This is a genomic window from Mycobacterium sp. SMC-8, assembly GCF_025263565.1.
In the GTDB taxonomy this organism is placed as follows: domain Bacteria; phylum Actinomycetota; class Actinomycetes; order Mycobacteriales; family Mycobacteriaceae; genus Mycobacterium.
The window spans coordinates 5,672,795-6,134,167 of sequence record NZ_CP079865.1 but is presented as its reverse complement, the minus strand read 5'-3'; the positions used below and the strand labels follow the sequence as shown (position 1 = coordinate 6,134,167).

407 protein-coding genes, 7 tRNA genes, 17 pseudogenes and 1 other annotated feature (2 of these 432 only partly in view) are annotated in these 461,373 nt (G+C 67.6%); of the genes and pseudogenes, 268 read left to right on the top strand and 163 right to left on the bottom strand.

What is annotated here, in order from left to right; genetic code table 11:
- On the bottom strand, positions 1-850 hold the 5' portion of the coding sequence (locus tag KXD97_RS29435) for an FAD-dependent oxidoreductase (protein WP_260754548.1). 764 nt of this gene lie to the left of the window's left edge; the window shows 850 of its 1,614 coding nt (coding positions 1-850); its start codon is at positions 848-850; its stop codon lies off the left edge, out of view.
- Positions 851-886: 36 nt separating this feature from the next.
- On the bottom strand, positions 887-1,621 hold the full coding sequence (locus KXD97_RS29430; RefSeq protein ID WP_260754547.1) for an IclR family transcriptional regulator: 735 nt from the start codon (positions 1,619-1,621) through the stop codon (positions 887-889).
- Between the two features lie 154 nt (positions 1,622-1,775).
- Here KXD97_RS29430 and KXD97_RS29425 point away from each other — a divergent pair, with 154 nt between their 5' ends.
- The 20 genes from KXD97_RS29425 to KXD97_RS29330 all read left to right on the top strand — a co-directional run bounded on the left by KXD97_RS29425 (position 1,776) and on the right by KXD97_RS29330 (position 23,894).
- Positions 1,776-2,657 carry an alpha/beta fold hydrolase gene (locus tag KXD97_RS29425; RefSeq protein WP_260754546.1) on the top strand — a complete coding sequence of 294 codons (882 nt, stop codon included), beginning with the start codon at positions 1,776-1,778 and terminating at the stop codon, positions 2,655-2,657.
- Entirely contained in the window at positions 2,654-4,366 is a 1,713-nt protein-coding gene (locus tag KXD97_RS29420) for a bifunctional 3-(3-hydroxy-phenyl)propionate/3-hydroxycinnamic acid hydroxylase (RefSeq protein ID WP_260754545.1), read from the top strand. The genes KXD97_RS29425 and KXD97_RS29420 overlap by 4 nt, the downstream gene beginning before the upstream one ends.
- Positions 4,314-5,234: a 3-carboxyethylcatechol 2,3-dioxygenase gene (locus tag KXD97_RS29415; protein WP_260754544.1), complete on the top strand. Its 921-nt coding sequence runs from the start codon at positions 4,314-4,316 to the stop codon at positions 5,232-5,234. Before KXD97_RS29420 ends, KXD97_RS29415 begins: the two co-directional genes overlap by 53 nt.
- A complete protein-coding gene (locus KXD97_RS29410; RefSeq protein ID WP_260754543.1) occupies positions 5,231-7,039 on the top strand; it encodes an FAD-binding protein in 1,809 nt (602 codons plus the stop codon). Before KXD97_RS29415 ends, KXD97_RS29410 begins: the two co-directional genes overlap by 4 nt.
- Positions 7,040-7,045: 6 nt before the next feature.
- Positions 7,046-8,365, top strand: coding sequence for an LLM class flavin-dependent oxidoreductase (locus tag KXD97_RS29405; protein WP_260754542.1), 1,320 nt, complete (start codon positions 7,046-7,048; stop codon positions 8,363-8,365).
- A gap of 2 nt (positions 8,366-8,367) precedes the next feature.
- A complete protein-coding gene (locus KXD97_RS29400; RefSeq protein ID WP_260754541.1) occupies positions 8,368-9,210 on the top strand; it encodes a coniferyl-alcohol dehydrogenase in 843 nt (280 codons plus the stop codon).
- Complete coding sequence (locus KXD97_RS29395) at positions 9,207-10,205, top strand: cyclase family protein (protein ID WP_260754540.1); 999 nt, start codon at positions 9,207-9,209, stop codon at positions 10,203-10,205. Before KXD97_RS29400 ends, KXD97_RS29395 begins: the two co-directional genes overlap by 4 nt.
- Before the next feature lie 8 nt (positions 10,206-10,213).
- On the top strand, positions 10,214-10,807 hold the full coding sequence (locus tag KXD97_RS29390; RefSeq protein ID WP_260754538.1) for an NADPH-dependent FMN reductase: 594 nt from the start codon (positions 10,214-10,216) through the stop codon (positions 10,805-10,807).
- Positions 10,808-10,811: 4 nt separating this feature from the next.
- Entirely contained in the window at positions 10,812-11,636 is an 825-nt protein-coding gene (locus KXD97_RS29385) for an alpha/beta fold hydrolase (protein WP_260754537.1), read from the top strand.
- Positions 11,633-12,463 (top strand): SDR family NAD(P)-dependent oxidoreductase, encoded by an 831-nt coding sequence (locus KXD97_RS29380; protein ID WP_260754536.1) that lies wholly within the window; start codon positions 11,633-11,635, stop codon positions 12,461-12,463. Before KXD97_RS29385 ends, KXD97_RS29380 begins: the two co-directional genes overlap by 4 nt.
- Positions 12,463-13,170, top strand: coding sequence for a TetR/AcrR family transcriptional regulator (locus tag KXD97_RS29375; protein WP_396885548.1), 708 nt, complete (start codon positions 12,463-12,465; stop codon positions 13,168-13,170). The genes KXD97_RS29380 and KXD97_RS29375 overlap by 1 nt, the downstream gene beginning before the upstream one ends.
- Position 13,171: 1 nt before the next feature.
- Positions 13,172-13,366, top strand: a complete 195-nt coding sequence (locus KXD97_RS29370; RefSeq protein ID WP_260754534.1) for a ferredoxin — start codon at positions 13,172-13,174, stop codon at positions 13,364-13,366.
- A 1-nt stretch (position 13,367) separates the two neighbouring features.
- Positions 13,368-14,597 carry a cytochrome P450 gene (locus KXD97_RS29365; RefSeq protein ID WP_260754532.1) on the top strand — a complete coding sequence of 410 codons (1,230 nt, stop codon included), beginning with the start codon at positions 13,368-13,370 and terminating at the stop codon, positions 14,595-14,597.
- 32 nt (positions 14,598-14,629) lie between these two features.
- Entirely contained in the window at positions 14,630-15,793 is a 1,164-nt protein-coding gene (locus KXD97_RS29360; protein WP_260754531.1) for an amidohydrolase family protein, read from the top strand.
- Positions 15,790-17,058: a Xaa-Pro peptidase family protein gene (locus KXD97_RS29355; RefSeq protein WP_260754530.1), complete on the top strand. Its 1,269-nt coding sequence runs from the start codon at positions 15,790-15,792 to the stop codon at positions 17,056-17,058. The genes KXD97_RS29360 and KXD97_RS29355 overlap by 4 nt, the downstream gene beginning before the upstream one ends.
- A complete protein-coding gene (locus KXD97_RS29350) occupies positions 17,048-18,181 on the top strand; it encodes a Xaa-Pro peptidase family protein (protein WP_260754529.1) in 1,134 nt (377 codons plus the stop codon). The genes KXD97_RS29355 and KXD97_RS29350 overlap by 11 nt, the downstream gene beginning before the upstream one ends.
- Positions 18,174-19,133 carry an enoyl-CoA hydratase/isomerase family protein gene (locus KXD97_RS29345; RefSeq protein WP_260754528.1) on the top strand — a complete coding sequence of 320 codons (960 nt, stop codon included), beginning with the start codon at positions 18,174-18,176 and terminating at the stop codon, positions 19,131-19,133. Before KXD97_RS29350 ends, KXD97_RS29345 begins: the two co-directional genes overlap by 8 nt.
- Before the next feature lie 7 nt (positions 19,134-19,140).
- A complete protein-coding gene (locus KXD97_RS29340; RefSeq protein ID WP_260754527.1) occupies positions 19,141-21,564 on the top strand; it encodes a CoA transferase in 2,424 nt (807 codons plus the stop codon).
- An 11-nt stretch (positions 21,565-21,575) separates the two neighbouring features.
- A complete protein-coding gene (locus KXD97_RS29335) occupies positions 21,576-22,382 on the top strand; it encodes an SDR family NAD(P)-dependent oxidoreductase (protein ID WP_260754526.1) in 807 nt (268 codons plus the stop codon).
- A gap of 120 nt (positions 22,383-22,502) precedes the next feature.
- Positions 22,503-23,894 (top strand): IS1380 family transposase, encoded by a 1,392-nt coding sequence (locus KXD97_RS29330; RefSeq protein ID WP_260754525.1) that lies wholly within the window; start codon positions 22,503-22,505, stop codon positions 23,892-23,894.
- 176 nt (positions 23,895-24,070) lie between these two features.
- Here the strand turns inward: KXD97_RS29330 and KXD97_RS29325 are convergent, their stop codons facing one another.
- Entirely contained in the window at positions 24,071-25,132 is a 1,062-nt protein-coding gene (locus tag KXD97_RS29325) for an NAD(P)-dependent oxidoreductase (protein ID WP_260754524.1), read from the bottom strand.
- 23 nt (positions 25,133-25,155) lie between these two features.
- On the opposite strand from KXD97_RS29325, the gene KXD97_RS29320 reads away from it, so the two are divergent.
- A complete protein-coding gene (locus tag KXD97_RS29320) occupies positions 25,156-25,992 on the top strand; it encodes a lysophospholipid acyltransferase family protein (protein ID WP_396884595.1) in 837 nt (278 codons plus the stop codon).
- 2 nt (positions 25,993-25,994) lie between these two features.
- On the top strand, positions 25,995-27,617 hold the full coding sequence (gene fadD12, locus KXD97_RS29315; protein ID WP_260754521.1) for an acyl-CoA ligase FadD12: 1,623 nt from the start codon (positions 25,995-25,997) through the stop codon (positions 27,615-27,617).
- A gap of 1 nt (position 27,618) precedes the next feature.
- Here the strand turns inward: fadD12 and KXD97_RS29310 are convergent.
- From KXD97_RS29310 to KXD97_RS29295, 4 genes and pseudogenes are all read right to left on the bottom strand, one after another.
- Positions 27,619-29,063 (bottom strand): annotated as a pseudogene (locus KXD97_RS29310) (wax ester/triacylglycerol synthase family O-acyltransferase).
- A 133-nt stretch (positions 29,064-29,196) separates the two neighbouring features.
- The gene (locus KXD97_RS29305; RefSeq protein WP_260754520.1) at positions 29,197-30,033 is read right to left on the bottom strand and encodes a mycofactocin-coupled SDR family oxidoreductase; all 837 of its coding nucleotides are present in this window, start codon (positions 30,031-30,033) and stop codon (positions 29,197-29,199) included.
- A 37-nt stretch (positions 30,034-30,070) separates the two neighbouring features.
- Complete coding sequence (locus tag KXD97_RS29300; protein WP_260754519.1) at positions 30,071-31,282, bottom strand: cytochrome P450; 1,212 nt, start codon at positions 31,280-31,282, stop codon at positions 30,071-30,073.
- Between the two features lie 237 nt (positions 31,283-31,519).
- Positions 31,520-32,239 (bottom strand): TetR/AcrR family transcriptional regulator, encoded by a 720-nt coding sequence (locus tag KXD97_RS29295; protein ID WP_260754518.1) that lies wholly within the window; start codon positions 32,237-32,239, stop codon positions 31,520-31,522.
- 148 nt (positions 32,240-32,387) lie between these two features.
- On the opposite strand from KXD97_RS29295, the gene KXD97_RS29290 reads away from it, so the two are divergent.
- Positions 32,388-33,170: an enoyl-CoA hydratase gene (locus KXD97_RS29290; protein WP_260754517.1), complete on the top strand. Its 783-nt coding sequence runs from the start codon at positions 32,388-32,390 to the stop codon at positions 33,168-33,170.
- A 79-nt stretch (positions 33,171-33,249) separates the two neighbouring features.
- Here the strand turns inward: KXD97_RS29290 and KXD97_RS29285 are convergent, their stop codons facing one another.
- From KXD97_RS29285 to KXD97_RS29255, 7 genes are read right to left on the bottom strand one after another with little or no spacing between them, the layout of a single operon-like run.
- On the bottom strand, positions 33,250-34,050 hold the full coding sequence (locus KXD97_RS29285; protein ID WP_260758208.1) for an acyl-CoA dehydrogenase family protein: 801 nt from the start codon (positions 34,048-34,050) through the stop codon (positions 33,250-33,252).
- Positions 34,051-34,064: 14 nt separating this feature from the next.
- The gene (locus KXD97_RS29280; protein WP_260754516.1) at positions 34,065-35,198 is read right to left on the bottom strand and encodes an acyl-CoA dehydrogenase family protein; all 1,134 of its coding nucleotides are present in this window, start codon (positions 35,196-35,198) and stop codon (positions 34,065-34,067) included.
- A complete protein-coding gene (locus KXD97_RS29275; RefSeq protein WP_260754515.1) occupies positions 35,195-35,626 on the bottom strand; it encodes a nuclear transport factor 2 family protein in 432 nt (143 codons plus the stop codon). Before KXD97_RS29275 ends, KXD97_RS29280 begins: the two co-directional genes overlap by 4 nt.
- Positions 35,610-36,887, bottom strand: coding sequence for an amidohydrolase family protein (locus KXD97_RS29270; protein WP_260754513.1), 1,278 nt, complete (start codon positions 36,885-36,887; stop codon positions 35,610-35,612). Before KXD97_RS29270 ends, KXD97_RS29275 begins: the two co-directional genes overlap by 17 nt.
- Before the next feature lie 2 nt (positions 36,888-36,889).
- The gene (locus KXD97_RS29265) at positions 36,890-37,219 is read right to left on the bottom strand and encodes a hypothetical protein (protein WP_260754511.1); all 330 of its coding nucleotides are present in this window, start codon (positions 37,217-37,219) and stop codon (positions 36,890-36,892) included.
- On the bottom strand, positions 37,212-38,549 hold the full coding sequence (locus KXD97_RS29260; protein ID WP_260754510.1) for an aromatic ring-hydroxylating dioxygenase subunit alpha: 1,338 nt from the start codon (positions 38,547-38,549) through the stop codon (positions 37,212-37,214). The genes KXD97_RS29265 and KXD97_RS29260 overlap by 8 nt, the downstream gene beginning before the upstream one ends.
- 5 nt (positions 38,550-38,554) lie before the next feature.
- Complete coding sequence (locus KXD97_RS29255; RefSeq protein ID WP_260754509.1) at positions 38,555-39,097, bottom strand: carboxymuconolactone decarboxylase family protein; 543 nt, start codon at positions 39,095-39,097, stop codon at positions 38,555-38,557.
- 264 nt (positions 39,098-39,361) lie between these two features.
- On the opposite strand from KXD97_RS29255, the gene KXD97_RS29250 reads away from it, so the two are divergent.
- The 8 genes from KXD97_RS29250 to KXD97_RS29215 all read left to right on the top strand — a co-directional run bounded on the left by KXD97_RS29250 (position 39,362) and on the right by KXD97_RS29215 (position 47,695).
- Positions 39,362-40,657: an amidohydrolase family protein gene (locus KXD97_RS29250; RefSeq protein ID WP_260754508.1), complete on the top strand. Its 1,296-nt coding sequence runs from the start codon at positions 39,362-39,364 to the stop codon at positions 40,655-40,657.
- Between the two features lie 108 nt (positions 40,658-40,765).
- Positions 40,766-41,932: an acyl-CoA dehydrogenase family protein gene (locus tag KXD97_RS29245; protein ID WP_396884594.1), complete on the top strand. Its 1,167-nt coding sequence runs from the start codon at positions 40,766-40,768 to the stop codon at positions 41,930-41,932.
- A 77-nt stretch (positions 41,933-42,009) separates the two neighbouring features.
- On the top strand, positions 42,010-43,245 hold the full coding sequence (locus tag KXD97_RS29240) for a CaiB/BaiF CoA-transferase family protein (protein ID WP_396884593.1): 1,236 nt from the start codon (positions 42,010-42,012) through the stop codon (positions 43,243-43,245).
- Between the two features lie 4 nt (positions 43,246-43,249).
- Positions 43,250-44,047, top strand: a complete 798-nt coding sequence (locus KXD97_RS29235) for an enoyl-CoA hydratase/isomerase family protein (protein ID WP_260758206.1) — start codon at positions 43,250-43,252, stop codon at positions 44,045-44,047.
- Between the two features lie 5 nt (positions 44,048-44,052).
- Complete coding sequence (locus KXD97_RS29230) at positions 44,053-45,249, top strand: thiolase family protein (RefSeq protein WP_260754506.1); 1,197 nt, start codon at positions 44,053-44,055, stop codon at positions 45,247-45,249.
- A gap of 15 nt (positions 45,250-45,264) precedes the next feature.
- Complete coding sequence (locus tag KXD97_RS29225; protein ID WP_260754505.1) at positions 45,265-46,413, top strand: acyl-CoA dehydrogenase family protein; 1,149 nt, start codon at positions 45,265-45,267, stop codon at positions 46,411-46,413.
- Positions 46,414-46,559: 146 nt separating this feature from the next.
- The gene (locus KXD97_RS29220) at positions 46,560-47,198 is read left to right on the top strand and encodes a TetR/AcrR family transcriptional regulator (protein WP_260754504.1); all 639 of its coding nucleotides are present in this window, start codon (positions 46,560-46,562) and stop codon (positions 47,196-47,198) included.
- A complete protein-coding gene (locus tag KXD97_RS29215) occupies positions 47,195-47,695 on the top strand; it encodes a hypothetical protein (RefSeq protein WP_260754503.1) in 501 nt (166 codons plus the stop codon). Before KXD97_RS29220 ends, KXD97_RS29215 begins: the two co-directional genes overlap by 4 nt.
- Before the next feature lie 4 nt (positions 47,696-47,699).
- Here KXD97_RS29215 and KXD97_RS29210 read toward each other — a convergent pair whose 3' ends face one another.
- From KXD97_RS29210 to KXD97_RS29195, 4 genes are read right to left on the bottom strand one after another with little or no spacing between them, the layout of a single operon-like run.
- A complete protein-coding gene (locus tag KXD97_RS29210) occupies positions 47,700-48,665 on the bottom strand; it encodes an NADPH:quinone oxidoreductase family protein (RefSeq protein WP_260754502.1) in 966 nt (321 codons plus the stop codon).
- 7 nt (positions 48,666-48,672) lie between these two features.
- Positions 48,673-49,692: a phosphotransferase family protein gene (locus KXD97_RS29205; protein WP_260758205.1), complete on the bottom strand. Its 1,020-nt coding sequence runs from the start codon at positions 49,690-49,692 to the stop codon at positions 48,673-48,675.
- A 32-nt stretch (positions 49,693-49,724) separates the two neighbouring features.
- Positions 49,725-51,023: an acyl-CoA dehydrogenase family protein gene (locus KXD97_RS29200; RefSeq protein WP_260754501.1), complete on the bottom strand. Its 1,299-nt coding sequence runs from the start codon at positions 51,021-51,023 to the stop codon at positions 49,725-49,727.
- 16 nt (positions 51,024-51,039) lie between these two features.
- A complete protein-coding gene (locus KXD97_RS29195; protein ID WP_260758204.1) occupies positions 51,040-51,609 on the bottom strand; it encodes a TetR/AcrR family transcriptional regulator in 570 nt (189 codons plus the stop codon).
- A 245-nt stretch (positions 51,610-51,854) separates the two neighbouring features.
- Here KXD97_RS29195 and KXD97_RS29190 point away from each other — a divergent pair, with 245 nt between their 5' ends.
- Entirely contained in the window at positions 51,855-52,040 is a 186-nt protein-coding gene (locus KXD97_RS29190; RefSeq protein ID WP_260754500.1) for a hypothetical protein, read from the top strand.
- 25 nt (positions 52,041-52,065) lie between these two features.
- Here KXD97_RS29190 and KXD97_RS29185 read toward each other — a convergent pair whose 3' ends face one another.
- From KXD97_RS29185 to KXD97_RS29170, 4 genes and pseudogenes are all read right to left on the bottom strand, one after another.
- Complete coding sequence (locus KXD97_RS29185) at positions 52,066-53,019, bottom strand: TIGR03564 family F420-dependent LLM class oxidoreductase (protein ID WP_260754499.1); 954 nt, start codon at positions 53,017-53,019, stop codon at positions 52,066-52,068.
- Positions 53,020-53,031: 12 nt separating this feature from the next.
- Positions 53,032-53,775, bottom strand: a complete 744-nt coding sequence (locus KXD97_RS29180; protein ID WP_260754498.1) for a hypothetical protein — start codon at positions 53,773-53,775, stop codon at positions 53,032-53,034.
- A gap of 12 nt (positions 53,776-53,787) precedes the next feature.
- Positions 53,788-54,696: an NAD(P)-dependent oxidoreductase gene (locus KXD97_RS29175; RefSeq protein WP_260754497.1), complete on the bottom strand. Its 909-nt coding sequence runs from the start codon at positions 54,694-54,696 to the stop codon at positions 53,788-53,790.
- A gap of 24 nt (positions 54,697-54,720) precedes the next feature.
- Positions 54,721-55,056 (bottom strand): annotated as a pseudogene (locus KXD97_RS29170) (emopamil-binding protein); the annotation flags it as partial.
- A gap of 327 nt (positions 55,057-55,383) precedes the next feature.
- Between KXD97_RS29170 and KXD97_RS29165 the strand changes: the two are divergent.
- The 13 genes and pseudogenes from KXD97_RS29165 to KXD97_RS29105 all read left to right on the top strand — a co-directional run bounded on the left by KXD97_RS29165 (position 55,384) and on the right by KXD97_RS29105 (position 65,677).
- A complete protein-coding gene (locus KXD97_RS29165) occupies positions 55,384-56,649 on the top strand; it encodes an aromatic ring-hydroxylating dioxygenase subunit alpha (protein WP_260754495.1) in 1,266 nt (421 codons plus the stop codon).
- A 2-nt stretch (positions 56,650-56,651) separates the two neighbouring features.
- Positions 56,652-57,008: a hypothetical protein gene (locus tag KXD97_RS29160; protein WP_260754494.1), complete on the top strand. Its 357-nt coding sequence runs from the start codon at positions 56,652-56,654 to the stop codon at positions 57,006-57,008.
- Positions 57,005-58,246, top strand: a complete 1,242-nt coding sequence (locus KXD97_RS29155) for an amidohydrolase family protein (RefSeq protein WP_260754492.1) — start codon at positions 57,005-57,007, stop codon at positions 58,244-58,246. Before KXD97_RS29160 ends, KXD97_RS29155 begins: the two co-directional genes overlap by 4 nt.
- A 57-nt stretch (positions 58,247-58,303) precedes the next feature.
- Positions 58,304-58,756 carry a MarR family winged helix-turn-helix transcriptional regulator gene (locus KXD97_RS29150; RefSeq protein WP_260758203.1) on the top strand — a complete coding sequence of 151 codons (453 nt, stop codon included), beginning with the start codon at positions 58,304-58,306 and terminating at the stop codon, positions 58,754-58,756.
- A 118-nt stretch (positions 58,757-58,874) separates the two neighbouring features.
- Positions 58,875-59,918 (top strand): ferredoxin--NADP reductase, encoded by a 1,044-nt coding sequence (locus KXD97_RS29145; RefSeq protein WP_260754490.1) that lies wholly within the window; start codon positions 58,875-58,877, stop codon positions 59,916-59,918.
- 24 nt (positions 59,919-59,942) lie between these two features.
- Positions 59,943-60,690, top strand: a pseudogene (locus KXD97_RS29140) (SDR family NAD(P)-dependent oxidoreductase).
- A 78-nt stretch (positions 60,691-60,768) separates the two neighbouring features.
- The gene (locus KXD97_RS29135) at positions 60,769-62,040 is read left to right on the top strand and encodes an aromatic ring-hydroxylating dioxygenase subunit alpha (protein WP_260754488.1); all 1,272 of its coding nucleotides are present in this window, start codon (positions 60,769-60,771) and stop codon (positions 62,038-62,040) included.
- Positions 62,041-62,042: 2 nt separating this feature from the next.
- Positions 62,043-62,372 carry a hypothetical protein gene (locus KXD97_RS29130; protein ID WP_260754487.1) on the top strand — a complete coding sequence of 110 codons (330 nt, stop codon included), beginning with the start codon at positions 62,043-62,045 and terminating at the stop codon, positions 62,370-62,372.
- Between the two features lie 30 nt (positions 62,373-62,402).
- Complete coding sequence (locus tag KXD97_RS29125) at positions 62,403-63,248, top strand: TauD/TfdA family dioxygenase (RefSeq protein ID WP_260754486.1); 846 nt, start codon at positions 62,403-62,405, stop codon at positions 63,246-63,248.
- 3 nt (positions 63,249-63,251) lie between these two features.
- Entirely contained in the window at positions 63,252-63,809 is a 558-nt protein-coding gene (locus KXD97_RS29120; RefSeq protein WP_260754485.1) for a carboxymuconolactone decarboxylase family protein, read from the top strand.
- Between the two features lie 98 nt (positions 63,810-63,907).
- Positions 63,908-65,185: a cytochrome P450 gene (locus tag KXD97_RS29115; protein ID WP_260754484.1), complete on the top strand. Its 1,278-nt coding sequence runs from the start codon at positions 63,908-63,910 to the stop codon at positions 65,183-65,185.
- Positions 65,182-65,373, top strand: a complete 192-nt coding sequence (locus KXD97_RS29110) for a ferredoxin (protein WP_260754483.1) — start codon at positions 65,182-65,184, stop codon at positions 65,371-65,373. The genes KXD97_RS29115 and KXD97_RS29110 overlap by 4 nt, the downstream gene beginning before the upstream one ends.
- A gap of 19 nt (positions 65,374-65,392) precedes the next feature.
- Positions 65,393-65,677 (top strand): DUF1330 domain-containing protein, encoded by a 285-nt coding sequence (locus tag KXD97_RS29105; RefSeq protein ID WP_260754482.1) that lies wholly within the window; start codon positions 65,393-65,395, stop codon positions 65,675-65,677.
- A gap of 115 nt (positions 65,678-65,792) precedes the next feature.
- On the opposite strand, the pseudogene KXD97_RS29100 reads toward KXD97_RS29105, so the two are convergent.
- From KXD97_RS29100 to KXD97_RS29055, 10 genes and pseudogenes are all read right to left on the bottom strand, one after another.
- Positions 65,793-65,894: pseudogene (locus KXD97_RS29100) on the bottom strand (esterase); the annotation flags it as partial.
- A gap of 4 nt (positions 65,895-65,898) precedes the next feature.
- The gene (locus tag KXD97_RS29095) at positions 65,899-67,104 is read right to left on the bottom strand and encodes a cytochrome P450 (protein ID WP_260754481.1); all 1,206 of its coding nucleotides are present in this window, start codon (positions 67,102-67,104) and stop codon (positions 65,899-65,901) included.
- Positions 67,101-67,301 (bottom strand): ferredoxin, encoded by a 201-nt coding sequence (locus tag KXD97_RS29090; protein ID WP_260754477.1) that lies wholly within the window; start codon positions 67,299-67,301, stop codon positions 67,101-67,103. The genes KXD97_RS29095 and KXD97_RS29090 overlap by 4 nt, the downstream gene beginning before the upstream one ends.
- 28 nt (positions 67,302-67,329) lie before the next feature.
- On the bottom strand, positions 67,330-68,532 hold the full coding sequence (locus KXD97_RS29085; protein ID WP_260754475.1) for a cytochrome P450: 1,203 nt from the start codon (positions 68,530-68,532) through the stop codon (positions 67,330-67,332).
- A gap of 108 nt (positions 68,533-68,640) precedes the next feature.
- Positions 68,641-69,501 carry an NAD(P)-dependent oxidoreductase gene (locus tag KXD97_RS29080; RefSeq protein ID WP_260754473.1) on the bottom strand — a complete coding sequence of 287 codons (861 nt, stop codon included), beginning with the start codon at positions 69,499-69,501 and terminating at the stop codon, positions 68,641-68,643.
- A 4-nt stretch (positions 69,502-69,505) separates the two neighbouring features.
- Positions 69,506-70,324, bottom strand: a complete 819-nt coding sequence (locus KXD97_RS29075; RefSeq protein WP_260754471.1) for an NAD(P)-dependent oxidoreductase — start codon at positions 70,322-70,324, stop codon at positions 69,506-69,508.
- The gene (locus KXD97_RS29070; RefSeq protein WP_260754470.1) at positions 70,324-71,157 is read right to left on the bottom strand and encodes an alpha/beta hydrolase; all 834 of its coding nucleotides are present in this window, start codon (positions 71,155-71,157) and stop codon (positions 70,324-70,326) included. Before KXD97_RS29070 ends, KXD97_RS29075 begins: the two co-directional genes overlap by 1 nt.
- A 44-nt stretch (positions 71,158-71,201) precedes the next feature.
- A complete protein-coding gene (locus KXD97_RS29065) occupies positions 71,202-72,848 on the bottom strand; it encodes a thiolase C-terminal domain-containing protein (RefSeq protein WP_260754469.1) in 1,647 nt (548 codons plus the stop codon).
- Between the two features lie 28 nt (positions 72,849-72,876).
- Positions 72,877-73,170 carry a ferredoxin gene (locus KXD97_RS29060; RefSeq protein ID WP_260758202.1) on the bottom strand — a complete coding sequence of 98 codons (294 nt, stop codon included), beginning with the start codon at positions 73,168-73,170 and terminating at the stop codon, positions 72,877-72,879.
- 8 nt (positions 73,171-73,178) lie between these two features.
- Entirely contained in the window at positions 73,179-74,471 is a 1,293-nt protein-coding gene (locus tag KXD97_RS29055; protein ID WP_260754468.1) for an NADH-ubiquinone oxidoreductase-F iron-sulfur binding region domain-containing protein, read from the bottom strand.
- Between the two features lie 20 nt (positions 74,472-74,491).
- Here KXD97_RS29055 and KXD97_RS29050 point away from each other — a divergent pair, with 20 nt between their 5' ends.
- Entirely contained in the window at positions 74,492-74,968 is a 477-nt protein-coding gene (locus KXD97_RS29050; protein ID WP_260754467.1) for a hypothetical protein, read from the top strand.
- A 38-nt stretch (positions 74,969-75,006) separates the two neighbouring features.
- Here KXD97_RS29050 and KXD97_RS29045 read toward each other — a convergent pair whose 3' ends face one another.
- The 4 genes from KXD97_RS29045 to KXD97_RS29030 are packed head-to-tail and all read right to left on the bottom strand — an operon-like array spanning position 75,007 to position 78,602.
- Complete coding sequence (locus KXD97_RS29045; protein ID WP_260754466.1) at positions 75,007-75,879, bottom strand: alpha/beta fold hydrolase; 873 nt, start codon at positions 75,877-75,879, stop codon at positions 75,007-75,009.
- A 32-nt stretch (positions 75,880-75,911) separates the two neighbouring features.
- Positions 75,912-76,301 (bottom strand): Rieske 2Fe-2S domain-containing protein, encoded by a 390-nt coding sequence (locus KXD97_RS29040; RefSeq protein WP_260754465.1) that lies wholly within the window; start codon positions 76,299-76,301, stop codon positions 75,912-75,914.
- Between the two features lie 4 nt (positions 76,302-76,305).
- Positions 76,306-77,448 carry an amidohydrolase family protein gene (locus KXD97_RS29035; RefSeq protein ID WP_260754464.1) on the bottom strand — a complete coding sequence of 381 codons (1,143 nt, stop codon included), beginning with the start codon at positions 77,446-77,448 and terminating at the stop codon, positions 76,306-76,308.
- Between the two features lie 20 nt (positions 77,449-77,468).
- Positions 77,469-78,602 (bottom strand): amidohydrolase family protein, encoded by a 1,134-nt coding sequence (locus tag KXD97_RS29030; protein ID WP_260754463.1) that lies wholly within the window; start codon positions 78,600-78,602, stop codon positions 77,469-77,471.
- A gap of 246 nt (positions 78,603-78,848) precedes the next feature.
- Between KXD97_RS29030 and KXD97_RS29025 the strand changes: the two genes are divergently transcribed.
- Positions 78,849-79,859 (top strand): acyl-CoA dehydrogenase family protein, encoded by a 1,011-nt coding sequence (locus tag KXD97_RS29025; RefSeq protein ID WP_260758200.1) that lies wholly within the window; start codon positions 78,849-78,851, stop codon positions 79,857-79,859.
- On the top strand, positions 79,843-81,018 hold the full coding sequence (locus KXD97_RS29020) for an acyl-CoA dehydrogenase family protein (protein ID WP_260754462.1): 1,176 nt from the start codon (positions 79,843-79,845) through the stop codon (positions 81,016-81,018). The genes KXD97_RS29025 and KXD97_RS29020 overlap by 17 nt, the downstream gene beginning before the upstream one ends.
- Before the next feature lie 155 nt (positions 81,019-81,173).
- On the opposite strand, the gene KXD97_RS29015 is transcribed toward KXD97_RS29020, so the two are convergent.
- From KXD97_RS29015 to KXD97_RS28995, 5 genes are all read right to left on the bottom strand, one after another.
- Positions 81,174-81,611: a hypothetical protein gene (locus KXD97_RS29015; protein WP_260754461.1), complete on the bottom strand. Its 438-nt coding sequence runs from the start codon at positions 81,609-81,611 to the stop codon at positions 81,174-81,176.
- Positions 81,612-81,673: 62 nt separating this feature from the next.
- Positions 81,674-83,044 carry a cytochrome P450 gene (locus KXD97_RS29010; RefSeq protein WP_260754460.1) on the bottom strand — a complete coding sequence of 457 codons (1,371 nt, stop codon included), beginning with the start codon at positions 83,042-83,044 and terminating at the stop codon, positions 81,674-81,676.
- 46 nt (positions 83,045-83,090) lie between these two features.
- Positions 83,091-83,285 carry a ferredoxin gene (locus tag KXD97_RS29005; protein ID WP_260754459.1) on the bottom strand — a complete coding sequence of 65 codons (195 nt, stop codon included), beginning with the start codon at positions 83,283-83,285 and terminating at the stop codon, positions 83,091-83,093.
- 31 nt (positions 83,286-83,316) lie between these two features.
- Positions 83,317-84,177, bottom strand: coding sequence for a mycofactocin-coupled SDR family oxidoreductase (locus KXD97_RS29000; RefSeq protein WP_260754458.1), 861 nt, complete (start codon positions 84,175-84,177; stop codon positions 83,317-83,319).
- A gap of 34 nt (positions 84,178-84,211) precedes the next feature.
- Positions 84,212-84,913: an SDR family NAD(P)-dependent oxidoreductase gene (locus KXD97_RS28995; protein ID WP_260754457.1), complete on the bottom strand. Its 702-nt coding sequence runs from the start codon at positions 84,911-84,913 to the stop codon at positions 84,212-84,214.
- 282 nt (positions 84,914-85,195) lie between these two features.
- On the opposite strand from KXD97_RS28995, the gene KXD97_RS28990 reads away from it, so the two are divergent.
- Genes KXD97_RS28990 through KXD97_RS28935 form a run of 12 tightly spaced genes read left to right on the top strand, consistent with a single transcriptional unit; the run spans position 85,196 to position 99,789 of the window.
- Positions 85,196-86,698, top strand: a complete 1,503-nt coding sequence (locus KXD97_RS28990) for an aldehyde dehydrogenase family protein (protein ID WP_260754456.1) — start codon at positions 85,196-85,198, stop codon at positions 86,696-86,698.
- Positions 86,699-86,726: 28 nt separating this feature from the next.
- Positions 86,727-87,935: a CaiB/BaiF CoA-transferase family protein gene (locus KXD97_RS28985; RefSeq protein WP_260754455.1), complete on the top strand. Its 1,209-nt coding sequence runs from the start codon at positions 86,727-86,729 to the stop codon at positions 87,933-87,935.
- Positions 87,936-87,967: 32 nt separating this feature from the next.
- Positions 87,968-89,161 (top strand): Zn-ribbon domain-containing OB-fold protein, encoded by a 1,194-nt coding sequence (locus tag KXD97_RS28980; protein ID WP_260754453.1) that lies wholly within the window; start codon positions 87,968-87,970, stop codon positions 89,159-89,161.
- A complete protein-coding gene (locus KXD97_RS28975; protein WP_260754451.1) occupies positions 89,158-90,321 on the top strand; it encodes a thiolase C-terminal domain-containing protein in 1,164 nt (387 codons plus the stop codon). The genes KXD97_RS28980 and KXD97_RS28975 overlap by 4 nt, the downstream gene beginning before the upstream one ends.
- Positions 90,311-91,120, top strand: coding sequence for an ABC transporter permease (locus KXD97_RS28970; protein ID WP_260754447.1), 810 nt, complete (start codon positions 90,311-90,313; stop codon positions 91,118-91,120). The genes KXD97_RS28975 and KXD97_RS28970 overlap by 11 nt, the downstream gene beginning before the upstream one ends.
- A 5-nt stretch (positions 91,121-91,125) precedes the next feature.
- Complete coding sequence (locus tag KXD97_RS28965) at positions 91,126-91,983, top strand: ABC transporter permease (RefSeq protein ID WP_260754446.1); 858 nt, start codon at positions 91,126-91,128, stop codon at positions 91,981-91,983.
- Between the two features lie 9 nt (positions 91,984-91,992).
- Positions 91,993-93,186, top strand: a complete 1,194-nt coding sequence (locus KXD97_RS28960; RefSeq protein WP_260754444.1) for an MCE family protein — start codon at positions 91,993-91,995, stop codon at positions 93,184-93,186.
- Positions 93,183-94,208: an MCE family protein gene (locus KXD97_RS28955; RefSeq protein ID WP_260754443.1), complete on the top strand. Its 1,026-nt coding sequence runs from the start codon at positions 93,183-93,185 to the stop codon at positions 94,206-94,208. The genes KXD97_RS28960 and KXD97_RS28955 overlap by 4 nt, the downstream gene beginning before the upstream one ends.
- Positions 94,208-95,311 (top strand): MCE family protein, encoded by a 1,104-nt coding sequence (locus KXD97_RS28950; RefSeq protein WP_260758199.1) that lies wholly within the window; start codon positions 94,208-94,210, stop codon positions 95,309-95,311. The genes KXD97_RS28955 and KXD97_RS28950 overlap by 1 nt, the downstream gene beginning before the upstream one ends.
- The gene (locus KXD97_RS28945) at positions 95,295-96,782 is read left to right on the top strand and encodes an MCE family protein (protein ID WP_260754438.1); all 1,488 of its coding nucleotides are present in this window, start codon (positions 95,295-95,297) and stop codon (positions 96,780-96,782) included. The genes KXD97_RS28950 and KXD97_RS28945 overlap by 17 nt, the downstream gene beginning before the upstream one ends.
- Before the next feature lie 8 nt (positions 96,783-96,790).
- Positions 96,791-98,119, top strand: coding sequence for an MCE family protein (locus KXD97_RS28940; RefSeq protein ID WP_260754437.1), 1,329 nt, complete (start codon positions 96,791-96,793; stop codon positions 98,117-98,119).
- Complete coding sequence (locus KXD97_RS28935) at positions 98,119-99,789, top strand: MCE family protein (protein ID WP_260754436.1); 1,671 nt, start codon at positions 98,119-98,121, stop codon at positions 99,787-99,789. Before KXD97_RS28940 ends, KXD97_RS28935 begins: the two co-directional genes overlap by 1 nt.
- Positions 99,790-99,813: 24 nt before the next feature.
- On the opposite strand, the gene KXD97_RS28930 is transcribed toward KXD97_RS28935, so the two are convergent.
- Positions 99,814-100,338: a hypothetical protein gene (locus KXD97_RS28930; protein ID WP_260754435.1), complete on the bottom strand. Its 525-nt coding sequence runs from the start codon at positions 100,336-100,338 to the stop codon at positions 99,814-99,816.
- 78 nt (positions 100,339-100,416) lie between these two features.
- Between KXD97_RS28930 and KXD97_RS28925 the strand changes: the two genes are divergently transcribed.
- Positions 100,417-100,845: a hypothetical protein gene (locus tag KXD97_RS28925; protein ID WP_260754434.1), complete on the top strand. Its 429-nt coding sequence runs from the start codon at positions 100,417-100,419 to the stop codon at positions 100,843-100,845.
- Positions 100,846-100,859: 14 nt separating this feature from the next.
- On the opposite strand, the gene KXD97_RS28920 is transcribed toward KXD97_RS28925, so the two are convergent.
- A complete protein-coding gene (locus KXD97_RS28920) occupies positions 100,860-101,300 on the bottom strand; it encodes a hypothetical protein (protein WP_260754433.1) in 441 nt (146 codons plus the stop codon).
- A gap of 52 nt (positions 101,301-101,352) precedes the next feature.
- Entirely contained in the window at positions 101,353-102,633 is a 1,281-nt protein-coding gene (locus KXD97_RS28915; protein WP_260754432.1) for a cytochrome P450, read from the bottom strand.
- A gap of 184 nt (positions 102,634-102,817) precedes the next feature.
- Between KXD97_RS28915 and KXD97_RS28910 the strand changes: the two genes are divergently transcribed.
- Positions 102,818-103,444 (top strand): TetR/AcrR family transcriptional regulator, encoded by a 627-nt coding sequence (locus tag KXD97_RS28910; protein WP_260754431.1) that lies wholly within the window; start codon positions 102,818-102,820, stop codon positions 103,442-103,444.
- A gap of 70 nt (positions 103,445-103,514) precedes the next feature.
- Here KXD97_RS28910 and KXD97_RS28905 read toward each other — a convergent pair whose 3' ends face one another.
- The 3 genes from KXD97_RS28905 to KXD97_RS28895 all read right to left on the bottom strand — a co-directional run bounded on the left by KXD97_RS28905 (position 103,515) and on the right by KXD97_RS28895 (position 105,943).
- Positions 103,515-104,678, bottom strand: coding sequence for a thiolase family protein (locus KXD97_RS28905; RefSeq protein ID WP_260754430.1), 1,164 nt, complete (start codon positions 104,676-104,678; stop codon positions 103,515-103,517).
- Positions 104,679-104,691: 13 nt separating this feature from the next.
- On the bottom strand, positions 104,692-105,165 hold the full coding sequence (locus KXD97_RS28900; RefSeq protein ID WP_260754428.1) for a Zn-ribbon domain-containing OB-fold protein: 474 nt from the start codon (positions 105,163-105,165) through the stop codon (positions 104,692-104,694).
- 61 nt (positions 105,166-105,226) lie between these two features.
- The gene (locus KXD97_RS28895; protein ID WP_260754425.1) at positions 105,227-105,943 is read right to left on the bottom strand and encodes an enoyl-CoA hydratase/isomerase family protein; all 717 of its coding nucleotides are present in this window, start codon (positions 105,941-105,943) and stop codon (positions 105,227-105,229) included.
- A gap of 92 nt (positions 105,944-106,035) precedes the next feature.
- Here KXD97_RS28895 and KXD97_RS28890 point away from each other — a divergent pair, with 92 nt between their 5' ends.
- The 6 genes from KXD97_RS28890 (at position 106,036) to KXD97_RS28865 (ending at position 112,720) form a co-directional block, all read left to right on the top strand.
- Positions 106,036-107,634, top strand: a complete 1,599-nt coding sequence (locus KXD97_RS28890) for an AMP-binding protein (RefSeq protein WP_260754424.1) — start codon at positions 106,036-106,038, stop codon at positions 107,632-107,634.
- 35 nt (positions 107,635-107,669) lie between these two features.
- Positions 107,670-108,860 (top strand): amidohydrolase family protein, encoded by a 1,191-nt coding sequence (locus KXD97_RS28885; RefSeq protein ID WP_260754422.1) that lies wholly within the window; start codon positions 107,670-107,672, stop codon positions 108,858-108,860.
- A 32-nt stretch (positions 108,861-108,892) separates the two neighbouring features.
- Positions 108,893-110,332 (top strand): FadD3 family acyl-CoA ligase, encoded by a 1,440-nt coding sequence (locus tag KXD97_RS28880; RefSeq protein ID WP_260758198.1) that lies wholly within the window; start codon positions 108,893-108,895, stop codon positions 110,330-110,332.
- Positions 110,333-110,484: 152 nt separating this feature from the next.
- The gene (locus KXD97_RS28875; RefSeq protein WP_260754421.1) at positions 110,485-111,354 is read left to right on the top strand and encodes a hypothetical protein; all 870 of its coding nucleotides are present in this window, start codon (positions 110,485-110,487) and stop codon (positions 111,352-111,354) included.
- Positions 111,351-112,034: a hypothetical protein gene (locus tag KXD97_RS28870; RefSeq protein ID WP_260754417.1), complete on the top strand. Its 684-nt coding sequence runs from the start codon at positions 111,351-111,353 to the stop codon at positions 112,032-112,034. The genes KXD97_RS28875 and KXD97_RS28870 overlap by 4 nt, the downstream gene beginning before the upstream one ends.
- 20 nt (positions 112,035-112,054) lie before the next feature.
- Positions 112,055-112,720, top strand: coding sequence for a 2-C-methyl-D-erythritol 4-phosphate cytidylyltransferase (locus KXD97_RS28865; RefSeq protein WP_260754415.1), 666 nt, complete (start codon positions 112,055-112,057; stop codon positions 112,718-112,720).
- Here the strand turns inward: KXD97_RS28865 and KXD97_RS28860 are convergent.
- Entirely contained in the window at positions 112,689-113,405 is a 717-nt protein-coding gene (locus tag KXD97_RS28860) for a 2-C-methyl-D-erythritol 4-phosphate cytidylyltransferase (RefSeq protein ID WP_260754414.1), read from the bottom strand. The two genes, KXD97_RS28865 and KXD97_RS28860, sit on opposite strands and share 32 nt — an antisense overlap.
- A gap of 121 nt (positions 113,406-113,526) precedes the next feature.
- Here KXD97_RS28860 and KXD97_RS28855 point away from each other — a divergent pair, with 121 nt between their 5' ends.
- Positions 113,527-114,723: a low temperature requirement protein A gene (locus KXD97_RS28855; RefSeq protein ID WP_260758197.1), complete on the top strand. Its 1,197-nt coding sequence runs from the start codon at positions 113,527-113,529 to the stop codon at positions 114,721-114,723.
- On the opposite strand, the gene KXD97_RS28850 is transcribed toward KXD97_RS28855, so the two are convergent.
- On the bottom strand, positions 114,720-115,976 hold the full coding sequence (locus tag KXD97_RS28850) for a nitrate/nitrite transporter (RefSeq protein ID WP_260754413.1): 1,257 nt from the start codon (positions 115,974-115,976) through the stop codon (positions 114,720-114,722). The genes KXD97_RS28855 and KXD97_RS28850 overlap by 4 nt on opposite strands.
- A 329-nt stretch (positions 115,977-116,305) precedes the next feature.
- On the opposite strand from KXD97_RS28850, the gene KXD97_RS28845 reads away from it, so the two are divergent.
- The 5 genes from KXD97_RS28845 to KXD97_RS28825 all read left to right on the top strand — a co-directional run bounded on the left by KXD97_RS28845 (position 116,306) and on the right by KXD97_RS28825 (position 129,612).
- The gene (locus KXD97_RS28845) at positions 116,306-117,046 is read left to right on the top strand and encodes a MerR family transcriptional regulator (protein ID WP_260754409.1); all 741 of its coding nucleotides are present in this window, start codon (positions 116,306-116,308) and stop codon (positions 117,044-117,046) included.
- 651 nt (positions 117,047-117,697) lie between these two features.
- Complete coding sequence (locus KXD97_RS28840) at positions 117,698-126,910, top strand: type I polyketide synthase (protein ID WP_260758196.1); 9,213 nt, start codon at positions 117,698-117,700, stop codon at positions 126,908-126,910.
- A 22-nt stretch (positions 126,911-126,932) separates the two neighbouring features.
- A complete protein-coding gene (locus KXD97_RS28835; protein WP_260754407.1) occupies positions 126,933-127,325 on the top strand; it encodes a holo-ACP synthase in 393 nt (130 codons plus the stop codon).
- Between the two features lie 104 nt (positions 127,326-127,429).
- Complete coding sequence (locus KXD97_RS28830; protein WP_260754404.1) at positions 127,430-128,248, top strand: formate/nitrite transporter family protein; 819 nt, start codon at positions 127,430-127,432, stop codon at positions 128,246-128,248.
- Positions 128,249-128,274: 26 nt separating this feature from the next.
- Positions 128,275-129,612 carry a dipeptidase gene (locus KXD97_RS28825; protein ID WP_260754403.1) on the top strand — a complete coding sequence of 446 codons (1,338 nt, stop codon included), beginning with the start codon at positions 128,275-128,277 and terminating at the stop codon, positions 129,610-129,612.
- Between the two features lie 103 nt (positions 129,613-129,715).
- On the opposite strand, the gene bcp is transcribed toward KXD97_RS28825, so the two are convergent.
- Positions 129,716-130,189 carry a thioredoxin-dependent thiol peroxidase gene (gene bcp / locus KXD97_RS28820; protein ID WP_260754401.1) on the bottom strand — a complete coding sequence of 158 codons (474 nt, stop codon included), beginning with the start codon at positions 130,187-130,189 and terminating at the stop codon, positions 129,716-129,718.
- Between the two features lie 145 nt (positions 130,190-130,334).
- Between bcp and KXD97_RS28815 the strand changes: the two genes are divergently transcribed.
- Both KXD97_RS28815 and KXD97_RS28810 read left to right on the top strand, forming a co-directional pair.
- Positions 130,335-130,556 (top strand): DUF3618 domain-containing protein, encoded by a 222-nt coding sequence (locus KXD97_RS28815; protein WP_260758195.1) that lies wholly within the window; start codon positions 130,335-130,337, stop codon positions 130,554-130,556.
- Between the two features lie 532 nt (positions 130,557-131,088).
- Positions 131,089-131,460 (top strand): hypothetical protein, encoded by a 372-nt coding sequence (locus tag KXD97_RS28810; RefSeq protein ID WP_260754399.1) that lies wholly within the window; start codon positions 131,089-131,091, stop codon positions 131,458-131,460.
- A 118-nt stretch (positions 131,461-131,578) separates the two neighbouring features.
- Here the strand turns inward: KXD97_RS28810 and KXD97_RS28805 are convergent.
- A tRNA-Lys gene (locus tag KXD97_RS28805) sits at positions 131,579-131,654 on the bottom strand.
- Positions 131,655-131,814: 160 nt separating this feature from the next.
- On the opposite strand from KXD97_RS28805, the gene KXD97_RS28800 reads away from it, so the two are divergent.
- A complete protein-coding gene (locus tag KXD97_RS28800; RefSeq protein ID WP_260754397.1) occupies positions 131,815-133,035 on the top strand; it encodes an Ig-like domain-containing protein in 1,221 nt (406 codons plus the stop codon).
- A 135-nt stretch (positions 133,036-133,170) separates the two neighbouring features.
- Here the strand turns inward: KXD97_RS28800 and KXD97_RS28795 are convergent.
- Both KXD97_RS28795 and orn read right to left on the bottom strand, forming a co-directional pair.
- Positions 133,171-133,243, bottom strand: a tRNA-His gene (locus tag KXD97_RS28795).
- 27 nt (positions 133,244-133,270) lie between these two features.
- Complete coding sequence (gene orn, locus KXD97_RS28790; protein ID WP_260754395.1) at positions 133,271-133,906, bottom strand: oligoribonuclease; 636 nt, start codon at positions 133,904-133,906, stop codon at positions 133,271-133,273.
- Positions 133,907-133,988: 82 nt separating this feature from the next.
- On the opposite strand from orn, the gene KXD97_RS28785 reads away from it, so the two are divergent.
- Positions 133,989-135,602 (top strand): DUF853 domain-containing protein, encoded by a 1,614-nt coding sequence (locus tag KXD97_RS28785; protein ID WP_260754393.1) that lies wholly within the window; start codon positions 133,989-133,991, stop codon positions 135,600-135,602.
- An 82-nt stretch (positions 135,603-135,684) separates the two neighbouring features.
- On the opposite strand, the gene cmrA is transcribed toward KXD97_RS28785, so the two are convergent.
- On the bottom strand, positions 135,685-136,491 hold the full coding sequence (cmrA, locus tag KXD97_RS28780; RefSeq protein WP_260754392.1) for a mycolate reductase: 807 nt from the start codon (positions 136,489-136,491) through the stop codon (positions 135,685-135,687).
- Between the two features lie 25 nt (positions 136,492-136,516).
- Between cmrA and KXD97_RS28775 the strand changes: the two genes are divergently transcribed.
- Positions 136,517-137,842, top strand: a complete 1,326-nt coding sequence (locus KXD97_RS28775) for an MFS transporter (protein ID WP_260754391.1) — start codon at positions 136,517-136,519, stop codon at positions 137,840-137,842.
- Here the strand turns inward: KXD97_RS28775 and KXD97_RS28770 are convergent.
- Positions 137,839-138,675, bottom strand: coding sequence for a hypothetical protein (locus tag KXD97_RS28770; RefSeq protein WP_396884589.1), 837 nt, complete (start codon positions 138,673-138,675; stop codon positions 137,839-137,841). The genes KXD97_RS28775 and KXD97_RS28770 overlap by 4 nt on opposite strands.
- A gap of 130 nt (positions 138,676-138,805) precedes the next feature.
- Between KXD97_RS28770 and KXD97_RS28765 the strand changes: the two genes are divergently transcribed.
- The 3 genes from KXD97_RS28765 (at position 138,806) to KXD97_RS28755 (ending at position 141,125) form a co-directional block, all read left to right on the top strand.
- On the top strand, positions 138,806-140,632 hold the full coding sequence (locus KXD97_RS28765) for an alpha/beta fold hydrolase (protein WP_260758194.1): 1,827 nt from the start codon (positions 138,806-138,808) through the stop codon (positions 140,630-140,632).
- Positions 140,633-140,718: 86 nt separating this feature from the next.
- Positions 140,719-140,922, top strand: coding sequence for a hypothetical protein (locus tag KXD97_RS28760; RefSeq protein WP_260754388.1), 204 nt, complete (start codon positions 140,719-140,721; stop codon positions 140,920-140,922).
- Between the two features lie 47 nt (positions 140,923-140,969).
- Positions 140,970-141,125 (top strand): hypothetical protein, encoded by a 156-nt coding sequence (locus KXD97_RS28755; RefSeq protein WP_260754386.1) that lies wholly within the window; start codon positions 140,970-140,972, stop codon positions 141,123-141,125.
- A gap of 4 nt (positions 141,126-141,129) precedes the next feature.
- On the opposite strand, the gene KXD97_RS28750 is transcribed toward KXD97_RS28755, so the two are convergent.
- The gene (locus KXD97_RS28750) at positions 141,130-141,747 is read right to left on the bottom strand and encodes a TetR/AcrR family transcriptional regulator (RefSeq protein ID WP_260754383.1); all 618 of its coding nucleotides are present in this window, start codon (positions 141,745-141,747) and stop codon (positions 141,130-141,132) included.
- 93 nt (positions 141,748-141,840) lie between these two features.
- Between KXD97_RS28750 and KXD97_RS28745 the strand changes: the two genes are divergently transcribed.
- The 8 genes from KXD97_RS28745 to KXD97_RS28710 all read left to right on the top strand — a co-directional run bounded on the left by KXD97_RS28745 (position 141,841) and on the right by KXD97_RS28710 (position 151,506).
- A complete protein-coding gene (locus tag KXD97_RS28745) occupies positions 141,841-143,391 on the top strand; it encodes a carboxyl transferase domain-containing protein (RefSeq protein ID WP_260754381.1) in 1,551 nt (516 codons plus the stop codon).
- A gap of 83 nt (positions 143,392-143,474) precedes the next feature.
- Complete coding sequence (locus KXD97_RS28740) at positions 143,475-145,457, top strand: biotin carboxylase N-terminal domain-containing protein (protein WP_260758193.1); 1,983 nt, start codon at positions 143,475-143,477, stop codon at positions 145,455-145,457.
- Positions 145,458-145,487: 30 nt separating this feature from the next.
- On the top strand, positions 145,488-146,648 hold the full coding sequence (locus KXD97_RS28735) for an acyl-CoA dehydrogenase family protein (RefSeq protein ID WP_260754380.1): 1,161 nt from the start codon (positions 145,488-145,490) through the stop codon (positions 146,646-146,648).
- Positions 146,648-147,142 (top strand): MaoC family dehydratase, encoded by a 495-nt coding sequence (locus tag KXD97_RS28730; RefSeq protein WP_260754379.1) that lies wholly within the window; start codon positions 146,648-146,650, stop codon positions 147,140-147,142. The genes KXD97_RS28735 and KXD97_RS28730 overlap by 1 nt, the downstream gene beginning before the upstream one ends.
- A 2-nt stretch (positions 147,143-147,144) precedes the next feature.
- Positions 147,145-147,948, top strand: a complete 804-nt coding sequence (locus KXD97_RS28725) for a CoA ester lyase (protein WP_260754378.1) — start codon at positions 147,145-147,147, stop codon at positions 147,946-147,948.
- A gap of 273 nt (positions 147,949-148,221) precedes the next feature.
- Entirely contained in the window at positions 148,222-149,307 is a 1,086-nt protein-coding gene (gene pdhA / locus KXD97_RS28720; protein ID WP_260754376.1) for a pyruvate dehydrogenase (acetyl-transferring) E1 component subunit alpha, read from the top strand.
- A 1-nt stretch (position 149,308) separates the two neighbouring features.
- On the top strand, positions 149,309-150,358 hold the full coding sequence (locus tag KXD97_RS28715) for an alpha-ketoacid dehydrogenase subunit beta (RefSeq protein WP_260754375.1): 1,050 nt from the start codon (positions 149,309-149,311) through the stop codon (positions 150,356-150,358).
- The gene (locus tag KXD97_RS28710; protein WP_260754373.1) at positions 150,355-151,506 is read left to right on the top strand and encodes a dihydrolipoamide acetyltransferase family protein; all 1,152 of its coding nucleotides are present in this window, start codon (positions 150,355-150,357) and stop codon (positions 151,504-151,506) included. Before KXD97_RS28715 ends, KXD97_RS28710 begins: the two co-directional genes overlap by 4 nt.
- 1 nt (position 151,507) lies before the next feature.
- On the opposite strand, the gene KXD97_RS28705 is transcribed toward KXD97_RS28710, so the two are convergent.
- Complete coding sequence (locus KXD97_RS28705; RefSeq protein ID WP_260754369.1) at positions 151,508-152,260, bottom strand: enoyl-CoA hydratase; 753 nt, start codon at positions 152,258-152,260, stop codon at positions 151,508-151,510.
- Positions 152,261-152,264: 4 nt separating this feature from the next.
- The gene (locus KXD97_RS28700) at positions 152,265-153,038 is read right to left on the bottom strand and encodes an acyl-[acyl-carrier-protein] thioesterase (RefSeq protein ID WP_260754368.1); all 774 of its coding nucleotides are present in this window, start codon (positions 153,036-153,038) and stop codon (positions 152,265-152,267) included.
- 318 nt (positions 153,039-153,356) lie between these two features.
- On the opposite strand from KXD97_RS28700, the gene KXD97_RS28695 reads away from it, so the two are divergent.
- The 4 genes and pseudogenes from KXD97_RS28695 to KXD97_RS33410 form a co-directional block, all read left to right on the top strand.
- A complete protein-coding gene (locus KXD97_RS28695; protein WP_260754367.1) occupies positions 153,357-153,845 on the top strand; it encodes a hypothetical protein in 489 nt (162 codons plus the stop codon).
- Between the two features lie 105 nt (positions 153,846-153,950).
- Positions 153,951-155,147: pseudogene (locus tag KXD97_RS28690) on the top strand (IS3 family transposase); the annotation flags it as partial.
- The gene (locus tag KXD97_RS28685; RefSeq protein WP_234713714.1) at positions 155,087-156,436 is read left to right on the top strand and encodes an IS30 family transposase; all 1,350 of its coding nucleotides are present in this window, start codon (positions 155,087-155,089) and stop codon (positions 156,434-156,436) included. The pseudogene KXD97_RS28690 and the gene KXD97_RS28685, both read left to right, overlap by 61 nt.
- A 23-nt stretch (positions 156,437-156,459) precedes the next feature.
- Positions 156,460-156,674, top strand: a pseudogene (locus KXD97_RS33410) (integrase core domain-containing protein); the annotation flags it as partial.
- Positions 156,675-157,201: 527 nt separating this feature from the next.
- Here KXD97_RS33410 and KXD97_RS28675 read toward each other — a convergent pair.
- Both KXD97_RS28675 and KXD97_RS28670 read right to left on the bottom strand, forming a co-directional pair.
- A complete protein-coding gene (locus KXD97_RS28675; RefSeq protein WP_260754366.1) occupies positions 157,202-158,644 on the bottom strand; it encodes a PE-PPE domain-containing protein in 1,443 nt (480 codons plus the stop codon).
- A gap of 287 nt (positions 158,645-158,931) precedes the next feature.
- Positions 158,932-159,336, bottom strand: coding sequence for a nuclear transport factor 2 family protein (locus KXD97_RS28670; RefSeq protein WP_260754365.1), 405 nt, complete (start codon positions 159,334-159,336; stop codon positions 158,932-158,934).
- Positions 159,337-159,424: 88 nt separating this feature from the next.
- On the opposite strand from KXD97_RS28670, the gene KXD97_RS28665 reads away from it, so the two are divergent.
- A complete protein-coding gene (locus KXD97_RS28665) occupies positions 159,425-160,210 on the top strand; it encodes a TetR/AcrR family transcriptional regulator (protein ID WP_260754364.1) in 786 nt (261 codons plus the stop codon).
- A gap of 85 nt (positions 160,211-160,295) precedes the next feature.
- Here KXD97_RS28665 and KXD97_RS28660 read toward each other — a convergent pair.
- A tRNA-Arg gene (locus tag KXD97_RS28660) sits at positions 160,296-160,369 on the bottom strand.
- 86 nt (positions 160,370-160,455) lie between these two features.
- Here KXD97_RS28660 and KXD97_RS28655 point away from each other — a divergent pair.
- The 10 genes from KXD97_RS28655 to KXD97_RS28610 all read left to right on the top strand — a co-directional run bounded on the left by KXD97_RS28655 (position 160,456) and on the right by KXD97_RS28610 (position 178,432).
- A complete protein-coding gene (locus KXD97_RS28655; protein ID WP_260754363.1) occupies positions 160,456-161,943 on the top strand; it encodes a wax ester/triacylglycerol synthase family O-acyltransferase in 1,488 nt (495 codons plus the stop codon).
- Positions 161,940-163,604, top strand: a complete 1,665-nt coding sequence (locus KXD97_RS28650) for an HAD-IB family hydrolase/lysophospholipid acyltransferase family protein (protein WP_260754362.1) — start codon at positions 161,940-161,942, stop codon at positions 163,602-163,604. The genes KXD97_RS28655 and KXD97_RS28650 overlap by 4 nt, the downstream gene beginning before the upstream one ends.
- A complete protein-coding gene (locus tag KXD97_RS28645) occupies positions 163,601-165,952 on the top strand; it encodes a glycerol-3-phosphate 1-O-acyltransferase (protein ID WP_260754361.1) in 2,352 nt (783 codons plus the stop codon). Before KXD97_RS28650 ends, KXD97_RS28645 begins: the two co-directional genes overlap by 4 nt.
- Positions 165,953-165,983: 31 nt before the next feature.
- Complete coding sequence (locus tag KXD97_RS28640) at positions 165,984-168,002, top strand: bifunctional copper resistance protein CopD/cytochrome c oxidase assembly protein (protein WP_260754360.1); 2,019 nt, start codon at positions 165,984-165,986, stop codon at positions 168,000-168,002.
- Between the two features lie 280 nt (positions 168,003-168,282).
- A complete protein-coding gene (locus KXD97_RS28635) occupies positions 168,283-168,768 on the top strand; it encodes a single-stranded DNA-binding protein (RefSeq protein ID WP_260758192.1) in 486 nt (161 codons plus the stop codon).
- A gap of 65 nt (positions 168,769-168,833) precedes the next feature.
- Positions 168,834-170,381 carry an IS1182 family transposase gene (locus tag KXD97_RS28630; protein ID WP_260753369.1) on the top strand — a complete coding sequence of 516 codons (1,548 nt, stop codon included), beginning with the start codon at positions 168,834-168,836 and terminating at the stop codon, positions 170,379-170,381.
- Positions 170,382-170,651: 270 nt separating this feature from the next.
- Positions 170,652-172,328, top strand: coding sequence for an energy-dependent translational throttle protein EttA (ettA, locus tag KXD97_RS28625; RefSeq protein WP_260754359.1), 1,677 nt, complete (start codon positions 170,652-170,654; stop codon positions 172,326-172,328).
- Positions 172,329-172,443: 115 nt separating this feature from the next.
- A complete protein-coding gene (locus KXD97_RS28620; protein WP_260754358.1) occupies positions 172,444-177,339 on the top strand; it encodes an NAD-glutamate dehydrogenase in 4,896 nt (1,631 codons plus the stop codon).
- Positions 177,336-177,755: a thioesterase family protein gene (locus KXD97_RS28615; RefSeq protein WP_260754356.1), complete on the top strand. Its 420-nt coding sequence runs from the start codon at positions 177,336-177,338 to the stop codon at positions 177,753-177,755. Before KXD97_RS28620 ends, KXD97_RS28615 begins: the two co-directional genes overlap by 4 nt.
- Complete coding sequence (locus KXD97_RS28610; RefSeq protein ID WP_260754352.1) at positions 177,752-178,432, top strand: hypothetical protein; 681 nt, start codon at positions 177,752-177,754, stop codon at positions 178,430-178,432. The genes KXD97_RS28615 and KXD97_RS28610 overlap by 4 nt, the downstream gene beginning before the upstream one ends.
- 37 nt (positions 178,433-178,469) lie before the next feature.
- Here KXD97_RS28610 and KXD97_RS28605 read toward each other — a convergent pair whose 3' ends face one another.
- Positions 178,470-178,871: a globin gene (locus KXD97_RS28605; protein ID WP_260754351.1), complete on the bottom strand. Its 402-nt coding sequence runs from the start codon at positions 178,869-178,871 to the stop codon at positions 178,470-178,472.
- A gap of 152 nt (positions 178,872-179,023) precedes the next feature.
- Here KXD97_RS28605 and KXD97_RS28600 point away from each other — a divergent pair, with 152 nt between their 5' ends.
- Genes KXD97_RS28600 through KXD97_RS28590 form a run of 3 tightly spaced genes read left to right on the top strand, consistent with a single transcriptional unit; the run spans position 179,024 to position 180,408 of the window.
- The gene (locus KXD97_RS28600) at positions 179,024-179,689 is read left to right on the top strand and encodes an HNH endonuclease (protein WP_260754348.1); all 666 of its coding nucleotides are present in this window, start codon (positions 179,024-179,026) and stop codon (positions 179,687-179,689) included.
- A 25-nt stretch (positions 179,690-179,714) separates the two neighbouring features.
- Positions 179,715-179,945: a hypothetical protein gene (locus tag KXD97_RS28595; RefSeq protein ID WP_260754346.1), complete on the top strand. Its 231-nt coding sequence runs from the start codon at positions 179,715-179,717 to the stop codon at positions 179,943-179,945.
- Positions 179,932-180,408: a DUF5130 domain-containing protein gene (locus KXD97_RS28590; RefSeq protein ID WP_260754345.1), complete on the top strand. Its 477-nt coding sequence runs from the start codon at positions 179,932-179,934 to the stop codon at positions 180,406-180,408. The genes KXD97_RS28595 and KXD97_RS28590 overlap by 14 nt, the downstream gene beginning before the upstream one ends.
- An 18-nt stretch (positions 180,409-180,426) precedes the next feature.
- On the opposite strand, the gene KXD97_RS28585 is transcribed toward KXD97_RS28590, so the two are convergent.
- Both KXD97_RS28585 and pepN read right to left on the bottom strand, forming a co-directional pair.
- On the bottom strand, positions 180,427-180,864 hold the full coding sequence (locus KXD97_RS28585) for an HNH endonuclease (RefSeq protein WP_260754342.1): 438 nt from the start codon (positions 180,862-180,864) through the stop codon (positions 180,427-180,429).
- Positions 180,865-180,919: 55 nt separating this feature from the next.
- Positions 180,920-183,508, bottom strand: coding sequence for an aminopeptidase N (pepN, locus tag KXD97_RS28580; protein ID WP_260754341.1), 2,589 nt, complete (start codon positions 183,506-183,508; stop codon positions 180,920-180,922).
- A 100-nt stretch (positions 183,509-183,608) separates the two neighbouring features.
- Between pepN and KXD97_RS28575 the strand changes: the two genes are divergently transcribed.
- From KXD97_RS28575 to KXD97_RS28545, 7 genes are all read left to right on the top strand, one after another.
- The gene (locus tag KXD97_RS28575; RefSeq protein WP_396884588.1) at positions 183,609-184,229 is read left to right on the top strand and encodes a DsbA family protein; all 621 of its coding nucleotides are present in this window, start codon (positions 183,609-183,611) and stop codon (positions 184,227-184,229) included.
- A 162-nt stretch (positions 184,230-184,391) separates the two neighbouring features.
- The gene (locus KXD97_RS28570) at positions 184,392-184,817 is read left to right on the top strand and encodes a nucleoside deaminase (RefSeq protein WP_260758191.1); all 426 of its coding nucleotides are present in this window, start codon (positions 184,392-184,394) and stop codon (positions 184,815-184,817) included.
- A 23-nt stretch (positions 184,818-184,840) separates the two neighbouring features.
- Positions 184,841-185,800, top strand: a complete 960-nt coding sequence (locus KXD97_RS28565; RefSeq protein ID WP_260754339.1) for an isopenicillin N synthase family oxygenase — start codon at positions 184,841-184,843, stop codon at positions 185,798-185,800.
- Positions 185,801-185,902: 102 nt separating this feature from the next.
- A complete protein-coding gene (locus KXD97_RS28560; protein WP_260754338.1) occupies positions 185,903-186,376 on the top strand; it encodes a ribose-5-phosphate isomerase in 474 nt (157 codons plus the stop codon).
- A 3-nt stretch (positions 186,377-186,379) separates the two neighbouring features.
- Positions 186,380-187,186 (top strand): Fpg/Nei family DNA glycosylase, encoded by an 807-nt coding sequence (locus tag KXD97_RS28555; RefSeq protein WP_260754337.1) that lies wholly within the window; start codon positions 186,380-186,382, stop codon positions 187,184-187,186.
- A 49-nt stretch (positions 187,187-187,235) separates the two neighbouring features.
- Entirely contained in the window at positions 187,236-188,915 is a 1,680-nt protein-coding gene (locus KXD97_RS28550; RefSeq protein ID WP_260754336.1) for a sodium:proton antiporter, read from the top strand.
- 65 nt (positions 188,916-188,980) lie between these two features.
- The gene (locus KXD97_RS28545; RefSeq protein ID WP_260753369.1) at positions 188,981-190,528 is read left to right on the top strand and encodes an IS1182 family transposase; all 1,548 of its coding nucleotides are present in this window, start codon (positions 188,981-188,983) and stop codon (positions 190,526-190,528) included.
- A 157-nt stretch (positions 190,529-190,685) separates the two neighbouring features.
- Here the strand turns inward: KXD97_RS28545 and KXD97_RS28540 are convergent, their stop codons facing one another.
- The 3 genes from KXD97_RS28540 to KXD97_RS28530 all read right to left on the bottom strand — a co-directional run bounded on the left by KXD97_RS28540 (position 190,686) and on the right by KXD97_RS28530 (position 193,248).
- Positions 190,686-191,501 carry a DUF1542 domain-containing protein gene (locus KXD97_RS28540; RefSeq protein WP_260754335.1) on the bottom strand — a complete coding sequence of 272 codons (816 nt, stop codon included), beginning with the start codon at positions 191,499-191,501 and terminating at the stop codon, positions 190,686-190,688.
- Between the two features lie 121 nt (positions 191,502-191,622).
- Complete coding sequence (locus KXD97_RS28535) at positions 191,623-192,510, bottom strand: MBL fold metallo-hydrolase (RefSeq protein WP_260754334.1); 888 nt, start codon at positions 192,508-192,510, stop codon at positions 191,623-191,625.
- A 12-nt stretch (positions 192,511-192,522) separates the two neighbouring features.
- Positions 192,523-193,248 (bottom strand): Crp/Fnr family transcriptional regulator, encoded by a 726-nt coding sequence (locus tag KXD97_RS28530; protein ID WP_260754333.1) that lies wholly within the window; start codon positions 193,246-193,248, stop codon positions 192,523-192,525.
- Positions 193,249-193,494: 246 nt separating this feature from the next.
- On the opposite strand from KXD97_RS28530, the gene KXD97_RS28525 reads away from it, so the two are divergent.
- The gene (locus KXD97_RS28525; protein ID WP_260754332.1) at positions 193,495-194,268 is read left to right on the top strand and encodes a DUF2267 domain-containing protein; all 774 of its coding nucleotides are present in this window, start codon (positions 193,495-193,497) and stop codon (positions 194,266-194,268) included.
- Positions 194,269-194,733: 465 nt separating this feature from the next.
- Positions 194,734-195,102 (top strand): hypothetical protein, encoded by a 369-nt coding sequence (locus KXD97_RS28520; protein WP_260754331.1) that lies wholly within the window; start codon positions 194,734-194,736, stop codon positions 195,100-195,102.
- Positions 195,103-195,281: 179 nt separating this feature from the next.
- Here KXD97_RS28520 and KXD97_RS28515 read toward each other — a convergent pair whose 3' ends face one another.
- Positions 195,282-195,485, bottom strand: coding sequence for a hypothetical protein (locus KXD97_RS28515; protein WP_260754329.1), 204 nt, complete (start codon positions 195,483-195,485; stop codon positions 195,282-195,284).
- Positions 195,486-195,487: 2 nt separating this feature from the next.
- Positions 195,488-196,636, bottom strand: coding sequence for a hypothetical protein (locus tag KXD97_RS28510; RefSeq protein WP_260754327.1), 1,149 nt, complete (start codon positions 196,634-196,636; stop codon positions 195,488-195,490).
- Between the two features lie 200 nt (positions 196,637-196,836).
- Here KXD97_RS28510 and KXD97_RS28505 point away from each other — a divergent pair, with 200 nt between their 5' ends.
- The 8 genes from KXD97_RS28505 to KXD97_RS28470 all read left to right on the top strand — a co-directional run bounded on the left by KXD97_RS28505 (position 196,837) and on the right by KXD97_RS28470 (position 206,139).
- Positions 196,837-198,240 carry an IS1380 family transposase gene (locus KXD97_RS28505; protein ID WP_260752495.1) on the top strand — a complete coding sequence of 468 codons (1,404 nt, stop codon included), beginning with the start codon at positions 196,837-196,839 and terminating at the stop codon, positions 198,238-198,240.
- Positions 198,241-198,501: 261 nt separating this feature from the next.
- A complete protein-coding gene (locus KXD97_RS28500) occupies positions 198,502-199,905 on the top strand; it encodes an IS1380 family transposase (RefSeq protein ID WP_260752495.1) in 1,404 nt (467 codons plus the stop codon).
- Positions 199,906-200,178: 273 nt separating this feature from the next.
- On the top strand, positions 200,179-200,433 hold the full coding sequence (locus KXD97_RS28495; RefSeq protein ID WP_260754315.1) for a hypothetical protein: 255 nt from the start codon (positions 200,179-200,181) through the stop codon (positions 200,431-200,433).
- Positions 200,430-201,161 (top strand): hypothetical protein, encoded by a 732-nt coding sequence (locus KXD97_RS28490; protein ID WP_260754314.1) that lies wholly within the window; start codon positions 200,430-200,432, stop codon positions 201,159-201,161. Before KXD97_RS28495 ends, KXD97_RS28490 begins: the two co-directional genes overlap by 4 nt.
- 728 nt (positions 201,162-201,889) lie before the next feature.
- Positions 201,890-203,113 carry a hypothetical protein gene (locus tag KXD97_RS28485; protein ID WP_260754313.1) on the top strand — a complete coding sequence of 408 codons (1,224 nt, stop codon included), beginning with the start codon at positions 201,890-201,892 and terminating at the stop codon, positions 203,111-203,113.
- Positions 203,103-204,425 (top strand): AAA family ATPase, encoded by a 1,323-nt coding sequence (locus KXD97_RS28480; RefSeq protein WP_260754311.1) that lies wholly within the window; start codon positions 203,103-203,105, stop codon positions 204,423-204,425. Before KXD97_RS28485 ends, KXD97_RS28480 begins: the two co-directional genes overlap by 11 nt.
- Before the next feature lie 314 nt (positions 204,426-204,739).
- A complete protein-coding gene (locus tag KXD97_RS28475) occupies positions 204,740-205,597 on the top strand; it encodes a hypothetical protein (protein WP_260754310.1) in 858 nt (285 codons plus the stop codon).
- A gap of 101 nt (positions 205,598-205,698) precedes the next feature.
- Complete coding sequence (locus KXD97_RS28470; protein ID WP_260754309.1) at positions 205,699-206,139, top strand: hypothetical protein; 441 nt, start codon at positions 205,699-205,701, stop codon at positions 206,137-206,139.
- 11 nt (positions 206,140-206,150) lie between these two features.
- Here KXD97_RS28470 and KXD97_RS28465 read toward each other — a convergent pair whose 3' ends face one another.
- The gene (locus KXD97_RS28465) at positions 206,151-207,395 is read right to left on the bottom strand and encodes an IS110 family transposase (protein ID WP_105386664.1); all 1,245 of its coding nucleotides are present in this window, start codon (positions 207,393-207,395) and stop codon (positions 206,151-206,153) included.
- A 435-nt stretch (positions 207,396-207,830) separates the two neighbouring features.
- Between KXD97_RS28465 and KXD97_RS28460 the strand changes: the two genes are divergently transcribed.
- From KXD97_RS28460 to KXD97_RS28445, 4 genes are all read left to right on the top strand, one after another.
- The gene (locus tag KXD97_RS28460; RefSeq protein WP_313901330.1) at positions 207,831-208,346 is read left to right on the top strand and encodes a recombinase family protein; all 516 of its coding nucleotides are present in this window, start codon (positions 207,831-207,833) and stop codon (positions 208,344-208,346) included.
- A gap of 117 nt (positions 208,347-208,463) precedes the next feature.
- On the top strand, positions 208,464-208,667 hold the full coding sequence (locus KXD97_RS28455; RefSeq protein WP_260754307.1) for a hypothetical protein: 204 nt from the start codon (positions 208,464-208,466) through the stop codon (positions 208,665-208,667).
- A gap of 319 nt (positions 208,668-208,986) precedes the next feature.
- On the top strand, positions 208,987-209,562 hold the full coding sequence (locus tag KXD97_RS28450; protein ID WP_260751629.1) for a DUF6431 domain-containing protein: 576 nt from the start codon (positions 208,987-208,989) through the stop codon (positions 209,560-209,562).
- A gap of 103 nt (positions 209,563-209,665) precedes the next feature.
- Entirely contained in the window at positions 209,666-210,166 is a 501-nt protein-coding gene (locus KXD97_RS28445) for a tyrosine-type recombinase/integrase (protein WP_313901329.1), read from the top strand.
- On the opposite strand, the gene KXD97_RS28440 is transcribed toward KXD97_RS28445, so the two are convergent.
- On the bottom strand, positions 210,133-210,810 hold the full coding sequence (locus tag KXD97_RS28440; RefSeq protein WP_260754305.1) for a hypothetical protein: 678 nt from the start codon (positions 210,808-210,810) through the stop codon (positions 210,133-210,135). The genes KXD97_RS28445 and KXD97_RS28440 overlap by 34 nt on opposite strands.
- 508 nt (positions 210,811-211,318) lie before the next feature.
- Between KXD97_RS28440 and KXD97_RS28435 the strand changes: the two genes are divergently transcribed.
- The 3 genes from KXD97_RS28435 (at position 211,319) to KXD97_RS28425 (ending at position 213,242) form a co-directional block, all read left to right on the top strand.
- Positions 211,319-211,867, top strand: coding sequence for a hypothetical protein (locus tag KXD97_RS28435; RefSeq protein ID WP_260754304.1), 549 nt, complete (start codon positions 211,319-211,321; stop codon positions 211,865-211,867).
- A gap of 284 nt (positions 211,868-212,151) precedes the next feature.
- On the top strand, positions 212,152-212,727 hold the full coding sequence (locus tag KXD97_RS28430; RefSeq protein WP_260751629.1) for a DUF6431 domain-containing protein: 576 nt from the start codon (positions 212,152-212,154) through the stop codon (positions 212,725-212,727).
- A gap of 239 nt (positions 212,728-212,966) precedes the next feature.
- Positions 212,967-213,242 carry a hypothetical protein gene (locus tag KXD97_RS28425; protein ID WP_260754302.1) on the top strand — a complete coding sequence of 92 codons (276 nt, stop codon included), beginning with the start codon at positions 212,967-212,969 and terminating at the stop codon, positions 213,240-213,242.
- A 14-nt stretch (positions 213,243-213,256) separates the two neighbouring features.
- Here the strand turns inward: KXD97_RS28425 and KXD97_RS28420 are convergent.
- Positions 213,257-213,330, bottom strand: a tRNA-Gly gene (locus KXD97_RS28420).
- 135 nt (positions 213,331-213,465) lie between these two features.
- On the opposite strand from KXD97_RS28420, the gene KXD97_RS28415 reads away from it, so the two are divergent.
- The 4 genes from KXD97_RS28415 to clpP2 all read left to right on the top strand — a co-directional run bounded on the left by KXD97_RS28415 (position 213,466) and on the right by clpP2 (position 216,424).
- Positions 213,466-213,542, top strand: a tRNA-Pro gene (locus tag KXD97_RS28415).
- Positions 213,543-213,599: 57 nt separating this feature from the next.
- Complete coding sequence (tig, locus tag KXD97_RS28410; protein WP_260754300.1) at positions 213,600-215,030, top strand: trigger factor; 1,431 nt, start codon at positions 213,600-213,602, stop codon at positions 215,028-215,030.
- Positions 215,031-215,084: 54 nt separating this feature from the next.
- On the top strand, positions 215,085-215,756 hold the full coding sequence (locus KXD97_RS28405; RefSeq protein WP_396884586.1) for an ATP-dependent Clp protease proteolytic subunit: 672 nt from the start codon (positions 215,085-215,087) through the stop codon (positions 215,754-215,756).
- A complete protein-coding gene (clpP2, locus tag KXD97_RS28400; RefSeq protein WP_260754298.1) occupies positions 215,753-216,424 on the top strand; it encodes an ATP-dependent CLP protease proteolytic subunit ClpP2 in 672 nt (223 codons plus the stop codon). Before KXD97_RS28405 ends, clpP2 begins: the two co-directional genes overlap by 4 nt.
- A 141-nt stretch (positions 216,425-216,565) precedes the next feature.
- Here clpP2 and KXD97_RS28395 read toward each other — a convergent pair whose 3' ends face one another.
- Positions 216,566-217,009: a TIGR03618 family F420-dependent PPOX class oxidoreductase gene (locus tag KXD97_RS28395; RefSeq protein WP_260754295.1), complete on the bottom strand. Its 444-nt coding sequence runs from the start codon at positions 217,007-217,009 to the stop codon at positions 216,566-216,568.
- A 162-nt stretch (positions 217,010-217,171) separates the two neighbouring features.
- On the opposite strand from KXD97_RS28395, the gene KXD97_RS28390 reads away from it, so the two are divergent.
- Positions 217,172-217,474, top strand: a complete 303-nt coding sequence (locus KXD97_RS28390) for a hypothetical protein (RefSeq protein ID WP_260754294.1) — start codon at positions 217,172-217,174, stop codon at positions 217,472-217,474.
- Positions 217,475-217,638: 164 nt separating this feature from the next.
- Here KXD97_RS28390 and KXD97_RS28385 read toward each other — a convergent pair whose 3' ends face one another.
- Both KXD97_RS28385 and KXD97_RS28380 read right to left on the bottom strand, forming a co-directional pair.
- Positions 217,639-219,186, bottom strand: coding sequence for an IS1182 family transposase (locus KXD97_RS28385; RefSeq protein ID WP_260753369.1), 1,548 nt, complete (start codon positions 219,184-219,186; stop codon positions 217,639-217,641).
- Positions 219,187-219,324: 138 nt separating this feature from the next.
- A pseudogene (locus KXD97_RS28380) lies at positions 219,325-219,507 on the bottom strand (homocysteine S-methyltransferase family protein); the annotation flags it as partial.
- A gap of 305 nt (positions 219,508-219,812) precedes the next feature.
- Here KXD97_RS28380 and clpX point away from each other — a divergent pair.
- Positions 219,813-221,093 carry an ATP-dependent Clp protease ATP-binding subunit ClpX gene (clpX, locus tag KXD97_RS28375; protein ID WP_260754293.1) on the top strand — a complete coding sequence of 427 codons (1,281 nt, stop codon included), beginning with the start codon at positions 219,813-219,815 and terminating at the stop codon, positions 221,091-221,093.
- A gap of 93 nt (positions 221,094-221,186) precedes the next feature.
- Here the strand turns inward: clpX and KXD97_RS28370 are convergent, their stop codons facing one another.
- From KXD97_RS28370 to KXD97_RS28360, 3 genes are all read right to left on the bottom strand, one after another.
- Positions 221,187-222,497 carry a glycosyltransferase gene (locus tag KXD97_RS28370; protein ID WP_260754292.1) on the bottom strand — a complete coding sequence of 437 codons (1,311 nt, stop codon included), beginning with the start codon at positions 222,495-222,497 and terminating at the stop codon, positions 221,187-221,189.
- A gap of 78 nt (positions 222,498-222,575) precedes the next feature.
- Complete coding sequence (gene fdhD, locus KXD97_RS28365) at positions 222,576-223,454, bottom strand: formate dehydrogenase accessory sulfurtransferase FdhD (protein ID WP_260754291.1); 879 nt, start codon at positions 223,452-223,454, stop codon at positions 222,576-222,578.
- Positions 223,455-225,767: an FdhF/YdeP family oxidoreductase gene (locus KXD97_RS28360; protein WP_260754290.1), complete on the bottom strand. Its 2,313-nt coding sequence runs from the start codon at positions 225,765-225,767 to the stop codon at positions 223,455-223,457.
- A 128-nt stretch (positions 225,768-225,895) separates the two neighbouring features.
- On the opposite strand from KXD97_RS28360, the gene KXD97_RS28355 reads away from it, so the two are divergent.
- On the top strand, positions 225,896-226,834 hold the full coding sequence (locus KXD97_RS28355; protein ID WP_260754289.1) for a LysR family transcriptional regulator: 939 nt from the start codon (positions 225,896-225,898) through the stop codon (positions 226,832-226,834).
- 88 nt (positions 226,835-226,922) lie between these two features.
- Here the strand turns inward: KXD97_RS28355 and KXD97_RS28350 are convergent, their stop codons facing one another.
- From KXD97_RS28350 to iolC, 8 genes are all read right to left on the bottom strand, one after another.
- A complete protein-coding gene (locus KXD97_RS28350) occupies positions 226,923-227,771 on the bottom strand; it encodes a sugar phosphate isomerase/epimerase (protein WP_260754288.1) in 849 nt (282 codons plus the stop codon).
- Between the two features lie 117 nt (positions 227,772-227,888).
- Complete coding sequence (locus KXD97_RS28345; protein WP_260754287.1) at positions 227,889-229,379, bottom strand: CoA-acylating methylmalonate-semialdehyde dehydrogenase; 1,491 nt, start codon at positions 229,377-229,379, stop codon at positions 227,889-227,891.
- A gap of 28 nt (positions 229,380-229,407) precedes the next feature.
- Complete coding sequence (locus KXD97_RS28340) at positions 229,408-230,412, bottom strand: Gfo/Idh/MocA family protein (RefSeq protein WP_260754286.1); 1,005 nt, start codon at positions 230,410-230,412, stop codon at positions 229,408-229,410.
- A 30-nt stretch (positions 230,413-230,442) separates the two neighbouring features.
- Positions 230,443-231,348, bottom strand: coding sequence for a sugar phosphate isomerase/epimerase (locus tag KXD97_RS28335; protein ID WP_260754285.1), 906 nt, complete (start codon positions 231,346-231,348; stop codon positions 230,443-230,445).
- 13 nt (positions 231,349-231,361) lie between these two features.
- Positions 231,362-233,311, bottom strand: a complete 1,950-nt coding sequence (gene iolD, locus KXD97_RS28330; RefSeq protein WP_260754284.1) for a 3D-(3,5/4)-trihydroxycyclohexane-1,2-dione acylhydrolase (decyclizing) — start codon at positions 233,309-233,311, stop codon at positions 231,362-231,364.
- A 29-nt stretch (positions 233,312-233,340) separates the two neighbouring features.
- On the bottom strand, positions 233,341-234,204 hold the full coding sequence (gene iolB / locus KXD97_RS28325) for a 5-deoxy-glucuronate isomerase (protein ID WP_260754282.1): 864 nt from the start codon (positions 234,202-234,204) through the stop codon (positions 233,341-233,343).
- The gene (locus KXD97_RS28320; protein WP_260754279.1) at positions 234,201-235,085 is read right to left on the bottom strand and encodes an aldolase; all 885 of its coding nucleotides are present in this window, start codon (positions 235,083-235,085) and stop codon (positions 234,201-234,203) included. Before KXD97_RS28320 ends, iolB begins: the two co-directional genes overlap by 4 nt.
- Entirely contained in the window at positions 235,078-236,046 is a 969-nt protein-coding gene (gene iolC, locus KXD97_RS28315; RefSeq protein WP_260754276.1) for a 5-dehydro-2-deoxygluconokinase, read from the bottom strand. The genes KXD97_RS28320 and iolC overlap by 8 nt, the downstream gene beginning before the upstream one ends.
- Before the next feature lie 158 nt (positions 236,047-236,204).
- Here iolC and KXD97_RS28310 point away from each other — a divergent pair, with 158 nt between their 5' ends.
- A complete protein-coding gene (locus tag KXD97_RS28310) occupies positions 236,205-236,936 on the top strand; it encodes a GntR family transcriptional regulator (RefSeq protein ID WP_260754274.1) in 732 nt (243 codons plus the stop codon).
- Between the two features lie 92 nt (positions 236,937-237,028).
- On the opposite strand, the gene KXD97_RS28305 is transcribed toward KXD97_RS28310, so the two are convergent.
- Positions 237,029-237,811 carry a TIM barrel protein gene (locus KXD97_RS28305; protein WP_260754273.1) on the bottom strand — a complete coding sequence of 261 codons (783 nt, stop codon included), beginning with the start codon at positions 237,809-237,811 and terminating at the stop codon, positions 237,029-237,031.
- Positions 237,812-237,999: 188 nt separating this feature from the next.
- On the opposite strand from KXD97_RS28305, the gene KXD97_RS28300 reads away from it, so the two are divergent.
- The 5 genes from KXD97_RS28300 to KXD97_RS28280 all read left to right on the top strand — a co-directional run bounded on the left by KXD97_RS28300 (position 238,000) and on the right by KXD97_RS28280 (position 242,468).
- Positions 238,000-238,992 (top strand): LacI family DNA-binding transcriptional regulator, encoded by a 993-nt coding sequence (locus KXD97_RS28300; protein WP_260754272.1) that lies wholly within the window; start codon positions 238,000-238,002, stop codon positions 238,990-238,992.
- Positions 238,993-239,159: 167 nt separating this feature from the next.
- Complete coding sequence (locus tag KXD97_RS28295) at positions 239,160-240,176, top strand: substrate-binding domain-containing protein (protein ID WP_396884585.1); 1,017 nt, start codon at positions 239,160-239,162, stop codon at positions 240,174-240,176.
- Positions 240,176-241,234, top strand: coding sequence for an ABC transporter permease (locus KXD97_RS28290; RefSeq protein ID WP_260754270.1), 1,059 nt, complete (start codon positions 240,176-240,178; stop codon positions 241,232-241,234). Before KXD97_RS28295 ends, KXD97_RS28290 begins: the two co-directional genes overlap by 1 nt.
- Before the next feature lie 4 nt (positions 241,235-241,238).
- Positions 241,239-242,063 carry an ATP-binding cassette domain-containing protein gene (locus tag KXD97_RS28285; protein ID WP_260754268.1) on the top strand — a complete coding sequence of 275 codons (825 nt, stop codon included), beginning with the start codon at positions 241,239-241,241 and terminating at the stop codon, positions 242,061-242,063.
- A 264-nt stretch (positions 242,064-242,327) separates the two neighbouring features.
- A complete protein-coding gene (locus tag KXD97_RS28280) occupies positions 242,328-242,468 on the top strand; it encodes a hypothetical protein (protein WP_260754266.1) in 141 nt (46 codons plus the stop codon).
- Between the two features lie 19 nt (positions 242,469-242,487).
- Here KXD97_RS28280 and KXD97_RS28275 read toward each other — a convergent pair whose 3' ends face one another.
- Genes KXD97_RS28275 through KXD97_RS28260 form a run of 4 tightly spaced genes read right to left on the bottom strand, consistent with a single transcriptional unit; the run spans position 242,488 to position 246,525 of the window.
- Positions 242,488-243,450 (bottom strand): Gfo/Idh/MocA family protein, encoded by a 963-nt coding sequence (locus KXD97_RS28275; protein ID WP_260754265.1) that lies wholly within the window; start codon positions 243,448-243,450, stop codon positions 242,488-242,490.
- The gene (locus KXD97_RS28270) at positions 243,447-244,319 is read right to left on the bottom strand and encodes a sugar phosphate isomerase/epimerase (protein WP_260754262.1); all 873 of its coding nucleotides are present in this window, start codon (positions 244,317-244,319) and stop codon (positions 243,447-243,449) included. The genes KXD97_RS28275 and KXD97_RS28270 overlap by 4 nt, the downstream gene beginning before the upstream one ends.
- Positions 244,316-245,320, bottom strand: coding sequence for a Gfo/Idh/MocA family oxidoreductase (locus KXD97_RS28265; protein WP_260754260.1), 1,005 nt, complete (start codon positions 245,318-245,320; stop codon positions 244,316-244,318). Before KXD97_RS28265 ends, KXD97_RS28270 begins: the two co-directional genes overlap by 4 nt.
- On the bottom strand, positions 245,317-246,525 hold the full coding sequence (locus KXD97_RS28260) for a phytanoyl-CoA dioxygenase family protein (protein WP_260754259.1): 1,209 nt from the start codon (positions 246,523-246,525) through the stop codon (positions 245,317-245,319). Before KXD97_RS28260 ends, KXD97_RS28265 begins: the two co-directional genes overlap by 4 nt.
- Before the next feature lie 67 nt (positions 246,526-246,592).
- On the opposite strand from KXD97_RS28260, the gene KXD97_RS28255 reads away from it, so the two are divergent.
- From KXD97_RS28255 to KXD97_RS28225, 7 genes and pseudogenes are all read left to right on the top strand, one after another.
- On the top strand, positions 246,593-247,603 hold the full coding sequence (locus tag KXD97_RS28255) for a LacI family DNA-binding transcriptional regulator (protein ID WP_260754257.1): 1,011 nt from the start codon (positions 246,593-246,595) through the stop codon (positions 247,601-247,603).
- A 323-nt stretch (positions 247,604-247,926) separates the two neighbouring features.
- Positions 247,927-249,894 carry a 2-oxoacid:acceptor oxidoreductase subunit alpha gene (locus KXD97_RS28250; protein ID WP_260754254.1) on the top strand — a complete coding sequence of 656 codons (1,968 nt, stop codon included), beginning with the start codon at positions 247,927-247,929 and terminating at the stop codon, positions 249,892-249,894.
- 28 nt (positions 249,895-249,922) lie between these two features.
- Positions 249,923-251,005 carry a 2-oxoacid:ferredoxin oxidoreductase subunit beta gene (locus KXD97_RS28245; RefSeq protein WP_260754253.1) on the top strand — a complete coding sequence of 361 codons (1,083 nt, stop codon included), beginning with the start codon at positions 249,923-249,925 and terminating at the stop codon, positions 251,003-251,005.
- Positions 251,006-251,051: 46 nt separating this feature from the next.
- Positions 251,052-251,693 carry a molybdenum cofactor guanylyltransferase gene (mobA, locus tag KXD97_RS28240; protein ID WP_260754252.1) on the top strand — a complete coding sequence of 214 codons (642 nt, stop codon included), beginning with the start codon at positions 251,052-251,054 and terminating at the stop codon, positions 251,691-251,693.
- A 975-nt stretch (positions 251,694-252,668) separates the two neighbouring features.
- On the top strand, positions 252,669-254,315 hold the full coding sequence (locus tag KXD97_RS28235) for an IS1634 family transposase (RefSeq protein ID WP_260754251.1): 1,647 nt from the start codon (positions 252,669-252,671) through the stop codon (positions 254,313-254,315).
- Positions 254,316-255,202: 887 nt separating this feature from the next.
- A pseudogene (locus KXD97_RS28230) lies at positions 255,203-255,436 on the top strand (transglycosylase family protein); the annotation flags it as partial.
- 241 nt (positions 255,437-255,677) lie between these two features.
- Entirely contained in the window at positions 255,678-256,184 is a 507-nt protein-coding gene (locus KXD97_RS28225; RefSeq protein WP_260754249.1) for a transglycosylase family protein, read from the top strand.
- Between the two features lie 31 nt (positions 256,185-256,215).
- Here the strand turns inward: KXD97_RS28225 and KXD97_RS28220 are convergent, their stop codons facing one another.
- Positions 256,216-257,382 carry an FAD-dependent oxidoreductase gene (locus KXD97_RS28220; protein WP_260754248.1) on the bottom strand — a complete coding sequence of 389 codons (1,167 nt, stop codon included), beginning with the start codon at positions 257,380-257,382 and terminating at the stop codon, positions 256,216-256,218.
- 116 nt (positions 257,383-257,498) lie between these two features.
- On the opposite strand from KXD97_RS28220, the gene KXD97_RS28215 reads away from it, so the two are divergent.
- Genes KXD97_RS28215 through KXD97_RS28205 form a run of 3 tightly spaced genes read left to right on the top strand, consistent with a single transcriptional unit; the run spans position 257,499 to position 259,965 of the window.
- A complete protein-coding gene (locus KXD97_RS28215; protein ID WP_260754246.1) occupies positions 257,499-258,044 on the top strand; it encodes a dimethylamine monooxygenase subunit DmmA family protein in 546 nt (181 codons plus the stop codon).
- A 2-nt stretch (positions 258,045-258,046) separates the two neighbouring features.
- Entirely contained in the window at positions 258,047-258,991 is a 945-nt protein-coding gene (locus KXD97_RS28210) for a PDR/VanB family oxidoreductase (RefSeq protein ID WP_396885540.1), read from the top strand.
- Positions 258,988-259,965, top strand: coding sequence for a DUF3445 domain-containing protein (locus KXD97_RS28205; RefSeq protein ID WP_260754243.1), 978 nt, complete (start codon positions 258,988-258,990; stop codon positions 259,963-259,965). Before KXD97_RS28210 ends, KXD97_RS28205 begins: the two co-directional genes overlap by 4 nt.
- Before the next feature lie 122 nt (positions 259,966-260,087).
- Here KXD97_RS28205 and KXD97_RS28200 read toward each other — a convergent pair whose 3' ends face one another.
- Both KXD97_RS28200 and KXD97_RS28195 read right to left on the bottom strand, forming a co-directional pair.
- Complete coding sequence (locus tag KXD97_RS28200; RefSeq protein WP_260754241.1) at positions 260,088-260,306, bottom strand: hypothetical protein; 219 nt, start codon at positions 260,304-260,306, stop codon at positions 260,088-260,090.
- Positions 260,307-261,641, bottom strand: coding sequence for an ammonium transporter (locus KXD97_RS28195; protein ID WP_260754238.1), 1,335 nt, complete (start codon positions 261,639-261,641; stop codon positions 260,307-260,309).
- 173 nt (positions 261,642-261,814) lie between these two features.
- Between KXD97_RS28195 and KXD97_RS28190 the strand changes: the two genes are divergently transcribed.
- The 12 genes from KXD97_RS28190 to proB all read left to right on the top strand — a co-directional run bounded on the left by KXD97_RS28190 (position 261,815) and on the right by proB (position 277,448).
- Complete coding sequence (locus KXD97_RS28190) at positions 261,815-263,827, top strand: S9 family peptidase (protein WP_260754236.1); 2,013 nt, start codon at positions 261,815-261,817, stop codon at positions 263,825-263,827.
- Between the two features lie 11 nt (positions 263,828-263,838).
- Positions 263,839-265,104: a trans-acting enoyl reductase family protein gene (locus KXD97_RS28185; RefSeq protein WP_260754235.1), complete on the top strand. Its 1,266-nt coding sequence runs from the start codon at positions 263,839-263,841 to the stop codon at positions 265,102-265,104.
- A gap of 44 nt (positions 265,105-265,148) precedes the next feature.
- The gene (locus tag KXD97_RS28180; protein ID WP_260754234.1) at positions 265,149-265,736 is read left to right on the top strand and encodes a DUF937 domain-containing protein; all 588 of its coding nucleotides are present in this window, start codon (positions 265,149-265,151) and stop codon (positions 265,734-265,736) included.
- Positions 265,737-265,797: 61 nt separating this feature from the next.
- Complete coding sequence (locus tag KXD97_RS28175) at positions 265,798-268,488, top strand: valine--tRNA ligase (protein ID WP_260754232.1); 2,691 nt, start codon at positions 265,798-265,800, stop codon at positions 268,486-268,488.
- A 15-nt stretch (positions 268,489-268,503) separates the two neighbouring features.
- Positions 268,504-269,919: a folylpolyglutamate synthase/dihydrofolate synthase family protein gene (locus KXD97_RS28170; RefSeq protein WP_260754228.1), complete on the top strand. Its 1,416-nt coding sequence runs from the start codon at positions 268,504-268,506 to the stop codon at positions 269,917-269,919.
- Entirely contained in the window at positions 269,916-270,299 is a 384-nt protein-coding gene (locus tag KXD97_RS28165) for a DUF4233 domain-containing protein (RefSeq protein WP_260754226.1), read from the top strand. The genes KXD97_RS28170 and KXD97_RS28165 overlap by 4 nt, the downstream gene beginning before the upstream one ends.
- Positions 270,300-270,309: 10 nt before the next feature.
- A complete protein-coding gene (ndk, locus tag KXD97_RS28160; protein ID WP_260754224.1) occupies positions 270,310-270,720 on the top strand; it encodes a nucleoside-diphosphate kinase in 411 nt (136 codons plus the stop codon).
- A gap of 309 nt (positions 270,721-271,029) precedes the next feature.
- Positions 271,030-274,014 carry an Rne/Rng family ribonuclease gene (locus KXD97_RS28155; protein ID WP_260754222.1) on the top strand — a complete coding sequence of 995 codons (2,985 nt, stop codon included), beginning with the start codon at positions 271,030-271,032 and terminating at the stop codon, positions 274,012-274,014.
- Between the two features lie 156 nt (positions 274,015-274,170).
- Complete coding sequence (rplU, locus tag KXD97_RS28150; RefSeq protein WP_260754220.1) at positions 274,171-274,494, top strand: 50S ribosomal protein L21; 324 nt, start codon at positions 274,171-274,173, stop codon at positions 274,492-274,494.
- Positions 274,495-274,512: 18 nt separating this feature from the next.
- On the top strand, positions 274,513-274,809 hold the full coding sequence (gene rpmA / locus KXD97_RS28145) for a 50S ribosomal protein L27 (RefSeq protein WP_260754219.1): 297 nt from the start codon (positions 274,513-274,515) through the stop codon (positions 274,807-274,809).
- 81 nt (positions 274,810-274,890) lie between these two features.
- Positions 274,891-276,339 carry a GTPase ObgE gene (gene obgE, locus KXD97_RS28140; protein WP_260754218.1) on the top strand — a complete coding sequence of 483 codons (1,449 nt, stop codon included), beginning with the start codon at positions 274,891-274,893 and terminating at the stop codon, positions 276,337-276,339.
- Complete coding sequence (proB, locus tag KXD97_RS28135; protein ID WP_260754217.1) at positions 276,336-277,448, top strand: glutamate 5-kinase; 1,113 nt, start codon at positions 276,336-276,338, stop codon at positions 277,446-277,448. The genes obgE and proB overlap by 4 nt, the downstream gene beginning before the upstream one ends.
- On the opposite strand, the gene KXD97_RS28130 is transcribed toward proB, so the two are convergent.
- Positions 277,392-278,270, bottom strand: a complete 879-nt coding sequence (locus tag KXD97_RS28130) for an NAD-dependent protein deacetylase (protein ID WP_260754216.1) — start codon at positions 278,268-278,270, stop codon at positions 277,392-277,394. The two genes, proB and KXD97_RS28130, sit on opposite strands and share 57 nt — an antisense overlap.
- 138 nt (positions 278,271-278,408) lie before the next feature.
- On the opposite strand from KXD97_RS28130, the gene KXD97_RS28125 reads away from it, so the two are divergent.
- Positions 278,409-280,463, top strand: a complete 2,055-nt coding sequence (locus tag KXD97_RS28125) for an NAD(+) synthase (protein ID WP_260754214.1) — start codon at positions 278,409-278,411, stop codon at positions 280,461-280,463.
- Here KXD97_RS28125 and KXD97_RS28120 read toward each other — a convergent pair.
- From KXD97_RS28120 to KXD97_RS28100, 5 genes and pseudogenes are all read right to left on the bottom strand, one after another.
- Positions 280,453-281,055, bottom strand: coding sequence for an isoprenylcysteine carboxylmethyltransferase family protein (locus KXD97_RS28120; RefSeq protein ID WP_260754212.1), 603 nt, complete (start codon positions 281,053-281,055; stop codon positions 280,453-280,455). The two genes, KXD97_RS28125 and KXD97_RS28120, sit on opposite strands and share 11 nt — an antisense overlap.
- A pseudogene (locus KXD97_RS28115) lies at positions 281,055-281,147 on the bottom strand (cobalt transporter); the annotation flags it as partial. The pseudogene KXD97_RS28115 and the gene KXD97_RS28120, both read right to left, overlap by 1 nt.
- A gap of 41 nt (positions 281,148-281,188) precedes the next feature.
- The gene (locus tag KXD97_RS28110; protein ID WP_260754210.1) at positions 281,189-281,518 is read right to left on the bottom strand and encodes a helix-turn-helix transcriptional regulator; all 330 of its coding nucleotides are present in this window, start codon (positions 281,516-281,518) and stop codon (positions 281,189-281,191) included.
- A 47-nt stretch (positions 281,519-281,565) separates the two neighbouring features.
- Entirely contained in the window at positions 281,566-282,459 is an 894-nt protein-coding gene (locus tag KXD97_RS28105) for an enoyl-CoA hydratase/isomerase family protein (protein ID WP_260754200.1), read from the bottom strand.
- Between the two features lie 22 nt (positions 282,460-282,481).
- Positions 282,482-283,342, bottom strand: coding sequence for a PfkB family carbohydrate kinase (locus KXD97_RS28100; RefSeq protein WP_260754199.1), 861 nt, complete (start codon positions 283,340-283,342; stop codon positions 282,482-282,484).
- A gap of 86 nt (positions 283,343-283,428) precedes the next feature.
- Between KXD97_RS28100 and KXD97_RS28095 the strand changes: the two genes are divergently transcribed.
- From KXD97_RS28095 to KXD97_RS28085, 3 genes are read left to right on the top strand one after another with little or no spacing between them, the layout of a single operon-like run.
- Positions 283,429-284,676 (top strand): glutamate-5-semialdehyde dehydrogenase, encoded by a 1,248-nt coding sequence (locus KXD97_RS28095; RefSeq protein WP_260754198.1) that lies wholly within the window; start codon positions 283,429-283,431, stop codon positions 284,674-284,676.
- A 21-nt stretch (positions 284,677-284,697) separates the two neighbouring features.
- A complete protein-coding gene (locus KXD97_RS28090; protein ID WP_260754197.1) occupies positions 284,698-285,594 on the top strand; it encodes a MoxR family ATPase in 897 nt (298 codons plus the stop codon).
- The gene (locus KXD97_RS28085; protein ID WP_260754196.1) at positions 285,594-287,027 is read left to right on the top strand and encodes a VWA domain-containing protein; all 1,434 of its coding nucleotides are present in this window, start codon (positions 285,594-285,596) and stop codon (positions 287,025-287,027) included. The genes KXD97_RS28090 and KXD97_RS28085 overlap by 1 nt, the downstream gene beginning before the upstream one ends.
- Before the next feature lie 77 nt (positions 287,028-287,104).
- Here the strand turns inward: KXD97_RS28085 and KXD97_RS28080 are convergent, their stop codons facing one another.
- From KXD97_RS28080 to KXD97_RS28065, 4 genes are read right to left on the bottom strand one after another with little or no spacing between them, the layout of a single operon-like run.
- Positions 287,105-288,349: an NAD(P)/FAD-dependent oxidoreductase gene (locus tag KXD97_RS28080; protein WP_260754195.1), complete on the bottom strand. Its 1,245-nt coding sequence runs from the start codon at positions 288,347-288,349 to the stop codon at positions 287,105-287,107.
- The gene (locus KXD97_RS28075; RefSeq protein ID WP_260754194.1) at positions 288,346-289,731 is read right to left on the bottom strand and encodes an NAD(P)/FAD-dependent oxidoreductase; all 1,386 of its coding nucleotides are present in this window, start codon (positions 289,729-289,731) and stop codon (positions 288,346-288,348) included. The genes KXD97_RS28080 and KXD97_RS28075 overlap by 4 nt, the downstream gene beginning before the upstream one ends.
- Entirely contained in the window at positions 289,728-291,176 is a 1,449-nt protein-coding gene (locus tag KXD97_RS28070) for an FGGY family carbohydrate kinase (RefSeq protein ID WP_260754193.1), read from the bottom strand. The genes KXD97_RS28075 and KXD97_RS28070 overlap by 4 nt, the downstream gene beginning before the upstream one ends.
- An 11-nt stretch (positions 291,177-291,187) precedes the next feature.
- On the bottom strand, positions 291,188-292,681 hold the full coding sequence (locus KXD97_RS28065) for an amino acid permease (protein ID WP_260754191.1): 1,494 nt from the start codon (positions 292,679-292,681) through the stop codon (positions 291,188-291,190).
- Between the two features lie 141 nt (positions 292,682-292,822).
- Here KXD97_RS28065 and KXD97_RS28060 point away from each other — a divergent pair, with 141 nt between their 5' ends.
- From KXD97_RS28060 to KXD97_RS28035, 6 genes are read left to right on the top strand one after another with little or no spacing between them, the layout of a single operon-like run.
- Positions 292,823-293,551: a GntR family transcriptional regulator gene (locus tag KXD97_RS28060; RefSeq protein WP_260754190.1), complete on the top strand. Its 729-nt coding sequence runs from the start codon at positions 292,823-292,825 to the stop codon at positions 293,549-293,551.
- Between the two features lie 57 nt (positions 293,552-293,608).
- Complete coding sequence (gene nadD, locus KXD97_RS28055; protein ID WP_396885538.1) at positions 293,609-294,232, top strand: nicotinate-nucleotide adenylyltransferase; 624 nt, start codon at positions 293,609-293,611, stop codon at positions 294,230-294,232.
- Complete coding sequence (gene rsfS / locus KXD97_RS28050; protein WP_260758189.1) at positions 294,229-294,651, top strand: ribosome silencing factor; 423 nt, start codon at positions 294,229-294,231, stop codon at positions 294,649-294,651. Before nadD ends, rsfS begins: the two co-directional genes overlap by 4 nt.
- On the top strand, positions 294,648-295,325 hold the full coding sequence (gpgP, locus tag KXD97_RS28045; protein ID WP_260754187.1) for a glucosyl-3-phosphoglycerate phosphatase: 678 nt from the start codon (positions 294,648-294,650) through the stop codon (positions 295,323-295,325). Before rsfS ends, gpgP begins: the two co-directional genes overlap by 4 nt.
- Positions 295,315-296,070 (top strand): diglucosylglycerate octanoyltransferase, encoded by a 756-nt coding sequence (gene octT / locus KXD97_RS28040; protein WP_260754185.1) that lies wholly within the window; start codon positions 295,315-295,317, stop codon positions 296,068-296,070. Before gpgP ends, octT begins: the two co-directional genes overlap by 11 nt.
- A gap of 6 nt (positions 296,071-296,076) precedes the next feature.
- Positions 296,077-296,910: a DegV family protein gene (locus tag KXD97_RS28035; RefSeq protein WP_260754184.1), complete on the top strand. Its 834-nt coding sequence runs from the start codon at positions 296,077-296,079 to the stop codon at positions 296,908-296,910.
- Positions 296,911-296,983: 73 nt separating this feature from the next.
- On the opposite strand, the gene KXD97_RS28030 is transcribed toward KXD97_RS28035, so the two are convergent.
- On the bottom strand, positions 296,984-298,039 hold the full coding sequence (locus KXD97_RS28030) for a dihydrodipicolinate reductase (RefSeq protein WP_260754183.1): 1,056 nt from the start codon (positions 298,037-298,039) through the stop codon (positions 296,984-296,986).
- A gap of 180 nt (positions 298,040-298,219) precedes the next feature.
- On the bottom strand, positions 298,220-299,614 hold the full coding sequence (locus KXD97_RS28025; protein WP_260754181.1) for an IS1380 family transposase: 1,395 nt from the start codon (positions 299,612-299,614) through the stop codon (positions 298,220-298,222).
- A gap of 133 nt (positions 299,615-299,747) precedes the next feature.
- On the opposite strand from KXD97_RS28025, the gene KXD97_RS28020 reads away from it, so the two are divergent.
- Positions 299,748-300,554, top strand: coding sequence for an SDR family NAD(P)-dependent oxidoreductase (locus KXD97_RS28020; RefSeq protein WP_260754180.1), 807 nt, complete (start codon positions 299,748-299,750; stop codon positions 300,552-300,554).
- 3 nt (positions 300,555-300,557) lie between these two features.
- Here KXD97_RS28020 and KXD97_RS28015 read toward each other — a convergent pair.
- From KXD97_RS28015 to KXD97_RS28005, 3 genes and pseudogenes are all read right to left on the bottom strand, one after another.
- A pseudogene (locus tag KXD97_RS28015) lies at positions 300,558-301,550 on the bottom strand (acyl-CoA dehydrogenase family protein).
- Positions 301,547-302,692 carry an acyl-CoA dehydrogenase family protein gene (locus KXD97_RS28010; RefSeq protein ID WP_260754179.1) on the bottom strand — a complete coding sequence of 382 codons (1,146 nt, stop codon included), beginning with the start codon at positions 302,690-302,692 and terminating at the stop codon, positions 301,547-301,549. The pseudogene KXD97_RS28015 and the gene KXD97_RS28010 overlap by 4 nt, the downstream one beginning before the upstream one ends.
- Positions 302,692-303,363 (bottom strand): hypothetical protein, encoded by a 672-nt coding sequence (locus KXD97_RS28005; protein WP_260754177.1) that lies wholly within the window; start codon positions 303,361-303,363, stop codon positions 302,692-302,694. Before KXD97_RS28005 ends, KXD97_RS28010 begins: the two co-directional genes overlap by 1 nt.
- A gap of 113 nt (positions 303,364-303,476) precedes the next feature.
- Here KXD97_RS28005 and KXD97_RS28000 point away from each other — a divergent pair, with 113 nt between their 5' ends.
- Genes KXD97_RS28000 through holA form a run of 3 tightly spaced genes read left to right on the top strand, consistent with a single transcriptional unit; the run spans position 303,477 to position 306,740 of the window.
- Positions 303,477-304,322 (top strand): ComEA family DNA-binding protein, encoded by an 846-nt coding sequence (locus KXD97_RS28000; protein ID WP_260754176.1) that lies wholly within the window; start codon positions 303,477-303,479, stop codon positions 304,320-304,322.
- A gap of 4 nt (positions 304,323-304,326) precedes the next feature.
- Positions 304,327-305,784 carry a ComEC/Rec2 family competence protein gene (locus KXD97_RS27995; RefSeq protein WP_260754175.1) on the top strand — a complete coding sequence of 486 codons (1,458 nt, stop codon included), beginning with the start codon at positions 304,327-304,329 and terminating at the stop codon, positions 305,782-305,784.
- Positions 305,785-305,798: 14 nt separating this feature from the next.
- Positions 305,799-306,740: a DNA polymerase III subunit delta gene (gene holA, locus KXD97_RS27990; RefSeq protein WP_260758188.1), complete on the top strand. Its 942-nt coding sequence runs from the start codon at positions 305,799-305,801 to the stop codon at positions 306,738-306,740.
- Between the two features lie 143 nt (positions 306,741-306,883).
- Here holA and rpsT read toward each other — a convergent pair whose 3' ends face one another.
- Positions 306,884-307,144 (bottom strand): 30S ribosomal protein S20, encoded by a 261-nt coding sequence (rpsT, locus tag KXD97_RS27985; protein WP_260754174.1) that lies wholly within the window; start codon positions 307,142-307,144, stop codon positions 306,884-306,886.
- Positions 307,145-307,341: 197 nt separating this feature from the next.
- Here rpsT and KXD97_RS27980 point away from each other — a divergent pair, with 197 nt between their 5' ends.
- The 3 genes from KXD97_RS27980 to KXD97_RS27970 are packed head-to-tail and all read left to right on the top strand — an operon-like array spanning position 307,342 to position 310,801.
- A complete protein-coding gene (locus KXD97_RS27980) occupies positions 307,342-308,973 on the top strand; it encodes a circularly permuted type 2 ATP-grasp protein (RefSeq protein ID WP_260754173.1) in 1,632 nt (543 codons plus the stop codon).
- 12 nt (positions 308,974-308,985) lie between these two features.
- Positions 308,986-309,960 carry an alpha-E domain-containing protein gene (locus KXD97_RS27975; protein ID WP_260754172.1) on the top strand — a complete coding sequence of 325 codons (975 nt, stop codon included), beginning with the start codon at positions 308,986-308,988 and terminating at the stop codon, positions 309,958-309,960.
- Between the two features lies 1 nt (position 309,961).
- Positions 309,962-310,801 (top strand): transglutaminase family protein, encoded by an 840-nt coding sequence (locus KXD97_RS27970; RefSeq protein WP_260754171.1) that lies wholly within the window; start codon positions 309,962-309,964, stop codon positions 310,799-310,801.
- On the opposite strand, the gene KXD97_RS27965 is transcribed toward KXD97_RS27970, so the two are convergent.
- Entirely contained in the window at positions 310,785-311,645 is an 861-nt protein-coding gene (locus KXD97_RS27965) for a ribonuclease Z (RefSeq protein WP_260754169.1), read from the bottom strand. The two genes, KXD97_RS27970 and KXD97_RS27965, sit on opposite strands and share 17 nt — an antisense overlap.
- A 160-nt stretch (positions 311,646-311,805) precedes the next feature.
- Between KXD97_RS27965 and KXD97_RS27960 the strand changes: the two genes are divergently transcribed.
- Entirely contained in the window at positions 311,806-312,234 is a 429-nt protein-coding gene (locus KXD97_RS27960) for a CBS domain-containing protein (protein WP_260754167.1), read from the top strand.
- 5 nt (positions 312,235-312,239) lie between these two features.
- Positions 312,240-312,848, top strand: a complete 609-nt coding sequence (locus KXD97_RS27955; protein ID WP_260754166.1) for a GNAT family N-acetyltransferase — start codon at positions 312,240-312,242, stop codon at positions 312,846-312,848.
- A gap of 7 nt (positions 312,849-312,855) precedes the next feature.
- Here KXD97_RS27955 and KXD97_RS27950 read toward each other — a convergent pair whose 3' ends face one another.
- Positions 312,856-313,467, bottom strand: a complete 612-nt coding sequence (locus KXD97_RS27950) for a type II toxin-antitoxin system PemK/MazF family toxin (protein WP_260754165.1) — start codon at positions 313,465-313,467, stop codon at positions 312,856-312,858.
- Positions 313,468-313,527: 60 nt separating this feature from the next.
- Here KXD97_RS27950 and lepA point away from each other — a divergent pair, with 60 nt between their 5' ends.
- From lepA to KXD97_RS27935, 3 genes are all read left to right on the top strand, one after another.
- The gene (gene lepA, locus KXD97_RS27945; protein ID WP_260758187.1) at positions 313,528-315,432 is read left to right on the top strand and encodes a translation elongation factor 4; all 1,905 of its coding nucleotides are present in this window, start codon (positions 313,528-313,530) and stop codon (positions 315,430-315,432) included.
- Positions 315,433-315,541: 109 nt separating this feature from the next.
- Positions 315,542-316,282 (top strand): sensor domain-containing protein, encoded by a 741-nt coding sequence (locus KXD97_RS27940; protein ID WP_260754163.1) that lies wholly within the window; start codon positions 315,542-315,544, stop codon positions 316,280-316,282.
- Positions 316,283-316,312: 30 nt separating this feature from the next.
- Positions 316,313-317,038 carry a sensor domain-containing protein gene (locus tag KXD97_RS27935; protein WP_260754162.1) on the top strand — a complete coding sequence of 242 codons (726 nt, stop codon included), beginning with the start codon at positions 316,313-316,315 and terminating at the stop codon, positions 317,036-317,038.
- Between the two features lie 3 nt (positions 317,039-317,041).
- Here the strand turns inward: KXD97_RS27935 and KXD97_RS27930 are convergent, their stop codons facing one another.
- Together KXD97_RS27930 and KXD97_RS27925 are read right to left on the bottom strand one after the other, a co-directional pair.
- Positions 317,042-317,308, bottom strand: a complete 267-nt coding sequence (locus KXD97_RS27930; RefSeq protein ID WP_260754161.1) for an ANTAR domain-containing protein — start codon at positions 317,306-317,308, stop codon at positions 317,042-317,044.
- A 75-nt stretch (positions 317,309-317,383) separates the two neighbouring features.
- Positions 317,384-319,390 (bottom strand): glycoside hydrolase family 15 protein, encoded by a 2,007-nt coding sequence (locus KXD97_RS27925; RefSeq protein WP_260754160.1) that lies wholly within the window; start codon positions 319,388-319,390, stop codon positions 317,384-317,386.
- Positions 319,391-319,475: 85 nt separating this feature from the next.
- On the opposite strand from KXD97_RS27925, the gene KXD97_RS27920 reads away from it, so the two are divergent.
- The 7 genes from KXD97_RS27920 (at position 319,476) to KXD97_RS27895 (ending at position 325,041) form a co-directional block, all read left to right on the top strand.
- Positions 319,476-319,682: a hypothetical protein gene (locus KXD97_RS27920; protein ID WP_260754159.1), complete on the top strand. Its 207-nt coding sequence runs from the start codon at positions 319,476-319,478 to the stop codon at positions 319,680-319,682.
- A gap of 140 nt (positions 319,683-319,822) precedes the next feature.
- On the top strand, positions 319,823-319,915 hold the full coding sequence (locus tag KXD97_RS33405; RefSeq protein ID WP_356948658.1) for an Ms4533A family Cys-rich leader peptide: 93 nt from the start codon (positions 319,823-319,825) through the stop codon (positions 319,913-319,915).
- Positions 319,916-320,028: 113 nt separating this feature from the next.
- Positions 320,029-321,054, top strand: coding sequence for a sulfate ABC transporter substrate-binding protein (locus KXD97_RS27915; protein ID WP_260754158.1), 1,026 nt, complete (start codon positions 320,029-320,031; stop codon positions 321,052-321,054).
- Positions 321,051-321,944 (top strand): sulfate ABC transporter permease subunit CysT, encoded by an 894-nt coding sequence (gene cysT, locus KXD97_RS27910; RefSeq protein WP_260754157.1) that lies wholly within the window; start codon positions 321,051-321,053, stop codon positions 321,942-321,944. The genes KXD97_RS27915 and cysT overlap by 4 nt, the downstream gene beginning before the upstream one ends.
- Positions 321,941-322,753, top strand: a complete 813-nt coding sequence (cysW, locus tag KXD97_RS27905) for a sulfate ABC transporter permease subunit CysW (protein ID WP_260754156.1) — start codon at positions 321,941-321,943, stop codon at positions 322,751-322,753. Before cysT ends, cysW begins: the two co-directional genes overlap by 4 nt.
- Positions 322,754-322,772: 19 nt before the next feature.
- Positions 322,773-323,795, top strand: coding sequence for a sulfate/molybdate ABC transporter ATP-binding protein (locus KXD97_RS27900; RefSeq protein WP_260754154.1), 1,023 nt, complete (start codon positions 322,773-322,775; stop codon positions 323,793-323,795).
- Between the two features lie 148 nt (positions 323,796-323,943).
- A complete protein-coding gene (locus KXD97_RS27895; RefSeq protein WP_260754153.1) occupies positions 323,944-325,041 on the top strand; it encodes a class I SAM-dependent methyltransferase in 1,098 nt (365 codons plus the stop codon).
- 4 nt (positions 325,042-325,045) lie between these two features.
- Here KXD97_RS27895 and KXD97_RS27890 read toward each other — a convergent pair whose 3' ends face one another.
- The 5 genes from KXD97_RS27890 to KXD97_RS27870 form a co-directional block, all read right to left on the bottom strand.
- The gene (locus KXD97_RS27890; RefSeq protein ID WP_260754152.1) at positions 325,046-326,041 is read right to left on the bottom strand and encodes a CNNM domain-containing protein; all 996 of its coding nucleotides are present in this window, start codon (positions 326,039-326,041) and stop codon (positions 325,046-325,048) included.
- The gene (locus KXD97_RS27885; protein ID WP_260754151.1) at positions 326,034-327,395 is read right to left on the bottom strand and encodes a hemolysin family protein; all 1,362 of its coding nucleotides are present in this window, start codon (positions 327,393-327,395) and stop codon (positions 326,034-326,036) included. Before KXD97_RS27885 ends, KXD97_RS27890 begins: the two co-directional genes overlap by 8 nt.
- A 90-nt stretch (positions 327,396-327,485) precedes the next feature.
- Positions 327,486-328,187, bottom strand: a complete 702-nt coding sequence (locus KXD97_RS27880) for a sirohydrochlorin chelatase (protein WP_260754150.1) — start codon at positions 328,185-328,187, stop codon at positions 327,486-327,488.
- 7 nt (positions 328,188-328,194) lie between these two features.
- Positions 328,195-328,926: a phosphoadenylyl-sulfate reductase gene (locus tag KXD97_RS27875; RefSeq protein WP_260754149.1), complete on the bottom strand. Its 732-nt coding sequence runs from the start codon at positions 328,924-328,926 to the stop codon at positions 328,195-328,197.
- A 6-nt stretch (positions 328,927-328,932) separates the two neighbouring features.
- Positions 328,933-330,639 (bottom strand): nitrite/sulfite reductase, encoded by a 1,707-nt coding sequence (locus KXD97_RS27870; RefSeq protein ID WP_260754148.1) that lies wholly within the window; start codon positions 330,637-330,639, stop codon positions 328,933-328,935.
- A 351-nt stretch (positions 330,640-330,990) separates the two neighbouring features.
- Here KXD97_RS27870 and hemW point away from each other — a divergent pair, with 351 nt between their 5' ends.
- The gene (gene hemW, locus KXD97_RS27865; RefSeq protein ID WP_260758186.1) at positions 330,991-332,130 is read left to right on the top strand and encodes a radical SAM family heme chaperone HemW; all 1,140 of its coding nucleotides are present in this window, start codon (positions 330,991-330,993) and stop codon (positions 332,128-332,130) included.
- Here the strand turns inward: hemW and KXD97_RS27860 are convergent, their stop codons facing one another.
- Positions 332,131-332,991, bottom strand: coding sequence for an LLM class F420-dependent oxidoreductase (locus KXD97_RS27860; RefSeq protein ID WP_260754147.1), 861 nt, complete (start codon positions 332,989-332,991; stop codon positions 332,131-332,133). It abuts the gene before it with no gap.
- A gap of 48 nt (positions 332,992-333,039) precedes the next feature.
- Here KXD97_RS27860 and KXD97_RS27855 point away from each other — a divergent pair, with 48 nt between their 5' ends.
- A complete protein-coding gene (locus KXD97_RS27855; RefSeq protein ID WP_260754146.1) occupies positions 333,040-333,423 on the top strand; it encodes a nuclear transport factor 2 family protein in 384 nt (127 codons plus the stop codon).
- A 78-nt stretch (positions 333,424-333,501) separates the two neighbouring features.
- Positions 333,502-338,682, top strand: coding sequence for a type I polyketide synthase (locus tag KXD97_RS27850; protein WP_260754145.1), 5,181 nt, complete (start codon positions 333,502-333,504; stop codon positions 338,680-338,682).
- Positions 338,683-338,740: 58 nt separating this feature from the next.
- Here the strand turns inward: KXD97_RS27850 and KXD97_RS27845 are convergent, their stop codons facing one another.
- Complete coding sequence (locus KXD97_RS27845; RefSeq protein WP_260754144.1) at positions 338,741-340,120, bottom strand: HNH endonuclease signature motif containing protein; 1,380 nt, start codon at positions 340,118-340,120, stop codon at positions 338,741-338,743.
- Between the two features lie 216 nt (positions 340,121-340,336).
- Between KXD97_RS27845 and KXD97_RS27840 the strand changes: the two genes are divergently transcribed.
- The gene (locus KXD97_RS27840; protein ID WP_260758185.1) at positions 340,337-340,843 is read left to right on the top strand and encodes a putative immunity protein; all 507 of its coding nucleotides are present in this window, start codon (positions 340,337-340,339) and stop codon (positions 340,841-340,843) included.
- A gap of 55 nt (positions 340,844-340,898) precedes the next feature.
- Here KXD97_RS27840 and KXD97_RS27835 read toward each other — a convergent pair whose 3' ends face one another.
- Positions 340,899-342,560 (bottom strand): (2,3-dihydroxybenzoyl)adenylate synthase, encoded by a 1,662-nt coding sequence (locus KXD97_RS27835; RefSeq protein WP_260754143.1) that lies wholly within the window; start codon positions 342,558-342,560, stop codon positions 340,899-340,901.
- A 109-nt stretch (positions 342,561-342,669) separates the two neighbouring features.
- On the opposite strand from KXD97_RS27835, the gene KXD97_RS27830 reads away from it, so the two are divergent.
- The 8 genes from KXD97_RS27830 to KXD97_RS27795 are packed head-to-tail and all read left to right on the top strand — an operon-like array spanning position 342,670 to position 362,230.
- Entirely contained in the window at positions 342,670-346,131 is a 3,462-nt protein-coding gene (locus KXD97_RS27830; RefSeq protein WP_260754142.1) for an amino acid adenylation domain-containing protein, read from the top strand.
- The gene (locus KXD97_RS27825) at positions 346,128-346,871 is read left to right on the top strand and encodes a thioesterase II family protein (RefSeq protein ID WP_260754141.1); all 744 of its coding nucleotides are present in this window, start codon (positions 346,128-346,130) and stop codon (positions 346,869-346,871) included. The genes KXD97_RS27830 and KXD97_RS27825 overlap by 4 nt, the downstream gene beginning before the upstream one ends.
- The gene (locus KXD97_RS27820; protein ID WP_260754140.1) at positions 346,868-348,178 is read left to right on the top strand and encodes a polyketide synthase; all 1,311 of its coding nucleotides are present in this window, start codon (positions 346,868-346,870) and stop codon (positions 348,176-348,178) included. The genes KXD97_RS27825 and KXD97_RS27820 overlap by 4 nt, the downstream gene beginning before the upstream one ends.
- A complete protein-coding gene (mbtD, locus tag KXD97_RS27815) occupies positions 348,178-351,093 on the top strand; it encodes a mycobactin polyketide synthase MbtD (protein WP_260758184.1) in 2,916 nt (971 codons plus the stop codon). The genes KXD97_RS27820 and mbtD overlap by 1 nt, the downstream gene beginning before the upstream one ends.
- On the top strand, positions 351,090-356,246 hold the full coding sequence (locus KXD97_RS27810; RefSeq protein ID WP_260754139.1) for a non-ribosomal peptide synthetase: 5,157 nt from the start codon (positions 351,090-351,092) through the stop codon (positions 356,244-356,246). The genes mbtD and KXD97_RS27810 overlap by 4 nt, the downstream gene beginning before the upstream one ends.
- On the top strand, positions 356,243-360,739 hold the full coding sequence (locus KXD97_RS27805) for an amino acid adenylation domain-containing protein (RefSeq protein ID WP_260754138.1): 4,497 nt from the start codon (positions 356,243-356,245) through the stop codon (positions 360,737-360,739). Before KXD97_RS27810 ends, KXD97_RS27805 begins: the two co-directional genes overlap by 4 nt.
- Complete coding sequence (gene mbtG, locus KXD97_RS27800) at positions 360,736-362,043, top strand: NADPH-dependent L-lysine N(6)-monooxygenase MbtG (protein ID WP_260754136.1); 1,308 nt, start codon at positions 360,736-360,738, stop codon at positions 362,041-362,043. The genes KXD97_RS27805 and mbtG overlap by 4 nt, the downstream gene beginning before the upstream one ends.
- The gene (locus tag KXD97_RS27795; RefSeq protein WP_260754132.1) at positions 362,021-362,230 is read left to right on the top strand and encodes an MbtH family protein; all 210 of its coding nucleotides are present in this window, start codon (positions 362,021-362,023) and stop codon (positions 362,228-362,230) included. The genes mbtG and KXD97_RS27795 overlap by 23 nt, the downstream gene beginning before the upstream one ends.
- 76 nt (positions 362,231-362,306) lie before the next feature.
- Here the strand turns inward: KXD97_RS27795 and KXD97_RS27790 are convergent, their stop codons facing one another.
- The gene (locus KXD97_RS27790; protein ID WP_260754131.1) at positions 362,307-363,710 is read right to left on the bottom strand and encodes a hypothetical protein; all 1,404 of its coding nucleotides are present in this window, start codon (positions 363,708-363,710) and stop codon (positions 362,307-362,309) included.
- Positions 363,711-364,112: 402 nt separating this feature from the next.
- Positions 364,113-364,424, bottom strand: coding sequence for a type II toxin-antitoxin system VapB family antitoxin (locus KXD97_RS27785; RefSeq protein WP_260758183.1), 312 nt, complete (start codon positions 364,422-364,424; stop codon positions 364,113-364,115).
- Between the two features lie 161 nt (positions 364,425-364,585).
- Between KXD97_RS27785 and hrcA the strand changes: the two genes are divergently transcribed.
- From hrcA to era, 10 genes are all read left to right on the top strand, one after another.
- Entirely contained in the window at positions 364,586-365,617 is a 1,032-nt protein-coding gene (gene hrcA, locus KXD97_RS27780; protein ID WP_260758182.1) for a heat-inducible transcriptional repressor HrcA, read from the top strand.
- Positions 365,618-365,669: 52 nt separating this feature from the next.
- On the top strand, positions 365,670-366,818 hold the full coding sequence (gene dnaJ / locus KXD97_RS27775; RefSeq protein ID WP_260754130.1) for a molecular chaperone DnaJ: 1,149 nt from the start codon (positions 365,670-365,672) through the stop codon (positions 366,816-366,818).
- Positions 366,819-366,836: 18 nt separating this feature from the next.
- A complete protein-coding gene (locus KXD97_RS27770) occupies positions 366,837-367,577 on the top strand; it encodes a 16S rRNA (uracil(1498)-N(3))-methyltransferase (protein ID WP_260754129.1) in 741 nt (246 codons plus the stop codon).
- Between the two features lie 111 nt (positions 367,578-367,688).
- Complete coding sequence (locus tag KXD97_RS27765; RefSeq protein ID WP_260758181.1) at positions 367,689-368,108, top strand: MmpS family protein; 420 nt, start codon at positions 367,689-367,691, stop codon at positions 368,106-368,108.
- Positions 368,105-370,945, top strand: coding sequence for an RND family transporter (locus KXD97_RS27760; RefSeq protein ID WP_260754128.1), 2,841 nt, complete (start codon positions 368,105-368,107; stop codon positions 370,943-370,945). The genes KXD97_RS27765 and KXD97_RS27760 overlap by 4 nt, the downstream gene beginning before the upstream one ends.
- Before the next feature lie 77 nt (positions 370,946-371,022).
- Positions 371,023-372,078: a PhoH family protein gene (locus tag KXD97_RS27755; protein WP_260754127.1), complete on the top strand. Its 1,056-nt coding sequence runs from the start codon at positions 371,023-371,025 to the stop codon at positions 372,076-372,078.
- Between the two features lie 8 nt (positions 372,079-372,086).
- Complete coding sequence (gene ybeY / locus KXD97_RS27750; protein ID WP_260754126.1) at positions 372,087-372,695, top strand: rRNA maturation RNase YbeY; 609 nt, start codon at positions 372,087-372,089, stop codon at positions 372,693-372,695.
- Complete coding sequence (locus KXD97_RS27745; protein WP_260754121.1) at positions 372,692-373,990, top strand: hemolysin family protein; 1,299 nt, start codon at positions 372,692-372,694, stop codon at positions 373,988-373,990. Before ybeY ends, KXD97_RS27745 begins: the two co-directional genes overlap by 4 nt.
- Entirely contained in the window at positions 373,987-374,304 is a 318-nt protein-coding gene (locus tag KXD97_RS27740) for a cytidine deaminase (RefSeq protein WP_260754119.1), read from the top strand. The genes KXD97_RS27745 and KXD97_RS27740 overlap by 4 nt, the downstream gene beginning before the upstream one ends.
- Complete coding sequence (era, locus tag KXD97_RS27735) at positions 374,301-375,218, top strand: GTPase Era (protein ID WP_260754117.1); 918 nt, start codon at positions 374,301-374,303, stop codon at positions 375,216-375,218. The genes KXD97_RS27740 and era overlap by 4 nt, the downstream gene beginning before the upstream one ends.
- On the opposite strand, the gene KXD97_RS27730 is transcribed toward era, so the two are convergent.
- Together KXD97_RS27730 and KXD97_RS27725 are read right to left on the bottom strand one after the other, a co-directional pair.
- Positions 375,219-375,638 carry a CAP domain-containing protein gene (locus tag KXD97_RS27730; protein ID WP_260758180.1) on the bottom strand — a complete coding sequence of 140 codons (420 nt, stop codon included), beginning with the start codon at positions 375,636-375,638 and terminating at the stop codon, positions 375,219-375,221.
- Between the two features lie 76 nt (positions 375,639-375,714).
- A complete protein-coding gene (locus KXD97_RS27725; protein WP_260754116.1) occupies positions 375,715-377,241 on the bottom strand; it encodes an amidase in 1,527 nt (508 codons plus the stop codon).
- A gap of 63 nt (positions 377,242-377,304) precedes the next feature.
- Between KXD97_RS27725 and recO the strand changes: the two genes are divergently transcribed.
- Genes recO through KXD97_RS27705 form a run of 4 tightly spaced genes read left to right on the top strand, consistent with a single transcriptional unit; the run spans position 377,305 to position 379,575 of the window.
- Complete coding sequence (recO, locus tag KXD97_RS27720; RefSeq protein ID WP_260754114.1) at positions 377,305-378,132, top strand: DNA repair protein RecO; 828 nt, start codon at positions 377,305-377,307, stop codon at positions 378,130-378,132.
- Complete coding sequence (locus KXD97_RS27715) at positions 378,074-378,961, top strand: decaprenyl diphosphate synthase (protein ID WP_396884582.1); 888 nt, start codon at positions 378,074-378,076, stop codon at positions 378,959-378,961. The genes recO and KXD97_RS27715 overlap by 59 nt, the downstream gene beginning before the upstream one ends.
- Before the next feature lie 7 nt (positions 378,962-378,968).
- Positions 378,969-379,376, top strand: a complete 408-nt coding sequence (locus KXD97_RS27710; protein ID WP_260754108.1) for a hypothetical protein — start codon at positions 378,969-378,971, stop codon at positions 379,374-379,376.
- A gap of 10 nt (positions 379,377-379,386) precedes the next feature.
- Complete coding sequence (locus KXD97_RS27705) at positions 379,387-379,575, top strand: hypothetical protein (protein ID WP_260754106.1); 189 nt, start codon at positions 379,387-379,389, stop codon at positions 379,573-379,575.
- Here KXD97_RS27705 and KXD97_RS27700 read toward each other — a convergent pair.
- Both KXD97_RS27700 and KXD97_RS27695 read right to left on the bottom strand, forming a co-directional pair.
- Entirely contained in the window at positions 379,572-379,967 is a 396-nt protein-coding gene (locus KXD97_RS27700; protein ID WP_260754105.1) for a Fur family transcriptional regulator, read from the bottom strand. The genes KXD97_RS27705 and KXD97_RS27700 overlap by 4 nt on opposite strands.
- Positions 379,964-380,257: an ArsR/SmtB family transcription factor gene (locus KXD97_RS27695; protein ID WP_396885533.1), complete on the bottom strand. Its 294-nt coding sequence runs from the start codon at positions 380,255-380,257 to the stop codon at positions 379,964-379,966. The genes KXD97_RS27700 and KXD97_RS27695 overlap by 4 nt, the downstream gene beginning before the upstream one ends.
- Before the next feature lie 104 nt (positions 380,258-380,361).
- On the opposite strand from KXD97_RS27695, the gene KXD97_RS27690 reads away from it, so the two are divergent.
- On the top strand, positions 380,362-381,804 hold the full coding sequence (locus KXD97_RS27690) for a glycine--tRNA ligase (RefSeq protein WP_396885531.1): 1,443 nt from the start codon (positions 380,362-380,364) through the stop codon (positions 381,802-381,804).
- Positions 381,805-381,870: 66 nt separating this feature from the next.
- Here KXD97_RS27690 and KXD97_RS27685 read toward each other — a convergent pair whose 3' ends face one another.
- Positions 381,871-382,755, bottom strand: coding sequence for a hypothetical protein (locus KXD97_RS27685; protein ID WP_260754097.1), 885 nt, complete (start codon positions 382,753-382,755; stop codon positions 381,871-381,873).
- 170 nt (positions 382,756-382,925) lie between these two features.
- Positions 382,926-384,908 carry a TPM domain-containing protein gene (locus KXD97_RS27680; protein WP_260754095.1) on the bottom strand — a complete coding sequence of 661 codons (1,983 nt, stop codon included), beginning with the start codon at positions 384,906-384,908 and terminating at the stop codon, positions 382,926-382,928.
- 73 nt (positions 384,909-384,981) lie between these two features.
- On the opposite strand from KXD97_RS27680, the gene KXD97_RS27675 reads away from it, so the two are divergent.
- The 3 genes from KXD97_RS27675 to KXD97_RS27665 are packed head-to-tail and all read left to right on the top strand — an operon-like array spanning position 384,982 to position 388,555.
- Entirely contained in the window at positions 384,982-386,256 is a 1,275-nt protein-coding gene (locus tag KXD97_RS27675; RefSeq protein ID WP_260754093.1) for a deoxyguanosinetriphosphate triphosphohydrolase, read from the top strand.
- Between the two features lie 4 nt (positions 386,257-386,260).
- Positions 386,261-388,204, top strand: coding sequence for a DNA primase (dnaG, locus tag KXD97_RS27670; protein ID WP_260754089.1), 1,944 nt, complete (start codon positions 386,261-386,263; stop codon positions 388,202-388,204).
- Positions 388,205-388,261: 57 nt separating this feature from the next.
- Positions 388,262-388,555: a hypothetical protein gene (locus KXD97_RS27665; protein ID WP_260754085.1), complete on the top strand. Its 294-nt coding sequence runs from the start codon at positions 388,262-388,264 to the stop codon at positions 388,553-388,555.
- Here KXD97_RS27665 and KXD97_RS27660 read toward each other — a convergent pair.
- Positions 388,552-388,803 carry a hypothetical protein gene (locus tag KXD97_RS27660; protein WP_260754084.1) on the bottom strand — a complete coding sequence of 84 codons (252 nt, stop codon included), beginning with the start codon at positions 388,801-388,803 and terminating at the stop codon, positions 388,552-388,554. The two genes, KXD97_RS27665 and KXD97_RS27660, sit on opposite strands and share 4 nt — an antisense overlap.
- Before the next feature lie 156 nt (positions 388,804-388,959).
- Between KXD97_RS27660 and KXD97_RS27655 the strand changes: the two genes are divergently transcribed.
- The 3 genes from KXD97_RS27655 to KXD97_RS27645 all read left to right on the top strand — a co-directional run bounded on the left by KXD97_RS27655 (position 388,960) and on the right by KXD97_RS27645 (position 391,003).
- Positions 388,960-389,035: transfer RNA gene (locus KXD97_RS27655), tRNA-Asn, on the top strand.
- Positions 389,036-389,396: 361 nt separating this feature from the next.
- Positions 389,397-389,888 carry an LppP/LprE family lipoprotein gene (locus tag KXD97_RS27650; protein WP_260754083.1) on the top strand — a complete coding sequence of 164 codons (492 nt, stop codon included), beginning with the start codon at positions 389,397-389,399 and terminating at the stop codon, positions 389,886-389,888.
- A 53-nt stretch (positions 389,889-389,941) separates the two neighbouring features.
- Positions 389,942-391,003, top strand: coding sequence for an IS630 family transposase (locus tag KXD97_RS27645; RefSeq protein ID WP_260754080.1), 1,062 nt, complete (start codon positions 389,942-389,944; stop codon positions 391,001-391,003).
- Here KXD97_RS27645 and KXD97_RS27640 read toward each other — a convergent pair.
- Positions 391,000-392,961, bottom strand: coding sequence for an acyl-CoA dehydrogenase (locus tag KXD97_RS27640; RefSeq protein WP_260754079.1), 1,962 nt, complete (start codon positions 392,959-392,961; stop codon positions 391,000-391,002). The two genes, KXD97_RS27645 and KXD97_RS27640, sit on opposite strands and share 4 nt — an antisense overlap.
- 102 nt (positions 392,962-393,063) lie before the next feature.
- Between KXD97_RS27640 and KXD97_RS27635 the strand changes: the two genes are divergently transcribed.
- Complete coding sequence (locus KXD97_RS27635; protein ID WP_260754078.1) at positions 393,064-393,825, top strand: VIT1/CCC1 transporter family protein; 762 nt, start codon at positions 393,064-393,066, stop codon at positions 393,823-393,825.
- On the opposite strand, the pseudogene KXD97_RS27630 reads toward KXD97_RS27635, so the two are convergent.
- A pseudogene (locus tag KXD97_RS27630) lies at positions 393,826-395,032 on the bottom strand (MFS transporter). It lies immediately after the preceding gene.
- Positions 395,033-395,069: 37 nt separating this feature from the next.
- Positions 395,070-395,510 (bottom strand): MarR family winged helix-turn-helix transcriptional regulator, encoded by a 441-nt coding sequence (locus KXD97_RS27625; RefSeq protein ID WP_260754077.1) that lies wholly within the window; start codon positions 395,508-395,510, stop codon positions 395,070-395,072.
- Between the two features lie 105 nt (positions 395,511-395,615).
- Here KXD97_RS27625 and KXD97_RS27620 point away from each other — a divergent pair, with 105 nt between their 5' ends.
- The 6 genes from KXD97_RS27620 (at position 395,616) to KXD97_RS27595 (ending at position 402,376) form a co-directional block, all read left to right on the top strand.
- Positions 395,616-397,661 (top strand): ATP-binding cassette domain-containing protein, encoded by a 2,046-nt coding sequence (locus KXD97_RS27620; RefSeq protein ID WP_260754076.1) that lies wholly within the window; start codon positions 395,616-395,618, stop codon positions 397,659-397,661.
- Complete coding sequence (locus tag KXD97_RS27615; protein WP_396884580.1) at positions 397,658-398,503, top strand: energy-coupling factor transporter transmembrane protein EcfT; 846 nt, start codon at positions 397,658-397,660, stop codon at positions 398,501-398,503. The genes KXD97_RS27620 and KXD97_RS27615 overlap by 4 nt, the downstream gene beginning before the upstream one ends.
- A 19-nt stretch (positions 398,504-398,522) precedes the next feature.
- Complete coding sequence (locus tag KXD97_RS27610; protein WP_260754075.1) at positions 398,523-400,037, top strand: TldD/PmbA family protein; 1,515 nt, start codon at positions 398,523-398,525, stop codon at positions 400,035-400,037.
- Positions 400,038-400,041: 4 nt separating this feature from the next.
- Positions 400,042-401,415, top strand: a complete 1,374-nt coding sequence (locus tag KXD97_RS27605) for a metallopeptidase TldD-related protein (RefSeq protein ID WP_260754074.1) — start codon at positions 400,042-400,044, stop codon at positions 401,413-401,415.
- A 7-nt stretch (positions 401,416-401,422) separates the two neighbouring features.
- Complete coding sequence (locus KXD97_RS27600) at positions 401,423-402,265, top strand: carboxymuconolactone decarboxylase family protein (RefSeq protein WP_260754072.1); 843 nt, start codon at positions 401,423-401,425, stop codon at positions 402,263-402,265.
- A 37-nt stretch (positions 402,266-402,302) separates the two neighbouring features.
- Positions 402,303-402,376, top strand: a tRNA-Ile gene (locus KXD97_RS27595).
- A 43-nt stretch (positions 402,377-402,419) separates the two neighbouring features.
- On the opposite strand, the gene KXD97_RS27590 is transcribed toward KXD97_RS27595, so the two are convergent.
- Positions 402,420-403,196 carry a nucleotidyl transferase AbiEii/AbiGii toxin family protein gene (locus KXD97_RS27590; protein ID WP_260754071.1) on the bottom strand — a complete coding sequence of 259 codons (777 nt, stop codon included), beginning with the start codon at positions 403,194-403,196 and terminating at the stop codon, positions 402,420-402,422.
- Positions 403,186-403,839 (bottom strand): type IV toxin-antitoxin system AbiEi family antitoxin, encoded by a 654-nt coding sequence (locus tag KXD97_RS27585; RefSeq protein WP_260754069.1) that lies wholly within the window; start codon positions 403,837-403,839, stop codon positions 403,186-403,188. Before KXD97_RS27585 ends, KXD97_RS27590 begins: the two co-directional genes overlap by 11 nt.
- 874 nt (positions 403,840-404,713) lie before the next feature.
- Here KXD97_RS27585 and KXD97_RS27580 point away from each other — a divergent pair.
- Together KXD97_RS27580 and KXD97_RS27575 are read left to right on the top strand one after the other, a co-directional pair.
- On the top strand, positions 404,714-405,289 hold the full coding sequence (locus KXD97_RS27580; protein WP_260751629.1) for a DUF6431 domain-containing protein: 576 nt from the start codon (positions 404,714-404,716) through the stop codon (positions 405,287-405,289).
- A 533-nt stretch (positions 405,290-405,822) separates the two neighbouring features.
- Positions 405,823-407,226 (top strand): IS1380 family transposase, encoded by a 1,404-nt coding sequence (locus tag KXD97_RS27575; protein ID WP_260752495.1) that lies wholly within the window; start codon positions 405,823-405,825, stop codon positions 407,224-407,226.
- A gap of 20 nt (positions 407,227-407,246) precedes the next feature.
- Here the strand turns inward: KXD97_RS27575 and KXD97_RS27570 are convergent, their stop codons facing one another.
- The 7 genes and pseudogenes from KXD97_RS27570 to KXD97_RS27545 all read right to left on the bottom strand — a co-directional run bounded on the left by KXD97_RS27570 (position 407,247) and on the right by KXD97_RS27545 (position 411,907).
- Entirely contained in the window at positions 407,247-407,720 is a 474-nt protein-coding gene (locus KXD97_RS27570) for a hypothetical protein (protein WP_260754066.1), read from the bottom strand.
- A 45-nt stretch (positions 407,721-407,765) separates the two neighbouring features.
- Positions 407,766-407,969: pseudogene (locus KXD97_RS33400) on the bottom strand (integrase core domain-containing protein); the annotation flags it as partial.
- A gap of 55 nt (positions 407,970-408,024) precedes the next feature.
- The gene (locus tag KXD97_RS27565; RefSeq protein WP_260754051.1) at positions 408,025-408,324 is read right to left on the bottom strand and encodes a hypothetical protein; all 300 of its coding nucleotides are present in this window, start codon (positions 408,322-408,324) and stop codon (positions 408,025-408,027) included.
- Positions 408,321-409,073, bottom strand: a complete 753-nt coding sequence (locus tag KXD97_RS27560; protein ID WP_260754063.1) for a site-specific integrase — start codon at positions 409,071-409,073, stop codon at positions 408,321-408,323. Before KXD97_RS27560 ends, KXD97_RS27565 begins: the two co-directional genes overlap by 4 nt.
- Positions 409,031-410,236: a hypothetical protein gene (locus tag KXD97_RS27555; RefSeq protein ID WP_260754062.1), complete on the bottom strand. Its 1,206-nt coding sequence runs from the start codon at positions 410,234-410,236 to the stop codon at positions 409,031-409,033. Before KXD97_RS27555 ends, KXD97_RS27560 begins: the two co-directional genes overlap by 43 nt.
- Positions 410,202-411,284: a tyrosine-type recombinase/integrase gene (locus tag KXD97_RS27550; RefSeq protein WP_260754061.1), complete on the bottom strand. Its 1,083-nt coding sequence runs from the start codon at positions 411,282-411,284 to the stop codon at positions 410,202-410,204. Before KXD97_RS27550 ends, KXD97_RS27555 begins: the two co-directional genes overlap by 35 nt.
- An 83-nt stretch (positions 411,285-411,367) precedes the next feature.
- Complete coding sequence (locus tag KXD97_RS27545) at positions 411,368-411,907, bottom strand: DDE-type integrase/transposase/recombinase (RefSeq protein WP_260754060.1); 540 nt, start codon at positions 411,905-411,907, stop codon at positions 411,368-411,370.
- Between the two features lie 57 nt (positions 411,908-411,964).
- Here KXD97_RS27545 and KXD97_RS27540 point away from each other — a divergent pair.
- Positions 411,965-413,190 (top strand): IS3 family transposase gene (locus KXD97_RS27540; protein ID WP_260757937.1). Its coding sequence is split into 2 segments (ribosomal slippage): positions 411,965-412,196 and positions 412,196-413,190, totalling 1,227 coding nucleotides; the frame shifts between segments, so codons are not numbered across the junction.
- A 27-nt stretch (positions 413,191-413,217) separates the two neighbouring features.
- On the opposite strand, the gene KXD97_RS27535 is transcribed toward KXD97_RS27540, so the two are convergent.
- Positions 413,218-413,433, bottom strand: a complete 216-nt coding sequence (locus tag KXD97_RS27535; protein WP_260754058.1) for a hypothetical protein — start codon at positions 413,431-413,433, stop codon at positions 413,218-413,220.
- A gap of 129 nt (positions 413,434-413,562) precedes the next feature.
- On the opposite strand from KXD97_RS27535, the pseudogene KXD97_RS27530 reads away from it, so the two are divergent.
- The 13 genes and pseudogenes from KXD97_RS27530 to KXD97_RS27470 all read left to right on the top strand — a co-directional run.
- A pseudogene (locus tag KXD97_RS27530) lies at positions 413,563-414,605 on the top strand (IS3 family transposase); the annotation flags it as partial.
- Positions 413,832-413,966: a sequence feature (AL1L pseudoknot), on the top strand. (Overlaps the previous pseudogene by 135 nt.)
- A gap of 101 nt (positions 414,606-414,706) precedes the next feature.
- The gene (locus tag KXD97_RS27525; protein WP_260754056.1) at positions 414,707-415,789 is read left to right on the top strand and encodes a tyrosine-type recombinase/integrase; all 1,083 of its coding nucleotides are present in this window, start codon (positions 414,707-414,709) and stop codon (positions 415,787-415,789) included.
- Positions 415,755-417,671 (top strand): site-specific integrase, encoded by a 1,917-nt coding sequence (locus KXD97_RS27520; RefSeq protein ID WP_260754053.1) that lies wholly within the window; start codon positions 415,755-415,757, stop codon positions 417,669-417,671. The genes KXD97_RS27525 and KXD97_RS27520 overlap by 35 nt, the downstream gene beginning before the upstream one ends.
- Positions 417,668-417,967, top strand: a complete 300-nt coding sequence (locus KXD97_RS27515) for a hypothetical protein (protein ID WP_260754051.1) — start codon at positions 417,668-417,670, stop codon at positions 417,965-417,967. The genes KXD97_RS27520 and KXD97_RS27515 overlap by 4 nt, the downstream gene beginning before the upstream one ends.
- 43 nt (positions 417,968-418,010) lie before the next feature.
- Positions 418,011-418,253, top strand: a pseudogene (locus KXD97_RS27510) (integrase core domain-containing protein); the annotation flags it as partial.
- A 26-nt stretch (positions 418,254-418,279) separates the two neighbouring features.
- Positions 418,280-419,313, top strand: a pseudogene (locus KXD97_RS27505) (IS3-like element ISMysp3 family transposase); the annotation flags it as partial.
- Between the two features lie 101 nt (positions 419,314-419,414).
- Complete coding sequence (locus KXD97_RS27500; RefSeq protein WP_260754055.1) at positions 419,415-420,497, top strand: tyrosine-type recombinase/integrase; 1,083 nt, start codon at positions 419,415-419,417, stop codon at positions 420,495-420,497.
- The gene (locus KXD97_RS27495) at positions 420,463-422,379 is read left to right on the top strand and encodes a site-specific integrase (protein WP_260754053.1); all 1,917 of its coding nucleotides are present in this window, start codon (positions 420,463-420,465) and stop codon (positions 422,377-422,379) included. The genes KXD97_RS27500 and KXD97_RS27495 overlap by 35 nt, the downstream gene beginning before the upstream one ends.
- Positions 422,376-422,675 carry a hypothetical protein gene (locus KXD97_RS27490; protein ID WP_260754051.1) on the top strand — a complete coding sequence of 100 codons (300 nt, stop codon included), beginning with the start codon at positions 422,376-422,378 and terminating at the stop codon, positions 422,673-422,675. Before KXD97_RS27495 ends, KXD97_RS27490 begins: the two co-directional genes overlap by 4 nt.
- A gap of 43 nt (positions 422,676-422,718) precedes the next feature.
- Positions 422,719-422,985: pseudogene (locus KXD97_RS27485) on the top strand (integrase core domain-containing protein); the annotation flags it as partial.
- A 169-nt stretch (positions 422,986-423,154) separates the two neighbouring features.
- On the top strand, positions 423,155-424,045 hold the full coding sequence (locus KXD97_RS27480; protein ID WP_260754050.1) for a hypothetical protein: 891 nt from the start codon (positions 423,155-423,157) through the stop codon (positions 424,043-424,045).
- A 683-nt stretch (positions 424,046-424,728) separates the two neighbouring features.
- A complete protein-coding gene (locus KXD97_RS27475; protein WP_396884579.1) occupies positions 424,729-425,052 on the top strand; it encodes a transposase in 324 nt (107 codons plus the stop codon).
- Positions 425,049-425,939, top strand: coding sequence for an IS3 family transposase (locus tag KXD97_RS27470; protein ID WP_260754047.1), 891 nt, complete (start codon positions 425,049-425,051; stop codon positions 425,937-425,939). The genes KXD97_RS27475 and KXD97_RS27470 overlap by 4 nt, the downstream gene beginning before the upstream one ends.
- Here KXD97_RS27470 and KXD97_RS27465 read toward each other — a convergent pair.
- Together KXD97_RS27465 and KXD97_RS27460 are read right to left on the bottom strand one after the other, a co-directional pair.
- Positions 425,936-426,739, bottom strand: a complete 804-nt coding sequence (locus tag KXD97_RS27465; protein WP_260754046.1) for a hypothetical protein — start codon at positions 426,737-426,739, stop codon at positions 425,936-425,938. The genes KXD97_RS27470 and KXD97_RS27465 overlap by 4 nt on opposite strands.
- Entirely contained in the window at positions 426,739-427,269 is a 531-nt protein-coding gene (locus KXD97_RS27460; RefSeq protein ID WP_260754044.1) for an ImmA/IrrE family metallo-endopeptidase, read from the bottom strand. Before KXD97_RS27460 ends, KXD97_RS27465 begins: the two co-directional genes overlap by 1 nt.
- A 1,138-nt stretch (positions 427,270-428,407) precedes the next feature.
- On the opposite strand from KXD97_RS27460, the gene KXD97_RS27455 reads away from it, so the two are divergent.
- Entirely contained in the window at positions 428,408-428,866 is a 459-nt protein-coding gene (locus KXD97_RS27455) for a hypothetical protein (protein WP_260754042.1), read from the top strand.
- 77 nt (positions 428,867-428,943) lie between these two features.
- Here the strand turns inward: KXD97_RS27455 and KXD97_RS27450 are convergent, their stop codons facing one another.
- On the bottom strand, positions 428,944-429,513 hold the full coding sequence (locus KXD97_RS27450; protein ID WP_260754041.1) for a DUF2231 domain-containing protein: 570 nt from the start codon (positions 429,511-429,513) through the stop codon (positions 428,944-428,946).
- A 57-nt stretch (positions 429,514-429,570) separates the two neighbouring features.
- The gene (locus KXD97_RS27445; protein ID WP_396885529.1) at positions 429,571-429,819 is read right to left on the bottom strand and encodes a hypothetical protein; all 249 of its coding nucleotides are present in this window, start codon (positions 429,817-429,819) and stop codon (positions 429,571-429,573) included.
- 302 nt (positions 429,820-430,121) lie between these two features.
- Here KXD97_RS27445 and KXD97_RS27440 point away from each other — a divergent pair, with 302 nt between their 5' ends.
- Together KXD97_RS27440 and KXD97_RS27435 are read left to right on the top strand one after the other, a co-directional pair.
- Positions 430,122-432,620 (top strand): SpoIIE family protein phosphatase, encoded by a 2,499-nt coding sequence (locus KXD97_RS27440; RefSeq protein ID WP_260754039.1) that lies wholly within the window; start codon positions 430,122-430,124, stop codon positions 432,618-432,620.
- A 3-nt stretch (positions 432,621-432,623) separates the two neighbouring features.
- The gene (locus KXD97_RS27435; protein WP_260754038.1) at positions 432,624-432,959 is read left to right on the top strand and encodes an STAS domain-containing protein; all 336 of its coding nucleotides are present in this window, start codon (positions 432,624-432,626) and stop codon (positions 432,957-432,959) included.
- Here the strand turns inward: KXD97_RS27435 and KXD97_RS27430 are convergent.
- The gene (locus KXD97_RS27430; RefSeq protein ID WP_260754037.1) at positions 432,947-433,651 is read right to left on the bottom strand and encodes a proteasome protein; all 705 of its coding nucleotides are present in this window, start codon (positions 433,649-433,651) and stop codon (positions 432,947-432,949) included. The genes KXD97_RS27435 and KXD97_RS27430 overlap by 13 nt on opposite strands.
- Before the next feature lie 76 nt (positions 433,652-433,727).
- On the opposite strand from KXD97_RS27430, the gene KXD97_RS27425 reads away from it, so the two are divergent.
- Positions 433,728-434,678 (top strand): mechanosensitive ion channel family protein, encoded by a 951-nt coding sequence (locus tag KXD97_RS27425; protein ID WP_260754035.1) that lies wholly within the window; start codon positions 433,728-433,730, stop codon positions 434,676-434,678.
- Positions 434,679-434,713: 35 nt separating this feature from the next.
- On the opposite strand, the gene KXD97_RS27420 is transcribed toward KXD97_RS27425, so the two are convergent.
- Positions 434,714-435,205, bottom strand: coding sequence for a DUF427 domain-containing protein (locus tag KXD97_RS27420; RefSeq protein WP_260754034.1), 492 nt, complete (start codon positions 435,203-435,205; stop codon positions 434,714-434,716).
- Between the two features lie 18 nt (positions 435,206-435,223).
- On the opposite strand from KXD97_RS27420, the gene KXD97_RS27415 reads away from it, so the two are divergent.
- Positions 435,224-436,672 carry a peptide MFS transporter gene (locus tag KXD97_RS27415; protein WP_260754033.1) on the top strand — a complete coding sequence of 483 codons (1,449 nt, stop codon included), beginning with the start codon at positions 435,224-435,226 and terminating at the stop codon, positions 436,670-436,672.
- 3 nt (positions 436,673-436,675) lie between these two features.
- Here KXD97_RS27415 and KXD97_RS27410 read toward each other — a convergent pair whose 3' ends face one another.
- Positions 436,676-438,310 (bottom strand): alkaline phosphatase D family protein, encoded by a 1,635-nt coding sequence (locus tag KXD97_RS27410; protein ID WP_260754031.1) that lies wholly within the window; start codon positions 438,308-438,310, stop codon positions 436,676-436,678.
- Positions 438,311-438,333: 23 nt separating this feature from the next.
- Positions 438,334-439,207, bottom strand: a pseudogene (locus KXD97_RS27405) (IS5 family transposase).
- Positions 439,208-439,282: 75 nt separating this feature from the next.
- Here KXD97_RS27405 and KXD97_RS27400 point away from each other — a divergent pair.
- Together KXD97_RS27400 and KXD97_RS27395 are read left to right on the top strand one after the other, a co-directional pair.
- Positions 439,283-439,942 carry a TetR/AcrR family transcriptional regulator gene (locus KXD97_RS27400; protein WP_260754027.1) on the top strand — a complete coding sequence of 220 codons (660 nt, stop codon included), beginning with the start codon at positions 439,283-439,285 and terminating at the stop codon, positions 439,940-439,942.
- A 46-nt stretch (positions 439,943-439,988) separates the two neighbouring features.
- Positions 439,989-442,187 carry a molybdopterin-dependent oxidoreductase gene (locus KXD97_RS27395; RefSeq protein WP_260754026.1) on the top strand — a complete coding sequence of 733 codons (2,199 nt, stop codon included), beginning with the start codon at positions 439,989-439,991 and terminating at the stop codon, positions 442,185-442,187.
- Position 442,188: 1 nt separating this feature from the next.
- On the opposite strand, the gene KXD97_RS27390 is transcribed toward KXD97_RS27395, so the two are convergent.
- Entirely contained in the window at positions 442,189-443,160 is a 972-nt protein-coding gene (locus KXD97_RS27390) for an aldo/keto reductase (protein ID WP_260754023.1), read from the bottom strand.
- A gap of 140 nt (positions 443,161-443,300) precedes the next feature.
- Here KXD97_RS27390 and KXD97_RS27385 point away from each other — a divergent pair, with 140 nt between their 5' ends.
- Positions 443,301-445,934 (top strand): M4 family metallopeptidase, encoded by a 2,634-nt coding sequence (locus KXD97_RS27385; protein WP_260754021.1) that lies wholly within the window; start codon positions 443,301-443,303, stop codon positions 445,932-445,934.
- On the opposite strand, the gene KXD97_RS27380 is transcribed toward KXD97_RS27385, so the two are convergent.
- Positions 445,914-446,906: an alpha/beta fold hydrolase gene (locus tag KXD97_RS27380; RefSeq protein WP_260754020.1), complete on the bottom strand. Its 993-nt coding sequence runs from the start codon at positions 446,904-446,906 to the stop codon at positions 445,914-445,916. The genes KXD97_RS27385 and KXD97_RS27380 overlap by 21 nt on opposite strands.
- Before the next feature lie 45 nt (positions 446,907-446,951).
- Here KXD97_RS27380 and KXD97_RS27375 point away from each other — a divergent pair, with 45 nt between their 5' ends.
- A complete protein-coding gene (locus KXD97_RS27375) occupies positions 446,952-447,653 on the top strand; it encodes an AzlC family ABC transporter permease (protein WP_260754019.1) in 702 nt (233 codons plus the stop codon).
- Positions 447,646-447,972 (top strand): branched-chain amino acid transporter permease, encoded by a 327-nt coding sequence (locus KXD97_RS27370; protein WP_260754017.1) that lies wholly within the window; start codon positions 447,646-447,648, stop codon positions 447,970-447,972. Before KXD97_RS27375 ends, KXD97_RS27370 begins: the two co-directional genes overlap by 8 nt.
- Here KXD97_RS27370 and KXD97_RS27365 read toward each other — a convergent pair.
- A complete protein-coding gene (locus tag KXD97_RS27365; RefSeq protein ID WP_260754016.1) occupies positions 447,942-448,598 on the bottom strand; it encodes a TetR/AcrR family transcriptional regulator in 657 nt (218 codons plus the stop codon). The genes KXD97_RS27370 and KXD97_RS27365 overlap by 31 nt on opposite strands.
- A 69-nt stretch (positions 448,599-448,667) precedes the next feature.
- Between KXD97_RS27365 and KXD97_RS27360 the strand changes: the two genes are divergently transcribed.
- Together KXD97_RS27360 and KXD97_RS27355 are read left to right on the top strand one after the other, a co-directional pair.
- The gene (locus KXD97_RS27360; protein ID WP_260754015.1) at positions 448,668-449,696 is read left to right on the top strand and encodes a Rieske (2Fe-2S) protein; all 1,029 of its coding nucleotides are present in this window, start codon (positions 448,668-448,670) and stop codon (positions 449,694-449,696) included.
- 16 nt (positions 449,697-449,712) lie between these two features.
- Positions 449,713-450,786: a dihydrodipicolinate reductase gene (locus tag KXD97_RS27355; protein ID WP_260754014.1), complete on the top strand. Its 1,074-nt coding sequence runs from the start codon at positions 449,713-449,715 to the stop codon at positions 450,784-450,786.
- A gap of 3 nt (positions 450,787-450,789) precedes the next feature.
- Here the strand turns inward: KXD97_RS27355 and KXD97_RS27350 are convergent, their stop codons facing one another.
- The 3 genes from KXD97_RS27350 to KXD97_RS27340 form a co-directional block, all read right to left on the bottom strand.
- Entirely contained in the window at positions 450,790-451,659 is an 870-nt protein-coding gene (locus KXD97_RS27350) for a hypothetical protein (protein ID WP_260754013.1), read from the bottom strand.
- A 281-nt stretch (positions 451,660-451,940) separates the two neighbouring features.
- Entirely contained in the window at positions 451,941-452,066 is a 126-nt protein-coding gene (locus KXD97_RS27345) for a hypothetical protein (RefSeq protein ID WP_260754009.1), read from the bottom strand.
- A gap of 7 nt (positions 452,067-452,073) precedes the next feature.
- The gene (locus tag KXD97_RS27340) at positions 452,074-452,310 is read right to left on the bottom strand and encodes a hypothetical protein (RefSeq protein WP_260754008.1); all 237 of its coding nucleotides are present in this window, start codon (positions 452,308-452,310) and stop codon (positions 452,074-452,076) included.
- A gap of 20 nt (positions 452,311-452,330) precedes the next feature.
- Here KXD97_RS27340 and KXD97_RS27335 point away from each other — a divergent pair, with 20 nt between their 5' ends.
- The gene (locus tag KXD97_RS27335; RefSeq protein ID WP_260754005.1) at positions 452,331-452,720 is read left to right on the top strand and encodes a hypothetical protein; all 390 of its coding nucleotides are present in this window, start codon (positions 452,331-452,333) and stop codon (positions 452,718-452,720) included.
- A 77-nt stretch (positions 452,721-452,797) separates the two neighbouring features.
- A complete protein-coding gene (locus KXD97_RS27330; RefSeq protein ID WP_260754003.1) occupies positions 452,798-454,222 on the top strand; it encodes an HNH endonuclease signature motif containing protein in 1,425 nt (474 codons plus the stop codon).
- 18 nt (positions 454,223-454,240) lie between these two features.
- Here the strand turns inward: KXD97_RS27330 and KXD97_RS27325 are convergent, their stop codons facing one another.
- From KXD97_RS27325 to KXD97_RS27305, 5 genes are read right to left on the bottom strand one after another with little or no spacing between them, the layout of a single operon-like run.
- The gene (locus KXD97_RS27325) at positions 454,241-454,981 is read right to left on the bottom strand and encodes an SDR family NAD(P)-dependent oxidoreductase (RefSeq protein WP_260754001.1); all 741 of its coding nucleotides are present in this window, start codon (positions 454,979-454,981) and stop codon (positions 454,241-454,243) included.
- Positions 454,982-455,012: 31 nt separating this feature from the next.
- Positions 455,013-456,620, bottom strand: a complete 1,608-nt coding sequence (locus KXD97_RS27320; protein WP_260753999.1) for an ABC transporter ATP-binding protein — start codon at positions 456,618-456,620, stop codon at positions 455,013-455,015.
- Complete coding sequence (locus tag KXD97_RS27315) at positions 456,617-457,501, bottom strand: ABC transporter permease (protein ID WP_260753997.1); 885 nt, start codon at positions 457,499-457,501, stop codon at positions 456,617-456,619. The genes KXD97_RS27320 and KXD97_RS27315 overlap by 4 nt, the downstream gene beginning before the upstream one ends.
- Positions 457,498-458,445: an ABC transporter permease gene (locus KXD97_RS27310; RefSeq protein ID WP_260758177.1), complete on the bottom strand. Its 948-nt coding sequence runs from the start codon at positions 458,443-458,445 to the stop codon at positions 457,498-457,500. The genes KXD97_RS27315 and KXD97_RS27310 overlap by 4 nt, the downstream gene beginning before the upstream one ends.
- A gap of 5 nt (positions 458,446-458,450) precedes the next feature.
- On the bottom strand, positions 458,451-459,998 hold the full coding sequence (locus KXD97_RS27305) for an ABC transporter substrate-binding protein (protein ID WP_260753995.1): 1,548 nt from the start codon (positions 459,996-459,998) through the stop codon (positions 458,451-458,453).
- A 121-nt stretch (positions 459,999-460,119) separates the two neighbouring features.
- Between KXD97_RS27305 and KXD97_RS27300 the strand changes: the two genes are divergently transcribed.
- Together KXD97_RS27300 and KXD97_RS27295 are read left to right on the top strand one after the other, a co-directional pair.
- The gene (locus KXD97_RS27300) at positions 460,120-460,638 is read left to right on the top strand and encodes a hypothetical protein (protein ID WP_260753994.1); all 519 of its coding nucleotides are present in this window, start codon (positions 460,120-460,122) and stop codon (positions 460,636-460,638) included.
- 12 nt (positions 460,639-460,650) lie between these two features.
- Positions 460,651-461,373: the 5' portion of a dihydrodipicolinate reductase gene (locus KXD97_RS27295; RefSeq protein ID WP_260753992.1), read on the top strand. 348 nt of this gene lie beyond the right edge of the window; only the first 723 of its 1,071 coding nucleotides appear in the window; the start codon lies at positions 460,651-460,653; the stop codon falls past the right edge of the window.

Sequence of the window (461,373 nt, the reverse complement as noted above, 5' to 3'; positions counted from 1 at the left end):
CGCCGTGCGCCATCGCCATCCGCAGTCCGTCGCCGGTGTTGTGGGGCGGCGAGACCGCGCCCCGCATCGGGCCCCGCAGATACGCCTCGACCAGGCGGCGGTCCCACTCGAATCCACCGGTGCCCAGGATCACGCCGCGACGGGCGTGCACACGGAAATCGCTGTGGCCCTGGCGGACTCGAACCCCGATGATCCCCAGCGGGCCGGCGATCAGCTCGACGGCGCGTGCCTCGGTGTGCGGCGTGACGCCGCGGTCGAGCAGGCCGCGCAGCAGGCCGGCGATCAAGGCGGTGCCGGCGACGCAGTAGTCGCCGGACTCGCTGTCGACGGATGCGTGGATGCGCGCGCGGGTCTCGGCGTCGATGCCGACGTTGCTGAAGTCCGCCGGAAACGACGTTATCCGCGAGCTCCACTCACCGAGCCGGGACAGGTCGAACGGTTTGGCGTTCAGCGATCGACCGCCACCGGGTTTGCCGCCCGGCAGTTCGGGCTTGTAGTCGGGAAAGCCGGCGGCCACCTCGAAGACGAGATCGCTGTGGGACTCCACGAAGTCGAGCATCGGCGCGCCTGTGCGGACGAACGTCTCGACCAGTTCTTCGTCCATGTATCCCAATGACTGGGCGCGCAGGTACGCCATCGCGTCCTCGACGGTCAGCTCGCCCTCTTCGGACCTGTTGTGCGCCGGGATCCACACGATTCCACCAGACACCGCGGTGGTCCCGCCGACGGTGGCCGCCTTTTCGTAGACCTCGACGGTGGCGCCGTTGACGACGGCGGTCAGCGCGGCGGTCAGTCCTGCGCCGCCGCTGCCCAGTACGACGACGTCGACCTCATGGTCCCAGTCGGTCATCGCTGTCTCCTTCCGATGGTTGCTGCCCGGTCCGGCTCAGCTGAGGACGGCCGACAGATCGTGGGCCGCCTTGATGACCGATTCGCGGCCGTCGAGAACGACGTCCTCGCGGTGCGAAATCAGGTTGATGCACGTGGGCGGCGCCGGGGATCTACGTCGTACCGGCACGGCCAGTCCGTAGGTGTTGGGCTCGATCTCACCGTGGGTGATCACCCAGCCCTGCTGGCGCGTCTGCTGTACCAGGTCACGCTCGCCGGGGCGCGGCGGCATGCTGGACAGCAGCGCGATCCCCGCAGCGCCGCGGTCGAGCGGATAGCGGCTCCCCTCGTGAAATGACAACTGGTAGTAGACGTTTGTCGGCACCATGACCGCGACGGCGACCTGCTGGTCGCCTTCGGCGACGAGCAGCGACACCGTGGTGGCGAGTTCGTCGGCCAGCGCGCGCAGGGTGGGCACGCACAATTGCCGGACGTTGTTGTCGAACGACGCGCCGAGCACGGCGAGCGCGGCCGCCGAGCGGTAGCGGCCGTCTTCTCCTTTGGCGACGAACCGGTACTGCGCGAGGGTGCTGAGCAGCCGGTAGGCGATGGTCCGGTGCACGCCGATGTCGTCGGCGACCTGCGCGACGGTCAGCCCGGTCGGTGAGCTCGCCACCAGTTGGAGTGCGTTGAGCCCACGCGCCAGCGTCTGGGAGCCGGGCGCGCTCGGGCCCGCAGTGGCGGTCCCGCGTGCACCCGCGTCAGGCGGGTGATCACCGGCCGGTCGATTCATGCGGACCTTCCTTGACAGATCTCTGTCGTGAGAGTGATGCTCTAACTATAGTGCACATGTATGTGCGATAAATGAGCAGAGTGCTTACAAAATACGAGAATTCGATTCTCGCCGTCAAGGTCTCGGGCAGGGACTCCACGGAAGGAGTGCAGGGGTGGCGGAGTTCGAGAGCGTATGGAGCGACCTGCAGGGCGTCCCGTTCTCTCAGGGGTACCTCGACGCCGGCGGTGTCCGCACCCGTTACCTGCACGCCGGTGATCCGGGCAAGCCCGTGCTGGTATTCCTGCACGGTTCCGGCGGTCATGCCGAGGCCTACGTCCGCAACTTAGGGGCGCACGCCGAGCATTTTTCGACGTGGTCGATCGACATGCTCGGCCACGGCTACACCGACAAGCCCGGCCATCCGCTTGAAATCCCGCACTACGTCGAGCATCTCGCCGCATTTCTGGATGCGATCGGCGCGCAGCGCGCGCACATCAGCGGCGAGTCGCTGGGAGGCTGGGTGGCCGCACGCTTCGCCGCGGACCGGCCGGATCGGGTGGATCGTCTGGTGCTCAACACCGCAGGTGGCTCGCAGGCCGATCCCGAGGTGATGAAGCGGATCTTCACGTTGTCGATGGCCGCGGCGGAGGACCCGACCTGGGAGACGGTTCAGGCGCGGATCAAATGGCTGATGGCCGATAAGAGCAAGGACTACGACGACATCGTGGCCAGCCGGCAGCGGGTGTACCGCCAGCCGGGGTTCGTCAACGCGATGCGTGACATCATGGCGTTGCAGGATCCGGAGATCCGGGCGCGAAATTTGCTCGGCCCCAACGAGTACGGCGCGATCACTGCTCCCACGCTGGTGGTCTGGACCAGTGACGACCCGACCGCCGACGTCGAGGAGGGCCGGCGTATCGCGTCGATGATCCCCGGCGCCCGCTTCGAGGTGATGCCGGGCTGTGGTCACTGGCCGCAGTACGAGGATCCCAAGACCTTCGACCGGTTGCACCTGGACTTCCTGCAGGGTCGGGCGATGAGCGGGGTCCGGTGACAGCCCCGGACGTCGACGTCGACGTGGTCATCGTCGGGGCCGGCCCCTCCGGTCTGACCCTGGCGAATATTCTTGGCCTTCACGGTGTTCGGACGCTTGTCGTCGATGAACGCGACACCCTCATCGACTATCCCCGCGGTGTCGGTCTCGACGACGAGGCGCTGCGCACGTTCCAGTCGATCGGTCTGGTCGATCAGGTGCTACCGCATACCGTGCCAAACCAGATCTTGCGGTTCTTCGATGCCGACCGGAAGCTGCTGGCCGAGATGGCGCCCCCGGATGCCCGATTCGGCTGGCCCAAACGCAACGGGTTCGTCCAGCCGATGGTCGACGCCGAGTTGTTCGAGGGCCTTGAGCGGTTCGATCATGTCGAGGTCCGCTTCGGACATCGCATGCAGACCTGCTCCGAGACGAACGACGGCGTGACCGTCGGCTTCGCTGGTGGCCAGGCGTCCGTGTGTGCCCGATACGTGGTGGGGTGCGACGGCGGCCGCAGCGCCACCCGCCGCTTGATGGGTGTGTCCTTCGACGGCACGACGTCGTCGACCCGCTGGCTCGTGGTAGATGTGGCCAACGACCCGCTCGGCCATCCGAACAGCGAGGTCGGCGCTGATCCGGCCCGTCCCTACGTGTCCATCTCGATCGCACACGGCATCCGGCGCTTCGAGTTCATGATCCATCCGCACGAAACCGACGAACAGGCCGACGACCCGGAGTTCGTCCGGCGCATGCTCGGTCAGCGTGTCCCGTATCCGGAACGGGTCGACATGATCCGGCACCGGGTCTACACCCACCATTCCCGGATCGCCGGGTCGTTCCGCAAGGGTCGGTTGCTGCTGGCCGGCGACGCCGCCCACCTGATGCCGGTGTGGCAGGGCCAGGGATACAACAGCGGGATCCGCGACGCGGCGAACCTGGGATGGAAGCTGGCCGCGGTCATCCGCGGGCAGGCCCGCGACGCGCTGCTCGACACCTACGACGTCGAGCGTCGCAAGCACGCGCGCGCGATGATCGACCTGTCGACGATGGTCGGCCGGGTCATCTCCCCGACCAACCGCCGGGTGGCAGCGCTGCGTGACAAGGTGATCCACGCCGCGTCGGTGGTACCCACCCTGAAGCGCTACATCCTGGAGATGCGGTTCAAGCCGATGCCGCGCTACCTGCAGGGCGCGGTCTACCACGACGCACAGCCGTCGCCGAACTCGCCGACCGGCACCTTGTTCATCCAGCCACGCGTGGACACCCGCGACGCTCAGAACCTGCTTCTCGACGATGTGCTCGGTTCCGGTTTCGCGGTGTTGTGCTGGAGTAACAACCTACCTGCCGTGCTCGGGGACGAGGTGTTCGACAGTTGGAAAGCCCTGGGCGCGAGGTTCGTCGAGGCGCGACCGATGACCCAGCTGCGCTGGCCCGGCCACGACGACGCCGATGTCGTGGTCGTGGGCGACCGCGGGGGAGCACTGAAGAAGTGGTTCGACGTGTCGACCGACTCGGTGCTGTTCCTGCGGCCGGACCGCTGCATCGCGGCCGCGTGCATTGCGCAGCGTGCGCCGGAGGTGTCGGCGGAGCTGTTCCGCGCGCTGCATCTGAACGTTCCACCGTCCCGGGAAGGAGGGTCCGGTTCTCATGGCGAAAACACAGATGGCCGTGTGCTGCATGTCGCACAGTCCGCTGCTGAACCTTCCGGGACTGTCACAGGAACTCCTTGACGACATCGAGGGCGCCATCGGCGCCGCACGCGATTTCGTCGCCGACTTCGACCCGGAGCTCGTCGTCACGTTCTCGCCCGATCACTACAACGGGTTCTTCTACCGCGCGATGCCGCCGTTCTGTATCGGCACCGCGGCCGCGGGCGTCGGCGACTACGGCACCTACCAAGGTCCGTTGAACGTGCCGGCCGATCTGGCCACCGACTGTGCCCAGGCGGTGCTGGACGCTGACGTCGACGTCGCGATCTCGGCGGCGATGGACGTCGACCACGGCACAGTGCAACCGCTGCAGAAGCTGTTCGGCGACGCCACCGCCAAACCCGTCATCCCGGTGTTCGTCAACTCCGTGGCGACCCCGCTGGGACCGATGCGCCGAGTCCGTGCGCTCGGGGCCGCCGTGGGCGCGCATCTCGCCGGCCTCGGCAAGCGGGTGCTGGTCATCGGATCGGGCGGACTGTCGCACGACCCTCCCGTCCCGACGCTGGCGACCGCGCCGCCGGCGGCGCTGGACCGCATCGTCAGAGGCGTGCCGATGACCACCGAGCAGCGGCTGGCCCGCCAGTCGGCGGTGATCGAGGCAGCCCGCGAATTCGCGGCCGGCCACGGGGCGCTCGCTCCGCTGAACCCGGACTGGGATACGGCGTTCCTGGACCTGCTCGACACCGGCCGGCTCGCCGAGGTGGACGGCTGGGACAACGGCTGGATCGCCGAGCAGGCGGGTAACTCTGCTCACGAGGTCAGAACCTGGGTGGCCGCCTTTTCAGCGTTGGCCGCGCAGGGCAGATACGGTACCGGCGACCGGTTCTACCGTGCCGCACCGGAACTCATCGCCGGTTTCGCGATTCGAACGGCGGTGTCCACAAAATGAGTTCTGCTGCGGGCCAAGGATTCGACCAAGCCACCGATGTCCTGGTGATCGGGTCCGGTGGCGGCGGGATGACCGCCGCGCTGGCCGCGAAGTCAGCCGGCCTGGACACCCTGGTGGTGGAGAAGTCGCCGCGGTTCGGCGGCTCCACCGCGTTGTCGGGCGGCGGCATTTGGGTGCCGGGGGCGCCGTCGCAGCGCCGCGAGGGCTACGTGCCGGACCCTGATCAGGTGTTCACCTACCTCAAGGAGATCACCGGCGGTCTGGTCAGCGACGCCCGGCTGCGCACCTATGTGAACGCCGCGCCCGAGATGATGGACTTCCTCGAAAAGCTCAGCCCCTGGCTGGAGTTCGTGTGGAAGCCCGGATACGCCGACTACTATCCCGAGCTTCCCGGCGGGTCAGCGCTGGGCAGCACCATCAACGTGCCCGAGCTTGACCTGCGCGTGCTCGGCGACGAGGAACATAACCTGCTCGCCCCGTTGGCGCTGGCGCCCAAGGGAATCTGGTTCGCGCCCAAGGACCTGCGGCTGTTCTATCAGGTCCGGCAGAACTGGCGCGGTAAGGCCGTGCTGCTGAAGTTGATCTGGCGGATGTTCCGGGCCCGAGCCTTCGGGGAACGTATGGCGGCCATCGGTCAGTCCCTGTCGGCGCGGCTGCGGCTCGCGATGAAACAGCAGGACATCCCGCTATGGCTGAACGCGCCGATGACCGAGCTGATCACCGACACCGACGGCCCGGATGCGCGGGTGATCGGCGCAGTCATCGAGAAAGACGGCCGTGTGCTGCGGGTGCAGGCCCGGCGGGGGGTGATCCTGGCCAGCGGCGGCTTCGACCACGACATGGGTTGGCGGCGGCAACATCTGCCCGAGCTGAACCGGGTCGCTGAACTCGCCGGACCCGGCAAGGACTGGAGCTTCGGCAATCCCGCCGCGACCGGTGACGGTATCCGGGCCGGCGAGAAGCTCGGCGCGGCAACCGATCTGCTTGACGAAGCGTGGTGGTTCCCGGCGATCTGCTGGCCGGACGGACGGTTGCAGTTCATGCTCAACGAACGGATGATGCCATCCCAGTTCGTGGTCAACGGCGCGGGCGAGCGGTTCATCAACGAAGCCGCGCCCTACATGGACTTCGCCCACGCGATGATCGACGGTGAGCGCTCCGGTGTCACGCACATCCCGTGCTGGCTGATCACCGACATCCGGTCGTTCCACCGGTACGTCGTCGCCGGGCACCTGCCGATTCCCAAGGTGCCGTTCGCTCCCGTCCCGACTGGCCGGAAGGTGCCGGCCGCCTGGCTGGAGTCCGGCATCGTCAAGACGGGGTCCACCTGGGAGGAACTCGCCGGCCGGATCGGGGTCCCGCCGGCGCAACTGCGCCGGACCGCCGAACGGTTCAACGAGTTGGCCGCCCAAGGCCACGACGACGATTTCAACCGCGGTGACAGCGCCTACGACAACTATTACGGCGACCTGACGCTGCCCAACCCGAATCTGCACCCGCTCGGCAAGCCGCCGTACTACGCGTTCCAGATCATCCTCGGCGACCTCGGCACCTCGGGTGGGCTGCGCACCGACGAGCACGCCCGCGTGCTGCGCGGCGACGACACGGTGATCGAGGGGCTCTATGCGGTCGGCAATGCGTCGGCGGCGGTGATGGGCCGCAGTTACGCCGGTGCCGGCGCGACGATCGGGCCCGCCATGACGTTCGGCTACGTCGCGGCGTGCCACATCGCGGAGTCGGCGACCACCGACCAGGAACCACTGTCCATCCAAAGCCCCGAAAGCCCCGAATCTTCTAGGAGGTAAACAGCAGTGAAGATTTCCCTGTTCTACGAGTTCCCGTTGCCCCGGCCGTGGTCTGACGACGACGAACACCAGCTCTTCCAGCACGGTCTCGACGAGGTCGAACTCGCCGACAAGGCCGGCTTCTCCACGGTGTGGCTCACCGAGCATCACTTCCTGGAGGAGTACTGCCACTCCACCGCGCCGGAGATGTTCCTGGCCGCGGCGAGCCAGCGCACCAAGAACATCCGACTCGGCTTCGGCGTCATGCACCTGCCGCCGCCCATCAACCATCCGGCCCGCATCGCCGAACGGGTGGCCACGCTCGACCACCTGTCCAACGGCCGGGTGGAGTTCGGCACCGGTGAGGGGTCGTCGGTCGCCGAGCTCGGCGGCTTCAACATCGACCCGGCCGACAAGCGCACGATGTGGGAAGAGGCACTTGAGGTCTCGATCCGGTGTATGACCGAGGCGCCGTTCACCGGCTTCAAGGGCGAGCACGTCGAAATGCCGGCTCGCAACGTGATCCCGAAGCCGCTGCAGCAGCCGCACCCGCCCGTCTGGGTGGCGTGCACACGGCCGTCGTCGGTGCAGATGGCCGCCCAGAAAGCCATCGGCGCACTGAGTTTCGCCTACACCGGACCCGAGGCGCTCAAAGACCGGGTGGACGGCTACTACAAGGAGTTCGAGGAGAAGGGCACGCCGATCACCCCGGCGATCAATCCCAACCTGCTCGCGATCGGCGGCGACCTGTCGATGATGGTGGCCAAGACCGACGAGGAGGCGCTCAAGCGGCTCGGCATCGGCGGCGGGTTCTTCTCGTTCGGGATCATGCACTACTACCTGACGGGCATGCACACCCCTGGGCGCACCGGGGTGTGGGAGCTCTACGAAAAGGCGGTCAAGGACGATCCCACGCTGGCCTACGGGCCGGGCCGCGGCGCGATCGGATCACCCGACACCGTCCGCGAATTCCTGCGTGGTTACGAGGCCAGCGGCGTCGACGAGATCATCCTGCTGCTCAACCCGCGCAGCCACGAGGGCACGATGGAGTCCATCGAGATCATGGGCAAAGAGATCCTGCCCGAGTTCATCGAGCGCGACGCGAAAGCGGTGCAGGACAAGGCCAAGCGTTTGGCGCCGGTGATCGAGAAGGTCGAGGCGCGCCGGCAGCACTGGGACGCACCGCTGTTCGACGAAACCTACGCGTTCGGCGGTCTGCCCACCGGCCGCGGCGGCAAGTTCACGGCGGGGGAGATTCCCGAGGCGATGGCCGAGATCAACGAGGGCCGCGTCAAGGCTGCACAGGCCGAGAAGGACGCCAAGGCCGCGAAGGAAGCTGCGAGCTGATCGTGACCCCGCTGGACGAGCTGGTGCGCTTCGACGGCAGGCACGCGGTGGTCACCGGGTGCGCCTCGGGGATCGGAGCACAGGTGGCGCATCAGCTCGCTTCGCTCGGCGCGCGGGTCACCGGCCTGGACCTGCGCGCGCCGGAAAACCGTTCTGCCCTCGGGGACTTCATCCCGGTCGATCTGGCCGACCCGGACTCTGTCGACAACGCCGCGGCCGCGGTGGGTCACGGCGTCGACGCGGTGTTCAACGTCGCGGGGGTGTCGTCGGGAATCCGGGACCCGCTGCTGGTGGTGCGGATCAACTTTCTCGGTATGCGCCAGTTCACCGAAGCGTTGGTGGATCGGATGCCGGCCGGGGCCTCGATCACTAACGTGTCCTCGCTGGCCGCTTCGGGCTACCTAAACCACGCCGCCACCACCGCGGGTCTTCTCGCCACCACGTCGGTGGAAGAAGGCCTGCGGTGGTGCGCCGAGCATCCCGACGCGCTCGCCGACGGCGGCTACCGCCAGTCCAAGGAGGCGATCATCCTCTACGGGATGCATCGGGCCGTCGATCTCGGCGCCCGCGGCATCAGGATCAACTGCACCGCACCGGGGGTTACCGAAACCCCGATACTGGACCAGTTGCGTTCGGCCTACGGTCAGCAGTACCTCGATTCGTTCACCGCCCCGCTGGGGCGGGTGTCGACGCCCGAGGAGCAGGCGGCGATGCTGGTGTTCCTCGGCAGCCGGGCCGCCGGTTACCTCACCGGACAGGTGGTGTGGACCGACGGCGGCATCCTCGCCCAGCGCATCACCGCCCAGATGACCGATCCGCAGTCCGCACAAGGGAGTTCCCGATGACCGGCACCATGAGCGACTTCCGCAGGATGGCCGACGAGGTCCGCAACTGGGGACGGTGGGGCGACGACGACGAACTCGGTACCCTCAACTTCATCACTGCCGAGAAGGTCGCCGAAGCCGCAGGCCTGGTCACGCAGGGCAAGGTGATCTCCCTCGGTGGCGACTTCAGCTCCGGGGGACCTCAGGGCGCGTTCAAGTTCCGACAGAACCCCGTTCACGTGATGACCGTCGACGGGGGTGACGCCTCCACGCTCGTCGAGTACGGGCCTCAATGGCTGCGCAACGCGGTGGCCGCCGACATGAGCGCGTTCTTCGCCGACAACCCGTTCCGGTTCAACGACGACATCATCGTGATGCCGCTGCAGGCCGCCACGCAGTGGGACGCGATGTCACACGTGTACTACGAGGACAAGCTCTACAACGGATTTCCGGCTGACTCGGTGACCAGCTTCGGCGCCTTCCACCTCGGGATCGAGAAAGTCGACAGGAAGGGCATCGCCTCCCGCGGGGTACTCCTCGACGTCGTCGCGCATCGCGGCGCGGACACGTTCTGCGAGCCAGGGACCCCGATTACCCCCGACGAACTCGACGAGATCGTCGCCCGCCAGCAGGTCGAGATCCGCTCTGGCGACATCGTGGTGGTGCACACCGGGTGGTGGACGCGCTTCCTCCAGACCGGGGATGGTGGGGAAGCCGGCTCGGGACTGCACTGGACCTGCGCGGCCTGGCTGCACGAACGCGAGGTGGCAGCTGTGGCCGCCGACAATTTGATGGTCGAGGACCCCGACCCCGCCAACGGCGTGACGGGAACGTTCCTGCCGATGCACATGCTGTGCCTGCGCGACATGGGCCTCATGCTCGGCGAGTACTGGGACCTCGGTCCGATCGCCGCCGACTGCGCCGCCGACGGCAGCTACGAATTCCAGCTCGTCGCACCGCCACTGAAGGTGGTCGGCGCCGTCGGGGCACCTGTCAGTCCGATCGCGATCAAGTGAGTGGGGAAGTGACCAGTATCAATCAACCGTTCATCGTGGGTCTCGGCGGCACACTGCGGGCCAACTCGTCGACCGAACGGGCTCTGCGCTACTGCCTGACGTCGGTGGAGCAGCAGGGTGGACGCACCCGGCTGTTCAGTGCGGAGGACCTCGACCTGCCGATGTACGCTCCGCACGAGCTGGAGCGCACACCCAAAGCCCTCGAACTGGTCAAGACCCTTCGGGACGCCGACGCCGTAGTGGTGGGCTCGCCCGGATACCACGGGGCGATCTCCGGGCTGGTCAAGAACGCTCTCGACTACATCGAGGATCTGCGGGAGGACCCCCGCGTCTACCTCGACAACACCCCGTGGGGCTGCATCAGTTGCGCCTACGGGTGGCAGGCCGCGGTGGGCACGCTCACCCAGCTGCGCAGCATCGGGCACGCGCTGCGGGCATGGCCGACCCCGCTGGGTGTGGCGATCAACTCCGCCGACCCGATCTGGGATCCGTCGGGCGAGCTCGCCGACACCGAGCAGGGCAGGGCCGTGGCCAATCAGCTCGAGCTGCTGGCGAGCCAGGTGCTGGCGTTCGCGCAGACCAGCCGGACATTGGTCACCTAGCACCATGGCGTTCCGATCGAAGACTGTTCTCATCGACGGCCTGCGCACAAGTTACCTCGAAGCGGGACAAGGGGATCCGGTCGTCCTGCTGCACGGCGGGGAATTCGGCGCCTGCGCGGCCGTCGGCTGGGAGCACACCATCGACGCGCTGGCCGGGCGGTACCGGGTGCTGGCCCCGGACATGCTCGGCTTCGGAGACTCCGCCAAGGTCGTCGACTTCACCGACGGCCGGGGCATGCGCATCCGGCACATCGCGCGCTTCTGCGACGTGATGGGTGTGCAGGCCGCCCACTTCGTCGGCAATTCGATGGGCGCGATCAACCTGCTCGTCGACGCCACCTCGGACGCACCGGTGCTGCCGGCGCGCAGTCTGGTCGCGATCTGCGGTGGTGGCGAGATCCAGCGCAACGAGCACGTCAGCGCGCTCTACGACTACGACGCCTCCGTCGAGGGCATGCGCCGCATCGTGACCGCGTTGTTCGCCGATCCTGCCTACCCCGCCGACGAGGCATACGTGCGGCGCCGCTACGAATCGAGCATCGCCCCCGGCGCGTGGGAGTCATTGGCCGCGGCGCGGTTCCGCCGCCCGGGCCTGGAACCTCCGCCGGCCCCGAGCAGTGCGCGCGCCTACGGCCGCATCGCCGTACCGGCCCTGGTGATCGAAGGGGGCGACGACAAACTGCTGCCCCCGGGTTGGGCGGCCGAGATCGCCGGGCAGATTACCGAGGGGCGCTCGGCCGTCGTCGACGGCGCCGGACACTGCCCGCAGATCGAGCGGCCCGCCGCTGTCAACCAGCTGTTGCTGGACTTCTTGGAGGAGCACAGATGAACGAACTCGTGGGCAAGGTCGCCGTGGTCACCGGCGGCGCATCGGGGATCGGCCGGGGCATCGCCGAACGGTTCGCCGCCGAAGGGGCCGGCGTGGTGATCGCCGACGTCCGCGACGATCTCGGGGAACAGCTTGCCGCCGAGCTGAATTCACGCGGTGCCAAGACCGTGTACCGGCATACCGATGTCGGCGATCAGACCCAGGTCGGCGAGCTCGTGGCAGCGGCGGTCGAGACCTTCGGCGGGCTGAACGTGATGGTGAACAACGCGGGAATCTCCAGTCCGCTGCGCAAAGGCCTGTTCCACGAGGACTTCGAGGAGTTCGACCGGGTCATGCGGGTGAACCTGCTCGGCGTCATGGCCGGCACCCGGGACGCCGCGCGGCACATGGCCGACCGCGGCGGCGGATCCATCGTCAACCTCGGCTCGATCGGCGGTATCCAGGCCGGTGGCGGCGTCTCGACCTACCGCGCCTCCAAGGCGGCGATCATCCACTTCACCAAATGCGCCGCGATCGAGCTCGCGCATTACGAGGTGCGGGTGAACTGCCTGGCGCCCGGCAACATACCGACGCCGATTCTCGCCTCGTCGGCCACTGACGAGGACCGGGAACGGCTGGAACGCTTCGAGGCCAGAATCCGGCAGCAGATGCGAGACGACCGCCCGCTCAAGCGGGAGGGCAGCGCCGAGGACGTCGCCGAGGCCGCACTGTACCTGGCCACGGACCGGTCTCGGTACGTCACCGGCACCGTGTTGCCGGTCGACGGCGGCACCGTCGCGGGCAAGGTGATCGTCCGCAAGCCGGCAACCGGGCAGACCGCAGGGTGATTGCTTTAAATCAGTCGCTTGACTTAGCAGGTGTGACCGGGTTCACTGAGAGCGTGACGACTGCGAGGACCGTGCGGGCCGACCGTGCAAGCAGCACCCAAGAGGCGATCCTGAAGGCGGCCGAGCGGCTCTACGCCGAACACGGGGTGTTCGCGGTGTCCAACCGGCAGGTCAGCGAAGCCGCCGGCCAGGGCAACAACGCCGCAGTCGGCTACCACTTCGGCACCAAGGCGGACCTGGTGCGTGCCATCGAGCACAAGCACCGGGGCCCGATCGAGGAGCTGCGTGAGCGCCGGGTCGCCGAGATCGGGGATTCGACCGACATGCGCGACTGGGTGGCCGCGCTTGTCTGCCCGTTGACGGATCACCTTGCCGAACTGGGCAATCCGACCTGGTACGCCCGGTTCGCCGCGCAGGTGATGACCGACCCGGCATACCACAACATGATCGTCAAGGACGCACTGTCGTCACCGTCGCTGGTCCGGGTACTCGACGGGATCAACGGCTGTCTGCCCGATCTGCCCGTCGACGTCCGAGTGGAACGAAACATCATGGGCCGCAACCTATTGATGCACAGCTGTGCCGACCGTGAGCGGCTCCTCGCGCAGGGGTCGCCCGTCGCGCGGCCCACCTGGCAGGCCGCGGCCACCGGGCTGATCGACGCGATCATCGGGCTGTGGCACGCCCCGGTCACGGAGCTGTCTTGACATGAGGGTCACGGTCGACCAGGACAGGTGCGTCTCGTCGGGCCAGTGTGTGCTCAATGCCGGTGTCGTGTTCGACCAACGCGACGACGACGGCGTGGTCGAACTGCTGATCCCCGAGCCCGGACCCGAGCACGCCGAGGAGACCCGAAAGGCCGCGGCCGCATGCCCCGCCCTGGCCATCCACATCGAGGAGTGAAATGACAGAGACGCTTGCGCAGGAAGCGGTGGCGGTGCCGGAGTACCCGATGGAGCGCGCCGCGGGCTGCCCGTTCGCGCCGCCGCCGCAGATGCTCGAGATGAACAAGGCCAAACCGCTGTCCCGCGTGCGGATCTGGAACGGCGCCACGCCGTGGCTGATCACCGGCCATGAGGTGGCGCGCACGCTGTTCGCCGACTCCAGGGTCAGCGTGGACGACAGGCGGGAGGGCTTCCCGCACTGGAACGAGCACATGTTGTCCACGGTGTACAAGCGGCCGCGCTCGGTGTTCACCTCGGATGCCGAGGAGCACACCCGGTTCCGCCGGATGCTGTCCAAGCCGTTCACTTTCCGGCGGGTCGAGGCGCTGCGCCCGGTGATTCAGGACGTCACCAACGAATGCATCGACGAGATCCTGGCCGGCCCGCAGCCGGCCGACATGGTCGCCAAGCTCGCGCTCCCGGTGCCCACCCGGGTCATCAGCGACATGCTCGGCGTGCCCTACGAGGACCACGAGTTCTTTCAGGAGCACGCCAATGCCGGGCTCGCCCGCTACGCGGCCGCGGACGCCATGCAGAAGGGTGCGATGAGCCTGCACCAGTACCTGATCAACCTCGTTGAGGAGAAGCAGGCCAACCCCGCCGAGGACGCGGTCTCCGACCTCGCCGAGCGCGTCACCGCCGGCGAGATCAGCGTCAAGGAGGCCGCGCAACTGGGCACCGGTCTGCTCATCGCCGGCCACGAGACCACCGCCAATATGATCGGGATCGGGATCTGCGCGCTGTTGGAGAACCCGAAACAAGCTGCGCTTCTTCGTGATTCCGACGACCCGAAATTCATCGCCAACGCCGTCGAAGAGCTGATGCGCTACCTGTCGATCATTCAGAACGGCCAACGCCGGGTGGCCACGGAAGACATCGAGATCGCCGGGGAGACCATCCGGGCGGGGGAGGGCATCATCCTGGATCTGGCGCCGGCCAACTGGGACGAGCGGGCCTACCCCGAGCCGGACACGCTCGACCTGACCCGCGATGCGAACCAGCAACTCGGCTTCGGCTACGGCCGGCACCAGTGCGTAGGACAGCAGCTGGCCCGCGCCGAGCTACAGATCGTGTTCCACACGCTGCTGCGCCGGATCCCGACGATGAAGCTGGCGATCCCGTTGGAGGAGGTGCCGTTCAAGCATGACCGGCTCGCCTACGGCGTCTACGAACTACCGGTCACCTGGTAAAGCCCTCTAGCACAGCCCGATTGGAGATCCCAATGTCCGCCCCGACCCTCTATCCCCCCGAAGGATTCGGCGCTCCCAAGCACCGGCACGGCCACTCGACCGGCACGGTCGTCGGGCTGCCTGAAGGCACCGAGATCTTCTCCGCCGACAATCACATCTCGGTGGCCGACGACATCTTCTACGAGCGCTTCCCGGAGGAGCTCAAGGGCGCCGCGCCGCGGATCTGGTACGAGGACGGCGCCTACATGGTCGGGATGAAGGGCAAGGCCTGGACCGGCGGCGACTTCGGCCGAGTGCTCATGCAGTACGACGATCTCGCCGGCGCCGCGTCGAACAACATCGAGGCGCGCATCCGGGAACTCAAGGAAGACGGCATCGACAAGGAACTGGCGTTCCCGAACGCGGTGCTGGCGCTGTTCCACTACCCGGACAAGGGTCTGCGCGAGCGGGTGTTCCGGATCTACAACGAACACATCGCCGATCTGCAGGAGCGCTCCGACGGGCACTTTTACGGTGTCGGCCTGATCAACTGGTGGGACCCCAAAGGCACCCGCAGCACCCTCGAGGAGCTGAAGGCGCTGGGACTGCGGACGTTCCTGCTGCCGCTGAATCCCGGTAAGGATGACGACGGCAACATCTACGACTACGGCAGCACCGACATGGACGCCGTGTGGGACGAGATCGAGGCAGCCGGGCTGCCGGTCAGCCACCACATCGGCGAGACGCCGCCGAAGACGCCGTGCCAGAACAACAGTGTGGTGGTCGGCATGATGGTCAACGTCGACTCGTTCCGTGAGCAGTTCGCCAAGTACGTGTTCTCCGGAATTCTGGACCGGCACCCGAGCCTGAAGATCGGCTGGTTCGAGGGCGGCATCGCGTGGGTGCCGACCGCACTGCAGGACGCCGAGCACATGTTCGCGTCCTACCGGCACATGTTCAACCACGAACTGCAGCACGACGTGCACCACTACTGGGCCAACCACATGAGCGCGTCGTTCATGGTCGACCCACTGGGGCTGGCGCTGATCGACCGCATCGGTGTCGACAACGCGATGTGGTCGAGCGACTACCCGCACAACGAGAGCACGTTCGGCTACTCGGAGAAGTCGTTGGCTACCGTCGTCGAGGCGGTGGGTCCGGAGGCAGCGGTCAAGATCGTGTCCACGAACGTGCAGAAGTTCCTGGGGTTGTCGTGACGACGTCCACCCACTCCGGCGTCACCCAGATCGCCCGGACCGGGTACACGTGGCTGGACATCCCCACCGAACCCGATTTCACGCGGATGCGCAGCGAGGTCGGTGCGCGGCTGCACGCCGCGATGGCCGAGCAGAACGTGGACGCTCTGGTGCTGCTCGGCAACGGGAACGTCATGTACGCCACCGGTATCAGCTGGCCCCTGGCCGATGCGGGACTGTCGCATGTCGAACGGCCGGTGGCGGTGGTCCTAGCCGATGACGAGTACCCGCATCTGTTCCTGCCCTTCCGCGAGGGCGCAGCCATGGAGTCGGGTCTGCCCGACGACCACCTGCACGGGCCCGTCTACCTCGAGTTCGACGAAGGGGTCGGCGAATTCGCGAAGATCCTGGCCCGGCTGATCCCGGCCGGTGCCGCCGTCGCGACCGACGAGCTGACCGGGGCGATGCGGCGGGCGGGCACAGCGCTGTTCCCGAGCGCACCCGTCGACGCCGCGCCGGTGATCGGGGCGGCGAAGATCGTCAAGACCATCGACCAGATCGCTTGCATCCGGCGGGCTTGCCAGATCACCGAACAGGCTGTCGCCGAGATACAGAAGTCGCTCGCCCCCGGTGCGCGACAGATCGACCTGTCGGCCGAATTCGTGCGCCGCACTTTCGAACTCGGCGCCACCACCAACATGTTCGACTCGATCTGGCAGGCGATGCCGACGTGCAAGGCCGAGGGCACCTGGACCACCACCGGTGATCTCGCCCTGCCTCTGCTGACGACCGAGCGTGAGCTCCAGCAGGGCGACGTGCTGTGGACCGACGTGTCGATCGCCTACCACGGCTACTGCTCCGACCACGGTCGCACCTGGATCGTCGGTCAGGATCCGACGCCGATTCAGCAGAAGCAGTTCGACAAGTGGAGCGAGATCGTCGACGCAGTGTTGGCGGTGACCAAGGCTGGGGCGACCTGCGGTGACCTCGGGCGCGCGGCGACCGCGGCCGCCGGCGGGCAGAAGCCGTGGCTGCCCCACTTCTACCTGGGGCACGGCATCGGCACCAGCGCGGCCGAAATGCCGATGATCGGCACGGATCTCGGTCAGGAATGGGATGACAACTTCATCTTCCCGGACGGAATGCTGTTGGTGTTCGAGCCGGTGGTCTGGGAGGACGGCACCGGCGGCTATCGCGGTGAGGAGATCGTGGTGGTCACCGAGGGTGGCTGGATGCCGCTGACCGCGTATCCCTACGACCCGTACGAGGTGTCCCGTGGGAACTGAGATCGAGGCCGACGGCCGCGCATTGCGATACAGCCGCCGGGAGCGTGCCCTCGCACAGATGGAGGCCCACGACCTCGACATGCTGGTGCTCGGCCGGCAGGCCAACGTCCGCTACATCTCCGGAGCCCCGCAGCTGTGGGTCGTGGGCACCCGCCCGTTCGGGCCGATCTGCGAGTTCGTACGAGCCACCGGTGAGATCCACCTCAACAGCACCTGGGACGAGGGCATCCCCGAGGAGATCCCCCACGAGAACCTGTACGGCTTCGCCTGGAACCCGATGACCTTGGTCGGGATACTGAAGAACATCAAGGGCGCCGACACCGTGCGACGGGTTGGAACCGATGCTCTGACACCGACATTCGCCAAGCTGCTGCCGATGGCGTTCCCCAACGCGGAGCTGGTCGACGCCGAGCAGGCCATGCAGGCTGCCCGTCGGATCAAATCGCCCGAGGAAGTGCACGCGTTGCGTCGAGCCCTGATGGTCGCCGAGAAAGGGTTGGCCGCGGGCGTCGCCGCGCTTGGGTCGCGCGTCACGGAGAAGGCGCTCGCCGGTGCCGTGCTGGAGGCCGAGGCCGCCGGTGGGGTGAGCACCCCGGCGACCCAGGATGCCGCCTGGGTGACGTCGAAGGAGCATCCGTGGCGGCGAGCCGACGGTGACGGCGTGGTGCGAGAAGGCGACCTTGTGGCGCTGTCCGCGGGGGTGCTGGCCGACGGCTATGTCGCCGAGGTGGCCCGCACGCTGTATGTCGGTGAGCCGACCGATGCTGTGCGTGCGCTGTACCGGCGCCGGGACGATCTGTGGGACAAGCTGATCGAGGCATGTCGGCCCGGCATGAGCACGAGCGGCCTGCTGGACGCCTACCAGCAGGCCGGTGAGCGGCTGCCGGCGATGCCGGTGGCACACGGCCTCGGACTGGGTTTCGACCCGCCGGTGGTGTCACCGACGCTGCGGGCGACCGCGGACGCCGACATTCTGGAGGAGGGTATGGTGCTCGCGCTCACCGCGTACGTGTGGGAACAGGGGGCGGGCGCGGTGTTCACCCGCGACGCGGTCCTGATCACCGCCGACGGCGCCGAAATCCTTTCGACCGCACCGGCTTACGGTGAGGCCGTCCATGGGTGAGCGGCCGTCGCCCGAGGAGATCATCCTCTACGATAAGGACCCGAAGACCAAGATCGCGACCATCACGTTCAACCGTCCGGAGTTCCTCAACGCTCCGACGTCACTGGCCCGGTTGCGGTATGCCGATGTGCTGCGGGCGGCCAACGCCGACAACGACGTGAAGGTGGTGGTCATCCGCGGCGTGGGGGACAATCTGGGCAGCGGCGCCGACCTTCCCGAGTTCATGGAGGGTAACGACAATCCGGCGGCGCGGCTGGCGGAACTGCGGCTTGAGGATGACGGTGTCGGCGAGGTGACCTATCCCCCGAAGGGCACGTTCCGCAACGGGGCGACCATCAGTGCCTGGTACGCCAACTCGCAAGCGGGGAACCGTGCGCTGCAGGACTTCAAGAAGATCAGCATCGTCGAGGCCAAGGGCTACTGTTACGGCTGGCACTTCTACCAATGCGCCGACGCTGATCTGGTGATCTCCTCCGACGACGCCTTGTTCGGGCACCCGTCGTTCCGCTATCACGGCTGGGGTCCGCGGATGTGGACCTGGGTGCAGATGATGGGGTTGCGCAAGTTTCAGGAGATGGTGTTCACCGGCCGGCCCTTCACCGCCGCCGAGATGTACGACTGCAACTTCCTCAACAAAGTGGTGGCGCGCGACGAGTTGGAGACCGAGACACAGAAGTACGCCCTGGCGTGTGCGCGGAACCGTCCGGTGGACACCGTGTTCCAGCAGAAGATGTTCTTCGAGATCTTCAAGCAGCAGCAGGGCGAATACATGGGCAGCCTGCTCAGCGCGTTCTTCGAATCGATGGGTAACGGCGTCGCCAACGACAGCGACGACGATCTCGGCATGTTCGAGTCGATCGATTCCGGCTTGTCGGCCGCGGTCAACGACAACGACAGCAAGTTCCCGCCGGAATTCCGGTTGAGCAAACGCAACCGGGCCAAGAAGGACTAGGCACGCAGTGTCCGACTCGGGGCCCGAACCTCCGCTCTCCGGCTACATCGTCGTCGACCTGTCCAGTGGGATCGCCGGTGCGTACTGCACGAAGCTGCTCGCCGACGGCGGCGCCGAGGTCGTCAAAGTGGAGCCGCCGCAGGGTGATCCGCTGCGCTACTGGTCGGCGTCCGGTGCCGAGATCCTCGAGGGCACCGACGGGGCCCTGTTCTCGTTCCTGGCGTGCTCGAAGCGCTCGGTCGTCGCAGAACCGGGCCTGGACAGCGACTTCGTCGACGCGCTGCTGGCGGGCGCGGACGCCGTCATCTGGTCGCCGGGCCCCGGGGTGGCGGGGGAGGCCGACTTCGCCCCGGACGTGATCCGGGACCGTCATCCGCATGCGACCGTCACTGCGATCACCCCGTTCGGGCTGCGGGGGCCGTGGAGTGGGCGGCCGGCCACCGAGTTCACGCTGCAGGCGTGGTCCGGAGGCATCGTCGGCCTGGGCCGGGGCACTCCGGACCGGGCGCCGGTATACGTCGGCGGTCAAGTGGGCGAGTACCTGGCCGGTGCGTATGCCAGTGCGGCCACCCTGGCGTCGCGCATGCGCGGCGGCGGCGAGCTGGTCGACCTGTCCATGCTGGAGACCTCGATCCTCGGGCTCACCTACTACCCGGTGAGCTACCACGAGATGCTGGGCCGGCCGTGGCGGGATGCGCGGCGACTGACGGTGCCGGGCATCGCCCGCGCCAAGGACGGCCTGGTCGACATCGGCTGCGGCACGGCCCAGCAGTGGTTCGACCTGTGCGCGATGACCGGGCACGTCGAGTGGATCGACGAGGACTCCCCGTTGTCGATCACCCAGCAGGCCAACGAGAAGGCCGAGGAGCTCTACGCGTGGGTCGCCGATCAGACCGTCGACGAGATCCGGGATCTGGCCACGGCGTTCCGCATCCCGAACGCGCCGGTCGCCAACGGCGCCAACGTCGAATCGCTGGACCACTTCGTCGAACGAGGCTCGTTCGTCGTCAATCCGCGTGACGGTTTCACCCAGCCCGCGCCCCCGTACCGCATGACCCCGCCGATGCTGCGGCACCCGGAACCGGGCCCGCGCCTGGGCGAGCACACCGAGCACTACCGCTCGCGAGACCGCCACCACGGTAGTGCGCGAGCGGCCGGCGCTACCGTGGTGGCGGTTTCGCGAGGAGAGGGGCGGCCGTTCGAGGGTGTGCGGGTCGTCGACATGACGACCTTCTGGGCCGGGCCGAGCTGCACCCATATGCTGGCGATGCTGGGCGCCGACGTGATCCACGTCGAGTCCACGCGGCACCCCGACGGGACCCGTCTGATCGCGGGAATCCCGGTCACCGAACACCAGTGGTGGGAGCGGTCGCCGATCTTCTCAGGGCTGAACACCAACAAGCGGGGCATCACGCTGAACCTGCAAAGCGACGCCGGTAGAGATCTGCTCAAGAAGTTGGCCGCGACCGCTGACATCGTCGTCGAGAACTTCACCCCGCGCGTACTGGAGAGCATGGGGCTCACTTACGACGCGGTCAGGGAGGTCAAGCCCGATGTGATCATGGTCCGCATGCCCGGGTTCGGACTGGACGGGCCGTGGCGGGACAACCCGGCGTTCGCGTACGTCATCGAGGCGGCGGCCGGTATCAGCTGGCTTACCGGCTATCCGGACCTCAACCCCTTCGAGCCGTATTCGGTGGGCGATCCGAACGCCGGTGTGCATGCGCTGAACGCGATCCTGCTGGCGCTCGAGCATCGCCGCCGCACCGGCGAGGGGTCGATGGTCGAGGCCGCGATGGTCGACGCGGCGCTCAACGTGGCCGCCGAGCAGGTGATCGAGTTCTCCGCATACGGCGCGCTGCTGCAACGGGCCGGCAACCGCGGACCGACCGCGGCGCCGCAGAACCTGTACCTGACCAACGAGGTCGACGAGTTCGGCCGCCGGGACAGCTGGGTCGCGATCGCCGTCGCCACCGACGCCCAATGGTCCGGGCTGTGCGACGCGCTGGGAAGCCCGGCCTGGGCGGACACCCGGGAGCTGGCCGGTGCCGCGGGACGGCACGCCCGTCACGATCTGATCGACCGGCACCTGTCTGCGTGGTGTGTCGAGCGCGGCGGTGACGAGATCGTCGCCGCGCTGTGGGATCACGGAGTGCCCGTGGCCAAAGTGCTTCAGCCGCACCGCCAGAACCAGATCCCGCAGCTGACCGCCCGCGGCTTCTTCGAGCAGGTCGAACATCCCGTCAACCCGCCGACCCCGCACAGCACGTTGCCGTTCCGCAGCTCGCGCGGCCCGGACCGGGTGCACACCACACCGGCGCCGCTGCTCGGTGAGCACAACCATCATGTGCTGCGAGAGCTCGGGCTCACCGAGGACGAGATCGCCGCGCTGGAAGCCGACGGGATCATCGGCACCGCGCCGGCACGCTAGTCTCATCGCTCATGGCCATCGCTCCGTCGGACATCCTGCTCACAGGCAGGGTCGCGGTCGTCACCGGTGGCGGCGCCGGGATCGGAAAGGGAATCGCGCAGGGACTGGCTGCTTTCGGCGCCTCGGTGGCGATCTGGGAACGCGATCCCGACACCTGTGCCGCGGCGGCGGCATCCATCGGGGCGCTGGGGCTGCCCACCGACGTCCGGGACGGCGGGGCCGTCGATGCGGCGCTGGAACGCACCGAGCGTGAACTGGGCACGGTGTCGATCCTGGTCAACAACGCGGGCGGGACGTTCAACTCCCCGCTGCTGGAGACCTCGGAGAACGGGTGGGACGCGTTGTACCGCAGCAACCTTCGTCACGTGCTGCTGTGCACGCAACGGGTCGCGCGCGGACTGGTCGCTGCCGGACAGCCGGGAAGCGTCATCAACATCACCTCGATCGAGGGCAGTCGGGCCGCGCCCGGCTACGCCGCGTATGCGGCGGCCAAGGCGGGGGTTGTCAACTACACCAAGACCGCGTCCTTCGAGTTGGCGCCGCACCGTATCCGCGTCAACGCGCTGGCCCCGGATCTCACGGTTACCGAGGGCCTCCAGAACCTCGCATTCGGAGATCTGTCCGAGTCGCTGGCCGCGATGGTGCCGATGCGGCGTGCCGGTAATGTCGACGAAATAGCCTCGGCGGCAGTGTTTCTCGCCTCGAATATGGCTACCTACATCACCGGCCAGACCATCCATGTGGACGGCGGTACGCAGGCGGCGGGCGGCTGGTACTTCGGTCCGGGCACTGACGCGCCGACGCTCGGACCGGCCTAAGCCTGGATACACCGATTAGGTGGCGGCCTGGGTGGGTTGAAACAGCGAAATGCCCTGTCGTGGTGGGAGAATGAGATTTGTTCAGGATCCAATTCAGCCACTACGAAGGGCATCTCGTAGATGCAACTATCTCACACTCGGCCCGTCGCGGCGGCCCGCTTCGATGATCCGAACCTGGTGTCGTGCGCCGGACTGGTCCCGATCACCGCGTTGGCGCAAGAATGCGGTCTGGCCGCGTTGGCTGATGAGCACCTCACGGTGCCCACGGACAAGGGCTCCAACGCGGGGGCGAAGGTGAGCGCGCTGGTCGCGGGGATGGTCGCTGGCGCGGACAGCATCGACGATATGCGCCTGCTGCGCCACGGCGCGATGCGCACGGTGTTCGACCGTCCGTATGCACCCTCGACGCTGGGCTCGTTCCTGCGGGAATTCAGCTTCGGCCACGTCCGCCAACTCGACGCCATCGCGGCGCGGGTGCTGGCGAGCCTGCACGAACGCACCCCGGTGCTGGCCGGCATCGACGGCCCCGTGCTGGTCGATCTCGACGACACCATCATCGAAGTCCACGGCTACAGCAAGCAAGGATCCGGTTACGGCTACTCCGGAGTCCGGGGTCTCAACGCCCCGCTGGCCACGGTCACCACCGGTCAGTGTGCTCCGGTGATCGCCGCCCAACGCCTGCGCAAAGGCTCGTGTGGCTCCCCACGCGGAGCTGCCCGCATGATCAGCGACACCCTGTCCACTGTGACACGGCTGCGCTCACCCGAGGCCACCAGCAAGCCGCTGGTCCGCGCCGATTCGGCGTTCTACGGTCACCGCAGCGTGGGCGCGGCGCTGCGCGGTGGCGCCGAGGTGTCGATCACCGTGCCCCTGGACTCGAAAGTCAAGGCTGCGATCGCGGCCATCAACGATGATGCGTGGACCTCGATCGAGTACACCGACGCCGTCTACGACGAAAACACCGGCCAATGGATCTCCCGGGCCGAGGTCGCCGAGATCGGATTCACCGCGTTCAGCTCCAAGAAAACCCACCAGCAGGTCCCGGGCCGCTTGGTGGTACGCCGCATCCCCGACCTGAACCCCACCAGCGATGGACAGGCCACCCTGTTCGACACCTGGCGGTTTCACGCCTTCTTTACGACCACCGATCTGGACACCGTCACCGCCGACAAGACTCACCGCGGCCACGCGATCATCGAACAGGTCCACGCCGACCTGAAAGCCTCCGCGCTGGCCCATCTACCGTCAGGCCGGTTCTCGGCCAATAGTGCATGGTTGGTGCTGGCGGTCATCGCGTTCAACCTCACCCGCGCCGCGGCCACCCTCACCGGCCCCACGCTGGCCAAGGCCCGCACCGCCACCATCCGCCGCACGCTGATCACCGTGCCCGCACGCATCGCCTCCTCGGCACGACGGCTGACGTTGCACCTGCCGCGCAACTGGCCCTGGGAACACGCATGGAACTTGCTGTTCGGCAACCTCTTCGGCCGATATCAGCCGCTCACGGCCTAATCAGACCACTCCCTACCGGCCTTCGACGCGAAACACCAACAGGAACAACCCGATACCGAGATCGGGCGATCAGCCACGCCCACTGGGACCTATACATCAGCTCAAAGCCTCACAACCAGATTCAACCCCACACCAACCGCCGATCGGTGTATCCAGGCTAAGCCGGACCGGGCCGACTACGAATCAGGCGACGGGTCACCGATCTTGCGCTTGATCGCGCCCCAGGGGTCGGCGTACTGACCGGGTTGCCTCCAGTAGGCCGAGCGCCGCTTGAGGATCGCCCTGATGAGCGGCGCCGCGACCCGCAGCGCATACCGTGACGCGCCGGCGCGCCGGTGCGCCTCGTCGAGCATGTCCTGCCAGGAATGGTGCTGGAACTGCAGCGCCTCCTGGGCGCGGGTGGTGTCCATCCAGTCGGTGACGAACCAGTCCTCGTCACTGTTGGGGTTCCCCTTACGTCCCGGCACCAGCCCGCCCTTGAGGCCGCGCGACTCGGCAAGGGCGCGACCCACCTCGCCCTGCAGCACGCGGTGTGAGTCGTCCCCGGCGATCAGCAGGATCTCGCGTGCCACCTCGGCCGTCGTCGCGGCGGCGAAAGCCCATGCCACATCCCGGACATCGACGCTGTGCAACCGGCCGTCAGCAGGCAGCACGCTCTCGAAATACAGTGCATCGGCACTGAACGGAATCGCCTTGGGGTCGACGCTGAGCACACCGCCGAGGCGCAACACCACCCACTCCAGTGACGAGGAGCGCACGATCGTCTCCGCTTCGGCCTTGTGCGCGCTGTACAGGTCGGAGTGCTTCATCGGCGTATCCGCGGTGACGGGACCCTCCGACATGAATGGGTTGCGCGCGCCGTAGACGGCATTGCTGGACGCCTGTACGAAACGCGGGGGAGTGGGTTGGGCCTCAGCGACGCGCACCAGTGTGGCCGTCGCGTCCACGTTCACGCGGCGCGCCAACGCCCGATTCTTGTAGATCCCCGGCGGGATGATGGCCGCGAGGTGGATGATCACCTCGGGCGCGACCTCGGCGACCAGTCGGGCGGTCTGGTCGGCATCGGTCAGGTCGGTCCACCGAACCGACACCCCGGCGGGAAGGCGTTCGGCGGCGGCGCGGTTGGCCGGGGTGCCGAGGTCGGCGACGACGACGCGGCGGCCCAGCTCCACCAGCCGCTGCACCGTTGCGGACCCGACGAGGCCGAAGCCGCCGGTGACGAGGACGGCACCCGACATAAGATAGCCTCCTGGCTGCGGATATGACATTCTCGTTATCGGAGAGTATCATATTCGCCACCATGTCCGACGCGCGCGCCGAGACGGCCAAATGGGACCCCGGATTCACCCGGCAAATCGCCAATTGGGTGGGGCCGGTGATCAGGCGTTACTTCCGCGCGGAGGTCCACGGCATCGGATCGGTGCCCTCCGAGGGCGGCGCGCTGGTGGTGTCGAACCACTCCGGCGGCATGCTGACACCGGACGTGATGGTCTTCGCGCCCGCGTTCTACGAACACTTCGGCTTCGATCGACCGTTGTACACGCTTGCTCATTACGGCGTGTTCATGGGCCCGCTCGGCGACCTGCTGCGCAAGGCGGGGGTTATCGAAGCCAGCCGTGAGAACGCGGCGGCCGCGTTGCGTTCCGGCGCGGTGGTTCTGGTGTTCCCCGGCGGTGACTACGACTCGTACCGGCCGACCATGACGGCGAACGTGGTCGATTTCGCCGGCCGCACCGGATACGTGCGCACCGCGCTGGAAGCCGGTGTGCCGATCGTTCCCGTGGTGTCGATCGGGGCCCAGGAGACGCAGATGTTCCTCGCCCGGGGCGATTCGATCGCCCGCCGGATCGGCCTGACCCGCGCCCGGATGGAGATCCTGCCCGTGAGTGTGGGGTTCCCGTTCGGGCTGTCGGTGATCTTCCCGCCCAACCTGCCGCTGCCGTCGAAGATCGTGACCCGGGCGCTCGACCCCGTCGACATCACCGCCGAGTTCGGAGGCGATCCCGACATCGACGAGGTTGACCGGCACATCCGGTCGGTGATGCAGGCTGCACTCGATGAACTCGCCCGCAAACGCCGCTTCCCGGTGCTGGGGTGACGATGGCCGATCAGCTGGGCCTCCTTGCCACACTCTGGCGCGCACGGCTCATCGCGCCGATGCGCCCCGACCGGTATCTGCGGATGGGTCTGGCGATGCGCCGCGCGGGGCTGACCGCGACGGTTGGGTTCGCCGCGGCCGCGCAGCGGTGCCCGGACCGCCCCGGAATCATCGACGAACTCGGCACATTGACGTGGAAGGAGCTCGACGACCGCTGCGACGCGCTCGGTGTCGCACTGCAACAGCATGCGCCGCGGACCGTCGCGGTGATGTGCCGCAACCACCGCGGTTTCGTCGAGGCGCTTGTCGGGGCGAACCGCATCGGCGCGGACGTGCTGCTGCTGAACACGTCTTTCGCCGGCCCGGCGATGGCCGAGGTCATCGACCGGGAGGGCGCCGACGTCGTCATCTACGACCAGGAGTTCACCGAGACGGTGGACCGTGCGCTGCGAAACCGGCCGCATGCGCAGCGGATCCTGGGCTGGGTCGACGACGGATCAGGGGCGAGCGTAGCGACGGGAGATGGGTCACGTCCCTCCACGCTGCAAGCCCTGATCGACGCGCACCTGGGCCTGCGCCCGAAACCGGCCGAGCGTAAGAGCGACGTCATTCTGCTGACCTCCGGCACGACCGGGACCCCCAAGGGCGCCAAGCGTTCTGCCGGCAGCGGGGGCGCCGGTGACCTCAAGGCCGTACTCGACCGGACCCCGTGGCGCGCCGAGGAACCGATCGTGGTCGCCGCGCCGATGTTCCACGCCTGGGGGTTCTCGCAACTGCTGTTCGCCGCGCTGCTTGCCTGCCCCATCGTCACCCGCCGCAAGTTCGATCCCGAGGCGACGCTGGAGTTGATCGACCGCCACCGCGCCACCGGTCTGGCGGTGGTGCCGGTGATGTTCGATCGGATCATGGAACTCCCCGATGACGTGCGAAACCGATACAGCGGCAAGACGTTACGGTTCGCCACCGCCTCTGGTTCACGGATGCGCCCCGACATCGTGACCGCCTTCATGGACCAGTTCGGTGACGTCATCTACAACAACTACAACGCCACCGAAGCCGGCATGATCGCCACCGCGACGCCCGCCGACCTGCGTGCCGCGCCGGACACCGCGGGCCGGCCGGCCGACGGCACGCAGCTCCGGATCCTCGGCGCAGACCACCGCGAGGTGCCGACGGGGGAGGTCGGGCAGATTTTCGTCCGCAGCTCCACGTTGTTCGACGGTTACACCTCCGGCGCCAACAAGGACTTCCACGACGGCTTCATGGCTTCGGGAGACTTGGGTTACCTGGACGAGGCGGGCCGGTTGTTCGTGGTCGGACGGGACGACGAGATGATCGTCTCCGGCGGCGAGAACGTCTATCCCATCGAGGTCGAGAAGACACTCGTCGCCCACCCCGCGGTTGCTGAGGCCGCCGTCCTCGGCGTCGACGACGAACAGTACGGGCAGCGGCTGTCCGCGTTCGTCGTCCCGGCCCCGGGCTGCAGCGTCACCGTCGACGAACTCAAGCAACACGTCCGCGAGAACCTGGCGAATTACAAAGTGCCCCGCGACATCACCATCATGGAGGAGCTGCCGCGCGGCAGCACCGGCAAGATTCTGCGCAACGAACTCCGCGGGAGCTGAGTCAGCCTTCGGCGGTCGCCGGCGCCATGGCGGAATCGACCGTGCCCGCCGAGGGCAGACCGCAGGCCCGGCGCAATTCGTCGAAGGCGTGCACGACAGCGTCGGTGGCCTCGTGCGGGTCGTCGAACGTGCGGTCGTCGGACAGCACCGCGATGTCGAGTTGGTCGACGTAGCTCCACACGGTCATGTTGAACGCCGAGCCGGCGGAAAGCACACCGACCGAATAGATCTCGCTCACCGGCGCTCCGCCGATGTGTCCGCGCCGCCTTGGGCCGGGCACGTTGGACACCGCGACGTTCATCAGCCGGTTGTGGTCGGCGCGCTTGGCCTGCGCCCGGAACAACGCGGGCGCCAAAGGCGGCGGCAGGTATTCGAGCATTCTGCCCTGCAGCGTGGGACCGAGAAGGTCGTGCGTCTCCTTGGCGCGCGCGGTGGCCAGCGAGATCAACCGCACCCGCTCCAGCGGGTCGTCGATGTGCACGGGCATCGACACCATCATCCCGCCGATCTCGTTGCCGGTGATCCTTTCGGTGGACTTGTCGGTGGCCACCGGCACCGTCGCCATGATCGGGCGGTCGGCGCGACCGTCGTAGCGCAGCAGCAGCTCGCGTAGACCGCCGGCCGCTACGGCGAGCACCACGTCGTTGAAGGTGACACCGAGGTGTTTCGTGGTCTCCTTCACCTCGGTTAGGGAGAGCGTCGCGGTCGCGAAGGTCCGTACCGGGGACACGATGTGGTTGAGGAAGGTCGGCGGAGCGTTGAACGGCTTGGCGAGGTCGGGCACGGCCCGACGCTGCCTGCTGCGGCGGCGCAGCCGCCTGACCCCCCGCGCGGCGTCGGCCACCAGTCCGGGAAGCCCAGCGATGTTCCGGACGTGGTCGAGCTGTGCCGCGCGCAGCAGCTCCCGCGCGGAGGGCTGCTCGCATGACGCGGGCGGTTCGTCCCGCTCGTCCTGCACGTCGCCGGCCAGATCCATCAGCCGGGCAAGCAGATTCGCCGATGCGACACCGTCGGCGAGGGTGTGGTGCACCTTGCCGATGAGTGCGAAGCGGTCGTCGGCCATGCCTTCGGCGAAGTGGAACTCCCACAGCGGCTTACTGCGGTCCAGCGGTGTGCTGGCGATTTCTCCGATGACACGGTCGAGTTCGCGCCGCCGGCCCGGTCGACCTGGACTATCACCTGCACGCGGCGCAGGTGATAGTCCAGGTCGACCGGACAGTCCTCCAGCCACATCGGGTGGTGCAGCCGCCACGGGATGTCGACCAACCGGTACCGCAGCGGGTCGAGAAGGTGCAGCCGCCGGGCGACGGTGCGCCGGAACGCGTCGAAACCGTAGTCACCGTCGTAGCCCGACGCGTCGATCACAGCCACCTTGAGGGTGTGGGTGTGCAGGTTGGGGGTCTCGCTGTACAACAGCATGGCGTCCATGCCGTTGAGCCGCCTCATGGACGGATATGCAACCACTCGCGCCTCATGATCACGGTGGTTTCGCCGAATGCGTCAGCCGCAGACGTATGCGCGGTACCGCGGCCACTTGTCCTGCTCGGACGGCAGTTCGGGGCTCGGTCACTGGCGTCGGTTACTTCAGGCAGCTGCCGCCGTCGACCGGCAGTGTGACACCGGTGATGAAACGCGCCTCGTCGGACGCCAGGAAAAGAACCGCGTTGGCGATGTCATCGGGCTCCACCCACCCGATGGGCAGGGTGTGCATCAACTGGCCCACGACCTTCATGTCGTCAGGGCCCGGGTTCTCCAGATCGGGGCGGAACAGCTTCATCGTCGGCTCATTCATGAACAGCGGGGTGTTCACGTTGGTCGGGTGCACGGAGTTGACGCGGATGTTCTGAGCGCCGAGTTCGACGGCGAAGGTGCGCATCAGGCCGACCACGCCGTGTTTGGCGGCGACGTAGTGGCCGGTGTGCGGATAGGCCTTCAGACCGCCGACCGAGCTGGTCAGGATGATGGAGCCGCCGCGGCCACCTTCGAGGATGTGGGGGACGCCGGCCTTGACGGTCTTCCAGACGCCGGACAGGTTGACGCCGATCATGTCGTCCCAGTCGGGCTCACCGGTGTCGTGCAGCAACTGCCCGCCGTTGCCGATGCCGGCGTTGGCGACGATGATGTCGAGCCTGCCGAACTCCTCCACGCCGGCGTCCACGGCGGCCTTCAACGCGTCGAAGTCACGCACGTCGACCTCGGCGGTGTGGATGCGGCCCCCGGCGTTCTTGACCAGATCGGCGGTCTGCGCGAGGTCCTCCGGCGAGGACAGCGGGATCAGCACGCTGTCGATCTGCTTGCAGATGTCGACGGCGATGATGTCGGCGCCCTCTTCGGCCAGCCGGACGGCATGCGCGCGTCCCTGCCCGCGCGCCGCACCGGTGACGAAAGCGACCTTGCCTTCTACACGTCCTGCCATGTCGTTCAATCCTTTTGTGGTGGTGGGTTGTTCGGAATCAAGAGACGAAGGTGGGCATGGATTCCCAGCCGCGGACCGCCGTGGTCTGTGACGGACGGGCGTTTGGCCAGTCAACCTCCCAGGACGGGAACCGCTTGAGGATCTCCTCCAGGGCGATGCGGCCCTCCAGCCGGGCGAGGGCGTTGCCCATGCAGAAATGTGTTCCGGCGCCGAAGGTCAGGTGCGAGCGTAGTTCTCGATGGATGTCGAAGACATCGCCGTCGGGGGCGAAGCGGCGGTGGTCACGGTTGGCCGCCCCGACCAGCAGCAGGATGGCGCTGCCGGCAGGCACCTTCTGGCCGTAGTACTCGGTGTCGCGCGCCACGTAGCGGGCCACCTGCAAGGCCGGCGGCTCCCAGCGCAGGATCTCTTCGACCGCGGCGGGGATCAGTTCCGGGTTCTCGACGAGCTCGCGACGCTGATCGGGATAGTCGGCCAACGTCTTTCCGGCCCAGCCGATCAGTCGGGTGGTGGTCTCGGCCCCCGCGGTGGCGACGACGGTCAGATACATCAGCAGTTCGTCGCGGGTCAACCGGCGCACGGTGCCGGTCTCGTCGGCGAACTCGACGTTGAGTAGGTCGGTCATGATGTCGTCAGACGGATGTTTGGTCCGGTAGTCGATGAACTCCGCGAAGACTTCGCCGGTGGCCAGCAGGTCAACCTGCTCGCTCTGCAAAGTGGCCTCACCGTGATCGGTGACCCGGCGCTGATCTTCCTCGGGAATCCCGAGCAGCATGCCGATCACACGCATGGGCATCTGCTCGCCGAGATCGTTGACGAAATCGAAGCGGCCGGTGTCGACCAGCGGATCGAGACAGCGGGCGGTGAACTCGCGAATCTGCGGTTCCAACGCGTGCACCTTGCGCGGGGTGAACATCCGTGACAGCAGGTTGCGGTGGATGTTGTGGATCGGCGGATCCTCGAAAATCAATGTGCCCGGCGGGATCTCCATGCCCGACTTGATGATCTCCAGCAGCGCGCCCCGTCCGGAGATGAACGTTTCGTGATCGATGATCGCTTTGTTGACGTCGTCGAAACGGCTCAACGCGTAGAAGTCGTGTTTCTCGTTGTAATACAGCGGCGCTTCTTCCCGGATGCGGGCGAATACCGGGTATGGGTTCATGTTGAGGTCGACGCTGTAGGGGTCGTAGTACAACTGCGCTGCGGTATCGGCGTCCTGCACGTCGGAGTTGTCGGCGCTGATCGTCACGGTGTCCCTCTCGCTGGATCAGTCTCAGTAAGACATCGGGCTGCAATTTGTCTCACAACTTTGTCATTGCCGGTACGCGAGTGTCAATGGCAGACTCGCCCCACGCAATTACTCCTCTCCGTTGAGAAGAACTGTCCTCTCATGGAATGAGCAGCGTCAAGATCGGGTCGCCGAGGAAAACGTGCTTGCGCGAAAAAGTGAGCCGGCCTCTAGGCCGGCAAGAGGGTGACTCTCGTCTCAGACGGCGGCGAAGCCGTGGGCGCAGAAGTCCCACACCTCGTCCGCGGTAATGGGGTGCGCGGCGTTTTCATCGACGTCTCCGCTGGACTGCGCCACGAACATCACGGTCTGCATCGTCATCGCGGCCATTCGCTTCGGGTTTATGCCCTCGCGGAGCTGTCCGGCCGCGCCGGCTTCCTCCATCAGCTCGGTGAGCAACGCCAGCAGCGGGGCGTGGGCCACCTTGACCTCAGAGGGATGTGACACCAGCAACCGCGGTGCGAAATCGGTGAACAGCGGACGCTTGGCAGCCGGGTCCGGCCGGGACGATTCGAACAACAGCTGGATGGCGACCTTCAGTCGTTCGAGCGGGTCCTCGTGGCCGGCGGTGGCGGCGCGGATCTGGTCGGCAGAGCGACTGAGGGCGTCCTCGAAGAGCGCCAGAAGAAGTTCGTGTTTGCCGTCGAACTGCAGGTAGAAGCTGCGCAGTGACTGGCGGGAGCGGTCGACGACCTCCTGGACCGTGAAGTCGGTGCTGCCCTTCTCGATGATGATCGCCTGGGCAGCGTCGAGGAACCGCTGCACGCGTTGAGCCGCACGCAGTTTGGCTGTCTTGATCGAACGCTCGACCGCACGCTGCTTCCAAGCAGGTTCTTCGCTGGGGCTGGTCACCGCAGGCTCAGACGCAGACCGATTGGGGAGAACATGAACTGACTGTACCGGAGAACGCCTTGCCATAGCGGTCCTCGACCCTCCCTCGGCGCACGTGTCCGAGATTGTAACTTCCTCACCATGAGAATAGTATTCTCATCTTGGTGATAACAGAAGGCCCAGATGCGCACCGGGCCGGCCGACTTCTTTCCGCTCCCGAACCCCGAGGAGTCCCGTGTACATCGACTACCACGTCAGCGACCGGATCGCCACGATCACACTGAACCGGCCGGAGGCCGCCAACGCGCAGAACCCGGAACTGCTCGACGAACTCGACGCGGCGTGGACGCGGGCGGCCCAGGACAGCGACGTGTCGGTGATCGTGCTCCGGGCCAACGGCAAGCATTTCTCGGCGGGGCACGATCTGCGCGGTGGCGGTCCCGTGCCGGACAAGATCACGCTGGAATTCATCATCCAGCACGAGGCCAGGCGTTACCTCGAGTACACGCTGCGCTGGCGGAATGTGCCCAAACCGTCCATCGCGGCCGTCCAGGGCCGCTGCATCTCCGGCGGCCTGCTGTTGTGCTGGCCGTGTGACCTGATCATCGCCGCCGATGACGCTCAGTTCTCCGACCCGGTGGTGCTGATGGGTATCGGTGGCGTCGAATATCACGGGCACACCTGGGAACTCGGGCCCCGCAAGGCCAAGGAGATCCTGTTCACCGGCCGGGCGATGTCAGCCGACGAGGTGGCGGCCACGGGCATGGTCAACCGCGTGGTGCCCCGGGATCAGCTCGATACCGAGACCCGAACTCTCGCCGAGCAGATCGCCACGATGCCGCCGTTCGCGCTGCGTCAGGCCAAGCGGGCGGTGAACCAGACGCTGGACGTGCAGGGGTTCTACGCGGCGATCCAGTCGGTGTTCGACGTCCACCAGACCGGCCACGGCAACGCGCTCAGCGTCGGGGGATGGCCGGTGCTGGTGAACCTCGACGAGATGAAGGCCAACATCAAGTAGTGGCAGCGCCCGCGGCCCCGTCTGCGAGCAATGCGTGTCTGCAGCCGTTCGTGCTGGAAACACACACGGCACAGGAAATCTAGAGGTGGGCCAGCCGGGGAGCCGAACCGCGCGCCCGCAGGCCGGCGCCCGCTCGGCGCGTGAGCTCCCTTGAGCTGCCGAGCAATCCGTCGAGCACCAGGGCACGCTTCACATGCAGATGCAGGTCGTGTTCTTCGGTGAAGCCGATCCCTCCGAGCACCTGCTGGCAGTGCCTTGCGGCCGTCAGCGCAGCCTTTCCGGCCGCGGCCTTGGCCAGCAGCGCCGTCAGATCGGGGTTGTCGGCCCCGGGGAGGCTGAGTGTCGCCTCGGCCCCCTCGATGGCCACCAGCGTCTCGGCAAGGCGATGCCGGACGGCCTGGAATGACGCGATCGGCCTGCCGAACTGCACCCGGTCCAGCGCATGCTGCCTTGCCAGTCTCAACATCGCCCTGGCCGAGCCGACCAGCCACCAGCCGACCGCCACCCGCGCCTCGGCCACCCGGATGGGGTAGCCCTCCTCCTCGCGGCGCAGCGGTAGGCCACCGAGGGTGGGTTCGGGGCTCTCCGCGCTGATTCGGTCCCACACCACCCATGTATTGCCGGCATACGGCAACGGCAGCTCGACGGTGTCGCCGATCGTGTTGCCGGTGGCGTGCAGCACCACGTCGACGAGAACCGAGGCGTGCGAGCCTGTTTCGCCCAACAGCCGGAACACCAGCGGAACGGCTTGCTCGGCCGCCTCCGACAGCATCTCGGCCCAGCCCATGTCGGCCAGTGCCGCATCGAGATCCGGGCCGGACTTCGCCAACATGGTCTTGCGCAGGGAGGCCTCGAGCATGTCGAGTGAACCCTCGTCCATCTGGGGGGTCATCCTCACTCCTTCCCGAGATCCAGCAACCGGCGCGCGATGATGTTGCGCTGCACCTCAGCGGTGCCGCCGTAGATGGTCGCCGCACGTGAATACAGGTACTCCGTGCGCCATTCGGTGTCCTCGAGTTCGACGGCGCCCGGCAGCAGATCGCGTGCGGTGTCGTAGAGCCGCTGCTCGGCCCCGGCGAGCAGCACCTTGTCGATGGAGGTGTCGGGACCGAGTTTGTGTCCGTCGGCCAGCCGGTGCTGGGTGGCCCGCGACCGGCACCGCAACGTGTGCAGCGCCAGATAGGCCTCGCCCATGTCCTGGTCGACGCCCTGACCCTGCCGCTTCACCTCCTCGACGAGCGCGTCGAACCGCGAGTACAGGTACGCGATGCGCTGCCAGAAACACGTCGAGCGTTCATAAGGCAGCAGATCCATCGCCAGCTGCCAGCCGTCACCGGGCCTGCCCAGCATGCGCCCGCCATCCACCACGACGTCGTCGAAGTACACCTCGCAGAACTCGTCGACACCGTGCATCGTGCGCAGCGGCCGCACGGAGATGCCCGGAGTGTCGACGTCGACGAAGAACGCGGTGATGGCCTGGTGATCGGGAGTGTCCGCGTCGCCGGTGCGGGTGAGCAGAATGCACCGGTGCGAGTACTGGGCGAAACTCGTCCACACCTTCTGGCCGTTGATGACCCACGTATCGCCCTGCTGCACCGCGCGCGTGGTCAGCGACGCCAGGTCGCTGCCCGAGCCGGGCTCTGAAAAGCCCTGGCACCACTGCTCTTCGCCGCTGAGTAGCTTGGGCACCATCTCGGCAGCCAGTTCCTCGGGCGCGTAGTCGATCATGGTCGGTGCCAGCACCTCGAGCATCGAGTACGGTCCCGGCTCGGCCAGCCGCCGGCCCACCACCTCCTCGCCGACGATGGCCCGCAGCAGCGCCGGACCGCCGAGGCCGCCGGCCTGCTCGGGCCAGCCGTAGCGGCTCCAGCCGGCGTCGTACAGCGCGCGCTGCACCCGGGCGAACTGACGGATGTGCCCCTGCAGGGAGTGATCTTCGGTCGCGGGGGTCAGATCGTTCTCGTCCAGCCAGGCCGTCAACTGCGACCGGAATTCGGACGGGCTCGAGATGTCGGCGGAGACGGTCATCCGGCTTCGGGCCTCCCGATCGCGTGCGGGCGCCCGGAGTCGTGCTCACCGGAGCGCCGGATGAACGTCATGGCACGGGTTTTCAGCCGCCAGCCGCCTTCGGTGCGGACGTAGGTGTCGTTGTAATAGCCGATCCGCATGTCGTGCTTGGAGTGCTCGATGAAGCACAGCGGCTGGGTGCCGGTCGCCTTGTCCGGATCGTCGCCGTCGAGGTTGACCAGGGAGGTGCCGGTCATGAACAGGCCCTTGGGCGCGGCGTCCACCAACTCGGGGAAGCGGGCCAGCGTGTAGGTCGAGCCGAACGCGCTGTAGGTGCCATCCGGTGTGAACACCGACATCAGTCCGTCGATGTCACCCTGGGTGATGGTGACCGCGTATTTCGCAAGGAGCTGCTGGATCTCGACGAGATCCTCAGTGCGGTTGCTCATGTCGGTAGACCTTACCGCCCTTCATTACAAAGTTGACGTTGCGTGTAACGCCGATGTCGTCCAGTGGGTTGCCCGGTACCGCGACGATGTCGGCAAGGTATCCCTCGGCGAGGCGGCCGAGCGAGTCGGACTTGTTGATCAGGTCCGCGGCCACCACGGTCGCTGCCTTCAACACCGCCGCCGGTGGCATGCCCCAGTCGACGAGGGTGACGAGCTCGTCGGCGTTCTTGCCGTGGGGAATCGCCGGTGCGTCGGTGCCGACGGCGATCTTCACGCCCGCCTCGTAGGCGGCCTTGATCGACGTCCGCGCCTTCGGGAACATCTCCGCGGCCTTGGCCTGCAGTTCCGGCGGTGCCTTCGAGACGTCCATGTATTCGGCCAGTCGGCGCGTGCTCACCAGGAAGCGGTCGTTGTCGACCAGCATCTGGATGGCCTCGTCGTCCATCAGGAAGCCGTGCTCGATGCAGTCGATGCCGCACTCGACGGCATGCTTGACCGCCTCCGCGCCATGGGTGTGGGCCGCGACCCGCAACCCGCGGCGGTGTGCCTCGTCCACGATGACGCGCAGTTCCTCGTCCGAATAGTGTTGTGCGCCGGCCTCTCCGGTCAGTGACATGACACCGCCTGAACAGCACACCTTGATCAGCTGCGCACCGTGCTTGATCTGGTAGCGCACCGCCTTGCGGATCTCGTCGACCCCGTTGGCGATGCCCTCCTCGATGGTCAACTCGAGCACGCCGGGCATGAACGCCGCGAACATCGTCGGGTCGAGGTGGCCGCCGGTCGGGGTGATGGCGTGACCGGCCGGGATGACGCGCGGGCCTTCGATCCAGCCGGCGTCGATCGCCTTACCGAGGGCGACGTCGAGCAGGTATCCGCCGGTCTTGACGAACAGCCCGAGGTTGCGGACGGTGGTGAACCCGGCACGCAGCGTGCGGCGGGCGTTTCCCACCGCACGCAGCACCCGGGTCGGGGGATCGTCCTGCACCTGAGACAGGCCCGGGTTCTCTCCGCGCCCGCCCATCAGGAGGTTGACCTCCATGTCCATCAAACCGGGCAGCAGGATCGAGTCACCCAGATCGATCTCGGTTGAACCTTCCGGTGTATCACCGCCGAGGCCGACTATCCGTCCGTCGGCGACATGGATGACGCCCGGCCGGACGATCTCGCCGGCGTCGACGTCGACGTAACCCGCGGCTCTGAGAGTGGTCGATGAGCCGCTTGCGCGAAGAGCATCGGACTCTGGGGGTGGTGGGGGCACGCCTAGACCACCGGCTCCTTGACCAGCTTGATGTAGGCCGCGCCGCTGTCGAGCACGCGCGGCTGCTTCCACACCTCGATCGGAAAGCTGACCATCACTATCGACTGTCCCAGGTGCACCAGCGCTTTGGCGTCGTCGGGCATCGAGGCGAGCGGGAAGCGGGCGTCCACGTACACCATGATGTCTTCGAGCCGTGCCATGCCGGCGTCGTAGAGCTCCTGCATCTCCTCCATCGTGGAATTCAACCGCTTCTGGTAGCGCTCCTCTTCGGTGGGCAGGCACCAGTCCGAGAACCGTTCCAGATCGGCGAACTCTTCCGGCAGCTTAGGCATGTGCGGACTCCTTCTCGCTTGCGGAGGCGTGTTCGCCGTTCGAGGACCCGTGCCCGTTGGCCAGAGACGCCTTGTACCGGTCGACGTACTTGTGGGCGGTGTGGTGTAGGTGGCGTAGCAGGATCTCCTGATCGCACAGCGGGAAATCGAGCACGGCACGGGTGCCGATCTGCGTCTGCGTCGCTTCGAGGGTGTTCGCGTCCTGGAACGCGTACTCCTTGAACGTCACCGCGGCCAACTCCTGAGAGAGCCGCTCGCGCAGGTTCTTCGGCGGTACGAAGTACAGGTCGGCCTCGAAGATGTGGGTGTCCACGCCGGTGGGCCAGTAGTTGTAGGTCAGGTACCAGCCCGGCACCCAGAACAGCAGCGTGAAGTTCGGGAAGAACTCGAACGAGTCCTGGCCCCAGGTCTTGTGGCGGCCAGGGTTGATCGCCGGCGGCAGCTCGTCGGGCAGGATGCCCTTGATGTCCGGTCGATCCCACGGGCCGAACAGGCCGCTGTGCAGGATCCGCTCGATCGGCTTGACCATCTTCAGGTCCTTCGGCGGACTCATTCCGCCCCAGGACGAGATCATCGAGTGATCGCCCTTGATGTCGTAGTGCAGCGCCTCGAAGCCGAACTTGGCCAGCTTCTCGGCCTCCTCCTTCTCCGCCTGCTTCATGTGCAGGATCGGAGCGTGGTAGAACTCCACGAACGCGTCGATGAACAGCTTCCAGTTCGACTTGATCTCCGAACGGTAGCTGTAGTGCTCGGTCATCTCGTGGAACGGGTAGCCCTTGAGGCCCTGGCCGAACTCGCCCAGATACTCCTCAAGCGAGACGGCGTTGTCGTCGAAGTTGACGAAGATGAAGCCTTCCCACACCTCGCAGCGCACCGGCTTGAGCGGATAGTCGGCCTTGTCGAGGTCGAAGAACTCCTGCTCCTGCTGCACGAACGTCAGGTTGCCCTGGAGGTCGTAGCGCCAGGCGTGGTATTTGCAGACGAACTGGCGGCAGGTGCCGGACGTCTCCTCGCCGGGATAGTCATTCCACACCAGCTTGTTGCCCCGGTGGCGGCACAGGTTGTAGAACGCGCGGATCTGTTCGCCGTCGTTGACGATGATGATCGACACACCTGGGCCGACCGATGGCAGCTCACGGGTGATGTAGCGACCCTTCTTGGGGACGAGTTCGATGCGCCCCATCTGCAGCCATGTCTTGCGGAAGATGGCCTGCTGCTCCAGCTTCCAGTGCTCGGGGTCGATCGAGTCCTCGTAGTTGACCGGTGCTGTGCCGAGTTCGGGCCAGTTCTCGGTCCAGCTGCCGACGTCGGGCTTCTTGAAAAATGCCACGGTGGCTACCTTTCTGCTTCGATGTTGGAGTCTGGCTCTACGCCAAAGGTGTTGATAGCCATGGCCAATGAGCCATAGCAGCCGATCGTGAAGACGAGGTCCATCAGTTGGCGCTCGTCAAGACGGGCGGACAGGACTGTCCAGGTGGAATCGGAGACGACGGAGTCGTGGTGCAGTTCGTCGACGGCGGCCAGCACGGCGCGGTCGAGCTCATCTGAGAGCTCACCACGGGCGACGCCGTCGATGACGTCGTCGGACAATCCGGCCTCCCGCCCCATGTTGAGGTGGTGGCGCCACTCGTACTCGCATTTCGTCAGGTGCGCGACGCGCAAGACCGCGAGTTCGCGGATGCGCGCCGGCAAGCTGGAGCCGTACAGCAGATGAAAATTGAAACGCAGGAACGCTCTAGTGAGCTTCGGGTGGCGCACCAGGGTCGCGACGAGGTTTCCGGTCGCTTCGGGGTTGCGCCGCTCGGCCGGCATCAGGCCCGACAGCGCGTTGTCGACGGCCTCGTCCCAATGGTCTGCGGGCAGTGGGGCCACTCTCACTGCCGGCCTCCTCTCACTCATGAGAATCAGGTTCTCATATTTCGCCAATAGATTTCCACTTTTCCCGTGCGTCGTCAACGCAGCAGGTCGGACGCGCCGGGCGGCGGACGCGGCGGGCGTCCCGGTTGGGGGGATCTGCCAGCGCGAATGTCGCTATTGAACGTTGATTCTCGCTCCTGGAGAAGCTAGTTTCCTTGGAAGGAGAACATAAGGCCGAGACCGCATGTCCCGGGGTGGGAGCCCAGGGGCGGAAGGAGAGCCACCGTGAACAAGGACGACATGATTTTGATCAGCGTGGATGATCACATCGTCGAGCCGCCGGATATGTTCAAGAATCATCTGCCGCGCAGGTATTTGGATGAGGCGCCGCGGTTGGTGCATAACCCGGATGGCAGTGATACCTGGCAGTTCCGGGATGTGGTGATCCCGAACGTGGCGCTCAATGCGGTGGCGGGCCGGCCGAAAGAGGAGTACGGCCTGGAGCCGCAGGGGCTCGATGAGATCAGGCCGGGGTGTTGGCAGGTTGATGAGCGGGTCAAGGACATGAATGCCGGCGGGATTTTGGGGTCGATGTGTTTTCCGTCGTTTCCGGGGTTCGCGGGCCGGTTGTTCGCCACCGAGGATGCGGAGTTCTCGTTGGCGTTGGTGCAGGCCTACAACGATTGGCATGTCGAGGAATGGTGCGGGGCCTATCCGGCGCGGTTCATTCCGATGACGTTGCCGGTGATCTGGGATCCGCAGGCGTGTGCGGCTGAGATCCGGCGCAATGCCGCCCGTGGGGTGCATTCGTTGACGTTCACCGAGAACCCGGCGGCGATGGGCTATCCGAGTTTCCATGATTTCGAGCATTGGAAGCCGATGTGGGATGCGTTGGTCGATACCGACACGGTGCTCAATGTGCATATCGGGTCCTCGGGGCGGTTGGCGATCACCGCCCCGGATGCGCCGATGGACGTGATGATCACGTTGCAGCCGATGAACATCGTCCAAGCCGCGGCGGATCTGTTGTGGTCGCGGCCGATCAAGGAGTATCCGGATCTGAAGATCGCGTTGTCCGAGGGGGGGACGGGGTGGATCCCGTATTTCCTGGAGCGGGTGGACCGGACCTATGAGATGCATTCGACCTGGACCGGGCAGGACTTCAAGGGCAAGCTGCCCAGCGAGGTGTTCCGCGAGCATTTCCTGACCTGCTTCATCGCCGATCCGGTGGGGGTGGCCACCCGGCATCAGATCGGGGTGGACAACATCTGCTGGGAGGCCGACTACCCGCACAGTGATTCGATGTGGCCCGGGGCGCCTGAGCAGCTCGACGAGGTCCTCAAGGCCAACAACGTGCCCGACGACGAGGTCGACAAGATGACCTACCAGAACGCGATGCGCTGGTATCACTTCGACCCGTTCAGCCACATCCCCAAAGACCAGGCCACCGTCGGGGCCCTACGCAAAGCCGCCGAAGGACACGACGTCTCCATCCAAGCCCTATCCCACAAGGAGAAGACCGGCGCCACCTTCGCCGACTTCGCGGCCAGCGCCAAGTCGATCACCGGCAACAAAGATTGAGCAAACCACCGTCGAAATCGCATTCCAGCAGGTGAGCACTCGCACTTTCGCTACTGGAATGCAATTTCGGCGGTTTGAAGCAGAGGAGAGGCAGCTATGCCGGGCGGTATGAGTTTCGAACTGACCGAGGATCAGGAGTTGATCCGCAAGTCGGTGGCGGAACTGGCGGGCAGGTTCGACGACCACTACTGGATGGAGAAGGACCAGGCCCACCAGTTCCCGCAGGAGTTCTACGACGCCATCGCCAAGGGCGGCTGGCTCGGTATGACCATCCCCGAGGCATACGGCGGACACGGTCTCGGGATCACCGAGGCCACGCTGTTGCTCGAAGAGGTGTCGCGTTCGGGTGCGGCGATGAACGGCGCCAGCGCGATCCACCTGTCGATCTTCGGCATGCAGCCCGTCGTCAAGCACGGCTCCGACGAGCTCAAAGCCCGCACCCTGCCCCGGATCGTCGACGGCGACCTGCACGTGTGCTTCGGGGTGACCGAACCCGGTGCGGGGCTGGACACCTCGCGCATCACGACCACCGCCAAGCGCGAAGGTGACCATTACCGGGTGAACGGCCGCAAGGTGTGGATCTCCAAAGCTCTTGAGTCCGAGAAGATCCTGCTGCTCACCCGCACCACGCCGTATGACCAGGTGACCAAGAAGACCGACGGTATGACCCTGTTCCTGACCGACCTGGACCGCAACCGCGTGGACATCCGGCCGATCAACAAGATGGGCCGCAACGCGGTGAGCTCCAACGAGCTTTTCATCGACGACCTGATGGTGCCGGTGGAGGACCGGGTGGGCGAGGAGGGCAAGGGTTTCAAGTACATCCTCGACGGGCTCAACCCCGAGCGGATGCTGATCGCAGCCGAGGCGCTCGGCATCGGACGGGTCGCGCTGGAGAAGGCGGTCAAGTACGGCAACGAGCGCCACGTGTTCAACCGGCCCATCGGCATGAACCAGGGACTGCAATTCCCGCTCGCCGACTCGCTGGCCCGCCTGGACGCCGCCGAGCTGGTGCTGCGGAAAGCCACCTGGCTGTACGACAACGGCAAACCCTGCGGGCGTGAGGCGAATACAGCGAAATACCTGTGCGCCGACGCCGGGTTCGGAGCAGCCGACCGTGCCTTGCAGCTGCATGGCGGCATGGGCTACTCCGAGGAGTACCACGTGTCCCGCTACTTCCGTGAGTCACGCCTGATGAAGATCGCGCCGGTGAGCCAGGAGATGATCCTGAACTTCCTCGGCGAGCATGTGCTCGGCCTGCCCAGGAGCTACTAGGTGGGTCTGCACGATCGTGGCGTCCCGGCACCCCGGGCAGGTGCCGCCGGTCGACGGCCGCATGGTTATCTGAACAGGTGAGCAGTCCTCAGACCGGCGCGGCACCCCTGGCCGGGGTCACCATCGTCGCGATGGAGCAGGCCGTGGCCGCTCCGATGTGCACCCGTGTGCTGGCCGACTTCGGCGCCCGGATCATCAAGGTGGAGAACCCCAACGGCGGTGACTTCGCCCGCGACTACGACGACGTCGTGAACGGGCCCGGCGGCCTGGCCGCGCATTTCGTGTGGTGCAACCGTGGCAAGGAATCGGTCACGTTGAACACGAAGTCGCCGGCGGGCCTGGAGCTGTTGCACCGGTTGCTCGACCGCGCCGACGCGTTCGTGTCCAACCTGGCCCCGGGCGCGACGGCGCGGCTGGGCATCGCCCCGGCAGACCTCGCGGTGCGGCACCCCGACGTGATTCCGGTGGAGATCGACGGGTACGGCCCGGGCGGGCCGATCTCGCACAAGCGGGCGTACGACCTTCTGGTGCAGGCGGAATCGGGCTCGTGTGCGATCACCGGCTATCCGGGCATGCCCGCCAAACCTGGTCCCGCGATGGCTGATTTCAGCACGGGTCTGTACGCGGCGATCTCGATCCTGGCCCTGCTGTACGGGCGGGCCCACCGACCGGGGGCAACGCCCGCACCGTCGGTGGAGTTGAGCCTCTTCGACGTGATGACCGATGTGATGGGGTACGCGCTGACCTACACCCAGCATTCGGGCATCGACCAGGAACCGCTCGGCGTCGGGTCTCCCGCGGTGGCGCCCTACGGCGCGTTCTCGACCCGGGACGGGCAGACCGTCGTGCTCGGCACCACCAACGACCGCGAGTGGCAGCGGGTCGCCCGCGAGATCATCGACCGCCCCGATCTGGCCGACGATCCCCGTTTCGCGACCAACTCCGATCGGTGCGCGCACCGCGAGATTCTCGAGGAAGCGATCGGAAACTGGTGTGCTAGGCATGATCTGGCCGACATCCAGAAAACGGCTGACGCGGCCGGGATCGGGAACTCCCGCTACAACAAGCCAAGCGAGGTCGTGGTGCACCCGCATCTGGCCGCCCGCGACCGGTGGCGCACCGTCGCCACACCGAAAGGCGACATCCAGGCGCTGCGTCCACCGCCGGTGATCAGCGACTTCGAACAGCCGATGGGCGCGATCCCCGGACTCGGGCAGCATACCGACGCCGTGCTCACCGAGATCGGGGTCAGCGCAGAGGAATTGAACCGGCTGCGGGCAGACGGCGTGATCGGGCCGGCCTACCGTGGCTGAGGAGGTGCTGCTGTCGTCAGACCGCGACGGGGTCCGCACGCTGACGTTGAACCGCCCCGAGCGGCGAAACGCGCTCGACGCCCGGCTGTGGGTCGAACTCGCCGATGCCCTGCGGCAGCTCAAGCGGGACCGCGGCATCCGGGCGCTGGTGCTCACCGGTGCCGGTGGCGCGTTCTGTTCGGGAGCCGACATCGGTACCGGTGAGCAGATCCATCCGCGCTACAAGCTGGACCGCCTCACCGACGTGGCTTTGGCGCTGCACGAGCTCGCCGTGCCGACCATAGCGAAGGTCACCGGCATCGCCGTCGGTGCGGGCTGGAACCTGGCGCTCGGTTGCGATCTGGTGGTCGCCACGCCGCAGTCACGGTTCTGCCAGATCTTCTCCAAACGCGGGCTGTCCGTCGACCTCGGCGGTTCGTGGCTGCTGCCCAGGCTCGTCGGACTGCAGCAGGCCAAACGCCTGGTGCTGCTCGCCGACATGATTGGCGCCGACGAGGCGCACGCGCTGGGCCTCGTCACCTGGGTCAAGTCCGGCGACGAGATCGACGCGTTCGTCGACGACCTCGCCGGCCGGCTGGCCGGCGGGCCCCCCTTCGCGCTGGCGCAGAGCAAGGCTCTGCTCAACGACGGCGCCAACGCGACACTGCGCGAGGCGCTGGCCAACGAGGCGCGCGCGCAACCGGGTAACTTCGCGACCGCGGATTCGGGCGAGGCCTACGCCGCGTTCGCGGCCAAGCGCGATCCGGCGTTCACCGGGGCGTGGGCCCTGTATGACGACGCCACCGACAAGGATGAGGAGTAGAGATCATGCGGGAGACGGTCATCGTCGGTGCCGTGCGCACACCGGTGGGTAAGCGCAAGGGCGGTCTGTCCGAACAGCACGCGGCCGACCTGTCGGCAGTGGTACTCAACGAACTCGTGGAACGCACCGGGGTGGGCGCGGACATGATCGACGACGTCATCTGGGGCTGTGTCTCGCAGGTGGGGGACCAGTCAAGCAACATCGGCAGGTATTCGGTGCTGGCCGCCGGCTGGCCCGAACACATCCCGGGCACCACAGTGAACCGGGCGTGCGGGTCGAGCCAGCAGGCGCTGGACTTCGCCGTGCAGGCCGTCATGTCCGGGCAGCAGGACATGGTGGTGGCCGGCGGGGTCGAGGTGATGAGCCGTGTCCCGCTGGGCGCCGCACGCGCCACCGGCATGCCGTACGGGCCGAAAGTCCTTGCCCGCTATGACGATTTCTCGTTCAATCAGGGCATCTCGGCCGAGATGATCGCGCAGAAGTGGGGTTTCTCCCGCACCCGTCTCGATGAGTACTCCGCGCAGTCCCACGAACGTGCCGCAGCGGCCCAGGACGCGGGCGCGTTCAGGGACCAGATTGTGCCCGTCTTCATCGCGCACACCAGCGAGTCAGCCACGGGCGGGACGGACGGGGACGGCAAGGTCGCGGGCAGTGTGGTCACCGAGGACGAAGGCATCCGGCGCGGCACCACCGTCGAGAAACTGGCCGGCCTCAAGCCGGCGTTCACCGAGGACGGGGTCATCCACGCGGGCAACTCGTCGCAGATCTCCGACGGCGCCGCGGCGCTGCTCGTGACCACGATGGAGAACGCGGTGAACCTGGGCCTGGCCCCGCTGGTCCGGTACCGTGCCGGAGCGGTGACCGGTGCCGACCCCATACTGATGCTCACCGGGCCCATTCCCGCCACTGAGATGGTGCTGCACAAGGCGGGCGTGAGTCTCGACGAGGTCGGGGTGTACGAGGTCAACGAGGCGTTCGCACCGGTACCGCTGGCCTGGCTGGCCGACACCGGCGCCGACGAGGCCAGGCTCAACCCGCTCGGCGGCGCGATCGCCCTCGGCCATCCGCTCGGGGCCTCGGGTGCGGTGCTGATGACACGGATGATTCATCACATGCGGGACAACGGCATTCGTTATGGGCTGCAGACCATGTGCGAGGGCGGGGGCACCGCGAACGCCACCTTGGTCGAACTCGTCAAATAGGCAAGGAGTCCTGACATGCGTAGGGATCTGTTCACCGAAGACCATGAGGCTTTCCGCGAACTCGCACGCGATTTCGTCGAGAAGGAGGTCGTTCCCCACTATCCGCAGTGGGAGAAGGGCGGCCGGATGCCGCGCGAGGTCTTCGAGCAGATGGGTGAGCTCGGAATACTCGGCGTGGCCATCCCGGAGGAGTACGGCGGTGGAGGACAACCCGACTACCGGTACAACGTGGTGCTGCAGGAGGAGGCGGCACGCGCGCTCGTCACCTTGTCGACGGTGCGCACCCAGCTCGAGGTGATCCTGCCCTATTTTCTGCATTACGCGAATGCCGAGCAGCGTGACCGCTGGTTCCCCGGGCTGGCGTCGGGAAAGCTGTTGACGGCGATCGCGATGACGGAGCCGGGTACCGGGTCCGACCTCGCGGGTATGCGCACGACCGCGGTGCGTGACGGAGACGACTACATCGTCAACGGCGCCAAGACCTTCATCACCGGAGGCATGCAGGCCGATCTGGTCATCGTCGTCGCGCGCACGTCCACCGATCCCGACAACCGCCGCAAAGGGCTGACTCTCTTGGTGGTCGAGGACGGCATGGCGGGGTTCACCCGGGGACGCGAGCTGGAGAAGATGGGCTGCAAGGTCCAGGACACCGCCGAACTGTCCTTCGTCGACGTCCGAGTTCCCGCTGCCAACGTGCTCGGTGACGTGGACGAGGCGTTCGGCTACCTGGGCCACAACCTGGCCCAGGAGCGGCTCACGGTGGCGGTGGGTTCGGTGGCCCAGGCACGGTCGGCCATCGCCGCCGCGATCGAGTACACGCGCAGCAGGAAGGCGTTCGGCACGCCGGTGGCGTCGTTTCAGAACACGAAGTTCGAACTCGCCGCCTGCTCGACAGAGGTGGAAGCGGCCCAGGCGATGCTCGACCGGGCGATCGCACTGCACGTCGAGGGAGAGCTCACCGGCGCCGATGCGGCAAGGACGAAGCTGTTCTGCACGGAGATGCAGCAGCGGGTGGTCGACCGCTGTCTGCAGCTCTTCGGCGGCTACGGCTACATGATGGAGTATCCGATCGCGCGGCTCTACACCGATGCCCGGGTGGCCCGCATCTACGCGGGCACGAGCGAAGTCATGAAGGTGATGATCGCGAAGTCGCTCGGTCTGTAACTGGCATTTGGCCTGACAAACAGCCTGACCTGCAGCTGGTCGGCCCTGTGACGGCCGCCTAAACCCAATTGTGCTGAGACCCTTGTCACAGCGGCCAAACCTACCTACTGTGTGTTCACTAGGTTGGTTAAGCGCCGAGGAGACCAGTGTCAGCCCCTGAGCCCGCCGGACCGGATCTGGGATCACCCAGGAGGCCGTACGCGACGTTGTTCGCCAAAGGTGAGGACCGCCGCCAGCGGATCCTGGCCGTGGCGGAGCGGCTGCTGGCGCGCAACGGATGGCGCAGCACCTCTCTCGCGCAGATCGCCCGGGAAGCCGGTGTCACGCCCGCAGGTCTGCTGCACCATTTCGAGTCCAAGGAGCAACTGCTCAACGCGGTGCTCGACGCGCGCGACGCCGACGACGACGCGCACGCCGACCGGTCCGGCGACCTCATCGCCGAGCTCACCCGGGTGCCCAAACGCTTCGAACGGTCACCCGAGCTGGTCGGAACCTTCATGGTGCTGCTGGCCGAGAACCTCGCCCCCGATGCGCCGCTGCACGATCGCCTGCACAAGCGTTACCGCGCGGCGGCCGACATCATCAAAGACCTCCTCGTTCGTGGTCAGCGAGAAGGGCTGTACCGCAATGACTTCGACGCGGCCACCAAGGCCACGGAGATTCTCGCCTTCATCAACGGAATGGAGATCCAATGGTTACTCGATCCCTCAATCCCGCTGACCGAGGTGTACCAGGGGTACGCGGAGTCGCTGGCCCGCGATCTGGCCCAGCCCAGACCGACATGAGGTACCGGCTGGACGTGGTGTCCCCGACGGTGCTGGACGCGGTGCGGTTCGCCGGTGGCTGGATCTACGACCGCGTCATGGCGGGCTGGGACGTGACCGTGCTGGTCGGCAGCGACGAAGATGTGCGCCCCCTGGAGATCCTCGGAGCCGACACCGCGGACCTGGAGTCTGTGCTGGACTCGTGGGAACAGCGGCCGCACCCGCAGACCGTCGCGGTGGCCGCCGACCTGTTCGGCTGCGACGACCGCGTCCGTCGCGGAGTGCTCGGCGCGCTCGACCAGGGCGCCACCGAGGTGACCCTGTGGGGTGGGCCGGTGCCGTCCGATCTCAACAGCAGCGTGGGACCGGTCGAACACCGCCTCAGCGCGGCGGCCCGCGCCTTCAAAGCGCAGGCGCTGGCGGCGGCGTCCGGTGCCGGGCAGACGATCGCCCCCGCCGAGATCTTCTGTAGCGGCATGATGGCCTCGGTGGCAGCCGACCTGGTACCCGCCAGCTGAGGGTTCACCGCAGGTCGATCAGCACCTTGCCGACGGCGCGACCGTCAGCGACCAGTCGCAGTGCGGCCGCGGTCTCCTCGAGCGGGTAGACCGCGCCGACGTGCGGTACCGCTCGGCCGGAGACGAGCAACTCACGCAGCTCGGCCTCGTTCCGGTCGAACGCGTCGGCGGGCACGTCCTGGAACTGGAAACCGTGCACGTGAATACCCTTGATCAGCACCAGGTTCAACGGGATTTTCGGAATCGTGCCGGACGCGAACCCGATCGTCACGAAGCGCCCGCCCCGGCCCAGCGAGCGCAGCGCCGGCTCGCTGAGAGCCCCGCCGACCGGGTCGAGCACCACATCGGCACCGGCTGGCAAACATTCCCGGAGCGCGCCGCGCAAGTCGCGTTCTCGGTGATCGACCACCTGTGCCGCCCCGTATCCCGCTGCGACCGACAGTTTCTCGGAAGAGGACGCCACGGCCACGACATGGGCCCCGAGTGCGGAACCCAGTTGCACCGCGGCCAGACCCACCCCGCCACCGGCGCCGAGCACCACCAGCCGTTCGCCGGCGCGTAGCCGCGCCACTGACCGCAACGCATGGTAGGCCGTGCGGTGGGCGACCCCGGACGCGGCGGCGGTCCGCGCGTCGATCCCGTGCGGGACGTGCGCGAGGGCCTTCGCGTCGACCACCACCTCCTGCGCGAACGCCCCTGACATGCCGGTCCCGCTCACCCGGTCACCGACGGCGAAACCCCCGACGCCCGAGCCTATTCCGTCGACCACGCCGGCGAATTCGCTGCCCGGCACAAAGGGGGGCGGAACCTCGATCTGATACGTGCCCGCCACCAGAAGCACGTCGGGGTAGTTGACCGCCGCCGCTTCCACTCGGACGCGCACCTGACCGGGCGCGGCGCCGGGCGTCGTGCGCTCCTCGATGCGCACCACCTCGGGAGGCCCGTGCACCGGGCACACTGCAGCACGCACGGCGCGGCTAACCCCGGTAGTCCGTGGACTCGGCCAGCTCGGCGGCCGAGGCCATCAACTCCGTCACAACCGGACCGAACGCCAGCAGCTTCTCGTCGTCACCGGCGCGCTGATAGCCCTGTTCCAGCACGATGGCCAGTTTCCACTTCGCCAGCACCAGGTAGTAGTCAAGGTCGTCGACCTGGCGCCCCGACACCGCCGCGTAGTGCGCGACGACCTCGTCGCGTGACGGCATGCCGCCCATGTCGACATACGCCATTTCCGACGGCTCCGGGTCGGCTGTGTCTTCACCCCGATCCGCTCCTTGCGTGAGCGACGGCCATGACTGCACCATCCACCCCAGGTCGAGCTTCGGGTCACCGACCGTGCCCATCTCCCAGTCGACGATCGCGGCCAACTGCGCCGGGGCCCCGTGCCGGTACATGACATTCGCGAACTGGTAATCCCCATGCATGAGGCCGGGGATGAAGTCCAGCGGCTTGTGCGCGCGCAGCCAGCCCGTGGCGACCTCGAGTCCCGGCAGTTCGCGGTTCTTGACCCGCTCGAGGAAGCCGATCCAGCGGTCCACCTGACGTTCGTGGAAGCCGTCCGGCCGGCCCAGGTCGTGCAGGCCCCTGGCGCGCCAGTCCACCTTGGACAGCAGCGCAATGCCCTCGGCCAGTTGATAACTGAGCCCAGGTCGAGAGGACAGGTCGCTGTCGAACGGTTCCGGCCACCTGCCGTGGGTGTCCATCGGCGACCACCCGTCGACGTAGCCCATCAGGTAGAACGGTCGGCCCAGCACCGAGGAGTCGTCGCAGACACCGATCGCCGCGGTGTGCGGGACGTCGGTCCCGTCGAGCGCCTCGATGATGCGCCATTCCCGGAGGATGCCTTTGTCCCGGTCAGCCGGCGCGCCGGGAGGCGGCATCCGCAGCACGCAGCGGTGTTCACCGCGGTTGATCTCGAAGATGACGTTCTGGGTGCCACCGGACAGGAAACGGGCACTCAGCGGTTCGCCTTTGCCCGGCAACGCAGCCCGGTCCATCCAATCGGCGAGGCGTGCCGTGTCGATGTCGCTCACAGGTTGCCCACCTCGTGTTCGAGGTAGTCGGCATACTTCGCCTGTGCCGCTTGCCGTTTGGCCGGGATCCACTCCGACGGCCAGGTGCCTTCCGCAGGCCGGTGATCGCGCAGCACCTGCTTCGCGACCGTCGTCTTGTGCACCTCGGTGGGCCCGTCGGCCAGGCCCATCACCGCGGCGCCGGTCACCATCCCGAGGAACGGCACCTCGTTGGTCACGCCGAGCGCGCCGTGGACCTGCATCGCCCGCCACGCGATGTCGTGCAGGACGGTGGGCATCACGACCTTGACCGCGGCGATGTCTTTGCGGACCTTCTTGTAGTCGTTGTACTTGTCGATCTCCCAGGCGGTGTACAGCACCATCAGCCGGAACTGCAGCAGTTGGGCGTACGAGTCGGCGATGTAGCCCTGCACGAACTGCTTGTCCGACAGCCGACTGCCCTGTGTCTCGCGGCTGAGCGCCCGTTCGCACATCATGTCCAGCGCCTTCCGGGCGAGCCCGATGGTTCGCATCGCGTGGTGAATTCGGCCGCCGCCCAGACGGGTCTGGGCGATCACGAACGCCTGCCCTTCACCACCGAGCAGCGCGTCGGCCGGCACCCGGACGTTGTCGTAGTGGATCAGCGCGTGTGACCCGTGTGAGGCGCCTTCGCCGTACAGGCCCGCGTTGCGCACGATGTTCACCCCGGGAGTGTCGGTGGGCACCAGGAACATCGACATGCCCTGATACGGGCTGACATCGGGATTGGTCACTACCATGACAATCAGGAACGAGGCGGTCGAGGCGTTGGAGGAGAAGAACTTCCAGCCGTTGATCACCCAGTCGTCGCCGTCACGCACTGCCGACGTGGTGAACATCGTCGGGTCCGCCCCGGCGTGCGGTTCGGTCATCGAATAGCAGGAGAACAGCTCGCCGTCGAGCAGCGGACGCAGGTAACGCTGCTTCTGATCGTCGGTGCCGTAATGGGCGATGATCTCGGCGTTGCCGGTGTCGGGAGCCTGACACCCGAATACGATCGGTGCCCACTGGGAACGGCCCAGGATCTCGTTGAGCAGTGCGAGCTTGAGCTGACCGTACCCCTGCCCGCCGAGATCGGCGCCCAGGTGGGTTGCCCACAACCCGCGGCTGCGCACCTCCTGTTTGAGGGGTTCGATCGCCTCACGCCGTTTGCCTTCCAGCGGCGTGAACTGCTGATGCGGCCACACGAGGTCCAGCGGTTCGACCTCTTCTCGGACGAACTCGTCGGCCCAGTCGAGCACCTTTTGGTACTCGGGGTCGGTTTCGAAATCCCACATGGCGGCCTCCTTGCCGTTATCGCGTGGTGCGGTGACGCAATCCGTCGATCAACGTGGTGATGTCGGCGGTGACCACTGCGGCGAACGAGCGCTGGCCGAACGCGCCGGCCGCCCAGTGCCGCGCGCCTTCACTCACCATGGTCTGCGCCAGGTAGGCGAGGTGCGCCACATCCACCGCAGCGGGCAGCTTTCCGTCGGCTCGCGCGCGGGTGAAGAGTTCGGTGAACATGTCGGCGTCGAACTCTGGTGGACTGCCGTCGGCGAGGATGCGGTGTTCGTGCCGGTAGCCCTCGAGGATGGTCTCGATGATGAGCTCGCGCGGATTGCGTGCCATCGACTGCTCGAATGCTCGTAACGCCGCCTCAATCACGGATTCGACCTCGTAGGGCTTCTTCAGCAGGCCATGGATCGTGCGATGTGCCGATTGGGTCGACAGCACGCCCACTTCGAAGAGCACGTCTTCCTTACGGGGGAAGTAGAAGTAGAACAGCGCCTTCGAGACGCCCGCTGCGGTGCAGATGTCGGCGACCGTCGTCGACCCGTATCCCTTGGTACGCCACAAAGCCATCGCGGCCTGGACGAGCATCCGTTTCGTCTCACGCGACCGGGCACGCTGGAACGAGGCACGGCGCTGACCACGGTCAGCAGCTGCCTCAGGCTCGATCACCGCCACAGTGGAGAAATTAACAGGTACTGCCGACGTTGCCAATAGTTGACCGGCGTCTAACTAACGTAGTTCGAGCTTCGGGTACGTGACCGGCGGCGTGCCGATGGAGTTCATGGGCAGCTCCACCGCCGGTTAGTTCGAACAGGCCGCGGCAGAATGACCGTATGGCGGTGCTCAAGATTGCGGCGGCGGCGTTCGCCTGTCTGGCGCTGCTCGCCGGTGCCCTGCAGCTGGCGGCATTCGCGTCCGGTGGATGGGCTCGCCATCTGATCCTCGGCGTGTTCGCGTGCGCCGTCGGAGTGTCGGTGGCTGCTGCGGTGATTGTGTCGGTGGTGCGGTCGCGACGCTGACGGGCGCCGTCTGTCGAGGCTTCTGTCAGAGCTCTGCGAGGGCTGCCGACAGGAATTGTGCCGTGCGCTGGCTGGATTCGCGCCGTCGGTGGGTGTCGTCGCCGAGCGGGACGATCCGTGCGGCGAGGTCGGTGACGCCGGCGTCGCGGTACGCGCGCAACCGTGCCAGCACCGCCGCTTCGTCCCCGGCCGCCATGGTGTCGCCGACGTCCTCGGCGTCTCCGTGTTCCAGCAGTGCGACGTAGTTGGGGGAGAAGTGGGCGTGGCCGAGAACCTCGCTGGCATGGGCGCGGGCGTCGGCGGCCTGATCGTTGGTGCACAGCACGACCGGAACGCCGGCGACGATGCGGGGTGCCGGACGGCCGGCCGCCTCGGCGGCGGCGGCGATGCGCGGAGCGACGTGTTCGGCGATCGCACGCTCATCGGCCATCCACAGAATGGTGCCGTCGGCCTGTTCCCCCGCGATACGCAACATCGTCGGTCCGAGTGCGGCGGCCAGCAGCGGCGGTGCGCCGTCGGTCACGTCGACGGGACTGTGCACGTGGTACTCGTCGTTGTCGACGTCGACCCGACCCGGCCCACCGAATGCCCCCTGCAGGACGTCGAGCGCGGCGCGCAGCGTGCGCACCGGTCGGTCGTAGGAGAGGCCCAACTGTCCGTTGATGATCCAGTCGTGGGACAGCCCCAGGCCGAGCGTGAAACGGCCGCCGCACGCGGCGTTCGTCGTCAGGGCCTGCTGCGCCAGGATCATTGGGTGACGTGTCTGGATCGGCACCACGGCCGTGCCGATCTCGATGGCGGTGGTCGACGCGCCGAGCAACGCCATCGCGGTCATCGCGTCCAGATAGCCCGGAACCTGCGGAAACCAGAACGAGCTGAACCCGGCGGCTTCCGCCGCAACACCGTCGGCCAACAGGGCCGCCAGGCGGTCGGATCGGGGGCGCTCCTTGTCGGAGCCGACCATCAGGCCAATGCGCATGGCGCTCCTTGATCACGGCACATGGCGGTCCCATTCGTGCGGCACCACCGGATAGAACGGTGCGGCGAACAGCGGCTGCGCACCGGTGTCCTGCCAGCGCCTGGTCAGTGCCGGCGCCAGCCGCCGCGCCGTGTCGACGGGGTCGTCGTCGAGGAAACAGTACGAGACGGTCTGCCCGGCAGGCGCATTCGCGAGCCGCGCTCCGACGGGCAGCGTGGTCGCCGACCACACTCCTGCCACGCCATCGACATCGAGAAGCTCCGTCGGCGCGGATCCGGCCGTTTCGAGGAGCAGGTACACGCCCCGCGTCGGCCACCACGGCAGGACATCCGCGCCGACCTTGACGCGCGGCGCGGCGACCTTCTCGGCGACGTCGTAGACGCCGCGCTCGACCGGCGGCAGCAGCGGGAGCTTCCGTCCGGCTTCACCGAGCGTCTTCGACAGGGAAAGGAACGACTCCATACCGCCGGGATCGGTGAAGAAGTACGTCATCACGTGGTCGATGTCGTCGTGGCGGTCGCGACTGAACGCGCGGGCGGAGCGGCACGCGGGCGTCGACACCAGCCGCAGCGATGCGCGGACCGCCGACATCCTGTGCTGCTCGGGCCGGTGGTCGAGGGTGTGCCAGCGCAGGTAATCGGCGTCGGTACCGTCGGGGTGGCGTCTGGCCATGGACACAAACAGGGTCGTGACATCTCCGCGGCCTTCGGCCAGGACGCCAGGGACTTGGTCGGAGGGTGTGCCGGGTAGCTGCATTGCCGGGTCCCTTCAGTCCGCGGCCGCGCGCAGCATCTCGGGGCGCCGCGCCTCGATCATCCGCCGGAAGCCTTCTCGCCACGGCACTTTCGTGGTTCCGAGCACCTCGTGCATACGGGTGACATCCGGCCACAGTGGAGTGTGCGCGTCGGGGGTGTACTCGAATATCGGCGCGACACCGACGAGTTCGCCCATGTAGCGGCAATAGTCCTCGACGCTGACCGTCTCGCTGCCGGCCCAGTTGACGACCTGCGGTGGTGTCGCCGCGACCTCCATGGCGCGGATGCCGAGCTCGACGTAATCGTCTTCGTAGATCGGGTTGTAGTTGTTGGGTCTGTCCGGATGCAACCGAATGGGCCTGCCCGCCAGGATCGCGTCGAGGCGGTCGGCCGGCGCGCCGCCCTCCGGTCCGTAGGTCGAGCAGATGCGGATGACCGTCAGCGGGATGCCGTGCCGGCGTGCGATCCATCCGCACACCGCCTCGGCGGCCACTTTGGAGAAGCTGTAGTTTGCGCGCAGTGGAACCCCAGGTGGGTCGTCCTCGGTCAGCGGGCGCTGCCCCCGGTAGCCGTAGATCGAACCGGTCGAGCACAGCACGAAACCCTTGGCCGAACGGCAGTGGTAGAGCAGGTCGCCCGAGCGCTGTGCGTTGGTCTCGAGGCACCGGGTCCAGCCGCTTAGCCCCGGGTCCACCGCGGCATGGAAGACGTACGCGAAGTCGCTTGGCACATCGGACAGATCGCCGATACTGAGATCGAGCGCAAGCGGTGTGACACCGGCCGCCGTGAGCTTGTCGCGGTCGGCCGGATCGCGCAGACGGGCCGCACCCCACACCTCGTTGTGGGGTGCCAGGGCGCGTGCGATCGGATACGCGATCTTGCCGGTGGCACCGGTGATCAAGATCTTCTCACCGTGCAGCATGCGTGCTCTCCCTTCGCTCTTCAGTCATAGCGCATCCGAGCCGCGGACTGCCTGTGCGGTGACGGCGGCGGCCCGGGCGCCCGCACGCCGGGTAAGGTAGTCGATCTGCAGGTGGATCGAGTAGAGAACCAGTGGCGGAAGGACGACGAACGGGATGTTCTCGCCGATGAACTTGAAGCCGAGTCCGAACGCTCCCTGCCCGATGTAGCTGAAGCCGGCGCCGACCTCGGCCAGGAAGTACACCGCCGTGCTGCTCATGAGAATGGCACCCCCGGCGAAGGTCACCCACAGGCACCGGATGCGTGACTCCGTCGACAGCGCCGCACGGATCAGACGCGTCCACATGACGAAAACCGTGATGCGGTGAGTCCAACGCTGACCCCGACGGTCACCAACAGGAACATCGCGAACGTGAAGATGCCGGTCCACGTGTAGATCTTCAACCGAGATTCGGTTCGTGTGCGGCAGGTGTCATCACGTCGCCGGGCACGGTGCCACCTCCAGGGTTGCGTCAGCCGAGTTAATATCAACTACTTGTGATTGCCGGGCAAACCCTATACCGTCGGCGGTGTCGTCTCCTGCGAAATGGCGAAAAGGCAGCTGCGCCTGTGTGTTTGCCTGCGAGACTGGTTCGGTCGCTTCGCGAGGGGGCGGTGCGGCAGTGATGGCAGTCAACAGGAGACGACGATGGCCCGATTTCCCAAACCGCCAGAAGGCAGCTGGACTGAGCACTACCCGCAGCTGGGCACCGGACCGGTGTCCTACGAGGACTCCATCGACCCGGAGTTCTACGAGATCGAGCGCAAGGCCGTGTTCAAGCGCGCCTGGCTGAACGTCGGCCGCGTCGAACAGATCCCGCGTAAAGGCAGCTACTTCACCAAGGAGATGAAGGTCGTCAACACGTCGATCATCGTCGTGCGCACCACGTCGGGCGAGGTGAAGGCCTACCACAACATCTGTCGACACCGCGGCAACAAGCTGGTGTGGAACGATATGCCACTGGAAGAGACCAGCGGCGTGTGCCGCCAGTTCACCTGCAAGTATCACGCGTGGCGCTACGACCTCGACGGCAACCTGACCTTCGTGCAGCAGGAGGGCGAGTTCTTCGACCTCGACAAGAGTCGCTACGGCCTGGTCCCGGTGCACTGCGATGTGTGGGAAGGCTTCATCTTCGTCAATTTCGCGACCGAGCCCGAGCAGTCCCTGCGCGAGTTCCTCGGGCCGATGATCACGAACCTGGAGGGCTACCCGTTTGACCGCATGACCTCGCGCTTCCACTACCGCTCGGAGGTCAAGGCCAACTGGAAGCTGTACATGGACGCGTTCCAGGAGTTCTATCACGCACCGGTACTGCACGCGAACCAGTCGCCGACGGCATATTCGAAGGCCGCGGCGGAGGCCGGCTTCGAGGCGCCGCACTACCGCATCGAGGGGCCGCACCGCCTCGTCAGCACGTCCGGCGTCCGCGCCTGGGAGATGGCCGACGAGATGCGCAAGCCGATCGAGGACATCTGTCAGAGCGGGCTCTTCGGGCCGTGGGACAAGCCGGATCTGGGCGAGATGCCCGCCGGCCTGAACCCGGCGAAATGTGATCCTTGGGGCTTGGATTCATTCCAGCTGTTCCCGAACTTCGTCATCCTGTTCTGGGGGCAGGGCTGGTATCTGACCTATCACTATTGGCCGACGTCCTACAACAGCCACCTGTTCGAGGGCACCGTGTACTTCCCGCAGCCGCGCACCCCGCGGGAACGCATCGCCCAAGAGCTCGCAGCAGTGTCGTTCAAGGAGTACGGGCTGCAGGACGCCAACACGCTCGAGGCCACGCAGTCGATGGTCGAATCGCGGGTGCTGGACGACTTCGTGCTGTGCGACCAGGAGGTCCTGATCCGGCACCTCCATGCCGAAACCGCCGCGTGGGTCGAGGATTACCGGCGCAAGACGGCGGGGGTGTGACGATGAGCGTCGACATCGACGGTGTGGCCGGGACCGCGAAACTGCCCCCGGAATTCGCCGATCTCGAGGAGTTCTCCGACTGGTGCCTGGGCTCGGAACCGGAGCGCTACGCGAAGCGGTTGAACAGCACGATGGCCGAGCTGCAGGCCTTCTACGACGCGATCACCGCGCGGGCCGAGGAGGCCATCGCGTACTGCGACAAGTTCTCCCTCGACGATCTACCCGAAGACGTGCTGAACCTGATGCACATGCTGTATTCGATGGTCCAGGCGTCGTTCCCGGTCGAGTGCTGGAAGCAGCCGAAGGTGCCCGACACCGGCGCCACGTCGCTGGACTGCGACGTAGAACCCGTCCCGTGACCACGACGGTCGTCAAGGCGGCCCGGTGGGTCGACGTCGAGGCCGGGGTGGTCCGGTCGCCGGCGGTCGTGGTGGTCGACGGCAACCGCATCCGGACGGTCGATCCGGCCGAGGAGCCGCCGGTCGACGCCGAGGTCATCGACCTCGGCGACATGACCCTGGTGCCGGGGCTGATGGACATGGAGCTCAACCTGCTCATCGGCGGCCCGGGCGGTCCGGAGGGACTGCCCAGCCCGATGCACGGGGTGCAGGACGACCCCGCCTACCGCACCCTGCGCGGCGCGGTCAATGCGCGCACCACGCTGGACGCGGGTTTCACCACCGTGCGCAACCTCGGCCTGATGGTCAAGACCGGCGGATACCTGCTCGACGTCGCGCTGCAGCGCGCGATCGAACAGGGGTGGCACGTCGGCCCGCGGATCTACCCGGCCGGGCACGCGGTCACCCCGTACGGCGGACATCTCGACCCGACGGTGTTCCAGCGCCTGGCTCCGGGAATCATGCCGCTGTCGGTCGCCGAGGGCATCGCCAACGGTGTCGACGACGTCCGGGCATGCGTGCGCTATCAGATCCGCCACGGCGCCAAGCTGATCAAGGTGTCCGCGTCGGGCGGGGTGATGTCGCACAGCACCGCTCCCGGCGCGCAGCAGTACTCCGACGACGAATTCGCCGCGATCGCCGACGAGGCGCACCGCGCCGGCGTCCGGGTCGCCGCACACGCCGTCGGGGACAGTGCGATCCGCGCATGCATCCGCGCGGGTATCGACTGCATCGAACACGGCTTCCTCGCGACCGACGAGACCATCCAGATGATGGTCGACCACGGCACATTCCTGGTCTCGACCACCTACCTCACCGAGGCGATGGCCATCGACCGGATCGCACCGGAGCTGCGCAAGAAAGCCGAAGTGGTCTTTCCGCAGGCGCAGTCGATGCTGCCCAAGGCGATCGCCGCGGGAGTGCGGATCGCCTGCGGCACAGACGCTCCGGCGGTCCCGCACGGGCAGAACGCCAAGGAGTTGTGTGCCCTCGTCGCCCGCGGAATGACGCCGATGCAGGCGCTGCGCGCTGCGACGGTGACCAGCGCGGAACTGATCGAGGCTGACGACGAACTCGGACGGCTCGCTCCCGGGTACCTTGCCGACATCATCGCGGTCGACGGTGATCCCAGCGACGACATCACGACGATGCTCAATGTGCGTTTCGTGATGAAGGACGGCGTCGTCCACAAGGGGTGACCAAAGCGGCGGTCAGACGGCTAACGTCTAGGCATGGAGGCGCGTGACGTGGCGGCTATCGAGCTCACCGACAACATCCTCTGGCTGCTCAAACAGGCCTTCTACTTCTCGCTGACCAGCGTGAACGAGGCCGTCAGCGAGCACGGGGTGAGCACCGCCCAGATCGGGGTGTTGCGGCAGCTGTCCAACGAACCCGGCCTGTCCGGTGCAGAACTCGCCCGGCGGCTGCTGATCACCCCGCAGGGCGTGCAACTGGCCCTCACGGCCTTGGAGAAGCGTGGTCTGGTCGAACGAAAGCAGAATCCCGCGCACGGTCGCATCCTGCAGGCGTTCCTGACCGATGACGGACGCAAGGTGGCCGCGGCGGTGGTCCACGATGCGATCGCGGCGCACGACAAGGTGTTCGGCGTGCTGTCGAAGGCCGAGCAGGACACGCTGCGCGAGCTTCTCGGCCGGGTGGTCGAGCAGGGTACCGGCCACGAGCTGTACGCCGACCACATCGACACCTGATCGCCGAAATCGCATTCCGCGCGGTCATTTCGCGGTTATGGGCGCGTGGAATGCAGTTTCGGCGGGTTGAGTATCAAGCACTTGAGATTAATGACAAGTACTTGATATCCTGGCGTGGATGGCTGAGGAACTGACAGTCGGGGATTCCGCAGGGTTTGCGCCACTGCGCATCATGCGCGTGGTGCGCGAAACCAGCGATACCGTGTCCCTGGTACTCGACGTGCCGGAGCACTGCTCGCACCGCTTCCGCTACAAGGCGGGCCAGTTCCTGACGCTGCAGGTCACCGTCGGAGGGCGCGACCTGCGCCGGTGCTACTCGATGTCGTCGGCGCCGGTCGACGACGAGTTGCGCATCACCGTCAAGCGCGATCCGGGCGGGGTGGTGTCGAACTGGATCAACGACACCGCCGCCGAGGGTGACGCGCTGCACGCCGCACCGCCCGCGGGCAGATTCGTTCTGGCCGAAAATGTTTCGAACACGAGGCCATTGATCGCGTTCGCCGGCGGCAGCGGGATCACGCCGATCATGTCTCTGGTGCGCAGTGCGCTGGCCGATTCGGGGCGGCCGATCAGACTGCTCTACGCCAACCGCAGCCGCGAGTCGGTCATCTTCGCCGAACCGCTGGCGCGCCTGGCCGAACAGCACGCCGGACGGATAACGATCGAACACCACTACGACGAGGACGGCGGCGTGCTCACGGCCTCGACCGTCGAGTCGTTCGTGGCTGGTGTCGGTGATGCGGACTTCTACATCTGCGGGCCCGCCCCGTTCATGGACACCGTCGAGAAGGCCCTGCTCGGCGCCGGTGTGACGAAGCAGCGCCTGCATCTCGAGCGTTTCACGCTGGCCGAGGTGCCGCCCGGCGTCACGGACGACACCGCGCAGGTGTGCGAGGTAGTCGTCATCGAACTGGACCGCCGAAAGACCGTCGCGGCCTACCGGCAAGGTGACACACTGCTGCAGACCGCACGGCAGAAGGGCCTGAAGGCGCCCGCATCCTGCGAAACCGGCTCCTGCGGAACCTGTATGGCCAAGGTGGTCGAGGGCAGTGCGCGGATGTTGAACAACGACGCACTCGATGAGGACGAGGTCGAGGAGGGCTGGGTGGTGACGTGTCAGGCGCTGCCGACCAGCCGCACAGTCCACGTGATCTATGAGTAGGAGCGTATCGATGAGATGCAGACGATGACGCGCGTAGCGGTCGTGACCGGCGGTGCCTCCGGCATGGGCGAATCGACCTGCCACGAGCTGGGCCGGCGAGGGCACAAGGTGGCCGTGCTGGACCTCAACGGCGAAGCGGCACAGCGGGTTGCCGAGGAGCTACGCGCCGACGGCGTCACCGCGCTCGGTATCGCGGTCGACGTGACCGACCGTGCGGCCCTCGAGGAGGCCTTCGCCAAGGTACGCACCGAACTCGGGCCGGTGCACATCCTGGTGACCAGCGCGGGCCTCGTCGACTTCGCGCCGTTCCTGCAGATCACGCCCGAATCGTGGCAGCGCCTGATCGACGTGAACCTCAACGGCACCTTCCACTGTGCGCAGTTGGCGATCCCGGACATGCTCGACGCCCGCTGGGGTCGCATCGTGATGATCTCGTCGTCCAGCGCGCAGCGCGGCTCACCGGGCATGGCGCACTACGCGGCGTCCAAGGGGGCGCTGATCTCGTTCACCCGTTCGCTGGCGCGGGAGTACGGGCCGCTGGGGATCACGGTGAACAACGTCCCGCCCTCGGGCATCGAGACGCCCATGCAACGACAGTCCCAGGCGGCCGGGTTCCTGCCGCCCAACGAGCAGATGGCGGCCAGCATTCCAGTCGGCCACCTCGGCACCGGCGACGACATCGCGGCCGCCGTCGGGTTCCTGTGCTCGGAGGAGGCCGGGTTCATCACCGGCCCAGACCCTCGGTGTCAACGGCGGGGCGGTGATGGGATGACGACGGCCTTGCGCATTACCGCCGACATGCGCAAGGCGATAGACATTCGCGGCACGACGACAAGGGGGAGGGGTTCGAATGGCCAAGTGGCCCAAGCCCGCTGAGGGCAGCTGGACCGAACACTATCCAGAGCTCGGTACCGGACCGGTGTCATTCCGCGACTCGATCTCGCCGGAGTTCTACGAACTGGAGCGCGAGGCGGTGTTCAAGCGGGCGTGGCTGAATGTCGGCCGCGTCGAGGAACTGCCGCGTGTCGGAAGCTATCTGACCAAGGACATCGACGCGGCGAAGACGTCGGTCATCGTGGTCAAAGGCCGCGGCGAGCAGATCCGCGCCTTCTACAATCTGTGCCGGCACCGTGGAAACAAGTTGGTGTGGAACGACTTCCCGAGCGAAGAGGTCAAGGGCGCGTGCCGCCAGTTCACGTGCAAGTACCACGGGTGGCGCTACGGTCTCGACGGCGAACTGAAATTCGTCCAGCAGCCCGGCGAGTTCTTCGACCTCGACACCACGAAGTACGGCCTCAAACCCGTGCATTGCGACGTGTGGAACGGCTTCATCTTCATCAACTTCGATCCCGAGCCCCGTCAGACGCTGCGCGAGTTTCTGGGCCCGATGATCACCGCGCTGGACGACTATCCGTTCGAATTGATGACCGAGCGTTACGACTTCGTCGCGCACAACAACAGCAACTGGAAGATTTTCGCCGACGCGTTCCAGGAGTACTACCACGTGCCGTCACTGCATTCGCAGCAGGTGCCGACCGAGGTGCGCCAGCCGAACGCGACTTTCGAGTGCGGGCACTTCCAGATCGACGGGCCGCACCGACTCGTGTCGACGGCCGGCACCCGCCGGTGGCTGCTCGCACCCGAGTACATGTACCCCGTCGAAAGGGCCACGCGCAGTGGGCTGGTGGGACCGTGGCGGACCCCGGAGACCCATCAGTCGGCCGGGCTGAACCCGGGCGGCATCGAGCCGTGGGGCATCACCAATTTCCAGATCTTTCCAAACCTGGAAATCCTGATCTACCACGGCTGGTACCTGCTGTACCGGTACTGGCCGACGTCGCACAATACGCACAAGTTCGAGGCCTACAACGCGTTCCACCCGGCCCGCACCGTGCGCGAACGGATCGAGCACGAGGTCGCGTCCGTCGTGCTGAAGGAATTCGCGTTGCAGGACGCCGGGATGCTCGGCGGCACCCAGGCGGCACTGGAGTACGGCCTGAACGAGCCGGTAGTCGACGACTACCCGCTCAATGATCAGGAGATCCTGGTCCGTCACCTCCACCATGTCGCTGTCGACTGGGTGAAGCGATACAAAGCCGAACGCGACGCGGTGGGGGTGTGACCATGGCGCGCCTACCCGACCCGTTCGCCGAGTATGAACCGTTCGCCGAGAAGTGGTGCCTGGCAACCGAACCCGAACGATGGGAGGCCCGCCTGAGCACACCGATGCCGGAGATTCACGCGTTCTACGACGCGTTCTCGCCGCGCTTCGAGGAAGCCATCGACTACTGCGACAAGTTCCCGCTCGACGAGCTGCCCGACGACGTGCTCAACCTACTGCACCTCGTCTACTCGATGATCATGGTGTCGATGGCCGTCGAGGTCTTCGGCACTCAGAAACCCGCCGATTCCGCCGACGCCGTGATCGACCGCGTCAGCGCACCGGTGCCGTGACAGACCCATCTCCGCAACGGACAGGACCCCATGACTTTGCTGACGGTCAACAAGCTGACACCCTCGGTCGGTGCCGAAGTCCTCGGCGTGGATCCTGACCGGCTCGCCTCCGACGACTCACTGGGTGCGGCGGTGCTGGACGCACTCGAGGACAACGGGGTGCTGGTCTTCCCGGATCTCGGACTCGATCCCCAGGCGCAGGTCACGTTCAGCCGCCGGCTCGGTGCCGTCGACCACTCCTCCGACGGTCACCACCCCGTTCCCGGCATCTACCCGATCACTTTGGACAAGTCGAAGAACAAGTCGGCCGCCTACCTGCGCGCCACCTTCGACTGGCACATCGACGGCTGCACCCCAACCAACGACGAGTGTCCGCAGAAGGCCACGGTGCTGTCCGCCGTTCAGGTCGCCGAACGCGGTGGTGAGACCGAATTCGCCAATTCCTACGCGGCCTATGAGGCGTTCACCGACGACGAGAAGGAGCGCTTCTCGCGGTTGAGAGTTGTCCACTCACTGGAAGCCTCGCAGAGCCGGGTCAACCCGAACCCGACGCCCGAAGAGCTCGCGCGCTGGCGCTCCCGTCCCACCCACGAGCATCCGCTGGTGTGGACGCACCGTAGCGGCCGCAAGTCGCTGGTGCTGGGCGCGTCGGCGCACTACGTGGTCGGTATGGACCGCGACGAGGGGCAGGCGCTGATGGCCGACCTGCTCGACCGCGCCACCCGCCCCGAGCTGGTGTACAGCCACCGCTGGTCCGTCGGCGACACCGTGATCTGGGACAACAACGGCGTGCTGCACCGCGCTGCGCCGTACGACCCCGACTCGCCGAGAGAGATGCTGCGAACCACGGTCCTCGGCGACGAGCCGATCCAGTAGTCGATGGCCGATCCTATCGCCGATCTCCATGTGCCGCGGGTGGCGCCGCTGCCTGAGGACCAGTGGGACGACCGGGCCCGAGATTCGTTGCGCCCGTTGCTCCCAGCCGAGCGAGCCAACCTCCGAGACGCGGGCAACGTGCTCGGCACGCTCGTCCACCACCCGGCGTTGACCCGGGCCTATCTGACGTTCAACGCGCACCTTCTGGTCGGTTCGACGCTGTCGCCCCGCGAGCGTGAAGTGGCCCTGCTGCGCGCCGTGCACGTCCGTCGCTCGGACTACCTCTGGGACCACCACGTGCCGATCGCCCTGCGGGCCGGCCTGACGCAGGCTGAGATCGACTCGATCGCCGCGGGCGAGCCCGCCCACCCGGCTGACCGGCTGCTCGTGCGCGTCGTCGACGAACTCGACGCGACCAACGCGCTCAGCGACGAAACCTGGTCGGAGCTACGTGAACAGTTCGACGAGCGGCAGGTCATGGACCTGATCTTCACCGTCGGTTGCTACCAGCTGCTCGGCACGGCAGTGAACGTCCTGGGCATACAGCCGGAGGGGCTTTGACAGGAGTCCTCGTTGACGCCACGCGGCCGGTATGAAAACCTGATACGCAAGAATGAGAATCACGTTCTCGCAGCGAGAGACCGTCGAACGGAGCGAGCATGGCCGAAGACCTCACCACGGTCGACTTCTTCAGGGACAGCCGCCTGACGGACGACCCGTACACGTTCTACGAAGCACTGCGCAACAAATGCCCGGTCGCCCGCGAAGACCACTACGGCGTCACGATGGTCACCGGTTGGCAGGAGGCCGTCGACGTCTACAACGACTCGGAGACGTTCTCGTCCTGCATCTCGGTGACCGGCCCGTTCCCGGGGTTCCCGGTATCGACCGAGGGCATGGACGACATCACCGACCTGATCGTCGAGCATCGCGACGAGATCCCGTTCAGCGACCAGCTGCCCACGCTGGACCCGCCGACGCACACCAACCACCGCGCGCTGCTGATGCGCCTGATCACACCCAAGCGTCTCAAAGAGAACGAAGACGCGATGTGGCAGCTCGCCGATGACATCCTCGATGACTACCTGACGCCCGGTGAAGGCGAGTTCATCAAGGGCTTCGCCGCTCCGTTCACGCTGCGGGTGATCGCCGACCTGCTCGGTGTCCCCGACGAGGACCGACCGGAACTGCTCGAACGGCTCGCCAAGGGCACCCACGGCGGCGGGCTCGGCAACGCCGAGAAGACGCTGACCAAAACGCCGCTGGAGTATCTCTACGAGGTCTTCGCGACCTATGTCGAGGACCGACGCGCCGAACCCCGGGACGACGTGCTCACCGGACTGGCCACGGCGACGTTCCCGGACGGCACCCTGCCCGAGGTCGGCGACGTGGTGCGCGTGGCCACGAACGTGTTCTCTGCAGGGCAGGAGACCACGGTGCGGCTGCTGAGCACGGCGTTGAAGGTGATGGGCGACCGGCCCGACATCCAGGAGAGGCTGCGCGCCGACCGCAGTCTGCTGCCGAACTTCATCGAGGAGTGCCTGCGCATCGAAAGCCCGGTGAAGGGGGATTTCCGGTTGTCACGGGTTCCCACCACCGTCGGCGACCAGCCGCTGGGAGCGGGGTGCACCGTGATGGTCATCAACGGCGCCGCCAACCGGGATCCGCGCCGGTTCGAGGACCCCGACACCTTCGACCCCGAGCGTAAGAACGCGCGCCAGCACCTTGCCTTCGGCCGGGGAATCCACAGCTGCCCGGGGGCGCCGCTGGCCCGCGCCGAGACCCGCGTCGGCCTGGAGCGACTTCTGGACCGCACCACCGACATCCGTATCTCGGAGAGTAAGCACGGCCCGGCCGGCAACCGGCGCTACGAGTACATCCCGACCTACATCCTGCGAGGGCTCACCGAACTGCACCTGGAGTTCGACGTCCGATGAAGGTGACGGTCGACGAAGATCGCTGCGCCGGCCACGGAATGTGCCTGACGCTGTGCCCTGACGTCTTTCAGATGACGGACGACGGCTGGGCTGTCGCCGATCCCGAGACGGTGCCCGCCGGCCTGGAAACGGCTGCCCGCGAGGCCATCGACAACTGTCCCGAACGAGCAATACGCGAAATCGACTGAAGAGCAGGAGCATTCAACTGTGGCCAAGGGCTATGTGATCATCACCGAGGACATCAAGGACCCGGCCGGCATGGCCGAGTACGGCAAGCTCGCCAGCCAGACGATGGCCAATGCCAAGGTGCTGGCGTTCGGGCCGCCTGCCGAAGTTCTTGAGGGACAGTGGCACGGCACCCAGACCGTGCTCCTGGAGTTCGAATCCGTGGAAGCGGCCAAGGAGTGGTACTACTCCGACGAATATCAGGCCGCGGCGAAACTGCGGCAGGCTGCCGCCGACTGCAACGGCGTCATCGTCGCCGGTATCTGACCTGCATCTGATCTGCTTCTGATGCACGCTCGGCGTGCTAACACCGCCGCCGAGCGTGCGCGAAATGCTTGTCCGCAGCGGTGTGTCGCCCGCAGACACGCACGCTCGCGGTGGTGTCGACGGCGACCGCGTCGTGGCCCATCTGCCTCAGCTCGACGGCGGTGCGTTCCCAGCACCATGCAGCGTGAAAGCCGCCGTGCACAAGAACGAATCGCATCGGGCTACCTGAGTACCCGGACGGGCACGTGCGACCAGCCCGCCACGTTCTGCATCGCCACCCGCCGGCACTGGTCCCACAGCACCTCGTAGCGGGGCATGAAGTCCAGCAACCGTTCCAACGCGATCGCGCTCTCCATCCGCGCCAGCGCGGCGCCGAGGCAGCTGTGCACCCCGTAGCCGAAGCCGAGGTTCTGCGCCTCGGTGCGGTCGCGGTCGATGTCGAACGTGTCCGCGTCGGTGAAGGCCTCCGGATCGCGGTTGGCCGAACCGCCAAGCAGGAACACCGGTTTGCCCGCCGGGATGGTCACACCGTGCAGCGTGACCTCCTTCATCGAGCGCCGCACGTTGTACTGCGCCGGCGCCTCGTACCGCAGCAGTTCCTCGACCGCGGCCGGGATCTTGCCGCGGTCGTCGAGCAGCTTCTGCCACTGGTCCGGGTTCTGGGCGAAGATCACAGCGGCGTTGCCGATCAGCTTGGTCACGGTCTCGGCACCGGCGCCGCCCAGAAGCGTTGCGAATCCTGCGATCTCGAAGTCGTCCAGGCGTTCCTTCTGACCGTCCTCACGTTCGATCTCGGCCTGCACCAAGCGGGTGAACATGTCGTCCTGCGGTTCGGCACGCCGTTGTTGGATCAGTTTGTAGTACAGCCCCATCGCCTGCGCGATGGCCTCCTGACCCTCCGAGGACATCTCGATCTGGCCCGGCTCACGGTGCAGCGAGGTGTCCACCCACTGGCGTACCTGTTGCCTGCTCTCGGCCGGCACACCCAGCATCTGGGTGATCACCTCGACCGGGAAGAACGCCGCGAAATCCTGTACCACGTCGAAGCGGTCCGGGTCGGCCGACGAGAAGCACCGGTCGATGGTCTCGATGACCATGGGTTTGAGATTCGCGATCTGGCGGGGTGTGAAGACCTTGTTGACCAGGCTGCGCATCTGGCGATGCTCCGGTGGGTCCATCAAGATGATCATCTTCATCGGCAGCGGCTCGCCGGATTTCACCATCGCCAGATCGAGACCGTAGGCCGACGAGAATGTCTCGTAGTCCTTGAACGCCGCGGCGACGTCGGCATGCCGGGACAGCGCGTAGAAGTCGTACTCGGGGTTGTAGTACACCGGCGCTTCGGTGCGTAGCCGCCGATAGATCTCCCACGGGCCGTTGAAGAACTCCTCGGAGAACGGGTCGAAGACGAGCTCGGTAGCGGTCATACGTCCTGTATCGAAATCGCTTGCCGTGGGCACTGCCGGACGGATTCCCTGACGCCGTGCTCGTTCTCGGGCGTCACCTCATCCTGTAGGACGTGCAGATAGTCGTCCTCGTCGAGATCGAACACCTCCGGGATGATGCCCATGCACACCCCGTTGCTCTCGCAGAGGCCGAAGTCGACGACAATCTTCTGAGTCACTGAAGTGTCCTCCTCGTCGCGCAGGCCCTCACCTCAACACCCGCACCGGCACGTGGTGGTACCCGGCGACGTTCTGCATGTGCACCTTCTCCAGTCCGTCGAAATCAACCACGAACCGGGGCATGAAATCAAGCAGATGCTCGAGCGCGATCGTCGTCTCCAGCCGGGCCAGCGCGGCGCCGAGGCAGCTGTGGATGCCATAGCCCAGACCGAGGTTCTGCGCCTGCGTGCGGTCGCGGGTGATGTCGAAGGTCTCGGCGTCGTCGAACGCGCGCGGGTCACGGTTGGCCGCCGCCTTCATCAGGAACACCGGCTTGTGCGCGGGGATGGTGCCGCTGGGGACGTGGGCTTCCTTGACGGTGTAGCGGACGTTGTACTGCACGGGCCCGACGTAGCGCAGCAGCTCCTCGACCGCGTCCGGTACCAGACTGCGGTTGTCGAGCAACATCTGCCACTGTTCGGGGTGGCGGGCGAACTCCACAACGGCGCTGCCGACCAGCTTGGTGACGGTCTCCGCGCCGGCCCCGCCGAGCAGCGTGGTGAAACCGGTGATCTCGATGTCGTCGAGCTTGCGCATCTGCCCGTTCTCGCCGGGGATCTCCGCCTCGATAAGGCGGCTGATCATGTCGTCCTGCGGGTTCTGCCGCCGTTCCTGAACCAGGCCGTAGTAGTAGACACCCGAGTCGATGTTGGCCTGCATGTTCTCGTCGGACCATTCGAGCTGGCCGGGTTTGCGCTCGAGACCCTTGTCGATCCAGTGCCGAACCTGTTGCCGGAACTCCTCGGGAACTCCGGCCATCCGGGTGATCACCTCGACGGGGAACGGCCCGGAGAAGTCCTGCACGACGTCGAAATTGTCGGGATCGACCTGGGACAGGTAGTGCTCGACGAGCTCGATGATGGTGTCCCGCTGAGACTGAATGGCTCGGGGAGTGAACGCCTTGTTCAGCAGGCTCCGCATGTGGCGATGCTCCGGCGGGTCCATGAAAATTATCGACTTCACCGGACCCTCTTCCGAGCGCACCATCGCGAGATCGCATCCGCGAGCCGACGAGAACGACTCGTGATCCTTGAGCGCGGCCGCGACGTCAGCATGGCGGGTCAGTGCGTAGAAATCGCCTTCGGCGTCGTAGTAGAGCGGCGCCTCGTCCCGCATCCTGCGGTAGATCTCGTACGGGTTGTCGAAATAGTCCTGAGAGACCGGGTCGAAACGGAGTTCAGGAGCGGTCATGGGGTGTTCCTCCTTCACGGCGGGCTGGAGGCCGGAAGCTTTACGGGAAGTGTCTCAACCGTAACGCTAACAGTTGCTGTGATCCAGCACAGGATTCTGCGGGCTTTGCTATCGGCGTGGTCTGCCACCGCTCGGCGTGGCCACGACGGTGTCGAGGAGCCCCTCAAGCGCCCCCAGGTCCGCTCCGGTTTCTGCCGCGACCTCACGCACCACCGCGACGTCCTTGCCGAGGAACTCGCCGACCGAGTCGATGAACGACCGCACCGACCCGCGAGTGCCGACGATCTCGGCGGCGCGGCTGGCGCCGCTGCCGTGGCCGAGCGCGTCGAGCAACGCGGTCTCGTCGACACCCACCCGCGCGGCGAACGCTGCTGCCTCACTCAGCATTCCGAGCTGCGCCGCGAACAGCGTGTTGTTGATCAGTTTCATCCACTGGCCGGCGCCGAGCCCGCCCATATGCAGGATCGGGTCACCGTACGCGGCGAGTACAGAGCGCGCCCGCTCCACGGCCGCGTCCTCACCGCCCACGAAGAGCGTGATGTGTCCGGCGGCGATGTCGTGAGGGCCGCCGCTGACCGGTGCGTCCACCACGGCGACCTCAGGCGCCCGGGCGGCCAGCAGCCCGGCGGTGGTCGGGCTCCCAGTGGTGTGGACGACCAGCACCGAACCCGCCGGCATGGCGGCGAGCAGGCCGTCGTCCACGCACACCTCGCGCACCTGCTCGTCGGTGAACACGCACACCACAACCACGTCGGCGTCCTCGGCCAACGCCGTCACCCCGGCCACCGGCGAAGCGCCCAACTCCTCGATGTCGGCACGTTTTTGGGGTGTCCTGCCCAGCACCCGCACGGCGTGGCCGGCCTGGACCAGCCGCTCGACCATCGGAGCGCCCATGCGGCCCGCGCCGACGAATCCGACGGTGCTCATCGCGGCTCTCCGCTCTTCGCTCGACCGCTCGTCGCGGCGCAAGCGCTCATCGCCGGTGATCCATTGCCTCCAGCGCCGCGTCGGCCGCCGTGAACACCGCTCCCTCCGGCGCTTTTGCCGCCGCCGCCAGGCTGGCGGCGTGCCTGACGTCCTTCTGCAGCAGCGCCCCGGCGATCGGCGCCAACCCGTCGAGGGTGCCACCGAACACCGAGATGCTGCCCACCGCCTTGCTCGTCGCCGAACCCCGATTGAGCACCTCGACGAGCTTGTCGCGGGGGATACCCAGTGACTCACCGAGCTCCAGGGTGCTCACGGCGCTCCCCAGGTTCGCACTGAACAGCAGGTTGTTGAGGATCTTGGTGTTCTGACCGCTGCCGAGCGGACCCAGGTGCACGATCGGGTCGGCGTACGTCGCGAACACCGGCCGGCACCGCTCGGCGACGTCTTCGTCACCGCCCACCATGACCAGCAGCGTGCCCTGCTCGACCGCGGGCCCGCCACCGCTGACCGGGGCGTCGATCACCGAAACACCCTGCGCGGCTGCCTTGTCCGCGATCTCGCGGCACGTGTCGGGATGGACGGTGCTGTGGATCGCGATGATCCCGCCCTCGGCGAGCCCGGCCAGCACGCCGGTATCCCCGTAGAGCACCTCGCGGACGTCGTCGTCACCCACCACACACAGGCACACCAGGTCGCTGGCGGCGCCGAGGTCGGCCGGCGTGGCGACCGTCCTGGCGGGCGTGTCGGCATACGGTTGCAGGCTGGCGGGCCGCCGTGCCCACAGTGTCGTCTCGAACCCTCCCTCGGCGATCCGACGCGCCATGGGACCTCCCTGGCTGCCCAGCCCGATGAATCCGACCCGCATCAGCTCGCCTCCACGTGATCTCGATCGCGGTCCTCTATGTCCGCGATGCACTCTTCGATGAACGACAACACTTTTCGGTGATACTCGCCGGCGGTCAGCCCGACGGACAGGTTGTGCCCGCTGCCCGGCATCTCGTTGACCTTCACCCGCGGCGCGGCGGCGAACAATTCAGTAATGGCCGCGACAGCCTGCGAATCGGTCTGCCAGACCTTCTCGTGCTCGGCGATGCTGAACTGCACGGGCACGCGCACCTCGGCGGCGATCGCGGGAAAATCCCGTCGGGCCCAGTGCGCCGTCACCTCTCCCTCGTAGGCCACCCCGGGCGAGGACAGTGCGCCGGTGAGCACCTCGGCGGGGTAGAGGTCAGCCGGTTCCCACAGCAGATCGCGCAGGCCGGCGGGCCGGTTCGTCACCGTCGCCGAGGCGATGATGTCCTTGGCCGCGTCGCTGTACCGCAGGCCGGTGCCGGACAACTCGACGCCGAGGACGTCGTCGCGAGTGGTCGCAAGCCGCAGCGCGAGCTCACAGCCTGCCGAGTGCCCGAGCACGAACACCCCGGCGCCGCAACCGGTCCCGGTGAGAATCTTGTCCACCGCGGCGGAAGTGGCGGCGACCCGGCGGGCCGGATCGGTGAACTCGCGGGCATAGACCGCCGAGGTGCCGTAACCGGGGCGGTCCAACGCGAGCGCGGTGAAACCGGCGGCGGCAGCGTGCTGTAACAGCGACAGCTCCGGGTGGCCGGGGCAGTCGAAGTACGCCGAAGAGGTCGCGCCTCCGTGCACGGCGACGATCACCGCGCGGGGATCCGGCGCCTGCGCGACGAGAGCCGACATCGGGATCCCGTCTATCAGGACGACCCGTGGACGTGGAGCCACGGTCAGGTACCGGTCCGCAGCAGCATGACACCGCTCGGCGTCAGCCCGCCGCTGCTCACGACGGCCACCCGGGCATCGGCGACCTGCCGGTCGCCTGCCTCGCCCCTCAGCTGAGACACGGCCTCGTGGACCAGGCCCATGCCGTGCGTACGGCCATGGGACAGCTGGCCGCCGTGGGTGTTGAGCGGGATCACCCCGTCCCGGGCGATCGCGGTGCCGCCGTCGAGGAAGTCCTTGGACTCCCCGATACCGCAGAATCCCAGCGCCTCCAGCCAGGACAGGCAGTTGAACGTGAACCCGTCGTACAGCTCGGCGACGTCGACATCGCCAGGCCGCAGCGATGTCCGTGTCCAGAGGTGCGCGGCCTGCCCGAGCACCTGCGGCTCGTGGGTGAGCGTCGTCTGATCCCAGTCGGTGCGCTCGATGATCTGGGTGCCGACCGCCTCGAAGTACACCGGCGTCTTGGGGGCGTCGGCGGCGGCGTCGACGGCGGAGACGACGACCGCGACGGCACCGTCACACGGCACATCGCAGTCGTAGAGGCCGAACGGGGTGGTGATCAGCCGTGCGTTGAGGTAGTCCTGCATCGTCATCGGGTCGCGATAGATGGCGGTCGGGTTGAGCGCCGCGTTGGCGCGCTGGTTCAGCGCGATCCAGCCGAGGGTCTCCTTCGTGGTGCCGTAGCGGTGAAAGTGCCGCTGCGCATTGAGCGCCAGTGTGTGAGCTGCCGAGGTGGCGCCGAACGGCGCCTGCCAGTTGTTCACCCTGGCGCCACCCGGCGGTGAGACCTTGCCTTCCTTCATCAGCTGGTTGAACGTGGCCTCCCACAGCGTGCGGAAACACAGCACGTGCCGGGCCATCCCCGTCGCGACCGCCATGACCGCCGCGATCACCGATCCTCCGGGGCCGAAGGTGTCCATGCCGCCGTTGATCCAGGTCGGCCGGATGCCCAGCGCCCCCTCCAGCGCGGTGACGCCGCCTTCGCCCATGCCCATCGCGTCCATCGCCGGATAGGTGGACAGCCCGTCGATGTCGGCCAGGGTCAGCCCGGCGTCGGCGATCGCCGCTTCACACGCCTGCAGGGTCAGCGACAACGGCGACACCATCAGGCGCCGCCCCATCTTCGAGGCGCCGATGCCGGTGATCGCGGCCGCGTCCTCGAACTTCTCGGTCGTCAGCATCGGCCGGACGAATTTCGGGAAGTCCTGCGGCGCGATCTCGTCGTCGGGCAGGGGCGCCGTCTCCGGCTCGGGGGTCGGCCGGAACAGCGGCAACCACACGTCGTCGTTCTGCTCGAAGACCACCTCGACGACGCGGCCCAACTCGAGTTCGTCGGGGTCGCAGTCGACGATGTTGGTGGTCAGGCGAACCCGCGGGTCCTCCTCGATCGCCACCTGCGCCACCACATACGGGGCAGGAAGCCCCGGGATGGAGAACCGGTGGTTGACGGTGAACGCCGACAACACGGCGCGGCCGGACACCTCGCGAGGGCCCATGTTGTGGCTGCGGCAGTAGCGGCACACCGGCTGCGGTGGATGGATCAACGCTTTGCAGTCTCCGCACTCCTGGATGCGCAGCACCCCGTCGGCGCCCGATGTCCAGAAGAACTCGTTGTCGAATGTCAACTGCGGCAGTGGAAGTCGGCTCATCGCTTCCCATCTTTCTTCGCGCAAGCGCTCATCGGGAAAACCCCCATTCGGCCTCGTTGTCCTCGGTCTTCAGGTTCTCCAGGTCGGGCTCCCGAAGGGGCTGCATCGGAGTTTCATCCGGCCGGCGCTCACCGATCTCCAAGATGGCGTGGACCGGGCAGTCCAGCAGCGCGCGCTGCACGGCGTCCCTGTCCTCGTCCGGAATGTTGCCGTCGCCGACGAGAACGGCGTATCCCCAATCGTCCAGCGAGAAGTATCCCGGGGCATGCTTGGCGCAGATCCCGAAGCCGTCACAGAGCGTGCGGTCGAGCTTGATCCGCATCTTGTCGGTCACGATGACTCCACTTCGAATGGGCGCGTGGCAGTGAAAGCGCCTGCGCTGCACTGCGCGCACTCTGCGTTCAGATGACGTGCGACGTCGTCGGGGAACATGGCGAGCAGGCTCGCAGCGATGTTGCAGGCGGCATCCAGGGTGGCGCACGCACCGCGGCCCCGCAGGACGACCGACCACCGCTGCAGGCGGGCCAAATCGTCGGCGCCGGCGATCCCGTCCCGCAGGGCGGTGGCCGCGGCGGCCATCGCCGCGGTGCCATTGAAGCAGGAACCGCACTGGCCGGCGTTCTCGTGGTCGTAGTAGGCCAGCACCGACGCACCGACCGCCACAGGGCATTCGTCGGTGATCAGCGACACCGCGCCGCATCCCAGCCCGCTGCCCGCGCTGCGCAGCGAGTCGTGGTCCAGCGCACCGTCCAGGACACGCCGGTCCAGCAGTCCGGCGAAGTACCCGCCCATCAGCGCGCCGCGGACCCGTCCGGCGTCGACCCCGTGCAACGCAACCAGTTCCGCGACCGACACACCGAACGGGACTTCGTAGAGGCCCGGGGCGCGGCCGCCGCCGGTGAGGGTCGCCAGGAACGTCCCGGGTGAACGATCGGTGCCCAGCTCCCGGTAGGCGGGTGCACCACGCCGGTGGACATAGGGCAGATTGGCCAACGTCTCGACATTGCTGACCACGGTGGGCAGGCCCCCCACCCCTTCTTCGTAGGGGCGCGGCGGCTTGTCGGTCGGTTTCGCCGGCCCACCGTTGATGGCGCGCACCGCCGCGGTCTCCTCGCCTGCGACATACGCCGGATCGACCCTGAGCATGCTGACGGTGACCCCGTCGAGCGCGTCGGCGGTCAACTCGTCGAGCGCTGTGCGTACGGCGGCAGCGGCCCGCTCGTCCGAGATGTACACGTGCGCGTGGCGGGCGCCGACGATCCGGGCCGCCAGCCGCAAGCCGTCGAGCACCAAATGCGGCCGGTGCCGCAGCAACCAGCGATCCTTGACCGAAGCCGGTTCGCCCTCTTCGCCGTTGGCCACCAGCACGGTGTCGGCACCGCGCTGGGCAGCCTGGCGCACGGTGGACAGCTTCACCGCCACGGGAAAGGCCGCACCACCGCGTCCCAACACGCCCGCATGCGCGATCGCGTCGTGCAGCGCGTCGACGTCGGCCAACGGCAGGTAACCCCCCGCATCACGGTACTGCGCCGCCGATTCGGTGCCTGGTTCGGACCGGAGCAGTCGCGGTGTCATCCCGGGCCATGCCGCGACGGTCAGTTCGGTGTTCATCGCCGTACTCATTTCCGGCTACCCTTCCGTGCATGCGAACAGCGGTGGTACGCGTCGGCGTGGACCTGGCCGGCGAGCTGACCGCCGACCAGCTGGCGACCGGTATGGCCGAACTGGGGCGGCTGGCTGCCGAGGCGGGGGCCGAGCTGATCGACAACAACCTCGCCGCGCTGCCGCCCAAGCGTCGGGAGGTCGAGCTGCTGATGCGCGGCGACGACCCGGAGGCCCTGCAGTCCGCGGGTATCGGGCTGTGCGCCAAAGCGTTTCCGACCGACCCGGTGCTCGGCGTGTTGACGTTCGTCAGCCACGGCACCGACGACGATGCGTACGGCGTGCTCGCGGGCTTCGGACTCACCGGCGTGGTCGAGCGGGCGGCAGGCGACGCCGGTTGGGACATCATCACGGTGACCCTGGCCAAGGCCGACTTGCAGCGCATCCCGGAGAGTCGCATCCACACGGCGCTGGAGGCGTCCACCAACTGCGAGGTCCGTATCGTCGTGACCGGCTGAGCGGAGAGCTGAGACGGGGGAGTGCAGCACGGCAGCCATCAGCGCCTCAGGAAGTCCAGAATCGCCGGCGCCGCCTGCACCCACGTGTCGAACATGTTGAACCGCTTGACTTTCCCCGAGGCACGCGCCTCACCCGCGCGCTCCCACGCATCCTCGGGCCACGGGGGGTCGATCAGGGTCGAGTTCTTGATCAGGCAGCTGATCTCCAGCGAGGTCCGCTTCGGATGGTCGAGGTCGTTCTCACCGCCGCGGATGATCAGCGTGGGCACGGTGATGTTGTCGAACATCTCGTCCTCGACGCCGGGGATGGTCTGGCCGGGCTTGGGCACGAACGCGTTGAGCCAGCGCAACATCAGCTTGAGAAACGCATCGGGGTCCTGGGCCAGAATCCGGGCCTCGTTGTCCGGGTTCTCCGCGATGCGCTCCTGCCATTCGGCGACCTTCGCCACCGCCTCCATCCCCGCTCCGCGGACGGCCAGGATGCTTGGCACGATGTAGTAGGACCCCAGCACGAACGAGCCGTAGACGCCGCCGACGATGTTCCACACCACCAGCTTGGTGACGAGTTCGGGGTGGAGCATCGTGGTCAGCATCGAGTCGCGGGCCCCGCCGGATCCGCCTGCGATGATGCACGGCCCGATCTCGAGCTTGGTGATCAACTGGGCCAGCGTCTCGGCGCGCATGTGCGATTCGCTCTGGCCGTAGAACTGGACGTCGGACTGCCCGCAGTTCGGCCGGTCCCACAACAGCACCCGGTAGCCGCCCTCGACCAGTTTCTTGGCCAGCGGCTTGAGGCCGGGAATGTCCTTGCTGAACCGGCCGCCCGGGGTCAGGACGATGAAATCCCCCGATTTGCCGAGGATTTCGTAGACGACGTTGCCGCCGTTGATCTCGATTGACTTGTTGGGCAACTTCTCTCCGATTTCAGGGGCTCGAGTGGGTTCTAGGCCTGTACCAGGACGTCGTTGCCGACGACCCGGACGGGATAGGTGCGGATACTCCACTCGGGCTTGACCGCGGTGGTCCCGGTCGCGAGTTCGAACCCCCACTGGTGCCACGGGCAGAAGATGTACTCCATGTCGCGGACCATCACCGCGTCACCGGGAACGGTCTCGTCGACGATGTTGCGTCCCCTGGCGCGGCCCGAACACAGCGGGCCGCCTTCGTGCGGGCAGTAGTTGGCGATCGCGTAGAACGTGCCGTTGACGTTGTAGACGCCGACACCGTGCCGGCCGATGGGCACCAATTTGTGTGTGCCCGGCGGGATTTCGTCCACTGTGGCAACGACGTGCTCGCGCCCCTGCGCCAACCGGGGCGTCTTGTCCTTGTCCATGTCCTCAGAAAACCCGTACCTGGCCCTCGAGCGCAGGCACGGTGTCCGGCAACTTGTACGTCTCGATGCCGTTCTTGAACATCACGGCCTCCCGGGCATGCTCGGGCAGGTGCTTGACCAGCCAGCGCGGGTCGTCGAACGTCCAGTGCGGGTAGTCGCTGGAGAACAGCAGGATCTTCTCGCACTCCATCCACTCGAAAGCCCGGCTGAGCTCAGTCTTGTCCTCGGGGTAGTCCAGCGGCTGGGTGGTGAACTTGATGTGGTCCTTGACGTACTCGCTCGGCTTGCGCTTGATGTCCAGCCACGACTTGCGGGCCTTGTAGAGCGCGTCCATGCGCCACATCAGCGGCAGGATCCAGGTGAACGCGTGCTCGACGAACACGATGCGCAGGTTGGGATGGCGATCGAAGGTGCCGTCGAAGATCAGGCTCATCACCTGGTTGGCCGCCAGCAGCGAGTACGTGACCATGAAGTCGTGGTTGTAGCTGGGCATACCGACCGGCGGCATCGGCAGCTCGTCGTAGTGGCTGCGCGACAGGTGGCAGCTCACCGTGATGTCGTGCTTGGTTGCCGCGGCCCAGATCGGGTCGTACTTCGGGTTGCCCCACGAGGGGCGCGGCTCGGCCTTGATCAGGATCTGCGCCATGTAGGGGTGTCCGGCCCAGCGTTCGATCTCGGCGACGCTCTCCTCGGGTTGCTGGATCGCGACGCAAATGGAGCCGCGCCAGCGCTCGTGCCAGTTGTTGTGGCTGTCCAGCCAGTGGTTGGCCTGCCAGTCGTTGAGCGCGTATGCCATCGCATGCTCTGCCTCGGGAAGTCGGGCGGGGTAGGCCGCGGGCTCGAGGATCGCGAGGTCTGCCCCGGCTTCCATGATCAGCTGCTTGAACGCCAGATCGGGGTCGCTACAGGCGAATTCGCCATCGGACGGGAAGGCGTCGACGCGCATCGCATACGAGTGCGCGTAGTCGGGTGCGTCGTAGTAAATCTGGTCGCCCACCTTGCGGGTCAGGAAGTACTTGCTGCGCCACGGCTCCGGGATGTAATCGACCAGTTCTCCACGCCGGGGGGACGGGTGGACGTCGGAGTCGACGCACCGAACGGCGATGCGCTCGGCCGCAGGTACCCGGGGGTTCGCGGTGACGGTCATGGTGCGCTCCTCTCAAACCTCTACTGTGCCGCAGCCGTCGCCGTGACGGAGGCAATGTCGGCACTTTCGATGCCGTACAACTGCGCGGCGTTTCGCCAGCACAGCTTGTCGCGCTGCTCGGGGGTGTAGGCGCCAGGCACCGACAACTCGTTGAGCTGCCAGTGCGGATAACTCGACCCGTACATCACCATGTCGTCCTTGCCGGTGAAACCGGCCCATTCGCCGGCGAAGTCGACGTCTCCGGGCCCGTCCAGCGCGCCCTGCACGAAATAGACGTGGCCGGGCAGATAGTCGCTGGGCATCCGAGGGGCCCAGGGGGTCTGTTCCAGGTGCGGCCGACCGAAGCAGTCCATTCGCCAAATGAACGGTGTCAGCAGGTCGGCGGCACCGTCGGCCCAGACGAACTTGAGCGCCGGAATCCTCTCGAACACGCCCTCGGCGATCATGTTCATCAGGTGGTACAGGAAATTCAGCGCGGTGAAGCCCACGAACTGCTCGTAGGTGCGGGTGAGGCCTGACGGGGTGGGCGGCAGCTGAATCCCTGACCCGACCTCGAAGTGGACGGCCACCGGCCAGCCGGCATCCACGGCCGCCTCCCACAGCGGCCAGTACTGCGGTTTGCCGTACAGCTCGCGCGACTGCAGCGGGATTCCCAGCTGCACGATGCGCGAATGGTTCCGGTACTTGTCGATCTCGCGCAATGCGCCCGCGACGTCGTCGGGGTTCACCCGCAACGTGCCGCGGAACTTCTCGCCCAGCTGGGGATGGTCCAGCCAGCGGGTCACCATCATCTCGTTGTGTGCGGCGGCCAGCGCCGTGCCGAGGTGGCGGTCGGGCATGATGCCGCGCGTCATCGGATGCAGTACGGCGATGTCGAAACCTCTGTCGGTGAACAGATGTTTGGCCACCACCTCCGGGTCGGAACCCGGATACTGACCGTCCGGACCGGTTGACCTGTCGGCGTATTCGCCGCCGGGCGCTCCGTACCAGTCCATCTCGTAGTCGGGGAAACCTCGGCTGCGAAAGGGCTCCTGCAGGAAGTTCTGGCGCAGGTCCTTGTTGGACTGGCAGAAGATGTGCACGCTGGCATCGATGACGGGCACCTTCACCTGCGCGCCCGTGGCGCCGGTGGAGCCGTCACTGAGAACCTTCACCGAATTCTGTCCTTCACTTCCGCGGCCGAGGGCGCGGCCGTCAACAGCTTTAGTGTAGATCGTTGTTCTTCATTAGCAAGAATTCTGTTCTCCAGCGCACCGCTTAATATTCGTGCAGGTAGGACGCGTTGCTGGTCGGGTGCTCAGCTGACATTGGACGAGAATGGATACCCGCGGCAGGAGAATGGCTGGATCATCTTCGAGAATGTTATTCTCCGATCTGGTCGGTCGTCAGGAGGCGTGCGGGTGTTACTTGAGTTCGATGCTGATCAGAGGTTGTGGCAGGAGACCGTGCGTGACGCGGTGTCCAAACAGTGCCCGGCGTCGCTGATCCGGGACATTGCAGAGAACGGTGTCGACCCGACGCCGCTGTGGAACAGCTACCTCGACGCCGGATGGACCGAGCTGACCGATTCGGAGAACGCGGTCGAGTTGGCGATCGTGCTCGAAGAACTCGGGCGGGTCACCGACCCGACGCCGTTCCTGGCCACCCTCACGCAGTTCGCGCCGCTCGTCGGCGACCGTTACGACTCCAGCGGAGCGGGCACCGCCGTGTACTCGGGTGTCACCGCCAACCGCGACGCGCGGGGCTGGGTGCTCTCCGGGACCGACCGCTTCGTTCTGGACGGCGACCGCGCCGACCGGCTTGCCGTGGTGACGCCCGCTGGTGTCTTCTGTGTCGATCCGCGGGCCGACTCCGTCAATGTCACCACCCGGCGCGTCGACGTGTTCGACCCCGTGCTGCACGTCGCTGAGGTGTCGTTCGTCGGCGCCCAGGTCTCCGATTCGGACCGGCTGGTCGCCGACACCGAGCGCGCGCGCCACGTGGCGCTGATGGGGATGGCGATCACGATGGTCGGCGCGTGCCAGCGCATCCTCGACCTGGTGCTCGAACATGCCAAGAGCCGTCAGCAGTTCGGCGTCGCGATCGGCACGTTCCAGGCGGTCCAGCACAAGGCGACCGACATGTTCGTCGCGATCGAACGAGCCCGCGCACTGTCGTACTTCGCGGCGCTGACCATCGCCGCCGACGACCCGCGCCGGCGGCTGGCGGCCGCGATGGCCAAGGCGTCGGCGGGCGAGTGCCAGTCGCTGGTGTTCCGGCACGGCGTGCAGCTGTTCGGGGCCATGGGCTTTACATGGGAGAACGACCTTCAGTTCGCGCTGAAGCGGGCCAAGGCGGGCGAGTTGATGCTCGGCGGGGCCGCCGAGCACCGGGCGATGATCGCGGAGGAATTTGATGCAGCTGACCTTTGATTCCGATGTGGAGGCTTTCCGCGCCGAGTTCTCCGCCTTCCTCGACGAGCACACGCCGTCTGCGGCAGAGACTTTGGAGCGTCCACGCTCGGTCTCACACATGCCGCAATGGGCCAGGGACTGGCAGCGGCTGTTGTTCGACAACGGGTGGCTGCTTCCTGCGCAGCCGCCCGAATTCGGTGGCCGCAACGCGTCGGTGCTGCAGACCTTCGTGCACGCCGAGGAACTGTGCCGGCGTCGGATCTACCACAGTTTCAACCCGCAGGGCGTCAACATCATCGCCGCCTCGCTGCTGACGTTCGGCACCGACGAGCAGAAACACCAGTGGGCGGTCCCGGTGCTGCGCGGCGAACGCACCGCATCGCTGGGCATGAGCGAGCCCAGCGCCGGCTCCGACCTTGCGTCGTTGCGCACCAAAGCGGTTCGCGACGGTGATGTATTCGTGGTCAACGGTCAGAAGGTGTGGACGTCGGGGGCGCATGACGCCGATTTCCTGCTGACGTTCGTGCGCACCGACCCCGATGCGCCCAAGCACAAGGGAATCAGCGTGCTGCTGATCCCCACCGACCTCGACGGGGTGGTGTGCCGGCCGTTCGCCGACATGACCGGCATCGACAACCTCGACTTCAACGAGGTGTTCTTCACCGACGTCCGGGTCCCGGTCGAGAACCTGGTCGGCCCGCTCAACGGCGGATGGGGCGTGGCCAACGGCTCACTGGGACACGAGCGCACGATGATGTGGCTCGGTTTCGCCGACCGGATCGCCAACTGCATCGCCGACTTCCAGCCGAAGAACCCGCTTGAGCGCGACGCGCTGGCCACCAGCATCATGGACTACCAGGCGCTACGCCTGCTCGGATCGGTGGGTATCGCCAAGGCGGCGCGCGGCGAGGTGGATGTGGCCTCGGTGTCCATCCCGAAGCTGCTCGGCGCCGAGGCCGAACAGCGGATCGAGGGCCTCGCCCTGGAGGCCGCCGGACCTGACGGGCTGGTGCACCCCGCCACCTCGGGGCCCTATGAGCACATGAACCTCGACCACTACTTCGCCAGCTGGTTCGAGCGCTACTGCCGTAGCTTCGGTGGCACCATCGCCGGCGGCACCTCCGAGATCCAGCGCAACATCATCGCCCAGCAGGTGCTGGGGCTGCCGCGGCGGTAAGCGATGCGGGCTCCGGCAGACGAGCCCGCCAGATGTGCTTCGATTTCAAGGCTTTGCCGCGGCGGCCTTTACTGCGGTCAGCGGCGGCGAGAGTGCGCGAAATTGCGGTTGGGTGCGGCATGTCGCCCGCAGACACGCACGGTCGCGGAGAAGAACTACAAGCGCTGCAGGGCGAATGTCCAGAACTGGGTGCCCGGAGGGCCGTTGAAGCACCCGACGTCGTACTTCGAGTCGATGGTTCCCAGTAGTGTCTGGGCATCCCACGAGTAGGTCTCGCGGGTCGGCATCACATGCCCGGGGCACTGGAGTCCGTCGGGCACATCGACAGTGAACGTATAGCGGCCGTTGTCGAGCCAGACCTTGCTCTCGTAGTACTGGTAGTACGCCAACCGCGGTCGCGCGGCGACGTTGAGGCAGTTCGGGTCCTTCTCCGGGATGCACAGCGACACGAACCAGAACCATGACGCGCGGGTGTACCTGTTGGTCAGCAGGTCGTAGTTGCCGATGGCAAAGCTTGCCGACGACGGCGGTGCGAGAAGCGTCGCCACCGACATCAATGCGGCAACCATCGTCGCGATCATGCGGAACTTCATCGCTGTCCTCCCAGCTTTCGCCGTCACTCATCGAACCATTCCGGCGTGACATCCGGGGCCGATTAGTCGATGACGGCCGCTTCTTTACGCTCGGTGATCGGTCGGGCGAGCTCCTGCTCGTCGCAGATCCGCTGGAGCTTGACCAGGGTCTCTCCGAGGCCGGGACCCAGCGGCTTGCCCGGGGTGAACGTGGCCGGAAGCTTGCGCATGCCCTGGATGACACCGATGGTGTCGTAGTGCACCGTACCCTCGGGGTCGCACACATAATCGGGCATGCGGTCCAGCACCGCGGTGAGCATCGACTTGAACACCGTGCGCGCGACGTTGGAGCCGACGCAGCGATGTACGCCGATCCCGAAACTGAAGTGGCGGTTACCTTTCCGGTCCAGCACCACCTCGTGGGGCCGCTCGAACACCGACGGGTCCCGGTTGGCCATCGCCCAAGACAGCCACAGCCGCTCATATCGTTTGAACTGGTGACCCTCGACCTCGACATCCTCGGAGAAGGTGCGGCCGTCCCCGGGGGCAGGGGTGAAGAACCGCAGGAACTCCTCGGTGGCCGGATGCAGCAGCGTGGCCCGCTCCTTGCTGAGACGTTCCCTCTCCTGCGGATGCTCGCCGAGCCACTCCAGGGCGTGCGCAGTCAGCGCTGTGGTGGTGTCGAACCCGCCGCCGATGATCAACCCGAGATTGCCCAGGATCTCCATGTCCGGTGCCGGCTCGCCGTCGATGCGTAACTGCAGCAGCGCATTCACCAGACCCGGACGCGGGTTCTCGCGGATCTCCATCATGTTGTTGATGAGATCGATGCCCATCTCGCGATGCTGCTCGTTGATCTTCTCGCGTTCGGGCGCATGCTCGGGCGTGTACACCGACGCGTGTGTCGGCTCGCTGTAGACGTTCCACTTGTCGAGCCGGATGCCCATCATCGCCAGCGTGAACACCGCGGGCACCACATTGGCCAGATCGTCGACGAAGTCGATTCGGCCCGACTCGATGTGCTCATCCAGTGCGGCGCGGGTGATCTCGTCGATGAACGGTTCCCAGCGCTTGATCGCCGCGGGGGACAGGTAAGGGTTCAGCGCACCGCGGTAGGCGCTGTGTTCAGGCTCGTCCATCTCCAGAATTCCCCCGCGAACCACAGTGGCACGACTGGCTTTCGGGATCGTGATGCCTTGGAACGGCGTCTCACCGGAGATGTCGTGGTGATTCGACACCGCAGGACAGCGTGCGAGTTCGAACACGTGCCTGCTGTCGGCGGCCACCCAGTGCCCGTTGTAGGTCTCCGACCACGCCATCGGACACTTGGCGTGCATCTCCTCAGTGATCTTCTCGAACTGCAGCCGGTACTCCGGGGTGTGCCTGTCGAAGTAGTACGTGTTCTTCTTGCGGTTGTCGTCGGCGGTGCCGCTTACGACGTCGTCGACACTCAAAGCTCTGCTCTCCCTGTGTATTCCGGCTGGAGGACTGTGGTCACAATCACTCTTCGATCGAGATCGCCTGTTCCGGGCAGGACTGCACGGCCTCCCGCACGGCGTCCTCCTGGTCGGCCGGGACGATCTCGTTGACCGGCGAGGCGGTACCGTCGATATCGCTGAGTTCGAAGGAATCCGGCGCGATCATCGAACACAGCGTGTGCCCCTGGCACCGTTGCGAATCAACCCAAACCTTCACGGCCTCGCCTCCTCAACTTCGATGGTGCCGCTCACGCGTGGTAGTCGTACCACTTCAGATAGCCGCCGGCGTCGACGCGCAACTGCATTCCGGTGACGTACCTGGCCTCGTCCGACACCAGCCACAGGATCGCGTTGCTGATGTCCTCCGGTTCGATGAAATTGACCTTCATCGCCTGCTGCACACCGAAGACCGGCTCGGCGTCGGCCCGGGTCGGGTTCTCCAGATCCGGCCGGAACGACTTGTACATCGGCGGGCTCTGCAGCATGTCGGTGTTGCAGTTGGTCGGATGTACGACGTTGGCGCGGATACCGCGCACGGCGAGCTCAGTCGCGAGATCATGCACGTATTGCGAGAGAAGACGTTTCGAGGTCATGTAAGCCATGCCGCCGGGATCGTTGCCCGGATTGGGCTTGTTGTGCGCATCCATCAGCGCCGCGGTCGAGCCGGTTGCCACGATCGATGCGCCCTCCTTCAGGTGGGGCAACGCGACCTGGATGGCGTTGATGGTGCCGACCAGGTTGGTGTTGATCACATCGGTCCACGCCTGCATGGGCGGGGTGCCCTTCATGCCGGCGATGCCGGCCTGGGCAATGACGATGTCCACACCGCCCAATTGGGCGATACCGTCATCGAGGGCCTTCTTCAGCTGTGCGGCATCACGCACGTCGGCCTTCGCGGCGACGATGCGCTGCCCGGTCTTCTCGACGAAAGCGGCGGTCTCTTCCAGATCTTCGGGCGTGGCCATCGGATACCCGATGGTGTCGACGTTCTCGCAGAGATCAACGGCGATGATGTCGGCGCCCTCTTCGGCGAGCCGTACGGCGTGGCTGCGGCCTTGACCGCGTGCCGCCCCTGTGATGAAGGCGACCTTGCCTTGAACGCGTCCCATGAACTGTCGTCCTTTCGCTGGATCTGCTGGCTTGTCAGGTGTTCCGGCCGCCGTTGACGCCCAGGATCTGACCGGTGATGTATCCGGCCTCTTCGGAGACAAAGAAGGCGCAGGCGGCGGCGATGTCCTCCGGCCGGCCCATCCGGCGCACCGGCGTCTGCTCGATCTGCCTCTGGGTGTCGCCGAGGAAGCCGCGCTGCTCGGCCTTGCGCAGCATCGGGGTGTCGATGAAACCGGGCGGGACCGCGTTGACGGTGATTCCGGCGGGGCCGTACTCCAGAGCCAGCGATTTGGTGAGGCCGTTGACCGCCGACTTCGCCGCGACATACGGCGACATAAACGGCTGGCCGGAATGCGTGCTCGACGACGAGATGTTCACGATGCGGCCCCAGCCGGCCTCGATCATGTCCGGCAGCACCGCCTGGACGCAGTGGAAGACGCCGTTGAGGTTGACGTCGACGACCTTCTGCCATTCGTCGAAAGTCAGGTCCAGGAACTTCTTGAACCGGTCCAGCCCCGCGGCGTTCACCAGTACCGTGACCGGCCCCAGTTCCGCGCGGATCTCGGCCAGTGCGGCATCGACGCCGGCCCGGTCCGTCACGTCGGCGGCGTAGGAGAACTTCTCCTCGCCCGCGTTCAGATCGATCGTTGCCACGCGCATGCCGTCCGCGCGGAGGCGCTCTGCCACCGCGGCGCCGATGCCCGATGCGCCTCCGGTCACCACAGCGTTTCTCACGCGCCGGCTCCAACCATCGCCTCAGCCTTCAAGAATCATCCTTCCGATTATGAGAACCGTACTCTCGCATCATGCATGACCGCAAGACAACTGTGGCGGTGTGTTCACACTGGTGAGACGTTCGACGCAGGATTGTCGCACCGTTTATCGCAGGCAGTGGCCGTTCTGCGCATTTCCTTGAGTTCTCATCCAGCGAATGTATGATTCGCCGGTGATGAGAATGCAGTTTCCATCACATAACCCCACATCACACCTGTGACGTCACAGCTGCTGAGGAGGATGATGCAGGAAACAGCCACGATCTCGGACGGGAACCGGGGACCGAGCGCCGGGGCCGGGCGCGCCCAGCGCCGCCTCCTGATCGGAGGCCGGCTTCTCGAAACCGAGCGGACGTTTCCTTCGCTCAATCCGGCGACCGGCGAGGTGCTGGGGCACGCTCCCGACGCGACGGTCGCCGATGCCGAGGCCGCCGTGGCCGCGGCCCGGCGGGCCTTCGACGCCGGTGACTGGGCCACCGATGTCCAGTTGCGGATCCGCTGCCTGGAGCAGTTCCACGGGGCCCTCGTCGAACATCGTGACGAGCTGGCCGCATTGACGATCGCTGAGGTCGGTGCCACTCCGGCACTGTGCCAGGGCGCGCAGCTGGATCAGCCGATCGAGATCGTCCGCTACTACACCGAACTGCTCAAGAGCTACCCGTTCACCGAGGACCTCGGCAACGTCGAGAGCCGGGGGATGCAGCATCACCGCTGGGTCGAGAAAGAAGCCGCCGGCGTCGTCGCGGCGATCATCGCCTACAACTACCCCAACCAGCTGGCCCTGGCGAAACTCGCTCCGGCGCTGGCCGCAGGCTGCACGGTGGTGTTGAAGTCCGCACCGGACACGCCGCTGATCACGCTCGCGCTCGGCGAGCTGATCGCCGAGCACACCGACATCCCGGCCGGGGTCGTGAACGTGCTGTCCGGTGCGGACCCGGCCGTCGGCGCCGCGCTGACCACCAGCCCCGACGTCGACATGGTCACCTTCACCGGGTCGACCCCCACCGGGCGCGCCATCATGGCCGCCGCGAGCGCCACGCTCAAGAAGGTGTTCCTCGAACTCGGCGGCAAGTCGGCAGCGATCGTCCTCGATGACGCCGACTTCAACACCGCCGCGCTGTTCTCGGCGTTCAGCATGGTCACCCACGCCGGTCAGGGCTGCGCGCTGACCTCGCGGCTGCTGGTGCCCGAGCAGCACAAGGACGAGATCGTCGAGCTGATCAAGAACAACTTCGGTCTGGTGCGCTACGGGGATCCGGCCGATCCGTCGACGTACATGGGCCCGTTGATCAGTGAGAAGCAGCGCGACAAGGTCGACGGGATGGTCAAGCGCGCCGTCGAGGCCGGCGCCACCCTGGTCACGGGGGGCGAGAAGGTCGATCCCGGCTACTTCTACACCCCGACCCTGCTGGCTGACGTCGATCCCGACAGCGAGATCGCCCAGGAGGAAGTGTTCGGTCCGGTGCTGGCTGTTATCACCTATACCGACGACGACGACGCGGTGCGCATCGCGAACAACTCGATCTACGGACTGTCCGGTGCCGTCTTCGGCAGCCAGGACCGCGCGCTGGCGGTGGCCCGCCGGATCCGCACGGGCACGTTCTCCATCAACGGCGGTAACTACTTCAGCCCCGACAGCCCGTTCGGCGGGTTCAAGCAGTCGGGCATCGGACGCGAGATGGGCCGGGCCGGCCTCGAGGAGTTCCTGGAATCGAAGACGTTCGCGACGGTGGTGGGCCAGCCGTGAGCGCTCCCATGAGAAGGAGAGGGCACCGATGAGCAAGCCCCTGGACGGGATCCGCGTCCTCGAGGTGGCGATGTACGGCTTCGTCCCGTCGGCGGGCGCGGTGCTCGCGGAGTGGGGCGCCGACGTGATCAAGGTCGAGCACGCCGTCACCGGTGACCCGCAGCGCGGGTTGCGCCAGACCGGCCTGCTGCGGGTGGAGGGAGACCCGAACCCGAACATCGAGCACGCCAACCGGCTCAAGCGCAGCATCGGGCTGGACATGTCGGTCCCGGAGGGCAAGGAGGTGCTGCTGGAGCTGGCCCGCCGCGCGGACGTGTTCCTGACCAGCTTCCTGCCCGGCCACCGACAGAAGTTCGGCATCGACGTCGACGACATCCGCGCGGTCAACCCGACGATCGTGTACGCCCGCGGCAGCGCGCTGGGTCCGCGCGGTGAGGAATCGGTGAAGGGCGGTTACGACATGACCGCGTTCTGGTGCCGGGCCGGCACCGCCGCGACCATCACCCCGCCGGGCACCCCCGGCATGGTCGGTCCGCCCGGACCGGCCTACGGCGACACGATCTCCGGCACGAACCTCGCCGGGGGTATCGCCGCGGCGCTGCTCAAGCGGGAGCGCACCGGAGAGCCGTCGATCGTCGACGTGTCGCTGCTGGGCAGCGGGCTGTGGTCCCTGGGACACACGGTGGCGCTGACCAATCACCTCAACCAGAGGATGGAAGCCTTCCCGCCCGGTGTGCACGGCTCGCCGATCAATCCGTTGGTCGGTCTGTACCCGACCGCCGACGATCGCTACATCTCGTTCGTGATGATGCAGCCGACCAAATTCTGGGCCGACGTGTGCAAGCACATGGAGCTCGGCGAGCTGGCCGATGATCCGCGGTTCGCCACCGCCGAGTCGTTCGCCGAGAACACCGCGGAGGCGGCCGAGATCCTCAAGGAGGCGATGAGCAAGCGTCCGCTGGCCGAGTGGAGCGAGCGCTTCGCGACGCTGGCGGGGCCCTGGGCGCCGGTGCAGGACACCCTGCAGGCGGCCGAGGACGCCCAGATCCGTGCCAACGAATACCTGGTACAGGCAGGTGAACTGGAGCTCGTGGCCAACCCTGTGCAGTTCGACGTGGTCGCGCCGGCGTCGGGACCGGCGCCCGGTTTCGCCGAACAGACCGACGACATCCTCGTCGAACTCGGTCTTGATTGGGACCGCATCATCGAGCTCAAGACCGCCGGCGCCGTCACCTGACTCTTCGCCGTCCTTACCCGGAAGTTCCGCCAATGCCTTACGTCGCATCCGTCGGCACCTACCTGCCGTGCTGGGGTACGCCCCTGCGGCGGGTCGCCGGTGATGACGAGGACGCCGTCACGATGGCCGTGGAGGCCGGCCGTGCGGCGCTGACGGGTGGCGATGCGGTCGAGCGGGTGGTGTTCGTCAGCCGCGATCTGCCGCTGCTGGAAAGCAGCAATGCGGCGGTACTACTGGCCGGTCTCGGGCTGGATCCGGAGCTGGAGGTCGACGAGCGTCTGGGAGGGGCGCCGGCCACCGTGGACGCCGTCAGCTCGGCGCGGCCGCGCACGCTGATCATCGGGGCGGACCTGGCCCCGGCCGGCGCCGCGGCGATCGTCACGGGTGAGCACGGCCTGCAGGTGCGCACCGCTGCCCGGGTCGCGCGCAGCCTGCCGGTGCGCACCCGCAAGGCCACCGGCGACGTGCACGACTACGGAGATCCGCGACTTCTTCACGAACGCGGCTTGATCGCGTCATTGGCGGCAGCCTGGCTGGACACGCCCGTCGCGGTGGCCGGGGTCGACCACGAACGAGCAATCGAACTCTGTCTGCCGGATCCACCGGCCCTGCCCACCTCGGGCGCCAGTGCGAGCCTGTTCGCGCTCGCCGCCGTCGCCGAGGGGGGCAGGACCGGACCGCTGGTCGCCGTCGAGCAGGCGATCCTGTCCGGCATCAACGTCAGCGGCGGCAGCGCCCAGACCCACCGTAGAGAACCCCAGCCTCGTCCGGTGCCCGATGGCGTCTTCGCCGCCGACGCGGAAATTCCGATCTCGCTGGCCGCCTACGAGAGGGCCTTTGAGGCCAAGGTACGTTGGGAGGCGGGCCGATTCGGCGATTCGGAGGATCTCGACTTTCCGCCGCGCTACCGCGTCGGTGACGACGGCGTGCTGGCCACCGATTACGAACTGGTTCCGCTGCCGCGGACCGGCACGGTGTACACCGAGACGACGGTGCACATCCCGGTCCCAGGCCTCCGGACCCCGTACACCTTGGTCATCGTCGAGCTCGACGGTGTCGGGGTGCGCGCGCTGGTCAAGGTGACCGGAGCTGAGGCCGGCACCGTCGACATCGGCCATCACGGGCGCCTGGTGCTGCGGCGCGTGGCGGTCCGGTCCGGTGTGCCGGACTACGGCTACGCTTTCGAACCCCACCCGGCGCAGTCCGGGGTCAGGGGGGCTGCATGAGGAGGGTGGCGATCGTCGGCGCCGGCATGACGCCGTTCGGGGAGCATTTCGCGCTGGGGATGAAAGACCTGCTGCCCATGGCGTTCTCCGCGTGTGCCCGCACCGTGGACAAGGGCTTGTCGAAGGCGGACCTTCAGGCTGCGTGGTTCGGCGCGATGGGCACCGCCGACGGCTTTCCATCCGGTATTCTCGCCGACACGCTCGGCCTGCCCGACCTACCGGTGACCCGTGTCGAGAACTCCTGCGCGACGGGCCATGACGCGATCCGCAATGCGTTGTTCGCGGTCGCCTCGGGCGCCTTCGACGTGGCACTGGTGATGGGTGCGGACAAGTTGCGCGACACCACGAGTGCCGAGATGCTGTGGGAGTGGGAGGCGATGGTCCGCGACATGGCCTGGGATTACCCGCTCGGTCTGGTGGCTCCGGCAGGATTCGCCTTACACGTTCGTCGATATCTCCACGAATCTCCGGCAACTGAAGAACACTTAGCCATGGTGGCGGTCAAGAACCACCGCCACGGAGTCAACAACCCCAACGCGCGGTTGCGCTTTGAGATCACGATGGAGCAGGCCCTGAACGCACCAACGGTGGTGACCCCGTTCCGGCTGTACGACTGCGCGCCGCAGAGCGACGGCGCCGCAGCATTGGTGATCGCCGCCGACGACGTCGTCGACCGGTTCACCGACCGGCCTGTTTGGATCAGCGGCGTCGGAATCGGTCTGGATTCGGTGATGCACCAGCACAAGTTGGACCTGACGACGTTTCCGGCGACGACCAGAGCAGCCAAGCAGGCCTACGCCATGGCAGGCAGGACGCCGACCGATGTCGACGTCGCCGAGGTGTACGACTTCCTGACCGGTATCGAGCTGATGAGTTACGAGGACCTCGGCTTCGCCGAAAGGATGGGTGGCTACAAGCTTCTCGAAGCCGAGGTGACCAGCGTGGGCGGCGCACTTCCGGTGAATCCCAGCGGTGGCCTCAAGGCCAAGGGGCACCCGCCCGGCGCCACCGGTGTGGCGCAATGTGTCGAGTTGTTCGCCCAGCTGCGAGGCGAGGCGGTCAACCAGGTCGACGGCGCCCGAATCGGATTGGCGCACACAGTCGGCGGCCCGACGGCCGTAGCGGCGGTCACGATCTTGGAGGGGCCTGATGGCGGCTAAGGGACCGGAGCGCTGGTCGACCGGGATTTCGTTGCCGAATGGTTTGTCGGGTGCGATGCAGGCTGTTGGCGGGTTTTTCTCGATGGCCTTGGATGCGGTGCGTTATGTGTTTGTGCGGCCGTTTCAGTGGCGGGAGTTTTTGGAGCAGTCGTGGTTTGTTGCGCGGGTGTCGATGGCGCCGACGTTGTTGGTGGCGATTCCGTTCACGGTGTTGGTGTCGTTCACGTTGAACATCTTGCTGCGTGAGTTGGGTGCTGCTGATTTGTCTGGGGCGGGTGCGGCGTTCGGTGCGGTGACGCAGGTGGGTCCGCTGGTCACGGTGTTGATTGTGGCCGGGGCGGGGGCCACGGCGATGTGTGCTGATCTGGGGTCGCGCACTATCCGTGAGGAGATCGACGCGATGGAGGTGCTGGGTATCAATCCGGTGCAGCGGCTGGTGACGCCGCGGATGCTGGCCTCGGGTTTGGTGGCGCTGCTGCTCAACAGCCTGGTGGTGATCATCGGGATCCTGGGTGGTTATTTCTTCTCGATCTTCGTCCAGGACGTGAACCCTGGTGCGTTCGCGGCGGGGATCACGCTGCTGACCGGGGTGCCCGAGGTGATCATCTCGTGTGTCAAGGCGGCGTTGTTCGGGTTGATCGCCGGGTTGGTGGCGTGCTATCGGGGGTTGACCATCAGTGGCGGTGGTGCCAAGGCGGTGGGTAATGCGGTCAACGAGACGGTGGTGTATGCGTTCATGGCGTTGTTCGTGATCAATGTGGTGGTCACGGCCATCGGTATCCGGATGACGACGGGATAGCGGCGATGGGTACTTCGACGATTCTGCGGTCGCGGTTTCCGCGGCTGGTCGGTTACGCGGGTCGGCCGGTGGATGTGCTTTCGCGTATCGGTGATCACACGCTGTTCTATGGTCGGGCCCTGGCCGGCGTGCCGCATGCGGCGGTGCATTTCCGCAAGGAGATCATCCGGCTGATCGCTGAGATCTCGATGGGTGCGGGGACGTTGGCGATGATCGGTGGCACTGTGGTGATCGTCGGGTTTTTGACGTTGGCCGCCGGCGGGACTTTGGCGATTCAGGGTTATTCGTCGTTGGGCAACATCGGTATCGAGGCGCTCACCGGGTTTTTGGCGGCGTTCATCAACGTGCGTATCGCCGCGCCGGTGGTGGCTGGTATCGGCTTGGCCGCGACGTTCGGTGCCGGGGTGACTGCGCAGCTGGGTGCGATGCGGATCAACGAGGAGATCGATGCGTTGGAGTCGATGGGGATCCGGCCGGTGGAGTATCTGGTGTCGACCCGCATCGTGGCCGGGATGGTGGCGATCGCGCCGTTGTACTCGATCGCGGTGATCTTGTCGTTTCTGGCGTCGCAGTTCACCACCGTGGTGTTGTTCGGCCAGTCCGGTGGGCTCTATGACCACTATTTCGACACCTTCCTCAACCCGATCGATCTGCTGTGGTCGTTCTTGCAGGCGGTGTTGATGGCGATCGCGATCTTGTTGGTGCACACCTACTTCGGCTACTTCGCCTCCGGCGGCCCGTCGGGGGTGGGTGCCGCGGTCGGCAACGCCGTGCGCACCTCCCTGGTCGTGGTGGTCTCGGTGACCCTTCTGGTGTCACTGTCGATCTACGGTTCCAACGGCAACTTCAACCTGTCGGGCTAGGGAGACGCGTTGAATCGAAATCTTGCCCGGCCCTTGGCCGGCCTCGTACTGGTTGTCGCACTGCTCGTGGTGCTTGCGGTCTCGATCGGTTTGTTCGCCGGAAAGTTCACCGAAACCGTTCCCGTCACCGTGATCTCGAACCGTGCCGGGCTGGTGATGAACCCTGACGCCAAGGTCAAGATGCGTGGCGTGCAGGTCGGCAGCGTCCGTTCGATCGACTACCGGCCGGACGGCACAGCAGCGCTGCAGCTGGACATGGACCCCTCCCAGTTACACCTCATCCCGTCCAACGTTCAGGTCGACATCGCGTCGTCGACAGTCTTCGGCGCCAAGTTCGTCCAACTCGAAGCCCCGAAGAACCCGAGCGGTGCGCTGCAGAAGGGGCAGGTGCTCACAGGTGACCATGTCACCGTCGAGATCAACACCGTCTTCCAGCGCCTGGTTCAGGTGCTCGACAGCGTCGAGCCCACCAAGCTCAACGAAACCCTCGGAGCGATCTCGCAGGCATTCAGTGGCCGCGGGGAGAAGTTCGGTGAGACGCTTACTGATTTCAACGCGCTGCTGGCCAAGATCGAACCCAGCCTGGCGAACCTCTCCCACGACATCGAAGCCTCAGTGCCCGCACTGGAGGCCTACGCCGACGCCGGGTCTGATCTGGTTGCGACGGTCGAGAACACCACGACACTGAGCAACTCCATCGTCGACGAGCAGGAAAACCTGGACCAATTCTTGGTCAGCTCAATAGGTTTGGCAGACCTTGGCAACGACGTGGTCGGGAGCAATCGCGAGGCGCTGACCGACGTGCTCCACAAGCTCGAACCCACCACCGGTCTGTTGAACCTGTACAAGAAGTCGTTGTGGTGCGGCATCGGCGGTCTGGTTCCGTTCGCGAAGTCGCCGCCCCAGTTCTCCGGAATCTTCGTCTCCGCCGGTCTGACGCTGGGCGTCGAGCGCTACCGTTACCCGCGCGACCTCCCGAAGGTGGCGGCCAAGAGTGGTGGCCGCGACTACTGCGCGGAACTGGGCCTGCCCGAGATGCCGGCCGAGTTCGTTCCTCCGCTCATCGTCGGCGACGTCGGGTCCAACCCCGCGCAGTACGGCAACGCGGGCATCCTCCTGAATTCAGAGGGATTGAAGAACTGGCTGTTCGGACCTCTTGACGGGCCACCGCGCAACACCGCACAGATCGGAATGCCCGGATGACGCGCTCCACCGGCACCCTCATTAAGTTCACGATCTTCGGCCTCGTGATGGCCATGTTGACCGCCTTCCTGTTTCTGGTGTTCAGCGACACCAGAACCGGTGCGGCCAACGAATACACCGCGGTCTTCAAGGACGCGTCCCGACTGAAATCCGGAGATACCGTGCGGATCGCCGGTATCCGGGTCGGCACCGTCAAAGACGTCGAACTGCAGGCCGACCGCAGTGTGCTGGTGACCTTCGACGCCGACCGCAACACCGTGCTGACGACCGGAACCAACGCCGCGATCCGCTATCTGAACCTGGTCGGAGACCGCTATCTGGAACTGATTGACACACCCGACTCCAACCAGATCGTCCCTGCAGGAGGACAGATCCCCGAGGACCGGACCGCTCCGGCCCTCGATCTCGACGTGCTGCTCGGCGGGCTCAAACCGGTGATCCAGGGTCTCAATCCCGAAGACGTCAACGGGCTGACATCGTCGCTGATCCAGATACTCCAGGGACAGGGAGGAACACTGGACTCCTTGTTCTCCAGAACATCGTCGTTCAGCAACTCGCTGGCCGACAACAATCAGGTCATCGAGGAGTTGGTCGTCGACCTGCGTACGGTGCTCGACACGCTCGCCAAAGACGGCGACGAATTCTCGGGTGCGATCGACAAACTCGAACAGCTGGTCAGCGGACTGACGGCCGACCGGGATCCGATCGGCACCGCTATCACGGCTTTGGACAACGGCACCGCATCGCTGGCGGACCTGCTCGGCAGGGGCCGGGCACCGTTGGCCAACACCGTCGACGAGCTGAACAGGCTTGCGCCGCTGGTGGACAACGATCTGGATCGACTCGACGCGACGCTTCAGCGTCTGCCCGAGATCTACCGCAAGCTCGCTCGTGTCGGGTCGTACGGCGCATGGTTCCCGTACTACATCTGCGGTATCACCTTCCGCGCCAGTGATCTGGAGGGACGCACGGTGGTCTTCCCCTGGATCAAGCAAGAAGAGGGAAGGTGCGTGGACGAGTAATGCTCAAATACCGCGGTTCTCAACTCGCCAAGGCAGGCTTCATCGGCGTTGTCTTGATCATCCTGGTCATCACCGTCGGCCTGCAGCCGGAACGACTGATGTCCTGGGCGACGGCAGTTCGTTACCAGGCACTGTTCACCGAAGCCGGCGGCCTCACCGTCGGCAACGACGTCACCGTATCCGGCATCAAGGTCGGCTCCGTATCGTCGATCAAGCTCGAAAACGGCGACGCACTCGTCGGGTTCACCATCGGCGGCAAGTACGCGCTGGGCTCCGACACCACGGCCCATATCCGCACCGGAACGCTGCTGGGTGAGCGTGTCCTCGCGCTCGACTCCCAGGGCAGCGGCACCCTCGATCCGCAGCACGTGATTCCGACGAGTCGGACATCGTCGCCGTACTCATTGACGGATGCAGTGAGTGAGTTGACCGAAAACACCGCCGACACCGACACCGGTGCGCTGAACCAGTCACTGGACACCCTGTCTGAGACGCTGGACCAGATCGCACCACAACTTGGCCCGACGTTCGACGGCTTGTCGCGGCTGTCCCAGTCGCTCAACAGCCGTAACGAAAGCCTCGCCGAACTACTCCGGACCGCCGGAGAGGTGACCGGGATCTTCTCCGAGCGCAGCAGGCAGGTCAACGCGCTGATCCTCAACTCCAACGACCTACTGGCAGTGCTCAATGACCGTCGCTACGCGATCACGAGCCTGCTCGCCAACATCTCGACGGTGTCGCAGCAGTTGTCGGGTTTGGTCGCCGACAACGAAGCAGAACTCGCGCCGGCGCTGGAACGGCTCAACAACGTGACGCGCATGTTGGAGAGGAACCGCGACAACCTCGCCAAGATGCTCCCGGGTGCGGCGAAGTACTACCTCACGCAGGGTGAGATCGTCTCCAACGGTGCGTATTACAACGCGCTGATTCCGAACATCCAACCCGCACAGCTGTTGCAGCCGTTCCTGGAATACGCCTTCGGATTCCGGCGCGGTGTCGAACAGGGGCAGCCGCCGGACAACGCCGGACCGCGAGCTGAACTCCCGTTCCCTGTCAACAGCCTTCCGCAGCCTGGAGACCTCCCCAATGATGGCAACCCGTAAGCGGCTGGTGGCGGGCACGGCGATCGTGCTGGCCATTCTGCTGATCGCCGGCGCGGCCTTCCTCGTCCGGCAGGTGTTCTTCGGCCCGAAGACCATCACGGCCTACTTCCCGACGGCGACCGCGATCTATCCGGGCGACGAGGTGCGGGTGTCGGGCGTCAAGGTCGGCTCGATCGACAAGATCGAGCCTGAGGGCACGCTGACGAAGATGACGCTCAAGGTCGACAGGGGAGTGCCCGTCCCCGCCGACGCGAAGGCCGTCATCGTGGCGCAGAACCTGGTGGCCGCTCGCTATGTCCAGCTCACCCCGGCCTACCGGGACGGCGGCGGGCCGACGATGGACGACGGGGGCGTCATCCCCGAGAACCAGACCGCGGTCCCGGTCGAATGGGATGAAGTCAAAACTCAATTGATGCGCCTCTCAGAGGAATTGGGCCCACAGACCGGAGTGAACGGAACATCGATCTCGCGCTTCGTCGACAGCGCCGCCAATGCGATGGAAGGCAACGGGGAGAAACTGCGCGAAACGCTGCGGCAACTCTCCGGTGTGGCGCGGATCTTCGCCGAGGGCAGCGGCAACATCGTCGACATCATCAAGAACCTGCAGGTGTTCGTGTCCGCGCTGCGCGACAGCAAGGACCAGATCGTCCTGTTCCAGAACCGTCTCGCCACGCTGACCAGCGTTGTCAACGACAGCCGGTCCGACCTCGACGCCGCCCTGACCGACCTGTCCTTCGCCATCGGTGAGGTACAGCGGTTCGTGGTCGGCAGCAGGGACCAGACCACCGAACAGATCCGCAGCCTCGGTCAGGTCATGCAGGTGCTTGCCGACAACAAGTTGGCGCTCGAGAACGTCCTCCACATCACGCCAAATGCGATCGCGAACTTCGAGAACATCTATTACCCGAACGGCGGGTCGGTGACCGGCGCTTTCTCGGTATCCAACTTCTCGAACCCGGTGTGGTTCGTGTGCGGTCTCATCGGCGCTGTCGCCAACACGACCGCGCCCGAGACCGCCAAGCTCTGCTCGCAGTACCTCGGACCCGCGTTGCGCTCGGTACCCATTCACAATCTGCCGTTCCCTATCAACGCGTACTTGCGGCCGGCGGTGAGTCCTGAGCGGTTGATCTACACCGATCCCAAGCTCGCGCCGGGAGGCGTGGGACCGGGCGATCCGGCCGAGATACCACCGACCGTGTCCGCATACACGGGTTCCGGCGACATCCCGCCGCCGCCGGGGTGGGGCGCACCGCCCGGACCGCCAGGGATCTACCAGCCGGATCCCGATGCTCCGGCGACGCCGTCACCGGCGTTGTACCCCGGTGCACCGATTCCGGGGCCGCCCAACATTCAGTCGAACATCCCGGCACAGACAGTCGATGGGCTGCTGCTGCCCTCCACGCCCGCTCCGGCGGCGCCGGTGCCACCCGACGCGCCCCTATTGCCTGCGGAAGGGATGCCGCCATCATGAGAAGCGGTATGAAGCAGTTGACAGTGGTCGGTTGTGCTGTCGCTCTGTCCCTTTCAGGCTGTGCATTTCAGGGGGTGAACTCTCTGCCGCTGCCGGGGGCGGTGGGGCGGGGTCCCGACGCGATTACCTACCACGTTCAGGTGCCCAATGTCGCCACGCTGGAGTCGAATTCGCCGGTCATGATTGACGACGTCGTCGTCGGCAGCGTGGGCAAGATGACCGTGCAGAATTGGCACGCCGAGGTAGAGATCTCGGTGAAGCCCGATGTGGTGGTTCCGGCGAATGCCGTGGCGACTGTGGGGCAGACCAGCCTGCTGGGGTCGATGCACCTGGCGCTGAACCCACCGCTGGGGGACAAGCCGTCCGGACGGCTCGAACCGGGATCCACCCTCCCGCTGAACTCGTCGTCCACGTATCCGACCACCGAGCAGACTCTGTCGTCGTTGTCCACTGTCGCCAACGGAGGCGGCCTGGGCCAGATCGGCGACGTCATCCACAACATGAACACCGCGCTGTCAGGGCGTGAGCCCGAAATTCGCGAACTGCTCACCAGGCTGGACAATTTCGTCGGCGTCCTCGCCGAGCAGCGCGAGAACATCATCGCCTCTATACAGCAGTTGCGCCGCGTGGCAGGAACATTCGCCGATCAGCGTGAGGTGATCGACCGGGCGCTTGAAGAGATCCCACCGGCAATCGACGTACTGATCAGGGAGCGGCCGACCTTCACCACCGCGCTCGATCGGCTCGGCACGTTCAGCGATACCGCCACCCAACTCGTGAACGACGCGGGCGACGATCTCGTCAAGAACCTGGAGAACCTCGGCCCCGTCCTGGGTGCGCTCGCGGACATCGGACCCGATCTGAATGAGGCGGTGCTGTGGGCCAGCGCGTTCCCGTACGGGCCGACGTTCGCCGATCGCATCACCAAAGGCGACTTCATCAACCTGTACGCAATTTTCGACATCACCTATCCACGCCTGAAGAAGACGCTGCTCCTGGGGACGCGGTGGGGTGACGAGAACGCGAAACTGATTCCCGCGCCGGGTGATCCGTACTACTTGAACTATGCCTACAATCCATTGAATTTCGGGGTTGCGCCTCCTCCGCAAGAGGCTGTGCCGGTGCCGGCCGAGGGTGCCGCTCCCGCGCCGGCGCCTGTCATCCCTGCCGAGCCGATCCTGCCGGTGCTGCCGCCGCCTCCGGCCGCGCCGTGGCTGCCACAGGCGCAACCACTGCGCGGTGACCAGATTTTCGCCGGCCCGTACGCGGGGCGGACGCCGCCACCACCCGATGCGCCGCCTGCACCTGCGGTGCCGACACCTGGAGGAGGTGGCTGATGCTCACCCGCTTCGTCCGAAACCAGCTGATCATTTTCACCATTGCGTCGATAGTCGGCGTGGCGGTGATGCTGTTCACCTACATGCAGGTGCCCACGCTGCTGGGAGTAGGCCGGCTCGCCGTGACTCTGGAATTGCCCGAGTCGGGCGGTCTCTACCGGTTCAGCAACGTGACCTACCGCGGCGTCCAGGTCGGCAAGGTCACCAGCGTAGCGTTGACCGAGAGGGGGGCCGAAGCCACACTGTCCCTTGATACTTCGCCCAAGATCCCTGCCAACCTGCGGGCTGAGGTGCGCAGTGTGTCCGCGGTCGGTGAGCAGTACGTAGATCTGCGACCGGCAACCGATGACGGGCCATTCCTCGAAGACGGCTCGCGAATCCCGGTGACTGCGACGTCCGTGCCGCAGCGGGTCGGCCCGATGCTCGATCAGTTGAGCGCGTTGGTCGACAGCCTCCCGAAGGACCGGATTCCCGACCTGCTCGACGAAACTTTCAAGGCGTTCAACGGCGCGGGACCCGACTTCGGATCGCTGCTCGACTCGGCTGCACAGGTGACCGACGACGTCAACGGCGTCTCCGACCAGATGCGCTCGCTGATCGACGACAGCCGTCCACTCATCGATTCACAGGCCGAGACCACCGATGCGATCCGGACTTGGGCAGCCAGTTTGAACGGTGTTTCGGCGCAGGTCGTCCAGAATGACCCACAGGTCCGTGCGCTCCTGCAGAATGGCCCCGGATTCGCGCAAGAGGTCAGCACGTTACTCAATCAGGTGAAGCCGACGCTGCCGATCCTGTTGGCCAATCTGAGCACCGTGGGGCAGACCTTGCTCACCTACAATCCCGCGATCGAACAGCTTCTCGTGCTGTTCCCCGGCATCATTGCCGCCCAGCAGTCCTTCGGCCTGCCGCAGAACAGCCCGACAGGTCTGCCGATGGGTGATTTCGCGCTGACGATCAGCGACCCGAATCCGTGCACCGTCGGGTTCCTACCGTCGACGCAGTGGCGTTCGCCGGAGGACGAAACCACGATCGACACCCCGGACGGCCTGTATTGCAAACTGCCGCAGGATTCGCCGATGAATGTTCGCGGTGCACGCAACTACCCGTGCATTGAACACCCCGGCAAACGGGCTCCCACCGTGGAACTCTGCAACGATCCCAGGGGATTCGTGCCCACCGCGATCCGCAACCACATCACGGGGCCGTACCCGTTCGACCCGAACCTGGTGTCTCAGGGCGTCCCGATCGATTCGTTCGTCGAGGGACCGGACCGGATCTACACCCCGGTCGAAGGGTCGCCGCTGCCGCCGGGGGCGGTGCGGGCGGGCACGCCACCGGTGTCGGAGCCCGGCACACCCCCGTTTCCTGTCGGTGCGCCCGCCCCGATGGTTCCGGGGGCGCCGCCACCGGCGCAGCCGCCTATCCTTCCTCCGGCACCGCTGCCGCCGGGGCAGGCCGTACCCGTGGCACCGGCGCCGCCTCCCGGCGCGGTCCCGGCCGCGCCAAGCGCCTTCGGCGGCCACGGTTCTGGGATACCCACTGTCGGAACGGCGCAGTACAACCCGCAGACGGGGGAGTACCTGGCGCCGGACGGATCGATGCATCAGGTCACGAATGTGGCAGCGGGGAGTGTGCCGAAGTCGTGGCAGGACCTGCTGCCGATGTGACGGATCGTCGAGAGCCGGCGCGGTCTAGGAGATTCGGTCCATCCGCACCGGCAACTCGATCACCTTCGACAGATTGACCCCGCAGGCACCGCTGTCGCTTTTGGTCATGTTGCGGCCCGCGATCGTGGTCATGTTCCTCTTGATTCGGCGCTGGGTGGGGGGATCCATTCCCCATAGCAGGAACTTCTGATAGCCGGTGGCGAAAGTCCCATTGGGACAAGGCATCCAGTTCGGGACAACGTGCTCGACGAAGTAGAAGTCGTCGAGCCTGATCGGCCCGGTCCACCCGAGCGAGCTCTTGACCTCACCCGTGCATTCGATCGGGCTGACACAGGTCATGTTGATCGTCCACGTCTCGAGGACGGACTGCTGCTTGATCTTCACCTGGTTGGTGCGTGCCCAGTCACCGTCGGAGTAGACGCGCCACGTTCCGCTGAGGTTGACGCCCCACTCCGGGTCGTCCGCGTGCGCGGCGGGAGTGAAGTTCAGGCTTCCCAGTACGGCGAGGGCCGTCGCGGCGAATCCACTGACCAAACGTGTAGCGCGCATGGGTTCTAGCCTAATGGTGCTCAGAGTAGAGCTCTCCAAAAGCGAGAATTTCGTTCTGGGGCATGGGAAAATGTCAGGATGCGATCTCTCGTCGCAGCGCTCGCTGCCGTAGCGGCCCCCGCCGTGCTGATCTCCGCTCCACCCGCCGCGGCTCAGCCGCCCCCACCACCGCCCGGCGAAGCGTGCAACTATCCGAACTGCACACCTGGGATCATGCCCAATGTGGTTCTTGGGTCCTATTGCGCCAACACCACTTATTACGCGTTCGGAGTGACGGACTGGGGTCGGCTGGTGTTCTGCGGGTCGCCACGGCGCTACGAGCCGCGCTGGTTCCGCTCACCGGAAATGCACGGGATCAAGAACGAAGGCGACTTGTGCCCGGCGCTCGACGGTCAGGTGGCGCAGGCGCCGGACGGGCTGTTCCTGACATGCATCGCCAAAAACAATCGCTCCTACTGGGCGCGCGGCGATGTCTCGGTCGGCGGTGGCAATCCACCTCCTCAGTGATTGGGCGAGGTGGCCTACCAGGGGCGCTGCGAGCAGAGCGCGCCCCTAAGGCCTGAATCCGTCGCGACGACGACGCCGTCGACCTGCAGTTCGCATACGAACCCGGGATCGGCCAATGCGGGCGTCTGCGCCGTCGGCAGGCCCACCACAACGAGGGACCACTGCGCCGGGTCCGCCAGCCAGGTCTCGAACACCCAGGGCTTGTTCGGGCCGAGGGTAGCTTCCTGATTGGGCGTGTACAGGTACGGGTTGTGGCTGTACTCGCCCCAGTTCGGCGGATCCTTCTCGCGGTAGTAGATCTCCGCGTTGACGATGTCCTGGCTCGCGCCGACCGTGTACTTGACGTGATGCAGTGGGGGTTGCGCGCCGGCCGTGCCACCCGTGATGACGACTCCGGCCGTGACCAGTCCGGTCACGGACGCAGCGACGATCGGAACCGCTTTGCAGAACACCATTTTCGAATTTTAGAACGAGGCTTCGGTGCGCGTGCCGGAATCGCGGCTCCCGCTAACGAACCGGGTTGAAGGTGATGTTCAGTTCGGTGAGCCCGCGCAGGATGAACGTCGGCTCATAGTTGTAGCGACGCGCACCCGGAGGGCCGTGCAGCTCCTCGTCGATCGCGATGTCCGACATCCGGTCCAGGATCCGTTCGATGGACACGCGACCCTCCACGCGTGCCAGCGGGCCGCCCGGGCACGAGTGCACACCGCGGCCGAACGCGATGTGCTCACGCACATTCTTGCGGTCGAGGTCGAATTCGTGCGGATGCTCGAACCGACCGGGATCGCGGTTCACCGCCCCCGGGCACACCATCAGCGTGGTGCCCGCCGGAACGTCCACGTCACCGACCGTGGTGTTCTTCTTGGCCAACCGGAACTGGCTCTTGACCGGAGCGTCCATCCGCAACGCCTCCTCGATGAACACCGGGATGCGGCTGCGGTCGCGGCGCAGACGCTCCTGGACCTCGGGATGGTCACCGAGCACGCGCAGGGAGGCGGTGAGCAATTTGGTGGTGGTCTCCTGGCCGGCGGCGAACAGGAAGGTGGCCGACCGGACCACTTCGATCACCGGGGGTGTCGAGCCGTCCGGGTACTTGGCCGTGGCCAACGCCGTGAGCACGTCGTCGCGCGGATTTTCCCGGCGGTCCTCCAGATAGCCGATGAACTTCTCGTCGAGCCACTCCAGCGGGTTGGTGCCGACCAAGTCGCTGTGATCGAGCGAGCCGACGTTGGCGCCCGGACGGGGCGCGCCCAGCACGGTGCGGAACTCCTCGTGGTCAGCCTCGGGGACTCCCAGCATGTCGGCAATGACCAGGAGTGAGAACGGTTTTGCGTAGGCGGTCAGAAACTCGCAGCGGCCCGCGGCGATGAAGTCGTCGAGAACCTCGTCGGCCAGCCGCCACATGAAGTCCTCGTTCTCCTTGAGCCGGCTGGGCGTCAGGAGTCGGTTCAGCAGAGAGCGGGCGTTGGTGTGGTCGGGCGGGTCCATCGTGACCATGTGCTCGAACATCGGCATCTGCGGCCGGTGCGCGGTGATCTGGTCGGTGATGTCGTCACCTTCGGGGGTGAACGGCAGCGGCGGGAACGGTCCGGCGACGGCGATACACGACGAGAAGGTGTCGGCGTCCTTAAGCACGACGGCGGCCTCCTCGTAGCCGGTGACCGCGAGCACGCCATAGTTCGGCTCCTGTGTCACCGGGCACTTGCTGCGCAGATGATCGAAGTACGGGTGGGGGTCAGGCACCAGGGAGGGGTCGGTGAAGTAGTCGATGGTGTCGAAATCGGTCATGTCCGAGGCCTCCCGAGGCTGGCGGAGTTGATCGTGCTTGCGAAAATTGCTGAGCACCTGCTTAGCATGGTGTGAGAGTTAGGGTCAAGATCGGCTCGGCGGTCGTGATGTCACGATCTGCATGCCGGTGCGGTCCGGTGGTGTCACGCTGTGGGGGCACCGAACGACAGAGGTGGGAGTAGGCATGGCATCGCCGCGACGTATCGGGGCGCCCGACGCGAAGAATCGAGTGGTTCTCCTCGACGCGGCCGAACAGCTGCTCATCGAGGAAGGGTATGCGGCGGTGACCTCTCGCCGGGTTGCCGACAAGGCCGAGCTGAAACCTCAGTTGGTGCACTACTACTTCCGCACGATGGAGGATCTGTTCCTGGCCGTGTTCCACCGCCGAGCCGAGGAAGGGCTGGCGGTGTTGTCGACGGCGCTGCAGTCGCCGCAACCGCTGTGGGCGCTGTGGCGTTTCAGCACGGCCCCGGAAGCGACCAGGCTGACGATGGAGTTCATGGGCCTGGCCAACCATCGCAAGGCGTTGCGGGCCGAGATCGTCTATTACGCCGAGCGTTTCCGGCAGGAGCAGAACCGTGCGATCTCCGATGCCCTGCAGCGCTACGGCATGGAGTCGGACGAGGTGCCGCCCGTGGTGTGGACGGTGTTCGCGACGAGCGTGTCGCAGGCCCTGGTGATGGAACGGGCGCTCGGCATGGACACCGGCCACGCCGAGACGTTCGCGTTCTGCGAGGCGTGGATCCGGCGCCTTGAAGGCGACCCGCTGCCGGGTCTTTTCGACACGCCGGACCCCGCTCACCAGAGATAGCCCGCCGGCCGCACGTCGGTGGCTTGTGTTCCGGGTTCCGGTGTCGGCATGGCTGCGGTGTGTCCGGTCTCTACAGCGACAGGATCGTCGCGGAGGCCGTCCCGGGTGCGCCGTAAACCTGGGCGAGCCCGACGCGCGGCGTTCCGGGCACCTGCCGGTCGCCGGCCTCGCCGCGCAGCTGCCGGACCAGTTCGTGCACCTGGCGCAGGCCGGACGCGCCGATCGGCTCGCCGTTGGCGATCAGGCCGCCGTCGGTGTTGACCGGGATGCTGCCACCGATCTCGGTGGCACCGTCGGCCAGCAGCTTCTCCTGCTCGCCGTCGGCGCACAGGCCCGTTTCGGCCATGTGGATGACCTCGGCGCCGGCGTCGGTGTCCTGCAGCTGGGCGATGTCGACGTCCTCGGGGCCGATGCCGGCGGCCTCGTACGCGGCCTTGGCGGCGTACACCGTGGGGGAGGGATCCTCGTCCAACGGCGCGGAGGTCGCGTGCACCTCGTAGGCGCCGTAGGTTCGGGTCCGAATCTCACTGGCGCGCACATACACCGGCTTGTCGGTGTACTTGTGCGCGAGATCGGCGCGGCACATGATCACCGCGGCGGCGCCCTCGTCGGGAGCGCAGAACATGTATTGCCGCAGCGGGTAGTTCAGCACCGGCGAGGCCATGATCTCCTCGACGCTGATCTCCTTGCGGCGGAATGCATTCGGGTTCAGCACGCCGTTACGGAAATTCTTGTTGGCCACCCGCGCCAGCGTCTCCTCGGAGATGTTGTGCTTGTGGATGTAGTGGTTGGCCTTCATGCCGAAGAACTTGGTGGTCACGAACTGGCCGTTGTTGGCATACCACTGCGGCAGTGCGAGCTTGGCCGGGTCGTCGGTGAACGCGCCACGAGGGTGCTTGTCCAGTCCGATCGCGATTCCGATGTCGTACTTGCCGAGACGGATGGTGTCGGCGGTCTGCTGGATGGCCGACGCCGCGGTGGCGCAGGCGTTGAACACGTTGGTGAACGTGATGCCGGTCAAGCCGACCAGTCGGGTGACAGCGTCGGGGTTGGACACCTCGTAGCTGCCGCCGAACCCGAACTGGATGTCCTTCCAGTCGAGGCCTGCGTCGGTCAGCGCGGACTGGATCGCCTCGGCGCCCATTTCCATCGCGGTCTTGTCGAAGCGGCCGAACGGATGCAGGCCGACCCCGATGATCGCCACTTCACCGGCGGCGTTGGCGGACGTGCTCATCGTCGCAGTCCTCTCAGTTGTCAATCGGGCGGAACGCGAACGTGATGAGCTCGGCGCCGTCGTCGTCGGTGGTGAACGGGATCATGGTGAGCTCGACCTCCTGGCCGAACTGCAGCTTCGCCGGATCGTTCTCCGTGAGTCGGCCCTCGACCCGGATCACCTCATCGAGCTGGACGAGGCCGACGCCGAACGGCACGAAGTCCTTGCCGGTAGGGCCCTTGTACGGTGCGCCGGGCGGGAAACCCTGCGTGGTCCAGGCGATCAGAGTGCCCCGCCGCGGCAGCAGAACCTCGGACATCTCGCCGCCGCTGCACTTCGGGCAGCGCTGCTGCACCGGGAACGTGGTGGACCCGCAGGTGCCGCAGGTGCTGCCGATCAGCTGCGGATCGTCATTCGGCCAGGTGGAGATTTCGGGCGCGAGCGCGCGCTGTGTGGTGGACACAGGTTGACCATAATCGGAAATGACGTTCTCGTCTAGAGAGAACATGTCGGGTGGACCGGCCCCGGAAGCGGGGCCCTCCTTGCTACCGTGCGCGGCGTCTAGTGGGTTATTTGCCCTTCTTCATGACCTTGTCGGCGGCGGCCCAGTGCTCGTCGGAGACCCACAGGCGGGCGAATGCCGCGACCGCCTCGGTGGTGGGCACACCGCGCATGACCCGCTTCACCTCGCCGGCAGGGGCGGAGGCCAGGGAGCGGGCGATCAGCCGCCACTGCTCGTCGAATGAGGCACGGGGGATCACCTGGTCGATCAGACCGATGCGTTCGGCCTCCGCGGACGACATGATCCGCCCGGTGCCGGCGATCAGCAGGGCCCTGCTGTAGCCGACCAGGTTCACCAGCCGCTCGGCCCCGCCCCACGCGGGCATGATGGCCAACGCCACCTGATTGAAGCCGATCTTGATGTCGTCGGCGGCCACGCGGATGTCGGCGGCCACCGCGAACTCCGCACCGCCGCCGAGGGCATGGCCGTTGAGGGCGGCCAGCACCGGGCCCGGGAAGCCGGCGATGCGGTCACAGATCGACCGCATCCGGAACGACATCGCCGCGGCTTGCTCTTCGGTGCGCAGGGCGCTCAGCTCTTTGAGATCGCCGCCCGAGACGAATGCCTTGTCGCCGGCGCCGGTCAACGCCAGCGCGGCGGCTCCCTCGGCGCCGTCGAGCGCCTTGTCGAGCTGCTCCATGGTCTCCAGCGAGATCGCGTTGCGCGCATGGGGCCGGTCGATGGTGATGACCGCCAGACCGTCGGTGATTTCGAGGTCGACCATCGAGCATTCTCCGTTCGCGGTATTGGCATTCTTGCAGGAGGAGAATAGCATCGCGTGGCATCTCCTTGCGGACAGGAAGGTGGCGCACAGCCATGCGAAGGATTCCTCCTGAGCTCGTCAGACGCTACGAGCAGGAGGGCTACTGGACGCCGGAAACCCTGGGCGACCTGTTGGCCCGAGGGCTCGCGAACAGTCCCGAGACCGGCTTCTACGTGCACTCGTCGATTCGGCCCTACCAGGGGACGTTCGGCGACGTCGAGCGTGACGCCCGGCGGTTGGCCGCGGGTCTGCGTGAGCGCGGGGTGGGTCCCGCTGATGTGGTGGCGATGCAACTGCCGAACTGGCGCGAGGCCGCGGTCGTGTTCTGGGCCGCGGCCTTCCTCGGGGCGGTGATCGTGCCGATCGTACACTTCTACGGTCGCAAAGAGCTGGCCCACATCCTGGCCACCGCCAAGCCGCGGGTGTTCGTGACCACCGAGGAATTCGGGCGGATGCGGTATCAGTCCGACCTGTGCGCCGATGTGCCGGTCGTCGGGCTGGTCGCCGGAGACGGGTCGGGGGCGGCCAACGAGCACGCGTTCGAGGCGCTGCTCGCCGACGAGCCGCTGGTCGGCACGGTGGCCGCCGACCCCGCCGGACCGGCGCTGATCGCGTTCACCTCCGGCACCACCCGTGATCCGAAGGGCGTGATCCACAGCCACCAGACGCTGAGCTTCGAGACGCGCCAGTTGCTGGCGAACTACCCGGCCGACCGCGGGCGGCAACTGACCGCGACCCCGGTCGGCCACTTCATCGGCATGATCGGCGCGTTCCTGATCCCGGTGCTCGAAGGCGCGCCGATCGACCTGTGCGATGTCTGGGACCCCGGGCGGGTGCTCCAGCTCATCGAGAGCGACGGCCTCTCGATCGGAGGGGGGCCGCCCTACTTCGTGACCAGTCTGCTCGACCACCCCGATTGCCGACCCGAGCACCTGCGCTCCTTCAAGACCGTCGGCCTCGGCGGGTCGACGGTGCCGGCGGCGGTCACCCAGCGTCTCACCGATCTGGGCATGTTCGTGTTCCGCTCGTACGGCAGCACCGAACATCCGTCGATCACCGGTTCCCGGCCCACCGCCCCGGCGGAGAAGCGGCTGTTCACCGACGGTGACGTGCGTCCGGGGGTGGAGATCCGGCTCGGTCCGGACGGCGAGATCTACAGCCGCGGCCCCGATCTGTGTATGGGTTACACCGATGACGAACTGACCGCGCGGGCGTTCGACGACGAGGGCTGGTATCGCACCGGCGACATCGGGGTGCTCGACGAGGACGGTTACCTGACGATCACCGACCGCAAGGCTGACGTGATCATCCGCGGCGGGGAGAACATCAGTGCCCTGGAAGTGGAGGAGGTGCTGCTGGCGATGCCCGCCGTCGCCGAGGCGGTCGTGGTCGCCGCACCCGACCCGCGGCTGGGCGAGCATGCCGCGGCGGTCCTGAGGATCCGTGACGGTCACGCCATGCCGACGCTCGACGAGGTGCAGGAGCACTTCGCCGCGGCCGGTGTCGCCACCCAGAAATGGCCAGAGGAGTTGCACCGGGTGCCCGAGGGTCGGGATTTCCCGCGCACCGCAAGCGGGAAGGTGCAGAAGTACGTGATCCGGCAGCAGGTCGCCGCCGGCGACGGGTTGGTCGTTGCGGCCTCCCGCAAATGAGAATACGATTCTCCCGATAGGAAAAGGAGTCTTTCATGGGACAACTGTCGCACCGGGTGGACATCCCGTTCCCGCTGTTCGATGCGGACAACCACCTGTACGAACCGCCAGAGGCGATGACGAAGTATCTGCCCAAGGAGTACAAGGACGTCGTCCAGTACGTCGAGGTCAACGGGCGCACCAAGATCGCGCTCAAGGGCCAGATCAGCAACTACATCCCGAACCCCACCTTCTCGGTCGTCGCCAAGCCCGGCGCCTGGGAGGAGTACTTCAAGTACGGCAACCCGGACGGCAAGAGCAAGCGTGAACTGTTCGGTGAGCCGATGAAGGCCATCCCGGCTTTCTTCGAGCCGGAGCCGCGCATCAAGGTGATGGACGAGCTCGGCGTCGACCGCAGCCTGATGTTCCCGACGCTGGCCAGCCTGATCGAGGAGCGGCTCTCCGACGACCCGGTCGCGATCCACGTGCTCATCCACTCGCTCAACCAGTGGCTGGACGAGGTGTGGGGCTTCAACTACCAGAACCGGATCTTCACCACCCCGGTGATCACTCTGCCCATCGTCGAGAAGGCGATCGAGGAGCTGGAGTGGTGCGTCAAGCGCGGCGCCCGCGCCATCCTGATCCGGCCCGCTCCGGTGCCTGGCTTCCGCGGCCCGCGGTCGTTCGCGCTGCCCGAATTCGACCCGTTCTGGGAGCGCGTCGTCCACCACGACATCTTCGTCGGCATGCACTCCAGCGACAGCGGCTACTCGCGCTACACCTCGGAGTGGGACGGCGCCGCACAGGAGATGTTGCCGTTCCAGACCAACGCGATGTCGATCCTCAACGAGTGGCGCCCGATCCAGGATGCGGTGGCCTCGTGGGTGATTCACGGTGCGCTGTTCCGCCATCCCAAGCTCAAGGTCGGCATCGTCGAGGCCGGTTCGAAGTGGATGTTCCCGCTGCTCGACTCGATGGCCGAGGTGTACAAGAAGGCTCCGGAGGCCTTCCTGGGCAACCCGATCGAGGAGATCAAGAACCGCATCTACGTCAGCCCGTTCTACGAGGAGGGCATCGACGACCTGATCAACCTCATCGGTGTGGACCAGGTGCTCTACGGCTCCGACTGGCCGCACCCAGAGGGTCTGGCCGAGCCGACGCACTACGTCACCGCGCTGGAGCATCTTTCGGTCGAGGATCAGGCCAAGATCATGGGCGGCAACCTGGGACGTCTCGTCACGACGTGACGTATCAAGCCCGATGGGCGACCATCCCGGAGATGGTCGCCAGCGCGGCGGACCGATTCGGCGACGCGGAAGCGGTCGTCGACGGTCCGCTGCGCCTGTCCTTCACAGAGCTCGTCGAGCGGATCCAGCGCGCCGCAGGTGCTTTTGCCGATCTCGGGATCGCCAAGGGGGAGCGGGCCGCGATCTGGGCACCCAACAGCGCCGAGTGGATCATCGCCGCGTTCGGACTGCTCACCGCCGGCGGGGTGCTGGTGCCCGTCAACACCCGCTTCAAGGCCGATGAGGCAGCCGACATCATCAGCCGCAGCGGCGCGAAAGCTGTTCTGGTGCAACAGGGATTCCTCGGCGTCGACTATGCGCTACCTTCTTCGTGGCCCGGCAGGCGACCGCCGGTGTTCGACCTGAAATCGGACTTCCTGGGCAGCGGTTCGCCGTTCAGCCGTCCCGTCGACGGCGACGACGTCTCCGACATCATCTTCACCTCCGGCACCACGGGGCGTCCCAAAGGTGTGATGATGAATCACCGGCAGAACCTGCGGCTGTACGAGGAATGGTGCGAGCTGGCCGATCTGCGGCCCGGTGACCGCTACCTGATGGTCAATCCGTACTTTCACACCTTCGGTTACAAGGCCGGACTCATCGCCTCTTTCATCCGCGGCGCCACCATGCTGCCCGTCGCGGTTTTCGACGTCGAGCGCGTCGTCGAACTCGTTGCCGCAGAACGCGTCACGATGCTCCCGGGGCCGCCCACGCTGTACCACTCACTGCTCGGCGTCAAGGACAAGAGCAAGCTGGCCACGCTGCGCGCCGGGGTGACCGGCGCTGCCGACATCCCCGTCGAGTTGGTCCGCCGGGTGCACGAGGAGCTCCCGTTCCGGACATTGGCGACCGGGTACGGCCTGACCGAGGCCGGCACCGCAACGCTGTCGCGGCCGGCGGACTCGTTCGAGGACATCGCGACCACCGCCGGCGTGGCCTGCGACGGTGTCGAGTTGCGCATCGCCGACGACGGTGAGGTGCTGATCCGCGGCTACACGGTGATGCAGGGCTATCTCGACGATCCCGCCGCGACCGCCGAGACGATCGATCCAGAAGGCTGGCTGCACACCGGGGACCTCGGCACGCTCGACGACGCGGGACGTCTGCGGATCGTCGGCCGCAAGAAGGACATGTTCATCGTCGGGGGCTTCAACGCGTACCCGGCCGAAATCGAGGGTTTCCTGCTTGAGCACCCCGCCGTGGCGCAGGCCGCCGTGATCGGGGTTCCGGACGAGCGCCTGGGTCAGGTCGGCAAAGCTTTCGTCGTCGCCGACCCGGCGCACGACCAACTCAGCGCCGACCGGTTGATCGCATGGTGTCGTGACCGAATGGCGGGTTTCAAGGTGCCGCGGTATGTAGAGTTTCTCGACGAGTTGCCGTTGAATGCCACCGGCAAGGTGATGAAGGACAGGTTGCAGAACCATCAACGCTGAGCGGCTGCACAGCCGAGAACCAGCATTTCTGCACTCAGGACCTTTGTCTAGCTCGGCGTGACCGAGGTATCGTCAATGCGATACTCAGAAAAGAAGAATGACATTCTCGTAGCGATTATCGTTCAAACGACCCTGCAGACAAGGAGGTCGGTGTGCCGTCTTTCAGGCGCCGCGACTCGGTGATCGACGCCGATCGCGTCGAGGAATCGACCGCGGAACCTGGCACCGCCGCGGACCCAGAGGAGGCGCGCGCGCTCGTCGAGGAAGCCGAAGCCGAGGCCGCCGAGGCGGAGGCGCTGGCCGCTGCCGCCCGCGCCCGCGCCCGCGCCGCCCGGTTGCGACGGCAGGCAGTCGCCGCCGAGACCGATGCCGACAGCCAAGCCGGTGTCGACGACGAAGCCGGTGTCGACGACGACGGTGACGCCCTCGGGTCAGAGCCGGTCGCCGTCGAGGCGGTGGACGGCAGCGATCCGGTGCCCGACCCCGCCGACCCCGCCGACTCCGCCCCGACGGTCACACGGAAGCGGCGCCTACCGCGCCCGCGCTGGACGGCCGTCGTCGCAGGCCTCGTGGTGCTCTGCACGGTGGCGCTGCTGGGCGCCAGCGGATACATGATGTGGACTCATCGGGCGGCCGAGAAGGTGCGCCAGCAGAACGCCGAATACGTCGCCGCGGCCCGGCAGAGCGTGGTCACGCTGATGTCGCTGGACTTCAACAAAGCCGAGGAGGATGTGCAGCGCATCATCGACAACTCCACCGGCCAGTTCAAGTCGGACTTCGAGACCCAGGCGGCGGATTTCGTCAAGGTCGCGCAGGATTCCAAGGTCGTCACCGAAGTGACGGTCAACTCCACTGCTGTGGAATCGATGTCCGACGACTCCGCCCAGGTGCTGGTCGCCGCATCGTCGCGGGTCACCAACACCGCAGGCGCCGACCAGGAGCCGCGCACGTGGCGGCTCAGCGTCAGCCTGGAGCGTGAGGACGGGCAGATCAAGATGTCGAAAGTCGAGTTTGTGCCGTGAGCGACGACCAACGCACCGAGGACGACGTGGAGGCCGACGAGAACGCCGCCGTGACTGCCGATGCGAACGCTGACGAGGCCGTCGACGCGGACGGCGGTGACATCGATCCGGACGGCGATGACGCCTCGGCGGCCGGGCAACGGTCAGGCGGCGACGCCGGCGATGAAGCGGCCGCGAAAGCTCCGCGCCGTTCGAGGCGGGGCCTGGTCAGCGCGATCCTGTTGGCCGTCGCGCTGCTGGCCTCGGCCGGCATCGCCGGCTGGCTGTATGTCAACGACTATCGGCCGGATCAGCAGACCGACCCCGCGGCGGCACAGGTGGCTCTCGATGCCGCCAAGACCGGAACGGTCGCGCTGTTGTCGTATTCACCCGAATCCCTGGATCAGGACTTCACGAACGCCAAGGCCAAGCTGACCGGCGATTTCCTGTCCTATTACACGCAGTTCACCGAGCAGATCGTCACGCCCGCGGCCAAGGAGAAGTCGGTGAAGACAGCGGCCTCGGTGGTGCGTGCGGCCGTGTCGGATATCCAACCGGACTCCGCCGAGGTGCTGGTGTTCATCAACCAGGCCACCACCAGCAAGGAGAACCCGGACGGGGCGTTCGCCGCGAGCAGCGTCAAGGTCGGTCTGAAGAAGATCGACGGCAACTGGCTGATCGAGTCGTTCGACCCGGTCTGATCGGTATAGCCTCGGACGCCGTGACCGTGACGGCGATTTTGCCCCTGCCCGAGGACGGTGAGCAGCACCGCGACGCGGTGTTCACCCCGGTGTGCGGCAAGTCCCCGCTGCTCCGGATCGTCGGCGCGCTTACCCGGACCTGCGACGTCGTGATCGCCGCGGCCCCCCGCCATTCCGACGTCGTGCGCGAGGCCCTTGCCGCGACGGAGTTCTCGGCGGTCCGCGTCGTCGCCGCCGACACGCCGGGCACCCGCGCGCAGTGCATCGCGGCGGGCCTGTCGGCCGCGGCCGACGGACCGGTGCTGCTGCACGATCCGGCCTGGCCGCTGATCGCCGACATGATGCTCGACGCGGTGGTCTCGGCGGTGCGCGGCGGTGCGGCCATGGCGCTGCCGATCCGTCCGGTGACCGACAGCGTGAAAGCCGTCGACGCGCACGGCACGGTCACCGCGACGATCGACCGGTCCCTGTTGCGCACCGTCCAGTACCCGCGCGGATTCGACCACGCGGTGTTGCTCAGGTTGCTCAGCACCGGCGAGCCTTTCGACGAACTGTCGGCCGCACTGGCCGCAGACGTGGCGCTGACGCTTGTCGACGGCGACACCGACGCCATGAGATTCGAGCTGCCCGCAGAGGCGGCTTTCCTGGCCGCGCTCATCGAGGGTCGGCAGGACTCCCCGCGTTGATCAGAAGGTGGTGCGCCACCGCGACGTCACGGGCGTAGGTGACCTTGAGATTGTCTGTGCGGCCCCGGAACGTCCGGACCTCGACCCGGGTGTAGCGCTCGACGCACGACGACGTGTCGGTGCCTTCGAAATCGTCGCGCGAGGCGCTGCGGTAGGCGTGCAGCAGGTCGCGTGCGCGGAAAGCCTGGGGGGTCTGGACCCGGACGAGCAACGCGTCGTCGGCCACGCGTTTCAGGCCGTCGCCGCCCGCCCGCGCCACATCCCGGATCGGCAGCGCCGGCAGCGCGCCACCGAACTGCCGGGCCAACGTGATCGCCTCGACGAACATGCCGGGCCCGGCCAGCGGGCGCGCGGCGTCGTGAATGACGACGACGTCCACGGCCCCGGCCTCGATGTCGTCGGCCAGATACCGCACCACGTTGGTCTCCGACGCGTGCCTGCTGTCCCCACCCTCAACGAATTCAACTGTGGTGCAGTCGATCTCGTGCTTCAGGGTGTCACGTGCGAGCTCGAACTCGCCGCGGCGGTGGACAAGTACCGTGCGGGCGATGTCGGGGAGGTTGATCAGCGTGTCCAACGACCAGGCCAACATGCTGCGGCCCGCCAACGGAAGGTAGGCCTTGTTGCCGTCGGCGCCGACCCGGGTGCCCAGGCCCGCGGCCAACACCACTCCGACCGCGTTCATGGCCGAACCTTATCGTGGCACGCCGGCAGGCGCCGCTACGCTCTGCCCCACGTTCAAAAGGAGAGAGCCCGTGAGCGAGCAAGTGCACGTATCCACCGGTCGAGCGCACCGAACCCGGCCGATGTCCGGGCGGGACACACACGAGCCGGGGCGGACCGCCACGCCGCTGGAGCTGCTGTTCGATCTGACGTTCGTGATCGCTTTCGGGATCGCGGCCTCGGAGTTCGCCCATCTGCTCGCCGCAGGGCACGTCGTGCCGGGCCTGGCCGGATTCTTCTTCGCGATGTTCGCGGTGTGCTGGGCGTGGATCAACTTCAGCTGGTTCGCATCGGCGTACGACACCGACGACTGGCCCTACCGGCTGACGACGATGCTGCAGATGGTCGGCGTCATCGTCCTGGCGCTCGGATTGCCCCAGATGTACTCGTCGATCGAACACGGTGGGCACGTCGACAACACGGTGGTCGTCGCCGGATATGTCGTGATGCGGGTCGCGATGGTCGCCCAGTGGCTGCGTGCCGCCGGGCAGGACCCGCTGCGCCGCCGAGCCTGCTTGACCTACGCGCTGTGGATCATGATCGCCCAGATCGGGTGGGTGCTGGCGATTTTCGTCCATACCTCGGTGCCGGTGACCGCCGCGATCGTGGTGTCGCTGGTTCTCGTGGAGGTGACGGGGCCGGTGGTCGCCGAATGGCGTCAGGGTGGAACACCCTGGCACGCCCATCACATCGTCGAGAGGTACGGGCTGTTCACCATCATCGCACTTGGAGAAGGGGTCGTCGGCACGGTGGCGTCCTTGACGGCGGTCGTCGGTGCGCAGGGATGGTCGGTCGAGGCCGTGTTCGTCGCCGTTGCGGGAACGGGATTGACGTTCGGAATGTGGTGGATCTACTACATGTTCCCCCACGCCGAGATCCTGCACCTACGGCGAGAACGCTCCTTCTGGTTCGGCTACGTGCACATTGTGGTGTTCGCCTCGATCGTGGGCACCGGCGCGGGATTGCACGCGGCGGCCTACTACATCGAGCACCACTCGGCGCTGTCTTCGGTCGCCACCGTGCTTGCGGTGGCCGTACCCGTGGGTGTCTTCATCGCGACGGTCTATGTCCTGTACGCGGCCATGACGCGGACCGTGGACCTGTTTCACGTCGTCATGGTCGTGCTGACCGCCGCCGTACTCGCCGTGGCGGTGATGCTGGCCGACCGCGGGATCTCGATGGCCAACTGTCTGCTGGTGGTGACACTGGCCCCGGTGGTTTCGGTCGTCGGTCACGAACTGGTCGGGCACCGGCGCGTCGCGGCGGCGGTCGAACCCTAGGCTTCGATCCCCTCTAGCAGCATCCGGTCGTCTTGGGCGCGCAGCAACCGCCGTGCCTTGCGCCGCGTGATCAAGATGCCGATGACGGCGAGCGCCCATACGACGTACTGAAGCGTCCAGGCGGTGCGGAACGAGTCGAACGAGATTCCGCCCGCGGCCTCCATCACCAGGCCCATCGACTGCATCAGCAACAACGACGCGATGAACCCGCCCATGTTGACCATGCCTTGCGCGGTGCCCAGCGTCGCACCCGAATTGAAGGTCCTCGCGAAGTCGAAGCCGACCATCGAGCCGGGACCGCCCACCGAGATCACCATGACCAGCGCCACCAGCAACCACAGCGGCGCCGCGTCCGGCAAGGCGAGCACCACCGACCACGCGATCGCGTTGCTGGCGATGATGATCAGCACCATGCGTGATCGGCGGTGCGGGTAGCGCCCGGTCAGGAACCCGATTAGCACTCCCGCGCCGATGGCGGTGACCACCGACAGGCTCAGCAGGCCGCCGGCCAGACCCGGCGACAACCCCTGCGTTTCGGTCAGATAGGGCAGTCCCCACATCAGCGCGAACACGGTGATCGAGAACTGGGTCCCCATGTGGGTGAAGAATCCCAGTCGGGTGCCCGGGCGCAGCCACACCGTCTTCACGCTGCGCAGCGTCTCGCGGACCGTCATCGCCTCCGAGGTGCTCTTCGAACCGTCCGGGGTGTTCCTGACGACGGCCAGCGTCAACACGAGCGACAGCACACCCACCGCCGCAGCGGAGACATAGGCCACCGACCATCCCGAGGCGGACAGCAGCGCCAGGAACGGAACCGCGGACAGCACCTGGCCCAGCTGTCCGCAGATGCCGGTCAGCTGCGTGACCACCGGGATCTGCCGTGGGGGAAACCAGTGCGGGACCAGACGCAGCACGGAGATGAACGTCACCGCGTCGCCGAGCCCGACCACGGCGCGGGCGGCGATCGCCGTCGGCAGGGATTCGGTGAACGCGAGCGCCATCTGCCCCGCCGCCATCAGGGCCGCCCCGGAGGCGATCAGCGCTCGCGACCCGAACCGGTCGAGGAGCAGGCCGGCGGGCACCTGAGCCCCCGCGTACACGACGACCTGGAGCACCACGAACGTCGACAGCAGACTGGGACCCGCGGAGAATCGGTCGGCCGCGGCCAGGCCCGACACCCCGAGCGTGGTGCGAGCCAGCACTGCGACGATGTACGCGAACAGCCCGGTGGCCCACACGATCCACGGACGCACGCCCACACCTCCCGCCGTGCTTTGTCTTAATGTCCTGCTCTGGCTGCGAACAGCTCATCCTCCCGTACCCCGCCCCGTCAGTGCCAATCGAATTCCGGCCGGAGCCGGCTTGCGGTGGCGTCAGAGTTGGCTGAATCTGCAGTTGTCGGCATAGAAATTTCACACGGTGCAGTATTTGCGCTGATAGTCGTATCGTCGACGACCTACACTGCTCGAAAAGCCGGTGTGCATTTACTTCGCTCGTAGCGTCGATCCGCGGGTAAAGTGGTGCAATGCACGATCGCGGCCGTGGATCAGCCCGCCGCTTCGGATGTGGGGGGCGGTGACGCGTGGCTGAGTACCGGCTGGAAGATCTGGCGCGGGAATCCGGCATCAGCGCCAGGAATATCAGGGCCTACCGGGAGCGAGGTCTGCTGGACCCCCCGCGGCGGGTCGGACGTTCAGCGCTGTACGACGACTATCACCTGTCCCAGCTCAACACCATCAGTCAGCTACTCCGGAAGGGCTACAACTCGGCTCACATCGCCGAGTTCTTCGCCAGCATGCGCCAGGGCACCGATCTGGCCGACATCCTGGGGCTGCAGCAGGCTGTGCTCGGCGAAGGGACACCGGAGCCCGAGTCCGCCCCGGCAGCCGTCGCGATCGACGCCGACAGCGAGGAGGCTCGCAAGCTGGCCGGCTACGGACTGGCCGAGATCGAGAACGGCCGGGTCGTGATGACCGACGGTGCTGCTGCCGACATCTTGGCCCATTCGCCGGATCCCGCGCTGTATGTCCGGGCGCTCCTGAGGTTTGTCGAAGCCGCCGAGGATTCGGTCGACGACCTGGCCGAGGCTTTCGTGACGAGTCTCGAAGAGCTCTACCGGACCCGGATCGGCGCCGACTACCTCCCGCGGCCGGACGAGATGGACGAGATCCGCCGGGCGGTTCAGGACTATCGCGCGCTGGGGGAGCAGGTGATGGTCACGCGGTTCGACCAGGCCACCCGCCGCTGCATGGTCGCTTCGGCCTCCGAATACACCGCCGGGATCCTGCTCAGCGGCGCCTGGGAACCTCGTCGAGGCGCCTGAGGGGCCCGGCGAATCGGCCCGCAGTCCGGGCGCTGTGGACGGAACGGCTGCATCCTTACCCGTCGGTAGGGTATTCCAGCAAACATGTATCCGCCGAGCGAAAACAGGACCACACACTTTCGACGATCTTGTCGTCTGTGTGTGCCGACGGGCGACGCGACGTGCGAACGAAGATTATCAGATAACGATTGTGTAACAATGCTGCTTTGAACTGCACTTCTATCCTACTCAACCGTAACCACCCGCATGCAGGACGTTTGTCATGGATAACCCGCGGGCGGTTCGGAGCCCCCATTATGTAGCGCACTGTTACCGGTGCGTAGAACTCGCCAGTAACCATTTAGGGCGGGAAACTGGGGCAGTCTCTTATGACACTCTTAGTACGGCTGAAGTGTCCGATGTGCGGGCCCCTTAGAGAGGAAGGGCGACTGTGCCCTCCAGGGACCGCCGCCGACACCAGCAGGATTCGACGCCGAATCGCAGTGGCCGCACGGGCAGTGCGGACCATCCACGACGAGCCCACCAGCCCGAGACGACCGTGAACACGCGATCGCAGCGCGATTGAAGGACCTGAGGAGAACACAAGACGTGACGATCAACGACCAGCACCGTGCGGCCACCAGCTCTGACGGCCAGACAGACTTCGAGCCCTTGTCGGGTACGCACGCTCTCGTCGATCGGCTGCACTCCGGCGAGCCCTACGCGGTGGCGTTCGGCGGCCAGGGCGGTCCGTGGCTGGAGAACCTCGAAGAGCTCGTCAACTCCGCCGGAATCGAATCCGAGATCAGCCAGCTGGTGGCCGAGGCCGAGCTGCTGCTCGAGCCGTTGGCTCGCGAGCTGGTGGTGGTCCGGCCGATCGGCTTCGAGCCGATGAAGTGGATCCGCGCGCTGGCTGCCGACGAGCCGCTGCCCGCCGCCAAGGACCTCACCACCGCGGCGATCTCGGGGCCCGGCATCCTGCTCACCCAGATGGCGGCCCAGCGCGCGCTCAAGCGTCAGGGCCTCGACCTCGACGCGCACCCGCCGGTGGCCATCGCAGGTCACTCCCAGGGCGTCACCGCCGTGGAGTCACTGAAGGCCGGAGGCGCCCGCGATGTCGAACTGCTGGCCATCGGTCAGCTGATCGGTGCGGCCGGCTCCCTGGTGTCCCGGCGCTGTGGCATGGTCGGCCGCGGCGACAAGTCGCCGATGGTGTCGGTCCTCAACGTCGACCCCGCCCGCATCGCCGAGCTCCTCGACGAGTTCGCCCAGGATGTCCGTACGGTGCTGCCGCCGGCGCTGTCCATCCGCAACGGCCGGCGCTCCGTGGTGATCACCGGGACCCCCGAACAGCTCGCCCGCTTCGAGCTGTACTGCGAGAAGATCACCGAGAAGGAAGAGGCCGAGCGCAAGAACAAGGTCCGTGGCGGCGCGATCTTCCGCCCGATCTTCAACCAGCTCAACGTCGAGGTCGGCTTCCACACGCCGCGCCTGGCCGGCGGCATCGACCTCGTCAACGAGTGGGCGTCGCGCACCGGCCTGGACCGCGAGCTCACCCGCGAGCTCACCGAGGCGATCTTCGTCAACCCCGTGGACTGGGTCAGCGAGGTCGAGGGCCTGGCCGCCGCCGGCGCCAAGTGGATCGTCGACCTGGGGCCCAGCGACACCGTCACCCGCCTGACCGCGCCTGTGATTCGCGGTTTGGGCATCGGCATCGTCGCGGCCGCCACCCGCGCCGGCCAGCGCAGCCTGTTCACCGTGGGCGCCGCACCCGCGGTCGCACCGGCCTGGTCGAGCTACGCACCCAAGCCGGTCGCGCTGCCCGACGGTTCGGTGAAGGCGTCGACCAAGTTCACCCGGCTGACCGGACGCTCGCCGATCCTGCTCGCCGGCATGACGCCGACCACCGTGGACGCCAAGATCGTCGCCGCCGCCGCCAATGCCGGCCACTGGGCCGAGCTGGCCGGTGGTGGTCAGGTCACCGAAGAAATCTTCGACGCCCGCATCGAGGAGCTGACCCAGCTGCTGGAGCCGGGCCGGGCGATCCAGTTCAACTCGCTGTTCCTCGACCCGTACCTGTGGAAGCTGCAGGTCGGCGGCAAGCGGCTGGTCCAGAAGGCCCGTCAGTCGGGCGCCCCGATCGACGGCGTGGTCGTCACCGCGGGCATCCCGGACCTCGAAGAGGCCGTCGACCTGATCGAAGAGCTCCACACCGTCGGCATCAGCAACGTGGTGTTCAAGCCGGGCACGGTCGACCAGATCAAGTCCGTGATCAAGATCGCCGCCGAGGTGCCCGGCCGTGACGTCATCGTCCACATCGAGGGCGGTCGCGCCGGCGGCCACCATTCGTGGGAGGACCTCGACGACCTGCTCCTGAGCACCTACGGCGATCTGCGCAAGCACGCGAACATCACGATCTGCGTCGGCGGCGGCATCGGCACCCCGGAGCGGGCCGCCGAATACCTGTCCGGCGAATGGGCCAAGCCCTACGGGTTCCCGGAGATGCCGGTCGACGGCATCCTGGTCGGCACCGCCGCGATGGCCACCCTGGAGGCCACCACGTCGCCGGCGGTCAAGCAGCTGCTCGTCGACACCAACGGCACCGAGACCTGGGTCGGGGCGGGTAAGGCGATCAACGGCATGGCCAGCGGCCGCAGCCAGCTCGGCGCCGACATCCACGAGATCGACAACACCGCGTCCCGGTGCGGCCGCCTGCTCGACGAGGTCGCCGGCGACGCCGACGCCGTCGCCGAGCGTCGCGACGAGCTGATCGCCGCCATGGCCGCCACCGCCAAGCCGTACTTCGGCGACGTCGGCGACATGACCTACCTCCAGTGGCTGCAGCGTTACATCGAGCTGGCGATCGGAGACGGCGACAGCACCGCCGACACCGCCGGGGTGGGCAGCCCGTGGCTGGCCGATACCTGGCGGGACCGCTTCGAGGAGATGCTCAAGCGCGCCGAGGCCCGTCTGCATGAAAAGGACTCAGGCCCCATCGAGTCGCTCTTCGTCGGCGCCGAAGGCCAGGCGCTGTTGGACAACCCGGACACCGCGGTCGCCGCGCTGCTGGCCCGTTACCCGGACGCCGAGGCGGTCCGGCTGCACCCGGCCGACGTGCCGTTCTTCGTGACCCTGTGCAAGACCCCGGGTAAGCCGGTGAACTTCGTGCCGGTCATCGACAAGGACGTCCGCCGCTGGTGGCGCAGCGACTCGCTGTGGCAGGCTCACGACGCCCGCTACACCGCGGACCAGGTCTGCATCATCCCCGGCACCCAGGCCGTCGCGGGCATCACCCGGGTCGACGAGCCGGTCGGAGAGCTGCTCGACCGCTTCGAGCAGGAGATCGTGGACCGCATCCTCGGTTCCGGTGCCGAGCCGGTTCCGGTGGTGTCGCGCCGTCAGGCCCGGGCCGATGTCAGCGGTCCGCTCGCGGTGGTGCTCGACTCGCCCGACGTGCTGTGGGCCGGACGCACCGCGATCAACCCGGTGCACCGAATCGGGGCCCCGGCCGAGTGGCAGGTCAACGACGTGCCCGGAAAGCCCAGTGCGACGCACCCCAACACCGGTGCCCGGCTGGAGCAGAGCGTTGACGGCTCCGGAAATGTGTCGGTGACGCTGAGCGTGCCGCTGTCCGACATTTGGATCGACATCCGCTTCACTCTGCCGGCGGCCACCGTCGACGGCGGCGCCCCGATCGTCACCGTCGAGGACGCCTCGACGGCCATGCGCGCGGTGCTGGCCATCGCCGCGGGTGTGGACGGGCCGGAAGCCCTTCCGGCAGTTGAAGACGGGACCGCGACCGTGTCGGTCGAGTGGGATCCGGAGAAGGTCGCCGACCACACCGGTGTCACCGCCACCTTCGGTGCCCCGCTGGCGCCCGGTCTGACGCTGGTGCCCGACGCGCTGGTCGGTCTGTGCTGGCCGGCGGTGTTCGCCGCGATCGGTTCGGCGGTCACCGACCACGACTTCCCTGTCGTCGAGGGGCTGTTGAGCCTGGTGCATCTCGACCACGCGGCCCACCTGCTGCAGAAGATGCCCGCGACGAAGTCCGAATTGACCGTCACCGCAACGGCTTCGGCCGCCACCGACACCGAGGTGGGCCGCGTCGTCCCGGTGGAGGTGACGATCGCCGACGCCGAGGGCACCGTCCTGGCCACGCTGGGTGAGCGGTTCGCGATCCGCGGCCGCACCGGGGCGGCCGAGTTGGCCGACCCGCCGCGCGCGGGTGGGGCCATCACCGACAACGCAACCGACACCCCGCGCCGCAGGCGGCGCGACGTGGTGGTCAACGCGCCGGTCGACATGAGCGCCTTCGCGGTGGTCTCGGGTGATCACAACCCGATCCATACCGACCGGGCCGCCGCACTGCTCGCCGGCCTCGACTCGAACATCGTGCACGGCATGTGGCTGTCGGCCGCCGCGCAGCACGCGGTCACCGCGACCGACGGCCGCGCCACCCCGCCGGCCCGTCTGGTGGGCTGGACCTCCCGCTTCCTCGGGATGGTGCTGCCCGGCGACGAGATCGAGTTTCGGGTCGACCGTGTAGGTATCGACCGCGGCGCCGAGATCATCGAGGTGGCGGCCAAGGTCGGCGGCGAACTGGTGATGTCGGCTACCGCGCAGCTGGCGGCGCCGAAGACCGTCTACGCGTTCCCCGGCCAGGGCATCCAGTCCAAGGGCATGGGGATGGACGTGCGGGCCCGGTCCAAGGCCGCGCGCAAGGTCTGGGACACCGCGGACAAGTTCACCCGCGACACCCTGGGCTTTTCGGTGCTGCACGTGGTGCGGGACAACCCGACCAGCCTGATCGCCTCCGGTGTGCACTACCACCACCCCGAGGGTGTGCTGTACCTGACGCAGTTCACCCAGGTCGCGATGGCCACGGTGGCCGCCGCCCAGGTCGCGGAGATGCGCGAGCAGGGTGCGTTCGTCGAGGGTGCGATCGCCTGTGGTCACTCCGTCGGCGAGTACACCGCGCTGGCTTGCGTGTCCGGTGTCTACGAACTCGAAGCGCTGCTGGAGGTCGTGTTCCACCGCGGCTCCAAGATGCACGACATCGTGCCGCGTGACGCCCAGGGCCGGTCCAACTACCGGCTGGCGGCCATCCGCCCGTCGCAGATCGACCTGGACGACGCCGACGTCAAGGGATTCGTCGCCGAGATCTCCGAGCGCACCGGTGAATTCCTGGAGATCGTGAACTTCAACCTGCGCGGTTCGCAGTACGCGATCGCCGGCACCGTCGCCGGTCTGGAAGCCCTCGAAGAAGAGGTCGAGCGGCGCCGCGAGATCTCCGGCGGCAAGCGGTCTTTCATCCTGGTGCCGGGCATCGACGTGCCGTTCCACTCAAGCGTGCTGCGGGTCGGTGTCGCCGACTTCCGCCGGGCGCTCGAACGTGTCATGCCCACGGACGCCGATCCGGAGCTGCTCATCGGGCGCTACATCCCGAACCTGGTGCCGCGGCCCTTCACGCTGGATCGTGACTTCGTCCAGGAGATCCGCGATCTGGTGCCCGCGGAGCCGCTCGACGAGATCCTCGCCGACTACGACACGTGGCGTAACGAGCGGTCGCACGAGCTGTGCCGCAAGCTTGTGATCGAACTGCTGGCCTGGCAGTTCGCCAGCCCGGTGCGCTGGATCGAGACCCAGGACCTGCTGTTCATCGAGGAGGCCGCCGGTGGTCTCGGCGTGGAACGGTTCGTCGAGATCGGCGTGAAGAACGCGCCGACGGTCGCCGGCCTGGCCGCCAACACGTTGAAGTTGCCGGAGTACTCGCACAACACCACCGAGGTGCTCAACGCCGAGCGGGACGCCGCGGTGCTGTTCGCGACCGACACCGACCCGGAACCGGACCTCGAAGACGATGCTGCGGAGACCGCCCCGGCAGCGGAAACCGCACCGGCAGAAGCGGTTTCGGTCGCGGCAGCGCCCGTCGCACCGGCGCCGGCCGCGGCTCCGGCCGGTGGACCGCGCCCCGACGACATCGCCTTCGACGCCGCCGACGCCACCACGGCGCTGATCGCGCTGTCGGCCAAGATCCGCATCGACCAGATCGAACCGCTGGACTCGATCGAGTCGATCACCGACGGTGCGTCCTCGCGGCGTAACCAGATGCTGGTCGACCTCGGGTCGGAGCTGAATCTGGGCGCGATCGACGGCGCCGCCGAGGCGGACCTGGCCGGACTGAAGGGGCAGGTCACCAAGCTGGCCCGTACCTACAAGCCGTTCGGTCCGGTGCTGTCGGACGCGATCAACGATCAGCTGCGCACGGTCTTCGGGCCGTCGGGCAAGCGGCCGGCCTACATCGGCGAGCGGGTCAAGAAGACCTGGGAGCTCGGTGACGGCTGGGTCAAGCACGTGACAGTCGAGCTCGCCCTCGGCACCCGGGAAGGCTCCAGTGTCCGCGGGGGAGCACTGGGTGGTCTGCACGATGGTGCGCTGGCCGACGCCGCCGCGGTGGACAAGGCGATCGACGCTGCGGTGGCCGCTGTCGGCGCCCGCCGCGGTGTGCCGGTGTCGTTGCCCTCCGCTGCCGGTGCCGCCGGCGGGGTGGTGGATTCCGCCGCGCTCGGTGTGTTCGCCGAGAAGGTCACCGGACCGGACGGTGTGCTCGCCTCGGCGGCCCGCACCATCCTTGACCAGTTGGGCCTGGGCGCACCGTTCGTGACGCCGGAGGCTTCGGCTGACGCCGAGCTGATCGACCTGGTGACCGCCGAACTCGGTTCGGATTGGCCCCGCCTGGTGGCGCCCGTGTTCGACGGCCGCAAGGCGGTGCTGCTCGACGACCGGTGGGCCAGCGCCCGTGAGGACCTGGTCCGCATCTGGTTGATGGACGAAGGGGACATCGACACCGACTGGGCACGTCTTTCGGAGCGCTTCGAGGGCGCGGGCCACGTGGTCGGCACCCAGGCCACCTATTGGCAGGGCAAGGCACTGGCCGCGGGCCGCAACGTGCATGCGTCGCTGTACGCCCGCGCCGCCGCCGGTGCGGAGAACCCGGGCAAGGGCCGCTACCACGACGAGGTCGCCGTGGTGACGGGCGCGTCGAAGGGTTCGATCGCCGCATCGGTGGTCGCGCAGCTGCTCGACGGAGGCGCCACGGTGGTGGCCACAACGTCCAGGCTCGACGACTCCCGGCTGGCTTTCTACCGGCAGCTCTACCGCGACAACGCGCGCTTCGGAGCCAAGCTGTGGGTGCTGCCGGCGAACATGGCCTCCTACAGCGACATCGACGCGCTGGTCGAGTGGGTGGGCACCGAGCAGACCGAGAGCCTCGGGCCCAAGTCCATCCACATCAAGGATGCGCTGACCCCGACATTGCTGTTCCCGTTCGCCGCGCCGCGGGTCGGTGGCGATCTGTCGGAGGCGGGCGCGCGCGCCGAGATGGAGATGAAGGTGTTGTTGTGGGCCGTGCAGCGGCTCATCGGCGGCCTGTCGCAGATCAGCTCCGACCGCGACATCGCGGCCCGGCTGCACGTGGTGCTGCCGGGGTCTCCGAACCGAGGGATGTTCGGCGGCGACGGTGCGTACGGCGAGTCGAAGGCGGCGCTGGACGCGGTCGTGTCCCGGTGGAAGGCCGAGACGTCGTGGGCGCAGCGCGTCAGCCTGGCGCATGCGCTGATCGGCTGGACCCGAGGCACCGGCCTGATGGGGCACAACGACGTCATCGTCGACGCGGTCGAGGAAGCGGGCGTCACCACCTACTCGACCGAGCAGATGGCGAGCATGCTGCTCGACCTGTGCGACGTGGAGACCAAGGTGGCCGCCGCCCGGGAGCCCGTGCAGGCGGACCTGACCGGGGGCCTGGCCGAGGTCGAGCTCGATCTGTCGGCGCTGGCAACCAAGGCGCGTGACGAGGCGACGTCGGCCCCGGCCGACGAGGCCGACGAGGACGCGGCCGCCGATCATCTGATCGCCGCGCTGCCGTCCCCGCCTCGCCCGGTCACCCCGGCGCCGGCGCCGGAGTGGGCCGATCTCGATGTCGACCCGGCCGACCTGGTCGTCATCGTCGGCGGGGCCGAGCTGGGCCCGTACGGATCGTCGCGCACGCGTTACGAGATGGAGGCCGACAACGAGCTGTCGGCGGCCGGCGTGCTGGAGCTGGCGTGGACCACCGGCCTGATCAAGTGGGAGGACGATCCCAAGCCCGGTTGGTACGACACCGAATCCGGCGAGCTGGTCGACGAGTCCGAGTTGGTGGAGCGCTATCACGACGAGGTCGTGAGCCGCTGCGGCATCCGCGAATTCGTCGACGACGGTGCGATCGATCCCGATCACGCGTCCCCGCTGCTGGTCAGTGTCTTCCTGGACAAGGACTTCCGGTTCGTGGTGTCCAGCGAGGCCGATGCGCGCGCCTTCGTGCAGTTCGATCCCGAGCACACGGTGGCCCGTCCGATCCCGGATTCCGGCGACTGGGAGGTGATCCGCAAGGCGGGCACCGAAATTCGCGTGCCCCGCAAGACGAAGCTGTCGCGGACGGTGGGCGCGCAGATCCCGACCGGTTTCGACCCGACCGTGTGGGGCATCAGCCCGGACATGGCCACGTCGATCGACCGGGTGGCGCTGTGGAACATCGTCGCGACCGTCGATGCGTTCCTGTCCTCGGGCTTCACGCCGGCAGAGCTGATGCGCTGGGTGCACCCGAGCCTGGTGGCCTCCACACAGGGCACCGGCATGGGTGGTATGACCTCGATGCAGACCATGTATCACGGCAACCTGCTGGGCCGGAGCAAGCCGAACGACATCCTGCAGGAGGTCCTGCCGAATGTTGTTGCCGCACACGTGATGCAGTCCTACGTTGGCGGTTACGGCGCGATGGTGCACCCGGTCGGCGCCTGTGCCACGGCCGCGGTGTCGGTCGAGGAGGGTGTGGACAAGATCCGCCTCGGCAAGGCCGAGCTCGTGGTGGCGGGTGGCTTCGACGACCTGACGCTGGAGGCGATCATCGGCTTCGGTGACATGGCGGCCACCGCCGACACCGAAGTGATGCGGGCCAAGGGAATCAGCGATTCGAAGTTCTCCCGGGCCAACGACCGGCGCAGGCTCGGCTTCCTGGAGGCCGAGGGTGGCGGCACGGTGCTGCTGGCCCGCGGCGACCTGGCGCTGAAGATGGGTCTGCCGGTGCTGGCGGTGGTCGGCTACGCGCAGTCCTTCGCCGATGGTGTGCACACCTCCATCCCTGCCCCCGGGCTCGGCGCGCTGGGCGCCGGGCGCGGCGGAAAGGACTCGGTGCTCGCACGCTCGCTGGCCAAGCTGGGGGTGGGTGCCGACGACATCGCGGTGATCTCCAAGCACGACACCTCGACGCTGGCCAACGATCCCAACGAGACCGAGCTGCACGAGCGGCTCGCGGACTCGCTGGGGCGGTCCGAGGGCGCGCCGCTGTTCATCATCAGCCAGAAGAGCCTGACCGGGCACGCCAAGGGCGGCGCGGCGGTCTTCCAGATGATGGGCCTGTGCCAGGTCCTGCGCGACGGCGTCATCCCGCCCAACCGCAGCCTGGACTGTGTCGACGACGAGCTGGCCACCTCGGCGCACTTCGTGTGGCCGCGGGAGACCCTGCGGCTGGGTGAGAAGTACCCGCTGAAGGCGGGTCTGGTCACCAGCCTGGGCTTCGGTCACGTGTCGGGTCTGATCGCGCTGGTGCACCCGCAGGCCTTCCTGGCGACGCTGGATCCCGAGCAGCGGGCGGACTACAGTGCCCGCGCCCAGGAGCGGCTGCTGGCCGGACAGCGCAGGCTGGCCTCGGCGATCGCGGGCGGCCGTCCGATGTTCGAACGGCCGGCGGACCGGCGCTTCGACGGTGATCTGCCGGAGAAGACCCAGGAAGCCGCAATGCTGCTGGACGCGGCGTCGCGGCTCGGCGAGGACGGCGTGTATCGGCGTTGAACCGTGAGATAGGTTGCAGCCCGTGGGCATCGTCGGGATAGGTATCGACCTCGTTTCGATTCCGGAGTTCGCCGAACAGGTGGATCGGCCCGGGACGGTGTTCGCCGAGACGTTCACCCCGGGCGAGCGGCGCGACGCCGCCGACAAGAGTTCGTCGGCGGCGCGCCACCTCGCGGCGAGGTGGGCGGCCAAAGAGGCGGTGATCAAGGCCTGGTCGGGGTCGCGGTTCTCGAAGCGGCCGGTGCTGCCTGAGGCGATTCACCGCGACATCGAGGTCATCACCGACATGTGGGGCCGGCCCCGGGTGCGGCTGTCCGGCGCGGTGGCCGAACACCTCAAAGAGGTGACGATCCACCTGTCGCTCACCCACGAGAAGGACACGGCCGCGGCGGTCGCCGTCCTCGAGGAGCGCTGAGAAGCGCCAGCCTCACCGGCGAGGGTGTGTGTCGAGCCCTCGTGGGTTGGCGTGCGGGCTTTCGGGTATCCGGGCGGATCACCCAGCCGCACCGGGAGGTCGACGTGTCCGACACAAGCCAGCGCGAACTCGGGGATTCCGACAGCCCCATCGAGGACGAACTCGAATACGCGTTCCGCAGGATGGTCGACGAAGGCACTCAGCGGCTCCACCGCAGCTGGCGTGAGGTGCTGGTCACCGGCTTCTTCGGCGGCACCGACATCGCGGTCGGGGTGTTGGCCTACCTTGCCGTGCTGAATGCCACTCACCAGCCGCTGCTGGCGGCACTGGCGTTCTCCGTCGGCTTCCTCGCGCTGCTGCTCGGCCGCAGCGAGCTGTTCACCGAAGGGTTTCTGATACCCGTCACCACCGTCGCGGCCAAGCGTGCCAGCGTCGCGCAGCTGATCAAGCTGTGGAGCGGCACGCTGGTCGCGAATCTGGTCGGAGGCTGGGTGCTGATGTGGCTGATCATGACGGCGCTGCCGCGCCTGCACGAGCAGACCATCGAGTCGGCCGGACACTACGCGACCGCGCCGCTGTCCGCGGAGACCGTCGCGCTGGCGCTGCTCGGCGGCATGGTCATCACGCTCATGACGCGCATGCAGCACGGCACCGACGCGATGGTCGGCAAGATCGCCGCCGCGGTCGCCGGCGCCTTCCTGCTGGCGGGCACGCAGCTGTTCCACTCGATCCTGGACTCGCTGTTGATCTTTGGGGCGCTCGCCACCGGTCGCGCGCCGTTCGGTTATCTCGACTGGCTCGGGTGGTTCGGCTACACGGTCGTCGGCAATGTCGTCGGCGGGCTGCTGCTGGTCACGCTGCTGCGGCTGCTGCGCAGCAAGGACCGTCTGCAGGAAGAGCGTCACGACGCCGAGACACCTTAAACACGGGAACGGCTAACCTCGACGCCATGAGCGATCTCGTCCAGCGCGTCCGCGACGTCCTGCCCTCTGTGCGTGCCGATCTGGAAGATCTGGTGCGCATCCCGTCGGTGTGGGCCGATCCGGCGCGGCGTCCCGAGGTGCATCGCTCGGCCGAAGCGGTGTCGAAACTGTTGTCCGAAGCCGGGTTCGGTGATGTCCGGATCGTGGCTGAGGGCGGCGCGCCTGCGGTGATCGCCCGGCACCCGGCACCCGTTGGGGCCCCGACGGTGCTGCTGTACGCCCATCACGACGTCCAGCCCGAAGGCGATGTGTCCGAATGGCACACGCCGCCGTTCGAGCCGACCGAACGCCGGGGCCGGCTCTACGGACGCGGCACTGCCGACGACAAAGCCGGAATAGCAACGCATCTGGCAGCCTTCCGGGCGCACGGAGGCAACCCGCCGGTCGGGGTGACCGTGTTCGTCGAGGGGGAGGAGGAGTCCGGCTCGCCGTCGTTGGGGCGCGTGCTCGCGGCGCACCGCGACGAGCTGGCCGCCGACGTGATCATCATCGCCGACTCGGACAACTGGAGCACTGAGATCCCGTCGCTGACGGTGTCGCTGCGCGGATTGGCCGACTGCGTGGTGGAGGTCGCCACCCTCGACCACGGCCTGCACTCGGGTATGTGGGGCGGTGTGGTCCCTGACGCGCTGTCGGTGCTGGTGCGCTTGTTGGCCAGCCTGCACGACGACGACGGCAACGTCGCGGTCGAAGGCCTGCACGAGGCAGTAACAGCCGATGAGGATTTCCCCGACTACTCGCCGGAGCGGGTGCGCGCCGACACCGGCCTGCTCGACGGCGTGCACGAAATCGGTTCGGGCTCCGTGGCGCAACGGCTTTGGGTAAAACCGGCGATCACCGTCATCGGCATCGACACCACACCGATCGCGCAGGCGTCGAACACACTGGTACCGCGGGCGCGGGCGAAGGTGAGCATGCGCGTCGCACCCGGCGGGGACGCCGCCGAGCACCTCGCCGCGCTGACCCGGCACCTGGAGCGCCACGCCCCGTGGGGCGCGCAGGTGACGGTGACGCCCGGTGATCTCGGCGAGCCCTACGCGATCGAGGCCAACGGCCCGGTCTACGACGCGGCGCGCATCGCGTTCCGCCAGGCTTGGGGCCACGACGCCGTCGACACCGGTGTCGGCGGGTCCATCCCGTTCATCGCCGAATTCGCCAAGGCCTTCCCCGACGCCAAGATCCTGGTCACCGGTGTCGAGGACCCGGACACCCAGGCGCACAGCATCAACGAGAGCCTGCATCTCGGGGTGCTGGAACGGGCGGCGACGGCCGAGGCGCTCCTGCTGGCCGGGCTGGCCCCGTAATCGGGCGCCTCGGGTGAACCGGCGTCCCCGCCGGGAAGATCGCCGCCGACAGGACCGGCCGCAACACCCACCCGCGGCAGCGCCCAGGCCGGTCGGTCTTGAGTCAGACGGACAGGTCGCGCCGGAGCTTCGCCACGTGCCCGGTCGCGCGGATGTTGTACTGCGCCACCGCGATCTTGCCGTCCTCGTCGACGACGAACGTCGAACGGATCACGCCCTGCACGGTCTTGCCGTACATCTTCTTCTCGCCGTAGGCGCCCCAGGCCTCCAGCACTGTGCGGTCAGGATCTGACAGCAGCGGGAACGGGAGTCCTTCCGCGTCACGGAACTTGGCGAGCTTCGCGGGTTTGTCGGGGGAGATGCCGACGACGTCGAGGCCGGCTTCGCTGAGATCGGCGAGGTTGTCCCGGAAGTCGCACGCCTCCTTGGTGCACCCCGGTGTCGAGGCGGCCGGGTAGAAGTAGACGATGACCTTGCGGCCCTTGTAGTCGGAAAGCGCGACGGTGTTGCCGTCGGCGTCGGGAAGGCTGAACGCGGGCGCTGTGTCGCCGACCTCGAGTCGGGGAGTTTGCGGCATGGCTGGATGTCCCTTCAGACGGCCCGAGCGGGTGTGGTGGTCGTTCAGTCGACCGGGGCACTCACATGCGCCCTGGCTCAACTAGGGTAGTTCGGCAGAAACTGATCGTCGGAATACGGCCGGCGCTGTGGCAATGGAGGCAGAAGTGGCGGACCGGGATCCGGACACCATCAAGGCTGAGATCGATCAGGCGCGTGAGCAGTTGGCGATCACCGTCGACTCGCTCGCAGTGCGGGCCAACCCCCGCCGTCTGGCCGACGACCTGAAGGCCGGTGTCATTCGCTTCGTCAAGCAGCCGCAAGTGATCGCGTCGCTGGCCGGAATCGGCATCGTGATCGTCATCGTCGCGGTCCGACGCAGCAGATAGCGGGGCCCGGTCGGTCAGCGCCTGCGTCCGGTCCGGAACCAATCGGAGAAGGAAAAGCCGGGAGGATTGGCCACCCGGCCGATCCTGGTGCAGCTGTGCACGGTGACAGGTCGTTGCGCCGCAGCGCCCCGGGATGCATCCTCGCCGTCAACCCCGGCGCTGACCGGTTCGACTGGCCCTGACATCAGCAAATTCCTCGATTCTGAGTCCCCCGCTCGGCCCGACGACTATCTCCGCCACGCCAGCTAACTGGAACCCTAACATCCTGTCCGACCTTTGCCCAGCACACAGGCCATGTAATTCTGCCGGTACCCGTGAAACCGTTACCGGCAGACCTATGGCGGTGGTCGACCAGATATCACCGATGTGCCGTAACTAGCACATCAAGGAGCCGCAGTGCCGAGAAGCCGCCGAAATTATCGTGATCGTAAAGCCGGTGCGTCGGTGATTCGCTGGAGGCGTGGGCAGCGTCCCGTGCCGTGCCGTCCTCTACGCTGACGCTGATCTTCAGGACGAGCGAAGGAGACGCTGTATGTCGTGGTTTCTGGCCCTGCAAGGCCCGGACCAGCCGAGCCATCAAACATCGGTCTACGAATTGCAGGACAGCGCCGATGTGGACAAGCTCGCCCAGGAGCTGGCCAGCGCCGTGACGCTGGATCGGGTGGTGGCGATCCCGGCGATGCTGCCGCAGAACACCCGCAAGCGGCAGAAGGTGACCCTGTACGTGCGCCCGGCGGCCTGGGGGATGTGGACGTTCTACGAGCTTTCGGAAGAGGACCGCCGTCAGCTGATGAAGGACAACCCGCTGGTACAGGCGATCGCGCAGCACCAGCGCGAGCACACGGGCCCGCCCGGCCAGGTCAACCCGTTGCTGGGCCAGCCCGGCGTCGGTCCCCGGCGCTGACGAAACGGTGACGGATAGGGAGCGGCCCAGCCGCCCCCTATGCCGCCCGTAACGCCGGGCCCGGGCCGTCCCGCAAGCCAAAAATCACAGAAGCCCCGCCGAGGCGGGGCTTCTGTCGTGGTGCGCCGTCAGGGTTTCGAACCCCGGACCCGCTGATTAAGAGTCAGCTGCTCTACCAACTGAGCTAACGGCGCGCGTGTGAGACAATAACAGGCCCGTGGCGCTGGAAGGAAATCCCCAGTTCGTCCGCGGTTCAAGGCGTGACATCGCGGTCGGGCCCTCATGTCGGAAGTGACCGTAGAATTGTCGACGACAATTTGCGGGCAAATCCCTGTAGGCGAGGTGGAGCGGCTTATGTGGCAGGTCAACACGGCGACCCGGGCGCGGCGGCAACGGTCATGGCTGACGGCTGCTGTGCTGATTCCGGCGATCGTGCTCGGCCTCAGCGGCTGCGGCGGAGACGCCGAAGCGCCGCAGGCGCAGGTCATCACTGACAAGGGCACGCCCTTCGGCGATCTTCTGATCCCAAAGCTGACGGCCTCGGTTCAGGACGGTGCTGTCGGCGTCAGCGTCGACTCCCCGGTGACGGTCACCGCCGAGGACGGTGTGCTCGGTTCGGTGACGATGGTCAACGAGAACGGCAAGACCGTCGAGGGGCAGTTGTCCGAGGACGGGCTGACGTGGGAGACCGCGGAGCCGCTCGGCTACAACAAGAGCTACACGATCCGCGCGCAATCCCTCGGTCTGGGCGGCGTCACCAGCCGGGAGATGACGTTCGAGACGCATTCACCGGAGAACCTGACGATGCCCTACGTCGTGCCCAGCGACGGTGAGGTCGTCGGTGTCGGGCAGCCGGTGGCCATCCGGTTCGACGAGAACATCCCGAACCGGCTCGCGGCGCAGCGCGCGATCACCGTCAAGACCGACCCGCCCGTCGAGGGCGCGTTCTACTGGCTCAACAACCGCGAGGTGCGCTGGCGTCCGGCCAAGTACTGGAAGCCGGGGACGACCGTCAAGGTGGAGGTCAACACCTACGGCGTGGACTTGGGCGACGGGCTGTTCGGGCAGGACAACGTCCAGACCAGTTTCAAGATCGGCGACGAGGTCATCACCACCGTCGACGACAACACGAAGACGTTGACCGTCCGGCGTAACGGCGAAGTGGTCAAGACCATGCCGGTGTCGATGGGCAAGAACAGCACCCCGACCAACAACGGGGTGTACATCGTCGGGGACCGGCGCTCGCACATGGTGATGGACTCGTCCACCTACGGCGTGCCCGTCAACTCGGCCAACGGCTACCGCACCGAGGTCGACTGGGCCACCCAGATCTCCTACAGCGGCATTTACGTGCATGCCGCGCCGTGGTCGGTGGGCAGCCAGGGCAGCAGCAACGTGAGCCACGGCTGCATCAACGTGAGCACCAGTAATGGGCGGTGGTTCCATGACAACTCCAAGCGGGGTGACGTGGTCGAGATCGTCAACACCGTCGGCACGACCCTGCCGGGCACCGACGGGCTGGGCGACTGGAACATCCCGTGGGAGCAGTGGAAGGCCGGCAACGCCAACGTCTGACCCCCGGAAACTTCTCGTCGACGCCGCTCTGAGGATCTCAGGGCGGCGTCGATGCGTTCGGGGACCGCCTCCTGGATTCGTCGACGCAAAAGCAGAAGCGCCGCCTACCGGAGTAGACGGCGCTTCCACCTGCGGGGTGGCTGACGGGACTCGAACCCGCGACAGCCAGGATCACAACCTGGTGCTCTACCAACTGAACTACAGCCACCATCGCCGCGTGTGCGGCTTGGTCATACTAGCTGCTGTTGTCCTCTGGAGCCGAATCGCCATGGGCGACGGGCCCCAGCTCGGCCGCGACGGCGGCAATGTCGCTGGTCGACGGCCCGGGCGGCGGCACGAACGCGGTCTGCCGGTAGAACCGCAGCTCCCGGATCGACTCGTGGATGTCGGCCAACGCGCGGTGGGCCAGTCCCTTCTCGGGCTGCCCGAAGTAGATCCGCGGGTACCAGCGGCGGCACAACTCCTTGATGGAGCTGACGTCGATCATGCGGTAATGCAGGAAGTCGTCCAGCTTCGGCATGTCCCGCGCGATGAACCCGCGGTCGGTGGCAATCGAATTGCCCGCCAGCGGCGCGGTCTTGGCCTGCTTGACGTGCTCGTGGATGTAGGTCAAGACCATGTCCTGCGCGGTCGCCACGTCGACGGTGGACGCGCGCACCTCGTCGATCAACCCGGACTTGGTGTGCATCTGGGCGACGACATCGATCATCGACGACAGCGCCGCGTCGTCGGCGTGGATCACCACGTCGAGGCCGTCGCCGAGGATGTTGAGCTCCGAGTCGGTCACCAGCACTGCGATCTCGATGAGAAGGTCGGACTTCAGGTCGAGGCCCGTCATCTCGCAGTCGATCCACACCAGTTCGTCACGCACAGCGCTCAACAGTAAGCCCCCTTGCTGTCACGGGCTGACTACACCCGGCCAATCGCGCCTGGTCCCGGATAAGGTGCGACGCATGACCACCGAGCCGGCCGCGCCTGCCGCGCAGCAGATCGCCGCAGGTTACGCCGCCGACGGGGCGGCGCTGGAGCTGGGTTGCGTCGTCGTCGACGGGGTGTGTGATCCGGCGGCCCGGGTGCGCATCCCGCTGGCCACGCTCAACCGGCACGGCCTGGTCGCAGGTGCGACGGGCACCGGTAAGACGAAATCGCTGCAGGTGATCGCCGAACAGCTGTCGGCGGCCGGGGTCCCGGTGGTGATGGCCGACGTCAAGGGCGACCTGTCGGGCCTCTCAGCGCCAGGCCGGCCCGGCGAACAGGTGAACCAGCGCGCCGCCGACACCGGCGACAGCTGGGCCGCGACGGCCTATCCCGTGGAGTTCCTGTCAATGGGCACCTCGGGTATCGGGGTGCCGGTGCGCGCCACGATCACCAGCTTCGGCCCGGTACTGCTGTCGAAGGTGCTGGGCCTCAACCGGACTCAGGAGTCCACGCTGGGCCTGATCTTCCACTGGGCCGATCAACAGGGGCTGCCGCTGCTGGACCTCAAAGACCTGCGGTCGGTGATCCAATACCTGACCAGTGAGGACGGGAAGTCGCAGCTGAAGGCGCTCGGTGCGGTGTCCACGAGCACGGCGGGGGTCATCCTGCGGGCGCTGGTCAATCTGGAGGCCGAAGGCGCCGACACATTCTTCGGCGAGCCGGAACTCGAACCCGACGACCTGCTGCGGGTGGACGCGTCCGGCCGCGGGGTGATCACGCTGCTGGAACTCGGCAGCCAGGCCGCCCGGCCGGTGATGTTCTCGACGTTCCTGATGTGGGTGCTGGCCGACCTGTTCACCTCGCTGCCCGAGGTGGGCGACCTCGACAAGCCGAAACTGGTGTTCGTCTTCGACGAGGCCCACCTGCTGTTCGCCGATGCATCGAAGGCCTTCCTGGAGCAGGTCGAGCAGACGGTGAAGTTGATCCGCTCCAAGGGCGTCGGGGTGCTGTTCTGCACCCAGCTGCCCACCGATGTCCCCAAAGAGGTGCTCAGTCAGCTCGGCGCCCGCATCCAGCACGCGCTGCGCGCGTTCACCCCGGACGATCAGAAGGCGCTCACCAAGACCGTCCGCACCTACCCGAAAACCGACGTGTACGACCTGGAATCGGCGCTCACGTCGCTCGGGATCGGCGAGGCGGTCGTGACAGTGCTCTCCAAGAAGGGCGTGCCGACCCCCGTGGCCTGGACCAGGATGCGGGCGCCGCGCTCACTGATGGACACTATCGGACCCGAGGCGATCGCCGCTGCCTCGGCCGCCAGCCCGCTGCAGGCCGTGTACGGCCAGAGCATCGACCGGGACTCGGCATACGAACGGCTGGCCGCCCGGCTCGCGCCGCCACCTCCGGTCGCCGAGCAGCCTCCGGTCGCCGGGCAGCCTCCGGTCACCGGGCAGCCTCCGGTCTGGGTGCCGCCGACGGTGGACATGCCGCCGATGCCGGCGCCCGCCGAACCCGCCGGACCGGGATTCCTCGAGACCGTGATGGACAGCCCCGCGTTCAAGAGCGCGATGCGATCGGCGGGCACGGTCATCGGCCGGGAGATCACGCGAAGCATCTTCGGCACCGGCCGCCGCAAGCGCAGGCGCTGACTCGCGCCGAAATCGCATTCCACGCGGCGAAATCGCGGTCATCCGCGCGTGGAATGCGATTTCGGCGGGAAAAGGGGCGGGGTCAGTCGCCGCCGAGCTTCTTGTACACCGCGCCGACGATCGGCGCCACGATCGCGCGCGGGGCGTAGCCGCTGGCCGCCGACATCGCCTTCGACGTGACGCCGGGCACGACGCGCATCTTGTTGCGCTCCAAGCCATCCAGTGACACCTTGGCGGTGTACTCGGTGTCGATCCACAGGAAGTCGGGGATCAGCCGCTCGACGAGCGACTGTTCGTCGGGGTCAGGCAGCTCGGTGCGCACCGGGCCCGGCGCGAGCACGGTGACGTGCACCCCGGCCGATTTCACCTCGCCGCGCAACGACTCGCTGAACGTGTTCGCGAAGGCCTTCGTCGCGGCGTACGTCGCGTTGTTCGGGATCGGTGAGTTACCGGCGGCCGAGCCCGAGATCAGGATCCCGCCGGCACCGCGCTCGACCATGCCCGGCAGCACCGCCAGCACCAGGTCGTGCACGCCGAGAACGTTGAGCTGCACCTGCTTCCGTTCCTCGGCGGGGTCCAGGGAGGCGACTGCACCGAACGTCGCGGTACCGGCATTGGCGCACAGGATGGAGATGTTGCGGTGGGCCAGCTCGTCGCAGAACGCGCCGCGCGCCACCGGATCGGCAAGGTCGACGGCACGCACCTCGACCGTCACGCCGTAGCTGTCGCGCAGGCGCTCGGCCAGCGCTTCGAGCACCTCCTCCCGACGCGCGGTGATGATCAGGTGGTGGCCCCGGCGGGCGAGTTCGACGGCGAGTGCTTCACCGATGTTCTGGGACGCACCTGTGACGACGGCGCGGGCATCCGCACTGGGAGCAGGGACGGGCATGGGCCGGACTATATCGTGAGCGTCCATGAGCGAGGTGTCGCCCGCGACCGGGCAGTCCGCTGACGCCGCGACACGCTCGCGGGTGTTGGCCTGGGCGTTGTGGGATTTCGGGGCCACGGCCATCAACGCGGTCGTCATCACCTTCGTCTTCACGGTGTATCTGACCGCGACGGTCGGGGACGACCTCCCCGGCGACACCAGTCCGGCGAGCTGGCTGGGCCGCGCCTTGGCGCTGGCCGGCCTCGTCGTCGCCGTGCTGGCGCCGGTGACCGGCGTGTGGGTGGACGCACCGGCCCGCCGCCGACGTGCGCTGGCGTTGCTGACCGGGCTGGTCGTGGTGATGACCGCGTCGATGAGCCTGATCCGCGACGACCACCGCTACCTGTGGCCCGGGCTGGTGCTGCTGGCTTGCACGGCGGCCTGCAGCGAGTTGGCCACCGTGCCCTACAACGCGATGCTGCGCGAGCTGTCGACGCCGTCCACGTCGGGCCGCATCTCCGGATTCGGTTTGGCGCTGGGCTATTTCGGCAGTGTGCTGGCGCTGCTGGTGGTCTACGTCGGCTTCATCGCCGGCGACGGGGACACCCGCGGGCTGCTGGGGCTGCCCGCCGAGGACGGGTTGAACGTGCGGGCGGCCATGCTGCTGGTCGCCGCGTGGTTCGCACTGTTCGCGCTACCGTTGCTGATCTCGGTGCCGCGCGTGCCCGGTCGTGAGCGCTCGACCCGGGTGGGGTTCACCGGGGCTTACCGCCGTCTCTGGACCGACATCCGCCAGGAGTGGCGGCGCGACCGCAACTTCGTCTACTACCTCGGCGCGAGCGCGGTGTTCCGAGACGGGCTCACCGGGATCTTCACGTTCGGCGCCGTGCTCGGGGTGAACGTTTACGGGGTGTCCCAGGCGGACGTGCTGCTGTTCGGTGTCGCCGCATGCGTGGTCGCGGCGCTGGGCTCGGTGATCGGCGGTCGCGCCGACGACCGGGTGGGTTCCAAACCCGTCATCGTGGTGTCGCTGGCCTCGATGATCGTTGTGGGTCTGGTGATGATGGCGCTGTCCGGGGCTTCGGCGTTCTGGGTGTGCGGCCTGCTGCTGTGCCTGTTCATCGGCCCCACCTTGTCTTCGGCGCGCACGCTGATGTTGCGCATGTGCGCGCACGGCAAGGAAGGGGTGACGTTCGGCCTCTACACGACGGCGGGGCGTGCGGTGACGTTCCTGGCCCCGTGGTTGTTCTCGCTGTTCATCGACGTCTTCGACAGTCAGCGCGCGGGCATGGGCGGTCTGGTGGTGGTGCTGACGCTCGGTCTGCTGCTGTTCCTGCCGGTCCGCGTACCTCGGCGGATGCGACCGGCTTAGCGCTTCGGGGTGCAGATGGTCAGGCCGATCCCGGTGCGCTGGTCGAGCTGCGCGCCGTTCAGCGTGATCGAACAGGTCACCTCGCGCCCGACATTGATGATGCTGATGCTCGCCGAATCCTCGCCGGGTCGGGGCAGCGCAACCTCCTTGCTCCACGGCAGCATGACGTTGAACTCGGTCTGCAGCAGCCCGCCGGTGTCGACGTAGGTGATGTTGATGGCGCGCCCGTTGCCGTCGACGGTGTAGACGACGGTGTCGGTGGCGCCCGGCACCCTCGGTGCGGTGGGCGAAGTCCGCGGCGTGCTCGGCAGCGTGGGAACGGGCAGCACCGGCGTCGTGGGCCTGGTAGTCGGTGTGCGCGACGTCGTCGGCGGGGACGGCGTCGTGAACGTCGGCTCCGGCGCCGACGGCAACGGAGCCACGACCGTCTGTTGCCGCGAGCTGTTGACGATCACCAGTGCGATCACCAGGCCGATCACCAGCAGCACCGCCACTCCCGCGACGATCCACAGCCAGCGCGGCGACTTCGGTCCCTCCGGCGGCGGCTCGGACCCCTGGCCCGGCGGCTGCGGCGACGGATACTGCCCCGTCGCGTACGGGTCGTACCCGTACGGCGAGTAGGCGGGCATGCGCTCTGTGGGGCGGGGCGCCGACGGCGGCTGATACGCCTGGCCGTACGGCGTCTGGCTGGCGTACGCGGGATCGGAGTAACCGGAATAACCGGGATGGCCCGGCTGCTCCTCGCGTCCGCTCCAGCCGGATTGCTCCTCGCGTCCGCTCCAGCCGGATTGCTCCTCGCGTCCGCGGCCGAAGGGTGACTCCGTCATGCCCACCTCATGGCTGCAGGGTACCTGTGCGACCGCTCAAGGCGCCCCGGCGCCGGTCCACCCCGTCATCACGCCTGCCGACCGTGCACAATCGGGAACCGTGGCAGAACAGGTACGCCGGATATACGGCGCGTCGATGTCTCCCGACGCCACCGCGTTCGCCCATCTCGTCGACGACGGCGGGTACCCGCGGGCGGTACAGCGGTTCCTGCGTGGGTGGCGGGCGAGCTCGTCGCGCGACGTCGAGCTCCCCGTCGAGGGCTCCGTCACGCGGGTGCTGCACTCCGCCGACGGGCACTGGTTGGCGTGCCAGGTGGCCCCCGAGGGTGGCAGTCGCAGCCAGATCTGGGTGGTGACAACGGATCCTGACGACCGCGACGCGCGCAGGATCGACAGCTGGCCCGAGGGGGTGGAAGGCACCGCCGAGCTGATCAGTTGGGACGGATCCCTGGTCGCTGCGATCCTGACCGGAGAAGACGGGGTGGGCAGCTCATGTCTGCTCGACCCGTCCGGTGGGCCCGTCACGGTGCTGGACCGCCGCTCGGGCGGCCGACTCGTCGATGCCTGGGCCGGGGCATCGCTGGTGCGGGTCGGGCCCCGCGGCTATCGCGAGCTCATCATGCTGCGTGGTCTCACCGAAACCGCCTTGCTGCCATACGATCCCGGGTCCACCACCGACACGGGGATCATTCTCGACGACCACAGTCCGCGCCGGTTGCGTTCCGGGCCCGACGGCGAGACCACCGAGCTCTACCAACCGGCCAAGGAGTACGGCCTCAACAGCACCGAAGGCTATGTGCGTGCGCTGATCCGCAGCGAGAACGGAGCTCAGCACGCCCGCCTGCTGGAGGTGATCGTGACCGCGGACGGGGTGTCCTACCAGGTGTTGGCCGAGAGGCCGGGCTACGAACTCGATGAGTTCGTCGTCAGTGACGATCTGTCGACGGTGGCGATGTTGTGGAACCTGCACGGCGCCAGCGAATTACAGATCCTGGAGTATGCCGACTACACGCTGCACGACCCGATCCCGCTGCCCGGCATGGTGGCCGGCGAGCTGAGTATCAGCGCCGGCGGGTCGATGCTGGCTCTGACCGTCGAGGGTCCCTCCAAGCCGCCGACGGTCGAGCTGGTCGATCCGCGCACCGGTGAATGGCAGCTGGTCGACCGCGAACCGAGCAGTGGTCCGGTATCGGCTGACCCCACGCTGGAGACGATCATCGCCCGCGACGGGTTGACCTTCAGCGGTTGGCTGTTCCGTCCTCCCGACGGCGTGGACACGATCGGCGCGATGCTGTTCCTGCACGGAGGACCCGAGGGACAGGGTAGGCCGGGCTACAACGAGTTCTTCCCGGCGCTGCTGGACAAGGGGATTTGCGTCTTCCTGCCCAATGTGCGCGGTTCGGGCGGGTTCGGCAGGGCCTTCATGCACGCCGACGACCGCGAGCGCCGGTTCGCCGCAATCGACGATGTCGCCGACGCGGCCCGCTTCCTGGTGGGTAACGGGTACGCCCCGGCCGACCGGGTGGCGTGCTGCGGCTGGTCTTACGGCGGCTACCTGACCCAGGCGGCACTGGCGTTCCATCCCGACGAGTTCGCTGCCGGGATCAGCATCTGCGGCATGAGCGATCTGAACACCTGGTACCGCAGCACCGAACAATGGATCGCCGCCGCGGCGTACCCCAAATACGGGCACCCCGTCAGTGATCAGGACCTGCTCGACCGGTTGTCCCCGCTGCCGCGCGCGGCCAAGATCACCGCGCCGCTGCTGCTGGTGCACGGCCTCAACGACACCAACGTGCCCCCGAGCGAGTCGCAGCAGATGTACGACACGCTGACCGAGCTCGGCAGGCCTGTGCAGCTGTTGACGTTCGACGACGACGGCCATGAAATCGACAAACGCGAGAACCGTGCCGTGTTGCGAAAAGCCATGACCGCGTGGCTGACCGACGCTTTCGCCGATTGACCTGTCGCCGCCGAGGTTTACCGCAATTTTCTGCGGGGTAAATCTCAGCTGCGCGCCACAAGGCCGCGCAGACGGAGGAGGCACGCATGCGAGGAGCTCTCGGCGTCATTGTGCTCGTCTGGTTATTGATCGGCGTCTTCGCCGCATATCAGCGTGACTATTTCAGTGGTGGTGAAGCCAATTGCGCCACGGCCGGAAGCATTGCACTAACGGTGGTGGCGGGGCCACTGAATTACGCGGGAGTCAATCCGAAGGTGACGGATTGCAATGTCCCCGAACCCAGCCAGTAAATCGCTGACTGGATAACTGAATTAAAACTGGAAGGAAGAGTGACATCATGATCGTCCTCGGTGCGATCCTGCTGATCCTGGGGCTCGTGTTTGGCATGTCCATCCTCACCTACATCGGTGTGGTCCTGCTGGTGATCGGCGCCGTGTTCTGGGTGCTCGGTTCCGTCGGGCGGCCGGTCGGTGGTCGAAAAGTCTGGTATTAGCGCTTCACGCGCGTAGGCCGGCCGAGGTCAGCGCCGCGACCGTCATCGTTCTGAGGACGGTCCGGAAGCTGGCCTCGGCCGTTTTCGTGAGGCCGGGTTTCACGCCGTGCGGCGTCGAGTTCAGCAGCCCGAACGCCGCGTGCGCCATCAGTCGCGCGTCCGCCTCGGTGAGTTCCGGGTTGCGCCGCCGCAGCACCTCCACCCAGATCTCGACGTACTGCCGCTGCTTGCGGCGAACCTGGCGTTTGGCCGCAGCGGGCAGGTTGCCGAGGTCGCGGTCCTGGATGCGGATCAGGTCGGGTTCCCCCAACGCGAAGTCCAGATGGAAGTCGATCAGCCTTTCCAGTGCGGCATCGGCGTCGGCGGCCTGCGCGACCACCTCGCCTCCGCCGGCCAGCAGGCGGGTGCTGATGCCCACCAGCAACTCCACCAGCAGCGCTTCCTTGTTGGGGAAGTGGCGGTAGATCGCCGGACCGCTGACACCGGCGGCCGCCCCGATGTCCTCCAGTCGCACCGCAAGATAGCCGTGTTCGGCGATCAGACGCTCGGCTGCGGCGACGAGTTGGCCGCGGCGGTCGGACTTGGCCCTGCTGCGTGGCGAGGTCGCGTCCGTGGTGGTCATGACGTGAACCTCCCGTCGGTGCTGGACATCATCAGTTAATGGTGCTTAACATACCACCCGGTTAGCCGTCATTAACTCAAAGGTGGTTCCCGGATGGCAGCGCGGACATCTCACCGCGACAGTCACGTCGCGCTGGTCGATCAGTTGCGGAGCAAGCTGGCTGCCGCGGCACTCGGCGGTCCTGAGCGCGCACGCGAGCGCCACGTCAGCCGCGGGAAATTGCTGCCGCGCGATCGCGTCGACGGTCTACTCGACCCGGGAAGCCCGTTCCTGGAGCTGGCCGCGCTGGCCGCCGACGGCATGTATGACGACGAGTGCCCGGGAGCGGGGATGATCGCCGGGATCGGCCGCGTCTCCGGGCGCGAATGCATGATCGTGGCCAACGACGCCACCGTCAAAGGCGGCACGTACTACCCGATCACGGTCAAGAAGCACCTGCGCGCCCAGGAGATCGCGCTGCAGAACCGTCTGCCGTGCATCTACCTGGTGGACTCCGGTGGCGCGTTCCTGCCCCGCCAGGACGAAGTGTTCCCGGACCGCGAGCACTTCGGTCGCATCTTCTACAACCAGGCGACCATGAGTGCCAAAGGGATCGCGCAGATCGCCGCTGTGCTCGGCTCGTGCACCGCGGGTGGGGCCTACGTGCCGGCGATGAGCGACGAGGCCGTGATCGTCCGCAACCAGGGCACCATCTTCCTCGGTGGTCCGCCCTTGGTGAAGGCGGCCACCGGCGAGGTCGTGACCGCCGAGGAACTCGGCGGCGGCGACCTGCACTCCAAGGTGTCCGGCGTGACCGACCACCTGGCGCACGACGATCGCGACGCGTTGCGGATCGTCCGCAACATCGTGAGCACGCTGGCGCCCCGGGCCGAGCCGCCCTGGCAGGTGGCGCCGGCGGCCGATCCGGTCGCCGATCAGACCGAGCTCTACGACGTGGTCCCGGTCGACTCCCGGGTTCCCTACGACGTGCACGAGGTGATCACCCGCATCGTCGACGGTGGGGAATTTTCCGAATTCAAGGCCGAGTACGGCACCACGCTGGTGACCGGATTCGCCCGCATTCACGGGCACCCTGTCGGCATCGTCGCCAACAACGGGGTGTTGTTCGGCGAATCGGCGGTCAAGGGTGCACATTTCATCGAGCTGTGCGACAAGCGCGTCGTACCGTTGCTGTTCCTGCAGAACATCTCCGGGTTCATGGTGGGGCGCGACTACGAGGCGGGCGGCATCGCCAAGCACGGTGCCAAGATGGTCACCGCCGTGGCGTGCGCGCGGGTCCCGAAGCTCACCGTGGTGATCGGCGGTTCCTACGGCGCCGGCAACTACTCGATGTGCGGGCGGGCGTATTCACCACGCTTTTTGTGGATGTGGCCCAACGCCCGTATCTCGGTGATGGGTGGCGAGCAGGCCGCCTCGGTGCTGGCCACCGTCCGCGGGGACATGACGCCAGAGGAGGAGGAGGCGTTCAAGGCGCCCATCCGCGCTCAGTATGAGGACCAGGGTAACCCGTACTATTCCACCGCCCGGCTCTGGGACGACGGTGTCATCGACCCCGCCGACACCAGAGATATTGTCGGACTGGCGCTTTCGGTGACCGCCCAGGCGCCTCTGGAGCCGGTGTCCTACGGCGTCTTCAGGATGTGAGGAATATGAACCACACGACGTTTCACATCCAGGGCGAGCGCAGCGACGGGATGTTTCACATCCAGGGCGAGCGCAGCGACGGGATGTTTCACACCGTCCTGGTGGCCAACCGGGGCGAGATCGCCGTTCGGGTGATCCGGACGTTGCGCGCCATGGGAATTCGCTCTGTGGCGGTGTTCAGCGACGCTGACGCCGGCGCCCGGCACGTCGCCGAGGCTGACGTGGCAGTGCGGATCGGGCCCGCGCCGGCGCGGCAGAGCTACTTGTCGATCGATGCACTGCTGTCGGCCGTCGAGCGCACCGGCGCCCAGGCAGTGCATCCCGGGTACGGATTCCTGTCGGAGAACGCACAATTCGCCGAGGCGCTGCAACACGCCGGGATCACGTTCATCGGCCCGCCGGTGTCGGCGATCCAGATCATGGGCGACAAGATCTCGGCCAAGGCCGCGGTGTCGGCGTTCGGGGTTCCCGTGGTGCCGGGCATCTCCCGTCCCGGTCTCACCGACGACGACCTGATCGCCGGTGCGGCCGAGGTCGGCTTCGCGGTGCTGATCAAGCCCTCCGCGGGAGGCGGAGGCAAGGGCATGCGCGTGGTGCACGAAGCCGCGGACCTAGGTTCCGCCTTGGCCAGTGCTCGTCGCGAGGCAGCGTCGGCGTTCGGTGACGACACGCTGTTTCTTGAACGGTTCGTGCTCAATCCCCGCCACATCGAGGTCCAGGTGCTCGCCGACACCCACGGCAATGTGGTGCACCTCGGTGAGCGCGAGTGCAGTCTGCAGCGTCGCCATCAGAAGGTCATCGAAGAGGCCCCGTCACCGCTGCTGGACGCCCAGACCCGTGCGCGTATCGGCGCGGCCGCCTGCGACACCGCGCGCAGCGTCGACTACACCGGTGCCGGCACCGTCGAGTTCATCGTGTCCGCCGACCGCCCCGATGAGTTCTTCTTCATGGAGATGAACACCCGATTGCAGGTCGAGCACCCGGTCACCGAGATGGTCACCGGGCTGGATCTGGTCGAACTGCAGGTCCGTGTCGCCGCGGGGGAGAAGTTGCCGGTGGCGCAGGAGGACATCCGCCTCGACGGCCACGCCATCGAGGCCCGTGTGTACGCCGAGGACCCGGACCGCAACTTCCTGCCCACCGGGGGCGATGTTCTCGCGCTGCGCGAACCCGCCGCGCCCGGCGTGCGGGTGGATTCCGGACTGAGGCGCGGCACGGTGGTCGGCAGCGACTACGACCCGATGCTGGCCAAGGTGGTCGCCCATGCCGGGGACCGGCCCGGCGCTCTGCGCGCTCTCGATCGGGCGCTGGGCGATACCGCGGTCCTGGGACTGACCACCAATGTGGAGTTCCTGCGCTTCCTGCTGGCCGATCCCGACGTGGTCGCCGGAAATCTCGACACCGGGCTGCTGGATCGACGGCTGCCGGATTTCGCGCCGGCGCCGGCGACGGATGCGGAACTCGTCGCGGCGGCGGCCTATCGATGGCTGCGGTCATGGCCGGGGGCGCCGGCGAGTCCGTGGGAGGTGCCGTCGGGCTGGCGGATCGCCGGGCATGCCCCGACGCCGATCCGGCTGCGGGCGGGGGAACGCACCGACCACGTCTGGCTGACCGGCACACCCCAGGAGGCCACGGCCACCGTCGAGGGCGGCGAAAGCCGTACGCTGAGTGCGACTCTGGCCGCCGACCTGCTGGCCGTCACCCTCGACGGGGTGCGCACGGAGTACCTCGTCGCCGGAGCCGGTCATCAGGTGTGGCTGGGCGGTGCGGGACGGGTGACACTGGTTGAGGAGGTCCGGGAAGCCCCCGTGCGGCCCGACGACGCCCACAGCGGCGACGCCGAACTGACCAGCCCGATGCCGGGCGCGGTAGTCGCCGTCGGGGTGGAGGACGGTGCCACGGTGACCGCCGGGACCGTCGTGGTCACTGTCGAGGCGATGAAGATGGAGCACGCGCTGTCCGCCCCCGTGGACGGAGTGGTCGACCTGCTGATCGGTGCGGGCGAACAGGTGAAAGTGGGCCAGGTGCTGGCCCGGATAACGGCAACCGAGGAGCCGCAGTCATGACAGTCCAGCGAGAAGCGGAGCGAATCGCGCATGAACAATAACCTGGCCACCGGGACACTTCCCGACCATTACGAGCAGCTGGCCAAGACCGTGCGGGATTTCGCGCAGAGCGTGGTGGCGCCGGTCGCGGCCAAGCACGACGAAGAGCACTCGTTCCCGTACGAGGTGGTCTCGGGGATGGCCGAGATGGGGTTGTTCGGCCTGCCGTTCCCCGAGGAGTACGGCGGCATGGGCGGCGACTACTTCGCGCTGTGCCTGGCGCTCGAAGAGCTGGGTAAGGTCGACCAGAGCGTGGCGATCACCCTGGAGGCCGGCGTCTCGCTGGGTGCGATGCCGGTCTACCGGTTCGGCACGGAGGCCCAGAGGCAGGAGTGGCTGCCGCTGCTGGCGAGCGGAAAGGCTTTGGGCGCTTTTGGTTTGACCGAAGCAGGCGGAGGTAGTGACGCTGGGGCGACGAAGACGACCGCCCGGCTCGACGACGGACACTGGGTGATCAACGGGTCCAAACAGTTCATCACCAATTCGGGAACCGACATCACCAAGCTGGTCACGGTCACCGCGGTCACCGGGGAGACCGGCGGCAAGAAGGAGATCTCGTCGATTCTGGTGCCGGTGCCGACACCGGGGTTCACCGCCGAACCGGCCTACAACAAGGTCGGTTGGAACGCGTCGGACACCCACCCGCTCAGCTTCGACGACGTGCGTGTGCCCGAGGAGAACCTGCTCGGCGAACGCGGCCGCGGCTATGCCAACTTCCTGCGGATCCTCGACGAGGGTCGGATCGCGATCGCGGCGCTGTCGGTCGGTGCCGCCCAAGGATGCGTCGACGAAAGCGTGAAGTACGCCAAGGAGCGGCACGCCTTCGGCCGGGCGATCGGTACCAATCAGGCGATCGCGTTCAAGATCGCCAGGATGGAAGCCAGGGCGCACGCCGCCCGCGCGGCTTACTACGACGCCGCCGCGCTGATGCTCGCGGGCAAGCCCTTCAAGAAGGCCGCCGCGGTGGCCAAGCTGGTCTCGAGTGAAGCGGCGATGGACAACGCCCGCGACGCCACGCAGATCTTCGGCGGCTACGGGTTCATGAACGAGTATCCCGTGGCACGACACTACCGCGACAGCAAGATCCTCGAAATCGGCGAGGGCACAACGGAGGTGCAGCTGATGCTGATCGGGCGGGAGCTGGGTCTGTAATGAGCGATGTGACCCCGAAGACGATCGTCGTCCAGCGCGGGCTCTGGTTCGAGGAGTTCGAGACCGGCGTACTCTACCAGCACCGGCCGGGGCGCACGATCACCGAGGCCGACAACGTCTTGTTCACCACACTGACGATGAACACTCAGGCGTTACACCTTGACGCCGCGTTCTCGGATGCGTTGCCGCCGTTCCACCAGCGCCTGGTCAACTCGATGTTCACGCTCTCGACGCTGGTCGGTCTGTCCGTCGCGCAGCTCACGCAGGGCACCATCGTCGGCAATCTCGGTTTCGGTGAGGTCGCATTCCCGAAGCCACTGTTCCACGGTGACACGCTGTACGCCGAGACCGAGGTCGTCGACAAGCGGGAGTCCAAGAGCCGCCCGGGCGAGGGCATCGTGACCTTCGCCCACACCGGCCGCAACCAGCACGGCGACATCGTGGCCACGGCGTCGCGCAAGACCATGGTGCGCAAGCGCCCCGAAGGAGAGTGACGATGGCACTGGCTGTCGGTCCCGCGTGGTTGTTCTGCCCGGCTGACAGGCCGGAGCGATTCGAGAAGGCCGCTGCAGCAGCCGATATCGTGATCCTCGATCTGGAGGACGGTGTGGCTGCCAAGGATCGCGAGGCCGCGCGCAAAGCGCTCGTCGACACCCCGTTGGATCCGGCGCGCACCGTGGTGCGGGTCAACCCCGCCGGCACCCCCGACCACGAACTCGACCTCGAGGCGCTGGCCGGCACGTCGTACACGACGGTGATGCTCGCCAAGACCAAGTCACCGGAGCAGGTCGCCGCGCTCGCCCCCCGGCAGGTCGTGGTGCTCATCGAAACACCGCTCGGTGCGCTCAATGTGGTCGACCTGGCGCGCGTGGACAACGCGTACGCCCTGATGTGGGGTGCCGAGGATCTGTTCGCCGTGCTCGGCGGGACGGCCAATCGCTACCCCGACGGCTCATACCGCGAGGTGGCCCGCCACGTGCGTTCGCAGACGTTGCTGGCCGCCAAGGCGTACGGCCGGCTGGCGTTGGACTCGGTGTATCTCGACATCAAGAACCTCGACGGCCTGCGTGCCGAGGTCGACGACGCCGTCGCGGTCGGGTTCGACGCCAAGGTGGCCATCCACCCGTCTCAGGTCGCGGTGATCCGGGCCGGCTACACACCCACCGATGGCGAGGTGGAGTGGGCCCGCCGTGTCCTCGACACCGCGCGCACCCAGCGAGGCGTTTTCCAGTTCGAGGGTCAGATGGTCGACATGCCGGTGTTGCGGCGCGCCGAGCGCATCGTGGCTCTGGCGCCCTAGCTGCGACGGCCTAACCCGTCGGCCCGGCGTCCATCCCCCCGTGGGGGTGCCTTTGACGACGACGCGCGCCGCGTCATTTGTGGTCTGGTTCACAGTTCGTCGGCATAATGGGGGTGCCCCAGTGCTACGGCGAGCACAGCGCATCGTCGACCCGGCGCCACAACCCCGGTGCCGGCCGACAGCTCCACACCAGGAGTCCGGCTCTGCCGCCGCTGCCCTGAGCACCTCAGTCGTCTGACGGCGCGATCCGCCGCAGTGACCCTAGGAGGCGGTATGGCTGGATTGTCGGCGCTTGCTGAGCTCGGCGAGCCGATTCAACTGGTGGCGCCCGACGGCGCAGCCACCGCCGAATCCCGATACCGCAGAGACCTCCCACCCGAGACACTGGCCTGGCTCTACGAGTCGATGGTCGTCACCCGCGAGCTCGACACCGAGTTCGTCAACCTGCAGCGCCAGGGCGAGCTGGCGTTGTTCGCGTCCTGCCGTGGTCAGGAGGCCGCCCAGATCGGCGCCGCGGCGTGCCTGCGCAAGACCGACTGGCTGTTCCCCCAGTACCGCGAACTGGGCGCGTTCCTGGTGCGGTCGATCGCACCGGCCCAGCTGGGTGCGCTGTGGCGGGGACGGTGGCACGGCGGACTGGGATTCACGGACAAGTGCGTGGCCCCGGTATCGATACCGATCGGCACCCACGGACTGCACGCGGTCGGTGCCGCGATGGCCGCCCAGCGTCTGGGCGAGGATTCGGTGACGGTCGCGTTCCTGGGTGACGGCGCCACCTCCGAGGGCGATGCGCACGAGGCGCTCAACCTGGCCGCGGTGTTCGGTGCGCCGTGCGTGTTCTTCGTGCAGAACAACCAGTGGGCCATCTCGGTGCCGGTGCAACGCCAGCATGCCGGTCCGACACTGGCGCACCGGGCGATCGGATACGGCATGCCCGGGGTGCGGGTCGACGGCAACGACGTGCTGGCCTGCTACGCGGTGACCGAACGTGCCGCGGCCCGGGCGCGGGGCGGCGGCGGTCCGACATTCATCGAGGCGGTGACCTACCGGATGGGCCCGCACACCACCTCCGACGACCCGACCCGGTACCGGTCCGACGAGGAGGTGGAGCGTTGGCGCGCAAGGGATCCCATCACCCGGTACCGCACCTACCTGCAGCACCGCGGGGTATGGACGCAGCGGCTGGAGGACCGCGTCGCACACCGTGCGCAGCGGCTCCGCGCTGAGCTGCGTGACGCGGTGATCCACGAGCCCGATATCGACGTCGGCGAGGTGTTCGACACGGTCTACCACGACATCACCCCGGAGCTGTCCCGGCAGCGCGACGAGCTGTTGGACGAACTGGCGAAGGAGGCGTGAGATGACCCAACTCATCGAGCGGCCCTTCGGTTTCGACGACGACGCCCCCGAGCCGGACCGGACGCCCGAGCCGGCAGCCTCGGGCAACCCGATGTCGATGGCGCAGGCGATCAATCGCGCACTGCACGACGCGATGCGGGTGGACGAGCGCGTCCACGTCTTCGGCGAGGACGTCGCGACCCTGGGCGGTGTCTTCCGGGTCACCGAGGGGCTCGCCCGAACCTTCGGCGAACAGCGGTGTTTCGACACCCCGCTGGCCGAGTCCGCGATCATCGGCGTCGCGATCGGGATGGCGATCCGCGGCCTGGTTCCGGTCCCCGAAATCCAGTTCGACGGTTTCGCCGCGCCGGCGTTCGACCAGATGGTCAGTCATCTGGCGAAGTACCGCATGCGGACCCGCGGTGACCTTGACATGCCGGTGACCGTGCGGATCCCGTCGTTCGGTGGCATCGGCGCGGTGGAACACCATTCGGAATCGACCGAGACGTACTGGCTGCACACCGCGGGCCTGAAGGTGGTGGTCCCGTCCACGCCGACCGACGCGTACTGGCTGCTGCGCTACGCCATCGCCGCCCGGGACCCGGTGATCTTCCTGGAACCCAAGCGCCGCTACTGGGCCAAGGAACCGGTCGACACCGGCAACCCCGCACCGCCGATCGGCCGGGCCGAGATCCGCTGCCACGGCGGCGATGTCACCGTGATCACCTACGGACCGTTGGTGGCGACCGCACTCAACACCGCCGACATCTGCGCCCACAGCCTCGAGGTGGTCGACCTGCGGTCGTTGAATCCGTTGGACTTCGACACCGTCGCGGCGTCGGTGCGCAAGACAGGTCGCGCCGTGGTGATGCACGAGGGGTCACGCACGCTGGGATTCGGCGCCGAGCTGGCCGCCCGGATCCAGGAGGAGTGCTTCTACGAGTTGGAGGCGCCGGTGTTGCGCGCCACCGGGTTCGACACCCCGTATCCACCGGCGCGGCTGGAGAAGCTGTGGCTGCCGGGGGTGGACCGACTGCTCGACTGCGTCGAGAACGCGATGAGCCGGCCATGAGCACGGTGCAGGATTTCTTGGTCCCCGACCTCGGCGAAGGCCTCGAAGACGCCACGGTCACCGAGTGGAACGTCGCGGTCGGCGACGAGGTCGAGCTCAACCAGCCGCTCTGCACCGTCGAGACCAACAAGGCGCAGGTCGAGATCCCCAGCCCATACGCCGGCCGGATCGTCGAACTCGGTGGTAGGGAAGGCCAGACGCTTCCGGTCGGTTCGGTGCTGGTGCGCATCAGCACAGACAGTGAGGTGGCGGGAACGGACCGGCCGGCACGCCGTCCGGTGCTGGTCGGTTACGGTGCGGACGACACCATGGACGCCAGCCGGCGACGGGCCAGGGCCAAACCGCCGGTGCGCAAACTGGCCGCTGATCTGGAGGTTGATCTGACGCGGCTGGACGGCGCGGGACCGGACGGCATCGTCACCCGTGACGACGTGCTGGCCGCGGCCGACGCGCCGGCATCGGACGCCGCGGTCACCGGTGTCCGGCTGGAGATGGCCCGACGGATGGCGTTGTCGCGCCGGGAGATTCCGGACGCGACTGCCTCGGTCGAGGTTGACGGGACCGCGCTGTTGCGGCTGCGGGACCGATTCAGAGACGCGGGCGCCGATTCGGTGACGCCGTTCGCGCTCGTTGTGCGCCTGCTGGTCGTCACGCTGTGTCGCCATCCGGCGCTGAACTCGACCTGGGTGGACACCGCCGACGGTCCGCGCATCCATGTCCACGACGCGGTCCACCTCGGCGTCGGTGTCGCAGCGCCCCGGGGGCTCCTGGTCCCGGTGGTGACCGACGCGCAGCGCCGGACCACCCGACAGCTCGCCGACGAGGTCGCCCGCCTGGCCGCCGCTGCCCGCGACGGTACCGTGAAACCCGTTGAGCTGCAGGGCTCGACGTTCACGGTGTCGAACTTCGGGGCCCTCGGTCTCGATGACGGGATTCCGGTGATCAATCACCCCGAGGCGGCGATCCTCGGCGTGGGCGCTCTGAAGCCGCGCCCGGTGGTGGTCGACGGAACCGTGGCGGCGCAGCCGACGATGAGGCTCACCTGCGCGTTCGACCACCGCGTCGCCGACGGTGCTCAGGTCGCCGCGTTCCTCGGCGGGCTGCGCTCGCTGATCGAGGCGCCGGAGCTGACGCTGCTCGACCTGTGAGCTACTTGCGCTTGGCCGCGGCCAGCCGGGCCGCGAACTCAGGCGACTCGATCGAACGGGCCTGCGGCACGATCTCGATGTCGACCGCGAGCCGGTGTTGATCGACATCGACCGTGCCCGGATTGGCGGTCGCGCGCATGGAGGCCTTGGTGGCTAGAACGACCTCGCGCGGCGCGGCGGCCGGGCCGGCGGCCAGCTGCCGGGCCGCGGCCACCGGGTCGTCGGCGACCTCGAGTGCCAGACCGTGGCGCACCGCGGCGTCGGCGTCGAACCGCATACCGAACAGCAGCGCGGCGCGGGCGGCCTGCGGCCCGACGATGCGGTTCAGCATCCAGGTCGCGCCGCCACCGGGATGGATGCCCAGCTTCTGGAAGCGCGGGTCGAACAGCGCGGCCGGTCCGGCGATCCGGACGTCGGCGGCCAGCGCCAGATTCAGTCCGGCACCGACGGCCGCGCCGTTGACCGCGGCGATCGTCGGCAACGTGCAGTCGGCGATGGCCAGGAATCCGTCGTAGATCACCCTGAGCCTGTCCTCGGTCGCTTCGCCCAGGGCGGTCAGGTCGGCACCGGCGCAGAACGCCTTGCCCGCGCCGGTCACGATCACCGCGTGCACGCCGGGATCGGCCTCGGCGTTTGCGACCGCGGCGCGCAGGGCCGCGGAGATCTCCGCGGTCACCGCGTTACGGCGGTCAGGATCGTTGATGGTGATCAGCGCGACGTGGTCTTCGACCTGCGTCAGTACGAGTTCGGGCACCCGGTCAGCCTATCGAGAGCCGCCGCAACAGGGCTGCCGCCCGCACGTCATCGCCGACCGTCATCGCGATGTGGACCTGCGGATCGGTGGCGTCGCCGCGACAGGCCCAGCGGATCGTGACGTCCTCGCCGTACTTGATCGGCTTGCGGTACTCGATCACGGCGCGGTAGGGCGGCGCGCAGACTTCCGGCACCACGGCCATCACCTCGTGGATGGCGTGCCAGTACGCGGTGTTGGTGACGTGCTCGAACAGGTCGATGTCGGTGCGTCGCAGGGCGAACGGTGTCCGCTGGTCGACATCGTCCGGATTCTGCAGCCAGGGCCGCCATTTGAGCCGATGCTCCTCGGTGGTGGTGGAGAACTTCTCGATCAGTGAGTCCGTGGCGCGTTGCGGGGTCAGCGTTTTCGCGTTCATCGCGATCCAGAAGCCCTCGGTTTCGATGCGGCCGCCGTCGCTGCCGACGAGGTCGACACGCATCGTGCACCAGCGCAGCGACAGCGCCGAGCACCACCTGCTGAAGGACACCTCGTTGGGGAATTCGATCGGTTCGATCACGTCGATGACGGTGCGTTGCACGAGCCAATGCGGATGAGCTTCGGCTTCCCCGGCATCCACGAGGTTCTCGGCCCCGACCTCCTGGATGTAGCGCGCCACACTGTCCAGGCGCAGAGTCAGGTCACCGCCGATGTCGCCGGTGGCGACCCGCCACGCGGTGCGGTAGACGTAGCCGGAATCCGGCAGTGCGGCCAGCCGATGGTCGACGGGGTTGTTGGGCATCGCCTGAGAGCCTAACTACCGGCACCCGGCGCGCCCGTCGGTATCGGCCACCGCAGGAGGTAGCGGTAGTCGAGGGCTCCGGTCTCTGAAGCCGATGACGAGACCCTCAGACCTCCGGGACTAATTCGGAACCAACCCCCGTCGAAACGAACCTGGGGACCTCCACAAGCGCCGGCCCCCGCGCGGCGCCCGCACGGGCACAACTCTCTAACTCTTCAACGATGACGACGCCGCCGAGTAAGGGTCGCCAGAAAGCGGCCCCGGTCAAAGGATTTTATTTTCGTCGTCGAACGTCAGATCGGGAGGTACCGTCCGATCATGAAGACCATTTCAGCTATCGCTGCGTTGGCGGCATTGGCCGCAATGAGCGGTTGCTCTATCGACGATGGCACCGTTGAGACGATCCGCGACAATGTGGAGAGTCAATACTCGGAGACGATGGCGGCACGGGCCAGTGAGTCCGCGGCCCCTGCGCCGTCGTCGGGGTCGTCAGGCTGGGCCGGGATGCCCAACTTGGAAATGCCGCCAGGGGTCAGTTGGTACCGCACGGAAAACGACGGTATGGCCGGGGTTTGGTCATATAACGGCAAGAAGGACGACACGGAATTGCGGAGCCAAATCTATCGTCGGGTGGATGAGCAGCTCATGAGGGGCGGCTGGGAGGAGTGCCCCGCATCGGCCGACCCCGTGTACGAGTGGATTCGAGATACCGAGGGCTTCCGGCTCCACTTCGTGGCAGGCTCTGGCTACACGATGTACGTCCGACTGACTCGACTGCCGTACGAGATGGCTAACGGCTGCCCATGATCATCGCAACCCCGGGGGTATCAACATCTTTCCCCGGGCATGTTCGGCGACTCTCTTGGCACCGCGAAATCGCATCAACAATATTGGTGTATGATCCGCCCCGGCGTGTCCGGAGAGTTCTTCTGTTGGGAAGGATGGGCACGTGGGAACGAAGTCATCGAAGCGGTATCCAGACGAGCTGAAGGCGCGAGCGGTGCAGATGGTGGCCGATCTGCGCAGCGACACGGTCTCGGAGTGGGAGGCGATGGGCCGGGTTGCTGATCTGCTGGGCGTCGGTACCGCCGAGACGGTGCGCAAATGGGTCCGCCAGGCCGAGATCGACGCCGGAGATCGGGCTGGGCAGACCAGCGAGGAATCCGAGGTCCTGCGCAAGCTGCGCCGGGAGAACGCCGAACTCAAGCGGGCCAACGCGATTTTGAAGGCGGCGTCGGTTTTCTTCGCTGCCGAGCTCGACCGGCCGTCTCAGTAGTCGTGGAGTTCATCAGCGCCCACCAGCACATGCGTGTGGGCGCTGATGGTCTCAAGTGGGGTGTCGAGTCGATGTGCGCCGTGCTCTCGGAGTTCGGCGTCGTGATCGCCCCGTCGACGTATTACGCCCACCGCGCCCGCCGTGGCCCCTCGAAGGCGGACTGGACTGATGCGCAGGTGATCGACGCCATCTGGCGGCTGCGCCGATCCAACAAGCTGTTCGCGGTTCTGGGTGCCCGTAAGACGTGGATTGTGTTGCGTACCAACGGACTCGATGTCTCACGGTGTGTTGTGGAGCGGGTCATGCGGGAGATGGGTTGGCGGGGTGCGTGCAAGCGCCGCCGGGTGCGCACCACCATTGCTGATCCGGCAGCAACGCGAGCTCCGGATCGGGTCGCGCGGCATTTCGTCGCCGGCGCGCCGGACCGTTTGTGGGTGGCCGATTTCACGTACTGCCGGACCCGTGCCGGCTGGGCCTACACAGCGTTCGTGACCGACGTCTACGCCCGCAAGATCGTAGGCTGGAAGGTGGCCACCGAGATGACCCAGAAGCTGGTGACCGATGCGATCAACCACGCCATAGATACCAGGAAGCGTTCTGGTGCAACATTTTTGGATGATCTGATCCATCACAGCGATGCGGGCTCTCAAGGCGGATTCAACTGGTCGTCGCAACACCTTGATCACGGAGGTGTGGTGTGGCCAAGCGTAAGGACGCGGAATCGGTTGGTAGGCGACGGCAGTGGGCGGCTGACCGTGCGTTGCGGCCTGCGATGCGCTCACCAGGGCGCCCGGACCCGTCGCGGTCGGTGCAGCGTCAGTTTTGGCGGCTGATCGCCCAGGGTGTCTCCACCGACGACGCAGCCGCAGAGGTCGGCGTGTCGACACCGGTGGCGACCAGGTGGTTCCACCACGCTGGCGGCATGACGCCGATCAGTCTGGATGAGCCCACGGGCCGGTATCTGTCGTTCGCCGAGCGGGAGGAGATCGCACTGCTACGCGCCCAGGGCGCCGGGGTGCGTGAGATCGCCCGCGAGATCAAGCGTGACCCCTCGACAGTTTCGCGGGAACTGCGGCGCAACGCAGCCACCCGCAGCGGCACGCAGGTGTACCGCGCAGGGGTGGCGCAGTGGAAGGCCCAGCAAGCAGCAAAGCGCCCGAAACCCGCGAAACTGGCAGTCAACCCGCAGCTGCGTGAGTACGTGCAGCAGCGGCTCGATGGCAGTGTCCGCGGACCCGACGGCACCGCCGTCGCAGGTCCGCAGACCAAGGCCTGGAACGGCCGCAACAAGCCGCACCGACAAGACCGACGGTGGTCGACAGCATGGAGCCCGGAACAGATTGCCCACCGCTTACCGCTGGATTTCCCCGATGATGAGTCCATGCGCATCAGCCATGAGGCGATCTATCAGTCCTTGTTCATCGAGGGGCGTGGGGCGCTCAAACGGGAATTGGTCGCGTGCCTGCGGACCGGTCGTGCGCTGCGGGTCCCGCGGGCCAGGACACAGAACAAACCGCAGGGACATGTCACCGCGGACGTCGTGATCAGCAAACGCCCTGCCGAAGCCGCCGATCGCGCAGTTCCTGGGCATTGGGAGGGTGATTTGATCATCGGTGCGGGCCGGTCGGCGATTGCCACCGTGGTGGAACGCAAGAGCCGCTCGGTGATGCTGGTTCACCTTCCCCGCCTCGAGGGGTGGGGTCTGGCGCCGCCGGTGAAGAACGGGCCGGCGCTCAGCGGCTACGGCGCCGAGGCGATGAACGCTGCCCTGATCGCCTCACTGGCACAGCTACCCAAGCAGCTGCGTCAGACGTTGACATGGGACCGCGGCAAAGAGTTGGCCGCGCACGCCCAGTTCACCTTCGACACCGGAACGAAGGTGTTTTTCGCCGACCCGCACTCGCCATGGCAGCGGCCTACTAACGAGAACACCAATGGCGTTCTGCGTCAGTACTTTCCGAAAGGCACCGACTTATCTCGATGGTCGGCTCAAGACCTCGAAGCGGTCGCACTGACGCTCAACAACCGACCCCGAAAGGTCCTCGGCTGGAAGACTCCCGCCGAAGTCTTTGCCCAACAGCTACACTCACTCCAACAACCCGGTGTTGCAACGACCGATTGAACCCGCCCAATATACGGCGGTAGCGTTCACTGAACACTTGGCCGCTGAAGGGATCCTGCCCTCAGTCGGATCGGTGGGCGATAGCTTCGACAACGCCTTGGCCGAATCGGTGAACAGCAGCTACAAGACCGAACTCATCGACCACCAGCCGCCGTATCCCGGTGCCGCCGACCTCTCGCTGGCAACCGCCGAATGGGTGGCTTTCTACAACCGGCAGCGACCGAATGGCTACTGCCAGGACCTGACTCCGGACCGGGCCGAAGCCCTCTATTACCATCGCCAACGGCACCCTCATACCGAGGAGGCACTCAGATAAGAGAACCTCCCGACATGCCGGGGTGGATCAGTAAACCATCTTTCATATGGCTTCATAAGGCCGAATCTGCCAGCACCCGAATCTGCGTTCTCTTCGATGAGGGTGAGCGAGTCCATTGCAAACAATGGCTTACAGATATTGGACACTCTGAGTCAAAGCCGGAGTGCTGGTGGATATGCCGAAGTGTTGTTCCACCTATTGTGGTCGAGCGGGCGCACATGCGGGGTCGTTTTCGTTTGGGGTCAACGGGCAAATGGTGCGCGCCGTTTCAGCCGGCCGGATTTGAAGTCCATCTCGAGGTACAGATCACGCCCACGTTCTCCATTTTCGTCATGACGGCGAGTGCCGCAGACCACCCGCAGCCTTTGGAAGCCTCGGCTACGGGTGCCTCTGGCCCGCTGCTGACTTGTTCACACGCCCGTACGGTCCGATTCTGCCGATGCCTCGGCCTACGCGGTGGAACCCCCGCCGGCTGTGTCGGTCTTGTCGGCCGCACCGGTCGTCGCCTCGGTGTCGGGCCTCGCAGCTTCTCCGGATTCGGTGACGGACTCGGCTTCGATGATGGAATCGGACGCGGTTTCCGGGTCGGATCCGGCTCCGGTGACGGGCACGGCATCGTCCTCGATGCTCTGCTCGTCGTGCTGCAGGATCTCCGGGTCGGCGTCCTTGGAGGCGGGTTCGGCAGGGGTGCCCTCGTAGACCGCAAAGGTGGGGTCTTCGTCCACAGCCGGCGTCTCGTGATCGACTGGATCGCCGTCGGAGACCCCGGAGGCACGGACCTCCCGGCCGGTGGGGGATTCCTGCGGGGCGTGCCCAGAATCGTTGTCGGACAACGTGTCTAGGCCTTCACGGATGGCGCCGGGCACCTTAGCCGCCGCGCTGACGATCTCGCCCAGCGACGGCATCAGCCGGGCGGGCCGGTAGCGGCTCGGATCCGACGGCATCGGGTTGCCGTCGTAATAGGCCGAGTCCACGATGACTTTGAGCAGCGGGGCGGACACATCGGCGACGGCATCACCGAGAACATCGCGGATCAACCGCGCCAGCGGAAGCTCGTCGGTGGTGTACGTGACGTAGGTGGTGTTGCCTCGGGTCGTCAGGTACGCGACCACCCGATCGCCCACGGGCGGGGCACACCGGGCGTTCTCGCACGGCACGGCCTCACCACGGGTGAGCACCGCGCACGTGTTCGCCCCCCCGCACGACACGGCCGGCCGGCCGTCGACGTCGACGGGCAGGTCGATCTCGGACTGCTCCCGGTACCCGTACAGATACGCCACCAGAGAGTTCACGTGCGCCACCAGATTGAACAGGTCCGCGGGCGCGTTGGAGTTGTAGTTGTACTGGTAGGCGATGTCGACCACGGCAGCAGCGGTGGTGTCCGTCCGCGACGGGAACGGGTTCACCCCGATCAACGCGAACAGCGGATAGCGGGTACCGAACCCTCCGTCGGGGCGGGATACGTTGTTGTCCAGGATTAACACCGTCTTCGGCAACGCCGGGTCGGCGCTGCGGTCGAGCCGGTTCAACAGCAGGCTCACGTTGGCGGCACCCCAGCCGGAGGACAGCACGGCGTTGTCCTCACCGGAATTGGCTTGCAGCGCTGCGTCGATCGCGCCGACCCCGCCCCGGAAATCGACGCCGACGAGATCCGCGCCCGGCTGCCCGCCGGAGTTGTAGGGGGCCTGGTTGAACTTGCCGCCGAAGAAGTCCTCGTTGCCGGTTGGGTCGGGATGAGTGGAACTCCCGACGACGATCAGCGCGCTCAGATCGACAAGCGGCGCCGAGATCGACGCCGGATGGGTGGCGGCGACCCCGCCGACGGTGACTGCCATGCCGATCGCCGCAGCGCCGGCCGCGGTCGTGGCGGCCTTACTCCGAAATTTGCCCATACCTTGGCCCCTCCCCGCGACACGGTATCCCGCCGCAGCGTATTGCGCGACTGCTTCCCGTCGGCGCGCTGGGGTATCGCGGCGAAATGCTCGTCGAGGAAGACTCCCAGCGATGTCCACGCACGGCGGGATGCGGATTCGCTGAAAAGCACACCCCGCGACGCGTCGTCAGCGAACGTCGCCACGGCGATTGGCCTGGTAGCCGAGCTGGGTGAGGCGTCTCGCGAAGTTCGACCGGGCGTCGCTGCGATTTTCTATGCCGTCGAAGACCAGGACGGTGGGCCCGGCTAGGAGTCGCCCCAGCCGCCCTGAACCATGGTCTGGAACTTCCAACCGTCGCTGCGGGATCGGACCAGAAGGTCGCCGTACCGGACCTGCTGGCTGTGCCCGTCCACGGTGATCGTGGCGTCGGTAATCACGAAGACCAGGTTCTCGTTGATGAAGTGCGGGGTCCGCACCGACTCCATAAAGACATCCCCGGCGCCGCCGAGTTCCTGTGTCATCTGCGCGACGAACCGGTCACGGTCGCAGGACTCGGCCCGTCCGTCGGTGACCTCGTTGAGCGGAAACATCGCCTGATCGGCCATCCCCTCGATGTCCTTGGCCACCGCCAGCGCGTCGTAGCGCGCGAACCACGCCAGGACGTCCTCGACATCGGCGGGTGACGGGGCGTAACCACCCTCAGCTGTCATATGGAACATCCTCTCTTCTCCGTACCGTGTACGACGTACAGTGTACGGGATTCTTGCGCGGTATGGACCGGCCGTTACGATCAGCCGGATGGACAGGCGCGGAACGGCCCCCGACAGGACCAGCGCGGGCGATCCGGTGCGGACGCTGGAACTGCTGTGGCGCACACCGGGCGGCGCCCGAACCCCGCGCGGGCCCCGGCAGCGCACCACCGTCGACGCGGTGGTCGGCGTCGCGACCGAGATCGCCGACGCCGACGGGCTCGCCGCGGTCACGATGCGCGCGGTCGCGACGCGGCTCGGCATCGCCACCATGGCGACTTACACCTACGTGCCCGGTAAGGCCGAGCTGCTCGACCTGATGCTCGACAGTGTCCACGCCCAGATGCCACGCGCCGATCTGCGTGGATTGCCCTGGCGTGAGCGGGTTTCGGCCATCGCCGCGGAGAATCGCGACATGCTCGACCGGCATCCGTGGGTGGCGCAGCTGGCGACCACCCGCCCGCCGCTCGGGCCGGGCACCATCGCGAAGTACGAGCACGAACTCGGTGCGTTCGACGGCCTCGGGCTCAGCGATCTGGAGATGGATGCGGCGCTGACCTACGTGCTCGGCTTCGTGATGTCGGTGGCGCGTATCGCGATCGACTCGCAGAGGGCCGGAGCCGACAGCGGCGTGACCGACCAGGCGTGGTGGGAACGGGCCGAGCCGCTGCTGGCGAGAATGTTCGACGCCGAGAAGTTTCCGCTCGCCTCCCGCGTCGGGGCGGCCGCGGGGCGGGCCCACGCCGGCGCATACAGCGCCGGGCACGCCTACGAGTTCGGGCTGGCACGCGTGCTCGACGGCCTCGCGCCCGTGATCGAGACCGCAGACCGGTAGCGAGGCGGTGCCGTTCGAGGATTCGGGCCGCCGCACGCACGACCCGCCGCCCGACAGTCGCCTCGGTTCCTTGGTGAGGAATTTGCGCCCCCGGCAGGAATCGAACCTGCGACCTAGAGATTAGAAGGCTCTTGCTCTATCCAACTGAGCTACGGAGGCAACGCCGAGCAGTGTATCGCGCGGGTCGGCGGTGACAGCCACTAAAGCCGCCTCCTGCGAGACGGCTGCCGACTAGCGTGGTGCGCATGAGCAATGAGCCGGAACTGGACGCGGCCGGACTCCCGGAGGAACTCAGTCCGCTCGACCAGATCCTGCACCGCGGCGAAGCCAATCCGCGCACCCGCTCGGGCATCCTGACCGTCGAGCTGCTCGACACGACCCCCGACTGGGACACCTTCTACACCCGCTTCGAGCACGCGTCCCGCAAGGTGCTGCGGCTGCGCCAGAAGGTCGTCACCCCGACGCTGCCGACGGTGGCGCCGCGCTGGGTCGTCGACCCCGACTTCAATCTCGACTTCCACCTGCGGCGGGTGCGTGTCCCCGAACCCGGCACCATCCGGCAGGTGATGGACCTCGCCGAGATCGCGGTGCAGTCGCCGCTGGACATCTCCCGGCCTCTGTGGACGGCCACCCTGATCGAAGGGGTGGAGAACGGTCGGGCCGCCCTCATGGTCCACCTGAGTCACGCCGTCACCGACGGCGTCGGTGGTGTCGAGATGTTCGCCAACCTCTACGACTTCGAGCGGGAACCGGTGCCGCAGCGCCCTCCGCCGCTGCCGATCCCCTCCGACCTGTCGCCGAACGATCTGATGCGCGCCGGCCTGAACCGACTGCCCGGCACCATCGTCGGCGGCGTCCGCGGCGCATTGTTCGGCGCGGTCCAGGCGGTCGGGCACGTGGTGCGCGACCCGGTGACGCGGCTGGGCAGCGCTATCGACTACGCGATGTCGGGGGCCCGCGTCATGGGCCCGGTCGCCGACCCGTCGCCGATTCTGCGCCGGCGCAGCCTGTCCTCCCGTAACGAGGCGATCGACATCGAGTTCGGCGACCTGCACCGCGCCGCCAAGGCCGCCGGCGGCTCGATCAACGACGCCTACCTGGCCGGCGTGTGCGGGGCGTTGCGGCTCTATCACGAGGCCAAAGGTGTTCCGGTGGACACACTGCCGATGGCTGTGCCCGTCAACCTGCGCTCCGAGGACGATCCCGCGGGCGGCAACCGGTTCGCCGGGATCAACCTCGCGGCGCCCATCGGGCTCGCCGACCCCGAGGTGCGGATCAAGGAAATCCGGTCGCAGGTGACGAGCAAGCGCGAAGAGCGGGCCCTGGACCTGGTCGGCGCGATCGCCCCTGTGGTCAGCCTGCTTCCCGACCCGGTTCTGGAGTCGATGGCGGGATCGATCGTCAATGCCGACGTACAGGCCAGTAACGTGCCGGTGTACGCCGGGGACACCTTCATCGCCGGCGCGAAAGTGTTGCGCCAGTACGGTATCGGGCCGTTGCCCGGTGTGGCGATGATGGTGGTGCTGGTGTCGCGTTCGGGGTACTGCACGATCACCGCCAGGTACGACCGCGCGTCGATCACCGAGCCCGACCTCTTCGCCCGCTGTCTGCTCGCCGGCTTCGATGAAGTGCTCGCCCTCGGCGGCGACGGCCGTGCCGTCCCGGCGACCTTCACCGCGCGTACCGCCCCCGTCGAATCATCGACCCGACTGAACGGAAGTGGCCCCCAGTGACTTCGGCGACACCGGACAACCGTCAACTGCGTCTCCCTGGTTCGGTCGCCGAGATCCAGGCCAGCCCTGAGGGGCCGCAGATCGGTGCGTTCTTCGACCTCGACGGCACGCTCGTCGCAGGGTTCACCGGCGTGGTGATGACCCAGGATCGCTTGCGGCGCAGACAGATGTCGGTGGGGGAGTTCATCGGCATGGTCCAGGCCGGCTTGAACCACCAGCTCGGCCGCTCGGAGTTCGAGGATCTGATCGGCAAGGGCGCGCGTATGTTGCGCGGGAACTCGGTGGACGACATCGACGAACTCGCCGAACGCCTGTTCGTCCAGAAGATCGTCAGCCGGATCTATCCCGAGATGCGCGAGATCGTGCGCGCGCACATGGCCCGCGGCCACACCGTCGTGCTGTCTTCTTCGGCGCTCACCGTCCAGGTTGAGCCGGTGGCCCGCTTCCTCGGTATCGACAACGTGCTGAGCAACAAGTTCGAAACCGACGACGACGGGTTGATCACCGGCGAGGTGCAGCGGCCCATCATCTGGGGGCCCGGCAAGGCGAGGGCGGTCCAGGAGTTCGCCGCCGCCAACGGCATCGATCTGTCGAAGAGCTACTTCTACGCCGACGGCGACGAGGATGTCGCGCTGATGTACCTGGTGGGCAACCCCCGTCCGACCAACCCGGCGGGCAAACTTGCCGCTGTCGCGGCCAAGCGCGGCTGGCCCATCCTGCGTTTCAGCAGTCGTAGCGGTTCGAGTCCTGCGTCGCAGGTACGCACCGCGCTCGGCGTCGCGTCGATGGTGCCGATCGCCGCCGGAGCCCTCGGCGTCGGACTGCTGACCCGCAACAAGCGCACCGGGGTCAACTTCTTCACGTCGATGTTCGGGCGCACGCTGCTCGACACCATCGGCATCAACCTGCAGGTGCTGGGCAGGGAGAATCTCACCGCGCAGCGGCCCGCGGTGTTCATCTTCAACCACCGCAATCAGGCGGACCCGCTGATCGCCGGGAGGTTGATCAACAACGACTTCACCACGGTCGGCAAGAAGGAACTCGAGAACGACCCCATCGTCGGCACCATCGGCAAGATCCTGGATGCGGCCTTCATCGACAGGGAGGATCCCCAGAAGGCCGTAGAAGGCCTCCGCAAGGTCGAAGAGCTTGCGCGCAAAGGTCTTTCGATACTCATCGCCCCCGAGGGGACCCGGCTTGACACCACCGAGGTGGGCCGCTTCAAGAAGGGCCCGTTCCGGATCGCGATGTCGGTGGGCATCCCGATCGTGCCCATCGTGATCCGCAATGCCGAGGTGATCGCCGCCCGCGACTCCAGCACATTCAACCCTGGCCTTGTCGATGTCGTTGTCTACCCGCCGATCCCGGTCGACGACTGGACGCAGGAGAACCTGACCGAACGCATCGAGGAGGTGCGCCAGCTCTACCTTGACACCCTGAAAGACTGGCCGCACGACGAACTCCCGGTGCCGGACCTGTACCGGCGCGCCGAGACCGCCAAGAAGAGGCCGGCCCGCAAGACGCAGGCCGCGAACGTGACCTCCAAGAAGGCTGCCGCCAAGAAGGCTGCCGCCACGAAGACGGCCAAGAAGGCGCCGGCGAAAGGCGCCGCCAAGAAGGCGCCGGCCAAGGGGGCCGGTGGCACGAAGGGCCGGCCGTGAAGGTCCGGGCCGATGACTTCGCCGCCTACAACGCCGTCGACGACACCCTGGTGCTGGCGTCGGTGTCCTCACCTGCCGAGGAGGAGTTGCTGCGCGACTGGCTGGAGAGCCAGCGACGCGCCCATCCCGAGTCGAAGATCGAGGTCCTCAAGCTGCCGGCCGACGACGATCCGGCCCCTGCGGTGCTTGCCCAGCTGGTGGAGCTGCTCCAGGCCGATGAGGATCGCTCGGTGGTCCCCGTACGCGTGTTCTGGGTTCCCGGCGGACTTCCCACCCGGTCCAAGGTGGTCGCGGTGCTGTCCGGCCGTGACACCTACTGCCCGCCGAAGGTGCTGCAGCGCGCGATCCTGAAGCGGGACCCGTCCCGGGCCCGCGTCGTCGCCGGTGAACCCGCCAAGGTCGCCGAGCTGCGGCAGCGCTGGAGCGAGACGACCGTCGCCGAGAACCCTAGGGAATTCGCCCGATTCGTGCTCCGGCGGGCGATCCTGGCCATCGAGCGCGTCGAGTTGCGGTTGCTCGGCCCCGAATACAAGTCGCCCCGGCTGATCAAGCCGGAGGTGTTGACCTCGGCGCGGTTCCGTGAGGGGCTGGAGAAGATCCCGGGCGCCACCGTCGAGAAGGCGGGGGAGATGCTCGACGAACTCGCCACCGGCTGGAGCCGATTCTCGGTCGACCTCATCCCGTCACTGGGGCGGGCGATCTTCAGCCGCGGCTTCGACCCGAACATCGACTACGACCGCGGTGAGGTCGAGGCGATGCGCCACGCACTGGAAGCCCATCCGGCCGTGCTGCTGTTCTCGCACCGGTCCTACCTCGACGGCGTCATCGTCCCGGTGGCCATGCAGGAGAACAGGCTGCCACCTGTCCACACCTTCGCGGGCATCAACCTGTCCTTCGGGTTCATGGGCCCGCTGATGCGCCGCTCCGGGGTGATCTTCCTGCGGCGCAAGCTCGACGACCCGCTGTACAAGTTCGTGCTGCGCCAGTTCGTGGGCTATATCGTCGAAAAGCGGTTCAACCTCTCATGGGCGATCGAGGGGACCCGGTCGCGGACCGGAAAGATGTTGCCGCCCAAACTCGGCCTGCTCGCGTACGTCGCCGACGCCTACCTGGACGGCCGCAGCGACGACATCCTGCTGCAGCCGGTGTCGATCAGCTTCGACCAGTTGCACGAGACCGCCGAGTACGCCTCGTACGCCCGGGGTGGCGAGAAGACCCCCGAGGGATTGTCATGGCTGGTCAACTACATCCGCGCTCAGGGCGAGCGCAACTACGGCAAGATCTATGTCCGCTTCCCCGAGGCGGTTTCGATGCGTGAGTACCTCGGTGAGCCGCACGGCCCCCTGGCCACCGACGAGTCGGCCAAAAGGCTGGCGATGCAGAAGATGGCGTTCGAGGTGGCCTGGCGGATCCTGCAGGTCACCCCGGTGAACGCGACGGCGCTTGTGTCGGCGCTGCTGCTCAGCACCCGCGGCATCGCGCTGACGCTTGACCAGCTGCACCACACGCTGCAGGACTCGCTGGACTATCTGGAGCGTAAGCAGACGCCGATGACCAACAGCGCGCTGCGGCTCCGGACTCCGGAAGGGGTGCGCGCCGCGCTGGACGCGCTGTCGGGCGGGCATCCGGTGACCCGCACCGACAGCGGCCGGGTGACCGTGTGGAGCATCGCCCCGCAGGACGAATTGGAGGCGGCGTTCTACCGCAATTCGCTGATCGACGCGTTCCTGGAGACCTCGCTGGTCGAGTTGGCGCTGGCCTACGCCGCGCGCACGGACACCGACCGGTTGGACGCGTTCTGGAATCAGGTGATGCGGCTGCGGGATCTGCTCAAGTTCGAGTTCTATTTCGCCGACTCGGCCGCCTATCGCGAGCACGTGGCCGAGGAGATGTCCTGGCATCAGGATTGGGAGAGCGACGTCGCCGCCGGCGGTGACCGGCTCGACGCGCTGCTGCAGGAGAAACGCCCCGCAATCGCCGGACCGCTGCTGCGACCGTTCTTCGAGGCGTATGAGATTGTCGCCGATGCGCTCATCGACGCACCGGCGGAGATCTCGGAGAAGGATCTGACGGCCAAAGCGCTCGGCCTCGGTCAGCAGTACGTCGCGCAGGGGCGGGTGCTGAGCACCGAATCGGTGTCGGCATTGCTGTTCGCGACCGCCCGGCAGGTGGCCGCGGATCAGCATCTGCTCACCCCGGCCGCCGATCTGGATGAACGCCGCAGAGCCTTCCGCCGTGAGCTGCGCGGCATCCTCAAGGACATGGACACCGTGGACCGGTGCGCGCGCAGGCAGTTCTCCGCCCGCGAGCGCAGCCGCCGGGAGCTGCGCAACGACCCTGTGTCGTAGATCGCGTCCGGGAAGGTCATACGCTGGGCACATGACGTCTGTCGCCCGCGCCGCACCCGTCGGGGTGCACCGCGCCCCGGTGTGGGCGGTGCTGTGCGGCGTCGCGGTGCTGGCCGGTCTGACCGCCGCGGCGCTGTCGGCGCTGTCGCTCGCCGAGGCGCTGACCGCCACCGGGCTGCCCGACCCCGGGCCTGTGACAAGTTACGGCCTGCCGTTCGTCCGGGCGGCCGGCGAGATCGCGGCGGTGACCGCCACGGGCGCGTTCCTGTTCGCGGCGTTCATGGTTCCGCCCCAGCCCAACGGTGTCCTCGACGCCGCCGGCTACCGCGCGCTGCGAACAGGCACCGCGGCCGCGGGTGTCTGGGCGGTGTGCGCGGTGCTGATGGTGCCGCTGACGGTGTCCGATGTCAGCGGTCAGCCGTTGACGACGCGGCTGAGCCCGGCCGACATCTGGTCGGTGGCCGATCTGATCGACATCGCCGGTGCGTGGCGATGGACGGCGTTGCTGGCCGGGTTGGTCACCGTCGTCAGCATCCCGGTGTTGCGCTGGTCGTGGACCCCGGTGCTGTTCGCCGGGTCGCTGCTCACGTTGCTGCCCCTGGGCCTGACCGGACACTCGTCGTCCGGCGGTGCACACGACGTGGCGACCAACAGCCTGCTCATCCATCTCGTCGCCGGGGCGATCTGGGCGGGCGGGCTGTTGGCTCTGCTGGCCCACGCGTTGCGCCGCGGCGAGCACGGTCCGCTCGCCGCGCGCCGCTTCTCGGCCGTCGCACTGTGGTGCTTCGTCGCGATGGCGCTCAGCGGGCTGGTCAACGCGCTGGTCCGGATCAGGCCCGCGGACCTGGTGAGCACCGATTACGGTCTGTTGATCCTGGCCAAGATCGCGGCATTGGCGGCCCTCGGTGTGCTCGGCTGGCAGCAACGCCGGAAGGGGGTCGCTGCGTTGCAGCAGGACCCCGGGGCGCGGGGCCCGCTGCTCCGGCTGGCCGTGGTGGACGCCGTGATCTTCGCGCTGACCTTCGGCGTCGCCGTCGCGCTGGGGCGAACCCCGCCGCCGCCCCCGGTGAACCTGAACCTGTCGATCCCGGCGGTCGAAATCGGCTATGACCTCGCCGGCCCGCCGACGCTGGCCAGGATGCTCTTCGACTGGCGCTTCGACCTCGTATTCGGTACCGCGTCAGTCGTGTTCGCGCTGGTCTACCTCGCCGGGGTGATCCGGTTGCGGCGGCGCGGCGATGCGTGGCCTGCCGGCCGGACCGCGGCCTGGCTGCTGGGCTGTCTGGTGCTGCTGCTGGCCACGTCCTCAGGAATCGGGCGCTACATGCCGGCGATGTTCAGCATCCACATGGTCGCGCACATGATGCTGTCGATGCTCGCGCCGATCCTGCTGGTGCTCGGCGCCCCCGTCACGCTGGCGCTGCGGGCGCTACCGGCCTCGGGCCGCAACGACCCGCCCGGCCCGCGCGAGTGGCTGCTGGCAGCCCTGCACTCGCGCCTCTCCCAGGTGCTGACCAACCCGTTCGTCGCGACGGCGCTGTTCATCGTCGGGTTCTACGGCCTCTACTTCGGCGGCATCTTCGACGCGGCGGCGGGTAGTCACTTCGCGCACCTGGCGATGAACCTGCACTTCCTGCTCAGCGGCTACCTCTTCTACTGGGTCGTGATCGGCATCGACCCGACACCGCGACCGCTGCCACCGCTGGCCAAACTCGCGATGGTGTTCGCGTCGCTGCCGTTGCACGCGTTCTTCGGCGTGGTCCTGATGAGCACGCAGTCGGTGATCGCTGAGAGCTTCTACCGCTCGCTGAATCTGAGCTGGCACACCGACTTGCTCGGCGACCAGAAACTCGGCGGCGGGATCGCCTGGGCCGCGGGTGAGGTGCCGCTGGTCGTCGTGCTTATCGCGCTGTTCGTGCAGTGGCGCCGTTCCGACGAGCGCACCGCCAGGCGGCTCGACCGCGCCGCCGACCGAGACGACGACGCCGACCTCGCGGCCTACAACGCAATGCTCGCCGAGTTCGCCCGGCGCGAACGCGAGCGCGGCTGAGGCGCGAACATCATATTTTCAGCTGTTCAGATATTCAGGTGTTGTGTTAGCGTCGCGGTAGCGGGCCGGCCCGGGCGCACCGATGCAGCACATCGACGTGGTGGCCGGCCCGCACCAGCGGGTGCGACCATCCCCAATCCGCGATTCATCCACAGCCTGCGCCCTGATGCTCGACGCCCTGCCTCCGGGTGTCGGCGGCCGCGTGCTCAATGGCGGTGTCATCGCAGGATCGGGCACGGTGCCTGATCCTGCAGCTGAGAAACTCAGGAGAGGCACCACCATGTTCGAGACACCGATCACCGTCGTCGGCACCATCGTCACCGCACCTGATCGCCGGCGGGTCGGCGACCAGGAGCTGTTCAAGTTCCGCGTGGCCAGCAATTCCCGGCGTCGTACCGCCGACGGCACCTGGGAACCGGGCAACTCGCTGTACGCGACCGTGAACTGCTGGGGCCGCCTGGTCACCGGCGTCGGGGCGGGCCTCGGGAAGGGAGATCCCGTCATCGTTGTTGGTTACCTGTACACCAACGAATACGAGGACCGCGACGGTAACCGTCGGTCGTCCCTGGAGATCCGGGCCACCTCGGTCGGCCCGGATTTGGCGCGCTGCATCGTCCGCATCGAGAACCGCCGCCACCCCGAGCCCGCGGCCCCTGCCGCTGGGGTGGAGCGGCAGGACGGGCCCGTCGAGGGCGAAGCCATCGCCTATGGGGACGCAGCCGAGGTCGACACCGCCGAACCGGAGTCACTGAAGCTGACCGCCTAGGAGTCTGCTGAATTAATCCGGCGTGGTGGCGGGGTTTGTGGCTGGGTTCTCGAGATGATTAATGGATGCAGGGGCATTCTGAGGATCAGCGTGAGCTGTTGGATGCGGAGTCGGTTGCCGGGCATCTGCTGAAGTCCGACAGCATGTTTGTATTCCTGGCCGAACACCGCCACGAGTTGTTTCCCGAGGCGATGTTCGCTGATCTTTTCCCGTCGCGGCGGGGGCGTCCGAGCGTGCCGGCCGAGGTGATGGCCTCGGTGATCACCTTGCAGGCCCTGCACGGGCTCTCTGATAGCGAGACCGTGGACGCGGTCACCTTCGATCTGCGCTGGAAAGCCGCGTGCGGGTTGGCGGTGACCGCGCCGGCGTTTCACTCGACCACGCTGACCTATTGGCGGCGCCGGCTGGCGGCCTCGCAGGCGCCGGACCGGATCTTTGAGGCGGTCAAGGCCGTCGTGGCGCAGACCGGTGTGTTGGCCAAAAAGACGCGGCGAGCGTTGGACTCCACCGTGCTCGATGATGCGGTGTCCACCCAGGACACCGTAACCCAGCTGATCGCTGCGATCCGCCGGGTCGGGCGCGAAGTCCCAGGGGCCGGCGAGGTGATCACCACTTACTGCACCGCCCACGATTACAGCGATCCGGGTAAACCGGCGATCGCCTGGAACGACAGAACCGCCCGCGACCAGCTTGTCGACGCCTTGGTCGGCGATGCGCACCGGCTGCTGGGGCATCTGCCCGACCAGGAACTGGGCCCGCGCGCCGCTGAGGCGGTGTCGTTGTTGGCGCTGGTCGCCGGCCAGGACGTCGAACCGGTCGAGGGTTCTGATGGCACCGACGGGCAGTGGCGCATCGCGCAGAAGGTGGCCGGTGATCGGGTGATCTCTACCGTGGATCCCGAAGCCCGCCATGCCCATAAGACGGTGCATCGCCGCCAGGACGGATACAAGGCCCACATCGCGGTCGAACCTGATACCGGGATCATCACCGACTGCGCGCTGACCAAGGCAAGCGGACAAGACAATCACGAAGCCGTCATCGGACTGGCGCTGCTGGCACACGAGACGACGGCGGTGCGGGTGCTCGGCGATTCGGCCTACGGCACCGGTCAGGCACGGGCGACGCTGGCCGAGCTCAAGCATGTCGCCGTGATCAAACCGCTCCCGCTGAGAACCCCGGTCCCGGGTGGGTTCACCAGCGATGACTTCACCATCGATTTCGCGGCCCGTACCGTGACGTGTCCGGCCGAGCACACCATCCCCATCGGGCCTAGCGGTGGAGCCGCATTCGAAAAGCATTGCCGGTCATGCGCTTTGAGGCACCTGTGCACCACCGCAGTGCGTGGGCGAAAGCTCACCATCAGCGAACACGAACCGCACCTACGTGCCGCCCGGGCCATCGCGCGCACACCCGAATGGCAGGCCGAGTACCGCCAACACCGCCCCATGGTGGAACGCTCGATCGCCTGGTTGACCCGCGGCAACCGCAAAGTCCGCTACCGCGGCGTCAGCAAGAACAACCACTGGCTGCACCACCGCGCCGCCGCATTGAACCTGCGCCGCCTGATCAGCATGGGCCTGACCCACACCGGCACCACCTGGGCCATCGCCTAAGCCCAGACATCCCGGCGGCCTTGCGGCGCGAACATCGGATTGCCACGCCCCAAACGGCGGGGCAATCCCGAATCTGTCGGCCTGCCTGTGACTTCACACACGCGCCGACGAGCGCTTGAGACGCCCCGCCCCATCAACCCACTAATTCAGCAGACTCCTAGCGGCCAACGCCGCCGCTGCGGCCACGCCTAGGATGGGGCCCGACTATCGCGCAGTCCGAGATGATCCCGCCCAGCGAGTACCGGGATCGAGAAAGGCACATCGAAGGCAATGGCCGAATTCATCTACACGATGCGGAAGGTCCGCAAGGCGCACGGCGACAAGGTCATCCTTGACGACGTCACGCTGAACTTCCTTCCGGGCGCGAAGATCGGCGTCGTCGGACCCAACGGGGCCGGTAAGTCGAGCGTCTTGCGGATCATGGCCGGCTTGGACCAGCCCAACAACGGCGATGCGTACCTGGCTCCCGGCGCGAGCGTCGGCATCCTGATGCAGGAGCCCAAGCTCGACGAGACCAAGACCGTCCGCGAGAACGTCGAGGACGGCGTGGCCATCAAGGCCAAGCTCAACCGGTACAACGAGGTGGCCGAACTGATGGCCACCGACTACACCGACGAGCTGATGGACGAGATGGGCAAGCTTCAGGAGGAGCTCGACGCCGCCGACGCCTGGGACATCGACAGCCAGCTCGAGCAGGCGATGGACGCGCTGCGTTGCCCGCCGCCCGACGAGCCGGTCACCCACCTTTCCGGTGGTGAACGGCGCCGCGTGGCGCTGTGCAAGCTGCTGCTGTCCAAGCCCGACCTGCTGCTGCTTGACGAGCCCACCAACCACCTGGACGCGGAGAGCGTGCTGTGGCTGGAGCAGCACCTGGCCAGCTACAAGGGCGCCATCCTGGCCGTCACCCACGACCGGTACTTCCTCGACAACGTCGCCGAGTGGATCCTCGAACTCGACCGGGGCCGGGCCTACCCGTACGAGGGCAACTATTCGACCTACCTGGAGAAGAAGGCAGAGCGGCTGGAGGTCCAGGGCAAGAAGGACCAGAAGCTGCAGAAGCGGCTCAAGGACGAGCTGGCCTGGGTCCGTTCGGGCGCCAAGGCCCGGCAGGCCAAGAACAAGGCCCGTCTGCAGCGGTATGAGGAGATGGCCGCGGAGGCCGAGAAGACGCGCAAGCTCGACTTCGAGGAGATCCAGATCCCGACGCCGCCCCGGCTGGGCAACGTCGTGGTCGAGGTCGACCACCTCGACAAGGGTTTCAGCGGTCGCCCGCTGATCAAGGACCTGTCGTTCACGCTGCCGCGCAACGGCATCGTCGGTGTGATCGGCCCCAACGGTGTCGGCAAGACCACGTTGTTCAAGACAATCGTCGGTCTCGAACAACCCGACAGCGGCACCGTGAAGGTCGGTGACACCGTGAAGCTGAGCTACGTCGACCAGAGCCGCGCGGGCATCGACCCGAACAAGACCGTCTGGCAGGTCGTCTCCGACGGGCTGGATTACATCGAGGTCGGTCAGAACGAGATCCCGTCGCGGGCCTACGTATCGGCGTTCGGGTTCAAGGGTCCAGATCAGCAGAAGCCGGCCGGGGTGCTCTCCGGAGGTGAGCGCAACCGGCTGAACCTGGCGCTGACCCTCAAAGAGGGCGGCAACCTGATTCTGCTCGACGAGCCCACCAACGATCTCGATGTGGAGACGTTGAGTTCGCTGGAGAACGCGCTGGAGAACTTCCCGGGCTGCGCGGTGGTGATCTCCCACGACCGCTGGTTCCTGGATCGCACCTGCACGCACATTCTCGCGTGGGAAGGTGACGACGACGACAACGAGGCCAAGTGGTTCTGGTTCGAGGGCAACTTCGGCGCCTACGAGGAGAACAAGATCGAACGGCTGGGCGCCGAGGCGGCCCGTCCTCATCGGGTCACCCACAGGAAGCTGACTCGGGGATAGTCTCGTCGTGCGGACCAGGTAACCGGGTGCGGACGCGAGGAGCAACACCAACCGAGCCCACGGCACCCGGTTACAGCCAACGGCGGCCGGTGCGCGTGCGAGTCAGGAGCGGCGAATGTCGTTGAATCCAGGTGCAATCAACAGTTCGGCTGGCCAGGGCGACCCGGTGGTCCCGGCTGAGGTCATCGATCGGTTGCTCCCTTGCTACCTGGCGACCTACCGCGGCCCGCACGGCGGTGCCCCCGGTGCCGAAGGGGCCGTCACGGGTCCGCTACGGCGTCCGGGTGCCGACACGCTCGCCGGTCCGGCGCTGGTCGCGGCGCAATACCGGCTCGGTGCCCACCGGTCGCCCGGCGCCACCCGCGTCGCCGTCCACGCCGCGGACGCCGAGGGCGGGTTCGGGCCCGCGCTGCAGGTGGTCACCGACAACGCGACCATGCTGATGGACTCGATCACGGTGCTGCTGCACCGCATCGGGGTCGCCTACACCGCGATCATGAACCCGGTGTTCCGGGTCCGCCGGGGCAGCGGTGGCGAATTGCTGGACATCGTGCCGTCATCGGAAGCGACGTTCGGCGACGGAGTCGACGAGACGTGGGTCCACGTGCAGCTCGCCGGCTCGGTCGACCGGCGGGCGCTGGCCGAGGCCGAGGAACTGCTGCCCGGCGTGCTCGCCGACGCCAGGCAGGTCGCGCGTGATTCCTCCGACATGGTCGCGGCGCTGCGCGTGCTCGCCGCCGAACTCGATGGTGACTCCGGACGGCGGTTCCCGAGCCCCGACCGCAAGGACGTGGCGGCGTTGTTGCGCTGGCTGGCCGACGGGCATTTCGTGCTGCTGGGCTACCAACGCTGCCCGGTCAGGGACGGGGAGGCCACCGTCGACGCCTCCAGCCGACTCGGGGTGCTGCGGCTGCGCCAGGACGTGTTGCCGCCGCTGACCAACAAGGACGAACTGCTGACGCTGGCGCAGGCCACGATCCCGAGCTTCCTGCGCCACGGCGCGTATCCGCAGCTCGTGGTGGTGCGCGAGCAGTCCGCCGACAATGGTGCCGACGACACCGCGGCCATCGAGCACCGGTTCATCGGTATGTTCACGGTGGCGGCGGCGAACGCGAACGTGCTGGAGATCCCGCTGGTGTCCCGGCGGGTCAACGACGCGCTGGCGATGGCCCATCGTGACCCCGGTAATCCTGGACAGCTTCTGCTCGACATCATCCAGACCATCCCGCGTGCGGAACTGTTCGCCCTCACCGCCCGAGGTCTGCTCGACATGGCGATGGCGGTGGTGGATCTGGGATCGAGGCGTCGCACGCTGCTGTTCCTGCGCGTGGACCCGCTCGCCCACTTCGTGTCGTGTCTGGTGTACCTGCCGCGCGATCGGTACACCACCGCCGTGCGGCTGGACATGCAGGACATCCTGGTGCGCGAGCTCGGGGGCGTCAGCATCGACTACGCCGCCAGGGTCAGCGAGTCACCCTGGGCTGTCGTGCATTTCACCGTGCGGCTACCCGAGGGCACCCGACAGCAGGACGTCGACGTCTCCGAGGCCAACGAGTCGCGGATCCAGGACCTGCTCACCGAGGCGGCCCGCACGTGGGGCGACCGGCTGATGGGGGCCGTCGCCGCAGGTTCCGAGGTCGATCACGCGACTGCGGAGCACTACGCGTCGGCGTTCTCCGAGGTGTACAAGCAAGCGGTCGAGCCCACCCACGCGCTCGCCGACATCGCGATCATTGAAGAGCTGCAGGATGATTCGGTCAAGTTGGTACTGACCGACGGCGACGACAGCACCGAACCCGGGGTGTCCCACCTGAACTGGTATCTCGGCGGGCGGTCGGCCTCGCTGAGCCGTCTGCTGCCGATGCTGCAGTCGATGGGTGTGGTCGTGCTCGAAGAGCGGCCGTTCACGGTGACCCGGCCCGACGGTCTGCCGGTCTGGATCTACCAGTTCAAGGTGAGGCCGCACCGTGGTGTCCCCGAAGCCCCGTCGGGGGAGCAGCGCGAGGCCTACGCGCAGCGGTTCGCCGACGCCGTCACCGCCATCTGGCACGGCCATGCCGAGATCGACCGGTTCAACGAGCTGGTGCTGCGCGCGGGGCTCACCTGGCGGCAGGTGTCGGTGCTGCGCGCGTACGCCAAATACCTCAAACAGGCCGGGTTCGCCTACAGCCAGGGCCATGTCGAGTCGGTGCTCAACGACAACGCAGGCACCGCCCGTTCGCTCATCGAGCTCTTCGAGGCGCTGTTCCGCCCCGTCGAGCAGAACTCGGGCGGGGCCAACCGCGACGCGCAGGCCGCCGCCGCGGCCGTCGCCGCCGACATCGACGCCCTGGTCAGCCTCGACACCGACCGCGTGCTGCGGGCGTTCGCGTCGATGATCCAGGCCACCCTGCGCACGAACTACTTCATCACGCGTGCGGAGTCGGCGCGCGCGCAGAACGTGTTGTCGTTCAAGGTGAATCCCGAACTCATCGACGAATTACCCTTGCCCCGGCCGAAATTCGAGATCTTCGTGTACTCACCCCGGGTCGAGGGTGTGCACCTGCGGTTCGGGTACGTCGCCCGCGGCGGGCTACGCTGGTCGGACCGCCGCGAGGACTTCCGCACCGAGATCCTCGGTCTGGTGAAGGCCCAGGCGGTGAAGAACGCCGTCATCGTGCCGGTCGGCGCCAAGGGCGGTTTCGTCGTCAAACACCCGCCGGCGCCCACCGGTGAGGCCGCTGCCGACCGCGAGGCCACCCGGGACGAGGGAGTGGCCTGCTACCGGCTGTTCATCGCCGGCCTGCTGGACATCACCGACAACGTCGACAAAATCAGCGGTGACATCGTCGCGCCCTCCGATGTCGTCCGCCGTGACGGTGACGACGCGTACCTCGTCGTCGCGGCCGACAAGGGCACCGCCACGTTCTCCGACATCGCCAACGACGTCGCGAAATCCTACGGCTTCTGGCTGGGGGACGCCTTCGCCTCGGGTGGTTCGGTCGGCTACGACCACAAGGCGATGGGCATCACCGCCAGGGGAGCCTGGGAATCGGTCAAGCGCCACTTCCGTGAGATGGGCGTGGACACCCAGTCCGAGGACTTCACCGTCGTCGGCGTCGGCGACATGAGTGGCGACGTGTTCGGTAACGGGATGTTGCTGTCCAAGCACATCCGGCTGCTGGCCGCGTTCGACCACCGGCACATCTTCATCGATCCGGACCCCGACGCCGCGTCGTCGTGGGAGGAGCGCAAGCGCCTGTTCGACCTGCCGCGGTCCAGCTGGGACGACTACGACAAGTCGCTGATCAGCGAGGGTGGCGGCGTGTACAGCCGGCAGCAGAAGTCGATCACGATCAGCCCGCAGGCGCGGGCCGCGCTCGGACTCGGCGACGACGCCACTGAGCTCACTCCGCCGGCGCTGATGAAGGCGATCCTCAAGGCGCCGGCAGATCTGCTGTGGAACGGCGGTATCGGCACCTACATCAAGGCCGAGACCGAAGCCGACGCCGACGTCGGCGACCGTGCCAACGATGCGGTGCGCGTCAACGGCAATCAGGTGCGCGCCAAGGTGATCGGTGAAGGGGGCAACCTCGGCGTGACCCCGCTGGGTCGCACGGAGTTCGACCTGTGTGGCGGGCGCATCAACACCGACGCGCTGGACAACTCCGCGGGCGTGGACTGTTCTGACCACGAGGTCAACATCAAGATCCTGATCGACTCGCTGGTCACCGCGGGGAAGGTCGCCGCGCAGGACCGCACCGACCTGCTGCTGTCGATGACCGACGAGGTGGGCCGACTCGTGTTGGCCGACAACGAGAGTCAGAACGACCTACTCGGCACCAGCAGAGCCAACGCGGCCAGCCTGCTGAACGTGCACGCCCGGATGATCAAGGACCTCGCCGCCGAACGGGGGCTGAACCGGGAGCTGGAGGCGCTGCCGTCGGAGAAGGAGATCCGGCGACGCACCGACGCCGGAATGGGATTGACCTCGCCGGAACTGGCGACGCTGATGGCCCACGTGAAATTGGCGCTGAAGGCCGACCTGCTCGACGGGGATTTGCCCGACCAGGAGGTGTTCGCCTCCCGGTTGCCGTCCTATTTCCCGGTCACGCTGCGCGACCAGTTCGGCCCCGAGATCCGGACCCACCAGCTGCGCCGCGAGATCGTCACCGCCATGCTGGTCAACGACGTCGTCGACACGGCGGGCATCTCGTATGCCTACCGCGTCACCGAGGACGTCGGGGTGGCGCCCGTCGATGCGATCCGCAGCTTCGTCGCCGTCGACGCCATCTTCGGGGTCGGCCGGGTGTGGCGCCAGATCCGGGAGGCCGGTCTCAACGGCGCGTCGGTGGCGGTCACCGACAGGATGACGCTCGACCTGCGCCGGCTCATCGACCGCGCCGCGCGGTGGCTGCTGAACTACCGGCCGCAGCCGCTGGCCGTCGGCGCCGAGATCAACCGGTTCGCCGAGAAGGTCAGGGCTCTGACACCGTGGATGCCGGAGTGGCTGCGCGGGGATGACAAGGCGATCGTCGCCAAGGAGGCCGCTGAGTTCAGCTCACAGGGCGTCCCCGATGACGTCGCCTACATGGTGGCCTCGGGGCTGTACCAGTTCAGCCTGCTCGACGTGATCGACATCGCCGACATCGTCGACCGCGACGCGGCCGAGGTCGCCGACACCTATTTCGCGCTGATGGACCACCTCGGCACCGACGGGCTGCTGACCGCGGTGTCACGACTATCCCGCAACGACCGGTGGCATTCGTTGGCGCGGTTGGCGATTCGCGACGACATCTACGGTTCGCTTCGGGCGCTGTGCTTCGATGTGCTGGCTGTGGGTGAGCCCGACGAGAGCGGCCCCGAGAAGATCGCCGAATGGGAGATGACCAACAGCTCGCGCATCAGCCGGGCCAGGCGCACTCTGGCCGAACTGTACGAGAGCGGTGAGCACGACCTGGCCACATTGTCGGTCGCGGCGCGACAGATTCGAAGCATGACAAGGACGAGCGGAACAGGATCGAGTGGGTGACGGATCGACACGGCTTCACGGCGCCGGTGCACGTGCGGTGGTCGGACATCGACATGTACCAGCACATCAACCACGCCACCATGGTCACCATCCTTGAGGAAGCCAGAATCCCTTTCCTGCGTGAGCCTTTCGGCGACGAGATCACCACGATCGGGCTGCTGATCGCCGAGGTGAACATCTCCTACAAGGCGCAGCTGCGGCTGATCGACTCACCACTTCAGGTCACGATGTTCGCCAAACGGGTACGGGCGGTCGACTTCACGATCGGCTACGAGGTGCGCTCGGTAGGGGCGTCGCCCGAGTCACGTCCGGCGGTGGTCGCCGACACCCAGCTCGCGGCGGTGCACATCGAAGAGCAGCGGCTGCAACGGCTTTCCGAGGCGCAGCGCAAGTATCTGCGCGGCTGGATGCGATGACCGTCGCCGAGCGGGGACTGTGGCTGGCGCAGGCCGCGCAGCGGGAGGACCTGGCGCGGTTCGCCGAACGGGTGCTGCGGCTCGACGAGGCCGCCGTGATCCGGCTGCGCCGCCGCGACGCCGACGCCGTGGTCGCCTGGGCGCCGACCGGCTTCGATGTGCTCGCCGGCCGGGTCGTGGCGGGCCGGACCGCACCAGCCGACCTGTGCGCCAGCGCCGACGCGCTGCGGCGCGGCCTGGCCGCGGCCGCGGCCGACGGGTACGTCGACCCCGGTTTCGCGATGGACTCCGCCTGGCGCGGCGCGCTGCCGCCCGACACCGGCTTTGTCCATCTCGACGACGTACCCGCCCACGTCATGCTCGACCTGGCGCAGCGGGGGACCACTCTGGCCAAGGAGCACTCGGGTGCGCACGGCCCGCCGCCGTCGCTGCTCGATCAGGAGGTCCTGGCGGTGTCGTCAACCCTGGGCAGTGCGGGGGTACCGATGCGTTGTGTGTTCGCACTGACGGCGATGGGATTCCTGCCGCAGGCCCCGGCGCGCGACCGGTTCGCCCCGGAGTCGGTCGGTGCCGATGAGGTGGTGCGGGTGCGGGCGACGGCGGCGTGGCTGCGCATCGATGCCCGGTTCGGCAGCGTGTACCGCCGCCGCGGCGACCCGGCGGTGGTGTTGAGCTGAGCCGGGCAGCCGGAACCCGCCAGGACGGCCGGATTCCTCAGAACGGCGAGTTGACCATCGAATCGGCGGCCATCTCCAGGTAACCGATCAGTTCCCGCCGGTGCGCGTCGTCGAGGGTGGCGGCGTCGATCTCGGCCACCGCGGTGTGCATGCAGCGCAACCAGGCGTCGCGTTCCAGATACCCGATCCGAAACGGTGCGTGGCGCATTCGCAACCGCGGGTGACCGCGCTGATCGGAGTAGGTGCGCGGCCCGCCCCAGTACTGCTCGAGGAACATGCGCAGGCGCTCCTCGGCGCCGTCGAGGTCGTCCTCGGGATATAACGGCCGCAGGATCTCGTCCTCGCGGACGAGTTGGTAGAACCGCGACACCAGGGTGCGGAACGTGTCGTGCCCGCCCACCGCGTCATAGAACGACTGCTGCTTGCTCTGCGCGTCCATCTCCTCCATTGTGGGCCATCGCCGAGATCCGGCCGCGTCAGCACGGGTGGCGGCCGTCCGGTCACGCGATGTTCATCGACTGACCAGCGAACACCTGCAGAATTGCCGTGCGATCGGGCGGGATCCGTGGTGGACTGTCCGACGGAGGACGTATGGCGCAGCGTAAGAACGGACGCGGCCACCGGCATCACCGGGCCGCGGCGGGCTCATCCGGGTCGACATCGGTCGCTGCCTCGCGCGCCCTGCACAGCGTCGCCCCCGCCGCCGACATCTCCCACCACGCGCCCCATGACGCGTCGCTGTGGGGTCGCCGGCGGGTGCTGCTGCTGAACTCGACCTACGAGCCTCTCACCGCCCTACCGCTGCGCCGGGCGGTGGTCATGTTGATGTGCGACAAGGCCGACGTCGTCCACGACGATCCGGTGGGCCCGGTCATCCACTCGGCGACGCGCTCGATCGTCATCCCGACGGTGATCCGGCTGCGCACCTACGTGCGGGTGCCCTACCGGGCTCGCATCCCGATGACCCGGGCGGCGCTGATGCACCGCGATCGCTTCCGCTGCGCGTACTGCGGCGCGAAGGCCGACACCGTCGACCATGTGATTCCGCGCAGCCGCGGCGGCGCACATTCCTGGGAGAACTGCGTGGCGGCATGCTCAGCGTGCAACCACCGCAAAGCCGACCGCCTGCTCAGCGAGCTGGGCTGGGCGCTGCACACCACGCCGCTGCCGCCCAAGGGACAGCACTGGCGGCTGCTGTCCAGCGTCAAGGAACTCCACCCGGCCTGGGTCAGATACCTGGGTGAGGGAGCGGCCTGAACGGGCCGTGGGATACGGTTTGCGCGTGAACTCAACAGCTCTTGCGCATGCAAGCTTCGTAGTGGTCCCGCTGGCGCTGGCCGGGCTTCTGTCGCTGTTCATCTTCACCAAGAAGGGCCCGCATGCCGCGACGTTCGACATGTCCGAGAAGTGGACACACGAGCCCATCTTGTGGGCGGCCGAGGAACCGGCGGACCACGGCCACGGCCACGGTTCGCACCTGACGATCGGAGGTGGCGCAAGTGGCAAGTGGTGAAGTGACCAGGGCGGGCGCGCTCGAGGTAGCTGAACTGCCGTACGGGTCGGCCATCACCGCCAGTGGACGGATCTCGGCGGTCACCGAGCCCGGCGCCCTGTCGGTGCAGTACCCGTTCCCGACCAAGGACCTGGTGGTCCTCGACAACGCGCTGAAGTTCGGGTCGCGTGCGGCCAAGGCGCGGTTCGCCGTGTACATCGGCGACCTGGGCGCCGACACAGCGGCCACCGCCCGCGAGATCCTCGCCCGGGTGCCCACCCCGAACAACGCCGTGCTGCTCGCGGTCTCCCCGGATCAGCGGGCCATCGAGGTCGTCTACGGCTCGGAGGTCAGGGGCCGCGGCATCGAGGAGGCCGCTCCACTCGGGGTGTCCGCAGCCGCCGCATCGTTCAAAGAGGGCAACCTGATCGATGGCCTGATCAGCGCTGTCCGCGTGCTCTCGGCCGGGGTCTCGCCCCGCTGACGTTTCGCGAAACCGCCCTTACGGTAGGTGCCGGGGCTCGGTAGCTACCGTGAGGGCGGTTTCGTGATGAGCCGACAGAAGCTCGGAACGGATCCGCACGTAGCGTTCGAGGAACAGTCGTTCGTCGAGCCGTTTGCGCCGCAGCCAGCCGGTCACCTCGTCGTTGCATTTGCTGGCGTTGCACGCCGCGCAGGCCGGCACCACGTTGTCCAGGGTGTAGCGGCCCCCGCGCGAGATGGCCATGACGCAGTCGCGCTGCATCGTGCCCGTGGTCTTGCCGCAGTAGGCGCAGCCGTCCCACGCCGCCTTGATCGCGTCCCACTGCGCGTCGGTGAGGTCGTTGACGACGGCGGCGACTCGGCGCTTGCGACGGCGCGCTGCGCGCGCCCGCCGACTGTTGTTCACCACCACCCCACGAGCATGAGGCGCGAGCGTGCGCGAACTCGGCTGCGCCATCGGCGTGTCGGCCGCAGACTCGCACGCTCGCGCCAGAACCAGCGTGTCGAGGCAGTCAGCTCACGTCGAACCGGCGGGCCTTCAGTGAACGTTCGACGCCGGCGCGGCCTTCCAGCACGAGCCGGCGCAGCGCCGGCGGCACCTCAGGATCCGACAGGAACCGGTCGGCGGCGTCCAGCGCGTCCTGGCTGATCTCCCACGACGGGTACAGCCCGACCACCACGGTCTGCGCCACCTCACTGGATCGGCGTTGCCAGACTCCGGAGATCGCCCCGAAGTACCGGTCCCGGAACGGCGCCAGCACCTCGCCCTGGCCGGGCTGGACGAAACCGCCGATGATCGCGCGCGCGGTGATGTTGGCCAGCGTGTCGTCCTCGACGACCTGTTCCCACGCCGCGTCCTTGACCGCCGCTTGGGGCCGCGCCGCCGACGCCGCCGCGGCCTGGCGGCGTCCGGCCGCCGTGGGGTCGTTGGCGGCTTCGGCGTCGATGAACGGCGTCTGCGGACCGTCGGCGTCGATCACGCCGGCACGCGCCAGCGCGGTCACCACGCGCCACCGCAGATCGGTGTCGAGCACCAGGCCGGCCAGATTGACCGCGGCGGGCTCGTTGTCGAGCAGGGTGGACAGCACCGCGACGTGGTTCGGGGACAGCACCGACGTGCACAGCGCGTTGACGAACGCGAGCTGATGGTCCGACCCCGGTGCGGATTCGCGGGCGAGGTCCAGCAGCGCATCCCCGAACGCCGGCCAGCCGTTCTCGGCCGCCCAGGCCGGGTCGGCGTAGGAACCCAGCGCCGTCTGCGCCTGCAGCAGCAGGCGCTGCGCGACGCCGACCTCGGACTCGGCGTGCAGTCCGCTGATCACCAGCGCGACGAAGTCGCGGGCCCGCAGTTCGGCGTCACGGGTCATCTCCCACGCCGCCGACCAGGCCAGGGTGCGGGGGAGCGGATCGGCGATGTCGGCGATGCGGGTCAGCACCGTCTGCAGCGATTCGGGGTCTAGCCGCGCTGAGCAGTAGGTCAGGTCGTCGTCGTTGACCAGGATCAGCTTGCCCCGCGAAACACCCTGCAGTGCAGGCACTTCGGTGGTCGCGTCCTCGACGTCGAGCTCCTCGCGGTGCACCCGGACCAGCTTGCCGAAGGCGTCGTCGTCGTAGATGCCGACCGCGAGCCGGTGCACGCGGGTCTCCCCGGCACCCGGTTTGGCGCCGCCCTGAGCGATCGCGAACCGGGTGAACGTGCCGTCGGCGTCGACGTCGAACTCCGGGCGAAGCGTGTTGAGCCCGGTGGTCTTGAGCCACTGCCTGCCCCAGCCCGACAGGTCGCGTCCCGACGACTTCTCCAACGCGCCGAGCAGGTCGCCGAACGTCGCGTTGCCGAACGCGTGGTCGCGGAAGTAGTCGCGCAACCCGGCCAGGAACGCGTCGAGCCCGACATAGGCGACGAGCTGCTTGAGCACGCTGGCGCCCTTGGCGTAGGTGATGCCGTCGAAGTTGACCTCCACGGCGTGCAGGTCCGGGATGTCGGCGGCCACCGGATGGGTCGAGGGCAGCTGGTCCTGTCGGTAGGCCCAGGACTTCTCGACGTTGGCGAACGTCGTCCAGGCTTGCGTGTACTCGGTGGCCTCGGCCTGGCAGAGCACCGACGCGAACGTCGCGAAGGACTCATTGAGCCACAGGTCGTCCCACCACCGCATGGTGACCAGGTCGCCGAACCACATGTGGGCCATCTCGTGCAGCACGGTCTCTGCTCTGCGCTCGTAGGACGCGCGGGTGACCTTGCTGCGGAATACGTAGTCCTCCAGGAAGGTCACGGCCCCGGCGTTCTCCATCGCGCCGGCGTTGAACTCCGGGACGAACAGCTGGTCGTACTTGCCGAACGCGTACGGGACGCCGAAGTTCTTGTGGTAGAAGCCGAATCCCTGCTTGGTCTCGGTGAACAGCCGCTCGGCGTCCATGTAATCGGCCAGCGACCTGCGGCAGAAGATGCCCAACGGGATGTCCCCGTGGTCGTCGGAATATTGGTCGTCCCAGCGGGCGTAGGGTCCGGCGATGAGCGCCACCAGGTAGGTGCTCATCCGGGGCGTGGCCCTGAACGTGTGCCGTTTGGCGCCGGAGTCGAGGTCCTCGACGGCCGCGGTGGCACCGTTGGAGATCACTTCCCAGTGCGCGGGCGCGACGACGGTGACGTCGAAAGCGGCCTTCAGATCGGGCTGATCGAAACACGCGAACATCCGCTTGGCATCGGCGGTTTCGAACTGTGAATACAGGTACACCTCGTCGTCGACCGGGTCCACGAAACGGTGCAATCCCTCCCCGGTGTTCGAGTAGCTGCAGTCCGCATCGACGGTGAGCACGTTGTGCTTGGCGAGTCCCGTCAGTGGTATCCCGGTGGACTCGTCATATCCGGAAACGTCGATATCGGAGCCGTTGAGCGTGGCGCTGCGCACTGTCGCGGCGGCAAGGTCGATGAAGGTGTCGGCGCCGGGGAGGGCCTCGAACTCGACTGTCGTCACCGACCGGAAGGTGCGCTCTCCGGGCTTGTCCGCACCGTCGGTCAGATCGAGGTCGATGCGATAGCTGTCGACGGTCACCAATGCGGCGCGCTCGGCGGCCTGGTCGCGAGTCAGATTAGGAAGTGCCACGCTCGACAACACTAGCCTCATCCGGGGAAGACGGGACGCGCGTCGCGGGTTGTGCTCAATGGACGTCCGTCACAGCTGTATGCAGAAGAGAGGACCGCACATGTCAGAGAAGTCTCGTGCCGATTTCTGGTTCGACCCGCTGTGCCCGTGGGCCTGGATCACATCCCGCTGGGTGCTGGAGGTCGAGAAGGTGCGCGACATCGACATCAACTTCCATGTGATGAGCCTGGCCGTGCTCAACGAGGGCAAGGAGGTGCCCGAGGAGTACCGCGAGGCGATGCAGAAGGCCTGGGGGCCCGTGCGGGTCGCGATCGCCGCGGAGCAGGCCAAGGGCCCAGAGATCCTCAGCCCGCTGTACACCGCGATGGGCACCCGTATCCACAATCTGGGCTACCGGGATTCCGACCCGGACTTCGCCCGGGTCATCGCGGAATCGCTTGACGAAGTCGGACTGCCCGCCGAACTCGCCGAGGCCGCCACGTCGACGTTCTACGACCAGGCGCTGCGCGAGAGCCACCACGCCGGCATGGACGCGGTGGGACCGGACGTCGGCACCCCGACCATCCACGTCAACGGCGTCGCGTTCTTCGGTCCGGTGCTCTCGCGCATCCCGCGCGGCGAAGAAGCCGGCAAGCTGTGGGATGCGTCGGTGATCTTCGCCGCCTATCCGCACTTCTGGGAACTCAAGCGCACCCGGACTGAGAGGCCTGAGTTCGACTGACCCTGCCGCTTTGTTTCGGCTCTGTTGCGTCCGGTTGCGGACCGGCGCCGGCGGGGTGACCGTATAGCGGTGTTTGCGGCTGAACCGACCACCCCGAGCCGCATACTTGGTGCCGTGCCGAACCAGGATCAGCGCCCACACGGTGTGCTCACCGCCCAGCAGATGCTCGACGTCGCCGTAGCCGAAGCGCGAAAAGGCTTGGCCGAAGGCGGTATACCGATCGGCGCCGCGCTGTTCTCGGTGGACGGAACCCTGCTGGGCGCCGGTCACAACCGGCGGGTGCAATCAGACGACCCGTCCATCCACGCCGAGACCGACGCGTTCCGCAATGCGGGCCGGCAGCGCGGGTACCGCTGGACGATCATGGTGACCACACTGTCGCCGTGCTGGTACTGCAGCGGTTTGGTGCGCCAGTTCAACATCGGCGCCGTCGTGATCGGGGAGAGCCGGACCTTCACCGGCGGGCACGACTGGCTCGCCTTGAACGGCGTGGACGTCACGATCGTCGACGACCAACGCTGCGTGACCATGATGCGGGACTTCGTCGCGGCCAACCCGGATCTGTGGGCCGAGGACATCGGCGAATGAGCACGCGAGGAGCGGAACAGCAGATGAGTGTCATTGCCACACTGGATCTCTCGTGCTGGCGGGCCGGCGGGCCGGCTGCCGATGACGTCGCCGCCGAGCTCGACGCGAGCCTTCAGCGGGCGGGCTTCATTCTGGTACGCGGTCACGGCGTCGACCCGTCGCTGGCGCGGGACGTGCGTGTCGCGGCCCGCGAGTTCTTCGCGCTGTCGCCCGAGGCGAAAGCGCGGTACTCGGTGCCGGTCGGCGGCCGCGGCTGGATCGGGCCGGGCGCGGAGGCCAACGGCTACGCGGAAGGAACCGAGACGCCGCCGGATCTGAAGGAGAGCTTCAGTGTCGGCGCGGACACCGCGACCGGTGACGAGGAGGTCGACCGGGTCTGGTTCGCGCCGAACGTCTGGCCCGTCGAGGTGCCGGCGCTGCATGGGTTGGTCGCCGAGTACACCGCGCAGATGCGGCGCGTGGCTGATGAGCTGCTGGCGCTGTGCGCCCACGCGCTGAAGATGACGGTCAATCCGTTCGCCGAGCTGGCCAGCACGCCGACCTGGACGATGAACATCAACCATTACCCGCCGGCGAGCGTGGTCGGCGACCCCGAACCCGGTCAGTTCCGCATCGGGCCGCACACCGACTTCGGCACCGTGACGATTCTCGATCGTGAGCCCGGCGCCGGCGGTCTGCAGGTGTACTCCGACGAGGCCGGATGGGAGGACGCTCCCTACGATCCCGACGCGCTGACGGTGAACATCGGTGACCTGCTGGAGTATTGGAGCGGCCGGCGCTGGCTCTCCGGCCGGCACCGGGTACTGCCGCCGCAGCCGCACGCCCCCGAAGAGGACCTGGTGTCGTTGATCTACTTCTACGAGGCCAACCACGACGCGCTCGTCGCTCCGCTGGCGCCGCCGGTCGGCCGGGTGTCCGGACTGGAACCGGTGACGGCGGCGGACTTCATCAGGGAACGACTCGACGCCATCACCGTCGGCTGAGCCGACAGTCGGGCTGGAGTCGGCTGAGCCGACAGTCGGGCTGGAGTCGGCTGAGCCGACAGTCGGGCTGGAGCGGCATAACCGGGAGGTAGGGTGTCCGCCATGCGCGTCTACCTCGGGGCCGACCACGCCGGATACGAACTCAAGCAGGCCATCGTCGTGCACCTCAAAGCGGCTGGGCACGAGCCCGTGGACTGCGGCGCGTTCACCTACGACGCCGACGACGACTACCCGGCGTTCTGCATCGCGGCGGCCGAGAAGACGGTGGCCGACCCGGGCAGCCTCGGCATCGTGCTCGGCGGGTCCGGTAACGGTGAGCAGATCGCGGCGAACAAGGTTCCCGGCGCGCGCTGTGCGCTGGCGTGGAGCACCGAGACCGCGGCGCTGGCCCGCGAGCACAACAACGCCCAACTGATCGGCATCGGCGGCCGGATGCACTCGACCGAAGAAGCGCTCGCGATCGTCGACGCGTTCCTGGCCACGGCCTGGTCGGAGGCCCCGCGGCACCAGCGCCGCATCGACATGCTTGCCGAGTACGAGAAGACACACGTCGCACCGCCGGTGCCCGGCGAGTAGCCGATGCCCGAGGGACACACGCTGCACCGCTTGGCCCGGCAGCACCAGCGTCGGTTCGGCCGCGCGCCGGTGATCGTGTCCAGCCCCCAGGGCCGCTTCGCCGACGGCGCCGCCGCGGTCAACGGCCGGGTGTTCAAGAAGGCGAGCGCCTGGGGCAAGCATCTGTTCCACCACTACGAGGGCGGACGCGTCGTGCACGTCCACCTCGGCCTCTACGGCGCCTTCACCGAGTGGCCGGTGCCCGACGACCGGACCCAGCCGTTGCCGGTGGGGCAGGTACGCATGCGGATACTCGGTGCGGAGTGCGGCACCGACCTGCGCGGTCCGACGGTGTGTGAAGTGATCGAGGAACCCGAGGTCGCCGACGTGGTGGCCAGGCTCGGTCCCGACCCACTGCGCCCGGACGCCGACCCCGCCCTGGCGTGGCGTCGAATCAGTAAGTCGCGCAGGCCGATCGGGGCGTTGTTGATGGATCAGGGGGTGATCGCCGGGGTCGGCAACGTCTACCGCAGCGAGCTGCTGTTCCGGCACCGCATCGATCCGTTCCGGCCCGGCACGACCATCACCGCCGACGAATTCGCCGACATGTGGACCGATCTCGTCGCACTGATGAAGGTCGGGGTGCGGCGCGGCAAGATCGTCGTGGTGCGCCCTGCGCACGACCGCGGCGCACCGTCCTACCGGGAGGGCCGCCCGCGCACCTACGTCTACCGACGGGCCGGTGAGCCGTGCCGGGTGTGCGCGACCCCGGTGCGCACCGTCGAGCTCGAAGGCCGCAACCTGTTCTGGTGCCCCACCTGTCAGGCGTAGCGGCGCGCCTCGGCGGGCGATCCCGCGAGTCAGCCAGGAGAATCTGCGCGTGGAACTGATCCTGGTTGTGGTGGGTGCGATCGTAGTGACCGCGATGGCGCACCGGCGCGGACTCGAACCCGCACTCATCATCGTCGTGGTCGGCATCGCGGTGTCGTTCGTACCCGGATTCGAAGCGCCCGAACTGGACTCGCACATCCTGCTGACCGTGGTGCTGCCGCCGCTGCTGTACTCCGCGGCGCTGAACTTCTCGTTCCCGAGCTTCCTGCGCAACATCAAGCCGATTCTCGGTCTGGGCGTCGGACTGGTCGTCGTGACCGCGTTCACGGTTGCGGCCGTCTCCTCCTGGCTGGTGGTGGTCCCGCTGACGTTCGCGACCGCGCTCGTGCTCGGCGCGGTGGTCGCGCCGCCCGACGCCGTCACTGCCGTCGCGGTCGGCCGCAAACTCGGTCTGCCCAAACGGGTGATGACGATCCTGACCGGGGAGAGCCTGATCAACGACGCGGCCGCGCTGGCGTTGTTCTCGGTGGCGGTCGCGCACGTCGCCGGCAGCCACACATTCATCGAGAACCCGCTGCTGCTGTTCGGCTACAGCGCTGTGGTCGGCCCGGCGGTCGGCGCGGCACTGGGATATGTGACGTTGTGGATCCGCCGGCGGCTGGCCAACCCCGCGCTGGAGACCGTGCAGGGTTTGATGGTGCCGTTCGCGGCGTTCATCGTGGCCGAGGAGATGCACGCCTCCGGCGTGCTCGCGGTGGTGGTCGCCGGTTTCATCGTCGGGTCCGGCACCGTGGACGCCGGCTACCAGACCCGGCTGCAGGAGCGGTACGTGTGGAATTCGGTGGACGTGCTGCTCGAGGCGTTCGTGTTCGCCTACATCGGTCTGCATCTGCGGTTCGTGCTCGAAGACCTGCGGGACGCCCACGAGTCGCTGGCGCAGGTCGCGGTCGCCTCGGGGGTGGTGTTGCTCATCGTGCTGGTGATCCGGCCGCTGTCGGTGTTCGCGATGTTCGGCAGGGGAGTCCTGGCACGCCAGGTGGAACGGCGGCTGAGCGTACCGATTCCCGACGGCGCCCGGGGAGCGTTGGGCTCCCGCCGCAAACAGCCGGCCAAGTGGCGGTCGCGGATCGACAATCGGCCGTTGAGCTGGCAGGAGAACGTCGTGGTGTCCTGGACCGGCATGCGCGGGGTGGTGACGCTGGCCGCGGCCGCAGCCATCCCGGCGACGACCGCCGCCGGTGAACCGTTCCCCGAACGCGCCACGATTCAGGCCGTCGCGTTTGTGGTGAGCGTCGGCACGCTGTTGCTGCAAGGCTGGACGCTGCCTCTGCTGATCCGGCGGCTCGACCTGTCGGTCGACGCCGACCAGACCTACACGCATGCCGAAACCGAGAAGGCTGAGCAGGTGGTGCACCGCGCCGCGGATGCGGTGCTCGCCGAGTTCCGTGCCAATCCGCCCGCCGGGCTCGACCCCCGGGTGCTCGCCGAGATCCGCGGCATCGTGGCGCGGCACTCGCAGGACGCCGACGAGATGCCGGACCCGGCAGCCAACACGTTGCGCGCCGAGGTGTTCGCCCAGCTCTACCGCGACGTGCTGGCTGCCCAACGCGCCGCTCTCATCGATGAGCGAGACGCCGGCCACATCGACGAGGAGGCGGTGCGGACCATGCTCGAACGGCTCGACCTGCAGGAGGCCGGGGTGTCGGCGCGGCTGGAGAGCCGGTTCTAGGAGTCTGCTGAATTAATCCGGCGTGGTGGCGGGGTTTGTGGCTGGGTTCTCGAGATGATTAATGGATGCAGGGGCATTCTGAGGATCAGCGTGAGCTGTTGGATGCGGAGTCGGTTGCCGGGCATCTGCTGAAGTCCGACAGCATGTTTGTATTCCTGGCCGAACACCGCCACGAGTTGTTTCCCGAGGCGATGTTCGCTGATCTTTTCCCGTCGCGGCGGGGGCGTCCGAGCGTGCCGGCCGAGGTGATGGCCTCGGTGATCACCTTGCAGGCCCTGCACGGGCTCTCTGATAGCGAGACCGTGGACGCGGTCACCTTCGATCTGCGCTGGAAAGCCGCGTGCGGGTTGGCGGTGACCGCGCCGGCGTTTCACTCGACCACGCTGACCTATTGGCGGCGCCGGCTGGCGGCCTCGCAGGCGCCGGACCGGATCTTTGAGGCGGTCAAGGCCGTCGTGGCGCAGACCGGTGTGTTGGCCAAAAAGACGCGGCGAGCGTTGGACTCCACCGTGCTCGATGATGCGGTGTCCACCCAGGACACCGTAACCCAGCTGATCGCTGCGATCCGCCGGGTCGGGCGCGAAGTCCCAGGGGCCGGCGAGGTGATCACCACTTACTGCACCGCCCACGATTACAGCGATCCGGGTAAACCGGCGATCGCCTGGAACGACAGAACCGCCCGCGACCAGCTTGTCGACGCCTTGGTCGGCGATGCGCACCGGCTGCTGGGGCATCTGCCCGACCAGGAACTGGGCCCGCGCGCCGCTGAGGCGGTGTCGTTGTTGGCGCTGGTCGCCGGCCAGGACGTCGAACCGGTCGAGGGTTCTGATGGCACCGACGGGCAGTGGCGCATCGCGCAGAAGGTGGCCGGTGATCGGGTGATCTCTACCGTGGATCCCGAAGCCCGCCATGCCCATAAGACGGTGCATCGCCGCCAGGACGGATACAAGGCCCACATCGCGGTCGAACCTGATACCGGGATCATCACCGACTGCGCGCTGACCAAGGCAAGCGGACAAGACAATCACGAAGCCGTCATCGGACTGGCGCTGCTGGCACACGAGACGACGGCGGTGCGGGTGCTCGGCGATTCGGCCTACGGCACCGGTCAGGCACGGGCGACGCTGGCCGAGCTCAAGCATGTCGCCGTGATCAAACCGCTCCCGCTGAGAACCCCGGTCCCGGGTGGGTTCACCAGCGATGACTTCACCATCGATTTCGCGGCCCGTACCGTGACGTGTCCGGCCGAGCACACCATCCCCATCGGGCCTAGCGGTGGAGCCGCATTCGAAAAGCATTGCCGGTCATGCGCTTTGAGGCACCTGTGCACCACCGCAGTGCGTGGGCGAAAGCTCACCATCAGCGAACACGAACCGCACCTACGTGCCGCCCGGGCCATCGCGCGCACACCCGAATGGCAGGCCGAGTACCGCCAACACCGCCCCATGGTGGAACGCTCGATCGCCTGGTTGACCCGCGGCAACCGCAAAGTCCGCTACCGCGGCGTCAGCAAGAACAACCACTGGCTGCACCACCGCGCCGCCGCATTGAACCTGCGCCGCCTGATCAGCATGGGCCTGACCCACACCGGCACCACCTGGGCCATCGCCTAAGCCCAGACATCCCGGCGGCCTTGCGGCGCGAACATCGGATTGCCACGCCCCAAACGGCGGGGCAATCCCGAATCTGTCGGCCTGCCTGTGACTTCACACACGCGCCGACGAGCGCTTGAGACGCCCCGCCCCATCAACCCACTAATTCAGCAGACTCCTAGAAGTCGAACCCGCCGAAATCGCCACCACCCCAGTCGCCCCCGCCCCAGTCGCCGCCACCACCGGAGTCCCAGCCGCCCCCGCCCCAGTCGTCGCCTCCGGCGTCGCCTCCGGCGTCGCCGCCGTCGAGCTGGCCCTGATCGAGGCCGTCCTGGAACCCGTCGCCGTAGCCGCTCTCGAAGGCCTGCGCGTCGTATCCGACACCTGCCATGCCTGAGAACAGGCTGCTGAACAGCAGCGCCGACCCCAGACCCCAGGCGCCGGCCACCAACGCCGGCTTCCACCACGGCTCGGAGTACCAACCGGCCGGCACCGGTCGCCCAGCGACCCGGCCACCGGGGTAGTAGTTCGGGGTGCGCTGCGACGGCGTCGGTGACGCCTCGATCTCGCGACCCTCGAACTGCACGCGGCGATCTTCGGTGACGGTGCCCGCGGTGCGCTGCCCGGCCAGGGATTCCAGCTCAGGGCCGGGATCCATCCCCATCGCCGTGCGCGCGGCACGCACGTAGTACAGACCCTCCATCGCGCTCTCCTTGGCCAACTCGGCCTGACGTGCGCTGGTGGCCTGGTCGACCTGCGACGACGCGGCCGTGTACCGCTCTGAGGCATCGGCCAGCGCCTGCTTCGAGGCGTCGTCGGTGCCCGTCAGCGCGAACACCTGCCCGCCGAGGCGCTCGATCACCCGACGGGCGTCGGCCTTCGCGTCGGCCAGCGTCGCGGCGTTCCGCTTCTGGGTCGACTTCGACGTCGCGTAGACGGCCAGCGCGATCGCCGCGACGACCAAGACGATGAGCACGAGCAGTACGCCATTCATGGCTCACAGCGTACCGACAGAAAACGAACACTCCAGGTCGCAGACGGCGCGCGGGCAGTGTGCGGCGACGCCGACGCCGACGCCGGGCCGGTTCGGCGGTGCGCCGAATACACACCGGACCTCACGACCGGCCGGGCGGCATCACCTGCCAGATGGTCTGCGACCCGGAATGCGCGACCTCGGCGAAGCGATCACGGAGCCCGTGCAACAGCGACCTCACGGTCTGGCCGCGCTCGATTTCGATCACCCGGCCGGCCATCCCCAGCTCGGCCATCGCCGCAGTGAAATCTGTTCGCGGCGAGGCGAATACGCCATAGTCGTCGAAGTGGACCGGTATCACCCGCGGCAGGTCCAGCCGCCTGACCATCTCGGCGCCCTGGTGGCCGTCCATCGTCACCGTCAACCCGAACGGCAACCGGTTCCCGGCTGGGAGTTTGGTGCCGTCGAGATGCAGCACCCCCGCGTCGACGGACTGGAACCGCACCGGGATCTCGTCGAGTTCGTCGATCAGCAGGGTGTCTCCGGACAGGTACAGATGCCGGGTCGTGCCGTCAGTCTCGAAGGTCAGCATCGTGCCCATCACCGGCGGCAGCAGGCGATTGATCGGGGTCGGTGCGTGCCGGCCGGGTAGTGAGGTGAACGTAAGCCGCTCAGAACCGTTGGCGATCACCGAGCTGTCCCACGTCGACAATCCCACCGCGTCGCCGAAACCACGGTGCCGCAGGCGCTTTGCCGCGTCGTGGGTGGTGAAGACGGGTAGGTCATGGTCCAGGTGGCGTTCGGCGACGCGGTCCCAGTGGTCCCCGTGCATGTGTGAGAGAACGACCGCGTCCAGTGTGGGTAGCTGATCGACCTGCAGCGCCGGGGGTTTGAGCCGCTTGGACCACAACCCGTAGCCCAGGTAGGCGTGCTGGCCCTGGTGCAGAAAATTCGGGTCGGTCAGGATCGTGATCGAGCCGCAGCGGATCAGCGTGGTGGCGGTTCCTATGAACGTGACGTCGATTTTCATCACATTCCCGTGTCAGCGAAGCGCGCTCGGTGCGGTGGCCCGGCCGGGACGGCGTGCCCCGTGCATACGGACGGCCAGTGGTTCGGACTCCCGGATGAGGATGCTGTCGGCGCCGATGGTGATCCAACCGCGCTCGGCGAAGTGGCAGAGCGCCTTGTTCACCGATTCGCGGGAGGTACCCACCAGATGGGCGAATTGCTGTTGGGTCAGGTCCATCGGCACTCGCATCGCCCCGTCCTCTTGGACGCCGAACCGTTGCGCGAGTCCGAGCAGCTGTTTGGCGACCCGCGCGGTGACGTCGGCGTACACCGCGTCGGTGATGCTGCCGTGGGTCCTGCGCATCCGCCGGGCCAGCAGACGCAGGAACCCGTTGGCGATCTGCGGGTCCGCAAGGATGACGGACAGCGCCGTCCGGCGTCCCAGCGACAGCGCATGAATGTCGGTGACCGCGCTGGCGCACAAACCCCGGGGACCGGGATCGAACACCGACTCCTCGCCGAACACCTCGCCCGGTCCGAGCACGCTGAACGTGCATTCCCGGCCGTCGCGGCCGTCGAGCCCGATCCGGACCCGGCCGTGTCCGAGCAGGAACAACCGGTCGTCGGTGTCACGTTCGCGGAAGATCACGTCTCCGGCGGCCGCGTCGACTCTGAGCACGTCGCCCAAAGCGAGCAGGTCCGCCACCTCCCAGCCGGGGAAAAGTGAGCCCAGGCGGAAATCGGTCTCGACGAGCTTCATCGATCTCCCTCCGGAAGGCGGCGATGGCTGCGCGACGTGCTACCCGCCGGCGCGCGAAATACGCGCCGAAATCGGAACATTTCGCGACGCGGATCGGTGCGGTGTGAAGAGTGAAACACCGGCGGCTGCGGTGCGCGAGCACTAATTCGAAGGACCGACAATTGAACCTGGCGTGGTGAGGGCGCCGCTCCGTTTCCGACCCGTGGGCACCGTGTGGTGGACGTGCCTTGCGGGTGACCGTGTGTTATGGAACACGACCGCTTCTTCTCGATCATCGAACGCGAGGCCGGAGTCGACCGAGAGACCGCGCAGACGGTCGCGCGCTCAACGTTGGTGACGCTCGCGCAGCGGGTGACACCCGGCGCACTGCACAAAGTTCAGGTGCAGGCGCCCGAAGGGGTGTGGACGTGGCTGTCGCCCAAAGCGCCCCGCGAGCTGTTCGACGCGGACGAATTCGTGGCCAGGGTGGCCCAGCAAACGGGGACGGATGCCGACACAGCGCGCAGATACGCCCATGCTGCGCTGCTGGCGCTCAGCCGAGCGGTCAGCGCCGACGCCTGGGAAACCCTCATCCGCGAACTGCCCGCAGACTTCGCGCCGCTGCTGGCGGGCACCCGCCGCTCGGCAGTCCCGATGCCGGTCGACGAGTTCTTACAGTGGGTTGCGGACCGGGGCGGGTTCGACCGTGAAACCGCCGCGCGCGCAACGGAGGCCGTCCTCGAGACGCTCGCCGAGCGGATAGCCGGCGGCGAGGTGGACGATCTCACCAAGGAGCTGCCGCCGGAGTTCCGCCGCGTACTGGAGCGCGGGAAGAAGCTCGGCGGCGGACGCGCACACAAGATGCCGCTCGAGGAGTTCGTCCATCGGATCGCCGAACGCGAGGGCGTGCCTGACGACATCGCTCGCGCACACGCGCGCGCAGTGCTCAACACGGTCCGTGACGCCGTGGTGGCCAAGGAGTGGCACGACCTCAGCTCCGAGCTGCCGCGCTCCTATTTGCAGGACCTCGCCGAGCCGTGAACTGGCCGAACCTGGTTCTTGCGGGCGTTGAGGCCGGAGACGATCTTGCGGAAATCTAGACGACTCGTTTGGCGATATCCGGGACAGCGCGAGCCGCCGAACGATTGTTCGACGGGATCGCCGCTGGTCCTCCGTTGGAGCGGGCGACGGGAATCGAACCCGCGTAGCTAGTTTGGAAGCCCTTTTCGCCCGGTCGGGTCGGTTCGCCGAATACCGAGGTAGCGAGCCTGCCGCTCAGCGGTGAAAGTGGGATCTAGCAGCGCAGATGAGAGGAAGAGGTCGGTTCGGAGGAGGGCCGCGAGCGGAACGAGAGCGGGCTGCGGGAGGCCTGCGGCGGAGGGACGGATAAGGGACGCGGGGGGGGTATTGAACGAACGTGCAACCGGGTGCCTCGTTTACCCGCGCGGCGGCGGGGCAACAGGCGAGAATCGGCCTGTTAGTTGCTGTAGATGGGGGAGGGAACGAATGGCGCAACAAATGAAGGTGATGGGCGCGGGTCTCGCGGCGCTCGGCGCGGTCCTGTTTGCGTTTGCGCCAGCCGCGAACGCCGAGACGATTGACGAGCTATTGGCCGAATCTCCGTTCGCCCGTGAACGGCCGATTGTGTCGGGCCTGAAAGACCAGGGCTACGGCTATCTGGACTACGAGATGGTCAACATGGCGTGGGACCGCACGTGCTGGTTGTTCGGGGGTGCGCACGGCGCGAGCGACATCGCTGTTAACGATGCCAAGCGAGAGCTTGCCGGGTTGCGATTCACGCCAGCCGAGGCCGACGCGATCATCGGCATAGCCCTGGATGTGCACGGGCAACGCGGCATCGAAAGCTGCCCGTAATCGCAGGCACTCCAAGTCGTTGGGTCAGCCGGGGCGGAGCCTGGAAAGGACGGGCGATGGCAGCGCAACCACTCCGCCCCGGCTGAGTCTCGGGACCGCCGTGCCGCACCCCTGCACAGCCGTAGCCGTGTTGCCGCGCTCGGCGCGGGGGATCGGGTAGGTAGGGCGGTCGGCATCGGTTACCGCGCCCGCCGACCGGGGTGGCCGGGTGCGGAGCGGTCGCGGTCGGTTGGCCGGCCACGCCGAGGCGTGGTGCCCCGGTACATACCGCCGTCCTCCGGGGTGGCGCGCTCCTTACCGGGCGGCGTGAGCCCCGGTCCCCAGCTGAACTCGGTGCCCTCGGTGTCGTCGGCGTAGCCGAGCGGTTCTTGTGGCCGGCGCATGGCTACGGCACGGCGGGGAATGCCGGGGCGGCGTAGGCCGAGTTGCTGATGCTGATGGCGACGGCTGCGCCCCGGTGCCGGACACCGACGCCGATGGTTCGGGTGAAGAAGCTGTCCTGGAGCGGGTACGGGCCGCTGCCGGGAATCTGCCGCAGGCCTTGGTAGGCGGAGTTGTCGTGCTCGCGCACGCCTACCGCATTGTCGACGCTGTTGGCCCCGCCGCTGGCGACCACGGTGCAGTAACCCTTCGGGATGAAGTAGCTCTGGATCACGAGTGCGCCGCCGTAGCTGCCGAGGACCGGCACGCCGCCGTAGTCGGGCGGGGGAGTTTCGCCCTGAACCCGCTCGGAGGTCAGGAACGCCGGGGCGTTGCTCGACACGATGAAGTCGAACAGCGGCAACGGGACACCGGTCGCATACTCCTGACCGGCGCGCCAGCGAGTCATGCCCGATGCCTCGACATCTTCCGGGTGGATCAAGAGCACGAAGCGACCGCCCAGCTCTTGGCCATACCCGTGCTCGCGCACGTGAGCGATGGCGTTCTCGACGTTGAAGGCGTGTAGCACGGTCGAGTTCGTGTAGAGGTAATGCGTGTGGTCGCCCGCGAAGGTCTTGCCCATGTGCGCGGGCGGCTTCATCCCGTCGCCGTTCCACAGGCCGTAGCAGGTGAGCAGTTGATCGTTGGTGACCGGCGTAGGCGTGAAAAGCCGTTGCAGTACCAGCGAATTGACGAGTTCGCTGTCCGCGGCGAAGATGCGCGTCACGCGGTCGGCAAGCTGTTCGCTGGTGGCGTCGCGGAGGTAGCGCCAGGTGGCGCGCATACCGAGGTCATAGTCCTTGATCGAGAAGCCGAGCTTCAGGTAGTCAGGATCGGAGATGCCGGTCGGCTGGCCGTACTCCGTGGCCTCCTCGAAGCGTTCCGACCGGACGTTCTGCGGTACGGCATCGCCGGGGCGGATCGTGCGGAAACTGACGAGGCTGGAGATGGCGGAGCGCTGATCGTTGTAGATCGCTAGGGCGTCGGCAATCTCATCCCAAATCTGGTTGAGCTCCACACCGTCCGCGGTGCGGTTGACCCGCACAGAGCCACGGTTCTGGATGCCACCGCGGCCGTCACTGGCGTGGATACGGAAAGTTCTTGTGTCGGTCATATGTCGGCCCTCCTGACTCGTGAAAACAGTTCTCGCCCAGCGACGTTAGACCGATGCGACGCAGGCCAGCTGTCGCTAAGCCTGAATCCACCGATGAATTGCCTGGTAGGCGAGTGTTGATATGAGGAAAGTGCCCTCTGAGCTGCGATGATGAGTGTTCCTTACGCACTTATCGGCACAACTTCAGAAAGGCACTTCCGGTGAAAGTGTCCCATAGGTTCACTGCCTCGGCGGCCGTCTTCGACGACGAGCATCTCGTGTCCTGCGCCGGATTGGTCCCGGTCATGGCATTGGCCGCCCAGACGGCCTTGCCGCAGCTATTAACCGACAAGGTGCTCATCGTCGAACCGAGGATCAAATCCGGGTCGGCCAACCCTGCACCGAAACTAAGCACCGTGATTGCCGGGATGTGCGCCGGCGCCGACAGCATCGACGACCTCGACGTCGTGCGATCAGGCGGCATGAGAACCCTGTTCAATGGGGTGTACGCGCCCTCGACTATCGGAACCCTGCTGCGGGAGTTCACCTTCGGACACGCCCGGCAACTGGAGTCCGTGCTGCGCGAGCACCTGGCCGGGCTCTGCACACGGGCCGATCTGCTTCCCGGCGCCGACGACCGAGCGTTCATCGACATCGACTCACTGCTACGTCCGGTCTACGGACACGCCAAACAGGGCGCCTCCTACGGACACACCAAAATCGCGGGCAAACAGATCCTGCGCAAAGGCCTGTCACCGTTGATCACCACAATCAGCACCCCCACCGGCGCGCCGGTGATCGCCGGCGCCCGGCTGCGAGCCGGCAAAACCAACTCCGGCAAGGGCGCAGCCCGGATGGTCGCCCAAGCCATCGCCACCGCCCGCGCCGCCGGGGTCACCGGCCCGATCCTGGTACGCGGCGACTCGGCCTACGGCAACAGCACCGTGACCGCCGCCTGCCGCCGCGCCGGTGCTCAGTTCTCGTTGGTGCTGACCAAAACTCGCGCTGTCACGGCGGCCATCGCATCCATCGACGAGCACGCCTGGATTCCCGTGCAATATCCCGGCGCGATTCGTGATCCCGACACCGGAGCATGGATCTCCGATGCCGAAGTCGCCGAGATCACCCACACCGCCTTTACCTCCACCGACAGCCCGATCACCGCACGGTTGATCGTGCGACGGGTCAAAGACGCCCGCTTCCCCGATGCGCTGTTTCCGGTGTGGCGGTATCACCCGTTCTTCACCGACACCGACGAACCCACCGCCGCGGCCGACATCACCCACCGCCGCCACGCGATCATCGAGACCGTGTTCGCCGATCTGATCGACGGACCCCTGGCGCACATGCCCTCGGGACGATTCGGCGCGAACTCGGCGTGGATCCTGTGCGCTGCGATCGCCCACAACCTGCTGCGTGCCGCTGGCGTGCTCGCCGGCGGCGCCCACGCAGTGGCCCGGGGAGCCACCCTGCGCCGCAAGATCATCACCATTCCCGCCAGACTGGTCCGACCCCAACGCCGCCCCGTTCTGCATCTACCCAGCCACTGGCCCTGGGCACAGCACTGGCTCACCCTGTGGCGCAACACCATCGGCTACAGCCCACCACAACCGGCAACACCCTGACCACCCGGCCGAACAGGCCCCTACCGGAGCGCACAGGAAAAGCTGGGCAGACCAGCGGATCCCACCTGCCCGCACCAAACCCAGCCACCGAAATTACCCCCGGCCACCATCAGGAAGGCCGATCCACGGATTGAGGCTAAGCCTGAATCCACCGATGAATTGCCTGGTAGGCGAGTGTTGATATGAGGAAAGTGCCCTCTGAGCTGCGATGATGAGTGTTCCTTACGCACTTATCGGCACAACTTCAGAAAGGCACTTCCGGTGAAAGTGTCCCATAGGTTCACTGCCTCGGCAGCCGTCTTCGACGACGAGCATCTCGTGTCCTGCGCCGGATTGGTCCCGGTCATGGCATTGGCCGCCCAGACGGCCTTGCCGCAGCTATTAACCGACAAGGTGCTCATCGTCGAACCGAGGATCAAATCCGGGTCGGCCAACCCTGCACCGAAACTAAGCACCGTGATTGCCGGGATGTGCGCCGGCGCCGACAGCATCGACGACCTCGACGTCGTGCGATCAGGCGGCATGAGAACCCTGTTCAATGGGGTGTACGCGCCCTCGACTATCGGAACCCTGCTGCGGGAGTTCACCTTCGGACACGCCCGGCAACTGGAGTCCGTGCTGCGCGAGCACCTGGCCGGGCTCTGCACACGGGCCGATCTGCTTCCCGGCGCCGACGACCGAGCGTTCATCGACATCGACTCACTGCTACGTCCGGTCTACGGACACGCCAAACAGGGCGCCTCCTACGGACACACCAAAATCGCGGGCAAACAGATCCTGCGCAAAGGCCTGTCACCGTTGATCACCACAATCAGCACCCCCACCGGCGCGCCGGTGATCGCCGGCGCCCGGCTGCGAGCCGGCAAAACCAACTCCGGCAAGGGCGCAGCCCGGATGGTCGCCCAAGCCATCGCCACCGCCCGCGCCGCCGGGGTCACCGGCCCGATCCTGGTACGCGGCGACTCGGCCTACGGCAACAGCACCGTGACCGCCGCCTGCCGCCGCGCCGGTGCTCAGTTCTCGTTGGTGCTGACCAAAACTCGCGCTGTCACGGCGGCCATCGCATCCATCGACGAGCACGCCTGGATTCCCGTGCAATATCCCGGCGCGATTCGTGATCCCGACACCGGAGCATGGATCTCCGATGCCGAAGTCGCCGAGATCACCCACACCGCCTTTACCTCCACCGACAGCCCGATCACCGCACGGTTGATCGTGCGACGGGTCAAAGACGCCCGCTTCCCCGATGCGCTGTTTCCGGTGTGGCGGTATCACCCGTTCTTCACCGACACCGACGAACCCACCGCCGCGGCCGACATCACCCACCGCCGCCACGCGATCATCGAGACCGTGTTCGCCGATCTGATCGACGGACCCCTGGCGCACATGCCCTCGGGACGATTCGGCGCGAACTCGGCGTGGATCCTGTGCGCTGCGATCGCCCACAACCTGCTGCGTGCCGCTGGCGTGCTCGCCGGCGGCGCCCACGCAGTGGCCCGGGGAGCCACCCTGCGCCGCAAGATCATCACCATTCCCGCCAGACTGGTCCGACCCCAACGCCGCCCCGTTCTGCATCTACCCAGCCACTGGCCCTGGGCACAGCACTGGCTCACCCTGTGGCGCAACACCATCGGCTACAGCCCACCACAACCGGCAACACCCTGACCACCCGGCCGAACAGGCCCCTACCGGAGCGCACAGGAAAAGCTGGGCAGACCAGCGGATCCCACCTGCCCGCACCAAACCCAGCCACCGAAATTACCCCCGGCCACCATCAGGAAGGCCGATCCACGGATTGAGGCTAAGTGGACCGGCGATGGAGGTGAGGTGGAGGTGGGTAGGTAATCGCCGCGACTCCGAGCGGGATTCGGGCTAGCGTCGATAGGCGGAACCGAGAAAGCCTCTCGGCGAACACATTCAAGTGAGAAAGCCGGAACCTTGCGAACACCGTATTCACTAGCGCCACCAGCCGAACTGGCGCTGTCGGCTGCGCCGACGCTCAAGGGTAAGCAGGCCGCGCACCGCTGGATCGCGGAGGAGTTGGGTGTTGCGATGACGCTCAACTATTTCGTGACCCAAGCGAACCAGCATCGCGTGCCCCATCACTGGATCGGGCGTGCAATGTACTTCAGCACCCTTGACCTCTGGCACTGGGTGATGTCCCACCACCGGCCCGCGAAGGACACAGTATGAGCGACAACAACGTTGACCCGAAGCGAGCCGCAGCCCTCCGCCGCAAGTACGGGATGGACAATCCGCCCCAGGCGGATAACACAGTCGTCGCCGCGATCAACCGAACCGACCAGATGTATGGCCGGCTGTTCACCCGCGACAGCGCCGAGTTGTTCGACCCGGTGCGTGGAGCGGCGCTCTACGACGTTGCGCAGGAGGCGCTGCGGAACCTTCACGCGGCGATGGGTGAGCCCGCGGACAGCATCGACCCGGCGGGCCTAGGTCACCTGGTGGTCGGGGACGACGCGGCGCGAATCAGACGGGTCACCTTCGACAGCCACGACGGCTCGGAGGACGCGTTCACCCCGCTGAGCCCTGACGACCCGGCGCTGTATGTGCACTTCGTCGGCAGTGATCTTGTGTTCGTTGTGCGCGGCCCGGAGCAGCTCGACGCTTTCGACCGCGCGACGGGGCGGACTGCCCGGCCAAGGCGTGGTGTCGACTACTTCGCGCCCATGCTCCAGATCATGATGGAGATGCACGACCAGTATTGGGACCGGCCGTGCGACGTGAACGTGAGCCGAAGTTGTGATGGAGCTACCCAGCTGGTCCCGTACCGCGCGGGTGCAATCCTCCTTCTGTTCGAAGTGTGCGGGCCGTGCATGACCTACGCCGAGGCAGCGGCGGCCACGGGGTATGAGATGAGCGTGATGGAGGCGCACGCACGCGTCGGCCTACCGTTCCCGTGACCGGTCCCGTGCGGCCGAAGTATGAGAACTTCCCTCAATCGCCGCGTTCGGCCCCAGTATCCCCTTACCTGACGGAAACGGCGATTGCTCACAGGGGCGCTGAGAGCCGGAAGTGTTCGCGCGGTGCGGGTCTCGCCGTTAAGCGATCGGCGCGAAAGCGCGACGGAGGGGTAAAGTAGGGGTACCGCTAGCGACCGCGAGCGGGAAAGGTTCGGAGCCGCCTTGGCGGGTGAAGGCACCGAACGAAGACCAACCCGAAGGGAATCGCCACCGCACCGAAGTGGTGCGGGCGACCTGGTGTTGCTGAGGTCTGTACCGACCTTGGCCCGAACCTTTGGGAGTTGTTCGTGTCTGTGGACCCGAATGAGGTTACGAACCTCACTGAGTATGGTCTCTTCCGCAAGCTGCGGGAGTTGGGTTATCCCGTAACGGAATACATGATCCGCATCGCCGTGCGACGGCGGGAGATTCAGCCCGTCCGCCTCGGCAATGGGAACTACTTCAGCGTGAATGACGGATTGCGGTGGATCGAGTCGCGTCGTCAGACCGGCTCATACCGCGTCCCGACAAATGCTGCGCAATAGACAGGAGTGCCCCAGTCGACCGGGCGGGTTCGACTGGGGCGATGTGTCCTGTGTCCACCACAACACGAGAGAACGAGTATGACTATACCCGCCGAAGCTATTGCTAGCGAACAGATTACGACCACAACATGCCGTCTCTACGATGTGCTCGTTGCACTCGGATTCGCTGCACACGAACGGGTTTCCATCAACACTCGTGCTCCTGGAGGCCGCTTCCAGTCGCGCCTCTGGCGAGTCGCCGACCTCGACGGCTGGGAGCCGCCGCAGGACCGCGATGTCTGGTTCGGAGTCAACCCGGTCGCGCGGCATGTGCGGTCGGGCCGAGGCACCGAGGGCGACATTCGGCGCGTGCGCGCGCTGTTCGCCGACCTCGACGTCAAGCCGGGTAGGCAGTTTGACGCCATAGACAAGTGTTACGACGCCGCGCGGATGCTCGGCAACCGGCTGGGGGTTGCGCCGGCTGCGCTAGTCGAAAGCGGTCACGGCTTGCAGCCGATATGGCGCGTCGGTTCCCCGAGCGGCGATAGCAACGTTGTCGACCGGGACCGGTCGCGCGACGACTGGAAGCTGCTCTACGCCCGATGGGGATCACTCGTCCAGAGAGCGGCGCGCGACGCGATGTGGTCGCCAGACGGGGCGCAGAACAGCCGGAGCATCGACAACGTCTACAACCTCGACCGCATTCTGCGCTGTCCCGGCTCGGTGAACTGGAAGAACGCCGATGACCCGGTGCCGGTGAAGGCCTGGCTGGTGGAGTCGCCGGGCCGCATGCGTGCCGCCGGGCTGCTCAATGTGCTGGACGGCAGCAGCGTCGGCCCCCTCGCTCCGGTCCGCTCGGTTGGCGCGCGGGTGGCGACGAACCTCGGTGAGGCCGACGCCTGGATCGGCGAGCAACCCGGCGCAGACCTCGAACCTGCCGACCTCCGCCAGCGGCCACGGGGCCAGGTGTTGTGGCAGTACCTCGACGCCGCGGCGTTGGTCGACGTGCTGGATGATCCGAACGGCGCCCACCAGGCGATGACCGCGAAGGTGCTGCACGCCGTGCTGTCTGCACAGGAGGGGCGGGCCGGTCTCGTCGTGGCGCTGAACAACCTCTCGGACGCCTACGTGGCGTTGATGGAGGCCCGCGCTCGCGGGGATCGGGCGGGTGACGTCCGGTCGGTAGCGACTGCCGAGGACGACGTTAGGCGAGCGGTCGTCGGAGCCGTCGCAAGAGCGAGAGCGCGCGGCAAGCCGGTCATACCGAACGTCGAGGCCTGGGGGCCGGGACGAGCGACGGTCATGCCGGTTCGCAGGACCCGTCGTAGCTGGCCGAGGTACCGGCCTCAGTCCAGGCCACGCGCGAGGAGGCAGGGCCATGAGCGCTGACTTCGACTACGAACCCGACGCCGGTGAGTTGGACCAGGCGTTGCGCGACCGCATTTTTGACGACCGTCTCAACCGGCGATGGGAGGAGTACCAGCGCCAGCGAGACGGCAACGCGGATTCATCGTGGGACCCCGTTGATCTGCACGACTACATCTACGGCGACGTTGAAGAACTGGTTCCTGAGTTCCTGACCCGCGACGACGGCAAGAGCTTGCTCTACCCGGGGTGCACTCATTCGATTCACGGCGAAACGGGGTCGGGGAAGTCGTGGATTGCGCAGTTCGCCATTGCCCAGGTGCTCGGGGACGGCGGGTCGGCGCTTTATGTGGACTACGAGTCCGCCCCCAGCCCGATCGTGCAACGGCTGAGGCGGCTGGGCGTGACACAAGACGCCCTCAAGGGAGGCCTGACGTACGTGAGGCCGAAGCAAAGCCCCGACGCCCTCGACATCGACCGGGTTGCCTTCGGGGCGTTGTTGGGGTCGAAGTACGACGTTGCGGTCATCGACGGCGCCAACATCTCACTAGCGCTGTGCGGGTTAAACCCGAACGCGGCGACGGACGTTGCCCGCTGGCACGATCTGATCTTGCTGCCGGTCGCGGAAAAGACAGGCGCGGCCACCGTTGCCATTGATCATGTGCCGAAAAGCAACGACCGGAACGGGTTTGCCTTCGGCAGCCAGCACAAGATGGCAGGGCTGACGGGATCGGCTTACACCGTGGAGAAGGTAGAGCCGTTTGGGCGGGGCCGTTGTGGGACCGCAACACTTCGCGTGGGGACGAAGGACCGCGAGGGGTACGTCCACGGGCTCGGCGTGGACGATAGCCACGCGGACGGGCTTCTGGTGGCCGAGTTCCACTTAAACGCAGCAGAATCGGCGGACGCGGTCAAAGCACGGCTGGTCGGCCCGGACCCGAACAAGCCACGTAGCGCGAAGGTCGGCAAGAACAAGAACAAGAAACCGACGCGCGCGATGGAGTTGGTGAGTCGCTACTTGGAAGGCACCGAAAGGGAAGCCGACCGATCCAAGAAGCGCATCGAGGACAACGTCATGGCCGACCACGCGGGCAAGAACGGTGCGCCGACTCGCACCGAGATTCGACTGGCGATAGATGTGCTTTTGAAGAGGGAAACAGGCATGGAGCCCTATCTGACGACGACACCGAATCCCCGGGGCGGTGAGTTCTATGCCGTCGCGCGGCCGTATCGGGAGGACGAGGACCGAGAGTCAGGCGAGTACGTACCACCGAAGTTCAAGCTCGCCCTTGCTGAATCAGGCGCTCTCGACAGCGAATCGGAGACCGAGGAATGAGTAACCTCGCGGACCTCGCCGGACCTCGCCGAAGCTCGCCGTGGCGAGGTCTGAAGCGACCTCGCCGACCTCGCCGCGACCCCCGTAGGGGGCGAGGTCGCGCGGTCAGCGGCGAGCTACGCCGGTCCCGAGGGCGCGGGTACGTCGGCGAGGTAGTCGGCGGATCGAGGGGCGGTCTCCCGTGAGGAACCTCTACACGCCAGCAGAGCCGCCGTACTGGTGGGAGCCGCAGAAGCCAACCCGACGCGGGCACCCGCGACGGCCCCGAAGAAACCCGAGCCGCGAGCCTTGGCCCGTGGACTGGACCCGACCCGGTGAGAGATGAGGAGCAGGAGATGAAGTTGGACCGACGAGAGCGCGAGGAGTTGCGCGCGGAGTATGAGACCGGGAAGTGGACGGTGGAGGAACTCGCGGGCATATGGAGTCTGAGTGTTGAGGATGTTGAGAAGTACTGCACCGCAACAGAAGACGCCTCGAATGACGGACGCATGCAAAGGCTGAGTGAGGAGTGGTGGGCGTCGCGGAGTCCCGAGGTTCAGGCGAGGCGCTGCCACGCTCACCGCCGGAACGGCGACCGCTGCGGGAAGGTTGCGATGGAGGCGCAGCAAGTTTGCGGCACCCACGGGGGTCGTACATCGCACGCCAAGAGCAAGGCGCGCAGACGAATTGAAGAAGCAGCCGACCGGATGGCCAAGCAGCTACTCGGTATCGCCGCCACCGCCGAGTCCGAGTCGGTGAAGCTGGCCGCGGTGAAGGACGCCCTGGACCGCGCAGGCCTCAAGCCGCCGACGCAGGTCGAAGTCGACGTGAAGCCCTACGAGGAACTGCTGAGTGACCTCGGCGGCATCGCCACGATCAGCCGAGCAGAGTCCCGTGCTCGTCGCGGTCTCGCGCCCGAGCCACCCGCCTTGGCCGGCCCGGACCCGGCTGCGCCTATCGACGCCGAGGTCGTAGACGACCCCGCCCCGCTCGACATGAGCGAACCACACCCTGACAGCCCGTCTGCCAGCCGAACGCCCGCCGACGAGGGCGACGGCCCGCCGAGCCGCCCGGCATTCGCCGAGGGCGACGTAGCGCCGCGACCGGGTACCGCGCTCGTCCCCATGGAGGACGCGATTGCCGCCACGTCGCCGCGCTACGTGCGTAGCCAGCGCATCCGTCGTCGCAGGTGAGCGGCCATGCGGCGTGTAGCCATCGGGCGGCGGCTGGCGTAGAAAACGGGGCGGAAGGCGTAACCGACCGGTTAGGCCCCGAAACCCGAAGGAGAACCGACATGTCGAAGCGATACACCGCCGAAGCCCCCGGAGCGCTGGCCGAGGCCGAGGCCAAGTGGCTGAAGGCCGAGAAGGGCGTTGAGATCACGGCGGCGCAAGTCCGGGCCGTCATCAGCTACCACGCCGAGTTCCAGAAGTCCGACGCCCGCAAGGCGCAGCGCGAAGCCGAAGCCGCCGAGCGCAAAGCCGACCGCGAAGCTCGCGAACAGGCGAAGGCAGCACAGGAGGCCGAGCGGGCCAAGAAGGCTGCAGAGCGGGTGGCTACCGCGAAGGCCCGAGCCGAGGCCGCGAAGCTGCGGGCCGAGAAGGCCGCAGAGCACGCCCTGGCCCTGGAGCAGGCCGCGAAGGCAGCCGAGGCGGGCAAGGTTCAAACGCCGGCCAAGCCCGCCAAGGCGACCGCCAGCACGGCGAAGCCCGCAGCGAAGGCCGCGAACGCATGAGTTGCCCTGTGTCAAGCCGCCCTGGGTTGATCCTGGTTGATCAGCTTTTGGAGGGCCCTGTGTTGGGTGGGATCGTAGGCGACTTCGTCGTGCCAGCAGTGCCAGAGGATGTAGAGCCAGGCGCGGGCGAGGATGCGCACGGCGTGGGGGTGGTCGTGTCCGCGGGCTCGGGCGCGGTTGTAGAGATCGGCAGCCCAGGGGTTGGCTCGACGACTGTCACCGGCGAAATCGCATACGGCGTCGCGGAGTTGTTTGTCTGCAGCCCAGCGGAATCCGACGTGTTTGACTTTCCCGGACTGGCGGGTGGAGGGGGCGACTCCGGCCAGGCACGCCAGCGATTCGGGGGTGGGGAACCGTGCGCGGCAGTCGCCCATTTCGGCGAGCAGTCGGGCGGCACGGAAGGTGCCCGAGCGGGGCAGGCTGGTGAAGATATGAGCATCGGCGTGAGCGTCGAGTTGCTCGGCGATGCTCTGGTCGAGGGTTTTGATCTGGGCGCTCACAGTGCTCAACACCTCGACGAAGGTCGCGGTGATGGTGGCACCGTCGATACCGGTGGCGCCGCGAGGCGCGGCGGTGAGTCGTCGGTGCAGTTCACTGGCGTGGGTGCGGCCGCTGTAGCCAACGCTGGCCAGCCAGTTGGCCATCCGGGTGACCGAGAGCCAGTCGGCGCGGTCCTGGCAGTCAAAGCGGGCCAAAAAGGCCAGGCTGATCGGCGAGTCGATATCGGCGAACAGCCCGACCGCGCCGGGAAAGACGATCATCAGATGAGCCCGCAGCTGGTTGGCGATCGCCACGCGGTGAGCGACCAGATTTTTGCGGGCTCGACAGGTCTGACGCAGGGCGACGGTGGCCGGGCTGTCGGGCTGCAGGGGCCGCAGCCGGGTCCGGTCGGTGCGCAAGGTGTCGGCCAGGACGAACGCGTCGAAGCGGTCGTCTTTGTTGCCGGCCGATCCGTAGCGCCCGCGCAGGTTCTTCACCTGGTTGGGACTGATCACCACGACGGTGATCCCGGCCTCGAGCAGGGCATCTACAACCGGACCGTCGGGGCGTTCGATGGCGACTTCTCCGACACCGACGCGCTGCAGTGTGGTGAGCAGATCACGCAGCCCAACGGCGTGGTGACCGATCGTTTTGCGGGTGATCTCGCGGCCTTTGGCATCGACGATCGAGACCGCGTGATCATCGCGGGCCCAGTCGATTCCACAGGTGAGCCCATTGGTGGGTTCCGTTGGCAGGGTATTTCGGGCAGACTTCATGACAGCCTCCTCGCTGCTAAGCCCAGTGGGGAGGCACCCTTATGTGCAGGTTCCGGGGCACGACTGCCGGTTCGCTCACTGAGCGGCGCTCGGTGGCGCATAGCCCTGTCGACGGTCAACGCGCCCCGGGTAACCACTGGCCTCCGCAGAACTCATGCTGGACATCGAATGTGTCGAGCGAGCAGGGCGATAGATCAGCGGCACCTCGGGTGCATCGGCAATCCATCCAAGATCACCGACACAAGGATGGTGCACCAGTGAGCGCACAGACGACGGGCGGGGGAGTGGTCGCTTTCCCGCCCTGCCCTCTGATGTTCGCCTACACGCGGGTCAGCACGGAGGAGCAGGCGTTGAGCCGCAACGGGTTAGAGGCACAACGCGCCGCAGTAGACGCCGAGGCCGACCGGCGGGGCTGGTCCGTGGAGCACTTGGGGCGTGACCGGGAAGGTGATCGGCCCGCAGCTACAGCACGTGTTGCAGCTTCTTGCGGCCCGCCAGGCGGACGGCCTCGTGGTGGCCAAGCTTGACCGGCTGTCGCGGTCGATAGTCAACGCCGCCAACATTATCGAGGCAGCACAGCGGCAAGGGTGGTCGCTGGTGATCCTGGACCTGGGCGTTGACCTCACGACGGCGGCGGGCCGCATGATCGCGATGAATCTAGTCAACTTCGCCCAGTACGAGCGCGAGTTGATCAGCGAGCGCACGAGAGCCGCCCTGGCCGCCAAGAAGGCGCGTAACGAGCCCATCGGTCGGCCCCGACTCGCCAAACCGGGGGTCGTGCGGCGGATCGTGACCGACCGCGACGCGGGCCTGAGCTTCGCCAAGATCGCAGCCGCCTTGGAGGCCGAGGGGGTCCTCAGCCCCACTGGCCGGCCCAACTGGCAGAGCAGCACCGTACGCCGCATCTACGCCAGCGCAACAGCGGGTGCAGAACCGGGGGTGCCTGCGTGATCTTCATTGGCTTCCCGACGTTCTGGCTCAGCGCGTTCGTGACGGCGCTGACGGCAGTGGTGCGAATCCTGCGCGCTGCCGGGCTCATTGACTCAGTGATCGACTGGAGGTAACCCAATGCCGCAACCGACCGACGACGACTGGCGCGCGATCTACGCCGCCGCGTTTCTCGCCTATGTGCGGGACCAGGCCGACTGGTCACCGCCGCCATTCGACGACGCCCCACGCGAGCCCCGACCCGCTCAGATGCACCGCGGCAGCGATGCCTGGTTCGCAGATATGCGCCGCCGTCATCGCCAGATCCAGCGGGGCCGACGGTGAGGCCGCTGGTGCGGACGGACGCGAACGGTTGTTGACCGTCCCTCTGTGTGACGACCACGGCGGGGGTGATCGTCATTGAAGTTGTCGAAATCCCGGGTCGGGGACGGCGGTCGTCTGCATCATCAGCGTGCCCACGAACGGACCCCGCGCTGGTCTGCTCGCGCAGAGTCCATTTCGGCTCCGGCGCGATGCCGAATCCCGAGATCGTCACAATCGGTGACGGCGGACGCGTCGATTCTGCGGTCGCCCAACACGAACTGACCCCTATCCCGGTTCCCGGGTGATAGGTAAGGCTGGTGGATCATGGACTGGCTCTGCGGTGATCGTCGCGCGCACCGGCGAACTGGCCGAGAAACTGCTCGCCGCCGGCGAACTCCGCTGCCCGCGGTGCCGCGACGGCCAGCTGACTTCTTGGGGCTACGGCAGGCGGCGCTCTGTGCGCGATCACGACGGGACCACGATCACGGTGCGCCCCCGCCGCACGCGATGCCGGTCCTGCTCGTCAACGCATATCGTGATGCCCGCCGCTCTGCAGCCACGCCATGCCGACACCACCGCAGTGATTGGAACAGCATTGCTGCACAAAGCAAATGGACTCGGACACCGGCGTATCGCGGCGACCATGGGGCGGCCGGTGTCCACCGTGCGCCGCTGGCTTCGCCGACTACCGCCAGAGCACCTGGACCGTCTCGCACGCGACGGGACCGAGCAGCTGCTCGCCCTGGACCCCGACACGTTCACCGCGCTGCGCTACCGAGGGAACATGTTGCACCACGCGCTGTCGCTGTTGTCGGCAGCGGCCTACTGGGACCGCCGCCGCTACGCCCTCGGTGAGCCGCCGTGGACCCTGATCGGGATGTACACCCGCGGCCGCCTTCTGGCGCCACCCGGCTGACCCTCCGACGTCCCCGCGCTGCCGCCGGGGGCGTCATCACCATGCCTGCCGACAGTCGTCACCATGACGACCACCGCGTCGCCGCGACGATTACCCCGTCACAATGCAGACCGACCCCCGAAATCACGTCTGCATCCACAGTGACGCCATCGTCTGCATCCTGAGCGACGGCCAACACCCCGACGACAGACCCGCTGCCGAGCGGCAGGCAACCGCCTTGGCGAACCTGACCGCCCAGGACGCGGGGGAGCGGCTCGTGCTTGACTGGTCCGTGCCCTACCGGCACGCGACGTTCTACAAGGTGGTGTACCGGCCCGCCGTACTGCGGGCTAACCGGGCCGCTACGGCTACCGACAACGCGGCCGCAGCCCTACCGCCCGGACTGAAGTTCCACGCGCTCCGGCACACGTACGCGAGCCTCATGATTGCGGCGGGCCGACCGATGTTCGAGATTGCCCGGTTCATGGGCCATGCGAAGCCGAGCACGACCGAGACCGTCTACGCCCACCTACTCGCGGATGACCACTCCGACGCCATGGTCGCCCTGGGCGCGATGGAGGCCGAGCCGAGCTACGGCCCGAACGTCGTGCCGCTCTGGAGCTGAGGCTGGACCCACCCGAATCGCTCGGCGGTCGCCAGCACCTCATGGGCGAACACACGGATGAGCGCGAGATGCCCGTTCGATGCGTACTGCGTGACGCCCTGCTCGAACGGAGGCGGGCCGTCGTAAGTCATGTTGCCCGTGATGCCCAAGCCCCACTCGCCAGCCATCAACTCTTCGTAGAACCGCTCCAGTTTCGGGTCGACGTGTGCCCCGCCGTCCGTGTCGGCCGCGTTCAGAATGAGACGTCGGCGGGACACGGACGTCCCATTCCTGTTGGTCACAGACTCCGACTGCCACCAAGTTTCGCGGGAGACCTCGACAAGCGGTAGATCCAGACGCGGAAGAAACCTCATTGGGGTGGACGACCTAATGTCCAACTGCATCGCGAGAAAGTCCTGCCAATCCGCCCACTTCTTCGTCCGTGGCGTCGCCAGGATCGTGCAGTCCTCCATCGACAGCTGCGTGAGTAACGACTGGCTCAGCGGTTTGCCGGTCTTGCGCGAGAAGGTGTCGTGGAACAGCATGCGCATGGCATTGGCGAGGCGCAGAGCCTCTTCCTCATGTCCCGCGTCGTAGTCCCTGACCGAACGCTTCATGAAGGCAAGTTGCTCGCGAAGCTTCGCTGACGGTCTGTCTTCCCCCATGTGGAACGCGGCTCCTTCGTGTGGGTCATGGCGGTTCCATACCGAACGGAACAACGTAACTCCGCGAGTCCTCAACGCCGAGTTGCGACACGCCATGGCCCAAGGTGTTGTGTTGCGCCTAGTTGTCGCGTCCCAGGGATAGTGTGGCCGTGTCGAGAACGAACAGCCCCACACCGGGGCTACCGGCGTGAGGCTGTCGCCGCGCACAACTTTCTGGGGTAGGCGCGTGGCAACCGTACCTCGCACGGGATCGCCGCCAAAGGGGCGAGCGGTCCTGCCGGGACCGAAGTAGTTCCGGCGCGGAAGGAGGTGATCACAATGGCGACCATCAAGAAGACAGTGAAGGTGTGGCCGGGCCAGACCAAGAAGGTCAAGACCGGCAACGTGACGTGGACGATCAAGCGCGGCCGATAGGCCCCGCTCGTCCCCGTCAGGGCAGCCCCGGTTCTTCGGAGCCGGGGCTGTTCTCTGCGGAGCTCCTGTCGGTAACAGGCCATAGCCTGGTCTCATGCCTGCACTTGACCCCCGAGACCGCGTACAGCGTTTCGTCCTGCGCGCTCGCAAACTAATGGCACATTCGTTGGTGCGTGACAACATGGCGCTTCTGGATGATCTCGCCGCCGGCACGCTCAAGGCGAACATCCAGGTGAACATGAAGACCGGTGAGAGCACGGCAACGCTCGAAATGACGTTGCCTCCCGAAGAGGCGTTTGAGTCGTTCGCCGCAAGGCTCCGACCGTTCACCACAGGCAAGGAGGCTGTCTACTGGGCGTCTGTGCTTGATGCTCTCGAGAAGCTCCTGAGCAAGGAGACATTGGCAGAGATCGTGGACATGGACGATCTTCGCGAGCATTGGAAGCGTGTCGTCGAGGGTTCGAATATCGCGCAGGCGTACTACGTAACAACCGAAGACGGCCAACTCACCGATGCGCAGCTAGCGGATCTGTGGCTCAACTCGGACGCGCTGCACACCCAGCCGATCACGTCGGCAGTAGGTAAGACGATGAGTCTCAACCAGAGGTATCAGGCGGCATGCGGGGTGTTCGCCCGTTGTTGACCGTCCCTCTGTGTGACGACCACGGCGGGGGTGATCGTCATTGAAGTTGTCGAAATCCCGGGTCGGGGACGGCGGTCGTCTGCATCATCAGCGTGCCCACGAACGGACCCCGCGCTGGTCTGCTCGCGCAGAGTCCATTTCGGCTCCGGCGCGATGCCGAATCCCGAGATCGTCACAATCGGTGACGGCGGACGCGTCGATTCTGCGGTCGCCCAACACGAACTGACCCCTATCCCGGTTCCCGGGTGATAGGTAAGGCTGGTGGATCATGGACTGGCTCTGCGGTGATCGTCGCGCGCACCGGCGAACTGGCCGAGAAACTGCTCGCCGCCGGCGAACTCCGCTGCCCGCGGTGCCGCGACGGCCAGCTGACTTCTTGGGGCTACGGCAGGCGGCGCTCCGTGCGCGATCACGACGGGACCACGATCACGGTGCGCCCCCGCCGCACGCGATGCCGGTCCTGCTCGTCAACGCATATCGTGATGCCCGCCGCTCTGCAGCCACGCCATGCCGACACCACCGCAGTGATTGGAACAGCATTGCTGCACAAAGCAAATGGACTCGGACACCGGCGTATCGCGGCGACCATGGGGCGGCCGGTGTCCACCGTGCGCCGCTGGCTTCGCCGACTACCGCCAGAGCACCTGGACCGTCTCGCACGCGACGGGACCGAGCAGCTGCTCGCCCTGGACCCCGACACGTTCACCGCGCTGCGCTACCGAGGGAACATGTTGCACCACGCGCTGTCGCTGTTGTCGGCAGCGGCCTACTGGGACCGCCGCCGCTACGCCCTCGGTGAGCCGCCGTGGACCCTGATCGGGATGTACACCCGCGGCCGCCTTCTGGCGCCACCCGGCTGACCCTCCGACGTCCCCGCGCTGCCGCCGGGGGCGTCATCACCATGCCTGCCGACAGTCGTCACCATGACGACCACCGCGTCGCCGCGACGATTACCCCGTCACAATGCAGACCGACCCCCGAAATCACGTCTGCATCCACAGTGACGCCATCGTCTGCATCCTGAGCGACGGCCAACACCCGTATAGGTGCGATAGCGAACCGGACGTTGTTCTTGATTGACCATCTCTATAAGGAGGGTTTGCTCGAACTGGACCCCGAGACGTTCACAGCGCCCGTTCTAGCCGACACCACGCTCAAAACCGAGTCCAAGATTTACAGCGCCGAGGTGGGCGCGCCACTACCGACGGACCTGTCTGATCTCGATCCCAAAGTGTGGAAGCCAATCCACATGGACGCGGAGTTCATCGGCGGCGTCGAGGGCAACCATGCATCGGAAACCGATGCCGGCGGACCCGCCGAACAAGGGACGGATAAGGGACCGCCGAGCGGGTCGAACGCCTGTGCTACCGGGTAAGCCCTGGTAGCCGGTGGAGCGGGCGACGGGAATCGAACCCGCGTAGCTAGTTTGGAAGACTAGGGCTCTACCATTGAGCTACGCCCGCGTGTGCTGCACTTCGTGACAGTACCGGCAAATGGTACCGGGCCCGCCTAACTCAAATCCAATTGAGGCATCGGCGCGGCCAGGCCGTAGGATCGCCGGTGGTCTGATGCCGCGCGCAGGCGTGCGCAGCAGCGACCGGGGTGTAGCGCAGCTTGGTAGCGCATCCGCTTTGGGAGCGGAAGGCCGCAGGTTCAAATCCTGTCACCCCGACCAGCAGTGCCCCCCGACAGCACGACCACCCACAGTAGAAGCAATAAGAGGAGTACCAACGTGAAGAGCACCGTCGAGAAGTTGAGCCCCACCCGGGTTCGCATCAACGTGGAGGTGCCCTTCACAGAGCTCGAACCGGACATCGACCGCGCGTTCAAGCAGCTGGCCAAGCAGGTCCGGCTTCCCGGGTTCCGTCCCGGCAAGGCGCCGCGCAAGCTGCTCGAAGCCCGTGTCGGCCGCGGCGCTGTCCTGGAGCAGGTCGTCAACGACGCGCTGCCCGCCCGCTACAGCGAGGCCATCACCGCGGAGTCGCTGCAGCCGATCGGCCAGCCCGAGATCGAGGTGACCAAGCTCGAGGACAACGAGGAGCTGGTGTTCACCGCCGAGGTCGACGTCCGGCCCGAGATCGAACTGCCCGACCTTGAGGCGCTGAAGATCACCGTCGACCCGGTCACTGTCGCCGATGAGGACGTCGACGCCGAGATCGACTCGCTGCAGAAGCGCTTCGGGACCCTGACCGGGGTCGACCGGCCCGCCGAGGACGGCGACTTCGTCTCGATCGACCTGTCGGCGACCGTCGACGGCAAGGACGTTCCCGAGGCCCAGACCGAGGGGCTGTCCCATGAGATCGGCTCCGGGCAGCTGATCGAGGGTCTCGACGAGGCCATCATCGGGCTGAACGTCGACGAGTCCAAGACCTTCACCACCACGCTGGTCGCGGGGGAGCACGCCGGCCAGGAAGCCGAGGTCACCGTCACCCTGCGGTCGGTGAAGGTGCGGGAGCTGCCCGAGGTCGACGACGACTTCGCCCAACTGGCAAGCGAATTCGACACCGTCGACGAGCTGCGCGCCGACCTGAAGGAGAAGGTCAGCCGGATCAAGCGGGTCCAGCAGGCCGAGGCGATCCGCGACAAGGCCATCGAGGTGCTGCTCGAGCAGACCGAGATCCCGCTGCCCGAGGCCGTCGTGCAGGCCCAGGTCGACGACACGCTGCACAACGCGATCCACGGCCTCGACCATGACGAGGACAAGTTCGCCGAGACCCTCAAGGAGCAGGGCAGCAGCCGCGAGGAGTTCGACGCCGACAACCGGGCCAACGCCGAGAAGGCAATCAAGACCCAGCTGCTGATGGACGCCATCGCCGACAAGCTGGAGATCCAGGTGGGGCAGAACGACCTCACCGAGCGCCTGGTGCTGATGTCGCGCCAGTACGGTCTGGAGCCTCAGCAGCTGCTGCAGATGCTGCAGCAGAACAACCAGCTGCCCGCGATGTTCGCCGACGTGCGCCGCGGGCTGACCGTCGCGGCGGTCGTGCACGGCGCCACCGTCACCGACACCGACGGCACCGAGATCGACACCGCGGAGTTCTTCGGGCCTTCCGGTGAGCAGGCCGAGGCTGCCGGTGCGGATGACACGCAGGACGACGCGGACGCGTCCGGCGAGCCCGCCGCCGCCCCCGAATCCGATGAACAGGCCGACGACTCCAAGTGATGCTGTGAGCGAACGCGTGCCGTCTGGGGACTCCCCGTCGGCGCGGGTTCGTTAGTGTCGTTCGTAAGACCGGTCACCGCGTCGGAAGTAGACAAAGAAAGCAGGTATCCAGTCGTGACTGACATGCGTGGCGCCTCGTCGGGCCTCAACCTTGTCGACTCGGTGTATGAGCGGTTGCTGGCCGAGCGCATCATCTTCCTGGGCTCACAGGTCGACGATGACATCGCCAATCGGCTCTGCGCGCAGATCCTCCTGCTGTCGGCCGAGGATCCGACCAAGGACATCCACCTCTACATCAACTCGCCCGGTGGCTCCATCAGCGCCGGCATGGCGATCTACGACACGATGGTGCTGGCCCCGTGCGACGTGGCCACCTACGCGATGGGTATGGCCGCCTCGATGGGCGAGTTCCTGCTCGCCGCGGGCACCAAGGGCAAGCGCTACGCACTGCCGCACGCCCGCATCCTGATGCACCAGCCGCTCGGCGGGATCACCGGCGGCGCGGCGGACATCGCGATCCAGGCCGAGCAGTTCGCCAGCATCAAGAAAGAGATGTTCCGGCTGAACGCTGAGTTCACCGGGCAGACCATCGAACGCATCGAGGCCGACTCTGATCGCGACCGCTGGTTCACCGCTCAAGAAGCCCTCGAGTATGGATTCGTCGACCACATCATCACCAGCGTGACCATCAACGGCGACGGACCGGGAGCAGGACTCGACAAATGACCGACAACACCCCTTCGTCTATCCACCCCGCCCTGGACCCACGCGTGCAACCGCAGGCCCGCTACATCCTGCCGTCGTTCATCGAGCACTCGAGCTTCGGCGTCAAGGAGTCCAACCCGTACAACAAGCTGTTCGAGGAACGCATCATCTTCCTCGGCGTGCAGGTCGACGACGCCTCGGCCAACGACATCATGGCCCAGCTGCTGGTCCTGGAGTCGCTGGATCCCGACCGCGACATCACCATGTACATCAACTCGCCCGGCGGTTCCTTCACCAGCCTGATGGCGATCTACGACACCATGCAGTACGTGCGTGCCGACATCCAGACGGTGTGCCTGGGCCAGGCCGCGTCCGCGGCGGCGGTGCTGCTGGCCGCCGGCACCCCGGGCAAGCGGATGGCGCTGCCCAACGCGCGGGTGCTGATCCACCAGCCCGCTCTCGGTGGGGTGATCCAGGGCCAGTTCTCCGACCTGGAGATCCAGGCCGCCGAGATCGAGCGGATGCGGACTTTGATGGAGGAGACCCTTTCGCGTCACACCGGCAAGCCCGCCGACGTGATCCGCAAGGACACCGACCGCGACAAGATCCTGACCGCGGAGGCGGCCAAGGATTACGGGATCATCGACACGGTGCTGGAGTACCGCAAGCTGTCGGCCCAGAAGGGCTGAGCGTTCCGCGGGTACTACCTGTTCGCAGCGCGTGGTGCGGGCCTCGAAAGGGGTGGCGCGCTACGCGCTGCGGCGTTTCTGCCCGCGCTGATCAGCGTGTGACGCGCAATGTCCGTGCGGGCGCCGCACGTGTCGTCCTTCTCACCCGTTGCCGTAGATCCTGGTCGGGGTGACAAGCACGGCCGTGCGGCGCTGCTCGCGCATCGTGCGGTCGTAGGTGTCCCAGTCGTCGTGGGTTCCGCCCGCAGCAGTGAAGATGTCCCGCAGCAGCCGCGGAAGGGTGTCGCCGCTACCGAGCCACGGCTGCGGATCGTCCGGGCCGGCCAGTTCGGCCGTGCCCTCGACGGTGGCCCAGTGCCAACCGCGGCGGAACGTGACCGCGATCTGCGGCCGCGACCGCAGGTTCATCAGTTTCACGCGCCCGTAGGTGACGAATCCGAGGACCGGCTCGCCGGTCGCGGGATGCGGCAGCGGTCCGGCGTTGATCAGGGAGGCCTGGATCGTCTGGTCCGCGCGCACCGTCGCCACCACCGCCAGGCCGCTGTCGTCCCGGGCGAGTGCGAACGCGTCCTGAAGCGAGGTCATGCCCGCAGGGTACGTCGGGTCACGGTCTCACCGCGGGGCTGAGCGGTGGGCCCGCAGGCCGTTCACCGGAAAGGCACCGCCGTAACGTCCGCTCGTGTCAGGCTGATTATCAACGCAGACGTAAACGCATCGTGCGACCGCGTCCTGATCCAAGGAGTGCCCATGTCGGAGCGAATCAAGTCGGGCGCGGCGGTGGTCGCGTTCGTGGCGGCGGCCGCGGGGCTGCTGATCCAGACCGCGACGGCCGTGGTCGCACAGGCCCAGGAACCGGTGTGCCCGGCCGGGACCTACTGGGACGCCGCCACCGCGACTTGCATCGCGGTCAACGTGTACGTCAACCCGCCGAACCCGGTGATCGGCCCCGCGGGTCCGATCGGGGTTGGCGGCGTGGTCGGTCCGGTGGGTCCCGGTCCGGTCGGGCCGGGACCGGTGGGCCCGGGTCCGCTGGGGCCCGGACCCCGCTGACACCTAGGAGTCTGCTGAATTAGTGGGTTGATGGGGCGGGGCGTCTCAAGCGCTCGTCGGCGCGTGTGTGAAGTCACAGGCAGGCCGACAGATTCGGGATTGCCCCGCCGTTTGGGGCGTGGCAATCCGATGTTCGCGCCGCAAGGCCGCCGGGATGTCTGGGCTTAGGCGATGGCCCAGGTGGTGCCGGTGTGGGTCAGGCCCATGCTGATCAGGCGGCGCAGGTTCAATGCGGCGGCGCGGTGGTGCAGCCAGTGGTTGTTCTTGCTGACGCCGCGGTAGCGGACTTTGCGGTTGCCGCGGGTCAACCAGGCGATCGAGCGTTCCACCATGGGGCGGTGTTGGCGGTACTCGGCCTGCCATTCGGGTGTGCGCGCGATGGCCCGGGCGGCACGTAGGTGCGGTTCGTGTTCGCTGATGGTGAGCTTTCGCCCACGCACTGCGGTGGTGCACAGGTGCCTCAAAGCGCATGACCGGCAATGCTTTTCGAATGCGGCTCCACCGCTAGGCCCGATGGGGATGGTGTGCTCGGCCGGACACGTCACGGTACGGGCCGCGAAATCGATGGTGAAGTCATCGCTGGTGAACCCACCCGGGACCGGGGTTCTCAGCGGGAGCGGTTTGATCACGGCGACATGCTTGAGCTCGGCCAGCGTCGCCCGTGCCTGACCGGTGCCGTAGGCCGAATCGCCGAGCACCCGCACCGCCGTCGTCTCGTGTGCCAGCAGCGCCAGTCCGATGACGGCTTCGTGATTGTCTTGTCCGCTTGCCTTGGTCAGCGCGCAGTCGGTGATGATCCCGGTATCAGGTTCGACCGCGATGTGGGCCTTGTATCCGTCCTGGCGGCGATGCACCGTCTTATGGGCATGGCGGGCTTCGGGATCCACGGTAGAGATCACCCGATCACCGGCCACCTTCTGCGCGATGCGCCACTGCCCGTCGGTGCCATCAGAACCCTCGACCGGTTCGACGTCCTGGCCGGCGACCAGCGCCAACAACGACACCGCCTCAGCGGCGCGCGGGCCCAGTTCCTGGTCGGGCAGATGCCCCAGCAGCCGGTGCGCATCGCCGACCAAGGCGTCGACAAGCTGGTCGCGGGCGGTTCTGTCGTTCCAGGCGATCGCCGGTTTACCCGGATCGCTGTAATCGTGGGCGGTGCAGTAAGTGGTGATCACCTCGCCGGCCCCTGGGACTTCGCGCCCGACCCGGCGGATCGCAGCGATCAGCTGGGTTACGGTGTCCTGGGTGGACACCGCATCATCGAGCACGGTGGAGTCCAACGCTCGCCGCGTCTTTTTGGCCAACACACCGGTCTGCGCCACGACGGCCTTGACCGCCTCAAAGATCCGGTCCGGCGCCTGCGAGGCCGCCAGCCGGCGCCGCCAATAGGTCAGCGTGGTCGAGTGAAACGCCGGCGCGGTCACCGCCAACCCGCACGCGGCTTTCCAGCGCAGATCGAAGGTGACCGCGTCCACGGTCTCGCTATCAGAGAGCCCGTGCAGGGCCTGCAAGGTGATCACCGAGGCCATCACCTCGGCCGGCACGCTCGGACGCCCCCGCCGCGACGGGAAAAGATCAGCGAACATCGCCTCGGGAAACAACTCGTGGCGGTGTTCGGCCAGGAATACAAACATGCTGTCGGACTTCAGCAGATGCCCGGCAACCGACTCCGCATCCAACAGCTCACGCTGATCCTCAGAATGCCCCTGCATCCATTAATCATCTCGAGAACCCAGCCACAAACCCCGCCACCACGCCGGATTAATTCAGCAGACTCCTAGGCGCTCAGCTCGCCGGCAATCCGGCTGATCTCCGCCGGGCCGACCCGGCAGCAGCCGCACCGTGTGCGTCGCGGGCGCGGCGAAATACGCCGCAGGCACCGCGACGATCTCCTCGGGCGCGTCCACCAGCAACCGCGCCGACCGCAGACCGTGCGACAGGTCGTGGCCGCGCGCTTCGAGTTCGGTGGCCGGCCCGCCGTCGCTGACCAGCACCGTCCGGTCGCGCCGAGGATTCCCACCCCGCCACCGCACGTCCGATGAGCAGGTCAAGAGGTCGACCGGTTACACCCTGCCCAGGCAGGTACTCTCGGTCGGGTAACGGCGGCGACACGCCAGAGACACGGTGGTGCGTTACGCGACCATCGCGGGCGGGTCAGGCGATATGTTGACGCAACTACACGTGAATACCACCGACGCTATTCGGCTTTATCGGTCGCACAGCGGCGGAAACAGCGGGTAGCGTCGGGGCTACACAAGTCGGGGCTACACAAGCGGTCCCGGTGCCCCGCACCGAAACGACTGGATATCGACGGCGAAGGAAGTAGGACCCCAGCACCATGGCACGCATTGGAGATGGCGGCGACCTGCTGAAGTGCTCGTTCTGCGGCAAGAGCCAGAAGCAGGTGAAGAAGCTCATCGCGGGACCGGGTGTGTACATCTGCGACGAGTGCATCGATCTGTGCAACGAGATCATCGAAGAGGAGCTCGCCGACGCCGACGATGTCAAACTCGACGAGTTGCCGAAGCCGGCCGAGATACGGGAGTTCCTCGAGGGATACGTCATCGGTCAGGACACCGCCAAGCGCACCCTGGCCGTGGCCGTCTACAACCACTACAAGCGCATCCAGGCCGGAGAGAAGTCGCGCGATTCGCGTTCCGAGCCCGTCGAGCTGGCCAAGTCCAACATCCTGATGCTCGGCCCCACCGGCTGCGGCAAGACCTACCTGGCCCAGACGCTGGCCAAGATGCTCAACGTCCCGTTCGCCATCGCCGACGCGACCGCGCTGACCGAAGCCGGCTACGTCGGCGAGGACGTCGAGAACATTCTGCTCAAGCTGATCCAGGCCGCCGATTACGACGTCAAGCGCGCCGAGACCGGGATCATCTACATCGACGAGGTCGACAAGATCGCCCGCAAGAGTGAGAACCCGTCGATCACCCGCGACGTCTCCGGTGAAGGCGTTCAGCAGGCGCTGCTGAAGATCCTGGAGGGCACGCAGGCCTCGGTGCCCCCGCAGGGCGGCCGCAAGCACCCGCACCAGGAGTTCATCCAGATCGACACCACCAACGTGTTGTTCATCGTCGCCGGTGCGTTCGCAGGGTTGGAGAAGATCGTCTCCGATCGCGTCGGCAAGCGCGGACTCGGCTTCGGCGCCGAGGTGCACTCCAAGGCCGAGGTCGACACCCAGGATCACTTCGCCGAGGTGATGCCCGAGGATCTGATCAAGTTCGGGCTGATCCCCGAGTTCATCGGCCGGCTCCCTGTCGTGGCGTCGGTGACCAATCTGGACAAGGAATCGCTCGTGCAGATCCTGTCCCAGCCGAAGAACGCGTTGGTCAAGCAGTACACCCGGCTGTTCGAGATGGACGGGGTGGAGCTGGAGTTCGACGAAGAGGCGCTGGAGGCCATTGCCGATCAGGCCATCCATCGGGGCACCGGCGCGCGCGGTCTGCGGGCCATCATGGAGGAAGTCCTGCTGCCGGTGATGTACGACATCCCGAGCCGCGACGACGTCGCCAAGGTGGTCGTGACCAGGGAGACCGTCGAGCACAACGTGCTACCGACCATCGTGCCGCGCAAGCCGTCGCGGACCGAACGTCGCGACAAGTCCGCCTAGAGTCCCTGTTGAGATTGCGTTGAGGGCCGTCAGTCATCGCGACTGACGGCCCTCAACGCATTTTCACCACGTGGGGTGCGCCGCCCCCTCCGCCTAGGTCGACTGCAGAGGTGGTGCCCACTCGGCGACCACCTCGTCGACCAGCGCGGCGATGGCGGCGATGCTGTCGCGGCCCGCATATGCGCACTGCAGCCGACGAGCTTGGGCGCGATAGGCCGCATCGTGGAGCACCTGCCGCACGGCACGGCGGACGGTGTGCGAAGTCGGTGTGGCGGTCCGCAGATCGACCCCGACGCCGAAGTGCCGTACCCGGGCCGCCACCTCGGGCTTGTCCTCGGTCCGGCCGGCGACGACCATGGGCACTCCGGCGGCCAGTGCGCGTTGCACGGCGCCGTAACCGCCGTTGGTGACCATGACGTCGACTCGGGGCAGCAGGACCTCATGGGGTAGGTATTCGGCGGCGAAAGTGTTGGCGGGCAACGATGTTCGGATCTCGGAGAGCGGGCGGCCGCCGGTGGTGACGACGAGGGTGACGTTCTCCGCCGCCAGCGCCTCGATGGTCGGTTCGACCAGTCGGCGCAGGTCGGCATTGTCGACCGTGCCCTGGGTGACATGCACGACGGGCCTGCTGCTGTCGAGCTCATGCCACCAGGGCGGCGCGACGAAGTCGTCGGCAGGCGGTGGACTGACAGCGCCGACGAATCGGACATGCGGGGGAAGATCGCTGCGCCGGTACTCGAATTCGGGGATGGTCGGGACGATCACCCGGTCGGCCAGTACGGCGGAGTCCAAGACGAACACCGGCAGCTTCGGTACGCCCATCGCGGCGAGCATCCGTTCGGCGGCCCGGTGCGCCGGGCGCAATCCGGCCCGTTGCGTGGCCAGTGTCAGGGCGCGGTTGCGCAGCCTGCCGACCACGCCGCGCATCGGCGCTATCCCCGGCCCCGCCGGTGTGGTGTCGCGGCTAGTCAAAAACAGCGGTGTGGTGGAGTAGGACAGGATCGGCGGGCGGGCGCCGCGATCGCCGAGGAGCAGTGGCAGTACACCGAGAAACAACGCGTCGGCGATGACGGCGTCGTAGTGGTGGCTCGCCGACACTTCTTTGAGCGCTCCGAACTGAACGGGCATAGGCCGCACGAAGATGTGCTCGATGTCGAAGTTGAGCCGTGCCAAGCCGGACGTCTGCGCGCGTCCCGGCAGGTCGGCGTCGAACGAAGAATCATCGTAGTCGGCGGCGTAGGGCAGCGGCACGGGATCCGCGCCGACAGCTCGGATCTTGTCGGCATGGCGGGAGCTGGTCAGCACGGAGACGCGGTCACCGCGGGCGGCGAGTCCGCGTGCGACGTTCAGCAGCGGCGAGATGTGTCCGACCGGCGGGCAGGATGCGATGAGGATCTGCGACATGTGTCGATGCTCGCCGCCGACCCGACCCGTGTGCTTGGAGCGTGTGTGGAGAAATCGTGGAGATCGCGCAAAGGCCGCTCAGCTGAGCACGCGGTCGGGGCGGGTGTAGACGTTCATCGAATCACCGCGCAGGAAGGCCACCAGCGTGACACCCGATTGGGCGGCCAGATCGACCGCCAGCGACGACGGGGCCGACACCGCGGCGAGCACCGGAATGCCGGCCATCACCGCTTTCTGGGTCAATTCGAACGACGCGCGGCCGCTGACCAGCAGTACGGTGTCGCCGAGCGGGATCCGCCGGTTCTCCAGTGCCCACCCCACCACCTTGTCGACGGCGTTGTGCCGGCCGATGTCCTCACGGACCACGAGTAGGGAACCGTCGGTGCCGAAGAGCGCCGCACCGTGCAGTCCTCCGGTGGCGGCGAACACCTTCTGTTCCCCGCGCAGCTTGTCGGGCATCGCCGACAGCGTTTCGGCGGTGACCGTCGCCGGGTCGTCGCCGGGGGCGTGTCTGCTGATCAACCGCACGGCGTCCAGCGATGCCTTGCCGCAGACCCCACACGACGACGTCGTGTAGAAGTTCCGCGTGGGATCCACATCAGGCGGCGGGACACCGTCGGCCAGCGTCACATCCAGGACGTTGTAGGTGTTCTGTGAAAGCCCCGAACCGTCGTCCGGCAGGCTGGAGCGAAGCGATTCGGGGACGGGGGCGGGGGCGGTCGCGCCCCTGCAGTAGCGCACCGACATGATGTCCTCGCGGCCCCGCACGATGCCCTCGGTGAGCAGGAAACCCTGTGCCAGTTCGACGTCCGAGCCCGGGGTGCGCATCGTGACGGTGATCGGCTTGCCGTCGACCCGAATCTCCAACGGTTCCTCGACGACCAGGGTGTCCGGTCGCGCGACGGCGTCCTCGGTCGTCACGTGATGCACCCGGCGGCGCGCGGTCACCCGGCCCATTCAGCTGCGCTCCATCCTGATCACAACGGCCTTGGACACCGGCGTGTTCGACTTTGCGGCGGTATGGTCCAGCGGCACAAGCGGATTCGTCTCCGGGTAGTAGGCGGCGGCGTTGCCCTCCGGCGTCGGGTACGCGATGACGCGGAAGTCCTTCGCGCATCGCTCCTGCACCTGACCGTCGGCAGCGGGGAATTCGGAGATCAGGTCGACGCGGTCGCCGTCGGACAGCCCGAACCTGTCCAGGTCGGCGGGGTTGACGAACACCACCCGCCGGCCGCCCTTGACGCCCCGGTAGCGGTCGTCGAGCCCGTAGATGGTGGTGTTGTACTGGTCGTGGCTGCGCAGCGTCTGCAGCACCAGTCGGCCGTCGGGCACCGGCACCCACTCGAGCGGATATGCCGTGAAGTTGGCTTTTCCTGTCGCAGTGTGAAATTCGCGGGAATCTCGCGGCGGATGCGGCAGCTGGAACCCGTCGGGAGCACGCACCTTGCGGTTGTAGTCCTCGCATCCGGGGACCACCTCCGCGATCGCGTCCCGGATGGTGTCGTAGTCGGCGTTGAACGTCTCCCAGGGCACGGGGTGGCCGGGGCCGAACACCGTGCGGGCCAATTGGCAGATGATCGCGACCTCGCTGCGCACCTGATCGCCGGGCGGGGGCAGGCTGCCGCGTGACAAGTGCACCATCGACATCGAATCCTCTACCGACACAAGCTGTTTGCCGGTCGCCTGTACATCGCGGTCGGTGCGTCCCAGCGACGGCAGGATGAGCGCGGTGCGGCCGTGGACAAGGTGGCTGCGGTTGAGTTTCGTCGACACCTGGACCGTCAGCGAGCAGTTGCGCAACGCGGCCTCGGTGACCGGGGTGTCCGGGGTGGCGGAGACAAAATTGCCTCCCATGGCCATGAACACCGTGGCTTTGCCGTCGCGCATCGCGCGGATCGCGTCGACGGTGTCATAGCCGTGGTCGCGCGGGCTGGCGATGCCGAACCGGTCGTCGAGGGCGGCCAGGAACCGCTCGGGCACCTTCTCCCAGATCCCCATCGTGCGGTCACCCTGGACGTTGGAGTGGCCGCGCACGGGGCACAGACCGGCGCCGGGCTTGCCGATCATGCCGCGCATCAACAGAAGGTTGCAGATCTCGCTGATCGACGGGACCGCATGCCTGTGCTGAGTCAGGCCCATCGCCCAGCACACCACGATGCGTCGCGACGTCGCCATCATCGCCGCGACGCGGTCGAGTTGCGCGCGGTCGATACCGGTCGCCTCGAGTACGGTGTCGAGATCGATGGCACGGGTGCGCGCCTCGTAGTCGGCGAACCCCGCGGTGTGTGCCGCGACGAAATCGCGGTCCACGATCTGCACTCCAGGACCGGCCTTGTCCTGAGCCTCCAACAGCAGCCGGCCCAGACCGGCGAACAACGCCATGTCGCCGCCGAGGCGGATCTGTACGAATTCGTCGGCGATCGGCACCCCGTCGCCGACCACGCCGTGCACCTTCTGCGGGTCCTTGAACCGGATTAGGCCGGCTTCGGGCAGGGGGTTGACCGCGATGACCTTCGCGCCGTTGGCCTTTGCCTTCTCCAGCACCGACAGCATCCGCGGATGGTTGGTACCGGGGTTCTGGCCGGCGATCACGATGAGGTCGGCCTGCACCAGGTCTTCGACGGTGACCGATCCCTTGCCGATGCCGATCGCGTCGACGAGCGCGGTCCCCGAGGACTCGTGGCACATGTTCGAACAGTCCGGCAGGTTGTTGGTGCCGAAGCTGCGCACGAACAACTGGTAGAGGAACGCGGCCTCGTTGCTGGTGCGTCCGGAGGTGTAGAAGACGGCCTGGTTCGGGTCGTCGAGGGCGCCGAGCTCGTCGGCGATCAACCGGTACGCCGCTTCCCACTCGATGGGCCGGTATCGGTCGTCACCCGGCCGCAGCACCATCGGGTGGGTCAGCCGGCCCTGCTGGGACAGCCAATACTCGGGCTTGGCGTCGAGTTCGGCGATGGTGTGGCGGGCGAAGAACTCGGGGGTGACCACGCGCTTGGTGGCTTCCTCGGCGACGGCCTTGGCGCCGTTCTCGCAGAATTCGGCGAACTTGCGCCCACCGGGCTCCTCGGGCCACGCGCAACCGGGGCAGTCGAACCCGTGCCGCTGGTTGAGTCTGATCAGCGCGGCGGCCGTGCGGACGGGGCCCATCTGCTGCAGCGCGCGCTGCATGCTGACCATCACGGCCTTGACGCCGGCGGCCTCGCGTTTGCGCTCGCTGACCTGCACATCCAGCTCGTCGTAGTCGGCGTCGACGTCTTTCGCGGGGGCCATGGTCCCAATCTAGACGCCGGACCACCGGACCTCGGCCGGTGCGGAAGGGTTGTCATTTGGTATTTCACATGCGGTGATAGACGCTGTCTATCGTTCTGCCGTTTGGCGGGTCCCGGAAGGGGAGCGCGGTGCTGTTGCAACACCTGGAGTACCTCCTGGCGCTGGCGGCCGAGCGTCACTTCGGGCGGGCGGCTGCGCGCTGTCATGTGAGTCAGCCGACCCTGTCGGTGGCGATCCGTCGATTGGAACGTGACCTGGGCGTCGTCATCGTCCAGCGCGGACACCGCTTCGAGGGCTTCACCGAAGAGGGACGCCGGGTGGTCAGCTGGGCCCAGCGGATCGTCGCCGAGCGCGACGAAATGCTCGCCGACCTCGAACGGATGCGCGGCCGGTTGACCGTCACGGCGCGGCTCGGGGCGATCCCGACGGCGGTGCCGGCCAGTCCGTTCATCACCGCGGAGTTTTTGGCCCGCAATCCGGCGGCCTCGGTGCGCATCGAGGCATTGTCGTCGCGCGAGATCGCACGCCGGCTCGCCGATTTCGAGATCGACGCCGGATTGACCTATCTCGACGACGAGGCGCCGCCGGGCACGCGGTCGGTCGAGATGTACCGGGAGCGGTATGTGTTGGTGGCCCCGGCCGACGATCCACTGATGGCCGGCGCCGAGGTGAGCTGGGCGGACGCGTCCACACGGCAGCTGTGCGCGTTGACCACCACGATGCGCAACCGTCGCATCCTCGACGCCAACATGGCCGCCGAAGGCGTCCGCTATCGTCCCGCGGTGGAAGCCGACTCGGTCGACGCGCTCTTCGCGCATCTGACGCACTCGCGGCGCGCCACCATCGCCTCGGCCGCGTGGCTGTCGCAGTTGGGGGTGCCGCAGGGATTCGCGGCGCGGCCGATGGTCGTGCACAGCCCCGGTCCAGCGATCGGGCTGGTGGTGCTCGACCGAGAGCCGGCGCCGCTCGTCGCGACGGCCCTCGTCGGGGTGGCGACCGACATCGACCTGGGCTCGCGCCTAACCGGCATGGAGAGGGATGCGATGCGTTCGGGTGGCGGCCCGTAGTCCTGCCGCAGTTCAGGTGTGCCCGGTGGCGCGCCCGCTCGTCGGGGTTGGTGCCATTTGCCGCCGGCGCGTGGGTGACGGTGGCTGTCTAAAGGACCTTGAGCGCGGTCTCGGCGGCTGATCTCAGCGCATCGGCCAACGGCAGTTGCCGAAACGACGCGGACAAGATCTCGACACCCCAGGGACCGTCGAAACCCTTGTCGCGCAGAACCTTCACCAGACCGACGAGGTCGAACGATCCCTCGCCGCACAGCTGCCGGCGTTCAACGGTGTCGTCGAAGAGTGTGCCGACCACCTGCGCGTGGGCGTCGTCGAGTTCCACGCCGAACACCCTCTCGCCGGTGAGCGCGGCGTCCAACTCGGCAAGCGAGGTGCCGGCGCGGAACACATGCCAGGCGTCGACGATCAGACCGACATCGGGATGGTCCGCCGCTCTGACAAGTTCGGCGCCTCTGGGCAGAGACGCGATCAGGGAGAACGGCATCGGTTCGATCGCGATTCGGGTGCCGAGCCGCGCCGCGTCGTCGGCGAGTTGCCGCAGCGGGACGACGAACGGTTCCAGCGCCGCGGCGGCGGGACCGTTCTCCGAGCCGATCTTGATGAATGCCGGGTTGAGGGCATCGGCGGCCTCGAACAGCAGGTCGCGGATCTGATACGTGTGCCCGGGCAGGCCACGACCAACCCACCACCGCTCGATCAGCTCGATCTCCACATGGGAAAGACCATGATCGGCGATCATGTCGCGCAACGCCGCGAAACCGATCGACTCCCGGACCGCGAGGAGGTCATCGGCGATCAGTCCGAAGCCGCTGTACCCGGCATCGGCGATTGCCCGGACGCGTTCGGTGATCGGAATCGGGCTCGTCGCCGGGCTGTGCATCGGCGACGTGTTGCCTGCACTCGTCCATGCGGTCGCCACCAGCTCTGGCACTTCCACCTCTCTGTCACCGTGCCTCTCCGCACCCCGCTCACCCCTGGCGAGGGTGCGTGAAGTTGGGTCTGCGGGCGGCGTGTCGGTTGCGGACACGCACGCTCGCGGACTGTGGGGGTGGTCTTAGTTGGTGGGGAATCCGAGGTTGATGCCGCCGTGGCTGGGGTCGAGCCAGCGGGTGGTGATGGCTTTTTGGCGGGTGAAGAATTGGACGCCGTCGGTGCCGTGGGCGTGGCTGTCGCCGAACAGGGAGGCTTTCCAGCCGCCGAAGCTGTAGTAGGCCATGGGAACGGGGATGGGCACGTTGATGCCGACCATGCCGACCTCGACCTCGTTTTGGAAGCGTCGGGCCGCGCCGCCGTCGTTGGTGAAGATCGCGGTGCCGTTGCCGTAGGGGTTGGTGTTGATCAGGTCCAGGGCCTGGTCGTAGGTGTCCACCCGCACGACCGACAGGACGGGGCCGAAGATCTCGTCGGTGCAGACGCTCATGTCGGCGGTGACGTTGTCGAGCAGGGTGGGGCCCAGCCAGAACCCGTCCTGATCACCGTCGGCCTGGACGGTGCGGCCGTCGACGACGACCTTGGCGCCGGCGGCTTCGCCGGCGTCGATGTAGGAGGCGACCTTGTCGCGGTGGGCCTTGGTGACCAGCGGACCCATGTCGGTGTTGCGGGTGCCGTCGCCGATCTTGAGCCCGGTGGTGCGTTCGGTGATCTTGGCGACCAGGTCGTCGGCGATGGGGCCGACGGCCACGCAGGCGGAGATGGCCATACAGCGTTCGCCGGCGGAGCCGAAGCCGGCGTTGACCATCGCGTCGGCGGCCAAATCCAGGTCGGCGTCGGGCAGGATCACGGCGTGGTTTTTGGCTCCGCCCAGGGCCTGGACGCGCTTGCCGGCGGCGGTGCCGGTGGCGTAGACGTACTGGGCGATCGGGGTGGACCCGACAAAGCTCACGGATTTGATCTTGGGGTTGGTGAGCAGTTCGTCGACGGCGGTCTTGTCGCCTTGGAGGACGTTGAACACCCCGGCGGGCAGGCCGGCTTGTTTCCACAGCTCGGCCAGCCACAGCGCGGCGCTGGGGTCTTTCTCGCTGGGTTTGAGGACCACGGTGTTGCCGGTGGCGATGGCGATCGGGAAGAACCACATCGGCACCATGGCGGGGAAGTTGAACGGGGAGATGATCGCGACCGGGCCCAGGGGCTGGCGGATGGAGTGCACGTCGACGTTGGTCGAGGCGTTCTCGGTGTAGCCGCCCTTGAGCAGGTGGGGGATGCCGCAGGCGAACTCGACGACCTCCTGGCCGCGGCTGACCTCGCCGAGCGCGTCGGAGACGACCTTGCCGTGCTCGGCGGTGATGATCTCGGCCAGTTCACCCTTGCGCTCGTTGAGCAGCTCCCGGAAGGCGAACAGCACCTGGGTGCGTTTGGCCAGCGAGGTGTCCCGCCAGGCCGGGAACGCGGCAGCGGCCGCATCGATCACCAGCTGGGCGTCGGCGACGCTGGCCAGCGCGACCTGACCGGTCACCACACCAGTCGCCGGATTGGTCACCGGCGCCGTCGCGGAGGACTCGCCGGCAAACACCTTGTTATCAACCCAATGGGAAATCGTCTTGGTCATTACTCTGCTCCTGCTTGTGTTTTCGGTTCTACGGTCGGTCGGCGAGCTGCACATCAACGGGCAGGCCGGTTTCGAGCGATTCGACACCTGCCGCGCACACCGCCGCGGCCGCGTAGCCGTCCCACGCGGTCGGTCCGTCGACGTTGGTGCCGGAGATGACGGCGTCAACCCACCGTTGGATCTCGGTGTCATAGGCGCGGCCGAACCGTTCCCGGAACCCGGGGGTGATCTGACCACCCCAGGTGCCCGGCGCGGATTTGCGGATCAGCCCGACGTCCAGGCCGATCATCGCGCTGCCACGTTCTGCGACCACCTCGGTGCGCACCTCGTAGGCGACACCGGTGGTGACGAAGAGTTCGACGTCCACGTGCCGTCCGGACACCGTTCGTAGGATCGCAATCTGCGGATCGATGACACCCTGGGGCGCACCAGGATTCGACGAGGGTTTGACGATCTGGACGCTGGCGATCTCCTCGCCGAACAGGTAGCGCGTCACGTCGACCTCGTGCACCAGCGAATCTTTGACGATCAGCGAGCTGTCGAAGTACGACGGCACATTCGGGTTGCGGTGCACGCAGTGCATCACCAGGGGCTCGCCGAGTTCGCCGCCGTCGAGCAGTGCCTTGAGCCGCATGTACTCGTCGTCGAAGCGTCGCATGAAGCCGACCTGGATCAGCGGGCGATCAAGCCCGGCCTCTCGCCGGACGATCTCCAGCGATGTGGAAACGTCGGTGGTGAGCGGCTTCTCGCACATCACCGGCTTGCGGTGCTCCAGGCAGGCCAGCAGCTGCTTCTCGTGGGTGGTGCCCGGGGTGGCCAGCAGCACGGCGTCGACGTCCGGATCGGCGATCGCGTCGAGGGGATCGGCAACGGCGCGGCAACCTTCGATGCCCGAGGCGATCTGCTCGGCCTTCTCGGTGACGTAGTCGTTGACCACCGACACCCGCGCGCCCGAGATCCGGGACGTGATCCGGGCGACGTGGTCGGCCCCCATGACGCCGACTCCCAGGACGGCGACACGCAGTTCGGGCATGGTGATTTCTCCTTGTGGAAGAGCGGCCGACTATGTGAATGTGACGGACGGGATGCCGCACGACCCGAGATAGTTGCGGGTGCGCTTGGCGATGGGCAGCGGGGCGTCGGCAGGGCAGGGATACATGTCCTGCTCGACGATCGCGAACACGTCGATGCCGAGTTTCTCGACCTCGGCGAGAAGCGGTGGCATGTCCGGGATCCCCAGCGGCGGTTCGGTCATCGCGCCGAGCTTGACCGCCTCGCCGAACGGCAGGTCCTCGGCTTCGACCTTGGCGCGGACCTGCGGATCGACCTGCTTGAGGTGCAGATATCCGATGCGTTCGGGGGCGCGGCGGATGATCGCGATGTTGTCGCCGCCGCAGTAGGAGATGTGGCCGGTGTCCAGGCACAGGTTCACATACCGGCTGTCGGTGCCATCGAGGAAGCGGTACACGTTGTCCTCGGTGTCGACGTGGGAGTCGGCGTGCGGATGATACTGCGCACGCACCCCGTAGGTTTCGAACATCGCCTTGCCGAGGTCGTTCATGCCGCCGGTCTTCTTGGCCCACTGCTCGGCGGTGAGGTGGCGGTCTTCGAGAACCTCGCCGGTGGCCGGGTCGCGCCACATCTCCGGGATGACCACCACGTGCTTGCCGCCGACCGCGGCGGTCAGCTTGGCGACGCCCTCGATCTGCTTCCAGACCGCATCCCATGAGTCATCCTGGTGCAGGTGCTCGAACACCGTCCCGGCCGAGAGCTTGAGCCCCCGGGCGGCCAGCTCGTCGGCCAGCGTGGCCGGGTCGGTGGGCAGGTACCCGTAGGGGCCCAGCTCGATCCACTCATAGCCCGACTCGGCGACCTCGTCGAGGAAACGGGTGTAGGGCGTCTGCTGCGGATCGTCGGGAAACCACACCCCCCACGAATCCGGCGCGGAGCCAACACGAATTGAAGTCACGGTGCTCCCTGGCCTAGCGGTCGGACGGATTGATCAGTGGCCGCTGGACTTTCTTCCAGTCTGCGTACCGCTGATGGGCCTGCTGGGTGGACGCCAGTGTCGAGACCTGGCTGACCGGCACGTCCCACCAGGAATGGCTGTCCGGTGCAAAGACCATCGGGTCGGTCTCGACGTGGATGACCGTGGTGCGGTCACTGGCCTTGGCGACCTTGACGGCATCGGTGAACTCGGCGGCGGTCGTGACACGGATGACGTCGGCGCCCAGGCTGGCCGCGTTCGCGGCCAGATCGACAGGCAGTTTGCCGCCGTTGAGCCGGCCGTCCTCGCCGCGGTACCGGTAGCTGGTGCCGAAGCGTTGCGAGCCAACGGAATCCGACAGGCCGCCGATGGAGGCGAAGCCGTGGTTCTGCACCAGCACCGGGATGACCTTCACACCCTCCTGCACGGCGGTGACGAGTTCGGTGGCCATCATCAGGTAGGAGCCGTCGCCGACCATGATGAACACGTCGCGGTCGGGGGCTGCCATCCGCACTCCGATACCGCCGGCGATCTCATAGCCCATGCAGGAGAACCCGTACTCGACGTGGTAGCCCTTGCGGTCGCGCATCCGCCACAATTTGTGCAGATCACCGGGCATCGACCCGGCGGCGCACACTACGACGTCGCGGGCGTCGGACAACGTGTTCACCAAGCCGATCACCTGGTTCTGGTTCAGCGCGGCACCGTCCTCGGTGCGGTACGCCTCGGTGACGGTGTCGTTCCACTCGGACATCAGTTCGCGGACGCGCGAGGTGTATTCGTCGCTGACCGAGTAGTCGTCGAGCAGTCCGGTCAGCGCTTCGAGCGCTTCCCGGGCGTCGGAGACCACGCTGATCCCGCCCTGCTTGACCGAGTCCAGGGATGCCACGTTGATGTTGACGAACCGGACGTCGGGGTTGTTGAACGCGGTGCGCGACGCCGAGGTGAAATCGCTGTAACGGGTGCCGATCCCGATGATGACGTCGGCCTCGGCGGCCAGCGCGTTGGCCGCCGTGGTCCCGGTGGACCCGACGGCGCCGACCGAGCGCGGATCGTCGTGCAGCAGTGAGCCCTTCCCCGCTTGGCTCTCGCAGACCGGGATCCCGGTCTGGGCCACGAACTGCGCCAGCGCGTCGTTCGCGCCGGAATAGATGACACCGCCACCGGCGACGATCAGCGGTTTGGTCGCCGAGCGGATGACCTCGGCGGCCTTGGCGATCACGGCCCGCTCGGGCATCGGCCGGGCGATGTGCCAGGTGCGCTCGGCGAACAACGAGACCGGCCAGTCGAAGGCCTCGGCCTGCACGTCCTGCGGCAGGGCGATCGTCGCTGCGCCCGTCTCGACGGGATCGGTCAACACCCGCATCGCCCCCAGCAGCGCCGCGGGCAGCTGCTCGGGACGCCACACCCGGTCGAAATAGCGCGACAACGGTTTGAACGCGTCGTTGACGGTGACATCCCCGGACGAGGGCAGCTCCAGCTCCTGCAGCACCGGTGAGCTCACCCGGGTGGCGAAAGTGTCTGCGGGCAGCAGCAATACCGGCAGTCGGTTGATGGTGGCCAGCGCGGCGCCGGTCAGCATGTTCGTCGAGCCCGGTCCGACGCTGGCGGTCACCGCCCACGCCTGGGTGCGGTCGCGCTGCCGGGCGTACGCGACGGCGGTGTGCACCATGGCCTGTTCATTGCGGCCCAGCACATACCGCAGGTCCGGTTGTTCGCCGGCCTCGTGGGCCTCCACCTCGTCCTGAAGCAGTGCCTGGCCGATGCCCGCGACGTTGCCGTGGCCGAAGATGCCCAAGCACCCGGCGAAGAACTTGTGCCGCTCACCGTCGTGTTCGACGTACTGGTTGGCCAGGAAGCGCACGGTCGCCTGGGCGACGGTGAGCCGTACGGTCGGTTCGTTGTCGACGAACTTCTCTGTCGACTTCGGCGCGGTGGAAACCACGGGTCACGCTCCTTCGGTGGCGGAGTACATCACGATTGCGCGGTGAACGGCAGACGCGGGTCGATCTCCTGGTGCTCCCAGCTGCCGCGCAGCCAGGTGTGATTGGGATCGTCACAGATCAGCCAGGCGCGGGTCGGTCCCGAACCGGCCATCACGTTCAGGTAGTACATGTGGTGGCCCGGAGCCGCGATGGACGGGCCGTGGTAGCCGTGGGGGACCAGCACCACATCGCCGGTGCGGACCTCTTCGAGCACCTCGATCGGGCGCTCGGGGGTGCCATAGACCCGGTGATAGCCGAATCCCGGTGTGCCCGCCGGGCTGTCGTCGATCTCGAAGTAGTAGATCTCCTCGAGCTGGGTCTCGACGTCGGTGTTCTCGTCGTGCTTGTGCGCGGGATAGCTCGACCAGTTGCCACCGGGGGTGATCACCTCGCAGGCAATCAGCGAGTCCGCCTCGAATGCGGTGGCGGTGCCGAAGTTGTGCACCTGGCGGCTGCAATTGCCCGCCCCGCGCAGTTCGACGGCCACGTCGGCCGCGGCGACGCGGCGGTTCGGGAAGGACGTCTTCGCGCGGGCACCGCAGATCGCGATGCGGCCCCGGCCCGACAGGAAGTAGTCCTGGCCGAGGCCGAGGTACACCATGTCTGCGGGCCCGTCGAACACCGAAGCGCGGGGCGACAACTCGAACATCTCGCCGCCGCATTCGACGCGCCCGGCGCCGGCCAACGGCAGGATCATCACCTCGTTGTCGCCGGTGTTCAATGACACCGAACCGTCGTCTCCGAGATCGACTACGTGCAAGGAGGATTCGGCCCAGCCGGCGTCCTCCGGGGTGATCGCGACGGTGAACGGAGTCGAAGCGCTGCCGGCCGGAATGTACAGCTTCGACCTCATCGGACCATCGCCACCGCGGTCGCGACGGCCGAGCTGACGTCGTCGTCGGGCGGGTAGAGCAGGGTGCGGCCGACGATCAGGCCGCGCACCGACGGAAGTGACAACGCCTTCTCCCAACTGGCGAACGCCTCTTCGGGATCGGTGGGATCCCCACCGAGCAGCAGGGTGGGAAGGGTCGTGGACTCCATGACGCGCTCCATCTCGTCCGCCACGGGCAGCTTCATCCAGGTGTACGCCGAGGTGGAGCCGAGACCCTGGCCGATGTGCACCGATTTGATCACCGCGTCGGGGGTCAGGTCGTTGCGGACCTTGCCGTCGACGCGCGAGGACATGAACGGCTCCAGCATCGCGATCAGACCGTGGGCGGCGAGCTCGTCCACGGCCTGTGCGCAGGCCGTCAGCGTGGACACCGTGCCTGGATCGTCGAGATCGATGCGGCACAACATCTTTCCGCCGTTCATCCGGGCCGCGGCGGTCGATGCGGCGGTGGCGCCCGTCATCCGGTCGTCGAGCTCGAACGACGAGCCGGCCAAACCGCCGCGGTTGAACGACGAGAACACCACCTTGTCCTCGAGCGCGCCCAGCAGCACCAGGTCATCGAGGATGTCCGCGGTCGCCAGCACTCCGTCCACGCCGGGATCGGCGAGCGCGGCCTGCAACCGGTCCAGCAGATCGGTGCGGCTGTTCATCGCGGTCGGCCGCCCACCGACGGCGAGAGCGCCGCGCGCGGGGTGATCGGCGGCGACGATCATCAGGCGTCCGTTGCCGCGCAAGGTCGGCCGGGTGGTGCGCTGCGCCCAGGCGCGTGCGACAGCGCCCGGGTCGGTGGCACGCAGCTCGGTGATCGAGGCATAGGTGGGGCGCACGGCGGTATCAGACATTGACGGCCTCCACAGCGGTCTGCTCGGCCAGTTCGGCGACCTCGGCGGCGGTCGGCATCGCGGTCGAGCACTCCAGCCGACCGGCGACGATCGCGCCGGCGGCGTTGGCGTAGCGCAGGGTCTTCTCCAGTGACCAGTTGTGGAGCAGTCCGTGGCACAGGCTGCCGCCGAACGCGTCACCGGCTCCCAGGCCGTTGACGACGTCGACTTGGTTGGGGGGCACGGTGACCGATGTGTGCCGGGTCTTGCCGAGCACCCCGCGCGGGCCCTGCTTGACGATGGCGAGTTCCACCCCGAGGTCGAGCAGCGCGTCGGCGGCTCGGTGCGGGTTGGACTCGCCGACGGCGATCTCGCACTCCTCGCGGTTGCCGACGGCGACCGTCACGTGTGCCAGCGCCTTCTGCACCTGCTCGGTGGCGGCTGCGGGCGTCTCCCAGAACATCGGGCGGTAATCCAGGTCCAGGACCGTGAGCGGCCGACGCTCGCGCGCCTCCCATGCCGCGAAATGCGCACTGCGACTGGGTTCCTCAGACAGACCTGTCACCGTCGACCAGTAGAGTCGCGCCGAGCGGACCGCGTCCGCATCGATCTCGTCGGCACGGATCTGCAGATCGGGGGCGCTGGGCTTGCGGTAGAAGTACAGCGGGAAGTCGTCGGGCGGGAAGATCTCGCAGAACGTCACCGGCGTCGGGAACTCACTGTGGGTGGTGACGTATGAGTTGTCCACCCCGAGGCGAGCCAGTTCGGCGCGCACGTAGCGGCCGAACGGGTCGTCACCGACGCCGGAGATCAGCGCCGACCGGTTCCCGAGTCGCGCCGCGGCGACCGCGACGTTGGCGGCGCTGCCGCCGAGGAACTTCCCGAACGTCTGAACCTCTTCGAGGCCGACACCGGTCTGGAGCGGGTAGACGTCGACGCCGCTGCGCCCGATGGCGAGCACGTCGTATGGCTGATTGGTCATCACAAGTCACTCCGACGGGATAGGTGTGGGTGGCTGCCTGAAACTGTGCCCCTGGTCACGGCACCATGTCAAGACTTTGTCCTGACATTCTATCTTTATCTCAATCGATGTTAGTATTCAGCTACTCTTGACCCGCCCTATACGAGATCGGAGCGGACGTGCCCCTGACTGTGGAGCTCGACAGGTCAAGCCCGGTTCCGCTGTACTACCAGCTGGCCCAGGCGATCGAGGCTGCGATCAGAAATGGCGAACTCGCGCCCGGGGACCGGTTCGAAAACGAACTCGCGTTGGCGAAGCGTCTGACGCTGTCCCGCCCGACCACCCGCCGGGCGATCCAAGAGCTCGTCGACAAGGGGCTGCTGGTCCGCAAGCGCGGAGTCGGCACCCAGGTGGTGCAGAACCCGGTGCACCGCCGGGTGGAACTGACCAGTCTGTTCGACGACCTCGCCCGCGCCGGCCAGGAGCCGACCACGCGATTGCTCAAGTACGAGGTCGGCCCGCCCGACGAGGAGACCGCCCGCGAGCTGAATCTGGCCGAAGGCCGGGAGGTCGCGTCGATCCACCGGTTGCGGTGCGCGAACGGCGAGCCGCTGGCCCTGATGGTGAACCATCTGCCCGCCGACATCGCGCCCGACGCCGACGAGTTGGAGAGCAACGGTCTGTACCAGTCGCTGCGGACCCGCGGTGTGCACATCCGGCTGGCCCGCCAGCGGATCGGCGCCCGCAGCGCGACCCGCGCGGAGGCTCACCTGCTCGATGAGAAGTCCAACGCGCCGCTACTGACCATGACGCGTACCGCCTTCGACGACTCCGGTGCCGCCGTGGAGTTCGGCAACCACTGCTACCGCGCATCGCGTTACTACTTCGACACCACGCTCGTCGACCGCTGACCCATCCCGGCGACCTCTTCTGCGCCGAAATCGCATTCCACGCGGCGAAAACGCGGAAAGTTCCGCGTGGAATGCGATTTCGGCGGGGGAGGTCAGGTGAAGGCGGCGCGGAAGGCTTCCAGCGCGGCCTCGCTGCCCGCGAGTCCGGTGCCCGACGCCCAGGCCTCCATGCCGACGGTGCCGGTGTAGCCGAGCGTCCGCAGCGCCGCCGCGACAGCGGCGTAGTTGATCTCGCCGGTTCCGGGCTCGCAGCGGCCGGGCACATCGGCGATCTGGATCTCGCCGATCGCGCCACCGCAGCGGCGGAGCAGCTCGATCAGGTTCCCCTCGCCGATCTGCGCGTGATACAGATCGAGCATCATCTTCACGTTCGGGTGGTTCACGCCTTCGACCAGCGCGAGCGTGTCCTTGGCGCGGGCCAGCGGCACACCGGGGTGGTCGACGATCGTGTTCAGGTTCTCGACGCAGAACGTGACGCCGGCGGCGGCGCCGAGTTCGCCCAACCGCTCCAGGGTGCGGACCGCCGTGAGCCACATCTGCCCGGTGCTGCGCTGCCGGGGACGAGCCGCCTGCCCGTCGACGAGCTCGGCGGTGTGCAGGTTCAGCCGCGAGACCCCCAGCGTCTCAGCGGCTTTGATACTCAACTCCGCGGTCCGCACCACCTCGTCACAGCTGTCCGGATCGATCAGGTCGCCGTGCAGGTAACCCGTCATCGATGTGAACGCCGCGCCGGTCGCCGCCAGCGCGTCCAGATCTTTGTCGTGCCAGCTCCAGATCTCGACCGCGAAACCCAGGTCGTCGATGCGTTTCACCCTGTCCAGGATCGGCATATCGCGGAAGACCATCTCGGCGCACACCGCCAACTGAAAGCTCACTGCAGCAGTTCCTTTCGATGTCGCCGCCGCGGCGGCCGATGTCCGATGGCGCGGTCGGCGACCGAGCGAGGCGCGAGCACCGCATGCGAGCCATTGGCTACGCGCGTGGACTAGAACGTTCTAGGCCACGCTAGGCGGTGGGTCCGGATTTCGTCAACGGGGAAGCTGGAACGTTCTAGGCTGAGCGCATGCAACGGAGACCGACGCTCGCCGACGTGGCCGAGCGGGCCGGGGTGTCACGGGCGCTGGTGTCGATCGTGATGCGCGACGCCGCCGGCGCCAGCGAACTCACGCGCAAGCGGGTGAAGCGCGCGGCCGACGAGATCGGCTACCGCCCGGATCCGCAGGCCCGGCGTCTGCGTCAGCACCGGACCCGGCTTGTCGGCGTGAGCTTCTCGGCTCATCAGGAGTTCCATGCCGATCTCGTCGACGGCGTGTATGTCGCCGCCGAAGCCCTCGGCTACGACGTCGTGCTCAGTGCTGTGACGCCGCATCGCGACGAACGGCGAGCGCTGCGCACCCTTGTCGACGACCGTTGTGAGGGCCTGCTGCTCGTCGGGCCACAGTTGCCGACCCGCGCGCTCGATGAGTTGGCGGCGCAACTGCCGGTGGTGGTGATGGCGCGACGGGTGCGAAGCGTCGACGCGGTGCGCAGCGATGATGTGGCAGGTGCGGAGGCCGGGACGGCGCACCTGCTTGGGCTGGGACATCGCCGAATCCTCTATCTGGACGGCGGGACCGCGCCCGGCGCCGCCGAACGGCGGCGCGGCTACCGGCGCGCAGCCAGGGCTGCCGGAGTGTCCGAGCTCATCGCCACCGGCGGGCTCACCGAACAAGACGGCGCGGCTGCGGCGTGGGCGATGCTGGCGTCGGGAAAGCTGCCCGAGGCGGTCTTCGCGTTCAACGACCGGTGCGCAGTCGGTGTGATGGATGTGCTGATCCGATCGGGTGTCGCTGTGCCGCAGGACATTGCCATTCTCGGCTTCGACGACAGCCCCCTCGCCCGGCTGGCGCACATCCAGCTCACCACGATCCGCCAAGACAGCGGAGGTCTGGCGACGGCGGCGATGCAGCGCTTGGTGGCCCGGCTCGACGGTCAGGTCGATGACGGCGCGGTGGCCGACCTCGTGCGGGAGCCGACGCTGGTGGTGCGAGCATCGACCGCTGCGCCAACCTCCTGACCTGCATTGATTGGGACGGCTAAATGACATGCAGTCCTAATGTCAGGACAAAGTCTTGACTTTCCGGAGTGAGCCGTATTACATCACCTGTGAGGCGTGTCGCCCGGCACAGGCCTGTACTGGTCCGGCGGGCGTCGCGGCAGTCCCGAGGACAAGGAGAAACTGTGATGGGCGCTCGCGCGAAGAGCAACAAACCTGTGACGTTCAAGCGGCTCGCGGCGCTGGCGGGCGCGGGGGTCCTGGCATTCGGAATCGTGTCGTGTTCCTCCACCGGCGGAGCGCCCGAGGGGTCCGGCGAGGGTGGCGGCGGCGGCACGGTCGACACGCCGCGCATGACCATCGCAATGATCACCCATGAGGTGCCGGGTGACTCTTTCTGGGATCTGGTGCGCAAGGGCGCTGAGACGGCGGCGAAGAAAGACAACATCGAGCTGCGCTACTCCAACGATCCCGAGGCGCCCAATCAGGCCAACCTCGTGCAGTCGGCGATCGACAGCAACGTCGACGGCATCGCGGTCACGCTGGCCAAGCCGGACGCCATGCAGGCGGCAGTCAGAGCCGCTGAGGCGAAAGGGATTCCGGTCGTGGCGTTCAACGCGGGGATGGACGCCTGGAAGGGCATGGGCGTCAAGGAGTACTTCGGCCAGGACGGCCGCATCGCCGGTCAGGGAGTCGGTGACCGGCTCCGCAGCGAGAACGCCACCAAGGCCATTTGCGTGATCCAGGAGCAGGGACACGTCGACCTCGAGGCGCGCTGCGCCGGTGTCAAGGAGACGTTCCCGGCCACCGAGACCCTCAACGTCAACGGCAAGGACATGCCGTCGGTGGAGTCGACCATCACCGCCAAGTTGCAGCAGGATCCGAGCATCGACTACATCGTCACCCTCGGCGCTCCGTTCGCCCTGACCGCGGTGCAGTCGGCCCAGAACGCGGGCAGCACCGCCAAGATCGGCACCTTCGACACGAACGCCGCCCTGGTCGAGGCGATCCAGGCCGGTGACGTGCAGTGGGCCGTCGACCAGCAGCCCTACCTGCAGGGCTACCTCGCCGTCGACTCGCTGTGGCTGTACCTGACCAACGGCAATGTCATCGGCGGCGGCCAGCCGACCCTGACCGGGCCCGCCTTCATCGACAAGTCGAACATCGATGCGGTGGCTGAGTATGCGAAGGGCGGCACCCGATAATGTCCACCCAGCAGACTCTCGACGTCGCCGGCCACAAGGTGGTGCGCGACGAACGCGTCAAGGAACGAAACCGGCTGCAACGCATCCTGATCCGGCCCGAGATGGGCGCGGGCATCGGTGCCATCGGGATCTTCGTCTTCTTCCTGATCGTCGCGGAACCGTTCCGGGAGGCGTCGTCGCTGGCCACGGTTCTGTACGCCAGCTCCACGATCGGCATCATGGCTTGCGGTGTCGCGGTGCTCATGATCGGCGGTGAGTTCGACCTGTCGGCCGGCGTGGCCGTCACCTTCAGCTCGCTGGCCGCGTCGATGCTCGCCTACAACCTGCACCTGAATCTGTGGGTGGGCGCGCTGCTTTCGCTGATCCTGGCGCTGGCCGTCGGCTTCTTCAACGGCTTCCTGGTGATGAAGACCAAGATTCCGAGCTTCCTGATCACCTTGAGCACCTTCTTCATGCTCGCCGGCATCAACCTCGCGGTCACCAAGCTGGTGGCCGGGCAGGTCGCCACTCAGAGCGTCAGCGACATGCAGGGTTGGGACTCGGCGCAGAAGGTGTTCGCGTCGTCGTTCACGCTGTTCGGGGTCAGCATCCGGATCACCGTGGTGTGGTGGCTGGTGTTCACCGCGATCGCGACATGGGTGCTGTTCAAGACCAAGATCGGCAACTGGATCTTCGCGGTCGGCGGTGACAAGGACAGTGCCCGCGCCGTGGGTGTTCCGGTCACCAAGGTCAAGATCGGGCTGTTCATGTTCGTCGGGTTCTGCGCCTGGTTCGTCGGCATGCACCTACTGTTCGCGTTCAACACGGTGCAGTCGGGCCAGGGCATCGGCAACGAGTTCTTCTACATCATCGCCGCGGTCATCGGCGGATGCCTGCTGACCGGTGGGTACGGCACCGCGATCGGTGCGGCCATCGGTGCGTTCATCTTCGGCATGACCAACCAGGGCATCGTGTACGCGGGCTGGGACCCCGACTGGTTCAAGTTTTTCCTGGGCGCGATGCTGCTGTTCGCGGTGATCGCCAACAACGCCTTCCGCAACTACGCAGCAAAGAAGTGATTCGATGACTATCTCTGTCGAAAAGCCAAGCAGCGACGCGCAATCCGGTGGCAAGGCGCCTCTGGTCGAGCTGAAGAACGTCGGCAAGTCCTACGGCAACATCACCGCGCTCAAGGACATCTGCCTGCGGGTGCACGCCGGTGAGGTCACCGGCATCCTCGGCGACAACGGGGCCGGGAAGTCCACGCTGATCAAGATCATCGCCGGACTGCATCAGCAGACTGAAGGCGAGCTTCTCGTCGACGGCGCACCCACCAAGTTCGCCTCACCGGCCGAGGCGTTGGGCAAGGGCATCGCGACCGTCTACCAGAACCTGGCCGTCGTGCCGCTGATGCCGGTGTGGCGCAACTTCTTCCTCGGCCAGGAGCTGCGCAAGAAGTCGTTCCCGTTTTCGTTGGACGCCAACGCGATGCGCGCCACGACGTTGTCCGAGCTGTCGAAGATGGGCATCGACCTACCGGATGTCGACGTCCCGATAGGCTCCCTGTCGGGTGGTCAGAAGCAGTGTGTGGCAATCGCGCGGGCGGTGTTCTTCGGGGCACGGGTGCTGATCCTCGACGAGCCCACCGCCGCGTTGGGCGTCAAGCAGTCCGGGGTGGTGTTGAAATACATCACCGCTGCCAAGGAGGCCGGGTTCGGCGTGGTGTTCATCACGCACAACCCGCACCACGCGCACATGGTGGGTGACCACTTCGTCCTGCTCAACCGCGGCAGGCAGAAACTCGACTGCACCTACGACGACATCACCCTGGAGCACCTCACCCAGGAGATGGCCGGCGGCGACGAGCTCGAAGCGCTGTCCCACGAGCTGCGCGCCTCCAAAAACTGAGTCAGCGCCGGATCGCAGGCCCCGTGGACGGATTCGTCTGCGGGGCCTCCGGTCGTGCGTCAGCGCACGTCCAGGACGGCCTGCCGGCGACCCTGCCAGGGAGCAGCGACTCGGCGCCGGCCGATCTGCGGAGCGAGCCGGCAGTCGGCGAGCAGGTCCAGCGGGTGGCGCAGCCTGCCAGGACACCGAGGGTTCATGGTTTCGACATGATGTCGGTACCGCTGTCGACGAGCCCGATACGGATCCGGACGGCACAATGGCGTCATGACCAATGGCGAACCCCGGGCGCATGCCCCGGTTTGGCGTGACCCGCTGTCAGCGGGTTGGCGGGCGCACCGCGGTCTGATGCTGTTGCGCCTGCGCTGGCACGAGCGGCGCGGTGCAGGGGCTTCCCAGCAGGAGTGATCCGCCGGCGGGCTGCAGGTCAGCGCGGGTTCATGCCCGCGACGCGGTACGCCTCGTCGATGAGCGCCATGTTGGCCACCGCGTCGGCCGTGTCGAGCGGTAGCGGGGCGCCGTGGCGGACGTGATCGGCGAACGCCTCAAGCTGATATGTGTACGACGTGCGGATGCCGTGCCGTTCGACGGTGGTGCCGTCCTCGGTGCACAGCGTCAGCCTGTCGTCGCCGTGCGGCTTGATGAAGTCGTGCACGAATGCCTCTGCGCGCGTGCCGATCAGCCGCAGCGTGAACGAATACTCTTCGTCGACCATCGAATTGGCCGTCAATCCGGTCACCCCGGACGGGAACACCAGTTCCGCGTCGAACCGCTCGTCGACGCCGGGGCTGCGTTGCACCGCCGTCGCCGAAACCACCGACGGCGTGCCGAATCTGCGCAGGATGTGCAGCCCGTAGCAACCCAGGTCCATGAGTGCGCCACCGGCGAGCTCCAGCGACCAGCGCGGGTCGCCGGACGCCGGGGTCGGCATGCCCATCCGCACCTCGATGCGGCTCAGTTCGCCGAGGGTGCCGTCCCCGGCCAAGGCCAATGCCCGCTGCGTGACGGGGTGGAACAGGTAGTGGAAGCCCTCCATCACCGTGACCCCCGCGGCCTCGGCCGCGGCGGCGACCCGGGCCGCTTCCTCCCGGTTCCGGGCGAACGGTTTCTCCGTCAGCACCGGTTTGCCGGCCGTGACCGCGGCCAGGTTCCAGGGCGCGTGCAACGCGTTGGCCAGCGGGTTGTAGATGACGTCGACCTCCGGGTCGGTCACCACATCCTGGTAGGAGGGTACTACCCGCTCGACGCCGTACTTGTCTGCGAAAGACTTGGCCCGCAACGGATCCCGGGCGGCCACCGCAACCAGACGGTGCCCCAGCTCCTGGGCGGGTTCGACAATCGCCGATTCGGCGATCCGCGACGCGCCGAGGATACCGATCCGCAGCGTCACGACGAGATGCCGGCAGCCGCGCCCTGCAGGTACTCGACACTTGCCAGCACGTCGGCCAGTGGTCCGGCCTTGTCCGGCTCGCGGTCGAGGATGTTGTCCTGCTCCATCACGTACCAGCCGTCGAAGCCGTGGTCCTCCAACGTCTTCACAATGCCGGCGATGTCCACGTCGCCGGCGCCCAGCGGGACGTACATGCCCGCGGCCACGGCCTGGGTGTAGGTCATCTCACCGGACTGCACCTTGGCCGCCAGGCCGGCGTCGACGTCCTTGAGGTGGGCGTGCCTGATCCGTTCAGGCACCTCTTTGGTCAGCGCCAGCGGGTCGGTGCCCCCGATCAGCAGGTGACCGGTGTCCAGACACAGCGGAATCCGCGACCCGGCGAGCACGCGGTCGACCTCCGCGCGCGACTCCACCATGGTGCCGACGTGCGGATGCAGCACGGCGGTCAAACCGCGCGCGGCGACGACGTCGGCCAGCCGATCCAGGTTGGACAGCAGAGTCGCCCACTGTGTCTCGTCGAGGACGGGGCGTTCGTCGTAGCCGTCCAGGCCGGTGGCGGCGGCGAGTACGACAACTCCCGCGCCCGCGGCGACCAGCGACTCCAGCGGTCCGGCCAGGTCCTCGACCGGGTCGTGGTCGTCCTTGTACAACACCACCGGCACGAATCCGCCCACGCACGCGAGCCCGTAACCGTCGAGCAGTTGCACCAGTTCGGCGGTGTCAGTGGGCAGGAAACCCTCCGGCCCCAGTTCCGTTGCCGTCAAACCTGCCTGGCGCATCTCGGTCAGCACCCGATCGGAGCTGAGCTGATAGCCCCAGCCGGGAACCTCGCACACACCCCACGAAATCGGTGCACCCGCGATCTTCATTCCTTGACCTCCTCGATGCGCACCGGAACACCTCGGCGCAGTGACTCTGTGGCAGCTTCGGCGATCCATGCGACCTCCACCGCGTCGCTGACTGTGGCGCCCTGAATGGGGCCGCCTTCGACAACTTTCACAAAAGCGCCGAGCTCGGCGCGGAACGCCTCGGTGAACCGGTCCATGAAGAAATGGTGCGGCTGACCGGTAGGGAAGTCAGAGGACGGGTCGGCGTTGTGCACCGGGACACCCTGGTCCCAGCCCGCGACGACGGTGTCGTCGAAGCCATGCACCTCAAGGCGGCAGTCGTAGCCGCGGCCGTTGTACCGGGCCGCGGACACCACACCCAACGCGCCGCCGTCGAACCGCACCACCACGGCGGCGGTGTCGACGTCGCCGTACTCGGCGAACAGCGGGTCGCCCTGCACGCTGCCGGTGGCGTACACCTCCACGACGTTCTGCCCGGTGACCCAGCGGATCACGTCGAAATCGTGCACGGCGCAGTCGCGGAAGATGCCGCCGGAACCCTTGATGTAGTCCATCGGCGGGGGAGCGGGATCCATCGTGGTGCTGCGAACAGTGTGCAGCGCGCCCAGCGTGCCGTTGTCGACGGCCTGCTTCACCGCCGCGAAGGCGGCATCGAATCGGCGCTGATAGCCCACCTGGACGGCCACTCCCGAACGGGTGATCGCCTCGGCGACGCGGGCGCTCTCGGCGGCGGTGGACGCGATCGGCTTCTCGCAGAACGTCGGCAGCCCGCGCTCGACGGCGGCCAGAGTCAACTCCGCGTGCGCGGGAGTGGCCGCCGCGACGACCACGCCATCGATGCCCGAGGACAACAGCTTCTCGACCGATTCCACCGGCGTGGCACCGTATTTGGCGGCCACCTCGCTGACGACGTCGGGCCGTTCGTCGGTGATGACGAGGCCGGACACCTCCGGCAGATTGATCAGCGTCTCGGCGTGGAACGCCCCGATCCGGCCGAGGCCGATGAGTCCGAGGGTGGTCATGGGTTTCTCCGTTCGTTGTGATCGCGAAGCGCGATGTCGAGTTCGTCCGCGGTGAGGTTTGCGGCCAGTGCGTCGAGCACGGTGTCGACCTGGCTCAGTGGGGCCAGGCTGCCGATGGGTTGGTCGCTGTCCAGGTTGGTCGGGAACGCATAGCCCTCGGCGGTGGCCACCACGGCGTTCTCCACGTCGCGGTGCGGCCGGCCGGCGGCTTGCATGGCCAACAGGGCGGGATAGACGGCGCGCACCATCGCGGTGCGGTCCAGCGCCTCCATGGCCCGGCCGAACGGTGAGCTGATCTGCATCAGGTTCGCGATGCGGCGGATGTCGGCCGAGACGTTGGTGCCCGCACCGTGATACAGCGCCGGATTGAAGAACACCGCGTCGCCGGTGCGCAGCGGCAGCTGGACGTGATGCGCGGCGAAGTAGTCGATGAACGCGGGCCGGTTGAACGCGAGGTAGCCGCCGGTGAAGCGCTGCGAATGGGGCAGCAGCATGGTCGGCCCGCTCTCGACGGGCATGTCGCAGTGCGCGACGGCGCCCTGCAGCGTCAGCGTCGGGGACGTGCGGTGGATGTGCGCCGGATAGGCGGACAGGTGCTGCTCGGGAACGAAGCCGAGGTGGTAATCCCGGTGCGGCACCTGGGCTTTGCCGCCCGGATTGACGACGTTGACCTGTGAGGTGACCTGGTAGCGCGGCCCCAGCCAGGCCTGGCAGACGACCGCGAGGGCGTCGTTGGCGTAGTAGTCGGCGAACACCTGCGGGTCGTGCAGCGCCAGCTTCTGCGCGGCGTTCCAGATGCGGTCGTTCGCGCCGGGCGCACCGAAGTGGTCCCCAGCGGCGAGGCCAGCCGCGCGCTGGGCCTCGATGAGCGCGAAGAACGCGTCGTTGGTGCGGTCCACGACGTCGGTGTCGAAGGCCTCGGTGAACACCACGACGCCGGGGCCGTCGGCCAGCGCCCGGATCAGCTCGGCCTGCAACGCGCGTCGGTCGGTCGTGCGGGCCATCGCCGGCGCGGAGTAGACGAGCACGTTGTCGCGTACCTCGCGGGCGTGCGGGTAAACGCTGAGGTCGGTGTCGCGCTCGACCTGGCGGCGAAATTCGTCGAGGTCGAGGTCAGAGTCATCCAGCCACGGGCTGGGCGCGGTGTTGAGCGGTGCTGCCACGCCGCCTAGTCTTGCTGTGATCAGCACCGCAATCAACGGCATGAATCCATCAAAAACACCTCAGCGGTCGCGGCCGGCCGGCGGCCACTGCGCGGGAGAGGAGAGCCACGTGCCGCACAGGTACAAGGTGCGCGAGATCGCGCAGCAGGCCGGGCTCAGCGAGGCGACCGTGGACCGCGTGCTGCACAACCGGCCGGGGGTCCGCGAGAACACCGTGGCCGAGGTGAGGCAGGCGATCGCCGACCTGGACAAGCAGCGGGCCCAGCTGCGGCTCAACGGCCGGCGTTATCTGGTCGATGTGGTCATGCAGACCCCGCAGCGGTTCTCCGACGCATTTCGTGCGGCCGTGGAGGCCGAACTGCCCGCGTTCGCACCGGCGATGATGCGGGCCCGGTTTCATCTGTGGGAGTCCGGTTCCCCTGCGCAGACGGTGGAGGCGCTGGACAGGATCCGGGGCAGCCACGGGGTGGTGCTCAAGGCGCCCGACGATTCCGCGGTGGCCGAGGCCGTCGACCGGCTCGTCGAGTCCGGGGTCCCGGTGGTGACCTACACGACCGATGTGCCGTCGAGTGCGCGGTGCGGCTATGTGGGCATCGACAACCACGGCGCCGGCGTCACGGCGGCCTACCTGATGCAGCAGTGGCTCGGGGACGCACCGTCCGATGTGCTGATCACCCTGAGTCGCACGGTGTTCCGCGGGGAAGGCGAGCGGGAGGTCGGGTTCCGTTCGGCGCTGCGCCCGTCGGGACGCGCGATCGTCGAGGTCAGTGACAGCGACGGCATCGACGCCACCAATGAGCGTCTGGTGCTCGAGGCGCTCAAGGCCAACCCCGGCGTGCGGGCGGTCTACTCGGTCGGTGGCGGCAACGTGGCGACGGTCGCGGCGTTCGAGAAACTCGAGCGGGAGTGCAGGGTGTTCATCGCGCACGACCTGGACGCCGACAATCGGCGGCTGCTGCGTGATGGCCGGATCTCGGCGGTGCTGCACAACGATCTGCGTGCCGACGCCCGCCTCGCGCTACGCCTGATCCTGCAGGAGCAGGGCGCTTTGCCGGCGGAGCCCGTGCGGCCGGTGCCGATCCAGGTGGTGACGCCCTACAACGTGCCCGTCCATCACTGACCCCAAGGTCGCAGGTGCTAGCTGGCAGCTACTGATGGGTAACCGTTTCTAAGAAAACGGCGTCGCGCCGAGGTGTCTTGTAAACGTGACGAACAACACAATTTTGTCTCATCGTGACTGCGGGCGACGCGCTGAACTGTGCGTTCGGTGAGGCGGCCCCGAAACGTCGCCGCGTCGGCTGGTATAGGACGGCCTAAGAGAAGTGCAATAATCGGTACTGCTAGTGACACCAAATTGTGGTGGACACCCATTCGCGGCGCGTTGCGTCGACTGCGACTCGGTGGGTATTCGCCAGATGTGGCCCTGACAGCACCGGGCAGCTCATGGAAGGCAGGCGAGTGGGAGAGAACGGCAACGCGGCCGCAACGCCTCGGCAGAAGCTGGAAAAAGTCGTCATCCGGTTCGCCGGCGACTCCGGTGACGGAATGCAGCTCACCGGCGACCGGTTCACCTCCGAGGCCGCGCTCTTCGGCAACGACCTGGCCACCCAGCCGAACTACCCGGCCGAGATCCGCGCCCCTCAGGGCACCCTGCCCGGCGTGTCGTCGTTCCAGATCCAGATCGCCGATTACGACATCCTCACCGCCGGTGACCGTCCCGATGTGCTGGTCGCGATGAACCCCGCCGCGCTCAAGGCCAACGTGTCGGACCTGCCCCGGGGCGGCCTGATCATCGCGAACTCCGACGAGTTCACCAAGCGCAACCTCGCCAAGGTCGGCTACGACGCCAACCCGCTGGAGAGCGACGAACTCTCGGACTATGTCGTGCAGGCGGTCCCGATGACGACCCTGACGCTCGGCGCGGTCGAATCCATCGGGGCCACCAAGAAGGACGGCCAGCGCGCCAAGAACATGTTCGCGCTCGGGCTGCTGTCGTGGATGTACGGCCGCGAACTGGAGCACAGCGAGGCCTTCATCCGGGAGAAGTTCGCCCGTAAGCCCGATGTCGCCGAGGCCAACGTGCTGGCGCTCAAGGCAGGGTGGAACTACGGCGAGACCACCGAGGCGTTCGGCACCACCTACGAGGTTTCCCCGGCCAAGCTCAAGACCGGCGAATACCGGCAGATCTCCGGCAACACCGCGCTGGCCTACGGCTTGATCTCCGCTGGGCACCTCGCCGACCTGCAGATCGTGCTCGGCACATACCCGATCACCCCGGCCTCGGACATCCTCCACGAGCTGTCCAAGCACAAGAACTTCAACGTGCTGACGTTCCAGGCCGAGGATGAGATCGCCGGTATCGGCGCGGCCATCGGCGCGTCATACGGGGGCGCGCTCGGTGTCACGAGCACGTCGGGGCCCGGCGTCTCGTTGAAGTCCGAGGCGATCGGCCTGGCCGTGATGACCGAGCTGCCGCTGATCGTCATCGACGTCCAGCGCGGCGGGCCTTCGACGGGTCTGCCCACCAAGACCGAACAGGCCGACCTGCTGCAGGCGATGTTCGGCCGCAACGGCGAGTCGCCGGTGGCCGTGCTGGCCCCGCGTTCGCCGTCGGACTGCTTCGACATTGCCGTGGAGGCCGCGCGGATCGCGATCGACTACCACACCCCGGTGATGATCCTGTCCGACGGTGCGATCGCCAACGGCTCGGAGCCGTGGCGGATCCCGGACGTGTCCTCCTACGACAAGATCGAGCACACCTTCGCCAAGGAAGGTGAGCCCTTCCAGCCGTACGCCCGCGATCCCGAGACGCTGGCCCGCCAGTTCGCGGTCCCTGGCACTCCCGGGCTGGCGCACCGGATCGGTGGCCTGGAATCGGCCAACGGCTCGGGCAACATCTCGTACGAGCCCAAGAACCACGACCTGATGGTCCGCCTGCGCAACGAGAAGATCGCCGGGATCGCGGTGCCCGACCTCGAGGTCGACGATCCGACCGGCGATGCCGAGCTGCTGATGCTGGGCTGGGGCAGCAGCTACGGCCCGATCGGTGAGGCCTGCCGGCGCGCACGCCGCAACGGCATCAGGGTCGCGCACGCGCAGCTGCGGCACCTCAACCCGTTCCCCGCGAACCTGGGCGAGGTGCTCAACCGCTACGCCAGGGTGGTCGTCCCAGAGATGAACCTCGGCCAGCTCGCGTTGCTGCTGCGTGGGAAGTATCTGGTCGACGTACAGTCGGTGACCAAGGTGGAAGGGATGGCGTTCCTCGCCGACGAGGTGGAGGGCATCATCGACGCCGCGCTGGAGGGAACGCTCGGCGACAAGGAAATCGAGAAGGCCAAGTTCGCGCGGCTGGCCGCGGCCACCATCGAGGCCCCGGCGACCGACGCGACTGGTGTGGGAGCGAACGCATGACCGACGAGCACTTGCGCGAGGAGCCGAAATGACCGACCTGATCGGCAGTGACCTGGGGCTGACTCCGTCCGGCCTGACCAAGACCAGCCTGGTCCCGACGACCGACCAGCCGCAGAAGGCCAAGGACTTCACCAGCGACCAGGAGGTCCGCTGGTGCCCCGGTTGCGGCGACTACGTCATCCTCAACACGATCCGCAACTTCTTGCCCGAGCTGGGTCTGCGTCGCGAGAACATCGCGTTCGTCAGCGGCATCGGCTGCTCCAGCCGGTTCCCGTACTACCTGGAGACCTACGGCTTCCACTCGATCCACGGTCGCGCCCCCACCATCGCCACCGGCCTCGCGCTCGCGCGCGAGGACCTCTCGGTGTGGGTGGTCACCGGTGACGGTGACGCGCTGTCGATCGGCGGCAACCACCTCATCCACGCGCTGCGCCGCAACATCAACATCACGATCCTGCTGTTCAACAACCGGATCTACGGTCTGACCAAGGGGCAGTACTCGCCGACCTCGGAGACGGGCAAGGTCACCAAGTCGACGCCGATGGGCTCGCTGGACTACCCGTTCAACCCGGTCTCCCTGGCGCTCGGCGCCGAGGCGACCTTCGTGGGCCGCGCACTGGACTCGGACCGCAAGGGACTGTCCGAGGTGCTTCGCGGCGCCGCCCAGCACCGCGGTGCGGCGCTGGTGGAGATCATGCAGGACTGCCCGATCTTCAACGACGGCTCGTTCGACGCGCTGCGCAAGGAAGGCGCCGAGGAGCGGCTGATCAACATCACCCACGGACAGCCGATCACCTTCGGTCCTGACAGTGAGTACTGCGTGGTCAAGTCCGGATACGGGCTGGAGGTCGCCAAGACCGCCGACGTGTCGGCCGACGAGATCGTGGTCCACGACGCGACGGTCGAGGATCCGGCGTACGCGTTCGCGCTGTCGCGGCTGTCCGAGCAGAACCTCGACCACATGGTCATGGGGATCTTCCGTCAGGTCAGCAAGCCGACCTACGACGACGCGGCCCGTCAGCAGCTGGCCACCGCGCGCGAGACCAGGGCGCACGACACCGCTGCCCTGCAGTCGCTGCTGCGCGGTAAAGACACCTGGACAGTCGACTGATCCGACTGGCTGACCCAGCCTAGGTAGCTGCGCTAACGTCACCGGTGTGACGTCACCGCTGCCGTTGGCTGCTGTCGTACTCGCCGGGGGAGCCTCCCGGCGGATGGGTCGGGACAAGGCCACGTTGACCGTCGACGGGCCCTCGGGGTCCGTCACCCTTGTCGAGCGCGTGGTCGCCGTGGTGCGTGAACGCTGCGATCCGGTCTTCGTGGTCGCCGCCCCCGGTCAGGCGTTGCCAGACCTGGATGCCGTCGTGCTGCGCGACGAGATCCGCGGCGTGGGGCCGCTGCTGGCGGCCGGGCGGGGTCTGCGTGCCGCCGCCGAATCAGGCCGCGCGCACGCGTTCCTGTGTGCGGTCGACATGCCGGCGCTGACCTCCGAGGTGATCGATGTCCTCGCCGCCCCCGCGGGCCGGTTGGATGCGGACGTGGTGCTCCCGTGGGACGGGCGCGACCACTACCTCGCGGGTATCTACCGAACGGCCCTGCACACCGTCGTCTCGGAGCTGCTCGCGGCGGGGGAGCGCAGCATGCGGTCGCTGGTGAATGCGGTCGACACCCAACGGATCGTGCTGCCGCCCCAGCCGTCCCTGGCCAACGTCAACACGGCAGACGAGCTGGCCGCAGTTGTGCCGCCGCGATTGTCCCAGCAAATTGCCATTGATTCCTTTAACAATGACTATCGCTAATTCCTTGCCCGAAATCGGCCAATTCCTCGTATTTACTGTCGTAATGTTTGACAGCTGTCAGGATGGTCGGGTGTGACGGCATGGCCGATTGTCGACCACGTTGTCGTGTTGCGCGCCAACCGGTTTCAGTCTTGATCGGGATGAAAGCCGGTCAATTCGAGCGCTTTTCGCCCTGACAAGCGCGATTGAACCGGTTCGCCGGAATTAGAGACGGTACCCGTATTCGTTGCCGGCGTCTCGGTTTGGTGTCCGGGGGGTGCTTCGGCCGCTGGTCGACCCAAGTCGTGCCGCAGCGAACACGGCTAACCTGCAAGAGGATTCGGCCGAGGGGGCTGTGCGCCGGGCTGCGGTGGTTCACTGACGTCCATCGAAATCGGTTGCAGGAAAGGGGAATTAGATGATGGCAGGGAAGCGGTGATCGTCCCGGGCCAGCGAACCGACTCGCCCGCGACGGGCGCATCGACAAGCCGATCAAGGCTTCTTGCGTGCGATGCGGCGACTCTGAGCGGTCTGCGGTCCGCGACGCAAGTGGTCCAGCTCACAAAAAACCGGTGATTTGACTCACTTTCGCCGGACTGGCGGTCTGTCCTGACGCCTGCGTCAAACATCCATCTGACCTGCACGGACGGCGAACGCTCCCCGTCGTGATCATTCCGTGATCTGCGTGCGACACGTTCTCCGGCGATATGACTTTGGCCGGATCGGTTTGTACGGTCCCAAACAGCTTCTTACGGAGCAAATAACTCAAAACCACGAACCAGCGTGTGAGTGGGGCCGGGGCGGCCGAGTCGGTCGTCCGGGCCGTCGGGTTTTCCGATCCGGCGAGGTCTCCAGGTGACCTCCCCTGTTGTGCCTGACCGAGACCTGAGTTGGGTCACTTTGGTCAGTTTTGTAGGGTGGCGGTGTCTTGAGCTGGGGTGATGTCTCCGCTTAGTGCCCCTGCTAGGCACTAATTTGGGTCAGTAGGCTGCCTGGATGGTGTGGATTCGGCGGGTGCGCACGGCCTCGGGCGCGACCGCGGTCCAGATCGCCGAATCCGTCGATGGCCGCCGCCGGATCGTGCGCCATGTGGGCTCTGCGCGTGATGACGCCGAGCTGGGTCTGCTGCTCGAGGAGGCCCGCCGGCTGTTGGCCGATGACACCCAAGGCGAGTTGGATCTGGGGATCACGCTGAAAGCCGTTCGGGCCCATATGGTTCCACCGCCAGCTGGCATGCTGTTCACCGAGGATGCTGGAGAATCCGCAGTACGGGAGTTGGTGGTGCGGCCGCGGGTGCTCAAGAGCTGCAGCGGGCTGCTGTATGACGCCCTGGCGCAGGTGTATGCCAGCCTGGGGTTCGACGACGCGGTCGGCGATGAGGTCTTCCGTGACCTGGTCATCGCCCGGGTGGTCGAGCCGACCAGCCTGCTCGACGCCGATCGGGTCCTCGCCGAGCTGGGACGTACCTCAGCGTCACTGTCGACCCGCAAGCGCACCCTGCGCCGTGCCCGCGGTGGTGGTTACCGCGACCAGATCGCCGCAGCGTGTTTCGCCCACGCCCGCACCGCCGGTGATGTCAGCCTGGTGCTTGACGACGTCACGACCCTGTATTTCGAGGCCGACAAGGAAGACGACCTACGCCGCGTGGGGTACTCCAAGGAACGCCGAGTGGACCCGCAGATCGTGGTCGGGTTGCTGGTCGATCGGTGCGGATTCCCCTTGGAAATCGGCTGTTTCGAAGGAAACAAGGCCGAAACTCTGACGATCGTGCCGATCGTGAAGGCATTCCAAGCCCGCCACGAGATCACCGACATTGTCGTCGTCGCTGATGCGGGCATGCTGGCCAGCGGCAATCTGCGCGAACTTGATGAGGCAGGGTTGCGGTTCATCGTCGGATCGAGGGTTACCAAAGCGCCCAACGATCTGGCCTCGCACTTCCATTGGCACGGCGACTTCTTCACCGATGGCCAGATCATCGACACCATCACCCCACGCGATCGACGCGGCACCGCGACCAAGACCAGCGACCCCAAGCGCAAAGCCGAGCCCGTCTGGGATCCGGCGACCCACACCAAGTCCTGGCGGGCGGTGTGGGCGTACTCGACCAAACGCGCGGTGCGCGACACCAAGACGCTCAACCTGCAGGAGAACAAGGCCCGCGCGGTCGTCGCCGGCGAGAAAGCCGCGCGGGTACCGCGGTTCATCAAGAACTGCAACGGTTCCCAAGAATTTGACGAGGCGTCGTTGCAGCGCGCCCGCCGCTTGGTCGGGCTCAAGGGCTACGTCACCAACATCGACGCCGCACTGATGCCCGCGACCGAAGTGATCGCCAGCTACCACGACCTCTGGCACGTCGAGGCGTCCTTCCGGATGTCCAAATCCGACCTCGCTGCCCGGCCCATGTTCGCCCGCACCCGCGACGCCATCGAAGCCCACCTGACCATCGTGTTCACCGCCCTGGCCGTCAGCCGCGAAGTCCAGACCCGCACCGGCCTGTCACTGCGCCGATTCCTACGCACCCTCAAACCCCTGCGATCAGCCACCATCGACCTCAACGGCGTCATCGCCACCTACCCGCCAGCCCTAAACACCGAGGTCAACGCAATCCTCAACGCACTGAACGCCGAGAATTCAAGGCACTAAGCCAAATGACCCAACTCGGGCCGGAATTAGAGACGGTACCCGTATTCGTTGCCGGCGTCTCGGTTTGGTGTCCGGGGGGTGCTTCGGCCGCTGGTCGACCCAAGTCGTGCCGCAGCGAACACGGCTAACCTGCAAGAGGATTCGGCCGAGGGGGCTGTGCGCCGGGCTGCGGTGGTTCACTGACGTCCATCGAAATCGGTTGCAGGAAAGGGGAATTAGATGATGGCAGGGAAGCGGTGATCGCCCCGGGCCAGCGAACCGACTCGCCCGCGACGGGCGCATCGACAAGCCGATCAAGGCTTCTTGCGTGCGATGCGGCGACTCTGAGCGGTCTGCGGTCCGCGACGCAAGTGGTCCAGCTCACAAAAAGCCGGTGATTTGACTCACTTTCGCCGGACTGGCGGTCTGTCCTGACCCCTGCGTCAAACATCCATCTGACCTGCACGGACGGCGAACGCTCCCCGTCGTGATCATTCCGTGATCTGCGTGCGACACGTTCTCCGGCGATATGACTTTGGCCGGATCGCTTTGTACGGTCCCAAACAGCTTCTTACGGAGCAAATAACTCAAAACCACGAACCAGCGTGTGAGTGGGGCCGGGGCGGCCGAGTCGGTCGTCCGGGCCGTCGGGTTTTCCGATCCGGCGAGGTCTCCAGGTGACCTCCCCTGTTGTGCCTGACCGAGACGGCGCAACCCAAATCACCGCCTGCTGTGCAGGCATCACACCCGTGTGACACCGCGTGTCCATGGGCGTCCTTGGCGCGCGCTCGGCGAAAGGACAAATCTTGAAGAACATCCGCAAGACGTTTGGGCTGGCCGCTTTTGCCGGGGCGCTCGCCATCGCGCCGATGGCTGCCGTCACTGGCTTGGCGGCCGGCACCGCGAATGCGGACGGCGTCAACTGGGACGCTGTGGCTGCCTGCGAGTCCGGCGGCAACTGGTCGATCAACACCGGAAACGGTTACTACGGCGGCCTGCAGTTCACCATGAGCACGTGGCAGTCCAACGGCGGCTCGGGTGCCCCGCACCAGGCCAGCCGCGAGGAGCAGATCCGCGTCGCCAACAACGTCCTGCAGAGCCAGGGCATCGGTGCGTGGCCGACCTGCGGCGGGCGCGGCTGACCGCCGACGAACGCGACCAAGAAGCGGTGCCGACCCCGTCGGCACCGCTTCTCGTTTCTTCTGCCCCTCTGGCGCCGTCCTTCTCAGACGCCTCTTACGTCAGATAAGTAACTGTTAAAACTTTCGTCTCTTCGCTAACAGGTGATGCGCATCACTCGACAGTGCAGGTAACCGCGTCGTGAAAGCTCCACCACTTCACTGCGGGCCTTGAGTCACAAACGGTCGGGGAAGGACCGCAGAGATGAACGTTCGTACCGCAGTCAACAAGGGCCTGATGGCCGCCGCGATCTCCGGAGCCCTGGCCGTCGTGCCGATGGCACTGGACGGCACCACCGCCACCGCCCACGCCGACTCCGTCAACTGGGATGCGATCGCGAAGTGCGAGTCGGGCGGAAACTGGGCCATCAACACCGGCAACGGACACTTCGGCGGACTGCAGTTCAAGCAGGCCACCTGGTTGGCCAACGGCGGCGTGGGCAACCCGGCCAGCGCTTCCCGGCACGAGCAGATCCGCGTCGCCGAGAACGTGCTGCGCACCCAGGGCCTGAAGGCCTGGCCGAAGTGCGGCGCCAAGGGCATGGCCGCCCAGGTCTGGGGCAACCCGGCTCCGGCGGCACCGGCCACGGTCCCTTCGACCACCACGGGCAGGGCCAACGGCTGCGCCACGATGCCCACCTCGGTCTTCGGCGGCGTGCTGGACCTCCGCAAGATGTGCACCGCGCTGTTCACGCCGCGCTCGGCGCGCTGACCGGAGAGCCGCGCCGAGCACGACCCGGCGGTCAGCCGGCCGCGTCGCGGACAGTGGGCAGGACAAAGGCGGCACCGGCTGCGATCGAGGCCAGGTGGCGCGTCACCGCCCACTCCGGGATCAGCGTGCTCGCCCGGCTGGCGAGGCCGCTGAGCGCCGCCGGCCGCAGATTGACGATGCGGCCGATCGCGGCGGATTCACGCACCAGCGGGCGCACCCGCTTCTTGCGAAACACCGCGAATTTCGCGAACGCGGTCGGCAGGTCGGGGCACAACTCGACGAACCTCGCCAGGATCGCCGCGTCCTCCAGGCCCTGACAGCCGCCCTGTCCCAGGTGCGGTCGCATCGGATGGGCGGCGTCGCCGATGATCACGGTCGGGCCGCGAGACCAGTGGTCGGGTTGGGCGCGGTCGTAGAGGTCGTTGCGCAGAAGGTCGGCCGGATCCGTCGCCGCCAGCAGCGCCGGGATCGGATCAGCCCATCCGGACAGCTTCGCGCTCAGGTAGGCATGTTCGCCGCCCGGGGCTCTGCTGCCCTCGGGGGCGCGTTCGGTGGCGAACCAGTAAGTGTGGTCGGGGCCGAGCGGGACATGTCCGACCTCGGTGCCCGCCGCCATGGTCTCGCCGGCCAGCGCCGGATCCAGCCGGTATGCCGCGACGCCTCGCCATGCGGTGTACCCGACGTATCGGCTGCGCAGCGGGCCGTTGAGCGTGCGCGCCAGCGTCGAGTTCACCCCGTCGGCGCCAACCACCGCGTCGGCGTCGCGGACGCCGCCGTCTGACAAGGTGAGCTGCACCGAGGACTCGGCGATCGACACCCCCGTCACCGCCGTCCCGGTCCGCACGGTCCCCGGGGGCAAGCTGTTCACAAGAATGTCGGTCAGCGCCGACCGTCGCACGACGACCAGGGGCTCACCGAGCGCGGTGACGATCCGCTGCGCCGAGGGGCGGCGCAGCCACGAGCCGTCGCGCCAGCGGATCGCGCCGGCGGTCACGCGTCCGCCGGCGCGCCTGACGTCCTCCCCAAGGCCGATGCGGTCCAGTGCGGCCAGCGCGTTCGGCCAGATGCTGATGCCCGCGCCCGAACTCACGTCGGTGCGTTGTTCCAGCACCGTCACGTCGTGCCCGCAGTGCCGCAGCGCGACGGCCGCCGCGAGACCGGCGATTCCGGCGCCGATCACGATGGTGTGCCCCGACATGCACCGACCCTAGCGATATGCGTCAAGTGGACGAGACAGCGCGGTCACACGGCCGAAACGCACCGCTGGTTTCCTGAACGGCAACCCCGTCAACCGTCGGTATACCGGAGGGTGTCATGAGACCTGCGCTCGAGCTGACCAGTGTGCCCGAATGGGCGGTGCGGCCGACCCAACCGGCCGCCGACCTCTCCGGTCGGTGCTGGACGATCATCGCGATCGGCGCCGCCGGGATGCAGGTCGCTCAGCGCTGGAGCGCTGAGATCGCCGCTGTGTCAGCCCAATCCGAGGTCCGTCTGCATCCGACGCCTGACGGTGACGACGGCGAGTCGGCGTGTACGGCGCTGCGCCGGGATCTCGCCGACGCCCGGGTGGGGTGGCGCCTGATGATCGCCGGTCCGGCGAGTGCCTGTCTCAAGGTGCGGGCCGAGGCCCTCGCGGCCGGTGTCGCCGACGACGAGATGACCGTCGGCTCGACCGAGGTAGCCCGGCGCGCGGTGCGTTGCGTGCACTGCCGGACGGTCACCACCGCCTCCGTGGCTCTGGAGGACGTCCTGGTGTGCGCCGGGTGTGCGCGCAATATAGTTGTGCACTACCATGTTTCGAGGCTGCAGGGTGCCCACCTGGGGTACATGGCCGACGCCGAGCAGCAGGTGGCGTCGTGAACATGCGCAGGCTCGCCGTCGCCGCGGTCGACGACACCTTCGACGGTATCCGGACCCTGACACTGGTCGACCCCGACGGGGGTGCGCTGCCGTCGTTCACTCCCGGCAGTCACCTCGTCGTGGAGTGCGCAGGACCGGGGTCGCCGGTCAACGCCTACTCGCTGACCGGCGAGGCCACCGCACCTGCGGCCTATGTGATCTCGGTGTTGCGGGCAGGTCGCGACGGTGCTCCGAGCGGTTCACGCTGGATCCATGACGAGCTCACCCCGGGTGACACGGTGCTAGCCCGTCCGCCACGCAGCGCGTTCCCCCCGATCCTGCGGGCCCGCCGACATCTGTTGGTAGCGGCGGGGATCGGCATCACGCCTATGGTCTCGCATCTGCGCAGCGCTCGATTGTGGGGTCGCGATGCGCGACTGCTCTACATCCACCGTCGCGGCCGGGGCGTCTACGCCGATCTCGTCCGCGAGCTCACCGAGCACGTGTCGATCCACACCCGCCGTGCCGATCTCGTCGCCGAGTTGACCGCGAGCCTGGCCGATCAGCCGCTCGGAACGCACCTTTACGTGTGTGGCCCGGCCGGTTTCATCGACGTCGTCACGGCCTCCGCGGTCGAACTAGGGTGGCCGGCCAGCCGTATCCACGTCGAGCACTTCGGAATCGACGCACTCGATCCGGGCGAACCGTTCGCGGTGCGGCTGTCCTCCGACGCGGAGGAGTTCACCGTCGATGCCGGTGTTTCGTTGCTCGACGCGCTCGAAGGACGCGGGATCGAAGTGCCCAACCTCTGCCGCCGGGGCGTGTGCGGAGAGTGTCGAATTCCGGTGTCGGGCGGGGTCATCGAGCACCGCGACCTGTACCTGACCGACGACGAGAAGAATGCGGGGGATTCGATGATGGCCTGTGTGTCCCGGGCCCGGGGCCAGAGCCTGGAGTTGGCGCTGTGATCTCGGCGCCCGACCTTATCGCGACGTTCCCGTTCCCGTTCGCCACCGACCAGTATCGGTACAGCACCAATGTGGAGCCGGCAGGTGCGGTGGTGCCGACCCCGGCCGGAGGGTGGGGGGAGCGGGTGGTCGACATCGACAGCGAATACGAGCGCGAACTGGCTGAGCGCGCAACGATTCTGGCTGCCGATCCGAGCAGGTACGCGGTGCTGGCGCACATGCGGCCGGCGTGCTGGGATGCGATGCTGACATTGATGCGTGAGATGGCGGCGGCGTACCCGGATGTCATGTCCGTGCAACGGCACGGCGCCGGGTGGCGCTGGCGCAACGACCGGCTGGGCCTGGTGCAGGATTTCGTCGTCGGTGACGACGCGACCCTGCCCGCCGAGCCGCTGGCCTACATCGCCGCGCAGGTCCAGGAGGACATCGTGCTGCTCGACCAGCGCGACGGGGATCTGTTCGGCGATGCCGGCGTGGTGACCTTCGCCGCCGACTGGTCGTTCGGGTTCGACGTGGGCATGACGTTCCTGGAGATCCACGGACCTGTACCGCGGTTGCGTGCAACGGGCGTGATCACCCGCGCCCGGGAGTTCCTGATGCGGTTGCAGCCCGGGGAGACCTATCGGCGCACCAACTGGACGTTGACCGTCGGTCGCCGCCTCGACGTTTCGACCGAGCGCTACCACGAGTGGGGCCCGGACCGGACCACGATCCAGACCGTCCCTGACGAGCAGTTCGGACGTCTGGTGCACCTGCGCGTCGAGGTGCAGCATCTGATCCGCCTGCCGGAGTCGGGATCGGTCTGTTTCCTGATCCGTACCTATCTGCTCCCGCTGGCCGACCTGGTCGCATTCGACCCGTGGCGGCAGGCCACCGCGGCGGTGCTGGCCGACCTGCCCGCGGACATGGCCGAATACAAGGGCATCATCGCCTACCGCGACCGTGCGGTGCAGTGGCTGCGCAACGCCGGCTGAAGGTCGGCCGACGGCGGCACCCCGTGCGCCCTGCGGACGCAGAATCGCCCGAATCCACAACGGATTCGGGCGATTCTGTCTGTGCTCGCGAGCGGCCGGTGACCGCACGCGCATTGCGGCGCTCAGTAGGGGGTCGGTTCTCCTTCGGCCGCCGGTCCCGGCTCCACCGGTTGATGTTCGATGATCGCGTTGTACGCCTTGTTCTCGTGCTGGATCATCCGAACGAAGAACCCGACGAACAACATCACCGCCAGCAGGAAGCACAGCCAGACTCCCACGGAGTAGCCGCCGAACGTGAACACCACCCCGGCGTCCTCATAGCTGTCGATCGGGCTGAACATCTACTTCACCTCCATTGCGCCGATGAGGGCCTTGCCGCCGTTGACGGGCATGACCGTCAACGGGATGCCCTCCGGGTACGGCGTCGCGGGCACCTCGCTCAGGTCCAGACCCTGTTCCTCGACCTCCTTCGGAATCCGCAGCAGGCCAACCTTCTTCAGCCCCAGCGAGACGAGGTAGGCGGGGATGAAGCCGAGCGCCGCGAACACCACCGCACCGACCGCCTGGCCCCACAGCGAGATCGACGGGTTGCCGTCGGTGTTCGGGTAGCCCGCCAGGAACACACCGGCCATCAGTACCGAATACAGTCCGACCCCGCCGTGCACCGCCACGGCGCCGACCACGTCGTCGATCTTGAACTTCTCCAACAGCTTTCCGATGTAGGGGATCAACGCACCGGCGCCCAGCGCGAGCACGAACGCCAGCGCGGGGTGATAGAGGTCCATGCCGGACGCGACCCCGATGATGCCGGCCAGCCCACCCGAGATGGTCCAGAACGGTTCACCGCGCGAGGTCATGTAGGCCCCGATGATGCCGCCGGCCAGACCCATCAGTGTGTTGAAGGCGAACGCGCTCAACGTGGTCGGGCTGGCATAGATCGTGCTGAACCCGTCGCCGGCGTAGATGACACAGCCCATCAGGAAGCCGAAGAAGCCGGTGAAGATCAACATCAGGCCCAGCATGGTCAGCGGCAGGTTGTGCGGGCGAATCGTCATGGCCTTGCCGTCCGGCAGGAACCGTCCGATGCGCGGGCCGAGGTTGATCAGGATGCCCAGGGTCGCGAAGCCGGCGATCATGTGCACGCAACCGGCGGCGCCGACGTCGTGAAAGCCCAGTTTGGTCAGCATCCAACCGGCGCCGTGCCAGCCCCACGCCGCCCCGATGATCCAGGTCACCGACCCCACGAGCACGGTCAGAACCAGGAACCCACTGGTCCGGATGCGTTCCAGCACAGCGCCGGACATGATCGAACCGGTGGTGGCGGCGAACAGCGCGAACGCCCCCCAGAAGATGCCGCTGGCCGGGTCCGCGACGTTCGGGCCCATGTTGTCGCCCCACGGCAGCGCGGCCTTGGCCGCGTCGTTGAACTCGATGAAGCCGCTGGGCATCGCGTTGTAGAGGAACCAGCCGACGAAGAAGAACGACGCGACGATCGTCGCCAGCGCCAGAAGGTTCTTCATCGCCGTGGCGAGCACGTTCTTCGACCGCGAGGCGCCGACCTCGTAGGCGAGGAAGCCGGCGTGGATGAGCATCATCAACGCGATCGACATCCAATAGAAGAACTCGTTGTTGACTGCGGCCATGGACGCCAAGGCGTCCTCGACTTCGGGTGTCAATGGGACCTCCGCCGGGTCTGTTGGGGTGGTTTCCCGGAACACGGTTTATTCGTAGTGTTCTCGAGGTACTGATGGTGTACGACGCTTGACGCTAACCGTGGGAATGTGTCCCACCGGTCAAGGTGTGTTAATTCCACGTGAAGTCCTGTACGGCAGTGTGTTACGAAATCCGTATGCCTTCTGCTCCGAATGTCCCCGCTGCGACCCCGTCCACTCCCTTTCACGACCTCGACCGATTCCTGGCGCTGCCGCGGGTGGCCGCTCTGGCGGTCTCGCCGGACGGTTCCCGCGTCGTGACGACGGTGGCCGAACTCGACGACAAGCGCACCGAATTCGTCACTGCGCTATGGGAACTCGACCCGACCGGCGGGCGGCCGGCGCGGCGCCTGACCTACGGCGCCAAGGGGGAGTCCGCGCCGGAGTTCACCGCCGACGGTGACCTGCTGTTCCTGGCGACCCGGCCCGGCGAGGGCGACGACAAGCCTGCCGGCAAGTCACTGTGGCGGCTGCCCGCCGTCGGCGGCGAGGCACACGAAGTGGCGACACTGCCCGGCGGCATCGACAGTGTGCGGGCGGCGGACGCAGCGGCCACCATGGTGGTCACCTCCACCATGCTCGCCTCCGCCGCCGACACCGACACCGACCAGCGGCTGCGGAACCTGCGCAAGGACAACAAGATCTCGGCGGTGCTGCACACCGGCTATCCGGTGCGGTACTGGGACCACGACCTCGGCCCCGAACAGACCCACGTCTTCGACCTCACCGGCGGCGCGGCACGCGACCTGACGCCCGCGCCGGACCGCGCGCTGCGTGACGCGCACGTCGACCTCAGCCGCGACGGCACGTTCCTCGTGACGACGTGGCAGGACCCGGCGCCGGGAGCGGCGCTGCGCACCGTGCTGGTCCGGGTCGACATCGCGACAGCGCAACGGACCACGGTGGTCGACGACCGGCGCGCCGACCTCGGAAACCCGGCCATTTCGCCGGATGGCCGATCGGTGGCCTACACGCGGGAAACGATCTCCACACCTCGACAGGCTCCACGAATCACGTTGTGTGTGTTGCGGTTCGGCGAAGAACCGGTCGAGCTCACCGTCGACTGGGACCGCTGGCCGACGTCGGTCACCTGGTCGGCGGACGGCTCGGCGGTGATCGTCACCGCCGACGACAACGGTCGTGGCCCCGTCTTCGCCGTCGACCCTGCCACCGGAGCGGTGCGCAGCTTGGTGGCCGACGACTTCACCTACACCGACGTGCGGACCGCGCCCGGCGGTGTGCTGTTCGCGCTGCGCAGTTCCTATACGACGCCGCCGCACCCGGTCCGCATCGATGCCGACGGGTCGGTCACCGTTCTCGACTGCGTTCCGTTTCCGGAACTGCCCGGCGCGCTGATGGAGGTGGCCGCCACGGCCGAGGACGGGCAGACCGTGCGGTCCTGGCTGGTCCTTCCCGATGATGACGAGCCCGCCCCGCTGCTGCTGTGGATTCACGGCGGACCACTGGCAAGCTGGAACGCCTGGCACTGGCGCTGGAACCCGTGGCTGATGGCGGCCCAGGGCTATGCCGTGCTGCTCCCGGACCCGGCCCTGTCCACCGGGTATGGCCAGCACTTCATCCAACGGGGCTGGGGGGCATGGGGATTCGCGCCGTATACGGACCTGATGGCCGCGACCGACGCGGCGTGCGCGCACCCGAGGGTGGACGCCACCCGCTCCGCGGCTATGGGCGGCTCGTTCGGCGGGTACATGGCCAACTGGATCGCCGGGCACACCGACCGGTTCTCGGCGATCGTCACCCACGCCAGTCTGTGGGCCCTCGACCAGTTCGGTGCGACCACCGACGGCGCCTATTGGTGGGCCAGGGAGATGACGCCGGAGATGACCAGGGCCAACTCACCGCACCTCTTCGTCTCCGAGATCGCCACCCCCATGCTGGTCATCCACGGGGACAAGGATTACCGGGTGCCGATCGGGGAGGCGCTGCGGCTCTGGTATGAGCTGCTGAGCAAGTCGGCGAGGCCCGCCGCCGACGACGGCAGCACGGTGCACCGGTTCCTGTACTTCCCGTCGGAGAACCATTGGGTGCTGAGCCCGCCGCACGCGAAAATCTGGTACCAGGTGGTGCTGGCGTTCCTGGCCCGCCACGTGCTCGGACAGGACACCGAGCTGCCGGAAACGCTCGGGTAGCGTCAGCGGACATGAGCGCAGACGCCGCACACGACCGTCAGCACGACATCGTGGTCTACGGGGCCACCGGCTTCGTCGGGAAGCTGACCGCGCAGTACCTCGCCACCGCCGGTACCGGTGCCCGCATCGCGCTGGCCGGCCGTTCGGCAGATCGCCTGCTGGCGGTCCGGGACTCGCTGGGCGAAGCGGCGCAGGACTGGCCGCTGATCGTCGCCGACGCGTCTTCGCCGTCGACACTGAACGAACTCGCGGCCAGCACCCGGGTGGTGGTCACCACCGTGGGCCCGTACCTGCGGCACGGCCTGCCGCTGGTCGCGGCGTGCGCGGCGGCGGGCACCGACTACGCCGACCTCACCGGTGAGACCCTGTTCGTGCGCCGGTGCATCGACCTGCACCACAAACAGGCCGCCGACACCGGCGCGCGGATCGTGCACGCGTGCGGCTTCGACTCGATCCCGTCGGATCTGACCGTGTTCGCGCTGCACCGGCAGGCCGGACGCGACGGCGCCGGCGCGCTCGGGGACACCAACTACGTCGTACGCACCTTCGCCGGCGGGGTGTCCGGCGGCACGGTGGCGTCGATGGCCGAGCTCGCCCGCGAGGCGTCGCTGGACCCCGAAGCCCGCCGCCTGCTCAACGACCCCTACACATTGACCCCTGACCGGGGCGCCGAACCCGAACTCGGCGCTCAGCCGGACGCGCGGTGGCGCCGCGGCCGGGAGATCGCCCCTGAACTCGACGGCTACTGGGTCGGCGCGTTCGCCATGGCGCTGCCCAACACCCGCATCGTGCGGCGCAGCAACGCGCTGCTGGACTACTCGTACGGCAGGCGGTTCGAGTATGCCGAGCAGATGAGCACCGGGCACTCGGTGGCCGCGCCGCTGCTGGCCGCCATGGCCACGGCCGGAAATGTCGCGACGATGGAACTCGGCAGCCGCTTCCTCAACCGAGTGCCGCGCCGGGCGCTGGAGCGCGTCCTGCCCAAACCCGGCACCGGGCCGAGCGAGCAGACCCGGGAACGCGGGCATTACACCGTCGAGACCTACACCACGACCTCGACCGGCGCCCGCTACGTTGCCCGGATGTCGCAGCAGGGTGACCCCGGCTACAAGGCGACCTCGGTGCTGCTCGGCGAAAGCGGACTGGCGCTCGCGCTGGATCGCGACAAGCTGCCCGACCTGCACGGAATCCTGACCCCGGCCGCGGCCATCGGCGACGCGCTGCTGGCCCGGTTCCCGGCCGCCGGGGTCAGCCTGGACGTGTCGCGGTTGAACTGATCGATCCGGTCCCCGGCGTCGATCCCGGGTCTACTGTCGCTTGCATGGCCGACCTCGACGAGCTCTACGGGGAGATTCCGACCCGGCAGATCGCTGCCCGACTGGGCGCCGACGAGGCCGAGGTCAGCGGCGCCATCAAGACGCTGCTGCCCGTGCTGGTCGGCGGACTACAGCACAACGCGCAAGACCCCGGCACCGCGGCGAACATCGCCTCCGCGGCCGACAACCACGCCGGTCTGCTCGACGGCGGTGTCGACGTCGACCAGGTCGACGAGGCGGACGGCTCCAAGGCGGTCGCGAAGATCTTCGGCGGCAACGACACCGGCCAGGTCGCCTCGGCGCTGTCGCGCGGCGGGGCCGGGAACAGCGACCTGATCAACAGACTGCTCCCGATCCTCGCGCCGATCGTGCTCGCCTACATCGGCCGGAAACTCACCGGCGGCCAGGCGCAACCCCAGGGCCAGGGCGGTGGCGGCCTCGGCGACATCCTGGGCGGGATCCTGGGCGGTGGCGGTCAGCGCTCCGCAGGTGAGGACAACCCGCTGGGCAGCATCCTCGGCAGCGTGCTCGGCGGCGACAAAGGCGGTCCGCTCGGCGACATTCTGGGCGGCCTGCTCGGCGGGAAGAGGTGACGCGGCTCTGTCGCCGTCGGGCGGAAAGAAGTGATCGGCACGCGCTTCCTAGAATGGCTCGGTGACCTCCCAGCCGAATGCCCCCGGCGACGCCCCGCGCGCCCCCGAGCTCGACGCCCTGCCCAAGTCCTGGGATCCGGGAGCGGTCGAGGCCGACCTGTACGACGGCTGGGTCCGGGCTGGCTACTTCACCGCCGACCCCGACAGCGACAAGCCCCCGTACTCCATCGTGCTGCCGCCGCCCAATGTGACCGGAAGTCTGCACATGGGCCACGCGCTGGACCACACGTTGATGGACGCGCTCACCCGGCGCAAGCGCATGCAGGGCTATGAGGTGCTGTGGCTGCCCGGCATGGATCACGCCGGCATCGCCACCCAGACCCTCGTCGAGAAGCAGCTCGCCTCCGACGGGACGACCAAAGAAGACCTCGGCCGCGAGCAGTTCATCGACAAGGTCTGGGAATGGAAGCGCGAATCCGGCGGAACCATCGGCGCCCAGATGCGCCGGCTCGGCGACGGGGTGGACTGGAGCCGCGATCGGTTCACGATGGACGAGGGTCTGTCACGCGCGGTCCGCACCATCTTCAAGCGGCTCTACGACGCCGGCCTGATCTATCAGGCCGAACGGCTGGTCAATTGGTCGCCGGTGCTGGAGACCGCGATCTCCGACCTCGAGGTGAAGTACGAGGACGTCGAGGGCGAGCTGGTGTCCTTTCGCTACGGCTCGATGAACGACGACGAACCGCACATCGTGGTGGCCACCACCCGGCTGGAGACGATGCTCGGTGACACCGCGATCGCGGTGCACCCCGACGACGAGCGATACCGAAACCTGGTGGGCAAGACGTTGCCCCACCCGTTCCTCGAACGTGACATCGCGATCGTGGCCGACACCCACGTCGACCCCGAATTCGGCACGGGCGCAGTGAAAGTCACACCCGCCCACGACCCCAATGACTTCGAGATCGGGCTGCGGCACCAGCTGCCGATGCCGACCATCCTCGACACCAAGGGCCGGATCAGCGACACCGGCACCCGGTTCGACGGAATGGACCGCTTCGAGGCGCGGGTGGCGGTGCGCGAGGCGCTGGCCGAAGAGGGCCGCATCGTCGCCGAGAAGCGTCCCTACCTGCACAGCGTGGGCCACTCCGAGCGCAGCGGCGAACCGATCGAGCCGCGCCTGAGCCTGCAGTGGTGGGTGCGGGTCGAGTCACTGGCCAAGGCTGCCGGTGACGCGGTCCGCAACGGCGACACCGCGATCCACCCGGCCAGTCTGGAACCCCGGTGGTTCGCCTGGGTCGACAACATGCACGACTGGTGCATCTCACGTCAGCTCTGGTGGGGGCACCGCATCCCGATCTGGCACGGACCGAACGGGGAGACCGTCTGCGTCGGACCGGATGAGACGCCGCCCGAAGGCTGGGAGCAGGACCCCGACGTGCTGGACACGTGGTTCAGTTCGGCGCTGTGGCCGTTCTCGACGATGGGCTGGCCGGACCGCACCCCCGAACTGGCGAAGTTCTATCCGACCACCGTGCTGGTCACCGGTTACGACATCCTGTTCTTCTGGGTGGCCCGGATGATGATGTTCGGTACCTTCGTCGGTGACGACCCGGCCATCACCGGCACGGCCACGAAGGGCGCACACCCGCAGGTGCCGTTCGAGAACGTGTTCCTGCACGGCCTGATCCGCGACGAGCACGGCCGCAAGATGAGCAAGTCGCGCGGCAACGGCATCGATCCGCTGGACTGGGTGGAGAAATACGGCGCCGACGCGCTGCGCTTCACGCTGGCCCGCGGCGCCAGCCCGGGCGGCGACCTCGCCATCGGTGAGGACCACGCCCGCGCGTCCCGCAACTTCGCCACCAAGTTGTTCAACGCGACCCGCTTCGCTTTGCTCAACGGCGCCAGCCCGGCGCCACTGCCGCCGGCGGCCGAACTCACCGACGCCGACCGGTGGATCCTCGGCCGGCTCGAAGAGGTGCGAGCCGAGGTGGATTCGGCGCTGGACGGCTACGAGTTCAGTCGCGCATGTGAGTCGCTCTACCACTTCGCCTGGGACGAGTTCTGCGACTGGTATGTCGAGCTCGCGAAAGTGCAACTGGGCGAAGGTGTTTCCCACACGACTGCGGTGCTGGCGTTCGTGCTCGACGTGCTGCTCAAGCTGTTGCATCCGGTGATGCCTTTCGTCACCGAGGTCCTGTGGAAGACGCTGACCGGCGGAGAGTCCCTGGTCATCGCCGACTGGCCGGCCCCGAGCGGTCACGCCGTCGATCATGGCGCCACGCAACGGATCTCCGACACCCAGAAACTGATCACCGAGGTGCGGCGATTCCGCAGCGACCAGGGTCTCGCCGACCGGCAGCGGGTGCCGGCCAGACTGTCCGACATCGGCGCGGCGGGTCTGGATGACCATGTCCCCGCGGTGCGAACCCTGGCCTGGCTGACCGATGCGGAGGACGGGTTCACCACGTCGGCGGCGGTCGAGGTGCGGCTGTCGGGCGGCACCGTGGTGGTCGAGGTCGACACCTCGGGCACGGTGGATGTCGAGGCCGAACGCCGCAGGCTGGAGAAGGACCTCGCGGCCGCCGAGAAGGAGCGCAAGGGCACGACCGCCAAGCTCGGCAACGACGCGTTCCTGGCCAAAGCTCCCGCGGAGGTGGTCGACAAGATCCGGAACCGGCAGCAGGTGGCCAACGAGGAAGTGGAGCGCCTCACCGCGCGGCTGGCCGCGCTGTCGGCGAGCCAGTAGCGAAGCAGATCGCCCATGGCATCACACGAGCCCACCCCCGACGAGGTCGCCGCACTGCTGCAGGTGGAGCACCTGCTCGACCAACGCTGGCCCGAGACCAAGATCGAGCCGAGCACCGCGCGGATCGCGGCGCTGATGGAGATGCTCGGGTCACCTCAGCTCGGGTTCCCGTCGATCCACATCGCGGGCACCAACGGCAAGACCTCGGTCGCCCGGATGGTCGACGCGCTGCTGACCGCGCTGCACCGGCGCACCGGCCGCACCACCAGCCCGCACCTGCAGTCGGCGGTCGAACGCATCTCGATCGACGGCAAGCCGATCAGCCCGGCGACCTACGTCGACACCTACCGGGAGATCGAGCCGTTCGTCGAGCTGGTCGACCGGCAATCCGAAGCCGCAGGCGGACCGAGATTGAGCAAGTTCGAAGTCGTCACCGCGATGGCGTTCAGCGCGTTCGCCGACGCACCCATCGACGTCGCCGTCGTCGAGGTGGGCCTGGGCGGCCGCTGGGACGCCACCAACGTGGTCAACGCGCCGGTGGCCGTGGTCACCCCGATCGGCATCGACCACGCGGACTACCTCGGTGACACGATCGCCGAGATCGCCGGCGAGAAGGCCGGGATCATCACCCGCCAGGCCGACGACCTGGTGCCGACCGACACCGTGGCCGTGCTGGCACGCCAGCTGCCCGAGGCGATGGAGGTGTTGCTGGCGCAAGCGGTACGCTCCGATGCCGCTGTGGCAAGGGAGGATTCGGAGTTCGCCGTGCTCGGCCGGCAGGTCGCCATCGGCGGCCAGCTTCTTCAGCTGCAGGGCCTGGGCGGGGTGTACTCCGACATCTTCCTGCCGCTGCACGGGGAGCATCAGGCGCACAACGCCGTGCTCGCGCTGGCCGCGGTGGAGGCGTTCTTCGGTGCCGGCGCGCAGCGCCAACTCGACGTCGACGCGGTGCGGGCCGGATTCGCCGCCGTGACCTCGCCGGGGCGGCTGGAGCGGATGCGCAGTGCGCCAACCGTTTTCATCGATGCCGCACACAACCCGGCCGGCGCCTTCGCGCTGGCCGAGGCGCTGCGCGACGAGTTCGATTTCCGCTTCCTCGTCGGCGTCGTCTCGGTGATGGGGGACAAGGACGTCGACGGAATCCTGGCCGCTCTGGAACCCGTACTGGATCAGATCGTGGTGACTCACAACGGATCACCGCGGGCGCTGGAGGTGGCGGCGCTGGCGGTCAAGGCTGAGGAGGTCTTCGGTCCAGAGCGGGTGATCACCGCCTCGACGCTGCCCGACGCGATCGAGACCGCCACCGCGCTGGTCGAGGAGTCCGGCGGCGACGGCGACGCCGCGGGGATGAGCGGTGCGGGCATCGTGATCACCGGTTCTGTCGTCACCGCGGGCGCCGCTCGAACACTGTTCGGAAAGGACCCCGCATGACCGCGCAGCCTCCGGATCCGTGGAAGAGCTTCCGGGGGGTGATGGCCGGCACCCTGATCCTCGAGGCCATCGTCGTGCTGCTGGCGCTGCCGGTGGTCGGCGCCGTCGGGCCCGGGCTCACGCCGCTATCGACCGCCTACGTCGTCGGGTTCGCCGTGCTGCTGGTGCTCATGGCGGGCGTGCAGGGCCGGCCGTGGGCCATCTGGGCCAACCTCGGCGTGCAACTGATCCTGGTCGCCGGATGGTTCATCTACCCGGCGGTGGGTTTCGTCGGGCTGTTGTTCGGCGTGGTGTGGCTGCTGATCGCCTACCTGCGTGCGGAGGTGCTCCGTCGGCAGAAGCGAGGCCTGCTTCCGGGGCAGCGGCCGGCCGACGACTAGTCTGTGCGTCGTGACTGAGCGAACTCTCGTCCTGATCAAGCCCGACGGCGTGCAGCGCCGCCTCATCGGAGAGGTCATCAGCCGGGTCGAAGCCAAAGGCCTGAGCATCGCGGCGCTGGAACTGAAGAACGTCAGCGACGACCTCGCCCGCGCGCACTACGCCGAACACGAGGGCAAGCCGTTCTTCGGGTCGCTGCTGGAGTTCATCACATCCGGGCCCGTGGTCGCGGCCGTCCTGGAGGGTCCGCGGGCCATCGCGGCGTTCCGGCAATTGGCCGGCGGCACCGATCCCGTCGAGAAGGCCACCCCCGGCACCATCCGCGGTGACCTGGGCTTGGAGACGCAGTACAACCTTGTTCACGGATCGGATTCGCCGGAGTCGGCGGCCCGCGAGATCGAGCTCTGGTTCCCCGGCCGGTAGCGACCGCCTCGCCCGAGCTAACCCCGCCTACGCGGGCCACTCTCTGACATGTGGGATACTGGTCGCGGGTGATCGGCCTTACAACCCGGGTTGATCATCCGAATGAAGACTTAGACAGCGCGACCACCGTGAACCGCGGTGCGGCGCGGACCGTCCAGCCATCATTCAGACCGGCACCGGGATCGTTCCTTCGGGATCACTCGGAGCAAGACCAGAGGACGTCCGGGAGTAGGTAGCCCGGGTACAACATCAAAAGCCCTCGCGTGGCCGCGTCAGAGCATGACGCGCCCGGGGGCTTGAGGAGAATACGTGGCCGACAATGAGATTTTTCAGGCACCGACCCACGACCCCGCGGACGAGCCCCGGCTCGCCGCAGATGCGTCCGGGGACACCAAGGGCGCCCCGACGCCGGAACGCCTGAGGGTCCACTCGCTGGCCCGCGTGCTCGGTACCACCAGCAAGCGGATCATCGACGCGCTGATCGAACTCGACGGCCGGGCACGCAGCGCACATTCCACGGTCGGCCGTGAGGAGGCCGACCGCGTCCGCGAGGTGCTGGCCGCCCCCGAACCCGAGGTTGCGCAGGCCGAGCCGGCGGCAGAGGCCGCCCATCCGGAAGCCGTCGAGCCCGAAGCCTCACAGCCGGAAGCCGACGAGCCCGAAGCCTCACAGCCGGAGGCCGCCGCGCCTGTCGCCGAGGTCGCCCGGCTCAGCGAGGTCGTCGAGGTGACGGAGGTCGCCCAGTTCACCGGGGTCACCGAGGAGGAGCCCGAATCGAGGCTGATCCTGGAAACCCCGCCCGCCCCGGCCGCCGAACCCGCCGACTATCTGCCGCTGTTCGTCGCGCCCCAACCCGTGCGCTTTGACGACCACTTCGACGATAGCGACGACGACGAGTCCGACGACGACACCGACGAGTCCGAATCGGACGCCGATGGTGACGACGACCAGACCGACCGCCCCGCCGCCAAACGCCGCAGGCGGGGTCGGCGCGGGCGCGGACGCGGTCGCGGCGAGCAGAACGGCGACGAGTCAGCCGGCGACACCGAATCCGACACCGATGCCGATGCCGAGAAGGCCGACAGCGGCGAAGACTCCGACGACGACAGCAGCGAGGACGACGGGTCCAGCGGGGACGGCTCCAGCCGTCGCCGTCGCCGCCGTCGCCGCCGCAAGTCCGGCTCCGACGACGACAGCGACACCAACGGCTCGCCCGACGACCCGCCCAACACCGTTGTCCACGAGCGTGAGCCGCGGAAGGCGTCGAACCGCAACGACAAGACGTCGTCGGATTCGGAGATCCAGGGCATCAGCGGCTCCACCCGACTGGAGGCCAAGCGTCAGCGCCGCCGGGACGGTCGCGACGCCGGCCGGCGCCGGCCGCCGATCCTGAGCGAAGCGGAGTTCCTGGCCCGCCGCGAGGCCGTCGAACGGATGATGGTGGTCCGCGACAAGGTCCGCACCGAACCGCCGCACGAGGGTGCTCGCTACACCCAGATCGCGGTGCTCGAAGACGGCGTCGTGGTCGAGCACTTCGTGACATCAGCCGCGTCGGCATCTCTCGTCGGCAACATCTACCTGGGCATCGTGCAGAACGTGCTGCCGTCGATGGAGGCGGCGTTCGTCGACATCGGCCGCGGCCGCAACGGTGTGCTCTACGCCGGTGAGGTCAACTGGGAAGCCGCCGGTCTGGGCGGTGCGCAGCGCAAGATCGAACAGGCTCTCAAACCCGGCGACTACGTCGTCGTCCAGGTCAGCAAGGATCCGGTCGGACACAAGGGTGCGCGACTGACCACCCAGGTGTCGCTGGCCGGCCGCTACCTGGTCTACGTCCCGGGTGCGTCCTCGACCGGGATCAGCCGCAAGTTGCCCGACACCGAGCGGCAGCGCCTCAAGGAGATCCTGCGCGAGGTGGTCCCGTCCGACGCGGGTGTGATCATCCGGACCGCATCGGAGGGCGTGAAGGAAGAGGACATCCGCTCCGACGTGGAGCGGCTGCAGAAGCGCTGGACCGAGATCGAGGCCAAGGCCGCCGAGATCACCGGGAAGAAGGCCGGTGCGGCGGTCGCGCTCTACGAAGAGCCCGACGTGCTGGTCAAGGTGATCCGTGACCTGTTCAACGAAGACTTCACCGGGCTGACCGTCGCCGGCGACGAGGCGTGGAAGACCATCACCGACTACGTCAACGCGGTCGCTCCGGAGTTGCTCCCGCGGATGACGAAGTACGAGCCGGCGTCTCCCGACGCCCCCGATGTGTTCGCCGTGCACCGCATCGACGAACAACTGGCCAAGGCGATGGACCGGAAGGTGTGGCTGCCGTCGGGCGGCACCCTGGTCATCGACCGCACCGAGGCCATGACCGTGGTGGACGTCAATACCGGCAAGTTCACCGGATCGGGCGGCAATCTCGAGCAGACCGTGACCCGCAACAACCTCGAAGCCGCCGAGGAGATCGTGCGCCAGCTGCGGCTGCGCGACATCGGCGGCATCGTGGTCATCGACTTCATCGACATGGTGCTGGAGTCCAACCGCGATCTGGTGCTGCGCCGGCTCACCGAGGCCCTGGCCCGTGACCGCACCCGCCACCAGGTGTCGGAGGTGACATCTCTGGGTCTGGTCCAGCTCACCCGCAAGAAGCTCGGTACCGGCCTGATCGAGGCGTTCTCGACCACCTGCAGTCACTGCGCCGGCCGTGGCATCGTGCTGCACGGCGATCCCGTGGACTCGGCCGCCACCAACGGCAGCCGCAAGGCCGAGTCCGGCGGCGGACGCCGAAGCAAGCGCGGCAAGCGCGGCGGTCGTGCCGAGCAGGAGGTCCAGGTCGCCAAGGTGCCGGCGCACTCCCCGGGTGAACACCCGATGTTCAAGGCGATGGCCGCCGCCAACGGCAAGCACGAGGACGACGAGGACGACGACACCGCCGTGGCGCCCGAAGAGGTCGCCGAGATCGACACCGAGGCCACGGTGGCGGTGACGCGCGACGGCAACGACGACGAACTCGATGACGACTTCGACGAGGATGACACCGACGAAGACGACGACACCAACGAGGACGACACCGACGAGGACGACACCGACGAGATCGACCTCGACGACGACGATGACGAAGAGGACGACGACATCGACGACCTCGACGACGACTCGGACGAGGACGACTCCGACGAAGACGACTCCGACGAGGACGACTCCGACTCGGGTGAGGACGAGCCTGCAGCGGTCGTCGTCGCCCGCCCGGCAGGTCGACACCGTCGCCGCGCGGCGGCCCGACCCGCTGGTCCGCCCAGTCGCGACTGAGCGGTTTGATTCTCTACCCGCTGGTCACGTACCCTTGACCAGTTGTCTCCAGGGCTTGCCGACGGCCGGCCGGAGACGGGACGAGATCCCACCCCAGACCCGCACGCACACCCCGGGTGATGCGCGCCCGCACGCGAAGCAGGAGAAGACCCAGCGATGGCAGCCAAAACAGCCACGTACGCGATCGTCAAGACCGGTGGCAAGCAGTACAAAGTCGCGGCCGGTGACGTGGTCAAGGTGGAGAAGCTCGACGTCGAGCCGGGCGCCACGGTGTCGCTGCCCGTCGCCCTGGTCGTCGACGGTGCGAACGTGACCACCGACGCCGCGGCCCTGGAGAAGGTCGCGGTCACCGGTGAAGTCCTCGAGCACACCAAGGGTCCGAAGATCCGCATCCACAAGTTCAAGAACAAGACCGGCTATCACAAGCGCCAGGGTCACCGTCAGCAGCTGACGGTGCTCAAGGTCACCGGCATCAAGTAACGACGGGAGCGAGAAGACATGGCACACAAGAAGGGCGCTTCCAGCTCACGCAACGGTCGCGACTCAGCCGCCCAGCGGCTCGGCGTGAAGCGGTTCGGCGGGCAGGTCGTCAAGGCCGGGGAAATCCTGGTGCGGCAGCGGGGCACTCATTTCCACCCCGGCGTGAACGTCGGCCGTGGCGGCGACGACACGCTGTTCGCGACCGCTCCCGGCGCTGTCGAGTTCGGCAGCAAGCGCGGCCGCAAGACCGTCAACGTCGTTCGCGTCACCCGCACGTCGTCCGATGTCGCCGCCGGAGCGGCTCCCGAGGCCTGACTTTCACGCGAGATCGACGTTTCGCCGCAGGCTTCGCGTCGGGCCGGCAGAACGTAGATTTCGTCACCGAAAGGATGTCCGATGCCCCGGTTCATCGACCGCGTCGTCATTCACGCGCGGGCGGGTAACGGCGGCAACGGCTGCGCCTCGGTCCATCGCGAGAAGTTCAAACCTCTCGGCGGTCCGGACGGCGGCAACGGCGGTCGCGGCGGCAGCATCGTGTTCGTCGTCGACCCGCAGGTGCACACCCTGCTCGACTTCCATTTCCATCCCCACGTGGCCGCACCCAACGGCAAACAGGGCGCGGGCAGTAACCGCGACGGTGCCGCGGGCGCCGACCTCGAGGTGAAGGTCCCCGACGGGACCGTCGTGCTCGACGAGCACGGCCAGATCCTGGCTGACCTGGTCGGCGCCGGCACCCGCTTCGAGGCCGCCGCCGGTGGTCGCGGGGGCCTCGGCAATGCCGCACTCGCCTCCCGTGCCCGCAAGGCGCCCGGTTTCGCGTTGCTCGGCGAGAAGGGCGAGGCCCGTGACCTCACCCTGGAGCTCAAGACCGTCGCCGATGTGGGCCTGGTCGGCTTTCCGTCGGCGGGCAAGTCCTCGCTGGTGTCGGCGATCTCAGCTGCCAAACCCAAGATCGCCGACTACCCGTTCACCACGCTGGCGCCCAATCTCGGGGTGGTGTCGGCGGGTGAGCACACCTACACCGTCGCCGACGTGCCGGGGCTGATCCCGGGCGCCTCGGAGGGTCGCGGCCTCGGGCTGGATTTCCTGCGCCACATCGAACGCTGCGCTGTGCTGGTGCATGTCGTCGACTGCGCAACCCTGGAGCCGGGCCGTGATCCGGTGTCCGACATCGAGGCGCTGGAGGCCGAGATCGCGGCGTATACGCCAACGCTGCAGGGCGATTCGACGCTCGGTGACCTCGCCCAACGCCCACGGGCGGTGGTGCTGAACAAGATCGATGTTCCCGACGCCCGGGAGCTGGCCGACTTCGTCCGCCAGGACATCACCGAGAAGTTCGGCTGGCCGGTGTTCGAGATCTCGACCGTCAGCCGGGAAGGGTTGCGACCCTTGACCTTCGCGTTGTGGGACATGGTGTCCTCGTATCGGGCCAGCCAGCCGGCCGTGGTGCCGCGCCGCCCGGTGATCCGACCGATCCCGGTCGACGAGACGGCGTTCTCGGTCGAACCCGACGGTCAGGGCGGCTTCGTGGTCAAGGGCACCCGGCCGCAACGCTGGGTCGCGCAGACCAATTTCGACAACGACGAGGCCGTCGGCTATCTCGGCGACCGGTTGGCGCGGCTCGGCGTCGAGGACGAGTTGCTCAAGCTCGGCGCCCGGCCCGGCTGCGCGGTGACCATCGGCGACATGACCTTCGACTGGGAGCCGCAGACCCCGGCCGGTGTCGACGTGCCGCTGACCGGCCGCGGCACCGATGTACGACTGGAACAGAGCGACCGGGTCTCGGCCGACGAACGCAAGGCGGCACGGAAGGCGCGCCGCCAGAGTGGCGATGTAGACGAATGAGCGCGCACCGGGAAGCGATCCGGACGGCACGCTCAGTGGTGGTCAAGATCGGCACCACCGCGTTGACGACGTCTTCGGGGGTGTTCGACACCAACCGGCTGCAGAACCTGGCCGACGCCATCGAAGCGCGGATGAAGGCCGGCTCGGACGTGGTGATCGTGTCTTCGGGCGCCATCGCAGCCGGCATCGAGCCGCTCGGACTCACCAAGCGGCCCACCGATCTGGCGACGAAGCAAGCCGCAGCCAGCGTGGGTCAGGTGGCGCTGATCAACTGCTGGAGCGCGGCGTTCGGGCATTACGGCCGCACCGTGGGCCAGGTACTGCTGACCGCCCACGACATCTCGATGCGGGTGCAGCACACCAACGCCCAGCGCACCCTGGACCGGTTGCGGGCGTTGCACGCGGTGGCGATCGTCAACGAGAACGACACCGTGGCCACCAACGAGATCCGGTTCGGCGACAACGACCGGCTGTCGGCCCTGGTCGCCCACCTGGTGGGCGCTGATGCGTTGATCCTGCTGTCCGACATCGACGGCCTTTATGACGGCGATCCCCGCAAGGCGCCCGCAGACAATCCGGCACGGTTCATCCCGGAAGTGGCCGGACCCGACGACCTGGAAGGGGTGACCGCCGGCCGCGGCAGCCACCTCGGCACCGGCGGTATGGTCTCGAAGCTGTCCTCGGCGCTGCTGGCGGCCGACGCCGGCGTCCCGGTGCTGCTGGCCGCCGCCTCGGATGCCGACGCCGCGCTGCAGGACGCGTCGGTGGGCACAGTGTTCGCCCCGCGCTCAGAACGCATGTCCGCGCGTAGGTTCTGGGTGCGCTACGCCGCCGAAGCCTCTGGGACACTGACCCTGGACGAGGGCGCCGTCAATGCCGTGGTGCGGCAGCGGCGCTCACTTCTTCCCGCCGGGATCACCGCGGTGTCGGGCCGGTTCTACGGCGGTGACGTCGTCGAGCTGCGCGACAAGGACGCCGCGATGGTCGCTCGCGGCGTGGTCGCCTATGACGCCGCGGAACTGGCGACGATGCTCGGCCGGTCCACGTCGGACCTACCCGCCGAGATGCGCAGACCCGCCGTGCACGCCGATGACCTGGTGGCCGTCTGAGCGTCCGGTCAGCTCGTCGACGAGCAGCGCCAGCATCGGCGAACACCCGTTGTCGATCTTGACGTCGGCGAGGTCGTCGCCGCGGGTTGGTCCCCGGTTGACGATCGCGATCGGCGTCCCGGAGGCAGCGGCATGCCGGACGAACCGGTAGCCGGAGTACACCGTCAGCGACGACCCGGCGACCAGCAGCGCCTCGGCTCCGTCGACAATCGAGAATGCTTGCACAACACGCTCTTTCGGAACGCTTTCACCGAAGTAGACAATGTCCGGCTTGAGCATGCCGGCGCAGCGCGGGCAGTCCACCACCTGGAAGGAGGCGGTGTCGGCGACCACCGCGTCGGCGTCGGGGGCCACCGCGATTCCGCCGAGAGCCGCGGCCCTCTCGGCGAAACCCGGGTTGGCGTCGTCGAGAAGGTCGGCCAGCGCCGCGCGCGTCATGGTGTGCCTGCAGTCCAGACAGATCACCCGAGCGTAGGAACCGTGCAGATCGATGACGTTCTCGCTGCCCGCCTTGGAGTGCAGCAGGTCGACATTCTGGGTGATCACGCCGGTCACCACCCCGGCACGTTCCAGCGCGGCCAGCGCACGGTGCCCGGCGTTGGGCAGCGTCTGGTCCATATGCCGCCATCCGAGGTGGTTGCGCGCCCAGTACCGCTGCCGGAACTCAGGATCGGAGGTGAACTGCCGGATGGTCATCGGATTGCTCGGCGGCGAGTCCGGGCCGCGGTAGTCGGGGATCCCCGAATCGGTCGACATGCCCGCACCGGTGAGCACCGCGACACGCCGGTCCTGCAGTAACGCGACGAGTTCGGGGGCCTCCACGTCACCGAATGTAGGCGATCACCGCCGGTGATCGCGTATGTACTGGTCAGCCGGTCAGCTTTGGGGTGACGTCACCTCGCTCGGCCGACGGCGTGGGGTGTTGGCATATCCCGTTCGCTTTTCGGGCAACAATGAGGCATGGATTTCTACTCCGCGTACCGGCACGGCTTCGTCCGGGTCGCCGCCTGCACGCATCACACGGCGCTCGCCGACCCTCGGGGCAATGCCGAATCCGTGCTGCGACTGGCCCAGGCCTGCCACGACGACAGTGTTGCGCTCGCGGTCTTCCCGGAGCTGACGCTGTCGGGATACTCGATCGAGGACATCGTGATGCAGGATGCCCTGCTCGAGGCCGTCGAGGACGCGCTGTTCGAGATCGTCACCGCGTCGGCCGACCTGTTGCCCGTGTTGGTGATCGGTGCACCGCTGCGCTTTCGGCACCGGATCTACAACACCGCGGTGGTGATCCACCGCGGCCGGGTCCTCGGTGTGGTCCCGAAGTCCTACCTGCCCAACTACCGCGAGTTCTACGAGCGACGGCAGATGGCTCCGGGTGACGACGTGCGCGGGCCGATCAGGCTGGGCAGGGGGGATGACGCTGTCGACGTGCCCTTCGGCCCCGACCTGCTGTTCGCCGCATCCGATCTGCCCGGGTTCGTCCTGCACGTCGAGGTCTGCGAGGACATGTTCGTGCCGATCCCGCCGAGTGCGTCGGCCGCGCTGGCAGGGGCGACGGTGTTGGCCAACCTGTCCGGTAGCCCGATCACCATCGGCCGGGCTGAGGACCGCTGCCTGCTGGCCCGATCCGCGTCGGCCCGGTGCCTGGCCGCCTATGTGTACGCCGCGGCCGGCGAAGGTGAGTCCACAACCGATCTCGCGTGGGACGGGCAGACGATGATCTGGGAGAACGGTGAATGCCTGGCCCAGTCGGAACGCTTCCCGAAAGGTGAGCGACGGTCGGTCGCCGACGTCGATCTCGAACTTCTTCGCTCCGAACGCCTTCGGATGGGCACTTTCGACGACAACCGCAGGCACCACAGCGCGAGCACCGATTCGTTCCGGCGTGTGGAGTTCGTCCTGGACCCGCCCAGCGGCGACGTCGGGCTTCTGCGGCACATCGAGCGGTTCCCGTTCGTGCCGTCGGATCCGCAACGGCTGGAACAGGACTGCTACGAGGCCTACAGCATCCAGGTGTCCGGTCTGGAGCAGCGCTTGCGGGCGCTGAACTATCCCAAGATCGTGCTCGGGCTGTCCGGTGGTCTGGACTCGACCCATGCGCTCATCGTCGCGGCGCGGGCGATGGACCGGGAACAGCGGCCGCGTAGCGACATTCTGGCTTACACGATGCCCGGGTTCGCCACCGGAGACCGGACCAAAGGCAACGCGCTGCGGTTGGCCGAGGCGCTGGGCGTGACGTTCGCCGAACTGGACATCAAGGCGACCGCCGAGTTGATGCTCAAGAACATGGACCATCCGTTCGGACGCGGGGAGAAGGTCTACGACGTCACGTTCGAGAACGTGCAGGCCGGCCTGCGCACCGACTACCTGTTCCGGTTGGCCAACCAGCAGGGCGGTATCGTGCTGGGCACCGGGGATCTGTCCGAACTGGCACTGGGCTGGTCGACGTACGGTGTCGGCGATCAGATGTCGCATTACAACGTCAACGGCGGGGTCCCGAAAACATTGATCCAGCATCTGATTCGGTGGGTGATCTCGTCGAAGCAGTTCGATGACACCGTCAACGAGGTGCTGCAGTCGGTGCTTGACACCGAGATCTCCCCGGAGCTGGTGCCCGCGGGTGAGGACGAGGAAATCCAGAGCAGCGAATCCAAGGTCGGACCCTATGTGCTGCAAGACTTCTCGTTGTTCCAGGTGCTGCGGTTCGGGTTCCGGCCGTCAAAGGTCGCGTTCCTGGCCTGGCATGCGTGGAGCGATGCCACCCGCGGTGACTGGCCGTCGGGATATCCCGAGGAAAAGCGTCCGACATACTCGCTGAAGGAGATCCGGCACTGGCTGCAGGTATTCGCCCAGCGGTACTACTCGTTCGCGCAGTTCAAGCGCTCCGCGCTGCCCAACGGGCCCAAGGTCTCCCACGGCGGGTCGCTGTCGCCGCGCGGGGACTGGCGTGCCCCGTCGGACATGTCGGCCCGCACCTGGCTCGACGAGATCGACCGCGAGGTTCCTACCGACTGACGGTGCCCACCCCGGGCACGAAACGTCCGACGGCGGCGAGATAGTCGCGGTAGGGCGCACCGTGTGCGGCGCGCAGATACGGCTCCTCGACGGTGCGCACCTGGAGCTCGATCGTCACCACCAGGATCACGAAGCCGGCGATCGCCACCACGTTGGGTGTGACCAGCGTGACGCCGAACGCGAAGACGATCATCGCGGCGAAAATCGGGTTGCGCACCCGCGCGAACACGCCGGTGCGGACCAGTGTCGTCGTCTCCGACGCGTCGACGCCGATGCGCCAGGCGTCACCCATGTCGCGCTGGGCGTACACCGTCGCGGCGATGCCCGCGGCCGCGACACCGGCACCGGTCAGGTGAATCCAGGGCGCGGCCAGCAGCGGGTCGACCAGCCCGGTCCATTGCAGTGCCGGCGCGGTGCCGGCGACCGCGATGGCGACCACGAAACCCACCCCGGCGAACCATTCCGGTGACCCGGGTCTTCCGGTGACACCCTTGAAGCCGGTGGAACCGGTGTGACGGCGCTGAACCCAACTGCGCCAACCGAATCCGAGCGCGGCGAACACGGCGAACAGACACAGCGCGACTGCAGGCATCAGATGCAGCATGGGTCACCCTTCCAGGCTTGGATTCCTTCACGCACAGCCAGCGCCGCGATCCCCAGCGCCGCAACGGGATCGGCCCAGGTCAGGACCCGGCGGCGGTGCGCGTTGAGCCCCGCCTTTGCCATCAGCAGCAGGCCTGCTCGTCGGCCGCCGGGCAGCACGCCGGGTCGACCTCCACAACCAGGCCGACCAGGTCGGTGAGCGCGTGGGCGATCCGCGGATCGGCCAGCTCGTAACGGCTGCGCCTGCCTTCGCGGCTGACGGTGACCAGACCACAGCCCCGCAGGCAGGCGAGGTGGTTGGACAGAATCTGCCGCGACACCGCGATCCGCTCGGCGAGCTCGGACGGGTACCCAGGGCCGTCGCGCAGGATCAGCAGGATCTGGGCGCGGGTCGGATCCGAGATGGCGCAACCGAAACGGGACAGCGCGTCACTACCGAGGGCGGTCTGCACAGCGCAGACAGTACATCAACTCCTGAATTCAGGGAAGTCTGAACTGTCTAGAGTCTGCCGTCGATGCGCAGTGCGGGGTGCACCCATTCCGGGGATCGGCGTTCCTTGAACGCCATGAAGCCCTCGATGGACTCGGGTGCGCCGAGGCTGGCCGCCATCCCGATGCGGTCGTAGAGGCCCAGATAGTTGTCCAGGCTGGATTTGACGACGGTTCGGGCTCCCGGGGCGGTCCGGCAGCATTGGGCGAGGACCTCGCGGGCCACATGCGCCAGGTCGTCGTGGGGGACCACCCGGGCCACCATGCCCCAGTCGTGTGCCTCTTCGGCGGTCAGCGTGCGGCCGGTGAACATCAGGTCGCGGGTGCGGACCGGCCCGATCAGCCGGGCCAGCATGTGGCTGTAGTACGTGTCGGCGATCCCGCGGTACAGCTCGGGCACCCGGAACGTGGCCCGGTCGCTGACTACGGCCATGTCGGCGCACAGTGCGATCTGCAGGCCGCCGCCCTGGCAGAGGCCGTTCACCGCCGCCACGACCGGTTTGGCCGACTGGCGCAGAGTGTCGAACGGCAAGGCGTCCATCCCGAGTGCGGGCCCGAACGTCATCCAGTTGTCGGCGCCGCCGCCACCCATGTCGCCCCCCGGAGCGAAGACGTCGCCGGTGCCGGTGATCAGCAGTCCGGCCAGGTCGGGATCGCTTTCGACGTGCTTGACCGCGTACTTGATGCCGAAGTACATCGCCGGCGTCATCGCGTTGCGTGCCTCCGGACGGTCGAGCCGGCAGACGCCGAATGCGCCTTCCCGGGTGAAGCGCAGGTAGGGCGTACCGAGCCAGTCACCTTCTGGGGGGCGGGCGGGAGACGGCTCAGCGGGGCGGGCGGGAGCTGGCTCGGGGGGGCGGGCGGGAGACGGCTCGGCGGGGTGGGGGCGGGATTCGGTGCTCATCTGGCGCAGTCCTTCCGTCCGGTCAGGACGCCTCAAGCACGTCCTCGACAGCCTCACTGTAAGGGGCACAGTCGCCGGCACCGGGCACCAGCGTCGCCAGCGCCCCGGCCGCGCACGCTCGGGCCAGCGCGTAGGGGACGCCGCGCGGCCAGTGCGCGGCGAACACACCGGCGAACACGTCGCCGGCGCCGGTGGTGTCCACCGCCTCGACGGCGGGCGCCGGGATGTCCGAACGGCCCTCGCCGAAATGGGTGGCACCGCGGGCACCACGGGTGACGACCAGGTGCGGTACCCGGGGCCGGTCACCGTCGAGCCAGTCGTCGGACTCGGTTTCGTTGACGACGACCACGTCGACGAGGCCGGCCAGCATCGCGATGTCGGGTGGGGCCGGGGACGCGTTGAGCACCACAGCCGCCCGGGCGGCACGCCCGACCCGGGCCGCGGCGACCACGGTGTCCATCGGGATCTCCAGCGACAACAGCACCACGTCGCTGCGGGCCACCACCGCCTGCACCGCCGGCGAACTCAGGTTCAGATGCGCGTTGGCGCCCGGCGCGACGACGATGCAGTTCTCGGCAGCGGCGTCGACCACGATCGCCGCGGACCCGCTGGGCCCGGGCACCCGGGTAAGGCCGTCCGTGCCGACGCCGTTGGCGCGCAGATGCGCCTGCAGTTGCCCGGCGGCGGCGTCGGTGCCCAGCGCCGCGACCAGCTGCACCGCGGCGCCGGCGCGTGCCGCGGCCACCGCCTGGTTACCGCCCTTACCGCCCGGCGAGGTGGACAGCGCCGAGGCCAGCACGGTCTGTCCGGCCCGGGGCAGCGCCTCGACGGTGAACGTGAGGTCGGCGTTGACACTGCCGACCACGCAGACCCGCGTCACCATGAGAGTCCAAGCTAGTCGCAGCGCGAGGGTGGACGCGTGTCGAATGCCATGCCGTTTGCCGACGGGAGGTTCGATACCCTGGCCTGATGAGCGTGCAGAACCCCGCCACCCCCGACTTGCGGCAGCAGGTTCACGACGCCGCACGCCGGGCCCGCCGGGTGTCCCGGACGCTGGCGACGTTGAGTGCCGACGTCAAGAACCGCGCCCTGCGCGCCGCCGCCGACCACGTCCTGATGCACACCCGCACGATCCTGGATGCCAACGAGGTCGACCTCGCCGCGGCACGGGCCGCGGGCACCCCCGAGGCGATGCTCGACCGGCTCGCGCTGAACCCCACCCGGGTGGACGCTATCGCCGACGGGCTGCGTCAGGTGGCCGGTCTGCCGGATCCGGTCGGTGAGGTGCTGCGTGGCCGCACACTGCCCAACGGTCTGCAATTGCGGCAGCAGAGGGTCCCGTTGGGTGTGGTCGGCATCGTCTACGAAGGCCGCCCCAACGTCACCGTCGATGCGTTCGGGTTGACGTTGAAATCGGGCAACGCGGTTCTGTTGCGGGGCAGTTCGTCGGCCGCGCAGTCCAACGCGGCGCTGGTGAACGCGCTGCGGGCGGCGCTGGCCACCGAGGGACTCGATGCCGACGCGGTGCAACTGCTGTCCAGCAAGGACCGGGCCACCGTGACCCATCTGATCCAGGCGCGCGGACTGGTCGACGTGGTGATCCCGCGCGGCGGCGCCGGGCTGATCGACGCCGTCGTGCGCGACGCGCAGGTGCCTACGATCGAGACCGGCGTCGGCAACTGCCATGTCTACGTTCACAAGTCGGCCGATCTGGACATGGCCGAATCCATCGTGCTGAATGCCAAGACCCGGCGCCCGAGCGTGTGCAACGCCGCCGAGTCGCTGCTGATCGACGCGGCCATCGCCGACGTGGCGGTGCCGCGGCTGACCGATGCGCTGGCCGCGGCGGGGGTCTCGGTGCACGCCGAGCCGTCCGAGGAGCAGTTGCGCTCCGAGTTCCTGTCGATGGACATCGCGCTGGCGGTGGTCGACGGTCTCGACGCCGCGATCGAGCACATCAACGAGTACGGCACCGGCCACACCGAAGCCATCGTGACCACCGATCTGGCTGCGGCCCAACGGTTCAGCGAACGCGTCGACGCCGCCGCGGTGATGGTCAACGCTTCGACGGCGTTCACCGACGGTGAGCAGTTCGGCTTCGGCGCCGAGATCGGCATCTCGACCCAGAAGCTGCATGCCCGAGGACCCATGGGTCTACCCGAACTGACGTCGACCAAATGGATCGTGTGGGGTGCCGGTCACACCCGTCCGGCCTGAGCCCCGAGGAGAGAAGCACCCGTGAGCGTTCCCGCACAGATCGTGCCGCTGTTCGCCGACATCGGCGATGTCGCCAAGCGGCTGGCCGAAACCGGTTATCTGCCCGACACTGCGACGGCCACCGCGGTGTTCCTCGCCGACCGGCTCGGCAAGCCACTGCTGGTCGAGGGGCCCGCCGGTGTCGGTAAGACCGAACTGGCGCGCGCTATCGCCCAGTCGACAGGCTCCGAACTGGTGCGCCTGCAGTGCTACGAGGGCGTCGACGAGGCCCGGGCGCTCTACGAGTGGAACCACGCCAAGCAGATCCTGCGCATCCAGGCCGGCAATGCCGGCGCCGGTTCCGACGGCACCGACTGGGACCGCACCAAGGACGACGTCTTCTCCGAAGAGTTCCTGCTGACCCGTCCGCTGCTGACCGCGATCCGGCGCACCGACCCGACGGTGCTGCTGATCGACGAGACCGACAAGGCCGACATCGAGATCGAGGGTCTGCTGCTGGAAGTGCTCAGCGATTTCGCGGTGACGGTGCCCGAGCTCGGCACCATCACCGCCGAGCGGCGGCCGCTGGTGGTGCTGACGTCGAACGCGACCCGCGAACTGTCCGAAGCGCTCAAACGCCGGTGTCTGTTTCTGCACATCGACTTCCCGGACCCGGATCTGGAGCGTCGCATCCTGCTCTCCCGGGTGCCCGAGCTGCCGGAGCGGCTCGCTGAGGAACTGGTGCGAATCATCGGCGTGATGCGGGGGATGGCGCTCAAGAAGCTGCCGTCGGTGGCCGAGACCATCGACTGGGGCCGCACGCTGCTGGCCCTGGGCATGGACACCGTCGACGACGAGGTGATCGCCGCGACGCTCGGCGTCGTCCTCAAGCACCAGTCCGACCAGATCAAAGCCGCGGGCGAGTTGAGACTCAACTGATGCCCCCGCGACGCACCCGCCCGCCCCAGCCGCTGGCGCCCCACGGAATTCCCGGCCACCTGGTCGAGTTCGTGGAAGCGTTGCGCGTGCAGGGGATCTCGGTGGGTCCGTCGGAGACGGTGGATGCCGGCCAGGTGATGGCGACGCTGGGGCTGGCCGACCGGAACGTGCTGCGGGAAGGCCTGGCGTGCGCGGTGTTGCGCCGTGCCGACCACCGCGACACCTATGACGCACTGTTCGATCTGTATTTCCCGGCGGCGCTGGGTGCGAGGACCGTGCTCGAGGATCCGGACGACGAGCCAGGTCTGCCGCCGGAGGACATCGAGGCGATGCGCCAGGCCCTGCTCGACATGCTGACCGACAACCAGGAACTGGCCGATCTCGACGAGCGGCTGGCGGCGATGATCGCCCAGATCGTCGAGGCCTATGGCCGGTACAACTCCAGCCGCGGGCCGTCGTATTCGTCCTACCAGGCGCTCAAGGCCATGAGCCTGGATGACCTGGAGGGCCGGCTGTTGGCGGGGCTGCTCGCCCCATACGGCGAGGAGCCCACGCCCACCCAGGAGCAGATCGCCAAAGCCATTGCCGCGCAACGGATCGCGCAGCTGCGCAAGATGGTGGAGTCGGAGACCAAGCGGCGCACCGCCGAGCAACTCGGCCGCGACCACGTGCAGATGTACGGGGTTCCGCAGCTGGCCGAGAACGTCGAGTTCCTGCGCGCGTCAGGCGAGCAGCTGCGGCAGATGCGCCGCACGGTCGGCCCGCTGGCCCGCATGCTGGCCACCCGGCTGGCGGCCCGGCGACGGCGTTCCCGCGCCGGGGAGATCGACCTGCGCAAGACGCTGCGAAAGTCGATGTCGACCGGTGGTGTCCCGATCGACGTGGTGCTCAAGAAGCCGCATCCGGCGCGTCCCGAGCTGGTGGTGCTCTGCGACGTGTCCGGATCGGTGGCCGGTTTCAGCCATTTCACGCTGCTGCTGGTGCACGCGCTGCGCCAGCAGTTCTCCCGCGTGCGCGTGTTCGCCTTTATAGACACCACCGACGAGGTCACCGAATTGTTCGGTCCCGACGCCGATCTCGCCGTGGCCGTGCAACGGATCACCCGTGAGGCCGCCGTCTACACCCGGGACGGGCATTCCGATTACGGGCACGCGTTCGTGTCGTTCCTCGACAAGTTCCCCAACGTGCTGTCGCCGCGCAGCTCGCTGCTGGTCCTCGGGGACGGCCGCAACAATTACCGTAACCCTGAGACCGATCTGCTCGCCCACATGGTCAACGCCAGCAGGCATGCGCACTGGCTCAACCCCGAGCCCAGGCACCTGTGGGGCAGCGGTGATTCCGCCGTGCCGCGTTATCAGGACATCATCACCATGCACGAGTGCCGCTCGGCCAAGCAGCTCGCCTCGGTGATCGACGCGCTGCTCCCCGTCTAGTTTCCCGCCGAAATCGCATTCCACGCGGTGTTTTTCGTCCGGAGACCGCGCGGAATGCAATTTCGGCGACGAGATGATCAGGCCAGCGACAGCGTGACCGGACCGCCCTTCGGGTCGGCACCGGCCACCAATGACCACGGCGCCCGGTAGACCCGCCCGGGCGCGGCCGGCCACGGGGTGCGTTTGCTCGCCAGCAGCCGGCCGTCCTGCATGGCGCGCAGCCGCGGCAAGCGGCGGTACTCGTCGGTCCACAAAAGCAGGTCGCCGCGGGCGGGGACGCCGCCGTCGGCGGAGACCAGTTGCGGGGCAACCCAACGCAGCGGTGCGTCGACGCGGATCGGGGTCACGGCCGGGGTCGGCGCGGCGTCGTCGCGGCGGCGCAGCCAGGACTGCACCGCGGGGGCGACGTGGCGGCCGTCGAGGGCGGCGCCGTCGGCGGTGTCCACCGGGTGCAGCAGGTTGCCGACCGCGAACACGCCCGGACGGCTGGTCCGCAGGGCCGGATCCACGACGGGGCCGCGCGTGGCGGAGTCCATCTGCAGTCCGCCGGTGCGGGCGAGCTCGTGGTCGGGGATCCAGTCGCCGGTGAACACCACGGTGTCACAGGCGATCTCACGACGCTGTCCGGTGGCGATGTGTTCCACGGTGACCGCGCGGACCCGGTCCTTGCCGTGAATGCCGACCACGCGGCTGCCGGTGAGCACCGGCTCGTCCAGCAGTATCCGGCCGGCCGACCGGAACGCGGCGTACGCCTCGGCACGGGGATAGCCGCTGATCATCGCCGCGCTGGCGCAACCGGCTTCACGCAGGGTGAGCACCGCCGACCAGCTGACCAGTTCGGCGCCCACGATCACCGCCCGGCGACCGACGGCGGTGTGGTGCACGTGCACCATGTTCTGCAGCTGTCCGGTGGTGTAGACACCCTCGGGGCGGTCGCCGGGCACCAGGCGGGCCGGGCGGGGGCGTTCGCGGGCGCCGGTGGCAAGGACGACCGCGTCGGCGGTGACGGTCCGCACGCCGCGCGGGGAGGTGATCTGCACGGTGCGTTCACCCGCCCACCCGGTGACCATCGCCTCGGTTTCCAGCACGGCCCCGGCGTCGCGGGCCATGTCGGTCAGACGCCGGGCGTAGGCAGGCCCGGAGATGAACCGGTGCAGGTCGCGCATGCCATACCCGAGATGGTCACTGTGCCGGGGGATTCCACCGGTCTGCGCCTCACGCTCGAGCACAAGGACTTCGCCGTCGACCGCGGGGGCCAGCGCGGCGGCGGCTGTGAGCCCGGACGGTCCTGCGCCGATGACGGCCACTGCGACGTGGTTCACCGCGCGGTTCCCGCCTGGAGCAGGGTCTGGGTGTGCGCGCCGCAGTAGAACCCCTGGCAGCGCCCGTTCATCACGCGGGTGCGCCGGCGCAGCCCGTCGAGGTCCGCGGGCGGAATCGGGGAGTCGAAGGCATCGCGGATCTCTCCGGCGGTGACCCGCTCGCAGAAGCAGACGATCCTTCCGTACTCCGCGTCGGCGGCGATGCGTTCACTGTCCTGGTACGGGCGCACCGCGGCTTCGCCGAGATTGGGCATGCGGGGCGGCGGTGGCAGGCCGTCACGTTCGGTGACCTCAACGCCGGCCCTGGCCAACAGCTCGGTGACGTACTCGGCCACCGCCATACCCGACGTGAGACCGGTGGAGCGGATTCCGCCGACGAGCACGTAGCGCTGCCGTGCATCGAGGTCGATGAGATAGTCGTCGTGATCGGTCGCCGCGCGCAGCCCGGCGTAGCTGGCGGTGACCTCCTCGTCGAACAGCGACGGCATCAACGCCCGTCCCCTCGAGATCAAGAAGTCGAACCCCTTCTCGGATGTTCCCGTGGCCGTGCGGTCTTTGAGGTTCTCCGATGTCGGGCCCACCATCACGTTGCCGTAGATGGTCGGGCTCACCAGCACACCCTTGCCGCGGGAAGACGGCACGGCCAGCACGATCAGCGGCACCATCGGCCTGGTCAGTTTGTCGAACACCAGCAGTTCGCCACGGCGCGGGATCACGGTGAAGCGCTCGTACCCGAACTCGGCGTCGAGATGGTCGGCCCCCAGGCCGGCAGCGTTGATGACCCACCGCCCGCGCACGTCCCCGGCGGTGGTGTGCAGCGTCGTGTGGTCGGGCCCGAGGTCGACGCCGGTGACCTGTGCACCGCGCAGCAGTCGCGCGCCCCGGGCTACCGCGTCGGTGGCCAGCGCCAGGTTGGTGGTCCAGGTACAGATGACCGACTCGCCGGGCACGGTCAGACCGGCCAGCGCGCCCGGGCCGAGGTCGGGAACCCTGCGGTACACCTCGTCGGCGGTGACGAGGCCGCATTCGCGGTAGCCGTTGCGCTCGGCCTTAACGATCAGGCCGGGCAGCGCGTCGGTCTCCTCCTCGGTCCAGGCCACCAGCATTGCGCCGGTGCGTTCCACCGGGATGCCGGTCTGTTCGGCGTAGTCGCCGAGCAGGTGGTAGCCCCTGGCCACCAGCCGGGATTCCAGCGTCCCGGGGGTGGCGTCGAAACCGGTGTGCAGCAACGCGGTGTTGGCTTTGCTGGTGCCGTCGCCGACATCGTTGCGGGCCTCGACCATCGTGACCGACAGATCGCTGCCGGCCAGGGCCCGGGCGATCGCGGCGCCGACGATCCCGGCGCCGATCACGACGACGTCGGAGACGCCTTCGGAGGTCATGATGTGCTCTCCTCAGATGAATTCTGCTGTGTGGCAGCCGAATCAGCGGCACGACGCCAGCGGTGCAGGTAGTCGGCGGCGCGGTCGGCCGACCACCGCGGTTGGTAGGTCTGTGCGGGAACCCAGTGCCCCACCGCGTCCGCGACGGAGATCCCGGGGTCGAGTGCGAGCCGGGCACACGCGGCCGCACCGAGCGCGGTCGCGTGCAGCGACGGGTACACCTCGACCGGCATGCGGGCCAGGTCGGCCTGGGCCTGCATCAGGGCGGCCGACCGGGTCAGGCCGCCGTCCACGCGCAGCCGTGTCAATGGCCTGCCGAGGTCCGCCGACACCAGGTCGGTCAGTGCGGTCACCTGCGCGGCGATTCCTTCGACCAGCGCCCGTACCAACTGGCCGCGTCCGCTCGACAAAGTCATTCCCGAGAACGACGCGGTCGCGCCCGAATCCCACCACGGCGCCGCCAGCCCCGCCAGCGCCGGCACGCATAACACGCCGTCGCTGGATTCCGCTGCGGCGGAGTCGATCTGATCGGCCGACGGTACCAACCCGAGATCCACGGCCCAACGGATCGCGGATGCGGCCGTGTAAACCTGGCCGTCGATGCAGTACCGCGTCTGGTCACGTAACCGCCAGGCCACCGACGTCGTCAGCCCGGAGGTCGACCGCACCGCGTCGGACCCGAGCTGCGCGAGCAGGAACGCGCCGGTGCCGTAAGTGCATTTCGCCGATCCCGGCTCCAGACAGCTCTCGGCCAGCAGTGCCGCCTGCTGGTCGACGACCAGGCCGGTGACCGGCAGACTCGGGCCGAAAACCTCTGTGGTGCCTATGATCTCGTCGCTGGCGACGATCTGGGGCAGCGCCTCGCCGTCCAGGCCGAACAGCGCGACGAGGTCGTCGTCCCACTGCACCTTGTCCAACGACATGAGCAGGGAGCGGCTCGCGGTGGACGCGTCGGTGACGAACGCGCCGCACAGCCGGTGCACCAGCCACGTGTCGGTCGTGGTCACCATCCCGTCGCGGGTCAGCTGGGCGCGGATCCACGCCATCTTCGGTGCGGAGAAGTACGGATCGAGCACCAGCCCGGTCCGCCTGGCGACCTCGTCGGCGTGATCGGCGAGTGCGGCGCACAGGGACTCGGCGCGCCTGTCCTGCCACACGACCGCGGGGGTGAGGGGTTGCCCGGTGGTGCGGTCCCACGCCAGAACCGTCTCGCCCTGGTTGGCCAGCGCGACCGCGCTGGCGGTCACCCCGGCCAACTCCAGCGCGCGGCGTCCGGCGGTGACAACGGAATCGAACAGCGCCTCGGGATCCTGCTCGACGCCGCCGCCGGGCAGATAGTCCGGGCGCAGGGACTCCTCGGCGACGGCCAGGACGTGCCCGGCTGCGTCGACGACGACGGCCTTCGTTCCGGACGTGCCCTGATCGATGGCCAGGATGTGACCCATCGCGTGGTCCGTCACTCCCGCAGTTCGGCGTCGATGGAGTGCATGTCCGGCATCGACAGACTCTTCTTGCCGTAGCGGATCAGCAGGTAGCCGAGGTAGGCCGCCCCGATCGCCACCATCACGATGACGTAGGACCACGCCTCCTTGAAAGATGCGTCGCGGAACAGCGCCAACTCGAAAACCAGCCAGACCACCGCCACCACCAGGATCGGGGCCTCCCAGACGCCCAGGTCGAACTTGCCGTTGCTGGGCAGTTCCTTGCGCTTGACCAGGTACAGCACCACCGTGGACGCGTACATCACCGCCGGCAGCAGCGTCGCGGCGCCGAACAGGGTGAACAGCGCGGTCTCCGAGTGCGCGAAGATCGCCAGGATCAGCTGCGCCAGGCAGAAGTACAGCACCGTGGCTTTGAGGGGAGTGTGGAACCGGGGCGAGATCTGACTCCATTGCTGCCAGCCGGGGAACCGCTTGTCGCGTGACATCGCCCAGGTCAGCCGCACGCCGGTGATCATGATGACCAGCCCGCACGCGAAGATCGCGAGCACCACCATCAACAGCAGCAGCGTGGCGACCACCGAGCCGAGCGTCTTGTCGATGACGTCGGCGATCGGCGTGCCGGATTCGGCCAGCGCCACCGGATCACCCGCGGCCAGCGTCACCGCCACCAGGAACACGAATCCGAGCACACCGGAGGCCAGCACGGCCTGCCACATCGCCCGCGGCACCACCCGCTCCGGGTCGTGGGTCTCCTCGGCGAGGTTGGCCGCGGATTCGAAACCGACGATCGTGAACGCGCCGAGAAGAAAGCCCAGCATCCACGGACCGGCCGAGGTCCAGTCGCCGAAGCTCCAGAACCCTTCTGCGGACACGGCGCCCTTGCTGAACAGGTTGCCGAAATCCATGTCGCCGCGCACAGCCGCGACAACCAGGAGCAGCGCGGTGAGCGCGACCATCCCGATCAGCTCCAGGGTGACCAGGCTGTTGTTCACCCGCTCGGCCCACGGGGTCGAGAACGCCACCAGCAGTGCCTGCAGCAGCAGCACGACGGCCGTCATCACCCACGCGATCGTCGGGGTGCTCTCGTAGTTCAGCAGCACCGGCAGGATCGTCGAGGCGATCGTGTAGTCCACCGCGCAGACGACGACCGCCAGGAACGAGAACGAGATCCAGCCGATGATCCAGCCCAGGACCGGGTTCGCCAGGCGCGACATCCACTGGTAGTGGTAACCGGTCACCGGGATCCGGGAGGCCAGCGCCCCCAGCACGAAGGCGACTGCGAGCTGACCGATCACCGCTATCGGCCACGTCCAGATGCCGACCGGACCCGAACTGTTGAGCACCGAGCCGTAGGTGGTGAAGATGCCCGTTGCGATCGACACGAACGCGAACGCGACCGCGAACGAGGCGAACTTCCCGGTCCGTCGTTCCAGCGACTCCTTGTACCCGAACTGGGCGAGGTCGGCGGCATCACTGCGCGAAGACTGCCGCGAAGACTGCTCAGACATCGATCGCTCCAAATCTATGGTCTAGACCATGTGGTTGAACCAGAGTATGGGTGTCCTGCGGCCCCGCGTCAACGAAGTCACACATTGTTTACCCGGGACATCTTGACGACCGAAGTTCAGTTACGTCGCTACGCTGCAAAGATGCCCGCAGGCACGCCCCTGTACATGTCGATTGCCGCCGACGTCCGCGACTTGATCGCCACCGCAGCGCTGGGCCCGCACACGCTGTTGCCGTCCGAACGTGAGCTCGCCGAACGGCACGGGGTCAGCCGCATGACCGCCCGTCAGGCGCTGTCGCTGCTGGAGAGCGAAGGCGTGGTCTACCGCAAGCCGCCGCGCGGCACGTTCGTGGCCGAGCCGCGGGTGCGGTTCCATGTCGGCAGCTTCTCGGAAGAGGTCGCCCGGATGGGCCGGCGGCCGGCGGCGAAGTTGTTGTGGGCCGAACATCGGGTGGCCAGTCCCGCGGTGCGGCGCGCACTCGATCTCGCCGACGGCGCCGCCGTGCACGTCTTTCACCGACTGCGCAGTGTCGACGACGTTCCGTTCGCGCTGGAGACGACGTACCTTCCCGCCGACCTGACGCCCGGCATTCTCGACGTGACCGACGACGGCTCGCTGTGGGCGGTGCTGCGCACCCGGTTCGGCATCGACCTGGCTCGCTCGACCGCGGTACTGGAATCCATCGTGCTCGATGACGCGACGAGCGCGCAGCTCGGTGTGCGGGCGGGCTCGGCCGGGACCCTGCTGACGCGGAACACCGAGGACAGCTCCGGGCGGTGTGTGGAGTACGCCCGCGACGTCTACCGCGCCGACCGCGCGGCGTTCGAGGTGTCCGAGGCGTTGCACGCCCATCGGCTCTCGGCTGTCTGAGGCCGCGCTCCCGTAAGCTCGCTATTCGTGCAAGCAGGCGGCCGACGGTGCAGAAGGCTGGGCGTGATGGGCGGGACCTTCGATCCCATCCACAACGGCCACCTCGTCGCGGCCAGCGAGGTCGCCGACCGGTTCGAGCTCGACGAGGTGGTGTTCGTGCCGACCGGCCAGCCCTGGCAGAAGCGCAGCAGGCCGGTGACCGCGGCCGAGGACCGCTATCTGATGACGGTGATCGCGACGGCGTCCAATCCGCGGTTTTCCGTCAGCAGAGCCGACATCGACCGCGGCGGTCCCACCTACACCAAAGACACGCTGCGGGATCTGCGGGCCCAGAATCCCGACGCCGACCTGTACTTCATCACCGGTGCCGACGCGCTGGCGTCGATCCTGTCCTGGCAGAACTGGGAGGAGATGTTCTCGATCGCCCGGTTCGTCGGAGTCAGCCGGCCCGGCTACGAACTCGACGGAAAACACATCACGGCGGCCATGGCCGAGCTGCCCGATGACGCCCTGAACCTGATCGAGGTGCCGGCGCTGGCGATCTCGTCGACGGACTGCCGCCGGCGGGCCGAGGAGTCGCGGCCGATCTGGTATCTGGTCCCCGACGGTGTCGTGCAGTACGTGGCCAAACGTAATCTCTATCGGAGCCCCAGCCTTGTAGGTGAAGGAGAGCACCCCTGACCGCCTCAGCCGAAGCCATCGACATGGCCACCGTCGCCGCCAGGGCGGCGGCGGCCAAACTCGCCGAGGACGTCGTCGTGATCGACGTGTCCGGCCAGCTCGTCATCACCGACTGTTTCGTCATCGCGTCCGGATCCAACGATCGGCAGGTCAACGCGATCGTCGACGAGGTCGAGGAGAAGATGCGCCGTGCCGGCTACAAGCCGGCACGCCGGGAGGGCACCCGGGAAGGTCGCTGGACCCTGCTCGACTACGTCGACATCGTGGTGCACATCCAGCACGAAGATGAACGCAATTTCTACGCACTGGACCGGCTGTGGCGGGACTGCCCGACAGTGCCGGTGGACCTCGACGTCCCGCAGGAAGACGCGCCGCAGGAGGCCGCGCCGCGGGATGACCTGCCGCGGGACGAGGAATGAGGGTTCGCCGCCTGGTCATGCTGCGGCATGGGCAGACCGAGTACAACGCCGGCAGCCGGATGCAGGGTCAGCTCGACACCGACCTCAGCGACCTGGGCCGGGAACAGGCCGTGGCGGCCGCCGAGGTGCTCGCCAAGCGGCAGCCGCTGCTGATCGTGTCCTCGGATCTGCGCCGTGCGCTCGATACCGCCGTCGCGCTCGGTGACCGCAGCGGCCAGCCGGTCAGCATCGACACCCGACTGCGGGAGACCCATCTGGGCGACTGGCAGGGCATGACCCACCTGGAGGTCGACGCCGTCGCTCCGGGTGCGCGGCTGGCATGGCGTGACGACGCGCGCTGGGCTCCGCACGGCGGGGAGAGCCGAATCGACGTGGCCGCGCGCAGCCTGCCGCTGGTGCAGGAGTTGGTCGCCCGGCAGACCGAGTGGGGGGCGGCCGGCTCGGAGCGCCCCGTGGTGCTCGTCGCGCACGGCGGCCTGATCGCTGCGCTGACCGCGGCGCTGCTGGGATTGCCGCCCGAGAACTGGCCGGTGCTCGGCGGCATGGGCAACGCCAGCTGGGTCCAGCTGGCCGGGCACACCCGCGCCGACGGTGACCCGGCGTCGTTCGCGGACATCCGGTGGCGTCTGGACGTGTGGAACGCCTCGGCTCAGGTTGCCAACGATGTCCTCTGAGGCACGGGCCGGTCGCCGCACGCTGCTGATCTTCTGCGACTCGCTGTCCTACTACGGGCCCACCGGCGGGCTTCCCTCAGACGATCCCCGGATCTGGCCGAACCTCGTTGCGGGGCAACTTGACTGGGGTGTCGAACTGATCGGCCGGATCGGGTGGACGAGTCGGGACGTGTGGTGGGCGGCCACCCAGGATCCGCGGTCGTGGGCGGCGTTGCCGAAAGCGGGCGCGGTGATCTTCGCGACGTCCGGCATGGATTCGCTGCCATCACCGCTGCCGACCGCGCTGCGCGAACTGATCCGCTACGTGCGACCTCCGCGCCTACGGCGTTGGGTGCGTGACGGATACGGCTGGGTGCAGCCCCGGCTCTCGCCGATCGCGCGCCCGGCCCTGCCTCCGCACCTGACCGTCGACTATCTCGAGATGACAAGGGCGGCAATCGACTTCAACCGTCCGGGCATTCCCGTGGTGGCATCGCTTCCGTCGGTGCACATCGCCCCGACGTACGGGATGGCCCATCACGGCCGTGCCGGGACCGTCGCAGCGATCACCCGCTGGGCATCCGAGAAGGGGGTGCCGCTGGTCGATCTCAAGGCCGCGGTGGGCGAAGAGGTGCGCAGCGGTCGAGGCAACCCCGACGGCATCCACTGGAACTTCGAAGCCCATCAGGCGGTCGCCGAACTGATGATCAAGGGACTCGCCGAGGCAGGCGTGGACATCCCGGACGTCCCCTCGATTGGCGGCTGACGCTCCATGCCGGTCGTGGTCGTCAGCGACTCGTCCTCGCGCCTTCCGTGTGAGGAGCGCACACGGTGGGACATTCGCGAGGTGCCCCTGCACGTGCTGCTCGACGGGGAGGACCTGCGCGACAGGATCGATGACATCCCCTACGACATCCACGACCGTCCCAAGGTGACCACCGCCGGCGCGACCCCCGCCGAGTTGGTCGACACCTACCGCCGCGCCCTCACCGACAGCGGCGGCGACGGCGTTGTCGCCGTTCACCTTTCGGGAGCCCTGTCGAGTACCTACAGTGCGGCGGCGACGGCGGCCCGGGAATTCGGCCCCGCGGTGCGGGTGGTGAACTCGCGCTCGGCCGCGATGGGTGTGGGGTTCGTGGCGCTGGCCGCGGCCGACTGCGCACGCTCCGGTGGTGACATCGACGCCGTCGAGGCCGCGGCGCGTTCCGCGCTGACCCGCTCGCACGTGTTCCTCGTCGTGCACCGGCTGGACAATCTGCGCCGTAGCGGCAGGATTCGCACCACGGCGTCGTGGCTGGGCACCGCACTGGCCCTCAAACCGCTGCTGTGCCTCGACGTGGACGGCCGGCTGGTGCTCGACCAGCGCATCCGCACGGTCACCAAGGCACATGCCGCGATGGTGGATCGGGTGGCGCAGGTGATCGGCGACCGGTGCGCCGACGTCGTCGTGCACCACGTCGACAACCACGACGCCGCCGACGAGCTCGGTGCCGCACTGACGCAACGGCTTCCGCAGCTCTCCTCGCTCACCGTCGCCGACATGGGGCCGCTGCTGTCGATCCACGTCGGGGCCGGCGCGGTGGGAGTGGCCCTGCAGGTGCATTGACCCTGTCCGCCGAAATCGCATTCCACGCGAGGGAACTCGCGAAATCGCGACGCTGAAAGCAATCTCGGCGAGATCAGGCCGCCGCCCGGCCGGTGATCGGCGGCAGGTCGGCCAGCGTGACGATGCCCGGCGGCGCGGCGACGACGGCGGGCACCGCGTTGGTCACCGGCATCGCCGTGTAGATCATGCCAAGGCCCATGAACCCGGGCTCGGTCCAGTCCCTGGGCGGCAGGCAGTGCAGCACGGTGCGCATGTTGGGCACTCCGAACACCTGGATCACGTGGCCGTGTTCGAGCGGTATGGGCGGGGTGACGTGGTTTCCCATGATCCAGTTGAAGCCGACACTGACGATGTTGTGGTCGCCGACCCAGCCGCGGTGATAGCCGTGCACCCCGGCGACTGTGCCCTCCGGGATCTTCATGAAACCGAGGTCGCTGTCACCGGTGGCCGCGGTGAAGGTGACGTCGAAGGTGATTCGGTCCAGCGTGGCGCCGATCGCGTCGGCCATCATCGCGGCGGACTCGGCGAACACCTCACTCTCCCGCCGTACGCTCTCGGCCAGTCCCGGCGTGTCGGGATCCTGCGAGAAGCCCATCGCGGTCTGCGTGCCCGCCGACTCGTAGGTGGAGCAGTCCACCGACTCGGTGATGCGAATCTCGTCGACGCGCTCGCACGCCCCGGACAGGACCATTCCGACCAGGTTGCTCATGCCGGGGTGTGCGCCACTGCCGAAGATCGTGGAATTCCCTGCGGCGCATGCGCGCCGGATGCGGTCGAGGTCTTCGGGGGACTGCTTGCCCCCGGTGATCCAGGCGGCGCTGGAACACACGTTGACTCCGGACTCCAACAGCCGCACCAGCTCGTCGATGTCGGGCCACAACGGGTTGTAACAGCACGCATCCGCCTGCAGCGCCACCAGTTCCTCGATGTCGTTGGTTGCGGTCACGCCGGTCGGCTGCGGCCATCCGGCCAGCTCGGCAGCGTCGACCCCCACCTTGTCGGCGCCGTGCGCGTACACCCCGACGAGCTCCATGTCGTCGCGGCCGATGATCGCGTGCAACGATCGCCGTCCGATGTTGCCGGTGGTCCACTGGATGACGCGAAGTGGTCGACTGCTGGTGGTGGTCATGGGGTCAAGCTAGTGCCTCTAAGCCTCGATCCACCGATCAGCTGATTGCGTGGTGATGAGTTCGATTGTGCGGCTTGATTCTGGTGTGTGCAGTGGTGTGCGTACCAGGGATCGCCCGGCCTCGCTGTCGGGTTGTTCCTGTTGGTCTTTCGCGTCGCGGGATGGGTTGAGAGGACCTGGTTAGGCGATGATGGGCCGATTTTGGTGAGACAGGCTGCCGAACAGGGTGTTCCAGGCATGTTCCCAGGGCCAGTCTCGTGGTAGGTGCAGGGTCAGCCGGCGGGCTGAGGACGCGATACGGGCTGGGACGCTGATCAGCGTTCGGCGGATGGTAGCGGTGCGGGCTTTGGCCAACGGTCCCCTGGTAAGGGTCGCGGCGGCGCGGGTGAGGTTGAACGCCATGGTGGCCATGACCAGCCAGGCGGCGTTGGCGGTGAATTTCCCTGAGGGCAGGTGAGCCAGGGCGGAGTTCTTCAGGTCGGCATGAACCTGTTCGATGATGGCGTGGCCGCGGTGGGTCTTGTCGGCGGTGACGGTGTCCAGATCAGTGGTGGTGAAGAACGCGTGGAAGCGCCAGGTGTCGAACAAGGTCTGCTGCCCGTCACTGCCGGTGGTGTTGAGGTCGGGGATGCGGCGCACCACCAACCGGCCGGGCACCTGCTGGCTGGCTTTCTTGGAACTGAACGCGGTGAATCCGATCTCGGCGACCTCGGCGCGGGAGATCCATCGCTTGGTGGGTTCGTCGTATATGGCGTCGGTGTACTCGATCGGTGTCCACGCGTCGTCGGGGATCTGGGCGATCGCGGTTTTGACTTTGGTGTCCATCCGCACCGTGATCGATACCTCAGCGCCGCCGCGCAGTGCTGCAGCGATGGTGGGATGGCCGTAGAAGGCTGAATCGGCTCGCAGCAGCGGCTTGCCGGTGGCTTCGGGGCTGCGCAGACGGTTCACGGTGGCCAGGGTGTCGGCGATGATCCGCTTGGCTCCCCGTGGTGAGCCGCACGATCCTTTGCGCAGACGGGCACCGGTGATCACCGGCGCACCGGCGGTAGTGGTGAGCGTGGCGATCAACGCGTTGAGCCCGCGGACCCGGGTGTAGCCGTATCCGGATCCTTGTTTGGCATAGCCGTGGACTTCGATGATGGTGTCGTCCAGATCGACCAGGATCGGGCCGTCGATCCCGGCCAGCAGCGGGGTGCGGGCATGCAGGCCCGCCAGGAACCGGGAGGCCACCGCGTCGAGTTGGCGGACATGCCCGAAGGTGAATGCGCGCAGGAACGACCCCAAGGTCGAGGGTGCATACGGGCGGTCGAACACGGTGCCCATCGCCCCGTGCCGCAATAAGGCCATGTCATCGATGCTGTCGGCTCCGGCCACCATGCCTGCGACCAGGCAGGCGACTTTCGCGCCACTGTTGGAGCCCTTGTCGGTCGGGACGCTGAGATGCTCATCCGCCAGTGCGGCCAGGCCGCACTGGCCGGCCAAGGCGGCCATCGGGACCAGCCCGGCGCACGACACCAGATTCGGGTCATCGAAGACTGCTGAGGCTACGGGCCGGGTGTGAGATAGTTGCATCTACGAGATGCCCTTCGTTGTGGCCGAATGTGATCTTAGAGAAATCTCATTCTTTCACCACGACAGGGCATTTCGGCGTTACAACCCACTCCGCGCCGCTACCTAATCGGTGTATCCAGGCTAAGGTGGCGGAATGGGTGAGATGGCGCCGGTGGCCGTGGTGACGGGTGCCAGCCGCGGCGCAGGACTGGGGATCGCGACGGCCCTGGCGGGCCGGGGATGGCGGGTCTACGGCACCGGGCGCACGGTGGCCGACGATGCGCCGTGGGGCACCGGGGTGCGCGTCGATCATCGCGACGACGACGCCGTAGGGGCGCTGTTCGACCGGGTGGGCGCCGAGGCGGGCAGGCTGGACCTGCTGGTCAACAACGCCGCGGTGATCGCCGACGGGCTGGTCAGTCCGAAGCCGTTCTGGCAGAAACCCCGCGACCTGGCCGACGTGCTCGACGTCGGACTGCGGTCGGCGTACGTCGCGTCGTGGCACGCCGCGCCGCTGCTGATCGCCCAGCGGCACGGGTTGATCGCCTTCACGTCCTCGCCCGGCTCGGTCTGCTACATGCACGGCCCGGCCTACGGCGCACAAAAGGCGGGGGTGGACAAGATGGCCGCGGACATGGCGGTCGACTTCCGCGGTACCGGCGTCGCGACAATCTCGGTGTGGATGGGGATCCTGCTCACCGAGAAGCTGCGCTCGGCGTTCGACGGCAACCCCGACGCGCTGGCGGCGTTCGCCGAGCAGGCCGAGACGCCGGAGTTCACCGGTCATGTGATCGACGCGCTGTATCGCGATCCGGACCTGGACGGCCTCAGCGGGCACACCCTGATCGCCGCCGAAGCCGCTGCGCGCTACGGCATCATCGACGAGGGCGGCCGCACCCCACCGTCGCATCGCGAGATGCTCGGAGCACCAAGGGAACCCAGCTCGGTGATCGTGCGCTGAGCGCTACGGGGCGATCAGGTTCCACAACGTGTGCGGTCCGGTCTGGGTCGCCATGTCGGTGAGCAGCCCGTCCCAGTGGCGGACCGATCCGAACTCCGAACGCCATGCCAGCGCGGCGCGGGTGAATTCGTGCAGGCGGTGCTCACGGGTGGTGCCGATCGCACCGAGCACCTGGTGGGCGTTCCGCACGACCACCGACGTGGCGTGCCCGGTGCAGGACCGCGCCGCGGCGACCAGGAACTCCACCCGGGGAGAGGACCAGTCGCTGTCGACGGCGACGGCGAGGGCCGCCTCGGTGGCCGACCGGGCCAGCGCGGCCTCGGCGGCGATGTCAGAGATCAGGTGTTGAACTGCCTGGAACTTCGCCAGCGGCCGGCCGAACTGGACACGCGCCGAGGCGTGCTCGATCGACAGTTCCAGCGCACCGTCGAGCGCCGCACAGACCTGGATGGCCCGGGTCAGCGCCGACCTCAATTGCAGCTGTGCGACCAGCCCGGCACCGACACGAACCCCCTGTAGCGACGAGATATCCACTGCCACATCGTCTCTGGGCTCACCGATCAGGTTGGCTCCCGGCGCGATGGTCACCGCTTCGACGGCCACATCGGCGGCCAGCCAGCCGGCGTCGTCCGGCCAGATGACGACCACACGGTCGGCCCGTGACGCCCAGGGCACCGTGCCGGCGGTTCCCGTCCCGTCCAGCACGGCCACCGTCCGCACCGCGGCGTCATACCGGATCCCGGCGGCGTCCAGCACCCAGCCCGCCAGCAGATCGTTCTCCGCCAGCGGTGCCCGCACGCAGTGCCGCACCGCCGCCGACAGCAGTTCGGCGGCCTCGTGCCAGCCGGCGCCACTGCCGCCGGACTCCTCGGGGCCCGTGAGGCGTACCAGGCCCAGCGCGTCGAGCCGGCTTCACAGGTCCTCGTCGGTGCCGTGTTCGGCGAACACGGCGTCCATCATCTCGGCCAGTGCGGGGTCGACCCCGGGCATCGTCATCGGATCCCCAATCCGCGTGCGATGACTCCGCGCAACACCTCGTTCGTGCCGCCGCGCAGGGTGAAGCCGGGACGCTGATCGACCGCCAGGTTCGCCATCGCCGTGAACTGTTGCGGCGCAGCGTCATCCAGCGAGAGGTGGGCGTACTCGGCGATGTCGCCCTCGGTGGTGGTGCCCAGCACCTTGACCACGGCCGCCGCCACGTCCGCGGATTCGTGGCGTTGCAGCGCGCCGGCCACCGCGGACGACATCTGGTGCAGCCCGGCGACCCGGGCCACCAGCCGTCCCAACTCGTCGCTGCGGGAAACCCGTTGTGAGGCGACGGTTTCGGCGCAGGCGTCGAGCAGGACGAACGTCGACAGGAACCGTTCCGGCCCGCTGCGTTCGAAGCTCAGCTCGGAGGTGACCTGTGTCCAGCCTTCGCCGATGGTGCCGAACACCATGTCGTCGGGCACGAAGGCGCCGTCGAGGATCACCTCGTTGAAGTGATGGGAGCCGTTCATCGAGACGATCGGGCGGATCTCGACCCCGTCACCGCGCAGATCGACGATGAACTGGCTCAAACCGGCATGCCGGTGCTGCGGATCCACCGGGGCGGTGCGCGCCAGCGCGATGAACGCGTGCGCCAGGTGGGCCCCCGACGTCCAGACCTTGGTGCCGGACAGCCGCCAGCCGCCGTCGACCCGTTCGGCGCGGGTGCGCACGCTGGCCAGATCTGACCCGGAATCCGGCTCGCTCATCCCGATGCCGAAGAAGCACTGCCCGCGCGCGATCCGGGGCAGGAACTCGGTCTTCTGCGCCTCGGTTCCGTACTTGAGCAGCGACGGCACGATCTGCCGGTCGGCGATCCAGTGTGCGGCCACCGGCGCTCCGGCGGCAAGCAATTCCTCGGTGACGACAAACCGTTCCAGGAAGCTGCGGCCGTGCCCGCCGTAGTCGACCGGGACGGTCATGCCGAGCCAGCCGCGCGCGGCGAGCGCGGCGGTGAAGTTCTCGTCCCATGCGCACAACCACGCGTCCGCGGTCGGGGTGAACGCGCCGGCGGCGAGCTGTTCGGCGAGGAACGCGCGGACCTCGGCGCGCAGACTGTCGGCCGCGGCGGTGTCGGCGGTGCAGGGCGGCACCAGGCGGGGCGGGGCCATCAGTCCACCGGGGTCTCGTCGGCGGGTGCCGACTGTGCGGCCGGTGCGGACGGTTCGGCGGGTGCGTCGACGGGCGCAGCCGCAGACGCGGGCAGGACAAGCGCGACGCCGAGAGCGAGGAAGAAGGCGGCGGTCAGGGTTCCTCCCAGATAGTGGTTCATCGGGCCGCCGGGGGAGATGAAGCTGCCGGGCGGGCCGATGATGGTGATCGTCTCGATCATCTGTTCCACCGTGAACACCGCTGCGGCGGTTCCCAGCCAGCGGGGGAGACGGCCCTCGTTGGCGGTCAACAGGATCGGGACGGCCACCAGGATGTTGGCGATCGTGACGACCGGCAGCCACATCGCCCCGATGTCGTCGAGGGCGCGCGCGGTGCCGGCGGTGACCTGACCGGGCCTCAGTTCGGGCCCGGCGGCGAACCACGCCGCCACGCACAGCTGGGCGGCCAGCAGTGCCGATCCGATGGTGAACAGATGCGCGGGCGGACCCGTCAGCCGGTCCCGGGCGAAGGCGAGTACCACGACCAGTGTGAGCGCCGAGGCCACCAGCAGCAGGGCCTCGATCCGGGCGACGCCGGCGTCGGGGCCGGGCATGGCGGGGAGCAGCAGCACAGCCGTCGCGTAGAGCACCGCGAACGCCACACCTGCGATCAACGGGGCTCGGCGGTTCATATCGAAGAGCAATGCTAGCCACCGTTGTCCCCAAAGCGGAGTTCATCCCCAGGTTGGTCCCAACGCCCCCGCATCGGCGCAGTGCTGTCGCCACGGGCGCATACGGTCGCGCCATGTCCACCGAAACGCCCGCCGAGCGGCTGCGACGGCGGATCGGCGCCGCGCAGGACGCCGCCGCTCCCGACGCTGCTCCCGACGCCGAGGACGACGCCGAGGACGACGACGATCCGCCCGACACGCTGCTGTCACGGTGGTTGCCCGCAGCGGCGCAGGACGGGCCGTCGACGCTGCTGGCGAGGATCCGCGCCGATCCCGGCCGGGCCGGGGTCCTGGCGCTCTTCGTCGTCGGTGTGGCCGCGGTGCTGGTCACCGTCGTGACCCTGATCCGGGACAGTCCACCGGCGGTGGTGTCGGCCAAACTCCCGCCGGTGAAAATGGTGTCCTCGGCCGCCCCCACCGCGGGGCCGGCGTCACCCGGGCCCGCCGAACCTGTGGTGGTCAGCGTGGTGGGTCTGGTGCACACCCCGGGTCTGGTGACCCTGAAGCCGGGCGCCAGGATCGCCGACGCGGTGGATGCGGCCGGCGGGGCCCTCGACGGCGCCGACGTGCTCGGGCTGAACATGGCGCGCAGGGTCGCCGACGGCGAACAGATCGTGGTCGGGATCGCTGCGGCGCCCGGTCAGCCGGCCGAGATGGGCAGCTCGATCGTGTCCGAGCCCTCCTCGCCGGGGACGCCGTCCGCCCGCGAATCCGGTTCGGCAACAACGGGATTGGTCGACCTGAACACGGCCACCGCCGAGCAACTCGACACCCTGCCGGGCATTGGTCCGGTCACCGCGGCGGCGATCATCGCGTGGCGCGACGCCAACGGCCGGTTCGACAGCGTTGATCAACTCGGCGACGTCGACGGCATCGGCCCGGCGCGGCTGGACAAGCTGCGCACGCTGGTCCGGGTGTGACCCGGTGGACCTGCGCCTGGTGCCGGCCGCGCTGACCAGTTGGGCGGTCACGGCGGCGGGGATCCTGTGGCTCCAGGCGGGTGCGGCGGCTGCCGCGGTGGCCGCGGTCGGGGCCGCCTTCGCCGCCGGCTGGTGGGGGACCCGGCGGGCGGGCGGCGACCGGAAGCCGATCGCGGCCGGGGTGGCCGCGGTGGCGCTGGTCGGCGGCGGATTCGGGGTCGCGATCGCGGTCCGCGTCGACGCCGTGGCCGGCCATCCGATCACGCGCTACATGGGCTCGGACGTCACGGTGACCGTGACGCCGTCGGAGACACCGCGGTTGCTGGAGGGAGGCCGCACGCTGATCCGCGGCGCGCTGGTGCAGCTCGACGGCGGCCCGTCCTCGGGCGATGTGGTGGTGTTCGCGTCCGGCGCGGCCTATGCGAGCCTCACGGCCGGGCAGCCTGCGCGGTTCCGCGCGCGAGTCAGCGCTCCGAAGCGCCGCGACCTCACCGTGGCGGTGCTGGCGGCGCACGGTGCGCCGGTGGTGGGCGAGGCAGCGCCGATCCACCGGTCGGCTCACCGGCTGCGCGCCGGGTTCGCCGCCGCCGCGCGCCTGGCGTTGCCGCCCGACCAGGCCGCAATGCTGCCGGCGCTGGTGCTCGGCGACATGTCCGCGGTCCCGGCGCAGACCGCCGCGGAGTTCCGGGCCGCCGGGCTCACACATCTGACCGCGGTGTCGGGTGCGAACGTGACGATCGTGTGCGGGGCGGTGCTGTTGTCGGCCGCGCTGATCGGACCGCGGGCCGCGGTCGCTCTCGCCGCGCTCGCACTCGTCGCGTTCGTCGTGGTCGTGCAACCCTCGCCCAGCGTGCTGCGGGCCGCCCTGATGGGCGCCATCACGTTGTTGGCGGTGCTGTCGCACCGGCGCAGACAGGCCGTGCCCGCGCTGGCGGCCACGGTGATCGCGTTGATGGTCGGCGCGCCCAGGCTCGCCGTGGACGCCGGGTTCGCGCTGTCGGTGTCGGCCACTGCCGCGTTGGTCGTCCTCGCGCCGGCATGGTCACAGCGCCTGGCCGGGCGGGGCTGGCCGAAGCCCCTCGCCGACGCGGTCAGCGTCGCCGTCGCCGCGCAACTGGTCACAGCGCCGCTGATCGCCGGCATCTCGGGTTCGGTGAGCCTGGTCGCAGTGGTTGCGAATCTGGTCGTGGCGCCGGTGATCCCGCCGATCACCGTGCTGGGGTCGGCCGCGGCGGCGCTGAGCCCGCTGTGGCCGCCGGGAGCGGAGTTGTTGATCCGCTTCACCGGTCCGGAGGTGTGGTGGTTGCTGGCGGTGGCGCGGTGTGCCGCGCGGTTGCCGGCCGCCGCGGTGGCCGTTCCGTCCGGCGCGGGCGGGGTGCTGTGTGTGGCGGTGGCGGCCGTCGTCGTTGCGGTGGTGTGGCATTGGGCGCTGTCGGCGCGACGTGACACCATCGTGCGGTGAGTGAGTTGACGGGGCTGCACCTGGTTCTGGGTGACGAGGAACTTCTGGTCGAGCGCGCCGTCGGTGCGGTGCTGGGGGCCGCCCGCGCCGCCGCAGGCACCGCCGACGTCCCGGTCGACCGGTTGCGTGCCGGGGAGGTCAGTGTCAGTGAGCTCGCCGAGCTGCTCAGCCCGTCGCTGTTCGCCGATGAACGGGTCGTGGTGCTGGAGGCGGCCGCCGAGGCCGGCAAGGACGCGGTGGCGCTGATCCAGGATGCCGCCGCCGATCTGCCTCCCGGCACCCTGCTGGTGGTGCTGCACTCCGGCGGCGGCCGGGCCAAGACGCTGGCCGAGCAGCTCAAGAAACTCGGCGCCGAGGTGCATGCCTGCGCGCGGATCACCAAGGCCGCCGAGCGCGCCGACTTCGTCCGCAAGGAGTTCCGGGCGCTGCGCGTCAAGGTCGACGACGCGGCGGTGACCGCCGTGCTGGACGCGGTCGGGTCGGACATCCGCGAGCTGGCGTCGGCGTGCTCGCAGCTCGTCGCCGACACCGGAGGCGCGGTCGATGCCGCGGCCGTCCGCCGCTACCACTCCGGGCGGGCGGAGGTGAAAGGTTTCGACATCGCCGACAAGGCGGTCGTGGGTGACGTGGCCGGCGCCGCGGAGGCGTTGCGCTGGGCGATGATGGCCGGCGAGCCGCACGTGGTGCTCGCCGATGCGCTGGCCGAGGCCGTGCACACCATCGCACGGGTCGCGCCGCTGTCCGGCGACCCGTACCGGCTGGCCGGTGAACTCGGCATGCCGCCGTGGCGGGTCCAGAAAGCACAGAAACAGGCGCGACGGTGGTCGCGGGAGTCGGTGGCGCAGGCCGTTCGGCTGGTGGCCGCGCTGAACGCCGACGTCAAGGGCGCGGCCGCCGACGCCGACTACGCGCTGGAGAGGGCAGTCCGCTCGGTCGCCGAGCTGGTCAGCGACTGAGCTGACCGGGACCCGGGCTCAGCTGTGGGCGCGGGTCGACCGGCCGAGGAAACCGTTCAGCCACCGGGCGGCGTGTGCCGGCCAGTGGCTGAAGCGAGAGGAAAGTCGAAATCCGGCAGGAGCCGGGAGATCGAGTGCGGGGCTCAGATCTTGTTGAGGGCCCTGGCCAGCGCCGACTTACGGTTGGCGGCCTGGTTCTTGTGGATCACGCCTTTGCTGGCGGCCTTGTCCAGCTTGCGGCTGGTCGCGACCAGCAGCTCGCCGGCCTTGTCCTTGTCGCCGGCATCAACAGCCGCACGGAATCCGCGGACCGCCGTGTGAAGCGACGACTTCACCGACTTGTTGCGCAGTCTGCGGCGCTCGTTGGTGCGGTTCCGCTTCTCCTGCGACTTGATGTTGGCCACGCGTGTATTCCTTCTAAATCTCGACTGGGTTACTTGAGTCTGTGGGCGCCCGTCCTGGGGCAGCGACTGTTCAGGGTAGCAGCGAGTGGGTAAATGTCCCAAAGCGAGCTCCGCTGGCCTGCTGAAACGGCCGGAATGCTGCAGCATGGCATTCGAATGCTCGCGCAACGTGCGTCCGGCAAAGAATAGGGGACATCTTGGCGACCGACACGGTACGAACGACCCGTACCGCCGCGAAACCGGCGAAGCGGCACGACGGCATCTTCGGTGGCTACAACCAGCTTGGTTCCTACGTCAAGGCGTTCGACGAGATGTTCGACGCGCAGGGCAACGTTCGCGGCCCGTACAAGGGCATCCACAAGGAACTCGCCCCGTCGGACGTCGCCGACCTGGAGGCCCGCTCCGACGCACTGGGCCGGGCGTTCATCGACCAGGGCATCACGTTTTCGCTGTCCGGTCAGGAGCGGCCGTTCCCGCTGGACCTGGTGCCGCGGGTGATCTCCGCGGCCGAGTGGACGCGCCTGGAACGCGGCATCCGGCAGCGGGTGCAGGCACTGGAGATGTATCTGGACGACATCTACGGCGAGCAGGAGATCCTGCGCGACGGTGTCATCCCGCGTCGGCTGGTGACCTCGTGCGAGCACTTCCACCGCGAGGCCGTCGGCATCGTCCCGCCCAACGGGGTGCGCATCCACGTCGCCGGGATCGACCTGATCCGCGACGACCAGGGCAACTTCCGGGTGCTGGAGGACAACCTGCGGTCGCCGTCGGGTGTCTCCTACGTGATGGAGAACCGCCGCACCATGGCGCGCGTGTTCCCCAACCTGTTCGCCACCCACCGGGTACGCGCGGTCGGCGACTACTCGTCGCACCTGCTGCGGGCGCTGCGCAACGCCGCGGCCAACAACGTCGCCGACCCGACGGTGGTCGTGCTGACCCCCGGCGTCTACAACTCCGCGTACTTCGAGCATTCGCTGTTGGCCCGGCAGATGGGCGTGGAGCTGGTGGAGGGCCGCGACCTGTTCTGCCGCGACAACGCCGTCTATATGCGCACCACCGAGGGTGAACGCCAGGTCGACGTGATCTACCGCCGTATCGACGACGACTACCTGGACCCGATGCAGTTCAAGCCGGACTCGGTGCTCGGCGTCGCCGGCATCCTCAACGCCGCCCGGGCCGGCAATGTGGTGATCTCCAGCGCGGTCGGCAACGGGGTCGGCGACGACAAGCTCGTGTATACGTACGTGCCGACGATCATCGAGTACTACCTGGGGGAGAAGCCGCTGCTGGCCAACGTCGACACCTTCCGCTGCTGGCTCGACGACGAACGCGAAGAAGTCCTGGACCGCATCGACGAGCTGGTGATCAAACCGGTGGAGGGTTCGGGCGGCTACGGCATCGTGTTCGGTCCGGACGCGTCGGAGAAGGAGCTGGCCACGATCACCAAGAAGATCACCGCCGACCCCCGCGGCTGGATCGCCCAGCCGGTCATGCAGTTGTCCACGGTGCCGACCCAGATCGGTGACAAGCTGGCGCCGCGCCACGTGGACCTGCGCCCGTTCGCGGTCAACGACGGCGACGAGGTGTGGGTGCTGCCCGGCGGGCTGACCAGGGTCGCGCTGCCCGAGGGGTCGCTGGTGGTGAACTCCAGCCAGGGCGGCGGATCCAAGGACACCTGGGTGCTGGCGTCGCGAACTTCGGCCGCCGACCGCGAGCTCGGCGCCGCCGAGGTGGTGCGCTCGCTGCCGAAGGCGGCCACCGGGAAGGGCGTCAGCAAGAGCGGCAAGGCCGACAGCACCCAGGATCAACAGCAACAGCAACAGCAGTAGGGGGCGATTCGATTGTTGGCGCGGAACGCGGAATCGCTGTACTGGATCGGCCGCTACGTCGAGCGGGCCGACGACACCGCCCGGATCCTCGACGTCACGGTGCACCAGCTGCTCGAAGACTCCAGTGTCGACCCCGACCAGGCGTCGCGCACCCTGCTGCGCGTGCTGGGCATCGACCCTCCCGAGCAGTCCCTGGATGTGTGGTCGCTGACCGACATCGTCGCGTTCAGCCGGGAGACCGACGGTGCCTGCTCGATCGTCGAGGCCATCTCGGCGGCTCGCGAGAATGCCCGGGGCGCACGGGAAGTGACGTCCACCGAGATCTGGGAGTGCCTGAACACCACCTATAACGCCCTGGCCGAGCGGGAACGCGCGGCCAAACGCCTGGGCCCGCACGAATTCCTGTCCTACGTGGAGGGCCGGGCGGCGATGTTCGCCGGCCTGGCCGATTCCACCCTCAGCCGCGACGACGGCTACCGGTTCATGGTGCTCGGCCGAGCGCTGGAACGGGTCGATATGACCGTGCGTCTGCTGCTGTCCCGGGTCGGGGACAGCGCGTCGTCCCCGGCCTGGGTCACCCTGCTGCGGTCGGCCGGCGCCCACGACACCTACCTGCGGACCTACCGAGGTGTGCTCGACGCGGGCCGGGTGGTCGAGTTCATGTTGCTCGACCGGCTCTTCCCGCGGTCGATCTTCTTCTCGCTGCGCCTGGCCGAGCACAGCCTCGACGAGCTGATGAACCGGCCGCACAACCGGCTCGGCGCCACCGCCGAGGCGCAGCGACTGCTCGGTAGGGCGCGCAGTGAGCTGGAGTTCCTTCAGCCGGGCGCTCTGCTCGACTCGCTGGAACAGCGGCTGGCCAATCTGCAGAAGACCTGCTTCGACGTGGGAGAAGCGTTGGCGCTGCAGTACTTTCACTCCGCTCCGTGGGTGGCGTGGACGGACGCGGGCCGCAACGCGTTGGTGATCGAAGAAGGGGAGATCTGATATGTGGCGCATGCGCGTGGTGCATTCGACCGGCTATGCCTACAAGTCGCCGGTCACCGCGTCGTTCAACGAAGTGCGGTTGACCCCGCGTTCGGACTCCCGGCAGAACGTGATCCTCAACCGGGTGGAGACGGTGCCCGCGACGCGGTCCTACCGCTACGTCGACTACTGGGGCACCGCGGTGACGGCCTTCGACCTGCACGCTCCGCACACCGAACTCGAGGTCACCGCGTCCTCGGTGGTGGAGACGGACACCCCCGAGGAGCCCGAGACCAAGGTGACCTGGACCGATCTCGCCTCCGAGGCGGTGATCGACAAGTACGACGAGGTGCTCGCCCCGACGCACTATGTGCCGTCGAGCAAGCGCATCGAACGGGTCGGCCGGCGTATCGCGAAGTACCACGAACCGGCCGAGGCGGTGATCGAGGCCGCCCGCTGGGTGCAGGGTGAAGTGAAGTACGTCCCGGGCACCACCGGGGTGCACACCTCGGGTGTCGACGCGCTGCGCGAGGGCAAGGGCGTGTGCCAGGACTTCGCCCATCTGACGCTGATGCTGTTGCGCGGCATGGGGATTCCGTCGCGGTACGTGTCGGGTTACCTGCATCCTGCGCGCGACGCGAAGATCGGCGACACCGTCGACGGGCAGAGCCACGCCTGGATTCAGGCCTGGACGGGACAGTGGTGGCACTACGACCCCACCAACGACGCCGAGATCAACGAGCAGTACATCAGCGTCGGGGTGGGCCGCGACTATTCGGACGTCACCCCGCTCAAGGGCATCTACTCCGGCGAGGGGTCCACCGACCTCGACGTCATCGTCGAGATCACCCGGCTGGCCTAGCAGCCACTCCCGGGTGGACCTCCACTCGGTGCAGGTCGTCGCCGATCTCGATCTGGCGGTCGAACTTCGACGCCGCCAGCGCGCGCCACTCCTCCTCCTGGCCGGGCTGCGGCGCCGGCACGTAGTGGGTGAAGATCAGGATGCCGACTCCGGCGCGGGACGCGGTCTCGGCGGCCTGCTCCACCGACGAGTGGTAGTCACAGATGTCCCGGATCCGTTGCATCGGCAACGCGTGGACCAGGTCGGGCCGAATCACGGTGTGTACCAGCGCTCCTGCGCCGGCGGCAAGTTCGTCGAGGCCTCGGCACGGCACCGTGTCGTCGGCGAGCACGACCGAGGCGCCGTGGTGTTCGATGCGGAAGCCGACGGTCGGAGCCACCGGACGGTGGTCGGTCGGGCCAACGCTGATCTGGACCTCGTCGCGGCCCCACACCACCCCGCCTGTCACCTCCTCCACCTCGACCTGCGGTGGTGCGGTCAGGTCGGCGTGATGGGCGATGCGGTAACCGATGTCGAAGCTAAACGCCTTGAGCATGTTCTCGACGACCTCGGCGGTGCCGGGCGGTCCGATGATGGGCAGCGGCGGCAGGTCGGGGGCGAAGTTCGACACCCACCGGCTGATCAGGACGTCACCGAGGTCGGCGATGTGGTCGCTGTGCAGGTGGGTCAGCAGCAGCGCGGTGATGGCGTTGGCGCCGACGCCGACGGCGGCCGCGCGTTGGAGCACCCCGCGGCCGCAGTCGATCAGGAATGTCTGCCCGCCGGCGCGCACGAGGGTCGACGGGCCGGCGCGCCGGGCGTCGGGGATCGGGCTTCCGGTGCCCAGCAGGGTGACTTCGATCATGAGCCAGAACGTACCTGCGGGCCCCGCCGAGCGGTGAGATATCGGTGAACCGCGGTGAAAAATCGTGCCACACAGGGTGATTGGACAGGGCAGCGGAACTGCTCCGCGGCCTGGGCGCGCGAGGTACCCTGATGTGAGCTACGTCACCAGGGGGTAGTCGATGCGGATTTCCGACGTGCTGCGAAACAAGGGCTCGGCCGTGGCCACGATCACGCCCGAGACGTCGGTGGCCGGCCTGCTGACCGAGCTGTCGGTGCACAACATCGGGGCGATGGTCGTGGTGTCGCCCGACGGGCTGCTCGGCATCGTCTCCGAGCGCGACGTCGTCCGTAAACTCCATGACGTGGGTGCTGACCTGTTGCGCCGCCCGGTGTCGGAGATCATGACGTCGATGGTGGCCACCTGTACACCGGAGGATTCCGTGGACAGCCTGAGCGCGCTGATGACCAACAACCGCGTTCGGCATGTCCCCGTGGTGGTGGACGGCCGGCTGGCCGGGATCGTCAGCATCGGGGACGTGGTGAAGACCCGGATGGAGGAACTCGAGCGCGAGCACGAGCACCTTCAGGCCTACATCACCCAGGGTTGACGCCGGTGCCCGGAATCGAGGTCCGCTTCGCGCAGAAGCCGGACGTCAAGGCTTTGGCGCGGGTGCTCGGCCGGGCGTTCTTCGACGATCCGGTGATGATGTGGATGGTGCCCGACGACGCCAAACGCGCCAAAGCCCTGCCGCGGGTGTTCGGCGCGATGACACGGCACCACTTCCTGGGCGGCGACGCGGTCGAGGTGTCGTCCTGGGCCGGCGCGCTGGGCGCGGCGGCGCTGTGGGACCCGCCCGGACGGTGGAAGCAGACCCCGCGGGAGGAACTGCGGATGATGCCGGCGTTCCTGCTGGCGATGGGTCGGTATGTGGGCCGTGGCCAGGGCGTCGCCGACCTGATGAAGGAGCACCATCCGGAAGAGCCGCACTGGTACCTCGGCGTGATCGGTTCCGACCCGGACATGCGCGGCGCCGGCCTCGGGCACGCGCTGATGCGGTCCCGGCTGGACCGCTGCGACGCCGAGGGCGCGCCCGCCTATCTGGAGTCCACCAAAGAATCCAACGTGCCGTACTACCTGCGGTTCGGTTTCGAGGTGACCGGTGAGCTCACCGTGCCCGGCGGTGGGCCGACGATGTGGCAGATGTGGCGGCGTCCGCAGTAGTGCCGGCTCAGCTCCAGGAGTAGTCGGCGCGCAGCCGCGCCGCGACGACCTCGAACACCCGGCGTTCCAGAATCGCGCCCTCCCGTCGGATGCCCTCCTCGGGCACGTCGAGCACCCGGTCGAGACGGACCCAGCTGGGTCTTCCGTCGTAGTCCCAGGTGCCGCTGCCGATGCCCACCCAGTTCGGCTGGTCGCGGTGATGGTCCTGGCTGGACAGCATCAGCCCGAACAGGATGTTGCGGTCGCGGCCGACGACGAGGACCGGACGGTCCTTGCCGCGGTTCGGATCGTCCTCGAAGGCCACCCAGGTCCAGACGATCTCACCGGGATCGGCGCGGCCGTCCAGGTCGGGCGCATAGGACACCCGCCGGGCGCGCTGGGCGGTCGGGACGAACCGGCTGGACACCGGCCGCCCCGCGGGCAGTGCGGGCGGGGCGGACTCAGCCGGTCCGGACAGCACGTCCAGTCCGATGCGGATGCCCTGCTGGATGCCGCGCTGCAATGTCTCCGATTTCTGCAGCTGGCGAACGAGTTTGGGGGCCTCGTTGAACACGAGGTTCTCGGTGCCTTTCACCAGGAGACGCTGGAACGCCTTCAGATACGACGACGAGGACGCCATACCCGCCAAGCATAGGTGGTGCATGACGGCCCGATCGGGGCTCGATTGGGCCGCGGGGGCCTGCTCTCGATACTCTGGAAGGGCCGGTTTCGGCTGCCACACCCCGCTCACCAGGAGATTCCCATCAGCAGTTTCGCTGACAAGACGTTCACTGCGCCGGCGCAGATTCGGAACTTCTGCATCATCGCTCACATCGACCACGGCAAGTCCACCCTGGCCGACCGGATGCTGCAGCTCACCGGCGTCGTCGACGAGCGCTCGATGCGGGCCCAGTACCTGGACCGGATGGACATCGAGCGCGAGCGCGGCATCACCATCAAGGCGCAGAACGTGCGCTTGCCGTGGGAGGTCGACGGTGAGCAGTTCGTTTTGCATCTGATCGACACCCCCGGCCATGTCGATTTCACCTACGAGGTGTCCCGCGCGCTGGAGGCCTGCGAGGGCGCGGTGCTGCTGGTCGACGCCGCCCAGGGCATCGAGGCGCAGACGCTGGCCAATCTGTACCTGGCGCTGGACCGGGACCTGACGATCATCCCGGTGCTGAACAAGATCGACCTGCCCGCCGCCGATCCCGACCGGTATGCCGCCGAGATCGCCCACATCATCGGGTGCGAGCCCGAGGATGTGCTGCGGGTGTCGGGCAAGACGGGTGCGGGCGTGGCCGACCTGCTCGACCACGTGGTGCGCGAGATCCCGCCGCCGCAGGGCGACCCCGACGCGCCCGCGCGCGCGATGATCTTCGACTCGGTGTACGACATCTACCGCGGCGTCGTCACCTACGTGCGGGTGGTCGACGGGAAGATCACCCCGCGCGAGCGCATCGCGATGATGTCCACCGGCGCCACCCACGAACTGCTTGAGGTCGGCATCGTCTCACCCGAACCCAAGGCCTCCGACGGGCTCGGAGTCGGGGAGGTGGGCTACCTCATCACCGGCGTGAAGGACGTCCGCCAGTCCAAGGTCGGCGACACGGTGACGAGGGCCCGCAACGGCGCCAAGGAGGCGCTGACGGGCTACCGCGAGCCCAAGCCGATGGTCTATTCGGGCCTGTACCCGGTGGACGGGTCGGATTACCCGGTGCTGCGCGAAGCGCTGGACAAGCTGCAACTCAACGACGCGGCGCTGACGTACGAACCCGAGACCTCGGTGGCGCTCGGGTTCGGGTTCCGCTGCGGGTTCCTCGGGCTGCTGCACATGGAGATCACCCGGGAGAGGCTCGAACGTGAGTTCAACCTCGACCTGATCTCGACCGCGCCGAACGTCGTCTACCGCGTGATCAAAGACGACGGCACCGAGATCATCGTCACGAACCCGTCGGACTGGCCCGAAGGCAAGGTCCGGTCGGTGTTCGAGCCGGTGGTCAAGACCACGGTGATCGCGCCGAGCGAGTTCATCGGCACCATCATGGAACTGTGCCAGTCCCGGCGCGGCGAGCTCGGCGGCATGGACTACCTGTCGCCCGAACGCGTCGAGCTGCGCTACACCATGCCGCTCGGCGAGATCATCTTCGACTTCTTCGACTCGCTGAAGTCCCGCACCCGCGGCTACGCCAGCCTGGACTATGAGGAGGCCGGAGAGCAGGAGGCCGACCTGGTCAAGGTCGACATCCTGCTGCAGGGCGAGGCCGTCGACGCGTTTTCGGCGATTGTTCACAAGGACGGCGCGTCGGCGTACGGCAACAAGATGACCACCAAGCTCAAGGAACTGATTCCGCGGCAGCAGTTCGAGGTGCCGGTGCAGGCCGCCATCGGATCGAGAATCATTGCGCGCGAGAACATTCGGGCCATCCGCAAGGACGTGCTCTCCAAGTGCTACGGCGGTGACATCACCCGTAAGCGCAAGCTGCTGGAAAAGCAGAAGGAAGGCAAGAAGCGGATGAAGACCATCGGCCGCGTCGACGTGCCGCAGGAGGCGTTCGTCGCCGCGCTGTCCACCGAGGCAGGCGCGGACAAGCCGAAGAAGTGACGCGCGCGGGTCTGCATGGCCGGGCCCCGACTGTCAACGGCTGCCTCTGATACGGCGTCCATCTCCCGAACCGGTCGCGCGGCCGCGCTGGGCGTGCTATCGAAGGGGGATGGCGATGCGGGTGGCGGGGGCGCTGGGGGCGGCGTGCGTGGCTGTCACACTGTCGGGTTGTGCAGGTGTTCCCGTCGACGAGCGCCCCACGGTGCGCTTCGCCGAGGCCGCACAGCCCTCGCCCGCGCGGCCGCTTGGACAGCTCCTGCCCACCGCGCAGGAGTTGTCCGCGCTGCTGGCCACCGGTCCGAACGGTCTGCTTGGCCGGCCGGTCGAGGGGAACGCCGACGTGCTGTTGCGCAGCGTCGCCGATGCGCAGGTGACGCCCGCGGAGTGCGTGAGCGCCGCTTACCGCATGCAGAAGGTCGTCTACGACACCAGCCCGGTACAGTCGGTGGCCAGCAACACCTGGGCCGGTGGCGGTTTCGACGCACCGCCGGTGTCGGGGTTCTTCGGTGTCGTGCAGATGGCGGATCCTGTTGCCGCCCAAACTTTTTTCGCGTCGCTCACCGCACAGTGGCGGCGCTGTGACGGGCGGACCGTCGCGTTGCAGTCCTCGGTGCCGGGCGGCGGCGAGATGAGCCGGATCACCGGAGTCTCGTTCGGCGAACGCGTGGTCTCGGCGAGTGTGCTCCATGCCTCGGGTGGCACCGAGTCCCCGACGGGCGTGCGGGCCGTCGGGCTGGCCGGCGACTGCATCGTCGAGGTCGAGCTCGTCGACCCGCGCGCCGCGGCGGACGCTCGGCCGGCGGTCGCGGTCGCCGACGTCATTCTCGACAAGATCGTCGCGGCCCGCTGAACCCGCGCCGCAGTGGGCCGACCGGCGGTGATGGCCGACAATAATCGTGTGAACAATCTCGGCGCGATTCCTCGTGCCTGCGCTGCAGGTGTCGCCATCGCGCTCTCGGTGCTGCTGACCGGGTGCGTGAGCAGCGTGGACGGAACCGCGGTGCGTGGCCGCGGCGCGGCGCCGCTGAATGTGCCACCCCTCGAAGAGGCCAAGCTGGACGACGTGCTCTTGACCGTCGAGGAGTTGAACGCGATCGTCGGCTCGACCCGGATGAAGGTCACCAGCGAACTCGAGGAGATGACCGACCACTCGGCCGAGGTGTCGGATCCGGCGTGCCTTGGCGCGGTGTACGGCGCGGAGGCGCCGGTGTATCAAGGCACCGGCTGGACGGCGATGCGCGACCAGGTCGCCCGCGAACCCGACGACGACAACGACCACTGGGTGGAGCAGACGGCCGTGCTGTACCCGGCGGCAGGCAACGCGCGGCAGTTCTTCGACCACTCGTCGGCGACGTGGCAGGAGTGCGCCAATGCCGCGATCACGGTTGGGGACGGCGACTACCTGTGGGAGCTCGACGATGTCGAGGCCGGTGACACGCTGATCACCCAGCTGACCACCCAGGAGGGCGCCGACGGGTGGGCCTGCCAGCATGCGTTGTCGGTGGTGTCCAACCTGACCGCCGAGGTGTGGGCCTGCGGCTACAGCATCACCGACGAGGCCGCCGAGATCGCGAGCGCGATGGTCGAGAACGCCGCGGCCAGGTAGCGCTCACCGCGCGGCGAGCGCCGCCCCACGACCGGTCATAATCAGCTCACCCCACGCGTTGAACGCCTCGGCATGGTCGGCCGACGCCGAACCGCTGGCGACTGCGACCAACCCGGAAGCGATGGCGCCCAACCCGATTCCGGTCTGGCGCACCACGCGCACCAGTTCGTCGAACGCCTCGCCGCGCGAATAGCCACGCAGGCCGATCAGGATGCCGACGGCGATGTCGATCACTTGACGCGAGGTGTCGTCTGCCACACGAGAACTCATGGCACCGATGGTCCATCGTGCCGGCCTTCGACGGCAGCATTCTGCGCGGGCAGACGCAAAATCGCGATGTTGTCGTTACACGGGGGCGTTGGCCGGCTGAAAGACGCCGGAACTGTCGGCCTCCTCCTCGGCGCGGATCACGTGCACGACGGCGTTGATCAGCGCCAGGTGGGTGAACGCCTGCGGGAAGTTGCCCAGGTGCCGCCCGGTGCTGGGCTCGATCTCCTCGGCGTAGAGATGCAGCGGGCTGGCGAATGACAGCAACCGCTCACACAAATGCCGGGCGCGGTGGATCTCGCCGATCTCGACGAGCGCCGACACCAGCCAGAACGAGCAGATCGTGAACGTGCCCTCCTCGCCGGACAGGCCGTCGTCGGTCTCCTCCACCCGGTAGCGCAGCACCAGACCTTCCTCGGTCAGCTCGTCGGCGATGGCCAGCACCGTGGCACGGATGCGCGGGTCGTCCGGCGGCAGGAACCGGGTGAGCACGGCCAGCAGCAGCGACGCGTCGAGCGCCGGGTCGCCGTAGCGCTGCGTCAGCACTCCGCGTTCGTCCACGCCGTGTTCGAGGATGTCGGCTTTGATCTCCTCGGCGATCGCGCGCCATTGCTGCGCGTAGGCCTTCTCGCCTTCCAGTTCGGCGAGCTTGGCGCCCCGGTCCAGCGCCACCCAGCACATGATCTTGCTGGACGTGAAGTGCTGCGGTTCGCCGCGGACCTCCCAGATGCCCCGGTCGGGTTCCCGCCAGTGCTTGATGGCCTCCTCGACCTGTTCCTTGAGCACCGGCCACAGCGTCTCGGGGATCTGCTCACGCGACTTGGTGTGCAGATACACCGAATCCAGCATGGTGCCCCAGATGTCGTGCTGCATCTGGTTGTAGGCGCCGTTGCCGATGCGCACCGGGCGCGAGTTGTCGTAGCCCGACAGGTGATTGAGCCCCTCTTCGACCAGGCTGCGTTCCCCGCCGACCCCGTACATCACCTGCAGCGGATGCCGCTCGCCGTTGTTGGCGCCCGACACGTCGGCGATGAACGCGAAGAAGTCGTCGGCCTCGCGGTCCAGGCCCAGCGTGTACAGACCCCACAGCGCGAACGTCGAGTCACGCACCCACGCATACCGGTAATCCCAATTGCGTTCCCCCTGAGGGGTTTCCGGTAGCGACGTGGTCGGCGCGGCGAGCAGCGCACCGGTCGGCGAGTAGGTCAGGCCCTTCAGCGTGAGCGCGCTGCGCTGCAGGTAGGCCCGCCACGGATGGTCGGGGAAGTCGCCGACGTTGATCCACTGGCGCCAGCACTCACTGGTCTTCCACATCTTGTCGGCGGCCTCTTCGTAGTTCTGCGGCGCCGGATGCTTGGACCAGCTGAGCGCCACGAAGACGTTGTCGCCCTCCTTGAGCCGGGTCCGCGCCCGCGCCTCGCGACCCTCCAGACCGATGCGCAGGTTGGTGGTCAGCCGCAGTGTCGGGTGCGAGTCCGGGTTCTTGGTCGCGCGGGCGATCGCCTCGCCGTACGCCTGCGCCGAGTACTCCCAGTGCGCGCTGGTGCGGTGGTAGTCGAACGACGGTTCGCAGCTCATCGCCAGCTCGACGGTGCCGCTGACGCACCGGACGGTGCGCAGCAGGATGTGTTCGGCATCCCAGTCCATCGGGGTGCGCCGGTGCGTGCGCGACCGGGTCTCCAGGTCGTGCCACGGACCCATCACCAGGGCGTCGCGCACGATCACCCAGCCGGTGTGGGTCTGCCACGTGGTTTCCAGGATCAGGCTGCCCGGCAGGTAGCGCCGCGCTGCCGGCACCGACACCCCGTAGGGGCCGAGGCGGAAATGACCGGCGCCGCGGTCCAGGATCGCGCCGAACACGCTGGGGGAGTCCGGCCGGGGCACACACAGCCACTCCACCGAGCCCGCCGACGAGATCAGGCACTGCGTCTCGCAGTCGGACAGGAACGCGTAGTCTGCGATCGGGGGGAACGGATTGCGCAGCGCGCTCTGGTGTGGATAGGCCGGCGGGGCGGCCAGCGCGAACGCTCCGGAATCCCCGTCGGAGGACAACTCTGCAGAGGTCTCGGTCTGCGGCAGAACCATTTGCTCATCATCGACTGCCGGGCGCCCCGGCGTCTACTCGACCACCCGGTGTTTCGCCGGGCCCCCGGGCGCATAGTCTGGCCGGATGGACGGCTTCCTCAGCTGGTGGGACGGAGTGGAGCTGTGGCTGTCCGGTCTGCCGTTCGTCGCGCAGACCGTGGTCGTGATGCCGGTGGTGTTGGTGCTGGCCTACGTGGTGGCCGTGGTGCTCGACGGCCTGCTGGGCAACGGCATCCGCATTCTGCACCGGATCCGACACATCGACGACGACAGAGAGGGTGGCGACGCATGAGCGGCATGCCGCGTTCGCGGGTCACCCTGGTCCTGGTGGCTTTGATCGTGTTCGTCATCGTGATGTGGTTGCTCACGCGCTGACGGGGTGACAAAAGACCCGCACGGCCGCTGTCCGGCAACTCTGTTACGCTTCGCGCCATGCAATCGGCGTCCGGCAACAAGAGCGGCCACATCGTGGCTCTCATTGCCGTGGGTCTGTGTGCCGTTGCTGATGTCTGTTGTTGTCGCTGACTTTCTGCCCGTTCACGGCTCGGTGTCGGTGACTGCTGTGGCACACCTGTCTCAGCGCTGAACCCGCCTTTCCGGAACGGTCCACCCCGAAATCCGACACCGGAAGGCCATCCATGCACAACACCCTGAAATCGACGAAGCGCTGGCGCACCGCCGCCGCGTTGGCAGTCTCCGCGACGGTCCTCGCAGCGTGCGGCGGCGGCGCCAGCGACGTGGCCGGCGGGGAAGGCGGCGACACCAACGCCGAGACCACGCTCACCCTGGTCGCGTTCGCGGTTCCGGAGCCGGGCTGGTCGAAGACCTCGCCGGCTTTCGCGGCCACCGAGGAGGGCAAGGGCGTCGCGGTCACCGGGTCCTACGGCGCGTCCGGTGACCAGTCGCGCGCGGTGGAGGCCGGCAAGCCCGCCGACATCGTGAACTTCTCCGTCGAACCCGACATCACCCGCCTGGTCAAGGCCGGCAAGGTCGACGAGAACTGGGACGCCGGTCCGAACAAGGGCATCGCGTTCGGTTCGGTGGTCAGCTTCGCGGTGCGTCCCGGCAATCCCAAGAACATCCGCACCTGGGACGACCTGCTGAAGCCGGGCGTCGAGGTCATCACGCCGAGCCCGCTGAGTTCGGGTGCGGCCAAGTGGAACCTGCTCGCGCCGTACGCGTACGCCAGCAATGGCGGCCAGGACCCGCAGGCCGGCATCGACTTCGTCAACAAGCTGGTCACCGAGCACGTCAAGCTGCGTCCCGGCTCGGGCCGCGAGGCCACCGACGTGTTCCGGCAGGGCAGCGGCGACGTGCTGCTGGCCTATGAGAACGAGGCGCTGAACTTCGACCTCGAGCATGTCAACCCGGCCGAGACGTTCAAGATCGAGAACCCGACCGCGGTGGTCAACACCAGCAAACATCTGGACAAGGCGCAGGCGTTCGTGGACTTCCAGTTCACCCCGGAGGGGCAGAAGCTGTGGGCCGAGGCCAACTTCCGGCCGGTCGACCCGGGCGTTCTCGCCGAATACGCCGACAAGTTCCCGGCCCCGGAGAAGCTGTGGACGATCGAGGATCTCGGCGGCTGGTCCAAGGTCGACGCCGAGCTGTTCGACAAGGACAACGGCACCATCACCAAGATCTACAAGCAGGCCACTGGATGACCTCATTCTCCGGGGTGGTCGATCCGAATCCCGAATCGATCCGGCCCGAGCTCACCGGTGACGGTGGCTCGGGCCCGCCCTCGCGGCTGCGGTATCGCAGCCACGGTTCCACGTCGTTGCGTGTCGGGGCGGCCACCATGTGGCTGTCGCTGATCGTGCTGCTGCCGCTGGCCGCGATCGTGTGGCAGTCCGCCGAGGGTGGGTTCGGGGCGTTCTGGTCGGCGGTCACGTCGCCGTCCGCGCTCGCGTCGCTGCGGGTGACGCTCACCATTTCCATCGGCGTCACCGTCGTGAACGGTTTCTTCGGCCTGATCGTCGCCTGGGTGCTGACCCGCGACGAGTTCCCCGGCAAGCGTCTGGTCGACGCGGTGATCGACCTGCCGTTCGCGCTGCCCACCATCGTCGCCAGCCTGGTGATGCTCGCGCTGTACGGTCCCGCCAGCCCGGTGGGCATCCACCTGCAGCACACGAAGTGGGGTGTGGGTATCGCACTGCTGTTCGTGACATTGCCGTTCGTGGTGCGCTCGGTGCAGCCGGTGCTGCTCGAACTCGACCGGGAGGTGGAGGAGGCCGCGGCTTCATTGGGCGCGAACAACGTCACGATCCTGGCGCGGGTGATCCTGCCTGCCCTGCTGCCGTCGTTGTTGTCGGGTGCGGGTCTGGCGTTCTCCCGCGCCATCGGTGAGTTCGGCTCGGTGGTGCTGATCGGCGGCGCGGTGCCCGGGGAGACCGAGGTGTCTTCGCAATGGATCCGCACCCTGATCGAGAACGACGACAGGGTCGGCGCCGCCGCGATCTCGATCGTGCTGCTGGCGATCTCCTTCGTGATCCTGTTCATCCTGCGCGCCATCGGTGCGCGGGCCGCGAAACGGGAGGCTCTGGCGCCATGACGCTCTCGCCGCTGGTCCGCCATGTGCTGCGCTGGGTTGCGCTGACCTACGTCGCCGTGCTGGTGGTCGTGCCGGTCGGACTGATCCTGTGGCGGACGTTCGCACCCGGCATCGGCGAGTTTCTCGCGTCGGTCGGCACCCCGGCGGCGATCTCGGCGCTGAATCTGTCTCTGCTCGTCGTCGCGATCGTGGTGCCACTCAACGTGCTGTTCGGCGTCCCGACCGCATTGGTCTTGGCCCGCAACAGGTTCCGTGGCAAGAGCATCCTGCAGGCGATAATCGACCTCCCGTTCGCGGTGTCTCCGGTCGTGGTCGGCGTCGCGCTGATCCTGCTGTGGGGGTCGGCGGGACTCTTCGGTTTCCTGGAGAACGGCTTCGGCTGGAAGATCATCTTCGGTTTCCCCGGCATCGTGCTGGCCAGCATCTTCGTCACGGTCCCGTTTGTGATCCGCGAGGTCGAACCGGTGCTCCATGAGATCGGCACCGACCAGGAGGAAGCCTCGGCCACCCTCGGCGCACAGTGGTGGCAGACGTTCTGGCGGATCACGCTTCCGTCGATCCGGTGGGGGCTGACCTACGGCATCGTGTTGACGATCGCCCGCACCCTCGGCGAGTTCGGTGCGGTGCTGATGGTCGCGGCGAACCTGCCCGGCTCTTCCCAGACTCTCACCCTGCTGGTGCACGACCGGTATACCCGCGGCGCCGAATACGGCGCCTACGCGATCTCCACCCTGTTGATGACCGTGGCTGTCCTCGTCCTGATCGCCCAGGTGATCCTCGACGCCCGCCGGACACGCGCCGCAAAATAGGCCCATAGGAGCAGACAGCATGACCCACGCGATCACCGTCACCGGCGCCAACAAGCGGTACGGCGACTTCGCCGCGCTCGACAACATCGACTTCGAGGTGCCCGCGGGTTCGCTGACCGCGCTGCTCGGGCCCAGCGGATCGGGCAAGTCGACGTTGTTGCGCGCCATCGCCGGACTCGACGAGCCCGACACCGGAACCATCACCATCAACGGCCGCGACGTCACGCACATCCCGCCGCAGAAGCGCGGAATCGGCTTCGTGTTCCAGCATTACGCCGCGTTCAAGCACCTGACGGTGCGCGACAATGTCGCGTTCGGGTTGAAGATCCGCAAGAAGCCCAAGGCCGAGATCAAGGCCAGGGTCGACGACCTGCTGCAGGTGGTGGGGCTGGCGGGCTTCCAGAGCCGCTACCCCAACCAGCTCTCCGGCGGGCAGCGCCAGCGCATGGCGCTGGCCCGCGCATTGGCCGTCGATCCCGAGGTGCTGCTGCTCGACGAGCCGTTCGGCGCGCTGGACGCCAAGGTCCGTGAAGACCTGCGGGCCTGGCTGCGCCGCCTGCACGACGAGGTGCACGTGACGACCGTGCTGGTCACCCACGATCAGCAGGAGGCCCTCGACGTCGCCGACCGGATCGCGGTGCTCAACAAGGGCCGCATCGAGCAGGTCGGGTCGCCGACGGAGGTCTACGACAGGCCGGCCAACGCGTTCGTGATGTCCTTCCTGGGTGCGGTCTCGTCACTCAACGGGGTGCTGGTGCGGCCCCACGACATCCGGGTGGGCCGCAACCCGGAGATGGCGATCGCCACCTCGGACGGCTCCGCCCAGTCCACCGGCGTGACGCGCGCGACCATCGACCGGATCGTGGTGCTGGGCTTCGAGGTCCGCGTCGAGCTGACCAACGCCGCGACGCACACGCCGTTCACGGCGCAGATCACCCGCGGTGACGCCGAGGCGCTGGGACTCAAGGAAGGCGACACCGTCTACGTGCGCGCCACCCGGGTGCCTTCATTGCCCGACGACGTCCCGGTTCCCGTCGGCTGAACGGGCTCTCGCGTGCCGAACCGACACGTCGGCCGGGGGAGGCCCGTTGGCTGGAAGGTCGCTTGGAAACAGGTAGTCATCCCTGATCCGCTGCGGCGTCCGCAGGTTCATGCTGAGTGGTGTAGCCCTCCGGAGAAAGGACACCACGATGACTACATCTCCGCTATCTCCGCCCGCCACGCCCACGCCCTCGGTCGATCCGGACCGGCTGATGAGTTTCGTGCTGCGCGCGGTCGACGAAACCGGTGCGGCGCTGAACTGCGCGCTGGTGGTGATGGGGCAGCGCCTCGGCTATTACCGCAGCCTCGTCAAGAACGGACCGAGCACGCCAGCAGAACTCGCCGAGCGCACACACACCGACCAGCACTACGCCCGCGAATGGCTCAACGCCCAGGCTGCCGGTGGTTTCGTCGCGTACGACCCGGCGACAGGGCGCTACCATCTCCCGCCGGAACAGGCCACGGCACTACACGACGAGACCAGCCCCGCATTCGTCGGTGGGCTGTTCCAACTCGCCTACGGGACGTTGCGCGACGCCCTGACAATCGTCGACGCGGCCCGCACCGGGGCGGGAATGGGCTGGGGAGAACACAATTCCGACGTACACGTCGGCTGCGAGAAGTTCTTCCTGCCGACCTACGCGAGCCACATCGTCAACGACTGGATTCCGGCCCTGGAAGGGGTGGCGGACAAGCTTGCCGGCGGCGCCCGAGTCGCGGACGTCGGCTGCGGCCACGGTGGTTCGACGCTGCTCATGGCACAAGCGTTCCCCAACTCGGTCTTCGTCGGCACCGACGTGCACGCCGGCTCCATCGAGACCGCCAGGCAGCGGGCCGGCGCGGCACACGCCGATCTGCAGGTGAGTTTCGAGGTTGCCGCAGCCGACGAGATCAGCGGTGGGCCATACGATTTGGTGACGATGTTCGACTGCCTGCACGACATGGGCGATCCGGTCGGCGCGGCTCGCCGGGTCCGCGAGGTGATCGCCGAGGACGGAACCTGGATGATCGTCGAACCAGCGGCCGGCGACCGGGTGGAAGACAACCTCAACCCGATCGGCCGTGCCTACTACGGGTTTTCGACGTTGCTGTGCACACCGTCGTCGTTGGCGCAGCCGGTGGGGATGGCGCTGGGCACCCAGGCCGGTCCGGCACGCATCCGGGACGTGGTCCGGGAGGCCGGCTTCAGCCGGTTCCGGGCGGCGGCACAGACACCGTTCAACAACATCTTCCAGGTCCAGCCCTGACCGTTTACGCGGCGTCAGGCAACAGCCGGTACAGCAGATCGGTGAGCGTCAGCAGCCCCCGTCCCGACGGGCCGTCGACCACGACCAGGTGGTTGCGGGTCTCCCGCATCAGGCGCAGCGCCTCATAGACCGGGGTGCTCTCCGGAACTGACAGCACGGGCCGCATCAGCTCGCGGGCGGTGGCCGTGGTGGACAGGCTGTCCCGGACATGGACCACGCCCACCACCGCTGCGCCGTCGCGGACCAGGAGCCGCAGATGGCCGGACCTGTACGCGGTCTGCTGAATCTCGGCGGGCGTCGCGTCGGCAGGCACCTCGCTGTACTGGGCATCGCGGCGGGCCAGTTCGCCGACGGTCAGCGCCTCCAGTTCCAGCGCGCTGGTCAGGTTCGCGTGATAGCGCTCGTCGAGGGTGCCGACGGTGGCCGAGTGCTCGACGAGCTGACGCAGCGCGTCGGGGTCCTGGCTGTCGGCCAGTTCGTCGACCGGGGTGACACCGACGCGGCGCAGACACCAGTTCGCGGCGTGGTTGAGCGCCCGCAGCAGCGGCCGGGTCGCGAACATGAACCCCCGCATAGGCAGGGCGAGCAGCGTCGCGGACCGTTCCGGATGGGCGATGGCCCACGACTTCGGCGCCATCTCGCCGACCACCAGATGCAGGAACGTCACGATGAGCAACGCCAGCACGAAGCCGCCGACATCGGCCGCCCAAACCGGGGCGCCAAGACCGCGAATGAGCGGTGTGATGGCGTGGTGCACAGCGGGTTTGGTGATCGCACCGAGGAGCAGCGTGCACACGGTGATCCCGAGCTGAGCGCCGGCCAGCAGCAGGGAGAGCTCGCCGGCGCTGCGTAGCGCGGCGCGGGCGGCGGCGCTGGTGGCCGCGGCATCCTCCAGCCGGTTGCGCCGCGCGGCGATCAGTGCGAACTCGACCGCGACGAAGAAGGCGCTCAGGCCGATCAGCGCGACCGTGACTGCGGCGACGACCCACGGACTACTCATCGCCGGCCTCCTCGGAGACGGTCACGAACACCGATGCCGGGACGCGCCGCTCGATCGAGCGGACCTGCGCCTTCAACAACCGTTTCGGGGGCACTCCGTCGCCGCGCAGATCCGCCGGGTCGGCGGGCAACGGGATCACGACCTCGTCGCCGACGGCGGGCAGTCCTTCCGCATGTGCGATCACCATGCCGGCAACCGTTTCGTAGTCACCGGGCGGCAGGGTGACGCCGAGCGTACGTTCGGCCTCGTCCAGCGGGAGATCTCCGGCGAGAAGCCAGCCGTCGCCGTCGGCGATCACGTCGGCCTCGGTGTCGGTGTCGTGTTCGTCGTCGATCTCGCCGACAAGTTCCTCGGCGATGTCCTCGATCGTGACGATGCCGGCGAAGCCGCCGTACTCGTCGATGACGATGGCCATCTCCGCCCCGGCCCGCTGAAGATGACGCACCACGTTGGGCAACGGCAACGTCTCGGGCACCACCACCGGCGGCCGGCAATGTGCTTGCGCGGTGTCGGTGGCGGGCACCGGCCCCAGCAGGTCCAGCAGCTCGATCACGCCCACCACGTCATCGGGACTCGAGCCGGTGACGGGGTAACGGGTGTGGCCGGTGGCCATCCGCGCCAGCACGGTGGCCACCGGTTCGTCGGCGGACACGGTGTCCACACGCGAGCGCGGGATCATCGCGTGTTCGGCTGTGCTGGTGGGGAAGTCGAGGATCCGGTCGAGCAGCGCCGACAGTTCGTCGGGGATCTCGCCGGCGTCGCGGGACGCGGCGACGATGTGTTCGAGGTCGCGCGGGGTGGCGGAGTGCTCGACGTCGTGCACGGGCTCGATGCGCAGAGCGCGCAGCAGCAGGTTCGATGACTGGTCGAACAGCCAGATGAGCCAGCCGAACAGCTTCAGGTACAGCGTGGTGGACAGCGCCAGCCGGCAAGCCAACGGTTCCGGGCGGGCGATCGCGAGGTTTTTCGGGAACAGCTCGCCGAACACCATCTGCACGACGGTGGACACCGTGATCGCAACCAGGCCGCCGATCGCCACGGCGATCGCCGTCGGGATCCCGGCGCCGCCGAGCAACACCGTGAAACCGCGCCCGATCAGCGGCTCGGCGACATAGCCCACCAGCAGTCCGGTGACGGTGATGCCGAGTTGCGCGCCTGAGAGCATGAACGAGGTGCGCCGGGTGACGGCCAGCGCACGGGCGGCGGCGCGGTCACCGGCCTCGGCCCGAGCTTTGAGCCGCGACCTGTCCACGGCCATGTAGGCGAATTCCTGCGCGACGAAGTATCCGGTCAGCGCGGTGATCGCCAGCACCACCAGGAAGCCGATGAGAATTCCGAGAACGGCGGTCAGCATGCGACCGCCCCGGGTCTATGAGGTGGCATCGTGTCCTTGCTCGGGTGGGATGACGCCCCCACAGTACCGACTCTGGGAAAGCGCTGTGAGTCAGGCGGCCGCGTGCACCGCGAGAGCCGCGTCGAAACGGTCCAGCACCGTCGCGGCGACCTGCCGGTGCGCGCCAAGCGGCGCCGACATCGGGATGCCCTGAGCCGCAGCGAATTCGGCGACCCGGTCGGTGATCCGGCCGTGCGCGAGAAACCACGGCGCGATGACCAGCCGGGTGGCGCCACGGCGGCGCAACTCGTCGGCCGCCTCGGCGAGAGTGGGTTGCGGGCCGGTGGCGAACGCCGTCGTCGCGGTCCACCGGGTGGTCAGCGTCAGCTCACGTGCCACCGTCGCGGTGCGGGCATTGGCCTGCGCGCGGGACGAACCGACCGCGGTCACCAGCACCCCGACGCTCGGATCCAGCCGCGAGATCCCCGCGTGCTCCAGGCGCTGCCGCAGCACGTGAATCAGTCGGTCATCCTCGCCGAGCACGTCGGCCTGACAGACGTTCGCGCCCGAGTCCGCGATCATCTCGGGGATGTCCACCCGGGCGTGGTACGCGTCGGCCAGCAACAGCGGCACCACAACCGAGGGCCGGCGCAGCGTGCACAGCACGTCACGCAGATTCGGAGAGTTCTGCTCGCAGAACGCGATTCGGGCATCCAGGCCCGGACGCAGCCACCGCACGCATTCGACGATCGCGCGCGCCGTCACCGCCGACCGGGGGTCGGCACTGCCGTGCGCGGTCAGGACCAGCGTCACCGGAACCTCACGATGCGTGCAGTCCGCATTCCGTCTTGGACTGGCCCGCCCAGCGACCGCTGCGCGGATCGGCACCCTCGACCGGCTTGTTGGTGCACGGCGCACAGCCGATCGACGGGTATCCCTCGTCGACCAGCGGATTGACCAGAATGCCGTGGGCGTCGATGTAGGCCTGCATGTCCTCGTCGGTCCACGCCGCCAGCGGGTTGATCTTCACCAGGCCGAACGCCTTGTCCCAGCTGATCAGCGGCGCGTTCGCGCGGGTCGGCGCCTCCACTCGGCGGATGCCGGTCACCCACGCCGAGTAGCCCTGCAGCGCCTTGGACAGCGGTTCCACCTTGCGCAGCCGGCAGCACTCGTTGGCGTTGCGCTCGAACAGGTTCTTGCCCAGCACCGCGTCCTGCTCGACGACCGTGCGCTCGGGGCGCACGTTGACGACGTTGACGTCGTAGACCGCCTCGACGGCATCGCGGGTGCCGATGGTCTCGACGAAGTGGTAGCCCGTGTCGAGGAACAGCACATCGACCCCGGGACGCACCTTGGACGCGAGATCGACGAGCACCGCGTCCTGCATGTTGGAGGCGACGATGTAGCCGGATCGACCGGCCGCCCCGCCGGCGGATCCGAAGTGCTCGTCGGTCCAGCGCAGCAGTTCCTCGGCGGTGGCGTCCGGCCCGAGCTCAGCGGCACCGCGCTCGGCCAGCTGCTGCAGATCGGTTTCGGTCAACAGGTCGGTCACCTCACATCACCTCAAATCCGCATCGTCGGCGCGAAGCGCCCACGTCGCGAAACGCTCGCCGTCCTCGCGTTGTTTCACGAAGTTGCGCACGACACGCTCGATGTAGTCACCGAGCTCGGTCGCGAGCACCTTGTGCTGGCGCAGCTTGCGGCCGAAACCGCTGTCCAGGCCCAGGCTGCCGCCCAAGTGCACCTGGAAGCCCTCCTCAGGGCCGTTTCCGTCGTCAACCATCTGGCCCTTGAAGCCGATGTCGGCGATCTGGATGCGGGCGCAGGAGTTGGGGCAGCCGTTGATGTTGATGGTGACCGGCACGTCGAGCTGGGCGTTGATGTCCTCCAGACGCTTCTCCAGCTCGGGCACCAGCACCTGGGAGCGGCTGCGGGTCTCGGCGAAGCTCAGCTTGCAGAACTCGATGCCGGTGCACGCCATCAGGTTGCGCCGCCAGTGCGACGGGCTCGACGGCAGGCCCAACGCGTCCAGCCCGGCGCGCAGCTCGTCCAGTTTGTCGTCGGGAACGTCGAGAATGATCAGCTTCTGGTACGGCGTGAACCGGATCCGGTCGCTGCCCGCCGCCTCGGCGAGGTCGGCCACCCTGGTCAGGATGGTGCCCGAGACGCGGCCGGCGATCGGCGCGACACCGACAGCATTCAGGCCGTTCTTGAGCTTCTGCACACCGACGTGATCGATGGGCCGGGTGACCGGATCGGGAGCGGGCCCGTCGATCAGCGGGCGCTTCAGGTACTCGGTCTCCAGGACCTCGCGGAACTTCTGCACGCCCCAGTCCTTAATCAGGAACTTCAGCCGGGCCTTGGAGCGCAGCCGCCGGTAGCCGTAGTCGCGGAAGACGCTGACCACGCCCTCCCACACGTCGGGCACCTCGTCGAGCGGCACCCACACCCCGACCCGCTGGCCCAGCATCGGGTTGGTCGACAGCCCGCCGCCGACCCACAGGTCGAAGCCCGGACCGTGCTCAGGGTGGTTGACGCCGATGAACGCGACGTCGTTGACCTCGTGCACGACGTCCTGCAGGCCCGAGATCGCGGTCTTGAACTTACGCGGCAGGTTGGAGTACTCCGGCTTGCCGATGTAGCGCTTGACGATCTCGTTGACCGCCGGCGTGCCGTCGATCACCTCGTCGAGCGACTCACCCGCCAGCGGCGAGCCGAGCACCACGCGCGGGCAGTCGCCGCACGCCTCGGTGGTCTGCAGCCCGACCTCGTCGAGCCGCCGCCAGATCTCCGGCATGTTCTCCACCTGGATCCAGTGGTACTGGATGTTCTGCCGGTCAGAGATGTCGGCGGTGTCCCGGGCGAACTCGGTGGAGATCTCGCCAAGGGTGCGCAGCGCCTTGGCCGTCAGCGCGCCGCCGTCGCTGCGGACCCGCAGCATGAAGTACGAGTCCTCGAGCATGTCGGTGTTCTCGTCGCCGGTCCAGGTGCCGTCGTACCCCGGCTTGCGCTGGGTGTAGAGGCCCCACCAGCGGAACCGGCCGCGCAGGTCACCTTTGTCGATGCTCTCGAAGCCGTTCTTGGCGTAGATGTTCTCGATGCGCGCCCGCACGTTGAGCGGGTTGTCGTCCTTCTTGGACTGCTCGTTGGGATTGAGCGGCTCGCGGTAGCCGAGCGCCCACTGGCCTTCGCCGCGCGGTCGCTTGGCGGGCTTGGCGGGTTTGGTGGCTGCCGCCGGCGAGCCGGCTTCATTTGTCGTGGTCATGGATCGGGCTCCTGGTCGGAGCCGGCGTTCAGATCGCGCGTCAGTCCGGTGGCTGTCCGGCGGCGCAGATCCGTCGGCCAGCTGATGTTGGTTAGGGCTGGGTCCTACAGAATCCGCAAGCTAGGGCAGACAACAACAGGTGCACACGCGCTTGAAGTCGACATGACGGCGCACCACCAGCGAGACCCGGCGGGGGAAGCTGTGGGCAGTCACGTCGGCCATTGTGCCACGGACACCCACACCGACCCTAACCGGCCGATATTTGCGCTCAGGCTGAGCGAAACCCCGCTCTGGAAGACTGGGCAGGTGACACCACTTCCCGACACCGCGCAGCGGCCCCTGCTGCCTGAGATGACGGCGGTACCGGGCCGCCCGTTCGGGTTGTACATCCATGTGCCGTTCTGCGCGGCGCGTTGCGGATACTGCGACTTCAACACCTACACCCCGGCTGAACTGGGCGGCGCCAACCCCGACGGTTGGCTGGCCGCGCTGCGCACCGAGCTGCGCCTGGCTGCTGCGCACCTCGGGCACCCGCCGGACGTGCAGACGGTGTTCGTCGGCGGCGGAACGCCGTCGCTGCTCGGTGCGGCGGGACTGAGCGCCGTGCTCGACGCGGTGCGCGACCAGTTCACGCTGGCGTCCGGGGCCGAGGTCACCACCGAGTCGAACCCGGAGTCCACGTCGCCGGCGTTCTTCGCCGGCCTGCGCCGCGCCGGCTACACGCGCATCTCGCTGGGCATGCAGTCCACCGCGCCGCACGTCCTGGCCGCGCTTGACCGGGTGCATTCCCCGGGCCGTGCGCTCGACGCCACCCGGGAGGCCCGCGAGGCGGGTTTCGACCACGTCAACCTGGATCTGATCTACGGCACGCCGGGGGAGACCGACGACGACCTGCTGCGCTCGGTCGACGCGGCGGTCCAGGCCGGCGTCGACCACGTGTCGGCCTATGCGCTGATCGTCGAGGACGGCACCGCGCTGGCCCGCCGGGTGCGTCGCGGTGAACTCCCGGCCCCCGACGACGACGTGCTGGCCCGCCGCTACGAACTACTTGACCGGCGGCTGGCCGACGCCGGTTTCGACTGGTACGAGGTGTCGAACTGGAGCCGCCCGGGCGGGGAGTGCAGGCACAACATCGGCTACTGGGCCGGCGGCCAGTGGTGGGGTGCCGGCCCCGGCGCGCACGGCTACGTCGACTCCACCAGATGGTGGAACGTCAAGCACCCCAACGCTTATGCGGCCGTGCTCGACGACGGCGGCCTGCCGGTCGCGGACTTCGAGCGCTTGGACACGGACACCTCGCACGTCGAGGACGTGATGCTGCGGGCGCGGTTGCGCACCGGTCTGCCGGTGCACGTGCTGTCTGCCGAGGAACGCGACCGCGCCGAACGCGCCGTCGCGGACGGGTTGCTGCGCGCCGACGGGGAGGCGCTGGTGCTCACCGACCGGGGACGGCTGCTGGCCGATGCGGTGGTGCGGGACCTGCTGAGCTGACTACAGCAGCGCGTCGGCGAGCCTGCGCCACTGCTCGCGCGGGAACTCCCGCGGATCCGCGGTCAGCACCTGCACGCAGACGTGGTCGGCGCCGGCATCCATATGCTCCCGCACCCGCCGGCGCACCGCGTCCTCGTCACCCCAGGCGATCAGCGCGTCGAACACCCGGTCACTCACCGAGGTCAGGTCCTCCTCGGTGAAGCCGAGCCGCAGCAGGTTGTTCGCGTAGTTCGGCAGCGCCAGGTACGACGTGAGCCACTGGGTGCCTACCTCGCGGGCCTGGTCGCGGTCCTCGGTCAGCATCACGGTCTGCTCGGGCAACAGCATCGGCCCGGCGCCCAGCACCCCGCGGGCCTGCCGGGTGTGCTCGGGCGTGGTCAGGTAGGGGTGCGCGCCGCCGGCGCGCGTCGCCGAGAGCTGCAGCATCTTCGGGCCGAGCGCGGCCAGCACCCGGTTGGCCGTCGGCACCGGCCGCGGCGAGGCGTCGATGCCGTCGAGGAAGGCCTTGGTGGCGGCCAGCGGCTTGCGGTACCGGCCCGGCTCTTTCGAGTCGATCAGCGGTGCGTGGCTGACGCCGATGCCGAGCAGGAACCGCTCGCCGTGGGCCTCGGTGAGCGTGGCGTAGCGATCCGCGACCTCGGCGGGTTCGTGCATCCAGAGGTTCAGGATGCCGGTGGCGATGACCGTCTTCTGGGTGGCCGACAGCAGATTCTCCACCGAGTCGAACACCGGTCCACCGACGTCGGGGATCCACAGGGCCGTGAAACCGAGCTCGTCGAGCTCGGCGGCGGCTTCGGCCGCCTCGTCCGGATTTCCGTACCGCAGTTGCGAACTCCACAGGCCGACGCCGGACAGTTTCATAGCTCCAGTCATACCGTGCCGACTGCCCGGGCCGCTACGGTCGTGCGCATGGCTTTCGACTCCGCCGCGGTGGCCCGTGCGTTCTCCGAGCACCGTTTCGAGCACGCGCTCAAGCACCTGGCCCGGGACGTCAGGTGGACGATCGTCGGCGGCATGGTGCTCGAAGGCGCCGACGCGGTCCGGCGCACCTGCCAGGACACCATGGAGAGCCTGAAGGGCACGGCGGTGGAGTTCGACCGCCGCGTCACGGCCGCCGGTGGTGACGTCGTTGCCGTCGACACCATCGCCCGCTACGTGAGGCCCGACGGCGTGACCGCGGTGGCCAGCTGCGCGGTTTACGAGTTCGCCGGCGAGCAGATCACGACGATCACGTCGTACGCGGTCGAGGTCGATCCCGAGGACCCGGGAGCGCAGCCACCACCGCATCGGTGATCGAGCCCGCCCCGGGAATCGCCTCGAAACGTCCGGGTACCTCCCTGGGAGCAAACCTGCTGTGCCAGGATGTCCGGCATGTCGACGCCAGGGTTAGGGCAGGCTACCCACACCTATGCCCCCAGTCCGGCCTCGGCGCCGAACGGGACCGCCGCACCCGCGCCGATCGCCGTGGTCGGCATCGGCTGCCGGCTTGCGGGTGACATCACCACGGCGCGGGACTTCTGGTCGTTCCTGCTCGCAGGAGGCAGCAAGGTCACCGAGGTGCCTGCCGAACGCTGGGAGCCCTATCTGCACCGCGACCCGCGCAACGCCGCGCTGCTGCGGGAGACCACGCGATGGGGGACCTTCCTCGACGACCTCCCCGGCTTCGACGCCGAGTTTTTCGGCGTCTCGCCGCGCGAAGCCGAGCTGATGGATCCGCAGCAACGCATGGCACTCGAGGTGTCATGGGAGGCGCTCGAACATGCCGGCATCCCACCGCGCTCGCTGGCGGGCAGCGACACCGCGGTGCTGATGGGTGTCAACTCCGACGACTACGGCAAGCTGCTGATGGAAGACATCGCCGGTATCGAGGCGTGGACCGGGATCGGCACATCGCTGTGCGGGGTGGCCAACCGGGTGTCCCATCTGCTGGATCTGCGCGGGCCCAGCGTCGCGCTCGATGCGGCGTGCGCGGCGTCGCTGGTGGCGGTGCATCAGGCCTGCCAGCTACTGCGCGACAGTGAGACCTCGCTGGCGCTCGCCGGTGGGGTGAGCGCCCTCATCGGTCCCGGCCTGACGCGGGTGCTCGACGTCGCCGGCGCCACCGCACCCGACGGACGCTGCAAGACCTTCGACTACTCCGCCGACGGTTACGGCCGCGGCGAGGGCGCCGCGGTGGTCGTGCTCAAGCGACTGTCCGACGCCGTCCGCGACGGCGACCGGGTGCTCGCGGTGGTGCGCGGCGGCGCGGTCGCCCAGGACGGCAGGACCGTCGGCATCATGTCGCCCAACGGGCAGGCCCAGGCGGACCTGTTCCGGCTCGCCTGCCGCGCCGCCGGCATCGACCCCGCCAGTGTCGACTACCTGGAGGCGCACGGGACCGGCACGCCCACCGGCGATCCCGTCGAGATCTCGGCACTGTCGGCCGTCTACGGCCGAGGCCGGGGTGAGCGTCCATGCGCAATCGGTTCGGTCAAACCCAACACCGGACACCTCGAGGGCGGGGCCGGCGTCGTCGGGTTGATCAAGGCGACGCTGGCGCTGCACCACGAAGAACTGCCGCCCACCGCAGGGGTCCGTACGCTCACCACCGCCGTCGACTGGGGCAGCAGCGGATTGCGGGTGCCCATCGAAGCCGAACCGTGGCCACGGGGGCCCGAGCCGCGGCGCGCCGCGGTGTGCAGCTACGGCTATGGCGGCACCATCGCACACGTCCTGCTCGAAGAGGCGCCCGCCGCTGCCGACGGCGAAACCAGCGGCGGCACAGCGGAGTTCATCCCGCTGTCAGCGCGCTCGGAGCCGCGTCTGCACGCCCAGGCAGGAGCCCTGGCAGAGCACCTGCGCACCGCGCAGATCCCGACCGACGAAGTGGCCGCCACGTTGTGGACCCGTCGAGCCCACGAACAAGTCAGGGCTGCGGTGCTCACCGAGGACGTGCACGCGCCCGTCGACGCACTGGATGCGCTGGCCGCCCAGCAGCGGGATCCGCGGGTCGTGACGGGATCGGTCGTGCCCAATGCGCAGGACGGTGCGGTGTGGGTGTTCTCCGGGCACGGATCGCACTGGGCCGGCATGGGCCGCGAGTTGATCGCCACCGAACCGGTTTTCGCAGCGACAGTCGACGAGGTCGACCGGGTGTTCGGCCGGGAACTCGGCTTCTCCGCGCGCGAGGCGCTGACCACCGGAGTGCTGGGGGACACCGCGCGGGTGCAGGCGCTCACGTTCGCGATGCAGGTCGGGCTCGCGGCGCTGCTGCGCAAGCGCGGGGTCGAACCGGCCGCGGTGATCGGCCATTCGGTGGGTGAGGTGGCGGCGTGTGTGGTCGCCGGGGTGTTCGGCCTGGCACACGGCGCGTCGATCGCGTGCTACCGCGCCCGGGGATTCCGGGCGGTCGCCGGGCAGGGCGCAATGGCGTTGGTGCGCTTGCCTTTCGGTGAAGCCGACCGCCGGCTGGCGAGACGCACCGATGTGGTTGCGGCGATCAGCGCGTCGACGGAGACCACCGTGATCTCCGGGACGGTGGCCGCGGTGGACGAGATCGTCGAGGCGTGGACGGCCGAAGGGATGACGGTGCGCCGAGTCAACACCGACGTGGCGTTCCACAGCCCGGCGATGGACGCTCTCACCGGTGAGCTCGCGCGACTGGTCGCGACGCTGCCCGAGCCGGACCGGGCCCGGGTGCCGCTGTACACGACGGCGCTGCCGGACCCCCGCTCGGATGCGGCGCGTGATCCGGATTATTGGGTGGCCAACCTGCGCGGGCGGGTGCGCTTCGCAGAAGCCGTGCAGGCGGCCGGCCAGGACGGGCACCGTCTGTTCCTCGAGGTGTCGGCCCATCCGGTGGTCGCCCACTCGATCGTCGAGACACTGACCAGCCTGGGCATGGACGACCACGCCGTGGTGCCGATGATGCGGCGTGACCACCCCGAGCGGCAGGCCGTCGGCGCCGCGGTCGGCGCGCTGTACTGCCACGGAGCACCGATCGCGCACGGGTTCACGCCGGCCATGCGGTGGGCCGACCTTCCGGGCACGCAGTGGCAGCACCGCCGGTTCTGGCGCACTCCGACTCCGCCGCCCAATACCCGGGCGCTGCACGATCCCGCGTCCCACACGCTGCTCGGCGGCGCCGTCGACGTGACCGGGGAGGTGCCCGCTCGGGTGTGGCAGACCCGGCTCGACATGGACAACCGGCCCTACCCCGGTGACCATCCGGTACAGAACACCGAGATCATCCCCGCCGCCGTGCTGTTGAACACCTTCCTGACCGCGGCGGGATCGGGCCTCACCGACGTGCGGCTGCGCACCCCCGTGCCGCCGGGGCGGGCCCGCGACATCCAGGTGGTGCTCCAGGACCGCTCGCTGCGGATCTCCTCGCGACTCACCGACGACGACAGCGGCGACGAGTCCGGATGGCTCACCCACAGCAGCGCCGTCGCGGCGACCGACGAGGACTTCGCCGGCGAGCTCAACGAGTTGATGAGCGGCGGCATCCACGCCGCCACCTGGGACCGCTGTTCCGAGCAGCTGCCGCCCGGCCACGTCGTCGACACGCTCGGGACACTCGGTGTCGCGGCGATGGGCTTCGACTGGCAGGTGCGCGAGATGCGCTGTGGTGCAGGCGAACTGCTCGTGCGTGTGAGCGCCACCTCAGACGGCTCGGCGCCGCGTTCCTGGGCTGCGCTGCTGGACGCGGCGACGTCGGCGGCATCCACGGTATTCGACGGCCCGCCCCGGCTGCGGATGCCGGCACGCATCGACCGCGTCCACGTCTGTGGCGAGCCACCGGCCGTGGCCCTGCTGCATGTGCGTCGACGGGAGGGCACCACGACCGACGTCGCGATCGCCGACGAGTCGGGAGCGGTGCGTGCGTCGCTGACGGCGATGACGTTCGAGGAGCTGGAAAACGCCGGGGGTGCGGACACGTCCCGGATGCTGCACCACATCGCATGGCACGAAACCGCGTTCGACGTCGGCGACCGACCGGCTGAGGTCGCCGTCGTGGGCTCCGAATGCGACGCGGTGCTGCGGTCCCTCGATGACGCCGGGGTTGCGCATCGCGTCTACGACAGCGTCGAGCAGGTGCCCGGCGACGCCGGCCCGCGCTCGGTGGTGCTGCTGCTGCCGCGAGCAGATTCGCCGGAGGCTGCGGCCGAGCAGGTGCTCGACACCGTGAAACGACTCAACGGCAACGGTTCTCAGGCGCGTCTGTGGGTTCTCACCCGAAACGTGCACGAGGGTACCAACCTGGTGCACGCACCGTTGTGGGGCATGTCGCGCGTTGCCGCGGCCGAACATCCGCATCTGTGGGGCGGCGTACTCGACCTCGCCGACGGGAAGGTGCCGCTCGGTGTGCTGGCGTCGCTGCCCGGCCACGGCGTCGTGGTGGTCCGCGATGGTGTCGCGTTGACCGCCCGACTGACGCATGCGCGGGCCAACGGTGCACCGAAGACGTCCATGCCCGGCGGAGCGCCGATGACGTGCACGCCCGGCGGAACATATCTGGTGACCGGCGGCACCGGGGCGTTGGGGCTGCGGGTCGCGCAACGCCTCGCCGACCTCGGCGCACGCCGGCTGGTGTTGTTGTCGCGCTCAGGGATGCCGCATCGCAGAATGTGGGCCAAGACGCCGACGGAAGCGGTTCGCGCGGTGTCCGCGCTGGAGGAGCGCGGCGTGTCCGTGCACGTCGCCTCGATCGACATCGGGGCTTCGGGCGCCGTCGATCAGCTGCGTGCGGTGCTGGCCGACCTGCCGCCCGTACGGGGCGTGGTCCATGCGGCCGGTGTGGAAGCCGGTGCGCTGCTGCTGAATACGTCTGCAGATGATTTGCGGACCACGATGCGCCCGAAGGTGTCGGGCACTCTGGCGTTGCACGAGTTGTTCCCGCCCGAGCAGTTGGACTGGATGGTGCTGTACTCGTCGTGCGGCTACCTGGCCGGCTTCCCCGGGCAGGGTGCGTATGCGTGCGCCAACGCGTTCCTGGACGCGATGGCCAGACATCGCCGCAGCCTCGGGGACAACACGGTCAGCGTCGCGTGGACGGCGTGGCGCGGTCTGGGTATGGGATCGACGTCGGGATTCGTCGCAGCACAGCTCGAAGCGCTCGGTATGGGGACTGTCGGCGCCGACGACGCGATGCGGGCGCTGGACTCGGCCATGCGGGGCGACGACCCGAATGTGGTTGTGCTACCCCTGCTTCCCGAGGCCGCGGCGGTGCCGATCCTGGCTGATGTCGCACCGACCGTGGATGCGGAAGTGGGTGAGGCCGTGCCCATCGGACCCGGCGAAGCCGAGCTGGGCGAGTGGGTGGCGGAGCAGGTCGTCGAAGCGGTGGCTGCTGAACTCGGGCTGTCGGCAACTGATGTGGATCTGCGGGTTCCGTTGGTGGAGGCCGGCGTCGACTCGATCATGACGGTCGCGCTGCGGCGCGCGTTGGAGAAGCGCACAGGTCTGTCGCTGCCTCCGACACTGCTCTGGGAGCACCCGACGGCAGCGGCTGTGATCGACCGGATCGTCGAGCTGCTCGCGCCGCACACCGAAAAAGCCGACGTCGCCTGATCTTTCGGCAGCGAGATCATCCTGTCGCACCAAGGCTCGGCTCCTGCCTCGGTGAGCGCTACGGTCCTTGGTCGTCTTCGGGGAGTAGGTGGTGTTCGGGGTGGTGGTAGCCATTGACCAGCTGCGTGCGGTGCCGGCCTGTATCGAGCCCTGGTGGTGGGAGCCATTCGGTCTGGTTCCTGGCGTTCTTGCTTGTGGTCCAGCCGGTGGTTTCGATCATCCGGTTGTGCGGTCCGCAGGCCAGGGTGAGGTCGTCGATGTCGGTTTGGCCGTCGTTTTTCCAGTCCGCGACCGCATGATGAACCTGACACCAGTACCCCTGCACGGTGCAGCCGGGCCGGGTGCAGCCACGATCACGAGCGTGCAGGACGATCCGCTGGGCGGCGTTGGCCAGCCGTTGGGCCCGACCCAGATACAGGCTTTGACCGGTGTGCTCGTCAAAGACGTACAGATAGTGATGGGCGCGGGCGGCCATCCGGATCAGATCGGGCATCGGCAGCAATGATCCGCCGCCGGTGACCGCCACCCCGGCCCCCTTTTCCAGCTCCTGCAGGGTGGTCGAGACGATCACGGTCACCGGTAACCCGTTATGGCTGCCGAGTGTCCCGGATTCCAGGGTGCGGCGCAGCAGGGCTTTGAAGCCGTCGTGATTGCGCTGCCCCTCGGTGCGGGTATCCCGACCCGTCTCCGGGCCCGCCCCGGCGGATGACTCGGCCGGCTCCTCACCGGGCTGTTGGTCGGGCATGTTGGCCCCGGGGGCGGCCTCCTTGGCCAGGGTCGCCTCCAAGTAGGCGCCCAGTTCGGCGTCCAGGTAGCCGCTGATCTTGCGAAACCCGTCACGCTGCTGCTTGCCGACCCTCACCCACCGTTTCCGGGCCACCTCGTCGTCGGCGGGTTCAGGGCCGTCCTGATCGATCATCATCAACAACCGCCCCGCCGCCGCATCGAGCTCCTCAGGGCCTAGACCCGAGCCCAGGCCGGCCAGGTGCGCATCGGCGGCCGCACGGGTGTCCACATCCACCCACGCGGGCAGCTTCTGGTGAAACCTCGCGATCACCGTGATGTGCTCTTCGTCCAACAGGCCCTGAGCCTGGGCGGCGGCGGTGGCTCCCCACAGCGGCGCAAGAGGCTGGCCCGTCATCGCCCGCCGCGGCCCCAGCATTTTGGCCCGTCGCAACCGCCGTCCCGCCTCGGCGCCACTGACCCGCAGCGCGGTGGTCAGCACGCCCTTCCACGACGATTCCCCGAGCCGGTGCGGCTCGGTCTCCTCGATCAACCGGGCCAACACCTTGTGCTCCAGCGCCGGGACCGACCGCAGCACCCTGGTCAACTCGGCCAGCAGCCCGACCAACTCACTATGGGTCAGCTCATCGGCGGCCTTGGACAGCACACCGATCTGCTCAGCGATCGCCCCCACTGCCTCGGACACCAGCTCCATATATCGAACACTAGTGCGAACCACCGACAAAAAGCGTCCCGGCAGGGTGTGAAAAGAGATCCATGGAGGATTCTTGCGCCGCTTACGGCAACCGTGATCATCGGCGACGAAAAGCCGTTCCACGGACCGCCACGTGGCATTGTCCTGATGACGGGACGTCACAAGTAGCAAGTGGGGGAAGGCGCGGGCGTGGCATCGGGCGACTTCGAACTGTCGATGAGCGAATTGCGTAGCGTGGCTCGCTTCGTCGCCGAGACCGCCGAAGAGCTCCTGCCGATGTTCGAGGACGCCGATCCCCGCGACTGCAGGCCGAGGAACGCCATCGCTGCCGCCTGGCGCTTCGTTCATGGCGCGCCCAGGACGAAGCAGCAGCGCGTCGCCTCGCTGGAAGCCCACCGCGCGGGCCGGGAGGCATCCGAGGAGGTGGCGCGCCTGGCCGCACAGGCAGCAGGGGACGCCGCATCCGCTGCCTATCTTCATCCCATCGCCCGACCGCATCAGGTGGGCCACATTCTGCGTGCCGCCGCGAACGCCGCACGGGTAGCCGAGATCAACGCCGGCGGCGACCCTGACGCTGCCATCTCCGCGATCCGGAGAGCGCGGCAGCGTGCGACGCCCGAGCTGATTGACGTCCTGTGTCGTTACCCTCCGGCGCCGGCCGGCAGGAGCCGCGTCGCCCAGCTGATGTCGAGTTTGGACGCGACGCTGCGGGCCCCGCGCTGAACGACACGGCCGGATGCGGCCTGGCACGGCCATAAATGCCGGGCCGACGTGTGTGTCAGGACGTCAACTGCGCGACCAACTGCTTCTTGTCGACCTTGCCCACCGCCGTCATCGGCAACGATCGCACCGGGGTCAGCACGTCGGGGCGTGCGTGCTTGGACGCACCGCGCCCGTCGAGAAACGCGTTCAGCTCGGCCAGCGTGATCGGCGCACCGAGGAAAACCACTGCCGCACAGATCTTCTCGCCGAGATACTCGTCGGGGAGCGCCACGGCGGCAGCCGTGTAGATCGCCGGGTGGGTGTGCAGGTGGTCTTCGAGGTCGGTCGCCGACACTGTCTCGCCACCGCGGTGGATCACGTCTTTGACCCGGCCGGTCACCTCCACGTACCCGGCGCGTGCGCCCTCGGAGAAGATCCGAACCCGGTCGCCGGTGCGGTAGAAGCCGTCCGGGGAGAACGAGCGGGCGTTGGCGTCGTCGGCCCGGTAGTAACCGTTGAGCGTGTACGGTCCGCGGACCAGTAGCTCGCCCTCCTCCCCGGGTGCCACCTCGTCGCCGTTCTCGTCGACGACGCGCATCTCGTCGTGTGGGGACATCGGCCGGCCCTGGGTGTGGACGACGACGTCCTCCGGGTCTCCGGGCCGGGTGAAGTTCAGCATCCCCTCGGCCATCCCGAAGATCTGCGACATGCCAGGGGTCAGCCGGTCGAGGATGAATCGGGCCTCTTCCGGGCTCATGCGGGATCCGCCGACCTGGACGAACCGCAGCGAACTCGGCAGTACCGGCTCCCACTCACATGCCTGCGCCCACAGCTTGGCCAGCGCGTTGACCAGTCCGGTGACGGTGATCCGGTACTTGTCGATCAACGCGAACGCGTTTTGGGGGCTGGGGTCGGCGGTAAACACCGTCGGCGCGCCGACCGTCATCGAGCCGAGCAGGCCGGGGCAGGCCAGCGGAAAATTGTGTCCGGCGGGCAGCGCGACCAGATAGGCGTCGTCCCCGTTCATCTGGCAGGCCTGGGCGCAGGCGGTGGCGTTGTAGACGTAGTCGTCGTGGGTGCGCGCGATGAGTTTCGGTAGGCCGGTGGTGCCGCCGGAGACCAGCAGCAGCGCGGGCAGGCCGGGGTCGATCCGCGGACGCTCGAGCAGTGGGCCGGCATGGTCGCGGATCGCCGCCCACGAGACGAACGGTCCGGATGCGCCGTCGACGATCACATGCCGCAACGCCGGGTGTTCGGCGGCCAGGGCGGCGGCCATCCCCCGGTAGTCGAATCCGCCGGCCTGGTCTCCGACGATGATCGCGACGGCGCCACTGACCTCCGCGAAGTGACCCAGTTCGGCGGTGCGATGGCCGGTCAGGCACATCACCGGCACCGCCCCGGCACGCAACAGGGCGAACAGGGCGACGGCGAACTGGCACGAATTCGGCAGTTGCAGCAGCACGCGGTCGCCCGGACGGACGCCCAGAGCGGACAAACCGGCGGCGGCTCGGTCGGCGATCGCGTCGAGCTCGGCGAACGTATAGCTCTCGGCGGAGTCGATGATCGCCGGTTTGTCGGGCCACGAGGCCGCGGCGTCGGTCAGGATCGAGTCCAGGGACCGACCCGTCCAGTACCCGGCGTTGCGGTAGGTCTCGGCTCTGTCCTCGGGGAACGGCACGAAGCCGTACGCCAGGTCCGTGAGGTTGTCGCCCTGCTCGGTCGAGAATCCGGTGCTCATCAGTCAAAATCGCCGCTCTGGGTAGGAGTTTTCGGTGACCCGAATATAAGGTAGCCTCCACTAAGTTAGGGCAGCCTGCACTTAATCCGGCGTGGTTCGAGGAGGTTCGGTGAGTTTGGCGTCGACGACTGCACAGTCTGTCCGCGACGAGGTTGCCGAACTGCTCGGTGTGAACCCGGCTGACCTCGACCCGCAGGCCGATCTGATCGCGTCCGGCCTGGACTCGATCCGGATGATGTCGTTGTCCGGTCGCTGGCGCCGACAGGGGATCGACGTCGGTTTCGCGGCGCTGGCGGCGAATCCCACCGTGGCCGCGTGGACGGAGTTGGTGACCGGTGGCGCCGGCGGAGGCCGCCAGGACACGGCCCCGGCCGCGGAGCCCGCGATGGACGACACCTTCCCGCTCGCGCCGATCCAGCACGCGATGTGGGTGGGCCGCAACGACGACCAGCAACTCGGTGGCGTCGCCGCGCATCTCTACGTCGAATTCGACGGTGCCGGAGTCGATCCGGACCGGCTGCGCGAGGCGGCGGCCAAACTCGCGGCACGGCATCCGATGCTGCGCGTCGAGATCCTGCCCGACGGCACCCAGCGCATCGGCGATCGCGGTCTGCCCGTCACCGTGTACGACCTGCGCGCGCTCGACGTGCCGGCGGCCGAACGACGTCTCGAAGAGATCCGGCAGGAGAAGTCGCATCAGATGATGCACGACGAGGTGCTGCAGCTCTCGCTGTCGCTGCTCGCGGATGGTCGGACCCGGTTGCACGTCGACATGGACATGCAGGCCGCGGACGCGGTGAGTTACCGCAACTTCATGGCTGATCTTGCCGAGTTCTACAGCGGCGGAAACCTTCCCGACCTCGGCTATACCTACCGCGAGTACCGCGCGGCGCTCACCTCGACGGCGGCGGAATCGGAGGACGACCGCCGCTGGTGGGCCGAACGCGTGCCCGAGCTACCGGAGGGTCCCGCGCTGCCGCTGGTGCCGCGCGCCGAACAAGCGGACCCGAAACGCGCGCGGCGCCGCTGGCACATCTTCGATGTCGCCACCCGGGACGCTCTCTTCGCGGCTGCGCGACGGCGGGGGATCACGCCGGCGATGGCGGTGGCGGCGTCCTACGCCGGCACGCTGGCCCGGTGGTCGACCAGTCGGCGCTTCCTGCTGAACCTACCCATGTTCGGTCGCGAGCAGTTCCACCCCGACGTCGACAAACTCGTCGGGGACTTCACGTCGTCGCTGCTGCTCGATGTCGATCTCACCTGCGCCGACACCCCGATCGCGCGCTGCCGAGTGCTGCAGGAGACGCTGCACGCCACGGCGCGCCATTCCTCCTACTCGGGTCTGTCGGTGCTGCGCGACCTGACCCGCCACCACGGCACGCCCGTGCTGGCCCCGATCGTGTACACCAGTGCGCTGGGGCTCGGAGATCTGTTCGCGGGCAAGGTCACCGAGCACTTCGGCAAGCCAGTGTGGACGATCTCGCAGGGGCCGCAGGTGCTGCTCGACGCGCAGGCCACTCCCGTGGCCGAAGGCCTGATGATCAACTGGGACACACGCGAGGACGCGTTCCGGCCCGGTGTGGCCGACGCGATGTTCGCCCATCACGTCGCCGAGCTCGCGCGCCTTGCCGCCGACGAATCTGCCTGGGAAGCAGTCGATGTAGCCGCGGTGACGGCCGAACAACAGGCCGCGCGCGACAGGGTGAACGCGGTCTCCGTCGCGCCGAGCGGGGAGGTGCTGCACGACGGCTTCTTCCGTCGTGCCCAGACCCACCCCGACGCGCCGGCGGTGTGCTCCAGAGCGGGCGACCTCACCTACGGGCAACTGTGCGAACAGGTACTCGCCGTCGCGGCCGCGCTGCACGTCGCCGGCATCCGGCACGGCGACACCGTCGCGGTGATGGGACCCAAGAACCACGAACAGGTCATTGCGCTGCTCGCGATATCGGCCGTCGGAGGGGTCTATGTGCCGGTCTGCGTGGATCATCCGGCCGACCGCGCGGCCCGCATGCTGGCCAACGGCCGGGTGCGGATGGCGCTGGTGTGCGGTGGCGAACCGCCGACCACATTGCCGGCCTTGACGATCACGGAAGCTCTGCGGGTGGGGCGCCGGGAAACCGGGTTCACGCCGCCCGCCGTCGAACCGGCGGATCTGGCCTACATCCTGTTCACCTCCGGTTCGACGGGTGAACCCAAGGGTGTCGAGATGACCCACGATGCGGCGATGAACACCGTCGAGTTCATCAACGGCCACTTCGAGATCGGCCCCGCCGACCGCTGCCTGGCGCTGTCGACGCTGGAATGCGATCTGTCCGTACTCGACGTCTTCGGCATGCTGCGGGCCGGGGGATCGATCGTCGTCGTCGATGAAGACCAGCGTCGCGATCCCGACGCGTGGGCCCGCCTCATCTCCGAGCATGGCGTGACCGTTCTGCACTTCATGCCGGGCTGGCTGGAGATGCTCTCGGAGGTCGACGGCGACCTGTCCTCGGTGCGGGTGGTTCCCACCGGCGGCGACTGGGTGCGACCCGACATGGTGCGGGCGCTGCGGAACCGGGCCCCGCACATGCGGTTCGCCGGCCTGGGCGGTGCCACCGAAACGGCCACGCACAACACCATCTGCGAGGTCGTCGGCGACATCCCGGCGGACTGGGCGTCCATTCCGCTCGGCGTGCCGCTGCCCAACAACGCCTGCCGGGTTGTCGGACCGGACGGCCGGGACTGCCCCGACTGGGTGCCCGGCGAACTCTGGGTCGGCGGCCGGGGTGTGGCCCGCGGCTATTGCGCGCGGCCCGATCTGACCGCCGAGCGGTTCGTTCGCCATGACGGCACGCTCTGGTACCGCACCGGCGATCTCGTGCGCTACCGAACCGGCGGCCTCATCGAGTTCGTCGGCCGGGCCGACCACCGGATCAAGATCAGCGGTTACCGTGTCGAACTCGGCGAGGTGGAGTCCGCGCTGCGCTGCGTCCCGGGCGTCGACTCCGCGGTCGCGGCCGTCGTGACCGCCGACGGCGGCCGGGACGTGCTCGCCGCACTCGTGAGCGCCGACTCCGGCCACGCCGTGCCGGATCCGGCCAAGGTCACCGCGGCGATGGCCGAACTCGTTCCGCCGCACATGATCCCGCAGATCGTGGTCGGCGCCGGTGAAATCCCCTACACTCTCGGCGGCAAGATCGACCGGGCAGCGGTGACGCGTCGCCTCAGGGAAGCCGAGGTGCAGGGCGGCGCCGGGTTCCGTGCGCCGGCCACCTCGCTGGAGACGGCGCTGTGCGCGCTCATCGGGTCGGTCCTCGGGCGCGACACCGTGGGCGCCGACGACGACTTCTTCGCCTCGGGCGGTGATTCCGTGCTGGCGACCCAGGTGGTCGCGCGCGTCCGCACCTGGCTCGACACCCCGTCGGTCGCGGTCGCCGACATCTTCGCGGCCCGCACCGCCGCTGCACTGGCGGCAAGGCTGATCGCCGGCGAGAACGACAGCACGCGGCTGACTGAAGTGGCCGAGCTCTATCTGGAGATCTCCGGGATGGACGGTGCCGAGGTGCTTTCCGCGCTGGACTCCGGGCGATGATCGGCGAGCGCCACCAGCTGGACCTCACGCCGTGGATCAAAAGGTTCCCGGGGGAGACCGGCACCGCGACGATCGTGTTTCCGCATGCGGGCGGCGCCGCCGCGGCCTACCGCGGTTTCGCGTCGGCGTTGTCCGCCCGGGGCGTCGACACCTACCTCGTGCAGTATCCGCAGCGCGGCGAGCGGCTCGCCCATCCGGCGCCGGAGACGATCACCGACCTGGCGGCGGACGTCCTGGGCGCCGCCGACTGGTCCCGGCTCGGGCAGGTGCGGCTGTTCGGGCACTGCATGGGCGCTCTGGTCGGCTTCGAGTTCGCGCAACTGGCTGCGCGGCGCGGCGTCACCGTCCGCGAGTTGTGGGCCTCGGCGAGCCAGGCGCCGTCGACCGTCGAAGGTTCGCGACCGGTGCCCACCACTGACCGGGAGATGCTGGCCGACATCATCGACCTCGGCGGCACCGACGCGCGACTGCTGGAGGACGAAGACTTCCTCGAGCTGCTGCTGCCCGCGGTGCGCGCGGACTACCAGGCTTTCAACCGCTACACCTGCGGCCGTGGCGCGCGCATCGACGCCGACATCCACGTGCTCGGAGGCCACGACGATCATCGAGTCGAACAGAACCTGTTGCGGCAGTGGGAGGTTCACACCACGGCCGCGTACACCTTCACGATGTTCGACGGCGGGCACTTCTACCTCGACGAGCATCGGGACGAGGTCGCCGAGCTGGTGAGCTGCACATGACCGATGACCCCGTCGTCATCGTCGGGATGGCGGTCGAGGCGCCGGGCGGTGTGCAGGACACAGACGACTACTGGAGCCTGCTCGCCGAACAGCGGGAGGCGCTGACCCCGTTCCCGACCGACCGGGGCTGGTCGTTGCCGGCGCTGCTGGCCGGCTCGCGGCGGGACGGCTTCAAACCGATTCACAATCTGGGCGGATTTCTGCGCGGTGCAGGGCATTTCGACCCCGAGTTCTTCGGCATCTCGCGCCGGGAGGCCGTTGCCATGGATCCGCAACAGCGCGTCGCGCTGCGCGTCGCGTGGCGCGCGCTGGAGAGCGCGGGAATCAACCCCGACGACCTCGACGGCCACGACGCCGGGTGCTACGTCGGCGCCTCGGACATGCGGTACGGGCCCGCGATGGACGAGTTCTCCCACCACAGCGGCCATCTGATCACCGGGACCTCGCTCGGAGTCATCTCCGGCCGCATCGCCTACCTCCTGGGTCTGGCGGGTCCGGCGATGACCGTCGACACCTCGTGCTCATCGGCCCTGTCCGCACTGCACATCGCCGTGCAGGGGCTGCGGTCCGGCGACTGCGACCTGGCCCTGGCCGGCGGAGTGTGCGTGATGGGTTCACCGGGCTACTTCGTGGAGTTCTCCAAACAGCACGCGTTGTCCGACGACGGGCACTGCCGGCCCTACAGCGCGCACGCCAGCGGCACGGTGTGGGCCGAAGGCGCCGGAATGTTCGTGCTGCAACGGAGATCGGCCGCGCTGCGGGACCGCCGCCGGATCGTGGCCGAGGTACTGGCCAGTTGCGTGAACTCCGACGGCAGATCGGTCGGGCTCACCGCTCCCAGCCGCGAGGCCCAGACCCGGCTGTTCCGGCGTGCTCTGGCCACCGCCGGTATCGACGTCGACAGCGTGGGCATGGTGGAAGGCCACGGCACCGGAACCCGACTGGGGGACCGCACCGAGCTCACCTCGCTGGCCGCCACGTACGGAGCCGGGACGCCCGGGAGGGGCCCGTTGCTCGGCTCGGTCAAGTCCAACGTGGGACACACGCAGGCGGCCGCCGGTGCGCTCGGCCTGGCCAAGGTGCTGTTGGCCGCCGATCACGCCGCCATCCCCGCCACGTTGCACGTCGACGACCCGAGTCGCGAGATCGATTGGCAGAGCACGGGTTTACGGTTGGCCACCAAGCTGACGCCGTGGCGTGCCGTCGACGGGACGCGCACGGGCGCGGTGTCGGCGTTCGGGATGAGCGGCACCAACACCCACGTCGTCGTCGCGGTGCCCGAGTCGGCGCAGGGTTGGCCCGCGTGATGCCGGCCGGCTGGTTGCCCGACGGGCGGATCGCCGTCGCGCTCAGCGCCCACGACGAGGCGCTGCTGCCTGTCGCCGCCCGTGACATCCTCGACTACCTGGGGCGAAAGCCGTGTGATCCCGCGCAGGTGGCCGCCCAGCTGGTGCGTACCCGGCGGCCGCGCCGCCACCGCGCGGTCGTGCGCGCCGCGGATCACGACGAACTGACCGCTGGTCTGCTGGCGCTCGCCGAGGGACGCGAGCACCCGTCGGTGACGCACGCGGCAGGACGGGCCGCGGGCCGGACCGCGTTCGTGTATCCCGGGCAGGGCACCCAGTGGCCGGGCATGGGCGCGCAGCCCTTCCGCGAGCTGCCGGCCTACCGTGACGAAGCCGACCGGCTGGGTGCGGCGTTCGTCGCGGCCGGGCTGACGTCCCCGCTGCCGTTCCTCGTCGGCGGCGATGCGGCGCCGGGCCCGGTCTCGCACCTGGAACTGCAGGCCGCACAGTTCGTGCACTCCGTCGCGCTGACGGCGGTATGGCGCTCGTGTGGCATCGTGCCGGACCTGACCGTCGGGCACAGTCTCGGCGAGGTCGCGGCGGCCTACGTCGCCGAAACCGTCACCCTCGCCGACGCGGTGAGCGTGCTCGCCGCAAGGGCGGCGGCGATCGCGGCCATCCCGGGTGACAACGGCGTCGCGGTCCTTGGCGTGGACACCGACGAAGCCGCCGAGCTGATCGGCGCCACCGACGGCTGGCTGGAGTTGTCCGCGGTCAACGCGCAGACCTCGGTCGCGGTGTCGGGAGAGCGGTCCGCGGTCACCGCGGCCGTGGCGGCCGCCCGTGCCCGCGGCCGGTTCGCCAAGGAGCTGGCGATGAGTTTCCCGGCGCACACCACCGCGATGGAAGCCCAGCGTGAGGACCTGTGCCGGCGGTTACCGGAATCGGTGTTCGCCGACTCGCCGGTGCAGTTCGTCGGGTCGGCGACCGGACAGGCCGTCGCCCCCGGCACCGAGTTCGGCGACTATTGGTATGCCAACCTGCGCAACACGATCCGGTTCGACCGGGCCGTGCGGACGGCCATCGGGCTGGGCGCCGGCGTTTTCGTCGAAATGTCTGCGCACCCGTCACTGCTGTTCGCCGTTGAAGACGGCATCGAACGCGCCGGCGCTGCGGCGGCGGTGCTCGTCGGCTCCGGACACCGCGACGAGTCCGTGCGCGACGCGTTGTCTGCCAATATCGTCACCGTCGCGGCCGCCGACCCCGCTTATCACTGGGGCGACCTTCTGACCGGCCGGCCCGAGCCGCTGTACGGCTTTCCGGGTGCGCCGATGCGCGCCGAGCACCTATGGGCCGAGCCCGAGCCGCTGCCGGCGCTGCCGCAACTGGCCGTAAGCGGTGAGACCTGGCGGCCGCACCGCCCCGGCCGCGCCACGGCGACACCGCGCCGCAAGATCGCAGTGGTCGAGACCGGTTCTGCCACACCGGTGGCCGCGGCGCTCCGGCACGCCGTCGCCGAGCACGACCGCGCCGTGCTGACCGACCCGACGGACGCCGATCTGGTGATCGCGGTCGCACCCGCGTTCGGTGACCGTGACGCCGCCGGGGCCGTCGACGGGCTGTCCTGCGCCGTCGACACCGGCCTGCTCGGCTACCCCGACACGTTCGGCGCCCGGTGCCGTGACGTCTGGCTGGTGACTGCCGGCGCCGAGAGCACCACCGCCGCGGACCCGTTGCCCGATCTGGCCCAGGCTGGACTGGCCGCGATGCACCGCTGCATCGGGTTCGAACACCCCGACCAGAACTTCCACCACCTGGACCTGCCGGCCGGAGCGACGGCCGGGATCGGTGCCGTCGACGTGATGCTGGACGCCACAGGCGAACTCGCCTTACGCGGCGACGGGGCGGTGTACCAACGCAGTCTCGGCGACGCGTCCGCCGCGCAACCATGGGAGCTCAGTTCGGGCGCACTCGACAACGTGGTGATCACCGGGGGCTCGGGAGCCATCGGGTTGAGCTACGCCCGCTTCCTGGCCGCACGCGGCGCCCGGCGGATCGTGCTGCTGAGCCGCCGCGGCGTCGACCCGGCCCTGGTGAACGACCTCGGTACCGAGATCATCGCACCAGCATGCGATCTGCGGGATTCCCGCCGACTTGCGGCCACGGCCGCCGACGTCGCCGGCGGTCCGGCGTCGCTGGTCATCCACGCCGCGGGCACCGCGATATTCGCCGATCGCACCGGCACCACCGGCGCCGCGCTGGCGGACATGGCGGCTGCCAAGATCGTCGGCCTGGAGGCGCTGACCCGCACCTGGCCGATGCGCGACGACGCCCGAATCCTGTTGTGCTCCTCGGTGACCGGCGTGTGGGGCGGAAAGGGTGTCGGCGGGTATGCGGCAGCCAACCGGATGCTCGACGTGATGGCTGCCAGGTTGCGCGCCGAAGGGCGCCATTGCACGGCCGTGCGCTTCGGTCTCTGGGAGGGCAGCGGCATCGTCGACGCCGCGGAGATCGCGCGGGTGGAGCGCACGGGACTGCGGCAGATGAGCCCCCAACTCGCCGTCGAGGCGAGCCTGGCGGATTTCTCGGGGGATCCGCTGGTGCTGGCCGCCGACCCGGAGCGGATGCGCACGTTCTTCGGCGAGACACCGGTGCAGACATCGGGGGAGACCGACACAGCTGCCGGTTCCACGCCGATGGCGCCGCCCGAGGCGGTACGCAGCCAGCTCGCGGCAGTGCTCGGAGCGGACTGCGCAGCACTGGATCTGGACTCATCGCTGTTCGATCTCGGGGTCGACTCGCTGCTCGCGCTGGATCTCCGTAAGCGTCTGAAACGGCTGACCGGCCACACCGTGCCGCTGGCGACACTGCTCGGCGGCATCACCGGTACGGATCTGATCGCCGGCCTATCAGAGAAAGTGAACTCTTTTCAGTGACTGACATCGACACCGGGGCCGGGCTCGACGAGCGCCGACTGGAACTGCTGCGCCGCAGGATGCAGGAGCGTGGGCTGAGCACCGGCACCGCCCAGGACACGGGTGATCCCGACGCGCTGACCGAGGGCCAGCTGCGGATGTGGTTCGTGCACAACGCCGACCCGAGTGGCGCGCTGCTCAACGTGTGCCTGTCCTACCGCCTGTCCGGCGACATCGACCTCGCCCGGCTGCACGCTGCGGTCGACGCGGTGGCCCGGCGCCACCGCGTGCTGCGCACGACGTACCGCACCGAGGCGACCGCCGCCGGCGACAGCGGCATGCCGGTGCCCACCGTGCACGCCGACCTCATGCCCGGCTGGGCCGAACACGATCTGAGCGATCTGTCCGAGCGGGCCCGCCGGCTGCGGCTGGAGGTGATCGCGCAGCGCGAGTTCGCCAAGCCGTTCGACCTGGACGTCGAGTCGCCGCTGCGTATCACGGTGATCCGCATCGCCGCAACGGAACACGTCATGCTGCTGGTGGCGCATCACATCGCCTGGGACGACCGTTCGTGGGAGGTGTTCTTCGGCGACCTGACCCGCGCCTACGTCGGTGAACAGCTGCGCCCGGCGCCCCGTGCGGTCCCCACCGCCGCCGGCTCCGACGAGGAGGACGTCGCGTACTGGCGGACAGTGATGGCCGATCCGCCGGAACCGCTGGAGCTGCCCGGTCCGACCGGGTCGGCGGTCCCGACCAGCTGGCGGTCACAGCGCACCGCGCTGCGCCTGGACGGGGAGACGAGCGCGCGGGTCACGGCACTGGCCGACGAGGTCGGCGCCACACCGTACGCGGTGCTGCTGGCGGTGTTCGGCGTGCTGATCCACCGGTACAGCCACGTCGACGACTTCCTGGTCGCCACCCCGGTGCTCAACCGCGACGGCAACCCCGACGACGTCATCGGCTACTTCGGCAACACCGTCGCGATGCGGTTGCGCCCACGCCCGGCGATGACATTCCGCGATCTGCTGACCCAGACCCGCGACACCGCGCTCGGGGCGTTCGCCCACCAGCGGGTCGGCCTGGACCGGATGGTCCGTGAGCTCAACCCCGACCGGCGGCACGGCGCCGAGCGGATGACGCGGGTCAGCTTCGGCTTCCGCGGCCGCGACCGGTTCGGCTTCACCCCGCCCGGTGTCACCTGCGAAAGGGCCGAGCTGCGTTCACATCTGACGCATCTCCCGCTGGGCATCATGGTGGAGTTCGACACCGACGAGATCGTGGTGGAGCTCGAGCACCTGGTGGAGATCATCGAACCCGGATTGGCCCGGCAACTGCTCGACCATTACGCCGTATTGATCCGCAGCGCACTCGGCGCACCCGACACCGCGCTGAGCGCACTGCAGCTGATGAGCGACGAGGACCTCGACTGGCTGCGCGCGGTGTGGTCGGGCCCGGCGTTCGAGACCCCGCCGGCCACCATCACCGACCTCATCGAGGCGCAGGCCCGGCGCAGTCCCGACGGTACCGCCGTCGTCTTCGAGGGGCGCCAGCACACCTACCGCGAGATCAACGAGGCGGCGAACCGCGTCGCCCACTGGCTGATCCGGGAAGGGGTGGGCGCCGAGGACCGGGTCGCCGTGCTGCTCGACAAGTCACCGGAGCTGGTGGTAACCGCGCTGGGCGTGCTCAAAGCCGGCGCGGTCTACGTCCCGGTCGACCCCACCTACCCGCAGGACCGCGTTGACTTCATCCTGGGCGATTGCAACGCGAAAGTGGTTGTGCGGGAGGCGGTCAGCAATGCCGGCGAGCTGCGCGCCGACGATCCGACGGACAGCGACCGGGTGCGCCCGGTGGGCACGGACAACACGGCCTACTTGATCTACACCTCCGGTTCAACCGGCCTGCCCAAAGGCGTCCCGGTGCCGCACCGACCGGTCGCCGAGTACTTCGTCTGGTTCGCCGACGAGTACAAGGTCGACGAGAACGACCGGCTGCTGCAGGTCGCCTCACCGAGCTTCGACGTGTCCATCGCCGAGGTGTTCGGCACGCTGGCCTGCGGTGCCCGGCTGGTGATCCACCGCCCCGGCGGTCTGAACGACATCGGTTACCTGACCGGGCTGCTGCGCGACGAGGGCATCACCGCGATGCACTTCGTCCCGTCACTGCTCGGGCTGTTCCTGGCGCTGCCCGGGGTGAACCAGTGGCGCACCCTGCAGCGGGTGCCGATCGGCGGTGAAGCGCTGCCCGGTGAGGTGGCCGACAAGTTCCATGCCACCTTCGACGCGCTGCTGCACAACTTCTACGGACCCACCGAAACCGTCATCAACGCCACCCGGTTCAAGGTCGAGGGCAGGCAGGGCACCCGGATCGTCCCGATCGGCAAGCCCAAGATCAACACGCAGATCCACCTGCTCGACGATGCGCTGCAACCGGTGCCGGTTGGTTCCATCGGCGAGATCTACATCGGCGGAACCCATGTCGCGCGTGGCTACCATCACCGGCCGGGACTGACCGCCGAGCGGTTCGTCGCCGACCCGTTCACCCCCGGTGCGCGCATGTACCGCTCCGGTGACCTGGCGCGGCTCAACGCCGACGGTGACATCGAGTTCGTCGGCCGCGCCGACGAACAGGTCAAGATCCGCGGGTTCCGCATCGAACTGGGCGACGTCGCCGCCGCGATCACCGTGGACCCCAGCGTCGGGCAGGCCGTGGTCGTCGTCGCCGACCTGCCCAACCTCGGCAAGAGCCTGGTCGGCTACCTGACCCCGGCCGACGGGGCGGCGGTGGACGTCGACAGGGTCCGCGCCCGGGTGGCCGCCGCACTGCCGGAGTACATGACGCCGGCCGCCTACGTGGTGGTCGACGAGATCCCGATCACCGCGCACGGCAAGATCGACCGCGCCGCGCTGCCCGAGCCGGAGATCTCGGCGGCAACCGAGTTCCGTGAGCCGGCCGAGGGCACCGAGGCCCGACTGGCGCAGCTGTTCGCCGAGTTGCTCGGTCGTAGCGGCGTCGGCGCCGACGACTCGTTCTTCGACCTGGGCGGGCACTCGCTGCTGGCCACCAGGCTGGTGGCCGAGCTGCGGAGCCGGTTCGGCGCGGACGTCGAGGTGCGCGATGTCTTCGAGCACGCGACCGTCGCCCGGTTGGCCGCCCACATGAACACCTTGGCGTTCGGAGAGAACGCCACCACCCGCAGGCCTCGGCTGGTCGCCGCGCCACTGGACGGCCCGGCGCCGCTGTCGTCGTCGCAGCTGCGTTCGTGGTTCGGGTACCGGATCGAGGGTCGCAGCCCGATCAACAACATCCCGTTCGCGGCGCGGGTGACCGGCCCCTGCGATGTCGACGCGTTCGTCGCCGCTATTCGCGACGTCGTGGAGCGGCACGCCGTCCTGCGCACCACCTATCGCGAGATCGACGGTGTGCCCTACCAGATCGTGAACCCGGTCTCTGACGTCCCGGTCCGGCGGGCCCGCGGTGAGGGCGAGGAGTGGCTGCAGGCCGAACTTGACCGCGAGCGCAAACGCACCTTCGATCTGGAAGAAGACTGGCCGATCCGGGCGGCGGTGTTCGCCGTGGGTCAGGCTCCGGACGGCCGAGCCGCCGATCAAACTCCGGAACATGTGCTGTCCGTGGTGATTCACCATATCGCCGGTGACCACTGGTCCGGCGGCGTGCTGTTCAGCGACCTGGTGACCGCATACCGCGCCCGGAAGGCCGGGGAGCGGCCGACCTGGGCGCCGCTGCCCGTGCAGTACACGGATTACGGTGCATGGCAGGCGAAGCTGCTCAGCGACGACACCGGTATCGCCGTACCGCAGCGCGAGTACTGGGTTCGTCAGCTTGCCGGTGCTCCGGTGGAATCCGGGCTGCCGTTGGACTTCTCGCGCCCCCGGCTGCCCACCGGCAAGGGTGACGCCGTCGAGTTCACCATCGACGGTGACGTTCGGCGCAGAATCGCCGAGCTGTGCCGCGAGGTCGGCATCACCGAGTTCATGCTGCTGCAGGCCGCGGTCGCGGTGACGCTGGCGAAAGCCGGTGGCGGCCTGGACGTCCCGATGGGCACACCGGTGGCGGGCCGCTCCGAGGCCGAGCTGGAACAGCTCGTCGGGTTCTTCGTCAATTTCGTGGTGCTGCGCAACGACCTGCGCGGCAACCCGACGCTGCGCGAGGTGCTGACCCGCGCCCGCGATATGGCGTTGTCGGCGTACTCCAATCAGGACGTGCCGTTCGAACAGGTCGTCGAGGCGGTGAATCCGCCGCGCACCCTGGCCCGCAACCCGCTGTTTCAGGTGGTGGTGCACGTGCGGGAACAACTGCCGCAGCGCCAGATGATCGACGCCGACACCGAATTCACGGCACTGGAACCGACGTTCGACATCGCCCAGGCCGATCTGTCGCTGAACTTCCTGGCCGGGGACGGTTCCGGGCGCGACGGCGAGGGGTACCGCGGCTACCTGATCTACCGGCCGGAGCTCTACACCCGCCGCACCGTCGAACGGCTCGGCGGGTGGCTGACCCGGGTGGTGGCGGCGTTCGTCGACACCCCCGACCGTGCGCTCGGCGACGTCGACATCCTCTGCGCCGAGGAGAGGAAACGCATCTCGCAGGAATGGAGCACCGGCGCCCGCGTCGAGGTGCTCGACGCCGATCTGTCGCCCGTGCCGGTCGGCGTGCTCGGCGATCTGTACCTGAGCGGTGGTCCTTTCGAGGCAACGGAGCGCTACCGCACCGGCGACCGTGCCCGCTGGAACGACGACGGCCGACTCGAGATCGTCGCCCGCCGTCCCGCCGCCGGCGACGTCGTCGACGCGGCTCCGCCCGCCGAGGTCGAGTTCGAGGAGCCGCAGACCGACACCGAACGTGCTTTGGCCGCATTGCTTTCCGGGCTGCTCGGCGCCGGGGAGGTGGGCCGCTACGACGACTTCTTCGGGCTCGGCGGTGACAGCGTGCTGGCCGTCCAACTCGCCGCCCGGGCACGCGATGCCGGCCTGGACCTGAGTGCGCGCATGGTCTTCGAGCATCCGCAGCTCGCGCAACTGGCCGCCGCCATCGACAGCGGCACCGGCGCGGCCGATGACCAGCCGGACACCCACCACGCGCCGATGTCGGTGTCGGGGCTTCCCGCCGACGAACTCGCCGCACTGACCGCATCGTGGGGCGCCGGGCAATGACCCAGACCGAGCCGACCCAGACCGAACCCGGCGCCGAGCCGCCCGTCATCGAGGACGTGCTGGCGCTGAGCCCGCTGCAGCAGGGGCTTTTCTCCATGGCGACGCTGTCCGACGGCCGCGACGACGACCCCTACGTCATCGCGATGGCCGCCGACGCCACCGGCCGGCTGGACGCCGACCTGCTCCGCAGGTGCGCGGCGGAGCTGCTGGAGCGGCACGCCAACCTGCGGGCCAGTTTCGTCAAGGGCAACCTCAGCCGTGCCGTACAGGTCATCCCGAAACGGGTCGACATGCCGTGGCGTCATGTCACCGCCGCCGACGACGCCGAACTGGAAGAGATTGAAAAGGACGAGCGCGCTGCGCCGTTCACACTCGAGCGGGGCCCGGTCATCCGTTTCCTGCTCATCGAGGCGCCGCAGCGCTGGCGGTTCGTGGTGACCGCCCACCACATCTTGATCGACGGGTGGTCGCTGCCGTTGTTCATGGGTGAGCTGCTGACCCTGTACCGCGCCGGCGGTGACGTTACGGCGCTGCCGCCGCCGCCACGGCCCTACCGGGACTACATCGGCTGGCTGGCCGGTCGCGACGACGAGTCCGGCCGCGCACTGTGGCGGCGGCATCTGGCCGGTGTCGACGGGCCCACGCTGATGACGCCGGCTCTGACGTCGTCGGCGCCGTCGGGACGGCCCCGGCTCACCGAGGTGATGCTGGACGCCGAGACCACCGGTCGGCTCGCCGAGGCCGCCAGGAGTCGCGGCGTCACGCTCAACACCCTGATCCAGATGTCTTGGGCCACCGTGCTTTCGGTCGTCACCGCCCGCACCGACGTGGTGTTCGGCGTGACGGTGTCCGGACGTCCGGGCGAACTCGCCGGCGTCGAGCGCATGGTCGGGTTGTTCATCAACACCGTGCCGCTGCGGGTGCGCCTGGACCCCGGCGCGCCGACCGGCGAGCAGTGCCTGGCCCTGCAGCGCGAAGCAGCTGCGCTGCGCGATCACAGCTACCTGAGCCACACCGCGCTGCGTGCCCTCGGCGGAATCGGCGAGATGTTCGACACCTTGCTGGTGTATGAGAACTTCCCGCCCGGCGGGCTGGTGGGCCAAACGGAGTTCGAGGCGAACGGCGCGACGTTCGTGCCGTCGGCGCTGGAGAGTCTGTCGCACTTCCCGGTGACCATCGCGGCGCATCTGGCCGACGACCGGCTCACGGTGTTCGTCGAGGCGGTCGACGGCGCGCTCGGCGCGCTGCGGCCGGACGATCTCGGTAGGCGGGTGCTGCACACTGCTGGACGCCTGATCGACTGCTGGGAGCGACCGCTGCGCGCCGCCGGGGTGTTGCTGCCCGCCGAGTACCCCCCCGGGCCGGTGACGCTGGATCCGGCGACTGCCCACAGCATCCACGACAGGTTCACCCGCATCGCCGGCGACCGGCTCGGGTCGGTCGCGCTGACCTGGGAGGCCGGCGGGGACTGCGGCACGCTGACGTATCGGGAACTGGACGAGGCCGCCGACCGGATGGCCGTTGCGCTCATCGCCGCCGGCGTGGGCCCCGAGATCCCGGTCGCGGTGTTGCTGCCGCGTGGGCCCGACTACGTGGTGGCGATGTTCGGCGTGCTCAAGGCCGGCGGGGTGATCGTCCCGCTCGACCCGGCCATGCCCGGCGAACGCATCACCGACATTCTCGAACAGTCCGGCGCGGCGGTGGTGATCGATGATGCGTTCGTCGCCGCGGTGCCCACCGCCGGGCCGCCGGCCGGATACCGACCCGCCCGCGCGTCCGCCGACCAGGCGGCGTACATCGTGTTCACCTCCGGCACCACCGGCAGACCCAAGGGCGTGGTCGGCACGCACGGCGCGGTGCTGGCCTACGCCGAGGACCACGCCGAGCACGTGCTGCGCCCGGCGGCCGAGCGGATCGGTCGTCCGCTGCGCGTGGGTCACGCGTGGTCGTTCACCTTCGACGCCGCCTGGCAGCCGCTCACGGCGCTGCTCGACGGGCATTCGGTGCACCTCATCGGCGACGAATCCCAGCGTGACGCAGAGGCTTTGGTGTACGGCATCGGCCGCTTCGCCGTCGACATGCTCGACACCACGCCGTCGATGTTCGCCCAACTGCGCGACTTCGGCCTGCTGAGCACCGTTCCGCTCGCGGTGCTGGCCCTCGGAGGGGAGGCGGTGAGTCCCGCGCTGTGGCGGCTGATCGGCGACGAGTGCGTCCGCACCGGCATGACCGCGTTCAATTGTTACGGGCCGACCGAGACCACGGTCGAGGCGGTGGTCGCGCCCATCGACGAGTACCGGAAACCCTCGATCGGTCGGCCGACCCGGAGCATGAGCGCCTACGTGCTCGACGCATGGCTGCGGCCGGTGCCCGACGGCGTCGCGGGGGAGCTGTACCTGTCGGGCCGGCAGCTGACCCGCGGCTACCTGGGCCGTGCCGCCGAAACGGCGGGACGGTTCGTCGCCGACCCGTTCACGCCCGGGGCCCGCATGTACCGAACCGGCGACGTGGTGCGGCGCGGTGCGGACGGCGGCCTGCAGTTCCTCGGCCGTGCCGACGACCAGGTCAAGATTCGCGGCTTCCGCGTCGAACCCGGTGAGATCGCGGCGGTACTGAGCGAGCACCCAGCCGTCACCGACGCACACGTCACCGTCGACCGGCGTGGCGCGCAGGCCAGGCTGACCGCGTACGTCGCCGCAGGGGTGAACCCTCCGGCTCTCGCCGATCTGCGGGCGCTGATGGCCACACGCCTGCCGCGCTACATGGTTCCGCAGCGCGTCGTCGTGCTGTCCGAGCTGCCGCTGACCTCGCACGGCAAGATCGACGAGGCCGCGCTGGCCGGGATCGCGATCGAGGACGCCGTGTCGGCGGCGCCGCAGACGCCGACCGAGACGGCACTGGTCGAACTGCTGTCCGAGGTGCTCGGCGAGGAGGGCGTCGACGTCGAGGCCGACTTCTTGGAGACCGGGCTGGACAGCATCGTGGCGCTGACCCTGGTGCAGGCCGCACGCCGCCGCGGGATCGAGATGCGGGCCCGGCTGATGCTGGAGTGCAACAACATTCGCGAACTGGCCGCCGCGATCGATGCCTCTTCGCACGACCACGCCCCGGCCCCGGTCACCGACGACCGCTTCGGTGAGGTGATGCCCGCGCCGATCATGTCCTGGATGTACGAGTACGGGAACTTCCGCCGGTTCACCCAGAATGTGCTCGTGTCGCTGCCTGCGGATCTGCCGGGGCAGCGTCTGGAGCAGATCGTGCAGGCCCTGCTGGACCGCCACGACATGCTCCGGGCGGTCCTCGACGAGCGCGGCCGGTTGGTGACCCGTGCGCCCGGCGCGGTGTGCGCTGCCGACGTGCTCCACGCGGTGGATGCCGCCGCCGATACCGCGCTGGAGGTCGAAGTGGCTGCCGCACTTGACCGTATCGACCCGGCTTCGGGCTCGATGGTCCAGGCGGTCTGGTTCCGGCAGGGTCCGCCGGTGCTGGCGCTGTGCGTTCACCACCTGGCCACCGACGTGGTGTCGTGGTACGTGATCCTCGGCGCGCTGGCCCAACTCGATGCCGCGCTGGCTGCCGGGCACCCCGTGGACCAGGCCCACGAGTACACCACCTACCGGGAATGGACGCGGCGACTGCACGAGCGCAGCCGTACCGAGACTGTCGAGCACAGCCGGGAGTACTGGGTCGGGCAACTCGCCGGACCCGACCCGGAGCTCGGCCGGCGCCGGGCCGACCCGCGGCGCGACACCTGGGCCTCGCTGCGCACGACCGACGTCCTCACCGATGCCGCCGTCACCCGGGCCATCCTGGACCGGCTCGACCACGCGGGCCTTCAGATGCGTGATTTCCTGCTCACCGCACTGAGTCTCACGCTGGCGTCGTGGCGGATCGAGCGCGGGCAGCCCGCCCACCACGGCACGCTCGTCGCCCTGGAGGGGCACGGCCGGGAGGACGCGCTCGTCGGGGGCGGCGTCGACACCTCCACCACCGTCGGGTGGTTCACGTCGGTGTATCCGGTGCGCCTCGGCGCCGGGGAGGCCGCGATCGACGTGCACACCGCGGGTCGGAATCCGGCCGCGGCCCGCACCCTGCTCCGCGCGGTCGCCCGGCAGCTCGCCGAGGTGCCCGACCGGGGCCTCGACTATGGGTTGCTGCGCTATACGCGGCGCGACGAAACCCTGGCGGCACTGCCCGACCCGCAGGTCGAGTTCAACTACGTCGGCAGGCACGACCTCAGCGCCGACCAGACTGCGCACGCGTGGTCGCTGATCACCGACGAAACCCTCAACGCGCACATGCCGGCCGCCGCCGAGCCGGACCTGCCGCTGCGCTATACGTTCGACGTCATCTCGGTGATCTCCGGCGGAGCCGACGGGCCGCAGCTACGCACCAGCTGGCGCTGGAGCACCGTGCTGTCCGACGCGGCAGAAGTCGACCGGCTCACCGTGCTCTGGCAGCGGGCGGTCACCGCACTCGCAGAGGCGTTATGACGACTCCGCCCACCCCGACCCTCGCCGTCGTCGGCGCCGGCCCGAAGGCGATCGCGGTGGCGGCCAAAGCCGCCGAACTGCGCGCCATGGGCGTCGACGTGCCCGACGTGGTGGCGATCGAGCGCAGCGTCGTGGCCGCCAACTGGCAGTCCGTGGGCGGCTGGACCGACGGTCAGCACCGGCTCGGCACCAGCCCCGAGAAGGACGTCGGTTTCCCGTACCGGTCCTCGCTGGTGCCCCGCCGCAACGCCGAACTCGACGAGCGGATGATGCGGCACAGCTGGCAGTCCTATCTGGTGGCCACCGCACAGTTCGCGGAATGGATCGACCGGGGCCGGCCGGCACCCACCCACGTCGGGTGGAGCCGCTACCTGCGCTGGGTCGCCCACAACATCGGTATGACGGTGATCACCGGTGAGGTGCAACGCATCTCGACCGACGGCCGACGGTGGGAGGTGGTCACGCCGCAGCGCAGCGTGGCTGCCGACGGCGTGATGATCACCGGACCCGGGCAGGCTCAGCGCTCGATACTGCCGCATGACCCGCATGTTCTGTCGATCGCCCAGTTCTGGGAACGCGCGGCCCGGCCGGATCTGATCGTCGCCGAGCGGGTCGCGGTCATCGGAGGGGGCGAGACGGCGGCGTCCATGCTCAACGAGCTTTTCCGGCACCGTGTTTCGACCATCACCGTGATCTCGCCGCAGGTCACCCTGTTCACCCGCGGGGAGAGCTTCTTCGAGAACACGTTGTTCTCCGACCCGACGGATTGGGCCGGCTTGACGGTGACCGAACGGCGCGACGCGCTGGCCCGCACCGACCGTGGCGTGTTCTCGGCTCGGGTGCAGGACGCGCTGCTCGCCGACGACCGGATCCGCCATCTGCGCGGCCGGGTCGCCCACGCCGTCGCACGCGACGAGCGGATCCGCTTGACCCTCAGCTCGAACCGCGGCGGCGAAGCGCTGGAGACCGTGCACGGTTTCGATCTGGTGATCGACGGCTCCGGCGCCGACTCCATGTGGTTCGAGCCGTTGTTCAGCCAGGACGCGCGCGATCTGATCGAGCTGGCGCTGCGCGCCCCGCTGACGGGTGATTCGCTGCAGGAATCCATCGGTCACGACCTGTCGGTGGCCGCGCTGACGCCGAAGTTGTTCCTGCCCGGCCTGTCCGGGCTGATGCAAGGCCCGGGATTTCCGAACCTCAGCTGCCTCGGGCTGCTGTCCGATCGTGTGCTCGGGGCCCACTACGCGGGTGCCGCGCAACCCCCTTCGACGAGGAGAACCGATGAGCACCAACCCGTTCGATGACGACAACGGTGCGTTCTACGTGCTGGTCAACGACGAGGAGCAGTACAGCCTGTGGCCGACCTTCGCCGACGTGCCCGCCGGGTGGCGAATTGTCTTCGGGGAGAGCACCCGTGCCGATTGCCTGGCCTTCGTCGAAGACACCTGGACCGACCTGCGGCCTCGCAGCCTGCGGGAGTCGATGAGCTGACCGCGCAGGCACAGGCCGGAAGGGCCCTCGGGAGTGGCGGCCCGGCCACCCCCAAGGGCCCTCGTGTCAACGCCGGTTACTCGGTGCTGTCCGATCCGCCGGATCCGGAGTCACCGTCGGTACCTGCACCGGCGTCCGACCCGGGTGCGGTTGCCGCCGACTCGTCGTCGTCACCAGCGGCGGGCGCGTCGTCGCCGCCCGATTCGTCGCTCGCCACGTCGTCCGCGCTGTCGGTGTCGTCCTCGCCGACAGGTGCGCCGTCGACGTCGTCCCCGTCAGTGTTGACGGCGGGCTCGGTGCCGTCACCGACGTCCTGACCGTCGGTGTCGGTCACCGTGTCCGTGTCGGCGGGTACCTCCGGGGCGCCGGCGTCCTCGGCCTCGGTGGCTGATCCCGACCCGGCCGTGTCGATCGTGAAAGTCGCCGCGTCGTCGGAGAAGGCTGCCGAGGTCGACGACACCTCTGTGGTCGGAGTGCTCGCCGAGGCGTCGGCTTCGGGCTCCGGTTGCGGGCGCTGCAGATTGAGCGCCCGGGCGATCTCCCGCGGCAATTGGACGAAGAGGAAGTCGAGAGTGCCGGTGGGGGAGAACAGGCCGGGGAAGTTCCGGCCGGGGCCGTCGGGCGGGAAAGGACTGTCGGGGTCGTCGACGAAGGCAGGCACGTAGCCGTTGAGGAACGCGTTGAGGATCTTGGCCGGGGCGTTGACGACCTCGCTGGCCAACGTGACCAGATCGCCTGAGAACAGCGCTTCCCGTGCTCGGTCCAGGATCTCGACGGTCTGGAAGATCGCTGTGATCGGCGGTGCGAACAGGGCCCGACCGAGGTTGCCGATCACACCGCGCGACAGCAGGCCAGGGCCGTAGCCGGGTCCGGCGGTGCCTTCGTCCATCCACGACGTGCCGAGGATTCGGGCTAGGGGGTGCAACCCGATGGACTCCAGGAAGTCGCCGGGAACGCGGAGGGCATCGAGCAGACCGGCCCTGCCCTCTGAGAGGGCGTCGACCAGGAACCAGTGGTTGATCTGACCGTATGCCGCCAGGAACTGGCCCTGCAGCAGCAAGCCCGCCGCGGTGACGATCGCCTCGGGCAGCTTCGCGAGCGCACCCCACGAGGCCGCCGAGGCGGCCTCGAGTCCCGCGCCGATCCGGGCACCGTAGGTGAACGGGAACTTCAGCGTCTCGGTGAGAAACGGCAGTGGATTGGTCACCGACGAGAACAGGACCTCGATTATCTCGGCGTGCAGCGCGGGGTTACCCAGCGCCTGTCCCAGCGCGGTCGTCTGCGCCACGATGTTGTGTCCCAGCCCACCCGCGGTGGTCAGGGAGTTCGAGATCGTCGTCCCCCACAGCGCCAGGGGGTTTTCGAACGCCGACAACTCGTGAGCCGTCACGTGTGCGTGCGGACGGACGGTCGATGCCGCCGTGTCGAGTGTGGGGGCGACGGCCAGAACGCCGGCGCCGGCGACCGCAACACTCGCCATGAACGCTTTGCTGCGACGGTGGCTCGCTGGAGCGCGCCCGGTGTCGTACACGCATCCCGGCACCGGGACACGAAGGTCTTGCTTCACACATTTCCCCTGTCAGCTATGTATTTCCTATGTATCTCCTGTGAGATTGGTGGATGCTAACGGAGGGATGTGACCCTCGCAATAGGTTTGCCTAACCTAAAAGGTAATCGATGAGCTGCGGGGTTGTGGGCGAACGGGCGAATGGGCAACGCGGCAGTGTGTCGCGCACTTCGCCGCAGAGGTTGCGTGAGTCTGCTAGGAGCGCCGCCTGGACGCCGGGCGGCCGGGGGACGGGTGGGCGGAGAATTGTTGCTACGAATCTGCTGACGTCGTACGGCGAGAGATTGCTGAAGCCTGTTTCTGACGGAGACGGGCTCAGGTGGCCTGCGAAGCGACGTCCATGTCGAACACCCGGGCGTGCAGGACGGTGCGATTGCGCAGGGCGGCCCGCACCGCGCGGTGCAGTCCATCTTCGAGGTAGACGTTGCCGCGCCACTTGACCGCGTGCGGGAACAAATCGCCGTAGAACGTCGAGTCCTCGGACAGCAGCCGGTCGAGCGCCAGCACCGTGGTCGTCATGACGAGTTCGTCGAGCCGGATCTGCCGGGGCGGGATCTGGGCCCACTGTCGGTGCGACAGACCGTGGTCAGGGTAGGGCCTGCCATCGCGAACCCCTTTGAAGATCATCGACGCGCCTTTGCTGCCCATTGCCCCCGTGATTGTTGCCTGGTTCGTTAGGTTAGCCTGCCTCCGACGACCGTGTCGCCCGGCCGCTCGACCGACCCGCATCCGGGGTCCGCCGTAAAATGAACGCGACCGGTACGTGACTTCTTCAGGTGGGTGAACAAATGGGCAGCGCCGACGAACGTCGTTTCGAGGTTCTCCGGGCCATCGTCGCCGATTTCGTCGCCACGAAGGAGCCGATCGGATCCAAGGCTCTCGTGGAACGTCATAACCTCGGCGTATCGAGCGCAACCGTGCGCAACGACTTGGCTGTTCTGGAGGCCGAGGGGTACATCACCCAGCCGCACACCAGTTCGGGGCGGGTGCCTACCGAGAAGGGCTACCGCGAGTTCGTCGACCGGCTCGAGGACGTCAAACCGATGTCGGGGGCGGAGCGGAGAGCGATCCTGCAGTTCCTCGAGTCCGGTGTCGACCTCGACGATGTGCTGCGCCGGGCGGTGCGGCTGCTCGCGCAGCTGACCCGTCAGGTCGCGGTCGTCCAGTACCCGACCCTGACCACGTCCTCGGTGCGGCGTCTGGAGGTCGTGGCGCTGACGCCGGCGCGGCTGCTGCTGGTCGTGATCACCGACACCGGCCGCGTCGATCAGCGCATCGTCGAACTCGGCGACGCGATCGACGACGCGCAGCTGTCGCGGCTGCGCGACCTGCTGGGCCAGGCCCTCGAAGGCAAGCCCCTGACGGCGGCCTCGATCGCGGTGTCGGACCTGGCGTCTAACCTCAACGAGCACGACGGCCTGGGTAACGCAGTCGGCAGAGCCGCAACCGTGCTCGTCGAGACCTTGGTCGAACATACCGAGGAGCGGCTGCTGCTGGGTGGCACGGCGAACCTGACGCGTAACACCGCCGACTTCGGTGGCTCGTTGCGGTCGGTGCTCGAGGCGCTGGAGGAGCAGGTGGTGGTGCTGCGCCTGCTGGCCAAACAGCAGGAGGCGGGCAAGGTGACCGTGCGCATCGGTCACGAGACCGAGGCCGAGGAGATGGCGGGAACCTCGGTGATCAGCACGGCGTACGGCAGCGCGGGCAAGGTGTTCGGCGGCATGGGTGTGTTGGGTCCCACACGGATGGACTATCCGGGAACCATCGCCAACGTCGCCGCAGTTGCTCTCTATATTGGCGAAGTCTTAGGAAACCGCTGACCGCGCGCCCTGAACGGGTTTACGCGGATCGGTGGGGTGGGAAAGGTTGAGCGTGGCACGCGACTATTACGGGTTGCTCGGAGTGAGCAAGGGCGCGAGTGATTCGGAGATCAAACGCGCCTATCGCAGGCTCGCCCGCGAACTGCACCCGGACGTCAATCCGGACGAAGGCGCCCAGGCCCGCTTCCAGGAGATCAGCGCCGCCTACGAGGTCCTCAGTGATCCGGAGAAGCGGCGCATCGTCGATCTCGGCGGCGACCCGCTGGAATCCGCGTCGGCCGGCGGCGGCGGGTTCTCCGGGTTCGGTGGTCTCGGCGACGTCTTCGAGGCGTTCTTCGGCGGCGGCGCCACCTCACGCGGACCGGTCGGTCGCGTCCGGCCCGGCTCCGATTCGCTGCTGCGGATGCGCCTCGACCTTGAGGAGTGCGCGACGGGCGTGACCAAGCAGGTCACCGTCGACACCGCCATCCTGTGCGACCTCTGCCACGGCAAGGGCACCCACGGCGACTCCTCCCCGATCACGTGCGACACGTGCGGCGGACGCGGGGAGATCCAGACCGTGCAGCGCTCGCTGCTGGGTCAGGTGATGACCTCACGGCCGTGCCCGGTGTGCGGTGGGGTCGGCGAGGTTATCCCGGACCCGTGCAACCGGTGTTCCGGTGACGGACGGGTGCGGGCCCGCCGCGAGATCAGCGTCAAGATCCCCGCCGGTGTCGGCGACGGCATGCGGGTGCGGCTGGCCGCCCAGGGTGAGGTCGGGCCGGGCGGGGGTCCGGCCGGCGACCTCTACGTCGAGGTGCACGAGAAGCCCCACCCGGTGTTCGTCCGTGACGGTGACGACCTGCATTTCACGGTGTCGGTGCCGATGGTCGACGCCGCACTCGGTACGACGGTCACCGTCGACGCGATCCTCGACGGCCCCACCGAGATCACCATTGCCGCGGGCACCCAGCCCGGGTCAGTGACCACGCTTCGCGGACACGGTATGCCGCACCTGCGCTCCGGGGTGCGCGGCGACCTACACGCCCACATCGACGTGGTCGTGCCGTCCCGGCTCGACCATGAGGACATCGAACTGTTGCGCGCGTTCAGGGAACGCACCAAGGACAAGGCGGAGGTGCGCTCGGCCCAGAACGGCAGTGCCTCCTCGCACGGCGGCGGGCTGTTCTCGCGTCTACGTGAGACGTTCACCGGCCGCTGATCCCGCGCCGCCGTCCCGATGCGCAGTCTCTTCTACGTCGACGTCGTTCCCGCCCCAGGCGACCTCGCCATCGTTGACGGCGAAGAGGGACATCACGCCGCCACCGTCTGCCGGACCCGGGCGGGGGAGGAGCTCGACCTCGCCGACGGCGCCGGGGCGATCGCGCACTGCATCGTCGAGGACGTCGCCAAAGGACGGCTGACGGCCAGGGTGCTGGACCGCCGCGTCGCCCCGCCTGCGGCGCCGGCGGTCACGGTGGTGCAGGCCCTGCCCAAATCCGACCGCTCGGAGCTGGCCGTCGAGCTGGCCACCGAGGCCGGGGCGGACGCGTTCCTCGCCTGGCAGGCGTCGCGCTGCGTGGCGCGATGGGACGGCGCCGCGAAGGTGGACAAGGGGTTACGACGCTGGCGCGCGGTGGCCCGATCGGCGGCCAGGCAGTCGCGCCGACCCCGCATCCCCGCGGTCGACGGCGTGGTGTCCACCCGCGACCTGGTCGCGTCGGTGCGCAACGCCGCACCCGGCACGGTGCTGTTGCTGCACGAGTCTGCCACCCGATCCTTCGCCGAAATGCCGGTGGCTCAAGCGGATTCACTGACCCTGATCGTCGGCCCGGAAGGCGGGGTCGCCGACGACGAGCTGGCCGCGCTCACCGCGGCCGGTGCGGTCGCCGTGCGGCTCGGCCCCACGGTGCTGCGCACCTCCACGGCCGCCGCGGTCGCGCTGGGCGCGCTGGGCGCGCTGACCGGCCGCTGGTCCTAGACACCCCCGGGGGGTAGTCGTCCGCCCGGAATTTAGATAGGTTAGCCTTCCCTCTGACTGTAAGGGCCTGAGGGCTGCGCCGATCTCGAAGGACTCCCGATTCTCACCCGTCTGACCAGAGCGTGGATACCGCTCGTATTGGTGATCGTCCTCGTGGTCGGAGCTTTCTCGGTGTGGCGGATCCGCAACATCTTCGGCTCGCACCAACTGCCCACCTATGCGGGGAACATGTCCGAGGAGGCCAACCGCTCCGACCCGAAGATCGTCCGCTACGAGATCTTCGGTGAGCCCGGGGCCACCGCCGACATCAACTACATCGACGACCAGGGCGATCCGAATCAGGTCGTCGGTGCCGCGCTGCCGTGGTCGATCGAGGTCGAGACGAACTCCCCGGCCATGGTCGGCAACGTGGTGGCCCAGGGTGACGGTGACTTCATCGGCTGCCGCATCCTGGCCGACGACATCGTCAAAGACGAACGGACCGCCTACAACGTGACCGCCTACGTCTACTGCTTCACGAAGTCGGCATGAGAGCGTCGGCCCACCCCGGTCGGTCCCTGCAGGACCCGACGCCCGTTGCCCGCTGGATCCGCCGGCTCGCGGTCCCGATCATCCTGGGCTGGGTGCTTCTGGTCGCGGCGCTGAACCTGCTGGTGCCGCAGCTGGAGGTGGTGGCCGCCCAGAACGCGGTGTCGATGAGCCCGAGCGATGCGCCGGCGATGAAGGCCATGTCGGACATGGGCCGGCTCTTCGGCGAATCGGACTCCGACTCCATCGCGATGGTGGTGCTCGAGGGCGACCAGCCGCTCGGCGACGATGCGCACGCCTACTACGACCGGCTCATCGAAAAGCTGGAAGCCGCACCGGATCACGTCCGCAACATCCAGGACATGTGGGGTGACCCGCTCACCGAGGCCGCCGCGCAGAGCACCGACGGCCACGCCGCGTACGTCGCGCTGAACCTGGCCGGCAACATGGGCGAGACGAAGTCCAACGAGTCGGTCGCGGCCGTGCGCGAGATCGTCGCCGAATCGCCTCCGCCGCCCGGCGTGCAGGTGCACGTGACCGGCCCCGCGGCATTGACCGCCGACGTCAACATCGCCGGCGAGAGCAGCATGGCGCTGATCCTGCTCGTCACGTTCGCAGTGATCATCGTGCTGCTGCTGTTCTTCTACCGCTCGGTGGCCACCGTGGTGCTGCTGCTGATCATGGTCGGCGTTCAGATGTCGGTCGCGCGCGGCGTGGTGGCGGCGCTGGGCCACTTCCAGATCATCGGGCTCTCCACGTTCGCGGTGAACCTGCTGATCTCGTTGGCCGTGGCGGCCGGCACCGATTACGCGATCTTCCTGGTGGGCCGCTACCAGGAGGCCCGTGCGTCGGGGGCGAGCCCCGAAGCGGCCTACTACGAGATGTTCGGTGGCACCGCGCACGTGGTGCTCGGGTCCGGTCTGACCATCGCCGGCGCGATGTACTGCCTGTCCTTCACCCGGATGCCGTATTTCCAGAGTATGGGTGTGCCGTGCGCGGTCGGCATCCTCGCCGGTGTCGCGGTCGCGCTCACCCTGGGACCGGCCATCGTCACCGTCGGCAGCCGCTTCGGGCTGCTCGAACCCAAGCGCGCCATGCGGATCCGGGCGTGGCGGCGGGTCGGTGCAACCGTGGTCCGTTGGCCCGGGCCGATTCTGGTGGCGTCCCTTGCGCTGGCGCTGATCGGGTTGGCCGCGCTGCCTGGCTACCAGACCAGCTACGACGACACCCGCTACATCCCCGAGTCCATCCCGGCCAACGCCGGTCTGCAGGCGGCCACCAAGTACTTCTCGCTCTCACGGATGAGCCCCGAGGTGCTCATCGTCGAAGCCGACCGCGACCTGCGGAACCCGTCGGATTTCCTGATCCTCGACCGGCTCGCCAAACGCGTTTTCAACGTCGAAGGGGTGGCCCGGGTACAGGCCCCGAGCCGGCCCGACGGGGCGCCCATCGCACACACGTCGATCCCGTTCCTGATCAGCATGCAGGGGGTCGGCCAGCAGCAGAACATGAAGCTGATGAAGGACCGCATCGCCGACATGCGCGTCCAGGCCGACGACATCGGCGAGACCATCGCGACGATGAAAAAGATGTACGGCCTGATGACGAAGTTCTCGAACATCACCACCGTGATGATCGACGACATGACGGACATGCGCGACACCGTCCACCAGTTGCGTGACATGGTCGCCAACTTCGACGACCAGTTCCGGCCCATCCGCAACTACTTCTACTGGGAACCGCACTGTTACAACATCCCGTTGTGCTGGTCGTTTCGGTCGCTGTTCGACTCCATGGACGGCATCGGCACGATGACCGACACCTTCGACAAGGCCGTTCTGAACATGGACGAGATGAAGGCATTGCTGCCGGAGATGCTCGCCACGTTCCCGCCGATGATCGAGACCATGGAGAGCATGCGCCAGATGATGCTGGCGACGTACGCCACCATGGGCGGCTTCTACGACCAGATGGACGAGTTGACCCGCGACTCCACCGAAATGGGCAAGGCATTCGACGCCGCGAAGAACGACGACTCGTTCTACCTGCCGCCCGAGGTGTTCGAGAACGAGGACTTCAAGCGGGCGATGGAGAGCTTCTTCTCGCCCGACGGCAAGACCGTGCGGATGCTGATCGCTCACCGCGGCAACCCCACCACCGAGGAGGCGCTGCAGCGCGTCGAGCCGATCAAGATCGCGGCGATCGAGGCGCTCAAGGGCACCCCGCTGGAGAACGCGACGATCCAGCTCGGAGGCACCGCCGCGACGTTCAAGGACATGTCTGACGGCTCCCGCTACGACCTGCTGATCGCGGTGATCTCGGCGCTGTGTCTGGTGCTGATGATCATGCTGGTGCTGACCCGCAGTCTGGTCGCCGCGCTGGTGATCGTGGGGACCGTGACGCTGTCGCTGGGCGCGTCGTTCGGCATCTCGATCCTGATCTGGCAGCACATCGTCGGCATCGAACTGCACTGGATGGTGCTGGCCCTGTCGATCATCGCGCTGATCGCCGTCGGTTCGGACTACAACCTGCTGCTGGTGTCCCGGTTCAAGGAGGAGATCCCGGCAGGGATCAAGACCGGCATTATCCGTGCGATCGGCGGCACCGGCAGCGTCGTCACGGTCGCCGGGGTGGTGTTCGCTCTGACCATGGCATCGATGGTGGTCAGCGATCTGCGGGTGATGGCGCAGGTCGGCACCACGATCGGCCTGGGCCTGCTGTTCGACACGTTCATCGTGCGGGCGTTCATGATGCCCTCGATCGCGACGCTGCTGGGACGCTGGTTCTGGTGGCCCCTGGTGGTTCGGTCCCGCCCCCCGCGCGAACGCCTCAGCTCATAAGCATTGGGCGCTCGCCGGGGGCGGCGCTAAACTGGGGTTTCCCATACCCGACCCAGGAAGCAGGCAGAAAACCTCACGTGGCGCCCCGCGAGAACGCAAGCTCGGCCGCATCTGAATCGTCTTCTGGATCGCTGGTCCGCAGTAGCATCACAGTTCCGCCCGATTACGTCATGGGCCTCCTGGGATCCTCCGACGAGAACCTGCGCGAACTCGAAGAGCTGTTGTCCGCCGAGATCCACGTTCGCGGCAACGACATCACCCTGTCCGGTGAGCCCGCCGACGTCGCGCTCGCCGAGCGCGTCATCTCCGAGCTGGTCGAGGTGGTCGGCGCGGGGCAGCGGCTGACGCCGGACGCGGTGCGGCGCGGTGTCGGGATGCTGACCGGCACTGGCGACGAATCGCCCGCCGAGGTGCTGACGCTCGACATCCTGTCCCGGCGCGGCAAGACGATCCGGCCCAAGACGCTCAACCAGAAACGCTACGTCGACGCCATCGACGCCAAGACGATCGTGTTCGGTATCGGCCCGGCCGGCACCGGCAAGACGTATCTGGCGATGGCCAAGGCCGTCAGCGCACTGCAGAGCAAGCAGGTCAGCCGGATCATCCTGACCCGCCCGGCGGTGGAAGCCGGTGAGCGCCTTGGCTTCCTGCCGGGCACGCTGTACGAGAAGATCGACCCTTACCTGCGGCCGCTCTACGACGCGCTGCACGACATGATGGATCCCGAACTGATCCCGAAGCTGATGAGCGCCGGGGTGATCGAGGTGGCTCCGCTGGCATTTATGCGTGGCCGGACGTTAAACGATGCGTTCATCATCTTAGACGAAGCGCAGAACACCACCGCCGAACAGATGAAGATGTTCCTGACGCGGTTGGGTTTCGGCTCGAAAATCGTTGTGACAGGCGATATCACGCAGGTCGACCTGCCCGGCGGTGCGGCGTCCGGCCTCCACGCTGCGATGCGTATCCTCGACGGCATCGACGACATCCACTTCGCCGAACTCACCAGCGCCGACGTGGTGCGGCACCGGCTGGTGTCCGAGATCGTGGACGCCTACGCGAAATACGAGGAACCCACCCTGATGAACCGGGCGCAGCGGCGTTCGTCCGGCTCCGGACGTCCGCGGCGGTAACGACTTTCATGAGTATCGAGGTCTCGAACGAATCCGGTGTCGATGTCTCCGAAGAGGAGCTCATCAGCGTCGCCCGGTTCGTGATCCGCAAGATGGACGTCAACCCCGCCGCGGAACTGTCGATGGTGCTGCTCGACACCGCGGCCATGGCCGATCTGCACATGCGTTGGATGGATCTGCCGGGGCCCACCGACGTGATGAGCTTCCCGATGGACGAGCTGGAACCCGGGGGGCGGCCGGACGCGCCCGAACCCGGTCCCTCGATGCTCGGTGACATCGTGCTGTGCCCGGAGTTCGCCGCCAAGCAGGCCGCCGACGCGGGCCACACGCTCGGTCAGGAACTCGCCCTGCTGACCGTGCACGGAGTGCTTCACCTGCTCGGCTACGACCACGCCGAACCCGACGAGGAAAAAGAGATGTTCGCGCTGCAGCGCCAACTGCTCGAGGAGTGGGTCGCCGACCAGGTGCAGGCGTATCACCAGGACCGGCAGACCGAGAAAGACCGCCGGCTGCTGGACAAGTCGCGCTACTTCGACGATGTGAACTACGGCGACGATGTGAACTACGGCGACGATGTGAACTACGGCGCCGACGTGAACCCCGGCGACACTCCGTGAGCCCGGCCGGCCAACTGATCAGCGCCATCGTGCTGATCTTTCTGGGCGGACTGTTCGCTGCGATGGACGCGGCGCTGAGCACGGTGTCGATGGCCCGTGTCGAGGAGCTGGTCCGCGAGGAACGGCCGGGTGCGGTGCGCCTGGCCCGGGTGATGGCCGAGCGGCCGCGCTACATCAACCTCATCGTGCTGCTGCGCATCACCTGTGAGGTGAGTGCGACGGTGCTGCTGGCGGCGTTCCTCGACGGAACCCTGGGCGTGACCTGGGGGCTGGTGGCTGCGGCGGCGATCATGGCGGTCATCAGCTTCGTCGCGGTGGGGGTCGGCCCCCGGACACTGGGCCGGCAGAACGCCTACACCATCGCGTTGATGACGGCGCTTCCGCTGCAGGCGATCTCGGTGCTGCTGTTGCCGGTGAGCCGGTTGCTGGTGTTGATCGGTAACGCGCTGACCCCCGGCCGCGGCTTCCGCAACGGCCCGTTCGCCTCCGAGATCGAGCTGCGCGAGGTCGTCGACCTGGCCCAGCAGCGCGGTGTGGTGGCCGACGACGAGCGCCGGATGATCCAGTCGGTGTTCGAACTCGGCGACACCCCGGCCCGCGAGGTGATGGTCCCGCGCACCGAGATGGTGTGGATCGAGAGCGAGAAGACCGCGGGCCAGGCCACCTCGCTGGCGGTGCGCAGCGGCCACTCGCGCATCCCTGTGATCGGTGAGAACGTCGACGACGTCGTCGGGGTGGTCTACCTCAAGGACCTGGTGCAGCGCACCTATTACTCGACCAACCGCGGCCGTGACACGCCGGTCTCGGAGGTGATGCGCAAGCCCACCTTCGTGCCGGACTCCAAGCCGCTCGACGAGTTGCTGCGCGAGATGCAGCGCGACCGCGTCCACATGGTGCTGCTGGTCGACGAATACGGTGCGATCGCCGGGCTGGTGACGATCGAGGACGTGCTGGAGGAAATCGTCGGGGAGATCGCCGACGAGTACGACACCGACGAGGTCGCCCCGGTCGAGGACCTCGGCGACGGGCAGTATCGGGTGTCAGCCCGCCTGTCGATCGAAGACCTCGGCGAGCTCTACGACCTGGAGTTCGACGAGAACCTCGACGTCGACACCGTCGGCGGGTTGGTCGCCCTGGAACTGGGCCGCGTCCCGCTGCCGGGCGCCGAGGTGACCTGGGACGGGCTGCGACTTCGGGCCGAGGGCGGGCCGGACCCGCGCGGCCGGGTGCGGGTGGGCACCGTATTGGTCAGTCCTGTCGAAGCACAGCCGGAGAACGCGGAAGGACACGAATGAGCGCGCTCGAACCCGAGGACGCCAAGCTGGTGGTGCTGGCCCGGGGTGCGATGGGCCGGGCCGAGGCGGGCAGCGGGGCCGCGGTACGCGACGCCGACGGCCGCACCTACGCCGGAGCGCCCGTCGCCCTCGACTCCCTGCGCCTGACGGCTCTGCAGGCGGCCGTCGCGGCGGCGGTGTCCAGCGGCGCCACCGGGCTGGAAGCCGCCGTGCTGGTGGGTGGTTCGGCCGACGACGCCGGAGTGGCCGCCGTCCGTGAGCTGTCCTGCGGTGCCGCTGTCATCGTCACCGACCGCGCGGGTAATCCGCTGTGACGGCCGACGCCGAATTCCGGTCCGGCTTCGTCTGTTTCGTTGGAAGACCCAACACCGGCAAGTCCACTCTGACCAACGCGCTCGTCGGCACCAAGGTCGCGATCACGTCGAACCGGCCGCAGACCACCCGGCACACCATCCGCGGCATCGTGCACCGCGACGAGTTCCAGATCGTGCTCGTCGACACCCCCGGTCTGCACCGTCCCCGCACACTGCTCGGTCAGCGGCTCAACGATCTGGTCAAGGACACCTATTCCGAGGTGGACGTCATCGGGCTCTGCATCCCGGCCGACGAAAAGATCGGTCCTGGTGACCGCTGGATCTACGAGCAGATCCGCGCCGTCGCCCCCAAGACCACGTTGGTGGCGATCGTGACCAAGATCGACAAGGTGTCCAAGGACCGCATCGCCGAGCAGCTGCTCGCGGTCAGTGAACTGGTCGGGCCGGACACCGAGATCGTCCCCGTCTCAGCGACTTCGGGAACACAGCTCGATGTGCTCACCGATGTGCTCGCCGCGCAGTTGCCTGCAGGCCCGGCGTTCTATCCCGACGGTGAGCTCACCGATGAACCCGAGGAAGTGCTGATGGCCGAACTCATCCGGGAGGCCGCGCTGGAGGGGGTGCGCGACGAGCTGCCGCACTCGCTGGCGGTGGTGATCGAGGAGGTCGAGCGCAGACCGGGCCGCCCGGAGGACGATCCGCTCATGGACGTGCACGCCATTCTCTACGTCGAACGCGACAGTCAGAAGGGCATCGTGATCGGTAAGGGCGGGGCCCGGCTGCGCGAGGTCGGCACGGCCGCGCGCACTCAGATCGAGAAGCTGCTCGGCACCAAGGTCTTTCTCGATCTGCGCGTCAAGATCGCGAAGAACTGGCAGCGCGATCCCAAACAGCTTGGCAGGCTTGGCTTTTAGCTAGCGAGGCTGGCCGTACACCGCGACCACCACGGTGCGGTCCAGGCTGTTCTCCGACCACACCCCGATCTCGGTGTTTGCGCAATTGCTCATGATCGCCATGTAGTCGGGCCGGTAGTACCACTGGTTGAGGATCTCGATGCCGCTGATCGCCAGTGCCGGGTTGATCGCGACGGTTTCGGCGGCGGTGCCGACGAACCCGGCACGGTTGGCGCGGTCCTGCACGGTGGATCCGTCGGAACCGATGTCGCCGCTCAGTGCCCGGTTGCGCAGGACGTCGTTGGTGTGCCACTGCGCGGCCAACTGCAGCTGCGGGTTGATCTTGATCTCGGTGCCGCAGTTGTTGTTCTTCTGGATCGTGTAGACGTTGACGACGACGCTCTCGTTGAGGCGCCGGTTGTCGGCCTGGGCCACGGGCATCGCCGCCACGGCCGCGCCGACCACCACGAGGGCGGGCAGCGCGCGCGCGAGCCTGCAGACGATCACAGAGCGCAGGTTACGCGACCTGACCGGTGACCGGGTCCGGAGCCGCGATTTTCGGTGTCTCCGCCGGGGCTTGGGGCGTCCACCAGTCCTCTGGCTGATGAGCGGCCCAGCCGTTGAGGGCCTCCAGCGCGGCGGCCAGCGACACCAGAAGCGGTTCGCTGTTGGCCGGGCCCATCAACTGCACCCCGATCGGCAGGCCGTCGGAGGTGAAGCCGGCGGGCACGTTGATCGACGGCCAGCCCAACAGGTTCCACGGCCACGTCACCGGGCACGCCTTGATCATCGTCCGGTCGGTGCCCAGGCCGCCGAGGCCGTCGAACGTGTGCACTTTCGGCGGCGGCAGCGCGGTGGTCGGGGCCAGGACGACATCGGCGAGGTTGAAGATCCAGCCGATGTGCTGTTGGGTCTGTGCTTCCCGGGCGCGGGCCTTGCGCAGCACGTTCTGCGACAGCAGCCAGCCCATCCGCGCGTTGGAGCGGGTGCGTCCGTCCCACCGCACGCCCTGACCCATCCGATCCATCCACTCCGGAATGCCGGATGTCGAGCGGGCGAGGAAGTTCCACGACATCCGCAGGTTGTAGTCGGGGTCGGCGGCGACGATGGTGTGACCCAGCTGGGTGAGCTGGTCGGCGACGGTGTCGAGTGCGGCACCGATCTCCGGGTGCAGGGCCGCGCGGAACACCGTGAACGGGAACTTCGTGGACTTTGCGATACGCAGCGGTCCGGGCGCCCGCGAGACGTAGTCCGATACCCGCACCGGCGGCGGGGTGTGCAGGTCGCCGGGCGCATTGCCCGAGGCGGCATCGAGCAGCAGCGCGGCGTCGGAGACGGTGCGCGCGAGCACCCCGTTGACGGTGATCCCGTTGAACGCCTCGGCCAACGGCGACGTCGAGATGCGTCCGCGTTGAGGTTTGATGCCGACCAGGTGCGTCCACGCCGCGGGGATCCGGACGCTGCCGGCGCCGTCGGAACCGATCGCGGCGGCGACCAGACCGGCCGCCACCGCCGCGGCGCTGCCGCCCGACGACCCGCCCGGGGTGTGCTCCCGTGACCACGGATTGCGGGTGTGTCCGAATGCCGGCCCGCTGGTGAACGGCCACTGGCCGAGTTCGCAGGTGTTGGTCTTACCGACGATCACCGCGCCGGCGGCGCGCAGCCGGCGCACCACCTCCGCGTCGGCCGCGGCGGGACGGACCTCGCCGTCGGCGCCGAACCGGGTCGGCACGCCGGCCACGTCGACGTCGTCCTTGACCGCGATCGGAATGCCGAGAAGCGGATACCGCGACAGGTCCACGCCGGCCGCACGGGTGCGGTCGGCTTCGGCCGCGTCGGCCAGCGCCTGCTCGGCCAGCACCACCCGGAACGCGTTCAGCGTGGGCTGGCTCGCCTCGATGGCCTCCAGCGAGCGGGTCACCAGGTCGACCGAGGTGGCGGTGCCGCTGGCGAGCTGGAACAACTGGTTGCCCAGGGTGGGGAAGCGGCGCGGGGAAGCAGTGGAGACGGGGCGGGAAGGGCTGGAGGAATCGGTGTCGGCCATCACGTACGAGAATATCGGCGCTGCGAACCGGAAATCGTCCCCCGGCAGTGGGAGACTGGGCCGATGCGTCTGTACCGGGACCGGGCGGTGGTGCTGCGTCAGCACAAGCTCGGCGAAGCCGACCGGATCGTGAGTCTGCTCACTCGCGATCACGGTCTGGTGCGGGCGGTGGCCAAGGGCGTGCGGCGCACCCGCAGCAAGTTCGGTGCGCGGCTGGAACCGTTCGCGCACATCGATGTTCAGCTGCACCCGGGCCGGAATCTGGACATCGTCACCCAGGTCCAGGCCATCGACGCGTTCGCCTCCGACATCGTCAGCGACTACGGCCGCTACACCTGTGCCTGCGCGATGCTGGAGACCGCCGAGCGGATCGCGGGGGAGGAGCGCGCCCCGGTGCCGGCGCTGCACAGACTCACCGTGTCCGCGCTGCGCGCGGTGGCCGACGCCACCCGTCCCCGCGAACTCGTCCTCGACGCCTATCTGCTGCGCGCGATGGGGGTCGCGGGGTGGGCGCCGGCGTTGACCGAGTGCGCGCGGTGCGCGGCTCCGGGCCCGCACCGGGCGTTCCATGTCGGCGCGGGCGGAAGCGTGTGTGTGCACTGCCGGCCGTCCGGGTCGGTGACCCCGCCCCAAGGCGTGCTGGATCTGATGGCCGCGCTCTACGAAGGCGACTGGGAGCACGCGCAGATCTCCACCCCGGCGCACCGCAGTCAGGCCAGCGGGTTGGTGGCCGCCCATCTGCAATGGCATCTGGAACGGCAGTTGCGGACTTTGCCCCTGGTGGAGCGTGTCTACCGGGCAGAGCGGATGGCTGCCGGCGGCATCAGGCAGGATGTTGCGCATGGCAACCAAGCGGAAGAAGGGCTACCCGCAGCTGCCCCCGGCGCCTGACGACTATCCGACCTTCCCGGACAAGTCGACCTGGCCGGTCGTCTTCCCCGAGCTGCCCCCGCACACCAACGGCAAATTCGCCCGGCCGCCGCAGCACACCTCCAAGGAGGCCGCGCCGCAGATCCCGGCCGGTCAGGTGCCCAACCACGTCGCCGTCGTGATGGACGGCAACGGACGCTGGGCCACCCAGCGCGGTCTGGGGCGCACCGAGGGCCACAAGATGGGCGAGGCGGTGCTGATCGACATCACCTGCGGAGCGATCGAGATCGGCATCAAGCACCTCACCGTGTACGCGTTCTCCACCGAGAACTGGAAGCGCAGCACCGAAGAGGTCCGCTTCCTGATGGGGTTCAACCGGGAAGTGGTGCGCCGCCGCCGCGAGAACCTCAACGACATGGGTGTGCGGATGCGCTGGGTGGGATCGCGGCCCCGAATGTGGCGCAGCGTGATCAAGGAGTTCGACATCGCCGAGCAGATGACCGTCGACAACGACGTCATCACGATCAACTACTGCGTCAACTACGGGGGCCGCACCGAGATCGTCGAGGCGGCGCGCGAACTCGCGCAAGAGGCCGTCGACGGCAGGATCAACCCGGCCCGGATCAGCGAGGCCGCGTTCGCCAAGCACCTGCACCGGGCCGACATCCCCGACGTCGACCTGTTCATCCGCACCTCCGGTGAGCAGCGGGCCAGCAACTTCCTGCTGTGGCAGGCCGCCTACGCCGAATACGTCTTCCAGGACAAGCTGTGGCCGGACTACGACCGCCGCGACCTGTGGGCCGCGTGCGAGGAGTACGTCAACCGCAACCGGCGCTTCGGGCGCGCCTAGGAGCCTGATGGAACTGTCGGAGCGCCTGGCGGTCGTGCTGGCCGAGATCCTTCCCGTGACCCGCGAGGACGACGGCGCGCTGACGGTGCAGCACGACGGGACGTTCGCGTCGCTGCGGGTGGTCACCATCGCCAAGGACCTCGACCTGGTGGCGCTGACCCAGGTGCTGGCGTGGGACCTGCCGCTGGACAACAAGATTCGCGCCAAGGTGGCCAAGCATGCGCACGACACGCTGCTGGGCACGGTGTCTCTGGTCGAGAAGATCGGCGCTGCGCGGGGCAACGCCAAGAAGACCGGTGACGTGCTGTTGCGCTACAACTTTCCGGCCGCCGGACTCACTGACGACGCGCTGCGGACGCTGGTGCTGATGGTGCTGTCCACCGGGAGCGACGTGCGACAGGCCCTTACGGGCTAGGGTCGCGGACATGCGCATCGCCATGATCGTAGTCGGTGTCGTCGTCGCGCTGTTCGGCCTGCTGTTCGCCCTGCAGGGGTTCGGCGCGGTGCAGGGGAGCCCGATGAGCAGCACCACGACCTGGTCTGTACTCGGACCGATCATCGCGATCGGCGGTGTCCTCATCGCCGTTGCCGGCGCGCGACGGAAGCGGCGTTAGTTCCCGTCTGCGCAGTCGCTGCAGACCCCGAAGATCTCGATGGTGTGGCTGACGTCGGAGAAACCGTGCTCGCGGGCGACCTCGGCGGCCCACGTCTCGACCTGACCGCCCTGGATCTCGACGGTCGAACCGCAGGCGCGGCAGACCAGGTGATGGTGGTGGTGCTCGGAGCAGCGCCGGTACACCGATTCGCCGGTGTCGGTGCGAAGCGTGTCGACCGCGCCGGCCGCCGCCATCTGCTGCAGCGTGCGGTACACCGTGGTCAAACCGATGCCCTCGCCGCGGCGGCGGAGCTCGTCGTGAAGTTCCTGGGCGGAGCGGAAGTCGTCGATGTTCTCCAGCAGTGCCGAGATGGCGGCGCGCTGCCGGGTGGAGCGGATCACGCCCGTCATTGCGGCTCCTCGGCGGTGTGCGAGACCGCGGCGACCACAATCTCGGCCAGGTGATCGTCGACCAGTCGGTACAACACTTCCCGTCCCGACCGGGAGCCCTCCACCACGCCGGCCGACTTCAGGATGCGAAGGTGCTGGCTGACCAGGGGCTGCGGCACGTCCAGCGCGTCGACCAGTTCGTGGACGCAGCGCGCCTCTTCACGCAGCTGCAGCACGATGGCGATGCGTACAGGTGCGGCCAGGGCGCGCAGCAGATCCCCGGCCGAGTCGAGGACCGCGCGGGCCGGCATCTCGGCCGGCGGAGTCCCGGCATGGATGTGCAAGTCGGGCACACTTGCCGTAGTGGAAACGGTTTTCATTAGGTGTCACGATACATGCACGACCGCGCATGTCAATGGGGGATGTGACGCGGGCGTCACCGGTGACCTCGCTACGCTGTCAATCCGTGGCTCCGTCTTCGATCATCGACACCGTTGCGAACCTGGCCAAGCGGCGCGGGCTGGTGTTCCAGTCCGGCGAGATCTACGGCGGCACCAAGTCCGCCTGGGATTACGGGCCGCTGGGCGTCGAGCTCAAGGAGAACATCAAGCGGCAGTGGTGGAAGTCGGTGGTCACCGGCCGCGACGACGTCGTCGGCCTGGACAGCGCGATCATCCTGCCGCGTCAGGTGTGGGTGGCCTCCGGCCACGTCGACGTGTTCAACGATCCGCTGGTGGAATGCCTGAACTGCCACAAGCGCCACCGGCAGGACCACATGCAGGAGGCGTACGCCGAGAAAAAGGGGATCAGTGACCCCGACTCGGTGCCGATGAGCGACATCGTCTGCCCGGACTGCGGCACCAAGGGGCAGTGGACCGAGCCGCGTGACTTCAACATGATGCTCAAGACCTATCTCGGCCCGATCGAATCCGAGGAGGGTCTGCACTATCTGCGACCGGAGACCGCGCAGGGCATCTTCGTCAACTTCGCCAACGTGGTCACCACCGCGCGCAAGAAGCCGCCGTTCGGTATCGGGCAGATCGGCAAGAGCTTCCGCAACGAGATCACCCCGGGCAACTTCATCTTCCGCACCCGCGAGTTCGAGCAGATGGAGATGGAGTTCTTCGTCGAGCCGTCGACCGCCCCCGAGTGGCATCAGTACTGGATCGACACCCGGCTGCAGTGGTACGTCGACCTCGGCATCGATCGCGACAACCTGCGGCTCTTCGAGCATCCCAAGGACAAGCTGTCGCACTACTCCGACGGCACCACCGACATCGAGTACAAGTTCGGTTTCGCCGGTAACCCGTGGGGCGAGCTGGAGGGTATCGCGAACCGCACCAACTTTGACTTGTCCACGCACGCAAAGCATTCCGGCGTGGATCTGTCGTTCTACGATCAGGCCAGCGACACCCGCTACGTGCCGTACGTGATCGAGCCGGCAGCGGGCCTGACGCGTTCGCTGATGGCGTTCTTGGTCGATGCCTACACCGAGGATGAGGCTCCCAACGCCAAGGGCGGCGTCGACAAGCGCACGGTACTGCGGCTGGATCCGCGCCTGGCGCCGGTCAAGGCCGCGGTGCTGCCGTTGTCGCGCCATGCCGACCTGTCGCCGAAGGCGCGTGATCTGGCCGCAGAGTTACGCCAGAGCTGGAACGTCGAGTTCGACGACGCCGGCGCGATCGGACGCCGCTACCGCCGCCAGGACGAGATCGGCACCCCGTACTGCATCACGGTCGACTTCGATTCGCTGGAGGACCACGCGGTCACGATCCGCGAGCGCGACGCGATGACCCAGGAGCGGGTGGCAATCTCTGAGGTGTGGAACTACCTCGCGGTGCGCCTCAAGGGCAGCTGAGGCTTTTGGCGCGAGCGTGCGTGTCTGTGGCGGACACGCCGTCGAAATCACGAAGTTCACGCACGCTCAGGCCGCCATCCGCCGCATCAACGCGTTCTCGATGCGCCGCACCATGACCGCAGGGTGGTTGCGGACGTCGTCGGACACCACCGACAGCATGCTCCAGCCGATCTCCTGGAGTGCGGCTCGTTTCTGACGGTCCCGGGCGAACCGCTCCGGGTCGCTGTGCCAGTCGAACCCGTCGTACTCGACCGCGAGACTGGCGTCCGGCCAGGCGAAGTCGACGCGCCACATCCGCCAACTGCGGTCGACGAGCTCGTGCTGCAACAGGGGTGCGGGCAGCCGGCCGTCGATCATGGCCAGCCTCGCCTCGCTCTCCATCGGCGATTCGGCCCGAGGGTCTGCCAACGGGATGAGGTCACGCACCGCCACGATGCCGCGCCGACCGGCCTGCGCCTTGGCAGCGACCGTCAGCTCCCGCCGGTCGCAGCTTCTACTGCGTAGCGCCGCGTCCAGCGTCACCAACGCCCGTGGCCGCCGGAGGGACCGTGCCACCTCGACGGCGGTCCACGCCGCTGCAGTCGCCGGGCGGCCGTCCGCCACGCTCAACGGGGCACCGTCACGCCGGTGAACGACGAGGCCGTCGCAGTTGCGCAGTTGGTGTCTCGGCGGATTGAGCGCATGGATGTCCCGGGTGTCCTCGGTGTCGAAGCCGTACGCGGCGGCCGCGGTGCCGAGACATATCGCGACGGGCTCGCCGGCCCGCAGGTCGAGGCCGCGCAGCCTTGTCATCGTGTCCGGTTCCACCCGGCTGTACACGCCGGGCCACACCTTGATCAGACGGCCGTCGCGGATCTCGATGTCCAGCCGACTGCGGCTGCAGAAATGCAGCAGCTGGCCGGATGTCGCGACGCCCCCCTGCGCGTCGAAGAGCTCGTCGAACGCGTTCATGGTCACGATCGTCAGCCGGCGACCCGGCTTCACAGCGCGCCGGGCTGCCCGCCTGTGGATGAAATCGCGGTTGGGGATGAACAGCGCCCGACGAGCGTGCGTGAAGTTCGGATAAGTGGCGGCGTGGCGCCCGCAGACACGCACGCTCGCGGGCGAGGCGACGAGGGCGGTTAGAAGCGGCCGCCACCTCCGCTGAAGCCGCCGCCGCCGAAGCCCCCACCGCCGCTGAAACCGCCGCCGAAGCCGCCTCCGCCGAACCCACCACGCAGCGCGCCCGAGAGCAGGTTGCCGATCAGGATGCCGCCGATCACCGCGCCCATCTGACCGCCCCCGCCCCCGCCACCGCCGTACGGGCCGTTGAAATGCCGCTGCGCGGCGGTGACGTCCGAGTTGGCCAGCGACTGGGCCTGCGCGGCGAGCATCGCTGCGCCGTTGGCGTGGGCGATGGCCTCGTTCAAGTTCGTCTCGCGCTTGTCGCGAGCGGCCTGCAACTGCCGCACCGCCTCCGCGAGCCGGGTCCGCGCCTCCGGCCCGACCGCCCCGCGTCGGGTGTCGATGTAATCCGACACCGCCCTCACCCGCGACTGCGCGTTGAACAGCGCCTGGTCGAAGGTCCGGCTGAGCCTCTCGATGGTCTCGCGCTCCTGCGCGACCTCGGCAAGCAGCCGGTCGAGTTCCGCGTCGGCTTGGGTGAGCTGGGTGAACGCACCGAGAGGATCGCTGCTGCCGGTGCTTTGCGCGTGCGAAACCGCTTGCACGGCAGCATCCCTGGCCGCGCTCAGCTCGGTGGCCACCGCGACGTTGCCCTGCCCCAGCTGCGCCCCGGCCTGTTTGATGCCGTTCTGAATGTCGGCGATGACGGCGGGTAGGCCGGTCACCGCCCGGTTGATGTCAGTGGACGCGCTGTCGACCGCGTCGAGCAGGGTGCGGGCCTGTCCGAGCGCGGCCTCCGCGGCGTGGATGGCGTCGACCAGGCCGCCCTGCTTGTCGGCGGGCCGGGACACCAGTCCCCGGGCCGTGCCGATGCTCTCGTCGGCGAATGCCAGCCGCTGCCGGGCCTCGTCGATGTTGTCGGCCACCGAAACCAGTGCGGTGTCGGCGAACTGGGACTTCAGGTGCTCCAGGGTCTGTTCGGCCGGTGTCAGCCGGGCGGTCAGGTCGACCATCTGCTGGGTCAGGGTGTCCAGCCTGCTGGGCGCGTTGATCACCAGATCCCGCAGTTGCGCGAACGCCTCCCGCTGCGCTTCGAGTTCCTGGTCGGCCTTCGCCGCGGCGACGATGACGCGGGTGAGCAGATCGCGGCGCTGCATCGGGGTCTCCGGCACCGCGTCGTCGAGGATGTGCCGCACGTTGAGCGCCTGGGCCAGCGTGGTTTTCGCGTTGGCCACCGCCCGGGTGAACGCCGCGGTGTCGTGCTCGCCGAACTCCTCGACGGCCAGCGCCAATTCGCTCTCGCTGGTGCGCACCTCGTTGTCCACGTCGACGACGATCTTGCGGGACAGGTCGTCGAGTGCATCCAGCGGGACCGACGCCAGCGCGTTCGGGTCCGACGGGTCCACCCGCTGGGCCGCCTCGAATTCGGCCTTGCGGCGCTTGCGCCGGCGGCGGCGCTGCCACACCACCAACAGTGCCAGCGCCAGCGCGATGACGGCCAGGGCGACCAGCACGCCGACCCAGCTGACCGAACCGCCGCCACCGCCGGCCAGTCCCTCGGCGGCCGCGACGGCCGCGCCGGCCCAGTCGCCGTTGCGCAGCAGTGGTTCGACGTCGTTGGTCCGGACCTTATCCACGTCGACACCGCGCACCGCGTCGGTCGGCGCCAGCAGCGCGTAGGCCCGGTCGACGGTCGCCACCGCCAGGATCGCGTCCCGGTCGCCGAGATCGCTGCGCTGGTAAGTGGTCTGGGCCCACGTCTGCGCGTCCTGGCCGGAGAAGTCCTCGACAAACACCACCCACAGCCGGAGGCGCTTCTCGTTGTACAGCCGGTCGATCGCGGCCTGCACCTCGGCTTTCCCGGCCGCGTCGAGCGCGCCGGCATTGTCGGTCAGGTAGGTGGGCAGCCGCAGCGGCGGCTCGGCGGCGGCCCCGGGGGCGCAGAGAAGCCCCAAGGTCAGGATGGCGAGCAGCATGGTCAGCAGGCGGGCGACGCGCATGTCCGCCAATGTAGTGCGGCACACCCGGACGGCTGCGTTTACCGGGTGATCACCCCTGGCAGACTGTGCTTCGGTGAGCCCACGACTGCAGGACAGCTACGACGCGTTCGACCGCCAGCGCTTGGTGGCCGAACCGGCGAAGAGCGCCGGCCTGCCCGGGACCGACACCGAGCACCGCTCCGACTTCGCGCGTGACCGGGCCCGCGTCCTGCACTGTGCCGCGCTGCGCCGGCTCGCCGACAAGACCCAGGTGGTGGGCCCGCGCGACGGTGAGACGCCGCGCACCCGGTTGACGCATTCGCTGGAGGTGGCCCAGATCGGCCGCGGGATGGCGATCGGTCTGGGATGCGATCCGGACCTCGTGGATCTCGCCGGTCTGGCGCACGACATCGGCCACCCGCCCTACGGGCACAACGGGGAACGCGCCCTCGACGAGATCGTCAAGGCCTTCGGCGGTTTCGAGGGCAACGCCCAGAACTTCCGCATCCTGACCCGGCTCGAGCCCAAGGTGCTCGACGAGCACGGGCGCAGCGCCGGCCTGAACCTGACCCGGGCATCGCTGGACGCGGTGGCGAAGTACCCGTGGTCCCGTGAGGGCGGCCGCCGCAAGTTCGGGTTCTACGGCGACGACATGGCCGCAGCGCAGTGGGTGCGCGAGGGCGCACCCGCCCGGCAGCCGTGCCTGGAGGCGCAGGTGATGGACTGGGCCGACGACGTGGCCTACTCGGTGCACGACGTCGAGGACGGTGTCATCTCCGGCCGCATCGACCTGCGGGTGCTGGCCGACGCCGACGCCGCCGCCTCGCTGGCCCACGTCGGCGCCCAGTCGTTTCCGTCGCTGACCCCCGACGATCTGATGGAGGCCGCCGCGCGGCTCTCGCAGGTGCCGGTGGTGGCGGCGGTGGGCAAGTTCGACGGCACCCTGTCCGCGTCGGTGGCGCTCAAGACGTTGACCAGTGAGTTGGTCGGACGGTTCGCCAACGCCGCGTTGACCGCCACCCGCGAGGTTGCCGGCCCCGGGCGGTTGCGCCGTTTCGACGCCGAGCTGGCGGTGCCCAGCCTGGTGCGCGCCGAGGTGGCGCTGCTCAAGACCCTCGCGTTGCAGTTCATCATGTCCGACCACCGGCACCTCCAGATCCAGGCCGATCAGCGCAACCGGATCCACGAGGTGGCGCTGGCGCTGTGGGGGCAGGCGCCGGGCAGCCTGGACCCCCAGTTCGCGGCGGAGTTCGCCGCGGCCCCCGACGACGGCGCTCGCCTGCGGGTGGTTATCGACCAGATCGCCTCCTACACCGAGGGGCGACTGGAACGAGTGCACGAAGCGCGCTCGCCCCGGCCTCTAGACTGAGCGGGTGGCGGCCGAAGCGACTCGAGGACGGGGCAGGATCCCCGACCGCGACATCGCCGCCATTCGTGAACGCGTCAACATCGAGGACGTCGTCGGCGACTACGTGCAGCTGCGCCGGGCGGGCGCCGACTCGCTGAAGGGGCTGTGTCCGTTCCACGACGAGAAGTCCCCGTCGTTCCACGTGCGTCCCAACCACGGCCACTTCCACTGCTTCGGCTGTGGCGAGGGCGGCGACGTCTACGCGTTCTTGCAGAAGATCGAGCACGTCAGCTTCGTGGAGTCCGTCGAGTTGCTCGCCGACCGCGTCGGCTACACCGTCACCTACACCGGCGGCGCGAACACCAACGTCCAGCGCGACCGGGGGAGCCGCAGCAGGCTGCTGGCCGCCAACGCGGCCGCCCAGGAGTTCTACGCCGAACAGCTTCAGAGCGACGAGGCCGCGCCGGCGCGCCAGTACCTGCTCGACCGCAACTTCGACGCGGCGGCGGCCACCACGTTCGGTTGCGGTTTCGCGCCGTCGGGTTGGGACACGCTGACAAAACACCTGCGGCGCTTGGGCTTCGAGTTCAAGGAGCTGGAGGCCGCCGGACTCTCGAGAGAGGGCCGGCGCGGCCCGATGGACCGCTTCCACCGCCGGTTGCTGTGGCCGATCCGGGCCAGCGGCGGCGAGGTCATCGGGTTCGGGGCCCGGCGCATCTTCGACGACGACCCGATGGAAGCCAAGTACGTCAACACCCCCGAGACCGTGCTGTACAAGAAGTCCTCGGTGCTGTTCGGGCTCGACCTGGCCAAGCGGGACATCGCCAAGTCGCACCGTGCGGTGGTGGTCGAGGGCTACACCGATGTGATGGCCATGCACCTGGCCGGGGAGACCACCGCCGTCGCGTCGTGCGGCACCGCGTTCGGCGACAGCCACCTCGCGCTGCTGCGCCGGCTGATGATGGACGACAACTGGTACCGCGGCGAATTGATCTTCGTGTTCGACGGCGACGCCGCGGGGCAGGCCGCCGCATTGAAGGCGTTCGACGGGGACCAGCAAGTGGCCGGAAAGTCCTTCGTCGCCGTCGCCGCCGACGGGATGGACCCGTGTGACCTGCGGTTGCGCTCCGGCGACGGTGCGCTGCGTGACCTGGTGGCGCGCCGTATCCCGATGTTCGAGTTCGCCGTCCGCAGCCTGATCCCGGCCGGCGACGTCCTGGACAACGACCCGCAGGCCAAGGTTGACGCGCTGCGCCAATGTGTCCCGCTGGTGGCCCGGATCCGCGACTACGCGCTACGCGACGAGTACGCGAGGCGCCTCGCGGGATGGACAGGCTGGAACGACGAGGGACAGGTGCTCAGCCGCGTGCGTGAGGAGGCGACCAGGCGGGGCATGCCCGAACGCTCCCGCCGCCGTGGAGCCGCCGCCGAGCAGGCGCCGAACGCCCGGAGCGCGGCCGCCCCGCAGATGGCCAGGCCGGACCCTGCCGATCCGGCGTTGTGGCCGCAGCGCGAAGCCCTGAAGTCGGCGCTGCAGTACCCGGCGCTGGCCGGGCCGGTGTTCGACTCGCTGGCCGCGGACAGCTTCACCCATCCCGGCTACGCCGCGGTGCGCGCGGCCGTCGAGGCCGCCGGCGGCACCGGTTCAGGCATCACCGGCGCACAGTGGATCGAGAGGGTGCGCGAGCGGGTGGCCGGCCCGGAGACGGCGAGCCTGGTCAACGAACTCGGCGTGGAGGCCATCAACGCCGACGACGAGCGGCTGCCGCGCTACATCGGCGGCGTGCTGGCCCGCCTGCAGGAGGTGTGGATCGGCAGGCAGATCGCCGAGGTGAAGTCGAAACTGCAGCGGATGTCGCCGGTGGAGCAGGGCGACGAATACCACGCGCTGTTCGGGGACCTCGTGGCGATGGAGGCCTACCGGCGCAGCCTGCTGGAACAGGCCAGCGGTAACGACCTGACTGCGTGATGCCGATACGCGGGTTATGGTGGTCGCGTTGAACCGTCGGGGAGAAGGTGGGTTGTGATGGGCAGGATCCAGGGCAACAGGATGCGGCTGATCGCCGGGGCCATCGCCGCCGCCGCGGTCGCCGTCCCTCTCTACGCGGTCGCCGGCGTGAACGCCGCGGAGGCCAACGCCGGGCCGCGCTGCCTGGCGTGGTTCGGCAACAAGGAGGACGGCAACTGCCTGTCCTACTCCAACGGTTCAGGCGCCACGATCGGCACCCCGCAGATCGGTTTCGGTGACAACGGCTTCGGTTTCTACACCGGCCCGCTGCTGCCGGGCACCACGATCAGTCAGGGCATCGGCGGCAACTAGGGGTTCTTCCTCACCAACGGCTCCGGCTCGAGAACCTCGGTGCCGGAGTCGATGCGTGTCAACTTCACCATCGCCGGGTCGGGGGACACCCGCTCGGCGATTTTGCGTCGCCCGGCTTCGATGACGGCCTTGGCCGCCGGGCTGCCGGTGACGGCCCGGTAGGTGCCCGCGATCTGCTCGAAACGCCGCCGGCCGGCCTTCGTTCCCATCACGTAGCCGACGGCCGCTGCGGCGACATACCCGATCACAGGGCTCCTCCCGGAGGTCTCGAAGTGAGGTGACGTGTCGGGTTCCATCCTGCCTCACGACCGGCTGTACGCGCCGGGCCGGGAGCGCATTGGCACCGTCGCGCCGACGTAGGCTAGAGTGCTCTCTGGCCCGCGGCGCAGACCGCGGGAGGGCAATCCCCTGTAGCTCAATTGGCAGAGCATTCGGCTGTTAACCGAAGGGTTGCTGGTTCGAGTCCAGCCGGGGGAGCCATCAGTTCCCGCCCACCCGCCGGGGCAGTTTCCCGCCCACCCGCCCGGGGCAGTTTCCCGCCCACCCGCCCGGGGGCAGTCGGCGAATCTCCTGTGGCCTCGGTGGGAACCCCCTGTCACGGCACGTCCGCACCGCAGTCGGGTGGATACGCTCCTCGCACCGACGCAAGCCTCCGACACTGAGTGTCAACGGGTTTCGCGTCCTACGACGACTACGGGAGCGACGCTCGCCACCATGTCCTTCTCGCCCCCGGTGCGCGCCACGGCGCCCTGTGGTGCCGCGCCGTGGGGCGACTGCGGATAAGACGCGCGCTCAGAAGCGCTTTGACGGTTGCCCGCCGCGCCCGCATATTCTGAGGCGCATGCGAGTTGCGCGCCCTCAGGGCAGTCATGTGGCGCTGGCCGTGCTGGTCGCCGGCGTGACGGCCGCCGCCGGATGCGGCTGGAGTCCCCCGGCGCCGGCGCCGACGAGTGTGGCCGCCGACTGCGGCCCGGGCCCGACCCCGCAGGCCATCGAGTCCGAGTTGTCGCTGCTGCCGCCGGGGCCGTGGCGTGAGACCGCCCGCGGCAGCGCCGCAGACTGTCGGCTGCAGTGGGCGGTGGTGACCTCCGGCGATCAGCCCGACAGCCCGCAGCAGGTGTTGTTCTTCGACAGTGACGAGCCCGTCGGTTCACCGACGATGGACCCGCGGCCCTACATCACCGTGACCCCGCAGGGCCAGCACGACGCCGTCGTGCAGTACCAGTGGCGGCAAGGCCGGGACGAGCCGTGCTGCCCGACCGGTATCGGCACCGCCAAGGTCACACTCGAGGAGGGCAGGCTGACGGTCCTGGACCCGATACCGGGGCCCTGACGTCCGCTAGTGTCATGCGTCATTAATTAGTTTACAGTGTGGGATGATGGTGTATGCCGTCATCTGCGCTGGTGATCAGTTCTGAGGATCGCGTGACGTTGGAGTCGTGGACGCGGTCGACGACGGCATCTGCCGGTCATGTCGAGCGGGCCCGGATCGTGCTGGCGGTGGCTGATGGTGCCGGCACCTCTGGCGCAGCCCGGCAGGTGGGAGTCTCGCGACCGACGGTGATCAAATGGCGGGATCGATTCGCCGCGTACGGGATTGATGGACTTGCCGACGAGCCTCGCAGCGGTCGACCCAAGACTGTCGACGACGCGGCGATCCTGGCAGCCACCCTGGAGCCGCCGCCGGAGGTTTTGGCGGTCACCCACTGGTCGAGTCGACTGCTCGGCAAACACCTCGGCGTGGGGGACGCCACGGTCGCCCGGGCCTGGCGCCGTTACGGGGTCAAACCCTGGCGCCGGGAGACCTTTAAGTTCTCCACCGACCCGGAGCTGGAGGCCAAGGTCCGCGACGTAATCGGCCTCTACTTGAACCCGCCGACCAACGCGATCGTGTTGTGCGTAGATGAAAAGTCCCAGATTCAAGCCCTCAACCGGACCCAGCCGATCCTGCCGCTGCGTCCCGGGTTGCCCGAAAAAGCGACCCATGACTACCAGCGCAACGGCACCGCCACCTTGTTTGCCGCACTCGAGATCGCCACCGGCAAGGTGACCGACCGCTGCTATGAGCGGCACGGCAAAGCGGAGTTCCTCGACTTCCTCAAAGCGGTCGCCCGCGCTTACCCCCGACGGAAACTGCACGTGGTGTGCGACAACTACCACACCCACAAGCATGCCGACATCAACGCCTGGCTGGACAAGAACCCCCGCGTGACACTGCATTTCACGCCGACCTCAGGATCCTGGCTGAACATGGTCGAGGTGTTCTTCTCGATCATCACCCGCCAAGCCATCCGCCGTGGCTCGTTCAACAGCGTCAAAGAACTGATGGCCGCCATCGCCGCGTTCATCCAAGGCTGGAATCAGCGCTGCCACCCATTCGTGTGGACCAAATCCGCAGACGACATCCTGCCCCATACCCGTAAACCAAATTCAGACGCGAGACACTAGATGGTCCCCGCGCTGGTCGCGTTCTGCGGGGTGTGCTCGTCGGCGTCGGGGATGTGCTCCGGGTGCAGCATCTCGGCATAGCGCAGCTGCTCGGGGATGCCGAATCCGTCGACGAGCATCTCGGCATAGGGGCGCAGGCGCCGGCAGCGGTCGTTGATGCCCCGGGTGACGGCCTTGGCGCGCTCGGTGGACAGGAACCGGTGCTCGACGAACCAGGCCTTGTCCTCTTCGATCACCGACAACGCGTACAGGTCGCACACCATGCCCAGGATCTCGCGGGCCAGGCGGTCCTGGCAGGCGTCGATGCCCGCGACGAAGGCCTCCAGCACAATGCGGTCGATGTGGGCCTGCGCGACGTGCAGCACATGGTCCTGCACCGAGTTGAACGCGTCGAAGGCGCTCATCTCCTTGGCCTTGCTCTGCAGCCGCCGCGCCACCGACGAGATCATGTACTCTTCGCGGTCCTCGAACATCGCGACCTGCGTACCCCGGTTGAAAAGGCTGCCCTCTTCCTCGTTGTCCTGCCGGGTGTCCAGGATGGTTTGCATGATCGTCTGTGCCGCAGTGCGTTTGAGCACCCGCTCACCGGCGAAGTTGGCCGCGAAGCGTACCCACTCGACCGGGCTCATGCCCTTGATGTCGTCGGCGTAGGCGGTCAGCAGCTCCTTGGCCACCAGCTGGAACAGCACATGGTTGTCGCCTTCGAACGTGGTGAACACGTCGGTGTCGGCCTTCAACGCGATCAACCGGTTCTCGGCGAGATAGCCTGCGCCGCCGCACGCCTCGCGGGCCTCCTGGATGGCGCGGGTGGCGTGCCAGGTGTTGGCCGCCTTCAGGCCCGCAGCGCGGGATTCCAGCTCGCGCTGCTCCTCGGGGTCTGGGTCGTCGGCGGTCTGCAGTTCGTGGCAGCGGGCCACCAGCTCATTTTGAGCGAACTGCAGCGCGTAGGAGCGGGCGATCAACGGAAACAGCCGGCGCTGGTGGACGAGGTAGTCCATCAACAACACCTCACCGCCGTCGGGATCGGAGAACTGCCTGCGCTGCAACGCATACCGGGTCGCGATGTCGAGAGCGACGCGCGCGGCCGCGCCCGCGCTGCCACCGACGGTGACCCGACCGCGGATCAGGGTGCCCAGCATCGTGAAGAAGCGGCGGTTGGGGTTCTCGATCGGGGAGCTGTAGGTGCCGTCGGCGGCGACGTCGGCGTACTTGTTCAACAGGTTCCCGCGCGGTATCCGGACGTTGTCGAACTGGATGCGGCCGTTGTCGACGCCGGGGAGCCCACCCTTGTAGTGGCAGTCCGACGTCGTCACGCCGGGCAGGTCGTTGCCGTCGTCGTCGCGAATGGGCACCACGAAGCAGTGCACGCCGTGCGTGACGCCGTCCGGGGTGATCAGTTGCGCGAAAACCGCTGCGACCCGGGCGGTCTCGGCTGCGCCGCCGATGTAATCCTTGCGTGACGAGGGGGTGGGGGAGTCGATGACGAACTCCTCGGTGGCCGGGTCGTAGGTGGCCGTGGTTTCCAGCGACTGGACATCGCTGCCGTGACCGGTCTCGGTCATCGCGAAACAGCCGAGCAGCTCGAGGTCGATCAGCTTCTTGACGTACGCCTGGTGGTGACGCTCGGTCCCCAGATTCTCGATGGCGCCGCCGAACAGACCCCACTGCACGCCGGCCTTGACCATCAACGACAGGTCGCTCATCGCCAGCATCTCGATCTGGGTGACCGCGGCGCCGACGTCGCCGTTGCCGCCGTGCTCCTTTTTGAAGCCGTCCTCGGCCGCGCCGCGGGCGGCCATGATCTTCATCTGCTCGGCCACTTTCGTGCGCGCGATGACGGTGTTGGGGGTGTAGTGCGGCCGGAAGATCTCGTTGCTGAGTTCCTGTCGCACCCGGTTCTTCACGTCACGGAAACGGCCGTCGAGTGAGTTGCGCAGATGCTCCGCGGTGGTGGTCATGATGCGACGGTAGCCCTCCGGGCGTGACCGCAAACTGTGATGTGCCAAACCCAGGTAAACCTCATTACCGGGGCGGTGGCCGGGCGGTGTTCAATCAAGCCCATGACGCAGCCTTCCGAGGGGCCGTCCGAGGCGCCACCGCAGGGGCCTCTGTCGCCGACCGGCAAGCCGCACGTCGCCGGCCATCGACATTCCGATGTGACCGGAGGGTGGTTGCGCGCGGCGACATTCGGCGCGATGGACGGTCTGGTGAGTAACACCGCCCTGATCGCGGGCGTGGCCGCCAGCGCCGACGCGCACACCGTCGTCATCAGCGGCGTGGCCGGGTTGCTGGCCGGCGCGTTCTCGATGGCGCTGGGGGAGTACACGTCGGTGACGACGGCGAACGAGCAGATCGAGTCGGAGGTGCGGGTGGAGCGCCGCGCGTTCAAGAACTATCCGCAGGCCGAGCGCGCCGAGTTGGTGGCGATGCTGACCGATATGGGGATGAGCCCGGAGACCGCCGCCAAGGCCACCGAGGAGATCCACCGGGACGAGCACAAGGCCATGAATTTCCATCTCGTGCAGGAGCTTGGGGTGGATCCCCGCGAGAAGCCGTCGCCGTGGGTCGCGGCGATCTCGTCATTCTTCCTGTTCGCCGTCGGCGCGATCATCCCGTTGATTCCGTATCTGCTCGGCTACGAATCGCTGTGGGCCGGTCTGGCGTGCGGCGGGGTCGGGCTGCTGCTGGCCGGGGGCGTGGCGGCGCGCTTCACCCGCCGGCCGCTGATCTGGGCGGCGTCGCGGCAGCTGCTTCTCGGCGGAGTGGCGATCGCCGCGACCTATCTGGTCGGTTATCTGATCGGCGCTGCGGTGACCGGGTGATCAGCTGTCGCTGCCCACGGTGACCGCGCGCGCCTGATCGGTGAGCTCGTCGAGTTCGCTCTCCTCGACGTCGATGTGGCGCAGATGTCCGCGCGTCGCGACGAGGACGCCGGCCGCCAGCAGCAGCGCCGCCGTGCCCACCCAGAACGGCAGATGCACGTTCACCTGCTCGCCGAGCACGCCGGCCAGCCACGGCGGCTCCGCCGAAACGCATGAAGCTGTAGGCCGCCGACGCGACACCGCGTTCGACGGGCGCGGCCTTCATCACCGTCTCGGTGATCAATGTGTTGTTGATGCCGATCCACAGTCCGGCGATCACCACGCATGTGGCCAGGACGGCCTTGCTGTCGGTGCCGACGGCCATCACGGCCAGGGTCAGCGCCATCGCGACCAGGTTCACCAGCAACGTCGGCACGGTCCCGAAGCGGCGCTGCAGGCGGGGTGCGACGAACACCGAGGTGAACGCCAGCGCGACACCCCATCCGAAGAAGATGAACCCGATTTGGTGGGCACTCAGGTCGAGCGGGAACGGCGTGAACGCCAGCAACGTGAAGAATCCGAAGTTGTAGAGCAGCGCGGTCACTGCCACCCCGAACAGGGCGCGGTGGCGCAGGGCGCGGAACGGGTCGGCCAGCGTGGTGGCGCGTTCGGCGCGGGGTGTGGCCGGAAGCAGGAACGTGGTCACGACGAGCGCGACGGCCATCAGCACGGAGACCCCGAAGAACGGGCCGCGCCACGAGATCGAACCGAGCACGCCGCCGACCAGCGGGCCGACCGCGATGCCGACACCGAGTGCGGCCTCGTACAGGATGATGGCCTGCGCGACCGAACCTTTGGCCGCGTTGACGATGGTGGCCAGCGCGGTCGCGATGAACAGCGCGTTCCCCAGGCCCCACAGCGCCCGCCAGCCGACGATGCCCATCACCGAGTCGCTCGTCCCGGCCAGGCCGGCGCCGGCGATGATGATCACCAACCCGAGCAGCAGCGTGCGTTTCGGGCCGATCCGGCTGGACACCACGCCGGTGACCAGCATCGCGACCCCCATCACCGCCATGTAGCTGGTGAACAGCAGCGACACCTGTGACGGCGTCGCGTCCAGGTTGTCGGCGATCGGCTTCAAGATCGGGTCGACGAGGCCGATGCCCATGAAGGCGACGACGGAGGCGAACGCGACGGCCCAGACGGCCTTCGGTTGGGAACGAAGCATAGGGGAACTATATAGATCTCCAATGCATCCGCTCAAATCAGCGCGTCCCCGGACCCTGGGTCGTGGCGTCCTCGATGATCCGGCGCATGATGTCCACCGCGCCGGCCAGGCAGTCCCGCTCGGCGTCGGTCAGTCGCTCCAGGTGTGGGTCGATCGCCGCGCCGCGGTCGGCGCGAGCCTGCCGCAGCGCCGCGACACCCTGCGGGGTGATCCGGATCAACACGGCCCGTGCATCGTTCGGATCGGCCGTGCGGGTGACCATGCCGGCGTCCTCCAGGCGGCGCACCTGTGTGGTCATGGTCGGCTGAGAGCAGTGGTCGAGTGCGGCCAGATCGGAGATCCTGGCCTCGCCGCGGTCCTCGATCGTGGACAGCAGCCGCGCCTGCGCGAAGGGCACCGGCATCCGGACTCGCTGATTGGCAAGCCGGTTGATCCGGGCCACCACGGCCAGCAGGTCGGATCCGAGCGTCGTCGACATGCGCCCATGGTTACATAGGCTGGGCTATGTAAATCAAGGCGGGCCGTGTTCTCGGTCACAGCCCGGGCGCTCTGCCGGCGACGGTACGGCTGGCAGAATCGTGTGATGACATCGGCCGGACCGGAGCGCGTCCTTCGACGGACCGGCCCGCTTCGACCGGTCGAACTGGCCCAGGCCGCCGTCATGGCCGCGCTGTGCGCGGCGATCGCGATCATCGCCGTCGTGGTGCCCTTCGCCGCCGGATTATCGCTGCTCGGGACCGTTCCGATGGGGCTGCTCGCCTACCGGTACCGGCTGCGGGTGCTGCTCGCCGCGACGGTGGCCGGCGGGATCGTCGCCTTCCTGATCGCCGGGATGGGCGGCTTCATGACCGTCGTGAACTGCGCCTACATCGGCGGGCTGACCGGGATCGTCAAACGCCGGGGCCGTGGCACGCCGACGGTCATCGCCTGCGCGCTGGTGGCCGGTGCGCTGTTCGGGCTCGTCATCGTCGCCGCCCTGGCCGTGTTGAGCCGGCTGCGCAACCTGATCTTCGATTCCGTCACCGCCAACATCACCGGCCTGGCCGCGGTCATCGAGCGCATCCCGGGCCTGGAGAGTCTCGCCGCGCGGCTCACCCGCGATTTCGCCACCGCGCTGCACTACTGGCCGTTCCTGTTCTTCGCCTCGGGCGTCGTCAGCATCACGTTCGTCAGCCTGGTGGGCTGGTGGGCGCTGTCGCGGGTGTTGGGCCGCCTGCTCGGCGTGCCCGACGTGCACAAGCTGGAAGCCCCTGCCGAGATCGGCGCCGTGGCTCCGGTTCCCCTGCAGTTGCGCGACGTCCGCTTCCGTTACCCCAACACCGACCACGACGCCCTCGGCCCGGTTTCGTTGCAGGTCCGCCCCGGGGAGCATCTCGCGGTGACCGGCGCCAACGGCTCGGGCAAGACGACGCTGATGCTGGTGTTGTCCGGGCGTGAACCCACCGCCGGGACCGTGGAGCGCCCCGGCGCGGTCGGATTGGGCAGGGTCGGCGGCACCGCGGTGGTGATGCAGCATCCGGAAAGCCAGGTGCTGGGTACCCGGGTCGCCGACGACGTGGTGTGGGGCCTGCCGCCGGGGGCCGCCATCGACGTGGACCAGCTGCTCGCCGAGGTCGGGCTCGACGGGCTCGCCGAGCGCGACACCGGCGGACTGTCCGGTGGCGAATTGCAGCGGCTTGCGGTCGCCGCCGCGCTCGCCCGCGACCCGGCGCTGCTGATCGCCGACGAGGTCACCAGCATGGTCGACCAGGACGGCCGCGAGGCGCTGATGTCGGTGCTGTCTGGGCTGACCACGCGGCATCGGACCGCGCTGGTGCACATCACCCACTACAACAACGAGGCCGAGGCCGCCGACCGCACGGTGATGCTGGCCGGCAACGGCGCCGCCGACAACACCGAGATGGTCGAGCAGGCGGAGGTGCCGGCACCGGCGGCAGCTCCCGACGCGACGCGAGGAGCCCCCGTTCTCGAGCTCGTCGGCGTCGGCCACGAGTACGGCAGCGGGACACCATGGGCGAAGGCCGCACTGCAGGACATCGACCTCACGGTGCACGAGGGCGACGGTGTGCTCATCCACGGCCTCAACGGCTCCGGTAAGTCCACACTGGCCTGGATCATGGCCGGCCTGACCGTGCCCACCACCGGCAGCTGCCTGCTCGACGGCAAACCGGTGTCCGAACAGGTTGGGGCCGTGGCGATCTCATTCCAGGCCGCGCGGCTGCAGCTGATGCGCAGTCACGTCGCCCACGAGATCGCCTCGGCCGCGGGATTCTCGGTGCGCGACAGCGACCGGGTCATCGCCGCGCTGGCCAGCGTCGGACTCGACCCGGGCCTGGCGATGCGACGCATCGACCAGCTCAGCGGGGGCCAGATGCGTCGGGTGGTGCTGGCCGGTCTGCTGGCACGCTCACCCAGGGCCCTGATCCTCGACGAACCGCTCGCCGGTCTGGACGCCGAATCACAGCGGGGTCTGTTGCGGCTGTTGGAGGATCTGCGCCGCCGAGAGCGCCTGACCGTGGTGGTGATCTCCCACGACTTCGCCGGCCTCGAGGAGTTGTGCCCGCGCACAGTGCATCTGGAGAACGGTGTGCTGAGTCCCGCCCCGGCCACCGCGGGCGGACGGCCGTGACCGCCGCGGAGCCGCGCAAGCCGCGCCGCCAGGTGGTGCTGCTGCGGCCGGTGCCCGGGGACACTGTCATGCACCGGCTCTGGGCGGGCTCGAAGCTGCTGATCGTCGCGGGGATCGGGGTGCTGCTGACGTTCTACCCGGGCTGGGTGCCGATCGGGGCGGTCGCGCTGCTGGTCGTCGTCGGCGCGGTCATCGCCCGCATCCCGAGGGGCGTGTTGCCCACCATCCCGGGCTGGCTGTGGTTCCTGCTGCTGCTGGGCGGGGTCACCGCCACCTTCGCCGGCGGAAGCCCGGTGCTCGACTTCGGATCCGTCGAGATCGGCCTGGGCGGGCTGTTGAACTTCCTGCGCATCACCGCGCTGTCGATCGTGCTGCTGGGCTTGGGCGCGATGGTGTCGTGGACCACGAATGTGGCCGAAGTCGCGCCCGCGGTGGCCAGGCTCGGCCGACCGCTGCGCGCGCTGCGCATCCCGGTCGACGACTGGGCGGTGGCGCTGGCGTTGGCGCTGAGAGCATTTCCGATGCTTGTCGACGAGTTCAGCGTGCTGTACGCCGCGCGGCGGCTGCGCCCGCGCGAGGTGGACGGCCGCCGCGGTCCCCGGATCCGGCAGCGGTTGTCCAGCCTGATCGACCTGCTCGCCGCCGCTGTCACGGTGGCGTTGCGCCGCGCCGACGAGATGGGCGACGCGATCACCGCGCGGGGCGGGGCCGGACAGATCTCGGCCGTCCCGTCCGGGCCCAAACGCCGCGACTGGCTGGCGTTCACCGTCGTGATCGCGGTGTGCGGCATCGCACTCGCGCTGGAGCTGACCGTCCTGGGCACCAGCGCCATCCAACGCTGAACCACTACGGTGTGAAGGCGTGACAGCCCGAACCGTCGATCCGGACTTCCTTGCGCTGCCGCGCCACGCGCTCGCCGATGCGGCCCTGACCGCCGCGACGCAGGCGGGCGCCAGCTACGCAGACCTTCGCATCCACGCCATCACCACCGAGTCCGTGCAGTTGCGCGACGGCGCGCTGGAGACCGCGGTCACCGATTACGCGATCGGGCTGGCGGTGCGGGTGATCGTCGACGGCACTTGGGGGTTCGCCTCGCACGCCGAACTGGACACCGCTGCCGCCGCCGACACCGCCCGGCGCGCCGTGCGGATCGCCACCACGCTGGCGCCGTTGAACGCCGAGCGCATCGAACTCGCGCCCGAGCCGGTCTACCGGGACGTCTCCTGGGTGTCGGACTATCGGATCGACCCGTTCGGGGTCCCGGCCCGGGACAAGATCGCGGTGCTGGAGGACTACTCCGGCCGGTTGCTCGCCGCCGACGGGGTGGATCACGTGTCGGCCTGGCTGAACGCGGCCAAGGAGCAGACCTTCTACGCCGATACGTTCGGTTCGGCGATCACGCAGCAGCGGGTACGGGTGCTGCCCAGCCTGGACGCCGTGTCCGTCGACGCGGCGGCCGGGTCGTTCGAGTCGATGAGCACGCTGGCCCCGCCGACCGCGCGGGGCTGGGAAGCGGTGGCCGGTGACGAGGTCTGGGACTGGTCCGGCGAATTGGCCGAACTGCCGACGCTGCTTGCCGAGAAGGTCAAGGCGCCCAGCGTGGTTGCCGGCCCCACCGATCTGGTCATCGACCCCACGAATCTGTGGCTCACCATCCACGAGTCGATCGGCCACGCCACCGAGTACGACCGCGCGATCGGATACGAAGCCGCCTACGCCGGAACGTCGTTCGCCACCCCGGACAAGCTCGGCCGGATGCAGTACGGCTCCCCGGTGATGAACGTGACCGCCGACCGGACCGTGCAGCACGGACTTGCGACAGTGGGCTTCGACGACGAGGGGGTGCGCGCGCAGAGCTGGGATCTGGTGCGCGACGGGGTGTTCGTCGGATACCAGCTCGACCGTGTGTTCGCGCCGCGGCTCGGAGTGGGCCGGTCCAACGGCTGCTCGTACGCCGACTCCGCACATCACGTGCCGATCCAGCGGATGCCCAACGTTTCGTTGCAGCCCGGACCGGAGGACCTCGGCGTCGCGGACCTGATCGCGCGGGTGTCCGACGGGCTGTACATCGTCGGTGACAAGAGCTGGTCGATTGACATGCAGCGCTATAACTTCCAGTTCACCGGTCAGCGCTTCTACCGGATCCGTAACGGCAGGCTCGACGGCCAGGTGCGTGACGTCGCCTACCAGGCGACCACCACCGATTTCTGGGGTGCGCTGGAAGCTGTTGGCGGACAGTCCACGTGGCGTCTCGGTGGGGCATTCAACTGCGGCAAGGCCCAGCCCGGTCAGGTGGCCGCCGTCAGTCACGGCTGCCCGGCGGCACTGTTCCGGGGTGTCAACGTGCTGAACACGCGTGAAGAAGGCGGGCGCTAGACACATGATCGGAGCACAACTGGTAGTCGAGGTTGCGCTGAATGAGGCGCGCAGGCTCGGCAGAGCCGACGAGACCATCGTGCTGGTGACCGACCGGGTGGATGCGTCGCTGCGGTGGGCCAACAACACGATGACCACCAACGGTGAATCGACCAGCCGCACCACCACCGTCATCTCGGTGGTGCGCAATGGCGAGGACGCCCACGTGGGGTCGGTGCGTTCCAGTGCTGTAGACCCGGCCGTCATCACCGATCTGGTGTCCGCATCCCAGAACGCGGCGGCGACGGCGCCGCCCGCCCGCGACAACGCCCCGCCGCTGCCCGGCGGGGACACCCCGGCCGACTGGGACGCTGGCATCCCGCGCACCGGCGCGGAGGTGTTCGGCGGGGTGGCACAGGCTCTGGCGCAAGGCTTCCGGGGCCGCGACACATTGTTCGGTTTCGCCCGCCACGAACTGGAGACGACGTTCGTCGCGACCTCGACGGGTCTGCGCCGGCGCTTCACGCAGCCGACCGGCTCGGTGGAGATCAATGCCAAACGCGACGGGGCCAGCGCATGGAGCGGGGTCAGCACCCCCGACTTCTCTGACGTGCCAGTGCATTCCATGCTCGACGACCTGGCGACGCGGTTGTCGTGGGCGCAGCGCAGCGTCGAACTGCCGGCCGGCCGGTACGAGACCATCATGCCGCCGTCCACCGTGGCCGACATGATGATCTACCTGATGTGGTCGATGGGCGGTCGCGGCGCCCAGGAGGGCCGCACGGCGCTGGCCGCGCCGGGCGGAGGCACACGGGTGGGGGAGAAGCTCACGTCGCTGCCGCTGACGCTGTACTCCGATCCCCGCGCGCCGGGCCTGGAATGCTCGCCGTTCGTGACGGCGACGAGTTCGTCGGAACGGGCGTCGGTCTTCGACAATGGCATGGCGATCGACCGGGTGGACTGGATCCGAGACGGAACCGTCAACGCGCTGGCCTATCCGAGGGCGGCCGCGGCGGAGTTCGGCCAGCCGGTGGCGGTGGCGGCGGACAACCTGTTGATGACCGGCGGCACGGCGAGCCTGCAGGACATGATCGCCGGCACCGAGCGGGGGCTGCTGCTCACCACGCTGTGGTACATCCGTGAGGTCGACCCCTCGGTGCTGCTGTTGACCGGGCTGACCCGCGACGGCGTGTACCTGATCGAGGACGGCAAGGTCGCCGCCGCGGTCAACAACTTCCGTTTCAACGAGAGCCCACTGGACCTGCTGCGCCGGGCCACCGAGGCCGGCGTCAGCGAGGTCACGTTGCCGCGTGAGTGGGGCGACTGGGCCACCCGCGCCAGCATGCCGTCGCTGCGGATCCCCGACTTTCACATGTCCTCGGTCAGTCAGGCGCAATAATGCGCTGGTGACCGATCACGAGTTGCCTAAGCGGTTGGCAGACATGGCCGCGCTGTCTTCCGGTGAGCCGCGCGCGGACACGCTGATCCGGCTGACCTGCGGGCGGGCGCTGTCGCTGCCGCCGTTGCCGCCCCCGGTCGATCTGGCCGACGAACACACCGAGCATGACGCCGTGCTCGTCGCGTTCGCCGAGCAGTTCACCGTCGACGTGACCGGCATCGGGGACAATCAGCGCCAGCGCTTCCTGAAGACTTTCGGGGACAACGCTTTTCGGGCGGTGGTGGCGATCTACGTCGCTGACTTCCTGCCGCGGGTGTGGGCCGGGTGCGACGCGCTCGGCATCGGTAAGCCCGGGTGGCGGGCCGAGATCCAGCTCGACACGCAGACCGATCCGGTCGGTGCGGTGCTGGGCGGGTTCGTGCCCGCGGTGGCACGGTTGCGCGAGCTGGACCCGGTCACCACCGAGGTGGTGCGGCTGCGCGGGGCCGAGGCGCACGACTGCCGGCTGTGCAAATCGCTGCGCGAAGGTCATGCGCTCGATGCGGGCGGGTCAGAGCAGCTGTATCGCCAGATCGCGGACTTCGAGACGGCCGACGGGCTGACCGCGGCGCACAAGGCGGCGCTGCGCTATGTCGATGCGCTGATCTGGTCGCCGTCGCGCATCGATGCCGGGGTCGCCGAGGAAGTTCGCCGGCATTTCTCCGAGACGCAGCGGCTGGAGCTCACGCTCGACGTGATGCGCAACGCTGCGAACAAGATCGCGGTGTCGCTGGGAGCCGATGCGCCGCGGGTGGCCGAGGGCACCGAACGCTACGAGGTCGACGAGCGGAGCCAGACGATATTCGCCTGACCTGCCGTGTGCGACCATGGTGGCCGCACATCGTGCCGGGGCGGTAGCTCAGTCGGTTAGAGCCGTGGACTCATAATCCATTGGTCGCGGGTTCGAGCCCCGCCCGCCCCACGTCAGAGGGTGTTTTTCAAGATCGAATCTTGGAACTCATCGTTTATTCACCGTTTATGACGGTCTTCGCAGGTCGTATGGCCTGTCGCCAAGCCTCGCGCACCGCGACGAGGGCTTCGGCTGCGGAGACGTTGAGGCGGGTCTGTCCGGCCAGCTGCGCCTGCCACTCGGCGTCCGTCGGGGCCCGGTCGAACATGCGCAGCGTCGGCGCCTTGTTGGTTGGTCCGTACCGCCGAAACAGCGCGGCGGCCTTCGCGTCGATAGCACCGACCCGGCTCAGCGCCCACAGGTCCCAGAGGTCGCGGGCTGCGTGCCGGTCCGTCCATGTCGCCGTCTTCGACGCCGCGAACGCGGGGAGGGTCGGCACAAGCAGTTCAGCAGCGGGTGCGTCCGCATAGCGCTGAAACAGAGCGCGGCGTTCCGTCGGCCAGACGACCCGGTCGCGTGCGGAGAGCAGTTGGAGGCGGACCGGGCGTCCGTCCGACGGGCGCAACAGCACCGGCAGGGTGTCTGCAGTACCGCTGAGTGCGGGTTCGACGGTCAGCCGGCCATGGGTGCGCGCGACGGCGCGGGAGAGTGTGGCGTCGAGCTCGGCGGCCAACTCTTTGCGGCTGCCGATGGCGATGAGGTCGATGTCTTCACTGAGCCGTCCGTCGGGGAGGTGGGTGCGTGCCAGGGCGGTGCCGCCGATGAAGTGGAGGTGGTCACCGAACTCACGGCTGAGGAACGCGAGGATGTGGGAAATGAGGTGGTCGCGCTCGACTTGTTCGGTGGACACGCCGAACTGCGTTGCGACCGAATCGCGTTCGTCAGGATCCATGAGCAACCCCTGCCCAGTCTTCTGCCCGACGCAGGGAAGCCAGGCGGCGCTGTGCGGTGGCGAGCTGGCGCAAACGGTCTGGATCCGCTCGTGCGTAGAGGGCTTCGACGGCGGCGGGGACGTCGGCTGCGCTGTCGCCGAGGGTGGGACGGTGCGCGAGGTCGAGGATGGTTTGTTCGGGCGTCGTTGCCAGTGTGGGGCCCAGGTCAGTGCGGACGCGTTCGGCGTCGAGTTCTGCGGTGTTGCGTTTGACGAACCGTACGACCGCCGGCCGGTCGGTGAGTGTGATGGGGCGGTGTTGGCGCGGTACCGCCACGATGGCGGTTGCCAATGCACGAGGAATCGCGCCGTGCAGGCGCGCGGCGCTGAGTCCCATGACGACGATGTCGTCATGGCCGTAGATCGTCGTGGCGATTCCGGCGGCGGCGACTTCCAGATCAGGAATCCATTTGCGGCCCAACATTTCTTGGGGAATGACGACGTAGTAACCGTTGGCGAGGCGATGGAGCAGGCCGCGCTCGTGGAGCCGCGCGATCTCGGGGCCCGGGTATGCGTAGGTGTCCTCGGCCTGCCCGGTGCGGAAGGTACGCAGTGGGCGCGCGGCGAGGCCGGCGGGGACCGCCGTGCTGTGTCGCCTTGCCATAATCCATCCTCCATTATGCGAATCATAGGCTATTAACCTATAAAATGCATACTTTTCAAGTTTATTGACCGTCGGGATCTTCGACTGCGCGGTCGAGCAGATCGGCCACTTGTGTACGGACCCGGCCGCGGCTCATGTAGCGGTCTTGAGTCATGCTCATCCGCCCAAGGCGTCACCGCCGACACCAGCCACGCCGTCCTCGGCGAAAGCGCCACCCGAAACCTGCTCTACGTAGCCATGACTCGCGGCCGCCAACATAGTTATTCCTCTGCGTCACTTGACGCTGCGGTCTGCCGTGCATCGCATGCGTCGTCTGTGCTGGGGCAGCGCTGGTCGAATTGGCTAATCCCGCGGCGCTGAGCGTCCGATTAACGCAGTAACAAGCGCGGCCTGACACTTAGTACTCCATGTTTACGTGCCATTCCCACTGGGCAGCTTCCTCGTCTACGAACTGATCAAACCGTTCAGCTTCGAACGCTGCATTGACCTTGCTGCAAAACTCTCGGTCGTACCGGACGTCAAGTCCAGCTTGGATCCAGGTCCACGCCGGCCACATAAGAATGTCGGCTACCTCGGCCTCCCATTGTTGACCGTCCCTCTGTGTGACGACCACGGCGGGGGTGATCGTCATTGAAGTTGTCGAAATCCCGGGTCGGGGACGGCGGTCGTCTGCATCATCAGCGTGCCCACGAACGGACCCCGCGCTGGTCTGCTCGCGCAGAGTCCATTTCGGCTCCGGCGCGATGCCGAATCCCGAGATCGTCACAATCGGTGACGGCGGACGCGTCGATTCTGCGGTCGCCCAACACGAACTGACCCCTATCCCGGTTCCCGGGTGATAGGTAAGGCTGGTGGATCATGGACTGGCTCTGCGGTGATCGTCGCGCGCACCGGCGAACTGGCCGAGAAACTGCTCGCCGCCGGCGAACTCCGCTGCCCGCGGTGCCGCGACGGCCAGCTGACTTCTTGGGGCTACGGCAGGCGGCGCTCCGTGCGCGATCACGACGGGACCACGATCACGGTGCGCCCCCGCCGCACGCGATGCCGGTCCTGCTCGTCAACGCATATCGTGATGCCCGCCGCTCTGCAGCCACGCCATGCCGACACCACCGCAGTGATTGGAACAGCATTGCTGCACAAAGCAAATGGACTCGGACACCGGCGTATCGCGGCGACCATGGGGCGGCCGGTGTCCACCGTGCGCCGCTGGCTTCGCCGACTACCGCCAGAGCACCTGGACCGTCTCGCACGCGACGGGACCGAGCAGCTGCTCGCCCTGGACCCCGACACGTTCACCGCGCTGCGCTACCGAGGGAACATGTTGCACCACGCGCTGTCGCTGTTGTCGGCAGCGGCCTACTGGGACCGCCGCCGCTACGCCCTCGGTGAGCCGCCGTGGACCCTGATCGGGATGTACACCCGCGGCCGCCTTCTGGCGCCACCCGGCTGACCCTCCGACGTCCCCGCGCTGCCGCCGGGGGCGTCATCACCATGCCTGCCGACAGTCGTCACCATGACGACCACCGCGTCGCCGCGACGATTACCCCGTCACAATGCAGACCGACCCCCGAAATCACGTCTGCATCCACAGTGACGCCATCGTCTGCATCCTGAGCGACGGCCAACACCCATCCATCGAAGACGGCGCACACCTTCGTGAAGTCACTCTCCGCGGCGGGCACCAGTGAGAATTGCGGGCTATGGCGTACTCGGGTCATATTTCCCGGAATCGCCCCCACTCCAGGAGCATGAAAATAGGTGGTCGCACAATCTTTGCCAAAGGCGCCGTGGCCATACGTGTTCCTATACCTTTCGGCGATGGTGTTAAGCCGTGAGAAGTAGTCGCCCGCGATCCCCGTTAAGCCTGAATCCACCGATGAATTGCCTGGTAGGCGAGTGTTGATATGAGGAAAGTGCCCTCTGAGCTGCGATGATGAGTGTTCCTTACGCACTTATCGGCACAACTTCAGAAAGGCACTTCCGGTGAAAGTGTCCCATAGGTTCACTGCCTCGGCGGCCGTCTTCGACGACGAGCATCTCGTGTCCTGCGCCGGATTGGTCCCGGTCATGGCATTGGCCGCCCAGACGGCCTTGCCGCAGCTATTAACCGACAAGGTGCTCATCGTCGAACCGAGGATCAAATCCGGGTCGGCCAACCCTGCACCGAAACTAAGCACCGTGATTGCCGGGATGTGCGCCGGCGCCGACAGCATCGACGACCTCGACGTCGTGCGATCAGGCGGCATGAGAACCCTGTTCAATGGGGTGTACGCGCCCTCGACTATCGGAACCCTGCTGCGGGAGTTCACCTTCGGACACGCCCGGCAACTGGAGTCCGTGCTGCGCGAGCACCTGGCCGGGCTCTGCACACGGGCCGATCTGCTTCCCGGCGCCGACGACCGAGCGTTCATCGACATCGACTCACTGCTACGTCCGGTCTACGGACACGCCAAACAGGGCGCCTCCTACGGACACACCAAAATCGCGGGCAAACAGATCCTGCGCAAAGGCCTGTCACCGTTGATCACCACAATCAGCACCCCCACCGGCGCGCCGGTGATCGCCGGCGCCCGGCTGCGAGCCGGCAAAACCAACTCCGGCAAGGGCGCAGCCCGGATGGTCGCCCAAGCCATCGCCACCGCCCGCGCCGCCGGGGTCACCGGCCCGATCCTGGTACGCGGCGACTCGGCCTACGGCAACAGCACCGTGACCGCCGCCTGCCGCCGCGCCGGTGCTCAGTTCTCGTTGGTGCTGACCAAAACTCGCGCTGTCACGGCGGCCATCGCATCCATCGACGAGCACGCCTGGATTCCCGTGCAATATCCCGGCGCGATTCGTGATCCCGACACCGGAGCATGGATCTCCGATGCCGAAGTCGCCGAGATCACCCACACCGCCTTTACCTCCACCGACAGCCCGATCACCGCACGGTTGATCGTGCGACGGGTCAAAGACGCCCGCTTCCCCGATGCGCTGTTTCCGGTGTGGCGGTATCACCCGTTCTTCACCGACACCGACGAACCCACCGCCGCGGCCGACATCACCCACCGCCGCCACGCGATCATCGAGACCGTGTTCGCCGATCTGATCGACGGACCCCTGGCGCACATGCCCTCGGGACGATTCGGCGCGAACTCGGCGTGGATCCTGTGCGCTGCGATCGCCCACAACCTGCTGCGTGCCGCTGGCGTGCTCGCCGGCGGCGCCCACGCAGTGGCCCGGGGAGCCACCCTGCGCCGCAAGATCATCACCATTCCCGCCAGACTGGTCCGACCCCAACGCCGCCCCGTTCTGCATCTACCCAGCCACTGGCCCTGGGCACAGCACTGGCTCACCCTGTGGCGCAACACCATCGGCTACAGCCCACCACAACCGGCAACACCCTGACCACCCGGCCGAACAGGCCCCTACCGGAGCGCACAGGAAAAGCTGGGCAGACCAGCGGATCCCACCTGCCCGCACCAAACCCAGCCACCGAAATTACCCCCGGCCACCATCAGGAAGGCCGATCCACGGATTGAGGTTAAGTCACCGAGGACGTAACGATACTTGTCAGCCCAGGACAGTTTGATGACCTCGCGGACATCGATCGCCTTCGAATTATGCTCTGCGAAGAAAGGGATGGATAAAACAAGCACATGCTCGATCACGGAAAAGTAGGCGCCGCACATCGCGACGATATTGTAGAACGCTTCTCGTTCCTCTCGTGCGATCCAGAAGCCTCCCCCAGGCGCTTTTTCGGGAATGCGCCCCTTTCCGTCGAGAGCGAGCTGGGCGCCTTCGCGGAAGTACTCGTACGTGAGTCGTAACGCTTGGTACTGATTCTGGAGGGTCACGTTACCTTCCGCGATTTGGCGGTCGGCAACGTCGGCGAGCAGCAATTCTGCGGAGCGCTGACTGGGGTTCCCCAGAAAAAGTGGACGCGGTTAGCTTGCTTCCAGGGTGACACTCATGGTGCGTTCGTAGCTAATTGGTGAGCGCTGACCGATCGCCGAGTGCCTACGTTGATGATTGTAGAATCGCATCCAATTGTCAACTGCTGCAATCAATTCGACTTTCGTCGCGAAAGTGTGCCGGTAGTAGAACTCATGCTTGAACGTCGACCACAGCGATTCGGCACCGGCGTTATCCCAGCATTGACCGGCTAATGCGGGCTCAGGGAGCTGTGTTGGCGTGCGGAGTGGTTCATTGTCGGGGTGGTGTGGTGAGTTTGCGGAGTTGTTCGTCGTGGCGTTTGACGCGTGCGGCGAGTGCTTCGACGGCGGTGCGTAGGTGGGCGACGTCGGTGGCCAGGCCGGTGAGGGTGCGGGCGTCGGTTTGTCGGGTGCGGTGTTCGTCGACGATGGCGCGGAGCTGGCGGTCGCGGTAGAGGGTGGCGCGGCTGATCTGGGCGTGCTCGGCGACGGCGGTGAAGGTGATGGGCTGGCCGGCGGTGGCGAGGTTGGCGCAGACCCGTTCGACGCGCAGCAGGGCGGGTTCGTTCATGCGGATGCCGCTGCGGTGATGAGCGCGTCGAGTCGGGAGACGAGCTTGCGGTGGCGGTCGGCTTCGTTGATCCATCCCCGTTTTTCTGCGTCTACGGCCAGATCGTGGGCGTCGATGCGTTGGGCGGCAAGGACAGCGAGGTGGGTGGCGTCGGTGTGGAAGCTGGGACAGTGTTCGCAGATGTTGGCATACGGGCAGGACCCTTGCGCGGGTGCGCGTAGGCAGTATCCGCCGGCCAGGCGGGATTTGATGGCCGGGGTGTCTTTCCAGCCGGTGCCGGTGATATCGGTCAGCGGCAACCCGACTGCGGTGGTGGTGGGCAGCGCTCCGATATGACTTTTGGCCAGGTCCAAGGCGCGTTCGTATTCGGTGCGTACGGTGTGGTCGAAGAGGTGGGCATATCGCAGACTCATCTGGGAGGAGACGTGGCCCAGCAGTGCCATGAGGGCCTGCAGCGATACTCCAGCGTTGATCAGTGCAGTGGCATAGGTGTGTCGCAGTTGATGCGGTGTGATGTGTCCTAGGCCAGCAGCTTGGGCTGCCCGGTTCAGTTCTTCGCGTATTGCGTTCTGGGACAGTCTTTTCCCGTGGTGAGTGAACAGGAAGTCGGCGGGGGCGCCGGTGCGGGGATGGATCATCGGTCGCCCGCAGGAGCGGGTTGTGGTGATGCGGTCCACGAGGGTGAGGACCTCGTCGTCGACGGGGATCATGCGTTCGGAGTTGAGCTTGCCGAGGGAACTTTGAGCCACGATCCCTGGCCCGGGATCTCGTGGATGCAGTCGAGTTCGAGGTCGAGCAGTTCACCGATGCGCAGTCCGCAGGCCCGCTGCACCAGCAGGGCGTCAGCGGCGAGTCGGTAAGGTGATTTCGCCAGGGCGGCAGTGAGTGTGCGGTCTGCATCGACCGGTAGATATCGGGGCAGACAGCGGGGTGGGCGCGGCATGTCGGTGCGGAAGATCAGGCGCCGCGGTGGGGCGTCGTCCCATCCCCATTCGGTGATTTCGGCCAGGAAGTTGCCCACCGCGTGGATGCGTCGGATCCGGTCGGCGATGGTGATCGGCTCACCGGTGACGCTGTTGGTGGCGGTGGTCAGCGAGGTGATGAACGGCTCGATGTGCCGGCGGCGGTCCAGTTGGTTCAGCGAGGTCAGGCTGGGGTCGGTGGCGGCGAGGTAGCGGCCGAAATGTGCCAATCGGGTGGCCAGGGAGCTGACCGTTTTGGGCACGCAGGTGGCGTATTTGCGGTTCAGATAGGCCACGAACTCCGGCCGCAGCGCCGCCGGGACGTCGGCCATGCGCTCCTCGAGGGTCAACGGGGCGACCGCCGGAGGTGCTTGGTCGTCGAGGATGCCGAGGTGGAACAGGATCTGGCGGGCACTGTGGGTGGTGCTGCGATAGTGCCTGGCACCGCGGCCGGTGCGTTCCTGTCGGCTATCGCAAGCGTGCAGCAACTCTTGCAGATCATGTTCCCGCAGATCGGCCAGGGGGCGGGCGGTCTGGATCAGCAGGCGGGCGATGATCTGCGAGCCGATCGCCGAAGCGACCCGCTGACTGAAACCCAATTCGGCTGCTGCGCGCAGGAACTGATCGAGGTCGGGTTGCAGGCAGCTGTCGGTCAGCTCGTGCCAGAGGCTGCAGAGTTTGCGGTGCACGAGGTAGTCGTAACCCGGTTGCAGCCGTCGGCTGACCATCAGGAACGTGATAAACGGCCGCGTCGAACAGTTCGCCGCCAACTGCTGCTGCAGTGGGATGTCGGCCCAGGTCTGGACTCGGGGCCAGCGCCGTAGAAACGATCGGGCGGCTTGGGCATAAGCGGTGTTGCCGCGGTCCCGGCGTTGTAGGTGAACCAGGTAGGCAGCGTAGATCTGCGCCGGTGTTTCAGGGGCGGGAACGTAATCGTGTTCGGGCAGCATCGTATTCCGCCTTGACGTGGATGGGTGCCAGATGGATGTAGCGGGCTGTGGTGTCGATGTGGGAGTGCCCGAGCAGAGCTTGCATCACCGCCAGATCCACCCCGGCCTCGGCCATCGCGGTGCCGAAGGTATGTCGTAACGCATGCGGGTGACCCGCGAGCACCCCGGTCTTGGCTCGGTGATACCGGAAGATTGTGCGTAAACCGGCCGCGGTCAAGGGTTGGCCCCGATGCGGGCCTTTCGCGACCAGGAATAGGAGGTTGCTGTCCGATTCGGGTCTTTCAACGAGCAGATAGGTTTGGATCAGCCCGGCGACCTCCACATCGAGAGGCACGCGGCGCTCCTTGGCGCCTTTGCCCATCACCTTCACCCAGCGGGCACCGATATCGACATCGGTCACGTTGAGGGTCAGCAGTTCTCCAGATCGAAGCCCGGACAACAACATCAGCCCAGCCAGTGCCCGGTCACGCCACGTCCGCAGGCTCGATAACAGCTGAGCGGTCTCGTGACGATTCAAGGCCCGCGGCAGCCGACGCGGTTCGCGCAGCCGCAGCGCCGATCGGCGTTTGGGCCGGACCAAATGTCCAAGCAAGCCGGTGCGTTCCTCAGCGCTGACCCGACGGGCTTCGCGGCCACTAGGGATCGGGCTCCGCAGCCTGGGGTCACGCAGTTCGCGGAACTGGTACAGGCCGGTCAATGCGGCAAGGCGGTGGTTGATGGTCGTCGACGAGTAGTGGTCGTAGGCCGCGCCGGTCATCGACACCACATTGGCGGGGCGCCCCGCGATCGGAGTCTGCCGGCAGTGCCGCATGAAGTCCAGCACCGTCTCGGTGGTCACCGCACTCAATGTGACATCGACGTCGTCGAGCCAACGGCAGAATGCCAGCAGGTCATAGCCGTAGGCCCGCAGCGTGCGGGGAGAATAATTCCGGTCGGCCAAATACCCCAGGTACTCGTTGACCAACGCGTACTTCTCACAGCCCGGACCGGACAACACCCAGGCGACATCGGTGCCTGGTTGCAGACGCAGCTGATGCTGAATCGCCATAAGACAAGTGCAACCCCGCCGCCTACCGCCAGTCAAGCATTTTCCTTGCTGGCGTGTCGTTTACGTGCCTGCATTCTCCCGGATTAGCCGGTCAACAGGCAGATCCCAGTGGCACCCATCGAACGGCGCAAACCATGCTCGGCGGCGGCCTCAGCCATGCCGTGCGAGGTGAATTGGGTCCCGCGGTCTGAATGCAGTATGACGCCGTTGGCGTTGCCGCCGCGGGTGAACACTGCCCGATCCACGGCCGTGGTCACCAACTCGGTGCGCATGTGATCATCGACCGCCCAGCCCAGTGCCCGGCGGGAATGTTCGTCGCGGATCGCACACAGAAACATGTCGCCTTCACCGCAGCTCAGGTAGGTGATGTCGGTGGACCACACCGCGTCGATACGGCCCTGGTCAAAGCGGCGACCCACCAGATCCGGCGGGAACGACGCGCACGGATCAACGACCGTGGTGGTCTTGAAGGTGCGCGGACTGACGCCCTCGATGCCCAACTCCGCCATGATCTTGGCGACCGTGTTGTGCGAAACCTGGTCCCCGGCCTCATGCAGATCGGCGGTGATCCGTGATCCGCCCCGGCGTGTCCGGAGAGTTCTTCTGTTGGGAAGGATGGGCACGTGGGAACGAAGTCATCGAAGCGGTATCCAGACGAGCTGAAGGCGCGAGCGGTGCAGATGGTGGCCGATCTGCGCAGCGACACGGTCTCGGAGTGGGAGGCGATGGGCCGGGTTGCTGATCTGCTGGGCGTCGGTACCGCCGAGACGGTGCGCAAATGGGTCCGCCAGGCCGAGATCGACGCCGGAGATCGGGCTGGGCAGACCAGCGAGGAATCCGAGGTCCTGCGCAAGCTGCGCCGGGAGAACGCCGAACTCAAGCGGGCCAACGCGATTTTGAAGGCGGCGTCGGTTTTCTTCGCTGCCGAGCTCGACCGGCCGTCTCAGTAGTCGTGGAGTTCATCAGCGCCCACCAGCACATGCGTGTGGGCGCTGATGGTCTCAAGTGGGGTGTCGAGTCGATGTGCGCCGTGCTCTCGGAGTTCGGCGTCGTGATCGCCCCGTCGACGTATTACGCCCACCGCGCCCGCCGTGGCCCCTCGAAGGCGGACTGGACTGATGCGCAGGTGATCGACGCCATCTGGCGGCTGCGCCGATCCAACAAGCTGTTCGCGGTTCTGGGTGCCCGTAAGACGTGGATTGTGTTGCGTACCAACGGACTCGATGTCTCACGGTGTGTTGTGGAGCGGGTCATGCGGGAGATGGGTTGGCGGGGTGCGTGCAAGCGCCGCCGGGTGCGCACCACCATTGCTGATCCGGCAGCAACGCGAGCTCCGGATCGGGTCGCGCGGCATTTCGTCGCCGGCGCGCCGGACCGTTTGTGGGTGGCCGATTTCACGTACTGCCGGACCCGTGCCGGCTGGGCCTACACAGCGTTCGTGACCGACGTCTACGCCCGCAAGATCGTAGGCTGGAAGGTGGCCACCGAGATGACCCAGAAGCTGGTGACCGATGCGATCAACCACGCCATAGATACCAGGAAGCGTTCTGGTGCAACATTTTTGGATGATCTGATCCATCACAGCGATGCGGGCTCTCAATATACGGCGGTAGCGTTCACTGAACACTTGGCCGCTGAAGGGATCCTGCCCTCAGTCGGATCGGTGGGCGATAGCTTCGACAACGCCTTGGCCGAATCGGTGAACAGCAGCTACAAGACCGAACTCATCGACCACCAGCCGCCGTATCCCGGTGCCGCCGACCTCTCGCTGGCAACCGCCGAATGGGTGGCTTTCTACAACCGGCAGCGACCGAATGGCTACTGCCAGGACCTGACTCCGGACCGGGCCGAAGCCCTCTATTACCATCGCCAACGGCACCCTCATACCGAGGAGGCACTCAGATAAGAGAACCTCCCGACATGCCGGGGTGGATCACCGCGGCGACCCGTAGGTGCCGTTGGAGTTCGTGTGATGGGTCAGAATCTTGACTTCCAGGTCCCGGCGACGCTGGACTGCCGGCGTGGGCTCGCTGGCCCGGAGACGGTCGCGATGCTTGTAGTAGCCCGAGGTGGACACACCCAGCAGCTGGGCCATCCTGACGACATCGTGGGAGGCGCACTCCGCGGCCATGAGCTCGAACCGGCTCACTTTAGATGCTTGCCCGCAAAGTGAACCATCCCGCGTTTGATGCGCACCTCCTTCCTTGGGAAGGTGCATGTCATGCTGAAGCGCCCCAGGTTTGATGCCGCATCTTTCTGAGTTGGAAGGATGCAAACCATGCCGAAGAAGATCGACCCGAACGTCAGGGAGCGCTGTGTGCGGCAGGTGCTGGATACCTTGCCGCTGTACCCGTCGGTGACTGCCGCGTGTGAGGCCGTCGCGCGGCGTGAGGGCGTTGGGAAGGAATCGGTGCGCCGCTGGGTCGTGCAGGCCCAGATCGACGGGGGTCAGCGTCAGGGCGCTACGAGCGAGGAGCTCGCTGAGATCAAGGAGCTCAAGGCCAAGGTGCGCCGGCTTGAGGAGGATAACGAGATTCTGCGGCGGGCCTCGATTTTCTTCGCGGGGGAACTCGACCCCCGCAACCGATGATCGTCGCGTTCATCGACGAGCTGCGGGCCCAGGGCCACGCGGTCGAGTCGATCTGTCGAGTCCTGCGTGAGCAGGGCGCGCAGATCGCCGCGCGGACCTACCGTGACTGGGCACGGGCCAACCGGCCTGTCGCTGACCGGACGATCACCGACGCCATGGTCACCAATCAGGTTCGCGACCTGGTCTGGACGGTCGATCACGCAGGAGTGCGGCGGATGACCCCAGAAGGTCTCTACGGCCGCCGGAAAATGACAGCGCTCGTGAAGCGCACCACCCCCAACGCGTCGCCGGGCAGCGTGGACCGAGCGATGAGATTGCTTGGCCTGCAGGGTGTCCGACGCTCAAAGGGGATCCGGACCACTATCGCGGCCAAGGACGGTAAGCGCGCCGGTGATCTCCTCGATCGGGACTTCACGGCCCAAGCACCCAACCGCACCTGGGTCATGGACTTCACCTACGCCCGCACCTGGGTTGGATTTGTCTACGTCGCGTTCATCCTCGACGTGTTCGCCCAGAAGATCATCGCGTGGAACGTGGCAACCACTAAGGCCGTCGAGCTGGTCGACGTGCCGCTACGCATGGCCTTGTGGCAGCGCGACCGTGAGGGTCACCCCGTGGTCCGCGGAGAGCTCATCGGTCACGCCGATGCCGGGTCGCAATACACCTCGATCACTTTCACCGACCACCTTGCCGAGGAGGGCATCTTGCCCTCGATCGGGTCGGTAGCCGACTGCCTGTTGACCGGCTAATCCGGGAGAATGCAGGCACGTAAACGACACGCCAGCAAGGAAAATGCTTGACTGGCGGTAGGCGGCGGGGTTGCACTTGTCTTATGGCGATTCAGCATCAGCTGCGTCTGCAACCAGGCACCGATGTCGCCTGGGTGTTGTCCGGTCCGGGCTGTGAGAAGTACGCGTTGGTCAACGAGTACCTGGGGTATTTGGCCGACCGGAATTATTCTCCCCGCACGCTGCGGGCCTACGGCTATGACCTGCTGGCATTCTGCCGTTGGCTCGACGACGTCGATGTCACATTGAGTGCGGTGACCACCGAGACGGTGCTGGACTTCATGCGGCACTGCCGGCAGACTCCGATCGCGGGGCGCCCCGCCAATGTGGTGTCGATGACCGGCGCGGCCTACGACCACTACTCGTCGATGACCATCAACCACCGCCTTGCCGCATTGACCGGCCTGTACCAGTTCCGCGAACTGCGTGACCCCAGGCTGCGGAGCCCGATCCCTAGTGGCCGCGAAGCCCGTCGGGTCAGCGCTGAGGAACGCACCGGCTTGCTTGGACATTTGGTCCGGCCCAAACGCCGATCGGCGCTGCGGCTGCGCGAACCGCGTCGGCTGCCGCGGGCCTTGAATCGTCACGAGACCGCTCAGCTGTTATCGAGCCTGCGGACGTGGCGTGACCGGGCACTGGCTGGGCTGATGTTGTTGTCCGGGCTTCGATCTGGAGAACTGCTGACCCTCAACGTGACCGATGTCGATATCGGTGCCCGCTGGGTGAAGGTGATGGGCAAAGGCGCCAAGGAGCGCCGCGTGCCTCTCGATGTGGAGGTCGCCGGGCTGATCCAAACCTATCTGCTCGTTGAAAGACCCGAATCGGACAGCAACCTCCTATTCCTGGTCGCGAAAGGCCCGCATCGGGGCCAACCCTTGACCGCGGCCGGTTTACGCACAATCTTCCGGTATCACCGAGCCAAGACCGGGGTGCTCGCGGGTCACCCGCATGCGTTACGACATACCTTCGGCACCGCGATGGCCGAGGCCGGGGTGGATCTGGCGGTGATGCAAGCTCTGCTCGGGCACTCCCACATCGACACCACAGCCCGCTACATCCATCTGGCACCCATCCACGTCAAGGCGGAATACGATGCTGCCCGAACACGATTACGTTCCCGCCCCTGAAACACCGGCGCAGATCTACGCTGCCTACCTGGTTCACCTACAACGCCGGGACCGCGGCAACACCGCTTATGCCCAAGCCGCCCGATCGTTTCTACGGCGCTGGCCCCGAGTCCAGACCTGGGCCGACATCCCACTGCAGCAGCAGTTGGCGGCGAACTGTTCGACGCGGCCGTTTATCACGTTCCTGATGGTCAGCCGACGGCTGCAACCGGGTTACGACTACCTCGTGCACCGCAAACTCTGCAGCCTCTGGCACGAGCTGACCGACAGCTGCCTGCAACCCGACCTCGATCAGTTCCTGCGCGCAGCAGCCGAATTGGGTTTCAGTCAGCGGGTCGCTTCGGCGATCGGCTCGCAGATCATCGCCCGCCTGCTGATCCAGACCGCCCGCCCCCTGGCCGATCTGCGGGAACATGATCTGCAAGAGTTGCTGCACGCTTGCGATAGCCGACAGGAACGCACCGGCCGCGGTGCCAGGCACTATCGCAGCACCACCCACAGTGCCCGCCAGATCCTGTTCCACCTCGGCATCCTCGACGACCAAGCACCTCCGGCGGTCGCCCCGTTGACCCTCGAGGAGCGCATGGCCGACGTCCCGGCGGCGCTGCGGCCGGAGTTCGTGGCCTATCTGAACCGCAAATACGCCACCTGCGTGCCCAAAACGGTCAGCTCCCTGGCCACCCGATTGGCACATTTCGGCCGCTACCTCGCCGCCACCGACCCCAGCCTGACCTCGCTGAACCAACTGGACCGCCGCCGGCACATCGAGCCGTTCATCACCTCGCTGACCACCGCCACCAACAGCGTCACCGGTGAGCCGATCACCATCGCCGACCGGATCCGACGCATCCACGCGGTGGGCAACTTCCTGGCCGAAATCACCGAATGGGGATGGGACGACGCCCCACCGCGGCGCCTGATCTTCCGCACCGACATGCCGCGCCCACCCCGCTGTCTGCCCCGATATCTACCGGTCGATGCAGACCGCACACTCACTGCCGCCCTGGCGAAATCACCTTACCGACTCGCCGCTGACGCCCTGCTGGTGCAGCGGGCCTGCGGACTGCGCATCGGTGAACTGCTCGACCTCGAACTCGACTGCATCCACGAGATCCCGGGCCAGGGATCGTGGCTCAAAGTTCCCCTCGGCAAGCTCAACTCCGAACGCATGATCCCCGTCGACGACGAGGTCCTCACCCTCGTGGACCGCATCACCACAACCCGCTCCTGCGGGCGACCGATGATCCATCCCCGCACCGGCGCCCCCGCCGACTTCCTGTTCACTCACCACGGGAAAAGACTGTCCCAGAACGCAATACGCGAAGAACTGAACCGGGCAGCCCAAGCTGCTGGCCTAGGACACATCACACCGCATCAACTGCGACACACCTATGCCACTGCACTGATCAACGCTGGAGTATCGCTGCAGGCCCTCATGGCACTGCTGGGCCACGTCTCCTCCCAGATGAGTCTGCGATATGCCCACCTCTTCGACCACACCGTACGCACCGAATACGAACGCGCCTTGGACCTGGCCAAAAGTCATATCGGAGCGCTGCCCACCACCACCGCAGTCGGGTTGCCGCTGACCGATATCACCGGCACCGGCTGGAAAGACACCCCGGCCATCAAATCCCGCCTGGCCGGCGGATACTGCCTACGCGCACCCGCGCAAGGGTCCTGCCCGTATGCCAACATCTGCGAACACTGTCCCAGCTTCCACACCGACGCCACCCACCTCGCTGTCCTTGCCGCCCAACGCATCGACGCCCACGATCTGGCCGTAGACGCAGAAAAACGGGGATGGATCAACGAAGCCGACCGCCACCGCAAGCTCGTCTCCCGACTCGACGCGCTCATCACCGCAGCGGCATCCGCATGAACGAACCCGCCCTGCTGCGCGTCGAACGGGTCTGCGCCAACCTCGCCACCGCCGGCCAGCCCATCACCTTCACCGCCGTCGCCGAGCACGCCCAGATCAGCCGCGCCACCCTCTACCGCGACCGCCAGCTCCGCGCCATCGTCGACGAACACCGCACCCGACAAACCGACGCCCGCACCCTCACCGGCCTGGCCACCGACGTCGCCCACCTACGCACCGCCGTCGAAGCACTCGCCGCACGCGTCAAACGCCACGACGAACAACTCCGCAAACTCACCACACCACCCCGACAATGAACCACTCCGCACGCCAACACAGCTCCCTGAGCCCGCATTAGCCGGTCAAGCCTACGACAACGCGTTGATGGAGTGCGTAATCGGGCTGTACAAGACCGAGTGCATCCGCACCACGATCTTCCACGCCGGCCCCTACCGCAACATCGGAGACGTCGAGTACGCCACCGCCGGCTGGGTCGACTGGTACAACACCAGGCGCCTGCACAGCAGCCTTGAGATGATGACCCCCGTGGAGTTCGAGCAAGCCCATTACGCGACCCTCAACCGAGAGCCGCAACCCGTATAGAAGCGGCGGAGAACCTGGGGCGGTTCATGCCGAGCAAGTACGACCCGGAGACCCGAGCGAAGGCGGTCCGTCTGGTGCGCGAGCACCGGGAGGACTATCCGAGCGAGTGGGCGGCGATTACCGCGGTGTCCAAACGGTTGGGGATGAACGCCGAGACGCTGCGTAATTGGATTCGCCAGCAACAGGTCGATGACGGTGATCGAGACGGGGTCTCTTCGGAGGCGGCTGCGGAGATCCGGGCGTTGAAACGGCGTAACGCCGAGCTGGAGCAGACTATCGAAATCCTCAAGGCGGCAACGTCTTTCTTCGTGCGGGAGAGCGACCCGCGCAGCCGCCGCTGACCGCTACGGTCTGCGAGTTCATCGCCGCCCACCGGGACCGTTTCGGGGTCGCTCCGATCTGCCGCGTGCTCACCGAGCACGCCGTGCCGATCGCCCCGCGGACATTTCATGCCTGGGCGGTGCGGGCGCCCTCGAAACGGGCCCTGTGGGACGCCACGATCACCGAGATCCTAGCCGGCTACTACGAGCCTGATGAGCACGGACGCCGCAGGCCCGAGTCGCTGTACGGGTCGCTGAAGATGTGGGCCCATCTGCAGCGTCAGGGCATCCCGGTGGCCAAGTCCACCGTGGAACGCCTGATGCGCAAGAACGGCTGGCAAGGCGTGCGCCGCCAGAAGAGGGTCCGCACCACGATCCCCGACCCGGAGGCGGTGCGACCGCCGGACCTGGTGGACCGCCAGTTCGGGGTGGCCGCACCCAACGTGCTGCTCGTGGCCGACTTCACCTACGTCAAGCTCGTCACCGGCGTGTTCGTCTACGTCGCGTTCGTCATCGACGCCTACGCCGGGTCGATCGTGGGCTGGGAAGCCTCGGCGTCCAAGCACACCCGCTTCGTCGAATCCGCGCTGCGTCAGGCCGCTGCACTGCGTGCCCGCCAAGGCCATCCCGTCGACGGCGCAATCCATCACAGCGACGCCGGCTCGCAGTACACGAGTGTGAGATTCGGTGAGACACTGAGCCTTTCGGGAATTCGCCCGTCCGTGGGCAGTGTTGGGGATTGCCTGTTGACCGGCTAATCCGGGAGAATGCAGGCACGTAAACGACACGCCAGCAAGGAAAATGCTTGACTGGCGGTAGGCGGCGGGGTTGCACTTGTCTTATGGCGATTCAGCATCAGCTGCGTCTGCACCCAGGCACCGATGTCGCCTGGGTGTTGTCCGGTCCGGGCTGTGAGAAGTACGCGTTGGTCAACGAGTACCTGGGGTATTTGGCCGACCGGAATTATTCTCCCCGCACGCTGCGGGCCTACGGCTATGACCTGCTGGCATTCTGCCGTTGGCTCGACGACGTCGATGTCACATTGAGTGCGGTGACCACCGAGACGGTGCTGGACTTCATGCGGCACTGCCGGCAGACTCCGATCGCGGGGCGCCCCGCCAATGTGGTGTCGATGACCGGCGCGGCCTACGACCACTACTCGTCGACGACCATCAACCACCGCCTTGCCGCATTGACCGGCCTGTACCAGTTCCGCGAACTGCGTGACCCCAGGCTGCGGAGCCCGATCCCTAGTGGCCGCGAAGCCCGTCGGGTCAGCGCTGAGGAACGCACCGGCTTGCTTGGACATTTGGTCCGGCCCAAACGCCGATCGGCGCTGCGGCTGCGCGAACCGCGTCGGCTGCCGCGGGCCTTGAATCGTCACGAGACCGCTCAGCTGTTATCGAGCCTGCGGACGTGGCGTGACCGGGCACTGGCTGGGCTGATGTTGTTGTCCGGGCTTCGATCTGGAGAACTGCTGACCCTCAACGTGACCGATGTCGATATCGGTGCCCGCTGGGTGAAGGTGATGGGCAAAGGCGCCAAGGAGCGCCGCGTGCCTCTCGATGTGGAGGTCGCCGGGCTGATCCAAACCTATCTGCTCGTTGAAAGACCCGAATCGGACAGCAACCTCCTATTCCTGGTCGCGAAAGGCCCGCATCGGGGCCAACCCTTGACCGCGGCCGGTTTACGCACAATCTTCCGGTATCACCGAGCCAAGACCGGGGTGCTCGCGGGTCACCCGCATGCGTTACGACATACCTTCGGCACCGCGATGGCCGAGGCCGGGGTGGATCTGGCGGTGATGCAAGCTCTGCTCGGGCACTCCCACATCGACACCACAGCCCGCTACATCCATCTGGCACCCATCCACGTCAAGGCGGAATACGATGCTGCCCGAACACGATTACGTTCCCGCCCCTGAAACACCGGCGCAGATCTACGCTGCCTACCTGGTTCACCTACAACGCCGGGACCGCGGCAACACCGCTTATGCCCAAGCCGCCCGATCGTTTCTACGGCGCTGGCCCCGAGTCCAGACCTGGGCCGACATCCCACTGCAGCAGCAGTTGGCGGCGAACTGTTCGACGCGGCCGTTTATCACGTTCCTGATGGTCAGCCGACGGCTGCAACCGGGTTACGACTACCTCGTGCACCGCAAACTCTGCAGCCTCTGGCACGAGCTGACCGACAGCTGCCTGCAACCCGACCTCGATCAGTTCCTGCGCGCAGCAGCCGAATTGGGTTTCAGTCAGCGGGTCGCTTCGGCGATCGGCTCGCAGATCATCGCCCGCCTGCTGATCCAGACCGCCCGCCCCCTGGCCGATCTGCGGGAACATGATCTGCAAGAGTTGCTGCACGCTTGCGATAGCCGACAGGAACGCACCGGCCGCGGTGCCAGGCACTATCGCAGCACCACCCACAGTGCCCGCCAGATCCTGTTCCACCTCGGCATCCTCGACGACCAAGCACCTCCGGCGGTCGCCCCGTTGACCCTCGAGGAGCGCATGGCCGACGTCCCGGCGGCGCTGCGGCCGGAGTTCGTGGCCTATCTGAACCGCAAATACGCCACCTGCGTGCCCAAAACGGTCAGCTCCCTGGCCACCCGATTGGCACATTTCGGCCGCTACCTCGCCGCCACCGACCCCAGCCTGACCTCGCTGAACCAACTGGACCGCCGCCGGCACATCGAGCCGTTCATCACCTCGCTGACCACCGCCACCAACAGCGTCACCGGTGAGCCGATCACCATCGCCGACCGGATCCGACGCATCCACGCGGTGGGCAACTTCCTGGCCGAAATCACCGAATGGGGATGGGACGACGCCCCACCGCGGCGCCTGATCTTCCGCACCGACATGCCGCGGCCACCCCGCTGTCTGCCCCGATATCTACCGGTCGATGCAGACCGCACACTCACTGCCGCCCTGGCGAAATCACCTTACCGACTCGCCGCTGACGCCCTGCTGGTGCAGCGGGCCTGCGGACTGCGCATCGGTGAACTGCTCGACCTCGAACTCGACTGCATCCACGAGATCCCGGGCCAGGGATCGTGGCTCAAAGTTCCCCTCGGCAAGCTCAACTCCGAACGCATGATCCCCGTCGACGACGAGGTCCTCACCCTCGTGGACCGCATCACCACAACCCGCTCCTGCGGGCGACCGATGATCCATCCCCGCACCGGCGCCCCCGCCGACTTCCTGTTCACTCACCACGGGAAAAGACTGTCCCAGAACGCAATACGCGAAGAACTGAACCGGGCAGCCCAAGCTGCTGGCCTAGGACACATCACACCGCATCAACTGCGACACACCTATGCCACTGCACTGATCAACGCTGGAGTATCGCTGCAGGCCCTCATGGCACTGCTGGGCCACGTCTCCTCCCAGATGAGTCTGCGATATGCCCACCTCTTCGACCACACCGTACGCACCGAATACGAACGCGCCTTGGACCTGGCCAAAAGTCATATCGGAGCGCTGCCCACCACCACCGCAGTCGGGTTGCCGCTGACCGATATCACCGGCACCGGCTGGAAAGACACCCCGGCCATCAAATCCCGCCTGGCCGGCGGATACTGCCTACGCGCACCCGCGCAAGGGTCCTGCCCGTATGCCAACATCTGCGAACACTGTCCCAGCTTCCACACCGACGCCACCCACCTCGCTGTCCTTGCCGCCCAACGCATCGACGCCCACGATCTGGCCGTAGACGCAGAAAAACGGGGATGGATCAACGAAGCCGACCGCCACCGCAAGCTCGTCTCCCGACTCGACGCGCTCATCACCGCAGCGGCATCCGCATGAACGAACCCGCCCTGCTGCGCGTCGAACGGGTCTGCGCCAACCTCGCCACCGCCGGCCAGCCCATCACCTTCACCGCCGTCGCCGAGCACGCCCAGATCAGCCGCGCCACCCTCTACCGCGACCGCCAGCTCCGCGCCATCGTCGACGAACACCGCACCCGACAAACCGACGCCCGCACCCTCACCGGCCTGGCCACCGACGTCGCCCACCTACGCACCGCCGTCGAAGCACTCGCCGCACGCGTCAAACGCCACGACGAACAACTCCGCAAACTCACCACACCACCCCGACAATGAACCACTCCGCACGCCAACACAGCTCCCTGAGCCCGCATTAGCCGGTCAAGCCTTCGACAACGCGCTGGCTGAGACGACCATCGGCCTGTACAAGAACGAATGTGTCCGGGCGGATTCCCCGTTTCGCCGCGGCCCACTGAACACCGTGGGCGACGTCGAATACATCACCGCCGACTACGTCGCCTGGTACAACCAGCAGCGCCTGATGCACCGCCTCGGACGCATTCCGCCGGCCGAAGCCGAAGCCCGCTACTATTCCCAACTCGTGACCGGTAGACCGGCCGGATCACAGAAACCTGAGGGTGCATGAAACCCGGGACGGTTCAGCTTTATCAAGTGAGAGTGGCCGTCCCGACACGGCCCAAGAGCTGTTAAACGCTGGTGAACGGTTGGAACCGCTCGAAGCTTCGACACTCGGTCGCAAGAGCACGCAGTCGCGCGATCCTCGCCCGTTGGTCAGACCTGTCTTGCCTGCGCTAATGCCGCTGAATGTGAACGAGGGGCTCGAATCCGAACCACGCCAATACCTTGCGAGCCGGGCAGCGCTCTATGAACGGGTCCTCTCTCGCGAACTCCCCGAGGGGCGACTATATCGCGACGACGAACTCATCACTCTTGCGTTCACCGCCCACCGACACGCCAGTGCATCGGTCGCGGCGTTCATGCTGGAACGCGAAAAGGCATATTACGGTGAGCGATTCGAGCCGCAGAATCTCGCCGGGAGGGGGATCACGTTTACCCTCGCAGCCGAGATCGCTGGTCTTTGTGCGCGCTGGAGCGCGGAACTGCCGGACCTTGCGGCAGCCGCCACCGTGGTCTCCTCCTCGCTGCGGACGGCGTACTGGCTTTGGTTGGAAGACGACGACCGAGCAATGGCGGCTCTTCGCTGTACTCTCGAACAGACAGCGCGACTACGCACTTGGCACATCAAACCGGCCAAAGCGGCTGCTCTTGAGGGCAGCCCCGGTACTACTCCGCGGGATTGGTTGGAGGGAGCGGGCTGGCGGCGGCTAGGCGCGTTGAACCGCGCGCTTAGCGAGTTCGCGCATGCACATCGGGGGACCAGGTGGGACGGAGCACGAGAGTTACTCTCGGCTCTGCAGATTGAGCCAGATTCTTCCATTGCTCCGTTTACAGCCCGCGGCGCAGCTCTCGACTTTGTCACGACACTTGCTGCGCGAGAAACCATCCGGATTATTGATGCCAGGCATTCGGCGACGATCGCATCCGCAATGCGTGCAGCGATGACGCTCGGTGGTCTCAACATGTCGGCCGACGAACACGCCCTGGAGAACGTGCTTGATCATGTGTGGGAACATCGAGAGTATCCCCTCGGGCCACCTCAGTTTCGTTCAGCAGAAGAGCTTTGACGATCCAACCCGGCCGCGGCCACCACAAATGACTCTGCGCCATGGTGTGTCGAACGCAGCTCCAGGGATGCGCGGGTAGTCGTCCCACCGGTACTTCGCCGAGCCCGGTGCTTGGCGGACGAACGCCCGTCGCAACTTCCCGCGCCAGCGGCTATCCCCACACTTCGTCGCTCTACGGTGAGGAACGGATGAGCCGAGCAGTGTCACGGTGACCCATGAGTCGCACGTGACCACGATGCGGGGCTTCAATGTGCGGTTGGCGCCGCGAAACCCTAGCGGCGCTACACGCGGCGAGAGCGCGTGCGAGCTACGGGACCCGGCCTACTTCTGAAGGCCAATTCGGTTGTCGCGCAGCCTGTCGTCGCCTCAGTCGCGGGGTAAGTCGGGGCCCACCACGTCCTCGTCTCCCGGGTCGTCCGTGACTACAAGCGGGTCCTCTGAGGTATCAACGATGTCATTGTCGAGCCGGCTGCGCATATCTACGGCTGACGGGTGACTGTGGAAGACAGCAGCGTGGGCTTCGGGGGTATGGATGGCGCCCTGCCATCCCTTCGCTGCGCGGTATGCGGATATCGCCTCAAGAATGTCGCTGGGCTTGCGCGACGGATACTCATCGGTGAGGTTCCCCAGAAGTAGTGGACATCTGAGATAGCGGGACGGTGGTCCCGTGGAAGGATGTTCGTATGTCTGGTCGTCGGCGTTCGTTTACCCCGGAGTATCGGGTGGAGGCCGCGCATCGGGTGATCGATGGGAATCGGCGGGTTGCTGAGGTGGCCCGTGAGTTGGATTTGCATGAGAATCAGCTGCACAAGTGGGTGGCTGATGAGCGGCGGCGGATGGCCGCTGCGGTCGGCGGTACTGTGCCGGAGCCTGGTGACAGTCAGCAGCTTTCACCGGATGAGCGGGCGGAATTGATACGGCTACGGGCCAAGGTTGCCGAGCAGTCCAAGGACATCGCATTCCTGGAAAAAGCGTCGGCGTACTTTGCGGGCAAGCATCTAAAGTGAGCCGGTTCGAGCTCATGGCCGCGGAGTGCGCCTCCCACGATGTCGTCAGGATGGCCCAGCTGCTGGGTGTGTCCACCTCGGGCTACTACAAGCATCGCGACCGTCTCCGGGCCAGCGAGCCCACGCCGGCAGTCCAGCGTCGCCGGGACCTGGAAGTCAAGATTCTGACCCATCACACGAACTCCAACGGCACCTACGGGTCGCCGCGGATCACCGCCGATCTGCATGAGGCCGGGGACCAGGTTTCGCACAACACGGTCGCCAAGATCATGGCGGAGTTGGGCATCGAGGGCGTCAGTCCGCGCACCTTCAAGACCACCACGGTCGTTGATCCGTGCGCGTCGTTCCCGCCGGATCTGGTGGGTCGCCGCTTTGACCAGGGCCGTATCGACGCGGTGTGGTCCACCGACATCACCTACCTGAGCTGCGGTGAAGGCGACATGTTTCTGTGTGCGATCCGCGACGAACATTCCCGCCGGGCACTGGGCTGGGCGGTCGATGATCACATGCGCACCGAGTTGGTGACCACGGCCGTGGATCGGGCAGTGTTCACCCGCGGCGGCAACGCCAACGGCGTCATACTGCATTCAGACCGCGGGACCCAATTCACCTCGCACGGCATGGCTGAGGCCGCCGCCGAGCATGGTTTGCGCCGTTCGATGGGTGCCACTGGGATCTGCTGGGATAACGCCGGTGCCGAATCGCTGTGGTCGACGTTCAAGCATGAGTTCTACTACCGGCACACTTTCGCGACGAAAGTCGAATTGATTGCAGCAGTTGACAATTGGATGCGATTCTACAATCATCAACGTAGGCACTCGGCGATCGGTCAGCGCTCACCAATTAGCTACGAACGCACCATGAGTGTCACCCTGGAAGCAAGCTAACCGCGTCCACTTTTTCTGGGGAACCCCACGGTGATCAAGGTGCTGTCGTTGAACGCCGCGGCGAGCGCGAGCGACGGAGCGACCTCGTCGAGTTCCCGCGCGAGTGCGAACACGGGGTAGGGCTTCCCACCCCACACACCCTTGAGGAGATGCGTTCCAACTAGGTGCGCCCGACGTTCGCGCTGGTCCTGGTCGTTGTAGTGCTTAAACAGCAGGTGAGCGACCTCGACCGTTAGCACGAAGTACCTCCGCGTCGCGTACTTGAGTAAACGGAATCCGGTGTCGATGCTCGGACCGACGAAGTCCATCGCGAACTCTGCTGAAGGTTCCTCAGTCGCTGCGTTCAATGTCGCCTCGTTGGCCGCCTCGGCGTCGATCTGCGACTCGTCATCCTTCGCGCGAACGGTACGGGGGATGGCAACCCGGCGATCGGGTGATGGCACGGTGGCCAGGAACGCCCCACCCTTCAGAGTCATCGGTGTCTTCGGCAACAAGTGCTGCAATTCGAACTCGAGCATCGCCGCCAGCCACGCGTCGACAGCATCACTGCATTCCTGCTCAGACTGGATCAGGATCGAGAAGATCAGCTCGTCCCCGACGGCCTTCCATAGTGACAGGCGCCCGCCGAGGTTGGGGCACGACTTCGCGACTTCCGCCGAAAGAATCGATGGAAACTCTGTGTAGAACGCAAGGAACGTCTTGATCCATTCGTTCTCCCCGTTCTGCTTGAATTGGGTCGAGTTCTGCAGATCGCAGGAGAGGAACAGAATCGAGCCGTCGCGGTTGGCGCCTGACGCCATCAGGTGAGAAGGCCGAGGTACTCGGCGCGGACCTTCGCTGCTGGCACTGACACTTCGAAATGGCGGGCGACCCGCGACATGTCATGGCCCAGATGCTCGAAGACCGACCGGAAGTGGTCCTCGGGCATCAGGAGGTTGGACGCGAAAACGTTTGCTTGAGTCTCGGCGACATTACGGCCGAGGCGGGTGAAAGTTGAGATCGGGCCACCCACGCGATGGCTGGCTGGGGCGCGGTAGTGAAGGAAGTAATGCCCGAGCTCGTGGGCGATGGTGAACCTGTCGCGAAGCTGCGAGGTGTGTGTAGGGATGATCACCGTGAAGTCACCCGGCTCGCGCACCTCGAGCGACTCGGCGCGGTCATCAACGACAATCTCACCGCCTAGCCGCGTGAGCAGCTCGTGCACGTTGACGCGGCCGTTTGTGTCAATGACTCCGTGTTCGCGTGCGATTTGCTGGGCGTACGTCGCAATCGCGGCGTACGACAGCCTGGAACGGGGGGCCTCCACGGCACCCTGGCTCATCACGGTCATCACGTCACCTCCACTCCATCATCCCGCACTCTAGGTAAGCCCGTAGTGCGAGTTACATCGCACAGCCAGCTCCTTTGTGGTCCCGATGGCAGGGTCACTCACTAACCTGTACGCGCAGACTAGCGTGCGACGCGCGGGCGCTGGCGCTCGACACTCTGCTTACCTGAGCGACATGAGCCTAATGCGGGGTGCCGACATGTGGTGGTAAGACCTCGGCTGGGTTTACCTGGCGTCACCGGGTCATCACTGCTTGGCCCACACAACACCGGCCTGGCCACCCGGTATGGGGCATAACAACTTCATGTAGACGCCGCATAGCCAGGCGGCGCTGCCGCCGATTACCCATGCGATGACGCGTTGCTATCGAACAGTCTCTGCGGATGTGTCTGACCGGTCCACCCTCGATGCCGAGGCGAGTCAGATCGCACCAGGCCACCTCGACGCCTTGATCGCTCAGCTGCAAGGCTGTGGCGTCGTGACCATCCGAGCCCCGGACCCGGCCAGCGCACTGAATGCCGGAACCTAGCGATTTGGTTCTGATTTGCGGGTTATGTCCAGACACATTTCGCCATCGAATATTCACCGACAATGATCGAGAATCGCCCCGAATCGGCCAGAATCGCTCGGTTACGCCCAGGTTCGTAGGAGCCGGAAAGCCTATGTGCCGCTGGGAAATTCCCGGATTTGAATGCGTACTCTAAGAACGGCCAAAAACGAATCCATTGGTCGCGGGTTCGAGCCCCGCCCGCCCCACCAAGCCCCAGCAGTCCCAGTGTCCTCATCGCTCACGTCATCATCGCTCACGTCATCGGGAACGAGACATCGCCCTGCCGTCTTCAGGTCCCTCGACCGGCGGTAGAAGCCGTATCGATTCCCGACCGCTGAGCGTTACACGAATCGGACGAATGCCAGCAAATTCACATCCGCGGAGGTATCCACAGCGATCCGTCAAGCAGCTGAAACGAAACCCGTTGGCCCGAACGTGTTTAGGACCCAAGATCGACGGCCATAGTTCTCTGCGACGGGGGCCGGATCGCTGCTTTCGATCTCGATGGCAACGTCCGGAGTGCACATCGCACGTACGAGCGCTGCAGTGCCCCCGGGGTGCGCAGTCTCGCAGAAACCAAGGAGGTCACCGATGGACATGAAGAAGATCACCGCAGGTGCCGCGACCGCGGGCATGCTCGGGTTGGGTGGTCTCGGCCTCGGAGCCGGGATTGCACTGGCCGACCCGCCGAATCCGAACCCGGGGCACTCCGGCAACGGTCCGGGCCACAACAAAGGTCCGGGTCACGGCAACCCGAATCCCGTACCGGACTTCACCGGGCCGGGGGTCAACTTCGGCGGGCCGGGCAACCCGTTGCCTCCGGGTCTGGGCTTCCTGCCGCCTCCGGGACATGGTGGCCCGATGCCACAGGACCGGATTTTTCTTCCGGAGATCCCCGCTTGGGTCGTGAACCCGGTGCTGCCGCCGGTAGGCACCCCGCCGCCGCCTGAGCTGCCCGACTGGGCCGACGGCCTGACGATCGTGTGGAATTCCGACCTCAGCGCCTGGGGTGTCTGGGACGGCGAGCAGAGCGTGTTCATCCGACTTTGATCACAGGCGAAGGAGCCGCCCCGCCGCGCCGGCGGGGCGGCTCTGCGCGTCCGGCCTCCAGGCGCGTGCGGCGACCGTCAGGCCGCGCGTCCGCGCGCGTGGGAGAGAAGATCGGTGCCGTGATGCGGCGCCTGGAAGCGGTGCACGCCGGCGCCCTGCGCGTACGACAAGTGCCCGCCGAGCGCGCCGCCGACGCTGACGACGGCCAGTGCGATCATCGTCACGGCCGTGGCGCGGCGGTGACGCTCTTTGCGGTGCGCCCGGTACGCCAGCGCGAACAGCACGATGGCGGCGCCGTTGGTCGCCGCGTGCAGGAGTCCGACCCGGCGCTGTTCGCGATTGAGCAACGGAAAATCCGCCCAACCCGCCAGGGCGGTGGGTGGAGCGGCCACTAGTCCGATCCCCAACAGTCGGCGCGCGGTCGTGTGGTCCTTGAAAGCCACGTCGAACAGCAACGCGGTCGTCCAGGAACCGAGGGGAAGAAAGATCATCAAGGGATGAACAGGGTGTCCGAGCCAGGACCCGCGCAACGCCGAGGCGAGTGGTCTATTGCCCAGTAGTCGTTCGACCGTGTCGGCAGCGCGGTCAGCGGGGCGGTCGACCGCGCTGACCGATTCTGCGGAACGCAGTATCGAGTGAATGTTCATGGCGCCTCCTCGGAGGCTGAGGTACCCCGCTGCCGCCGGGCGGAACCGCAGCGGACGCTATTCGCACCCGGTTCCGTTGCCGTCCCGGTCCAGCCCGTAGATGTCGCTACCGGTGACGGTCACCGGGCCGGAGACGTAGGCGGGGCCGTTGCCGCTGCCGCCGGCGCAGTCGACGTCGCTCGCGATCGGGACGCAGGCTCCCGAATAGTTGGGGTCGCACTCCGATCCCTGCTGCAGCGGCGCCGAAACGAGATCGGCGTTCGCTGCAGGCATCAGCGTGAACGCAGCAGCAAACCCGATGACCATTACCGTGATTTTCCCCACGGCCAGCCATCGTAGCCTGCCGATCGCCATCCGGTCCGATCGTGCGGGAGGTTTGCGGGGGGACTCCTGGAGCGGGCTGGCAATGGTCCGGGCGCCGATGCAGAAAACGACCGATCTGATCCAGAAAGCGAACAAGTTGCCGCCGAGGTGTCCCTGCGGCCTGGCCGCACCGAAGGTGCCACTGCGCAGTTCGGAGTCCGTTTGCCGGTACCGCGACGCCGGCACGGGAACACGTGGGCAAGGTGTCGTGACGGAGAACTGCGATAAAGGTCTAGGTTGAGTCCATGCAGCGAACCGGTGTCCCGGATCTCGACGAACTCGTCGCTGCCCGCGATCAGATGGAGCGTCTGGTGCGGGTCATCGTCGCGATCGGTGCCGATCTGGACCTGGATGTGACCCTGCACCGGATCGTCCACGGGGCCATGGAGCTCTGCGACGCCCGGTACGGAGCCCTGGGGATTCGCGCCGCCGACGGCAGCCTGGCGCGCTTTGTCTGTGAGGGGATGGAGGAGACCGCCGCGCACCGGCTGGCCGAAATGACCGTCGGTGAGGGGATCCGCGTCGACGATTTCGGCGGGCACCAGGACCCGGAATCTCGGGATCTCCCGATGCACGCCGTGCTCGGCATGCCGATCACGGTGCGCGGAGCCGACTTCGGCGCGCTCTACCTGGTCGACGACCGGCCCGGCCGTACGTTCACCGATTCGCAGGAAGGCGCGGTCCGCGCGTTGGCCACCGCGGCAGCGGCCGCCATCGACAACGCCAGACTCTTCGAACGCGAACGGGAGTCGGCGAAATGGACCAAGGCCAGTCGCGAGATCACCACCGCACTGCTGTCCGGTGACCCGCAGACCGGACCGCTGCAACTCATCGTGAACCTGGCCCTGGAACTGGCCGACGCCGAGCAGGCGATCCTGCTCGTGCCGGGGGAGCCCGACCTGCCCGCCGACGAGGTCGCCACCCTGATCGTCGCGGCGACGGCGGGTCGCTACGCCTCCGAGGTGATCGGCCGTCAGGTCCCGATGGAAGGTTCGACCACAGGTGGTGTCGCGCGGCGCGGTCTTCCGCTGATCACCGACTCGTTCCAGTACCCGATCGAGGGGTTCACCGACGTGGGCAACCGCTCGGCGATCGTGATGCCGTTGATCGCCGACGACGCGGTGCTCGGGGTGATCGCAGTCGCACGCCGACCCCACCAGCCGGCGTTCGACAACGACTATCTGGAACTGGTCAGCGATTTCGCCCGCCACGCGGCCATCGCGTTGGCACTGGCGGCCGGACGTGAGCATGCGCTGAACCAGGAACTCTCCCAAGCTGATTCGGTCGACTCCGCCTTGATCGCCGCCACAGAGGAACTGCGCAGACTCTGGCGGGCGCGCCGCGTGCTGGCGGTCATCTTCCCGAGCCACGCCCCCGCGCCGGATGCCGCACCGGAGGTGGTGTCGGTGGGAGAGACCGTGCTGTGGACAGACCTGCCGGCGGCGACCCATCATGCGCTTCACGCTTTACGTGACGGTGACCTGCTGACGCCCACCGTGTCACAACCCGGCACGGCCGGTATCGCGATCCAGCACCCGGAAGGTGTGCTGGTCGTCTGGATGGACCTGGCCGCGGAGCGGCCGTTCACACTCGAGGACCAGACGCTGCTGACCGTGCTGGCGGGCCGCCTCAGCCAGGGGCTGCAACGCCTGCACCGGGTGGATCAGCAGCGCGAGACGGCGCTGGCGCTGCAACACGCGATCCTCGGTCCGGCCGACCTCCCGCACGGCTTCGCGGTGCGCTACCAGGCGGCCAGCCGGCCCCTGCAGGTCGGTGGCGACTGGTACGACGTCGTCGACCTGGATGACGGACGCATCGCGATGATCGTCGGCGACTGCGTCGGCCACGGGCTGCCCGCGGCCACCGTCATGGGCCAGGTGCGCAGCGCCTGCCGCGCCCTGCTGTTCGACAATCCCAGTCCCGCAGCCGCATTGGCGGGCATGGACCGTTTCGCCGCACGGCTTCCCGGCGCGCAGTGCGCCACGGCCGTGTGCGTGGTGCTCGACCCGGCCACCGGGGAACTCGTCTTCTCCAGTGCCGGACATCCGCCGCCGATCCTGGTGCACGCCGACGGCGCGGTGCAGCTCCTCGGAGAGGCGCATACCATCGCGCTGGGGCTGAGGGTCGGGTGGCAACGCCCCGAGGCGCGCATCACGATACCGGCGGGCGCCACCCTGCTGCTCTACACCGACGGACTGGTCGAGCGGCGGCGCGTGCTTCTGGAAGAGGGCATCTCCCGGGCCGCGGGTCTGCTCGAAGAGCAGCGCACGGCCTCGCTGGAGGAACTGGCCGACCACATCATGACGCGCATGGCGCCCGACACCGGCTATCAGGACGACGTCGCGTTGTTGCTGTACCGCCATCCTGCGCCGCTACAGCTGAGCTTTCCCGCCGATGCCAGCCAACTCGCGCCGACCCGAACCGCGCTGCGCAGCTGGTTGACCCGCGCCCGCGTCGAGCCGGGCCGCGTAATGGAGGTGTTGGTCGCCGCAGGGGAAGCGGTCGCCAACGCCATCGAGCACGGCCACCGGCACAGTCCGGGCGGCACGATCAGCCTGCACGCCACCGCGCTGGTGGACCGGGTGCAGTTGACCATCGCCGACACAGGCTCGTGGAAACTCCCGCAGCCCGTTCGCGACGCTCATCGCGGCAGGGGGATCGCGCTGATGCGAAACCTTATGCAAGACATCGCAATTGACCACGACCCGGCCGGAACCACCGTTCGGCTCTACGCAAGGATCTGACCGATGCCCACCGAGCTCACCCTCGAGATCATCCGACGGCCCGACGGCGCCGTCGCTGTGGTCGCGTCCGGCGAGATCGACCTCAGCAACGTCGACGCCCTGAAGCGGACGTTGGCCACCGCGACCGCCGAGGCCGACGATTCCGGGGCACCACTGGTCGCCGACCTCGGTGCGGTCGAATATGCCGACAGCGCCGCGATCAGCGTGTTGTCCGCCCACGCCGAGCAGATCGACACCCTCATCGTCCACCCGCTACTGAGAACCGTGTTCGCCATCAGTGGGCTCGGTGAACTGATCACCATCGAGACCGCGGCGGCCGACGCGAATCAGTCGAACTGATCGAAAAGCCGGTCGAGCGCCCGTTGTTCGAGCTCGATCCACCGATCCACGTGCCGGCGAACCTCATTGACCTCATCGGGGGTCAGGTGGTGCGCACCGTCGGGAGTCATGCGGCAGACGTCCATCGGCCCGCCGACGCTCGATGAAGACGCGTCGAGCGCATCGAGCACCCGCAGTGCGGCGACCACCCCGTAGTTCACATCGCGTTCGGACATCTGAAAAGACGTCAGCAGGGCATGAGCCTGCTGGGCCATCGCCGCGCCGCTGCCGATCGACTGGAATCCGGTCTCCTCGTGATGCCCGATCAGCCCGTTGGGATCCACGTCGATGATGAACGGTGTCTCACCGACATATCCGGCGGCGAGCACATACGTCGCCGGGGTGCCGCCCGCCTTCTGCCCCGGCACGTCTGTGATGAAGCTCGCATAGTGGTGTTTGAAGATCGGCAGCACCCGGGCCTGCAGCGCATGGCCGACGTTCTTGGCCTCCAGCACCGAGTCTGCCTCGTCGGCCAGCACCTGCTCGACGTCGTAGAGCACCGCGCGGGACCCGCTGCCGCCCCACGCGGCGTGGGTGCCCAGCGCGTGCAGTTTCTGCGCCGGATAGGTCATACCGCGGCCGGGATCGGTGATTTGTGAGTCCGACGCCAGCACTACCCCGTTTGCGCACCGCAGCGCCAGAACGACAGTCACGCCATGATCGTGCCACGGCCGCCGGCGAACCCCTCCCGGTTCGTGCTTCTGTTGCTGTCACCTATGGTGGGAACACATGGATGTCTCCCTTTTGGCTTTCGAATGGACGGACACCAGTAGGCACTGGCTCATCGAGGTGCCGATCAGGATCGTCGCCTACCTCGTCGTCGCCCTGGTCATCCGCTTCCTCGTGCACCGCATGATCGACCGCGCGACCACCGCCAGGTCCCGCAAGGACCGCGCCGCCGCCGGTGACGGCGAGCGGGCCAAGACTCCGCCGCTGGTCCGCTACCTGCGCGACCGGGTGCCCTCCTCGGCCAGCAATGAGCAGGTCGTCGCGCGACGCCAGCAGCGCGCCCAGACGATCGGGTCGGTGCTGAAGTCGACGGTGTCGATCGTGCTGCTGGTCTGGGTGGTCCTGGCCATCCTCAATGTTCTCGGAGTGAACATCGCGCCGTTCATCGCGTCGGCCGGCGTGGTCGGCCTCGCGATCGGTTTCGGTGCACAGAATCTGGTCCGGGACTTCGTGACCGGGGTGTTCATGCTCCTCGAGGACCAGTACGGCGTCGGTGACACCGTCGATCTCGGCGAAGCGACCGGTGAGGTGGAGAGTGTCGGGCTGCGTATCACCACGGTCCGCGACATCGACGGCACGCTCTGGTACGTCCGTAACGGCGAGATCGCGCGCGTCGGCAACATGAGTCAGGAGTACGCCGTCGCTCGGATCGAGGTGCCCGTGGCCCTGACCGCCGACGTCGACCAGGCCGAGCAGGTCGCGATTCAGGCGGCCCACGACGCCGTGGCCGATCCCGCGCTGGCCGGCAAGGTGATCGGCGAGCCCGAGATGCTCGGTGTCCAGGAACTCTCACCCGACCTGATCAGGCTCCGCATGACGGTGAAGGTCCGGCCGAACGCGCAGTGGGCGGTACAGCGCAAGCTCCGGCGGGCGATTCTGCGGGCCTACGACGAACACGGCATTGATCTGCCCTATCCGGGCGGCCGCGCGCAGGTCGCCGTCGGCGAGTAGCCGCGCTCAGTCCTCCGACGCGGCGCCGCCAGGTCTCACCAACCGGCCGAACCGGGAACACCCTTGAACGGACCGGCGATCGAGCTGGTGATCCAGCCGCCGTAGAAGCCCCCGGGTTGCGGCGTGACGGTCTCGCCGTTGACGGTGCAGCGGTCGACCAGCGCGGGCATCACCGCGACGGCTCCGGCGATGGCGGCGAACGGACGTGTCGGCCGTCGATAGGCCCAGGCCGCCCGCACCGCGGACACGGCAGCGGTCACCAGATCGAAATAGCTCGCCTCGCCCTTCCATTCGCACCACGACGATCCCTCGGCCGGTCGCAGTACCCCGGCCTGGAAGCAGCCTGCCGGCAGGTAATAGGTGGGCGGATGGCTGGTTTCCAATACCCGCCACGCCTGATCGGTCGCAGCGACCGTCACACCTCCCAGTTCGACGGTGATCGAACCGCGAAAGACCTCCAACCGGGGCGGCCGCGGGTAATCCCACACCGACTCCTGGCCGGGGCGCGGCTTGTCGGGAACGGGCACAAGGCCGAGAGTAGCGGTATGGCCACCAGCGAGCGGGCGGCGTCCCGCACCATCTTCGGTCACCCGATCGGGCTGACGAATCTGTTCGGGGTCGAACTGTGGGAGCGGTTCTCCTTCTACGGAATGCTGACGATTCTCGGCTACTACCTCTACTACTCGGTGACCGACGGCGGTCTGGGTCTGCCGCAGAGCACCGCCACCGGCATCGTCGGCGCCTACGGCGGTCTGGTGTACCTGTCGACCGTGCTGGGCGGGTGGATCGCCGACCGGATCCTGGGCATGGAACGCACGGTGTTCTATGGCGGTGTGATCGTGATGCTCGGGCACATCGCGCTGGCGGTCCTTCCCGGACTGACCGGTGTCGGCGTCGGCCTGCTGCTGGTCGCCCTGGGGTCGGGGGCGCTGAAGGCCAATGCGTCCTCGTTGCTGGGCACGCTCTACGACAAGGGGGATGCCCGCGCCGACGGCGGGTTCACGCTGTTCTATCTCGGCATCAACCTCGGCGCCTTCCTGGGGCCGCTGATCACCGGACTGCTGCAGACCCGGCTCGGTTTCCACTACGGGTTCGGTGCCGCGGCCGTCGGCATGGCGCTGGGCCTGATCCAGTACGTCGTGTTCCGGCGCAACCTCGGAGAGCACGGACGGCATGTGCCGAATCCGTTGCCGCGCAGCGCCCTCGGTAGAACCGTCGGTGTGTTCGTCCTGGTGCTGGCGGTCGTCGCCGCGGCGGTGGCATTGAAACTGGTGGCACTGGCCAATTTGTCTCAGGTCACCACCGGGGTCATCGTGGTCGCGTCGGTCGTGTACTTCGCGATCATGCTCCGCAGCGACAAGGTCACCGCCCCGGAACGGATGCGGGTGCGCGCCTTCATCCCGCTGTTCATCGCCAACGCCGTCTTCTGGTCGCTGTTCCAGCAGATCTTCACCGTGCTCGCGGTGTACTCCGACGAGCGGATGAACTGGTCCATCTTCGGCTGGGTCGCGCCGTCGAACTGGATCGGGTCGATCGAACCGATCTGGATCATCGTGCTGTCCCCGTTGTTCGCGGCGATGTGGACCCGGCTGGGAAGCCGCGCACCCACCACACCGCGCAAGTTCGCCTACGGTGTGATCGGCATGGGTCTGGCGTTCCTGTGCTTTGTACCGCTGGCCGGGTTCAGCGCCGTTCCGGCCCTGCTGGTGTTGGTGGTGCTCGGCGTGTTCGCGGTGTCGGAACTGCTGCTGTCACCGATCGGGCTTTCGGTCACCACCAAGCTCGCGCCGGAGGCGTTCCGGGCGCAGATGATGGCGCTGTACTTCTTCTCCGTCGGTGTGGGGACGTCGATGTCCGGGGTGCTGGCCGGGTATTACGACCCGTCCGGCGAGGTCGTCTACTTCGGCGTCCTGGGCGGGGTGGCGATTCTCGCCGGCGTGATCGTGTTCGCCATCTCGCCGTGGATCAGCCGGCAGATGGAAGGAGTGCACTGACGGTCAGTCGGTGAGCTCCACCGTGGCGACCGAGGACAGTTCGCCGTCATCGTCGGGTTGCTCGAAAACCACGTGGGCGCTTCGGTTCCCGGCTTCGAAACTGGCGATGGTGTTGCCGAACAGCGGTCCGCTGAGGTTGCGCCACGACATGGGAAGGTCGGGGCAGCCGACGCGACGGGCCCAGCGGCGGGTCAGCCGGGCCGCACGCTGAGACCAGGCGATCTTGAAGGCCGGCTTCACCGGCGCCGGAACGTAGTTGTGCACCGGCGAGCACACGAGCTGATGCACCCGGGCGGCGGTGGACTCGGGGAAGTCGACCCGGGCCGCGTAGCTGTGGTGGACGTCGCCGGAGAGTACCGACACCGTCGCCGGCCCCCGCGACGGCTGCGACGCGGCGGCCTGGATCAGCTTCGACAGCCGCAGGAACGACTTCAGGAACGCCGGCCAGTGCTCCAGGTCGGCGGTCTGGCGGATCTTCTCGGCCAGCGCGCCGCGCCATCCGGCCCGGTTGGCGGCGAACTCGTTGATGGTCTGCAGGTCGCCGAGTGCGGGCGGCAGCAGCCAGGGCAGCGATGTCCCGATGAGCAGATGGTCCAGCTCGCCCAGGTTGTCCTGCACCTGATCTTCGAGCCAGCTGAACTCCCTGTCGCCCAACATCTTCCGGTCGCCGCTGTCGAGAATGCGGGCATTGCGGGAATCCACCATGATCAGTCGGCTGCGGCCCAGGTCCCAGCGGAAGCTGAACCGCAGCCCCTTGTCGCCGTCCACCTCGCTGTCGGCGCGGTCCGCCAACTCCACCAGATGCGACCAGCAGTCCCCGTGGGCCGCCGTCACCTTCTGGTAGTCGTCGTCGGCGTCGAGTTGCTCGGGACTGAGGTTGCCGATGTGCTGGTACACCCAGTACGACCCGAGACCGGCGCGGATCCGGTCGCGCCACCACGGTTTCTTGTTCATCTCGCGCCGCCACGCCGCCGAGGTGTTCCAGTCGTCCCGGATGTCGTGATCGTCGAAGATCATCGCGGTCGGCAGTGTCGACAGGATCCAGCGGATCTCGGGATCGCCCCAGGTGTGCCGGTAGAGCCCCTCGTACTCGGAGAAGGTGACGACCTCGTCGGGTGGGCGGCGCCGGCTGAGGCGCCGCCTGCCGCGGTGGCCGGCGAGATTGCGGCGCGCCTCGGGGGTGAGTTCGTCGGCGTACACCTGGTCGCCGAGAAGCAGCAACGCATCGGGCCATTCGCCGACGTCGGTCGCCGTCAACCGGGTGGCATAGCAGTCCAGCGCATCGATCCCCAGCTTCTCGTCCAGTTTTTTCTCGCCGGTCTTGGGATAGCGGCAGGATCCGAACACCACCCGCAGCCGGTCTTCGGTGCCCGGCCCACGGGTCCGGATCACGCTGGGCGGGAACTTCGAATCCGGTTCCGGCCACACCTTGACGCCGTCGACGAGGACGTCGTACTCGACCGTGGAGTCCGGGGTCAGATTTCGGACCGGCACCAGCGCGTAGTGGAAGCCCTGGACCTCGAAGGTCCGCGCCGTGCACCCGAGAACTTCCACCTCAGCCGGAGCGTCGGTCTGCACCCACACCTGGGCGGTGGTGTCGCCGACGTGCCGCAGCACCGGGCCGAGAACGAGAGTCACCGAACCAGCTTAGGTAGTGTCTGTTAATTGCGGACGCGGTGATAGATGATGATCGCAGCTAGGGTGACGCCCCCGAGGTAGCTCAGCGCGTATTTGTCGTATCGGGTGGCGATACCTCGCCAGTGCTTGAAGCGGTTGAAGGATCGCTCGACGGTGTTGCGGTGCTTATAGATTCGCCCGGAGAACGCCGGTGGCCGTCCGCCTTTGCTTCCCCGGCTCTTTCGGCGGGCGATCTGGTCGCTGCGCTCGGGAATGGTGTGGGCGATTTTGAGCTGGCGCAGTCGGGCTCGGGTCGAGTCATGGGAGTACGCCTTATCGGCGAGTAGCCGAAACTTTGGGCCCTGATGGGCAGTCAGCAGTGGCCACAGCATCGGGTTGTCGCCGGCTTGCCCCGGCGACAGTGCCATGGTGACCGCGCTGCAGCGTTGATCGGCCAGCGCGTGGATCTTCGTTGTCAGCCCGCCGCGTGAACGGCCGATGGCATGGTCATCGGGCTCATCGGGGTGTTTGTTGTAATTCGACAGATCCCCCTGTGTGGCGACCAGGGCGGGCACCAGCGGCATGCTGATGTACACGCACGCTGGTCGAATCCACCGCCAGCAGCAGTTCGACCAGCTCAGCGTCAGCGTCATCGACATCGATGTCACGGGAGATCGCTGCGAAGATCTGCGCGTAGGTGCCGTCGGTGGACCACCGCAGGTGACGTTCAGCCACCGACTGCCAGGCGCCGAACTGCGCGGGCAGATCGCGCCACGGAGATCCAGTCCGGTAACGCCAGATAATTCCTTCCAGCGTCACCCGATGATCGTTCCACGGCCGCCCGCGCCGTCGACCCGAAGGCAGTACCGGCTCAATCACCGACCACAAGTCATCAGAAATCACATCAGTCCGTAACACTTAAACAGCATCAGGCACAACATCGTTCACATTAAGCAGACACGCCCTAGGCGCGGTAGTCGCTACCCTGTGCGGATGGTCGACACCACGGTTCGCCGGCGCGGGCCTCGTGGGGATGTCGACATCCGCGAGCTGATCCTGGACACCGCCGAGCGGATGTTCGGCGACTCCTCGATCGGGTCGGTGTCGCTGCGGGCCATCGCACGGGAAGCCGGAGTCGCGAATCGCTCTGTGATGTACCACTTTCCGGCCAAGCGTGACCTGATCGCCGCGGTTGCCTTCCGCCGCTCCTGGCGCATCACCCCGGCCATCGCCGCCAACCTGGCCGCGCTCGTCGACGCGCCGGCGGAGGTGGGCGTGCGTGACGTCGTCGAAGCTCTGCTGATGCCGCATGTGACGTTGTTGCAGACCGAGCCCGTGCACGGCCTGTCGTGGTTGAAGGTCATGACGCAGCTGGCTTTCGACGACGACCCGATCTGGCGCGAGGCCCTCGACGGCGATCCCGGACTGCCGGATCTCTTCGTCGCCGCGGCGGGCCGCGCGATCCCGGGACTGCACACCCGGAAGGTTCAGCAGCGGGCGGCGCTGGCGATGTACTCGATGATCGCGGCGTTGGCCGGCGCCGATCTGGCCGCCTACCGCCGTCCGCTCGGCCCGGACGGGCTCGACCCGGAGTGGGTGGAGCAGGTGGTCGAGTTCGCGTGCGGGGGACTGCGGGGCAGCGCCGATTCCTGACCGCGAACTCCTCCCGGAATTTATTCGACTGCATTAATCTGGGTCGATGGCGGTTGAGCAGCGCGTGACCTATTGCCGTCTCTGCGAAGCTCTGTGCGGGCTGATCGCCACCGTCGAGGGCGGTCGGCTGCAGTCCCTGCAGCCGGATCCGGACCATCCGTTGTCCCGTGGCCGGGTGTGCCCGAAGGGCATCGCGTTCGCCGAGGTGCAGAACGACCCCGACCGGGTGCTGACGCCGCTGCGGCGCCGCGCCGACGGCACGTTCGACGAGGTGGGCTGGGACGAGGCGCTCGACGACATCGCGGCCCGGCTGAGCCGAATCCTCGCCGCGCACGGGGCGGGCGCGGTCGGGCAGTACTTCGGCAACCCGATCGCGTTCGGCTATGCGACCGGGATCTGGTCGGGCTTCTTCCTCAGCCGGCTCGGTGGACACCACCAGTACTCGTCGGGATCTCAGGACATCAATTCCCGCTTCGTCGCCAGCAAGCTCTTGTACGGCGCGGCCAGCCAGATTCCGTTCCCCGATCTGCCGCGCACCGACTTCCTGTTCATGCTCGGCGCCAATCCGCTGGTGTCCCATGGCAGCGGTGTGCGCACGCCGCGGGTGAAAGACGATCTGTCGGCGATCGTCGCGCGCGGTGGCCGCGTCGTCGTGGTCGACCCGCGCCGTACCGAGACCGCCCGCGCGCACGAGCACCTCGCGGTACGGCCCGATTCGGACGCCTGGCTGCTGTTGTCGATGCTGCACGTGATCTTTGACGAGGGGCTGGCCGACACCGCCGCCCTGGACGCACAGACCACGGATTGGCGGACACTGCGCGAACGTGCCCGGGCTTTCCCGCCCGAGGTCACCGGGCCGCGCACCGGCGTCGACGCGGACGTACTTCGCACTCTGGCAAGGGATTTCGCCACCGCGCGGGCGGCTGCGGCGTACGGGCGCACCGGCGCATGCCTGGGCAGGCACGGCACGCTGGTGAGTTTCCTGCTCGACGCGCTGAGCATCGTGACCGGCAACCTCGACCGTCCCGGCGGGACGCTGTTCGCCCGCGCCGTCGTGCCGTTGGAGGACCTCGGGGAGAAGGCCGGGAAGATGAGCTACGACACCGCCCGGTCCCGCGTCGGTGGCCTGCCCGAGGTGATCAGCACCTATCCGGCCACGCTGATGGCCGAGGAGATCATCACCCCCGGCGACGGACAGTTGCGGGCGCTGTTCGTCACCGCCGGCAACCCGGTGCTGACCGTGCCCAACGGTCCGATGCTCGAGAAGGCGCTCGACGAGCTCGATCTACTGGTGTCGCTGGATCTCTACGTCAACGAGACCAACAGCCACGCCGACTACATCCTGCCCGCCACCACCTTCCTGGAACGCTACGACGTGCCCTACAGCCTGGCCAACTGTTCGGCCGCGGTGTTCGCGCAGGCCACCGAACCGGTGGTGCCTGCGTACGGGCAGGCACGCAACGAGTGGGAGGTGTTCGACGAGCTGGCGCGCCGGATGGGACTGTCACTGTTCGCGACCGGCCCGCTGGAACGCTTCAACGGCGTGCTCAGTTGGCTGGACCGGCGCGGCGTCGCGCGCCTGACACCGCGCCGCCTCGTCGAGCTGTTGATGCGGATCGGCCCCTACGGTGATCGGTTTGGGTTGCGCCGCAACGGAATCAACCCTCGCAAACTGCGGGACAACCCGCACGGCATCGTGCTGTCCGAGGTCGCCCCGACCGGGATCCGTGCCGAGGCGGTCAAGCATCCGCACGGCCGGGTGGCTCTGGCTCCGGCGGAGATCCTCAATGAAATCGAGTGCCTCGGTGACCGCCATCCCGACGATCCCGCGTTCCCGCTGAGGGCGATCGGCCTGCGCGAGATCCGCTCACTGAACTCGTGGATGCACAACTGCCCCACACTGATGAAGGGCGACCGGCGCCACCGCGCCCGGATCCATCCCGCCGATGCCGCGGCCGCTGGACTCACCGACGGCGCGAGGGTGCGGGTCACCTCCCGGGACGGGGCCATCGAGACCGAGGTGCTCGTCACCGACGAGGTGCCGGCCGGGACCGTCGCGATTCCCCACGGCTGGGGGCACAGGGGCGGCTGGCAGCTGGCCAACCAGTCCGGCGGGGCGAACGTCAACGAGCTGACGTCCAACGATCCGGCCGACCTGGAGCGCCTCGCCGGCATGTCGGTGCTCAACGGCGTCGCGGTGCGGATCGAGCCGGTCGACGCCACCACGGTGGCCCCCGCCGGCTGACTCACCTGCGCCCGAACTTCTCCTTCACCAGATCGATGACCGCCCGGCTCGCCGGCGCGGGCGTGAAGGCCCGGGCCGCCGCGGTCAGCGCGTCCCGGGCCTGCCCGCTCAGCTCGATGTCAGCCGCGGCGACGTTGAACTCGAGCTGCTCCACACTCGACGCTCCGGGGATGGCCACCACGCCGGGCAGTGCGATCAGCCACGCCAGCGCAACCTGCGCGGGCTCGGCGCCGACATCGGAGGCGACCGCGCGCAGCGTCTGCAGCAACGGCTCGACTCGGCGCAGGTTCTCCGTTGCGAACAACGGGTTGAAGGCGCGCACGCCGCCGGGTCTGTTGTCCACGCCGTACTTGCCGCCCAACAGTCCCTGGGCCAGCGGGCTGTACGCGATGACGATGCGGTTGTTCTGCTCGGCGAACGGCACGAGATCGTCAAGGGCGTCCGGATGAGCCAGCGAGAAATGAACCTGGTTGCTGACGACGGGCCGGCCCAGCGCCGCGTCCGCCTTGCGCCAGCGCGCCAGCGCGTAGTTCGAGACCCCCGCAGCCCCGATCACGCCCTCATCGAGGAGGTCGCGAAGCCCCGGCATGATCACCGCGTCCGGCACCACGGGGTTGGGTTGATGCACCTGGTAGAGCGGGATGCGATCCAGCTGAAGCCGCCGGGCGCTGGCCCTCGCGCGCTGTTTGACGACGGCCGGGAACGGCGCAACCGGAAAGACCTTGGTGGCCAACGCCACCCGGGTGCGCTCGGCGCCGAGCGCCTCGCCGAGAATCCGCTCACTCTTGCCGAACCCGTAGATCTCTGCGGTGTCGAACAACGTCACACCGAGCTCAAGCGCTCTCGCGACGATGTCCCGGGCGGCGCCCGCCGCGTAGTCGTCGCCGTAGCCCCACTCGCGGGAACCGAACTGCCACGTGCCCAGGCCGATCCTGCTGACCCGCCCCACTCCGTCGACGTCGAGGTACCTCATGGAGGCAACGGTACTGGCGGCGCGGCGGTAGTTCGAGGTCGGAAACGTCCAAGAGTTTGCTGACGCAATGGTAAGTTCGGCTCGCTACGCCAACGCTGGGGGTCAACGTGGACCGGTGCCCGAAAACACCGAACGGTTCTGTGCGCGGTCTGTACTCCGGCGTGGTGCTGGTCGGCCTCGGCTTGGGCATGGCCGCAGGTCAAGGGGTGGCGACGGCCAGCCCGGCCGAGTCCTCGGACTCGGTGGCGGCTGCGTCCTCGAACGCCTCGCCGTCGGCGCGCGACGACGAGAGCACCGACACCGACGAGAGCACCGACACCGACCCGGACGACGCAGAGGATCCGGGCGACACAGGGGATCCGGACGACGCAGAGGGCGCACACGACCCTGACATCGCAGACGATCTCGACGGTGTCGATGCCACGGACGCCGACGGCGACGAGCCGTCGCAGCGCCCGGTCGCCCGCTCGGACGACGCTGCCGGCCACCAGCCGGACGAGACCGAGGAGACCGAAAAGGCTGTCGAGACCGACGCGGCCGGTGACACCGACACGGCGGATGCCGAGGCGACGTCCTCCGCGACGTCCTCCGCGGTGGCCGGGAGTGCCGGTGCGTCCGCCGACCTGCGCACGCCGGTTGCTTCGCGGCCCGTCACGGTGGAGACCATCGTCACCGACGTCCTCACCTGGATCGGACTGCCCACCCGTGCCGACGACGGCCGCGACCCGCAGACTCCGGTCTCGGCGCTCGTGCAATCGCTGTGGCTGGCGGTGCGCCAAGCCCAGTACACCTGGAACAACCAGCGTCCCGTTGCCGCCGTCACCACATCGGGACCGGGTCCCGACGGCGCAGTCACCGGCGCCCTCAACGCGACCGACTTCGACGACGCAGTGCTCACCTACACCGTCGTCACCGGGCCCGTCCACGGTCGGATCGTCCTCGACGCCTCCGGCGGCTTCACGTACACACCGGGCGCGTCGGCGGCCGGCCGTGCGGACAGATTCACCGTCAAGATCGACGACACCGCCGGCAACCCGTTCCATGTGCACGGGCTGCTCGGCTTGCTCGGCATCACCGGGCCCACCGTCGTGACCGTCACCGTCGCTGCGAATTCTGCTGTGACAGAAGGATTTCCGTCGGGACTTGGTGTCGACGAGCTTACGGCGCGCGACGGTGTGGCGGTAACCCCCGGCCGCGACGGCGGGGTCAGCGTGATCGACGGCCGGTTCACCGACGCGCTGGTGGTCAACGCCGGCGATGCCGCTGCGGTGTTGAACTCGCTGGCGCCGGCGCTGGGTGCCACGGCCGGCTTCGCCGCCCCGGGGGCCATCACCGTCAGCACCGTCGGCAAGGGGGACACCGCCGAGCACTTCTACCGATTCACTGAGAAGCTGGGTCCGGTCCAGGTTCTCGGTAGCGAGGTGATCCTGGTGACCAACGCCGCCGGCGAGGTCACCAGCGTGTTCAACTACTACCGCGGGCTGGGGGAGGGCTTCGACATCACCCCCGACGCCTCGGTCGACGAGCACATCGAGGTGCGGCTGATCGCGAGTGCGGCCCACCTCGGGGCGGCCGCCGAATCCCGCGCCGTCCGAAAGTTCCTGAACGCGAGCGCATTCGCCGAGGAGCTGGTCGTCTACACCGACGACGACGGGACCTCCAGCCTGGTGTGGCTGGTAGCGGTGGTGGTGCGCGACACCGGTGAGCTGTCGCCGTCGGGGACGACTTACCTGATTCACGCCGACGGCGCGTCGGCCGGTGCGGTCATCGTGTCCTCGGCCGACGCCCACGCCGCGACGTCGATCAGTTTCGCCAAGGACTGGCTCGGCCAGTCGCGTCTTTTCACCATCGACACCCGCAAGGTGTGGTGGCTCCGGACGTACCAGCTGATCGACAAACCCCGCAACATCACCACCTACCGGACCACCTACACGCTGTTCGGGTTGGGCAATCCGCAGCTACCGGGTTCGGTGGTCAAGCGCGGCCTGTTTGGGTGGGACGCCTCGGCGGTGTCGGCGCACGCCAACATGGCGCAGGTCTACGACTACTTCGAGGACGTACTCGGGCGAAAGTCGTTCGACGGCAAGGGCGCCCTGGTCTCGGTCAGCATCCGGTACAACCCGCGGATGTCGACCTCCGGCTACGCCAACGCGTTCTGGGACCCCAACCGGCAGTTGTTCGCGTTCGGCGACAGCGGATACCTGCAGGCCGGCCTGGACGTCGTGGCCCACGAGTTCGCGCACGCGGTGACATCCCATGTGGTCGGCGGCGGTGGCCCCGTGCTGGACTTCGACGAACCCGGCGCCCTCAACGAGGCTTTGAGCGATATCTTCGGCGTGCTGGTCGAGGGCAAGACCGGGGCGGACCGCTGGCTCGTCGGGGAGGACTCCGCGCTGGGCGCCGTGCGCGACCTCGCCGATCCGACCTCGATCGGAACCGTGTACGGGCCGCACCGGGACCGCTACAGCCAGCGGTACCGGGGGGAGGGCGACGACCGCGGTGAGCACGTCAACAGCACGATCTTCAGCCACGCCGCCTACCTGATGATGACCGACGCGGCCACCGGTGCGGTCACCGACGAGACCTGGGCGAAGGTGTTCTACCATTCGCTCGGGCGGCTGAGCAGCACCGCCAGGTTCGTCGACGGCCGGGCCGCGGTGCTCAGCAGCGCCCGCGGCCAGGGGCTGACCGACACTGAGCTCGCGGCCATCGCCCGTGCCTTTGACACCGTCGAGATCTACGGTGCGGCAACGTCATCGGCTGTCGCCGTCTGACCTGTCGACCAGCACCGCGCCGTCGGGACGGTCGCCGAGGGTCTGCAGGCCGATCGGGCCGCCGCACGCGGTCAGCCGGATGATATCGGCCAACTGGCCCGGCGCGTCACACAGCACGTAGTGATCGGCGCCCGGGATCACCCAGTAGCGGTTGGTGCCGGGCTTCGGCTTCAGATAGTGCTGCCAGACGTGGTTGGCCACCCGCAACGGGGCGACGCCGTCGTGCAGGCCCCAGATCAGCGACGTGTCGACGTCCAGGGTGGAGAGCCGCTCCAGCCAGCCGGTCTCGTCGGCGGCCCGCTCGTGAAGGTACCTCACGGTGTCGGGCAGCACGCCGATTCCGTCGTTGACGGCGAAACAGCTTGCCAGCGCGGCGATCTCGTCGTCCTGGAGAGAGCGTCGGGGCATGAAAGTGGTCGCTCCCAGGCCGGCGGCGAGCATTTCGGGCGTCGTCGCCGCAGCTGTGGCACGTCCGGTGGCGTCGTCGAGCAGGGCCACCTGGAACGCCGTCAGGTTGGCCAGCGGCAGATAGACGTTGGCGTTGGTCATGAACACGTCGGCCGGCGCTGCGCCGGCGTCGGCGAGCATGCCCAGCGCGATCATGCCGACGCTGCTGCCCCGATCATGGGTGATCATCCGGTAGTCGCCGAGGCCCCACCGCTCGGTGATCGCGTGAACCAGCAACCGCGCGTCGTCGTACAGCGAATACACATACGGAGATGGCGGCTTGCCGGACAGGCCGTATCCGGGGAAGTCCAGTATGTGGATGTCGAACTCGTCGGCGAGCTCGACGGTCAACGCGTGATAGTCGATACCCGAGGTGGGGAAGCCGTGCACACAGACCAGCGCGGGCGCTCCCGGGGTGCCGCACCGGCGGCTGAACACCTCGACCTCGGCGCCCGCGTTGGCCGGTGTGGTGGAGACCCAGGTGAAGCGCGTTGCATGGCGCCGCCATTCGGTGAAGATGTCCACCCGTGAAAAGCTAGACGCCGGGTCGTCGTCCAGGAGGTGTTTTCGGTGCCGCCCAGTCCGGGATCGCGCGATTCATTGCGCAACGTGGTGGCGCTGTCGGCGCCAGTCGGGCTCGCGTTCATCCCGCTGGGCATGGCGCTGGGATTCCTGGTGGTGCATGCCGGTCTGGCGTGGTGGTGGGCCCCGGTGTTCGCGGCGGTGATCTATGCGGGGTCGCTGGAGTTCCTGATGGTGCAGCTGGCCGCGACTGCCGCGCCCATCGCCACGGTGGCGCTGACGACGTTCGTGGTGAACTCCCGGCACGTGTTCTACGCGCTGTCGTTCCCCCTGCACCGGGTCCGCGGTGTGCTCGGCAAAATGTACAGCACCTACACGCTGTCCGACGAGGCGTACGCCGTCGGGGTCAGCCCGGAGGCGCGGACATGGTCCACGCGGCTCATCCTGTTCATGCAGTTGTGTTTTCACCTGCTGTGGGTTTCCGGGGCGACCCTGGGCGGTCTGCTCGGCGAAGCCTTGCCGATCGAAAGACTGGTCGGGCTGGACTTCGCGCTGACCGCGCTGTTCATCGTGCTGGGCATCGATGCGTACCGCCAGCGGCCCGATCCCGTCACCGCGGCCGTGGCGGCGGCGTGTGCGATCGTCGCGTGGTTGACGGTGCCCGGACAGATGCTGATAGCGGCATTCGCCGCGTTCGCAGGTGTGCTGCTGGTCCGGATGATATTGCAGCGCAAGGCCGACCGTGCCTGACAACCGCTACATCGCGGTGCTGGTGGCGGTCAGCGCGGCGGTGACCTGGGCCCTGCGTGCACTGCCGTTCGCGGTGCTGGCCCCGATGCGGCACAGCCGGGTGGTCAAGTACCTCAGCGTGCACATGCCGGTCGGGGTGATGCTGATCCTGGCGATCTACACCGTGCGCACGGTCGCCGGTGACACACTCACCCAGCTCGTCTGGCTTACCGTCGCCGTCGTTGTCACCGCCGGCCTGCATCTGCGGCGAGGCCACGCCCTGCTCAGCATCCTGGTCGGGACTGCGTGCTACGTGACGCTGATGTCGGTGTGGGGGTGAGGTCGGTCGGTCGACTGGAGATAGGCGACCAGCGCATTGGTCAATCCGCGACGGGCGACGTCGAGATCGGCGAACGAGCCGAGTTGACGCTCGGACACCAGCCCGCGCATCGCCCCCGGGATCAGGGTGGCGACCTCGCGCACCCGCTCGGGATCGACGCCCAGGCCGGAGAACGCGTTCCGGCAGATCTCGAGCCATGACCGACCCCAGGAATGCAGTTCGGCGGCGGTCTGTGGATACAGCCGCCGCAGTTCGGCGGGATCCCGCGGCAGCGCGGCGCGCAGGTTCTCGATCGCGCGCGAATCGGGCGCTGCCAGACCGTCATACAGCGTATCGATGATGCTCGCCACGCGGTCACGCAGCGGGGCGGCCGTGTCGACGGCGGCGAACACGTCGGCCCGGCGCTCAGCGGTGCGGTGCAGCACGGCCGCCCAGAAGCCGTCAGCATCCCCGAACTGATACTGCACCGCGCCCCAGGTCGCGCCGATGTCCTTGGCGATGCGGTTCGCCGACACCGATCCGGGCTCACCGGAGGCCAGCGACTTCAGCGCCGCTTCGAGCATGTTCGCCCGAGTCGCCTGCCCGCGTCGGTTCGGGCGCCGCTGCGGTGCTGCCGCCTTGCTCATGGAAGGAGCATACCGAAAGTTTCGTAGAACCTACTATGCTTTTGTCGTCCGCTGTTCTATCCTCACCGCATGGCCAAACCGCCTCTGTCGATGAAGCCGACCGGCTGGTTTCAGGTCGCCTGGTCCGACGAGATCGGCATCGGCGACGTCCACACGATGAAGTACTTCGACCAGGAGATGGTCGCCTGGCGTTCGGAATCCGGCCAGATCACCGTGATGAACGCCTACTGTGAACACCTCGGGGCGCATCTCGGTTTCGGCGGTACCGTGCAGGGCGAGGTGCTGCAGTGCCCGTTCCACGGCTGGCAGTGGAATCAGCAGGGCCGCAACGTCTGTATCCCGTACGAGGAGCGACCCAACCGGGGCCGTCGCATCAAGACCTACCCGGTGGTGGAGCGCAACGAGTCGGTGTACATCTGGCACGACATCGAGAACCGCGAGCCGTTCTTCGACGCCCCGGATGTCTTCGCGGACTTCAAGGACGGCTCGGGTGTCGAAGACTACTACCCGCAGCAGCGGTTGTTCGAACAGGGCCTGGAGATGCACCCGCAGTACGTGCTCGAAAACGGCGTCGACTTCGCGCATTTCAAGTACGTGCACGGCACACCCCTCAATCCGATCTTCACCCGCCACGACTTCGACGAGCCGATCTCCTATGTCGACTTCACCATCACCTTCGAAGGCGACGACGGTCAGCGCATCGAGGACGTCAACAGCGGTGTCGAGGCCATCAACGGCGGACTCGGCATCGCGGTGACCAAGAGCTGGGGGATGATCGACAACCGCACGATCTCGGCGATCACGCCCGTCGACGAGTCCACCTCCGACGTGCGGTTCATGGTCTACATCGGCAGACCGAAGGGGGAGGTGCGCGACCCCGAGCGCGCCCGGGTCAAGGCCGAGGAATTTGGCACGGAGGTGATCCGTCAGTTCCGCCAGGACATCCACATCTGGGCGCACCAACGCTATTCGGATCCGCCGGCGCTGGCGAGTTCCGAACTGGAAGGGTTCACCGCTATCCGCGAGTGGGCCAAGAAGTTCTATCCCGACGGCAGAGGCGGCAGCGCCGCCGAGCTGGCCGCCAAAGCCGCACTCTGACATCTGAAAGGCTGCCATGACGATCAAGGTTTTCCAGGTTGCCACCGGCAACGTCGGCTCCGAGATGATCAAGCGAATCGCCGACCGGCCCGATCTCGAACTGATCGGGGTGCACTGCTACTCGCCCGAGAAGGTGGGCAGGGACGCCGGTGAGCTGGCCGGCCTGGCGCCCAACGGCGTCATCGCCACCGGATCGGTCGAGGAGATCGTCGCGGCCAAGCCCGACGTGCTGACCTTCCACGGGGTTTTCCCGGACGAGGACCTCTACGTCAAGGTGCTCGAGGCCGGCATCAACATCGTCACCACCGCCGACTGGATCACCGGCTGGCACCGCGACCGCAATCACCCGCACCCGTCCGGTAAGCCGGTCAGCCAGTTGCTCCAAGAAGCCTGCGAGAAGGGCGGTTCCACGTTCTACGGCACCGGCATGAACCCGGGCCTGAACCAGATCCTGGGGGTGGTGTGCTCCGCCGACGTCTCCGAGATCGAGAACGTCACCACCATCGAGTCGGTGGATGTGTCCTGCCACCACTCCAAGGACACCTGGATCGAGGTCGGTTACGGGCAGCCCGCCGACGACCCGGAGATCCCGGGAAAGCTGGAGAAGTACACCCGTGTGTTCGCCGACAGTGTGTACATGATGGCCGACTGCTTCGATCTGACCCTCGATGAGGTGAAGTTCAGTTATGAGCTCGGCGCCTGCACCAAGGACGTCGATCTCGGCTGGTACCAATTGCCCAAGGGATCGTTGGGCGGCAACTACATCAAGTACCAGGGCATGGTCGACGGCGTGCCCCGCGTCGAGACGCACCTGGAATGGCAGATGACCCCGCACACCGATCCGAGCTGGGATATCAAGGGCTGCTACATCACTGCGATCAAGGGCGACCCGAACATCTACAACAAGCACATGATCTTCCCGAAGCCCGGCGTCGATCTGTCAGACCCCGCGAACTTCGCCTCGATCGGCATGACCGTCACCGGAATGCCTGCGTTGAGCGCGATCTCGTCGGTGGTGGCCGCCCGGCCGGGCATCATCACCTCGGCCGATCTGCCGCTGCGCGGCTTTGCCGGACGGTTCAAGCTGTAGACACTACTCCTCCGTGGTGGCGGCGGAGCCCCGGTTGTCGGTCTCGGTGTTTCGCGCGGTGGTCTCGGTGGTCTGCTCGTCGTCGGAGTCGTCGGCGTCGTTGTTTTCGGTGGTCTCCTCCGCCGTCCCTTCAGCCGTCTCCTCGGCCGATTCGTCCGCCGGCTCCCCGGCGGACGTCTGGCCTGCGTCCTCGGTCCCAGCCGGGGCGGCACCGGCCGTGTCCTCGTTCTGCTTCTCGGCGTTGGTGAATCCCGCGGCCACGGAATCACCCTCTACCGCTGCTGAATCGGCCGATTCGTCGATTGCGTCGTCCTCTGGTGCCGCGCTGTCGTCGGTTCCCGCTGTCGCGTCATCGTCGGCCGTGACCACGTCCGCGGAAGCCTCTGCGGAACCGTCGGTCGGCGGAACGTAAGGAACCGGGACGACGAGATCGCGGCCCGGCTGCGGAGGCAGCGGACGCCGCCATCCGGGGACATACTCAGACGGCGGGCGGTCAGGTAGAACCACGATCGGCGGCAGTCCCGGGACATGGAGATAGAGCTCGTCGGCGACAACCCAGACGGCGGCGAGGACGACATCACGGGCGAAGTCACCCAGATTCGTGAAGAATCCCTCGCCGCGAAGGACGTCGGTGCCGTTGAAAACCGCACTCGCCGAGATGCTCTCGACGAAGTTGAACCCGACGTAGAGCTGCTTACCGACGTAGCCGAGCTGGTTGGCGAACGGGGTGAACACGGTGCGCACGTCGGTGCGGAAGTCGATGAAGTCCTCGTCGATCCGGTCCGCGGTCGAGAGCGTGTCGTCGTCCGCGATCGTCGGGGCCGCGGCCTGCGAGCCGTCGCGGTGGGACGCGGTCGCTTCCGGAGCGAACACCCAGGGCCATGGGTACAGCGGCCGTGACGACGCGGTCAGATTGACAGCTGCGTCAGTATCTAAATTGCTGGCTACCGGTCTCGGTGGGGCGATAGGTGTAGCCATGATGGTGGCTCCGGCGAGTGCTGCCACCGCCAGCGCGGCGCCCGATTGCAGGTGAAGACCCATGAGTTCCCCCAGTTTGGATGTCTCCGGTGAGGGCAATGTAGCACCATCGTGTGCCCATCGAAAGGGTCAGTGTCTTTGCTGTGTTTCGGCTTTAAGGGTTGCTGCGAGCACTTTCAAGGAAGACTGCGCAGTGTCAGGGGAAGCTCGTCAAGTCGTCGCACCAGCAGGCTGGGCAACCACCGGGCAGGCCCGCCCGACTCGATCAGCGCGGTGTGCCGCAGCAGGTGCTCGATGACCACCTTCGCCTCACGCCGCGCCAGCGCGGCGCGTTGCCGACCCGATCAGGGCGGTGCCTGCGCTGAACAGGGTGACCAGCATGACCTGAGCTGTCAGCATCTCCAATTGTCTGATGGGGCAGGCGGTGGCAAGATCGCCGAGCAGATTGTCGCGCGGATTCTCGGCTGACTGGGCCAGCTTGTCGGCAATGTATGCCGCTAGCTCCATGGCGGCGGTGCCTGCGCCGGCCAGTGTGGGTTCGTCCACTCGCCCCTTGGAGCACCTGGGTGCTGGCATACGCCCACGCCCAGATCCGGTTGGCCACCGCAGCCATCCATTCCACGGCTCTGCCTCGAGGCATCGCGATGATGCGCTCCGCCGTGGCCGGTCTCAGCGGCGCTGAGCGTACCGTGACGGCGATTGTGATTGCGCTGGAACGGATCCGGACTGACCCGATCGGCTGCCAGACATTGCTGAACTCGACGCGTAAGGGGGAGTTGACGTGGATCGGCCGGTCGGCGGTCCCGCCCGCGCTGGCGGCCGAACTGACCGGTATCGACGACGACGATCCGCAGGCCGCGCAGTGGATCGTGCGTGTGGTGCTGACGCTGTTGTTCTGGCCGGTGGACGATCCGGTAGCCGAACGAGAGATGCTGCAGCGGTTCCTGATTCAGTAATCCTGAGCTCGCCGCGGGGCGGGGGTCGCGGATTTTGGTGCGTCATCGTGTCAGTGCTGCCTGCCATAATCGAAGGTATGTTCGAGGGTGTCGAGTCGCGGGAGCTTATCGAGGCGATGGGTTCGGCGGCGCGTGCCGAGTCGGCGGCGATCGCGCAGCGGCTTGAAGCTGTGGCTGTGTTGTTCCACTGTCGCCAGCGTGATTACGCCGATGCCGGCTTTCATCACACCGACGTGTATGAGGCGGTGGCGGCTGAGGTGTCGGCCGCGCAGAACATCAGCCGGTCTCGGTCCAGGAACCAGGTGCAGATGGCGGTGTCGTTGTACACCCGGTTGCCCAAGGTCGCCGAAGCGTTCGCCCGTGGCGATGTCGATTTCCGCATGGTGCAGACGGTGCTGACCCGCACCGAGAACGTTGAGGACGACGTGATCGGCGCTCTGGATGAAGCCATCGCTGCGAGGTTGTCGCGGTGGATGCGGTTGTCCAAGAACAAGCTTCGGGACCGGGTGGATCTGTATGTGGCCGATTTCGATCCGGCTGCGGTGCGGGTGCCGCCGGTGGCCAAGGACAACCGCTACTTTGATGTGACACCGGATGTGCCGGGGATGGCCTTTGCCGGGGGAGTGCTCAATGCCCGCGATGCCGCGGCGCTGGATCAGCGTCTGGAGGCGATCGCTGCCACGGTGTGCGGTAATGACCCGCGCTCGCACAACAATCTGCGGGCCGACGCGGCGGGGGCGTTGGGGCGTGGGGAGTCGAGCCTGATTTGTGAGTGCGGCGCCCAGGATTGCGCGGCGGGGGTGCTGCGGGAGTCCGCGGTGCAGGTGGTCATCCACATCCTTGCCGAGCAGGCCACGGTGGACGGAGACGGCGATAGGGCGGGATACCTGTCGGGGTTCGGGGTGCTGCCGGCCGAGGAGGTTCGTGCCGCGGCCAAGACGGCGAAGCTCACGCCGGTGCGATTGCCTGCCGCCGCACCGGAGAAGGGGTATCGGCCCTCGGCCGGGTTGAAGGATTTCCTGCAGTGGCGGGATTTGACCTGCCGGTTCCCGGGTTGCGACGCCCCGGTGGAGCGCTGCGATGTCGACCATACGACGCGGTGGCCGTTCGGGGTCACGCATGCCTCAGGGCTCAAGCATTACTGCCGTACCCATCACGTGATCAAGACGTTCCTCACCGGGGTGTACGGCTGGCGTGACGAGCAGCGCCGTGACGGCACGGTCGTGCTGACCGCACCGACTGGGCATGTCTATGTCACCGAACCGCTTGGCGGACTGTTGTTTCCGACCTTGGCGACACCGTCGGCGGCCCTGCCCGATGTTGACGTGCCCGCGGAGGCGCCGGACAAGGCGGCGATGATGCCGCGACGGACCAGAACCCGCGAGCAGGAACGGCAGGCCCGCATCGCCCGTGAACGCCGACAGCGTATCGAGATCAACGCCGAACGTGAACGCCAGCATCAGGCGTGGCTCGCCGCCACCTACGAACCGCCGCCGTTCTGAGTGGCACCGTTCACCGGGTCAGCCGGCGCCCTTGCCGTTGTCGACGCGGTACACCGCGCCGTGAATCGCCGCGGCGTCGTCACTGGCCAGGAACGCGATCGTCTTCGCCACGTCCTCGGTCGCCATGAAGCCGCGCGGGGACGCGATCCGCATGATCAGATCCCAGTCGGCGTTGTCGGGCGCCTTGAATTCGGTGGTCTGGGCGGTCGGCATGCCACCCGGACAGATCGCGTTGACCCGCAGCCGCTCCTTGGTGAATTCGACGGCCAGCGCACGCGTCAACCCGATCAGCCCGTGTTTGGCCGCGCAGTAGCCGGCCGAGTACACCTCACCCTCCACACCCGCGATCGATGCGACGTTGACGATGTTGCCGCCCGACTCCAGCAGGTGCGGCAGCGCCGCGCGGCACAGGAAGAACGGGCCGTGGAGGTTCACCGACAAGTCGGTCGCCCAGTCGTCGTCGGTCATCGACACCGTGTGCCGCATCTTGTGGAAGCCGGCGATGTTGGCGAGCACGTCGAGCCGGCCGAATCGGTCGACACAGTCCTGCACCGCCTGCGCGCACGCGGCCGCCGAGGTGATGTCCACCGACGAGAAGGCGGCGCCGGGAATGTCGGCGAACACCTCGGCCATGCGCGACGCGTCGCGCGCGATGCCGAACACCGTCGCGCCGCGTTCGGCGAACAACGTCGCCGTCGCCGCCCCCAGACCCGCCGACGCCCCCGTGACCAATGCGACCTTGCCGCTCAGTTGACTCATGCCCCCGACTTTCTCACGGGCCCGCCGAACCTCACACGGCGGAGCGGGGTTTCACCGGTGGGACCGCGGCCAGCAGCGCCCTCGTGTACTCCTGCTCCGGTGAGGCGAACAGGTCGTCGGCGGGGCGGTTCTCGACCACCGCACCGTCGCGCATCACCAGCACTTCGTGGCTGACCTGCCGGATCACCGCGAGGTCATGCCCGATCAGCAGATACGTCAGTCCGAGTTCGCGTTGCAGCCGTGACAACAGGTCCAACACGCGTGCCTGCACCGACACGTCCAGCGACGCCGTTGCCTCATCGAGAATCAGCAGATCCGGTTCGGCGGCCAGTGCGCGGGCGATACTCACCCGCTGCCGTTGCCCACCGGAGAGCTCGTGCGGATACCGCTGCGCGAACTCGGTCGGCAGCCCGACCAGATCGAGCAGCTCCGCGACCCGTTGCCGTCTGGCCTGTCGTCCGTCGGCGAGCTTGTGCACCACGAGCGGCTCGGCGATCGAATCACCGATACGGCCACGAGGATTCAGCGACGAGAACGGATCCTGGAACACGATCCCGACCCGGCGCCTGATCTGTTTGGCCGCAGCACCTTTGACCGTCAGCACATCGTCGCCGGCCAACGTCGCGGTGCCCGCATCCGGTTTCACCAGGCCGGTCAGGCAGGCCGCGACCGTGGACTTGCCCGAACCGGATTCGCCCACCAGGCCCAACGTGGTGCCGCGCCGCACGCGGAACGACACGTCCTTGACCGCATGCACCGTTGACCGCCCGACCGGGGTGCTCACCGTGAACCGGACGTCGAGGCCGTCGACTGCGAGCAGAGGCTCCGCATCAGGGACCGCCGGCGGGCCTGCCCGGTCGAGTACGGGCCGCGCCGCGAGCAGATCGCGGGTGTACTCGTCGCGGGGCCGGTCGAACACGTCCAGGATCGGCGCCTGCTCGACGGTCACCCCGCCCCGCATCACCGTCACCTCGTCGGCGACCTGGCCGATCACCCCGAGATCGTGGCTGATCCACACCACCGCGGTGCCGAAGTCGCACTGCAGGGTGCGCACCAGCTCGATGATCTGCGCCTGGGTGGTGACGTCGAGCGCGGTGGTCGGCTCGTCGGCGATCAGGAGCTCGGGGTCACACGCCAGCGCGATCGCGATCATCACCCGCTGGCGCTGCCCGCCGGAGAGCTGGTGCGGATAGGCGTGCAGACGCATCTGCGGGTCGGGCAGCCCGACGGCCTCCAGCAGTTCCAGCGCGCGGTCCTGGGCCGCCCGCCGGGTCAGATTGCGGTGTGTCTCCAGCGATTCGGTGATCTGACGTTCCAGCGTCAGCAGCGGGTTCAACGACGTCCCCGGATCCTGGAAGACGAACCCGATCCGCGCCCCGTGCACACCACGCAGCACCCGCGGCGCCGCGCCGACCAACTGCACGGGCTCGGCCCCGCCGGTCAAGGTGCTTGAGCCGGAGACGCGGGCGCCCGGCGCGTCCAGCAGGCCGGTGGCGGCGAGCACGGTCATCGTCTTGCCCGAGCCCGACTCGCCGACGATGCCGACGGTCTGCTCGCGGGCGACGTCGAAGGACACCCCGTCGACGATGGAGCGGGCGCCGATGCGCACCCGAAGGTCCTGCACGCTCAGCACCGTCATGGCTCCCTCCTGCGGGCCTCGACGGTGGTGCGCTGTCTGGGATCCAGCACATCGCGCAGCCCGTCGCCGAACAGGTTGAACGCCAACACGATCACGAAGATCGCCGCCCCGGGGAACACCGCCATCCACCACGCCATCGTCACGAACCCCTGCGAATCGAAGATCATCCTGCCCAGCGACGGCTGCGGAGGCTGAATCCCGAGGCCCAGGAACGACAACGCGGCCTCGGACAGAATCGCGAACGCCAGCGACAGCGACGTCTGCACGATCAGTGGGCCCGCGATGTTCGGCAGAATGTGCCGCCGCAGGATGTACACGTCGCCGGTGCCGAGGGCCTTCGACGCCGACACGTACGGTTCGGTACGCACCCCGAGCGTGCTGGCACGCGAAACCCGCGCGAAGATCGGCGTGTACACGATCGCGATCGCCAGGATCGTCGTCGTCACGCCCGGGCCGAGGATCGCGACCACCGCGAGCGCGAGCAGAAGCACCGGGAACGCGAACATCACGTCCACCACCCGCATCAGCACTGTGTCCAGCCAGCCGCCCCGGTATCCGGCGATCAGCCCGACCGCGACACCGACGACCATGGCGAGCACCACGCTGATGACCGCGATCCGCATCGACGCCTGAATTGCCACCAGCACCCGCGACAACACGTCGCGACCCAACTCGTCAGTGCCGAACCAGTGCGAACCACTGGGCGGGGCAAGGGCATTCGGCACGTCGACGTCGTTGACGCCGTAAGGGGCGATCCAGTTCGCCGCCACCGCGACGATCGCCACGACGATCAGCACGAGCGCACAGATCAGCGTGACCGGGTTACGTGCGAGCAGCCGCCACGACGAGGTGCGGGTGCTGTCCGGTCCGGTGCTCGTCATCCCAATCGGATCCTCGGGTCCACAACGGCGTACAGCACGTCGACGAGCAGGTTGATCGCCAGGAACAGTGCCGCGATCAGCAGCACCGCGCCCTGGATCAGCGGGTAGTCGCGGGCCGCCACCGCGTTGAACACCAGCCGTCCCAGGCCGGGCCACGCGAACACCACCTCGACGACGATCACGCCGCCCAGCAGGGTGGCCAACTGGATACCGGTGATGGTCAGGATCGGCACCAGCGCGTTGCGCACCGTGTGCCGGAAGGTCACGACCCGCGGGGAAAGTCCTTTGGAGCGGGCTGTACGGACGTAGCCCATTGCGGCGACCTCCAACACCGCCGAGCGCACATAGCGGGTCATGATCGCCGCCGCCACCACACCCACGGTCAGCCCGGGCAGGATCACGTGACGCAGCCACCCCGCGGGGTCCTCGAACAGCGGCCGGTAGCCCGACGTCGGCAGCCACCCCAAGACCGTCGAGAACAACGCGATCAACAGGATGCCCATCCAGAAGTCCGGGATCGACACCCCGAACTGGCTGCCGATGCGGACCAGCGCATCGCTGAGCCTGCCTTCCCGCAGCGCGGCGTAGATGCCGGCGGGCAGCGCGATCGCCAGCGCGATGACGATGCCGACGAGTCCGAGCGACAGCGTGGCCGGCAGCCGCTCCAACAGCGTCGTGGTGACAGGGTCGCCGTTGCGGAAGCTGACCCCGAGGTCGCCGGTCAGCGCCGAGCCGAGGTAGCCGAAGAACTGCGACACCAGCGGACGGTCGAGACCGCTTGCGGCGCGCAGTGCTTCGTAGGCCTCGGGGGTGTAGCGGGTGCCGAGTGCGATGCGCACCGGATCACCGGGCACCAGGTGTACGAGCGCGAAAACGACGATCAGCACGCCGAACAACACGATCGCCGAGTACAGCAGCCGGCGCGCGACGAACCTCACGATCATCACGGTCACGCACCCCCGCCGGTGTCGAATGTTGCCGTGCGGAACCGGACCGCACCGTCACGGCGCGCCTCGTATCCCGACAGTTGCGGGTTCCACGCCTGGATGACCGAGGGGTTGTAGAGGTAGATGTAGCTGACCTGGTCGGCGATCAGCGTCGCGGCCTTGGCGTACGCGTCTTTGCGCGCGGCTTCGTCGGTCTCGACGCGGCCGGCGTCGAGCAGCCGGTCGACCTCGGGGTCGGAGAATTTCTGCGCGTTGCTGGTGCCGTCGGTGTGGTGCTGGGCGTAGTAGAAGTCGTCCGGATCGATGTTGCCCAGCCATCCCATCATCAGCATGTCGAAGTTGCCCGAGTTCTGCTCGTCGAGCCAGGTGGCGAAGTCGACGGTGCGGATGTTCACCGTGATGCCAAGCGGCGCAAGGTTGTCGGCGATGATCTGCGCTGCCGTCACGGTCTCCGGGTATTCGGTGGTGACGAGCATGTCGAGGCTGGTGGGCCGCGCACCCGCCGCGTCGAGCAGGCTGCGGGCGGTGTCGAGACCTGCCTCGCCGTCCTCGCGATACCTGTCATACGCGGTGAACCACGGATTGCCCTCGGGGATCGCGAGCTGGTTCACCGCCGCGGTTCCGTAGCTGGTCGCCTGCACGATCGCGTCGCGGTCGACGGCGTAGGCGATCGCCTGCCGCACCCGCACGTCGTTCCACGGCTCGCGCGCCTCGTTGAGCGCCAGATACCAGTAGTCGTTGCTCGGGGTGACCGCCAGTTCGACGGAATCGTCGTCGCGCAGCTGGGCCACCCGCTGCGGCGGCACCGAGTCGGTCCAGTCCACCTCACCGGCCTGCAGCGCCGACAACGCCGTCGACGGTTCGGAGATGAACCGGAACGTGACGCCGGAGACGCCTGGCGGTCCATCCCAGTAGTCGGGGTTGGCGCCCAGCGAGATCGAGTCGCCGCTCTTCTGGCCGAGGAATCGGAACGGCCCGGTCCCGACCGGGTGGGTGGCGATCCGCCCGCTCTCGACGTTGGCGCGCGACACGATCGCCATGCCTTTGAAGCCACCGAGGTTGGTCAGCATGTTCGGCGTGGGGCGGTCCACGCGGATCACCACGGTGGCCGGGTCGGGGGCCTCGACGGCGCGCACCGAGCTGAACTTGTCCGAGTTGGCCAGCTGCTCGTCGATGATGCGCCGGTAGGAGAACACCACGTCGTCGGCGGTCAGCACAGTGCCGTCGTGGAACGTCACGCCGGGACGCATCCGGAACGTCCATGTCAGCTGGTCCGGACTGACCTCCCACGCCTCGGCCAGCGCGGGCCGCATCCGGAGGTTCTCGTCAGGTTCGACGAGCGTGTCGAACACGTTCTCCAGCACCTCGAACGAGAAGTACGCCGTGGTCTTGTGGGGGTCGAGTTGATCGGGTTCGCCGGCGATCGCCGCCACCAGGGCGCCGGCGGTGCCCTGGCCGAGGTCGACGCGCTGTCCGGTCGAGCAACCGGTGACGGCGACCAGCAGCGCACATATGGCGAGAACAGCGGTGCGCACCGCCGTCCTCGCCATATGCAACCACCCCGGAACTCGAGTCTGCAGTGCCGGTCTTCTACCCGGGCGCCCCGCGGGCAAAACCCGGCACCCGACAAATCCGTGACTTTGTCCACCGACGGCTGAAATACTGCGGGGCATGAAGCTGCTGCGCGGTGTGGCCGCGGTCGTCGTTCTCGCCGGTGCCGCCGTGGGATTCTCCGGCCCGGCCCAGGCGGCCAACGTGATGGAGGGTGTCTACAACTACACCTCCGAAGGGCAGTCCGGTACGTGGACCATCTTTCCGTCGTGTGTGCCGGTGGTCGGTGACCTGCGGGAACCGCTCTACCTGCCGGTCGGCTGCCGGCTGCACGTCACCCCGTCGTCGGGCCTGACCGGAGGTGACGCGGTGCTGGTCGGCGGTGTGTGGGGGTTCACCACCCCGAAGAAGGAGGGCATGCAGTGCCCGGACGGCAGCTGGGCGCCGACGGTGGAGGTCATCCGGTTCGACGATGTCACGATGTCGGGCACGCGCAAGATCACCCACACCGGCAACTGCGGGATGGCGCCGGGGATCATCGAGACCCCGTTCACGCTCTCCTACAAGGAACCGCTGCCGATCCCGGTCGACCGGTATCCGTTGATCTGTGAGCCCGGCGGCCTGCGGCGCTGCTTCTAGAGGAGCGGCGCGATGAAGCGAGTGGTGATCTGGGGGACCGGGTTCGTCGGCCGGATGGTGATCGCCGAGGTCGTCAAGCATCCGCAGTTCGAGCTTGTCGGCGTCGGTGTGAGCAATCCAGACAAGGTGGGCCGTGACGTCGGCGAGCTCTGCGGGCTGGGCCGCGACGTCGGGGTGATCGCCACCGACGACGTCGACGCGCTGATCGACCTGTCACCCGACGCGCTGGTGCACTACGGTCCGACCGCCGCGCACGCCGAGGCCAACATCAAGCTGATCACCCGCTTCCTGCGGGCCGGCATCGATGTGTGCTCGACCGCGATGACGCCGTGGATCTGGCCGACCATGCACCTGAACCCGCCCAACTGGATCGAGCCGATCACTGTGGCGTGTGAGCTCGGAGAGTCGTCGTGCTTCACCACCGGCATCGACCCCGGATTCGCCAACGACCTGTTCCCGATGACGCTGATGGGCCTGTGCTCGGAGGTCCGTCGCGTGCGCGCCTCCGAACTGCTCGACTACACCAACTACGAAGGCGACTACGACCGCGAGATGGGCATCGGCAGACTGCCCGAGTACCGGGCGATGCTGGAGAATCCGGACATCCTGGTATTCGCCTGGGGCGCCACGGTTCCGATGATCGCCCACGCTGCCGGGATCATGCTCGACGACATCACCACGACGTGGGAGAAGTGGGTGACGCCCGAGGAGCGCAAGACCGCCAAAGGGGTCATC

Bases quoted from the DNA above. Each gene is read 5' to 3' on its own strand.
- KXD97_RS29430 (WP_260754547.1), bottom strand. From the start codon at position 1,621: ATGAATCGACCGGCCGGTGATCACCCGCCTGACGCGGGTGCACGCGGG.
- KXD97_RS29415 (WP_260754544.1), top strand. From the start codon at position 4,314: ATGTCGCACAGTCCGCTGCTGAACCTTCCGGGACTGTCACAGGAACTC.
- KXD97_RS29410 (WP_260754543.1), top strand. From the start codon at position 5,231: ATGAGTTCTGCTGCGGGCCAAGGATTCGACCAAGCCACCGATGTCCTG.
- KXD97_RS29395 (WP_260754540.1), top strand. From the start codon at position 9,207: ATGACCGGCACCATGAGCGACTTCCGCAGGATGGCCGACGAGGTCCGC.
- KXD97_RS29385 (WP_260754537.1), top strand. From the start codon at position 10,812: ATGGCGTTCCGATCGAAGACTGTTCTCATCGACGGCCTGCGCACAAGT.
- KXD97_RS29380 (WP_260754536.1), top strand. From the start codon at position 11,633: ATGAACGAACTCGTGGGCAAGGTCGCCGTGGTCACCGGCGGCGCATCG.
- KXD97_RS29370 (WP_260754534.1), top strand. From the start codon at position 13,172: ATGAGGGTCACGGTCGACCAGGACAGGTGCGTCTCGTCGGGCCAGTGT.
- KXD97_RS29365 (WP_260754532.1), top strand. From the start codon at position 13,368: ATGACAGAGACGCTTGCGCAGGAAGCGGTGGCGGTGCCGGAGTACCCG.
- KXD97_RS29360 (WP_260754531.1), top strand. From the start codon at position 14,630: ATGTCCGCCCCGACCCTCTATCCCCCCGAAGGATTCGGCGCTCCCAAG.
- KXD97_RS29345 (WP_260754528.1), top strand. From the start codon at position 18,174: ATGGGTGAGCGGCCGTCGCCCGAGGAGATCATCCTCTACGATAAGGAC.
- KXD97_RS29335 (WP_260754526.1), top strand. From the start codon at position 21,576: ATGGCCATCGCTCCGTCGGACATCCTGCTCACAGGCAGGGTCGCGGTC.
- KXD97_RS29330 (WP_260754525.1), top strand. From the start codon at position 22,503: ATGCAACTATCTCACACTCGGCCCGTCGCGGCGGCCCGCTTCGATGAT.
- KXD97_RS29325 (WP_260754524.1), bottom strand. From the start codon at position 25,132: ATGTCGGGTGCCGTCCTCGTCACCGGCGGCTTCGGCCTCGTCGGGTCC.
- KXD97_RS29320 (WP_396884595.1), top strand. From the start codon at position 25,156: ATGACATTCTCGTTATCGGAGAGTATCATATTCGCCACCATGTCCGAC.
- fadD12 (WP_260754521.1), top strand. From the start codon at position 25,995: ATGGCCGATCAGCTGGGCCTCCTTGCCACACTCTGGCGCGCACGGCTC.
- KXD97_RS29305 (WP_260754520.1), bottom strand. From the start codon at position 30,033: ATGGCAGGACGTGTAGAAGGCAAGGTCGCTTTCGTCACCGGTGCGGCG.
- KXD97_RS29295 (WP_260754518.1), bottom strand. From the start codon at position 32,239: ATGGCAAGGCGTTCTCCGGTACAGTCAGTTCATGTTCTCCCCAATCGG.
- KXD97_RS29285 (WP_260758208.1), bottom strand. From the start codon at position 34,050: ATGGACGAGGGTTCACTCGACATGCTCGAGGCCTCCCTGCGCAAGACC.
- KXD97_RS29280 (WP_260754516.1), bottom strand. From the start codon at position 35,198: ATGACCGTCTCCGCCGACATCTCGAGCCCGTCCGAATTCCGGTCGCAG.
- KXD97_RS29275 (WP_260754515.1), bottom strand. From the start codon at position 35,626: ATGAGCAACCGCACTGAGGATCTCGTCGAGATCCAGCAGCTCCTTGCG.
- KXD97_RS29265 (WP_260754511.1), bottom strand. From the start codon at position 37,219: ATGCCTAAGCTGCCGGAAGAGTTCGCCGATCTGGAACGGTTCTCGGAC.
- KXD97_RS29245 (WP_396884594.1), top strand. From the start codon at position 40,766: ATGAGTTTCGAACTGACCGAGGATCAGGAGTTGATCCGCAAGTCGGTG.
- KXD97_RS29230 (WP_260754506.1), top strand. From the start codon at position 44,053: ATGCGGGAGACGGTCATCGTCGGTGCCGTGCGCACACCGGTGGGTAAG.
- KXD97_RS29225 (WP_260754505.1), top strand. From the start codon at position 45,265: ATGCGTAGGGATCTGTTCACCGAAGACCATGAGGCTTTCCGCGAACTC.
- KXD97_RS29215 (WP_260754503.1), top strand. From the start codon at position 47,195: ATGAGGTACCGGCTGGACGTGGTGTCCCCGACGGTGCTGGACGCGGTG.
- KXD97_RS29205 (WP_260758205.1), bottom strand. From the start codon at position 49,692: ATGGACCGGGCTGCGTTGCCGGGCAAAGGCGAACCGCTGAGTGCCCGT.
- KXD97_RS29200 (WP_260754501.1), bottom strand. From the start codon at position 51,023: ATGTGGGATTTCGAAACCGACCCCGAGTACCAAAAGGTGCTCGACTGG.
- KXD97_RS29195 (WP_260758204.1), bottom strand. From the start codon at position 51,609: ATGCTCGTCCAGGCCGCGATGGCTTTGTGGCGTACCAAGGGATACGGG.
- KXD97_RS29190 (WP_260754500.1), top strand. From the start codon at position 51,855: ATGGCGGTGCTCAAGATTGCGGCGGCGGCGTTCGCCTGTCTGGCGCTG.
- KXD97_RS29185 (WP_260754499.1), bottom strand. From the start codon at position 53,019: ATGCGCATTGGCCTGATGGTCGGCTCCGACAAGGAGCGCCCCCGATCC.
- KXD97_RS29180 (WP_260754498.1), bottom strand. From the start codon at position 53,775: ATGCAGCTACCCGGCACACCCTCCGACCAAGTCCCTGGCGTCCTGGCC.
- KXD97_RS29175 (WP_260754497.1), bottom strand. From the start codon at position 54,696: ATGCTGCACGGTGAGAAGATCTTGATCACCGGTGCCACCGGCAAGATC.
- KXD97_RS29165 (WP_260754495.1), top strand. From the start codon at position 55,384: ATGGCCCGATTTCCCAAACCGCCAGAAGGCAGCTGGACTGAGCACTAC.
- KXD97_RS29160 (WP_260754494.1), top strand. From the start codon at position 56,652: ATGAGCGTCGACATCGACGGTGTGGCCGGGACCGCGAAACTGCCCCCG.
- KXD97_RS29145 (WP_260754490.1), top strand. From the start codon at position 58,875: ATGGCTGAGGAACTGACAGTCGGGGATTCCGCAGGGTTTGCGCCACTG.
- KXD97_RS29135 (WP_260754488.1), top strand. From the start codon at position 60,769: ATGGCCAAGTGGCCCAAGCCCGCTGAGGGCAGCTGGACCGAACACTAT.
- KXD97_RS29130 (WP_260754487.1), top strand. From the start codon at position 62,043: ATGGCGCGCCTACCCGACCCGTTCGCCGAGTATGAACCGTTCGCCGAG.
- KXD97_RS29125 (WP_260754486.1), top strand. From the start codon at position 62,403: ATGACTTTGCTGACGGTCAACAAGCTGACACCCTCGGTCGGTGCCGAA.
- KXD97_RS29120 (WP_260754485.1), top strand. From the start codon at position 63,252: ATGGCCGATCCTATCGCCGATCTCCATGTGCCGCGGGTGGCGCCGCTG.
- KXD97_RS29115 (WP_260754484.1), top strand. From the start codon at position 63,908: ATGGCCGAAGACCTCACCACGGTCGACTTCTTCAGGGACAGCCGCCTG.
- KXD97_RS29110 (WP_260754483.1), top strand. From the start codon at position 65,182: ATGAAGGTGACGGTCGACGAAGATCGCTGCGCCGGCCACGGAATGTGC.
- KXD97_RS29095 (WP_260754481.1), bottom strand. From the start codon at position 67,104: ATGACCGCTACCGAGCTCGTCTTCGACCCGTTCTCCGAGGAGTTCTTC.
- KXD97_RS29085 (WP_260754475.1), bottom strand. From the start codon at position 68,532: ATGACCGCTCCTGAACTCCGTTTCGACCCGGTCTCTCAGGACTATTTC.
- KXD97_RS29075 (WP_260754471.1), bottom strand. From the start codon at position 70,324: ATGCGGGTCGGATTCATCGGGCTGGGCAGCCAGGGAGGTCCCATGGCG.
- KXD97_RS29070 (WP_260754470.1), bottom strand. From the start codon at position 71,157: ATGTCGGCTCTCGTCGCGCAGGCGCCGGATCCCCGCGCGGTGATCGTC.
- KXD97_RS29065 (WP_260754469.1), bottom strand. From the start codon at position 72,848: ATGAGCCGACTTCCACTGCCGCAGTTGACATTCGACAACGAGTTCTTC.
- KXD97_RS29060 (WP_260758202.1), bottom strand. From the start codon at position 73,170: ATGCGGATCAAGCTCGACCGCACGCTCTGTGACGGCTTCGGGATCTGC.
- KXD97_RS29055 (WP_260754468.1), bottom strand. From the start codon at position 74,471: ATGAGTACGGCGATGAACACCGAACTGACCGTCGCGGCATGGCCCGGG.
- KXD97_RS29050 (WP_260754467.1), top strand. From the start codon at position 74,492: ATGCGAACAGCGGTGGTACGCGTCGGCGTGGACCTGGCCGGCGAGCTG.
- KXD97_RS29040 (WP_260754465.1), bottom strand. From the start codon at position 76,301: ATGGACAAGGACAAGACGCCCCGGTTGGCGCAGGGGCGCGAGCACGTC.
- KXD97_RS29035 (WP_260754464.1), bottom strand. From the start codon at position 77,448: ATGACCGTCACCGCGAACCCCCGGGTACCTGCGGCCGAGCGCATCGCC.
- KXD97_RS29020 (WP_260754462.1), top strand. From the start codon at position 79,843: ATGCAGCTGACCTTTGATTCCGATGTGGAGGCTTTCCGCGCCGAGTTC.
- KXD97_RS29015 (WP_260754461.1), bottom strand. From the start codon at position 81,611: ATGAAGTTCCGCATGATCGCGACGATGGTTGCCGCATTGATGTCGGTG.
- KXD97_RS29000 (WP_260754458.1), bottom strand. From the start codon at position 84,177: ATGGGACGCGTTCAAGGCAAGGTCGCCTTCATCACAGGGGCGGCACGC.
- KXD97_RS28990 (WP_260754456.1), top strand. From the start codon at position 85,196: ATGCAGGAAACAGCCACGATCTCGGACGGGAACCGGGGACCGAGCGCC.
- KXD97_RS28985 (WP_260754455.1), top strand. From the start codon at position 86,727: ATGAGCAAGCCCCTGGACGGGATCCGCGTCCTCGAGGTGGCGATGTAC.
- KXD97_RS28980 (WP_260754453.1), top strand. From the start codon at position 87,968: ATGCCTTACGTCGCATCCGTCGGCACCTACCTGCCGTGCTGGGGTACG.
- KXD97_RS28975 (WP_260754451.1), top strand. From the start codon at position 89,158: ATGAGGAGGGTGGCGATCGTCGGCGCCGGCATGACGCCGTTCGGGGAG.
- KXD97_RS28970 (WP_260754447.1), top strand. From the start codon at position 90,311: ATGGCGGCTAAGGGACCGGAGCGCTGGTCGACCGGGATTTCGTTGCCG.
- KXD97_RS28965 (WP_260754446.1), top strand. From the start codon at position 91,126: ATGGGTACTTCGACGATTCTGCGGTCGCGGTTTCCGCGGCTGGTCGGT.
- KXD97_RS28955 (WP_260754443.1), top strand. From the start codon at position 93,183: ATGACGCGCTCCACCGGCACCCTCATTAAGTTCACGATCTTCGGCCTC.
- KXD97_RS28950 (WP_260758199.1), top strand. From the start codon at position 94,208: ATGCTCAAATACCGCGGTTCTCAACTCGCCAAGGCAGGCTTCATCGGC.
- KXD97_RS28945 (WP_260754438.1), top strand. From the start codon at position 95,295: ATGATGGCAACCCGTAAGCGGCTGGTGGCGGGCACGGCGATCGTGCTG.
- KXD97_RS28940 (WP_260754437.1), top strand. From the start codon at position 96,791: ATGAAGCAGTTGACAGTGGTCGGTTGTGCTGTCGCTCTGTCCCTTTCA.
- KXD97_RS28935 (WP_260754436.1), top strand. From the start codon at position 98,119: ATGCTCACCCGCTTCGTCCGAAACCAGCTGATCATTTTCACCATTGCG.
- KXD97_RS28930 (WP_260754435.1), bottom strand. From the start codon at position 100,338: ATGCGCGCTACACGTTTGGTCAGTGGATTCGCCGCGACGGCCCTCGCC.
- KXD97_RS28925 (WP_260754434.1), top strand. From the start codon at position 100,417: ATGCGATCTCTCGTCGCAGCGCTCGCTGCCGTAGCGGCCCCCGCCGTG.
- KXD97_RS28920 (WP_260754433.1), bottom strand. From the start codon at position 101,300: ATGGTGTTCTGCAAAGCGGTTCCGATCGTCGCTGCGTCCGTGACCGGA.
- KXD97_RS28915 (WP_260754432.1), bottom strand. From the start codon at position 102,633: ATGACCGATTTCGACACCATCGACTACTTCACCGACCCCTCCCTGGTG.
- KXD97_RS28910 (WP_260754431.1), top strand. From the start codon at position 102,818: ATGGCATCGCCGCGACGTATCGGGGCGCCCGACGCGAAGAATCGAGTG.
- KXD97_RS28905 (WP_260754430.1), bottom strand. From the start codon at position 104,678: ATGAGCACGTCCGCCAACGCCGCCGGTGAAGTGGCGATCATCGGGGTC.
- KXD97_RS28900 (WP_260754428.1), bottom strand. From the start codon at position 105,165: ATGTTCTCTCTAGACGAGAACGTCATTTCCGATTATGGTCAACCTGTG.
- KXD97_RS28895 (WP_260754425.1), bottom strand. From the start codon at position 105,943: ATGGTCGACCTCGAAATCACCGACGGTCTGGCGGTCATCACCATCGAC.
- KXD97_RS28890 (WP_260754424.1), top strand. From the start codon at position 106,036: ATGCGAAGGATTCCTCCTGAGCTCGTCAGACGCTACGAGCAGGAGGGC.
- KXD97_RS28885 (WP_260754422.1), top strand. From the start codon at position 107,670: ATGGGACAACTGTCGCACCGGGTGGACATCCCGTTCCCGCTGTTCGAT.
- KXD97_RS28880 (WP_260758198.1), top strand. From the start codon at position 108,893: ATGGTCGCCAGCGCGGCGGACCGATTCGGCGACGCGGAAGCGGTCGTC.
- KXD97_RS28860 (WP_260754414.1), bottom strand. From the start codon at position 113,405: ATGAACGCGGTCGGAGTGGTGTTGGCCGCGGGCCTGGGCACCCGGGTC.
- KXD97_RS28855 (WP_260758197.1), top strand. From the start codon at position 113,527: ATGTCCGGGCGGGACACACACGAGCCGGGGCGGACCGCCACGCCGCTG.
- KXD97_RS28825 (WP_260754403.1), top strand. From the start codon at position 128,275: ATGAGCGATCTCGTCCAGCGCGTCCGCGACGTCCTGCCCTCTGTGCGT.
- bcp (WP_260754401.1), bottom strand. From the start codon at position 130,189: ATGCCGCAAACTCCCCGACTCGAGGTCGGCGACACAGCGCCCGCGTTC.
- KXD97_RS28810 (WP_260754399.1), top strand. From the start codon at position 131,089: ATGTCGTGGTTTCTGGCCCTGCAAGGCCCGGACCAGCCGAGCCATCAA.
- KXD97_RS28800 (WP_260754397.1), top strand. From the start codon at position 131,815: ATGTGGCAGGTCAACACGGCGACCCGGGCGCGGCGGCAACGGTCATGG.
- KXD97_RS28785 (WP_260754393.1), top strand. From the start codon at position 133,989: ATGACCACCGAGCCGGCCGCGCCTGCCGCGCAGCAGATCGCCGCAGGT.
- cmrA (WP_260754392.1), bottom strand. From the start codon at position 136,491: ATGCCCGTCCCTGCTCCCAGTGCGGATGCCCGCGCCGTCGTCACAGGT.
- KXD97_RS28775 (WP_260754391.1), top strand. From the start codon at position 136,517: ATGAGCGAGGTGTCGCCCGCGACCGGGCAGTCCGCTGACGCCGCGACA.
- KXD97_RS28765 (WP_260758194.1), top strand. From the start codon at position 138,806: ATGTCTCCCGACGCCACCGCGTTCGCCCATCTCGTCGACGACGGCGGG.
- KXD97_RS28760 (WP_260754388.1), top strand. From the start codon at position 140,719: ATGCGAGGAGCTCTCGGCGTCATTGTGCTCGTCTGGTTATTGATCGGC.
- KXD97_RS28755 (WP_260754386.1), top strand. From the start codon at position 140,970: ATGATCGTCCTCGGTGCGATCCTGCTGATCCTGGGGCTCGTGTTTGGC.
- KXD97_RS28750 (WP_260754383.1), bottom strand. From the start codon at position 141,747: ATGACCACCACGGACGCGACCTCGCCACGCAGCAGGGCCAAGTCCGAC.
- KXD97_RS28745 (WP_260754381.1), top strand. From the start codon at position 141,841: ATGGCAGCGCGGACATCTCACCGCGACAGTCACGTCGCGCTGGTCGAT.
- KXD97_RS28740 (WP_260758193.1), top strand. From the start codon at position 143,475: ATGTTTCACACCGTCCTGGTGGCCAACCGGGGCGAGATCGCCGTTCGG.
- KXD97_RS28735 (WP_260754380.1), top strand. From the start codon at position 145,488: ATGAACAATAACCTGGCCACCGGGACACTTCCCGACCATTACGAGCAG.
- KXD97_RS28730 (WP_260754379.1), top strand. From the start codon at position 146,648: ATGAGCGATGTGACCCCGAAGACGATCGTCGTCCAGCGCGGGCTCTGG.
- KXD97_RS28725 (WP_260754378.1), top strand. From the start codon at position 147,145: ATGGCACTGGCTGTCGGTCCCGCGTGGTTGTTCTGCCCGGCTGACAGG.
- pdhA (WP_260754376.1), top strand. From the start codon at position 148,222: ATGGCTGGATTGTCGGCGCTTGCTGAGCTCGGCGAGCCGATTCAACTG.
- KXD97_RS28715 (WP_260754375.1), top strand. From the start codon at position 149,309: ATGACCCAACTCATCGAGCGGCCCTTCGGTTTCGACGACGACGCCCCC.
- KXD97_RS28710 (WP_260754373.1), top strand. From the start codon at position 150,355: ATGAGCACGGTGCAGGATTTCTTGGTCCCCGACCTCGGCGAAGGCCTC.
- KXD97_RS28700 (WP_260754368.1), bottom strand. From the start codon at position 153,038: ATGCCCAACAACCCCGTCGACCATCGGCTGGCCGCACTGCCGGATTCC.
- KXD97_RS28695 (WP_260754367.1), top strand. From the start codon at position 153,357: ATGAAGACCATTTCAGCTATCGCTGCGTTGGCGGCATTGGCCGCAATG.
- KXD97_RS28685 (WP_234713714.1), top strand. From the start codon at position 155,087: ATGCGCTCACCAGGGCGCCCGGACCCGTCGCGGTCGGTGCAGCGTCAG.
- KXD97_RS28675 (WP_260754366.1), bottom strand. From the start codon at position 158,644: ATGGGCAAATTTCGGAGTAAGGCCGCCACGACCGCGGCCGGCGCTGCG.
- KXD97_RS28670 (WP_260754365.1), bottom strand. From the start codon at position 159,336: ATGACAGCTGAGGGTGGTTACGCCCCGTCACCCGCCGATGTCGAGGAC.
- KXD97_RS28665 (WP_260754364.1), top strand. From the start codon at position 159,425: ATGGACAGGCGCGGAACGGCCCCCGACAGGACCAGCGCGGGCGATCCG.
- KXD97_RS28655 (WP_260754363.1), top strand. From the start codon at position 160,456: ATGAGCAATGAGCCGGAACTGGACGCGGCCGGACTCCCGGAGGAACTC.
- KXD97_RS28640 (WP_260754360.1), top strand. From the start codon at position 165,984: ATGACGTCTGTCGCCCGCGCCGCACCCGTCGGGGTGCACCGCGCCCCG.
- KXD97_RS28635 (WP_260758192.1), top strand. From the start codon at position 168,283: ATGTTCGAGACACCGATCACCGTCGTCGGCACCATCGTCACCGCACCT.
- KXD97_RS28630 (WP_260753369.1), top strand. From the start codon at position 168,834: ATGCAGGGGCATTCTGAGGATCAGCGTGAGCTGTTGGATGCGGAGTCG.
- ettA (WP_260754359.1), top strand. From the start codon at position 170,652: ATGGCCGAATTCATCTACACGATGCGGAAGGTCCGCAAGGCGCACGGC.
- KXD97_RS28620 (WP_260754358.1), top strand. From the start codon at position 172,444: ATGTCGTTGAATCCAGGTGCAATCAACAGTTCGGCTGGCCAGGGCGAC.
- KXD97_RS28610 (WP_260754352.1), top strand. From the start codon at position 177,752: ATGACCGTCGCCGAGCGGGGACTGTGGCTGGCGCAGGCCGCGCAGCGG.
- KXD97_RS28605 (WP_260754351.1), bottom strand. From the start codon at position 178,871: ATGGACGCGCAGAGCAAGCAGCAGTCGTTCTATGACGCGGTGGGCGGG.
- KXD97_RS28600 (WP_260754348.1), top strand. From the start codon at position 179,024: ATGGCGCAGCGTAAGAACGGACGCGGCCACCGGCATCACCGGGCCGCG.
- KXD97_RS28585 (WP_260754342.1), bottom strand. From the start codon at position 180,864: ATGGCGCAGCCGAGTTCGCGCACGCTCGCGCCTCATGCTCGTGGGGTG.
- KXD97_RS28575 (WP_396884588.1), top strand. From the start codon at position 183,609: ATGTCAGAGAAGTCTCGTGCCGATTTCTGGTTCGACCCGCTGTGCCCG.
- KXD97_RS28570 (WP_260758191.1), top strand. From the start codon at position 184,392: ATGCTCGACGTCGCCGTAGCCGAAGCGCGAAAAGGCTTGGCCGAAGGC.
- KXD97_RS28565 (WP_260754339.1), top strand. From the start codon at position 184,841: ATGAGTGTCATTGCCACACTGGATCTCTCGTGCTGGCGGGCCGGCGGG.
- KXD97_RS28560 (WP_260754338.1), top strand. From the start codon at position 185,903: ATGCGCGTCTACCTCGGGGCCGACCACGCCGGATACGAACTCAAGCAG.
- KXD97_RS28555 (WP_260754337.1), top strand. From the start codon at position 186,380: ATGCCCGAGGGACACACGCTGCACCGCTTGGCCCGGCAGCACCAGCGT.
- KXD97_RS28545 (WP_260753369.1), top strand. From the start codon at position 188,981: ATGCAGGGGCATTCTGAGGATCAGCGTGAGCTGTTGGATGCGGAGTCG.
- KXD97_RS28540 (WP_260754335.1), bottom strand. From the start codon at position 191,501: ATGAATGGCGTACTGCTCGTGCTCATCGTCTTGGTCGTCGCGGCGATC.
- KXD97_RS28535 (WP_260754334.1), bottom strand. From the start codon at position 192,510: ATGAAAATCGACGTCACGTTCATAGGAACCGCCACCACGCTGATCCGC.
- KXD97_RS28530 (WP_260754333.1), bottom strand. From the start codon at position 193,248: ATGAAGCTCGTCGAGACCGATTTCCGCCTGGGCTCACTTTTCCCCGGC.
- KXD97_RS28525 (WP_260754332.1), top strand. From the start codon at position 193,495: ATGGAACACGACCGCTTCTTCTCGATCATCGAACGCGAGGCCGGAGTC.
- KXD97_RS28520 (WP_260754331.1), top strand. From the start codon at position 194,734: ATGGCGCAACAAATGAAGGTGATGGGCGCGGGTCTCGCGGCGCTCGGC.
- KXD97_RS28515 (WP_260754329.1), bottom strand. From the start codon at position 195,485: ATGCGCCGGCCACAAGAACCGCTCGGCTACGCCGACGACACCGAGGGC.
- KXD97_RS28510 (WP_260754327.1), bottom strand. From the start codon at position 196,636: ATGACCGACACAAGAACTTTCCGTATCCACGCCAGTGACGGCCGCGGT.
- KXD97_RS28490 (WP_260754314.1), top strand. From the start codon at position 200,430: ATGAGCGACAACAACGTTGACCCGAAGCGAGCCGCAGCCCTCCGCCGC.
- KXD97_RS28480 (WP_260754311.1), top strand. From the start codon at position 203,103: ATGAGCGCTGACTTCGACTACGAACCCGACGCCGGTGAGTTGGACCAG.
- KXD97_RS28470 (WP_260754309.1), top strand. From the start codon at position 205,699: ATGTCGAAGCGATACACCGCCGAAGCCCCCGGAGCGCTGGCCGAGGCC.
- KXD97_RS28465 (WP_105386664.1), bottom strand. From the start codon at position 207,395: ATGAAGTCTGCCCGAAATACCCTGCCAACGGAACCCACCAATGGGCTC.
- KXD97_RS28455 (WP_260754307.1), top strand. From the start codon at position 208,464: ATGCCGCAACCGACCGACGACGACTGGCGCGCGATCTACGCCGCCGCG.
- KXD97_RS28445 (WP_313901329.1), top strand. From the start codon at position 209,666: ATGCAGACCGACCCCCGAAATCACGTCTGCATCCACAGTGACGCCATC.
- KXD97_RS28440 (WP_260754305.1), bottom strand. From the start codon at position 210,810: ATGGGGGAAGACAGACCGTCAGCGAAGCTTCGCGAGCAACTTGCCTTC.
- KXD97_RS28435 (WP_260754304.1), top strand. From the start codon at position 211,319: ATGCCTGCACTTGACCCCCGAGACCGCGTACAGCGTTTCGTCCTGCGC.
- clpP2 (WP_260754298.1), top strand. From the start codon at position 215,753: ATGACCGACAACACCCCTTCGTCTATCCACCCCGCCCTGGACCCACGC.
- KXD97_RS28395 (WP_260754295.1), bottom strand. From the start codon at position 217,009: ATGACCTCGCTTCAGGACGCGTTCGCACTCGCCCGGGACGACAGCGGC.
- KXD97_RS28390 (WP_260754294.1), top strand. From the start codon at position 217,172: ATGTCGGAGCGAATCAAGTCGGGCGCGGCGGTGGTCGCGTTCGTGGCG.
- KXD97_RS28385 (WP_260753369.1), bottom strand. From the start codon at position 219,186: ATGCAGGGGCATTCTGAGGATCAGCGTGAGCTGTTGGATGCGGAGTCG.
- clpX (WP_260754293.1), top strand. From the start codon at position 219,813: ATGGCACGCATTGGAGATGGCGGCGACCTGCTGAAGTGCTCGTTCTGC.
- KXD97_RS28370 (WP_260754292.1), bottom strand. From the start codon at position 222,497: ATGTCGCAGATCCTCATCGCATCCTGCCCGCCGGTCGGACACATCTCG.
- fdhD (WP_260754291.1), bottom strand. From the start codon at position 223,454: ATGGGCCGGGTGACCGCGCGCCGCCGGGTGCATCACGTGACGACCGAG.
- KXD97_RS28360 (WP_260754290.1), bottom strand. From the start codon at position 225,767: ATGGCCCCCGCGAAAGACGTCGACGCCGACTACGACGAGCTGGATGTG.
- KXD97_RS28345 (WP_260754287.1), bottom strand. From the start codon at position 229,379: ATGACCAAGACGATTTCCCATTGGGTTGATAACAAGGTGTTTGCCGGC.
- KXD97_RS28340 (WP_260754286.1), bottom strand. From the start codon at position 230,412: ATGCCCGAACTGCGTGTCGCCGTCCTGGGAGTCGGCGTCATGGGGGCC.
- iolB (WP_260754282.1), bottom strand. From the start codon at position 234,204: ATGAGGTCGAAGCTGTACATTCCGGCCGGCAGCGCTTCGACTCCGTTC.
- KXD97_RS28320 (WP_260754279.1), bottom strand. From the start codon at position 235,085: ATGTCTGATACCGCCGTGCGCCCCACCTATGCCTCGATCACCGAGCTG.
- iolC (WP_260754276.1), bottom strand. From the start codon at position 236,046: ATGACCAATCAGCCATACGACGTGCTCGCCATCGGGCGCAGCGGCGTC.
- KXD97_RS28300 (WP_260754272.1), top strand. From the start codon at position 238,000: ATGCAACGGAGACCGACGCTCGCCGACGTGGCCGAGCGGGCCGGGGTG.
- KXD97_RS28295 (WP_396884585.1), top strand. From the start codon at position 239,160: ATGGGCGCTCGCGCGAAGAGCAACAAACCTGTGACGTTCAAGCGGCTC.
- KXD97_RS28290 (WP_260754270.1), top strand. From the start codon at position 240,176: ATGTCCACCCAGCAGACTCTCGACGTCGCCGGCCACAAGGTGGTGCGC.
- KXD97_RS28285 (WP_260754268.1), top strand. From the start codon at position 241,239: ATGACTATCTCTGTCGAAAAGCCAAGCAGCGACGCGCAATCCGGTGGC.
- KXD97_RS28280 (WP_260754266.1), top strand. From the start codon at position 242,328: ATGACCAATGGCGAACCCCGGGCGCATGCCCCGGTTTGGCGTGACCCG.
- KXD97_RS28270 (WP_260754262.1), bottom strand. From the start codon at position 244,319: ATGAAGATCGCGGGTGCACCGATTTCGTGGGGTGTGTGCGAGGTTCCC.
- KXD97_RS28265 (WP_260754260.1), bottom strand. From the start codon at position 245,320: ATGACCACCCTCGGACTCATCGGCCTCGGCCGGATCGGGGCGTTCCAC.
- KXD97_RS28260 (WP_260754259.1), bottom strand. From the start codon at position 246,525: ATGCCGTTGATTGCGGTGCTGATCACAGCAAGACTAGGCGGCGTGGCA.
- KXD97_RS28250 (WP_260754254.1), top strand. From the start codon at position 247,927: ATGGAAGGCAGGCGAGTGGGAGAGAACGGCAACGCGGCCGCAACGCCT.
- KXD97_RS28245 (WP_260754253.1), top strand. From the start codon at position 249,923: ATGACCGACCTGATCGGCAGTGACCTGGGGCTGACTCCGTCCGGCCTG.
- KXD97_RS28235 (WP_260754251.1), top strand. From the start codon at position 252,669: ATGGTGTGGATTCGGCGGGTGCGCACGGCCTCGGGCGCGACCGCGGTC.
- KXD97_RS28225 (WP_260754249.1), top strand. From the start codon at position 255,678: ATGAACGTTCGTACCGCAGTCAACAAGGGCCTGATGGCCGCCGCGATC.
- KXD97_RS28220 (WP_260754248.1), bottom strand. From the start codon at position 257,382: ATGTCGGGGCACACCATCGTGATCGGCGCCGGAATCGCCGGTCTCGCG.
- KXD97_RS28215 (WP_260754246.1), top strand. From the start codon at position 257,499: ATGAGACCTGCGCTCGAGCTGACCAGTGTGCCCGAATGGGCGGTGCGG.
- KXD97_RS28210 (WP_396885540.1), top strand. From the start codon at position 258,047: ATGCGCAGGCTCGCCGTCGCCGCGGTCGACGACACCTTCGACGGTATC.
- KXD97_RS28200 (WP_260754241.1), bottom strand. From the start codon at position 260,306: ATGTTCAGCCCGATCGACAGCTATGAGGACGCCGGGGTGGTGTTCACG.
- KXD97_RS28190 (WP_260754236.1), top strand. From the start codon at position 261,815: ATGCCTTCTGCTCCGAATGTCCCCGCTGCGACCCCGTCCACTCCCTTT.
- KXD97_RS28185 (WP_260754235.1), top strand. From the start codon at position 263,839: ATGAGCGCAGACGCCGCACACGACCGTCAGCACGACATCGTGGTCTAC.
- KXD97_RS28180 (WP_260754234.1), top strand. From the start codon at position 265,149: ATGGCCGACCTCGACGAGCTCTACGGGGAGATTCCGACCCGGCAGATC.
- KXD97_RS28170 (WP_260754228.1), top strand. From the start codon at position 268,504: ATGGCATCACACGAGCCCACCCCCGACGAGGTCGCCGCACTGCTGCAG.
- KXD97_RS28165 (WP_260754226.1), top strand. From the start codon at position 269,916: ATGACCGCGCAGCCTCCGGATCCGTGGAAGAGCTTCCGGGGGGTGATG.
- rplU (WP_260754220.1), top strand. From the start codon at position 274,171: ATGGCAGCCAAAACAGCCACGTACGCGATCGTCAAGACCGGTGGCAAG.
- rpmA (WP_260754219.1), top strand. From the start codon at position 274,513: ATGGCACACAAGAAGGGCGCTTCCAGCTCACGCAACGGTCGCGACTCA.
- obgE (WP_260754218.1), top strand. From the start codon at position 274,891: ATGCCCCGGTTCATCGACCGCGTCGTCATTCACGCGCGGGCGGGTAAC.
- proB (WP_260754217.1), top strand. From the start codon at position 276,336: ATGAGCGCGCACCGGGAAGCGATCCGGACGGCACGCTCAGTGGTGGTC.
- KXD97_RS28125 (WP_260754214.1), top strand. From the start codon at position 278,409: ATGGATTTCTACTCCGCGTACCGGCACGGCTTCGTCCGGGTCGCCGCC.
- KXD97_RS28120 (WP_260754212.1), bottom strand. From the start codon at position 281,055: ATGCCTGCAGTCGCGCTGTGTCTGTTCGCCGTGTTCGCCGCGCTCGGA.
- KXD97_RS28105 (WP_260754200.1), bottom strand. From the start codon at position 282,459: ATGAGCACCGAATCCCGCCCCCACCCCGCCGAGCCGTCTCCCGCCCGC.
- KXD97_RS28100 (WP_260754199.1), bottom strand. From the start codon at position 283,342: ATGGTGACGCGGGTCTGCGTGGTCGGCAGTGTCAACGCCGACCTCACG.
- KXD97_RS28095 (WP_260754198.1), top strand. From the start codon at position 283,429: ATGAGCGTGCAGAACCCCGCCACCCCCGACTTGCGGCAGCAGGTTCAC.
- KXD97_RS28085 (WP_260754196.1), top strand. From the start codon at position 285,594: ATGCCCCCGCGACGCACCCGCCCGCCCCAGCCGCTGGCGCCCCACGGA.
- KXD97_RS28075 (WP_260754194.1), bottom strand. From the start codon at position 289,731: ATGACCTCCGAAGGCGTCTCCGACGTCGTCGTGATCGGCGCCGGGATC.
- KXD97_RS28070 (WP_260754193.1), bottom strand. From the start codon at position 291,176: ATGGGTCACATCCTGGCCATCGATCAGGGCACGTCCGGAACGAAGGCC.
- KXD97_RS28065 (WP_260754191.1), bottom strand. From the start codon at position 292,681: ATGTCTGAGCAGTCTTCGCGGCAGTCTTCGCGCAGTGATGCCGCCGAC.
- KXD97_RS28060 (WP_260754190.1), top strand. From the start codon at position 292,823: ATGCCCGCAGGCACGCCCCTGTACATGTCGATTGCCGCCGACGTCCGC.
- gpgP (WP_260754187.1), top strand. From the start codon at position 294,648: ATGAGGGTTCGCCGCCTGGTCATGCTGCGGCATGGGCAGACCGAGTAC.
- octT (WP_260754185.1), top strand. From the start codon at position 295,315: ATGTCCTCTGAGGCACGGGCCGGTCGCCGCACGCTGCTGATCTTCTGC.
- KXD97_RS28035 (WP_260754184.1), top strand. From the start codon at position 296,077: ATGCCGGTCGTGGTCGTCAGCGACTCGTCCTCGCGCCTTCCGTGTGAG.
- KXD97_RS28030 (WP_260754183.1), bottom strand. From the start codon at position 298,039: ATGACCACCACCAGCAGTCGACCACTTCGCGTCATCCAGTGGACCACC.
- KXD97_RS28025 (WP_260754181.1), bottom strand. From the start codon at position 299,614: ATGCAACTATCTCACACCCGGCCCGTAGCCTCAGCAGTCTTCGATGAC.
- KXD97_RS28020 (WP_260754180.1), top strand. From the start codon at position 299,748: ATGGGTGAGATGGCGCCGGTGGCCGTGGTGACGGGTGCCAGCCGCGGC.
- KXD97_RS28010 (WP_260754179.1), bottom strand. From the start codon at position 302,692: ATGGCCCCGCCCCGCCTGGTGCCGCCCTGCACCGCCGACACCGCCGCG.
- KXD97_RS28005 (WP_260754177.1), bottom strand. From the start codon at position 303,363: ATGAACCGCCGAGCCCCGTTGATCGCAGGTGTGGCGTTCGCGGTGCTC.
- KXD97_RS28000 (WP_260754176.1), top strand. From the start codon at position 303,477: ATGTCCACCGAAACGCCCGCCGAGCGGCTGCGACGGCGGATCGGCGCC.
- KXD97_RS27970 (WP_260754171.1), top strand. From the start codon at position 309,962: ATGTGGCGCATGCGCGTGGTGCATTCGACCGGCTATGCCTACAAGTCG.
- KXD97_RS27965 (WP_260754169.1), bottom strand. From the start codon at position 311,645: ATGATCGAAGTCACCCTGCTGGGCACCGGAAGCCCGATCCCCGACGCC.
- KXD97_RS27960 (WP_260754167.1), top strand. From the start codon at position 311,806: ATGCGGATTTCCGACGTGCTGCGAAACAAGGGCTCGGCCGTGGCCACG.
- KXD97_RS27950 (WP_260754165.1), bottom strand. From the start codon at position 313,467: ATGGCGTCCTCGTCGTCGTATCTGAAGGCGTTCCAGCGTCTCCTGGTG.
- KXD97_RS27940 (WP_260754163.1), top strand. From the start codon at position 315,542: ATGGCGATGCGGGTGGCGGGGGCGCTGGGGGCGGCGTGCGTGGCTGTC.
- KXD97_RS27935 (WP_260754162.1), top strand. From the start codon at position 316,313: ATGGCCGACAATAATCGTGTGAACAATCTCGGCGCGATTCCTCGTGCC.
- KXD97_RS27930 (WP_260754161.1), bottom strand. From the start codon at position 317,308: ATGAGTTCTCGTGTGGCAGACGACACCTCGCGTCAAGTGATCGACATC.
- KXD97_RS27925 (WP_260754160.1), bottom strand. From the start codon at position 319,390: ATGGTTCTGCCGCAGACCGAGACCTCTGCAGAGTTGTCCTCCGACGGG.
- KXD97_RS27920 (WP_260754159.1), top strand. From the start codon at position 319,476: ATGGACGGCTTCCTCAGCTGGTGGGACGGAGTGGAGCTGTGGCTGTCC.
- KXD97_RS33405 (WP_356948658.1), top strand. From the start codon at position 319,823: ATGCAATCGGCGTCCGGCAACAAGAGCGGCCACATCGTGGCTCTCATT.
- KXD97_RS27915 (WP_260754158.1), top strand. From the start codon at position 320,029: ATGCACAACACCCTGAAATCGACGAAGCGCTGGCGCACCGCCGCCGCG.
- cysT (WP_260754157.1), top strand. From the start codon at position 321,051: ATGACCTCATTCTCCGGGGTGGTCGATCCGAATCCCGAATCGATCCGG.
- cysW (WP_260754156.1), top strand. From the start codon at position 321,941: ATGACGCTCTCGCCGCTGGTCCGCCATGTGCTGCGCTGGGTTGCGCTG.
- KXD97_RS27900 (WP_260754154.1), top strand. From the start codon at position 322,773: ATGACCCACGCGATCACCGTCACCGGCGCCAACAAGCGGTACGGCGAC.
- KXD97_RS27895 (WP_260754153.1), top strand. From the start codon at position 323,944: ATGACTACATCTCCGCTATCTCCGCCCGCCACGCCCACGCCCTCGGTC.
- KXD97_RS27890 (WP_260754152.1), bottom strand. From the start codon at position 326,041: ATGAGTAGTCCGTGGGTCGTCGCCGCAGTCACGGTCGCGCTGATCGGC.
- KXD97_RS27885 (WP_260754151.1), bottom strand. From the start codon at position 327,395: ATGCTGACCGCCGTTCTCGGAATTCTCATCGGCTTCCTGGTGGTGCTG.
- KXD97_RS27870 (WP_260754148.1), bottom strand. From the start codon at position 330,639: ATGACCACGACAAATGAAGCCGGCTCGCCGGCGGCAGCCACCAAACCC.
- hemW (WP_260758186.1), top strand. From the start codon at position 330,991: ATGACGGCGGTACCGGGCCGCCCGTTCGGGTTGTACATCCATGTGCCG.
- KXD97_RS27860 (WP_260754147.1), bottom strand. From the start codon at position 332,991: ATGAAACTGTCCGGCGTCGGCCTGTGGAGTTCGCAACTGCGGTACGGA.
- KXD97_RS27855 (WP_260754146.1), top strand. From the start codon at position 333,040: ATGGCTTTCGACTCCGCCGCGGTGGCCCGTGCGTTCTCCGAGCACCGT.
- KXD97_RS27850 (WP_260754145.1), top strand. From the start codon at position 333,502: ATGTCGACGCCAGGGTTAGGGCAGGCTACCCACACCTATGCCCCCAGT.
- KXD97_RS27845 (WP_260754144.1), bottom strand. From the start codon at position 340,120: ATGGAGCTGGTGTCCGAGGCAGTGGGGGCGATCGCTGAGCAGATCGGT.
- KXD97_RS27840 (WP_260758185.1), top strand. From the start codon at position 340,337: ATGAGCGAATTGCGTAGCGTGGCTCGCTTCGTCGCCGAGACCGCCGAA.
- KXD97_RS27835 (WP_260754143.1), bottom strand. From the start codon at position 342,560: ATGAGCACCGGATTCTCGACCGAGCAGGGCGACAACCTCACGGACCTG.
- KXD97_RS27825 (WP_260754141.1), top strand. From the start codon at position 346,128: ATGATCGGCGAGCGCCACCAGCTGGACCTCACGCCGTGGATCAAAAGG.
- KXD97_RS27820 (WP_260754140.1), top strand. From the start codon at position 346,868: ATGACCGATGACCCCGTCGTCATCGTCGGGATGGCGGTCGAGGCGCCG.
- mbtD (WP_260758184.1), top strand. From the start codon at position 348,178: ATGCCGGCCGGCTGGTTGCCCGACGGGCGGATCGCCGTCGCGCTCAGC.
- KXD97_RS27805 (WP_260754138.1), top strand. From the start codon at position 356,243: ATGACCCAGACCGAGCCGACCCAGACCGAACCCGGCGCCGAGCCGCCC.
- mbtG (WP_260754136.1), top strand. From the start codon at position 360,736: ATGACGACTCCGCCCACCCCGACCCTCGCCGTCGTCGGCGCCGGCCCG.
- KXD97_RS27795 (WP_260754132.1), top strand. From the start codon at position 362,021: ATGAGCACCAACCCGTTCGATGACGACAACGGTGCGTTCTACGTGCTG.
- KXD97_RS27790 (WP_260754131.1), bottom strand. From the start codon at position 363,710: ATGGCGAGTGTTGCGGTCGCCGGCGCCGGCGTTCTGGCCGTCGCCCCC.
- KXD97_RS27785 (WP_260758183.1), bottom strand. From the start codon at position 364,424: ATGATCTTCAAAGGGGTTCGCGATGGCAGGCCCTACCCTGACCACGGT.
- hrcA (WP_260758182.1), top strand. From the start codon at position 364,586: ATGGGCAGCGCCGACGAACGTCGTTTCGAGGTTCTCCGGGCCATCGTC.
- KXD97_RS27770 (WP_260754129.1), top strand. From the start codon at position 366,837: ATGCGCAGTCTCTTCTACGTCGACGTCGTTCCCGCCCCAGGCGACCTC.
- KXD97_RS27760 (WP_260754128.1), top strand. From the start codon at position 368,105: ATGAGAGCGTCGGCCCACCCCGGTCGGTCCCTGCAGGACCCGACGCCC.
- ybeY (WP_260754126.1), top strand. From the start codon at position 372,087: ATGAGTATCGAGGTCTCGAACGAATCCGGTGTCGATGTCTCCGAAGAG.
- KXD97_RS27740 (WP_260754119.1), top strand. From the start codon at position 373,987: ATGAGCGCGCTCGAACCCGAGGACGCCAAGCTGGTGGTGCTGGCCCGG.
- KXD97_RS27730 (WP_260758180.1), bottom strand. From the start codon at position 375,638: ATGCCCGTGGCCCAGGCCGACAACCGGCGCCTCAACGAGAGCGTCGTC.
- KXD97_RS27725 (WP_260754116.1), bottom strand. From the start codon at position 377,241: ATGGCCGACACCGATTCCTCCAGCCCTTCCCGCCCCGTCTCCACTGCT.
- recO (WP_260754114.1), top strand. From the start codon at position 377,305: ATGCGTCTGTACCGGGACCGGGCGGTGGTGCTGCGTCAGCACAAGCTC.
- KXD97_RS27715 (WP_396884582.1), top strand. From the start codon at position 378,074: ATGTTGCGCATGGCAACCAAGCGGAAGAAGGGCTACCCGCAGCTGCCC.
- KXD97_RS27710 (WP_260754108.1), top strand. From the start codon at position 378,969: ATGGAACTGTCGGAGCGCCTGGCGGTCGTGCTGGCCGAGATCCTTCCC.
- KXD97_RS27705 (WP_260754106.1), top strand. From the start codon at position 379,387: ATGCGCATCGCCATGATCGTAGTCGGTGTCGTCGTCGCGCTGTTCGGC.
- KXD97_RS27700 (WP_260754105.1), bottom strand. From the start codon at position 379,967: ATGACGGGCGTGATCCGCTCCACCCGGCAGCGCGCCGCCATCTCGGCA.
- KXD97_RS27695 (WP_396885533.1), bottom strand. From the start codon at position 380,257: ATGCCGGCCCGCGCGGTCCTCGACTCGGCCGGGGATCTGCTGCGCGCC.
- KXD97_RS27690 (WP_396885531.1), top strand. From the start codon at position 380,362: ATGGGGGATGTGACGCGGGCGTCACCGGTGACCTCGCTACGCTGTCAA.
- KXD97_RS27685 (WP_260754097.1), bottom strand. From the start codon at position 382,755: ATGAACGCGTTCGACGAGCTCTTCGACGCGCAGGGGGGCGTCGCGACA.
- KXD97_RS27680 (WP_260754095.1), bottom strand. From the start codon at position 384,908: ATGCGCGTCGCCCGCCTGCTGACCATGCTGCTCGCCATCCTGACCTTG.
- KXD97_RS27665 (WP_260754085.1), top strand. From the start codon at position 388,262: ATGGGCAGGATCCAGGGCAACAGGATGCGGCTGATCGCCGGGGCCATC.
- KXD97_RS27650 (WP_260754083.1), top strand. From the start codon at position 389,397: ATGCGAGTTGCGCGCCCTCAGGGCAGTCATGTGGCGCTGGCCGTGCTG.
- KXD97_RS27645 (WP_260754080.1), top strand. From the start codon at position 389,942: ATGCCGTCATCTGCGCTGGTGATCAGTTCTGAGGATCGCGTGACGTTG.
- KXD97_RS27640 (WP_260754079.1), bottom strand. From the start codon at position 392,961: ATGACCACCACCGCGGAGCATCTGCGCAACTCACTCGACGGCCGTTTC.
- KXD97_RS27635 (WP_260754078.1), top strand. From the start codon at position 393,064: ATGACGCAGCCTTCCGAGGGGCCGTCCGAGGCGCCACCGCAGGGGCCT.
- KXD97_RS27625 (WP_260754077.1), bottom strand. From the start codon at position 395,510: ATGTCGACGACGCTCGGATCCGACCTGCTGGCCGTGGTGGCCCGGATC.
- KXD97_RS27620 (WP_260754076.1), top strand. From the start codon at position 395,616: ATGACATCGGCCGGACCGGAGCGCGTCCTTCGACGGACCGGCCCGCTT.
- KXD97_RS27605 (WP_260754074.1), top strand. From the start codon at position 400,042: ATGATCGGAGCACAACTGGTAGTCGAGGTTGCGCTGAATGAGGCGCGC.
- KXD97_RS27590 (WP_260754071.1), bottom strand. From the start codon at position 403,196: ATGGATCCTGACGAACGCGATTCGGTCGCAACGCAGTTCGGCGTGTCC.
- KXD97_RS27585 (WP_260754069.1), bottom strand. From the start codon at position 403,839: ATGGCAAGGCGACACAGCACGGCGGTCCCCGCCGGCCTCGCCGCGCGC.
- KXD97_RS27565 (WP_260754051.1), bottom strand. From the start codon at position 408,324: ATGAACGAACCCGCCCTGCTGCGCGTCGAACGGGTCTGCGCCAACCTC.
- KXD97_RS27555 (WP_260754062.1), bottom strand. From the start codon at position 410,236: ATGCTGCCCGAACACGATTACGTTCCCGCCCCTGAAACACCGGCGCAG.
- KXD97_RS27550 (WP_260754061.1), bottom strand. From the start codon at position 411,284: ATGGCGATTCAGCATCAGCTGCGTCTGCAACCAGGCACCGATGTCGCC.
- KXD97_RS27525 (WP_260754056.1), top strand. From the start codon at position 414,707: ATGGCGATTCAGCATCAGCTGCGTCTGCAACCAGGCACCGATGTCGCC.
- KXD97_RS27520 (WP_260754053.1), top strand. From the start codon at position 415,755: ATGCTGCCCGAACACGATTACGTTCCCGCCCCTGAAACACCGGCGCAG.
- KXD97_RS27515 (WP_260754051.1), top strand. From the start codon at position 417,668: ATGAACGAACCCGCCCTGCTGCGCGTCGAACGGGTCTGCGCCAACCTC.
- KXD97_RS27500 (WP_260754055.1), top strand. From the start codon at position 419,415: ATGGCGATTCAGCATCAGCTGCGTCTGCACCCAGGCACCGATGTCGCC.
- KXD97_RS27495 (WP_260754053.1), top strand. From the start codon at position 420,463: ATGCTGCCCGAACACGATTACGTTCCCGCCCCTGAAACACCGGCGCAG.
- KXD97_RS27490 (WP_260754051.1), top strand. From the start codon at position 422,376: ATGAACGAACCCGCCCTGCTGCGCGTCGAACGGGTCTGCGCCAACCTC.
- KXD97_RS27480 (WP_260754050.1), top strand. From the start codon at position 423,155: ATGCCGCTGAATGTGAACGAGGGGCTCGAATCCGAACCACGCCAATAC.
- KXD97_RS27475 (WP_396884579.1), top strand. From the start codon at position 424,729: ATGTCTGGTCGTCGGCGTTCGTTTACCCCGGAGTATCGGGTGGAGGCC.
- KXD97_RS27465 (WP_260754046.1), bottom strand. From the start codon at position 426,739: ATGGCGTCAGGCGCCAACCGCGACGGCTCGATTCTGTTCCTCTCCTGC.
- KXD97_RS27460 (WP_260754044.1), bottom strand. From the start codon at position 427,269: ATGACCGTGATGAGCCAGGGTGCCGTGGAGGCCCCCCGTTCCAGGCTG.
- KXD97_RS27455 (WP_260754042.1), top strand. From the start codon at position 428,408: ATGGACATGAAGAAGATCACCGCAGGTGCCGCGACCGCGGGCATGCTC.
- KXD97_RS27450 (WP_260754041.1), bottom strand. From the start codon at position 429,513: ATGAACATTCACTCGATACTGCGTTCCGCAGAATCGGTCAGCGCGGTC.
- KXD97_RS27445 (WP_396885529.1), bottom strand. From the start codon at position 429,819: ATGGTCATCGGGTTTGCTGCTGCGTTCACGCTGATGCCTGCAGCGAAC.
- KXD97_RS27440 (WP_260754039.1), top strand. From the start codon at position 430,122: ATGCAGCGAACCGGTGTCCCGGATCTCGACGAACTCGTCGCTGCCCGC.
- KXD97_RS27435 (WP_260754038.1), top strand. From the start codon at position 432,624: ATGCCCACCGAGCTCACCCTCGAGATCATCCGACGGCCCGACGGCGCC.
- KXD97_RS27425 (WP_260754035.1), top strand. From the start codon at position 433,728: ATGGATGTCTCCCTTTTGGCTTTCGAATGGACGGACACCAGTAGGCAC.
- KXD97_RS27415 (WP_260754033.1), top strand. From the start codon at position 435,224: ATGGCCACCAGCGAGCGGGCGGCGTCCCGCACCATCTTCGGTCACCCG.
- KXD97_RS27400 (WP_260754027.1), top strand. From the start codon at position 439,283: ATGGTCGACACCACGGTTCGCCGGCGCGGGCCTCGTGGGGATGTCGAC.
- KXD97_RS27395 (WP_260754026.1), top strand. From the start codon at position 439,989: ATGGCGGTTGAGCAGCGCGTGACCTATTGCCGTCTCTGCGAAGCTCTG.
- KXD97_RS27390 (WP_260754023.1), bottom strand. From the start codon at position 443,160: ATGAGGTACCTCGACGTCGACGGAGTGGGGCGGGTCAGCAGGATCGGC.
- KXD97_RS27365 (WP_260754016.1), bottom strand. From the start codon at position 448,598: ATGAGCAAGGCGGCAGCACCGCAGCGGCGCCCGAACCGACGCGGGCAG.
- KXD97_RS27360 (WP_260754015.1), top strand. From the start codon at position 448,668: ATGGCCAAACCGCCTCTGTCGATGAAGCCGACCGGCTGGTTTCAGGTC.
- KXD97_RS27355 (WP_260754014.1), top strand. From the start codon at position 449,713: ATGACGATCAAGGTTTTCCAGGTTGCCACCGGCAACGTCGGCTCCGAG.
- KXD97_RS27330 (WP_260754003.1), top strand. From the start codon at position 452,798: ATGTTCGAGGGTGTCGAGTCGCGGGAGCTTATCGAGGCGATGGGTTCG.
- KXD97_RS27325 (WP_260754001.1), bottom strand. From the start codon at position 454,981: ATGAGTCAACTGAGCGGCAAGGTCGCATTGGTCACGGGGGCGTCGGCG.
- KXD97_RS27320 (WP_260753999.1), bottom strand. From the start codon at position 456,620: ATGACGGTGCTGAGCGTGCAGGACCTTCGGGTGCGCATCGGCGCCCGC.
- KXD97_RS27315 (WP_260753997.1), bottom strand. From the start codon at position 457,501: ATGACGAGCACCGGACCGGACAGCACCCGCACCTCGTCGTGGCGGCTG.
- KXD97_RS27310 (WP_260758177.1), bottom strand. From the start codon at position 458,445: ATGATCGTGAGGTTCGTCGCGCGCCGGCTGCTGTACTCGGCGATCGTG.
- KXD97_RS27305 (WP_260753995.1), bottom strand. From the start codon at position 459,998: ATGGCGAGGACGGCGGTGCGCACCGCTGTTCTCGCCATATGTGCGCTG.
- KXD97_RS27300 (WP_260753994.1), top strand. From the start codon at position 460,120: ATGAAGCTGCTGCGCGGTGTGGCCGCGGTCGTCGTTCTCGCCGGTGCC.